We start from the raw sequence: 461,373 nt of genomic DNA on the forward strand, positions 1-461,373 counted from the left end.
ATGGCAAAAAGCTACAGCCGCGTCGTTTTCAGGACACTAGAGGTCGATCCAGAGCCGCGGCCCGGAAGAACGCCAGCGCCCTGGGGTCACGGGCATACGCCACGTTGATCCGTAGCCAGTCGCTGTCGGCGCCCGAAGGGCTGAACGCGGTACGCGAAGACAACAGCACGCCGAACCGCCTGGCCAGACGTTGTACTCCAGCGTAGTCACACAATGGCGGTCTTGCCCAGATGAAAAGCCCGCCGACCGGTTTGCCAAAGACCTCCCAGTCGGCGTCTTCCAGTACCTGCAACAGCGCCGCCATATCGGCACCCAGACGCTGCCGCTGGCGCTGGACCAGCTTGCGATAGGCACCATTGGCCAGGAGGCAGGCAAGGACCGACTCACAGAACCGCGAGCCACCCATGCTGGTAATGCCCTTGACCTCGCTCAGGCGCGCGATGATGGAAGGCCCGGCCACCACGAAACCGACGCGCAACGAACTGCTCAGGGTTTTCGAGAAGCTGCCCACGTAGACCACCTCCGGATCCAGTGCCGCCAGCCGGGTCCGTGCCGAGCTCTGGAAATCGCCATAGGCATCGTCTTCGATCACCAGTACGCCGTGTTCCTTCGTTAATTGCAGCAGCCGTTGAGCGACGGCCGGAGCCAGGCTGGTGCCGGTCGGGTTATGGCAGGCGCTGTTGACGAACAGCGCAGTGGGCCGGTGCATCGCCAGCAGGTCTTGCAGCGCGTCGACGTCCGGGCCGCGCGGGGTCCTGGGTAGTTCGATCATGTCGATGTCGTGCAACCTGAGCAGGTCGAACAGGCTTGAATAGCCGGGGCTCTCCACGACCACGCAGGAACCCGGCGGCAACAGTGTCCGTACGATCAGGTCCAGCCCGTGGGTCGCTCCGGTGGTGGTCAGGATCAGGTCTTTATCGGCCTCGATATTGAATTGTTTCAAGCGCCTGGATAGTTGCTCACGCAGGGCAGGCAGCCCCAACGACGTGCTGTAGTTGAACAATCCCGCCATGTCGGTGCGAGTGACCTGACGGATCGCATAGCCCAAGTCATCGCTTTCACGCCAGCTCTCGGGCAGCCCGCCACACCCCAGCTTCAATTCCCATTGCGAGCTGTCGCCCCCGTCGGTGAACGTGTCTTGCTGTCGATTCTGATCGGTGGGCTCGGGCGGAGGGGGTGGGGCGACAAAAAAGCTGGAACCATGGCGGGACGCCAACAGGCCTTGGGCGACCAGGCGTTCACACGCCTCATTGACGCTGGACTGGCTGAGCAGGTTCTCCCGCGCCAGTTGGCGCACGGATGGCAGCCGAGTTCCCGGTTGCACCGCATCCTGTCGGATCCAGCCGGTCAGCGCGTCAACGATTTGCTGCACGACAGGCACCAGGGCCTGTCGGTCGATTCTCAACTCCATGAGTAACCAAGCTCCTAAGCGTTTGTTTTATTTCCGGAAACAGTTAAGCACAGGCCGCTACGGGACGATGTACGACAACGTCGCCAAAACCATCGATTCTCACCCTTTGAAACACATTGAGGGCCGTTCCGAGGTTTTTTCGGCCTCACACGAAAAAGCCCGCAACCAGTGCGGGCTTCGTCCTACAAGCTAATGGGCACGCCCTCAGAACGCTGTGACGCCGCCGTCCACCGCCAGGGAATGGCCCGTGGTGAAAGCCGCCCCGTCGCTGCACAAATACAGCACGGCGCTGGCGATCTCCTCGACTTTGCCGATACGCCCCACCGGGTGCATGGCATTGGCGAACTCGCCCTTTTTCGGGTCTGCTTCATAGGCACGACGGAACATGTCGGTGTCGATCACCGCCGGACAGACTGCATTGACGCGGATTTTCTTCTTGGCGTATTCGATGGCGGCCGATTTGGTCAGGCCGATCACGGCATGCTTGGACGCCGCATAGATGCTCATCTTCGGCGCTGCCCCCAGGCCCGCCACCGAGGCGGTGTTGACGATCGCCCCGCCACCCTGGGCCAGCAGCAATGGCAGTTGGTATTTCATGCACAGCCAGACGCCCTTCACATTGACCCCCATGATCGCGTCGAACTCATCGAGGGTACCGTCGGCCAACTTGCCCTTCTCGATCTCGATCCCGGCGTTGTTGAAGGCGTAGTCAAGGCGACCGTAGGTCTTGATCACTTCGTCCATCAGTTGCTGCACATCGTTTTCCAGCGTCACGTTGCAGCGCACGAACACCGCTTCGCCGCCCGAATCACGAATCGACTGCACCGTGCCCTCGCCGCCCGCCACGTCCAGGTCGGCCACCACCACTTTCAGGCCCTCTGCCGCGAACGCCAAGGCAGTGGCCCGGCCGATACCAGCGGCAGCGCCGGTAACCACGGCGACCTGTCCGGAAAACGTCATGCTCATTGTCTGTTCCTCGAAGAATGCGGGAGATGCCGCCAGTCTAGTCACAGGTCCCGAGGGCGCGGCAGCACTATCCAACTGCCGTTTGAGCACTCATGGGCGCCAGTGATAAGGCCCCCAGGCGAACTATCACTGTGTTGGATCGAACTGCATTCGCTATGTCAGCAAACCTTGCGACAAGCGCTTCGAAGGTCTATCAACAAGGCTTCATTCATCTTGAGTGCCCGCCATGACTGCCCAGACCAATCGCCAGTTCCTGCTCGCCAAACGCCCGATAGGCGCGGCGACCCGCGAGACTTTCACCTATCAGCAAGTACCGGTCGGCGAACCGGCAGCCGGCCAGATCCTGGTGAAAAACGAATACCTGTCCCTGGACCCGGCCATGCGCGGCTGGATGAACGAGGGCAAGTCCTATATCCCGCCGGTCGGCATCGGCGAAGTGATGCGGGCATTGGGTGTCGGCCAGGTAATTGCCTCCAACAACCCGGGGTTCGCAGTCGGGGACTACGTAAACGGTGCGCTGGGGGTGCAGGATTATTTCCTCGGCGAGCCAAGAGGTTTCTATAAGGTCGATCCGAAACTGGCACCGCTGCCACGTTATTTGTCCGCACTGGGCATGACAGGCATGACCGCCTATTTCGCCCTGCTGGACGTCGGCGCGCCCAAGGCTGGCGAGACCGTGGTGCTCTCCGGTGCCGCCGGTGCGGTGGGCAGCATCGCCGGGCAGATCGCCAAGATCAAAGGCTGTCGCGTGGTGGGCATCGCCGGCGGGGCCGACAAATGCAAATTCCTGGTCGATGAACTGGGCTTCGACGGTGCCATCGACTACAAGAACGAAGACGTCCACGCAGGCCTCAAGCGCGAATGCCCCAAGGGCGTGGATGTGTATTTCGACAACGTCGGGGGCGACATCCTCGATGCCGTGCTCAGTCGCTTGAACCTCAAGGCCCGCGTGGTAATTTGCGGCGCAATCAGCCAGTACAACAATAAAGAAGCGGTAAAGGGTCCCGCCAACTACCTGTCGCTGCTGGTCAATCGGGCGCGCATGGAAGGCTTCGTGGTCATGGACTACGCCGCGCAGTTCGCCGCCGCCGGGCAGGAAATGGCCGGCTGGATGGCCAAGGGGCAGCTCAAGAGCAAGGAAGACATTGTCGAAGGCCTGGAGACATTTCCCGAGACACTGACCAAATTGTTCAGTGGGGAGAACTTCGGGAAGCTAGTGCTCAAGGTCTGACACAAAACCACTGTGGGAGCGAGCTCGCTCCCACAGATTCACTCCCACACCAAGGGATCTTCGGGGTCAGGTCAGGCCAGTTCGGCCACGACCGCCGCCAGCGCCTTGGCCGGATCGGCGGCCTGGCTGATCGGACGGCCGATCACCAGGTAATCGGAACCGGCGTCCAGCGCCTGGCGCGGAGTCAGGATGCGACGCTGGTCGTCCTGGGCGCTGCCCGTCGGACGAATCCCCGGCGTCACGAGTTGCAGCGACGGGTGAGCCGCTTTCAGGGCGCTGGCCTCCAGGGCCGAACAGACCAGACCGTCCAGGCCGGCCTTCTGCGCCAGCGCCGCCAACCGCAGCACCTGCTCCTGGGGCTCGACGTCCAGGCCGATCCCGGCCAGATCCTCGCGCTCCATGCTGGTCAGCACGGTCACGCCGATCAGCAACGGTTTCGGGCCGCTGCGCTGATCCAGCACTTCACGGCAGGCCGCCATCATGCGCAGGCCACCGGAGCAATGCACGTTGACCATCCACACGCCCATCTCCGCAGCCGCCTTGACGGCCATGGCGGTGGTGTTGGGAATATCGTGGAACTTCAGGTCCAGGAACACTTCGAAACCCTTGTCGCGCAGGGTCCCGACAATTTCCGAAGCACAACTGGTGAACAGTTCCTTGCCGACTTTGACCCGGCAAAGCTTGGGGTCCAACTGGTCGGCCAGCTTCAGGGCGGCGTCACGGGTGGGAAAATCCAGGGCGACGATAATGGGCGTCTGGCAGGCGGACATGAGCGGGCTCTCAGGCAAGTCGAAATCGGCGCGCATTGTAGCGGAACGAGCGCCCGTGCGGGACCCGATGATCGGTAAATCTCATCATCCCCCCAGCAGCATGGACGATACCGGCCTTTGTGTCGAAGCCGATACATTCATGACATGCGTACAACACGTCGACACGCTACCGTCCGCCGCCGCAACCCGTCCTTTCAGCGCTTCACGCCTCGCGGCACGAAGCCTATGCTGAGGGCTCAACCTCGCCGCCTGCTTTGCGGTTGGCAGCCTACCTGGCAGATGATGCATCCATGCAGAACACCCCTGTTGCAAATTCTGGCGATCAAAAAGTACCCGACGATGACAAGCGCTGGAACACCCGCGCGCTGATCGTCGATGACGACGTGCCGATCCGCGAGCTGCTGGTCGATTACCTGGCCCGCTTCAGCATACGCGCCAGCGGCGTGACCGATGGCGCGGCCATGCGCCAGGCAATGCAGGCCGAGCACTTCGACGTGATCGTGCTCGACCTGATGCTGCCAGGTGAAGATGGCTTGCAGTTGTGCCGCTGGCTGCGCGCCGAATCGGACATCCCGATCCTGATGCTCACCGCCCGCTGCGAGCCCACCGACCGCATCATCGGCCTGGAGCTGGGCGCCGATGACTACATGGCCAAGCCGTTCGAACCCAGGGAGCTGGTGGCGCGTATCCAGACCATCCTGCGCCGGGTGCGCGACGACCGCAGCGAGCAGCGGGCCAATATCCGTTTCGACAACTGGCGACTCAACAGCGTGCTGCGCCAACTGATCTCCGCCGATGGGCTGGTGGTGCCGCTGTCCAATGCCGAGTTCCGCCTGTTGTGGGTCTTCATCGAACGGCCACGCCGAGTGCTCAGCCGCGAACAGCTGCTGGACGCGGCTCGCGGGCGCTCCATCGAGGCCTTCGACCGCAGCATCGACCTGCTTGTATCACGCCTGCGCCAGAAGCTGGGCGACGACCCCAAGGCCCCGCAACTGATCAAGACCGTGCGCGGTGAGGGCTATTTGTTCGACGCGCGGGACATCGGTTGATGCAACTGCGCCTCGACTCCCTGTTCGGCCGCCTGTTTGGCGTGCTGTTGCTGGCGATTGTCCTGGCGCATCTGTTGGCGTTTGCCTGGTTTTCTCACTACGACAGGCCGCCTCCCGGGCCGCCACCGGGATTTTCCCGACAAGCCGAAGGCCCCCCGCGCTTCGGCCCGCCCCCTAACCGTCCAGCGCGCCCCTGGTTCGGCGGGCCGGTGGTGCCGCTGACCTTTCAATTCGTGTTCCTGATCGTCGCGGCCTGGTACGGCGCCAAGCTCCTGACCCGACCCATCCAGCGCCTGAGCGATGCAGCCGAGCGCTTGAGCGAAAACCTCGACAGCCCGCCGCTGGATGAAAACGGCCCCCGTGAGGCGCGACAGGCAGCCCATACGTTCAACCTGATGCAGCAACGGATTCTTGAGCAGGTGCAGCAGCGTTCGCGCATGCTCGGCGCGGTGTCCCATGACCTGCGCACGCCGCTGTCGCGGCTCAAGCTGCGCCTGGAGCAGATTGATGACATCAAGCTGCAAGGCCAGATGCGTCAGGATCTAGACGACATGATCGGCATGCTCGACGCCACCCTCACCTACTTGCACGAACAGCGCACCAGTGAAGCGCTGCAATGGATGGACGTGCAGGCCTTGGTGGAGTCGTTGAGCGAAAACGCTCAGGACCAGGGCGCCGATGTGCAGGTCAGCGGTACCTGCGCGCCGCTGCAGGTGCAACCGATGGCGCTGCGTTCGTGCCTCAACAACCTCATCGACAATGCCCTGCGCTACGCCGGCCATGCCTTGATTAGCCTGGAAGACCAACACAAGCAGGTGCTGATTCGAGTCATCGACCATGGTCCCGGTATTGCGGCGGACAAACGCGAGGCGGTGTTCGAGCCGTTCTTTCGCCTGGAAGGCTCGCGCAACCGCAACTCCGGCGGCGTCGGCCTGGGCATGACCATCGCCCGGGAAGCCAGCGAACGCCTGGGCGGGCAATTGACCCTGGAAGAGACACCGGGGGGTGGGTTGACGGCGGTGATCAGCCTGCCTCGTCTCTAAGCCTTCTTATCTTCCCTGTGGGAGCGAGCTTGCTCGCGATGGCGGTGTATCAGTCCACCTTGATGTGCCTGACAGGCCGCTATCGCGAGCAAGCTCGCTCCCACAGGGGCGAACGCTGTGTATTTCTCTCGGTACAAACTCCACACACCCACGACAACTGCCCCGCCGAGGCTGCATAAGCCGGTGCACCCACCGGCTATCCCAGCCCAAGGAGAGCGCCCATGATTGGTAGCGTCAGCAGTTACTCGACCTATACCAGCACCAGCAGTACCACCACCAGCAGTGCCCGCAGCCAGCAGTTTCAAAAGGAACTGCTGAGCAAGCTCGACAGCGACGGCGACGGTTCGGTCAATCAGGAAGAGTTGAGCAGCGCCCTGTCGCAAAAAAGCGACGATGGCATCCTGGTCAGCCTGAGCGACAACTTTAGCGACCTGGACAGTGACGGCAGTGGTGACCTGAGCAGCGAGGAAATGGCCGCGATGGCACCGCCGCCTCCGCCGCCACGGGACCAGGCGCCGAATACCGAACTGGCCGATGCGCTGCTCAGCGCCCTGGACGCCGACGGTGACGGCGTGGTCAGCAGCGATGAGTTGAGCAACGGCCTGGCCAGCACTGGCAGCGATGCCGACAGCCAGCAAGTGTTCTCGGCGTTGGACAAGAATGAAGACGGCACTGTCAGCCTCGACGAACTCGCCGCCAGCCTTGCGCCACCGCCACCACCGCAACAGGCCTCCAGTGAAGAGCTGTTCAGCCAGCTCGATGCCGATGGCGACGCCACCGTCACCGCCAGCGAACTGAGCAGCGCCTTGCAGGCCGGTCGCCGCAGCGACAGCTCCACCGAACAGGCCAATGTCAGCGAAGCGTTGAACAGAATGATCGCCAACCTCAGCCGGCAATACTCGCTGGATAACGTCGCCACTGTAGGGAAACACCTGAACGTGGCGACCTGATTCACTCGAACCTGGCCCTTCGGGCGCCAGGTTGGCGGTTGATGGGTCGACAATAACCCTGTGGCGAGGGAGCTTGCTCCCGCTGGGCTGCGCAGCAGCCCTGAAGCCAGCCGACACGGTGCATCAGACGGATCGAGGTCATAGGTTTGGGGTCGCTTCGCAACCCAGCGGGAGCAAGCTCCCTCGCCACAAGTGTTCGGGCCACAGGTACTCGGCATTCAAGCTATCGCGCCTGGCTTTTGCTCCAGTCCGTCAACAGGCTATACGCCACCGCCAGCAGGGTCGGGCCGATGAACAGGCCGATGAAACCGAAGGCAATCAACCCGCCGAACACCCCCAGCAGCACGATGACCAAGGGCAGGTTTCCGCCACGGCTGATCAGGTAAGGCTTGAGCACGTTGTCCACGCCACTGATGATGAACGTGCCCCAAATGCCGAGGAACACCGCCATCCCGTACTCACCCTTCCACGCCAGCCACGCCGTGGCGGGGATCCACACCAGCGGTGGCCCCATGGGGATCAGGCTCAACAGGAACGTGACGATACCCAGTACCAGCGCCCCCGGGACCCCGGCGATCAGGAAGCCTATCAGCGCCAGCACGGCCTGGGCCGCCGCGGTGCCAATCACGCCGTTGACCACCCGTTGCACCGTACCAGCCACCAGCTCGATGTAGTAACCGGCACGGTCGCCGATCAGACGCTCCAGCAACCCGTGGACGAACACCGCCAGGCGCGGGCCGTCGCGATAGAAAAAGAACACGAACACGATGCTCAGGGTCAGCTCGAGTATGCCGCCGCCAATCTGCGCACTGCGCGCCAGCAGCCAGTTGCCGACCTGCCCCAGGTAAGGCCTGGCGGACACCATCAGCGCGGCCCCCTGCTGGTCGATGCTGTTCCAGACGCCGACCAGCCGTTCGCCCACCAGCGGTACACCGGCCAACCAGGTCGGGGCTTCGGGCAAGCCGTCGACCTGTGCGTCCTTGATGAACGCGGTGGCATCGCGCACATGGTCAGCCAGGTTGAAACCCAGCCACACCAGCGGCACCGCCACCAACAACATCCAGCCGACTGTCAGCAGCGCCGCCGCCAGGGATTCGCGACCATTGACCCAGCGGGTCAGCAGGCGCATCAGCGGCCAACTGGCGAACGCCAGCACCGCCCCCCAGAACAGCGCCGACCAGAACGGCGCCATGACCCAGAGGCTTGCGCCGAACAACACCAGGAGCAGGATCTGCACCAACAGCCGATCGTTATTGATCATGTAGGGTCTCGAAAAAATGAACAGGAGCGCGGCAGCGGCGTGAAACCCGCTGCCCCGAGACAGCTTAGCGCAGCAACTCCAGGTGCAATCCCGCCGCCTCGCCGCTGGCGGCCTCCATGCGCGCCGCCCGAACGCCCTGGCCCGCCAGAGCCTCAATCCAATCCTCGGCCCGGGGACCGGCGATATTGACCCGCAAGCCCGTGTCCAGGTTCAGCGCCCGGGACAACAGGCGCAACCAGGTGTCGTCTGGCTCACCGGCAAGACGCGGCAAATCCAGGACCCCAGTGTCCTTGAGCTGGCGCAGCAGCGTGGCCGACGTCGGCAGCAAGTCCCCCAGCGCTGCGTTCGCCTCGAACTGCTCGACATGCAGGTAGGCCTTGCGATTGCCGCGGGTGATGGCATACAGCGCAATCAGTGTGCTGTCCGCCGGTGGTGCCAGGCGCAGCAGCAGGAAGGCCTGGTCGTTGTCGGCGCCATAGAGCTTGGAGTTGCCGAAGACGTCGTTGGCCCACAGGCTGCTTTCGCCGCAATCGCGGGCCTGGCACCAGAACAACAGCTCGGCGCCCTGTTTCTGCAACGCTTCGCGCGCGGCGGTAAAGGCCTGGGTGGCGGAATGTTCCGGCGGCAGTTCGTAAGTAACAGACGTGACGTTCCCACGGGCATCGACCTGGCCGTCGAAACGCAACTGGCCGCTGATCTTGCGGATCGAGCCCATGGGATAGACGCGTTCCATGTCGCTGGTTTGCCGGTAATCGACAATCTGCGCGTCGGGCATGCGCGGAACACGCTCCAGGTCGCGACTGCCTGGCACATCGACGGCGAACGACGCCGGGCTGAAGCAGGCCAGCACCAGCAGGACGAGTGAGTGAACGGATAATTTCATCGGGTCGGCTTGGCCTGGGACGCTTGGACGCAACGGGCGTCGTCGATGCACCGCGAGGCTGATAAACAGAGGTCTGTCATGGTTGTCTCCCTTTCAACCCGCCCAGCCTCGACAGTTGCCCGCCGCAAGTCAAGGAACGGTGAAGAACCGATTGAAACAGTCTGCTACAAGCGTGGCACCGACCTCGTCGTTCAGATGTAGATGATGGCCGCCGGGCAACTGCTCATGACTGAAGGGTAGACGCTCCAGCAACTCCGAGTGCTGGGCCAGCATGCCGTCGGCTGCCACCACCAGATGCGCCGGACAACCAACCCGCGCCACGAACGCCATGGCCTGCTCATCGGTCAGGCGCAAAGGCGATGGCAAGGTCAGGCGGTTGTCGGTGCGCCAGGTATAGCCCCCGGGCACCGGCATCAGGCCCCGCTGGGCCAGCAATTCGGCGGCCTCGCGACTGACCGCCACCAGCCCCTTCATCCGTGCTTCGATGGCCCGTTCGAGGGTTTTGTAGACCGGCTTGCGTTTCTGCTGCAGATCCAACTGGGCTTGCAGGGCCATGCCCATGCGCTCGGCCGCGTTATCGCCTTTGGCTGTCGGAGGAATGACCCCGTCGATCAGCCCCAGGTGCGTCACCCGCTCCGGCAGGGAGCCGGCCAGCACCAGCGAGACAATGGCACCCATGGAGTGCCCCAGCAGGGCGAAACGCTTCAAGCCCAGTTGCTCGGCGACTTGCAGCACATCGTGGGCGTAGTCCCAGAGGGCATAACCGGCACCGGGCGGCCGATGCCCGGAGTGACCGTGGCCGGCCATGTCCAGGGCAATCACCCGCAGGCCCTCGAGCCTGGGCGCCAGGCGGGCGAAACTGTTGGCGTTGTCCAGCCAACCATGCAGGGCAATCACCGGCAGCCCATCTTCCGGCCCGAACAGGTGGGCCGCCAGTTCGATGTGCGGCAGGCTCAGGCGGACTTCCTCGACCACACTCATGCGTTGTGCCCTTCCCAACGCTGGAACAGGTTCTTGAGCAGGTTGGCCGTGTCCTGTGGACGTTCGAGGGGGAACATATGGCCGCCGGGCATGCTCAGGGATTCGCCATGGAGCATACGCCCCACCGAACGGGTGTGATGACGCATCACCACGCGACTCTGCCGACCGCGCACCACGGCCAGCGGCACCTTGAGCTTACGGGGCCGCCCGGGGCTGGTGTGCGGCACGCCGCGGTAAATGCTGATTTCGGTGGCAGGGTCGAAGCGCAGCCGTAACCGGTCGCCGACTTGTTGCAGACCGTGTTGCAGGTAGGCGTCGAAGCAATCCGGATCAAAGCTGCGGAACAGGGTCTTGCCGGCAAAATACTGCCGGGCCGATGCCAGGTCAGCGAACTCCTCACGCCGACCCAGGGTCCGGCCCGCTGGCGTCAGGCGGTCAATTAAGCCCAGGCGCTTGGCGGCCAGGATCACCCACTGGTCGGTACGGGTCAGCAGCGGCGAATCGAGCATGACCACGCCCCGATACAGCTCCGGGCAGCGCAACGCCGCGTGCAGGTGCAGCACGCCGCCCAGTGAGTGACCGACGCCCCACACAGGCGTCGGTTGCTGCTCCAGGTGATGGATCAGTTCGTCCACCAGGTTGTGCCAGTTATCGTCCACCGGAAAACGCGGGTCATGGCCGTGCAACTCCAGATGCGCGACCTGGTACTGCGGCGCCAGCGCGGCGAACAGCTTGCCGTAGGTGGCCGAGGGAAAACCGTTGGCGTGGGCGAAAAAAATCTGTTGCGACATGACAGCCGATCCATTGGGGAACTGGGGCAGATTGTCCGCAGAACCCGACGGCACGGCAATGACCGTAACTGACAGGAATGATGACAGTCGAGCTTGGGCTATGGGGTTATATGAGCGATGAAAACCTGTGGCGAGGGAGCTTGCTCCCGCTGGGCTGCGAAGCGCCCCCCCAAACCATCCGCCTGACACACCGCATCGCCTGGTCTTGGGCCTGCTGCGCAGTCCAGCGGGAGCAAGCTCCCTCGCCACAAGAGCTTCCCCGCCACAAATGCATTCGGGTTCAACGCGCCGGCGGCTGTTCACCCAGCGGCACCACGGCCATGGTCAGGCGCGACACGCAGTTGACCTTGCCCTCGTCATTGACCAGGCGGATGTCCCAGACCTGGGTGGTGCGGCCCAGGTGGACCATCCGGGCCGTGGCGGTCACCCGTCCGCTGCGCACACCGCGCAGATGGTTGGCATTGATCTCCAGGCCCACGCAATAGAACTTGCTGGCATCGACACAGAGATAGGCCGCCATGGACCCGACCGTTTCGGCCAGTACCACCGAGGCACCGCCGTGCAGCAGGCCGAACGGCTGGTGGGTGCGATGATCGACCACCATGCTGGCGGTCAGGGATTCGTCGTCGAAAGACTCGAAACGAATGTCCAGCATTTCGCTGATGGTATTTTTACCGGCAGCGTTCAGTTGCTCGATGTTGGGGGTGGTGCGCCACAGACTCATCGTTGCCCTTCCTGTGTGGTTTTTTTATTGCATTCAATCCTGCACAGCACTGTGGGAGCAAGGCTTGCCCGCGATGCAGACGCTGGGGTGGATCAGGTATTACAGACGCTTGAGCGTCATCGCCCCGGCCAGCGGCATGTCGCCTTCCAGCTCGGCCAGGCCGGCGGTTTGCACCTGCTCGGGGTGTTGCAGATGGCCGTGCTGCAGAAAGCCCAGCAGGCTGCCCACCAAAGGGTTATGGCTGACCAGCAGCACATTGTCCTGGTCCTCGAGGCGTTCCAGGACTTTTTGCGGCCGGGTGTCCGGCGTGAGCCAGTTCACCGTGATCAGCTCAGGCTGAAAACCCAGCGCTTCGCGCACCAGTTGTGCGGTCTGCTGGGCGCGCAGATAGGGACTGGCGTAAATCGCGGTCAGGGGCTGGCCGATCAATTGCGCGGCACTGCGCAACACCTCCTCGCGACCGTGAGCCGTCAGGGCCCGCTCCGGATCGGGACGGGTACCGTACGGCTCAGCCTCACCATGACGCAACACCCACAATCTCATAGCTTCGGCTCCTCGTCCCGGGCCGGATGCGGGGCCGGCGCCACGGTGTGAGGCGCTTCACCTTCAGGCGTGCGCGGGGTCGGCCAGTCCGCGAACGGCCAGGGTTTCTGATCGCTGTGAAAGGTACCGAAACGACCGATCTGGGCCAGGAACTGGCTCAGGCTGTCGCCGAAATTCATCAGGCTGGCACTGGGAGCGCCGTAGATCAGCCGATAGATCAACTGCACCAGCACCACGGCGCCGAGGATGAATTGCGCCACCTGCCAGACCAGCAGGTAAATCACCATCCACAGCACACGCAGCAGGATGGATTCGTATTGGGGTTGTCCTTGCGGATCGTTCATGGCTCGCTCCTGCTTGCGGTCAATAAAGGTTCAGTTGAAACCGCTGGTGGAAATGAAATCGACGTCGGTCTTCGGTTCGCCACGCATCAACAGCTCGATCACCTGTTCAAGCGTGCGCCCTTCGAACAGGATCGCGTGCAGCCCGGCGACCAGCGGCATGTACACCCCCGCCTCCTGGGACTTGGCCTTGAGCACCTTGAGGGTATTGACCCCTTCGGCCACTTCACCCAGGCGCGACACGGCCTCGTCGAGGCTCAAGCCTTGGCCGAGGGCAAAACCGACCTGGTAGTTGCGGCTCTTGGGCGAGGAACAGGTGACGATCAGGTCGCCCACGCCGGCCAACCCCAGGAAGGTCATCGGATTGGCGCCCTGGCTGACGGCAAAGCGGGTCATTTCCGCCAGCGCACGGGTGATCAGCATGCTCTTGGTGTTCTCGCCCATGCCCAGCGCCACCGCCATGCCGGCGATGATGGCATAGACGTTCTTCAACGCCCCGCCCAGTTCCACACCGAAACGGTCGGCACTGGCGTAGACCCGAAAGGTGCGGCCATGCAATGCCGCCTGGACCCGCTGGCAGAGCTCCTCATCCTCACTGGCGACCACGGTGGCGGTCAGCGCGTGCTCGGCGATTTCCCGCGCCAGGTTCGGCCCGGAGATCACACCGATCCGAGCCTTGGGCGCGATTTCTTCGAGAATCTCGCTCATCAGCTTGAAGGTCTTGGCTTCGATGCCCTTGGTCAGGCTCACCAACAGCTTGCCGCTCAAGCGTTCTGCGTAGGGCGCCAGCACCGAACGCAAGGCGCTGGATGGCAAGGCGACGAAGAACAGGTCGCTGCCCTCCAGGGTTGCCTGCAAGTCAGTCACCGGTTCCACTTCCGGGCGGATCTTGATGCCCTTGAGGTAACGCGGGTTCTCGCGATTGACCCGGATGGCCTCGGCCTGCTCCGGGTCACGCATCCACTGGCGCACCGGGTGACCATTCTCGGCCAGCAGGTTAGCCACGGCGGTGCCGAAACTCCCGCCTCCCAGGACCGCAATCGGGCGCTGTTCAGTCATATGCAATCCGTTCATCCATACCAAGTGGCAATGCGGGGCATTATACGGAGCGGCCAGAGCGCGACCAGCCCCGGCAACAATTACCACCAGCTGTAGGAAGCTGACCATCAATTCCTAGGAAAATGCTGTCAACGCGAATGGAAAAGTCGTTCAGCTCGGTTAACATGCCCGCCATCCACCCTATCTCAAAGGCTGTGCCGTGTCCGTTGGCCCTTCCCGTCCAGGCTCGTCCCTGCTATTGGCACTGATCATCAGCCCGCCAGTGCTGGGCGACGACCTGTTCGTGGACAGCCAGCCCATGCCCCAGGTGCTGACGGCCACGCGCCTCAAGCAATCACCAGCGGCAGTGCCAGGCAGCATGACCGTGCTCGACAGCGAGTTGATCAAGGCCAGCGGCGCCCGCGATATCAGCGAACTGCTGCGCCTGGTGCCGGGCATGATGGTCGGCAACATCAGCGGCAACCAGGCCGCGGTGAACTACCATGGCACCAACGCCAGCGAAGCCCGCCGCATGCAAGTGCTGATCGACGGCCGCTCGGTGTACCGCGCCGGCCTGGCCACGGTGGACTGGAGCGATATTCCGGTGGCCATGGAGGACATCGAGCGGATCGAAGTCTTCCGCGGCCCCAACACCGTCAGCTACGGCGCCAATGCGCTGATGGCGGTGGTCAACATCATCACCCGTGCCCCGGCCGACAGCCACGGCACCCGGTTGAAAATCACCCGTGGCCAACGCGGCATCAGCGACTGGTACGCCAGCCAGGGCAGCGGTTGGGACGGCGGCGACCTGCGGTTGTCGTTGTCCGGCCAGGAAGACGATGGCTTTGACAGCGACCGCAACGGCGCCGATTACCGCGACAGCCGCCGCCTGAACCGCTTCAACCTGTCCGTCAGCCAGACGTTGAACGAGCAGCAAAGTATCGATTGGCAGTTGAACGCCAAGGACGGGACCAATCAGCGGCCCTACACCTACCACCCGGTGTTCGCCGGGATTACCGCCGCCGGCGACAATTCCGACGTCATCGCCAAGGACTACGCAGGCTCACTGCGCTGGAACCTGGACCTGGACCCCGACCACAGTCTTTATGTACAGGGCTCGATCCAGCACTGGGATCGCCAGCAGACCTGGCGCGCCTGCGACGCCGAGGTGTCCTTCAGCCCGCAATTGACCGACCTGTGGCAGCTCAACCCCTACTATGCCGAGAAGCTGGCGCGCAATATCCCCAGCTACATCAGCAGCGGCGCGCCAGCCGGCACGCCACAGGAACAGGCGTTGGCCAATCAGGTACTCGACCAGTGGCGCAACGGTGCCTCGCAAACCCTGTGCGGCGACATCGACCAGAGCGCCCGGGAATCGCGCTACGACCTGGAGATCCAGGACACCCTGAGCCTGTCCGACAGCCTGCGACTGGTCACCGGCGCCAACTATCGCTATGACCGGGCCGATTCGCAGACATACTTCAACGGCACCCTGGACGACACCACCTGGCGCCTGTTCGGCCAGCTCGAATGGCGGGCCACCGAGCATTGGTTGTTGCAGGGCGGCGCGATGTTCGAAGACACCCGCCTGACCGGCAGTTCGCTGACCCCACGGGTCGCGGTCAACTACCTGATCACCCCGCGCCACGGACTGCGGGCGGTGTACTCCGAAGCCGTGCGCTCCCCGGACATGTTCGAGAACAACGTCAACTGGAGCTATCAAGTCACCAACCTGCAACCCGCCGCCTTCGGCCAGAACAGTGCCCGTTACTTCGTCCGGACCCGCGGCCCGGGCAACCTGGAACAAGAGCACATGCGCTCCCGGGAATTGGGCTACAACGGTTATTTCGTGGACCTGGGGCTGGCGGTCGACGTGAAACTGTTCCATGACGAAATCACCGACATGATCAGCGAACCGTTGCGCAACAATCAGTACATCGCCAGCAACAGCAACGAATCGCAATTCTCCGGGGCCGAAACCCAGGTCGACTGGCGCGTGACCAGCGCCGACCGCCTGCGCCTGACCTATGCCTATGTCGACGCCCAGGCCAGCAACCCCCTCGACGAACAACTGACCGCCCGCAACAGCGGTTCGGCCGGCTGGCTACGGGACTGGGGCCAAGGCTGGAACAGTGCGCTGTTCTATTACGCCGCCGACGCCCTCAATGGCTATCGCTACGAACGGGTAGACACCCGCCTCGCCCGGCGCATTCCCCTGGGCAAGGCCAGCCTGGAACTGGCAGGAGTCCTGCAGCAGCGCCTGGACAACCAGCCCACCACGTTTATCGACAATCGCTACGACTCCCGCCATGTCGTGTACTTCAGCGCGGAGTTGTCTTTCTAGATGTCCCGACGCCCACCCCGCAAGACGCCATTTCATGGCCGCCTGACGCTAGCCCTATGCCTGGTGTTTGCCGGTTGGCTGGCGACCATCGAGGCCCAGGCCGCCGAGATCCTGCTGACCGGCGCCGAGGACAGCCCCGGCGTGCAATCTTTCACCCATGCCCTGAAAACCCTGCGCCCTGAAGACAGCGTGCGGTTTACGCCGCTGGCCAACCTGCCAGCACCAGACAAGCTGCCGGGCAATGTCCGCCTGATCCTGCTTGACCTGCCCAGCCTCGACTGGCGCCTGCAAGACGCCCGGGGCCCGGCCACCCTGGTGCTGCGCATCAGCCGCCAGCAAGCCCGTGATCGCCTGGGCGAAGCAACGCCTGCGCACCTGAGCCTGCTGTGGAGCGATCCACCGATGGCGCGGCAATTGCGGCTGATCCGCGCCATCCTGCCGCAGGTGCGACGGGTCGGCGTGCTCTACGACACCCACAGCGAATTCCTGCTCAAGGACATTCAACAGGCCGCGGCACCGCTGGGCCTGACCCTCGTCAGCGAACGCTGGGACGACACCAATGACAGCCGTTCCCTGCAAAACCTGCTGGGCCAGAGCGACGTGCTGCTGGGTCTCGATGACCCCGACTTGTACAACCCCAAGACCGTGAAGAACCTGTTGCTCAGCAGCTACGCCCGGCAACGCGCCCTGATCGGGCCCAGCGCCGCATTCGTCAAGGCCGGCAGCCTGGCCAGCACCTATAGCGACCAACAAGACTGGCTGGCGATTCTCGACGAGTTGCTCGACCGCCCCGCCACCACCTGGCCGCGCACCCTGTATCCGGACCGTTTCAAGGTCCTGGGCAACCGGCAGGTCTCCCGCTCACTGGGGATCGAACCGATTGATGCCGAATCCGTCGCGGCAACGTTGGCCGAAGGAGAACACCGCCCATGACCTTGCGTCGCCGTTGGGACATCAACACCCGAACCCAGCTCATCGCCCTCGGCCCGGCGTTGCTGCTGACTGTGCTGCTGATCAGTTTCTTTACCTTCGTGCGGATCCAGGACTTGCGCCAGGAACTCAATCACACCGGGCAACTGATCGCCAACCAACTGGCCCCCGCCACGGAATACGGGGTGATTTCCGGCAATAAAGAAGTGTTGGAAAGCCTGCTCACCGCCACCCTGGCGACCCCACACGTGCGCTTCCTGGAGATCCAGGACAGCACCGACAAGGTCCTGGTGTACGTCGAACAACCCGAGCAAACCCGCAGCCGTGGCCAGCAGGTTGAAGTCTTCCAGGCCCCGGTGCGCCTGCAGCGCATCGCCCTGAACAATGATTTCCTGCAGGGCAACAGCCCATCCGTGGAGGCCTCCGGCGAAGATTACCTGGGCCGCGTGATCGTCGGCATGTCCAGCGACGCCTTCAGTCAGCGGCAACAGGAGATTCTGTTCAAGGCCGCGATCCTGGCACTGTTCGCCCTGCTGTTCACCTTCCTGGTGGCGCGCCGGCTGGCGACCAACCTGTCCCGGCCGATCCGCGACATCGGTAACGCGGTCAAGGCCATCCAGCAAGGCGACTACAGCACCCCGCTGCCCATCGTCGATGACGCCGAACTGGGGGCCTTGTCGCGGCACATCAACAACCTGGCCGATGGTTTGGGGCAAGCCAGCCGTGAACAGCACCAGGCCATGGCGCAGTTGATCAAGACCCGCGAAGAAGCGGAAAAAGCCAACAGCGCCAAGTCCGAATTCCTGGCGATGATGAGCCATGAACTGCGCACGCCCATGAACGGCGTACTGGGCATGCTGCAGTTGCTGGAAACCACCCGCATGACCGACGAGCAGCACGAGTACACGGCGCTGGCCTCGGAATCCACCGAACACCTGCTGAAGGTGATCAACGACATCCTCGATTTCTCGCGCATCGAACGCTCGGCCCTGGAGCTGGAGCACATCCCGTTCAACCTGGCAGAACTGGTGAGCAGTTGCGCGCAGTCGTTCCAGCACAGCGCCGCGCAGCGCAAGCTGGGCCTGGACCTGCTGGTCCCGGACGACCTGCAGGCCTTGCAGGTCCAGGGCGATCCGACACGGATACGGCAGATCCTGGTCAACCTGATCGGCAATGCACTGAAATTCACCGAGCAAGGCCGTGTCACCGTGCAATGCCAGTGGCAGGCCCTGGACCACGAACTGCTGTGGTTCACCTGCACAGTGCGCGACAGTGGCATCGGAATCCCGGCCGAGAGCCTGGAGCGCATGTTCGACGCCTTCCAGCAGGCCGACAATTCGATCTCCCGGCGCTACGGCGGCACCGGCCTGGGCCTGCCGATCGCCCGTACCCTGGCCGAGCGCATGGGCGGGACGCTGCGGGCCCAGAGCGAAGAAGGCCAGGGTTCGGTGTTCACCCTCGAAATCCCGCTGGCCCTGTCGCGCCAGACGCCAGTGACCCTGGCGCCGCGCCTGCCTATCGGCAGCGGCAGCGGCGATGGCGAAGGCCGCAACGTATTGCTGGTGGAAGACAATCCGGTCAACCAGACAGTGGTCGAAGCCATGCTGCGCAGCCTGGGCTTCACCGTCAGCATCGCCACCGATGGCGCCCAAGCTGTACGCAGCGCCGAAAGCCTGATTTTCGAGGCGATCCTCATGGATTGCCGTTTGCCCATCATCGATGGCTACGAAGCCACGCGGCAGATCCGTCAGTTGCCGGGCTGCGGCGAGGTGCCGATCATCGCCCTGACGGCCAACGCCTTGCAGGGTGACCGCGAAGCCTGCCTCGCGGCGGGCATGAACGATTACCTGGCCAAGCCGTTCAAAAGGAACGACCTGCAGCAGATTCTGCAGCGCTGGGTGAATTAGAACAGGTCACTGGACCATCTGTGACTGGCGTGAAAGGCGAAAGTGCGGCAGTCTTAAGCACCCGAACAAGCCTCGATTGGGGCTTGAATAAAAATTTCAGTGCACAGGTGTACATTCATTTCCCGTGTGCTGTGACTTTCACTACAACGCAATAGTCTATGAGTAGGCTGTCGATTCGAGGCATGAACGCTTCGGTCGGCCGGGAAGATTTGCCCCACCCTGCCGCATGGGACTATTGAGGAGCTCGCATGACCAAACAAAACGCCTTTACCCGGGAAGATTTGCTGCGCTGCAGTCGCGGTGAGCTGTTCGGCCCAGGTAACGCGCAACTGCCCGCCCCGAACATGCTGATGGTGGATCGCATCACCCATATCAGCGAAGAGGGTGGCAAGTACGGCAAAGGTGAATTGGTCGCCGAGCTGGATATCACTCCGGACCTGTGGTTCTTCGCCTGCCACTTCGAAGGTGATCCGGTCATGCCGGGCTGCCTGGGCCTTGACGCCATGTGGCAACTGGTCGGTTTCTTCCTCGGCTGGCAAGGCCTGCCGGGTCGCGGTCGCGCCCTGGGCTCGGGCGAAGTGAAGTTCTTTGGTCAGGTCCTGCCGACCGCCAAGAAAATCACCTATAACATTCATATCAAGCGTGTCCTCAAGGGCAAGCTGAACATGGCCATTGCCGATGGTTCGGTCGCCGTGGATGGTCGCGAGATCTACACCGCCGAAGGCCTCCGGGTTGGCGTTTTCACCTCCACTGACAACTTCTAAGGGTTATCCGCATGCGCCGCGTCGTTATCACTGGTCTGGGCATCGTTTCGTGCCTGGGCAATGACAAAGAGACCGTCTCCGCTAACCTGCGTGCAAGTCGCCCTGGCATCCGGTTCAATCCGGAATATGCCGAAATGGGTCTGCGTAGCCAGGTTTCCGGCTCCATTGACCTTCCCCTCGAAGAGCTGATCGATCGCAAGATCTACCGTTTCGTCGGCCACGCGGCGGCTTACGCCTACCTGGCCATGAAGGACGCCATCGCTGACTCCGGGCTGACCGAAGAGCAGGTTTCCAACCCGCGCACCGGCCTGATCGCCGGTTCCGGTGGCGCCTCCACCTTGAACCAGATGGAAGCGCTGGACATCCTGCGCGAGAAAGGCGTCAAGCGCGTTGGCCCGTACCGCGTCACGCGGACCATGGGCAGCACCGTTTCCGCCTGCCTGGCCACGCCGTTCAAGATCAAGGGTTTGAACTACTCGATCTCCTCCGCTTGCGCCACCAGTGCCCACTGCATTGGTAATGCGGTCGAGCAGATCCAGATGGGCAAACAAGACATCGTGTTCGCCGGTGGCGGCGAAGAAGAACATTGGAGCCAGTCGTTCCTGTTCGACGCGATGGGCGCCCTGTCCAGCAAGCGCAACGACACCCCGGACAAGGCTTCCCGCGCCTACGATGCAGACCGTGACGGCTTCGTCATCGCTGGCGGCGGCGGCATGGTGGTGGTCGAGGAGCTGGAACACGCCCTGGCCCGTGGCGCCAAGATCTACGCGGAAATCGTCGGCTACGGCGCCACTTCCGACGGCTACGACATGGTCGCACCAAGCGGTGAAGGCGCCGTGCGTTGCATGCAGATGGCCATGTCCACCGTTGATGCACCGATCGACTACCTGAACACCCACGGCACCTCGACTCCGGTCGGCGACGTCGCGGAAATGAAAGGTGTGCGCGAAGTGTTCGGCGACAAGGCCCCGGCCATCAGCTCCACCAAGAGCCTGTCGGGTCACTCCCTGGGCGCCGCCGGCGTTCACGAAGCGATCTACTGCATGCTGATGATGGAAGGCAACTTCATGGCCGGTTCCGCCAACATCGACGAACTGGATCCGGAAGTGGCCGACCTGCCAATCCTGACCAAGACTCGCGAAAACGCCACCATCAATACCGTGATGAGCAACAGCTTCGGCTTCGGCGGCACCAACGCCACCCTGGTCATGCAGCGCTGGCAGGGCAAGTAAGCCCCGCCGCTACGCCACACACAAAAACGCCCCGACTGGTTCGGGGCGTTTTTTTTGCCTGGCAAATATGCCTGAGCTCATTGTGGGAGCGAGCTTGCTCGCGATAGCGGTGGATCAGCCTGCATCAATGTTGAATGTGCCGCAGCCATCGCGAGCAAGCTCGCTCCCACAGTGCTCCCTCAATCAGCGCACGACAAACCGCTGCTGCGTCAGCAGCCGATCCCCCTGGAACACCATGAACCGCCACTCCCCCGGCACCACTTCGTGGCTTTCGGTGAATTCGTAGGCCATGACATCCTGAGGCGCGCCGGGCACCAGTTTCTGGATGACCTCGAACTTGTCGTGGCGCACGCCATCGGGGGTGCGGATGCCGGGAGTGAAGTACAACAGAGTCAACGGCTGGTCATCCGCGACCTTGCCGGCCAACTGGTAGCGCATGCCGAACTTGGTGCCCAGCTTCGCCGGCACGCTCTCGGTCTGGCGGATCTGCTCGTTGCTGCGCCGCAGGACCCGCTCTCCCGATTGCAGCTCGGCTTGCGGCCCGTCGAAAACACCGTACTCCACCGGGCCTTCGACACGGACTTCGGCCTGTGCCAGGCCGCAGGTCAACAACAGCGCGACCAGTGCGCTTGAACGGGTGAGGTGCATAGTGCGCTCCTTGATTGAGATGAGCGCGAGGGTATGACGCGGGAGTGACAGGCTGATGACAAAGCGATGTTGGCCATGCCAGCTATAACTTGGGGATAGGGTTGACCTGTGGCGAGGGAGCTTGCTCCCGCTCGACTGCGCAGCAGTCGCCAGATTTGGGGCTACTGCGTAGCCCAGCGGGAGCAAGCTCCCTCGCCACAAAAGCGGACTCAGCGGGCCACTGAGCGCGGCAATACCGAAAGAAAGTTATCCCGCGCCACCTTCCGCGCCACGTCTTGCGGCAAGGCATCGAGAAACGGATCGAAGCTGCGCAGCTCCTTGCCCAACTTGTTGAACCGTCCGACGACATCCGAACCCACCATGAAGCGCTCAGGAAAGCGCTCCACCAGCGTTAGCCACTCATCCCGCGGCTTACCCGCCTCGTCCAGCAAGTACGGCGTGAGCACGCTCCAGGACAGGTCTATGTACAGATTGGGGTAAGCCTCGAGCATGCGGGTCAGGGTCGGCAACAGAAAATCCAAGCGGGTCTGGTGGCGATGGATCTCCATGCTGGTACCGGCGTGAGCCCAGATGAAGCGCGTATGCGGATGATTGCGCAACGGCTCCTCGATTTCTGCCAGGTACAGCGGATTTTTCTCACGCTTGGAAGTGATGTTGGAATGCAGCATCACCGGCAAGTCGTTCTCGGCCGCCAGGTGATAGATCCGCGTCATGGCTTCATTGTTGGCCCGCGGGGTGTCGCCCGAGGTCAGCGCCGTCAGGTCGTCGTGGCGGGTGAAGACCTCGCCGATGCCTTGCCACAAACCCGGGTAGAGATCGAGCATGCGCTGGATATGGGCGGCGGAGTTCTTGTCGTTGGGGTTGAAGCCCGACAGGAAGGGATGAAAGTGCCGGCGCTGCTCGTCGGTCAGCTTGCTCACCGCCGCGGCGACAATCACGTCGGTGGCGCTGTACCAATAGGCATCCGCATCGTCACCGGCGTAATAGCGCGGACGCTTGGGCTCGTCCTCATGCCATTTCTTGGCCACCGGCACACCGGAAATCATCACATGCTCAATGCGATTGTCCGCCATCGCCTGGAGCAACTTGGGCATGCCGGCGGTTTCCTGGAAGAAATCGACGTAATGCAGGTGCGCATCGCTGTAGGCATATTCACGAGCCACGGCGCCGCTGCTGGAAACGACCAGTAGCCAGGCGCAGATCAGACGAGTCAGGGGCACGGGCAGTCTCCAGAAGCCTTGAACAGCGTAGACCCTAACCGTCCCGCCTGGGTTCAAGGCGTATCTGCCGCGTCTGCCGACGACGGGTTATGCTTCGTGCAACCGTTGTTCAACCTGGAAGACAACATGAGCACTCCCCTGACCGTTCGCCCCCGCGCCGAAGATGTCGAAGGCCAGCCGATTCTTCGCCCGCTGCCGTCCGCCAAATGCCGCAGCGTCGGGCCTTTCGTGTTCTTCGATCACATGCTGCAAACCACCTACCCGGCCGGCAGAGGCATGAACATCCGCCAACATCCGCATATCGGCCTGTCCACCCTCACCTACCTGTTCCAAGGAAAACTCCAGCACAAGGACAGCCTGGGTTCCGACCAGGTGGTGGACGCCGGGGATGTCAGCTGGATGACCGCCGGCAGCGCCATCGCCCACGTCGAGCGCACCCCCGAGTCATTGCTGGGCAGCGCATTCGTCATGCATGGGTTGCAAGTCTGGCTGGCCTCGCCCAAGGCCCATGAACAAGGCCCCGGGCACTACAGCCATCACCCGGCACACAGCCTGCCGGTCAGCGAGAACCTGGGGGTCAGCATCCGGATGATCGCCGGGTCAGGCTTTTGCCTGGAATCGCCGGTGCCGGTGCTGTCGCCAACGCTGTATGCCGAGTTGATGCTGCAAACCGCGACGACCTTGCTGATTCCCACCGAACATGCAGAGCGGGCCCTGTATGTGCTGAGCGGCGAGGCGTCATTGGATGGCGAGCCGGTAGAAGCCCATTCCCTGGTGATCCTGCCGACAGGGGAAGAAATGACGCTGTTTGCCGACAGTGACTGCCATGCCGTGCTGTTCGGCGGTGCGCCCCTGGACGGACCGCGACGGATCAACTGGAACTTCGTTTCCAGCGACCCGGCCCGGATCGATGAGGTCCGCCGGCGCTGGGCCGCTGGAGACTGGCCGACGGTGCCGGGGGAAAGCGAGCGGATCGAGTTGCCCTAGCTTCACAACATCCTGTGGCGAGGGGGCTTGCTCCCGCTTGGCTCTGTAGGAGCTGGCGAAGCCTGCGATCTTTTGATCTTGATCTTTCGCTTGAGGTTCAAGTGACTGGGGAAAGATCGCAGCCTCGTTGCACTCGACAGCTCCTACACAGCTCCTACAGGCCCAGCGGGAGCAAGCTCCCTCGCCACAGGTTCAACTTGAAGCATTCAGCCCCTGAACACTTCATCCAACAAATTATGCATCGATCTGAACGCCCGCCCGGCGACCTTGGCGTTGTACATCATCTTGCCCGGCACATTGGCCTGCGGGTCGGTGAACGAATGCACCGCACCGCCGTAGCTCAGCAGTTGCCAATCCACCCCGGCGGCGTTCATTTCATCTTCGAAGGCCGGTAGCTGCTCTTTCGGCACCAGCGGGTCCGAGGCGCCATGCATGACCAACACCGCGCCCTTGATGTTCTGCGCATCGGCCGGGTTCGGTGTATCCAGGGTGCCGTGGAAGGAAATCGCCGCCTTCAGCGGTGCGCCGCTGCGGGCCAGTTCCAGGGCGCAGCAGCCACCGAAGCAAAAGCCGAACGTGGCCAGCCTGGAAGCGTCGACCTGCGCTTCGCCCTGGCTCTGCAGTTGCTCGAGCGCCGCCTGCATGCGCTTGCGCAACAACGCCCGGTCGTTCTTGAGGGGCATCATCGCCGCTCCCGCCTCATCGGCATTGCTCGGGCGAACCGCCTGCCCGTACAGGTCGGCGATCAACACCACATAACCGTTGGCCGCCACCGATCTGGCGATGTCCTCGGCCCCCGCCCCTACGCCCATCCAATTCGGCGCCATCAGCAAACCCGGGCGCGAGCCCTGTTGGCTGACGTCGAAGGCCAGGCGACCTTCATAACTTTGACCATCGATCTGATAGACCAGCGAACGAACCGTAACCTGACTCATGACGGACTCCTCTTGATGAAACATTCAAGAAGCCATTGTGGGAGCGAGCTTGCTCGCGATGACGGTAGACCAGTCAACTCATCTGTTGAATGTTCGATCGAAATCGCGAGCAAGCTCGCTCCCACAAGGGACTTTTCTGCGTCAGATTAAGCTGACAGCTCAACCAACAGCTTGTTCAGGCGACGCACATACGCCGCCGGGTCCTTCAGGCTGTCGCCAGCCGCCAGGGCCGCTTGGTCGAACAGGATGTGCGACAGATCGCCGAAACGCTCTTCGCTCTGCTCGTTGTCGAGTTTTTCCACCAGCGGGTGGGCCGGGTTGAATTCGAAGATCGGCTTGGAGTCCGGGACTTTCTGGCCGCTGGCTTCGAGGATCTGGCGCATTTGCAGGCCCAGGTCCTGCTCACCGATGGCCAGGATCGCCGGGGAATCGGTCAGGCGGTGCGAGACACGCACTTCGCTGACAGCATCGCCCAGGGCCGCCTTGATCCGCTCGACCAGGCCTTCCTTGCTCTTGGCGACTTCTTCGGCGGCTTTCTTGTCTTCTTCCGAATCCAGGTTGCCGAGGTCCAGGTCACCACGGGCCACGTCGACAAAGCTCTTGCCGTCGAACTCGCTGAGGTAGCTCATCAGCCATTCATCGATGCGGTCGGTCAGCAGCAGCACTTCGATGCCTTTCTTGCGGAAGACTTCCAGGTGCGGGCTGTTCTTGACCTGTGCATAAGTTTCACCGGTCAGGTAGTAGATCTTGTCCTGGCCTTCCTTGGTGCGGGCCAGGTAATCGGCCAGGCCAACGATCTGCTCGCCATCGTCACCCTGGGTCGACGCAAAACGCAGCAGGCCGGCGATCTTCTCTTTGTTGGCGAAGTCCTCGGCCGGACCTTCTTTCATCACCTGGCCGAAGTTTTTCCAGAAGCCCTTGTACTGCTCGGGCTCGTTCTTCGCCAGTTTTTCCAGCATGTCCAGCACGCGCTTGGTCAGTGCCGACTTCATGGAATCGATGATCGGATCTTTCTGCAGGATTTCCCGCGAAACGTTCAGCGACAAATCGTTGGAGTCCACCACACCCTTGATGAAGCGCAGGTACAGCGGCAGGAACGATTCGGCCTGGTCCATCACGAACACACGCTGCACGTACAGCTTCAGGCCGCGTGGCGCTTCGCGCTGATACAGATCGAACGGCGCACGGGCCGGCACGTACAGCAACGAGCTGTACTCCAGCTTGCCTTCGACCTTGTTATGGCTCCAGCTCAGCGGGTTCTCGAAGTCGTGGGCGATGTGCTTGTAGAACTCCTGGTATTCCTCGTCTTTCACCTCGGTGCGCGGACGGGTCCACAAGGCACTGGCGCGGTTGACGGTTTCCCATTCCACTTCAGGCTTTTCTTCGCCTTCGGCAGCGGTGACTTCCTTCGGCAGCTCAATTGGCAGCGCGATATGGTCGGAGTACTTCTTGATGATGTTGCGCAGACGCCAGCCATCGGCGAACTCGTCTTCACCGGACTTGAGGTGCAGCACAATGCGGGTGCCGCGATCAGCCTTGTCGACGGTGGCGACTTCAAACTCGCCCTCGCCCTTGGACGACCAGTGCACGCCTTCGCTCGCCGCGAGGCCGGCACGGCGGCTGAACACTTCAACCTGGTCGGCAACGATGAACGCGGAATAGAAACCGACGCCGAACTGACCAATCAGGTGGGAATCTTTCTTCTGGTCACCGGACAGGTTCTTCATGAAGTCGGCGGTGCCGGACTTGGCGATGGTGCCCAGGTGCGTGATCACCTCTTCGCGGCTCATGCCAATGCCGTTGTCTTCGAGGGTGACGGTTTTCGCGTCCTTATCGAAGCTCACACGGATTTTCAGCTCAGCGCCGCCTTCCAGCAATTCTGGCTTGGAAAGGGCTTCGAAACGTAATTTGTCGACAGCGTCAGAGGCGTTCGAAATCAACTCGCGAAGGAAAATTTCCTTATTGGAATACAGCGAGTGAATCATCAGGTGCAGCAGTTGCTTCACCTCGGTCTGGAAGCCCAGGGTTTCCTTTTGAGTTTCCACGCTCATGGTCATCAAACTCCAAGTGGATGGTGGTGTCCGCCTCGCTGAGATTGGCGGCGGGATGTCCTCAAGGTGGGGGCAACGCTGATGATTTCAAGGGCGATCCGGTTTTGACGGCTCCTGGATCTTGAAATGCGCCCGGGCGGTGGCGATGGGTTGTGCCTCGGCGTCTTGCCAGGCGGTGATCGCGACGTTGGCGACCCGCCGGCCCTGGCGCCAGACCTGGCATTTGGCATAGGTGTCGCGAAACTGTCCGGTGCGCAGGTAATCCAGGGAGAAATCGATGATTTTCGGTATGCCCGGCGTGCCAGTGGCGATCAACAGATGCACGGCAGCGGCCAGTTCCATGAAACCGGCGATGACCCCACCGTGGATGGCCGGCAGTAAAGGGTTACCAATGTTGTCTTTGTTGGCCGGCAGGCGAAACAACAAGTCGTCGCCCTGGCGCGTGCATTCGACGCCGATGAGTTGGGCATAGGGAATCGAGGCGAGCAGCAGCGCATAGTCGCCCTGCTCGCAGGCGCGGCGCAGTTGTTCCTGGAGGATATCGGTCATGGCTGGCCCACAGCGGTCATCGGAACGCCCTTCCCCATTCCCCTGGCATGCTGGCCCAGGCGCATGAATGTCCCCACCACATGGGCGATGGGTTGCTCGGGATCGTCCTGGTAGGCGAAACCCCGGGTGAAGATCACGTCCGGGGTCACTCGATAGCATTGCGCGAAGCCGTAGACGTCCTTGTGGGGCTCGGCAGCGTGCATGTAGTCGATGCGCAGGTCGAGGGTGGGACAGACTTCGAATTGCGGCAGCACACACAAGGTCGACATGCCGCACGCGGTGTCCATCAACGAGGTCAACGCCCCGCCGTGGATGATGCCCGTCAGGGGATTGCCGACGATTTGCGGGCTGAACGGCAGGATGACCGTCAGCCCGTCACGACTGGCACTGTGCAACTTCAAGCCCAGCACCTGGCAATGCCTGAGTGCGGATAAAAAACGTGTTGCACGCTCAAAAACGGGGTCTTCGGCCATTCGATTAACGCTCCAATGAGTGACGAGACCTGACCACAGGCGCGATGCACAAAGTTCCATCGCAGTGCAAAGTTATATATCTGTTACACAACAGGAACTTAATCCGAGGGGAGGCGTTCAAAAGGCCAGTAGTTATTTCCATAAGGAGAAACACCCCATGCGTAAGACTTTTGCTATTGCCTTGATGTTGGCCGCTTCCCTCGGCCTCGCTGCCTGCGATAAAAAATCCGAGGACAAAGCTCAAGATGCCCAACAACACGCTGAGCAAGCTCAGCAAGACATGAACAAAGCACAGGATAAAGTGAACGACGCGGCGAAAGAAAACGCCGAAGCCGCCAAAAAGCAGGCTGAATCGAACGAAGCGGCCGCGAAAGAAGCAGCCCCAGCTACTCCAGCGACTCCAGCTAAAACCAACTGATACGGTTTTAGCAGCAAAAGAAAACCCGCCTGGTGCGGGTTTTCTTTTGCCTGCGATTTGGCGGCGCCGCCTGTCAGGCTGCTTCCTTGCCCACCTCGGACACGGGTGCTTCGGTGGGGGTATAGACCATCACGTCCAGTACATCGGAGTGAAACTCGCGCTGATACAGCACGAACACCACGCCAGCACTCATCAACATGAATAACCAGGGGCTGACGAACCACGCCAACATGGTCATGCCGAAATAATAGGCACGCAGGCCGAAGTTGAACTGGTTGGCGGCCATGGAGATCACTCGCGCTGCCCTCAGCGCAAAGGCCTTGCGCTCCTGCTCCGACACATGGCGCTCGCCGATCATCGGTGCCGAGCCAATCAGGACCGCCGCGAAGTTGTACTGGCGCATGCACCAACTGAACGTGAAGAACGCATACACGAACACCAGTGCCAGGCACAGCAACTTGACCTCCGCCATGCCCTGGGACGCCTGCTGCACCATGGGTATGTCCGCCAGCAACGACACCGCCCGATCGGACGCCCCGAGTACCGTCAGGATACCGGCCAGGATGATCAATGTGCTGGAGGCGAAGAAGGATGCGTTGCGCTCAAGGTTGCCGATCACGCTGGCATCGGCGATACGGTTCTCACGCAGCAGCATGCGGCGCATCCAGTCTTCGCGGTACAGGTGCATCACGCTGGCCAGGCACGCCGTGTCGCGCGCCTTCCAGGTGGCATAACGGGTGTAGCCCGCCCAGCAGATGATGAACCAGGCGGCGGCAAGCAGGTGGATCAGGTTGGCTTGGATGAATGACATTCGATTTCCTGTGTGTCTAAAAACATGACGTCTAAAGCCAGACTTGCCTTGAAATGCCGACCTGTGGGAGCGAGCTTGCTCGCGATGGCGTCGGATCAGTCAGCCATGAGGTAGCTGATAGACCGCTATCGCGAGCAAGCTCGCTCCCACAGGGTTCTGTGCAGGTTTTTCAAGACACTGCTTCGACGTTAGCCCACGGAAAAAGACACTGCACTCAAAAAAAATGCCCCGTATCGTTTGATACGGGGCATTTCAGTTCTTGCCGATGGATCTGCCAGTAGGCCGCTTAAGCCAACGCTTCGCTGCGCTTGCCCAGCAGGCGATCGCACACCACCGCGACCGCCAGGGTCATCACCGAAGGCACCAGCCAGGCCAGGCCCTGCTCGCTCAGCGGCAGGTGGGCCAGTTGCGCCGGCATCCAGTCCGCCAGGCCAGCGCCCTTGAGCGCATCGATCAGGCCAAACAGGAACGACACCAGCATCACCGGGCCAACGATGCGCCCCTGCTCGTGCCAGAAGTCCTTGCAGAAGCTCAGGGCCACCAGGGCGATGCACGGCGGATAGATCGCGGTGAGGACCGGAATCGAGAACGCGATCAGCTTGGTCAGGCCCAGGTTGGAGACCAGCAGCGAAAAGGCCGCCAGGATCACGACCAAGGTCTTGTAGGACAGCGGCAGGACGCGGCTGAAGTACTCGGCGCAGGCGCAGGTCAGGCCAACTGCGGTCACCAGGCACGCCAGGGAGATGAGTACGGCGAGGAAACCACTGCCCAGGCTGCCGAAGGTGTGTTGCACGTAGGCATGCAGCACAGCGGCGCCGTTGGTTGCGCCCACTGCCACCTCATGACTGCCCGAACCCAGGCGGAACAGGCTGACGTAGACCAGCGCCAGGCCCACCCCGGCAATCAGCCCGGCGATGATCGCATAGCGGGTGATCAAGGCCGGCGACTCGACGCCCCGGGAACGGATCGCGTTGACGATGACAATGCCGAACACCAAGGCGCCCAGGGTATCCATGGTCAGGTAGCCGTTGATGAACCCTTGGGAGAACGGTGCCGCGATGTACTCGGGGGTCGCCACGCCGACATCGCCGGCGGGCAAGGCAAACGCCGCGATGCCGAGCACGGCCAGGGCGATGATCTTCAGTGGCGCGAGGAAGCGCCCGACGGTGTCCAGCAGGCGGCCCGGGTAGAGCGAGATGAAAAACACCAGCAGGAAATACGCTGCGCTATAGAGGAACAGCGCCAGCGGGCTTTCACCGGTAAACGGCGCCAAGCCGACTTCGAATGAAACGGTGGCGGTACGCGGCGTGGCGAACAACGGGCCGACGGCCAGGTAGCACACCGCCGCCAGTACACCACCGGCGAGCTTGCCGATTGGGCTGCTCAAGGCGTCCATCGCACCGCCCACCTTGGCCAGTGCAACGACCGTGATGACCGGCAGCCCGACCGCCGTGATCAAGAAGCCCAGCGCCGCCATCCAGACATGAGGTCCGGACTGCAAACCGACGATAGGCGGGAAGATGATGTTGCCGGCCCCGACGAACAGGGCAAATGTCATGAAACCTAGCGCCAGGATGTCCTGGCCTTTCAACACTTTCATTAAGGAAACCACACTACTGAATCGGAATTTAGAGAGGGATTTCCCTTATGGATGAGGGAAATGCTGCCGATCCGTATGGGACCGACCCGTTTAGCGCGGCGCTTCCTTGTGGGCAGCGGTCGCAAAAATGGCTGCTAGCCTAACGAATTTAGCGAGAAAGCGCACTGTTAAGGGGCGAACTATCCGATGCACGACGTTCGTGTGTCGCGTTTTTGCATGTAAATGGTTGGCGACTGTCATTCCGTCATCGCGAGCAAGCTCGCTCCCACAATGAAATGCGCTCGACTGTGGGAGCGAGCTTGCTCGCGATAGGGCCCTAACTGGCACCCTGAACCCAGAAACGACAAAGGCCACCCGAAGGTGGCCTTTGTTGCTGGAACGAAAAGGTCAGCCGAAGCTTACTTCTTCATTTCCCAGCCAGTCAGCTCGGCCAGGGCCTTGCCGATGTCTGCCAGCGAACGCACGGTTTTCACGCCTGCGTCTTGCAGTGCAGCGAATTTCTCGTCTGCAGTGCCTTTGCCGCCAGAGATGATTGCGCCAGCATGGCCCATGCGCTTGCCCGGAGGAGCAGTCACACCAGCGATGTAGGAAACAACCGGCTTGGTCACGTTGGCCTTGATGTAGGCAGCCGCTTCTTCTTCAGCCGAACCGCCGATCTCACCGATCATGACGATCGCTTCGGTCTTCGGGTCTTCCTGGAACAGCTTCAGGATGTCGATGAAGTTCGAGCCTGGGATCGGGTCACCGCCGATGCCGACGCAAGTCGACTGACCGAAACCGGCGTCAGTGGTCTGCTTCACAGCTTCGTAGGTCAGGGTGCCGGAACGGGAAACGATACCGACCTTGCCTGGCAAGTGAATGTGACCTGGCATGATGCCGATCTTGCATTCGCCTGGAGTGATCACGCCTGGGCAGTTAGGGCCGATCAGGGTGATACCCAGCTCGTCGCACTTGACCTTGGCTTCCAGCATGTCGATGGTCGGGATGCCTTCGGTGATGCAGACGATCAGCTTGATGCCGCCGAACGCCGCTTCAAGGATGGAGTCCTTGCAGAAAGGAGCTGGAACGTAGATCACGCTGGCGGTGGCGCCAGTGGCGGCTACAGCATCTTTCACGGTGTTGAACACTGGCAGGCCCAGGTGCTCGGTGCCGCCCTTGCCCGGTGTTACGCCGCCAACCATCTTGGTGCCGTATTCGATGGCTTGCTGGGTGTGGAAACTACCTTGCGAACCGGTAATACCCTGGCAGATAACCTTGGTGTCTTTATTGATCAGGACGCTCATTATTTGCCCTCCGCAGCTTTGACAACTTGTTGAGCAGCGTCGGTCAGGCTGGTAGCAGCGATGATGTTCAAACCGCTTTCTGCCAGTACTTTAGCGCCCAGCTCAGCGTTGTTGCCTTCAAGGCGAACAACAACCGGGATTTTCACGCCAACTTCTTTCACGGCGCCGATGATGCCTTCGGCAATCATGTCGCAGCGAACGATGCCGCCGAAGATGTTGACCAGTACTGCAGCGACGTTGGTGTCGGACAGGATGATCTTGAACGCTTCGGTTACGCGTTCCTTGGTAGCACCACCGCCCACGTCGAGGAAGTTGGCTGGCTTGCCGCCATGCAGGTTGACGATGTCCATGGTACCCATGGCCAGGCCAGCACCGTTGACCATGCAGCCGATGTTACCTTCCAGGGCTACGTAGTTCAGTTCGAACTTGGCAGCGTGCGCTTCGCGCGGATCGTCTTGCGACGGATCGTGGAAAGTCTTCAGCTTAGGCTGACGGTACATGGCGTTGGCGTCGATGTTGATCTTGGCATCGAGGCAGTGCAGGTCGCCGTCGGCCTTGATCACCAGCGGGTTCACTTCCAGCAGTGCCAGGTCGTGATCCTTGAACAGCTTGGCCAGACCTACGAAGATCTTGGCGAACTGAGCAACTTGCTTGCCTTCCAGGCCCAGCTGGAATGCCAGCTCGCGACCCTGGAATGGCTGTGCGCCAACCAGTGGATCGATGGTGGCCTTGAGGATTTTCTCAGGGGTATCGTGAGCGATTTTCTCGATGTCCACGCCACCTTCGGTGGAAGCCATGAACACGATGCGGCGGCTCGAACGGTCAACGACAGCGCCCAGGTACAGCTCTTTAGCGATATCAGTGCACGATTCAACCAGGATCTTGGTGACTGGCTGACCGTTAGCGTCAGTCTGGTAAGTCACCAGACGCTTGCCCAGCCACTGCTGTGCGAAGGCTTTGGCGTCTTCTTTGCTGCGAACCAGCTTGACGCCGCCCGCTTTACCGCGACCACCGGCGTGAACCTGGGCTTTGACAACCCATTCGCTGCCACCGATTTTGTCGCAAGCTTCTGCTGCCGCTTCCGGGGTGTCTACCGCGTAACCGGTGGATACTGGCAGGCCGTACTCAGCGAACAGCTGCTTACCCTGATACTCGTGAAGATTCATGCTTATTACCGTCTTCGTTAGGTACTGCGCATTCGGTGCTGCACCGTTCTGGTGCCGCACCACCTGTGACTGCTGCTTGCGTAGCGTTCCAGTTAACCGGTTCGGCTACGCAAGGCTGCGTCCAGCGGATATTCCGCGGTGAGTCTTGCTCGCAAGGCTCACGACGGGCCATACCGCCGTGGTTTCTTATTGTCTATTAACGCTTCTTGCGGTTGGCCACGTGAATGGCGCCGCCATTTACGGCCAGGGCCGCTTCGTGCAAGGCTTCGGACAGGGTCGGATGGGAGAAGACCATCATGCCCAGATCTTCAGCGCTGGTGCCGAATTCCATGCCGATCGCGCCTTGCTGTACCAGCTCGGCAGCGCTTGGGCCAATGACGTGAACGCCCAATACGCGATCCGTCTTGGCATCGGCGATGACTTTCACGAAACCACCGGTATCGTTGGCTGCCATGGCACGGCCACTGGCTGCAAACGGGAAGGTGCCGACGTTAACTTCAACGCCTTCGGCTTTCAAGGCCTGCTCGGTCTTGCCAACCCATGCGATTTCCGGGTGGGTGTAGATAACCGAAGGGATCAGGTCGTAGTTCATCTGGGCTTTGTGGCCCTTGATGCGCTCGACAACCATGATGCCTTCTTCGGATGCCTTGTGTGCCAGCATCATGCCGCGAACCACGTCACCGATGGCGAAGACGCCCGGTACTGCGGTTGCGCACTGGTCGTCGACGGCAATGAAGCCGCGCTCGTCGATTTCCACGCCGCTATCGGCAGCCAGCAGGTCGGTGGTCACAGGACGACGGCCGACCGCGACGATCAGCTTGTCGAAGGTGATGGTCTGTTCGCCGTTGGTGTCGGTGTAGGTCACCACGACTTCTTCGCCGTTGACCTTCGAACCGGTGACGCGAGCGCCCAGCTTGATGTCCAGGCCCTGTTTGGTCAGGGTTTTCAGCGCTTCCTTGGAAACCGCAGTGTCAGCGGCCATCAGGAAGGTGTCGAGGGCTTCCAGTACGGTGACTTGCGCACCCAGGCGCGACCATACCGAACCCAGCTCGAGGCCGATCACGCCAGCGCCGATCACGCCCAGGCGTTTTGGCACGGTCTGGAATTCCAGGGCACCGGTGGAATCGACGATCACGTTCTGGTCGACCGGAGCCGGTGGAATGTCGATCGGACGCGAGCCTGGCGCCAGGATGACGTTCTCGGCTTCGATCACTTCAACCGAGCCGTCTGGCTTGGTCACTTCGACTTTCTTGCCCATCAGCAGCTTGCCGTGGCCCTGGATCGAGGTCACGCCATTGGCCTTGAACAGGGTGGCAACACCGCTGGTCAGGTTCTTGACGATGTTGGCCTTGCGACCCACCATCGCTGGCACGTCCATCTTCACGTCGCCCGTGCTGATGCCGTGGATCGCGAAGCCGTCTTGGGCTTCGTGGAACTTCCAGGAGCTGTCCAGCAGCGCCTTGGAAGGAATGCAACCGACGTTCAGGCAAGTACCACCGAGGGCCAGTTTGCCCTCCTTGTCGGTGTATTTCTCGATGCAGGCAGTGGTAAGGCCCAGTTGCGCAGCCTTGATGGCCGCTACGTAGCCGCCAGGGCCCGCACCAATCACTACCACGTCGAATTTCTGAGTCATGAGTCATTCCTTTTCGAATCAAACCGGACGATCACTTGTGATGACCGTCGAGGGACGAAACCGGTTGTTTCAGCAAGAGGCCGGTCAAAACAGACCGGCCCTCGCGGCGAAAATCAGATATCCAGCAGCAGACGAGCCGGATCTTCAAGCAGGTTCTTGATGGTTACCAGGAACGTCACGGCTTCTTTACCGTCGATCAGGCGGTGATCGTAGGACAGTGCCAGGTACATCATCGGACGAATCACGACCTGACCATTGATCGCCATCGGACGCTGCAGAATGTTGTGCATGCCCAGGATAGCCGCTTGTGGCGGGTTGACGATCGGGGTCGACATCATCGAACCGAATGTACCACCGTTGGTGATGGTGAACGTACCGCCGGTCATCTCTTCGATGGACAGCTTGCCGTCACGGGCCTTCTTGCCGAAGGTGGCGATGCCGCCTTCGATTTCGGCCAGGCTCATCAGTTCGGCGTTACGCAGTACTGGAACCACCAGGCCACGGTCGCTGGAAACAGCAACACCGATGTCGGCGTAGCCGTGGTAGACGATGTCGGAACCGTCGATCGACGCGTTGACGGCCGGGAAGCGTTTCAGCGCTTCGGTGGCAGCCTTGACGAAGAACGACATGAAGCCCAGGCGTACGCCGTTGTGGGACTTCTCGAACAGATCCTTGTACTTCGAACGCAGGGCCATGACTTCGGTCATGTCGACTTCGTTGAAGGTGGTCAGCATCGCCATGTTCGACTGGGCTTCTACCAGACGCTTGGCCACGGTAGCGCGAACGCGGGTCATCGGAACGCGTTTTTCAACGCGATCACCGGCAGCGAACACCGGAGCGGCAGCGGCAGGTGCGGCAGGCTTGGCTGGCGCGGCGGCCGGAGCGGCTTTCTTGGCGGCAACGGCTGCAACCACGTCTTCCTTGGTCACGCGACCACCCTTGCCGGTGCCGGCAACGGAAGCGATGTTGATGCCGTTCTCTTCAGCCAGCTTGCGAGCAGCAGGGGCAGCGACCGGATCGTCTTCACCACCAGCGGCTGGAGCAGCAGCCTGGGCGGCAGCCGGTGCAGCAGCGGCGGCTGGAGCAGCGGCAGCGCCGCCCTCTTCGATCGAGCCCAGGACCTGGTTCGACAGAACGGTAGCGCCTTCCTCGGCAATGATTGCGCCCAGCACGCCGTCAGCTTCGGCCAATACTTCCAGCACGACCTTGTCGGTCTCGATGTCGACGATCAGGTCGTCACGCTTGACGGCCTCGCCTGGTTTCTTGTGCCAGGTGGCAACGGTGCCATCGGCAACCGATTCCGGGAATGACGGGGCTTTGATTTCGATAGCCATTATCTGTGGGTCCTTAAAATTCGGTTTCAGTCAGCGCGAAGGCGTTAAACAGTGAAGGCATCTTGCAGCAGTTTTTCCTGCTGCTCGGCGTGCATCGACGCATAACCACACGCAGGTGCAGCAGAAGCATCACGGCCGGCATATTCCAGGCCCAGGGCCTTGTTGTGGTTGCCGATGCTGCGACGCAGGTGATGCTGGCTGCTGTACCACGCGCCTTGGTTCATCGGTTCTTCCTGACACCACACCACGTGGGTGAGGTTGGTGTAAGGCGCGATGGCCTCCATCAGGTCTTCTTCCGGGAACGGGTAAAGCTGCTCGATCCGCACGATGGCGATGTCTTCGCGGCCTTCGGCACGACGTTTTTCCAGCAGGTCGTAGTAGACCTTGCCGCTGCACAGGACCAGGCGAGTGACCTTCGCCGCGTCCAGGGTGTCGATTTCCGAAATAACGGTCTGGAACGAGCCTTCGGCCAGATCCTCGAGCGTGGAGATCGCCAGTTTGTGACGCAGCAGCGACTTCGGTGTCAGCACGATCAGCGGCTTGCGCAGCGGACGGATGACCTGACGACGCAGCAAGTGGTAGATCTGTGCTGGCGTGGTCGGTACGCAGACCTGGACGTTGTGCTCGGCACACAGTTGCAGGTAACGCTCCAGACGCGCCGAAGAGTGCTCCGGCCCCTGCCCTTCATAACCGTGTGGCAACAGCATGGTCAGACCGCAGAGACGGCCCCACTTGTGCTCGCCGCTGGTGATGAACTGGTCGACAACCACCTGGGCACCGTTGGCGAAGTCGCCGAACTGGGCTTCCCAGATCACCAGCGCCTCAGGCGTGGTGGTCGAGTAACCGTATTCGAACGCCAGCACGGCTTCTTCGGACAGGAACGAATCGTACAGGTCGAAACGTGGCTGGCCCTTGTACAGGTTTTGCAGCGGGACGTAGGTACCCGCGTCTTTCTGGTTGTGCAAGACAGCGTGACGGTGCGAGAACGTACCGCGACCGATGTCCTGACCCGTCATGCGAATCGGGTGACCTTCGAACGCCAGGGTCGCGTACGCCATGGTTTCGGCGTAACCCCAGTTGATCGGCAGGCCGCCGGCTTGCATCTTCTGCCGGTCTTCGTAGATTTTCGCGACCTGGCGCTGAACCACGAAGCCTTCCGGAATTTCCAGCAGCTTGGCGGACAGTTCCTGCAAGGTTTTCAGATCGAAGCGAGTGTCGTGACGCGCGGTCCAGGCGTGGCCCAGATACGGACGCCAGTCCACGAACAACTCTTTGTTCGGCTCTTTGACCAGGCTTTTTACCACGTGCAGACCGTTGTCCAGCGCGTTGCGGTATTCGTCGACTTTCGCCTGAACACGCTCAACGTCCAGCACACCGCTCTGGGTCAGATGATCGGCATACAGCTCACGGGTGGTGCGCTGCTTGGTGATCTGCTGATACATGATTGGCTGGGTGCCGCTTGGCTCGTCGGCCTCGTTGTGGCCGCGACGACGGTAGCAGACCAGGTCGATCACCACGTCACGCTTGAACTGCATGCGGTAGTCGATGGCCAGCTGGGTCACGAACAACACGGCTTCCGGATCATCACCATTCACATGGAGGATCGGCGCCTGGATCATCTTCGCAACGTCGGTCGCATACTCGGTGGAGCGCGAGTCCAGCGGGTTGCTGATAGTGAAACCGACCTGGTTGTTGATCACGATGTGCACGGTGCCGCCGGTCTTGAAACCGCGGGTCTGCGACATCTGGAAGGTTTCCATGACCACGCCCTGACCGGCGAATGCCGCGTCACCGTGGATGGAGATCGGCAGCACCTTCTCGCCGGTAGGGTCGTTACGACGATCCTGACGGGCGCGGACCGAACCTTCGACCACTGGAGAAACGATTTCCAGGTGAGACGGGTTGAACGCCATGGCCAGGTGCACTTCGCCACCTGCGGTCATCACGTTGGACGAGAAGCCCTGGTGGTATTTCACGTCACCGGAACCCAGCTCGACCTTCTTCTTGCCTTCGAACTCGTCGAACAGCTCGCGCGGGTTCTTGCCGAAGGTGTTGACCAGCACGTTCAGGCGACCACGGTGGGCCATGCCGATCACGATTTCCTTGGTGCCGTAGGAACCGGAACGCTGGATCAACTCGTCGAGCATCGGAATCAGGCTCTCGCCGCCTTCCAGACCGAAACGCTTGGTACCCGGGTATTTGGTCCCGAGGTATTTTTCAAGGCCTTCGCCGGCGGTGACGCGCTCGAGCAGGTGGCTCTTGATGTCGACAGAGTACGTCGGACGGCCGCGCACGCTTTCCAGACGCTGCTGGAACCACTGGCGCTGCTCGGAATCGGTGATATGCGTAAATTCAGCGCCGATGGTGCGGCAATATGTCTGCTGCAACGCTTCGTGAATTTCGCGTAGGCTCGCTTCCTCTTTGCCGATGAACAGGTCGCCGGCACGGAAGGTCGTATCAAGATCGGCATTGGTCAAGCCGTAGTGATTGATCGACAGGTCTGCAGGTGCAGGACGCTGCCACAGCCCCAGCGGGTCAAGCTGGGCTGACTGGTGGCCACGCATCCGGTAGGCCTGGATCAGTCGCAGCACTTCAACTTGCTTCTTCTCGTGTTCACTGCTCACGCTGCCGGCAGATACCGGTTGAGCGCGGCGCTGGTTCTTTGCCAGCAACACGAAATGATCGCGAATCGTCGAGTGCGAAACATCAGTGGCAGAGTTACCGTCAGCCGGCAACTTCTGAAAGTAGGTGCGCCATTCTTCTGGCACAGCGTTAGGGTCGTGCAGGTAGAGCTCGTAAAGCTCTTCCACATAGGCAGCGTTACCACCGGAAAGGTGGGCACTGTTCCACATGCGCTGCATCACGCTTTCTTGCATGCTTGGTCACCCTCGATTAGGGGAACACCACCGGCGAAAACACCGAGCAAACTTGCAGAAGTCCGAGTGCAGCGACTAAAACAAGCCACTTAGGATCACGCTGATAGTCCGGGTACCAGCCCGGATGCCCCTGCTTGTCTCATTTCTTCAAAATAAGAACCGCCGCTTTGTGAGCGGCTGTTCTGGTTATAGCCTGAGCGCGGGTTGAAGCCCGCGCCTGGCCTTCTACGGGTAAAGCGGTCCTACGGGTACAGCAGCTGAATCACACGCCGCTTTGCAGCAGCATGTTACGAATGTGACCGATGGCCTTAGTCGGGTTCAGGCCTTTCGGACAGACGTTGACGCAGTTCATGATCCCGCGGCAGCGGAATACGCTGAACGGGTCATCCAGCGAAGCCAGACGCTCGGACGTCTTGGTGTCACGGCTGTCTGCCAGGAAGCGGTACGCTTGCAGCAGGGCGGCCGGGCCCAGGAACTTGTCCGGATTCCACCAGAAGGATGGGCACGAGGTCGAGCAGCAAGCGCACAGGATGCACTCGTACAGACCGTCGAGCTTCTCACGCTCTTCAGGAGTCTGCAGACGCTCGATGGCCGGAGCCGGCGTGTCGTTCTGCAGGAATGGCTTCACCTTCTCGTATTGCTTGTAGAAGATGCTCATATCGACGACCAAGTCACGGATAACCGGCAAACCTGGCAGCGGACGAACGATCAGCTTGTTGCCCTTGACCACGGCAGACAGCGGCGTGATGCAAGCCAAGCCGTTCTTGCCGTTGATGTTCATGCCGTCGGAGCCGCAAACGCCCTCACGGCAAGAGCGACGATAGGAGAAACCCTCGTCCTGCTCCTTGATCAGGGCCAGCACGTCCAGCACCATCAGGTCTTTACCACCGGTGTCGACCTGGAAGTCCTGCATGAACGGCGCAGCGTCCTGATCAGGGTTGTAGCGATAAACACTGACTTGCAACATAGCGGTCACCCTTAATAAGTCCGGACTTTTGGTTCGAAAGTCGGAACAGTCTTCGGCGAGAAGTTCACGGCACGCTTGGTGACGCGCTTATCACCCGGGAAGTACAAGGTGTGGCACAGCCAGTTTTCGTCGTCACGGTCTTCGAAGTCTTCGCGGGCGTGGGCGCCACGGGACTCTTTACGCACTTCTGCGGCGATGGCGGTGGCTTCGGCCACTTCCAGCAGGTTCTGCAACTCCAGCGCTTCGATACGGGCAGTGTTGAACGCCTGCGACTTATCGTTGATCTTCACGTTGGCGATTCGTTCACGCAATTGCGCCAGCTGGGCAATACCCTTCTGCATGTATTCGCCGGTACGGAATACACCGAAGTAGTTCTGCATGCAGTTTTGCAACTCGCGACGCAGGGTCGCCACGTCTTCGCCTTCGGTACGCTCGTTCAGAGCGGACAGACGCGCCAGGGCGGCTTCGATGTTGGCGTCGGTGGCATCGTCATATTCGATACCGTCGGACAGCGCTTTTTCCAGGTGCAGGCCGGCAGCGCGACCGAAGACCACCAGGTCGAGCAACGAGTTGCCGCCCAGGCGGTTGGCACCGTGGACCGATACGCACGCCACTTCACCCACTGCGAACAGGCCAGGGATGATTGCGTCCACGCCTTCGGCGTTCTGGGTGATTGCCTGGCCATGAATGTTGGTGGCAACGCCGCCCATCATATAGTGGCAGGTTGGAACTACTGGAACTGGCGCGACGACCGGGTCGACGTGAGCGAAGGTCTTGGACAGTTCGCAAATACCTGGCAGGCGGCTGTGCAGCACTTCCTCGCCCAGGTGGTCGAGCTTGAGCATCACGTGGTCGCCATTCGGACCGCAACCGTTGCCAGCGATGATTTCCTTAACCATCGAACGGGCAACCACGTCACGACCGGCAAGGTCCTTGGCGTTCGGAGCATAACGCTCCATGAAACGCTCGCCGTGCTTGTTGATCAGGTAACCACCTTCACCACGGCAACCTTCGGTCACCAGTACACCGGCGCCGGCGATGCCGGTTGGGTGGAACTGCCACATTTCGATGTCTTGCACCGGAACGCCAGCACGCAGGGCCATGCCGACGCCGTCACCGGTGTTGATCAGGGCGTTGGTGGTGGATGCGTAGATACGGCCTGCACCGCCGGTCGCCAGTACGGTGGCCTTGGCGCGGATGTAGGTGGTTTCGCCGGTTTCGATGCAGATCGCGATCACGCCGACGAACGCGCCGTCCTGGTTCTTCACCAGGTCAACGGCGTAGTACTCGTTCAGGAACGTGGTACCGGCTTTCAGGTTGCCCTGGTACAGGGTGTGCAGCAGCGCGTGACCGGTACGGTCGGACGCCGCGCAAGTACGCGCAGCCTGGCCGCCCTTGCCGTAGTCCTTGGACTGGCCACCGAACGGACGCTGATAGATACGACCTTGCTCGGTACGCGAGAATGGCATACCCATGTGGTCCAGCTCGAACACTGCGGCCGGGCCTTCCTGACACATGTATTCGATAGCGTCCTGGTCACCGATGTAGTCGGAACCCTTGACGGTATCGTACATGTGCCAGCGCCAGTCATCGTTCGGGTCGGCCGAAGCGATGGCGCAGGTGATGCCACCCTGGGCGGAAACAGTGTGCGAACGGGTAGGGAAAACCTTGGTGATCACGGCAGTCTTGTGACCGCCCTGTGCCAGTTGCAGCGCTGCGCGCATGCCGGCACCGCCACCACCAATGATGATAGCGTCGAAAGAAATCGTTGGAATGTTAGCCATGGATCAGATACCCCAGAGAATCTGCACACCCCAGACGAAGTAAGCGAACATCGCAACGCCGCATACTGCCTGGAAGAGGAAACGTACGGCAGTCGCCGACTTGCCGAACGCCATTGGCGTCAGGTAGTCGGTCGCGATGGTCCACATGCCGACCCAGGCGTGAGCGCCCAGTGCGACAAGTGCCAGCAGACTGAAGATACGCATCCAGTTGTTTGCGAACAGTTCATGCCATTGGGCGTAGCCCAGGCCTGGGTTTGCTACGACATATCCGATCAGGAAGATGAAGTAAGCCGCGAGAACGACCGCAGACACACGCTGCGCCATCCAGTCATAGAGGCCCGAACGCGAAAGGTTCGTGACGTTGGTTACCATATCCAGACTCCTGCCAGAACGATCAGCACCGCAGACACGGCGATAATGATTTTCGAGCCCAGCTTGCCGCCTTCCAGCGTCTCACCGATGCCCATGTCCATGATCAAGTGGCGCACACCGGCAACCAAGTGATACAGCAAGGCGGACAGGATGCCCCAAATCACTAGCTTGGCTAGCGGACTGGTCAGACACGCTTTCACCTGACCGAAGCCTTCTTCCGAATCGAGCGACTTGTCCAATGCATAAAGCATGATGGCCAGGCTGACGAAGAGGATGACACCGGAAATACGGTGAAGAATGGACGTGTAAGCAGTGACTGGGAGTTTGATGGTCCTTAGGTCTAGGTTTACAGGTCGTTGGCTTTTCACGGCTTTTTTTTCACACTGAAGAGCCCCTAACAATCAGGGCAAAGTTGTTGGGGCGCGCACTGGTCAGGTACTCACCACCCAGGGAGTGACGACCCCCAAGAAAGCAGGCCCAAAAGCCCCTGGCGGTCGGTGGCCGAGTATAGACAGTTAGGCTACTAATGACAACGCGTTCACCTTCCCCTAATAGCGCATTGCACATACGGCGCAAAAGGCGTAAACGGCAGGTAATTTCGCGGAAAAAGTCCGGTTAAAGCCTTCTGGAGCAAGACTTTAGGCAAATTGACATTCGGATTTATCTCACTATAGTGGTGCGGGCCCTGCGTGGGGGGTCTGTCTGATGATTCCAAGCATTAATAGGAGGCCACATGGCTGACAAAAAAGCGCAGTTGATCATCGAGGGCGCAGCCCCCGTCGAGCTGCCCATTTTAACCGGCACCGTTGGTCCCGATGTAATCGACGTACGGGGCCTGACGGCCACGGGCCGTTTCACCTTTGACCCAGGTTTCATGTCGACCGCCTCGTGCGAATCGAAAATCACCTATATCGACGGCGACAACGGCATCCTGCTGCACCGCGGCTACCCGATCGAGCAACTGGCTGAAAAATCGGACTACCTGGAAACCTGCTACCTGCTGCTCAATGGCGAGCTGCCAACCGCAGAGCAAAAGGCCCAGTTCGTCAGCACCGTGAAGAACCACACCATGGTTCACGAGCAGTTGAAGACCTTCTTCAACGGCTTCCGTCGCGATGCCCACCCGATGGCCGTGATGTGCGGCGTTGTCGGCGCCCTCTCGGCCTTCTACCACGACTCCCTGGACATCAATAACCCCCAGCATCGCGAAATCTCCGCGATCCGCCTGGTGGCGAAGATGCCGACCCTGGCAGCCATGGTCTACAAGTACTCCATGGGCCAGCCCATGATGTACCCGCGCAACGACCTGACCTATGCAGAGAACTTCCTGCATATGATGTTCAACACCCCGTGCGAGATCAAACCGATCAGCCCGGTGCTCGCCAAGGCCATGGACCGGATCTTCATCCTCCATGCCGACCACGAGCAGAACGCCTCCACGTCCACCGTGCGCCTGGCCGGCTCCTCGGGTGCCAACCCGTTCGCCTGTATCGCCGCCGGTATCGCCGCACTCTGGGGCCCAGCCCACGGCGGTGCCAACGAAGCGGTACTGACCATGCTCGATGAAATCGGCGATGTTTCGAACATCGACAAGTTCATCGCCAAGGCCAAGGACAAGAACGATCCGTTCAAGCTGATGGGCTTCGGTCACCGGGTCTACAAGAACCGCGACCCGCGCGCCACCGTCATGAAGCAGACCTGCGACGAAGTGCTCAAGGAACTGGGGATCACGAACGATCCGCAACTCGAACTGGCCATGCGCCTGGAAGAGATCGCCCTGACCGACCCGTACTTCATCGAACGCTCGCTGTACCCGAACGTCGACTTCTACTCGGGGATCATCCTCAAGGCGATCGGCATTCCAACCAGCATGTTCACCGTGATCTTCGCCCTGGCGCGGACCGTCGGCTGGATCTCCCACTGGAAGGAAATGCTCTCCAGCCCGTACAAGATCGGCCGCCCGCGCCAGCTGTACACCGGCTACGAGTCGCGTGACATCACCCAGCTGGAAGACCGCAAGTAAGGCCTTCCTTGCTATAGGTCCCAAGCTGTACTGAAACAGCCCCTGCTTCTTATATAAGAGCAGGGGCTGTTTTGCTTGTGCTCTCTTTGATATCTGCGGCGACTGCTCCGACACCTTCGCGAGCTAGCTCGCTCCCACATTGGACCCTGTGCATGACGCAAATCCCCTGCGGGAACGTAATACCGCTCACTTAAGGAAACGGCGCTTTTCCGAGGGAGCGCCGTTTCCTTTGGGGTTGGGTTGGGTACATATCCGTTGCTGCGGTAACGGCTGCTTAGGGTTCCGCCCTGACGGCGGGTCACTTTCGAAAAGCCCGGAAGCCGGCCCAGTCGAAAGTAACCAAAGCGCTCATGCCCCACCACTCGGCACCTCGCTTAGGCTCGGTGTGCCTGAACGAAGGCATTGCTCCGTGGGCCGCCGCGAAGGGCCATCCATGGCCCAGCGCGGCTACCTCGGCATCCATGCCGAGGTACCCACTGCGCAATGCCTGCGTTCGGCCAGCGTGGTTAACGGGGCGCCGAGATCAACGTCCACCGCGAGGCGGCCTGGCAGCCGACCTGCCTCTGGCGGCAGTACTTCAATCCAACTGTGGGAGCGAGCCTGCTCGCGATAGCGGTTTCATAGTCGATGGAGATGTTGGATGGGCCGGCGTTATCGCGAGCAAGCTCGCTCCCACAGGAGAAACGCGATCACCCAGAGCCAGGTCGGCTATCAGGCCGCCTCGCTTCTGATCTTGATCTGGGGCGCCCCGTTAACCACGCTGGCCGAACGCAGGCATTGCGCAGTGGGCATCCCGGCATGGATGCCGGGATAGCCGCGCTGGGCCATGGATGGCCCTTCGCGGCGAGCCCACGGAGCAATGCCGGAGTGAGGGCACACCGAGCCTAGGCGAGGTGCCGAGTGGTGGGGCAAAGCGGTTTTGGTTACTTTTGGCGCTTTTCAAAAGTGACCCGCCGTCAGGGCGGAACCCTAAGCAGCCGTTACCGCAGCAACGGATATACACCCCTACCCCAATCCACAGCCTTAAGTGAACAGCATTACCTGTGGGAGCGGGCTTGCTCGCGAAGACGTCATCACTCAAACCGCAGTTATCGCACACAAAAAAATACCCCAGCCTCTCGACCGGGGTATTTCTTCAAGCACTTATCTCTACATCAATGGTTAACCGCCCCACTCGCCCCCAGGCCCGTCTGCGAACGCACGAACTGCGGGAAGAACAGCGCCCGCTCATTGGCACCTTCAGCCGACTTGTCGGTAATGGAGAAGAACCAGATGCCGACGAAGGCGATGGCCATCGAGAACAGCGCAGGGTATTCATACGGGAAGATCGCCTTCTCGTGACCCATGATCTGCACCCAGATGGTCGGGCCGAGGATCATCAGGCCCACGGCACTGACCAGGCCCAGCCAACCGCCAATCATGGCGCCACGGGTGGTCAGCTTCTTCCAGTACATCGAAAGCAGCAGTACCGGGAAGTTGCAGCTCGCCGCAATGGAGAACGCCAGGCCGACCATGAACGCGATGTTCTGCTTCTCGAACAGGATGCCCAGGCCAATCGCCAGCACCGCCAGGGCGATGGTGGTGATTTTCGAGACGCGAATCTCGTCCTTCTCGTTGGCCTTGCCTTTCTTGATCACGCTGGCATACAGGTCATGGGACACCGCCGAGGCACCGGCCAGGGTCAGGCCCGCGACCACCGCCAGGATGGTGGCAAAGGCTACCGCCGAGATGAAGCCCAGGAAGATACTGCCGCCCACAGCGTTGGCCAGGTGCACCGCCGCCATGTTGTTGCCGCCGAGCAAGGCACCTGCCGCGTCCTTGAAGGCCGGGTTGGTGCTGACCAGCAGGATCGCGCCGAAGCCGATGATGAAGGTCAGGATGTAGAAGTAGCCGATGAAACCAGTGGCATACAGCACGCTCTTGCGCGCTTCCTTGGCGTCGCTCACGGTGAAGAAGCGCATCAGGATGTGCGGCAGGCCTGCGGTACCGAACATCAGCGCCAGCCCCAGGGAGAAGGCCGAGATCGGATCCTTCACCAGGCCGCCAGGGCTCATGATCGCCTCACCTTTAGGGTGGACCTTGACCGCTTCGGCAAACAGCATGTTGAAGTCGAAGTTGACGTGTTTCATGACCATCAGGGCCATGAACGAAGCACCCGACAGCAACAGCACCGCCTTGATGATCTGTACCCAGGTGGTGGCCAGCATGCCGCCGAACAACACGTAGAGGCACATCAGGATACCGACCAGGATCACCGCAACGTAGTAGTCCAGGCCGAACAGCAGCTGGATCAGCTTGCCGGCACCGACCATTTGCGCGATCAGGTAGAACGCCACCACGACCAGCGAGCCACAGGCGGACAGACTGCGGATCTGGGCTTGCCCAAGGCGATAGGACGCCACGTCGGCAAAGGTGTATTTACCCAGGTTACGCAGGCGTTCAGCGATCAGGAACAGAATGATCGGCCAGCCCACCAGGAAGCCGATCGAGTAGATCAGACCGTCGTAGCCGGAGGCGAACACCAGTGCGGAGATCCCCAGGAAGGACGCCGCCGACATGTAGTCACCGGCAATGGCCAGGCCATTCTGGAAACCGGTGATCCGCCCGCCCGCCGCATAATAGTCAGCGGCCGACTTGTTGCGCTTGGAGGCCCAGTAAGTGATGCACAGGGTCGCACCGACGAAGACCACGAACATCACGATGGCCGAGACGTTCAGAGGCTGTTTCTGCACGGCACCGGTCAGGGCTTCAGCCGCCCAGGCGCCCGGGGCAAACGCTGCGATGCTCAATAGAGCCAGTAGACGCCGGATCATTGCTGAGCCTCCTTGAGAATCGCATTGTTCAGGTCGTCGAACTCGCCGTTGGCGCGTCGTACGTAGATAGCGGTCAGGACGAAGGCCGAGACAATCAGGCCGACACCGATGGGAATGCCCCAGGTGATGGTGGACTCAGGCGTGATCTTGGCCCCGAGAATGTGTGGCCCGTAGGCGATCAGAAGAATGAAGCCGGAATACAGCCCAAGCATGATCGCCGAGAGAATCCAGGCGAACTTTTCCCTTTTTCTCACCAGCTCCTTGAAGCGCGGGCTGTTTTGAATCGAGAGGTAAATGCTGTCGTTCATTGTTTTTATCCTCGCAGCACAGATTTAATTGGAACAGCCCTACTCTATGCGGCTCAAGGCCAGGTTCCAGACGACCTTAGTATTAGAACGACATGACGGTTTTGCCAGTTTTCCGCAAAAAAACCCAAGCCCCTCCCCTGTGGGAGCGAGCTTGCTCGCGATGGCGGTAGCACAGTCAGTGTAGATGCAAGCTGACACACCGCTATCGCGAGCAAGCTCGCTCCCACAGGGGGTTGGGGGAAACCAGGAATTGCGGGCACAAAAAAACCGCATGACACACGGTCATGCGGTTTTTCGGAACAGCTAAACCAGGCCGATTACTTGCCGGTCCACTCCTTCACGCGATCCGGGTGCTTGGCAACCCAGTCCTTGGCGGCGGCGTCAGGCTTGGCGCCTTCCTGGATCGCCAGCATGACTTCGCCGATCTCGTCTTTCGAAGCCCATTGGAATTTCTTCAGGAAGGCGACCACTTCCGGTGCCTTGGCCTCCAGTTCCTTGCTGCCGATGCTGTTCACGGTTTCAGCCGCGCCGTAGACGCCTTTCGGGTCTTCCAGGAAGCGCAGTTTCCACTTGGCGAACATCCAGTGCGGCACCCACCCGGTGACGGCAATGGATTCGTTTTTCTTCTCGGCACGGGTCAGCTCGGCAATCATGCCGGCGCCGGAACTGGCCTTGAGTTGATAACCGGTCAGGTCGTAATCCTTGATGGCCTGTTCGGTCTTGAGCATTACGCCTGAACCGGCGTCGATGCCGACGATGCGTTTCTTGAAGGAGTCGTCGGTCTTGAGATCCTCGAGCGACTTGGCCTTGACGTACTCCGGCACGATCAGGCCGATTTTTGCGTCCTTGAAGTTGGGGCCATAATCGACCACGTTGTCCTTGTTCTTGGTCCAATAGTCGCCGTGGGTCACCGGCAGCCAGGCCGAGAGCATCGCGTCGAGTTTACCGGTGGCCACACCTTGCCACATGATCCCGGTCGCAACCGCTTGCAGCTTCACATCGTAGCCAAGCTTCTGCTGGATGACTTCGGCGGCCACGTGAGTGGTCGCGACGCTGTCGGACCAGCCGTCAACGTAACCGATGCTCAAGGTTTTGTTTTCGGCGCTGGCCAGGGTGGAGCTGATCGCCAGTACCAGTGCGGCACCTGCGCCCAAGAGTCGTCGCATCTTCATCGTTACTTCCCCGAAAGTGCTGCGCCCGACGGATGTCGGGCAGCGTCAACGTATTGTTATGGTGCACAGCGCCCCCATCACGTTCGCCTGAAACCAGCTCGAACGCCAGTGGAGTACTGACTCGTTGATCATCGACCTGCGCCGATCCGGAACCTGCTCTGTCTGCGACGTCGAGGCAACGAGAAACGACATCAGAACGCCAGCTCTCAGTTCCGGGCATTTGTAGCTCCGTCACACGTGAAATTTAGCGGTCAAATCCGGCAAACGCCAGATAACTAGCCGCCAGCACGCACGACCGTGTATCGTCCCGCTACTATCGCGCCCCGTCCGTGCCTGTTTTGTGCCCATCATGGCACTTGGCTCTGCTTCGGTGGTCATAGCCTGCGAACCTCATTCGGCACCTTCCTCTAAGGGATCCAGTCATGCTCCGTTCCTTGCGCTTCGCTGCCCTTCTCGGCGGCCTTATCCTGAGTGCGTCCGCGCTGGCGGCAGATATTGACGCCGCCAGCTATGGCTACCCCTTGACCAACCCGTTCGAGGCGACCATCGCTACCACGCCACCGGACCTGCGCCCGGAGTTGCCGCTGATCGAAGACATCGACCAGGCAGACCACAGCCTGACCCTGCGCCCGGAACGCGAGTTCATCCTGCCGGACAACTTCTGGCCAGTGAAAAGCCTCACCTACCGCATGGCCACCCAGGACAAACCCGCGCCGCTGATCTTTCTCATCGCCGGCACCGGTGCGCGCTTTGACAGTAGCATCAATGAATACCTCAAGCGCCTCTACTACAAGGCCGGCTACCACGTGGTGCAGTTGTCCTCGCCCACCAGCTTCGACTTCATGAGCGCCGCTTCGCGCTTCGCCACGCCAGGCATTTCCAAGGAAGACGCCGAAGACATGTACCGGGTGATGCAAGCCGTGCGCGCGCAGAACCCCAAGCTGCCGGTGACCGAGTATTACCTGACCGGCTACAGCCTAGGTGCCCTGGACGCGGCCTTCGTCGCACACCTGGACGAAACCCGGCGCAGCTTCAATTTCAAGAAGGTGCTGCTGCTGAACCCGCCGGTGAACCTCTACACCTCGATCACCAACCTGGACAAACTGGTCCAGACCGAGGTCAAGGGCATCAACAACACCACCACCTTCTATGAGCTGGTGCTGAACAAGCTGACGCGCTACTTCCAGCAAAAAGGCTACATCGACCTCAACGATGCCCTGGTCTACGACTTCCAGCAGTCCAAGCAACACCTGAGCAACGAGCAGATGGCCATGTTGATCGGCACCTCGTTCCGTTTCTCGGCGGCCGACATCGCGTTCACTTCGGACCTGATCAATCGGCGCGGGCTGATCATCCCGCCCAAGTTCCCGATTACCGAAAGCACCAGCCTGACGCCGTTCCTCAAGCGCGCGCTGCAATGCGATTTCGACTGTTACCTCACCGAGCAGGTGATTCCGATGTGGCGCGCGCGTACTGACGGCGGCAGCCTGTTGCAACTGGTCGACCAGGTCAGCCTGTACGCGCTGAAGGATTACCTGCACGACAGCCCGAAGATTGCCGTCATGCACAATGCCGACGACGTCATTCTCGGTCCGGGCGACCTGGGCTTCCTGCGCAAGACCTTTGGCGATCGCCTGACGGTTTATCCGCTGGGCGGCCACTGCGGCAACCTTAACTACCGCGTCAACAGCGACGCCATGCTGGAGTTCTTCCGTGGCTAAATATCTGCTGCTTATCGCTGCGTTAATGAGTGCGGGCATGGTCCACGCCGACAACAGCAAGGCCAATGCGCCTGTGGTGGTGGATTCGGACGGCTTCAAGGAGCCGTCGAGCAAGCTCAAGTTCAACCCGGGCCTGGACCAGCGCGAATTCGAGCGCTCGACCCTCAACGCCCTGAACGTCTATGACCCGTTGGAGTCCTGGAACCGCCGCGTCTACCACTTCAACTATCGCTTCGACCAATGGGTATTCCTGCCCGTGGTCGATGGCTACCGCTACGTCACGCCAAGCTTCGTGCGCACTGGGGTGAGCAACTTCTTCAACAACCTGGGGGACGTGCCAAACCTGATGAACAGCCTGCTGCAATTCAAGGGCAAGCGTTCGATGGAAACCACGGCGCGCCTGCTGCTCAACACCACCGTCGGCATCGCCGGCCTGTGGGACCCAGCCACCGCCATGGGCCTGCCGCGCCAGAGCGAAGACTTCGGGCAGACCCTGGGTTTCTACGGCGTACCGGGCGGCGCCTACTTCGTGTTGCCGATCTTTGGCCCGTCGAACTTGCGCGACACCTCAGGCCTGCTGGTGGACTACACGGCCGAATCGGCGATCAACTTCCTGAACGTCTCGGAAGTCAGCTCCAACCACCCGGAGCTGCTGCTTCTGCGCGGCGTGGACAAGCGCTACCAGACCAGCTTCCGCTACGGGCAACTGAACTCGCCATTCGAGTATGAGAAGGTGCGCTACGTGTACACCGAGTCGCGCAAGTTGCAGATTGCCGAATAACTTTCGGCCACCCCAAAACCCACTGTGGGAGCGAGCTTGCTCGCGATAGCAGTCTGTCAGGCAACATTAATGTTGGATGCCAGGCCCTCATCGCGAGCAAGCTCGCCCCCACAGGGGTTATGAGTTGTCAGTTTTAGCCTTTGAGCGTCTTCCAGATCTTGCCCACCGCCAGCACACCGACCAACACCACCGCCCCCGCGACAATGCCCGCCACCGCATTGAGCAACGTCGGCACGATAAACCCGGCACCACCGGCGCTGGCCGTCACGCTTTCGATCCAGTGATGCACCGCTGGCACGCCATGGGTCAGGATGCCGCCGCCCACCAGGAACATCGCTGCCGTGCCGATCACCGACAGGCTTTTCATCATATAGGGCGCTGCACTCAGGATGGCGCCGCCGATGCTTTTGGCGGTCTGCCCTGGCTTTTGCGTCAACCAGAGCCCCAGGTCATCGAGCTTGACGATCCCGGCCACCAGGCCATAGACGCCAATGGTCATGACGATGGCGATGCCCGACAGGACGATCACTTGCTGGGTCAGCGCGGCGTCGGCAACAGTGCCGAGGGTGATGGCGATGATTTCCGCTGACAGAATGAAGTCGGTGCGTACCGCGCCCTTGATCTTGTCCTTTTCAAAGGCCACCAGATCGACCGCCGGATCCGCCACCGCCTCGACCAGTTGCGCATGTTCAGCCTGGTCCTCGGCCTTGCTGTGAAGGAACTTGTGGGCCAGTTTTTCGAACCCTTCGAAACACAGATAGGCGCCGCCCACCATCAACAGCGGCGTCACCAGCCAGGGCACGAAGGCGCTGATCGCCAGCGCCGATGGCACCAGGATCAACTTGTTGATGAACGATCCCTTGGCCACCGCCCACACCACCGGCAGTTCCCGCTCGGCCCGTACACCAGAGACTTGCTGGGCATTGAGCGCCAAGTCATCGCCGAGCACGCCAGCGGTCTTCTTGGCGGCCATTTTGGTCATCAGCGCAACATCGTCGAGCACGGTGGCGATATCGTCGATCAGTACCAGCAAACTGCTTCCGGCCATGGAGGGGCTCCTTGAATAATAATGCCGCGCAGCATACCGCGAGCCGCAGCGCCTTGTGGCCTGTACTGTTAATTCGAGTACTCAAATTCGAGTGCCAGTGCTTGCCAGGCAAGGCGCCATGACGAGTCGTAGCCCGCTACGGCGAGGAATGGTAACGCAGCTTGGCAAGCACTGGCGCCGAAGTTGAGTGCACGAATTAGCCACACAGGCCACCAGGGGCATTCTTGAGCGCCGCGCGAGGCCGGTGCTACCATGCGCCACCGCCAGAACAGGCAAGGAACCCCTGGGTTTATGAGCACTATCCGCGAGCGCAACAAAGAATTGATCCTGCGTGCCGCCAGCGAAGAGTTTGCCGACAAGGGCTTCGCCGCGACCAAGACCAGCGACATCGCGGCCAAGGCAGGCCTGCCCAAACCCAACGTCTACTACTACTTCAAATCCAAGGAAAACCTCTACCGCGAGGTACTGGAAAGCATCATCGAGCCGATTCTCCAGGCTTCGACACCGTTCAATGCCGACGGCGTGCCCGGCGAGGTACTGAGCCACTACATCCGCTCCAAGATCCGCATCTCCCGCGACCTGCCCTTCGCCTCGAAAGTCTTCGCCAGCGAAATCATGCACGGCGCCCCCCACCTGAGCCCCGACCTGGTGGACCAACTCAACGCCCAGGCCCGGCACAACATCGACTGCATCCAGACCTGGATCGACCGCGGCCAGATCGCCCCCATCGACCCCAACCACCTGATGTTCAGCATCTGGGCCGCCACCCAGACCTATGCCGATTTCGACTGGCAGATCAGCGCCGTGACCGGCAAGGCCAAGCTCGATGAGGCGGATTACGAAGCGGCGGCGCAGACGATTATTCGGTTGGTGTTGAAGGGGTGTGAGCCCGACTGATGGACCGAGCTGCCTTCATCGCGAGCAAGCTCGCTCCCACAGGGGGCCGCGGTGCCCTTGTGGGAGCGAGCTCGCTCGCGATTGAAGACAACTCGATTTCAAGTCAAAGCCAAATGGCATCCCACAGCGGATAGTCGCCAAGTCGCTCTACCAGGCCTGCCCGCAGTGGATTTGCCACAACATAGCGAGCCAGCTTTACCAAATCCTCTTCCCGCCGCAAAGCTCGATCGTGGTAACCCGGTTGCCAAAGGCTGCCTCTGTGCCCTGTGGACATGTTTACCGCCCGAGCACTCAAGGACTTGGTTTTTTGCATCAACTCATTCAGCGAGCCTTGCTGCAATTCAATCAACCAATGGAAATGGTCAGGCATGATCACCCAAGCCAATGACTTCGCCCATCTCTCATCCTGGGCACACCTAAATTGCTCAACGACCAATCGACCTAAAGCGAAATCCTTGAAAATCGGCTTTCGCTCTGCCGTCTTAGTGGTCAATAAATAGATTCGATTCAACTCACCGTAACGACCGGTGTGCAAGCGATGTGAAGCAGGTAGATCAGGCATTCCTTCGCCTCTCCAATGATCAGGTCATCAAAGGCTAGGCCTGTAGATTTTTGAATGCCGGACAGACTCTTGGCTGGATGTGTCTGGTAGATCGTCATCGCGAGCAAGCTCGCTCCCACAGGGGATTTGCGACGTTCACACATTTTGTGTCGATCACCAGACCCTGTGGGAGCGAGCTTGCTCGCGATGACGTCAGTCAATTCACCGCAAAATCAAACAGTACCCCCCGCATCCGCCCTCAACCGCAGCGCCTCCACCGCCCTGACCGCCACCTGCTCATCCACATCCGAAACATCACCACTGACACCAATCGCCCCCAGCACCTTCCCATCCTGATCCCTGATCAATACCCCACCCGGGGCCGGTACGACGTTGCCCTGCCCTAGCCCGTTCAATGCCGCGAAAAACGCTGGGCGTTGCTGGGCGTCCTGGGCGAGCAGGCGTGAGCCTTTGCCCAGGGCGATGGCGCCCCAGGCCTTGGCGATGGCGATCTGCGGGCGAAGCAGGCTGGCGCCGTCTTCGCGTTGCAAGGCAACCAGGTGCCCGCCGCTGTCCAGGACCGCGACGGTCAGGGGTGCTGCGCTGATTTCACGACCGGCGACAAGGGCTTGCCCGGCCAGGTTGACGGCGATTTTCAAGGTTAGAACGCTCATGGGTGCTGTCCTTCTTTTGTTATGGGAGAGCCTTGCGGGCTTCACTTTCAGCAAAACCGAACACAACAAATAGAACACAACAATGCATATTTTTGTATACAATAATTTTCACAAAGCACCTTAATCGATGGAAGACCGCAGCAAAACCTGGCCTTCCGACGAATGAAACAGCTGCTTGAGGAAATGGATTGACCTGCGCCGTTTACCGTGAATACACTCTGCGCAAAGCCACTTGTATACAATTACAAAACGTAAGAGGCACAAAATAATGAGCAAAATGAGAGCAATCGAAGCCGCCGTTCTGGTAATGCGCCGTGAAGGCGTGGACACCGCCTTCGGTATCCCGGGTGCCGCGATCAACCCGCTGTACTCCGCCCTGCAGAAGGTGGGTGGCATCGATCACGTCCTTGCTCGCCACGTTGAAGGCGCCTCGCACATGGCCGAGGGCTACACCCGCACCAAGGCTGGCAATATCGGCGTGTGCATCGGCACCTCGGGCCCTGCCGGCACCGACATGGTGACCGGGCTCTACAGCGCCTCGGCCGATTCGATCCCGATCCTGTGCATCACCGGGCAAGCCCCCCGCGCCCGTATGCACAAGGAAGACTTCCAGGCTGTGGATATCACCAGCATCGTCAAACCCGTGACCAAGTGGGCAACCACCGTGCTGGAGCCCGGCCAGGTGCCGTATGCCTTCCAGAAGGCGTTCTTTGAGATGCGCTCCGGCCGTCCGGGCCCGGTGCTGATCGACCTGCCGTTCGACGTGCAGATGGCCGAGATCGAATTCGACATCGACGCCTACCAGCCGCTGCCCCTGGCCAAACCCGCGGCCAACCGCGTGCAGATAGAGAAAGCCCTGGCGATGCTCAATCAGGCCGAGCGTCCATTGCTGGTGGCTGGCGGCGGCATCATCAACGCCGATGCCAGCGAACTGCTGGTGGAGTTCGCCGAGCTGACCGGCATCCCCGTCATCCCAACCTTGATGGGCTGGGGCACCATCCCCGACGATCACCCGCTGATGGTCGGCATGGTCGGCCTGCAAACCTCCCATCGCTACGGCAACGCCACCTTGCTCAAGTCGGACGCGGTGCTGGGCGTCGGCAACCGCTGGGCCAACCGTCATACCGGTTCGGTGGACGTCTACACCGAAGGCCGCACGTTCATTCACGTGGACATCGAGCCGACCCAGATCGGCCGCGTGTTCACGCCCGACCTGGGCATCGTCTCCGATGCCGCCTCGGCCCTGACGGTGTTCATCGAAGTGGCCCGTGAATGGCAAGCCGCCGGCAAGCTGAAAAACCGCGACGCCTGGTTGCAAGACTGCCAGCAACGCAAAGCCAGCCTGCAACGCAAGACGCACTTCGACAACGTACCGGTCAAGCCACAGCGTGTGTACGAAGAAATGAACCAGGTGTTCGGCAAGGACACCTGCTACGTCAGCACCATTGGCCTGTCGCAGATCGCCGGGGCGCAGTTCCTCCACGTCTACAAGCCACGCCACTGGATCAACTGCGGCCAGGCCGGGCCGTTGGGCTGGACCATTCCGGCCGCGCTGGGGGTGGTCAAGGCCGATCCGAGCCGCAAGGTCGTGGCGCTGTCGGGCGACTATGACTTCCAGTTCATGATCGAAGAGCTGGCGGTGGGAGCGCAATTCAAACTGCCCTACATCCATGTTGTGGTGAACAACTCCTACCTGGGCTTGATTCGCCAGGCCCAACGCGGGTTCGACATGGACTACTGCGTGCAGCTGTCCTTCGACAACCTCAACGCCCCGGAACTCAACGGTTATGGCGTGGATCACGTTGCCGTGGCCGAAGGCCTGGGGTGCAAAGCGCTACGGGTGTTCGAACCGTCCGGCATCCAGCCGGCCCTGCGCCAGGCCCAGGCGATGATCGAGGAGTTCAAGGTGCCGGTGATCGTCGAGATCATCCTGGAACGGGTGACCAACATTTCCATGGGCACTGAGATCAACGCCGTCAATGAATTTGAAGATCTGGCGCTTGTGGGCAACGATGCACCGACTGCCATTTCGCTACTCGACTGACTGCCGACGCCCTCCTGTGAGAGCGAGCTTGCTCGCGATAGCGGTGGGTCAGTGCCGGTGATGTTGGCTGTACTGCCTTCATCGCGAGCAAGCTCGCTCCCACAGGGGTGCGTTCACATTATTTAAGGAGACCACCATGCCGCGTTTCGCCGCCAACCTGTCCATGCTGTTCACCGAGCAGGATTTTCTCGCCCGTTTCGAAGCCGCCGCCAAGGCCGGTTTCAGTGGTGTCGAATACCTGTTTCCTTATGACTACAGCTCCGCCGAACTCAAGGCCTTGCTCGACGCCAACGGCCTGACCCAGGTGCTGTTCAACCTGCCGGCCGGTGACTGGGCCAAGGGTGAACGCGGCATTGCCTGCCTGCCGGACCGGGTCGAGGAATTCCGCGCCGGTGTCGACCTGGCAATCGCCTACGCCCAGGTGCTGGGCAACACCCAGGTCAACTGCCTGTCGGGGATTCGCCCGCAGAACTGCAGTGAAACCCTGGTGGAAAAAACCTTCGTCGCCAACCTCAAATACGCCGCCGAGAAGCTGCAGGCCAAAGGCATCAAGCTGGTGATGGAAGCCATCAACACCCGCGACATTCCCGGCTTCTACCTGAACAACACCGCCCAGGCCCTGTCGATCCGCGAGCAGGTGGGCAGCGCCAACCTGTTCCTGCAATACGACATCTACCACATGCAGATCATGGAAGGTGACCTGGCCCGGACCCTGTCGGCGCACCTGGGCGAGATCAACCACGTGCAACTGGCGGACAACCCGGGCCGCAACGAGCCGGGCACGGGCGAGATCAACTATCGCTTCCTGTTCGAACACCTGGACCGCATCGGCTACACGGGTTGGGTCGGCTGCGAATACAAGCCGCTGACCACCACCGAAGCGGGATTGGGCTGGCTGAAAACCCATAACGCGATCTAACCCACTCTTCCCCCCTGTGGGAGCGAGCTTGCTCGCGATGACGTCGGTACAGCCAATATCACCGGCACTGACCCACCGCTATCGCGAGCAAGCTCGCTCCCACAGAAAAGCAGTTCTTCATCGGTTTGAAGCAGCGATAACAACAAGAGGATTTCCCCATGGCTAAAATCGGATTCATCGGCACCGGCATCATGGGCCACCCCATGGCACTGAACCTGCAAAAGGCCGGTCACAGCCTGTTCCTGTCCCAGCACCACGACACGGCCCCGGCCGACCTGCTGGCGGGCGGCGCGGTAGCGTTGGCCAACCCGAAGGAAGTGGCCCAGGAAGCGGAGTTCATCATCGTCATGGTTCCGGACACCCCGCAGGTCGACGACGTACTGTTGCGCGCCGACGGCGTGGCGGCGGGCGTGGGCGCGGGCAAGGTGGTGATCGACATGAGCTCGATCTCCCCCACCGCCACCAAGGCCTTCGCGGCGAAGATCAATGAAAAAGGCGCGCAGTACCTCGACGCTCCGGTATCCGGCGGTGAAGTCGGCGCCAAGGCCGCGACGCTGAGCATCATGGTCGGTGGCGACAGCGCCGCCTTCGAGCGTGCCCTGCCGCTGTTCCAGGCCATGGGCAAGAACATCACCCTGGTGGGCGGCAACGGTGATGGCCAGACCGCCAAAGTCGCGAACCAGATCATCGTTGCCTTGAACATCCAGGCGGTAGCCGAAGCGTTGTTGTTCGCCTCGAAAAACGGTGCCGACCCGGCCAAGGTCCGTGAAGCGCTGATGGGTGGTTTCGCTTCGTCGAAGATCCTCGAAGTGCACGGCGAACGCATGATCAAGGGCACCTTCGACCCGGGCTTCCGCATCAGCCTGCACCAGAAGGACCTGAACCTGGCCCTGCAAGGCGCCAGGGAACTGAACATCAACCTGCCCAACACCGCCAACGCCCAACAAGTGTTCAGCACCTGCGCGGCCATTGGTGGCAGCAACTGGGATCACTCGGCGTTGATCAAGGGGTTGGAGCACATGGCCAATTTCTCCATCCGCGATAACTGACACACCAAAGAACCCTGTGGGAGCGAGCTTGCTCGCGATAGCGGTGGATCTGCCTGCATTGATGTTGAATGTAAAACCGCTATCGCGAGCAAGCTCGCTCCCACAAGTAACCAAGTCGCCTCAGCCAATAATAAAAATCGGGAGCCCGCCATGTCGGTCGATCCGCAACAACTGCTGCGCGAGCTGTTTGCCACAGCCATCGACGCGGCCCATCCGCAACACGTCCTTGAACGCTACCTGCCCAGCGACCGCAGCGGTCGGGTGATCGTCATCGGTGCCGGCAAGGCCGCGGCGGCCATGGCGCAAGTGGTCGAGCGCTGCTGGCAGGGCGAAGTGTCTGGCCTGGTGGTGACCCGCTACGGCCATGGCGCGCCCTGCCAGAAAATCGAAGTAGTGGAAGCCGCCCACCCGGTGCCTGACGCCGCCGGCTTGGCCGTGGCCCAGCGGGTGCTGGAAATGGTCAGCAACCTCAGCGAAGACGACCGGGTGATCTTCCTGCTGTCCGGCGGCGGTTCTGCCCTGCTGGCCTTGCCCGCCGAAGGCATCACCCTGGCCGACAAGCAATCGATCAACAAAGCCCTGCTCAAATCCGGCGCGGCCATCGGCGAGATGAACTGCGTGCGCAAGCACCTCTCGGCGATCAAGGGCGGGCGCCTGGGCAAGGCCTGCTGGCCGGCGACGGTGTACACCTACGCGATCTCCGATGTGCCCGGGGATCTTGCCACGGTCATTGCCTCCGGCCCCACCGTGGCCGACCCCAGCACGTCGGCCGAAGCCCTGGCGATTCTCCAGCGCTACCAGATCGAGGTGCCGGCCTCGGTGCGCAACTGGTTGCACAGCCCGGCATCGGAAACCGTCAAGCCCGGCGACCCAAGCCTGGCCCGCAACCACTTCCAATTGATCGCCCGCCCCCAGCAGTCATTGGAGGCCGCGGCAGTGAAGGCGCGCCAGGCCGGTTTCAGCCCATTGATCCTCGGCGACCTGGAAGGCGAATCCCGGGAGGTGGCGAAAGTCCACGCCGGCATCGCCCGGCAAGTCGCCCTGCACGGTCAGCCACTGGCGGCGCCGTGCGTGATCCTCTCCGGCGGCGAAACCACCGTCACCGTGCGCGGCGACGGTCGTGGCGGGCGCAATGCAGAATTCCTGCTGAGCCTGACCGACAGCCTCAAGGGTCATCCTGGCATCTACGCGCTGGCCGGCGACACCGACGGCATCGACGGTTCCGAAGACAACGCCGGTGCCCTCATGACCCCGGACAGTTATCGCCGCGCCACCGCGCTGGGCCTGTGCGCCAGCGACGAGTTGGACAACAACAATGGCTACGGCTACTTCGCTGCCCTGGATGGGCTGATCGTCACCGAACCGACCCGCACCAACGTCAATGACTTTCGCGCCATCCTGATCCTCGAGAACCCCGAACATGACGCCTGATAAAAAGGTCAAGATCCTCGCGACCCTCGGCCCCGCCACCCGCGGCATCGATGACATTCGCGAGCTGGTACAGGCCGGCGTGAACATCTTCCGCCTGAACTTCAGCCACGGCGAGCATGCCGACCACGCCCAGCGCTACCAGTGGATTCGCGAGGTCGAGCAGCAGCTCAATTACCCGCTGGGTATCCTGATGGACCTGCAAGGCCCGAAGCTGCGGGTCGGCCGGTTCGCCGACGGCAAGGTCCTGCTGCAACGCGGCCAGGCCCTGCGTCTGGACCTGGACCCGACGCCCGGCGATCAACGCCGGGTCAACCTGCCCCACCCGGAGATCATCGCGGCCCTGGAGCCCGGCATGGACCTGCTGCTGGACGACGGCAAGTTGCGCCTGCGCGTGACCGCCAGGCACAGCGACGCCATCGACACCGAGGTGCTCAACGGCGGCGAGCTGTCGGACCGCAAAGGCGTGAACGTGCCCCAGGCCGTGCTTGACCTGAGCCCGTTGACCAGCAAGGACCGGCGCGACTTGAGTTTCGGCCTGGAGCTGGGCGTGGACTGGGTGGCGTTGTCGTTCGTCCAACGTCCCGAGGACATCCGCGAGGCCCGGGCGCTGATCGGCGACAAGGCGTTCCTGATGGCAAAGATCGAGAAACCGTCGGCGGTGACCCAACTGCGGGAAATCGCCGAATTGAGTGACGCGATCATGGTTGCTCGCGGTGACCTGGGTGTCGAAGTCCCGGCCGAGAGCGTGCCGCAGATCCAGAAGACCATCATCGGCACCTGCCGCGCCCTCGGCAAACCGGTGGTGGTGGCGACGCAGATGCTCGAGTCGATGCGTTTCTCCCCGGCGCCCACCCGCGCCGAAGTCACCGACGTGGCCAACGCCGTGGCCGAGGGGGCCGATGCGGTGATGCTGTCGGCGGAAACCGCTTCAGGGGATTACCCCCTCGAAGCCGTGCAGATGATGAGCAAGATCATCCGCCAAGTGGAAAACGGCCCCGACTACCAGGCGCAATTGGACGTCAGCCGGCCGAAAGCCGAAGCCACGGTGTCGGACGCGATCAGTTGCGCGATCCGGCGTATCAGCAACGTGCTGCCGGTGGCGGTGCTGGTGAACTACAGCGAATCGGGCAGTTCCAGCCTGCGGGCGGCGCGGGAACGGCCGACGGTGCCGATCCTCAACCTCACGCCGAACCTGCAGGCCGCTCGCCGCCTGACAGTGGCCTGGGGCGTGCACTCGGTGGTCAACGATCGGTTGAAGCAAGTGGATGAAGTCTGTTCCACCGCCCTGGAAATCGCCCAGGCCCAAGGCATGGCCCAGCGCGGCGATACCTTGCTGATCACGGCGGGCGTGCCGTTCGGGCAGCCGGGGTCGACCAATTCGCTGCGCATTGAGACCCTGATCTAGCGGCTGTACTGGCCCCATCGCGAGCAAGCTCGCTCCCACAGGGTTTTGTGAATGCCACAAGTCCAGTGTGGGAGCGAGCTTGCTCGCGATGAAGTCGACTCGGTCCTTCTGACACACCTACTTATGCCCAACACCCCCTGCCCCGACTGGGCAACCGCCCTGCTCAACGGCTTCAGCCAAGTCTTCCTCCAGCGCCATCCGTTGTGCGGCCTGCTGTGCCTGCTGGCGATCCTGCTCACTGCGCCCGCTCTGTTCGGCGGTGCGTTGCTGGGTGGGGTGGCCGGGTTGCTCACGGCCCAGCGACGCGGTTACGCCAAGGCCGACCGGCAAGCCGGGCTGTTCAGCTACAACGGCATCCTGCTGGGCTTGCTGCTGAGCCTCGCGTTGCCCTGGTCCGTCCTGTTGCCACCGTTGATCCTCGCCACAGGCGGTCTCAGCGCGATGCTGACCCAGCAATGGCTCAAGCGCACCCGAGGCCCTCGATGCCTGCCCGCCTACACCGCGCCTTTTGTAGGGTTGGCTTGGCTGCTGATGAGTTTCACCCTGCCGCCGCCCCCAACCACCTCGATTGAAATGACAGTACCCAACCTGCTGGCCGCGCATTTGAGCGGTCTGGGCCAGGTCATGTTTCTTGGCCACCCGGCGGCGGGTGCGCTGATCGCGGCGGGCCTGCTGCTGGCCGACCGTCGTGCCGCCGTTTGGGCATTGTTCGGTTCCGCCGCCGGCCTGGCCTTCGCCTTGTCGCAACATGAAAACGTAACCGCCCTTTGCGGGCTGGGTGGCTACAACCCGGTGTTGGTGGCGCTGGCCCTCAGCCAACAGCGCCGCCATGCCTGGCTGCCACTGGCGGGCATTCTCCTGGCGCTCATGCTTGCCCCAGGTTTTATCACCCTCGGCCTGCCTCCCCTGACGGCACCGTTCATCCTCGCGTGCTGGTTGATCCAGGCCACCGGCCGGGCGTGGCGCCAGGCCAACCTCGACAGCGCGCCTTGCGCTCTGCAGGGCAATCGCCCTAGGCTTCGCTGATTCCGGTTCAGGCGACGATTATGCAAAGCAGCAACAACTGGCGCGAACGCCTCTACGTGATCATTTTCCAGACCGACACCGTCGCCGGTCGACGCTTCGATAGCACCTTGCTGTTGATCATCCTCGCCAGCCTGGTGATCGTGATGCTCGACAGCATCGACAGCGTGCACAAAAACTACGCGGCCCTGCTGGCCGGTATCGAGTGGGGCTTCACCTTCGTCTTCATCGTCGAGTACGGCCTGCGCCTGTACTGCTCGCCCAAGCCGCTGCGCTATGCCTTCAGTTTCTACGGGCTGGTGGACCTGCTGGCGATCGTGCCGGGAATCCTGGCGCTGTACTACAGCGATGCCCAGTACCTGTTGATCATTCGGATCATCCGCATGCTGCGGATTTTCCGCGTGCTCAAGCTCAGTCCTTACCTCAAGCAAGCCAATTACCTGATGGCGGCGCTGCGGGGGAGCAAGCAGAAAATCATCGTGTTCCTGGTCAGCGTCTCGACCCTGGTGACCGTCTTCGGCACGCTGATGTACGTCATCGAAGGTCCCGAGCATGGCTTTACCAGCATTCCCAAGGGCATCTATTGGGCTATCGTGACACTCACCACCGTGGGCTTCGGCGACATCGTGCCCAAGACGCCGCTGGGCCAGGTGGTGTCATCCCTGGTAATGATCACCGGCTATTCGATCATCGCCGTGCCGACGGGTATTTTCACGGCAGAACTGGCCACCGCCATGCGCGGCGACCAGCTCCAGCACGACTGCCCGGTGTGCAGCAAAAACAACCACGAACACGGTGCCGCTTTCTGCTCCCGTTGTGGCAATGCGCTGTTTAAGAAATTGGAATAAGCAAAGCACTTTTTGATGCTTGAAGGTCTATAGGCTTGCAGCTAGTGTGCTGGCTAATTGCCCGGAACCCCCGTTGATAAAAAGGAATTCGTAGTGAAGAACTTCTTTGGCGCCGCCCTTCTCGCCACTGGCCTGACCTTTGGCAGCCTGGCCCACGCCGCCCCGACCCTGCTCAACGTTTCCTACGACGTGATGCGCGATTTCTACAAGGACTACAACGCAGCCTTCCAGAAGCACTGGCAGGCCGAGCACAACGAAAACATCACCGTGCAAATGTCGTTCGGCGGCTCCAGCAAGCAGGCGCGCTCGGTGATCGACGGCCTGCCGGCAGATGTCATCACCATGAACATGGCGACCGACATCAACGCCCTGGCGGACAACGGCAAACTGGTGCCCGAGAACTGGGTCACCCGCCTGCCGAACAACAGCGCGCCGTTCACCTCGGCCACGGTGTTCATCGTGCGCAAAGGCAACCCGAAAGCCTTGAAGGACTGGCCTGACCTGCTCAAGGACGGTGTGCAGGTGATCGTGCCCAACCCGAAAACCTCCGGCAACGGTCGCTACACCTACCTCTCGGCTTGGGGCTATGTGCTGAAAAATGGCGGTGACGAGAACAAGGCCAAGGCCTTCGTCGGCAAACTGTTCAAGCAGGCGCCGGTACTGGACACCGGCGGCCGCGCCGCGACGACCACCTTCATGACCAACCAGATCGGCGACGTGCTGGTGACCTTTGAAAACGAAGCAGAAATGATCGCCCGCGAATTCGGCCGCGACCAGTTCGAGGTGATCTACCCGAGCGTTTCCGCCGAAGCCGAGCCACCGGTCAGCGTGGTCGACAAAGTCGTCGAGAAAAAAGGCTCCCGCGAAGCCGCCGAAGAGTATCTTAAATACCTGTGGTCGCCCGAAGGCCAGGAAATCGCCGCCGCCAACTACCTGCGCCCACGGGACCTGGCGGTACTGGCCAAATACACCGACCGCTTCCCGAGAGTGGACTTCCTGTCGGTGGAAAAAACCTTCGGCGACTGGCGCACGGTGCAGAAGACTCACTTCAATGACGGTGGGGTTTTCGACCAGATCTACAGCGGGCAGTGAGGCGCTGATTCGAATAAAAGGGCGACCTCCGGGTCGCCTTTTTCATTCATCGGTGGGTAGGGAGGCTTTTGTGGCGAGGGAGCTTGCTCCCGCTGGGCTGCGCAGCGGCCCCATTCTGGCGGTTGCTGCGCAACCGAGCGGGAGCAAGCTCCCTCGCCACAAGAGCACTCCCTTATCTCCTGTGGTGCTGCCTATCATCAACCGCAGGCATGACAGCTATCGACCACAAGCCCTGTTCCTGCCCCCTCTAAGTCTTTAGCCTCACGCCATCCTTCCAATTGATCGACGAGATTGCCATGAGTGCTCATTCACCTACCTCACCCGGCAGCCCGCTGACCCGCGGCATGGTCCTGCTCTTCGCCTTCTGCTGCGGTGCCATCGTCGCCAACATCTACTACGCCCAACCGATCATTGAACTGATCGCTCCCGACGTCGGCCTGAGCAGCACCATGGCCAGCCTGATCGTTTCGCTGACCCAGATCGGTTATGCCTTGGGCCTGTTTTTCCTGGTGCCACTGGGGGACTTGCTGGAAAACCGTCGGCTGATGATCATCACCACCGTGGTGGCGATTGCCAGTTTGTTAGGGGCAGCGTTCACCGATCAACCGAACGTATTCCTGCTGGTTTCGCTGTTGGTGGGGTTCAGCTCGGTGTCGGTGCAAGTCCTGATTCCGCTGGCCGCACACCTGGCGCCGGAGGAGACCCGGGGTCGGGTCGTGGGTGGGATCATGGGCGGCCTGCTGTTGGGGATCCTGCTGGCGCGGCCAGTCTCCAGCGTGGTGGCCGATCACTTCGGCTGGCGGGCCATGTTCATCATCGCCGCCGCGTTGATGGCCGCCATCAGCATCGTCCTGGCACTGACCGTGCCCAAGCGCCAGCCCGACCACAGCGCCTCTTATGGCCAACTGCTGGGCTCGCTCGGCACCCTGCTGCGTCAACAACCGCTGTTGCGGCAACGGGCGTTCTACCAGGCCTGCCTGTTTGCCACGTTCAGCCTGTTCTGGACCGCCGTGCCGCTGGAACTGTCACGCAACCATGGCCTGTCCCAGACTGAAATCGCCTTGTTCGCCCTGGTCGGTGCCATTGGTGCGATCGCCGCGCCCATCGCCGGTCGCCTGGCGGATGCCGGCCATACCCGCATCGCCTCGCTGCTGGCGATGCTGTTCGCCAGCCTGAGTTTCCTGCCGACGTTCATCCATCCGCTCTACAGCGTGATCGGCCTGGCGGTGACCGGCGTGGTCCTGGATTTCTGTGTGCAGATGAACATGGTCCTGGGCCAGCGCACCATCTATGCCCTCGATGCCAAGAGTCGCAGCCGGCTGAATGCGCTGTACATGACCAGCATCTTCGTCGGTGGCGCCTTCGGCTCATCGATTGCCAGTGCGGTGTACGAACACGGCGGCTGGTTGTGGGTGGTGATCGTCGGCAGTGCCTTCCCACTGTTGGCCTTGCTGCGCTTCTTGAGCACCTCGCGCAAGCAGTCCCTGGCTACGGCCTGAATACCCCACGCATAAAAAAGCCCGGTCGCCTTCAGCGCCCGGGCTTTTTGGTGGAGCGTGTCAAATCCGCACGTTGCCACGCGGCCCGGCAATCGCCCAGATGATCAGGCCCAGTACCGGCAACAGCAGGATCAGCAGCACCCAGAGGATTTTCATCCCGGTTTCCGCGCCACTCTTGAGTACGTTGATGATCGCCCAGATATCGAGCGCCAGGATGATCAGGCCGACCAGGCCGTTGAAAGTGGAACCCATGGTGTCGCTCCCAAATGGTGATGTGCACACTTAGGATAGCGGGCCCCAGGCAAGGGTTCCGTTTTATTGCTTCAGACGTGGACCGCGACCTTGAGGGCTTCCAGGGACGGCGTGGCAGCAATGCCGACCTCGGCACACAGCTCCAGCACCCGCGGCACGTCGTTGCCGTACACCAGCACCATTTGCAATTCATCGTCGAGCAATTGGCTGAAGTTCATCAGCACGTAGCCGCCGTTTTCCTTGTTCAGGCTGCTCATCTGGATCTGGATGCGGTTCAGCGCGGTCAGGGCTTCGGTTTTCGCCAGTTGCTTGGGCTTGAGGTTGAACGCCACGCCGGGGCCGAACGAGGCGACGATCTGTTCGAGCAGGTCCACGTAGGTGTCGGCCTGGAACAGCACGGTGTCCGGCAGGCTGCCCACCACGACCCACTCACCCAACGGGATCGGGAACGTGTCGTCGTAGTTGATATCGGGGTTGGCCGCCAGGAAAGCCGTCGGATCGGCGTAGGCCTGGGCCGCTTCGTCAGCGATTTTCGCAATGTCCGCCTCGCCGAGGCAGCCGGAGCTGATTTTACCGATGAGTTCGATGAGGGCGGCTTTCATGGGGTGAATCCTGTGGCGAAGGGTGTTTTGAGGGCGGGCAGGATAACGCATCATATCGGTCCGTAGGAGCTGCCGAGCGAAGCGAGGCTGCGATCTTTTGATCTTTCACTTGAGATTCAACTGTCAGGAAAAGATCGCAGCCTCGCTTCGCTCGGCAGCTCCTACAGGGCCAACAACTTTTCCAACTGCGCCGTGGTGTCCACCGCGCCCATGGTCCTGGCGGCATCGAGAGCCGAGACGCCGTTGGCATCCTTGGCTTTCGGGTCGGCACCTTTGCCGATCAGGTAGTCGACGATTTCCACGCGGTTGAACATCGCCGCCATCATCAGCGCGGTACGACCATCGAAGGAGGCGCCTTCCACTTGCGCGCCGCCATCCACCAACGCCGAAACCACTGCCAGGTCGCCCTTGAATGCCGCGCCGGCAATCGGGCTCTGGCCGTTGTCGTTGCGGATTTCCGGATCGGCCTTGTGCTCCAGCAACACCTTCACCGTTTCCACATGCCCGTGGTAAGCGGCCAGCATCAACAAGGTGTCGCCCTTGTGGTTACGCAGGTTGGGCGGCAGGCCCTTGCTCAGCAACGCAGCCATCATGGCCGCATCACCCTGGCGTGCGACGTTGAACACCTGCTCGGCAAACTCCGCAGCCTCTTCCGGGGTCATCTGGCGGCTTGTATCGGACATGGGAAACTCCACTCGGGTCTTCGCAAAGCGGCTAGTTTCCCGAGGGACCCGGGCGCTGTCATCCCTTTTTTCACTGTGCCCGTCATAGCCAGAATCAATAACGCAATTGTCCGCCCTGAATCCGAACGGCCAACTGCCGATCCACCCGCACGTAAGTATCGGTGCCCGGCAGCCAGGCGAAGATCGGCTCATCCCCGGTAACGCATGGGTCGAACGCTTCGGCCTTGAGGCGGGTCTTCTGGTACTTGAAGGTGCCGGTGGTGTCCATTTTCACCTTGATACGCAGGAACAGCGGCACGGCATAGGCAGGCAGCTTGCATTGCAGAAACTGCAACAACTCGCTGAAATCCAGGGTCGCCAGGGATTCGGACGGGGTGATTGCCGCCATGCCGGCACGGCCATTGGTGCCATTGATCTCCACGCCATAGGCCACCGCCTCGGCCACCTGCGGATGTTGCAGCAGCACATTTTCGACTTCCGTGGTGGAGACGTTTTCGCCTTTCCAGCGATAGGTATCGCCGAGTCGATCAACGAACTGCCCATGCCCGAAACCAATGTTGCGCAACAGGTCTCCGGTATTGAAGTAACGGTCGCCCGGGGCAAAGACATCCCTGCAGATGGTTTTTTCGGTCAAGGCCTGATCGGTGTAGCCATCCAGTGGCGCCTTCTCGTCGATCCGCGCCAGCAACAGGCCCGGTTGGCCCCTGGGCACTTTTTGCATGCGACCTTGCAGGTTGCGCAACGGCAGGCCGCTGGCATGGTCGTACTGCACCAGCTCCCAGCCCATCAGGGAAAACCCGATGGTGTTGTCGAAATTCAGGATGTTGGTGAAACCGATATTACCGTCACTGGCGGCATACAGCTCACAGATATGGTCGATGCCAAACCGGGTCTTGAAGGTCGACCAGGCCCCGGGCCGCAGGCCGTTGCCGATCATTTTCTTCACACCGTGGTGACGGTCATCGGCAGCGGCAGGCTGGTCGATCAGGTAGCGGCACAACTCACCGACATACCCCAGCGTGGTCGCCCGGTAACGGCGCACGTCGCTCCAGAACTGACTGGCGCTGAACTTGCGCCGAATCGCGAACCCCGATGCCCCACAGATCGCCGCGCCCCAGCACACGCACAGGCCGGTGGCGTGGTACAGCGGCAACGTGCAATACACGACATCGTCGGGCTGCATGTCCAAGGCGATCAGGCCGAAGCTGGTGGACGTGCGCATCCAGCGACCATGGCGAAACACCCCGGCCTTGGGCAGCCCGGTGGTGCCCGAGGTGTAGAGATAAAAACACGGGTCATTGCAGAAGACCTGCCGGCTGCACGCCGGGTTATTGCTTGGGTAATCCTCGCTGCCAGCCATCAGGTCGATGAAACCGGACGGGGCATCGGACGGGATATCGGCGCTGTCCTGATCCGCCAGCCACCAGGTCCTGCTGCTCGACAGCGTGGTTCGCTCTCGTATGTCGTTGAAGGCCGCGACCCGTTCATCCCCGACCACCACAGCGACCGGGTTGACCAGGGCCAGGCTGTGCACCAGTGCGTCGCCGGTTTGCGAGGTGTTGAGCATGGCACTGACCGCGCCAACCTTGGCCATCGCCAGCACGCTGATCAACAGCTGTGGCCGGTTCTCGATGAATATCGCCACGCAATCGCCCTTGCCGATGCCTTGGGCCAGCAGGTAATGGGCGATGCGATTGGCCTGCGCGTTGACCTGTGCATAACTCAGCACCGTCTCGCCGCACAGCAGTGCCGGGCCCTGGGGATTGCGTTGCGTGGCCTGTTCGAAACACCAGCCCAGGCCGCAAGGCTGGGTCGGGTCCTGGACGTTGGCCTGCTTCATGCCTTTGACGATCCGGGGGACGGCTCTGGCAATGGCTGGCAGCTTGCGCAGCATCATGCCCCAGGTAATCGCGTCGCTGGGTGTACGACTCATGGTGATCTTCCCCGTTCGACCGCGTGGGTCTCGGTTCTTGTTATCGGGCAGCAGGTGATTTTGGCTCGAAAGTACGCCGGCGATTGCGGCGCTGTACACGCGGTTTTTGCAATGTTTTGTATCCGCTGCCCGATATAGGCGAAGGGTGAGCGCCGCAAAACGATTTGGTTCCAAAAATCATTGGCCGACCACGCAAAATGCAGGATGCACGATGGCTATTCATGCAAGATGCACGAAATCAAAAATACAGGGAAAATATAACTATCTGTTTTCAAAGGGTTTTACACAAAGCCGAATGCTGGCACAGACAGTGCAACTTCCCCTCCACGGTTTGCCATACCATGGAGCAGTCAACTATGAACATGATTCAAGAAAAGTTTGCGTCCCTGTTTTCCAACTACGAAGTGACCACCCAGCCCCGCCCGGATGGCGGCATTCTGCTGACCTTGCGCAATAGCGACGGCAAGCTGTTCAAACGCACGATTTCCTATGCTCAACTGCACGCTGGGGATCAGTTGTCCTGGGCGATCAGCGCGATTCGTCGTGACCTGGCTGAACAGGCTAGCGAGTTGCCACAGATCACCTTGTTGCAGAGCCAGCATCGGTTTGCTTTGCCGACTTACCATAGCGCTTGAGCCTGCTGGAAAAACGCGGTGCTGCTTGCTTGAAAAAACGGCGCTTCTTTCGGAAATGGGAAGCGCCGTTTTTTTTGCGCCTTCTTTTGGGCGAGCCCGCTTTTGGTTTTAGTGTGTATATCCGTTTCTTCGGTAATGGCTGCTGACGGTTCCGCTCTTACAGCGGGTCACTTTCGAAAAGCGCGAAAGTAACCAAAGCGCTCATGCCCCACCACTTGGTGCCTCGCCTAGGCTCGGCATGCCCTCACTCCGGCATTGCTCCGTGGGCCCGCCGCGAAGGGCCATCCATGGCCCAGCGCGGCTATCCCGGCATCCATGCCGGGATGCCCACTCCACAATGCCTGCGTTCGGCCAGCGTGGTTAACGGGGCGCCCGAGATCAACGTCCACGCCGAGGCGGCCTAACAGCCGACCTGGCTCTCCCGGTCGTACACCCGTTAGATCTGTGGGAGCAAAGCTTGCTCGCGAAAGCGCTGGGTCAGTTTGCGGTGATGTTGGATATTGCCGGCCTCATCGCGAGCAAGCCCGCTCCCACAGGGGATCTTGGATGTTCATGAGTTATGTGTTCACTGCAGCCCATTGTGGGAGCGAGCCTGCTCGCGAAGGCGCTGGGTCAGTTTGCGGTGATGTTGAATGTGCCGGCCTCATCGCGAGCAAGCTCGCTCCCACAAAGGGGATCCGCGGTGTACATGAATTGTGTGGCTGCTGAAGATCCAATGTGGGAGCGAGCTTGCTCGCGATAGCAGTAGCTCAACCACATAATAAATGCCGGACATGCACCGCTCTTGCTTTGCTTCGGATCTTGATCTTGATCTGGGCGCCCCGTTAAACCACGCTGGCCGAACGCAGGCATTGCGCAGTGGGCATCCCGGCATGGATGCCGGGATAGCCGCGCTGGGCCATGGATGGCCCTTCGCGGCGGCCCACGGAGCAATGCCGGAGTGAGGGCATGCCGAGCCTAGGCGAGGCACCGAGTGGTGGGGCAAAGCGTTTTTGCTTACTTTTGGCGCTCTTCCAAAAGTGAGCCGCCGTAAGGGCGGAACCATAAGCCGCCGTTACCGAAATATCGGATATACACACCCCCTAAGAACGCAGGTCAATCCTCCAAACGAGGAAACCGCCGAGCAATATCATTCCCCGTAACCTCAGCAACCAACCCCTGCAAATCACCAGACAAACGAATCGTAACGAAATGCGGCCGCTCCCCCATGTCAAACCAATGCGGCATACCAGCTGGCACCGTTATCAAGTCGCTCCTTTCACACAGCACCGCATAGACATAATCCCCAACGTGCAGGTTAAACAAGCCACGACCAGCAACGAAAAATCGCACTTCATCCTGGCTATGGCGATACTCATGGAGCTCCCCGGCCGGTTCCGGCTGATCACTGCTGACACTGACGACATCGACTGCCACATAACCCCGCTCAGTCATCAACCCATCGATCCGAGCCTGGTAAGCCGCAATGATGTCCTCCTCACTGGCACCCGGCTGGATTTTCACCGCCGCTTCCCAACGGGCAAAGTGAATACCTTGTTCAGCCAGGGTCGCGGCAATGTCCTCGACGTGGGTCAACACCTTGTTCGGGATGTCAGGGCTCGAAACGTGATAGACCGACAGGCTGCTCATGACAAAGGCTCCAGCAAATTAACGGTTCGAAGGCTCATGGCCGGTCCTCTTGCATACGTGTGGCAATGATAACGGCAGCCGCGAAAGCCGCGAGGCTGGCGAGACTGAACGTCCAACTGGCACCCAAGGTGTTCCAGCTATAGCCGGAATACAACGCGCCCAAGGCCCCGCCCGTACCGGCCAGCGCCGCATACAGCGCCTGCCCCTGGCCTTGCTGGCGAGGCCCGAAGCTGCGTTGCACGAAATGGATGGCGGCGGCGTGAAAGCTGCCGAAGGTCGCCGCATGCAGCACCTGGGCAAACAACAATACCCAGAGAAACTCGGCCAGCGAGCCCAACAACAACCAACGCAACGCCGCCAGCAGGAAGCTCGCCAGCAGCACCCGGCGCACGGAAAACCGCGTCAGGATCCGGCTCATCAGCAGGAAGACCAAAACTTCCGCCACGACGCCGAGGGCCCAGAGCAGGCCGATCAACCCGCGACTGTAGCCCAGGTGTTCGAGGTGCAAGGTCAGGAAGGTGTAATACGGCCCGTGGCTCACCTGCATCAGGCCCACACAGGTATAGAACGCCAGCACGCCAGGGTTGCGCAGTTGTCGCAGGAAGCCCTCCCCCGCGATGCACGGCCCCTGCAGTGGCTGGGCGTTGGGCACCCAGAAGCTGGCGAGCACGATGCCGGCCATGATCAACACCAGCGCCACCGGGTAGATATCCAGGCTCAGCCATTCGAACAAGCGGCCGAGCACCACCACGGTGATGATGAAACCGATGGAACCCCACAGGCGGATCTGGCTGTAGCGCGAGGCCTGCCCGCCCAGATGGGCCAGGGTAATGACTTCGAACTGCGGCAACACCGCGTGCCAGAAGAACGCATGCAGCGCCATGACCATCGCCAGCCAGGCGTAGCTTTTATCGATGAAGATCAGCGAGAAGGCCAGCAGCGTGCAGATCGCGCCAAAACGCACGATCGCCAGGCGCCGGCCGGTGTAGTCCCCCAGCCAGCCCCAGATGTTCGGCGCCACGCAGCGCATCAGCATGGGAATCGCCACCAGCTCGCCGATGCGCGCCGCATTGAACCCCAGGTGATCGAAATACAGCGCCAGGAACGGCGCCGTCGAACCGAGCAGCGCGAAATAGAACAGATAGAAACTGGAGAGCCGCCAGTACGGCAGTGCCGCCACGGTCGTCAGGCTACGGCGGTCGGCAGGCCAACCATCAAAGCTGCCCCAGCACCGGAGTGCTGACGCGAACGTCGGCGTTCTGGCCGCGATGACGCAGCAGGTGATCCATCAGCACGATCGCCATCATCGCCTCGGCGATGGGCGTGGCACGGATGCCGACGCACGGGTCATGACGGCCCTTGGTGATAACGTCCACCGGGTTGCCATGGATGTCGATGGAGCGGCCCGGCGTGGTGATGCTGGACGTTGGCTTCAAGGCCAGGTGCGCCACGATCGGCTGGCCCGAGGAAATGCCGCCAAGGATGCCGCCGGCATTGTTGCTGAGGAAACCCTCAGGCGTCAGTTCGTCACGGTGCTCGGTGCCGCGCTGGGCGACACAGGCGAAACCGGCGCCGATCTCCACGCCTTTTACCGCGTTGATGCTCATCAGCGCGTGGGCCAGCTCGGCATCGAGGCGGTCGAAGATCGGCTCGCCAAGGCCCGGCATCACTCCTTCAGCGACCACGGTGATCTTCGCGCCGACCGAATCCTGGTCCCGGCGCAGTTGATCCATGTAGGCCTCGAGTTCCGGCACCTTGTCCGGGTCGGGACAGAAAAAGGCGTTCTGCTCCACCGAGTCCCAGGTCTTGAACGGGATTTCGATGGGGCCCAACTGGCTCATGTAGCCACGGATGACGATGCCCTGGCTGGCCAGGTATTTCTTGGCGATCGCCCCGGCCGCCACGCGCATGGCGGTTTCCCGCGCCGAGCTGCGACCGCCGCCACGGTAGTCGCGCTCACCGTATTTGTGGTGGTAGGTGTAGTCGGCGTGGGCCGGGCGGAACAGGTCCTTGATGGCCGAGTAGTCCTTGGACTTCTGGTCGGTGTTGCGAATCAGCAGGCCGATGGCGCAGCCGGTGGTGCGCCCTTCGAACACGCCGGAGAGGATTTCGACTTCATCGGCTTCCTGGCGCTGGGTGGTGTGGCGGCTGGTGCCGGGCTTGCGGCGGTCCAGGTCACGTTGCAGGTCGTCCAGGGAAATCTCCAGGCCCGGCGGGCAGCCGTCGACAATGGCGACCAACGCCGGGCCATGGCTTTCGCCCGCGGTGGTGACAGTGAACAGCTTGCCGTAGGTATTGCCGGACATGCAGGGTGCTCCGTGAAATCGCTGAGAGACTCAACCTTGGATTCGTAATGCGCGCCAGTATACGCAGGCTCCCCGCGTAGTTCATCCTCGAACCTTATCGGCGACCACCAGTCCAACCGGCACCTTCGCAACTAATGGCGTGATGATGTTAAAGCTGCTTGCCTTAAGCCTTACTTTGTTCACCGGCCTGTTTTGCGGCCTGGCCCAGGCCACGGTGCTGCAACGCCCGATCAGCCTCGACACGGGCAATGGTGAGCTTTTCGGCTCGTTGTTGCTGCCCAAGTCCGACACGCCGGTGCCGGTTGTCCTGATCATTTCCGGGTCAGGTCCTACGGATCGCGACGGCAACAACCCCGAGGGCGGGCGCAACGACAGCCTCAAGCGCCTGGCCTGGGTCCTGGCCAGGCACAACATTGCCAGCGTGCGTTATGACAAGCGCGGCGTAGCGGCCAGCCTCGCGGCGACACCGGACGAACGCAACCTGAGCGTCGAGGCCTATGTGGCCGATGCCGTGGCCTGGAGCCACAAGCTCGCCGCCGATCCGCGCCTGGGCCCGTTGATCCTGCTGGGTCACAGTGAAGGCGCGTTGATCGCCAGCCTCGCCGCGCCCCAGGCCAACGCGGCGGCGGTGATTTCGTTGTCTGGCAGTGCCCGGCCGATCGACCAGGTGCTGCGTCAACAACTGAGCAACCGCCTGCCACCGCCGCTGATGTTGCGCAGCAACGAGTTGCTCGACAGCCTCAAGGCCGGTCGACTCGACGACAACGTGCCGGCGCAACTGCAGGTCATTTTCCGCCCCAGCGTACAGCCCTACCTGATCTCGTTGTTCCGCCAGGACCCGGCCCGGGCCTTCGCGGCGTTGAAGATGCCGGCCTTGATCATCCAGGGCAGCAACGATATCCAGGTCAGCGTCGATGACGCCCGGCAGTTGAAAGCCGCCAAGCCCGACGCTGAATTGGCGCTGATCGAGGGCATGAACCACGTGATGCGCATCGTGCCCAACGACGTGAAACGGCAACTGGCGTCCTACAAGGATCCCAATCTGCCCCTGGCGGCCGAGCTCGGTGCGCGAGTTCTGCGTTTTATTGACTCGTTAGCCGCGCGTTAGGCGGTTTTAGTCGATTTAGCTTCAGGACTGGCAAAAACGGCCGATAGCCCGGTGTCGGGCAGCGCTATGGCTGCCGACCAGCCGGCCTGGACAGGATTTTGCCGTTATGACTGAAACTCAAGCTTCCCCCGACACCGCCGCCGAAGCCCCCGCCTCGCCTGCGGTAGAGCTGCCGTGGGCCGACGTGCATACCGAGCATCACAAAATGCTCCGGCTGGCGCCGCTCAAGACCGACCGCGCCACCGGTGCGCGGCCATTGCGGTTTGTCGAGTTCAGCTATGCCGAGCGCCACAGCAAGGAACGCAGCCTGCTGCGCATGAGCATCCTGTTGCCGAACCAGCGCGTGCGCAAGGAACAGAATCACTTGGACGTCTGGGCCGACCACGTCGAGAAGCGCTTGTTTTTTTCCCCGGACAACCTGCAAGTCGAGCCGTCCAACCGAGGCATCGGCCGTTTCCTGGCGGCCCAGGGCATTACCTGGGCCAAGAAACGCTGGTCGGCCTACCAGGTGCACGGCACCGACCTGGATAACAAGGACGCCCTGAACGAAGACACTCGCCTGCGCCGCGACCGCTTTCTCAAGGCCCAGGGTTTCGAGGTGGTCTACGCCGACGCCCAGCACCTCAAGGGCAGCGTCAAGCCAACCCACGTTGGCGACCTGCTCGGAGACTGGAACACCGAGAAGCTGCAGTTCGTGGAAATCCTTGAAGCGGCGCAGATGCTGCAACAGGCCGAGCAGAACCTGGCGGAACAGGAAGTCAAACTCAAGCAGCAGGACGAAAAGGTCACCAAGTTCAAGCGCGAAGACGCCGGCCTGCGCTTCACCATCACCTGCCTGGTGGCCTTCGCCATGTTCCAGGCGGGATTGCTGATCTGGATTGCGACACGGCACTAAGCCCGACAGCGCCTGAATAACCCTGTGGGAGCGAGCTTGCTCGCGATAGCGGTGAATCAGCCAACTTCAATGCTGCTGATCCGACGCCATCGCGAGCAAGCTCGCTCCCACAGTGGGTGTGTCCAGATGGATAAGGGGGATCAAACCCGCGAAGCAAACAATCCCTGGTGCTGGCGGCACTGTTCGGCGCTGAGCATGAACACGCCATGGCCACCGCGTTCGAAGTCGAGCCAGGCGAAATCGACTTCCGGGTACAACGCCTCGACGTGCACCTGGCTGTTGCCCACCTCGACAATCAACAATCCCTTCTCGGTCAGATGATCGGCCGCCTCGGCCAGCATTCGGCGCACCAGGTTCAAGCCGTCATCGCCACAGGCCAGGCCCAGCTCCGGCTCATGCTGGTATTCCTGCGGCATGTCGGCGAAATCTTCCGCATCGACGTAGGGCGGGTTCGACACGATCAAGTCGAAACGTTGCCCCGGCAGACCGTCGAAGCCATCGCCCTGGACCGTGAACACGCGCTCGTCGACGCCATGGCGCTCGATGTTCTGGTTGGCTACTTCCAGCGCTTCGAACGACAGGTCGGCCAGCACCACCTCGGCCTCCGGGAACTCATAGGCACAGGCAATGCCAATGCAGCCGGAACCGGTACACAGATCAAGAATTCGTGCCGGTTCCTGGCCCAGCCACGGCTCGAAATGCTTTTCGATCAACTCGCCGATGGGTGAGCGCGGAATGAGCACGCGCTCGTCGACGATGAAAGACATCCCGCAGAACCAGGCCTCACCTAACAGGTAGGCTGTCGGGATGCGCTCGGCAATACGCCGACGCAGCAGACGCTGCACATGGACCAACTCTTCGTCTTCAAGACGGCAGTCCAGGTAGCTGTCGGCAATTTCCCATGGCAGGTGCAAAGCGCCCAACACCAGTTGCCGGGCTTCGTCCCACGCATTGTCGGTGCCATGACCGAAAAACAGATCCTCCCCATGGAAACGGCTGACGGCCCAACGGATATGGTCGCGCAGGGTACGGAGACGGGAAGTGATCACGGCGGCAAACTCCAGAAAAATCGACGGGCGAGTCTACCAGCCAAACGCGGCCCCACCCAAACACGCCCCGATGACGAACGAAAAACCCCGGACCAATCGTAGGAATTATCCGTTTTTTGATCCGCCTATTGAACAAGACGAGCATCTTGACAAGGCTGTAGGCCAGCAACGGCGGCCCTTGCGATGGAAGCGATTCACAGAACCGCTCAGCCAGAGGAGAATGTCGCAAAAGCCCCACTCGAAGGAGCCCCAGAATGTCCGTTCCAAAAACGATGTTTCAACTCAGCGGCCGTGGTTATGCAGCGGCCAACCTGAGTCAAGCGACCCTGATCATCATCGATGCCCAGAAAGAATACCTCGCCGGCCCCCTGGCCCTGAGCGGCATGGATGCAGCCGTCGCGAACATCAAGCAATTGCTCGGTGCGGCCCGTGCAGCCGGTCGGCCGATCGTGCATGTGCGCCACCTGGGCACCCATGGCGGGCTGTTCGATCCACAAGGCGAGCGCGGGGAGTTCATTCCCGGCCTCGAACCCCAGGCCGACGAAACCGTGATCGAAAAGCTGCTGCCCAGCGCGTTCCACGGCACCGAGTTGAAAAAGCGCCTGGAAGACTTCGGCCCCCTGGACCTGATCGTGTGCGGGTTCATGAGCCACTCCAGCGTCAGCACCACCGTGCGTGCCGCCAAGAACCTGGGCTTTCGCTGTACCCTGGTGGAAGATGCCTGTGCCACGCGCGACCTGCCGTACAAGGGCGGCGTCCTCAGTGCCGAACACGTTCAGCAGACCGAAATGGCGATCATGGCGGACAACTTCGCCACCCTGGCGTTGACCCGCGACTTCACCTGATGTCCTTCGATGAGCGGCCCGTGACGCCGCTCATCCGCAAAAGCCTCTCATTTGCCGCAATTACCGGAGTATCAGGAACAACCCGAACATCTTCCGGTCGAAGGGCCGATACCCATTGAGGAAGGTCGGAATGAAGTTATCCGATGGTTTTGACGCACGTCGCTTGCGGCCCAAGGGCCCGAGCAACTGGCGGTTTCGTTTTGGCGCGGCGATCGCCGCGCTATTGGCAACACTCGGGGTACTGCTGGCCATGGCCGGTGCCGCCAGCCTGCTGGGCCGCCCGCCCGCACTGGGCGAGTTGAATGCCACCCCAATGGGTTCGGCGATCATCCTGGCAGTCGGTCTTTTCGTGTTGTTGCTGGGCGTCTGGCTCTGGCGCCGCTGCCGCCGTCGCGCCCGCCAATCCCTGGAGCTGGCCATGGCTCCGCACCTGATGAGAAAGCACGACTGACCCGCCATCCGACGTTTTGTCGCGCCTGATCCCGCCAGAGTTGGGTAAACTGGCCGGCTTCGCGGAGGCTGACATGCAAGACGATGACTTTTCCCTGTTCAAAAGTGCGATTCAGGGCGTAAAACCGATCAAGCACGACCGTGCCGAGACCGGCAAGCCCAAGGCCGATCGCGCGCAAATCGCCAAGCTGCGCCAGGCCGCCACCGTGCGTACCGACGCCACGACCGTGGATGGCTTGTCCGATCAGTTCGTGATCGACGTCGGGCCGGAAGACGAGTTGATGTGGGCACGCGACGGTGTCCAGGAAAGCCAGATGCGCAAGCTGAAGGTCGGCCAGATCCCCTTCGAGGGCAGCCTCGACCTGCACGGCATGAGCGTTGAAAAAGCCCGGGAAACCCTTTGGGCATTCCTGGCCGAAGCCACCAAGTTCGAAATCCGCTGCGTGCGCGTCACCCATGGCAAAGCCGTGCGCCTGGACGGCAAGCGGCCGATGATCAAGAGCCACGTCAACACCTGGCTGCGCCAGCACCCGCAAGTGCTGGGCTTCACCTCCTGCCAGGCAAAACACGGCGGCGCCGGGGCGGTCTACGTGATGCTCAAGCGCACCATGATGGAAGGTCGCGACGAATAGCCCTCGATTGCCGAGCTTGCAGCGCCGTGTCCGCCACCGTACCCTTGCCCTTTGCGTAAAATCCCACAGGTAGTTTCATGTCTCTGGAACAGAATTACACCGCGATTCTCGGCCAACTGGGCGAGGACGTTTCCCGCGAGGGCCTGCTCGACACGCCCAAGCGTGCTGCCAAGGCCATGCAGTACCTCTGCCGCGGTTATGAACAGACCCTGGAAGAAGTCACCAACGGTGCCTTGTTCAGCTCCGACAACAGCGAGATGGTGCTGGTCAAGGACATCGAGTTGTACTCGTTGTGCGAACATCACCTGCTGCCTTTCATCGGCAAGGCTCACGTGGCCTACATCCCGAGCGGCAAGGTGCTGGGGCTGTCGAAAGTCGCGCGCATCGTCGACATGTACGCGCGTCGCCTGCAGATCCAGGAAAACCTCAGCCGCCAGATCGCCGATGCGGTCCAGCAAGTGACTGGCGCCCTGGGCGTGGCGGTGGTGATCGAGGCCAAGCACATGTGCATGATGATGCGTGGCGTGGAAAAGCAGAATTCCTCGATGATCACCTCGGTGATGCTCGGTGAGTTCCGGGAAAACGCCGCCACTCGCAGCGAATTCCTCAGCCTCATCAAGTAATCCGCCGCATGAAGAAAACCGGCATTGATCGCCGGTTTTTTTTCGCCTGTGAAAAATCAGGTAAGCTGCGCGCCCTCTTCTTCCCTGCCGCGAGGCTTAATACCGTGATCGTCAAAGCGCTTCGGGTTGGCTTGGGCCAGCTCATCATCTTCATCGACTTCATCACCCGCCCGGGCAAGCAAAAGCGCCCGGCCGAGGCCCAGGCGCAGGTCGAGCAGGCCGCTCGCAGCCTGACGCTGTATCAGTTCCACGCCTGCCCGTTCTGCGTGAAGACCCGCCGCACCCTGCGCCGCCTCAATGTGCCGGTGGCCCTGCGCGATGCGAAAAACAACGAACAGGATCGCCAGGCACTGTTGGAGCAAGGTGGCCGGATCAAAGTGCCGTGCCTGCGGATTGAAGAAAATGGCGAGACCACCTGGATGTATGAGTCCAAGGTAATCATTGATTATCTGGATAAGCGGTTCTCTGCAGCCTGATAGTTTTCTGGTGTGGCGACTGGCCTCATCGCGAGCAAGCTCGGCTCCCACAGGGGACAGTGGTGGATGGCCCACTGTGGGAGCGAGCTTGCTCGCGATGGGGCCCAGACAGCCACCGGCAAAGCCCCCTGATATCAGGCTGCTTTTGCAGCCAACGCCTCCCGCACCACCCCCGCCAACCGCTTGAGCCCTTCATCCAACCGCGCCGGATCGATGTGGCTGAAGTTCAAGCGCAAGTGCCCCGGGTGCTGGTCCGGTTCAGGAAAGAACGGCTCCCCTGGCATGAACGCAACGTCGGCCGCCAGCGCAGCGGGGAGCAAGGTGCGGGTGTCCAGCGGCTGCCTGAGGGTCAGCCAGAAAAACAACCCGCCCTGGGGCACATTCCAGTCCGCGATATCAGAGAAATGCTTTTGCAATGCCGCCTGGAACCGATCGCGACGGTCCCGATAGAAATCCCTCAACTCACTCAAATGGCTGCGGTACTGCTCGGTGCCGATCCATTGCAGCGCCTGCCACTGACCGATGCGATTGGTGTGCAGGTCCGCCGACTGCTTGAGTCGCAGCAGATGCGGGAACAGATCCGGGCTGGCGATCAGGTAGCCCACCCGTAGCCCCGGCAACAGGGTTTTCGACACGGTGCCGGTGTAGATCCAGCTGGCCTTCTTCAAGCGACTGACAATCGGCGTGGCACTGCCGCCATCGAACGTCAGCTCGCGGTAGGGTTCGTCCTCGATCAGGGTCACGCCAAACTCGTCCAACAGCGCCGCCACCGCATCGCGCTTGGCCTCGCTGTAGCGCACCGCCGAGGGGTTCTGGAACGTCGGGATCAGGTAGATGAACGCAGGCCGATGCTGCTCCAGCCGGGCCCGCAACTGTTTCAGGTCCGGGCCGTCGGCCTCCAGGGGCACGGTGATGCAGTCGGCGCCGAACAGCTGGAAAATCTGCAACGCCGCCAGATACGTCGGCGCTTCGAGCATCACTGGCGTGCCGACGTCAATGTGCAGCTTGGCCGCCAGGTCAAGGGTTTGCTGGGAGCCGCTGACCACCAGCACCTGACTCGCCTCACAGGCCACACCCAGCGCCCGCGCCTGGGCCGCCAGGGCTTCGCGCAGGGCGGGTTCGCCTTCGCTCATGCCGTACTGGCCCATGGACAACGGCATAGCCGCCCATTCCACTTTCGGCAGCATGGCTTCGGCCGGCAGGCCGCCGGCGAACGACATCACTTCAGGGCGCTGCGCCGCTGCGAGGATTTCTCGAATCAAAGAACTTTTGAGGCGCGAGACACGTTCGGAAAAAGCCATGGAGGTCACCTGTAGCGGGGCACGGGAGAAATGAGTCAAACTGGTTGACCGAAATTACGCCGACCTCCGTGGATACGTCAATATGCTTGACCTTAAAAATCCGACTTCCCAACAAATGGCCATGGAAGCGTTCTTCTTCGGTTACCAGGCGTTCACCGCCAAGGCCGATGAAATGCTCGAGCGCCGCGGGTTGAGCCGGGTGCACCAGCGCATCGTTTTCTTCATCGCCCGCTACCCGTCATTGAGCGTGAAGGAGCTTCTGGCATTGCTCGGGGTAAGCAAGCAGGCGCTGAACATGCCGTTGCGGCAGCTGATGGAAATGCACCTGGTGAACAGCGTCGCGTCCGAGACCGACAAGCGCAAGCGACTACTGGAACTGACGGCCGAGGGCGAACGCTTCGAGCAGGCGTTGCGGCGTGAGCAGGTGAAATTGCTGGAGCGGGTGTTTGCCGAGGCCGGGGAAGCGGCGGTGGATGGGTGGCTGGCGGTGAACCTGGCACTGGGGAAATCCAGTGATTGAAGGCGCCTGATCCGACGTCATCGCGAGCAAGCTCGCTCCCACAGGGTTCATTCCTGCATTTCACCACAGTCCACTGTGGGAGCGAGCTTGCTCGCGATAGCGTCCGCCTGGGCAATATATCCCCATCGCCCGACATTTCGTCGACAACATAGAAAACATTATTTGCTTTATTTGTATACAAAAGCATAATTCGCTTCGTGCGAGTTCCTGACCATCAGGTCAACATACTTCGCCAGCCTTACCTGCCTCAGCGCATCGCAGCCACCCCCAGGGCGTATGCGGTGCTGGAAATAACAATAAGACTCTTGAGGAGTACTCGCTGTGGAAAGCCGCAAACCCGAAGCCCGGACGCTGGACCTCTCGCCGCCACTACGCAGTGGCTGGCTGGAGCGCATCTTCAAACTCAGCTTGCATGGCACCACGGTGAAGACCGAGCTGATTGCCGGCCTGACGACCTTCATCACCATGGCCTACATCATCTTCGTCAACCCCAACATCATGGCCGACGCCGGCATCGATCACGGCGCCGCATTCGTCGCCACCTGCATCGCCGCGGCCCTGGGCTGCCTGCTGATGGGCCTGTACGCCAACTGGCCGGTGGGCCTGGCGCCAGGCATGGGCCTGAACGCCTTCTTCACCTACACCGTGGTCGGCACCATGGGCTACAACTGGGAGACTGCGTTGGGCGCGGTGTTCGTTTCCGGTGTGTTGTTCATGGTCCTGACCCTGTCACGGGTACGGGAGTGGCTGCTCAACAGCATTCCGGTGAGCCTGCGGTTCGCCATGGGCGCGGGGGTCGGGTTGTTCCTCGGGCTGATCGGCCTGAAAACCGCCGGGATCATTGTCGACAGCCCCGCCACCCTGATCAAGCTCGGCTCGTTGCGGGAGCCCGGCCCATTGTTGGCCGCGGTGTGCTTCCTGATGATCGCCGTGCTCAGTTATCACCGCGTGTTCGGCGCGATCCTGATCAGCATCATCGCCGTGACCCTGGCCGGTTGGGGCCTGGGATTGGTGCAGTACAACGGCGTCATGTCGACACCGCCGAGCCTGGCCCCCACCTGGATGGCGATGGACGTGGCCGGTGTGTTCAACGTCAGCCTGATCAGCGTGGTGCTGGCCTTCCTGTTCGTGCACATGTTCGACACCGCCGGCACCCTGATGGGCGTTGCCCAGCGCGCCGGCCTGGTGAAAGCCGATGGCAAGATCGAGAACCTGTCCCGCGCCCTGAAAGCCGACAGCGCCTCCAGCGTATTTGGCGCCATGGTCGGCGTGCCGCCGGTGACCAGCTACGTGGAAAGCGCCGCCGGCGTGGCGGCAGGTGGCCGCACGGGGCTTACCGCCGTGACCGTCGGTGTGCTATTTATTGCCGCCATGTTCTTCGCACCGCTGGCCGGGATGATCCCGGCCTACGCCACGGCCGGGGCCTTGATCTACGTTGCCATGCTGATGATGGGCGGCATGGCCCACATCGAATGGGACGAGGCGACTGACAGCATCCCGGCCATTGTCACGGCCATCATGATGCCCCTGACGTTCTCGGTCGCCGACGGTATCGCCCTGGGTTTCATCACCTATGTGGTGCTCAAGGCCGGCACCGGTAAACACAAGGAAATCTCCGTCAGCCTGTGGGTGCTCTGCGCGATCTTCATCGCCAAGCTCATCTTCTTGTAAGCGACAACATATCCACCCGCCTCACCCAATGGGTGAGGCTTTTGTACATCAGGAGCAAAGCAATGAATCTGGAAACCTGGCTGTTGTTCAGCGGTGCCGCCTTGGTGGTGATCCTCATCCCCGGCCCGTTGTCGTTGTTGATGATCGGCAATAGCCTGAACTACGGCCTGCGCCGCTCGTATCCGGCATTCCTGGGTGGCGTGATCGCTTCGATCTGCTTGCTGAGCGCCTCGGCGCTGGGGCTCGGTGCGTTGTTGATGGCCTCGGAGCAGCTGTTCAGTGCCCTGAAGATTGTCGGGGCCCTGTACCTGTTTTACCTGGCCTGGCAGAGCTGGCAGCAATCACGCCAACCGTCCCAAGGCGCCGACGTGCCCCAGGCCGCCGCCGTCCCGCGCTTTCGCGCCCTCTTCGGCCGGGCGTTCGTATTGGGCGCCAGCAACCCGAAGGACATCCTGTTCTTCGCCGCGTTCCTGCCGCAATTCTTGAGCGCCGAACAAGCGTTCCTGCCACAACTGCTGATCATGATCGCCACCTGGACCGTACTCGACCTGCTGTGCAAATTGGCCTACGGCCTTGGTGCCCATGGCGCCGCGCGGTATCTGCGTACGGGTAAGGGCCAGGGCTGGTTCAACCGGGTCAGTGCCGGGTTGTTTGGCGGTGCGGGGGCGGCGTCGTTGTTGAGCCGCTAAAAAAGCAAAAGCAAAAGCATCGCGAGCAAGCTCGCTCCCACAGTTTTTTTGTGAGCGGCAAAATCCAGTGTGGGAGCGAGCCTGCTCGCGATGAGGCTCTCCAAGACGCCACATATCCACGGACGAAAAAAAGCCCGCAGTGTGAGCGGGCGAAAAACCAAAGAAGCGCCATGCGCAGTCGCTTCCGGGACAAGGCAGCCGCTTGGGGTCAGCTGCCTCGATAGGTGGAATAGGCGTAAGGCGAAATCAGCAGGGGCACGTGGTAATGATCCTGTTCGGCCGAAATGCCGAAGCGCAGCACCACCACATCCAGGAACGCCGGCTCGGACAACTGGACACCACGGGCGCGGTAGTAATCGCCGGCATGGAATTGAATCTGATAGACGCCCGAACGGTAGTCATCCCCTTGCAGCAGCGGCGCGTCGCAGCGACCGTCGCTGTTGGTCAGCGCAGTGGCGACCAGCTGCAGTTGCGAACCTTCCACGCGGTACAACTCGACCTTGATCGAGCTGCCCGGGCAGCCGTGTGCAGCATCCAAAACGTGAGTAGTCAAACGTCCCATTGATTGTGCGCGCCTCGCTGCTGTGCAGTCCGGCCCGACGCCTCCTGAATCAGTTGAAAGACAGGCCGCACCGTTTCGGAGCACGAAACGCCACGGCGATGAGAGAATTAAGACACTTTAAAAGAAAATTGTACACAATAAAAAACAGATATTTAGTCCACGCGCGTTCCGACAAAGGTTCCTGCCCAATCTTAAGCCAAACCAACGGATACGCCATTCTTGAAGCCATTAATTGACCAGGTGGGCAGGTTTCTTGCAGTGTAGACAAACCAGGGACAGCGGTGAAAAATGCAAAAAATCAGGCTTACAAATCGCACATAAAGTTGTATACAATCACTCCATCGTCGTGACGCCAGCCTATGATCCATCGCCAGGGCGCCACCCACATGGTTCGAACAAGAAGGAAAACTGCAGTGAGCGCTGACTACCCACGCGACCTGATCGGTTACGGCAGTAACCCTCCCCATCCCCAGTGGCCGGGCAATGCCCGCATCGCCCTGTCCTTCGTGCTCAATTACGAAGAAGGCGGCGAGCGCAACATCCTGCATGGCGACAAGGAATCCGAGGCGTTCCTCTCGGAGATGGTCGCGGCGCAACCGCTGCAGGGCGAGCGCAACATGAGCATGGAATCGCTGTACGAGTATGGCAGCCGCGCCGGGGTCTGGCGGGTCCTCAAGCTGTTCAAGGAATTCGATATCCCGCTGACCATTTTCGCCGTGGCCATGGCCGCCCAGCGCCATCCGGACGTGATCCGCGCCATGGTGGCCGCTGGTCACGAAATCTGCAGCCACGGCTATCGCTGGATCGACTACCAATACATGGATGAGGCCCAGGAGCGCGAGCACATGCTCGAAGCGATCCGCATCCTCACCGAAATCACTGGCGAGCGTCCGCTGGGTTGGTACACCGGTCGCACCGGCCCCAATACCCGCCGGCTGGTCATGGAGGAAGGCGGTTTTCTCTATGACAGCGACACCTACGACGACGACCTGCCCTACTGGGAACCGAACACACCCAACGGCAAGCCGCACCTGGTGATCCCCTACACCCTCGACACCAACGACATGCGCTTCACCCAGGTGCAGGGTTTCAACAAGGGCGACGATTTCTTCCAATACCTCAAGGACGCCTTCGACGTGCTGTATGCCGAAGGCGCCGAAGCCCCCAAGATGCTCTCCATCGGCCTGCACTGCCGCCTGATCGGCCGCCCTGCCCGCCTCGCGTCCCTCAAGCGCTTCCTTGAATATGCCAAGGGTCATGAACAGGTCTGGTTCAGCCGCCGCGTCGACATCGCCCGCCACTGGCAACAGACTCACCCGTGCCCGCAAGCTTCGAAACCAGGAGCTTCGAAATGACGGCCTTCCAGACTCTCAAGCCTTCCACCTTGAACCGCGAAGCGTTCGTTAAAGCCTTCGCTGATATCTACGAACATTCGCCATGGGTCGCCGAAAAGGCTTTCGACCTGGGCCAGGACCCGTCGATCGACCAGATCGAAACCCTGCACCAGCGCATGAGCGACATCCTGCTCAGTGCCGATCACGCCAGCCAACTGGCGCTGATCAACGCTCACCCGGACCTGGCAGGCAAAGCCGCCGTCCAGGGCCAACTGACCGAAGCCAGCACGAACGAACAGGCCGGCGCCGGTATTCACCAATGCTCGAGCGATGAGTTTCAGCGCTTCACCGAGCTGAACGACGCCTACAAGGCCAAGTTCAAGTTTCCCTTCATCATGGCGGTAAAAGGCAGCAACCGGCATCAGATCCTCGCGGCGTTCGAAACGCGCATCCATCACTCGGTAGACACCGAATTCAAATGCGCGCTGGCAGAGATCAACAAGATCGCGTTGTTCCGATTACTGACCCTTTAGCGAGCAGCCCTGCTACCCCAGGTCCTGCAAGCATCCCCAGCCAACTTATTTAAAGGCAGACAAGAAGAATGAAAGCTTACGCCGTACCTTTCGAGAAGTTCGTCAACCTGGCCGACGCCCGCCTCGGCACCAAGATCATTTCGGTCACCGATGACTGGTTCGCCGACGCCAACCGTTTGTTCCAACCGACCCCAGCCGTATGGAAGGAGGGCGTGTTCGATGACAACGGCAAGTGGATGGACGGCTGGGAATCGCGGCGCAAGCGCTTCGAAGGCTACGACAGCGCGGTGATCCGCCTGGGTGTGGCCGGCTCGATCAAAGGCGTGGACATCGACACCTCATTCTTCACCGGTAACTACCCACCGTCGGCCTCCCTGGAAGCCTGCTTCCTGACCGAAGGCGAACCAGACGAAAACACCCAATGGACTGAAGTGCTGTCGGCCGTCGAGTTGCAAGGCAACAGCCACCACTATCACGAAATCAACAACGACCAGGCCTTCAGCCATCTGCGTTTCAACATCTACCCCGATGGCGGCGTGGCCCGGTTGCGGGTCTACGGCATTCCGTACCGCGACTGGTCAGCCGTGGGTGACAACGAACAGATCGATCTGGCCGCAGCCCTCAATGGTGGCCGTGCCCTGGCCTGTTCCGACGAACACTTCGGCCGCATGAGCAACATTCTCAACCCGGGTCGTGGCGTCAACATGGGTGATGGCTGGGAAACCGCCCGTCGTCGTACCCCGGGCAATGACTGGGTCATCGTCGCCCTGGGCCATGCCGGCGAAGTCGAGAAAGTCATCGTCGACACCCTGCACTTCAAGGGCAACTACCCCGACAGCTGCTCGATCCAGGGCGCGTTCGTCAAGGGCGGCACCGACAGCCAGATCGAAACCCAATCGCTGTTCTGGCGTGAGCTGTTGCCCAGCCAGAAACTGGAAATGCACGCCGAACACACCTTCGCCGAGCAGATCAAGGCCCTGGGGCCGATTACTCACATTCGCCTGAACGTGTTCCCGGATGGTGGGGTGAGTCGCCTGCGGGTGCTTGGCAAGGTATCGAAATAAGGGTGAACCCGAATCGCGAGCAAGCTCGCTCCCACATTTGACATGCATTCCCCTGTGGGAGCGAGCTTGCTCGCGATGGCAGTACAACAAACAACACAGAATTCAAGGTAAGAAGACCAGCATGCGCACACTCAAGATCGAACCGTTGACCAAAGAAGCCTTCGCCCCATTCGGTGACGTGATCGAAACCGATGGCAGCGATCACTTCATGATCAACAACGGTTCGACCATGCGCTTCCATCGCCTGGCGACGGTGGAAACCGCCACGCCGGACGACAAGGCGATCATCAGCATTTTCCGCGCCGACGCGCTGGACATGCCGCTGACCGTACGCATGCTGGAGCGCCATCCGCTGGGCAGCCAGGCGTTCATTCCGCTGCTCGGCAACCCCTTTCTGATCGTGGTCGCGCCACTTGGCGATGCACCTGTATCAGGTTTGGTCCGCGCCTTCGTCACCAACGGCAGGCAGGGCATTAATTACCATCGCGGCGTCTGGCACCACCCGGTGCTGACGATCGAAAAGCGGGATGACTTCCTGGTGGTTGATCGCAGTGGCACAGGCAATAACTGCGATGAGCATTTTTTCAAAGAGGATGAGTATTTGATCCTCGCCCCCCACCAGCGGACGGAGTGAAAACTACTGCGCTCGGCAATACTGCGTTGAAAACTGACTCGAAATGCTCATTGACTAAAGTCAACTCCGCTTTCTCGCCAGTTTTCGCCTTGTCTTGCCTTCGCTCGCTACGTTTTCACACCGTCCCCAAGAGAAGGTCCGATCACGCGAAAACAAGCGTGACGGGCGAGAGGTAAAGACTGTGGAAGCACATATGCTGGAATGGCTGAACCTGAGCGTACGCTGGGTTCACATGATCACTGGCGTGGCCTGGATCGGCGCGTCGTTCTACTTCGTCTGGCTGGAAAACAACCTCAATCGCGTCAACCCCAGGAGCGGTCTGGCCGGTGACCTGTGGGCCATCCACGGTGGCGGTATCTACCACCTGGAAAAATACAAACTCGCGCCACCGTCCATGCCGGACAACCTGCACTGGTTCAAGTGGGAAGCCTACTTCACCTGGATGTCGGGCATCGCGCTGTTGTGCGTGGTGTTCTATTGGAACCCGACTGTCTACTTGCTGGCTCCCGGCAGCAGCCTGAGCGGCCCCGAAGGCGTCGCCCTGGGCCTCGGTTCGTTGCTCGTCGGCTGGTTCGTCTATTCCTTCCTCTGCGACTCGGCCCTGGGCAAGCGCCCTGCCCTGCTCGGCGTGATCCTGTTCGTGCTGTTGATCGCCGCGGCCTACGGGTTCAGCAAGGTGTTCAGCGGTCGCGGTGCCTACCTGCACGTCGGGGCGGTCATCGGGACGATCATGGTCGGCAACGTGTTCCGCATCATCATGCCGGCCCAGCGTGCGCTGGTGGCGGCCATCGCCGAGAACCGCACGCCCGATCCTGCACTGCCGGCCAAGGGTTTGTTGCGTTCGCGCCACAACAACTACTTCACCCTGCCAGTGCTGTTCATCATGATCAGTAACCATTTCCCGAGCACCTACGGCAGCCAGTACAACTGGCTGATCCTGGCCGGGATCGCCGTGGCGGCGGTGTTGGTGCGCCATTACTTCAACACCCGCCATGACAGCAACCGGTTTGCCTGGACGCTGCCAGTCGGTGCCCTGGCGATGATCTGCCTGGCTTACGTTACCGGTCCCAAGCCCATCTCCAGCGCACCCGACGTGGCCAAGGCACCCGCCGCCATCGAGTACCAACCGCTACCGGAAACGGCGGTGGGTGGTGGCGCGAAACCGGCGACAGCCCCCGCCGCACCGACAGCGGCGCCCACCCAGGCCGCCAACGCCCAGGGCCCGTCGTTCGAAAAGGTCCATAGCGTGATCCAGGAACGCTGCTCGGTCTGCCATTCGGCCAAGCCCACCAGCCCGCTGTTCAGCGCCGCGCCGGGTGGAGTGATGTTCGATACGCCAGAGCAGATCCAGCAACAGGCCGCGCGCATCCAGGCCCAGGCCGTGACCAACCAGATCATGCCCTTGGGCAACATCACCCAGATGACCCAGCAGGAACGCGATCTGATCGGCGCGTGGATCAACCAGGGCGCGCGGACCAACTGAGCCTCGCGCGCCAATAACGTCACACGTCATACCGCTGACAGGCCGGCCGGCACACCACCGGTCGCCCGTCAGCGACTGCCTGCGCCTCAACAATAAAAACAAGAGGAAAGCACCTGATGATCCAGTCCCGCCAGTACGCCCCAAATTCGCCACGGATGCGCCGTTGCAGGGCACTTGAGCCCCTTAAGGCAAGCCCGTATCCTGCGCGGCCGTTCGAAACCGGCCGACACAAAAACCCCCTCCGATCCTGACCGGCCCGCCAACTTATCCAGGCGCCGGCGGATAGAATAAGCGCCCTTCTGAACACACCTTTTTCGACTGTTCCAAACAGCTGGATGAGTCTTTTCCGGGTTTGCCCCGGCCTTGGCTCAGCTCTTGCTATCAGCATTTGCCACGCGCAAAAAGCTGACCGAACGGATGTTTTTTATCCGAGGAAAAAGGCGCCACACCAGAGCGCTGACCTGAAAAAAAAGCGGTACCACTTACCTTTGGGAGCAAACCGAATGAAACGTACGTGCACCAGCCTGATACTCGCAGGAGCCTTGTTGGCCGGGGGCCAAGCGATGGCCGACGACCTGTTCCAGTGGCAGAACAACAGCCTGACCTACCTGTATGGCAAGGATTTCCAGGTCAACCCGCGCATCCAGCAGACCGTGACCTTCGAACACGCCGACGCCTGGAAATACGGGGACAACTTCTTCTTCCTCGATCGGATCTTCTACAACGGCCAGGACGACAGCCAGTCCGGCCCGAACACCTACTACGGCGAGTTCAGCCCACGCCTGTCGTTCGGCAAGATCTTCGACCAGAAGCTGGAACTGGGCCCGATCAAGGACGTGCTGCTGGCCATGACGTATGAATTCGGCGAAGGCGACAACGAGTCCTACCTGATCGGCCCGGGTTTCGACCTGGCGATTCCCGGCTTCGACTACTTCCAGCTGAACTTCTACAACCGCCAGACCGAAGGTCCACGCGCCGGCGACAACGTCTGGCAGATCACCCCGACCTGGGCCTACACCATCCCCATGGGCTCATCCGACCTCCTGATCGACGGTTTCATCGACTGGGTGGTGGACAACGACACCAACTCCAAGGGCACCTACCACGCCAACCTGCACATCAACCCGCAGATCAAATATGACCTGGGCAAGGCGTTGAAGCTCGGTGCCAAGCAGTTGTATGTGGGCGTGGAGTATGACTACTGGAAGAACAAGTACGGGATCGAAGACAGCGACGGGTTCAAGACCAACCAGAGCAATACCAGCTTCTTGCTGAAGTACCATTTCTGATCCTGGGATCTACATCCGCAGCAATACCCTGTGGGAGCGAGCTTGCTCGCGATAGCGGTGGGTCAGCCTGAGTCGATGCTGAATGTGCCGCCGTCATCGCGAGCAGGCTCGCTCCCACATTGGTTGTGTGTTGGGCTCAGTTTAAGCGTCCACCGCAAACCCCTTGTGGGAGCGAGCTTGCTCGCGATAGCGGTGGACCTGCTTGCATCAGTCAGGACAACCCCAAAAACCGACTCAACGCCTCACGCTGCGCCAACGCATCCTGGCGTCCCAGCTCGATCAGTTCGCTGCAATAGCCCGACTCGAACAACAGATAACTCAGCACCCCCGCGCCGCTGGTCTTGGTCGCACCCGGCCCGCGCAAGAATAACCGCAGCGCACGGGGCAGTTCCTGGCGATGGCGGGCGGCGATTTCGTCGATCGGCTGGCTTGGGGAAATCACCAGCACGTCCACCGGCGCCGCGCCGAGGGCGTGGGCCGGTACGTCGTCGGGTAGCAGGTGACTGAACCCGTTCAGACGCTCAAGCAACTCGATGTCGCTTTCCAGGCTGTCAATGAACGTGCTGTTGAGCATATGGCCGCCGATCTGCGCCAGGGTCGGTTGCAGGCCGGTGTAGCTGCGCTCGGCGGGATCCTGCCCACCAGCGCCACGGGGGTTGCCGCTGACACCGATCACCAGCACCCGATTGGCCCCCAGGTGCAAGGCCGGGCTGATGGGCGCTGATTGCCGTACCGCGCCGTCACCGAAGTATTGCGGGCCGATCCTGACCGGCGCGAACAACAAGGGAATCGCCGAGCTGGCCAGCAGGTGCTCCACTGATAACTGCGTCGGCACCCCGATACGTCGATGTCGCAGCCAGGCATCGATGGTCCCGCGCCCTTGGTAGAACGTGACGGCCTGGCCGGATTCATAGCCGAATGCCGTCACCGCCACCGCGCGCAGTTGCTGCTCGGCGATGGCCAGTTCGATACCCGAAGCGTGGAATTGGGCCTGGAGCAGCTCGCGCAGCGGCGAGCTGTCGATCAGCGCCACCGGCAACTTGGCCCCCAGGCCCAACAGGCTGTGGCTGATGAAACGCATCGCCTGGGCGATCACGCCTCGCCAGTCGCTGCGCATGACCTGATGGCTGTGCACCGCTTGCCAGAACGCCGTCAGCCGCTCGATGGCGGTCTTGAAGTCCATCGCCCCGCTCGCCAGGCTGACTGCGTTGATCGCCCCGGCCGACGTACCGACGATTACCGGGAACGGGTTGTCCGCACCGTCCGGCAACAATTCGGCGATGGCCGCCAGTACGCCTACCTGATACGCCGCTCGAGCCCCGCCGCCGGAAAGAATCAAACCTGTAACCGGTTCAGCTGGGGTCATCGCAATGCTCCGTGCTCAAGGTGCTGCTGAAAAATGGCGGACTACCGGCTCAACCGCGTTTGTCGTACAGCTTCGGCTCGCCCGGCGGACGGCTCTTGAAGCGCCGGTGGGCCCAGAGGTATTGCTCGGGACAATCACTCACCGACTGCTCGACCCACTGGTTGATGCGGATGCAATCGGCTTCCTCGGTCTCGCCCGGAAAATCCGTCAGCGGGGCCTGGATCACCAGGCGATAACCGCTACCGTCGGCCAGGCGTTCCTGGATGAAGGGCACCACCAGTGCCTTGCCCAGGCGGGCGAACTTGCTGGTGGCGGTGACCGTCGCGGCCTGGATGCCGAACAACGGCACGAACACGCTCTGCTTGGCGCCGTAATCCTGGTCCGGCGCATACCAGATCGCCCGTCCGGCCCGCAGCAGCTTGAGCATGCCGCGCACGTCGTCACGCTCCACGGCCAGGGAGTCGAGGTTGTGCCGCTCGCGGCCGCGGCGCTGGATGTAGTCGAACAGCGGGTTCTTGTGCTCGCGGTACATGCCATCGATGGTGTGCTGCTGGCCGAGCAACGCCGCGCCGATTTCCAGGGTGGTGAAATGCAGCGCCATCAGGATCACGCCCTTGCCCTCGCGCTGGGCCTGCTTGAGATGCTCCAGCCCTTCGACATGGGCCAGTTTCGCCAGGCGCGAACGCGACCACCACCAACTCATGGCCATTTCAAAAAAGGCGATGCCGGTGGAGGCAAAGTTTTCCTTGAGCAGACGCTTGCGCTCGGCGGCGGACTTTTGCGGGAAACACAGCTCCAGATTGCGACGGGCGATGCGCCGTCGGTCGCCGGCCACTCGGTACATCAGCGCACCCAGTGCGCGACCGACCCGCAGCAACAGCGGATAAGGCAACTGAACGATCAGCCACAACAGGCCCAGGCCGCACCACAGCAGCCAGAAACGCGGATGAAAAAATGCAGCTCGAAAACGCGGGCGATCCATTACAGCTTCCATTAAGACATGGGCCGCGCATTCTACATTGTTCGACCCGGGTTGCGGCTGGCGGACGATCTCGTTATAAGTCTCGGCACTTTTAGTGACAAGCCGTTGTACGCCGACCATGAGCCAAACCGAACCGCTAGACCAAGATCCCGTGTTCCAGTTGAAGGGCAGCATGCTCGCCATTACGGTGCTGGAGCTGGCCCGCAACGACCTGGAAGGCCTCGACCGGCAGTTGGCGGCCAAAGTCGCCCAGGCGCCGAACTTCTTCAGCAATGCACCACTGGTGCTGGCCCTGGACAAACTGCCGGCCGGCGAAGGCGCGGTGGACCTGCCAGGCCTGATGCGCGTTTGCCGCCAACACGGCCTGCGCACCCTGGCGATCCGCGCCAGCCGCATCGAAGACATCGCCGCCGCCATCGCCGTGGACATTCCGGTCCTGCCGCCGTCCGGCGCCCGGGAGCGCGTGCTGGAACTGAGCCCGGTCGAAGCCAAGAAAGTCCCGGAAAAACCACCGGAACCCACCATCAAGCCGACACGCGTCATCACCTCGCCAGTACGCGGCGGGCAGCAGATTTACGCCCAGGGTGGCGATCTGGTCATCGTGTCCTCGGTCAGCCCGGGGGCGGAACTTCTCGCCGATGGCAACATCCATGTATACGGCCCGATGCGCGGCCGCGCGCTGGCCGGCGTCAAGGGCGATACGAAAGCCAGGATCTTCTGTCAGCAATTGAGCGCTGAACTGGTCTCCATCGCCGGGCAGTACAAGGTCTCCGAGGATTTGCGCCGCGATCCGTTGTGGGGGGCCGGCGTTCAGATCAGCCTGTCGGGCGACGTGTTGAACATCATTCGGCTTTAACGGATACTGCCGCATTTTCCAAGCATCTCTAAAACGAGCGAAAACGGCTTAAACGACGTAGGAAAAAGGATCAGGCAGTGTTTACCGGAGGTAGACCCCGCCCGACATCCGATTCCAGCCAAGCCTGTCCAATTGCAGCAGTTTTCCAGAGATGTTTTTCAGGGGCTGAAAAAGTCCTTTTTCCTTAGGGGTGAAACACCTTGGCCAAGATTCTCGTGGTTACATCCGGCAAGGGTGGTGTGGGTAAGACCACCACCAGCGCCGCTATCGGTACCGGTCTCGCTCTGCGCGGCCACAAGACAGTCATCGTCGACTTCGACGTCGGCCTGCGTAACCTGGACCTGATCATGGGTTGCGAGCGTCGCGTGGTCTACGACTTCGTCAACGTGGTCAACGGCGAAGCGAACCTGCAACAAGCCCTGATCAAGGACAAGCGCCTTGAGAACCTCTACGTGCTGGCCGCCAGCCAGACCCGCGACAAAGACGCGCTGACCCAGGAAGGCGTGGAAAAAGTCCTGATGCAACTCAAGGAAGACTTCGAGTTCGTGGTGTGCGACTCCCCGGCCGGTATCGAGAAAGGTGCCCACCTGGCCATGTACTTCGCGGACGAAGCGATTGTCGTGACCAACCCGGAAGTGTCGTCGGTCCGTGACTCCGACCGCATGCTGGGCCTGCTGGCGAGCAAATCCCGTCGTGCCGAGCAGGGCGAAGAGCCGATCAAGGAACACCTGCTGCTGACTCGCTACAACCCGCAACGGGTCAGCGATGGCGAAATGCTCGGCGTCGAAGACGTCAAGGAAATCCTCGCCGTCACCCTGCTGGGTGTCATTCCCGAATCCCAAGCGGTACTCAAGGCTTCCAACTCCGGCGTGCCGGTGATTCTCGACGACCAGAGCGATGCCGGCCAGGCATATAGCGATGCCGTTGATCGCCTGCTGGGCAAAACCGTGGAGCATCGTTTCCTCGATGTAACGAAGAAGGGTTTCTTCGAGCGCCTGTTTGGAGGTAGGTAATGAACCTTTTTGACTTCTTTCGTGCCAACAAAAAGCCCAGTACCGCCTCGGTCGCGAAAGAGCGTCTACAGATCATCGTGGCGCACGAACGCGGCCAACGCAGCACCCCTGACTACCTGCCGGCCTTGCAGAAGGAACTGGTGGAAGTGATCCGCAAATACGTCAACATCGGTAGCGATGACGTGCATGTGGCACTGGAAAGCCAGGGCAGCTGCTCGATCCTGGAACTCAACATCACCCTGCCGGATCGCTGATAGATCCTGCGGTAGCCACGGCGGCTCGGGCTCAGCGCCCTTGTGTAGGAGCTGGCGAAGCCTGCGATCTTTTGATCTTGACTTGAACTCAAGGAAGCTCGGAAAAGATCGCAGGCTTCGCCAGCTCCTACATATAGGACGACAGGCCCGAGCCGCCGTTGGCGTTTGTAACGAGACTGTTTTCAATGCCCCTGTCCAACATCCGCATCATTCATCAGGACGCCGCCGTCCTGGTGGTCGACAAGCCGACCCTGTTGCTCTCCGTGCCCGGCCGGGCCGACGACAACAAGGACTGCCTGATCACCCGCCTGCAGGAAAACGGCTATCCGGAAGCCCGAATCGTGCACCGACTGGACTGGGAAACCTCCGGCATCATCCTGTTGGCCCGCGACCCGGACACTCATCGCGAACTGTCCCGGCAATTTCATGATCGCGAAACCGAAAAAGCCTACACGGCGCTGTGCTGGGGCCAGCCGGAACTGGACAGCGGCAGCATCGACCTGCCCTTGCGCTACGACCCGCCGACCAAACCTCGGCATGTGGTGGACCATGAGCACGGCAAACACGCCCTGACCTTCTGGCGCGTACTGGAACGTTGCGGCGACTGGTGCCGGGTCGAACTCACGCCGATTACCGGGCGCTCGCACCAATTGCGCGTGCACATGCTGTCCATCGGTCATCCGCTGCTGGGCGACGGACTCTACGCCCACCCGCAGGCCCTCGCTGCCTGGCCGCGCCTGTGCCTGCACGCCAGCATGCTGAGCTTCACCCATCCGCAAAGCGGTGAGCGCTTGCGCTTCGAGTGCCCGGCACCGTTCTAAATTCGATAAAGGCTTGGCATGCAGGTTATTGATTTTCAGGAAACGCCCGTCAAAAAAGTCCGCCATCAGTTGCTGTACCTGGTCTATGGCGACAAGGACGCTTATCGCCACGAGGCCAAGTTCAGCATCCTGACTGCCCTCGCCCACGGCAATCCGTCGACCCTGCCCACCATCAGGATCCTGACCGACCGGCCTGAGGACTATCAGGGCTGGCCGGTGGAGACCCTCGCGTTGAGCCCGCAGTTGCTGACCGAGTGGCAAGGCAATAATGGTTACATTCACCGGCGCAAAGCCTGCGCCATCGCGGCCAGCCTGACACTGGCGGAAAAAACCCTGTTCGTCGACACCGACACGCTGTTCCTCGCCGATCCCGACCTGCTGTTCAAGCAAATCCAGCCAGGGCAATACCTGATGGACAGCTTCGAATACAACTGGGACTTCGTCTGCAAGCGCGAGGATTACCTCAAGCTGGGTACGCGCCTGCGCCGCCACGGCATCACCCCGGACAACAGCTTCAAGCTCTACAACAGCGGGCTGTGCGGCGTGACTGACAACGACGCTGCGCTGCTGGGCCAGGCCGTCGAGCTGATCGATGAATGGACCGAAGGTGGCTTCGACATCCACACCATCGAACAGATCGCGATCTCGTTCACGCTACGCAACCAGACCATTAACGAAACCAACAAACACGTCTATCACTACTTCGCCGAGAAACGCTTCTTCCACACCATGTTGGCGCACTTCTTTGCCCAACACGGCGAGGCGTTCAGCGCGCAGTTGATCGAGCGTTGCCATGACGTACCGCGCACCCGACCTTTCCCCTCTGCCTGGCGGCGGCTGAAGATCAAATGGAAATTGCGCCACCAGCGCGGCGCCTTGCACAAGATCGGTCGCGACCTGCTGTATGGCAGCGCAGCACCGGAGCATCCCTACTACAACCTTTGCCGCCACCATTGGTGGGATTCGGCATCGCGGGAGATTCTTCGCCTGGACCCGGAGCGCCAGCAACAGCTGTTCGGCCAACTGGAGCACTGGCCGCAGCACCTGCCAGAACCGTCCAAGGCACAAGACAAGCCCTTGATCATGGCGCACTTGCGCAAGCGGATCGCTGTCTCGGGCTGATCGATCGCCGGACCACAGAACAATCCGTGACGGGGGATTGGGTCTGCAATGCAGGCGGTCGATGGGGTAAACTGCCGCCCATTGCTGTCTGGAGTTTCTTATGCGCGCAGAGTTGAACCAGGGCCTGATCGACTTTCTCAAGGCCTCCCCTACCCCGTTCCATGCCACCGCCAGCCTTGCCAAACGCCTGGAGGCGGCAGGCTATCAGCGTCTTGACGAACGCGAGACCTGGGCCACCGAGGCCAACGGTCGCTACTACGTCACGCGCAACGACTCCTCGATCATCGCCTTCAAGCTCGGCCGCAACTCACCGTTGCACGATGGCATCCGCCTGGTCGGCGCCCACACCGACAGCCCCTGCCTGCGGGTCAAGCCGCAGCCGGAACTGCAACGCCACGGGTTCTGGCAACTGGGCGTGGAAGTCTACGGCGGCGCGTTGCTGGCGCCGTGGTTCGACCGCGACCTGTCCCTGGCCGGGCGCGTGACCTTCCGCCGCGATGGCAAGGTCGAAAGCCAGTTGATCGATTTCAAGGCGCCGATCGCCACGATTCCGAACCTGGCCATCCACCTCAATCGCGAAGCCAACCAGGGCTGGGCCATCAACCCGCAGAATGAACTGCCGCCGATCCTTGCCCAGTTCGCCGGGGACGAGCGCGTTGATTTCCGGGCTGTGCTCACCGATCAACTGGCCCGCGAACACGGCCTGAATGCCGACGTGGTACTCGATTACGAGTTGAGTTTCTACGACACGCAAAGCGCCGCGGTCATTGGCCTGCACGGCGATTTCATCGCCGGTGCGCGCCTGGACAACCTGCTGTCGTGCTACGCCGGCCTGCAAGCGTTGCTGAACGCTGACACCGAAGAAACCTGCGTGCTGGTGTGCAACGATCACGAAGAAGTCGGCTCGTGCTCGGCCTGTGGCGCCGACGGCCCGATGCTGGAACAGACCCTGCGTCGCCTGCTGCCTGAAGGTGAAGAGTTCGTCCGCACCATTCAGAAATCCCTGCTGGTGTCGGCGGACAACGCCCACGGCGTGCATCCCAACTATGCCGACAAGCACGACGCCAACCACGGCCCCAAGCTCAACGCCGGCCCGGTGATCAAGGTCAACAGCAACCAGCGCTACGCCACCAACAGCGAAACCGCCGGGTTCTTCCGCCACCTGTGCATGGCGGAAGAAGTGCCGGTGCAGAGCTTCGTGGTGCGCAGCGACATGGGCTGTGGCTCGACCATCGGCCCGATCACCGCCAGCCAGCTGGGCGTGCGCACCGTGGACATCGGTTTACCGACCTTCGCCATGCATTCGATCCGCGAACTGTGCGGCAGCCATGACCTGGCGCATCTGGTGAAGGTGCTGAGCGCGTTCTACGCCTCTCGCGAGTTGCCATAGTTGCAGTTGCAGCTAAACCCTGTGGCGAGGGAGCTTGCTCCCGCTGGGTGGCGCAGCCGCCCCAAATCCGCAACTGAATGCAGATTGGCCAGTGCTACGCACTGGAGCGGGAGCAAGCTCCCTCGCCACAATGATGTCCGCCTCAAGATTCGAGGAGGCCGTGACATACATCAGCACACCCCGGCAAAACCCCAACTAGACTGGCCCTATCCTTCCCCGACAAGGCTGTCGCCATGATCTCGATGTCTTCGTTCAACGCCATGCTGGTGCCCATTATTGCCGGCATGATCCTGCTGGCCATCGGCTTCAACTTCCGTGACAAGAGCGTCGGGGTCTTTGCCATGTGGATCGGCATGTTGCTGATCCTCGCCACGGTGGTGATCAAGATCCTGAGCAAGCTCAACGAGTCGCTCTGACCCTGCCTCAGGCTGCGGGCGATTGTTCCGGTACAGGTTGTTCCGGCACATCCACGCCGACATGGATCGCATCGTGTCGCCAGAACTCCAGGTCGCAATCGATCAGCCGCTGGTGCTGGTCATAGTTGACCCGTGCGATGCGAAGCCCGGGGCTGCCCACCGAAACCTTCAACGCCGCTGCCGCTTCCGGCTGTAACGAGGTGGGCACGATTTCAAACTTCACCCGGCCGTAGTGCAGGTCGTAATGGCGGGCGTACAGTTCGGTGATGGACTGGTCGAGGTCAAACCCCAAGATGTCCGGAAAATACTGCGGGTTCAGGTAGTGCTCGACGTACAGCACCAGCCGCTCGTCGATACGCCGCACGCGGCAGATCTGGATCACGCTGGACAATGCCGGCAGCTGCAACCAGGCGCACACCGCCGCCGAAGCGGGTTGCAGACGCGCCGAGATCACTTGGGTAGAAGGCACACGCCCCTGGGCTGCGACCATGGCGTGGAAATGGCTGCGCTGCATCAGGTTGTAGGCCAGGCGCGGCGGCGAGACGAACCAGCCCCGGCGCTCCTCCCGATAAATCTGCCCCTGGGCTTCGAGCTGCAACAACGCCTCACGCACGGTAATCCGCGTGGTCCCGAACAATTCACTGAGCTTGCGCTCGGCCGGCAATTTGCTGCCAGGCGCCAGCAACCCGTGGTCGAGCTGCTCTTGCAAGACCTGTCCGATGGCTGTCACCGCTTTGGTTGCATCGATGCGCATCAACGTTACCTATCTGGACTAGACCAGCACTGTTTCGGGGCAAGATCGACTGTCCATCGATCCGCTTCTTGGTCCAGCAAGCCTAGGCACTGCACATGACTGGCAGATGACAGAGCCGCCGAACGGTCGTTTTGCTAGCGTGCAAATTAACGGCCAAGTCCTTTCATATCAGCTGTTTAACCATGGTCTACGCTTAATTTGCAGCCAACCTCCACGAGCCGGGCATTTCCTGGTCCCTCCAACACCGACATCAAAATGTCACAGGGCTCGCCTACATTGGCTCAGGTATTGCTGACCTAGACCAACACAACCGCAATCGCAGCGTTGAAAACGCCCATAGGAGCTTCGGATGAAACAGCTTTTCCTGGCATCACTGTTAGGCTCGACCATTGCCATGTGCACCGCCGCCATGGCCGCTGACACCGATCTGAAAACGTTGGAAGCCGCTGCGAAAGCGGAAGGCGCCGTGAACAGCGTCGGCATGCCCGATGACTGGGCAAACTGGAAAGGCACCTGGGACGACCTGGCCAAGGTCTACGGCCTGAAACACATCGACACCGACATGAGCTCGGCCCAGGAAATCGCCAAGTTCGCCGCCGAGAAAGACAACGCCAGCGCCGACATCGGCGACGTCGGTGCAGCGTTCGGCCCGATCGCGGTCAAGCAGGGCGTGGTCCAACCCTACAAGCCAAGCACCTGGGAACAAGTCCCTGCCTGGGCCAAGGACCAGGACGGCAACTGGGCATTGGCCTACACCGGCACCATCGCGTTCATCGTCAACAAGAAGCTGCTGCACGGTTCCGAAGTGCCGACCAAGTGGGCGGACCTGAAGACCGGCAAATACAAAGTCTCCATCGGTGACGTGAGCACCGCCGCCCAAGCCGCCAACGGCGTGCTGGCCGCGGCCCTGGCCAACGGTGGCAACGAGAAGAACGTCCAGCCGGCATTGTTGATGTTCGCCGAAATCGCCAAGCAAGGGCGCCTGTCCATGGCCAACCCGACCATCGCCACGATGGAGAAAGGTGAAGTCGAAGTCGGCGTGGTCTGGGATTTCAACGGCCTGAGCTACAAGGCCAAGATGGCCAACCCGGATGACTACGTCGTGCTGATTCCGTCCGACGGCTCGGTCATCTCCGGCTACACCACCATCATCAACAAATACGCCAAGCACCCGAATGCCGCCAAGCTGGCTCGCGAGTACATCTTCAGCGACGCCGGCCAGATCAACCTGGCCAAGGGCAACGCCCGTCCGATCCGCGCCGAGCACCTGACCCTGCCGGAAGAGGTCAAGGCCAAGCTGCTGCCGAACGAGCAGTACAAAGGCGTGACCCCGATCAAGGACGCGGATGCTTGGGAGAAGACTTCCAAGGCGCTGCCGCAGGCGTGGAATGAACAAGTCATCGTCGAGATGAAGTGAGGCGCTAGCTCCCGCTCGGCTATCCACTGGGCACCCAAATGTGAAAGCAATCCCTGTGGGAGCCGAGCTTGCTCGCGATAAACGATGACACGGTCTTGCAGTTGAACCGTGTCGCCTTCATCGCGAGCAAGCTCGCTCCCACAGAAGCTGGCTTGCGCATCAGGTTCCCGGGGATTCGAGCTTTCTGGTATCTGCCCGGAGTCCCGGTACCCATGAAGCACAACGTCATCCTGGTGGTGCTCGACGGTCTCAACCATGAGGTCGCCCGGCATGCCATGGGGCACTTGCAGGCTTACGTCGGCGCAGGACGCGCGGCCCTCTACAAACTGGAATGTGAGTTGCCCGCCCTGTCCCGCCCGCTCTATGAATGCATCCTCACTGGCGTCGTGCCCATCGACAGCGGGATCGTGCACAACAACGTCTCGCGCCTGTCGAACCAGCGCAGCATTTTCCACTACGCCACCCAGGCCGGCTTGAGTACGGCGGCCGCGGCGTATCACTGGGTCAGCGAGCTCTACAACGTCTCGCCCTTCGTGGCCGGTCGTGATCGTCACACCGACAACCCCGATTTGCCGATCCAGTACGGGCATTTCTATTGGAATGACCACTACCCCGATTCCCATCTGTTCGCCGACGCCGAACACCTGCGCCAGCGCTACTTGCCGAACTTCCTGCTGGTGCACCCGATGAACATCGACGACGCCGGGCACAAGCACGGCCTCGACACCCCGCAATACCGCAACAGCGCCCGCTCGGCCGACATCAACCTGGCGGTCTACCTGCAAGACTGGCTCGACGCCGGTTACCAGGTGCTGGTGACCTCCGACCACGGCATGAACAACGACCGTTCCCACAACGGCCTGCTGGCCGAAGAACGGGAAGTGCCGCTGTTCGTCCTGGGCAGCGGCTTCAGCCTCGACCCCGCTGCCGCGCCGAGGCAGACCGAGCTGTGCGGCACCATTTGCCAGTTGCTCGGCGTCGCCCACGACAAACCCTATTGCCAGGAGTTACTCAAGTGAACGCCATGACGCGCGGCAAATGGCTGGCAGCGTTGTGCCTGGTGCCCTTCGCGATTTTCTTCATCGTGTTCCAGATCGCCCCGCTGCTTTGGGTGCTGGTCAACAGCCTGGAATCGGAAGAGTTCGGCTGGGGCCTGGCCAACTTCAGCAAGATCTTCAGTTCCAAGTTCTACCTGCAAGCGATCCAGCACAGCCTGGAGATCAGCTTCTGGTCCAGTGTGTTCGGCATCGTCATCGCCGTGCTGGGCAGCTACTCCCTGCGCCAGGTGGATTCGCGGCTGCGCAACTTCGTCAACGCTTTCGCCAACATGACCAGCAACTTCGCTGGCGTGCCCCTGGCCTTCGCCTTCATCATTTTGCTCGGGTTCAACGGCAGCATCACGATCATGCTCAAACAGGCGGGGGTCATCGAGGATTTCAACCTGTACTCCAAAACCGGGCTGATCATCCTCTACACCTACTTCCAGATCCCCCTGGGCGTGCTGCTGCTCTATCCGGCCTTCGACGCCCTGCGCGAAGACTGGCGCGAATCCGCCGAGCTGCTGGGCGCCAACGGCTGGCAGTTCTGGCGCCACATCGGCTTGCCAGTGCTGACCCCGGCGCTGCTGGGCACCTTCGTGATCCTGCTGGCCAACGCCCTCGGCGCCTACGCCACGGTCTATGCGCTGACCACCGGCAACTTCAACGTGTTGCCGATTCGCATCGCCGCCATGGTCTCCGGCGATATTTCCCTCGACCCGAACATGGCCAGTGCCCTGGCCGTGATATTGGTGGCGTTGATGACCGTGGTCACCATCGTCCATCAGTTGCTGCTCAAGAGGAGCTACCATGTCTCGCGCTGAACCGGGCTCCGTCGGACTCTATCATCGGGCGGTGGTGTACCTGCTGTTCGCCATCCTGCTGCTGCCCCTGGCCGGCACGCTCGTCTACTCCATCGCCAGCAGTTGGTCGGCCACCGTGCTACCCAGCGGCTTCACGTTCAAATGGTATGTGCAGTTGTGGAGCGATCCGCGTTTTCTCCACGCCTTCGGCCAATCGCTGCTGGTCTGCGTCGGTGCGCTGGTGCTCTCGGTGGTGTTGATCCTGCCGTTGCTGTTCGTGGTGCATTACCACTTCCCCAGACTCGACGCGCTGATGAACATCCTCATCCTGCTGCCCTTCGCGGTGCCGCCGGTGGTGTCGTCGGTGGGGCTGTTGCAACTCTACGGCTCCGGACCGCTGGCGATGGTCGGCACGCCATGGATCCTGATCGGCTGCTACTTCACCGTTGCCCTGCCGTTCATGTACCGGGCGATCACCAACAACCTGCAAGCCATCAACCTGCGCGACCTGATGGACGCCGCCCAACTGCTCGGCGCCAGCACCTTCCAGGCCGCGCTCCTGGTGGTGCTGCCGAACCTGCGCAAGGGCTTGATGGTGGCGTTGCTGCTGTCCTTCTCGTTCCTGTTCGGCGAATTCGTGTTCGCCAACATCCTCGTCGGCACTCGCTATGAAACGCTGCAGGTGTACCTGAACAACATGCGCAACAGCAGCGGTCACTTCACCAGTGCGCTGGTGATTTCCTACTTCTTCTTCGTACTGGTCCTGACCTGGGCGGCCAACATCTTGAACAAGGACAAAAGCCAATGAGCTACGTCAGCGTCCAACACCTGCAAAAAAGCTACGCCGGCACGCCGCTGTTCAGCGACATCAATTGCGAGATCCGCAAGGGCGAATTCGTCACCCTGCTCGGCCCTTCCGGTTGTGGCAAATCCACGCTGTTGCGCTGCATTGCCGGCCTGACCGCAGTGGATGCCGGCCAGATCATCCTGGACGGGCAAGACATCGTCCCATTGAGCCCGCAGAAACGCGGGATCGGCATGGTCTTCCAGAGCTACGCCTTGTTCCCCAACATGACCGTGGAACAGAACGTCGCCTTCGGCCTGCGCATGCAAAAAGTCGACGCCTCGGACAGCCACAAGCGTGTGCTGGAGATCCTGCGCCTGGTGGAGCTGCATGATTTTGCCGGCCGCTATCCCCATCAACTGTCCGGCGGCCAATGCCAGCGCGTCGCCCTCGCCCGCTCCCTGGTGACCCGGCCGCGCCTGTTGCTGCTGGACGAGCCGCTGTCGGCCCTGGATGCACGGATTCGCAAGCACTTGCGCGAACAGATCCGACAGATCCAGCGTGAGTTGGGCCTGACCACGATCTTCGTCACACACGACCAGGAAGAAGCGCTGACCATGTCTGACCGGATTTTCCTGATGAACCAGGGAAAGATCGTACAAAGCGGCGATGCCGAAACCCTTTACACAGCGCCAGTCGACGTCTTTGCCGCCGGTTTCATCGGCAACTACAACCTGCTGGACGCCGACAGCGCGACCAAACTGCTGCAACGGCCGGTGAGTGGCCGTATCGCCATCCGTCCGGAAGCCATCGAGCTGAGCCGCAACGGCGAGGCCGATGCGCTGATCCGCAGCCACAGCCTGTTGGGCAACGTGATTCGCTACCGGGTCGAGGCCCGTGGCGTGGAACTGGTGGTGGATGTACTCAATCGCTCGGCCGCCGACCTGCACCCCGATGGCGCACGCCTGTCACTTTCCATCGATCCGTCGGCGCTGTGTGAGGTAGCCTGATGGCTTTATCGATTTTGAAGCTGATCTTGAAGAGGAAAACGCGCTGATGGCCCTGGCAATTTTTGATCTGGACGAAACCCTGATCCACGGCGACTGCGCCACCCTCTGGAGCGAACAGATGGGGCGCCTGGGCTGGGTCGATCCCGAGTCGTTCATGCAGCGCAACAACGCGCTGATGGACGCCTACAGCCACGGCAAGCTGAGCATGGAAGAGTACATGGACTTCAGCCTGGAACCGATGATCGGCCGCACACCGGAAGAAATCGAGCACCTGGTGGCACCGTGGGTGGAAGACTTCATCGAGCCGATCATCTTCAGCGACGCCACCAAGACCATCGCCGAACACCGCAAGGCCGGCGACCGGATCCTGGTGATCTCGGCCTCGGGCACGCACCTGGTCAAGCCGATTGCAGAGCGCCTGGGCATCGACGAGATCCTGGCGATCGAACTTGAAGTGGCCCATGGGGTGTACAGTGGCAAGACCGTGGGCACCCTGACCTACCGCGAAGGCAAGATCGCGCGGCTGCTGGACTGGCTGGATGCCGAGGAGGAGAACCTGGAAGGCGCGAGTTTCTATTCCGACTCGCGCAATGACCTGCCGCTGTTGCTCAAGGTCGATTACCCGCACGTAGTGAACCCCGACCCGGTATTGAAGGCTCATGCCGAATCGGCCGGGTGGCCAATCCATACCTGGAAATAAGCCCTCTGTGGGAGCGAGCTTGCTCGCGATAGCGGTGGATCAGCCGGCATTGATTTATCTGATCCACCGCCATCGCGAGCAAGCTCGCTCCCACAGGTTCAGGTTCAGGTTCAGGTTCAGCCCAGCAGCAGCCACAGGCTCCAGCCGAGCAACAACACACCGCAGAGACGACTGAGCCAGAGTCCCTGCGGCAGGTTTTTCTCCAGCAAGATGAAGGCACCGATCACTGCCACCCAGAGCAGGTTCATCACGCCGACCACGAACAGCAGGCCCATCAGGGCCCAGCAGCAGCCCAGGCAGTAAGCGCCATGGGCCAGGCCCATGCGCCAGCCGCCGAGCACGTCGGGGCGCCAGTAGCTGAGCAGAAAATGCAGCGGCCCGCGACAATGCTCAAGGCAGACCGCCTTGCCTGGCAGCCATTGATAGACGCCTGCTACCAGCAGCAGGCCGGCGCCCAGCGCGGTACTGGTGCTGCGCATCCCCGGACTGAGCAGGGCGAGCTGCTCGAGCGCCCATTGCAGCGCCGTGGCGCCCAGGGCAAAACCGGCCCAGACCAGGACATAGGCGCCGCAGAACAGCAGCAGGGCCAGGTGTCGCCGCGGTGCCGGCATGCGCTTGCGCAGCATCTGCTGGTAGATCAACAGCATGGGCAAGGTGCTGGGCAGCATCATGCCGACCATCATCACCACCCACATCGCGAACATCAGCAGCCCATCGGCCAGGCTCCGGGGCATGAGCATGCCGCCCATTGCCGCATCAGCCATGCCACCCGGCGCACTCATGTCGCGAGCCATGCGCAACAGCAGCAGCCAGGCCAGGGCGGTCAGCGCGAGCAGGCAGAGCATGAGCAGCCACTGTTCGCCTGTCAGTCGCTTGCTCGGCGTCACCGCCTGAGGTTCTGCCATTACGGCTCTATGCCATGGCCGGTGAAGTGCACGTGGGCGAGGTGGCTATGACTGCCCTGGGATTGCAGTTTGAGGGCTGAATGCGTCTGGTAGCTGCCGCTGGCCACTTCGGCCTCAAGGAACTCGAAGCCGTTGGGCAAGGACAGCCGGACTCGATGAGGTGAGCCGTCGACCGGGCTGCGGATCGGCTCGCCGCTGGCCTGCAGCACGCCTGGAATGTCCAGGTGCGCCAAGCGCTGATCGACATCGATGGAGAGGGTGATGGGCACGAACAGCGGTTCGAACGCTTCACTCATGGTGCTACTGAACACCTGAAACACGTTGGCCCCGGGGTCGCTCTCCAAGCCAGAAAGAATGGTCAGCAGGGCCTGGCGTTGCGCCTCGTCGGCGCGTTCATCGATGAACACCTGGCAACTGCCGTTGCCCTCATGGATGGCACCCGGCCAAGCGAAGGTGGCGGCCCAGCACAAACCGTCCAGCGCTACCTGATTGAAATACCCGTGTTCCACTCGCATCGACGCCACCGCCTGGCAGTGACCCTGGGTCGGGGGTGCATTGAATTGACAGGGGCAACCCCAATTGCAGTTGCAGGCAATGAATTCGACGCCCTGCATGCGCCATTCGGCGATGGCCATGATCAACCTCTTCACCTGGCGGGTGAAATGAAAGCTGCGGTTACCCCATCCCCCATTAGTTAACGCTAGCAGGGCCCGCGCATCGGATACGGGCTGCCGACCGAAGGTGCAAGCCACCGTCGATAGGGATGAGGTTGCCAGTCATGTCGGCGCGGGCCTGCAAATGCTCCTGCAAATAAAGACATCTGTGGGAGCGAGCTTGCTCGCGATGGCTTTGGATCAGCCGGCATTGATTTAGCTGACACACCGCCATCGCGAGCAAGCTCGCTCCCACAGGGCCGAAATCAGCTCAGGCTCTCATCGATCACCAACACCAGCTTCCCGGACACCTGGTTGGTCGCCAGCTCCGCAAACGCCGCTTCGGCGTCCTTGATGGCGAAGGTCTTGGCCAGTTGCGGGCTCAGGCGCTTGTCGGCAAACAGCGGCCACACCTGTTGGCCCAGCTCGCTGATCAGGTCGGCCTTGAACTGCTCGTCACGGCTGCGCAAGGTCGAACCGAGCAATTGGATGCGTTTGCCCAGCACCTGCGCCAGATCGAGTTCGGTCGAGCGCCCGCCCATCAGACCGATCAATACCCAGCGGCCGTCAACTGACAAAAGTTTCACGTTGAGTTTGGCGTAGCTGCCGCCCACCGGATCGAGGATCACGTCGAACGGACCGAGATCGTTCAAACTCTCCAGGCCGTCGGTGCGCACCACGCCACCCTGGGCGCCCAGGGCCTCGCAATAGGCCAGCCGCTCGGTCGAACCGACACTGACCCAACATGGGTTGCCGAACGCCTTGCACAGCTGGATCGCGGCCGAACCGACGCCACTGGCCCCGGCGTGCAACAGTACTTTTTCACCCGGCTTGAGCGCCGCCAGCTGGAACAGGTTCAGCCACGCAGTGCCGTAGACCTCCGGCAGCGCGGCCGCTTCAGTCAATGACAGGCCCTCCGGCACCGGCAATACATGCCGGCCATCGACCACCACCTCCTCGGCCATCCCACCGCCGGCCAGCAACGCGCAAACGCGGTCGCCCACCTGCCAGGACGAGCCCGGCCCGACCTCGCTGATCACCCCGGCGCACTCCAGCCCCAACACCTGGCTGGCGCCGGGTGGCGGCGGGTAAAGTCCGGCTTTTTGCAGCAAATCGGCCCGATTCAGGCCGGCGGCTGCCACACGAATACGAACTTGCCCGACATCACACGCCGGGCTCGGCTCATCTGCCCATACCACTTGGCCTTCAACGCCTTGCAATGCTTTCACGGTGCCTCCATAGTGAGTCTCGACTGGGCCCGCTGCTTCAACGCCGGGCTTTCTTGCATTATGCGCCCGGGCCACATGGAACCGGCGACTTCAAAGACGGCCTAATATGCGTTATCAATTGTCCCTGCGTCGAATCAGCATGAAGCATCTGTTCCCCAGTACCGCCCTCGCGCTAGTCATTGGCCTCGGCCTGTTACCGTTGTCGAACGATACGTTCGCAGCCAACAGCTGGGACAAGCTTCAGCCCGATCGTGACGAGGTGATTGCCAGCCTTAACGTGGTCGAGTTGCTCAAGCGCCATCACTACAGCAAGCCGCCGCTCGATGATGCGCGCTCGGTCATCATCTACGACAGCTACCTGAAGCTGCTCGATCCGTCGCGCAGTTATTTCCTGGCCAGCGACATCGCTGAATTCGACAAGTGGAAAACCCAGTTCGACGACTTCCTCAAGAGCGGCGACCTGAACGCCGGGTTCACTATCTACAAGCGCTACCTGGACCGCGTGAAGGCGCGTCTGGACTACGCCATTGCCGAGCTGAACAAAGGCGTCGACAAAATCGATTTCAATACCAAGGAAACCTTGCTGGTCGATCGCAAGGATGCCCCTTGGCTCAAAAGCACAGCCGAACTCGACGACCTGTGGCGCAAGCGCGTCAAGGACGAAGTGCTGCGCATGAAGATCGCCGGCAAGGATTCCAAGCAGATCCAGGAAACCCTGACCAAGCGCTACAAGAACCAATTGGTTCGCCTGGACCAGACCCGCGCCGAGGACATTTTCCAGGCGTACATCAACACCTTCGCCATGTCCTACGACCCGCACACCAATTATCTGTCGCCGGATAACGCGGAAAACTTCGACATCAACATGAGCCTGTCCCTGGAAGGCATCGGTGCGGTGCTGCAGAGCGACAACGACCAGGTGAAAATCGTGCGCCTGGTCCCGGCGGGCCCTGCGGACAAGACCAAACAGGTCAGCCCGGCGGACAAGATCATCGGCGTTGCCCAAGGCAACAAGGAAATGGTCGACGTGGTCGGCTGGCGCCTGGACGAAGTGGTCAAGCTGATCCGTGGTCCGAAAGGCTCGGTCGTGCGCCTGGAAGTCATCCCGGCCAGCAATGCGCCGAACGACCAGACCAGCAAGATCGTGTCCATCACCCGTGAAGCGGTGAAGCTGGAAGAACAGGCAGCGAAGAAATCGGTCCTCAACCTCAAGCAGGATGGCAAGGACTACAAGCTCGGCATCATTGAGATCCCGGCCTTCTACCTGGACTTCAAGGCCTTCCGCGCCGGGGATCCGGACTACAAGAGCACCACGCGCGACGTCAAGAAACTGCTGACCGAGCTGCAGAAGGAAAAAGTCGACGGCGTGGTCATCGACTTGCGCAACAACGGCGGCGGCTCCCTGCAGGAAGCCACCGAGCTGACCAGCCTGTTCATCGACAAAGGCCCGACCGTGCTCGTGCGTAACGCCGATGGTCGAGTGGATGTGCTGGAAGACGAAAACCCCGGTGCGTTCTACAAGGGGCCAATGGCCTTGCTGGTCAATCGCCTGTCCGCTTCTGCCTCGGAGATTTTCGCCGGCGCCATGCAGGACTATCACCGTGCGCTGATCATCGGTGGCCAGACCTTCGGCAAAGGCACCGTGCAGACCATCCAGCCGCTCAACCATGGCGAACTGAAGCTGACCCTGGCGAAGTTCTACCGGGTTTCCGGCCAGAGTACCCAGCACCAGGGCGTGCTGCCTGACATCGATTACCCGTCGATCATCGACACCAAGGAAATCGGTGAAAGCGCCCTGCCCGAAGCCATGCCGTGGGACACCATCCGGCCTGCGATCAAGCCGGCCGTGGATCCGTTCAAGCCGTTCCTGGCCCAGCTCAAGTCCGAACATGACACCCGCACGGCCCAGGATGCAGAGTTTGTCTTCATCCGCGACAAGCTGGCCCTGGCGCAGAAGTTGATGCTGGAGAAAACCGTCACCCTCAACGAAGCCGACCGTCGCGCGCAGCATGCCGACATCGAGGCCAAGCAACTGGTCATGGAAAACCTGCGTCGCAAGGCCAAGGGCGAAGAACCGCTCAAAGAGCTGAAGAAAGAGGACGAAGACCTGATCACCGAGCCAGAGAAAACCAAGCCGGAAGACGATGCCTACCTGAGCGAGACCGGGCGGATCCTGCTGGATTACCTGAAACTCAACACGGCGATCGCCAAGCACTAAGATGATGGCCATTTAATGGTGATGCTCGTCGGAGTGTCATCAAACTGACATCAGTCTGTCGTGAAATACAGGACTGGGTGCCGCGCACCCGGTCCTTTTTTTATCGCCAGAGATTGCCATGACCACGACAGAACAGCTGAGTGCCTTGAGTTCGATCCTGGCTCAAAGCGGTTTGCACAGCCTGTTCCAACCGATCATCTGCCTTTCCGAACGGCGCATCGTGGGTTATGAAGCCTTGACCCGCGGCCCCTCCAACAGCCCGTTGCACTCCCCCATCGCGCTACTTTCCGTGGCGCGCCAGGCCGGCCGCCTCAGTGAACTGGAACTGGCCTGCCGCCGCAGCGCCTGCCAGCGCTTCAATGAGCAAAAACTCCCGGGCAAGCTGTTTCTCAACGTCTCGCCCGAGTCGCTGCTGGAGTCCGCGCACCAGACCGGGCGCACACTGCAACTGCTGCAGGACCTCGGCATTGCCCCCAGCCAGGTCGTGATCGAACTGACCGAACAAACCCCTATCGATGACTTCCAGCTCCTGCAAACCGCGCTGCATCATTATCGCGCGATGGGTTTCTCGATTGCCCTGGACGACTTGGGCGCCGGTTATTCGAGCCTGCGGCTGTGGTCTGAATTGCGGCCCGACTATGTGAAGATCGACCGGCATTTCATCGACGGCATCCACCAGGACGCCCTCAAGCGCGAGTTCGTGGGCTCGATCCTGAAAATCGCCCGGGCCTCCCGCGCCCAGGTGATTGCCGAGGGAATCGAACTGCCGGAAGAACTGGCGGTGCTGATCGAAATGGGCGTAGACCTGGTCCAGGGCTATCTGCTGGCCCGGCCTCAGGAACAACCGTCACGCGATGCCAGGGCGCTGATGCCCAAGCAGGACAGCGGCGTGGCGACGTTGAACGATGAGGTCAACGACCTCAGTGCGCTGCTCAACGAACAACCGGCAGTGGCCCACAACACGCCGACAGCCACCGTGCTGGAAGCGTTTCGGCGCCAGGCCAACCTCAACTCCCTGGCGGTGCTGGATGATCAAGGGCAGCCCTGCGGCATCGTTCATCGCCATTCGCTCTCGGATGCCTTGCTCAAGCCCTTCGCCACCGACCTGTTCGCCCGCAAACCCATCAGCCGCTTGATGAGCGACGACTTTCTCGCCGTGGAGTTGAACCAGTCGCTGCAACAAGTCAGCCGCCTGATCACCAGCCGCGCCCGACAACGCATCGAAGAAGACTTCATCATCACCCTCAACGGCGGTTACTTGGGCCTGGGCCGGGTGATCGATGTGCTCAAGCTCATCACCGAACTGAAAATCCAACAGGCCCGCTACGCCAACCCCCTGACCCTGCTGCCGGGCAACGTCCCGATCCAGCAATGCCTCACGCGCCTGCTGCAACAACGGCAGGAATCGGTGATCTGCTACGTGGACATCGACAGTTTCAAACCCTTCAACGACATCTACGGCTACGGTCGCGGCGACGAAGTCCTGCTGTGCCTGGCCCAATGCCTGAACGAACGCATCGACCCAAGCCGCGACTTCGTCGGCCACATCGGCGGCGACGACTTCCTGCTGGTCCTCGGCCCGGAAGACTGGCGCAGACGCCTGGACCAGCTCCTCAGCGACTTCCAGACCCACTGCCGCCGCTTCTACCGCCCCGAACACCTGGAGGCGGGATGCTTTACAGCGTTGAACCGACAGGGCGTTCGACAGGAGTTCGCGTTGTTGTCGCTGTCGATTGGGGTAGTGCACCTGCGCGCCGAGGCCTGTGAGGAATTGGATGCCAGCCAGTTGGCGGAACTGGCTTCGCAGGCCAAGCATCATGCCAAGGAGATTTTGGGAGGGAGTGTGTATTTGGTGGAGGGTTTGGCGGAGCGGGAGTCTGTGGTGGCGTTGGGTTTGACGGTGTGAAACATCTGGCGCGGCCCCGTGGCGAGGGAGCTTGCTCCCGCTGGGCTTTGTAGGAGCTGGCGAAGCCTGCGATCTTTTGATCTTGCTCTTTCGCTTGAGATTCAACTGTCAGGGAAAAGATCGCAGCCTCGCTTCGCTCGGCAGCTCCTACAGGTGCAGCGGGAGCAAGTTCCCTCGCCAGGAAATTGTACGAGTGGAAGATGGCCAATTAATATAGTGCCCTCTCCCCCCCTTTCGGCAATTCAGCTATACATAATCCCAAGCAAATCTATCCTCAGATTCTGCCTTGCGGAGATCATCCGCCCATAGATCACTCGCCAGTCTGTATATGTCTTCAAAAAAAATTCGTGGGTCGTTCATTGCATCCCACCCGTTGGGTAGCGATGAGCATTCCTGACAGTTATGCTCTAGCAAAGCCTGAAAATCATAACCGCTGTCTCGCAGCGCCTCCTCTAAATTTTTATATAGTACGAACTTTTGCCTGTACGTTATGCTCCAACCTTTAGACAGCGAGTAATTTAAGATTAATTCCTGTCGATCCGCAGGACTGTTGGGGTCATATTTTTCAAGCTCCTCCCCTAGCGTTTCCTCTCGATCATATATGTCAAAACAACCCAAAAAATACGCAGGTGTGGGTATATATGGCTGGCCGGTGCTTGGATCGATCATTTCATTGTTTCCTATTCGATCGTTCCCTCGCTCCTGCGTGGGAACGCCACCAGGGACGCTCCGCGTTCCGTTTCTGGAAGGGTGACGCAGAGCATCGCGAGATGCATTCCCCTGCAGAGCGTGGGAACGATCAACTCTCGGCTTGATATCTCATCAAAGAAGCCAACAGGACTCGCATAAATCGGCGCCGATCATTAACATCGTCATCAAAATATGTATCAAGATTCAAAAAAACTCTATCAAAGCTATCACCGCCTTCTAGGAAATAGTTGAGAGTATTAATCAACAAAATTTGCTCTTTTGGGCTGTGAAATAAAAACTCCGGACGAATCAACAAATCAAATAGTTGACCCAACTCCTCATCATCATTTACATTTTTTGAAGTTATTATTTCCTCACGCGCCACGTCATGAGTATTTTCAATACTGAAAACAAACAACAACCCCCAGATATCATGCAAATCATATGTATTTTTCATATACCGAATCCTGTATAGGCTGTTTTAGGTCGACCATTTCCATCCAGAATGACTATCGCCTTCGTACTTTGACCATACTCTAAACTTCCCCGCTTATAACCTTCACCAATTACCCGCCCCATTTCAATTGGTTTCTTAGACGCCACAATGCCTACTCGCCTGAAAATCAACTGAGCTCGATGAATAGCATTGAGTTGGTCGCGATGACTAAAAAAACGAGTTGCGGCAGACGGAATGGCAGGCAGGCCTGCATTACTTCCGCTTCCATAAACATCGATTTCCCCAGTGCCCGGGTTCCGGCCTGTCCTAACGCGCTCCAACTGAGAATTGGCCGTAGTCTGAGCACCATGTTTCTGCAAGAAATGCGCGCCCTCAATCGATCGCTCCATTTCATCCAAGCGCCGGTAGGCATTCGCCTCCGCCAACTCATCAATCCGCGCCCGCCGCTGCTCCGCCGTCATCGGCAGCCGCGGTTCCCCCTCATCCACCCCAACCTTAACCGCCGGATCCTGCTCCCCAACCGCCGGCCTACACCCACCCTTCCCCGGACAATCCACCAACCCCAACGGATCCACCCACCCCGTCGGGTTCAGGGTGTACCGATACCCATTGAGCCCACCCACCAACTTGCTCGGGTCGGGCGTCAGGTAACGGCCAGTCTCGGGATTGTAGTAGCGGTGCCGGTTGTAGTGCAGGCCGCTTTCGGGGTCGAAGTATTGGCCCTGGAAGCGCAGCGGTTGCTCAAGCTGTTCGCCGCCACCGTGCGTGAGTTCAGTGAGTTTGCCGTAGCCGTTGTAGCGCGCCGACCAGACGATCTGGCCGCTGTAGCTGGTCAGTTCCTGGGGCGTGCCCAGGTGATCGAGGTGGTAGTAGAACGGCGTGGCTTTTTCCGGGCCTTCGCCATCGAGCATCGCCAGCGGGCGGAAGGTGCCCGGTTCGTAGACGTAGCTGCGGTGGTGGCGCGGGCTGTTTTCGGCGACGACCTGGTCGCCTTGCCAGAAAAACTCCGTGGTCAGGCCGTCCACGGTCTTGCTGATGCGTCGGCCAAAGGCGTCGTAGCGGTAGGACGTTTCGCGGCCGTTGGCCGTGGTGACGCCGATCAGGCGGTGCTGGCTGTCGTAGCGGTAGGCGCTAACCAAGGTTTGGCCGCGGCGTTCGCGGATCAGGTTGCCGAACGCGTCGTAGTCGTAGTGGCGGTCGCCCTCCTTCAGCAGGCGGTTGCCCTTGAGGGTGGTCGGGCCGGGGCGGTCCTGCATCATCAGGTTGCCGGCCGGGTCGTGGCAGAAGTGTTCCGGCGGTTCGCTGTGGGAAAAGTCGATGCGGGTCAGGCGATCCAGCGGGTCGTACTGGTAGCTGCGGCGGTTTCGGTTGTCGGAAAGGGTTTGCAGGTTGCCCTTGGCGCTGTAGGCATAATCGCGCCAGAACAGTTGCTGCTGTTGGTTCTGCCACACGGTCTGGGCCTTGAGGCGGCCCTGTTCATCGTAGGTGTAATCACTGAGCAGCCGGCCCTGCTGGCGTTGTCGTTCGCGTCCGCCGTCAAACCGGTGTTCGGTCAGGCGCGTGCCGTTGAGGTCGATGGCGGTCAGTGCGCCACCTGGGGCATGGTGGTAGTCGAGCTGGCTGTCGTCCGGCAGGCGCAGGTGGTTGAGGCGCCCGCAGGCGTCGTAGCGATAACGCAGGGTGCCCCAGCCCTGGTGCTCGCAGACCAGCCGATCCTGGGCGTCGTACTCGAAGGCCAGGGGATGATCGCTGCCGTCGTTGACGTGGACCAGCCGGCCCAGTTCGTCGTAGCGGTATTCGATGGCCTGGCCGTCGGGCAAGGTCTTGACCCGCAGCCGCCCAGCCGCGTCGCGCTGGTACTGGGTGAGCCGTTGCGAACCGTCCTCGCCGTGCTCGGTTTTTTCCAGCAGGTGGCCGTTGAGGTCGTAGGCGTAGGCGGTGCGTTGGCCGTCGAAGCCGACTTGCTGTCGGATCAAGCCGTTGGGCGTGTAGTCCAGCTGATATTTTTCGCCGGATTCGTTTTCGATTTCGGTCAGCAACAGCCGCGCCGAGTCGTAGCGGTACTTCAGCTCGCTGCCGTCGGGGTTCAGGCGACGGCTGACCAGGTGCAAGTCGTCGGCGTATTCGTAGCGGGTCAGACGGCCCTGTTCATCGCATTCGGCGGTGACCTTGCCGTAGGCGTTGTAGCGCCAGGTCCGGGTGGCACCGTTGGGCAAGGTCACCTGCAGCAGGCGGCCGACGGCGTCCCATTGGTAGTGCGTGAGCGCGCCGTGTTCGTCCTGGCGGCTGAGCAAACGCCCCAGGGCGTCGTAGGAAAAACACCGGCGACTGCCGTCGGGCAGGATCTCTTCGGTCAGTTGGCCCAGGCGACTCCAGGTGAAGCGATGTTCGCCGCCGTCCGGGTCATACGTCGCCAGCAGTTGCCCATGGGCGTCGTAGGCATATTCCGTGCGCCGGCCGTCCGGATCGATGAGGACTATCACCTCGCCGCGGGCATTGCGCCGGTAGGTCCACACGGCCTTGCCGCGCGCACGGGTGTGCAGGAAACCGTTGCGGTATTCGTAGGACGTCGGCGTCTCATCCGGGGGAAGCAGTGCCACCAGCCGTCCGACGTCGTCGTAGCGGTATTCGCTGACGCCCCCCAGCGGGTCCTGTTCGGCGATCAACCGGCCCTGTTCGTCATAGGCCTTGAGGTGCTCGCCGCCGTCGGGCTCGACCTTGCGCACCAACCGCGCCCGGTCGTCGTGGACATACACCTCCTGGCTGCCATCCAGGTGCCGGACCGTGACGCTGCCGTCTTCGCCCCAGGTGTAGCGGCTGTCCATCTGTGCAAACGAAGCCCAATGCCGTACGCAGCGGGACGCCGGCCCGACGCCTTGCCACTCCCAGTAGAAGCTCGCCCCGCCGGCCAGTTGTCGCTGGAGGATGACGTGTTGGTCGTCGTAGTCGTAGCGTTCGCTTTCACCTGCGGCATTGGTCGCTTCGATCAGTCGGAAACGTCCGTCGTAGCGGTAGGAAACCAGCGTCTGTTCAGTCCGCCAGGCTTCGTCGAGGGTGATGGCCGGGTGGAAGCTCTGGTAGTCGACGGCGATCAGGTGGCGCTGCTCGTAACGCAGGCGCAGGGCGCGCCCGGCGCCGTTGTCCAAACGGCAGATGTCGCCATGGATGTTGCGCTGGAGGGTCAGTCGGTTGTCGTAGCGGTCGCTGAGGGCGCTCAGGTGGCCGTCGCGAAAGTGCAGAAATGCTGCGTTTTCCCCGGGCTGGGCGACGATCAGTTCGTCCGCCTCGGTGCCCAGGTAGATCGCCGCGCGGGCCAGGCTGTTGTGGATCGCCGGACGCTGGGCGCTGGGCAGTGGAAAGATCGTGCGGCGGTTTTCCTGATCGACCCAGGTGACCTGCTCGCCCTCAAGTTCCAAGCGATGGGCCAGGGCATGGCTCCAGCCGCGCCCGAGGCCGACATCCAGGTCGGCGGCGCTGGTGCGGTACAAACGGGTGAAGACGAACGGCAAGCGGCCATCGAGGGTGCCATCGTCGAGGGTCAGCAGTTCTTCGCCGGTGACCATCGACACCGGACAGCCGCTGGTCTGGGTCTGGGACGCGGTGTCGGCGGGGTCGCCGTTGGGGTTTTTCGACTGGGCGGGGGCGTCGTCGTGGGGTTCGTGTTTTTTCAGCGTGGTGTTGCGCTGCGCATCCCAGCGCAGTTGCATCCGGCCCTTTTTCACGCCAGCCGCGATACCGCGTGCCGCCACGGTTTTGTAGCGATCCACGTAGGTCATGAAGCCGTTGACCACCGCGAAGATCGCACGGATAAAACGCTGCATGGCGTTCAGCAGGGTTGCACCGTGCCTGGCCAACCGCATCGACAGGTAGGCAATCCCGGCCCCTGCCCCGGCAAAGGTCAAGACCACACCGATCAGCAAGTCGATTACCAGTTGCACCGCCACGGTCGAGAACCCTTTGGCCGTTTCGCCAGCGACTTCACTAGGCGGCAACATCTCCAGCCAGAGGCTGGCAGTGCGCACCAACAGGCACAGTGCCGCTTCGTCGCTGGCCAGCAGTTGCAGCTTGGCCATCACTTGCGGCGTGTCCTGAGCCAGTTTTTTCAACTGATCAGCGCTTTCGCCCAACCGCTCAACAAACTGACCGGGGTCCTTGAGGATGTCCGAGAGCAAACTGATGCTGTCCCATACACTTTCAATCGCCGCCCAACTGCCGGCGAGTAACCCGTTGCCCACCGCCGCCGCCGAAGTCGACAGCGATTGTTGTGCCCATCGCGGCTTGAAACCCTGCCACTCGCCGCGCAGCCAGTCCGTCAGATCGGTGGTCAGACCATCGTAGGAAGAAAACAGATTCGCGATTTGCTTGGCGGACACCTCGCCCTGAACGTGAACCCGATAGGACTTGCCCGCCTCCCCCGTGAAGGTCCCCAGGCCTTGGGCATCCAGGGTGACTGGAGTGACCTCGCCGCTGGCCACATCCACCACATCCACCACGATGTCGCCCAACGGGATGTCGTACACCGACTCGAACTTGCTTTCGATCGTCATCGGCCCGCCCTTGGGGCACTGGACGACCGTGGAGAGGAAGTCATCGTCACCGGTGCTGACAGCGGTGGTGCTGTCGCCAAAGCGGATCAGCCGCTCCATGCCCATCAGTGACGGCAAGTCAGCGGCATGACTGGCACGGTCCGCCGCTCGGCTGTACCAGCGCTCGAGCTGCTCGCGGTAGACCGACAAGGTGCCTTTGAAGCTGTCGAGTTCCTGCTCGATTCGGCTCACCTGATCCATCAGGACAGGGCTCGCTCAAGGGCCGGCAGGAAAAAACGGTCGAACATGGGCAGACGTCTCGCAGCACTCAGGGAGCGCGAGACTTTGCCGGGGATGACAGGGGAATTAAGTCAGGGGAAGGAGACAGAGCGCGTAGGGCGATTCGCTAAATTCGTCTGACCTGCACAACGAATCGCCTGTGGATAGCCCTAGATATCGTGAGCTTCAAGTGATTTGAGCTTGATTTCGGCCAGCGGATGCCCGGCTTTCGCCGCCAAGGTCCACCAACGCGCCGCTTCAACCGGGTCCGGCGCCTTGCTGGCTGTGCCGGCCAGGCTGATCACGCCAACCTGGTAGGCGGCCTTGCCATCACCGGCCAATGCCGCCAGCCGCAGCAGGCGAATTCCTTCTTCCCGGGCGCCCAGCCCTTGGCCGCGAAACGTGAGGATATGCCCATAGAAGCTTTGCGCACCGACGTCGCCCAAGTTCGCCATGCGCGAGAACTGACCCTCGAGCCAGGCCCAGCCACGCGGCTGACGAACGAACCAGGACCAATGAAACAACCGACGCGCCAGCCAGTAACCGGCCCGCGCCTTGAGTCGCCAGAGCACTCAGGCCTCCGCCGACTCGGGGTATTCGTATTCAAATACCCGGACCACTTCCGAAGCGTGCCAGGAAGCAGCGGCCACGCCATCGGAAGGCCCGGAAAAGCGACCCAAGCGTTCTACACACTCGAAGAACCCCGTGCGCGGCAACCGACTGGCGCCCTGGCTGATCACCAATGAGCTGCGCAGCGGCTGTTCCGCCCGGGCGTCCAGCGCCGCCAGGTGTTCCAGGGCCGCGGTCAAGGTCTGCATGGCCGGGCTGGGCAGTTGCAGACGCTCCAGCAACGCGCGGTAGGTCAACAAATGGCGCTGGCGGCGCGCCTGGTCCAACTCACCCAACAACCCATCCCAATGCTGCCGACTGATGCGTACGCTCACGATTCTTCCCTCCAACCCGGCACCGTCAACTCCCAGGCCAGACTGCGCCGAATCGCGGCATCGGGCTGACGCTCGCCGCTCTCGATCAAGGCCAGATAAGACGGGCTGATACCTACCGTGCGGGCCAGCGCCTCGATGGCGATGCCCTTCCCTTCGCGTAAACTGCGTAATTGATCCAGGCCAGGGAGAACCTGGCCCGGTGCCGCCGCGTGACGGACTGTCGCTTCGCGCGGCGGAGCTTGATCGATGCCTGCTGCCTTCAACAACGACTGGTACTGATCCCACGGCAAAACCGCGTATTCGGGCTCTCCGTCACGTGTGATTACTTGAATATCCATGTCTACCCCGTAGGACAACAACACTTAGCGAGCCAGCCTTTTTTCTTAGAAGTGTAATCCTAATACCGGCTAAGGTCGCGGGGCGATGAATTCTCTGGGGCAAGTGCTACCGAATCAGGTTTCTTTCTGACCTTGGAGTTGAAGTTGTTCCGGGGTATCGGGAAGCCTTTCGACCCGGGCAAGCTTCTCGGGCGATTGCCGATAACGCCAGGCGCGGAAAGCCTCGAGTTCAACGTCGAGGGTTTTCATGACCCAGGCCAGCACCGCGATATCGTCGAACATGCCAAACATCGGCAAGATATCTGGAATTGCATCCAGGGGGCTGAGGAAATACATGAGCCCTGCCACCACCGACAGCATCGACTTGGCGCTGACAGCGCGGTATTCGCCCCGCCAGTAGGCCAGGCACAAGGCCTGCAACAGACGCAGGTCTTCCTTGAGCTTGCCCAGTCGTCCGCCCTCTCGGGCGCCTTTGCTGGCGACGGCGAACAACAACGTAGGCAATCGACCGCGGGCCAGCAGGCGGCCTGCCAAGGGCAGAAATCGCGCAAAATTCCACGGGGCCTTCATTTTTTCTCCCACTGAAATGTTATCCACACAAATTGTGGATAACCTTGTGAACAGAGCTGCATTTCACCGCTGAAGCCCCCGTTTCATAAGGGCCCGGCTTAGATCGGGCGTTTTTTACTCACATAAAAAAACCCAATATTTCATTGACTTGACCGGCTGACTGCGTCTAGCACAGCGCCTGTATTGCCTATGACTATACCCTGCATCGTGCGTTCGGTTTTTTTGCCATTTTGCCGAAGCCCAGATGTGACAACGCCCCGCATAAGCGAGGCGTTGTCGTTATAGCAGACGCGATTACTTGGCTGCGTCTTCTTTTGCCGGATCCTTGATCGCCAGCAGTTCCAGGTCGAACACCAGGACCGAGTTGGCCGGGATGGCCGGGCTCGGGCTCTGGGCGCCATAGGCCAGGTCGCTCGGGATGTACAGCTTGTACTTCTCGCCGACGTGCATCAGTTGCAGGCCTTCGACCCAACCCGGGATCACGCCGCTGACCGGCAGGTCGATCGGGCTGCCACGTTCAACGGAGCTGTCGAACACAGTGCCGTTGGTCAGCTTGCCGGTGTAGTGGACAGTCACTACGTCGGTCGGCTTAGGCTGTGGACCGTCGGCTTTCTTGACCACTTCGTACTGCAGGCCGGAAGCGGTGGTGGTAACACCGGCTTTCTTGCCGTTTTCTTCGAGGAATTTCTTGCCGGCGGCTGCCGACTCTTCGCTCATCTTGGCCATGCGCTCTTCGGCACGCTTTTGCAGTGCGGCAAAGGCTTCGACCAGTTCTTCGTCTTTCAGCTTCTGTTCTTTCTTGCCGACGGCATCTTCGATGCCCTGGGCGACCGCTTTGGAGTCCAGGTCATCCATGCCTTCCTGAGCCAGGCTCTTGCCCATGTTCAGGCCAATACCGTAGGAAGCTTTCTGCGCCGGGGTCTTCAGCTCTACGCTGGTCTGCGAGTCGCAACCCGCGAGTACCAGGCCAACCAGGGCCACCGCCGCCGCCAACCGATGCTGTTTCATGCTATTTCCTTGTTCATGCGCCTAAAGGGCAATCGAATAAAGCCGCGAGCTTATCAGGCGGCCACGACCAATGGCTACCGGCATGTGAGCCACAAAGTAATGATAAGTTCAGGTCCGCAAACGCTTTTTAATCCTGGAAGAATGAAGCATCTGTCATCTGTTACGTACAGGGACAAATTGCCGCCCTACACAGGCCAGGGGTAATGGCCACTTGCCCGCCGGGCGGCACTGAGGCATAAGGGCTTATCAAAAAAACAAGGACGTTACCCGTGCGCCTTCTCTCTCGCATCCTCTTGCTGCTCCTCGCGCTGCTGATCATTGTCGTGGCCGTGGTGCTTTATTACGTCGCCAATCCTCGCTTGCCGTTCTACACGCCCGTCGAACAGGTGAATTACCTGGACCAATGGAGTGCCGCCGAGCGCCAGACGTATTACTTCACGCCCCAGGGCACCCAGGTCAAAGGCCTTCGCTACGACTGGTTCACCGCCCTCGAATTACCGTTTTCGCAACAACGCTTCGCATCGCCTGAGTACCTGGCGCGCTTTGGGTTCCTGGTCGATCCGGCGCAGAAAGCCTCGTCGGCCAATCCCGGCAACTTGCCGGTAGGATTTGCGCGGCACCAGAACCCGGGCAGCACCGAGCAGTTCCTGGATATCACCTGCGCGGCGTGCCATACCGGCGAATTGCGCTTCAAGGGCCAGGCGATACGGATCGACGGCGGCTCGGCTCAGCACGTGCTGCCCTCCAGTGTTCCTACATTACGTGGTGGCAGTTTCGGACAAGCATTGGTCGCCAGTCTGGCGTCTACCTACTACAACCCTTGGAAATTCGAGCGCTTCGCCCGCCAAGTGCTGGGCAAGGACTACGACGCCCGCCACGAGGAATTGCGCAAGGCCTTCAAAGTCTCCCTGGATACGTTCCTGCGGGTGGCCTGGAACGACACCCATCGTGGCCTCTACCCCACCGAAGAAGGGCCTGGCCGTACCGACGCCTTCGGTCGCATCGCCAACGCCAGCTTCGGCGACGCCATTTCGCCGCAAAACTACCGGGTGGCCAACGCCCCCGTGGATTACCCGCAGTTGTGGGACATATGGACGTTCGACTGGGTGCAGTGGAACGGATCGGCCCAGCAACCGATGGCCCGCAACGTCGGTGAGGCGTTGGGGGTCGGCGCCACGCTGAATTTCTTCGACGCCCAAGGCAAACCGCTGCAGGGCGATGCGCGATACCCCTCCAGCGTGCGTGTGCGCGACTTGAACAAGATCGAAGAAACCCTGCAACTGCTCAAGCCGCCTGTATGGCCGGAAGCGCTACTGGGCCCCATCGACAAACCTCTGGCCGCCAAGGGCCGAGCCCTGTTTACCGAAAACTGCACCGGCTGCCATGTACCCAAGGTGGTCCAAGGGCCCGACAGGCCGGTCCAGCAATTGCACATGCTGCCCGTGCAGGTGATCGGCACCGACCCGGGCACTGCCAATAACATCGCTGACCACCGCTTCGACCTGACCAGCCTGCAGTGGGATCCGGCCGAGCTGGCGAAGCTGGACGTGCAACTGCACCCGACCCCGACAGAACCGCTGGACCTGAGCCAACTCACGGTCGCCAAGGGCCTGGCCTACGTTACGGCATTCGTCGAAAACCGCGCTTACCGCGACGCCGGCGTCACCCCCGCCGAGCGCCCGGCGCTGGACGGTTTCGGCTTGCCCATCGGCGTACGTGAATTGCGCGCCTACAAGGCCCGGCCGCTGGCGGGCGTCTGGGCCACGCCACCGTTCCTGCACAACGGCTCGGTGCCGACGATCTATCAACTGCTGTCCCCCCAGGACGAGCGCGCGACCGCGTTCTATAAAGGCAACTTCGAATACGACCCGCGCCACCTGGGCTATCGCACCGAAGCCTTCACCAACGCATTTCTCTTCGATACCCGGATCACTGGCAACCACAACAGCGGCCATGAATTCCGCGCGGGCGAGCGCGGCAACGGCGTCATCGGGCGTCTGCTGCAACCGCAGGAACGCTGGGCCTTGCTCGAGTATTTAAAGGTGCTGGGCGGGCCATTAGAGACGCAACTGTAATGATGAACCCCACAGGTAAAAGGAAGTTTCAATGTTGATCACGCTCTGGCTGCGCCTCGGTGCCTTTTTGGGCAAGACGCTCCTGTGGCTGCTGGGCATCGGGTTGCTCGGCTGGGCACTGTCCACGGCCTGGTTTGCCTGGCAACACAAGGGACCGGTCCCGGACAAGGAACAGGTTGCGCCCGGCGAAGCGGCCATGACCCAGGACATCATCCAGACCGCTATTCGCATCGTCGATCAGCACCGCGAAAGCACACGCTACCTGCGCGACGCCCACGCCAAGGCCCACGGCTGTGTCATGGCCGAAGTCCAGGTGCCGAGCGACCTGCCGGCACCGTTGCGCCAAGGGGTATTCGCCGAGCCGGGGAAGGTCTGGCAGGCGACGATTCGCCTGTCCAACGGCAACGCCTATCCGCAGTTCGACAGCCTTCGCGATGCACGGGGGATGGCGATCAAGCTGATGAACGTACCGGGCAAGCAACTGCTCGCTGACCGGCAATCACAAGGTGAGCAGGATTTCGTGATGTTCAACCATCCGAACTTCTTTGTCAGTGATGTCGCCGAGTACCGTCAGAATGTGGCCGCTCAGGCTGACGGGAAGAAGGCGATGGCCTTTTTTCCGAGCCTCGACCCGCGCAGTTGGCAGATTCGGCATTTATTCATCGCCCTGGCGACCCTCTCACCGCCACCGGCCAGTCCGACCCAGACCACTTACTTCTCGGTATCGCCCTATAAGTTCGGCGAGGCCAACGCCAAGTTTCGCGTCGCACCGGACCCGGACAGTTGCCCAAGCTACACCTTGCCTCCGCAGAATCAGGACCTGCCGAACTTCTTGCGTAGCGCATTGAACCAGCAGTTATCCACCGACCGGGTGCCGGCGTGTTTTGTGTTGCAGATCCAGCGTCAGGATCCGGGCAAGTACATGCCGATTGAAGACACCAGTATTGAGTGGCAGGAAAGTGATGCGCCGTTCGAGACCGTGGCGCGGATCAAGGTGCCGGCTCAGGATTTTGATACGCCCAAGTTGAATCTGGCTTGTGATAATCAGTCGTTCAATCCTTGGTTTGGGATTGAGGCGCATCGGCCTATTGGTGGGATCAATCGCTTGCGCAAGGCGGTGTATGAGGCGGTCAGCGATTATCGTCATCGGCGGAATGCTGAGCTGTAGAGGTTGGATTGGGGTGTATATCCGTTTTTTTGGTAACGGATATGCACACCACTTCAAAAAACAAAGAGCAAAAAAAACGACGCTCTCCCCTCGTAAAGGAAAAGCGTCGTTTCTAGTAGCCACCTGGCGTTCAGCATTCCAGATAACCGAATATGGCGCAGCGGACGGGACTCGAACCCGCGACCCCCGGCGTGACAGGCCGGTATTCTAACCGACTGAACTACCGCTGCGCGTAACACTGAAAGTTTGGTGGGTGATGACGGGATCGAACCGCCGACATTCTGCTTGTAAGGCAGACGCTCTCCCAGCTGAGCTAATCACCCTTCACTTTCGATGCGGGGCGCATTCTCTCACAGTTTTTTGTAACGTGCTGATTTAATTAGCAAATTCAGCAAAAAAAATATGAGCAACGCACACCACAGGAACTGCAAACAGCAAAAAGCCCGCGTTAGCGGGCTTTCCGTGGTGACCTGGCGTTCAGTGTTCCAGGTTACCGAATATGGCGCAGCGGACGGGACTCGAACCCGCGACCCCCGGCGTGACAGGCCGGTATTCTAACCGACTGAACTACCGCTGCGCGTAACACTTTGAACGAATGGTGGGTGATGACGGGATCGAACCGCCGACATTCTGCTTGTAAGGCAGACGCTCTCCCAGCTGAGCTAATCACCCTTCGCTTTCGGTGTGGCGCGCATTCTACGGAGCACTCTTTGAGCTGGCAAGCACTTTTTAAATTAATTTTTTCAGGCCTTCCAAAGGCTTAGCGAAGGGTTGGCCTATGGCGCTGCGAAGAGAATAATGCCCCCCTTTGTATAAAGGAGAGACTCACCCCATGTGGTTCAAAAACCTGCTTATCTATCGCCTGACCCAAGATCTGCCTTTTGATGCCGAGGCGTTGGAAACTGCACTGGCCAGCAAACTGGCGCGTCCATGTGCAAGCCAGGAGTTGACCACTTACGGTTTCGTCGCGCCGTTTGGCAAAGGCGAAGACGCACCACTGGTGCACGTCAGCCAGGATTTCCTGCTGATCGCCGCGCGCAAGGAAGAACGCATCTTGCCGGGCAGCGTCGTACGCGATGCCCTGAAGGAAAAGGTCGAAGAGATCGAAGCCGAGCAAATGCGCAAGGTCTATAAAAAGGAACGGGACCAGCTCAAGGATGAAATCATCCAGGCGTTCCTGCCCCGTGCGTTCATCCGTCGTTCGTCCACTTTCGCCGCCATCGCGCCGAAACAGGGCCTGATCCTGGTGAACTCGGCCAGCCCGAAACGCGCCGAAGACCTGCTGTCTACCCTGCGCGAAGTCATCGGCTCGCTGCCGGTACGTCCACTGACAGTAAAAATGGCCCCGACCGCCACCATGACCGACTGGGTCAAGACCCAGAAAGCCGCGGACGATTTCTTCGTGCTGGATGAATGCGAACTGCGCGACACCCACGAAGACGGCGGCATCGTGCGCTGCAAGCGCCAGGACCTGACCAGCGACGAAATCCAGCTGCACCTGAACACCGGCAAGGTCGTCACGCAACTGTCCCTGGCCTGGCAGGACAAGCTGTCCTTCGTGCTCGACGACAAGATGGTGGTCAAGCGCCTGAAGTTCGAAGACCTGCTGCAGGACCAGGCAGAGCAGGACGGTGGCGACGAAGCCCTCGGCCAACTGGACGCCAGCTTCACACTGATGATGTTGACGTTCGGCGAGTTCCTGCCGGCGCTGGTTGAAGCCTTGGGTGGGGAAGAGATTCCGCAGGGGATCTAAACCCCACCCCTCCCCTGTGGGAGCGAGCTTGCTCGCGATAGCGGTATGACAGCCACCGAGATGTTGACTGACACACCGCCATCGCGAGCAAGCTCGCTCCCACATTAGTATTCGGTGTTCTTATTAATAAGGATCAGGTCATGCGCGCACTGGCTGCATTGAGCCGCTTTGTCGGCAATACCTTCGCTTACTGGGTTCTGATTTTCGCGGTGGTGGCGTTTCTGCAGCCGGCCTGGTTCATCGGTCTAAAAAGCGCCATTGTGCCGCTGCTGGGCCTGGTGATGTTCGGCATGGGCCTGACCCTCAAGCTCGAAGACTTCGCCGAAGTCGCACGCCATCCCTGGCGCGTGGCCCTCGGCGTGGTCGCGCATTTCGTGATCATGCCCGGTGTGGCCTGGTTGCTCTGCCAGGTGTTCCACCTGCCACCGGAAATCGCCGTCGGCGTGATTCTGGTGGGCTGCTGCCCAAGCGGTACCTCGTCGAATGTCATGACCTGGCTGGCCCGTGGCGACCTGGCCCTGTCGGTAGCCATCGCCGCCGTCACGACCCTGCTCGCGCCGCTGCTGACCCCGGCGCTGATCTGGCTGCTGGCCTCGGCCTGGCTGCCGGTATCGTTCATGGAGCTGTTCTGGTCGATCCTGCAAGTAGTGCTGCTGCCAATCGTGCTGGGCGTGGTGGCGCAGCGGCTGCTGGGGGACAAGGTGCGTCATGCGGTGGAGGTGTTGCCGTTGGTGTCGGTGGTGAGCATCGTCATCATCGTCACCGCCGTCGTTGCCGCCAGCCAGGCAAAAATTGCCGAGTCGGGGCTGTTGATCATGGCCGTGGTGATGCTGCACAACAGCTTCGGCTTTTTGCTGGGTTACTTCACCGGGCATCTGTTCAAGCTGCCGCTGGCCCAGCGTAAATCCCTGGCGCTGGAAGTCGGCATGCAGAACTCCGGCCTGGGTGCTGCGTTGGCGAGTGCACACTTTTCGCCACTGGCGGCGGTACCCAGCGCACTGTTCAGCGTCTGGCACAACATTTCCGGTGCCCTGCTCTCGACGTACTTCCGGCGCATGAGCGAAAAACAGGACCGTGAACTACAGGCCCGTCAAGCGGCGGACTGAAGGACAATCTTGACCGAGTCGTCAGCATTGGGCACTCTTGCGCCCAATGCGGGGACGACCCCGCAACGCTAGAGCGATCATTATCCGGGGACGACCCCATCCATCGATGAGGTGTGTGATGTCCTGGATCATTCTGTTTTTTGCCGGCCTGTTCGAAGTCGGCTGGGCTGTCGGCCTGAAATACACCGACGGCTTCAGCCGCCCTCTCCCCACTGCACTGACAATCGCCGCCATGGCGATCAGCCTCGGCCTGCTCGGCCTTGCAATGAAAGAACTGCCGCTGGGTACGGCCTACGCAATCTGGACCGGGGTCGGTGCCGTGGGCACGGTGATCGCCGGGATCATTTTGTTTGGTGAGTCGATGGCACTGGTGCGCCTGGCCAGCGTGGCGTTGATCGTTGCAGGGTTGATCGGGCTCAAGGTCAGCACCTGAGCCCTCCCTGTAGGAGCAAGACCTTCCAGGAACAGTGGAACTTGTAGGAACAAAACCTGTGGGAGCAAGGCTTGCCCGCGATAGCGATCTCAGGGCCGCCATCGCGAGCAAGCTTTGCTCCCACAGGCCTTCTCCCACAGTTTTTCGTTCTAGCGGACAGTCCCACGCAACTCCCCCACCAACGCCTGCAACTTCGCCGGCTCAGCCACTTCCACCGCGACCGCCGAACCCGCCACCAGCGTCACCCGCGACCAGAACCGACGAAACAGCCCTTTGGCCGGGTCGCGACTGAAGAAGCTGCCCCACAAACCCTGCAACGCCAGGGGAATCACCGGTACCGGGGTTTCCTGGAGGATGCGTGTCAGTCCGCTCTTGAACTCATTGATCTCACCGTCGCCAGTCAGTTTTCCTTCAGGGAAGATGCAGACCAGCTCGCCGTCCTTCAGGTATTGGGCGATTCGCTTGAAGGCTTTTTCGTAGATGTGAATGTCTTCCTGGCGCCCGGCAATCGGGATCGTCCCGGCGGTACGGAAGATGAAATTCAACACCGGCAGGTTGTAGATCTTGTAGTACATCACGAAGCGAATCGGCCGACGCACCGCGCCGCCAATCAGCAAGGCATCGACGAAGGAGACGTGGTTGCAGACCAACAGCGCAGCGCCTTCATCCGGGATCGCCTCCAGGTTGCGGTGCTCCACGCGGTACATGGAATGGCTCAGCAGCCAGATCATGAAACGCATGCTGAACTCAGGAACGATCTTGAAGATGTAGGCGTTGACGCCGATGTTGAGCAACGACACCACCAGGAACAACTGCGGGATCGACAGCTTGGCCAGGCTCAGCAACACGATGGAGACGATGGCCGAGACCACCATGAACAACGCGTTGAGAATGTTGTTGGCGGCAATCACCCGCGCCCGCTCGTTCTCCACCGTGCGCGACTGGATCAGCGCGTACAGCGGCACGATGTAGAAACCGCCAAAGACACCCAGGCCCAGGATGTCGATCAACACCAGCCAGGCGTGACCGAAACCGAGCACTTCAAGCCAACCATGGCCCTCGACGCTGTCGGGGATTCCACCGGAATGCCACCACAGCAGCAGACCGAACACCGTCAGCCCGAACGAGCCGAACGGCACCAGGCCGATCTCGACTTTGCGCCCGGAAAGCTTTTCGCAGAGCATCGAACCCAAGGCGATCCCCACCGAGAACACCGTCAGGATCAAGGTCACCACGGTTTCGTCACCGTGCATCCACTCCTTGGCATAGGCGGGGATCTGCGTCAGGTAGATCGCACCGACGAACCAGAACCAGGAGTTGCCGACAATCGACCGGGACACCGCCGGGGTTTGCCCCAACCCCAGTTTCAGGGTGGCCCAGGATTGGCTGAAGATGTTCCAGTTCAGGCGCATTTGCGGCGAGGCCGCGGCCGCGCGCGGAATGCTGCGGCTGGCCAGGTAACCGAGCACGGCAACGCCGATGATCGCGGTGGACACCACGGGTGCGTATTGCGCCGAGGACATCATGATCCCGGCGCCGATGGTGCCGGCCAGGATCGCCAGGAACGTGCCCATCTCCACCAGGCCGTTGCCGCCGACCAACTCTTCCTCACGCAAGGCCTGGGGCAGGATCGAGTACTTCACCGGGCCGAACAACGCCGAATGCGTGCCCATGGCGAACAGCGCCACCAGCATCAGCGACAAGTGATCGAACAGAAACCCTGCTGCGCCGACCGCCATGATGGCGATTTCGCCGAGCTTGATCAGACGAATCAACGCGTCCTTGGCGAATTTTTCCCCGAACTGCCCTGCCAGAGCGGAGAACAGAAAGAACGGCAGGATAAACAGCAGCGCGCAGAGGTTGACCCAGATCGAGCGGTCCCCCTCGATGGTCAATTTGTAGAGGATGGCGAGGATCAGCGACTGCTTGAAAATATTGTCGTTGAACGCGCCCAAGGACTGCGTGATGAAGAACGGCAGGAATCGCCGCGTGCGAAGCAAGGTGAACTGCGAAGGGTGACTCATCTTCCATGTTCCTGAGTGGCGTGGACGCTTATTGGAGTGAACGTTTTTCGATCCAGGCCACACATTACCTGTCTTTAGCGATTATTTCGCCAGCCCTGCAATACAGGGCGACACAAACAACTCACCGTGCCAGGCGCCCTGCACCGTACGCCGCCCGACGATCAGCCACATCACCACCAGCATCGCCACCAGCACAGCCCCGAACACGCTGAAAAAACCCAGGCCCAGCAGGTCCGCAAGCTTCAGCGTGGTCAGCGCGTATACGCCCAGGGGAAAGGTAAAGCCCCACCAGCCGAGGTTGAAGGGAATGCCTGCGCGCAGGTAGCGCGCGGTGATCAGCAGTGCCATCAACATCCACCACAACCCCAACCCCCACAGCGTGATACCGGCCACCAGGCCCAACCCGGCGGCGATTTCGCCCACGCCGGGCAGGCCATTGGCGGCAAAAATCAGCGGGGCATCGTTGCCCAGCAGCAACATGCCCAGGGCGCCGGTGCCGATCGGGCCGAGGGCCAGCCAGCTCGAGGCGGCCATGTTTTCGTGAGGCAGTTTGTGCAGCGCCATGCGCAACAGCAAAATCGTCAGGATGCTGAACGCCACCGGCAGGGAAAAGGCCCAGAACACGTAGCTGGTCACCAGCATGACCAGTTGCCCATGAGCGTCGGCCAGATGCGGCGCCAACAGCCCGCCACTGGCCGCCGCGACTTCGGCAGCCACCACCGGCAAGAGCCACACGGCGGTCATCTGGCCGATGCGGTGTTCCTGGCGGGTGAACATCAAGAACGGGATCAGCACACCACAGGCCAGCGACATGACCACGTCGATCCACCATAACGCCTCTGTCACCGCCACCACGCCCTCCCCCCAGCGCGGCAGCCCAAATACCAAAAAGCCGTTGATGATGGTCGCCAGCCCCATGGGAATGGTGCCGAAAAACATCGAGACCGTTGAATGGCCGAAAATCCGTCGCGCTTCGTCGAAGAACAACACCCAACGGGCCGTGTACAGGAGGGCGAACACCACGAACAACAGCGTGTTGAACAACCACAAACCCTCACCCAAGAGGCGCAGGCCCGGCACATTCCCAGGCCATTGCGCCAAGGCCAGCGCCAGCACTCCGGTGCCCATGACCACGGCAAACCAGTTAGGCGTGAATTGGCGAATGGCCTCCAGCGGCCTGGGCAAATGGCTCAATGGACGCAAGCGGTTTTTTGCAGCGCAGCATGTCATGGCGAACTCCTGTCCTCGGATGAGGTGACGCCATGCTAGAGCCAGATCAAATATCTATATAACGGGTAATTTCTCTATATGTTATCGATTTCACAGATAGCTATCAGACGCTGCCTTCGGTCTCGATCACCAGGATTCTCGCTTCGCCCAAGGGCCTGGCCACATGTTCGGTGCCCACCGAGGCGTAAAAAATGTCCCCGGCCTCCAGCAAGGTCTCCTTTTCGACACCCTCTTCCCGATAGCACATCCGCACTTGCCCATCGAGCACCACGAAGACTTCCTCGCCGTCATTGACGTGCCATTTGTACGGCTGATCGGTCCAGTGCAGGCGCGTGGTGATGCCATTCATGTTGGCGATATCCAGCGCCGCCCAGGCGCGGTCCCCGGTGAAGGATTTGCTGCGAATGATTTTCAAGAGATCGTCCGAAAAAAAGACCGAGGCGCCAAGACTAACCCACTGCCAGCGGCGCCTGCACCCTTGGTTTCAAGGCCGCGCGCCATCGCTGACCGGTCTCATGGATTGACGTAACCCCAACAGCGCAGCGACACACAGCACAATCAACACCGCGCCATAACCATCGGTGGTCGGGATCAATCCGAACACTCGCGTCAGGTTCCCCGCCAGCAGCGACGGCAGGCTGAAGGCCAGGTAACTGAGGACATAGAACGCCGACATCAAACCGGCCCGTTCGTGGGGCAAGGCCAGCGGCATGATGCTGCGCAGCGCCCCCAGGAATCCTGCGCCAAAGCCGCCACCGGTGACCAGCGTGCCAATGAAGAACAATGGCAAGCTAGCGCCATGCACCGCCGCCAGCACCAATGCCAGGCCAATCACCAGCAAGCTCGCGGACAGGCGCAACATTTTGTCTGCACCTTGGTTGCGCAACAGGTAGATGGATAACGCGCCGCTGAGGGTCAACACCGCCACCAGCGCGCCACCGATCAGGTTGGAGGTCGATCCGGTTGCCGCCCGCACCAGGGACGGTGCCAGTGACAGGTAGAAACCGCCCACGGCCCAGGCCGCCAGGTCCAGCGGCAAGACCCGCCACAAGGCTTGCCGCGCCTGGGGCGGCACATGCAGGGTTGGCCGCAGGGACTGCCAGGCACCGGGTTGCGGGCTGACGCTTTCCGCCAGGCGCCAGAGGTAAACGGCCTGGGCCAGGAACAAGCCCAACAGCAGCCAGTACGTCAGTTGCAAGGGCAAGGGCGCGAACTCAGCCAGCAGGCCACAGCCCAGCGCCCCGCACGCCATGCCCAACAGCGGCGCGACACTGGTGATCAATGGGCCTTGGCGACGGTCGAAATCCAGCAAGGCAGCCCCCAGCACGCTGGTGGCCATGCCGGTGGCAAATCCCTGGATCAACCGGGCACTGATCAACCAGGCAACGCTGTCGGCGCTGATGAACAGCAGCATCGCCAGCATATTGAGCAACAATGCCGCGAAGATCACCGGTTTGCGGCCCAGGTAATCCGACAGCGATCCCACGGTCAGCAAGGCCGCCAACAGACTGAACGCGTACACACCGAAAATCAGCGTCAGGACGGCCGGGGAAAATTGCAATTGTTCCTGGTAGAGGTGGTACAACGGCGTCGGCGCGCTGGACGCGGCGAGAAAACCGAGCAAGGTGAGCGCCAGGAATATCAGGCTGGCGCGGGTCGAAGCTGGACGGGACATGGGCACGCTCCACAGGAGTATTCGCAAAAGCTAATTTTTTGCTTTTGTGGAGTGTGCTACCGGTGTGCGCTTAAAGCAAATTCTTTGTGTTAAGGTCTGACGCATGGCAATTAAAGAAGGTTTACGCCCAGGCGGTAGAAGCGCCCGGGTCCAAGAGTCGATTCATTCGGCGGTCCGCGACCTGCTGCAAGAGCAGGACCGCGCGACCCTGACCGTGCCGCAAATCGCTGCGCGTGCCGGGGTGACGCCGTCCACCATCTACCGACGCTGGGGTGATCTGCCGGCGTTGCTGGCCGACGTCGCCATCGCTCGTTTGCGCCCCGACAGCGAACCCGCCAACACCAGCAGCCTGCGCGGCGACCTGCTCGCCTGGGCCGAACAGTACCTGGACGAAATGAGTTCCGAGCCCGGTCGCAACATGATGCGCGACATCCAGGCCTGCGCCACGCCGGGGTATTGCGTGGGGATCATCAGCCGTCAGTTGCAGATCATTCTGGAGCGCTACCCCGATGAGCCCAATCCAGGCGTCGAACGGCTGATCAATGTGATCGTGGCGCCGACGGTGTTTCGCATCCTCTTTGCTACCGCGCCACTTGAGGTTGGGGAGTTGTATCGGTTGGTGGATATTGCGTTGGCTCAGTAGGCCGCCATCGCGAGCAAGCTCGCTCCCACACTTGATCTGCTGCGAATACAAAATTTATGCTCGCCCAAGAAACAGTGAGGGAGCGAGCTTGCTCGCGATGAGGCCAGCAAAACCCCTGCATAACCCAAGAATCCCCCCGCCTGCGACACCCCACCACGCCTCGACCTTGGTCGACACTGACGAACCCGAGCGGGCATGCGAGACTGTCCTGCCGGGCTCAAGTCCCGGTGTCTCTGTCCGGGAGTTTCCATGTCGCTGTCCAGCGGGCTGATCGCCGTTGTCGCCTTGGCCTATATGGCCATCATGTTCGCCATCGCCTTCTACGGCGACCGGCGCAGCACACCGTTGCCGCCACGGGTGCGGGCCTGGGTCTACAGCCTGTCGCTGGCGGTGTATTGCACCAGCTGGACGTTCTTTGGCGCCGTCGGCCAGGCCGCCGAACAGCTCTGGGCATTCCTGCCGATCTACCTCGGGCCGATCCTGCTGCTGGTGCTGGCGCCGTGGGTCCTGCAGAAAATGGTGATGATCAGCAAACAGGAGAACATCACCTCCATCGCCGACTTCATCGCCGCCCGCTATGGCAAGTCCCAATCCCTGGCAGTGGTGGTCGCGCTGATCTGCCTGGTCGGCGTGCTGCCGTACATCGCCTTGCAGCTCAAGGGCATCGTGCTCGGGGTGAACCTGTTGATCGGTGCCGGCGCCGATGCCATGGGCACCCGCGCCCAGGACACCGCGCTGATCGTCTCGCTGATCCTGGCGCTGTTCACCATCGTATTCGGTACCCGCAACCTGGACGCCACCGAACACCACCGTGGCATGGTGCTGGCGATTGCCTTCGAATCCCTGGTCAAGCTGTTCGCCTTCCTGGCGGTCGGTGCATTCGTGACGTACGGCCTGTACGACGGCTTCGACGACCTGTTCAACCAGGCCATGCTCGCCCCACGGCTGGAGCAATACTGGAAAGAAACCATCAACTGGCCATCCATGGTAGTGCAGACCGGGGTGGCGATGATGGCGATCATCTGCTTGCCGCGGCAGTTCCACGTGACCGTGGTGGAGAACATCGAGCCTCAGGACCTGCGCCTGGCCAAGTGGGTGTTCCCCGCCTACCTGGCCCTGGCCGCGCTGTTCGTGGTGCCCATCGCCCTCGCCGGGCAAATGATGCTGCCCAGCTCGGTACTGCCAGATTCGTTCGTCATCAGCCTGCCGCTGGCCCAGGCCCATCCGGCCCTGGCGTTGCTGGCGTTCATTGGCGGCGCCTCGGCGGCTACCGGCATGGTGATCGTGGCCAGCGTGGCGCTGTCCACCATGGTCTCCAACGACATGCTGTTACCGTGGCTGCTGCGCCGCAACAACGCCGAGCGGCCTTTCGAAGTGTTTCGCCAGTGGATGCTGTCGGTGCGTCGGGTGAGCATCGTGGTGATCCTGTTGCTGGCCTATGTCAGCTACCGCCTGCTGGGCTCGACGGCGAGCCTGGCAACCATCGGCCAGATCGCCTTCGCCGCCGTGACCCAACTGGCCCCGGCCATGCTCGGCGCGCTGTACTGGAAACAGGCCAACCGCCGCGGTGTATTCGCCGGCCTCGCCATGGGGATTTTCCTGTGGTTCTACACCCTGGTGTTACCGATCGCCGCTCACAGCCTTGGCTGGTCGCTCAGCAGCTTCCCGGGCTTGGCCTGGTTGCACGGCAATCCATTGAACCTGCCGATTACCCCTCTGACCCAAGGGGTGGTCCTGTCCCTGGCCGGTAACTTCACGCTGTTTGCCTGGGTGTCCGTGCTCTCGCGCACACGCGTCTCGGAACACTGGCAGGCCGGACGCTTCATCGGCCAGGAAATCAGCGCCCGCCCCAACCCCCGCTCAATGCTGGCGGTGCACATCGAAGACCTGTTGCAACTGGCCGCGCGCTTCGTCGGCGAGGAGCGGGCGCGGCAGAGTTTCATTCGCTTTGCCTACCGCCAGGGCAAAGGCTTCAACCCGACCCAGAACGCCGACAGCGAATGGATCGCCCACACCGAGCGCCTGCTGGCCGGTGTACTCGGGGCCTCTTCGACAAGGGCTGTGGTAAAAGCCGCCATTGAAGGTCGGGAGATGCAGCTCGAAGACGTCGTCCGGATCGCAGACGAAGCCTCAGAAGTGCTGCAGTTCAACCGTGCCCTGCTGCAAGGCGCCATCGAGAACATCAGCCAGGGCGTCAGCGTGGTCGACCAGTCCCTCAGGCTGGTGGCCTGGAATCGTCGCTACCTGGAACTGTTCAAGTATCCGGACGGTTTGATCAGTGTCGGCCGGCCCATTGCCGATATCATCCGCTACAACGCCGAGCGTGGTCTCTGCGGCCCAGGCGAAGCCGAAGTTCACGTCGCCCGACGCCTGCACTGGATGCGCCAGGGCCGCGCTCATACCTCTGAACGATTGTTCCCCAACGGCCGGGTGATCGAGCTGATCGGCAACCCGATGCCCGGTGGCGGTTTCGTCATGAGTTTCACCGACATCACCGCGTTCCGCGAGGCCGCACAAGCGCTGACCGAAGCCAACGAGGGGCTGGAGCAACGGGTGGCCGATCGCACCCGGGAATTGTCACAACTGAACCTGGCCCTGACCGAAGCCAAGAGCACCGCCGAAGCGGCCTATCAATCCAAGACCCGGTTCCTGGCGGCGGTCAGCCACGACCTGATGCAACCGCTCAACGCCGCGCGGCTGTTCTCTGCCGCGCTGTCCCACCAGCACGAGGGTTTGCCGAGCGAGGCCCGGCAACTGGTGCAGCATCTGGACAGTTCGCTGCGTTCCGCTGAAGACCTGATCACCGACCTGCTGGACATCTCCCGCCTGGAAAACGGCAAGATCAACCCCGACCGCAAGCCGTTCGTCCTCAACGAGTTGTTCGACACCTTGGGCGCCGAGTTCACGGCGCAGGCCCAGGAACAAGGCCTGAAATTCCGAATGCGGGGCTCGCGGCTGCGGGTCGACAGCGACATCAAGTTGTTGCGGCGGGTTTTGCAGAACTTCCTCACCAACGCCTTCCGCTACGCCAAGGGCCCGGTGCTGTTGGGGGTACGTCGGCGCAACGGCGAGTTGTGCCTGGAGGTCTGGGATCGCGGGCCGGGCATCGCCGAGGATAAGCTGCAGGTCATTTTCGAAGAGTTCAAACGCCTGGACAGCCACCAGACCCGCGCCGAAAAAGGCCTGGGCCTGGGTCTGGCCATCGCCGACGGGCTCTGCCGCGTGCTGGGCCATACCTTGCGCGTGCGCTCCTGGCCGGGGCGTGGCAGCGTGTTCAGCGTCAGCGTCCCCTTGGCCCATACACAGGTCGTCGCACCGAGCCCCGCGGCTGAACTCAACGGTCATTTGCCAATCGGTGCCCAGGTGCTGTGTGTCGACAACGAAGACAGCATCCTGATCGGCATGAACAGCCTGCTGACACGCTGGGGTTGCCAGGTGTGGACGGCGCGCAACCGGGAAGAATGCGAGCGTTGGCTGGCCCAGGGCGGTCGACCGCAACTGGCGCTGGTGGATTTTCATCTGGACGACGGCGAGACCGGCACCGAACTGATGGCCTGGTTGCGCACGCGCATGGGGGAACCGATTCCCGGTGTGGTAATCAGCGCCGACGGCCGACCTGAGATGGTCGCCCAGGTGCATGCCGCAGGCCTGGATTACCTGGCCAAGCCGGTGAAGCCGGCGGCGTTGCGGGCGTTGTTGAGTCGGCATTTGCCGTTGTAATGATGTGTCCCCGTGAGCACAGCGTGCCCTCTATGGACACACTGTTCACCCTGTGGCGAGGGAGCTTGCTCCCGCTTGAGTGCGCAGCACTCACAAAAAAAGGGGCCGCTGCGCAGTCCAGCGGGAGCAAGCTCCCTCGCCACAGGGTTCCGCTTCAGCCTTGGGATCTGCTTCAGCCCTGGGTTTTCTCGCTGGTTTCTTCCGGCAACTCAGGCAGCCCATCCGCATCGGTCATCGCCCGTTCGAGCAATTCGCTGGGCAAACTCTTGCTGGCCCGAGCGCCGAGCAGTTTGAGCTGTTCGCTGCGGCTGATCAGGTTGCCGCGCCCTTCCGTCAGCTTGTTGCGCGCCGCACTGTAGGCTTTGTCCAGCTGCTGCAAGCGACTGCCAATCTCGTCCAGGTCCTGGATGAACAAGACGAACTTGTCATACAGCCACCCGGCCCGCTCGGCGATTTCCCGGGCGTTCTGGCTCTGGCGCTCCTGCTTCCACAAGCTGTCGATCACCCGTAGGGTCGCCAGTAATGTGGTCGGGCTGACGATCACGATGTTGCGGTCGAAAGCTTCCTGGAACAGGTTCGGCTCGGCTTGCAGGGCGGCGGAAAACGCCGCTTCGATCGGCACGAACAACAACACGAAATCCAGGCTGTGCAAACCGTCCAGGCGTTTGTAGTCCTTGCCGGCCAAGCCTTTGACGTGGGCGCGCAACGACACCACATGTTGCTTGAGGGCGAGTTGGCCAATGGCGTCATCTTCGGCGGCCACATATTGCTGATAGGCCGTGAGGCTGACCTTGGAGTCGACCACCACCTGCTTGTCGCCAGGCAGGTAAATCAACACGTCCGGCTGGAAACGCTCACCGTCCGGGCCCTTGAGGCTGACCTGGGTCTGATACTCGCGGCCCTTCTCCAGGCCGGCATGTTCGAGCACTCGCTCCAGAATCAGCTCGCCCCAGTTGCCCTGGGTCTTCTGGCCCTTGAGTGCCCGAGTGAGGTTGGTGGCCTCGTCGCTCAAGCGCAGGTTCAGCTGTTGCAAGCGCTCCAGCTCCTTGCCCAGGGAAAAACGTTCCCGGGCCTCGGCCTGATAACTTTCTTCGACGCGTTTTTCAAAGGACTGGATGCGCTCCTTCAGCGGATCGAGCAACTGACCCAGGCGCTGGTGGCTGGTCTCGGCGAAACGCTGCTCACGCTCATCGAAGATTTTTCCGGCAAGCTCGGCGAACTGTGCCCGCAACTCGTCGCGCGAACCTTGCAGATCATCCAGGCGTTGCTGATGGCTTTCCTGCTGCTCACGCAGTTCGGCATGCAACGACGCCGCCTGGGCATCGAGCCGCCGCAGTTCCGCTTCCTTGTTGGCGCGCTCGAGGTTCCAGGCGTGGGCCGCATCCCGGGCGTTGTCGCGCTCGATCTGCAACAACTCGACTTCACGACAGGCCGCGGCAAGCTCGGCTTGCTTGGCGGCGTTGGCCTGGCTCAGGTCGCTGATCTCATCGCGGCAGGCATCGAGCTGGGCATTGAGGCCGTCGTGGGCCATGTGCGCAGTGGCCAGGCGTTCTTCCAGCAGGGCCTGTTCGGTCTGCGCAGCGCCGGCCTGGCGTTGCAGGTGCCAGGCCAGTGCCAGCAACGGCACCGCAGCGCCCGCCAGGCCAAACAACAGGCTGGTCAAATCCATAGCCATGACAATTCCTGCCGATCAAATAAAGCCCGAAGGTTAACCAAGCGGCCGGGGGTTGCCCAGCTCGGTCTTCGTTTTCAGCCTTTGATTTCACCGAGGGCCCGGCGGGCTCGATCATCGCCGGCCCGCGCAGCCTGGCGCAGCAGGTCCTGGCCGATGCGGCGATCCCGGGCGTTGCCGCATTCACGGCACATCAATTGTCCGAGGCGACTTTGTGCGGCCACCACGCCTTCACGGGCCGGTTGCTTGAGTAAACGGCCGGCCAGGTGCTTGACGCTGGGGCTATCTCCCAGTCGCGGGCTGTCGAGCAGCCACTCGGCCACCCGCATCGAAATACGCTTGGGTGGGGTAACACCATGGGGTGTGGAGGTAACAGGATTTGATACGGAGCGAAACTTCATAAAACACTGTGGGATAGATCGGAAGGCGCGCCACTCTACTCCTTTTTTCGTAGGGGTAAAGCCGAAAAAAACCAGCACGCCCGTGCTAGAGCAAGCGCTTGGGACAATCCACAGAAGCTGTGGATAACTCAGTGGACAACCCACCCTGAACTCGTGCAAAGCCCTGTGGAACGGGGCCTGCGCTCAAACTGACGATTTTTTCACCAGTAAAAAAAAGCGATGTTTTTCATTGACTTAAATTTTGGATGCAGGCACCCACCCCGGATTGTTTCGACATGACAGTACAGTGACACGTGGTGCAGCGAGTGTGCACAAGTAACAGCCGAATGGGTTATAACGCTGTGCTTTTTTGGCGCATCTGGCGGTAAAACCTGGGGATAACCCGTGGCGAGGGAGCTTGCTCCCGCTGGGGCGCGAAGCGGCCCTGTTTTGGGGCTGCTACGCAGCCCAGCGGGAGCAAGCTCCCTCGCCACGAGAATATTACTAGGCTGTTCTCTTAACTAGTCGGCATCAGGGTTAGGCCCTACTTGAATATTTTTTAACCAACGCCCTTCCCTTCACAAGCTCGATCCGTTAGTATCCGCAGCGTTAGTACCAAGCTGAAAGTCAATTCCGGGTCGAACACATCTCCACGGTCAGCCATCCTTCAAAGGACGCCTCACCGAAAAAAGGAGACCGGCCCCCTCGATGGTTTCCAGGTAAACCTTGCGTCAACATAGCCTTTGATCGAATGCAAAGGGTGTTGCCAGGCTAATTACTCTGACCGAACCAACCTGCAAAATTGATCAGGATCTTCACCCCGGGCCCAGAACCTTTGCCCTCGATGTGTTGCCTGCCCTCCTAAGTACCTACCTGCCAGCCCAAGCGCGCACTTTATATAGCGCTCAAACTGGCTGCTTTGTTCCAGTCGGGTTCTTCGTTCGACCAATGGTGGTCGACGTTACTGGAACGTTTTAACGTTGCACGGTTCTTAACCGTGTCATTTGTAGGAACACCCATAACATGTCTACTCAAATCCACGCACAGGATGCTATCCGCACCCTAACCAACGCTTTTGCCCCGATGAACTGCCTGATCATGGCCGCTCGCAAAGGCTGCTTCAGCTTCACCCTAGTCAACGAACACGGCATCGCCCGTCACAGCGAACGCCTGTACCCCGATCAGTACTCCAGCGCCGAACCGCTGCAGGCCGTGATCGAGCGTACCCGCCAGGCACTGGTTGCCTGAGACGCCAGAAAGGCTGAAACCCCAAAGGCCCCGCCCAAAAAGCGGGGTTTTTTATTGCCTGGAATTCCTCGATTAAGCGAAACGGCGTAAGTACCAAGGGATATAACAGTTATAACCGTTCGTTGAAGATGTTTTAAAAACAGTCCTTTACAACGTAAATATGACACTACACTTCAAGTCAAGCGGCATGATCCGCTTCCGGCGGGGCCTGGACCGATCCACCGCTGCCAAGCCCACACTCTTCAGGCTCCGCCCATTTCACACTTCGAGGGTTTTATGGGTATCGCTGCCAGCGAACTGTGTCGATATGTGATCCGCCCGACGCTCCTCTACCTTGAGCGTCACAGCGCAACTGCGGAATCCTTGTTGCTGGGTATTGCCGCCAGCCAGTCCGCCCTGGGTTCAGCCCTGCATGATCGCCGCGGGCATGGCCTGTATCGCATTACCGAGCCCCGACACCAGGCACTCTGGGACCATTACCTGGCGCTGGACCCGGAACGTGCCAGCCTGGTACGCGGCCTGGCCAGCCAGCACGCCTTTCTCAGCGGCCCGCACCTGGAATTGACCGTCAACCTGCGCTATGCCACCGCCATTGCCTGGCTGCTGGTGGAGGAACAGAACACTCCGCTTCCCGAATCCGATGACCTGCTTGGCATGGCCCGCATCTGGCGACAAACCTTTCACCCCCAAGGGCGCCTGCGAGATTTCACCTGCGCCTGGCGAAGCTGTGTTTCACCACTGAATCAGGTCGCTTGCTGATGGGAAATTTGGAAACTTCCTGCAACGGTCGCGAATCTGGTCGGATTGTCCTACAAAACCCCTCTAAATCAAGCGATAAGGGCTATAGCGCTTGCACGAAAATGTTGGTAATTTTCGCCCCGGTGATCATCAGGAGTTCTAACAATGAAAAAAATCATGCTCAAAACCACCCTTGGCCTTGCCGTGACCTTGGCATCCACCCAACTTTTCGCCAGTGGCTTTGCCTTGAACGAACAAAGCATCAGTGGCATGGGCACTGGTTTCGCAGGTCGTTCTTCCGCTGCCGATGACGCCAGTACCGTGTTTGGCAACCCTGCCGGCATGTCGCGCCTCAAGCGCCAGCAAGTCACCGGTGGCTTCGCCGCCATTGATGCCTCCACCGATATCGACGATGCCAGCGGCACCCAGTCCGGCACCAACAAGGGCGACATGGTCCCGCTGACCGGTGTTCCGATGGGCTATTACGTCAAGCCTATCGATGATCAGTGGGCGTTCGGCCTGGGTGTCTACGCACCGTTCGGCTTGATCACCGACTATGAAAATGGCTTCCAGGGCGGCAACTTCGGCAGCAAGAGCGAAGTGAAGGTCGTCACGTTCCAGCCAACCGTCAGCTATGCCTTCAACGACAAGGTATCGATCGGTTTCGGCCCGACCATCAACCGTATTTCCGGCTCCCTGGAATCGACCCTGACCACACCACTGTCGCCTAATGACGGCGACGTGAAGATCAAGGGCGACGACATTGGCTATGGCTACAATATCGGCGTGCTGGTCCAGGCGACCGACACTACTCGCGTTGGTCTGACCTACCACTCCAAGGTCAAGTACAAACTCGAAGGCCACACTGAGGTAAATCCGGGAGCCGGCACACCTGCCTTCCTGCTCGACAGCGGTCGCTACGATGCCTCGCTGGATATCACGACTCCTGAATCGGTGGACTTTTCGGTCACCCAGCAAATCAACGATGCCTGGACCGTCTACGCCGGTAGCACCTGGACTCGCTGGAGCCGCCTGAAAGAAATCACCGTGAACAATGAAGGTGTGACTGGCCCCCTGGCTCCCAACTTCTTCACCAACATCACCGAAGAGCAAAACTGGCACGACACCTGGGCCTACGCCATCGGTACTTCCTACCAGTTGAACAAACAGTGGGTACTGCGTACAGGCCTGTCTTTCGACCAGGCGCCAACCAACAACGCCGACCGCTCGCCACGCATCCCTACTGGCGACCGGACCATCTTCAGCCTCGGTGCCGGCTGGAGCCCAACCGACGACCTGACCATCGACGTGGCTTATTCCTACCTCAAGGAAGAAAAAGTCAACGTCAGCGGCAGCAACGCCCTCGGCCAGTCCTACAACGCCAAATATGAAAACAGCGCCAACGGTTTCGGTGTCGGTGCAACCTACCGCTTCTGATGTTTCACGGCGAACCTGAACCACTCGCCACCTGAAGCGAAAAAAAGCCCCGCACTCTGCAAAGAGGCGGGGCTTTTTCGTGGGCGGCGATCAGGGTTTTGAGGCAATGGCCGTCTCTACCGCCTTGATGAAATCGGGATCGTCAGGCTTGATCCGGCTGGAAAAACTGCCAACGACCTTGCCCTGGCGGTCCACCACGTACTTGTAGAAATTCCATTTCGGCGCGCCGGATTGTTCGGCCAAGTGCTTGAACAGCGGTATCGCATCCGCGCCGCGCACCGGTTGTGGTTCGGTCATGGTGAAGGTCACACCGTAATTGACGTAGCAGACCTTGGCGGTTTCAGCACCATCCTTGGACTCCTGCTTGAAGTCATTGGACGGCACACCCAGCACTTGCAGCCCTTGGTCCTTGTAGCGCTGATTGAGCGCCTCAAGGCCTTTGAACTGCGGGGCGAACCCACAGAAGCTGGCAGTGTTGACCACCACCAGCGGCTTGCCGGCGAAGCGCTGGCACAAATCAATGGTTTCCTTGGCCCGCAGCTTGGGCAACGACCCCTCCAGCAACGGTGGGCAACCGGCGGCCCAGACTTGCCCGGTCACAGCCAGCAATAGGGTGGGAACAGCAAACCAGCGCATCAACATGTCAATTTTCCTTAAAAGCACGTCAGACCACGACGTTACTCGCAGCGTCCGATGCCGTCCATTATTCAGCAGTTGCCCATGCCCAGCTGCATCAAGGCCAGCCCGCCCTGATGCCAGCCCCACCAGGCGAACGCCAGCAGCAGGCCGGCACCGGCAGCGATCAACCACGGGGCGACGCGACTCATGCTGCGCCGGCCTGGACTTGCAGGCGCGCCACCGGACGTTCACGTACTGGCCAGTTCAACGCCGCCGCCAATAGGCTGAGCAGGATCGACACCTGCCAGATCAAGTCGTAGCTTCCGGTGCGGTCGTACACCACCCCGCCCAACCAACCACCGAGGAAAGAACCCAACTGGTGGAACAGGAACACGATCCCACCCAACATCGAGAGATTTCGTACACCAAACAGGGTCGCCACGGTGCCGTTGGTCAACGGCACGGTCGACAGCCACAGCAAGCCCATCGCCATGCCAAACAGGTACGCCGTCGTGGTCGTCACCGGTAGCCACAGGAACAAACCGATCACCACCGCCCGCACCAGGTACAACCCGGTCAGCAGGCGCGGCTTGGACATGCGCCCGCCCAGCCAGCCGGCGGTATAGGTGCCGAAGATATTGAACAATCCGACCAGGGCCAGCACGGTGGTGCCGACGCTGGCGGGCAGGTGCTGGTCCACCAGGTACGCCGGCAAATGCACACCAATGAACACCACTTGGAACCCGCAGACAAAAAAGCCCACCGCCAGCAGCCAGAACCCGGAGTGACTGCACGCCTCGCGCAAGGCTTCGCCCAGGGTTTGCTCATGGCCGGCGACTGGCAACGGCGCGTCCTTGAGCATGCTCACCAACGGCACGATCAACGCCACCAGCAACCCCAGCACCAACAACGCCGCCGACCAACCGAGCCAGCCGATCAGCCCCAGCGTACCGGGCAGCATGGCGAACTGGCCGAAGGATCCGGCGGCACTGGCGATACCCATGCCCATGCTGCGTTTTTCCGGCGGCACGGCCCGTCCGACCACCCCCAGAATCACCGAGAACGACGTGCCCGACAGGCCGATGCCAATCAAAAGGCCCGCGCTCAACGACAAGGACCATGGCGAGTCGGCCATGCCCATGAACACCAGGCCCAGCGCGTACAGCACGCCACCGATCAGCACCACTTTCGCCGCACCGAAGCGGTCGGCCAGCGCACCGGTGAACGGCTGCGCCAGGCCCCAGATCAGGTTCTGCAAGGCAATGGCAAAGGCGAACACCTCGCGGCCCCAGCCGAACTCGCTACTCATGGGCGCCAGGAACAGGCCGAAGCCATGCCGCACGCCCAGGGACAACGCCAGGATCAGCGCGCTGCCCACCAGGACCCAACCACAGGTACGCCACATCGATGTCATTCTTGTTCTCCAGTCGCGGGTATATACCCACTTATCATCGAACGAACCGGCTTCACGCCAGTTCATCCAGCAAGGCTAGCAAAGTCGCGCGCTTTTCCGCGCCCAGCTTATCGATCAGTTTCTGCTGCGCCGCTTCCCAGGCCGGCAACGCCGCCGCCAGCCGGGCCTGCCCCGTTTCAGTGAGCACGACAATGCGGTTACGCAGGTCGTCACCCTCGGCCAGCGCCACCAGCCCTTCGCCTTCCAGCACCCGCAGGTTACGACCCAGGGTGCTGCGGTCCAGGCCCATGGCCTCGGCCAGGGAAGAAATACTCGGCTGGTCCAGGCGCGCCAGGTTGCTCAGCAAAGAATACTGGGCGACGTTGATCCCGAAGCCGTCGAGGGCGCCGTCGTAATACCTGCTGACGCCACGGGCGGCACGACGCAGGTTGATGCACAGACATTGGGAAGGAAGCATGGTGCGTGTATATACCCGGGGTTGGCGGAATGCAAATTTAAATGAGGCGTTTCGGTCTTGCTCATTTAAGGATTGATTGAATCCATGGCGAGGGAGCTTGCTCCCGCTTGAGTGCGAAGCACTCATCAAAGAGGGGCTTGCTCGCGATAGCGGTAGGTCAGCTTGTAGTGATGTTGACTGTGCCATCACCATCGCGAGCAGGCTCGCTCCCACAGTTTTTCCGGGTCGTTCACAGACCTCGCATACACCACAAATCCCTTGTGGGAGCGAGCTTGCTCGCGATAGCGGTGGGTCAGCTTGTAGTGATGTTGACTGTACCGCCGCCTTCGCGAGCAAGCTCGCTCCCACAGTTTTTCCGGGTCGTTCACAGACCTCGCATACACCACAAATCCCCTGTGGGAGCGAGCTTGCTCGCAATAGCGGTGAGTCAGCTTGTAGTGATGTTGACTGTGCCGCCGCCTTCGCGAGCAAGCTCGCTCCCACAGTTTTTCCGGGTCGTGCACAGACCTCGCAGCGCCGCGCCCTTCCCGTCATCCGTTCTTGCGCTTTTGCTCGCGGTCTCATGCGCATAAAAAAAAACCATGATTATCAAAGGCTTTTGCCTCAAAGCCGTTCCGATAACCCTTGATTGATATTCACCACCTGTAATGTCTGACAGGTTTCAGGTGGCTTGAATCGAGATATAACGACCCCGTGCCTCCAGCCCTGCCTAAGGGCTTGAAGACGGGTCGTGTGAACCATGCCATCAAGAAGTAGGAAGATTCCGCCGCCCCCACGCCATCATTGATGATGAATGGGAGTTTCAGTCATGTACCACAGCACCGCGATTTCTGGACGTTCGTCGCCATACCAGGACCATCACCACTCCACGGAGAGCAACCAGCCCCAAGCGATTCGACTCACCAAACGGGAAAAGGAATTCCTGCAGTGGAGCGAGGCCGGCAAATCGTCCTGGGAGATCTCCATGATCGTCGATTGCAGCGAAGCCAACGTCAATTATCACTTCAATAATATCCGCCGAAAATTCGGCGTCAGTTCGCGGCACCTCGCGGGGAAGATTGCGCGTGAGCGGGGCTTGATCTGAGCATTCCGGTGGTGTCTTTGCAGCGGCGTGATGCTTGAACTCCCTGAGTGGGCAAGGTCAGCGGGATCAGTCATTTAGCATATGCTCAATGAAACCCAAACTGGAGAGCGAAAAGCTGGGATAGCAACGTTTAATTTCGTTGCTATCCCGAACAATAGACTAGTCAACTATTGTCATTACCCAGATAATTTTTAGTTACACCACGAATTCGCTGGACTCTCATTTGCTGTTTGTCGTTGGCTGCTTGTAGTTTATGTTCTTCATGCTTCTTTCTTTTTTCAGCTGTCACCCTCATGTCATATATTTTTGCTTGTTTCTTGATTTCTTTAGCGCGGTATCGGGTAATGCCCTTTCCCCCTATATTGAGATAGGCAAAGTCAAAATCATCAACGGCTGATTTCGCCTTATCAACAAGACGATTGTGTTCATCGATTATAGAGTTTATTTTCTTAGTAGGCGCTCCCTGACTAGCGAGCTGATTTATAGTTTCTTTAAGGACCTTGGTATCTCCGTGATACTTTTCCGCTGTCTTCATTAGATCACCAACATGCTTAAGCTCGATAGTTTTTAACGAGGCCGCCCTATTCTTATGTGGATTCGTGACAAAGCTCCTTGGAAGTGTATTAGCAATAGGAGATGCAGTAGTTGTCCGAAAACTTCGAAGAAGCCATCCCCAAGGAGTATGTCCCGTCGGATCCACATAATTAATCGGATCCCCCTCGCAATACATGTACGCGTTCAAGCCCCCTTCACCAAACGGGCTCAAGTCGTCCGGGCTATGAAACCTCATCAACACCGGATTGAACGCCCGATAGCCCTTCCCCAGCAGGTACCAACCCGTTTGGGTTTCCCGCCGCTCGCCGTTGTAACCCAGGTGGCTGCTGATCGACGCTTCATCCGCGCGATGGCCATACGGTGCATAAACAACCTCCTGGGTTGCATCGCGATCGATTTCCCACAGCACGCTGTTCTTGTCATCACCGGCCAACAATAACGACTTTGGGTCAGCACCCACCTGGTGCTCGGCGAGCACGACACCATCCGCGCGAATGAAAGTGCTGCTGTTGGCGCCTTTGACCAGGCTCGTCAATTCACCGCCCTGGTAAAAGCGCTGCTCTTTCCCACTGCCATCATCCAGGCCGGCCAACGTGTCCAATGGGTCGTAGCTGTAGCCAGCGGGGGGCTCCCCCGACAGCCCACTAACAGAAACCAACCGACCGAGGGGATCGTATTCGAGCGTCCGGTTTTCTTCGTCGCGGATAAGATGACCGTCCAGGTTGTATGCCAACTCGATGTCAGGGTAATCCGCATGATTATTAGCGACGCGAAGCAGTTGCGTCGGATCGGAAGTGGTGTCGTAAGTATAAATCGCCCTGTTGATGCCACCGGTAAAGTAGGTCAGCGCCAGTTTGATATTGTCCAGTTCGTCAAACGAAAACACCTGACGGGTAATGAACTTGTTATACGGATCAATGGGCGGCTGGGTGCCAGTACACGTGTAGTCTGTCAGACGCCCGCGCAAGTCATAGACATAGGATTCGTCACGCAGCACGACGGCCCCCTGACGCAAAGTCCGCTGTTTCAGACCATCGACATCGTTGTAGACCTGACTCAGTTGCTGTTCGACCCCGTCGAGGTCGAAGGTACGCAAGGTTTCGCGACCAAACTCATCATACTGCAACGTAATGCCTACGCTTTGCCCACTGAAGCTATCGCGGGTGTGGATACTTGCCGTCTGGCCCAGCGAATCGTAGGTAAACGTCGAGACAGTCGTGCCCAGTTGCGTTTGCTCCAGACGTCCTTGAGCGTCATATTCATAACTCTGCTCCTGCTCCAAGACATCCGTGTAGGCACACAAGCGACCGAGCCGGCTGTAACGGTAATGCATGGTGTATTCATTGCCTTCCACGATTCGCCGCTCGCTTTTCGGCTCGCCGGTACTGTAGTACTCGCGGGTGAGCTGCAAGCCTTGTTCCTGGCAACTGGTCAGGCGTGCGTTCTTCCGGTCGTACTCGTAATCGGCCGAGATATTCCCCGTCAGGCTCCGCCGTAGCGGTTCGGTGCCCAGCTCCGGCTGATATTCGTACTCGATGACTTTGCCGCTGGGGGTGGTCACCGTATGAGGTTGTGTTTGCCCGGGCTCGTAGGTGAACACCTGCTCGCGACCGCCCGTAGTCGAGCTGATCATGCGATCAAGACCGTCGAACAGTTGGGTCCCAAGCTCAATACCATTGACGCTGATCGAAATAGGCAGGTCTTCGCGGCTGTGCTCGGCGTAGCTGCGCCGAACCACGGCGGTGTCCGGCAGCGTGTTTTCGGTGAGCCGGTCGAAAGCGTCGTAGCTATAAAGCGTCTCGCGCTCCAGCACTGAGAATCCGACTATCTCTTTCACGGCCCGCCCAAGCCCGTCATAAAAATTCCGTTGCAAACTGACAGGCTGCTCGACCAAATCGAACCGTTCGATACGGGTCGGCTTTTCGAACAAATTGAGCCAGGTTTCGGTGACACCACTGATTTTCGGGGTAGGTAATAAGCCTTCGCGCCAACTGCGCTGAATCGGCCCTTGCGACTCGGACGTACCGATCGGGTCAGTCTGCTCGAACGTCTTCACATCGTCCGGGCCGGTGACACAATATTGCGCGCCCCAGTCGTCGTATTCGTATTCTGTTGTCAGAATCCGTACATCTTCACCCAGCCAATCGTGCTCGGCTTCCTTGATCAAATTACCAAACACGTCGTAGCCCGCAGCATAGATCTGGCGAGGCGTGCTGGCGCGGCTGGGGTTATCGGCGTCATCCCGCTCTTCGTAGATCGCCCGGTTGAGCCCGTCGAACTTCGTACACGTTTTGACCTGCTTGACGTCAGACATCCATTGTTCGGCCTGGTCCCCGGCATTGGCACAAAGAAAGTACTCATAGCTGCGGTGTGCCATAAAAGCAGTACCGGGCGCCACAGTTTCACGGGTCACTCGCCGTAGCGCGTCATATTCGTAATGGATTTCTACGTTGTTGTCATCGCGGTTGAGCAGTGGTTCGCCATTGAGCATCGAATGCCACAACGTGACGATTTTTTGTACGTTTCTTCCACCTTGTTCGTGGTCGAAACCGGTCAGGGTTTCAACCGTCTGCAGCACGCTTTCCTTGAACACCGGGCTGTCGAGCGTGCTATACGCATAGTCGGTGACGGTCGACTTGCCATTCAAGGTCACTGTCTGGCGCGAGACGCGGCCATGCAGGAACGCATCGGTGCGGTCGTCGACATGCTCGAACAGCGTGCGTTCCAGTTCGATTTCGGTGGTGCCAAGCTGCACCAGGGTCTGGTTTTCAACCGTGAGCCATTGTTTCAGAAGCAAGTCTTGCGGCGGGCACTCCTCCGGCAGGCTGTCCCCCAGTTCCGGCAAGCCCTTGTAGCGATAACGGGTGCATAGCATTGGGGCCTGGCCGTTGGGGGACGGGGCCGGGGCGACGGTTTGCTCTTTCAGGTTGCGCACAAAGCCTTCGGGATCGGCTGGACAGCCATCGCCCCCTGAGGCGGGATACCAGACGTTGGTTTCGATAACGCCATTGGCAAGGGTTCGGACCCGCAGGTTGCCGTGTGTGTCATACGTGTTGCTGACAGTTTCGCTGCGCCTGCGGCTCGGATTATTGAGTAACGACCAACTGGTTCTGACGTTCCTGGGCAATTGGCAGTCGTTGGGTTGCCTGTCGAACTCGACGTTCGGGGTCAGGGAGTATGTGGTCTCGACCGTCTTGACGTTATTGTTCTGAGTGGTGGTTTCGTGAGTCAGGAGATGGAACTGGTTGAATTTTCGCTCGATTATTCGTACCGCACGCTCTTGCGGTTCCGAGTCATCGAGGACCCCGAGGGTTTCAATACTTCCATACTCGTAGGTACCAATGTACTTATAGAGATTGTCGAGGCCATCGTCATCCCACGACAGACGAAGTCCGTAACCCAGAAAATTCGTTTCGGTGTCGCTGTCAAAGAGCTTATATGTGTAGCGTACGTCGATCTCCGGCTGGCCAAAGCCTGGGACGGTGAGGTGTCGGGTGACACGAGGCAGCGGCGCGCGACCGCTGCCTTCCGGGAACTGATGGCCGGCGTCTTGATAGAACATTTCCTCGCGCCCGCCAGCAGGTGTCTCCACCCAAGTGACGCAGAGATGATCGCGAATCAGGTTGTAGCCAAAACGCCAGGACGCCTCGTTCTCGGTCGGCAGGGTGATGCGCGTGACATATTTGTCAGAGCCCCCCAGGGTCATAAAGAAGCGCGCCAACGGGGTCCCATCAGGGCCGGCGAACGGCTGCAGCAACACTTCGACGGAGGTGCTCTGGCGCTCGATCGTCAGCAGGGTCTGGTCCGAATCGTCCTTGACCCAGGCCAGTATGTAATTAGCGCCACCGAACAACGTATAACCGAGCGTGACCTTGTGCCCCGTGGGTGAACGAATCTCCACAGGCAGGGCCACCCGGTTCTGGGTGCTGCCCATGACTTCGAGTATCTCGACCAGGCCGGACTTGTGCACGACCCGGTAGTGATCCTCGTCCTGATGGAAATGAAAACTGTCGAGTTTTTTTTCCTTCATCACCAACTGCCCGCTGACACTGTCGCTGCCGGTGACCTTGAAGGTTTCACCGGTGCTCAGGGACAGGATCTGATTGCCAGGCGTGTACTGGGACAACTGCAGGTTCCAGCCATAGCCGTAGCCACTGTCTTGCCTGTTGAGTGGGTTGTACGCCAGGTTCAGCGGAACACCGGGACCTTGCAGGTGATTGGTTTTCACGTCGGGCAAACTGATTGCAAATGTATATTGCCCGGTGCGGGGGTCAACGCCGCCCTCTATAAAACTCATAAAGTTGAAGGCATTGGAATGGACTGAATTCGAGATGGTCATTTAGTAGTCCTCACGCACTTGAATTTTATAAAGTCTCGATAGGGCATCGCCATTAACATTCAGTGGCCGGCCATTACCCGCCCATCGCCCGAGTCTCAATACTCATTTATCTGCCTACTATTTATTGCGCAGGCGTGAACAGCGAATGCACCAATCTATTGCGGTCACCCACAGTACTGGGCGGAAGGAAAGAAATCCGTCGAATGTGTGGGTTTCCACGCTTGTCGAACAACATCACCGCCAAGTCTCGGGACAGTTTGTCTCGAGATTGATTTCCTTGACGGATATAAGGGATGCGATCAGAACGATGCAAGCTGATGACCAACAGGCCATCTTCAAATACCGAGCTGTTGACATCAATATCAAGCGACTCGTCCTTGACGACATCCTTGAGCGCGTCATCGAACTTCACCTTATCGAGCGGCTCCCCTTTCAGCGGATCCTTGAAGATATACCCTGTCCAACTGAACATGGTTTCGGCCAGTTGCTCGCTCTCCCAACGAATGGTCGACGTCGAGATCGACATATGCACATCGTTTGCGTCAACGGACACGAACTCCAGTGCCTCGAAAGCAGTCCCTGACAAAACCAGATTCCCCACGTATCGCAACTTCCAGTAATCGACAGTGCGCAAATGAAAGTCGAAGTCATCATCTTCCGGATCACCCGGGCCACCTGACCCTCCGTCGACCCTGACTCGCTCGAATTCGTAGTCACTCGGTTGAAACTGCGGGATTGCACGCGGTGTAATTTCGATCTTACTGTTGGGATCGGTATAATCGGTCGACTTAATCCATCTAGTAGGTCTGTCCTTCTGAAACTTCGCATGAAAAGTTTTTACGGCGTTCGCTGTGTCCCGCGTATGGAGATAGATATCGATCCTACTGATGGCTGCACTGGGCGAGTTATCTTGCGTTGCAACTCGGGGTTCGGCCAGATCAAAACGATTCTCAACCAAACGGCTGCGCCACTTCTCGCGATCCGATACTGGCATCCCCTCATGGGGTTCATCGACAGGTTCTATCTCATCGCCCACCCCATCGTCCACCAGCCTCATACTGGCCTTCTCGCTTACGCTCAACGGGTACTCCCTATTATCGACAGGGGTCGTCTCAACCACGATCTCCGTCTTGAGCTGTTGATAGCCATTGGCATACAACGAGCCAAGTTTTCCCCCTTCGAGCCCGCCGGGCACCTTTATAGTGAATTGTGAAAGCGTTTCCCAGGTAGGCTCCGGCTCCAGTTCGGAAAGTTCAACGACACTGTAGCCACTGGACAAAACCACTCCGTTGCTGACGATTTCGCATTGCACGACACTGCTGGAGGCCGGGCCCTGTGCCGATGCGGTGAAATGCCCAGTGGAACTGACAGTACCGTCACCGCTGATCACTTTCCAACGCCTGGGAAGGCCGGGCAGCAGCGTGGCATCATCCCTCAGTTGCAAGTCCACAGACTTCCTGACCGCGGGAACATAGGCCGGATCGATACGAAGCTGTTGTTGCGCATTCAGCAGCACCAGGGATAACCGCCGTGTCTCGGCACCTGTGACTTCAATCTGTTGAACGACCAGGCCTTTGGTTCTCGATCGGGCGTCCGGTGTAAACGTTGCCTGGTTACCCTGATGAGTCAGGGTTCCATATTCGGGCATGAGCGGGGCCCAGGTCACATTCGTGGCGTTCATCGTTGTCGCCTTCAACACGATGGGTTGTGATTGCGCCCTGGTGGGATAAACCGATGTTCGCGGTGCCACCGTCACACTGTCATACACCACTAACAGCAAGGCCGATGCGGTGTAGGTGATACCGCCAGCGACATATTTGGCGGTCACCACCACGTGTAGCGAGTCATGTCCGATAAGGTTCCTGGCGGCAGCGGTGTACAGCCCGTCGGTAATCGTGCCGTGTCCCGGGGCGGTATGACTCTGCAAGCTGACAGCTTCCCACTCGCTGGCCTGGATTACCGCTCCATTCCAATTACGTAACGTAAAGCGCTGCGTGCCGCCAGCCTGGATGGTCTGGAACGTGGGCTCCAGCGAAATACGGGTCCGTTTCGCATTGATGTTACCGAACACCCCCAGATCGGTAGGTATGTGTCGCTCGACCTCTTCAAATACATTGTCGCCGGGAAACACCAAATTATTGAGTACATCCAGCCGGCCATTCTCGATGTAAGGAATCATCGCTTCAGAAAGGATCAAGGCAGCCGAATATCGATCACTGCCATCGGGCTCCTGATCATCGGGAAGCAAATACGGGAAGCTGCTGTCCGGCGGGAAGCGCCCATCGGTCGCATTGCCCGCAAGCCGTATGAAAATCACCACCCCCCCTTCACCAAAATTCAACGCGCCCCTGACCTTCGCTCCGGGGGCCGCCTGGGTGAGAATCCGAAATGAAGTGGGGGTCAAATAGCTGTAGCCTTTGAGCTCAAGCATTCCCAGCTGAAAGACACTCCGATGCGCCGGCAAATCCTCGAAACTTTCTTTCAAGAAATCAGACAGCCGCGTATTCGTTGCCTCGTCATCACCGGCCAGGTTGCAGCGAAAGTTAACCCCCTCAGACAAGTTCAGCTTCACCTTGCCCTGCTTGTCGATTTCACCGACCACCATGGACAGGTCAATGTCCATTTCCAGTGTAAAGCCCTGCGCTTCACTAATATTGAATGTCGACGATAAGGCCTTTACCGCGCCGGCGGGATGACGCGAGGCGGCATAATGACCACTCAAGATATTCATCGTCACTACGGCTGTCGAATTGGTCAGCGACGCAGTATTGAACGATAACCGCGGCTGACCCAACATAATACCTTCCAACTCAATGGAACGACTTTGAAGATCGTCTAAAAAAACTTGCCCACTAAAAGCCGGCAGGAAGCCGTACCCATTGAATCGCTCAATATATTGCTGTTCCAACAAACGATTCAAGCGACCGCGACTGAAGATTGAAATAGCACCCCACCCTTGGGTGACAGAACCCTGCCGCATACGCGCCAGCAAACTTTCTAACGAATTGACAGACATGATATTGCCCTCTAATTCATTTAAGAAGTAAAGCAATAAACCGTGTTAGTTAGCCAAAGCGTCAAGCACGGAAGGAAAACTCGAAAGGGGTAGCGGCAAAATTATATAGCCCTCGAACGTACCGAAATCACCGCCGTCCACCGCCACCGTAATCAGAACAAATCGCTCTTTGGCCGCAAAGTCATCGCTATACAGTCCCGTCGCCGCATCGATCGATCCCGGCCCACCGAGTGGCAGCGACCATTGACCGCTTTGGTGTTGATCATTGACAAAGACCTGCAATTGAATCTGCCCTTCTGGCAAGTCCGGATTGTCTACCGGCTTAATCGTGGCCCCGGGCTCGCTCTGAAGTACCAGAACATAGGCAGACTGGATTTGAGCGCCCTGGCTCACCTCTATTTCATCGAGCACATAGGTTTTTTCGGCCACCTGTGGGCCGGCGATGTAAGTGTGATCACCCTCTGGTTTGTCGCTGGGAACTATTTCGCCGCTTTCACCCGCAACGGGATTCTTGATGGCCCAGCTCAGTACGCTCCCGTCCAGGTGACCTGCCGACAGCTCTACCCACTGGCCGTGATAACACACCTGGATTTGCGGATTGACGGTAATCGGGTTCGTCAGGACCGTGAGCAATGTCACGCTCCGCTCGCCAGTAAGCGGGTCACTGGCAATGACCAGCACCCGGTTGAACGAGCCATTGATCGCATGGGCCGGTGGCGCTTGGTACAAGCCTGTTCGCTCGTCGATAGCGCCCGGGTTGCTGCCGCTGCCCGAAAGATTTTCCACCGACCAGCGCAGGTCGCCATGTTCAGGTTCCGTGCTCAGTTGCAGCGGTCTGCCGGCCGCGACCCTGGGCTGCTGCTCGACAATGGCAAATGACGCGCCGGACGTATTGATCTGACCAAACATCGCCAAGTCGAAGGGCAAGGAGGCATGGCTCGGTTGCGCGATGCTGCTGCCCGCTATTTCCATGCCCGCCAGGAAGGTTTCCGACGCGGTAGTCGTCAGGGTGGTGGCGTACCGCTCAAGCAGTGCCCTTTTCACCGTATTGGCGACGAAATCCTTGATCTGCTCCAGATCCGCGGGCTCAATCGTCCCGGGAAGCCCGGACACGTGGCTCACCTCTTGCGTATCGGTATACGGCACGAAGAACTCACCTTCCATGGCCGAAACGCCGGACTCATCCGCCAGCAAACGGAACTCATGCTGCAAGTCGATGTTGAAGGTAGCCGTATGGGAACTCCAGGTGGTTCCACTCAAAGGCCGGTATCTGAACGACAGGGAGAATGTGCCTTGCCAACGTTGAAGCACCTCATTCTGAGCGAACTCGACCGTCAGCGGCGAGGCCCCGCCCGTCGCCGAAAGATTGAAGGCCTCGGACTCGAACTCATAATCAAGGCTCTGATAACTGCCCGCCGCCGCCTGCAGGGCGCCGCGCGTGGCCACCATTTTTGCCAACGCACCGTCCTGGTCGACGGTACGCTCGAATTCGGCATCTTCAAGTAACTGCACGAGTGCATGGCCGAACGCAGCGCGATGAATCAACCCTTGCGAAAACAGCGCCGTACCCGAATAGGTTTGCTGCGCGTCATCATCGGGAATCAGGTACCGGAAGCCGGAATCATCGCCAGGAAATGTACCTGGGCGACCATCGACCATACGCGTGAACAACACCACGGCACCGTCTTCGGTCCCGGGTGTCAACGCCTGCACATCACGAGCCTGGGTCCGCACATCGACGTTGCTGGCGAACATGAATGGATTCCCCTCGCTGGGGAAGGTAGCCAGGGCATAGACCCGCCGGTTTGCGTCCAGCCCCTGGAACCAGCTCTTCAAAAGCGCCCCGGCTTCGCGTTGCTCCTTCGGGGTACCGAACAACTTCAGCAAGACCTCCTCACTGTTGGCCAGATCCAACCTCACACCTTGGGCATCTGCCGTCATGATCAAGTCCAGCGTCACTTGCGATTCATTCAGGGGATCGAGGGCGGTGAGGCGGGTGACTTTCTTTTGACCCTGGGCGGTCTCCACCATCATATGGAGCCCCTGCGCCACCGACAGGCTCAAGAATGCCCGAGTACTCTGAAGGCTGGCGTGTTCAAAGGACAGTGCCGGCGCAGCCAATCGGAACCCCGTCAAGTAATGGGTAATATTGGTCTCGGGGATGTCCACGGAGCCTGTAAAAACGCCCAGGTCCGTGCCCTGGCTTAATCGAGTGATATGGTCTTGCTGCAACCCCTGGTTAAGTTTGCCGCCCTCCAGGGCGACAATGAGGTCCCAACCGCGCATTTGGGAGTTGCCGTTCATCCATGCCAATAAACTTTCCAACGAATTACCGGCCATGACATTGGCTCCAAAGGGATAGGCACAAAATAACAACGGTAGTGTCGAGTGCTTGATGAGCGATATTCATTGACTCAACGCCTCGAGCAACTGCGGGAACTCAACCAGGGGCAATGGCAAGATCAGATGGCCTTCGAACTTGCCAAATCCACCACCATCCACCAGGGCGAAAATCAGCACGAATCGTTCGGTGGCCGTCGGGGCCACACGGTACAGGCCCGTTGAATCGATCGAACCTGGCCCCCCCAAAGGAAGGCTCCACTCAGCGGCCATAGGATTACCATTGACGCGGGTCTCCAGTTGAACCTGCCCCAGCCCAATATCGCTGTGGAGAATCCCAACCGGCGCGCCAGGGCCTTTCTGCAGCGCCAGAACATGGACAGATCGGGTTTTATTCGTCCGGTTGTTTTTGACTTCTATCTCATCGAGTACATAAGTTTTATTCGGCACCACCGGCCCGTGGTGATAGGTGTGATCACCCTCAGATTCGTCGCTGGGCCGTACCTCACCACTTTCGTTCGCGACAGGGTTCTTGATCGACCAGATCAATTCGCCTTCCTTCAACGCACCGGCCGCCAGCTCGACACGGGTTCCGACGTCGCAAATCTGGATCAAAGGATGAACTGACAGTTCGTCAAGCAACACCGTTACCAAGGCCGAACTGTGGTAGTCCGAACTCGGGTCCGTTGCCGTGACCCGCACCCGCTTGAAACGCCCCTCGATCGAGGCGGCCGCTGGAGCCTGGTACAACCCGCCGGCACTGATAGTTCCTGGACTGCCAGAGTCTTCAGGCAGGTTTTCCACAGTCCACTGCACCCCATGGATAACCGGCTCGGTGCTGAACTGTTGGGTTTCGCCTTGCGACATCAGCGGCCGCATCGGGCTGATCACGAAAGAAGTCTGGGTGGGATTGACTCGGCCGAACAAACCAATATCGTAAGGAAGAGCAATATCGAGATGTTGAATTGCCTGACCAAAATTTAATCGAACAGTATTCTCTACCAAGGCAGTGAGCGATAAATTAACCGGAACAGTTTCTTCCAGTGTCGATTCGATCAATGCCTTTAAATCCCGAGCATCAACCAACTCACGCAACTTTCGAGCCAGATAAGCCCAGTAATCAACAGGTAACCCCTTAGCCTCTAGCGGAACAGCAAGCAGATCGGGCAGAGAAATATCGGCGACAACATCGCAACTCATTCGCTTCAAAACAAAATCACCGAACTCAACAACAACCTTATAAGTCGCCATCATGGAAACTTCATAACCCATAGAATAAGTAACATTCTGAGGCGGGTTAGTACGAACATACCCCGCCATAGTACTCTCTCCAGAGTACTCCCACCGCAAAACAACGCCATCTTCGCTTTTTTCAATAATCAGAACGTTGGCAGCCAAGATTTCTAGACCATGATGCCCCATACCACATTCAATCCCGCCAGGATACTCCGGATCAGCAAGCGTCTCATAATAATAAAGTTGAGGAATAACAATCCGCCCTCCTAGTGCAATTGCAGAAACCAGCTCGCGATCACTGTATGTATATTCAAAATTACGATTTCCGATCATTTCCCCGATACTTTCAGCCAGCAGCGACATCAACATCCGTCGGCTATCGAACAGTACGGTAGCCGAGTAGTCTTTACCGGCATCATCGGGAATCAAATACCTGAAACCGGAATTAGCGCCCGGATAATCCCCTTCGTTGCTACCTTCCATACGTACGAAGGCCAGGATAGCGCCGTTACCGTGTTCGGACGATTGTGGATCCCGGGCAGCCGCTCCGCTCGCCTGGGTGCGTAAACCAAATGATTGCGGATGCATCAAGTCATTCGTTCCGCGCTCGATCCTGCCCAACGGCCAAATACGCTTATCCGGAGCAAGCCCATTGAACAAATCCTTGAAAAAATCCCCTCCCAACCGTTGTTCGGTTGGTGACTGGGCAAAGGTCAATCTGAAATTATCGCTTCGGCTCAAATCCAATATGATTCGCCCATCGACATCGACATTACCCGGCACTTGATTCAGCAGCAAATCCAAATATAACTTCGGACCTTGCAGCGAATCTATCTCATCCACCATGACCGCCGTCCATCCAGCGCTTTCCTTTTTTAGTGTAAGCTGACTTCCGCCTACGACAGACATACTCAACATAGCTTTGGAATCATTGAGATCGGCATTCTCGAAGGACAGTAACGGGACATCCATCACAAAATCATGAATGACTTGCACCCATTGATTTTCGACAATCGTCACTTCCCCCCTGATCGGAGGCAGATAACTTCCGGCATCGAACCGACGTATGTACTCCTGGCTCATCAATAAATTCGATTTACGTCGCTCCAGGGCAACAATCATCCCCCAACCTAGCATCCGTGAAGTCTCTTTCATCCAAGCCAGTAACGTCTCGAGTGAATTACTTGACATGATCTCGTCCTCATCAAATTGAATCGTTTCCCGCTGCGCGCTACTCCACCAACTGCGGGGATATCATGGGAAAGCTCTTATAGGAAAAGCCGTCATCGAAACTGGTTTCGACGAACACATCGAACTGGTTATTAAGTTGCAGCCTTTGAAGAAAGGAACGGGGCAGGCTCGCAAATAACTCCCCGGCGAAGTATTCTGAGTCGGTGACCGTCTCGGCATCGCCCCCGCGCAAGTCGAACCTTTCCTCGCCTCCGCCTATCAAGAGGCCGTTGGCGTATATTTTCACCCGCTGGCCGCGTTCCATGTAGGTCCATGATTCCAAGCGAAAGGTCACCCCAGCCTCGGTTACCGTAGCCAAGGAAATTCTATTACTCGGCGAAGGCGGGGAACTGATTTGAAGGGTCGGCCAGCCGCGGTCCACGTCCTTGATTTCCAGATCGAACCCCCCCGACCTATACGGCTGCTCCCCAGGCGGGGTCACTTTATAAAACACGTCCAGGCGCTTGCCCATGTTCGCCGGCACAAAGCCTGGAGGGATGTAGAAACGCCTCGCATTACCGGCCGTAGGATCAGCGATATGACGGCCGGTATCGCCATAGCCTTCCCAGTGCATCTGAACCTCGTCGTCCAAACCAATCACTGCCTCATCCGGAACCTTGACGTAGACCCCCCCCGTGATATTCCTGGCAAACAAATAGCCTCGGTACTCATCATCCTCACCGTCCCGGATCACGCCCTCGATAAGGGGGTGTGGCAGATTCAGGGGCTGGCGCAACGTCAGTGACAATGGCATCGAAGTACCCGCACTGCCCACCCGGGCATACTGGTACATCAGCTCTATCGCCTTGCCGTGATTGGCCGACAACCACTCGTAATCAACATCGACTTCAAGTACCTGGCTATCAACCGTTGACGGATCGACGCGCAATGTCTTGATCACCTGCGGATCGCCCGAGGCATACAGCACCACCTCATCCTCCACCTGGATACCGGGGTAGATTTCAATGACCAGCTTGATGCCATTGGGATATGCCTCGGGATCAAGCATGTCGCCGGTAAAACCCTTGACCCTGGGCGCAGGCAACAACGGGGTTTGCGGCGCAACGAAACGCAGCGCCTGCTCATCGGAGAGCGTTGGCACCGTCGGGGTGGCATAAACGACGCTGTAGCTCATCAACGCAGAACCGCCATCGATGATTTGCAGCTCACTGAGCGGCACCGTCCATTGCAGGGGCTGCCCTATGTCGCCATCGACCAGAACTTTCCGGCGCGTGAAATCCTCCCAGGGGACACCGTCATCGAAGAATCTTTTCAGGGTAAACGTCACGGTGTCACCCACTGACATCGCCCTATAGGGTGGCGCGACCACCGTGGCACCCGCATCTCCCACCGTCGTCAAGTCCACCTCGCAATCATGGGATTCCTTGAACTGGGGAACCGGGAGTAACACCGAGAAGACTTCGGACTGAGGTAGCACGGCTGCCATTATTTGAACTCCCTAGAGGCATGTATCGATGGCCAGTTATTTCACTGTCGCAACAATCGAGTTGCCTCCCTTTTACGCCTCGTCTATCGATCTGCCCACTATCAGAACTGTTAGGTTACCCGGAGTTATCCAGTTGCTATTGTCTCGTCGGACGTCGGTATTTATTCCCTGGGATCCACTTTCAGCTGCTGTAGCCGGTACTGGCGTTGTTTATGTCCGACTGCACATCGATCGACGTTTTTTTATTACCCTCGATGAGGTTCATATCAATGACTGCCGCCAGTTCTGTACATTCCAATGCACTTAACTTCATGAGTTCCGTACAGAACGGTGTTGATCCTCGCACCGGTCTCTACACGATAGCGATCAACTTCCCCGAAGTTAAAACCAATGATTTACGCGGTCCGGGTTTTGCCCTGGCGCTGGCGTACAGCTCGCTCAACAGGCAAGACAGTGGCTACGGCTATGGCTGGAACCTGCAGTTGTCCCAGTACACGCCTGGCAACCAGATCCTGTCCCTGAGCACCGGTGAAACCTTCAAGGTCACCGGTAGCGACAGTGTCAGCGGGCAGTTGGTGATGAAGGAAAAAAAACTCGACAGTTTTCATTTCCATCAGGACGAGGATCACTACCGGGTCGTGCACAAGTCCGGCCTGGTCGAGATACTCGAAGTCATGGGCAGCACCCAGAACCGGGTGGCCCTGCCTGTGGAGATTCGTTCACCCACGGGGCACAAGGTCACGCTCGGTTATACGTTGTTCGGTGGCGCTAATTACATACTGGCCTGGGTCAAGGACGATTCGGACCAGACCCTGCTGACGGTCGAGCGCCAGAGCACCTCCGTCGAAGTGTTGCTGCAGCCGTTCGCTGGCCCTGATGGCCGCCCGCTGGGGCGCTTTGCCATGAACCTGGGAGGCGCTGACAAATACGTCACCCGCATCACGCTGCCGACCGAGAACGAGGCGTCCTGGCGTTTTGGCTACAACCTGATTCGCGATCACCTCTGCATCACTTGGGTGGAGACACCCGCTGGCGGGCGCGAGGAAATGTTCTATCAAGACGCCGGCCATCAGTTCCCGGAAGGCAGCGGTCGCGCGCCGCTGCCCCGTGTCACCCGACACCTCACCGTCCCAGGCTTTGGCCAGCCGCCGATTGATGTCCGCTATACCTACAGGAGCGAAGATCCGGAGAAAGGCGAGACCAATTTTCTTGGCGCCGGGCTTCGTCTGCTCTGGGATGACGACGGCCTCGACAATCTCTATAAGTACATTGGCACCTACGAATACGTGTGCGCTGAGACCCTTTGGGTCCTCGATGACACGGAACCGGAGGCACGTCCGGGACGAAAAATTGAACGCAAATTCAACCAATTCCACCTGCTGACCCACGAAACGACGACCCAGAACAATAACGTCGAGACGGTCGAAACCACGTATTACCTGACCTCCGGCGTCGAGTTCGACCAACAACCCAAGTATTGCCAGTTACCCAAGACGGTCAGAACGACCTGGTCGCTACTCGATAATCCAAACCGCAGGCGCAGCGAAACCGTCAGCAACACGTATGACACACACGGCAACCTGCGGGTCCGAACCCTTGCCAATGGCGTTATCGAAACCAACGTCTGGTATCCCGCCTCAGGGGGCGATGGCTGTCCAGCCGATCCCGAAGGCTTTGTGCGCAACCTGAAAGAGCAAACCGTCGCCCCGGCCCCGTCCCCCAACGGCCAGGCCCCAATGCTATGCACCCGTTATCGCTACAAGGGCTTGCCGGAACTGGGGGACAGCCTGCCGGAGGAGTGCCCGCCGCAAGACTTGCTTCTGAAACAATGGCTCACGGTTGAAAACCAGACCCTGGTGCAGCTTGGCGCCACCGAAATCGAACTGGAGCGCACGCTGTTCGAGCATGTCGACGACCGCACCGATGCGTTCCTGCATGGCCGCGTCTCGCGCCAGACAGTGACCTTGAATGGCAAGTCGACCCGCGTCGATTATGACTACCGCAAATTTGACAGCCCCCAATTCAGCATGCCCGTGCAGCAAACCACGGAAACGACGAGCACTACGTTCGATAACGCCAGGAAAACCACTGTTCGCCAACATTCGCGACTCACATCGCAAGAACTGATGAATCGGATAGACGGCGTGGAAACTCACTATTACTACGACGTCCTGAATCGATTGACGAAGGAAGTCGTCGCCCCTGATACCACCTACGCGGCCACCCGCAATTATGAATACACCCTCAGCGCCACCAGCGGGCAACAGGCCGAGCACTTGAGCATCAACGCCAGGCAAATCAAGACACGCAGTGTGCTCGACGGATTGGGTCGCTTGATTTTCCAGGAGAGCGACCATATCGGTAGCGATAACTCGAACCGGACGCGACAAACCTATGCGGCCCTTTATAACGCCTGGGGGAATTTGGCTGAAGAGACCGAATATGACTGGCTCGACGGAGAATCTCGGGCGCTCGAGAGCACTTTTCACTATGACGACTGGGCGCAGCAATGCTATGTGATCGGCCCTGATGGGGTCGAGATCCACCAGAGCCTGGACCCCATCGGTACGTCCGAGTCCCAAGGACCGATCCAGCGCAACTGGAGCCAGAGTCCCGGGCCGGCCCCGATGATCAGCGGCCTAAGCGAGACTTGGCTCAACCTCTTCAGCAAGCCCTCTCGAGTCAGGATCCTGAATTCAGCGGAGCAAGAAGTCGCCAAAGAAACCTACCTCTACGACGGCCTGGGCCGTTGCACCGAGCACACAGACGCATCGCAATACACCACCCATTTCGTTTATGACGCCTGGTCACGCCTGGTCACTAGCACACTGCCCGATGACAGTATCGTCAAACGCAGCTATGCCGAACACAGCACCTTGGAATTACCGGTGGGCATGAGCGTAAGCGCTGACGGCGTGACCGAAACCAGCGTGGGCGAACAACAGTTCGATGGCTTGGGACGCCTGACCCGGACCACGGTCGGCACACGCACGGAGCGCTACACCTACGACACTGAGCAAATGCAGATAAAGACCAGGATCACCCCCGCAAACGACACGATTGAATACGACTACAACCTGGCCCTCACCGACGAACCCGTCAGCAGTCGTGCTCCAGATGAAGACGTGGACTTTACCTATCACTCGACCAGCGCGCGCCTGACCCATGCACGTAATGAGCAAGGTCGCCGCGAGTACGAATACAACACCACCAACCAGTTGCGCGTCGAGCGTTGGGTCGACAATCGAAACACCGCCTGGGAGACCCTTCATTCAAGTTCCATGCAAGGCCGCCAGCTCAAGCGCACCGACTTGAAACAAGACCATAGCGCCGGCCTCGACACTGTCTACGGCTACGATGACGCCGGACGGTTAAATAGCATCCAGCAAGGTCAACTTGAAGCCACGTTCGAATACAACAGCCTGGGGCAACTCTATCGCACCACCACCCAGGACCGGGCGGCGGACAGTACCCTGGTGACCCAATTGCAGTATGACGATCAAGACCGCGAGATATTGCGCACGCTCACCTTGAACCAGCTGTCGCCACGCACCCAGGCGCAAACCTGGCAAGTCGACGGCCTGCTGAAAACCCGGCACCTGCAGCAGTACGGGGTCACTCTGCTCAAAGAGACGTTTACCTATGACCCCCGTGGCCGGCTGGTCAAGCATGAATGCGAGGGCAGCACACTGCCCAGGGACAGCGAAGGGCGGGAGATCCGCAGCCAGATCTTCGCGTTCGATGCCCTTGATAATATCAAGCTGACGCTGACGACATTCGCCGACGGTAAAACCGAACGGGCCATGTTCGCCTACACGGACGAGAATAACCCCTGCCAGCTACAGGGCATTACCTATACGCCGCCAAGAACGACTGCGAACCCGACGTTCGCCTACAACCTCAATGGCTGCCAACTCAACGATGAACGGGATCAACGCCTGAGCTATGACAGCCAGAACCGCCTGTTGAGTGTCGAAAGTGCCGCCGGCCAGGTCGTCAGCCAATACCGTTATGACGGCCACGATCATTTGGTCACGTCAAAACAAGGCAATGAAAGTGAAACCTTGCGCTTCTACCAAGAAGAACAACTGAGCAATGTCGATCAGGACGGCCGCCAGACCCACCTTCTCTACCACGCCGAGGGTCCCCTGGGACAACAGGCCTCGGACAACTCACAGACCTTATTGTTGCTGACCGACGCCAATCAGAGCGTTATCGGTGAAAGCCGACAGCGAGACCTGCGAACTGCCGTCTACAGTGCGTACGGGGAACGCCACAGTGACAACACGCTGCGAAGCCTGCTGGCATTCAACGGCGAAGTGCGCGATGAAGCCAGCGGCTGGTACTTGCTGGGCCGCGGCTACCGGGCCTACAACCCGGGACTGATGCGCTTCCACAGCCCGGACTCGTTCAGTCCGTTCGGCAGCGGCGACGTGAATCCCTACACCTATTGCCTGGGCAACCCGATTGCCCTGCGTGACCCCACGGGGCATGAGGCGATCGGTTGGAGTGGCAGACTGCGACGGCCGGATGAGGACATTACCCTGCCATCAGTTGGCGGGGGGGGTATTGAAGGCTGGATTTCCGTGGCGGTGGGGGCGGTGTTCGTGGCGATTGGCGTCGCTACATTCATTGGTTCATTAGGAACTTCAGGCCCAGTCTCCCTTGCAATGATCGCAGTGGGTACCGCTCTCTCGGCAGGCTCCACCATCGCTAGCGCAGTGGCAATCGCGGACAACAATGAGGAAGCTGGTAAATGGGGGCAGTATTTGGGTTACGCGGCGGTGGTTGCGTCGGCGCCCCTGATTGCTCAGAGTGCTTTCAAGGGCGTAAAACAGATCGTAAAACCTGCTAGCGCTGCGGGTAAGAATGGCATTGTTGCACCGGTCACTCGACAAGCAGCGCTAGGAATAACAAAGAGTACGGTTCGCATCATAAAAAAATCTCCACTCGGGAAAAAGCCATTCCAGATACCTCGTCCCACTTTAAATCGGGGTGGCGTTAGCGCTGATACTGTGGATAGCAATTGGTTCACAATGCCGCATGCCCGGTCAGGAAAACCCGTCACTATAAATGTAAGCGCCTATGTGAAAGAAATGCATAGAAGGATGAAGGATTGGCAAAATAACCGTATTGGAGTAAACATGCGCCCGACTGCAGGAGCTAAGGATATGTACCTCCCGAATACGGAACTCCGTAAATAAAAGCCCCTATTACCTTCGGCGACAAAACAATCTGTTTTGCCGCCGAAGTCTGGACAGCCCATCCATACCGACAAACCCGCTACCCAGGCAAATCTCAAGCAACCAATGTCGGCGTCAACCTCGGAAAGTCTTTCCAAGTCTGCTTGGCATCGAAGCTCATGCTCACCCGCACCTCAAGCGGACTACCAATCTTGAAACGTTGCAAATCAGTCTTCGAAATTTGCCCGGCAGAAATGCGCTGAGCCACCTCCGGGACCGGGGACTCGGTCAGCACCGGAACCCTGACCTGTTGATTGCCGCTGTCGACTCCTCTTACCTCGACCGTAAGGAATTGGTCGACGGCCATGAAGGTCCAGCGTTCGAGTGTGAAACTGGCATACCCACCATCCGCAATACTCCCCAAGCTCAACCTGCCGCCGGAAACCTTGTCGCACTGAATGGTCGGCAAGCCATTCAACTCATCGACTCGCAAACTGTAGTTGTTCGACTCATGCGGTTCGACGACCCCGGGCTCGAATACCTCGTATCGCACGGAAATCGTCTTGCCCAGGTGCTGGGCGATCTTGTCGTTCGGGATTTTATAGTCCCGCGAGCCTGCGGGGTTCGGAGTGTCGGTACGATACGCCCCCACGGTACCCGGCTCGGCCCATTGCACGAACACGCCCTCGCCGTCGTAAATGACCGCCTCCTGCGGAATGATCACCGTCACGCCATTGACCGCATTAAACGGGTCCAGTACACCGCTCGATGATCCGCCCGGCGCTTCCTTGACCTTGGCAGGCGGCAGGGTACGGGGAATCGGCGTGGCATCGACATCCAATACAACCGCCACAGACCTAGGGCTGACATTACCCGCGCGGTCCTGCACCTCATACCACACATACCGGGACCCATCGCCCCTGTCCTGTATTAAATCGGCGCTGATCGTAACCACGACGGGATCAGAAAAATTCTGGTCATCAAGTTCGATGACACCGCCTTTATCCAGGGTGCCTGGTGTAGATCCCCAGTACCAGGTGATCCGATCCCAGGGTCGGGGGTCCGTGTATCCCGGGAGATTGGCCTTGACCTCATCATTGTTCTGCTCAAGGTAGCGGGCAGTGAGTTTATTGGGCGGAAGGACTTCGGCAGGGAAAACCAGCTTGCTGTCAGCAGCAAGGACAGGCGGCGTCGTATCGAGGGTAATCTCCAACTCGGCAGAGTCGTCAGACTCATTGTTATAAGCCGTCGCCCTGTAGTGCAACCGATGAAGCCCGTCATTACCACGCAGTAGTCTTTGGGGCAACGTCACATATCGGTCTGACGGCTCTATGAAAGTGTTCCAAGTTCGGCGATCTACCCAATTCGGGGCACCGTCAAGGAACAGCTCAACCGACTCCTCACCCAACGTCGGATCAGAATTGTCCCATAACACGAACCAAACCTTCAGATCATCATGCGTGGCGGCTTCTGGAAGCAGATTGATTTCACCGCCCGGAATGTTATCTAACAGTTCATCTATGCGGGGTGGAAGTAATTCTCTAGGGTTATCGGAAGACGACTTATCTGCTGACTCGCTCATGAACAAGACTCCTCAAAGAAGCACGAGGACAATGGCCGCAGCCGGTATCCTCGCATCGTGTAAAGAACATTGAACGTGCCGTGCAGCGTCAGCCCATTGAATTACCAGAGATAGCGCACGCCCACGTTGGCCCCCCACGGCTGCTCGATCTTATTGCCGTTGCTGTAATCGAAATCGGCGTGTACCGACACTTTGTCAGTCAACGTCATCGCCACACCCGCACCCAGCTCACCGCGCGAACCGGAGAGGTCATTGCTGAACTTGTTATCGTTGACCTGCACGTCGTTGTTATTGGCGAACTCGTGCACATACGCGGCACGCAGGTACGGCTGCAGCACATTGCCTTCGCCCAGATCGAAGTTGCGCCCAACCGTCGCACCGACCTTGCCCAGCAACGAGTGCGTGCGGTCGCCTTCGGCGGACAAGCCGTTATCCAGGCGATAGTCCTTGCCCTCGATGATCACGCCCGAAAGCTGTGTATACGGTTCGACGAAGTAGTCGTCTTCCAACTTGATGTGACGACCGAACTCCAGGGAGCCACCGACGCCGTGGCTGTCGTAGCTGCCCTTGGCCTTTTTGCCATCGCTCAGACGGACGTCGGATTCGTTCTGGAAACGGTTGAACTTGAGCACACCGTCGAAGTAGTAACCGCTTTCCTCGTCCAGCCACGTGGTGTAGGCACCAAGGTAGAAACTGTCGACTTCACCGGTGGTACCGCGACTCAAATCCAGGTCGGACTTGCTGTAGCCACCCATCACCCCCACCAGCCACTGCCCGTCACCAACCGGCAACGGCGCATCGGCACCCAACGACAAGCCCTGCTGGGTTTGCTTATAAGCCACGCCGGAACTGGCGCTGACATCGAACTTGTTACCATAAGCACGCATCCAACCACCGGCCTTGCCTTGGTCCCGGCGCACTTCGCCCATGCGGCTGCGCAAGGTGCTGAGTTCGCCGTACCAGACCGTGGGTGCGGCATTGAACAGCGCCATCACCGATTGGGTACCGGGGCTGATGATTTTCGAAGCGGTGTTCAGGTACCAATCATTGTCGCCTTGCTTGATCAGGTTGTAGGAGTAGGCCCCCAAGTCCACCTCACCACCCGCCAGGGAAAACTGGGCATCGCCACCGCCGATGTGAACCACCGGGATGGAAGCGGCGGCGCCGGGTTCCGAGCCACTGCTGTCGAGCGCCACCAGGTGATTGCCGGTGGCTGTCCCGGTCACCGTCAAGGTGTCGACCTGGCCGGTGCTGAAGTTGGTGTGCATGAAGAAGGTGCCGTTGCCCGACAGCTCGCCCACCGTCAATTTGTAGAACTCGCCCGGATTGCCGAACTGGATGCCACCGCCGTTCATGGAGAGTTTTTCGACCTCGCCATCGCCGACCATGATCCAGCGGGCTTCGTTGTTGACGGCCAGGCTCTCGACGTTTTCCAGGCGACCGGTGAGCGTGGCGAAGTTATCGAACACCACGTTGGCGCTGCTGCCATCTTCCACGATGATGTCGCCGACCAGTTGACTGTTATCGGCGCTGAAATTCGCCGAAGAGCCATTGACGACTTCCAGCAGGGTGCCGTTACCGCCCACCAGGGTAGAGCCGTTGTTGACCTGGATATTCACCCGTTCGGTGTTGGTCTGGGTCTGGCCATCGATGATGATCGCCGAGCCGGTCAAGCCCTCGACGCGGGAATGATCCAGGATCAGTGCGTTGTCGGCGGACAGGTTGAGGTCGGCGAACAGGTACACACCGTTGAGCCCGCCGATGATGGCGCTGTCGGTGGCGGAGATCTTGCCGCCGAAACTACGCACGCCAATGCCATCGGCGTTGCTGCCAGTTACGGTGGAGCCTGCTTCGAGTGTCAATTGGCTGAGGGCACTGAGGGTTGCCCCCACTCGTCCACCGATGATCTCACTGTCGCTGACCACCGCGGTAGATCCGCCGCTGGCCGTTTGCGCCAGCCGCAGCCCGATACGGCTGCTGACAATTTTGCTTTTATTGGCGATGGTCGTTTCACTGGCAGACAGATCGACTCCGTTGGTCGTGCCCTGAGCGGTGACCTGAGTCCCGTTGAGGGTGATATTCGACCCTGTGGTCGCCCGGATCTGGTGCGTCGTGGCGCCATTGGCCGTCAGCTTGCTTTCGTTCTCCACCAGGTAATCATCGGGCGTGGTGGTGGCGTCGATGGTCTTGGACGCACCATTGTCGATGAGTGTCTGCGCCAGGCCGGTCGGGCTGAGCAACAGCAACGGCGCGAGGGTTGCGAGCTTGAGAAAACGCGCAAGCGGCGTGATAGAGAATGAGTGGCTAACGGGCATGGATAACTCCTGGATAAACAAGCTGTCTGGCAACCGTCGAGCCTGGCGTTTACCGTCTGGGTCCGAACGATCAAAAGGCGGCAATCCTAAGCACTCGCTTCCTGGATATATGTAGGATTTATCCTTGTGTTTGTGAGACTTTTCTTATTGCTTCTACATGAAATATCAATGTTGGCGCCTTTCCTATGGCTCCCCCCAGCAGGCACATCCGGGCAGCAGACGCCCGGGTGCCGGCTTCGAGGTTAAGGCCTTGGGATCTCGCACGGATCATTCGGTCGGTGGAAAGCCGTGCGGGTTGTCAACGGCGTCGATTCAAGCGTCTCCGAGCCGTCATCGTGGAAATACTGGATCTTCGCCCGGCCCCTGCGATTCGATGCGGCGTTCTCGTCATAAAGCGGCAGGATATGGGTCGTGTAAGGTTCCACCCGGATGGTGAAGCCGCTGACAGGTGCACCGGCGGTGCCCAGCACGTAAGTCCGCTCAAATTCCGCGCCGAGGATCGGATCTTCAGGTGCGTTCAAATCCTCCCCTCTCATGGGGGTGAAGACGAACGTGATCTCGTCACCATCCTCAAGCACTCCGGTTAGGTCAGGGATGGCGACCTGGAGCGCGCCATCGGGATCAAGCACCGAGCAGCCTGGATAACCGGTCGGGTTAGGAATGGTGGGAAAACTCGCAGGTGGCAGCTCAACCGCAATGGCATTGACATCGACCAGGGTTGGCGTGGATTCGAGATCATTCTCAATGCCTGGCGCGCTCAATTGATAGTGCACCGGCACGGCCTGGCCATTGCCACCGTCCTTGATGTAGTTCCAAGGGATGTCGACGGTTTGATCCTGGCCAGGTACGTGATCAGGATCTGTATCATCGAAGGTGATCCGGGCCTCAACGACACGCGTGCCATTCCAGAAAAAATCGATGACATGACCGTTAACCGCCTCGGCGTACCAGGTAAAGGTGAATTTCGCGTCCTCGTCCTTGTCGGCCCGCGTCAACTCGTTGGTCCGGCTATCATCCCAATTCTTGACTACGCCTACCGTCAAGCTTGGATGCACCGGATCCGGCCAATCGGGAGATGGCCAGGGAACCCAGGGGATCGGCACCTCGAAATTGACCTCGATATCGGTGTCTTCAGGTCCGAATGGCCGACCTTTACGCACGACGTGATAACTGACGTTGGTCGTCTTGTCGCCGGTGGTGTTTTCGCCGTATTCCTCGAGCATGAGGAGTTTCGGTTCCACCAGTATCTCGATCTTGGGAGGTGGATTGGGGCCAACGGGTTGGTCGGCCAAGGTTGTATTTCCCCACTTCAACCGAATGTCGTCGTAGCTCTTGGGATCGTCATACATGGGAATCCACACGCTCACCCCCGACAAAGCATGCTCAACCACCAAAGGGCCCGGATCTGCCTGGGGGACTTCCGGATCTTTTAGATTGGTCGGTAGCGGCCCGAAGGTGAGGCTTATTTTCTGCCAAAGCGACAGAGCACTGGGATTGGTCGCCTTGTCGATCAGGACGTAGATGAACACGCATTCGGCATCGCCAAACGCACGAATACGATCGCCGTCGATTTCGATCGGAGTGTCTGAAGTGCCCGGGGGGGGAACATCGTTGAAGAAAATCGGGGAGAGTCCATTCAGGTCCTCGGGAATGTCGGCGGCATCCACCAGGTAAACGGCGATTTTATCCGTAGCTTGCCAATCAGCGTAACCAGGAATTGTGGCAGTCAAACTGCTGCCAGGCGCCAGGTTTGTGTCGTCGAGGTACACGTCCGAAAACTTCAACGCCTCTGGCGGGTCGTGTTTATAAGGTGGTTGTTGATCGATAACGATCGGGGATATTGGTGAATCGTCTTCTTCATCCTGATAAGAGTGGTGGCGATACATAAGACGACACGCAGCAAGTTGCGGAAGATCCCTCGGCTGGATGAGCATCTCGTAAGGAAAGGTTTCCGTAAAGTCGGTAGCACCTGCCGGGATTACAAATTCATGATCAGCCACGACTTCAAAACGACCCGTGCCCCGATCAAGCAGAACTTCAATTTTTTCCGGGGCCTGGGGAGGTGGCAAGTTAGCCCACTTGGGAATTTTTACCTTCATTCCGTTCTTCAGACTGGGACCGTTGATCAGACCAGTCGCAATGTCGACTATAGGATGATCGATGATTATCGACTGATCGCCCAACCCCGACCGGTGCTCGGTGCGCATCCTGAGATAAGCGCTGTGCGCCTCACGTCGCGCCAGTCTGTTATCCGCATTTGCCATGCTATCGCTCTCCCATTGACAACGTTCAGCCGTTGAAACGTCAACGGCCATCCAATTTTCCTGGCAGATCGATAACACCGGACACGACACAACGCTTCCCATCGCTCTGCGCGGCAGCTGAGGCCTTGAGCGAATTAAGCCCGCGTTTTCAATGACGCGATACTGTCAGAGTTGACAGGTCGCCGGGACAAGATCAGGACAAACTCAGCGCAACACCACCCCCACCAACATCGCCATCTCAAGCAATTCCAGCAACGCCCCGGCGGTATCCCCGGTGCAGCCCCCTAGCCTGCGCAGCATCATCTGGCGCAAGCCGATAAAGACCGCCGAGGCGGCCAACAGGGCAACGACACCTGCCCAACCCGCCACCAGCACGCCTCCCAGCGCGCACACCCACAACACCTGCCAACCCGCACGGCGGGGCAGATGATCGGCGAGGGCCTGGCCCAGGCCGCCGGCACGCACGTACGGCGTGGTCAGGAACAGGCCAAGCAACGCGGCACGCCCCAGCACCGGCACGACGATCAAGGTCAACGTCTGTCCCTGCTCGATCAACGCCAGCAGCGCGGTGAATTTGAGCAGCAGCACCAGCACCAGGGTGATCACCGCGATCGGCCCACTGCGCGGGTCTTTCATGATCAGCAACGTACGCTCGCGGTCGCCGAAACCGCCCAACCAGGCATCGGCGCTGTCGGCCAGGCCATCGAGGTGCAGGCCGCCGCTGAGCAACACCCACACGCTCAGCAACAGCGCGGCGTGCAGCAGCAACGGCGTGCCCAGCAGCAGTGCATTGAACAGCCACAGCAAAACACCGAACAACAACCCCACCACCGGATAGAACAACAGCGAACGGCCCAGCTGTTCAGGCTCGGGCATGCCAGGCAGGCGTACCGGCAGACTGCTGAGAAACTGCAAGGCGATCCAGAAGGGCAACATCGTCAATCCGCCTCTTTGAGCACGGGCCCTGCCGACACCGTCAGGGAAAACAGCGCGCCATGGCCGACTTCGACATTGAGCAATTGCTCCCGAGGCAGGCCGCGGGCCTGGGCCAGCAGCAGGCGCATCACACCGCCATGGCTGACCAGCAAGACTCGCTCACCGGCATAGGCCGCGTGCAGGCGTTCGACCGCCGCCAGCACGCGGCTGGAAAACGCCAGCACCGGCTCGCCTTCGGGGGGCGTGAAGGCATAGGGATCGGCCCAGAACTGGCCCAGTGCCTCGGCGTCGGTGTCCATCAGCGCCGCTGCGCTACGGCCTTCCCAGGCGCCGAAATGCAGCTCTTGCAGGTCTTTGTCCAGTTGCACCGGCACGCCGAGTCGGGCACCCAGTTGCTCGGCAAAGCGGGCGCAACGCTGCAACGGCGAACTCACCAGGCGATCCCAGGGGCCGCCTTGCTCGACAGCCGTGTGCATCTGCTCCCAGCCCCTGGCCGTCAAGGCATCGTCGAGGCTGCCGCGCAAGCCACCGCCCAGCTCGGTTTCGCCGTGACGCAGCAGGTCCAGGCGCAAGGTCATGCCGGGCGATCCGCCACGGCCGCTTCGGCAAACGTCGCCATTTGCCCGTGAAGGTCACAGGCCAGGCGCAACAGCGGCACTGCCAACGCCGCACCACTGCCCTCGCCCAGGCGCAGACCCAAATCCAGCAGCGGTTCGGCGCCGAGGGTTTCCAGCACGTGGCGATGGCCCGGCTCGGCGCCACGATGGCCGAACAGCAACCATGGCCGGCACGCGGGATTGATCCGCACCGCCACCAAGGCCGCAACGCTGCAGATGAAGCCATCCACCAACACCGCGACGCCCTGCTGGGCGCAGGCCAGGTACGCACCGACCAACGCGGCGATTTCAAAACCGCCGAGGTTGAACAGGGTCTGCAACGGGTCGTGGCCCTGGGCCGCGTGCAGCGCCAGGGCCCGTTCGATCACCTGGGCCTTGCGGCTGACACCCGCCGCGTCCAACCCGGTACCCGGCCCCACCAGATGCGCCACCGGGCATTCGAGCAAGGCGCAGGCCAAGGCGCTGGCGGCCGTGGTGTTGCCGATGCCCATCTCGCCACCAATGAACAAGTGCGTCCCGGCCGCGACCGCACGCGCCACGCTGTCGCGGCCGGCGTGCAAGGCCAGTTCGCCCTGGCTCACGGTCATTGCCGGGCCCTGGACAAAATTCGCCGTGCCCGGCCCGACGTTCAGGTGCCGTACGCCGGGCAGGTCCAGCGAAGGCGTGACGGTGCCCAGGTCCACCACTTCCAGCGACGCGCCCAGTTGCCGCGCCAGGACGCTGATGGCCGCGCCGCCGCTGACGAAGTTGAGCAGCATCTGCCCGGTGACTTCCTGGGGATAGGCCGATACGCCTTCGGCGACCACACCATGGTCACCGGCAAAAATCGCGATCCATAGCTGATCGAGGCTCGGTTTGACCTGCCCTTGCAGGCCGGCCAGTTGCACCGCCACCGACTCCAGCCGGCCCAGGGAGCCGGCTGGTTTGGTCAGTTGTTGCTGACGGGCCGAGGCCTGTTCCAGGGCCTGGCTATCGACGGGCTTGCACGGGTCCAGCCACCAGCGATGATTCATAACGCAGTACCTTTGAGAGTCAGGGGCAGGCCAGCGACGGTCAGCACGACGCGCTGACAACGTTCGGCCAAGGCTTGATGCAGCCAACCGGCTTCATCGACGTAACGGCGAGTCAGCTCGCCCAGCGGCACGACACCCATGCCGGTCTCGTTGCTGACAAAAATGATGTCCCCGGGCAGCGCGGCCAGGCAGTCCAGCAGCGCCTCGCGTTCGGCGTTCAGTGGCTCGGGGTCGTCGAGCATCAGCAGGTTGGTCAGCCACAGGGTCAGGCAATCCACCAGCAGGCATTGCCCGGGGGCGGCGTTTTCCCGTAGCACCCGCGCCAGGGCCAGGGGTTCCTCCACCAGCGCCCATTCGGTCGGGCGCCGCGCGCGGTGTTGCGCGACGCGCGCGGTCATCTCGCCATCCAGGGGTTGGCTGGTGGCGATGTAGGTCACTGGCAATTGGGTGTCTGTGGCGAGTTTTTCCGCCAGGCGACTCTTGCCGGAGCGGGCGCCGCCGAGGATCAGTTGCAGCATGGGTCATTACCTTTTATTTGGCGGTGTGGCGACTGGCCTCTTCGCGAGCAAGCTCGCTCCCACAGTTGATTCAGGATGTACATGAGTTCGGTGATCATCAGAGATCCAAAGTGGGAGCGAGCTTGCTCGCGATGAGGCCGGTACAGCCACCTCAAATCCCACAGAGTTCACGCAACAACCGAGTATCCAAATGCTGTTCCACCAGATCCGCCAACCGCTCGATGTCCCGCTCGCGCAACCCGTGGTAATCCACCGCCTGCACATCCTGCAACCCGGCCCAGCGCAACAACGCGCTACTGGCCGCCGGCGATTCAAAGAGCCCATGCAGGTAAGTGCCGAACACCTGCCCGTCGAGACTCTGGGCACCGTCGCAACGGCCATCCTCCAGATGCACTGCGGGGTTTTCCAGGGCCGAGCCAGTGGTCACGCCCGCGTGGATCTCGTAGCCGCTGACCTCAGCCTCTTCCAAGGCCAGTCGCCCGCGCACATTGCGCAATTGCTTCTCGTGTTCCAGGGTCGTTTCGAAATCCAGCAGGCCCAGCCCGGCACTGGAACCGGCCGCGCCTTCGAGCCCCGACGGGTCGTGGACCTGCTGGCCGAGCATCTGCAAACCACCGCAGATGCCCAGCAGCTTTCCACCGTAGCGCAGGTGACGATTGATCGCCGTTGCCCAACCGTTGGCGCGCAAGTAGGCCAGGTCGCTGCGCACGCTTTTCGAACCGGGCAGGATGATCAGGTCGGCCGCCGGGATGGGCTGGCCGGGGCCGATGAATTGCAAGTCGACCTGAGGATGCAGGCGCAGTGGATCGAAATCAGTGTGGTTGCTGATGCGCGGCAACACCGGCACCACCACCTTGAGCACCTGTTCAGCCTTGTCGGTTTGGCGTTGGTCGAGGCCATCCTCGGCTTCCAGGTGCAGGTCCATCACGTACGGCAACACGCCGATCACCGGTTTGCCGGTGCGCGCTTCCAGCCAGTCCAGGCCCGGTTGCAGCAAGGCGATGTCACCGCGAAAACGGTTGATGATGAAGCCCTTGACCCGCGCCTGTTCGCTGGGCGAAAGCAACTCCAGGGTACCGACCAGATGAGCGAACACCCCGCCACGATTGATATCGGCGATCAGCAGCACCGGGCAATCCACCGCCTCGGCAAAGCCCATGTTGGCAATGTCACCCGCGCGCAGGTTGATCTCGGCCGGCGAGCCGGCGCCCTCCACCATCACCACCGGATAGGCCGCGCTCAAGCGCGCGTGGGAGGCCAGCACGGCTTGCATCGCGATGGCTTTGTAATCGTGATAGGCCACCGCATTCATGGTGGTCACGGCACGGCCATGGATGATCACCTGGGCGCCGGTGTCGCTGTTGGGCTTGAGCAGCACCGGGTTCATGTCGGTGTGCGGTTCCAGCCCCGCCGCCTGGGCCTGCACCGCCTGGGCGCGACCGATTTCGCCGCCGTCGGCCGTCACGGCGCTGTTGAGGGCCATGTTCTGCGGCTTGAACGGCACCACGCTTACACCCTGGCGTCGGACCCAGCGGCATAAAGCCGTGACCAAGGTACTTTTGCCGGCATCGGACGTGGTGCCCTGCACCATCACTGTGGTCATCGGGTGTCCTTGGCGTAGGCCTCTAAGGCCCGTTCGAGGCGCAGGAATTCGCTGTCATCGGCCGGCAGCCCGAAGCGCAGGCTGCTGGTGTTGGTAAACAAGCGCAGGAGAATGCCGCGATGGGCCATGAAATCATGAAGCCCCAGGGCGTGTTCGGTGACCAGCCATTGGAACAACCCGCAGCCGCCCTGCGGCTTGAAGCCGTGGTGTTCGAGCATCAGCGCCAGGCGTTGGCTGGTGGCTTCGCAGCGTTGGCGCTGGTATGCGTGGGCATCAGTGTCCAGCAGGCACGCCTGGCCCAGCACCCGGGTCGGCCCGCTGACGACCCACGGCCCGACCTGTTCGGCGAGCAACTTGAGCAAGCGGCGCTCGGCCAAGACAAACCCCAGGCGAACCCCGGCCAGGCCAAAGAATTTGCCGAACGAGCGCAGCACGATCAACCCGACCAGATGGGTGTGCGCCGCCAGGCTCAGCGCTGGCGTGACGTCCATGAAGGCCTCATCCACCACCAGCCAGCCACCTCGCTGAGCCAGGCGCGCATGCCAGTCCAGCAAGCGCTCGGGCGCCAGGCTCAGGCCCGTGGGATTGTTCGGATTGACCACCACCAGCACGTCGAGGCTGTCGAGAAAGAAATCCACCTCCGACTCCAGCACTTCGCGAACGATGTAGCCGCTGCGGCGCCAGGCTTCGGCGTGCTCGGCGTAACAGGGCGACAAGACACCGACCTTGCCGGCCCGGCGCAGGCGCGGCAATAGCTGGATCGCCATCTGCGAACCGGCCACCGGTAGCACATTCAGCGCTCCGTAATAATCGCAGGCGGCCTGTTCCAAGCCGTCATCGGTTTCCGGTAAACGCGCCCAGGCCCGCAGGGGAATCGCCGGGACGTCGAACGGCCAAGGCGCCAGACCGCTGGACAAGTCGAGCCAATCCGCTTCGGCAATGCCGTATTGCCGGGCTGCGTTGCGCAAACGGCCACCGTGCTCAAGCATAAAACTCAGCTCCCAGGCAGAGAATCAGCAGCCATAACCATACGCCGCGCTGGACCAATTGCCAGCCGCGATCAATGGCGTCGGCACTCGCCGGCACGCCCTCGCCCAGCGCTGGACGTTGATGCAGTTCGCCGTGGTAAACCGCCGCCCCGCCCAGCTCGACACCCAGCGCTCCGGCACCGGCGGCCATCACTGGTCCGGCGTTGGGGCTGTCCCAGGTCGGCCCCTGGGTGCGCCAGCACTTGAGCGCCAGACGGGTTTTGCCGAGCAGCGCGTAGGTCAATGCCACCAGGCGCGCCGGAATATAGTTGAGCACATCGTCGATTTTTGCCGCCGCCCAGCCGAAGCGCTCGAAGCGTTCGTTGCGATAACCCCACATGGCGTCGAGGGTATTGCTCAGGCGATACAACACCACGCCGGGCGCGCCGGCCACGGCGAACCAGAACAACGCGGCGAACACCGCGTCGCTGCCATTTTCCAGCACCGATTCGGTGGCGGCGCGGGCCACGGCGGTTTCATCCAGCTCAGCCGTTTCGCGGCTGACCAGATAGCCGACACGCTTGCGCGCCTCCTCCAGATCGCCGCTGCGCAACGCCCGCGCCACCGGCTCGACATGTTCACCGAGACTGCGCAGGCCGAGGGCACAGTACAAGGCGAGGATCTCCACCAGCCAGCCCACCATTGGCGCCCACGAAAGGGCCGTGGCGAGCAAGGTCAACGGCACCACGGCGATGATCCACGCCGTCACCCCATGGCTGCGCCAACCACGTCCGCCGGAATTGAAACGTTGTTCGATGCGATCGGCAAAACCGCCGAACGCCACCAGCGGATGCCAGCGTCGGGGCTCGCCCAGCAATGCATCCAGCGCCACTGCGGCGGCACTGAGCAACGCCACACTCATGGGCTCACTCCCCAATGGTTTTCATACAGCAGTTCATTGAGCGGACGCGGTTGCGCCCACCCTTCCAGGGCGAGCATCGGCGCCGGGTAAAAACCCTCGACCGGGCCCAAGCAGAGGATCGCCAGCGGCTTGGCCCCAGCGGGTAGGCCCAGCAGGTCGGCCAGGGCCTGGGGTTCGAACAGCGACACCCAGCCCATCCCCAGCCCTTCGGCGCGGGAAGCCAGCCACAGGTTCTGGATCGCGCAGGACAGCGAGGCCAGGTCCATTTCCGGCAAGGTCCGGCGACCGAAGATGTGCCGCTCACGATCTTCCATCAACGCCGCCACCAGCACTTCGGCGCAGTCGTCGACCCCTTCGACCTTGAGCTTCATGAATTCATCGCTGCGCTCACCCAGGGCCTCGGCGGTGCGAATGCGTTCCTGCTCCACCAGTTCGCGGATCTGTCCACGCAAGGCGCGGTCACTGATGCGGATGAAGCGCCATGGTTGCATGAGGCCGACGCTGGGGGCCTGGTGCGCGGCTTCCAGCAGGCGGCGCAGCAAGGCCGGCTCAACCGTGCCACCGCTGAAGTGGCGCATGTCGCGGCGTTCGGCGATGGCGCGGTAGATAGCGTCGCGTTCGGCCTGGGAGAAAGCGGTGTCGGTCATGGCCTCTTCGCGAGCAAGCTCGCTCCCACATTGGCTAGCGTTGCACTTGAGATCACGGGGTCCCCTGTGGGAGCGAGCTTGCTCGCGATAGCGGTCTCAGGATCAGGCGCAAACAACGCAGCAATCGCCTTGGGATTGGACGGGAAATAAAAATGAACATAGGAAGCCGTCATCCGCCCCTGCCGGAACACCGCTTCCGCCCCACGCCCGCCATTGGGGCTATGGCCACGGGCAATCGGTTCAAGCTCGGTGCTGGTCAGCGAATGATGATAGGTATGCCCACGCAAGGTGCCTTCCGGCAAATCCACCGCTTGCAGCGCCAGGGCTGCCAGGCGCTTTTGCATCTGCGCATCACCGGCCAGCAAACCCAGCAGTTCGGCGCGCACGCCTTCGACATCGGTCAATGAATCGAGCAGATACAACATGCCGCCGCATTCGGCGAGCAACGGTTTATCGGCTGCCTGGTGAGCACGGATCGCCGCGAGCATCGGCGCGTTCCCAGCCAACGCAACGTGGTGCAGTTCTGGATAACCGCCAGGCAAATAAAGGCTGTCCGCCTCGGGCAGTTCGCTGTCATGAATCGGCGAAAAGAAACACAACTGCGCGCCCATGGCCCGCAGCAGATCAAGGCTGGCGCCATAGGTGAAGGCAAACGCTTCGTCACGGGCCACAGCAATGCGCACCCTGGCGAGCCACGGCTCAACGGTGATCACCTCAGGCGCGGCGAACTCCACCGCTGGCGGCAGCGCCACTTCGCAACTGCCGGCCAGGGCCTCGGCGGCCGCGTCGAGGCGCGCGTCCAAGTCGTTCAACTCGCTGGCCTGGACCAACCCGAGATGACGACTGGGCAATTCGATGCCGGTTTCCCGAGACAGCGCGCCGTACCAGCGCAGGCCTTCGGTCAGGCTGCCTTCGAGCAATTGCGCGTGGCGCAAGGTGCCGACCCGGTTGGCCAAGACCCCGGCGAACGGCAGGTCCGGTTGATAACGCGCCAGGCCCAGGGCCAGGGCGCCAAAGGTCTGGGCCATGGCCGTGCCATCGATCACCGCCAACACCGGCACGCCAAAATGCCGCGCCAGGTCGGCGCTCGACGGGGTGCCGTCGAACAGCCCCATCACCCCTTCGATCAGGATCAGGTCCGCTTCGGCAGCGGCTTCCCACAACAGCCGGCGACTTTCCTGCTCGCCGACCATCCACATGTCCAATTGATAGACCGGCGCGCCACTGGCCCGCTCCAGGATCATCGGGTCGAGAAAATCCGGGCCGCATTTGAACACACGCACCTTGCGTCCCTGGTTGCGATGCAAGCGGGCCAGCGCCGCAGTGACGGTGGTCTTGCCTTGGCCCGAGGCCGGCGCTGCGATCAGCACCGCCGGACAGCGGCGGCGGGTCATGGCGGGATCGCTCACAGTTCGACGCCTTTCTGCGCCTTGATACCCGCCTGGAACGCGTGCTTGATCATGCCCATTTCAGTCACGGTGTCGGCCAGCTCGATCATCTCGGGCTTGGCCCCACGACCGGTCACCACCACATGCTGCATCGGTGGGCGGGCCTGCAGATCGCTCAGCACCTGATCGAGGTCGAGGTAACCGTGCTTGAGGGCTATGTTCAACTCGTCGAGCACCACCAGGCCGATGGACGGATCGCTGAGCAACTGGCGCGATACCGCCCAGGCGGCTTCGGCGGCGGCGATGTCGCGCTGGCGATCCTGGGTTTCCCAGGTGAAGCCTTCACCCATGACGTGAAAGCGCACCTGCTCCGGGAAGCGGCGCAAGAACAGCTCTTCACCGGTACTGTTGCGCCCCTTGATGAACTGCACCACGCCGCACTGCATGCCGTGGCCCATGGCCCGGGCCAGCATGCCGAACGCCGAGCTGCTCTTGCCCTTGCCGTTGCCCGTCAGCACCAGCAACAAGCCGCATTCATTCGGCGAGTTGGCGATGCGCTCGTCGATCACGGCTTTCTTGCGCAGCATGCGCGCCAGGTGGCGTTCGTCGCGATCGGATGCATCGATCGTGGGGGAGTCGGTCATGGGGAAGCCTCCGTTGGGATTGGATAACGGCGGGCGGGCACAAAAAAAGACGGCAACAAGCCTGGCATCGCCCACCGTGATGCCGTTGGATGAATCAGGCCGGTCTCCGGGCTCATGAGCGGCGCAATGCCGGTCTGTGCGCCTTCCCATGTCTGGCGACACAGTGGCTTGAGCACAGCGTTGACTCATTTACCGTTGCGGGGGCAGCGCCGGGTTCGTGTGCACTCACCGGCTTCCCTGTTTCACTCTGTCGACCACAGCCACAGAGCACCTGAAACAAGCGGCGAAGGTTAGAGGGTTGGGGGTGGAGCGTCAATTAAAGCCGCCTGTCGGGGCGATCATTGGCGCCGATCAATAAAATGACGGCAATCTTGTGGGATTCTGCGGCAAGTGATATCAAAGCGACATTACGACCCGATATCACAAGAACAAGAGGGCAAAAGCATGCAAGGGATGATCATCAGCAATCCAAAACTGGAATTCCTGCGCCCGGCGCTGGAACGCTGGTTTGACTGTATCGACCGCTACAACGCGGTGCGTGGCGATAACGACACGCCTTATTGGTTCGATGAAAAAGCCAACCTCGGCTTGCTCTCGGCCGCAGCCTGGATGGCCGAGATGGTCACGCTGCAGAACGCCCCGACCCGCAAGCAGAATGAAGAAGGCGAACGCAACGTCAGCGCCGATCTGTTCATCGCCAGCACCGAGGAGCGCGCCTTCATCCAGGCCACCCAGCGCTGGCCCAAGGTCAGCAACCTGAACCTGACCCAGCCGCTGCTGGAAGCCACCAGCGATGCCAAGCGCATCAGCTACGCCAGCGATCTGAAGCTGGGCTGCCTGTTCGTCTCGCCGCAAAAAGCCCAGCAAAGCGCCACGCCCGAAGAATTGCAGGACATGATCGACGACCTGCAGAAGGAAAACACCTGCGCCGTGGCCTGGTACTTCCCTTACGCCTACCGCAAGTTGCGCAACGAAGCCGGGCATTACCATCCTGGCATCGCGGTGCTGTTCAAGCAGGCCCACGGTTGATTCATTGCACACTGGGAACTGTGGAAGAAACTGTGGGAGCGAGCTTGCTCGCGATAGCGGTGTGCCAGTCAACATCAACGCAGGCTGATACACCGCCATCGCGAGCAAGCTCGCTCCCACACTGGATTTTCAGCATGCACAAAATCCAGATACTGCCTGGCTGACAGGCCTACCCACGGTTGAACCATCGCGCGTCTACGCTCCTCTATGAATAACTACATGCATTCATAGGGAAGCCAGCATGCTCAAGCCCCCCCACCTCCTGATCGTCGCCCTTGCCGCCGGACTTGTCGCTTGTGGCGAGTCGTCCACCTTGCAAGTGTCCGACGGCACCGGCCCTGCGCCGAAACTGCCCGAACCGAACAAGACCCTGATCCCCACCGTCAACATCGCCGAAGCCGTCGGCTGGCCGCAAGGCGCCAAGCCAACCCCGGCCCCGGGCCTGCAAGTGGATGCATTCGCTGAAGGACTGGACCATCCGCGCTGGCTCTATGTGCTGCCCAATGGTGATGTGCTGGTGGCCGAAACCAACGCCCCGCCCAAGCCGGACGACGCCAAGGGCATCCGGGGCTGGGTGATGAAAAAAGTCATGGGCCGCGCCGGCGCAGGCGTACCCAGCCCCAATCGCATCACCCTGTTGCGCGACGCCAATCACGACGGCATCGCCGAAACCCGCACGGTGTTCCTGGAAAACCTCAACTCGCCGTTCGGCATGACCCTGGTCGGCAATGACCTCTACGTGGCCGATACCGACCGGCTGATCCGCTTCCCCTACAAGGACGGTGACACGCAAATCCAGGCGCAGCCGACCAAGGTCGTCGATCTGCCCGGCGGCACACTCAACCATCACTGGACCAAGAACGTGATTGCCAGTCGCGACGGCAGCAAGTTGTACGTCACCACCGGTTCGAACAGTAACGTCGCGGAAAACGGCATGGAGGCGGAAGAAGGTCGCGCCGCCATCTGGGAAGTGGACCGTGCCAGCGGCAATCACCGCATCTTCGCCTCGGGCTTGCGCAACCCCAACGGCCTGGCCTGGGAACCCCGCAGCGGCGCACTCTGGACGGCGGTGAACGAACGGGATGAGATCGGCAGCGACCTGGTGCCGGACTACATCACGTCGGTCAAGGACGGGGCCTTCTATGGCTGGCCCTACAGCTACTACGGGCAGAACGTCGATATCCGGGTCGAACCACAGAACCCGGCCCTGGTGGCCAAGGCCATCGCCCCGGACTACGCCGTCGGCCCTCACACCGCCTCATTGGGCCTGACCTTCGCCAAGGGCAGCAGCTTGCCTGCACCGTTTACCGAAGGGGCTTTCATCGGCCAGCACGGCTCCTGGAACCGCAAGCCCCACAGTGGTTATAAAGTGATTTTCGTACCGTTCAACGGCGGCAAGCCGGCGGGGCAACCCGTGGATGTGCTGACCGGCTTCCTCAACGCCGCCGAAAAAGCCCAGGGCCGGCCAGTGGGCGTAGTGATCGACAAGCAGGGTGGGTTGTTGGTGGCCGATGATGTGGGGAACAAAATCTGGCGTGTTTCGAAGAACTAAGGACTGGAACCGAACCGTGGCGAGGGAGCTTGCTCCCGCTGGGCTGCGCAGCAGCCCCAAGCCTTTTGCGGTTGCTGCGCAACCGAGCGGGAGCAAGCTCCCTCGCCACAAGAGCCACTCCAGCAGAGTCGATCTTCTTAATCGTCAGGGATTACGCGCCAGATGCTCCGGCTGCAGCACACGCTTGGCGCCCAGGTAAGCCCTCTGCCAATAAGCCTTGGACAGGCTATCGAGCTTGACCGTGCCACCCGTGGCCGGCGCGTGAACAAAACGCCCCTCACCGACATAGATACCGGCATGGCTGACCTGGGCGCCGCCGTTGGTGGCAAAGAAAATCAAATCGCCGGTCTGCAAGGCTTCCTTGCCGACATCCGGGGCGCGCATGCCGATCATCTCGCGGGTGGAACGCGGCAGGGAAATGCCCGCAGCGTCGCGGTACACATAGCCAATCAGGCCACTGCAATCAAAACCCGAATCCGGCGTGTTACCACCCCAGCGATAAGGCGTGCCCACCAGGCCAAGCGCCCGGAAGAGCACATCTTCGGCGGCCGGGGAAAAGGGTTGCGCGGGAGCAAAGACCACCGGAGCCCGCACTGGAGCAGGCGGCGGTGGAGTGCGGCTGGCGCACGCGCTGAGCAGCGCGGCGAGGAACATGAGAGCGAGGCGGGCCGGCGTCGACATATGCAGAACAATCCTGATCTGGATGCGGCTTTTCTGCCGTGGGCATGAAAACAAATCCGCCTGCGGAGTACGCAGGCGGATTGCCATCAAACAATGATCAGGATTCTAGCGACTATATGGCAAACTTCAAGTAAGACTTTAAGTTTGCCTTACAAACTGTGTGCTTACTTGCGGGCAGTGACCACAGTCGGTGCCATGGCGAGGGCGCGCTTGGCTTCGATGAAGGTCTTGTTCCAGTAGCTGTCGCCCAGGCTGTCGATCCGCACGCCACCGCTGCGGCGGCTGCTGGAATGGATGAACTGGTTGTCGCCCAGGTAGATACCGGCGTGGCTGACACGACCGCGACGACCGTTGGTGCTGAAGAACAGCAGGTCACCGGGTTCAAGTTGGTTGCGAGCCACCAGTGGGGCGTTCACGTTGATCATTTCGCGAGTGGAACGCGGCAGGTTCATGCCGGCCTCTTCGCGGAACAGATAACCGATGAAACCGCTGCAATCGAAGCCGGCTTCAGAGGTACCACCAAAACGGTAGCGGGTACCGATCAACGACATCCCGCGTTCCAGGATGCTGTCAGCCAGTACTGGAAGCTGGTAAGGCTTGCTGCCGGCGAAGGCTGCGAGCTCTTTGTCGGAGGCCATTTCTTCCTGGAACGCAACGGAGGAAGACTGGGCGGTAACGGAGTTCTTGACCTGAGGTTGTGGCGCTTGCTGGGTCACTGGAGAGTGGGCAGCGCAACCAAACAACAGGGTAACAAGTGCGAGAGGCACGAGGGGTGCGAAGCGATTTAGCATGGGCACGACCGTGGCTGAAGTAGTAAAGATGGCGAGACTATGCCTTCTATCAACCTCATTTGCAAATTCAATCGATGCAAATGTGACTTCTCGGTTTTACGTTTACATCTAAGCGCTTAAGCCCATTTTGAACGTCACGTGGCCTGCAGCCCAGCAGGACCGCGGGTTTCGCCGCGCCCAGAGCAGGCCAAGAGCCACTATTTGCAACGGTTCTACCAGCCCAAAGTTTCTTTCAAAAAAGGAATAGTCAGCTTGCGCTGGGCCTGGAGTGAGGCCTGGTCGAGGCGTTCGAGCAGTTCAAACAACGCACTCATGCTGCGGGTTCCCCGGGTGAGGATGAAATGCCCGACTTCGTCGGTCAGGTGCAGGCCACGCCGGGACGCACGCAGCTGCAAGGCACGAAGTTTGTCTTCGTCGGACAGCGGGCGCATCTGGAAAATCAGCGCCAGGGTGAGACGGGACTTGAGGTCCGCCAGCTTCACCGGCAGCTCCCGTGGCGACGTCGACGCGGCGATCAGCAAGCGCCGACCGCTGTCGCGCAACCGATTGAACAGATGAAACAGCGCTTCTTCCCAGTCAGCCTTGCCGGCCACGGCCTGGAGATCGTCCAGGCAGACCAGTTCGTACTGCTCAAGGTTGTCGAGGATTTCAACGCCGCGATCGAGCAACTCGGCCAACGGCAGGTACACCGCAGGTTCGCCCAATTGCTCGAACCGCAGGCACGCGGCCTGCAACAGATGCGTGCGCCCTACCCCGTCCTTGCCCCACAGATAGATCAGGCTTTCGGTCCAGCCGGCGTCGGCTTCGCAAAGCCGCTCGACATAGCCGAGTGCAGCGGCATTGGCGCCTGGGTAGTAATTGATAAAGGTGGCGTCATCACGCAGACGCACACCTAGGGGCAGCTGAATCGGTTTCATGCTGACTGAACAGTTCCTCGGGAACCGTTAGTGGCCTCTGTGTAAAGTGCGCAAAGTTTATACCCGTGGCGCGGACCGCACAATGCGCCGGACCACGAGCAAAATCAAAGGTTTGCAGCGGTAAGACAGCGGAGCGGCGGTTTCCCTGACGCTCCGCCCGACATTCGCCCTACAGATCAGGGTCTTCGGCGCCGCTATAGATGTCCGAATCCTTGTACAAATCGTGCATATGACGCACCAGCACCATGATCACCGCCGCCACCGGCAGCGCCAGCAGGATCCCGGTGAAGCCGAACAACTCGCCCCCCGCCAGGATCGCGAAGATCACCGCCACCGGATGCAGGCCAATACGATCGCCCACCAGCAGCGGCGTCAGCACCATGCCCTCCAGGGCCTGACCGACCATAAACACCGCGACGATGCCCACCATCGGGTACAGGTCGCCGCCGAACTGGAACAATCCGGCGATCAATGCCGCGCCAATACCAATCACAAAACCCATGTACGGCACGATGGCGGCCAGGCCGGCGATCAGGCCGATCAACAGCCCCAACTCCAGTCCCACCAACATCAGGCCTGCCGCATAGATGAAACCCAGGGCCACCATCACCAGCAGTTGCCCGCGCACAAACGCCCCCAACACTTCGTGGCATTCGCCGGTCAGGGTCATGATGCGTTCTTCACGATGACGCGGCAGCAGGCTGCGAATCTTCGCCATCATCAGATCCCAGTCCCGCAGCAGATAGAAGGCCACCACTGGAATCAGCACCAGGTTCGCCAGCCAGCCGATCAACGCCAGGCCCGAGGCCGTGGCCTGGCTCAACACCACGCCGACGATGTCGGTGGTCTGGCCCATGTGCTCGCTGATAGCCGCCTTGACCTTGTCAAACTTCCAGAAACCGTCCGCCAACCCCAGCTTCGACTGCACCCACGGCACCGCGCTGTGCTGCAACCAATCGAGCATCTGCGGCGCCAATTCGTACAGGCGCAACAGTTGCTTGGCGAGCATCGGGATCAGCACCAGCAACAGTGCGCCCACAATCAAGGTGAACAACGCAAACACCGCCACAACGCCCCAGGTTCGCGACAGGCCGAGTTTTTCCAGGCGATCCACCACCGGGTCGAACAGATAGGCCAGCAGCAGCGCAACCAGGAACGGCGTCAGGATCGGATGCAGCAAATAGATAAGCGCAATCAGCAGGGCAACCCCGCCCAACCAGAACCAACGCCGCGTATCGACCATGAACCACTCCTAGCTATATAAAGAAAGAAAACCTACCAGCGGAACCGCAGATTGGCTGCCGGCGCCGGCACAGGTGCTGCAACCGGGGCCGAGCCATCGGCGGCGGGCGGCGCCACTGGCACTGGCGCGACGGCCTCGCCGGGCGGGATCTCCTGCAGTTTCGCCAGGGCCAACTGCGCCTTCAGTTGTTCGGCACTGCCGTTGACCCGATAGACGATCCGGTCGCCTTCGACCCGCTGCAACTGCCCGCCAAATGGTTCGAGTAAACGCCCAAGCGCCGCATACCGCTCAAGGTTCATGCCCTGCACCTCCAGCAACTGTTCAGTCGCCACGCCCGGCTTGGCAACGAAGCGTGGCGCCAGGCGCTGGTTCACCGCCAGCATCACCGCGTCAGCCAGTGCGGCCGGATCGGCGCCCTGGGCAGTGCCCTGCTCACGCTGATCGCCCAGCCACAGGCGCCAGGTGCCGTGCCACTGTCCACCCTCTTCCTTGGCATGGACCGCCAGCAAAGCGTCTGTCGCGTAACGCTCCGAGGCATCGCGCAAAGGCGCCGGGTCGCTGCCTTCCAGGTTGGGTGCGGTGGCAACGATCTGCTCGCTCAAGTCCGCCAGCGGCAGGTGCAATGCCAGCCCCCGATGCTGGGCGGCACGCCGCAATGGCGTGGCGCTGGCCTGGCCATCGCCCACCAGGCTGGAGCCCTCGGCAGAGTCGTTCAGCCACCAGCCCAGGATCGATGGCCGGTTCGCGCTCCACAGCGACAAGCCTGCCGAGCGCAATGCCCGGTCGGTACTCGCCGGGTCGAAGTCCACCTTGAGGCTTTCCGGCGGGCCGGCGTCGTAGCCATATTGAAGAATGATCTGTTGCGGGTCCTTGCGGATCGCCGCCAGACCAGGATTCTGGGCAGCCTTGGCGTCGCCGGTCAGGCGCAGCACCAGAGTGTCCAGGGCGCGCAGGGTCGCCTGGTTACGCTCCTCCGGGGTCTGGTTGCTGACCGGTTCGAGCACCTGATAGAGGCCATTGACGGTTTCGGCATGGCTCGCCAGGCTGATCAGCGACAAGCAGCTCACGGACAAGAATTTGAACAAACGCATGGAAGATTCCCGGACATAACGGCTGGAACAGGCCGTGTGAAGAAGATTGAGCATGGCTGTGACCACAGCACCCGGCAAAACATTCACACACCCGGTGGAAGTTTCGCACGGTCATCACCATAACCGGTTACCGCTACACCTTATACAGACGCGCTACGCAGTACCAATATAAGAAATATCGGTTTTTTTCCGTGGATATGTCCCTGCCCGTCGGCGCGAGGATGGCCGCTGCCCCTCAAGCCTGATAAAATCGCGCGCCTTCGCAGACCGGCAATGGCTGGGCTCCCGGAATAATTCGTACAACGGTTATTCAATGGCCCCGGCGTCGGTCGTTACCCAGAAATCCCCCCCTAAAGGCCTGGATCATGAGCAAGCAACCCTCCCTGAGCTACAAGGACGCCGGTGTAGACATCGACGCCGGTGAAGCATTGGTCGAACGCATCAAGAGCGTCGCCAAGCGCACTGCGCGTCCGGAAGTCATGGGCGGCCTGGGCGGTTTCGGCGCCCTCTGCGAGATCCCGGCCGGCTACAAGCAACCGGTCCTGGTCTCGGGCACCGACGGCGTCGGCACCAAGCTGCGCCTGGCCCTGAACCTGAACAAGCACGACAGCATCGGCATCGACCTGGTGGCCATGTGCGTGAACGACCTGGTGGTCTGCGGCGCCGAGCCGCTGTTCTTCCTCGACTACTACGCCACCGGCAAACTGAACGTCGACACCGCCGCCCAGGTCGTGACCGGCATCGGCGCTGGCTGTGAGCTGTCCGGCTGCTCCCTGGTCGGCGGCGAAACCGCTGAAATGCCTGGCATGTACGAAGGCGAAGACTACGACCTGGCCGGCTTCTGCGTCGGCGTCGTGGAAAAGGCCGAGATCATCGACGGCTCGAAAGTCGCCGCTGGCGATGCCCTGCTCGCCCTGCCGTCCTCCGGCCCGCACTCCAACGGCTACTCGCTGATCCGCAAGATCATCGAAGTCTCGGGTGCCGACATCGAAAACACCCAGCTCGACGGCAAGCCACTGGCCGATCTGCTGATGGCCCCGACCCGCATCTACGTCAAGCCGCTGCTCAAGCTGATCAAGGACACCGGTGCCGTCAAGGCCATGGCCCACATCACCGGTGGTGGCCTGCTGGACAACATCCCGCGCGTGCTGCCAAAAGGCGCCCAGGCCGTGGTCGACGTAGCGAGCTGGACCCGCCCGGCGGTGTTCGACTGGCTGCAAGAGAAAGGCAATGTCGATGAAACCGAAATGCACCGCGTGCTGAACTGCGGCGTGGGCATGGTCATCTGCGTGGCCCAGGAGCACGTCGAGACGGCCCTGAACGTACTGCGTGAAGCTGGCGAGCAGCCTTGGGTCATCGGCCAGATCGCTATCGCGGCCGAAGGCGCTGCACAGGTCGAGCTGAAAAACCTTAAGGCGCACTGATGTCCGCAACCTGTGACGTGGTGGTGCTGCTGTCCGGCACCGGCAGTAACTTGCAGGCCTTGATCGACAGCACACGGACCGGCGACAGCCCGGTCCGTATCCGCGCGGTGATTTCCAACCGCGCCGATGCCTACGGCCTGCAACGCGCCAAAGAGGCGGGTATCGACACCCGCGTCCTGGATCACAAGGTGTTCGAGGGCCGCGAAGCCTTCGACGCCGCGCTGATCGAGCAAATCGACACCTTCAATCCGCAACTGGTGGTCCTCGCTGGCTTCATGCGCATCCTCAGCGCTGGCTTCGTGCGTCACTACCAGGGCCGCCTGTTCAATATCCATCCCTCGCTGCTGCCCAAATACAAAGGGTTACACACTCACCAGCGGGCGCTGGAGGCCGGAGACACGGAGCACGGCTGCTCTGTGCACTTTGTCACCGAGGAACTCGATGGCGGACCACTGGTCGTACAGGCAGTAATACCGGTAGAGTTGCACGACACGCCGCAAAGCCTGGCGCAACGGGTTCACGCCCGCGAGCACCAGATCTACCCGATGGCCGTGCGTTGGTTTGCCGAAGGAAGGCTGACCCTCGACGATCGCGGAGCCTCACTGGACGGCCAGTTGCTCGCCGCCAGCGGCCATTTGATTCGATACTAGGAGATTTTATGCGTCGCGCCCTGCTCTTCGCTTGCGCTCTGCTTGCCTTGCCCATGGCACAGGCTTCGGAACTACAACCGTTCTCCGCCAGCTACACCGCCGACTGGAAACAGTTGCCCATGAGCGGCACCGCCGAGCGCAGCCTGACCAAGGAAGCCAACGGCACCTGGAAGCTGAGCTTCAAGGCTTCGATGATGATCGCCAGCCTGACCGAAGAAAGCACGCTGACCCTGGACAAGGACACGCTGCTGCCACAGTCCTACCACTTCGAACGCGGTGGCCTGGGCAAAGCCAAGAAGGCCGACCTGGACTTCGACTGGAACACCAAGATGGTCACCGGCACCGATCGCGGTGACGCGGTCAAGCTGCCGCTCAACCGTGGCATGGTCGATAAATCCACTTACCAGTTGGCCCTGCAGCACGACGTGGCGGCCGGCAAGAAAAGCATGAGCTATCAGGTCGTCGATGATGGCGAAGTCGATACCTATGACTTCCGCGTGCTGGGCTCGGAAAAAGTCGACACCAAGGCCGGCCAGATCGATGCGATCAAGGTCGAGCGCGTGCGCGACCCGACACAAAGCAAGCGCATCACCGTGCTCTGGTTCGCCAAGGACTGGGACTACCTGCTGGTGCGCCTGCAACAGGTCGAGACCGACGGCAAGGAGTACAACATCATGCTCCTGGACGGTACGGTCAACGGCAAGGCTGTGAAAGGCAGTTGATCGACACCGATAACACCAAGCCCCGCCGATGCGGGGCTTTTTATTGCCCGGATTCCAAACTCGCGCCCCACAGGTTCGAGTGCATAGAGGAGCAACGGCCACTTTTATAAACCTCACCCATACGGGTGAAAGTCATGAAAAATCTGCGCTTTACGCCCTTTTTAAATCCAATATATTTTAAATTTAATTTATTTATGGCTGCGCCGAAGGTTTCGTGCGAACGCAACTTAGTTTCCCCTTAATCGGCACAGAGGTATTAGTTTTTTTCTTTACCAGCACAACCCCTCTCACTGCAACTGAGCCCTCTGGAATACTTTTCAATTCCTCCAAGTTAACCCAACGAGTAGTAATAGGATGAATAATGGTTTTTATTTCGAAATTCCACTCTTGCGTAGAGCCGTCGCACCTTTCTGATTCAAACCGTATCGTCGTGGCCGAAGGTACATTATCAAGTTGAAAGTAAGTCATCTGATCATTTTTACATCCATAATACTGCATATCATAATAGCCATCTTTATCAGTAGGAAGACTACAGGAATCGCCTGTCCCTCCTTCTCTCTCAGAAAACTTAACGACCCCCTTTGGCATATCAGCAGCCATTACTGAATAGCCCCCCACCCAGCTGGATATAACGACAAACCCAACAAATATAACTTTGGAAAGATTCATCATATAACTCCTCTGACTACCACCCGCCATGGACTTCTACGACTGTTTCATCTCGAAAACAGACTAAGCACTGTCGACTATCACCCAAACACATCCCGTCGCGCCGCACTGGATAGAAGTAAACAAGATTTTGGGGAACGGGGTAACTGTCAGAGTTGACAGGTGCGCTAAAAAATCTCTTGCAGGCATGCCAATCGTCGAACTTGTCCTGTTGCGACAGCTTGAGCCTCCGCTTTGGGGGGAGGGATTGTCATTGACTGTGATGGCCTCTTCGCGAGCAAGCTCGCTCCCACAGGGGGCTTGCGCTCACTCAAGGCTTGCCGCTGCAACATGAAACCTTTTTCATGAACAACACCTGCGACCGAATGCCGCGCACTGCCTGGCCTGCAGGATTGCTGCGTTTTCCATGAAAATTTCTTAACACGCCGAAGCATTTACTTAGCACGCTACCAAAACCTATAACAAAGCCCTGCACACGCCTTGCTGCAGATAACAGAGATTGGAGCTTGCAAGATGACTGTGAAAGTAACTGAACGCGACGACGCTCACATGTCCCACGAAGGCATTGCCGCCGGTATCCGGATCTGGGATGTGCATCAACAGGATTTACTGGTGGGAATGTTCCACTCCGAAACGGACGCCCACAGCTACAAGGCCGAGCTGGAGTGTGAGGAGCGGCAGCGCTCGCGTGAGATGGCAGAATCCTGAACGATAACAACACCCCCTGTGGGAGCGAGCTTGCTCGCGATGGCGGTATATCAGAAACAGAGACATTGACTGATATGACGCCATCGCGAGCAAGCTCGCTCCCACAGGTGTTGTGTTTCAACTCAATGGCATTGCTTCCTGCTTACCACATCAAATCATCAGGAATCTGATACGCCGCGTACGGATCATCGGCATCCACTTCTTCGGTCTGGGTGTTGAGCTGGACGATGCGCAGGGGGTCGCGTTCCTGGATCTTCAGGGCCGCCTCGCGCGGGATCACTTCGTAGCCGCCGGCATGGTGGACAATCGCCAGCGAGCCACTGCTCAGCTTGTTGCGCATCAGAGTGTTGACCGAGATGCGCTTGACCTTCTTGTCGTCGACGAAGTTGTAATAGTCCTCAGTGGTCAGCTTCGGCAGGCGCGAGACTTCGATCAATTGCTTGATCTGCGCGGCCCGAGCTTTCTGCTCGACCTTTTCCTGCTGCTGACGGTTGAGTTCCTGGTCGCGCTTGACCTTCTCGGCCAAAGCTTGCTGGGCGGCACGCTGCTGGGAGTCATCCAGTTCGATCTGGCCTTTATGGGCCAGGCGTTGCTGCTTCTGTTTCTCTTTGCCGACCTGCTTGGCCTGCTTTTGGTTGACCAGCCCTGCTTTGAGCAACTGGTCGCGAAGGGAAAGGCTCATGGTGCTTACTCACTTAGGCAACGGCCTCAGCCACAGCTGGGCAAATTCTTTTCCTGACGTTTGGCTTCGCCCCACAAGGCGTCCAACTCTTCGAGGGTGCAATCTTCCATGGGACGGTGGGTGTCGCGCAATGCCTGTTCGATAAATCGGAACCGCCGCTCGAACTTTCCGTTGCCGCCACGCAGGGCGGTTTCCGGGTCGACCTTGAGGTGGCGAGCCAGATTCACCACGCTGAACAGCAGATCGCCGATCTCGTCGCTGATGGCCACCGGATCGTTGTCGGCCATGGCTTCGAGCACTTCGTCCAATTCCTCCCGGACTTTGTCGAGCACCGGCAACGGGCCTGGCCAGTCGAAACCGACCTGAGCCGCACGCTTCTGCAACTTCGCCGAACGGGACAACGCCGGCAGCGCCCCCGGCACATCGTCGAGCAACGACAACTGCTCGGGCGCAGCGGCTTTCTCGGCCCGCTCCTCTGCCTTGATTTCTTCCCAGCGCTGCTTGACCTGCTCTTCGCTCAGGCGCGGGATATCCACAGGCGCATACAGGTCACCGGTAGGAAACACATGGGGATGACGGCGGATCAACTTGCGGGTGATGCTGTCGACCACGCCGGCGAACTCAAAGCGGTTTTCTTCCCGGGCCAGTTGGCTGTAATACACCACTTGGAACAACAGGTCGCCCAACTCGCCCTGCAAATGATCGAAGTCGCCGCGCTCGATGGCATCGGCCACTTCGTAGGCTTCTTCCAGGGTATGAGGGACGATGGTCGCGTAGGTTTGCTGGATATCCCACGGGCAGCCGTACTGCGGGTCCCGCAGGCGGTTCATCAGGTGGAGCAGATCTTCAAGGCTGTACATCAATCCATCCCATCACAAAAAAGCCCTGTGGGAGCGAGCTTGCTCGCGATTGCGGCTTTTCAGTCACTACATCCTTCATCGCGAGCAAGCTCGCTCCCACATTAATCACGGGGTCACCCCGGCGTCCGGTTACGCCGGGTCTCGATGATGTTCGGCAACTGGGAAATCCGCCCCAACAACCGCCCCAGCGCATCCAGCCCCGGAATCTCGATGGTCAGGGACATCAGCGCGGTGTTGTCTTCCTTGTTCGAACGGGTGTTGACCGCCAGCACGTTGATCCGCTCGTTCAGCAACACCTGGGACACGTCACGCAGCAGGCCGGATCGGTCGTAGGCGCGGATGACGATGTCCACCGGGTAGGTGAGCACCGGCACCGGGCCCCAACTGACCTGGATGATCCGCTCCGGCTCGCGACCGGACAGTTGCAGCACCGAGGCACAGTCCTGGCGGTGAATGCTCACACCACGGCCCTGGGTGATGTAGCCGACGATCGCATCCCCCGGCAATGGCTGGCAGCAGCCGGCCATCTGGGTCATCAGGTTGCCCACGCCCTGGATCTGGATATCGCCGCGCTTGCCTGGCTTGTAGCCGGTGGCCTTGCGCGGGATCAGCTCCAGTTGCTCGTTGCCCCGCTCCGGCTCCACCAGTTGCTGGGCCAGGTTGACCAACTGCGCCAGGCGCAGATCGCCGGCACCGAGGGCGGCGAACATGTCCTCGGCGGTTTTCATGTTGGCTTTTTCGGCCAGCTTGTCGAAATCCACTTGCGGCAGGCCCAGGCGACCGAGCTCACGCTCGAGCAGGGTCTTGCCAGCGGCGACGTTCTGGTCGCGAGCCTGCAACTTGAACCAGTGGACGATTTTCGCCCGTGCCCGCGAGGTGGTGATGTAGCCCAGGTTCGGGTTCAGCCAGTCGCGGCTCGGCGTACCGTGCTTGCTGGTGATGATCTCGACCTGTTCACCGGTCTGCAGGCTGTAGTTGAGCGGCACGATCCGCCCGTTGATCTTGGCGCCACGGCAGTTGTGGCCGATCTCGGTGTGGACCCGGTAGGCGAAGTCCAGCGGCGTCGAGCCCTTGGGCAGGTCGATGGCGTGGCCGTCGGGGGTGAAGATATAGACCCGGTCCGGCTCGATATCGACCCGCAGCTGTTCGGCCAGACCGCCGATGTCACCCAGCTCCTCATGCCACTCGAGGACCTGGCGCAGCCAGGAGATTTTCTCTTCGTAGTGGTTGGACCCGGACTTGACGTCGGTGCCCTTGTATTTCCAGTGGGCGCAGACGCCCAGCTCGGCCTCCTCGTGCATGGCATGGGTGCGGATCTGCACTTCCAGTACCTTGCCCTCGGGGCCGATCACTGCGGTGTGCAGCGAGCGATAGCCGTTTTCCTTGGGGTTGGCGATGTAGTCGTCGAACTCCTTCGGAATGTGCCGCCACAAGGTGTGGACGATCCCCAGCGCGGTGTAGCAGTCACGCATTTCCGGGACCAGGACACGAACGGCGCGAACGTCGTAGATCTGGCTGAATTCCAGGCCCTTGCGCTGCATTTTTCGCCAGATCGAGTAGATGTGCTTGGCCCGGCCACTGATGTCGGCTACCACGCCGGTGGCCTGCAACTCTTCGCGCAGTTGGGTCATCACATCGGTGATGAAACGCTCGCGATCCAGGCGCCGCTCATGCAACAGCTTGGCGATCTGCTTGTACTGATCGGGTTCCAGGTAGCGGAAGGACAGGTCCTCCAGCTCCCACTTGATATGACCGATGCCGAGACGGTGGGCCAGGGGTGCATAGATATCGAACACCTCCCGGGCGACGCGATTGCGTTTTTCGTCATCGGCAGACTTCACGGCGCGGATGGCGCAGGTGCGTTCGGCCAGCTTGATCAGCGCGACGCGCACATCGTCGACCATCGCCACCAGCATCTTGCGCAGGTTTTCCACCTGGCCCTGGGTGCCCAGCACCATGGACTGGCGCGGGCTGAGGCTGGCGCTGATGGCGGCCATGCGCAGCACGCCGTCGATCAGCTTGGCCACCACCGTGCCGAAGCGCTGACTGACCATCGGTAGCTGGATCTGCCCTTCGCGCACGCCGCGGTACAGCACCGCCGCCACCAGCGAATCCTGGTCGAGCTTGAGGTCAGCGAGAATTTCGGCGATCTCCAGGCCCGTCTGGAAACTCGAGGTGCCTTCGGACCACAGGTTCTTCGCCGCATTATGTTGCTGCTCCGCCTCACGAGCGAACTCGCAGGCGGCCTTCAAGGCTTCGCGATCCAGAGCCATGTCGACGCTGACCGCATGATCGAGCCAAGCCTCGAGATTGATACTGCCGTCGGTGTTGATCGGCTGGTGTGCTCTCACCTGTACCATCTTTACTTACCTTCCCTACGACGCAGATTCAATGCGTCAACTTCGCTGACCTTCATGCCCGTGTTTTCGCCCAGGACTGTGGCGGGTTGGCACGAACGGGTCAGTCGGACAAGCCATCCTGGCTCGCTTCAAATAACGCCATGGCCTCGACATGCGCCGTTTGAGGAAACATATCGAGAATCCCGGCACGTTTTAACCGGTAGCCCTGCTTGATCAGTTCGACCGTATCCCGGGCTAAAGTTGCCGGGTTGCACGATACATAGACCAACCGTTTGGCACCCAGGGACGACAGCTTGCGCACCACCTCGAAAGCACCGTCACGGGGTGGGTCCAAGAGTACCGCAGAAAAGCCTTCGCCGATCCATTCGGCATCAGCCAGAGGCTGGGATAAATCGGCCTGAAAAAAGGCCGTGTTATTCAAATTGTTGCTGACGGCATTGGCCGCCGCACGATCCACCATGGTCTGCACGCCTTCGACAGCCACCACCTGGCGCACGCTTTTGGCCAGCGGCAAGGCAAAGTTGCCCAGGCCGCAGAACAGATCCAGCACCCGCTCCTCGGCTCGCGGTGCCAGCCATTGCAAGGCCTGGGCGATCATCGCCTCGTTGACCCCGGCGTTCACCTGGATGAAGTCCCCGGGCCGGTACGCCAGCTCAAGGTCCCAGGCATCCAGGCGAAACCCCAGGGCCTGCCCAGGCTCCACCGGTTGCGGCTCACCTTCACCGTGCAGCCACAACTGGGCTTCATGGAACGCGCAGAAGTCCTTGAGGATCGTCATGTCGGCCTCCGACAGCGGCGCCATGTGGCGCAGCAATACCGCGAGGGACGAACCGGCGAACAACTCCACATGCCCCAGCGCCTGGGGTTTGCTCAAGCGACGCAGCATCTCCGGCAGGCGGCTCATGATCGGCTGCAAGGGCTGTACCAGCACCGGGCAATCACCGATGGCCACGATGTCCTGGCTGCCGACGGCACGGAAACCGACTTCGAGTTTTTTCGCTTTCTGGTCCCAACGCACCGCCACCCGGGCGCGACGTCGATAACCGAATTCCGGCCCGCTCAACGGCGCTGCCCACTCTTGCGGCTCAACTCCAGCCACCCGCGACAACTGCTCGGCGAGCATGCGCTGTTTCAGGGCGAGTTGTTCGTCATGGGGCAAATGTTGGACGCTGCAACCGCCGCAGCGACCGGCATGGATGCACGGCGCCGCACGACGCAGTTCACTGGACAGGAACACCCGCTCGGTACGCGCCTCGACCACTTTGCCATGGGCCCCGAGCACCCGCGCCTCGACTTCTTCGCCGGCCAGGGCACCGATGACAAACCAGGTGCGCCCCTCGACAAAGGCGATGCCCCGGCCATCGTTGGCCAGACGCTCGATGGTCAAGCGCTGCTTTTTACCGGTGGGCACTTGCGGGGCCCGGCTTCCGCCGCTGGGCTGGAAGCGCAAGCCTCTTTCTTGTTTGGCCATCAGTTGGGCGCGTCGAAAATGCCGGTCGACAGGTAACGGTCGCCACGGTCGCAGATGATCGCGACGATCACCGCATTTTCAACTTCCTTGGACAGGCGCAGCATCCCCGCCACGGCACCGCCCGAAGACACGCCGCAGAAGATGCCTTCTTCGCGCGCCAGGCGACGGGTCACGTCCTCGGCTTCGCTCTGGGCCATGTCGATGATGCGGTCCACGCGCTCGGCCTGGTAGATCTTCGGCAGATACTCCTCGGGCCAACGACGAATGCCGGGGATGGCCGAGCCTTCCATCGGTTGCAGGCCGATGATCTGCACGTTCGGGTTCTGTTCTTTGAGGTAGCGCGAGGTGCCCATGATGGTGCCGGTGGTGCCCATCGAGCTGACGAAATGGGTGATGGTGCCGTCGGTCTGGCGCCAGATCTCAGGGCCGGTGGTGGTGTAGTGGGCCTCGGGATTGTCGCCGTTGGCGAACTGGTCCAGCACCTTGCCACGACCCTCGGCCTGCATGCGCTCGGCCAGGTCCCGGGCGCCTTCCATGCCCTCCTCCTGGGTCACCAGGATCAACTCGGCACCGTAGGCCGTCATCGCTGCCTTGCGCTCGGCGCTGGAGTTGTCGGGCATGATCAGGATCATCTTGTAGCCCTTGATCGCCGCCGCCATCGCCAGGGCAATACCGGTGTTGCCGGAAGTCGCCTCGATCAGCGTGTCGCCGGGCTGGATCTGCCCGCGCAACTCGCCACGGGTGATCATCGACAGCGCCGGCCGATCCTTGACCGAACCCGCCGGGTTATTCCCTTCGAGCTTGAGCAAAAGCGTATTGGTGGTCACGCCGGGCAAGCGTTGCAAACGGACCAGCGGAGTGTTGCCGACGCAATCGGCGATGGTTGGGTACTGCAGAGTCATGGCGTATTCGCAATCCGGACTGCGGGGGCGCCTATCATACCGGCAAACCTGGCGAGGCCATATCACGCAAAGTAAGGGGGTTATGGCTTATAGGAATAAGCGAAGCGAAAGCCGAGGGCGTGCTCAGTTCTTCCCTGACGGTGATTCCATAAACCATAACCCCATCGCCTTGTGAATTTTACAAAGATCGCCCGCCCGCAAATCGCTACACTGCGCAGGTAATGCGTGCCGGATGCGCGCACCGCTCAATCAGACGCTGGATGCAGGAGACAAGTGTGCTCAAGAAACTGGGAATCAAAGGCCGCGTGCTGTTGCTGACCCTGTTGCCAACCAGCCTGATGGCGCTGGTCCTGGGCGGCTATTTCACCTGGATGCAGCAATCGGAGCTGCACGTCCAGTTGTTGCAACGTGGTGAAATGATCGCCGAACAACTTGCGCCGCTGGTCGCCCCGGCCATGAGCCGCCAGGACACCGATCTACTGGAGCGCATCGCCACCCAGTCCCTCGAACAGGCCGACGTGCGCGCCGTAACCTTCCTCGCCCCCGACCGCATACCGCTGGCCCACGCCGGCCCGACCATGCTCAACCGGGCGCCGGAGGGCAACAGTACGCAATTGCTGCAACGCACCGGCAACGACGCCACGCGCTACTTGCTGCCGGTATTCGGCAAGCACCGCAACCTGGCGGGCGAACTGATTCCCGAAGAAGCCGACCGCCTGCTGGGCTGGGTCGAGCTGGAGTTGTCCCACAGCGGTATGTTGCTGCGCGGCTATCGCAGCCTGTTCGCCAGCCTGCTGCTGATCGGCGCCGGCCTGTGCCTGACCGCGTTGCTGGCCCTGCGCATGGGCCGCACGATCAACCGCCCACTGAGCCAGATCAAACAGGCCGTGGCGCAACTCAAGGACGGTCACCTGGAAACCCGTCTGCCGCCGCTGGGCAGCCAGGAGCTGGACGAACTGGCCTCGGGCATCAACCGCATGGCCAGTACCTTGCAGAACGCCCAGGAAGAATTGCAGCACAGCATCGACCAGGCCACCGAAGACGTGCGCCAGAACCTGGAAACCATCGAGATCCAGAACATCGAGCTGGACCTGGCTCGCAAGGAAGCCCTGGAAGCGAGCCGGATCAAATCCGAGTTCCTGGCGAACATGAGCCATGAAATCCGCACGCCGCTCAACGGTATCCTCGGCTTTACCCACCTGTTGCAGAAAAGCGAACTGACCCCGCGCCAGCTCGACTACCTGGGCACCATCGAGAAATCCGCCGACAGCCTGCTGGGGATCATCAACGAGATCCTCGACTTTTCGAAGATCGAGGCCGGCAAGCTGGTGCTCGACAACATTCCGTTCAACCTGCGCGACCTGCTGCAAGACACCCTGACCATCCTCGCCCCCGCCGCCCATGCCAAGCAGTTGGAACTGGTGAGCCTGGTCTACCGGGACACGCCGTTGTCGCTGGTGGGCGATCCGCTGCGCCTCAAGCAGATCCTCACCAACCTGGTGAGCAACGCCATCAAGTTCACCCGCGAGGGCACCATCGTCGCCCGGGCCATGCTCGAAGACGAGCACGAAGACAGCGTGCAGTTGCGCATCAGCATCCAGGACACGGGTATCGGCCTGTCCAACCAGGATGTGCGGGCGCTGTTCCAGGCGTTCAGCCAGGCTGACAACTCGCTGTCGCGGCAACCGGGGGGCACCGGGTTGGGCCTGGTGATTTCCAAGCGCCTGGTGGAACAGATGGGCGGGGAAATCGGCGTCGACAGCACACCGGGCGAAGGCTCGGAGTTCTGGATCAGCCTGCGCCTGCCCAAGACCCGTGACGATGCCGAGGACCTGCCCGGCCCGCCGTTGCTGGGCCGGCGTGTAGCGGTGCTGGAGAATCACGAACTGGCCCGCCAGGCCTTGCAGCACCAGCTCGAAGACTGTGGCCTGCAAGTGACGCCGTTCAACACCCTGGAAAGCTTGACCAACGGCATCACCATCGCCCACCAGACCGATCAGGCGATCGACCTGGCCGTGCTGGGCATCACCAGCAACGACATGCCACCGGAGCGCCTCAACCAACACATCTGGGACCTTGAGCACCTGGGCTGCAAAGTACTCGTGCTGTGCCCCACCACCGAACAGACCCTGTACCACCTCTCGGTGCCCAACCCTCACAGCCAGCTCCAGGCCAAGCCGGCCTGCACCCGCAAGTTGCGCCGCGCGCTTTCCGACCTGGTCAACCCGCGCCCGACCCGCAGCGAACCCCACGAACCGGTTTCCAGCCGCGCCCCGAAAGTGCTGTGCGTGGACGACAACCCGGCCAACCTGCTGCTGGTGCAGACCCTGCTCGAAGACATGGGCGCCAAGGTACTGGCCGTGGAAAGTGGCTATGCGGCGGTCAAGGCCGTGCAGAAGGAAACCTTCGACCTGGTCTTGATGGACGTGCAGATGCCCGGCATGGACGGTCGCCAGAGCACCGAGGCGATCCGCCAGTGGGAAAGCGAGCGGCACTGCACGCCGCTGCCGATCGTCGCCCTCACCGCCCACGCCATGGCCAACGAAAAGCGCGCCCTGCTGCAAAGTGGCATGGATGATTACCTGACCAAACCCATCAGCGAGCGGCAACTGGCCCAGGTGGTGCTCAAATGGACTGGCCTGGCCCTGCGCAACCAGTCACCGGAGCGCAGCGGCGATGCCCCGGGCGGCAGCGAACTGTTGGTGCTCGATCACGAAGAAGGCCTGCGCCTGGCCGCCGGCAAGGCCGACCTGGCGGCGGACATGCTGGCGATGCTGCTGGCCTCCCTGGAAGCCGACCGCGAAGCGATCCGCCAGGCCTGCGAGGCCAACGATCACAACGCACTGATCGAACGCGTCCACCGCCTGCACGGCGCCACCCGCTACTGCGGCGTACCGCAATTGCGGGCGGCCTGCCAGCGCAGCGAAACGCTGCTCAAGCAACAGGACCCCAAGGCCGCCGCCGCCCTGGAAGAATTGGAGCGGGCCATCAACCGCCTGGCCAGCGAGGCGCGTATCAGCGCCTGATCCAGGGCAATACCCCGGGAATCGGAATCACTGAAAATCCACGCTCCGACCCCGGACCGTAGGAGCTGTCGAGCGAAGCGAGGCTGCGATCTTTTGATCTTTCGCTTGCAACTCAATTGTCAGCGTAAAGATCGCAGCCTCGCTTCGCTCGACAGCTCCTACGGGCCTGTTTTTTCTGCCAGGAGGCCGCCATGCGCGTGATTTTTTTCAGCAGCCAGACCTACGACCGCGACAGTTTCACCCAGGCCCCGAAGCCCGCAGGCCTTCAATTGCAATTCCAGCCCGCCCGCCTGAACCTCGACACCGTGGCCCTGGCCGAACGGCATGAAGTGGTGTGTGCCTTCATCAACGATGACCTCAGCGCCCCGGTGCTGGAGCAGTTGGCCGAAGGCGGCACGCGGCTGATCGCCCTGCGCTCGGCCGGCTACAACCACGTCGACCTGCTCGCCGCCCAGCGCCTGGGCTTGAGCATCGTCCGGGTGCCGGCCTACTCGCCCCATGCCGTGGCCGAACATGCCGTGGCATTGATCATGGCCCTCAATCGATGCCTGCACCGCGCCTACAACCGCACCCGGGACGGCAATTTCAGCCTGCATGGGCTGACCGGGTTCGATCTGGTGGGCAAGACGGTCGGGGTGATCGGCACCGGACAGATCGGCGCGACGTTCGCACGGATCATGGCCGGCTTCGGCTGCCAGTTGCTGGCCTACGACCCCTACCCCAACCCGCAGGTCGAAGCCTTGGGCGCCCGCTACCTGCCCTTGGCGGAGCTGCTCGCGCAGGCGCAGATCATCAGCCTGCATTGCCCGCTCAATGAACAAAGCCGACACCTGATCAACACCCAATCGCTTGCTGCGATGCAACGCGGCGCGATGCTGATCAACACCGGGCGCGGCGGCCTGGTGGACACACCAGCCTTGATCGAGGCGTTGAAAAGCGGCCAGTTGGGCTACCTGGGCCTGGATGTCTACGAGGAAGAAGCCCAGCTGTTTTTCAAGGACCGCTCCGACCTGCCCTTGCAGGACGACGTGCTGGCCCGGCTGTTGACCTTCCCCAACGTGATCGTCACCGCCCACCAGGCGTTCCTGACCCATGAAGCCTTGGCTGCGATTGCCATGACCACCCTGGACAACATTGCCGCCTGGGCGGCCGGCACGCCGCAAAACCTGGTGGACAGCTAACCCTTGAACCAGCACAAACCCTGTGGGAGCGAGCTTGCTCGCGATAGCGGTGTATCAGCCAGCCTCGATGTTGACTGACACACAGCCATCGCGAGCAAGCTCGCTCCCACAGGGGATGGAGTTTCGTCGGCCTGATCTCCAGATGCCCGCCATCGAGAGCATCCAAAGCCATGCCCCGTGCTAGCATGTCGCGCCTATTTGGAGGACCCATGGCCGAACACGATTTCCGCTACACCCTGATGAACCCGCAGCACACCTTGACCGAAGTCCGCGCACTGGCGCCGGGCCGCTACCAGGTCACCGGCAATGGCGGTTCGATCCAGGCCAACGATGTATTGCTCGTCACGCTCAAGGGCAGCAAGGACTTGTCCATGCGCCTGACCGTGGACACCGTGCGGCACCTGCTCAAGCCCATGGGCCAATGGACCGCCATGACCACCGGCCCGGTGTTCGGCGAACTGGCGATCCACACCTGGCAGGTCAACTGCGACAGCTGCGCCAAGGAACTGAGCTTCGAATTCGCCGTCGATGCCAAGCTCGGCGTCAAGGCCCAGAAACCGGCCGCCACCGCACGGATCGCCGAACTGGGCTGGACCACCGTGGGTGAAAAACACCTGTGCCCGAAATGCCAGGAAGCCGCCTGATGAAACGTTTGGCCCTGTCCGCGTCGATCGGCATGAGCCTGATGGGGTGTGCCGCTGAACCTGTGCAGCTGCAACATAACCGCAGCTACATCCTGGAGTGGATCGGTGAGCGGCCATTGATGGACTACAGCCACCTGACCATCACCCTTGGGGATGACGGTCGCGCCTATGGCAATGGCGGCTGCAACCACTGGTTCGCGCCCTATACCCAGGAGGGCCACCGCTTGAGCTTCGGCAAGATCGGCAGCACGCGCAAACTCTGCGCCCCGGCGGTGATGGAGCAAGAAACGCGCTTCTTGCAGGCCCTGGAAAAGGTCGAGCGCTGGGACATCTCGCCCATCGAGCAGATACGCTTCTGGCCGGCCCAGGGCAAGCCGCTGCGGTGGTGGCTGGAAGAGGGCTGAGGCTGACCGCTGGACTGCCCTGTAGGAGCTGCCGAAGGCTGCGATCTTTTGATCTTGATCTTTCGCTCAAGATTCAATTGTCTGGGACAAGATCGCAGCCTCGTTGCACTCGACAGCTCCTACAGCGCCTGCAACGCCTCAAGCTTGGCCATCACCCCCGCCGCCGTCTGCTCCCCCAGCAACTGCTCGCGCACCTTGCCCAGGTTATCGATGATGTACGTCACCGGTAGCCCTTCGCTGCGAGGCAGGTCGAAGATCTCGGCCGGATCCCGGGCCAGCACCGTGAAGCGAATCCCCATCTTGTCGCTGGCACTCTTGAGTTCTTCGCCCTGCACCTGGTCGAAGTTGACCCCGAATACACCGACGTTGCGCCCCTTGAGCTGTTCGGCCAAGGCATTGAATTCCGGGATTTCGGTACGGCACGGCGCACACCACTCGGCCCAGTAGTTGAGCACCACCCATTGTTTGTCCAGCCGCTGCGAGGCAATGGCCTGGCCGTTCTGGTCCACGCCGTAGTCGTTCCCGCAACCGGCGAGCAACAAAATCCCGATGAATGTCAGTGCCGCCGTCAATCGCCTTGCCATGTGCCAATCCTTGTCTGAATGTGAACGCTGCTGCGACCCGTCGCCTCTCTCAGGTGCTAGGGGCTTCGCGGCACAGTAGAATAGCCGCCACCTTACGCAAGATGCGACCCGCTCATGACCGATCTGACGCTTTATCACAACCCGCGCTGCTCGAAATCCCGCGGTGCGCTGGAACTGTTGGAGGCCCGTGGCCTGACGCCCACCGTGGTCCGCTACCTGGAAACCCCGCTCGACGCCGCGCACCTGGAACGCCTGCTGGGCAAGCTCGGCATCACCGCCCGGCAATTGCTGCGCACCGGCGAGGACGAATACAAAGACTTGAACCTGGCCGACGAAAGCCTGAGCCAAGCCCAGTTGATCGCGGCCATCGCCGCCCACCCGAAACTCATGGAACGGCCGATTCTGGAAGCCGGGGAAAAGGCCATGATCGGCCGTCCGCCGGAGAAGATCCTGGAGATCCTGCCGTGACCACGCCGTACATCCTGGTGTTGTATTACAGCCGCAGTGGCTCCACCAACGAAATGGCCCGGCAGATCGCCCGTGGTGTCGAGCAGGCCGGGCTGGAAGCCAGGTTGCGTACGGTGCCGGCCATTTCTGCCGAGTGCGAAGCGGTTTCGCCAGACATCCCGGAACAGGGCCCGCTCTACGCCAGCCTCGATGACCTGAAGAACTGCGCTGGCCTGGCCTTGGGCAGCCCGACCCGTTTCGGCAACATGGCCGCGCCGCTCAAGTACTTTCTCGACGGCACCAGTAACCTGTGGCTGACCGGCGCGCTGGTGGGCAAACCGGCCGGGGTGTTCACCTCCACCGCGAGCCTGCACGGCGGCCAGGAAACCACCCTGCTGTCGATGATGCTGCCGCTGCTGCACCACGGCATGCTGATCACCGGCCTGCCCTACAGCGAATCAGCCCTGATCGACACCCAGGGCGGTGGCACGCCCTACGGACCGAGCCATCACGCCGGGGCCGACGGCAAAAGCGGCTTGAACGAACATGAGGTCGCCCTGTGTCGCGCCTTGGGTTTGCGCCTGGCGAAAACCGCCCTGTTGCTGGAGAACGGCCGTGGCTAAGAAGCCGAAGATCCTGCCTTCGATCCAATGGCTGGAACCGCGCGTACGCATCGCCCGCGCACTCAGCCTGCTGTGCTTTTTCGGCCTGGTGGGGTTGCTCAGCGCCTACTACCTGCTGATCGCCGACCTGCACGGCGCGCGCCCCTGGGTGATTCTGCTGATCGAACTGGTGCCGCTGCTGATACTCGCCCCCGGCATGCTCACCGGCAGCGCCCGCGGACACTCGTGGATGTGCTTCGTGGTGAACCTGTATTTCATCAAGGGCGCACTGGCAGCCTATGACCCGAACCGGCAACTGTTCGGCGTGCTGGAAATGGTGGCAAGCGTGGCGGTGTTCTGCTCGGCGTTGTTGTATGTGCGCTGGCGGTTTCAGTTGAATCGGCGGCTGGCGGGCGAAGGCGAGGTCTCCGTCGCCTGATACGCCGCTATCGCGAGCAAGCTCGCTCCCACAGGGTTTTGGAACGCCAAAGATCCAGTGTGGGAGCGAGCCTGCTCGCGATGGGCGCGACGCGGTCTCAATGATTGACGGTGAAAGCCAGCATCATCGAAATCTGCGACATCGGCCGCCCGCCACTCTGTTCATGCCACTGGTTGAAGGCATTCTGCACCGTCGCCAGGTCTCGCTGACTGGTGGGGACTTTGTCGATGATGTCCTGGGCATTGAGCGCCGCCACTACGTCATAACTGGGCGAGAAGGTGTCCTTGCCCATCATTCGCAAGAAGCGCGGTGCCGACTGGCCGCCCAGTTGATGGCCGTGCTTTTTCAGGTAGGTCCACAGGCCGACGATGTCAGTCACCGGCCAGTCGGCGACCAGCGCGCCGAAGCTGCCCTTTTCATGGGCCACGTCCAATATCATCTGCGCGTTGCGCGGCACGCTCTTGAGCTTGCCCAGGTGGCGGATGATCCGCGTATCCTGCATCAATCGCTCCAGATGCTCAGCCCCCATCAGCACGACTTTTTCCGGGTCGAACTTGAAGAATACTTCCTCGAACGCCGGCCACTTGGCGTCCACCAGGCTGTGCTTGAGCCCGGCGCGAAAGACCCGCAGCGCCATGGTCGAGAGGTAGCGGTCGTCGCTGATCTTGCGCAGTTGCGCCGGGGTATTGGGCACCGGCAGACGGGCTTCCAGTTCAGCCGCCGAACCGAAGCGGTTCAGACAGTACTCGTGCAGCCACTTGTAATCGCGCATGCCCTCTCCTGGGGGTTAAAAATGAAAACGGCGCTTGAAAGCGCCGTAATAACTATCGGTAGAGTCAGAGATTCACCACATTGACGAACCGCGGCGTGGCGTTTTCGTCGATGCGCAGGTTAGTGAAGTCGAACAGGTTGCGATCCGCCAGTTGCGACGGAATGACGTTCTGCAAGCCGCGGAAAATACTCTCGGTACGGCCCGGCGTCTTGCGCTCCCACTCCTGGAGCATCTCCTTGACCACCTGGCGTTGCAGGTTTTCCTGGGAGCCGCACAGGTTGCAGGGGATGATCGGGAATTGCTTGAAATCCGAATAGGCCTGGATGTCTTTCTCACTGCAATAGGCCAGCGGGCGGATCACCACGTTGCGCCCATCATCGGCGCGCAGCTTGGGCGGCATGGCCTTGAGCGAGCCGTTGTAGAACATGTTCAGGAAAAAGGTCTCGACGATGTCGTCGCGATGGTGCCCCAGGGCCATCTTGGTTGCGCCGATCTCGTCGGCGAAGGTGTAGAGCGTTCCGCGCCGCAGCCGTGAGCACAGCGAACAGGTGGTCTTGCCTTCGGGAATCAGTTCCTTGACCACCGAATAGGTGTCTTTCTCGACGATGTGATATTCCACGCCCAGCGACTCAAGATAGGCCGGCAGCACATGCTCGGGGAACCCGGGCTGCTTCTGGTCCATGTTTACCGCGACGATGTCGAACTTGATCGGCGCAACCTTCTGCAGATGCATCAGCACATCGAGCAAGGTGTAGCTGTCCTTGCCGCCGGACAGGCAGACCATGACCTTGTCGCCGTCCTCGATCATGTTGAAATCGGCGACCGCCTCACCGGCCAGGCGGCGCAGGCGCTTTTGCAGTTTGTTCTGGTTGACCGTAAGAGTGCCCATGACGCGAAATCCGTGAGGTGTGACGAAGGGCCGGCATTTTACGCAAAAACCGGCTTTCGGCGAAGAGTTGATGCACCACTGTTGTGGTCAGGGTTTGTGGGAGCAAAGCTTGCTCGCGAAACAGACGCCTCGGTTTCTGAAAGACCGCATCGCTTCCATCGCGGGCAAGCCTTGCTCCCACAATCGCCTCGCTACAAGGTGAATTTCTTTGCCAAGGGTTGTGTACAGACCCATCGGCGATTAGCACCACGGCCAACAGCGCGATTTGCTCTAAGCCCCCCATCCCCCTCGGGGTGACTCCTTTCTATACTGCGACATAAGGTCGCACACACTTACAGACCTTCACTTACCCGGCCATTTGGCCCGTAGGCGCTCCGTTGGGGGGCGATGGCAATAACAAAGGAGTGACTGACTATGATCCATCATGTCGTGGGGCTCTTTACCCACCCTGATCAAGAATGGAAAGAAATCCGTGGCGATCAGGAGGAAAGCATCAGCCACATGTACCTCACCCACACGCTGATCCTGGCGGCCATTCCCGCGATATCGGCGTTCATCGGCACCACGCAGGTGGGATGGGTCATTGGCAATCGTGCACCGGTCATGCTTACCCAGGAAAGTGCGCTGTGGATGACCGTCATGTCGTACCTGGCCATGTTGGGCGGTGTGGCAGTGATGGGCGCCTTCATCCACTGGATGGCCCGCACCTATGACGCCAACCCGAGCCTGGCCCGTTGCGTCGCGTTCGCCACCTACACCGCGACACCTTTGTTCATCGGCGGCCTGGCGGCGCTCTACCCGCACATGTGGCTGGGGATGATCGTCGGCACGGCGGCGATCTGCTACACGGTCTACCTGCTGTATGTGGGCTTGCCGACGTTCATGAACATTCCCCAGGACGAAGGTTTTCTGTTTTCCAGTTCGGTGCTCGCCGTCGGCCTGGTGGTGCTGGTCGCCATCATGGCGTTCACGGTGATTGTCTGGGGGCTCGGCGTCGGCCCGGTCTATACCAATTGAAGGATTGAAACGATCCCGATAGTACCCTCCAATAAAAAAGCAGGATCTGCCGACACAGGCCGCCGCAAGGCGGCCTTCCTGTGTTTGAGCCGCTCGAAACGACCACTGGGCGCCTGGACGATTCGCAACGACCGACGCTTGCGGCATACTCGGGCTTCTGGAGACCCGTAAAGCATGCTCGAGCAACTCAATACCCGCGTCGAAGAGTGTTACCAACAAGCCGAATCCTTTTTCAAACGTCCTTTCAAACGCCCAGTGGTCAGCTTCAAGTTGCGTGGCCAGAAGGCTGGTGTTGCGCACTTGCATGAAAATCTGCTGCGCTTCAATCCACAGTTGTACCGGGAAAACGCCGAAGACTTCCTCAAGCAGACCGTCGCCCATGAAGTCGCGCACCTGATCGCCCATCAACTGTTTGGCGAACGCATCCAGCCCCATGGCGAAGAATGGCAACTGATCATGCGCGGGGTGTACGAACTACCGCCCAACCGCTGCCACACCTACGAAATCAAACGCCGCAGCGTGACCCGCTACATCTACAAATGCCCCTGCGACGGCAGCGACTTCCCGTTCTCGGCCCAGCGCCACAGCCTGGTGCGCCAGGGGCGGCGGTATTTGTGCCGGAGCTGCCGCAATACCTTGGTGTTCAGTGGAGAAACCCGGGTCGAGTAGTCAGGCTTTGTGGTGTCTGGGCTGGCCTCATCGCGAGCAAGCTCGCTCCCACACTGGATCTTCGGCGTTCACAAATCCCCTGTGGGAGCGAGCTTGCTCGCGATGAGGCCCTAAAGGGCACTACAAAATCACCTTGGCATCCCGCAATTGAGCGATCCGCTGCGCACTAAACCCCAACTCCCCCAACACCTGATCCGTATGCGCCCCCAACTCCGCGCCAATATACCGAGGCTCGGGCAACCCTTCGGAAAATCTCAACGGGCAAGCCATCTGCGCCTGGCTCGAACCATCGCCGCGGGGCACCTGTGTCACCAGCTCCCGAGCCTGTAACTGCGGATGCCGAACAGCTTCCTCCAGGCTCAGGACCGGCTCGACGCAGGCATCGATCCCGGCAAACAGGCTGCACAGCTCGGCAAAATCGTGTTTTTCAAACTCGCCTTGCAGCGCCTGCTTAAGGGCGTGTTGTTGTTCAGGCTTGGGCGACAACCCCTGGGCCGCCAGTTCCGGCCGCCCCAAGGCCTCGCACAGCGCCTGCATGAACACCGGCTCCAGGCTACCCACCGACATCCAGCGACCATCGCGGGTGCGGTAATAGTCATAGAAGCTGCCGCCGTTGAGCATCTGCTTTTCCCAACCCGGCTCGACACCGCAGGCCAGGTAACCGGCACCGGCCATGGCGTTGAGGCTGAACACACAGTCAGTCATGCTCACGTCAAGATGCTGCCCCTGACCGGTTTGATGGCGGGCGATGACCGCCGCCAACAACCCGATCACCCCGTGCAACGAACCACCGGCGATGTCCGCCGCCTGGATCCCCAGCGGCAACGGACCGCTGTCGGCGCGGCCGGTGTGGCTGGCCAGCCCCGCCAGGGCCAGGTAATTGATGTCGTGACCGGCGCGGTCCTTGTAGGGCCCGGTCTGGCCGTAGCCGGTGATCGACACATAGATCAGCCGCGGATTGATCGCCTTCAAGGCCTCGTACCCCAGGCCCAGTCGCTCCATCACGCCGGGGCGGAACTGTTCCAGCAGGATGTCGTAGTCCTTCAGCAATTGCGTGACCACCGCCAACGCTTCCGGTTGCTTGAGGTCCAGGGCTAGGCTGCGTTTGTTGCGGTTGAGGTAGGCGTGGCTGGCCGAGGTGCCCTGATCGTGGGGCGGCAGCACCCGCAGCAGGTCCTGGCGGGTCGGTGACTCGATGCGCAACACCTCGGCCCCCATGTCCGCCAGCAACAGCGAGGCGAACGGGCCGGGCAACAGGGTCGAGAAGTCCAGAACCTTTAGCGATGCCAGTGGGCCTTGCATGGGCGATCTCCGAGAGGGTGATGGTTGAAGACTAGGCAGGGGTTGGTGATGGGGCAATTACCGCAGCTGTCACAGGAGATGACCATTGCGCTCATGGCTGGCGCAGATCCCTTTGTGGCGACGCAGGGCTGTGGGAGCAAAGCTTGCTCGCGAAACAGACGCCTCGACTTCTGAAAGACCGCATCGCCTGCATCGCGGGCAAGCCTTGCTCCCACAGAGTGTGGGATACATCCCCTCGACGCAAAAGCACTCTCACCCCGAGAACTCCGGCCCATGAAAAAACCCGCCGAAGCGGGCTTTTCATTGCAGCCTGAAGATTACTTAACAGCGCCTGGAGCAGAGGACTCAGCCGCTGCAATCTGCGCCGACGCGATCTGCTCGTCATCTTCACGAACGTCGGAGATACCGCGACCACCGGAAGCCAGCTCGGTGTGCAGTTGATCTACGTTCAGTTCCTTGACCCACTTGGCAACCACGATCGTGGCGACGGCATTGCCCACCAGGTTGGTCAGGGCGCGGGCTTCGGACATGAAGCGGTCGATACCCAGGATCAGTGCCAGGCCGGCCACCGGCAAGGTGCCCACGGCCGACAGGGTGGCGGCCAGTACGATGAAGCCGCTACCGGTCACGCCAGCAGCACCTTTGGACGACAGCAACAGCACCAGCAACAGGGTGATCTGGTGAGTAATGTCCATCGGGGTGTCGGTGGCCTGGGCGATGAACACCGCAGCCATGGTCAGGTAGATCGAAGTACCGTCGAGGTTGAACGAGTAGCCAGTCGGGATGACCAGGCCTACGACCGACTTCTTGGCACCCAGGCGCTCCATCTTGATCAGCAAGCGTGGCAGGGCCGATTCCGACGAGGAAGTGCCCAGCACGATCAGCAGCTCTTCACGGATGTAGCGAATCAGCTTGACGACGCTGAAGCCGTGGGCGCGGCAGATGGCGCCCAGTACTACCAGCACGAACACCACGCAGGTGATGTAGAAGCAGATCATCAGCTGGCCCAGTTGCACCAGCGAACCGACACCGTAGGCGCCAATGGTGAACGCCATGGCACCGAACGCACCCAGCGGAGCCAGCTTCATGATCATGTTGATGATGATGAACATCACGTGGGCGAAGCGATCGATGAAGTCCAGCACTGGCTTGCCGTAGGCACCCAGGCGATGCAGGGCAAAACCGAAGATCACCGAGAACATCAGCACTTGCAGGATGTCGCCGTTGGCGAACGCGCCGACGATGGTGTTCGGGATCACGTTGAGGATGAAGGCAATGATGCTCTGGTCTTTACCGGCCGAGATGAAACCGGCGATCTTGCTGGTGTCCAGGGTCGACACATCGATGTGCATGCCGGCGCCCGGTTGCACGACGTTGACCACGACCAGCCCGATCAGCAGGGCGATGGTGGAAACGATTTCGAAGTACAGCAGCGCGTAGCCGCCGGTCTTGCCCACCGACTTCATGTTCTGCATGCCGGCGATGCCGCTGACAACGGTACAGAAGATGATGGGGGCGATGACCATTTTGATCAGTTTGATGAACCCGTCGCCGAATGGCTTGAGGGCAACACCGGTCTGAGGGTAGAAGTGGCCGAGCAAAATGCCGATGGCAATGGCTACGATCACCTGGAAATACAGGGATTTGTACAGTGGCTGACGAGTCGTCATGGCAAACCTTCCTCAAGAGTCCCGTTTGACGACATCCACCTGTCGTCCACGGCACCTCAATTGCGAACCCTCCTGCGCTGGAGGGATTTGTTTTTTTCGGCTGCACGCGGCAGACCTACGTAACCCATCGCAAAGCGCGTGCCATTTTTGCGAAACCCCCTACATCCGGTATAGCAGACGGGTTAGCGGATTTCACATGGATTAAACGAGGTGTATAAGGTGGCGGATTTCCGCCTACAGGCCGTTTACTGTTCCGGGATTTGGCGGATATCCGCCTTGTTCAGCCTCCCTCCCCTGCTACCATCGCCCGCTCAACGGACGGACTTCAGCCATGCGCCAACGCACGATCGCCAGCCATTTCGCCCGCGCAGCCCTGGGCGGCGCGCGTCGGCAAGGCTTCGACTATTTGCCTTTGCTGCAACAGCTGGGCATCAGCCCAGAGCTGTTGGATGAGCCGCGCGCACGGATTGCACCCGAGCAGTTCGCGCGCCTGTTGCAGGCGCTGTGGCTGGCATTGGGGGACGAATACCTGGGGTTCGGCAGGGCTGCGAGTAAACCCGGGACGTTTGCCATGATGTGTCACGCGTTGATCCACTGTCGGACCCTGGGCAAGGCCCTTCAACGCGGCTTGCTGTTCTACAGCCTGTTCCCCGACGCGCCGAGCCTGACCCTGGAAGCCAAAGGCGAGCGAGTGCGGCTGGTGCTGGACGATTCGACGCTGTGGGACCCGGATCACTTCCTGACTGAAAGCTTGCTGGTAGTCTGGCATCGCCTAGCCAGTTGGCTGATCGGCCAGCGGATCGGCCTGGAACAGGCGACCTTCGGCTACACCAAACCCACCCACGGTGCCGAATACGACTTACTGTTTCCCTGTCCGCTGGTGTTCGAAGCGCGCAGCAGCAGCCTGTTGTTCCACAGCCGTTACCTGGATATGCCACTGCTGCAGGACGAACGCACCCTCAAGCATTTCCTCGAACGCTCCCCCGCCGACCTGCTGTCGCGCCCGGACGATGGCCACAGCCTGAGCAGCCAACTGCGCCGCCTGCTCAGCCGCGACACCGCCCGCTGGCCCGACCTGGACACCGTCGCCGGCCATCTGCACATCAGCCCGCAGACCTTGCGCCGGCATTTGCGTGAGGAAGGCACCAGCTTCCAGGAACTCAAGGATCAGCTGCGGCGGGATATCGCCATCTACCATCTGGGGCGGGCGGACTTGTCGTTGCAGCAGATTGCCGAGCAGTTGGGGTTCTCAGAGCCATCGGCGTTTCACCGGGCGTTCAAGAAGTGGACGGGGCTGACGCCGGGGGCTTACAGGGAGTTGGAGAACTGATTTCTTGAGTGGTTTTTTGTGGTGTGCTGACTGGCCTCATCGCGAGCAAGCTCGCTCCCACACCGGATTTTCGGCGCTCACAAATCCCCTGTGGGAGCGAGCTTGCTCGCGATGAGGCCCGCACACACACCGAAAACACTCCAGTCAAACCACCGGAAAATGAATCCTGAACGCCGCCCCGCCCAACTCTGAATCCCCCAGGGTCAACTTGGCGCCGTAGCTCTCGATGATGTCTTTCACCACGGCCAGCCCGATCCCCTGCCCCGGATGCTGGCGATCCAGTCGCTCGCCCCGCTGGAGAATCCGCGCACGTTGATCCGGTGGCACCCCCGGCCCGTCGTCCTCGACACTCAACTCCGTACCGCCGAGGGTCTGGTGCACGCTGACGCGCACCTCGCCCAGGCACAGCCGATAGGCGTTTTCCAGCAGGTTGCCGAGCATCTCCAGCAAGGCGCCCTGTTCGATCGGCACCTGGCAGTGCTCCGGCAGATCGAAACTGACATTGACCCGTTTGTCGCGATAGACCTTGTCCAGGGTGTCACACAAGCTTTGCAGCACTGGGCGCAAGCGCACCTGATGACGCACCAGCCCGCTTTTGCGCAGGCTGGCGCGCTGCAACTGGTAGCCGATCTGCTGGCTCATGCGCTCGATCTGGGATTGCAGCACCCAAGCCTGTCCACGGTCCTCGGGGCGCCGGGCCATGTCCTCGCTGACGCCCTGCAACACCGCCAACGGGGTCTTCAGGCTGTGGGCCAGGTCATCGAGGGAATCGCGATAACGGCTGCGTTGTTCCCGCTCGCTGTACAGCAGCCGGTTGAGGGAGCCGGTCAGGCGCAACAGTTCCCGGGGATGTTCGGTACTGAGGCTTTCCCGGGCCCCGCTTTCGATTTCGTCCAGTTCCTGGCTCAAGCGCCGCAGCGCCCGAAGGCCCCAGGTCAGGCCGATCCACAACAGCGCCAGCAACACCAACAAGGCCGCGCCAAAGCCCAGGTAGAGATTGTCCCGCAGCCCCTGCAGGGTCACTTCGTAGTCGCGCACCGGTTGCAGCGTGACGATGCTGAACGCCGCGCTCTGACCGCCGAGCAACTTGATCTCGACGTCATAGACAAAAAACTCCTGGCCGTCGTTTTCGCGAATGCGCGCGAACTGGTTGCCCTGGCCGTCATAGCGCGGCGTGTAGTTGATGTTTTCTTCCTGGGTGGCCTTCGACCGCCAGACCAATCGCCCCTCGCGATCATAGATGTAGCCCAGCAGGCGGGCATCGGCGAGGTTGAAACGCTCATCGGGCAATTGCGCCGGCATCTTCAAGCGGTTGTTTTCCACTCGGGCGGCGGAAATCAGCGTGGTCACGTCCGAGGCCAGGCGTTGCTCGATGGATTCCTGCAACGCCAGGCTGAACGCGCCCTGCATGGCCGGCAACAAGGCCAGCATGAACAGCACCGCCAGGGTCATGGCGGCCAGCATCAACCGCAGGCGAAGCGAACGAATCACTGGCAGCGCTCGTTGAACAGGTAGCCCAGGCCGCGCACGGTATCGATCGGCTTGAAGCCAGCCGGCGCTTCCAGCTTACGACGCAGGCGCCCGACCAGCACTTCGATGACATTGGGATCACGCTCGTCGTCATCGGGGTAAAGCTGCTCCATCAAGCGGTCCTTGGCCACCACCTGCTGGTGATGGCGCATGAGGTATTCGAGGATGCGGTATTCGTAGGCTGTCAACGCCAGCGGCTCCTCATCGAGGGACGCCTGCTTGCGATTGAGGTCGAGCAGCAACGGACCGGCGACGATGGTCGATTGGGTAAAACCACTGGAGCGGCGCAACAGGGCATTCAGCCGGGCCTCCAGCTCTTCGAACTGAAACGGCTTGACCACGTAGTCATCGGCACCGGCGGCCAGGCCTTCGACCTTGTCCTGCCAGTTGCCGCGGGCGGTGAGGATCAGGATCGGAAACGTCTTGTCCTGCGAGCGCAGCCGACGGATCAGCTCCAGCCCGCTGATGCCCGGCAGGCCCAGGTCGATCACCGCCAGGTCATGGTTGAATTCCCGGATCTGGTACAAGGCCTCTTCGGCATTGGCCACGGCCTGCACCACATGGCCGCTGTCGGTGAGACGGGTTTGCAGGTGGTGACGCAACAGCGCTTCGTCTTCGACGACCAGTAATTTCATGGAGCCTCTCCCCAGGCAAATCAAACAATCCAGTGCGGCGCACTTCAACGAAAGGCGCCGGATCGTCTTCGACCGATCCGGCTGGATACGCTCACCATCGACCGCTTAGAACGTGTAGTTGGCGGACAGGTACGTCTGGGCGCTGCTGGTCAGGTCCAGCGAGCCAACCTTGTCGCCACCGTGCGGGCTCATCTCGGTGCTGGCGTTGCTGCGCAGGTAACGGTAACCCAGTTCAACCGAGGTGTTTTGCGAAATTTGTTGCAGCACGCCGCCCTGCAAGCCCACGGCGTAGCCGATGTCGCTGTCGCGGCTGAAGCCGGGAGAATCCTGGGTCAGCTTGGTCAGGCCCGCCGTGCCGCCACCGAACAGCTTGGTGCTGCTGGTGACCGGATAGAACACATCGTAGCTGCCCAGCAGGTTTTCCTGGCGCAGCTTGATGCCGTTGTGGGTGCCCGAGACGTTGTCGTAGGTGGCGTAGTAGCGGCCCTGGTCGTTTTGCTTGCCCAGTCGCAGGCCATACGTGGTGTCCTTGCCGATGACGCCGTCGGCGTTCGGGTTGTTCAGGGCGTTGTCCAAGGCGTTGGATTTCTTCACCTTGTCGCTGGTCTGGCCGAGGGTCAGGCTGGCGAAGTTGTCATCGGCGTGGGCCAGGGCACTGGCGCCCAGCACGGTGAAAGCCAGCAGCAGTTTTTTCATGGCAGTCATGATCAAGTTCCTTTGCAACGTGGGTGAATTGTGAAGTCGCCGTCACCTTAACCAGCGATCCCTGAACACCCCTTGAACGTTCTCTGAACCTGCGCTGAATGAATCGACTAGAGTGTCCTGTCCCAGCACTTTTTAAGGAGATCCATCATGCGCAGGCTGCTTGCTGTTGTACTTCTGGCCATTAGCGGCGTGAGCCACGCCGCCATCCAGACCCAGGAGCTCCCCTACACCAGTGCCGACGGCACCAAGCTGATCGGCTATTACGCGTATGACGACGCCGTCAAAGGCCCGCGCCCGGGCGTGGTGGTGGTGCATGAATGGTGGGGGTTGAACGACTACGCCAAGCGCCGTGCCCGTGACCTCGCGGGCCTGGGCTATAGCGCCCTGGCCATCGACATGTACGGCGACGGCAAGAACACCGAGCACCCCAACGACGCCATGGCCTTCATGCAGGCGGCGCTCAAGGACGGCGCGGCGGCCAGTGCCCGCTTCCAGGCCGGTCTCGACCTGCTGAAGAAACAACCCCAGACCGATCCGGACAAACTTGCCGCCATCGGCTACTGCTTCGGCGGCAAGGTGGTGCTCGATGCCGCACGCCAGGGTGTGCCGCTGGCCGGCGTGGTGAGTTTCCACGGTGCGCTGGTGACCAACACCCCGGCAACGCCTGGCAGCGTCAAGGCCAAGATGCTGGTCGAGCATGGCGCCCTGGACAGCATGGTCACCCAGGACAACGTCACCGCGTTCAAGAGCGAGATGGACAAGGCCGGCGCCGACTATAAATTCGTCAGCCTCAAAGGCGCCAAGCACGGCTTCAGCAACCCCGATGCCGACCGTTTGAGCCACGGCGAACATGGCGGGCCGGACATTGGCTACAACAAGGAAGCCGATGAGAAGTCATGGGCGGATATGCAGAAGTTCTTCAAGAAAATCTTCTAATACATCCCCTTGTGGCGAGGGAATTGTGGGAGCAAAGCTTGCTCGCGACCCAGGCAACTCGTTTTATGGAGGACCACATCGCCTTCGTCGCGGGCAAGCCTTGCTCCCACAGCAAGCTCCCTCGCCACAAGAGCCGGCCCCTGCTCCATACACATGCCCCCCACTACCCAGCCTCAGGCCAACCCGGCAAAATGCCCGGCATGAACACACTCCCTACCCTACCCGCCTGCTGCTCGCCCCTGGACGAGCACTGGCTATTGCCCGATGCCCTGCCCGATACGGTGCTGCTGAGCACGCGCTTCGACCCGTTGTTGCTGGTGGGCGCCGACTTCTCAAGCAGTGCCATCGAGCCCCCGGCGAGCATCCAGCGCTCGGTCGCCAAGCGCCAGGCAGAATTCCTGGCCGGGCGGATCTGCGCCCGGGCGGCGTTGCAGCGGCTCGACGGCCTGACCTGCGTGCCGGCCATCGGCGAAGACCGCGCCCCGGTGTGGCCGGCCCATGTCAGCGGTTCGATCACCCACAGCACGGGTCGGGCAGCGGCCATCGTCGCGAAAAAAGATCACTGGCAAGGGCTGGGCATGGACGTGGAAAACCTCCTCGACCCCGAACGCGCCGAACGCCTGGCCGGTGAAATCCTCACCCCGCCAGAGCTGCAACGCATGACCAAGCTCGCCCGCGATGACCGGGCCTTGCTGGTGACCCTGACCTTTTCCGTGAAGGAAAGCCTGTTCAAGGCTCTGTACCCCATCGTCAGGCAGCGCTTTTATTTCGAGCATGCCGAGGTGCTGGATTGGACACGCGACGGACAAGTGCGCCTGCGCCTGCTGACGGACCTGTCGACCGAGTGGCGCCATGGCAGTGAGTTGCAGGCGCAGTTTGGAGTGAAGGATGGGCAGCTATTGAGCCTGGTGGGGATCAGGGCCTGAGATCTTGGGTGTTTTCGAGGGCCTCATCGCGAGCAAGCTCGCTCCCACAGGTTGAACGCATGCCCATGTGGGAGCGAGCTTGCTCGCGATGAGGCCAGTACAGGCCCCCCACCTATCAAGACCTGTCCTGATGCCTCGGCCAACTCAAGCTGAAGCACGCCCCGCCCAGGCTCTTGCTCTTGCCGATCAGCGCCCGGCCGTCATGCCAGTGGATGATCCGCCGCACGATCGACAGCCCCAGCCCATGGCCGCCCGACGCCCGGGCGCGGCTGTCGTCCAGGCGCAGGAAGGGCTTGAAGATCCGCTCCCATGCCGCTTCCGGCACACCGGGCCCGTCGTCTTCCACATCCACCCGGCAGCGCAGCTGGCCCACCTGGTAGCTGACGGTGACCCGGGAGCTGGCGTGGCGCATGGCATTGCCCACCAGGTTCTGCAGGGCACGATGCAGAAAGCGTGGCTCGGCCTCGACCCAGGCGCCGTCGCAATCGGCGGCCGACAGGCATAGACCGCGCTCGACCGTGATCCCGGTCCGCAATGGTCCCAGCTCATCGATCACTTGATTGACCAGCGCATCCAGATCCACCCGCTGGAAATTCAGGGCCGGTGAACCCTGCTCCAGCCGCGCATAGGTGAGCATTTCGTCCACCAGCCGATCCAGGTCTTCGATGTCGTGATCCATGCCCGCCAGGTATTTGTCCCGGGCCTGGGGCGTGGTGGCGCTGCCGAGCATTTCCAGGCCGAAGCGCAGGCGCGCCACCGGGGTACGCAATTCGTGGGACACCGCCCGCACCAGCTCACGCTGGATCGCCAACAGTTGCTGCAGGTGCTCGGCCATGCCATTGAACGCCGCGGCCAGTCGCCCGACCGAGTCGGCGCCTCGGGCCGGCACCCGGGTTTCCAGGCTGCCCTGGGCGATCTGCGTGGCGGCCGACTCCAGGCCACGCAAGCGCCGCTCCAATTGGCGCACCAACAGGTAGACGATCAAGCCGATCAGGCTCAAGCCCAGCGCCGCGATCAGCACCAGCCATTGCGGCGGATAAGGGTTCATCTGGTACAGCGGCCCGATCTCCAGCACCCACGGCGTGCCGACCATGCCGGCGAAGACCCGGATGGAATCGCCGCCCTTGCCCAACGCCATCACCGTATCGCCCTCGGACACACGACGGCGCTGGTCTTCGTCCATGTCCGCTTGCTCGGCGGTCATGAGTCGCAGGTCGAAACCAAAGCCTTTTTCCTGCGCCAGTTGCGCCAGCCGTTTGGGTTGTTCGGCCACCGGATAACGCACCAGCTCATCAGCCAACAGGTAAATGGTTGCGCGGGCCAGTTGTTCGCTGATTTGCTGGACTTCCCCCACCAACATCAGTTGCTCGCCATCGCTGACCAGCCGATAGACTTTCGCCGCATGCGGCCCGGTCTGTTCGACCAACGCCTGGCCACGCAGTACGCGGGTGCGCTGGCCGAGGTCGAGGTCGGTCTGGGCAAAGGTCTGCAACGCCAGGGGAATGCCCAGCAGGCGCTCCCACACCAGCAACGCCCGCCGCCGCTCGGTGTCGTTCATCGGCCGCAGGTTGTCGGCCATCAACGAAAACGTGCCGTGGGCCAGGCGCTCGCGGTATTGCTCACTGCGGGTCTGGTTGAGCAGGTGCAAGGCCAGTACACCGAGGACCGCCACCAGCACCAGTGCCGCACACATGCCGCCATAAATACGCAGGAAGATCGAATTCACGGTGCCAGGTCTACGCAGGCTTCAGGAACGAACAGGTAACCTTTGCTGCGAATGGTCTTGATCAACCGTGGATGGTCCGGGTCGTCGCCGATCTTGGGGCGGATGCGTGAAATGCGCACGTCGATGGAACGGTCCTGGCCGTCATAACCAATGCCGCGCAGGGCGGTAAAGATTTCTTCCCGGGACAGGATGCGCCCGGCATTGGACACCAGCAGCCACAGCAGGTCGAATTCGGCGCTGGTCAGCTCGATACCGTCGCCCTGCAACCAGGCTTCGCGCAGGGCGTCGTCGACCACCAGCGGGCCGAATTGCAGGCGTCGCGGCTTCTGCGCGGCGCTCGGCTCCGGTTCGCTGCGCCGCAGCAAGGCCTGGATACGCGCCAGGAGCAATCGCGGGCGAACCGGCTTGCAGACGTAGTCATCGGCGCCCAGGTCCAGGCCCTGGATCTGATCGGTGTCGTCGGTGCGGGCGGTGAGCATCAGGATCGGCCCGTCATAATGCCCGCGCACCTTGCGACAGATGCTCAGGCCGTCTTCGCCGGGCAGCATCAGGTCCAGGACCACCAGGTCCGGCTGCTCGGCAATGATCCGCGCCGCCGCCACCGCGCCGTCGCCTTCGATGGCGACACGCAACCCGTTGCTTTCGAGGTACTCCCGGGTCAGCTCGGCCAGACGCTGGTCATCCTCGACGATCAATACCTGCCAGGCTTCTTGTTCCACTGGGGGACCTTTTGGCTGATTAGCTAAATAAGGAAGGCGTGTTGCCAATATCACTGACAAGGCGCGAACCCTGTGGGAGCGAGCTTGCTCGCGATGGCGGTGTGTCAGGCACCCTTGGTACGGCTGACCCTACGCTATCGCGAGCAAGCTCGCTCCCACAGGTTATGGTCCTGCGTCACTCCCGTCTTTTTGTCATGTTAAAGGAGGATAAACACCCCCATGCACGGGCCGATTGTATAAACGTCACCTGCGTAGAAAACAAGCGGACAAATGCGTTTCGATCGGCTGGGTTTTATGTGGTAATGTCCGCGCCCGCAAAAATCACCGGGCTGTTTTCAGATCGTCGAAACCGATGAAAAAAGGTCCACTCCAGCTAGGTCGCGGCCTACAGAGCCGTTCCACGTTTCGCACACAAATTACGCACAGGCTTATCCACAGGTAGTACGTTGCATACCCCCCAAAAACGCATTATCTTGTAGCCCGCCGCGCAAAAAACCCTACATGTAGGGTTTCAGACCAAAAACCAAACACAAGTCGGACAGAGAATTCAAGCGCTTTTCTTGCTTCTGTCCAACTGAAACAGTGCATTTCCCCAAGCCCAGACCGCCCCTGCGGATGGCAACTGTTTCCAGGTCGAAAACGACCGAAACGGTACGGGTGTTGCAGTCAATTGCTGCCACCCCGGCAACCCGGTTTCGAGCCCCGCTCGCAACCTGAGAACTTCGGATGGAAGCGGCATTAAACGCCTGCTTCCTACTGTCCCGAAGTTGTTATGCCCGGCGCCAGTCGGTTGTAGTGCTTCAGGACGGAACGGTGGGCACCGTGATGGTGCCCAAACAAACATAGAGAACGTGGAGACACCCATGCACACCGACACAACTCGCGAGAACCCGCAGGGCACCGCGCCGCTGGCCGCCGATTCGAACCCGGATCTGTCCGCCACCGCGCCGGGCCAACTGCGCGTGATCAAGCGTAACGGCACTGTCGTTCCTTACACCGATGACAAGATTACCGTCGCCATCACCAAAGCGTTTCTCGCAGTTGAAGGCGGCACCGCTGCCGCTTCGTCGCGAATCCACGACACCGTGGCCCGCCTGACCGAACAAGTCACCGCGACCTTCAAGCGTCGCATGCCCTCGGGCGGCACCATCCACATCGAAGAAATCCAGGACCAGGTCGAACTGGCCCTGATGCGTGCCGGCGAGCAGAAAGTGGCCCGCGACTACGTGATCTACCGTGACTCCCGCGCCAAGGAACGTGCTATCCGCACCCCGGCCGACGCACCGGTCCAGGCTCACCCATCGATCCGCATCGCCCGCGCCGACGGCAGCCTGGCGCCGCTGGACATGGGCCGCCTGAACACCATCGTCACCGAGGCCTGCGAAGGCCTGGAAGAAGTCGATGGCGACCTGATCCAGCGCGAAACCCTGAAGAACCTCTATGACGGCGTTGCACTCAAGGACGTCAACACGGCCCTGGTGATGACTGCGCGGACCCTGGTGGAGCGCGAGCCGAACTACTCCTTCGTGACCGCCCGCCTGCTGATGGACACCCTGCGTGCCGAAGGCCTGAGCTTCCTGGAAGTCGCCGAGAGCGCGACCCACCACGAAATGGTCGACCTGTACGCCAAGGCGTTGCCAGCTTATGTTGCCAAGGGTATCGAGTTCGAATTGCTGAACCCGGTCCTGGCCGAATTCGACCTGGAAAAACTCGGCAAGGCGATCAACCACGAGCGCGACCAGCAGTTCACCTACCTGGGCCTGCAAACCCTGTACGACCGTTACTTCATCCACAAGGATGGCGTGCGTTTCGAACTGCCGCAGATCTTCTTCATGCGCGTGGCCATGGGCCTGGCGATCGAAGAGAAGCAGCGCGAAGACCGTGCGATCGAGTTCTACAACCTGTTGTCGTCCTTCGACTACATGGCCTCGACCCCGACCCTGTTCAACGCCGGCACCCTGCGTCCACAGCTGTCGAGCTGCTACCTGACCACCGTTCCGGATGACCTGTCGGGCATCTACGGCGCCATCCACGACAACGCCATGCTGTCGAAATTCGCCGGTGGCCTGGGCAACGACTGGACCCCGGTTCGCGCATTGGGCTCGTACATCAAGGGCACCAACGGCAAATCCCAGGGCGTCGTGCCGTTCCTCAAAGTGGTCAACGACACCGCGGTCGCGGTCAACCAGGGCGGCAAGCGCAAGGGCGCGGTCTGTGCCTACCTGGAAACCTGGCACATGGACATCGAAGAGTTCATCGAGCTGCGCAAGAACACCGGTGATGACCGTCGTCGTACCCACGACATGAACACCGCCAACTGGATCCCTGACCTGTTCATGAAGCGTGTCTTCGATGACGGCAAGTGGACCCTGTTCTCGCCATCCGAAGTGCCGGACCTGCACGACCTGACCGGCAAGGCTTTCGAAGAGCGCTACGAGTACTACGAAGCCCTGACCGAGTACAACAAGATCAAGCTGTTCAAAGTCGTCCAGGCCAAAGACCTGTGGCGCAAGATGCTGTCGATGCTGTTCGAAACCGGCCACCCATGGCTGACCTTCAAGGACCCGTGCAACCTGCGCAGCCCGCAGCAGCACGTGGGCGTGGTCCACAGCTCGAACCTGTGCACCGAGATCACCCTGAACACCAACAAGGATGAGATCGCGGTCTGCAACCTGGGCTCGATCAACCTGCCGAACCACATCGTCAACGGCAAGCTGGACACCGCCAAGCTGCAACGCACCGTGAACACTGCCGTGCGCATGCTCGACAACGTGATCGACATCAACTACTACTCGGTGCCACAAGCGAAGAACTCCAACTTCAAGCACCGTCCGGTCGGCCTGGGCATCATGGGCTTCCAGGACGCGCTGTACCTGCAGCACATCCCGTACGGTTCCGATGCCGCGGTCGAGTTCGCCGACAAGTCCATGGAAGCGGTCAGCTACTACGCGATCCAGGCTTCCTGCGACCTGGCCGACGAGCGTGGCGCCTACGAGACGTTCCAGGGTTCGCTGTGGTCCCAAGGCATCCTGCCGCTGGACTCGCAACAGATCCTGATCGCCCAGCGCGGCCAGAAGTACATCGACGTTGACCTGAACGAATCCCTGGACTGGGCACCGGTTCGCGCCCGTGTGCAGAAAGGCATCCGTAACTCCAACATCATGGCCATCGCACCGACCGCCACCATCGCCAACATCACTGGCGTGTCGCAGTCGATCGAACCGACCTACCAGAACCTGTATGTGAAATCGAACCTGTCGGGCGAGTTCACCGTGATCAACCCGTACCTGGTTCGCGACCTCAAGGCCCGTGGCCTGTGGGACTCGGTCATGATCAACGACCTGAAGTACTACGACGGTTCGGTGCAGCAGATCGAGCGTATCCCGCAAGAGCTCAAAGAGCTCTACGCCACTGCGTTCGAAGTGGACACCAAGTGGATCGTCGACGCCGCCAGCCGTCGCCAGAAGTGGATCGACCAGGCTCAATCGCTGAACCTGTACATCGCCGGCGCTTCGGGCAAGAAGCTGGACGTGACCTACCGCATGGCTTGGTACCGTGGCCTGAAAACCACTTACTACCTCCGTGCCCTGGCCGCGACCAGCACCGAGAAGTCGACCATCAACACCGGCAAGCTGAACGCTGTTTCCAGCGGCGGCAACCACGGTGACGATTCGGTCCTGGCTGCTCCAGCAGGCCCTGCGCCAGTGCCAAAGGCCTGCGCGATCGACGAGCCGGATTGCGAAGCTTGCCAATAAGCTGAGCGAGTGGGCGCGTAAAGGCGCCTGCTCAAAGAAGCCCCCGATAGACCGCTGGTTTATCGGGGGTTTTCTTTTGCCTGGAGAAAAGTTGGCGCCTGTCCCGACCCCATCGCGAGCAAGCTCGCTCCCACATTGGAATGCGTACACATAACCCTGTGGGAGCGAGCTTGCTCCGGGCGACGATCCGACGATGAGGCCGGCACAGGCACCACAAAAATAGCCACCCACAAAAAAGCCCCTCTTTCGAGGGGCTCCTTGTGCAGCCTTCAAACAACCATCGATATCAGGCCATCTGAATGATGGTCTGCATGATGGTGCTCTGGGTGGAGATGGTCTTGGCGTTCGCCTGGTAGTTGCTCTGGGCCTTGATCAGCTCGACCAGTTCGTTGGTCAGGTTGACGTTGGACTCTTCCAGGGAGTTGGAGACGATCGAACCCAGGGTGCCGGTTTGTGGAGCATCGTAGCCTGGGATACCCGAGGCAAAAGTTTCCTTCCAGCTGGTGCCGCCTATTGGCTGCAGGCCTTGCTCGTTGGTGAAGCTGGCGAGGGCGAGCTGGCCGATCGGCTTGGTCTGGTTGTTGCTGAAGTTGGCCAGCAATACACCGCTGCCGTCGATGGTCAGGTTGGTGATCTGGCCAGTGGCGTAGCCGTTCTGGGTTGGGATCGACCGGGCGGTGTCAGCGTTGAATTGGGTGGTGTTGCCCATGGAAATCGTGATGGTCGGCGCACTGGCGGCGCCGTTGGCGGTCCATACGCCGTTGGTCACAGTGCCGGGAACCCAACCGGTCAGTACCAGATCGCTATTGACCGTCGCTGGCGGAGTGGTGACCGTGGTCAACTTGCCGCTCGAATCGAAGTTCATGGTCGAAGGAACCGGCGCAGTCGCACCCGTCGTGGTCGGCAAGCTGCCGTTCAGGTTACGACCATCGATCAAGGTATAGACATTCCAAGTGTTGCCGGCAGTCTTGACCATGTACTGGTCCATGGAGTGCTGGTTGCCCTGGGTGTCATAGACCGGGGTAGTGAACTGCTTGGTGAACGTGGCCGTGTCAGCCGGATTGAACGCCGCAGTGATCGGCGTCGCCGTCGAGTTCAGGTTGATCGTCGACGAAACCAGGCTGGTGGCAGTCGGCGGCAGGTTCGAGGTGTCGATGCGCAGGTCGGTCAGGATACCGTTCTGGATCTTGCCGTTGGCATCCACGCCATAGCCCTGCAGGCGCGAAGTGCCGTCGCTGTTGGTGATGAAGCCTTCCTTGTCGGTCTTGAAAGTACCGGCACGGGTGTAGCTCAGGGAGCCGTCGTTGCTCAGGACAAAGAAGCCCTGGCCCTGGATGCCCATGTCCAGCACGTTGCCGGTATTGTTCACATCACCCTGGCCGAACTGCTGGGAAACGTTGGCCAGGCGTACGCCGTTGCCGACGGTCTTGCTACCCGAACCCAATTTGGTGGCCGAGTAGACGTCTTCGAATTCCGCGCGGGACGATTTGAAACCGGTGGTCGCCACGTTGGCGATGTTGTTGCCGGTCACGTCCAGCTGTTTGTTGGCTGCATAGAGACCGCTAAGGCCGATGTTGAAAGACATGTTGACTCCTTTTGCCGGTTAGTCGGCTCTACATACCAATAGTTTGTACTTTGGACAGGGCAATGCTGCCCAGCCCGGCCAGGTTGAGCATCAGCTCACCGCCCGTCTGGCTGATCGTCACGCTGCTGACCGTGGCCGGCAGGTTGGTGATCAGCGACGTGGCCTTGCCGTCGATGGTGGTCGAGGCCGCGAAGGTGTAAGTGCCCGATTCAACGACCGTGCCCGCATCGTTCTTGCCATCCCAGATGAACGCGGAGTTGCCGGCGTTCTGGCTGCCCAAGTCGATGGTGCGAACGGTCTTGCCGTCCTTGTCCACGATCTTGACCGCGACGGAGGACACCGATGCCGGTACCACCACCGTGCCGTTGAGGCTCTTGGAGGTATCGACCACGGCTTTGTCGCCCGGAGCGATGACCGAGCGACCGACCAGCGACGAGGCTTGCAGGGCCTGGGACGAGTTGTAGTTGCCGGCGATACCGCTCACGGTGTCGTTAAGGGTGGTGATGCCTTCCAGGCTGCTGAACTGCGCCAGTTGGGCAACGAACTCGCCGTTATCCTGTGGCTCCAGCGGGTTCTGGTTTTTCAGCTGGGTCACGAGCAACTGCAGGAACGCATCCTTGCCCAATTCCTTCTTGCCGGTCGCCGCACCGGTCGCCGCGCCGAGGGCATCGGTGGTGGTGTTGGTCTTGACCGAGGAATTGGCCAGGATCTCGTTCAGGCTCAAGCCGCTGGTAGTGTTGGTAACGCTCATGTGAATCGCCCCTTATCACTGACCGAGGGTCAGGACCTTCTGCATCATGGTTTTGGCGGTGTTCATCATTTCGGCGTTGGTCTGGAACGAACGACTGGCGGAAATCATGTCGGCCATTTCTTCGACAACGTTGACGTTCGGGTAGTAGACATAGCCCTTGGCATCAGCGGCCGGGTGGTTCGGCTCATAACGTGCTTCGAGGTTGCTCTGGTCTTCGACTACGCCAAGCACCTGTACGCCCTGCCCGGCCGCGTCCTGCTCCTGGAACAGCGAGTCGCTGCCGCCGGACTGGCCGCCCTGGAACATGGTGGCGAATACCGGGTGGCGGGCGCGGTAGGTCTGGTCGATGCTCGACGAAACGGTCTCGGCGTTGGCGATGTTACTGGCGACGGTGTTCAGGCGAGTGGTCTGGGCACTCATGGCACTGCCGGCAATGTTGAATACGCTAGCAATCGACATGGCTTACTCTCCGCGCAGGGCCGATACCAGCCCTTTGAACTTGCTGTTGAGCAGGGTGAAGCTGGCCTGGAAGTTCACGGAGTTTTCCGCGTAGTTGGACTGTTCCAGTTGAGCGTCCACGGTGTTCTGGTCGATCGAAGGCTGCATCGGCGTGCGATACATCAGCGATTCGTCGCCATTGCCCAGGCCTTCGGCTTCGATATGCCGGCTGTTGGTCATGTTCAGGGCGAAGCTGCCGTTCTTGGTCTTCTCGTTCTGCTCGGCGAGCACTTTGGAGAAGTCCAGGTCCCGAGCCTTGTAGTTCGGGGTGTCGGCGTTGGCGATGTTGTTGGCCAGGACTTCGGCACGCTGGGCGCGGAAGCTCAGGGCCTGTTCGTGGATACCGAGCGCTTTATCGAAGCTGATGCTCATGTCGGAAACCTTTGGGTGACCAGAATGTACGTACGATGGACTTAGCAAGCGCCGTGCCACTTTGGAAAAGCCCATAAACCGGGGCTTTGCGGGCATCGGCAAAGCGGCAATGCCAGAAAAGCGGCAACTGGCTTCCGCCGGCTGCCGCTTTTCTGCCGCTTTCGCCCAGGCAATGGGGACCAAATGTGGGAGCGAGCTTGCTCGCGATAGCGGTGTGTCAGTCAACATTGATGTCGCCTGCAATACCGCTATCGCGAGCAAGCTCGCTCCCACAGGGATAATGGTGATGGGGAGGAAATTAGCGGGCAAAAAAAACGGGAGCCCGTGGGGACTCCCGTTTTTTTGACAGTTCAAGCCAATCACTTCGCCTGGTAAATGATCCCCGGGCTGCACTGGACCATCTGGTAATGATCCGGCAAACCGTTCAACGCCTCGGAGGCGCCGAGGAACAGGTAGCCGCCCGGCTTGAGCGTGCTGTGGATGCGCAGCAGGATGTCTTTCTTCACTTCGGCGGAGAAGTAGATCAGTACGTTGCGGCAGAACACGATGTCGAACTTGCCCAGGCTGGCATAGCTGTCCAGCAGGTTGAACGAGCGGAACTCCACCCGGCTCTTGATCGGCGCCTTGACCACCCATTTACCCGGCCCTTTCGGATCGAAGAACCGTTGCAGGCGATCCGGCGACAGGCCCCGGCCGATGGCCAGGCTGTCGTACTCACCGGTCTTGCAGTTATTGAGCATGGTCCCGGACAGGTCGGTGGCGACGATCTGCACGCCGCCTTTCAACTGGCCGAGGTTGGACCGCTCGAACTCATCGATGGACATCGACAGCGAATAGGGTTCCTGTCCCGACGAACAGGCCGCCGACCAGATCCGCAGACGCTGGCCTGGGCTCGCCTTAATGGCCGACGGCAGCACTTTGTTCTTCAACACCTCAAACGGATAGGTGTCGCGAAACCACAGGGTTTCGTTGGTGGTCATCGCGTCCACCACCATCTCGCGCAAGCCACTGCGCGGCTGGGTCTGGATACGCTGCACCAGTTCGCCCAATGACTTGAGGCCCTGTTGCTCCATCAATTTATTGAGACGGCTCGACACCAGGTACTGCTTGTTTTCACCAAGCAAGATGCCACAGGCTTTTTCCAGGAAGACCCGGAACTGCTCGAAATCCAAATTACCCGTAGACAAGATACCGCCTCTTTCATCGTGTTGACTTGCCGGGCGCACAACGCGCCCAACCTTTTATTCTGCTGCTTTGATCCGCTCGACGACCCGGGAAGCCAGGTCATCGGGACGGAATTTCGCCAGGAAATCGTCGGCGCCGACCTTCTTGACCATCGCCTGGTTGAAAACCCCGGACAACGAAGTATGCAAGATGATGTGCAGCTTTTGCATGCGCGGGTCGCTGCGGATTTCCGACGTCAGGGTGTACCCGTCCATCTCCGGCATTTCGATGTCGGAGATCATCATCAGGAACTCTTCCTCAGGCTTCTTGCCCTCGTCGACCAGTTTGCGCAGGTAATCCAGCGCCTGTCGCCCGTCATTCAACGCCACCACCTCAACGCCAATCGTTTGCAGGCAACGGGTCACCTGCTTGCGGGCCACCGAAGAGTCATCGACGGTCAACACCCGCAGCGAAATCGCCTTGTGCTGGGTTTCGGCATCCACCACTCCCATGGAGATCGCTTCCGGCGTGGGCGCTACTTCGGCGAGGATCTTCTCCACGTCGATGATTTCCACCAACTGGTTATCGACCCGAGTCACTGCCGTGAGGTAGTGATCGCGGCCGGTGCCCTTGGGCGGTGGATGGATCTCTTCCCAGTTCATGTTGACTATGCGCTCCACCGAGCGGACCAGGAAACCCTGGGTCTTGGTGTTGTACTCGGTGATGATCACAAACGGATTGCTCTGGTCCAGCAGCCGACCGGAACCGGTCGCCATCGCCAGGTCGAGAATCGGGATGGTCGCACCCCGGATATTGGCCACACCGCACACGACGGGGCTGGACTTGGGCATCAAGGTCAGCTTGGGGCATTGCAGCACCTCGCGAACCTTGAACACGTTGATCCCATACATTTGTTGGCCGTCGAGACGGAACAACAACAGCTCCAGGCGATTCTGACCGACCAGCTGAGTGCGCTGGTTTACCGAATCCATTACTCCCGCCATGCCCTGACTCCTACCTAACGCTAATGTGTCCGACGCGCATTCATTCACTAAACGGCACGGGGCTTGCTATTGAACCGGCATGAACGCACAAACGACATTTTCTCGACGCCTGACCACTCACTGCCGCCACTGGCTCGGTGCACTGCTGGCTGTCTGCCTGTTCACTTCGGGCGGTCCTGCCCTTGCTGCTGTTCCGGTTACCTTGCCTGATCTCCTTATCGGCGTCACTCAGGGCTTTCTTGAATTCACCGTAGAAGACTATCTGGCTACCAGTCAAACCGAAGGGCGTTACGAAATCGAAGTCAACCAACTCGACCCTCGCCTGCGCATGCCGATGTGCGACAAGGAATTGACTGCTTCGCTGGAGAGTCCCGCTCGCCCGCTGGGCCGCGTCACGGTGAAGGTTCGTTGCGACAGCGCCGCGCCCTGGACGGTGTTCGTGCCCGCTCAAGTGCGCCTGTTTCGGGAAATTGTCACCACCACTCGTCCGCTCAAGCGGGCCGGGATCGTCGAGCCCCAGGACGTGATGTTGCGTGAACGGGACATCAGCCAGATCACCCAGGGCTTCCTGACCTCCGTCGATCAGGCCATCGGGCAGAAACTTGTCCGACCAATGGTCGCCGATCAGGTCGTGACGCTGGTGCATCTGGAGCAGGCCGAGGTGGTCCGCAAGGGCGACCAGGTTGTGATCACCGCCCGCAGCGGCTCCCTGGCCGTGCGGATGCCCGGCGAAGCCCTGTCCAACGGCGGCATGAGTGAACAGATACGGGTAAAAAACCTTAATTCCCAGCGCGTGATCAAGGCGCAGGTGACGGCCCCAGGCCAAGTGGAAGTGGCGATGTAGTGATCAGGTAGAGGAGGTAGAAAGCTGGCGCTTGATCCCGGTGTTCCCTAGACTGTGCCTTACGCAAAGGCAAGCGCAGACGTGCGCACGTTCATTTCATAAATGAGCCTAAAGTTTTTTTGGGGATGGCCGAAAACATGGCAAGCGTCCAAATACCCAGAGGTTTTTTACCATGGTCATCGATTTTAATCGTTTAAACAGCTCTTCACCGCTGACAGGCACTACGCGTACCAGCGCCACCAAGGAAACCGCCGAAGCCGGCAAATCCGCGCCGCTGCCTACACCCGCCGAACAAATCAGCAACGGGGAGTCGGTACACCTCAGCACTGAGGCTCAGCAGTTGCAGAAGGTCACTGACAAGCTGCGCGATCAACCTGTCGTCGACAACGCCCGCGTGGCCGAGTTGAAAGCAGCAATCGCCGATGGCAGCTACAAAGTCGACAGCAACCGCGTAGCCAGCAAACTGCTCAACTTCGAAGCCCAGCGCTAGGCCGCCGCCTGCGCCAGGCTTTTGGACGCTAAGACCCAAGGCCAGCCATGCACGACACTACTTTATTGCAACTGATCATCGACGACTTCGTTCCAGCGCAACAATTGCTGGAGTTATTGCAGGCCGAATCCTTGGCACTGCACGGTCGTGACATGCCTTTGCTGGAAACTATCCTGGCGCAGAAACAGGCACTGATCATCTTGCTCGACCAGCATGGCCGCAAGCGCAGCGAGATCCTCACCAGCCTCAACCTGCCCGCCAGTCCTGACGGCCTTGAGCAGCTGGCCAGCCAGTCGACCGTCGGCGACCAGTTGCGCTCCCAGAGCAAAGTGCTCAACGACCTGCTCGCCCAATGCCAGGCAACCAACGCTCGCAACGGCCAGTCGATCCTGATGCAGCAGGCCGCCACCGCCAACCAGTTGCGCATTCTCAACGGTGGCGAGATCCCGACGCTGTATGACGCTAGCGGTTCAACGGCCAGAATGGTCAAGCACCGCCCGCTCAGCCAGGCATGAAACGAACAATGCCTTCGCTCTATCAACGCGCGATACATGCTGGCAAAATGCCGGCCATTCGTAGTCGTATTTTGCCTGGAGATTGACTCACCGTGTTCAATGCCTCAAACGCGGATGATGCTCCGCAGCCCCCCAAGGTCCTCACCACACCCCTGGAAATCGCCGGCAACCTGCGGATGCTGCAAGATAGCCACGACCCGCTGATCATTACCTTCCATGAACGTACCCAGCGCTTCCAGAGCTATCTGGTCGACGTCGACCGCGAGACCAACTCCATCGCCCTGGATGAAATGATTCCCCGGGATGGCGAACGTTTCCTGCTGGCCGGCGAGCCTTTTCGTGTCGAGGGTTTCCATGACGGCGTGCGTATCGCATGGGATGGCAAGGGCCCACTGACCATTGATGAATCCAGCGACGGTCGCTGCTATCGCGGCGCCCTGCCCGACGAAGTGGTCTACCACCAACGTCGCAACGCCTTCCGCGCCGCCCTGAAACTGGCACAGCTGGTAAGCGTTGAACTGGGCGGCGACAAGATGAAGTCCCCGGTGGATGGCAAGCTGCTGGACATTTCCGCCACCGGTTGCAAGTTACGCTTCGAGGGCGACATCACAGAGCGCCTGCAATTGGGCCAGGTGTATGAGCGTTTCATCGCAGCCCTGCCGTTTGGCAACATGACCGCCCCAGTCGAGCTGCGCTACCTGCATTTCGAAGAAAGGATCAACACCACGTTCGCCGGTGTACGCTTCCACAACATCAGTGGCCTGGTGCAACGGCAGGTCGAGCGGTTCGTCTACCAGCTCCAACGAGAAGCCCGGCGCTTCGATAAAGACGACCTCTGATTTTCGAGGCATAAAAAACGGGCAGTCCCTTGCGGCGACTGCCCGTTTTTTTATGCCTGCTTCAAGGTCTGGCCTGGGTAAAACTCGGTGTCTCAGGCGTCTCGGCTTCAGTTTCAGCCTCCGCCGCAGTCTCAGTGGCCGGCTCAGGCTCCACGTCCGGATTGGCCGGCGCCTGCATTTGCTCCTGCACCACCTGCTCATCCACCCGCGGATCAAGACACGCCACCAAAGGCGAACTCGACATGCTGTCCGGCATCGCCACGTGATGCAGCGGTGCGTCATCGACCTGATGCAAGTTGGTCACCGCTTTCGGCCGGATCCGCCACACCAGCACCAAGGCAAAGAAGGCGAAGAAGGCGTAGAGCATCTGGCTGCCGAACATCTTCATCAGCACGCCGGCCACCAGCGGCCCGATGCTGGCCCCCACGCCGTAGGTCACCAGCAGCATCGCGGTCAGGGACACCCTTCGATCAGCTTCGACGTGGTCGTTGGAGAACGCTACCGCCAGCGGATACAGGCAGAATTGCACCAGCGAACAGAAGAACCCCGCGACGAACAGCACCTCCAGCGGCACCGTCGGAAGAATCGCCAATGGCAGCGCACAGATCGTCAGGACCAGCGCAAAGCAGCGGATCAGCAGCGCCCGGTCATATCGATCGGACAGCCAGCCCAGGGGCCACTGCACCAGCAGTCCGGCGAAGATGCAGCTACCCATGAACAGACCGACCTGCTCGGTCGACAGGCCCTGCTGAGAGGCATACAGGGGCGCCAGGCCATAGAACGAGCCGACGATCAACCCGGAGCCCAGCACCGTACTCAATGACTGCGGCACACGCTTGATGAAGAAGCGCGGCTCCATGGGCGCCGGATGCAGCGCCGCCGGGTGAATCCGCCGGGTCAGTGTCACCGGCACCAGGCACAAGGCGAAGCACAGCGCCACCAGCATCAACAGCTCAAGCCCCAGGGCCGGGTGCATGACCAGGATCAACTGACCCAGCACCAACCCCAGGTACGAGGCGATCATATAGCCGCTGAACACCACCCCACGCTGCTTGGCATCGGCTTGCTCGTTGAGCCAGCTCTCGATGACCATGTACTGGCACATCATCCCGAGGCCGACAATCATCCGCAGCACGATCCAGGCCGGCAGCCAGTCCACCAGGCCATGGCCCAGCACTGCCGCCCCGACAATCCCGGCGCAGGCCGAATAGGCGCGGATGTGGCCGACACGGGCGATCAGCCGGTGGCCGATCTTGCCACCCAGCACCAGGCCGAAATAGTTGGCAGCCATCAGCGCACCGACCCAGAGGCTGTCCACATGGTCGGCGGCCAGGCGCAAGGCCAGGTAAGTACTCAAGAGGCCCGAGCCGATCAACATCATCAGCGAGGCGAAATAAAGCGCTCGAAAAGGTTTCCAGATTTGGCGCATCGGCGTTCCGAGCGGCTCCTTGAGGTGAGTAAGGGCTACCTGTTGAAGATAGCCCGAATGCGACGGTTCGTTAGGCCTGGGCCGCCAGGACACGCCGCTCCCAGGGCGTGATTTCATCGAAGAAGCTGGTCAGTTCCAGGGTCTTGGAGGCGATGTAGCCTTCGATGAACTCCGTACCGAACAGTTCCTTCGCCAGATGACTACGCTTCAGACGCTCCAAGGCGGCATGCAAGGTACATGGCAGCGACAGATTATCCGGCACTTCGAATTCACCCTGGATCGCCGCGCTCGGCTCCAGCCGATGTTCAATCCCATACAGCCCGGCGGCCAGGCTGGCGGCAATCGCCAGGTAGGGGTTGGCATCGGCCCCCGGCAAGCGGTTCTCGACCCGCCGGGCCACTGGCGAACTGGCGGGAATCCGCAACCCGGCCGAACGGTTGTCGTGGGACCAGCAGGCATTGTTCGGCGAGGCGAACGGGTGGCACAGGCGCTGGTAGGAATTCACGTTCGGCGCGAACAACGCGGTGAAATCCGCCAGGCACGCCTGTTGCCCACCGATGAAATGCCGGAAAGTCGCCGTCGGTTCGCCTGCCTCGTCGCTGAACACGTTGCGACCGCTGTCCGCCTCGACGACGCTCTGATGGATGTGCATCGAACTGCCCGGCGTGTGGGCCAGGGGCTTGGCCATGCAGACCACGGTCAGGCCGTGCTTGAGCGCCACTTCCTTGAGCAGGTGCTTGAACAGGAAAGTCTGGTCGGCCAGCAACAGCGGGTCGCCGTGCAGCAGATTGATCTCGAACTGGCTTACGCCCATTTCATGCATGAAGGTGTCGCGAGGCAGGCCCAGCGCCGCCATGCATGCATAGACCTCACTGAAGAACGGGCGCAGGCCATTGTTGGAGCTGACGCTGAACGCCGAATGGCCGTCTTCGCGACGTCCATCCAGGCCCATCGGCGGCTGGAACGGCTGGGTCGGGTCCGGATTGGGGGCGAACACGAAGAATTCCAGTTCGGTCGCCACCACCGGGGCCAGGCCAAGGGCGGCATAGCGCGCGACAACCGCCTTGAGCTGGCCGCGCGTCGAGAGCCGGGAGCTTTCACCGGTCAACTCGTCGGCATCGCAGACCGCCAGGGCACGGGGCTGCTGGCTCCAGGGCAGGCGATGAATCTGTTTCGGATCGGCCACCAGCGCCAGGTCGCCGTCGTCGCTGCCGTAGAAACGCGACGGCGGATAACCACCCATGATGCATTGCAGCAGCACGCCCCGCGCCAACTGCAACCGCCGGCCTTCGAGGAAACCCTCAGCGGTCATTACCTTGCCCCGCGGCACGCCATTCAAATCCGGTGTGACACATTCAATCTCATCAATGCCCGTCAGTCGCTGCGCGAGTGAACGCTGGCCATCGGTCGTCATGACGCAATCCTTGTTATGTGCGAGCCGCGAACGGCAACCCGTACAAAATAGGCTTCGGCTGTTCGGAATATCAAGCACCCACAGACAATTAAAATCTTGTGCAATACGAGTGTGGGAGCGAGCTTGCTCGCGATGGCTTCGGCTCAGTCAATATTGAGCTGACTGATACATCGCTATCGCGAGCAAGCTCGCTCCCACAGGGGATTTTGCTGTTTTTTATAAAGCGCACGCTCAGGGCAGGTAAAGCCGGAACACCCCACCGCCCAACACACCGCCATTGGCAATCTCGGTACGCCCGCTCACGCCGCCGCGCTGGTGCAGCCCGGCGATCCGCGCGGCGAAGTACAGGCCCAGCCCGGTGCTGCCGCTGCTGTGGTTGATACCCTGCACGTACTCGGCCTGACGCTCGATCATCTCTGGCGGGTAACCTTCGCCGTCGTCATTGATCGTCAGCACCAGTTGCCCGGCCTCATCGCTGACACTGATCAGCAGCGCCTGGCGCGCATGGCGAATGGCATTGTTGATGCAGTTGTCGAGCACCGAAGCAATCAGTTCACGGTCGAAAAAGCCCAAGGGGCTGAGCGGATCTACGTCATAGGTGACCATGATCCCGCGACTGCGGAACACGTCCTGATGGCCGGCCAGTTGCGCCTCGATGAAGTCATCCAGCTCATGGTAGGCCGGGTGCAGCGGCAACTGGTTGACACCGAGCTTGTACAGCCCCAGCAGTTGCACCAGCAAACCATTGAGATGGGCGAACTCGAACTCGATGACGCCTTGCTCCGAGGTCTGGCGCTCGGCGTCGGGCAGGCGCTCGAGCCATTGCGTATGCGTCTGCATGAGCAAGGTCAGGGAGTTCTTCATGTCGTGCACGGTCGACGCGATCACCGTGGAAAAATCGAGGGCCTGTTCGCTGTCATTCATCGCCAAATGCCTTGCTTCGCAGTTTTTGATAACGCGCAAAACGCGCATCGGTGTCGGGCATCATGCCCACCAGTTTCAGACAGGCGCGGCACTCCAGCAGCAGTTCCGACTCCACGCTGGTGTCGGTGCCATGCAGCAGCGATTGCGCCATGTTCAGGGCAATACTGATGTTCTTCGGTTGCATCTTCAGGGCGCGGCGGAACAGCTCCCGCGCCTCCGGCAACGCGCCGGTCTTGTAGACCCGCACGCCTTCGCGGTTCAACTCGGCGGCGGCATTGCCCTGGTTGAGGATGTTCGGATCGTCGGTCAGCTTGGCGATGCCTTGCATCACCGTCGGGTCATCACCGTAGATTTCCGCGCAGTTCTTGAGCATCGACTCGCCGGCACTGGTCTGGCCAAGCATTTGCAACTGCTTGGCCACCAGCAACGCGGCCTCGGCGCTCATGAATTGCTCCATGCCATCGAGGCGCTGCAAAGCCTGTTCGGTGAGCTTCTCGGCAGTTTCGGCATCGTTGAGCAACAGGCTGGTGGCCTTCATCAGCCGCGCCCGAACCTGCAGCCCCGGGTCGTTGAGGTTCTCCTTCGCCACGGCGCTGAGCGTGGTGTTGATCTCCAGCCGTGTTCGGGTATCGAGGCCTTTTTCGCTGCCCTTGCTGATCAACGCATGGGCCAGGCCGAGGTTGCTTTCCGGGTCCTTGAAGCGCGACTGCGCGCCCTGCCCGACCGCCTGGCGATAGGCCCGGGAAGCCGTGTCGTAGTCTTCGTTGGTCATCGCCAGCTTGCCCAACAACGATTGGCGACGCACCGCCAGCGGCGACAGGCGCACCGCCTCTTCCAGCACGTGCTGCGCCTGTTTGGTGTCACCTTCGGCCACCAGCACGTCGGCCATGCCGTCGTACAACGCCGGCATCATTGGAAAGACTTTCAGGGCCTTTTCATAAACGGCCTTGGCCTGCGCCACCTGGCCACGCTTGAACATCAACTTCCCAAGCCCCACGTAGGCCCACGGCAACGGGCGATCCGCGATGATGGAGTTGTATAGCCGCTCAAGGGCCTCGTTCTGATTCAGGTCGCGCAACGCATCGGCTCGATAACGCAGGCACAACGGTCCGTAGCGCGGATCCTGCTTGCACAGGGCGATACAGGCATTGAGCACTTCCATCGGCTTGCCACGATCGAGGGCTTGCAGGATCGGCTTGAGCAGGGTCTTGCGCTGCTCGAGCCGCTCCAACCGCTGGGCCAGGCCGGAGCGGTTGAACGGTTTGGTCAGGTACGCATCGGGCTCATGCTCCAGGGCACTGAGCACCATCGCCTGGCTGGTCTCGGCGGTCACCATGAGGAAGACACTTTCATGGCTGATCAACTTTTCGACCATCAGGTCTTCAAGCACCTGCTGGCCATTCTTGCGCCCATCGCCCAGGTGATAGTCCTGCAAGATGAAGTCATAGCGTTTCTGCGAACACATGCGCAGCGCCACTTCACCGGTGTCGGCGGTGTCCACGTCCTTGACGCCCAGCTCACGCAGCATGGAGCGGATCGAACTGCGGAAATCCGAGAAATCATCGACGATCAAAAAACTTTTTTGGTGGTACGCCAGCATCGAGGATGTCCAGGCAAGTAAGAAAATAACCCAATGGCATAACAACGAAACGCCGTGTCACAGCCCCGAGGCGCGCAGATGATAGCCACCAACCAGCAACGTTCAAGGGATTTCAGCAACCGCTTGGCCTGGCTGAGTCGTGACGCACATTGCGAGCCGAAACGTTGGAGAGAAACGGGCTCATCGGGTTATCGGCAGGAGATGGCGTTCCGTTAAGGGGAAGGTGTGGGAGAAACCGAGTGCGAAGGATCAGCTAAACACAGAACCCGTGGCGAGGTTGTTGATCGTTCGGGAGATGGGGATGCGAGCAGGAAAAGTCAGCGACAATTTCGCTAACCCATTGTTTATAATGGTGTCCCAGGGCAGGTTCGAACTGCCAACCTTCCCCTTAGGAGGGGGATGCTCTATCCAATTGAGCTACTGAGACACGAGTCGACCACGAGAGACGCGGTGCGCAGGACGGCGTGCATGTTAACGACCTGCCCTGCGTTTGTCATGTCGCCCATGGCTTTTTAAGTGTAGGCAAATAGTAGTCCCTGTAAGGCTGACAGATCCTGGACGTCGAGCTTAGGCCGCCATTCATCTGTCCTGGCTCGCTTATCCTAGTAAATCGGCCATTTGCCACTATCCTGTACAAGACAGGGACGGCACACGTTTTTGTCCATTTCCGTTATCCGCCAGACGGTATGGCACATAGACACAATCCGACGGTCACAGATGCGAACCTGTTGTTTTTTACCAACCAGTCCGCATTTTTTGATGAAGGGTACTGGCAGAACGCCTTTACCCGGATCAGAATTTGTCACAGAATTGGCGCCAATGATCTGGCAATTTTGAGGCATGATGCGGGCCTCTTAACAATTCAGGTTGAACATTTGGCAATGGAGCTTGTCCTATCGACATCCTGCGGCCAATCCCGAGAACCGCTCCCCTGAACTAACCGGTTAAATATATGCGCCCAATGAAACAGGCAATTTATTCCAGCCGTACGGCTGACAAGTTCGTCGTACGTCTGCCAGACGGAATGCGGGAACGCATTGCCGAAGTGGCTCGCAATCATCACCGCAGCATGAACTCTGAAATCATCGCGCGTCTTGAGCAAAGCCTTATTCAGGAAGGCGCGCTGGGTGAAGAGTTGAGCATGCGCCTGGACAGCCCAGAGCTGTCATTGCATGAGCGCGAACTGCTTCAACGCTTCCGACAACTCTCCCATCGCCAGCAGAACGCCCTCGTTTCGCTGATTGCCCATGACGCAGAAATGGCCGCAGACGCGACCTGATAGCCCAAAAATACTCAAGCCAGCCTCGTGCTGGCTTTTTTTTGCCTGGCGTTTGGCCTCAAGCCTGCTTTTCAAGCACTCATCAGAGCCATCGATCCAACACCACTGCTGATCCATGGCAGTGATGCTAAATTGATCCGCTAAAAAGTATGGGCATGGAGGCCTGCATGACAGGTCACGCATTCAAGATTCAAAGAATCCCAGGGCTGGGCGTGGAAATCGTCGAGGCCGATTCAGATCGAACGTTTGTCCGGCATATGCACGAGCATTTCGGCATTGGCTTGCTTGTGCGCGGAGCGCAACGCTCAGCCAGCGGCCGAGGCCAGGTAGAAGCGACGGCTGGCGACCTTATATCGGTCAATCCGGCCGAAGTGCATGACGGCGTCCCCATCGGAAACGGAACGCGTCGTTGGCAGATGCTGTATTTCGACCCGCCGTTGATTGCGCAGGCATTCAAGGATATGGCGCACGATGGGGGCATCTGCGCCCAGGAATTCGCCTATCCGGTACTGCAAAGCCCGCGTGCAGCAGAATTGTTCCGCACTTTGTACCAAGCCGTCGCTCAAGCCGAGGAGTTTGGCGATCACTTGAAGATCGAAGAAACGCTCGTGCTTTTGCTCGAACATCTGCTGGATCGCTCCATGCCGATAGCGTCTTTGCCGGAGGTCGCGGCAAACCGTGCAAAAGCCTTGATCGACGACGATCCGCAGTCGTCCATGTCGCTTGCCCTGCTCGCCAGGGAGGCCGATTTAAGCCGCTTTCAACTGGTACGCGCCTTCACCCGCCTGACCGGTTTGACACCCCACGCCTATCTGCTGCAACGACGCATCCACCGAGTACGACAACTGATCGCTGCTGGCATGCCGCTGGCCGATGCGTCCCTGGCCAGCGGTTTCGCCGATCAGAGCCATATGACTCGATGCTTCGTGCGCAGCTTTGGATTCTCACCGGGCATGTACGTCCGGTAAGGACACCCATAGCGACCTGCAATTTCGTTCAAGACGCCCCTTCTCACTGCAGGCAGGCTGGAGACTTCATAACTGCCAAGGTCGGCGTCGCATGAACCTCGAATTTTTTATCACTTCCCTGATCGTGGCAGCTTCGCCTGGCACTGGCGTGGTCTATACGGTGGCGGCCGGCCTGGCCCGGGGCTGGCGCGCAAGCGTGGTAGCGGCATTGAGTTGTACCCTGGGGATTGTGCCGCACATGCTGGCAGCCATCACGGGCCTCGCTGCACTGCTGCACACCAGCCCATTGGCCTTCGAGATCGTCAAGTACCTGGGCGTCGCTTACCTGTTGTGGATGGCATGGAACACGCTCCAGAGCCATGGGGCATTGCATATTGATCCGCACAAGACTCCGCGATCGAATGGCGCGGTGATTTTGTCGGGCATCTTGATCAATCTGCTGAATCCAAAGCTGTCGATTTTTTTCCTGGCCTTTCTACCGCAATTTCTCGCGCCAGGAGAAACGGATGCCATGTGGCGCATGCTGCAACTGAGCTTCATCTTCATGGCGATCACCTTTGCCGTCTTCGTCATCTATGGCGTGCTCTGCGCATCGATGCGCCGCCATGTTCTGGAGCGCCCATCCGTGTTGCAGTGGATACGCCGGCTATTCTCGGCAGCTTTTTTGTTACTGGCGGCGCGATTGGCGTTGATGCAGTGATGCGTGGGGGGGATTTTGCGGGCGGCAGGGTTGGTGTGTATATCCGTTGCTGCGGTAACGGCGGCTTAGGGTTCCGCTCTTACAGCGGGTCACTTTTGGAAGAGCCGGGAGCCGGACCAGCCAAAAGTAACCAAAAGCGCTCTGCCCCACCACTTGGTGCCTCGCCTAGGCTCGGCATGCCCGAACGAAGGCATTGCTCCGTGGGCCCGCCGCGAAGGGCCATCCATGGCCCAGCGCGGCTATCCCGAGGCGGCCTTATAGCCGACCTGGTTCTTGGTGGGATCGCGTTTCTCCTGTGGGAGCGAGCCTGCTCGCGAAAGCGGAGGGTCAGTTAGTGGTGATGTTGGATGTGCTGATGTCATCGCGAGCAAGCTCGCTCCCACAGGTTTTGCGGTGCACACGGATTTTGTGCCTGCCAACGATCCAATGTGGGAGCGAGCTTGCTCGCGATAGCGGGGGTGCAGTTGCATAGAGGCTGGACCCGCCAGTTGCTCTTGTCTTTAGTCTTGACGCCCCGCAATCCAAAAGAAGCGCAAAAAAACGGCGCTTCCCATTTCTGAAAGAAGCGCCGTTTTTCTATGTGGACAGTATTACGCCAAACAGGCGGGTTCCTCGATGAGCGACTCAGAGCAGGAAAATCGTCGCCAACCCCAGGAAGATGAAGAACCCGCCACTGTCAGTCACGGCCGTGATCATCACACTGGCGCCCATGGCAGGGTCACGGCCCATGCGGGCCAGGGTCATGGGGATCAGGACCCCCATCAATGCCGCCAACAACAGATTGAGCGTCATCGCGGCCGTCATGACCACCCCCAGCGACCAGCTGCCATAGAGCAGATAAGCCACCACGCCAATCACACCACCCCAAATCACGCCGTTGATCAGGGACACAGCCAGTTCCTTGCGCATCAATCGCGAAGTGTTGCCGGTACTGACCTGGTCCAGCGCCATGGCACGGACGATCATGGTGATGGTCTGGTTGCCAGAGTTGCCACCGATACCGGCGACGATGGGCATCAGCGCCGCAAGCGCCACCAGTTTTTCGATGGAGCCTTCGAACAGGCCGATGACCCGGGAGGCAACAAACGCGGTGATCAGATTGATCGCCAACCAGGCCCAGCGGTTACGCAGGGATTTCCAGACCGAGGCGAAGATGTCTTCTTCTTCGCGCAGACCGGCCATGTTGAGGACTTCGCTTTCGCTTTCCTCACGAATCAAGTCGACCATTTCATCGATGGTCAGACGGCCGATCAGCTTGCCGTTCTTGTCGACCACCGGCGCCGAAATCAAGTCATAACGTTCGAACGCCTGGGCCGCATCATAGGCGTCTTCGTCCGGGTGAAAGCTCACCGGATCGCTGGCCATCACCTCGGCCACCTGTTTTTCCGGGTCGTTGACGAGCAAACGCTTGATGGGCAGAACGCCCTTGAGCACGCCGTCGTAGTCGACCACAAACAGCTTGTCAGTATGCCCAGGCAGTTCCTTGAGGCGACGCAGGTAGCGCAATACCACTTCAAGGCTGACGTCCTCTCGGATCGTCACCATCTCGAAGTCCATCAGCGCACCGACCTGCTCCTCGTCGTAGGACAACGCCGAACGCACACGCTCACGCTGCTGGCCGTCGAGGGCTTCCATCAGTTCGTGGACAACGTCCCGCGGCAGTTCGGGCGCAAGGTCGGCGAGTTCGTCGGCGTCCATTTCCTTGGCCGCCGCCAGCAACTCGTGATCATCCATGTCGGCGATCAGGGTTTCCCGAACCGAGTCCGACACTTCGAGCAGGATGTCACCGTCGCGATCAGCCTTGACCAACTGCCAGACCGTCAGACGCTCTTCCAGTGGCAAGGCTTCAAGAATGTAGGCGACGTCGGCGGAGTGCAGATCATCGAGCTTGCGTTGCAGCTCGACGAGATTCTGCCGGTGGACCAGGTTCTCGACCCGGTCATGATGCGGACCTTCCTGGCGATGCGTCAGGTCTTCGACGACACGCTGGCGCTGCAGCAGCTCAACAACTTGAGCGAGGCGATCCTGAAGGCTTTCCTGCGTTTTTTTTACATCTACTTGGGTCATAGGCGAACTCCACTCCCAGCAGTGGAGCACGCCGGAAGGATCAATCAGTCAATTCATGATTGGCAAAACTAAATATTGAGTAACTACTGGGTAAGTCCATGGAGATATTCCAAAGCCCCGGCGGGGCTGACGGGCGCAATCATACACCGCTTGACGCTTTAAAACGCTAAAAAATCATGGCAAGAACAAGCGCTTGCGAGACAAACCTGAACACAGGCTGAACCTGTTCCCTTACGACGACTTATCCAGAAAAGAAAACACACGCCGCGGCAGAAATGCGGCGACTACCCTTCTCTTCTGCACCGTCAAGGAGGACGACCGGATGCACCTCAACCACTGCCTGTTCCTGCTCGCCTGCTTGCCCTGCCTGCCTTTATCGGCTGCCGGGCAGACCGTGCATCGCTGCGAAAACGTCGCAGGACACGTGACATTCACCACCCTGAGCTGCGGCCCGGGAGAAGCCCTGTCGCTACAACAGATCCATCCGTATCGCCCAGGTTCGACCGAACCGACAATCAAACCGACGACCGAGGCGATGCTGCCTGAAGCGGAGCGCGGGCTAACATCCGACAACAAAACCACGCGCAAGGAACCGACCGTGGTTGGCCAGTTCCAGGACCGCTGCGGGAACCTCATCGACGCCAGGCAACGCCGCGACGCCATCCTGGGCCGACGCATCATCGCCGGCATGAGCCAACAGGACGTAGAGAGCGCCCTGGGCAAGCCAGATTCGATCAAAGTTCGGAATTCGAGCACGCGGTATAGCTACAAGGCGAAGAAACGCCGCAGCGCAGAGGTCGTGTTCGATGAGAGGGGATGCGTAAAAGGCAAATCGTAGACAGCAAAAAGCCCGCGTAAAACGCGGGCTTCTTGGTGTTTGGTGCACTCGACAGGATTCGAACCTGTGACCGCTCGGTTCGTAGCCGAGTACTCTATCCAGCTGAGCTACGAGTGCAGGTTGTGGTTTTATACCAGATCACAACTGGTTGAAGCCAAGTTATTTGCATTGCTGCAAACAACTCTTAAATGGTGCACTCGACAGGATTCGAACCTGTGACCGCTCGGTTCGTAGCCGAGTACTCTATCCAGCTGAGCTACGAGTGCATTTGTTGCCGCGCATTATAGGTCGTCAATTCCTTTTGTAAAGCGCTTTTTTCAGTAATTTCAAGCACTTACTGATCAAGCCAGGTTTTGACGCACTAAAAAATAATGGCGGAGAACGGGGGATTCGAACCCCCGACACCCTTTTGAGGTGTACTCCCTTAGCAGGGGAGCGCCTTCGGCCACTCGGCCAGCTCTCCGCAACACGGGGCGTATATTAACCACCTTCATCCCCGTTTGCAAACATAAAAATCGATAAAAATTAATGGCTTGGTTCGTCGTCCTTCTCTTTCTTGATACGCAGGTAAATTTCCTCGCGGTGTACAGCAACCTCTTTCGGGGCATTAACGCCGATACGCACTTGGTTTCCTTTGACGCCGAGCACGGTCACGGTGATTTCGCCATCGCCAATAATCAGGCTTTCTGCACACCGACGGGTCAGAATCAGCATACCTTTCTCCTCACGCAATTCACTTAAGGGACAACAGTCTGAAAAAAAAAGGCATTGGACCTACAACCGAAACGGTCGAAGCCTACAGGCCTAGTATTGACCAGCGCGGGCAAAAGAACAGTTTTGGGACGCGCCATTCAGAAAAACAAAGGGCGCGGTCCAGCCGCGCCCTCCAGACAACGCTTTACTCGCCCGGTTGGGCAGCAGCGTCGAGTTCGAAAGCCGTGTGCAGGGCGCGCACGGCCAGTTCCAGGTACTTCTCTTCGATGACCACGGAAACCTTGATTTCCGAGGTAGAGATCATCTGGATGTTGATGCTTTCCTTGGCCAGGGATTCGAACATGCGGCTGGCCACGCCTGCGTGGGAGCGCATGCCGACACCGACGATCGAGACCTTGGCGATCTTGGTATCGCCCACCACTTCCCGGGCACCGATCTCGCCAGCGGTTTTTTTCAGTATCGCTTCGGCAGACTGGTAGTCGTTGCGGTGCACGGTGAAGGTGAAGTCAGTGGTGTTATCGTGCGAGACGTTCTGCACGATCATGTCGACTTCGATGTTCGCGGCACTGATCGGGCCGAGAATCTTGAACGCCACGCCGGGGGTGTCTGGCACGCCACGGATGGTCAGCTTGGCTTCATCGCGGTTGAAAGCGATGCCGGAAATGATCGGCTGTTCCATGGATTCCTCTTCATCAATAGTAATGAGGGTGCCCGGACCCTCTTTGAAGCTGTGCAGAACGCGCAGCGGAACGTTGTACTTGCCGGCGAATTCGACCGCCCGGATCTGCAACACCTTCGAACCGAGGCTGGCCATTTCCAGCATCTCTTCGAACGTGATCTTGTCCAGGCGCTGGGCCACAGGCACCACGCGTGGGTCGGTGGTGTAGACACCGTCCACATCGGTGTAGATCTGGCATTCGTCAGCCTTGAGGGCCGCTGCCAGCGCTACGCCCGTGGTGTCGGAACCACCACGGCCGAGGGTGGTGATGTTGCCCTGCTCGTCTACACCCTGGAAACCGGCGACGACCACGACACGGCCAGCCTTCAGGTCGCCGCGAATCTTCTGGTCGTCGATCTGCAGAATACGCGCTTTGTTGTGCGCGCTGTCCGTCAGGATACGCACCTGGTTGCCGGTGTAGGACACCGCTGGCACGCCACGCTTGATCAGCGCCATGGCCAGCAAGGCGATGGTCACCTGCTCGCCGGTGGAAACGATCACGTCCAGCTCACGGGGAACCGGTTGCTGGTCGCCGCTGATTTGCTTGGCCAGATCGATCAGACGGTTGGTCTCGCCGCTCATTGCCGACAGCACAACCACCAGGTCATCGCCCGCCTCGCGGAATTTCTTAACCTTGTCGGCGACTTGTTCGATTCTCTCGACAGTGCCGACCGAGGTGCCTCCAAATTTCTGTACGATCAAAGCCATTTCAAAGCCGCCTCTGCCCATGAAGGGCGCCCAATAATCACTCAACAGCAACCGGGCCGGCCACTAGACTGCAAGCCCGGGACGCTGCCTTAAATACCCTGCTCTACAAATGCAACGGTCTGGGCCAGTGCCGCGTCCAGTGCGCCGACGTCGGTACCACCGCCTTGCGCCATGTCCGGACGACCACCGCCCTTGCCGCCCACTGCCGCAGCGGCTTGCTTCATCAAATCACCGGCTTTGAGTTGGCCAGTCAGGTCTTTGGTCACGCCTGCGACGAGAACGACCTTTTCCTCATGGACACTGCCGAGCAGGATCACTGCGCGGCCGAGTTTGTTTTTCAGTTGATCGACCAGCGCCAGCAGCGCCTTGCCATCCTGGCCGTCCAGACGCACGGCCAGCACTTTCACGCCCTTGACGTCCACGGCCTGGGCCGAGAGATCGTCGCCCGCAGCGCTGGCGGCCTTGGCCTGCAACTGCTCGAGTTGCTTTTCCAGCAGGCGATTGCGCTCCAGCACAGCCGATAGCTTGTCGATCAGGTTGTCACGGCTGCCCTTGATCAGGGTTGCCGCTTCCTTGAGTTGTTCTTCGGCCGCGTTGAGGTACGCCAGGGCCGCCGCGCCGGTGACCGCTTCGATCCGGCGCACGCCGGATGCCACGCCACCTTCGCTGATGATTTTCATCAGGCCGATGTCACCGGTGCGGTTGGCGTGGATGCCACCGCACAGTTCAACGGAGAAGTCGCCCATGCTCAGCACGCGCACGTTGTCGCCGTATTTCTCGCCGAACAACGCCATCGCGCCCTTGCGCTTGGCGGTCTCGATGTCGGTTTCTTCGGTTTCCACCGGGGAGTTCTTGCGAATCTCGGCGTTGACGATTTCTTCCAGCGCCTTGAGCTGCTCAGGCTTGATGGCTTCGAAATGGCTGAAGTCGAAGCGCAGGCGCTGACTGTCCACCAACGAACCCTTCTGCTGGACATGCTCGCCCAGCACCTGGCGCAACGCAGCGTGCAGCAAGTGCGTGGCTGAGTGGTTCAGCGACGTGGCATGCCGAACGTCGGCGTCGACATGGGCGGCCACCGGGGCGGCGATCATCAGGCTGCCCGACGCCAGCACGCCGTGGTGCAGGAAGGCGCCGCCGGTCTTGGTGGTGTCACGCACGTCGAAACGCGAACTGCCGGCCTGCAGGTAGCCGCTGTCGCCGATCTGGCCGCCGGATTCGGCGTAGAACGGCGTCTTGTCCAGCACGATCACGCCTTCCTGGCCTTCGCTCAGGATGTCGACCGATTGCCCATCCTTATAGATGGCGACGATCTTGGCCGAGCCGGTGGTGCCCGCATAACCGGTGAACTCGGTGGCCACATCAACCTTGACCAGGCTGTTGTAGTCCATGCCGAAGGAGCTGGCAGAACGCGCACGCACCCGCTGGGCGTCCATCTCACGCTCGAAACCTTCCTCGTCGAGGGTCAGGTTGCGTTCGCGGGCGATGTCGCCGGTCAGGTCCATCGGGAAACCGTAGGTGTCGTACAGCTTGAACACCACATCGCCCGGGACCACGTTGCCCTTGAGCTCGGCCAGGTCCTGCTCGAGGATCTTCAGGCCTTGCTCCAGGGTCTTGGCGAATTGTTCTTCTTCAGCCTTGAGCACACGCTCGATGTGCGCCTGCTGGGATTTGAGTTCCGGGAAGGCTTCGCCCATCTCGGCCGCCAATGCCGCGACGATCTGATAGAAGAAGCTGCCCTTGGCGCCCAGTTTGTTGCCGTGACGGCAGGCGCGACGGATGATCCGGCGCAGCACATAACCGCGGCCTTCGTTGGAAGGCAGCACACCGTCGGCAATCAGGAAACCGCAGGAGCGGATGTGGTCGGCCACCACTTTGAGCGACGCCTGGTTGTCGTTGGTGCAACCGATGGCCTGGGCCGACGCGCTCAGCAGGCTCTGGAACAGGTCGATTTCGTAGTTGGAGTGAACGTGCTGCAGCACCGCACTGATCCGCTCCAGGCCCATGCCGGTGTCGACCGACGGCGCTGGCAGCGGATGCAACACGCCATCGGCGGTGCGGTTGAACTGCATGAATACGTTGTTCCAGATCTCGATGTAGCGGTCACCGTCTTCTTCCGGCGAGCCGGGTGGGCCGCCCCAGATGTCGGCGCCGTGATCGTAGAAAATCTCGGTGCACGGACCGCACGGCCCGGTGTCGCCCATGGTCCAGAAGTTATCGGAGGCGTAAGGCGCGCCTTTGTTGTCGCCAATGCGCACCATGCGCTCAGCCGGGACACCGACCTCTTTGGTCCAGATGTCATAGGCTTCGTCGTCGGTGGCGTAGACCGTTACCCAGAGCTTCTCCTTGGGCAGGTTCAGCCACTTGTCGGAGGTCAGGAAGGTCCAGGCGAAGGTGATGGCGTCGCGCTTGAAATAGTCACCGAAGCTGAAGTTACCCAGCATTTCGAAGAAGGTGTGGTGACGAGCGGTATAACCGACGTTCTCCAGGTCGTTGTGCTTGCCGCCGGCACGCACGCACTTCTGGCTGCTCACCGCACGGGTGTAGGCACGTTTTTCCTGGCCCAGGAAGCAGTCCTTGAACTGGTTCATCCCCGCGTTGGTGAACAGCAGGGTCGGGTCGTTGCCCGGAATCAAAGAGCTGGAGGCTACTCGGGTGTGGCCTTGCTCTTCGAAGAAGCGAAGGAAGGCTTCACGGATTTCTGCGCTTTTCATTAGGTTCTTCCACGGAGGCTGCGGCCAAAGGCCTGTGCAAAACGTCAACAGACGAAGCAACGGCAAAGGGCCGCATTATATCGGCCCTGCGCGTGGGGTACAGCGTGTTTATACGATAGAAACTGTCAATTGCCCCGGTTGACGGGTCATTGGCGGGAAAATTCGACGAAAGTGGCGATCACCTGGTCGATTTGCGCCGCGCTCACGTCCATGTGCGTCACCATTCGCAGGCGTGGCGCAGCGCTGAGCTTGACGCCCCGCTCATCGGCAAATGCCTTGATCGCCTCGGCCCGTTCGCCCATTTGCACGTAGACCATGTTGGTCTGCACCGGCTCGACCTCGTAACCCGCCGCGCGCAAGCCCTCGGCGAGCCGCTGGGCATTGGCGTGGTCATCGGCCAGGCGCTGGACCTGATGTTCCAGGGCGTACAACCCCGCCGCCGCGAGAATCCCGGCCTGACGCATGCCGCCGCCGACCATCTTGCGCAGCCGGCGGGCCTTGCCGATCAGCTCGACGCTGCCGCACAGGACCGACCCCACCGGCGCGCCGAGGCCCTTGGACAAGCACACCGACACCGAATCGAAATGTTGCGTGATCTGCCGGGCGTCGACATTCAGCTTGACCGCAGCGTTGTACAACCGCGCCCCGTCCAAGTGCAGGGCCAGGCCATGTTCCTGGGTAAAACGCCGGGCCCGGGCCAGGTATTCCAGTGGCAGCACCTTGCCCTGCATGGTGTTTTCCAGGGCCAGCAGGCGGGTGCGGGCAAAGTGGAAGTCATCGGGCTTGATCGCCGCAGCGACGTGTGCCAGGTCCAGGGAGCCGTCCGCCTGCACCTCAAGAGGCTGGGGCTGGATCGAACCGAGCACCGCCGCACCACCGCCTTCGTATTTGTAGGTATGGGCCTGCTGGCCGACGATATATTCGTCGCCGCGCTCGCAGTGGGCCATCAAGCCCAACAGGTTGCTCATGGTCCCCGTGGGCACGAACAGCGCTGCGGCAAACCCCAGGCGAGCGGCCAGTTCGGCCTCGAGGCGATTGACGGTCGGGTCTTCGCCATACACATCGTCGCCGGTAGGCGCGCTGGCCATGGCATCGAGCATGCCGGCGGTAGGTTGGGTGACCGTGTCGCTGCGAAGATCGATAACGCTCATGAATCTGGCCTCGGGCTCAAGTGGAGGGAAATCCCTTTCGAAGGGCAATTACTGCGGTCATGGCGAGGAATAATCAAGCCCAGAACGACACGAACCAACAGATTATTCAAATCCCCTGTGGGAGCGAGCTTGCTCGCGATGACGGCGGCACATTCAGCACCGATGCAAGCTGACCCACCGCCATCGCGAGCAAGCTCGCTCCCACAAGGGGTTATGTGTTAAAAATTGTCCGCCGTCACACAGCGTGGCGGCAAAACGTTCTCAGGGCGGGGTGTAATTCCCCACCGGCGGTAATTGCACGCAACGTGCATAGCCCGCGAGCGCTTGGTGGTGCACCGGTTTTTGGGGTGTAGCGGCAAGGTCAGCAGACCCGGTGTGATTCCGGGGCCGACGGTCATAGTCCGGATGAAGAGAGAACGGGATTGGCACCCAAGGGCCGACTGCGACTGTCCGTGCGCGGCGTACCCTCGAATCCCCTTCGATTCATGACGCCCTGTTTTTCACACAAACAGGAACCAGAACATGCAACCCACTGCAATCGACAGCAAAAGCAAAAGTCATCCGGGCGAGCGCGTCGCGTTCATCCAGGCCTGCTGGCACAAGGAAATCGTCGACCAGAGCCGTAAAGGCTTCGTCGCCGAAATGATCATCCAGGGTTACCAGGAAAGTGATATCGACTTCTTCGAAGTCGGTGGCGCCTTCGAGATTCCGCTGCACGCCAAGCTGCTGGCCAAGTCAGGCCGCTACGCCGGCATCGTCGCCGCCGGCCTGGTGGTGGACGGTGGCATCTACCGTCACGAATTCGTCGCCCAATCGGTGATCAGCGGCCTGATGCAGGTCCAGCTGGAAACCGAAGTGCCGGTGTTCTCGGTCGTGCTCACGCCGCATCACTTCCATGCTGGGGAAGAACATCAGAAGTTCTTCTTCGAGCATTTCGCGCACAAGGGTCAGGAAGCGGCGAAGACCTGCGCCGATACGTTGCACAAGACCCGGGCGTTGCGCCGTAGTGAGCAGCGGGCGGTAGCGGTCTAAAAGCCGCTAAAAAACCTGTGGGAGCGAGCTTGCTCGCGATAGCGGAGTGTCAGTCGCCTTCAACATTGACTGGTACACCGCTATCGCGAGCAAGCTCGCTCCCACAATGGTTTTGTGGGGATTTTAGATCAGGTTTTCATCGGTCGCCGGCACGATCAGGATGCCAGCCCGCAAGCCATTCTTGACCTTGGGGTTCGGAAAGATGATCCGGGCGCCCTCTTCTTCGATCACCCAGCGGGTCTGGGCGATGTCTTCGGCCAGCACGTAGCCTTTCCCCAATTCCGAGAAGTTCTCGATGTCCGTCGGCAGATTCAGGCGGAAGCTGTCGCTGTGCTTGATGATTTCCCGGGCGACGCTAAACAGCTGCAGGCCATCGAGCCCTTCATCCAGCTCCGGCTCGTTGCCCTCGATGATCTGTTGCAGGCGGGTTTCCAACAGGCTGACGTTGACCCCGTCGTTCTGTCCGAATGGCCGGGCCTTGCCCAGTTCCAAGGTGAAGGACTCGGCACCGAGCTGGTCGTAGGTGTAGGCGCTGAACACAATGGACGGCTTGTTCTGCAGCAACACCGCCTCCATGCCCGCGGCACGCAAGCGTGCCAGTTCACGGCGTGAATGCTGGCGACCTTCTTTCCACGGGTAGAGGGCGAACTGCTCGATCTTCGAGCCGCGGATGGCAGTGTGCAGGTCGTAATGCAAGCGACTGCGCTCTGGCCGGCTGAAAAAACTGGCGGCCAAGCGCTCCAGCTCGCAGGCCCGTAGCGCCTCAGGACCGCCGCTCAGCTCATGGCGGCCATTGAACAGGCGGTTGACGTCTTGTTCGACGAAACGCTCTCCGCGCCGGATGGCCTCGGGGTTGCCGAACAGGAACAGAACGCGTGCCCGCGGCTTCAAATGGCCACGGGCGATGTCATGCAACAAACGGTCGAGCAACTCGATCGGCGCGGTTTCGTTGCCGTGGATACCGGCCGACAGCAGCAGGTCCAGGCCGTTATCCCGGGCTTCGGGCGGCTTGACCTCCAGCGCGCCCTCGCTCAACCAGCGCATCCGTACGCCTTCGACAGTCAGTTGAGTCTTCTCCGCCGGTTCACGGCCGGCGAGGGTCAGTTCAAGCAGTTTGCCGAGGGCGAGCATAGCGCGGTTTCCTTAATGGTCGTGGCCGCAATCCGGGCCATGGACATGGTCATCGTCGCCGACGTCCGCCGGTTCCATTTCCAGTTGCAGGCTGACCAGGTTGGTCGCCAATGGACGCAACAACAGGTTGGCGTATTCCTCGTCCCCTTCCTCGACATCGACGCCGATCAGCAACTGACCGCGGCCATCCTGCTGGATCCACAACTCCTTGCCTTGCCACATCACCGCGACGCGGGTGCAGGAGGTTTCCAGTTGGGTGCCGTCGGTGTCTTCAAGGATCAGCTGCAAGGTATCGCTCATGTCTTTACATTCTCGTCTGGGGATAAGGCAACGCGCCCTGCTTTGACTGTAGTCAGGTCGCGCGCGCTTTCAATTGATCTGGAAAGGATAAACCGAGCCAAGTTTAAGGATTTGTGTCAGTTCATCCAGTGCCGCACGGCATTCGAGCAGCAACTGCGGGTCTGCCAGATCATTTTCGGTCATGCGGTCGCGGTAGTGCCGCTCGACCCATTGGGTCAGCGAATCGTACAGCGGCGCGGTCATGATAACCCCTGGGTTGACGGCCGCCAGCTCGGTTTCATTGAGCGCCACGCGCAACCTCAGGCAAGCCGGGCCGCCACCGTTCTGCATGCTTTGCTTGAGGTCGAAGACCTTCACTTCGCGAATCACCCCGCCCGTGCCCGTCAGGCCCTGCAGGTATTGCCAGACACGTTCGTTGCTACGGCATTCTTCCGGCACGATCAACAGCATCGAGCCGTCGGGACGCGACAGCAACTGGCTATTGAACAGGTAGGAACGTACCGCATCATCGACGGTGACCGCCGAACGCGGTACGCACACCGATTGAAATTTCCCACCGACCTTGGCGAGTTTGCTGCTCAATTCAGCCAGCATCTTGTCGGTCTCGAGAAACGCGTCCTCGTGATAGAACAGCACTTCGCCATTGCCCACCGCGATCACGTCGTTGTGGAACACACCCTGGTCGATCACCGACGGATTCTGCTGGGCGTACACCACGCCCTCCTCCCTCAGCCCATGCAGGCGGGCAACGGCCTGGGAAGCTTCCAGGGTCTGGCGCGCCGGGTATTTCTGCGGCGCGGGATAGCGGGTGTCAAAAGCGCTGCGGCCGAACACGAAGAACTCGACACCGGCCTCGCCGTAGGCGCGGCAGAAACGGGTGTGGTTGGCCGCGCCTTCGTCGCCGAACTGCGCCACCGCCGGCAAGGCGGCGTGGTGGGCGAAGTGTTGCTGGTTGGCGAACATCGCCCCCAGCACGCGACTGGTGGTCGGATGCTCGATGCTGCGGTGGTATTTGCAGTTCAGGTTGGCGGCGGTGAAATGCACGCGACCATCGGCCGTGTCGGCGCTCGGGCTGACCGTGGCGGCGTTGGCCACCCACATGCTGGAGGCCGAGCAACTGGCAACCAGCAACGGCATCGCTTCTTTCGCAGCCTGCTGGATGACCTGGGCATCGCTGCCGGCAAAACCCAGCCGGCGCAGGGCCGCCACGTCCGGGCGCTCCTGCGGCGCCAGCACACCTTGCTGGAAACCCATGTCCATCAGCGCTTTCATTTTCGCCAGGCCCTGCAACGCCGCTTCCTTGGGGTTGGAGGACTGCTGGCTGTTGCTCTGGGACGCGACGTTGCCGTACGAGAGCCCGCCGTAGTTATGGGTCGGCCCCACTAGACCGTCAAAGTTGACTTCATAGGATTTCATCAGCGAGGCTCCACGAGAATCTGTTTTTTATAGGCATCAAATAACAACCGCGGCGCGGCCTTCGCGAGCAAGCTCGCTCCCACAAGGTTCTGCGCAATCCTTTGTGGGAGCGAGCTTGCTCGCGATCGGGGTTCACACCATTCGCACGCCGGGGGTCAGGGCAGCCGGCATGACGAGGCTCGGGGTTTCCAGGGAAGCCACCGGATACGCGCAATAATCGGCCGCGTAATAAGCGCTGGCGCGATGGTTGCCCGAGGCGCCGACACCGCCGAACGGCGCGCTGCTGGCGGCCCCGGTCAGCTGTTTGTTCCAGTTGACGATACCGGCGCGGCTTTGCAGCCAGAACTGCTGGTAACGCTCCTGGGAATCGGACAGCAACCCGGCAGCCAGGCCATATTGCGTATTGTTGGCCTCGGTGATTGCCGCTGCGAAATCTTTGTAGCGGATCACTTGCAGCAACGGCCCGAACAGCTCTTCATCAGGCCGCTCGGCCACGGCCGTCACGTCCAGGATACCCGGCGTCAGCAATGCGGCCTGGGCCTGCGGTTGGGTCATGCTCAACAGCGGCACGGCGCCTTTGCCCAGCAAATGGTTTTGCGCATCCATCAGCGCCTTCGCCGCGGCCAGGGAAATCACCGAGCCCATGAACGGTGCCGGTTGCTGGTCGAAAGCACCGACTTCAAGGGTCGAGCTGACCGCCACCAGGCGCGCCAGCAGGGCATCGCCCCAAGCGCCTTCCGGCACCAGCAGGCGGCGCGCACAGGTGCAGCGCTGCCCGGCGGAAATGAAAGCGGACTGAATAATGGTGTAGACCGCCGCATCGACGTCGGCCACCTCATCCACCACCAGCGGGTTGTTGCCGCCCATTTCCAGCGCGAGGATCTTGTCCGGACGCCCGGAAAATTGTTGGTGCAACAGATTGCCGGTGCGGCTGGAGCCGGTGAAGAACAGCCCGTCGATGCCTGGGTTCGCCGCCAGGGCGATACCGGTTTCCCGCGCCCCTTGCAGCAGGTTCAGTACGCCCGCCGGCAGACCCGCCTCGACCCAGCACTTGACCGTCAGCTCGGCGACTTTCGGCGTCAGTTCGCTCGGCTTGAACAGCACGCTGTTACCGGCTAGCAGCGCTGGCACGATGTGGCCGTTGGGCAAATGACCAGGGAAGTTGTAGGGGCCGAAAACCGCCACCACACCGTGGGGCTTGTGGCGCAGTACAGCAGTGGCGTCGCCCAGGGGGCCGCTCTTCTCGCCGGTCCGCTCGCGGTAGCTCTGCACCGAAATGGCGACTTTGTTGACCATGCTGGTCACTTCGGTCGCCGCTTCCCACAGCGGCTTGCCGGTTTCTTCACCGATGCACTGGGCCAGTTCGTCGTCGTGGTTTTTCAGGGCAGCGGCAAAGGCCTCCAGTACCTGGATGCGTTCATCCAGCGAGCGCCGAGCCCAATCCGGGAACGCCTGGCGCGCGGCCTGCACCGCCGACTCCACTTGCGCGGCCGTGGCGCCGTTGCCCGACCACAACACCTCTTGGCTCACCGGGTTCAAGGACTCAAAGAGGTCGCCCTGGCCTTCCAGCCAGCTTCCTGCGATGTACAGCGAGTTCATCATTTCGACTCCCGGGCAGCAGACAACGCGACGGCACGTACCTGGTCACCGGCGTTGAGTTGAAGACGTTTGGCGGTCAGCGGATCGACCACCAGTGTGCCGGCGGCAAAGCGCGCCGGTGCAGCGGTGATGCGGCAGTCTTCGCGCTTGCGGTTATGGATGAGGAACGGCGTGGCGTCATCGCCCGGCGTGCCGATGGCCAGCACCAGCGCCTGGCTGTCACGAATCGCGCGGATCTTGCCGGTTTCGCATTCCACCGCCGGGCCGGCGTCGAAGATGTCGACGTAACCCTGGTAGCTGAAACCTTCGCTCTTGAGCATCGACAATGCTGGTTCCGTGTCCGGATGAACCTGGCCGATCACGGTCCGGGCATCTTCGGACAAGAAACAGGTGTACAGCGGGAACTTGGGCATCAGCTCGGCGATGAACGCCTTGTTGCCCACGCCGGTGAGGTAATCAGCCTGGCTGAATTCCATCTTGAAGAAGTGCCGACCCAGGCTTTCCCAGAACGGTGAACGCCCCTTGTCGTCGGACATGCCGCGCATCTCGGCGATGATCTTGTTACCGAACAACTGCGGGAATTCGGCAATGAACAACAGCCGCGCCTTGGCCAGCATGCGGCCATTGAGACCATTGCGGAAATCGGCATGCAGGAACAGCGAGCACAGCTCGGAATTACCGGTCAGGTCGTTGGCCAGGAACAGGGTCGGGATTTCCCGATAGATGTTCAATTCCTGGGAAGCGCTGACCGTCAGGCCGACCCGGAAGTTGTACCAGGGCTCACGCAACCCCACGGCACCGGCGATGGCGGAAATGCCCACCACGCGACCGTCATCGTCTTCGAGCACGAACAGGTAGTCCGCGTCACCGCGCCCGGCTTCGCCGCGAAAGGTCTTCTCGGCCCAGCCGACCCGATGGGCCAGGCGCTCTTCGTTGGCCGGCAAGGTGGTCAGGCCGGTGCCCGTGCTGCGGGCCAGGGCGATCAGAGCGGGTAAATCGCTGCTGCGTACGGGACGAACGATCATGCTATCTCCTCAAACGGGTCGCTCACGCCACCCGCGAAACTCAGCTGTAAAGCGTTAAACCGCCACCAGGCGCACGCTGGCGCCTTCGCCGACGCCCAAGGCTTCGGCCGCTTCCATGTCCAGCGTCACAGGTTTGCCCGGCGCGTAATCGAGCTCGAGCAGCACGGCGCGGTAATCCTGCAATTGGGCATTGGCCACCAAGTACTGGCGACCGGCCCCCTTGACCGGTTCGCCGATCTTGACCGGCACCACGCGGCTCTGGGCGATCGAGCGGATGCCCGAGACACGAGCATGCAGGGTCGGGCCACCGTCGAAGATGTCGATGTAGTGATCGGTCTCGAACCCCTCGCGCATCAGGATGTCGAAGGTGATCTGCGCCCGCGGATGGACCTGGCCCATGGCTTCCTGGGCGGCGTCCGGCAACAGCGGCACGTAGATCGGGTAATGGGGCATCAGCTCGGCGAGGAAAGTACGGCTTTTCAGCCCGCACAAACGCTCGGCGGCGGCGTAGTTGAGGTCGAAGAAGTTGCGACCGATGGCGTCCCAGAACGGCGAGTCGCCATTCTCATCGCTGTAGCCGACGATCTCGGTCACCACCGAATCGGCAAACCGTTCCGGGTGGCTGGCGACGAACAGCAGGCGCCCGCGGGAATTGAGTTCCGACCATGGCGAACCCACCAGTTCCGGCACCACGTAGAAACTGGTCAGCAAGCTGTTGCCAGTCAGGTCGTGGCACTGGGAGAGCACGTGGATCTTGTTGTGGATCTTCAGCTCACGGGAGGCATGAACGAAAGTCTCGTTGCGAAAGCTGTAGAACGGTTCGGAATAACCGGCCGACGCGACGATGGCCGAACAGCCCACCAGCTTGCCGGTGGTAGTGTCTTCAAGGACGAAGAAATAGCTCTCTTCACCGTTGAAGCTGACTTCGGCGGCGAACGAGGCTTCGCTTGCGGCGATCTTGTCGCTCAGGCGTTCCACGTCATCCGGCAAGGAAGTGACACCGATCGGACTGTCCGCAGCCAGACGCTGTACCTCGCCCAGATCAGCCATTTGCGCGGGGCGCATCACCAGCATGGTGTCACTCCTTAACTTGAAATAAAGGGTTCGACCGTGGGGTCGATACACAGAAAAAAACTAAACGAACACCCTGGCCCGCATTGCATCTGCGGCGGTCTTCGATTTTTCAGCCGCTGCAAGACTCCTGTGGGAGCGAGCTTGCTCGCGATAGCGCAGTGTCAGCCAACATTCATTTCACTGAGGCACCGCTATCGCGAGCAAGCTCGCTCCCACAAGGGGTCCGACTCAGCCTTAGGCTTGGGTCAACTTCGCCGCGGCCCGCTCGAAGCGATCCAGGCCTTCGTCGATGTCGGCGTCTTCCACCACCAGGCTCGGAGCAAAGCGAATCACGTCCGGACCGGCTTGCAGGATCATCAGGCCTTCCTGTTCGGCGGCGTTGAAGATGTCCTTGGCCTTGCCTTTCCAGGCGTCGTTCAGCACGCAGCCGATCAGCAGGCCCAGGCCACGCACTTGGGTGAACAAGCCGTACTTCTCGCCGATCTGCTCCAGGCGAGCCTTGAACTTGTGATGCTTGGCTTTGACACCCGCGAGCACTTCAGGGGTATTGACCACATCGATCACCGCTTCGGCCACCGCGCAGGCCAGCGGGTTACCGCCATAGGTGGTGCCGTGGGTGCCGACGACCAGGTGCTTGGCCAGCGCTTCGGTGGTGAGCATCGCCGCGATCGGGAAACCACCGCCCAGGCTCTTGGCGCTGGTGAGGATGTCCGGGACCACGCCGTAATGCATGTAGGCGAACAGGTGACCACTGCGGCCCATGCCGGTCTGCACTTCGTCGAACACCAACAGCGCGTCGTGGGCATCACACAAGTCGCGGGCGCCTTGCAGGTAGGCCTGCTCGGCCGGCAGCACACCGCCCTCGCCCTGGATCGGTTCCAGCACCACGGCGCAGGTCTTGTCCGAAATAGCGGCTTTCAAAGCGGCCAAGTCGTTGTAAGGAACGTGGGTGATGCCAGTAATTTTAGGTCCGAAGCCGTCGGAGTACTTCGACTGCCCACCGACGTTGACGGTGAACAGGGTACGACCGTGGAAGCTATTGAGCGCGGCAATGATTTCGTACTTCTCGCTACCGAAACGATCGAACGCGACACGACGGGCCAGCTTGAAGGCGGCCTCGTTGGCTTCGGCGCCGGAGTTGCAGAAGAACGCGCGCTCGGCAAAAGTCGCGTTGACCAGTTTATGGGCCAGGCGCAGGGCCGGCTCGTTGGTGAATACGTTGGACACGTGCCACAGCTTGTTGGCCTGTTCGGTCAGTGCACCGACCAGCGCCGGGTGGGCATGGCCCAGTACGTTGACTGCGATACCGCCAGCAAAGTCGATCAGCTCACGACCGGATTGGTCCCATACGCGGGAACCGGCGCCACGCACAGGTATGAAGGCAGCAGGTGCATAGTTGGGAACCATAACCTGGTCGAAATCGGCGCGTTGTACCGCGGCTTGCTCAACGGACATCGGAGTCTCCTGATGAGGAACACCCGCCTGGAACTGGCGGGCTTGGTAAGGATTGTAAGGACAGTTTTCAGCCCGGCCTTGCCGCCAAGCGACAACTTCTTATAGCGCCAACCCACGTTTTTCGCGGGTTTACGGCAATGCGACAAATAGCGTCGCAAAGGCGCAGTTTAAACGTTGCCGGTGTATTTGAGGGGCTGGCTTCCACATTTCCCTCGGCCATGCAAAACACTTGTGGCGAGGGGGACTTATCTGTGGGAGCAAAGCTTGCTCGCGATGCAGGCGCCTCGGTTCACCAAGGACCGCGTCGCCTGCATCGCGGGCAAGCCTTGCTCCCACAGAAGCGTGTTGTGCCACTAGCCGCGCTCGGACGGCACCGAGGACAATTCGAACGGGCTGCTGCTGCGGCGCTGGTTGCGGTCTTCCCGCGGCGTGGCGCCGAAGAAGTTGCGGTAGGCGCTGGAGAAGTGCGGCCCTGAGGAGAAGCCACAGGACAGGCCGATCTGGATGATGGATTTGCTGGTTTGCATCAGCATCTGCCGGGCCTTGTTCAGGCGCAGCTCCAGGTAATACTGGCTAGGCACGCGATTGAGGTATTGCTTGAAGATCCGCTCCAGCTGTCGACGGGATACACAGACATGCTGGGCAATCTCGTCGGTGGTCAGCGGCTCTTCGATGTTGGCTTCCATCAGCAGCACCGCCTGGGTGAGCTTTGGATGGCTGGAGCCAAGACGGTTCTGCAACGGGATGCGCTGACGCTCGCCGCCCTCGCGAATGCGCTCGACCACCAATTCTTCCGACACCGCACCGGCCAGCTCCGCGCCATGATCGCGAGCCAGCACCGCCAGCAACAGGTCGAGCACCGACATGCCGCCGCAGGCGCTCAGGCGGTCGCGGTCCCAGTCAAACAGATGGCTGGTGGCGATGACCTTCGGGAAACGTTCGGAGAAATCATCCTGCCAGCGCCAATGCACGGCGGCACGGTAACCGTCGAGCAAACCCAGCTGGGCCAGGGGATAGACGCCGGCAGACAAACCGCCGATCACACAACCGGCACGCACCAGTTGCTTGAGGGCGCTGCTCAGGGGTGAGGCCAACGCAGTCGGCGGCTCATCGGCCAGCAGGAACAGCTTCTGGAAGCCTTCGAGCTTACCGGCCCAAGGCTCGCCCGGCAGTTGCCAGGCGCCGTCGGCCGGCGGTTCGGCCTGCAAGAACGACAGTTCGTAGACCACATCCGGATGCACCCGCTGAGCAACACGCAAGGCCTCCTCGGCCAGCGCCAGCGTCAAGGCTTTAGTGCTGGGCCAAATCAGGAAACCTATTCGATGGGCAGTCATGGCGAGCAATCCGAAGCGAAAACAGTGTTAAAGCCAAAAGCGGCTGCAACCAAATTAGACCATCTGGCGCGCGGTGCGCAGCATGACCCAAATCAGGTGCGTAACGGGAGCGATTACTTGAGGCTGCCCGAAAGAAATTGTTGCAAGCGCTCGGATTGCGGATTGACCAGCACTTCGCGCGGGTTGCCGCTTTCTTCGACGATGCCTTTGTGCAGGAACACCAGTTGGTTCGACACTTCACGGGCAAAGCCCATTTCGTGGGTCACCACCACCATGGTCCGGCCTTCCAGGGCCAGGGCCTGCATCACCTTGAGCACGTCGCCTACCAGCTCCGGGTCGAGGGCCGAGGTCGGCTCGTCGAACAGCATCACCTCCGGCTCCATCGCCAGCGCACGGGCAATCGCCACACGCTGCTGCTCGCCGCCGGACATATGGCCCGGGTAGGCGTCCTTGCGATGGGCCACGCCGACCTTGTTCAGGTAGTGCTCGGCCTTCTCCCGCGCTTCAGCCTTGGCCACGCCCAGTACATGCACCGGCGCTTCCATGATGTTTTCCAGCGCAGTCATGTGGGACCACAGGTTGAAATGCTGGAACACCATCGACAGCCGCGAACGCATGCGCTGCAGTTGCTTGGGGTCCGCGGCCTTCAACGCACCGTCCTTGCCGGCGACCAGCTTCAACTCTTCGTTGTTGAGCAGGATCTTGCCGGCGTGGGGTTGTTCAAGCAGGTTGATGCAACGCAGGAAAGTACTCTTGCCGGAGCCACTGGAGCCGATGATGCTGATCACATCGCCAGCGGCGGCTTTCAGGGACACCCCCTTGAGCACTTCGTGACTGCCATAGCGTTTATGCAGGTCTTGGACTTCAAGCTTGTACATGCGGTCGGTTCTCACAAAACGTCAGTCGTTGAGCAGTCGATCGGATCGATGCGTTATCAGTGCTTGCGCGGGGCCAGGTAACCCAGCCAGCGGCGCTCGGCCAGTTTGAACAAGCGCACCAGGATGAAGGTCAGGCACAGGTAGAAAACGCCGGCCGTGATGTAGGCCTCGAACGGCAAGTAGTACTGCGCGTTCACCGTGCGCGCGGCACCAGTGATGTCGATCAGGGTCACGATGGATGCCAGGCTGGTGGTCTGCAACATCATGATCACTTCGTTGCTGTATTGCGGCAGCGCCCGACGCAAGGCCGATGGCAGCAGGATCCGGCGATACAGCTTGTAGCGCGACATGCCCATGGCCTTGGCCGCTTCGATCTCACCGTTGGGCGTGGCCCGCAGGCTGCCGGCGATGATTTCGGCGGTGTAGGCGCTGGTGTTGATGGCGAACGCCAGGCACGCACAGAAGGTCGCACTGGACAGCCACGGCCAGAGGAAGCTTTCGCGAACGATCGCGAACTGCGCCAGCCCGTAGTAGATCAGGAACAGCTGGACCAGCATCGGCGTGCCGCGGATCACGTAGGTGTAGAGCCAGGCCGTCATGTTGACCGCCGGCTGCTTGGACACCCGCATCAGCCCCAGGGGCAACGCCGCCAGCAGGCCGAAGAACAGCGACAGGGCCAGCAACTTCAGGGTGGTCAACAAGCCACTGAAATACAGCGGCAAGGCTTCATAGATGACGTTGTAGTCGAAGATCATAGATCAGCCGCCCTTACGCCTACCGAGTAGCGCTTCTCAAGGTGACGCAATGCCAGTAACGAGACACTGGTGATCACCAGGTACATCGCCGCCACTGCGAGGAAGAAGGTGAAAGGCTCGCGCGTGGCATCTGCCGCCTGCTTGGCCTTGAACATCATGTCTTGCAGGCCCACCACCGAAATCAGCGCGGTAGCCTTGGTCAGCACCAGCCAGTTGTTGGTGAAGCCCGGGATCGCCAGGCGAATCATCTGCGGCACCAGCACCCGGAAAAACACCTGGAACCCGTTCATGCCGTACGCCATGCCCGCCTCGGCCTGCCCCTTGGGGATCGCCATGAAGGCACCGCGGAAGGTTTCCGACAGGTAGGCACCGAAGATGAATCCCAGGGTGCCGATACCGGCCGCCAGCGGGTTCAGGTCGATGTAGTCGTCATAGCCGAGCATCGGCGCCACGCGGTTGAGCAGGTCCTGGCCGCCGTAGAAAATCAGCAGGATCAGCACCAGATCGGGAATACCGCGAATGACCGTGGCATACAGGTCGCCCAGCCACGCCAGCCAGCGCACCGGAGAGAGGCGCAACGCAACGCCGATCAACCCCAGGACGATGGCCAGGGCCATGGACGACAAGGCGAGCTCAAGCGTCAACCATGCGCCATCGAGGATGACAGCCCCGTAGCCTTTCAACATGATTCAGGTCCTCGAAAGTGGGATGAAAAAATGGCGCAAACCGCAGAGATCCTGTTGCTTGCGCCATTTCGCACGAGTGGCGGGACGTCGTTACTTGCCGTAGATGTCGAAAGCGAAGTATTTGTCCTGGATTTGCTTGTACTTGCCGTTCTCGCGAATGGCCGCGATCGCGCCATTGATCTTGTCCTTCAACGCGTCGCCCTTGCGAACCGCGATGCCGACGCCGTCGCCGAAGTACTTGACGTCGGTAAAGGCCGGGCCGACGAACGCGAAGCCCTTGCCGGCATCGGTCTTGAGGAAGCCGTCATCCAACAGCGTAGCGTCTGCCACGGTGCCGTCGAGACGACCAGCGGACACGTCCAGGTAGATCTCGTTCTGCGAACCGTATGGCTTGATCTCGGCACCCAGCGGGGCCAGGACTTCACGGGCGAAACGCTCGTGGATCGAACCACGCTGCACGCCGATGTTCTTGCCCTTGAGCTCGGCCAGGCCGTCGCTGACCTGGGTACCGGCCTTCATCACCAGACGGGCCGGGGTGTTGTAGTACTTGTTGGTGAAATCAACCGACTTCTTGCGATCTTCGGTGATCGACATGGACGACAGGATCGCGTCGATCTTGCGGACCTTGAGCGCCGGGATCAGGCCGTCGAACTCTTGCTCGACCCATACGCACTTGACCTTCATCTCTTCGCACAGCGCATTGCCGATGTCGTAGTCGAAACCGACGATGCTGCCATCCGGGGCTTTCGAGGCGAACGGAGGGTAAGCCGCTTCGATACCAATCTTCAGGGGCTTCTCATCAGCGAAGGTCGGCAGGGACAGCACGGACAGTGCCAGGGCGCCAAGCAGCACAAGTTTCTTCATCTTGGGACTCCATCGGTAAAGGGCAAAAACGGCAGAGTGAGCAACAGCCCAATATGCGAATGGGTGAAACGAACTTTGGTGCTGCGTCCTAGGAAGCTCACGTTTTATTCAACACGAGCCACGACGAGCGAGTGATCGGCATTCTAACGACAGGCCCGAAGCCGATATTTCTTCAATGCGACAACAAATTACAGAAGCACCGAGAAAGCTGTTCGAGCGCATTGACAGCCCCGCAAATTCATGCAAGAGCAAAAGAAGGGAAACCGATCTATGCTGCAAATAGCGGGCCCATTATTCGCAAACCCTTCTAATCCGGCAAGCACAGCGTGTCGGCTTATTTTTGGAGAGGCCTGCAAGCGCCCTGTATCGGGGCTTGGCGTTTCACATCGCCCCGTTGTGGCGCCTTTTGTTACACATTTCGAAACACCGGTAACGTTCAGACACTTCCTAGTTTAAACGCCGATATTTATTCATTCGCCAAACCTGTGGCGAGGGAGCTTGCTCCCGCTGGGGGTAGGAGCTGCCGAAGGCTGCGATCTTTTGATCTTGATCTTTCGCTTGGGACTCAATTGTTTGGGGCAAGATCGCAGCCTCGTTGCACTCGACAGCTCCTACACAGCTCCTACACAGCTCCTACAGGCGCAGCCGAGCGGGAGCAAGCTCCCTCGCCACAAAGGCACCACATTTCAAGCCCTCCCAGCGCGCCCATAAAAAAGCCCCGCTCGGCACTGCCGGGCGGGGCTTTCGGTTTTACGGGTTACCGTCAGGCAACGTTCATGGTCTTGTGCGTCTCGATCAGATGCGCCACCACACCCGGATCGGCCAGGGTGGAGATATCACCCAACCCGTCGTACTCCGCCGTGGCGATCTTGCGCAGGATGCGGCGCATGATCTTGCCGGAGCGGGTTTTTGGCAGCCCCGGCGCCCACTGGATCACATCCGGCGAAGCAATCGGACCGATCTCCTTGCGCACCCAGTTCTTCAGCTCCAGGCGCAGGGCCTCGCTGGTTTCTTCGCCGGCATTGAGGGTGACATAGACATAGATGCCCTGCCCCTTGATGTCGTGCGGCACACCGACCACCGCCGCTTCGGCGACTTTCGGGTGGGCGACCATGGCGCTCTCGATCTCGGCCGTGCCCATGCGGTGGCCGGACACGTTGAGCACGTCATCCACCCGACCGGTGATCCAGTAGTAACCATCCTCGTCACGACGAGCGCCGTCGCCGGTGAAGTACATGCCGCTGAAAGTCTTGAAGTAAGTGTCGACAAAACGGTCATGGTCGCCGTACAGCGTACGCGCCTGGCCTGGCCACGAATCGAGGATCACCAGGTTGCCTTCGGCGGCGCCTTCGATCAGGTTGCCGAGGTTGTCCACCAACGCCGGCACCACACCGAAGAACGGACGCGTGGCCGAACCTGGCTTCAATGCCGTAGCGCCTGGCAGCGGGCTGATCAGCACGCCACCGGTTTCGGTCTGCCACCAGGTGTCGACGATCGGGCAGCGTTCCTTGCCGACATTCTTGTAGTACCAGTCCCAGGCCTCCGGGTTGATCGGCTCACCCACCGAGCCCAACAGGCGCAGGCTGCTGCCATCGGCGCCTTCGACAGCGGCGGTGCCCGAGGCCATCATCGCGCGGATGGCGGTCGGTGCGGTGTAGAGGATGCTGACCTTGTGCTTGTCGATGACCTTGGCCACCCGGGTGATGTCCGGGTAGTTCGGCACGCCTTCGAACAGCAGCGTGGTCGCGCCATTGGCCAGCGGGCCGTAGACGATATAGCTGTGGCCAGTGACCCAACCCACGTCGGCGGTGCACCAGTACACCTCGCCCGGTTTGTAGTCGAACACCCGCTCATGGGTCAGCGCCGCGTACAGCAAGTAGCCGGCCGTGGTGTGCTGCACGCCCTTGGGCTTACCGGTGGAACCGGAGGTGTAGAGGATGAACAGCGCTTCCTCGGCACCCATTTCCTTCGGCGCGCAAACGGTGCCGGCCACTTTCATCAGGTCTTCGTACCAGATGTCGCGGTGCTGGTTCCACTTGATGCCGCCACCGGTGCGCTTGCACACGATGACCTTCTGGATGCTGCTGGTTTCCGGGTTGGTCAACGCATCATCGACGTTGGCCTTGAGCGGGATCTTCTTGCCGGCGCGAACGCCTTCGTCGGCGGTGATCACCACTTTGGATTTGCAGTCGATGATTCGACCAGCCAGGGCTTCGGGGGAGAACCCGCCGAACACCACCGAGTGAATCGCACCGATCCGGGCGCAGGCCAGCATCGCGACCACGGCTTCAGGGATCATCGGCATGTAGATGGTCACCACGTCGCCGCGGTGCACGTCCTGGCCGCGCAGGGCGTTGGCGAACTTGCAGACTTCTTCATGCAGCTCGCGATAGGTGATGTTGCGGCTCTCGGCAGGGTCATCGCCCTCCCAGATAATCGCAATCTGATCGCCGCGCTCGGCCAGATGACGGTCGAGGCAGTTGTAGGAAACGTTCAGGGTACCGTCGGCGAACCACTTGATGTCGACGTGGTGATCGTCGAAGGACGTCTGCTTCACCGTGGTGAAAGGCTTGATCCAATCGAGGCGCTTGGCCTGCTCGCGCCAGAAGCCGTCCGGGTTGACGACCGACTGCTGGTACATGGCCTTGTAGGTCGCCTCGTCAGTCAGCGTATTGGCCGCAACCTCGGGACGAACGGGATACACAGAAGCCGCACTCATCTTTCTTACCTCGGTGAATAGTTGTTTTTGTATGATCCCGTTGTAGCCCGGGGCGGGCCTATAGAACCATTCGACGATGGTAGTAACAAGTCCCTACAAAATGTCGGTACTAACGTGCAAGCCCTGCCTACCGCCATTTTCCTGTGGGAGCCGAGCCTGTGGGAGCCGAGCTTGCTCGCGATAGCGCCTGCCCATCCAACATCAGTCCACCAGACAGCCACCGACTCCCAGCCGATTATTACCAGATCAACCAACAGTGTTTATCAAAACCGAGTCTGTTTACCCCCACCCTCACCTTCTAAAATCCACCTCGCCAACCGGCAAACACGATTAACGCAACACAGCCCCCACGAAGGCCGTTAATCCAACTTCCAACACTTGCTCCACACGCAACCCCAAAAAGGTTGCGTGACCCTACTCGACTTCAAAAAGGTGAAATACAGATGAAAGCTTTATGGGTTCTGGTCCTCGGCAGCCTTTGCGCCACCGCGATGGCAGACGAGCTCCCGACCGATGCTGCACAGCAAAAACCGGCCATTGAGGAGTACACCTACTCCACCCACCTGGACATTGCCAAAGTCATCTCCATGAGCGCCATCCCGAACGTCTGCGAAGTGGTCCCGGCGAAGATGGAATACGACGACTCCAAGGGCCAACGCCACATCCTGCGCTACAGCGTCATGGGCAACGGCTGCTCCAACGGCTGATCAACGTCATCGAACCAGGAACAACCACCATGAAAAGCAGATTGATCTTCGCCCTTGCCCTGTCCGTGCTGGCCGCCAATACTTTCGCCGCCGACGGTTTTGATCGCACCGGTTCCGCAGCCGCGATCAAGGGTTACGACCAGGCGGATTGCGCCACGATCGCCAGTGACGATCACGCCACCACTGACCCCACCGCGGTGGCTAGCGACGGCAGCGATCACACCGGTTCAGCCCATACCGATTGATCATTACTGACATTTTCCACGGCCCGGTTTCGATCGGGCCTGGTTGTGTCTAGAACCGCCTAAACCCCTCCGCAAACACAACATGTAGTGCAAACCTTCAAAAAGCGCTCGTTTTTTGATCAAAAAAAACCGCGATACGATCCATGCAAAAAAAATCTTCAGCGGCCAAAGCCTTGTAAACCCTCGCTCCCACGCGGATATCCCACCCGCCGCTCCTTCTGTGAGCTATTTCGCCGCAGCACGTAGGCAAAAAAGTCCTTATAATGCCGCCTTAAACGGGCCTGCAATATTCCCTTACAGGGGATCACGCCAGCCTGGAGCCCACGCAGAGGCCAAATCGCCTCCTCGCGTTCACAGCCGCTCCGGAATGACCCGTACATTTTTCTGTTTATTGCCTGCGTCAGCTGCTGCAACAAACGATTTTTCCAAGATCCACCGCGGCCAGTAGGCCCTCATCGGGCATCTGGCCCTCACGCAGGAGACGACACGTCATGCTGAGCTGGGACGAATTCGACAAAGAAGACAGCGGCGAAGTCGCTGTAAAAGGCGCCAACGCCGGCCACGCTTCTGAAGCCAACATGGACCGCCTCGACAGCGCTGGCGGTGCCGCCGCCCTCGAAGCGCGGGCCGTGACAGCCAGCGACTCGGCCGCGATCATTCGCGCCAAGGCCGCCCTCGACAAACTCGACGTCGCCGAAGGCCTCGCCGAACTCGAAGGCGCCGCCGCCCGTGTCGCCGTCGATGAAAAGCGCATGATCAACTGCCGCGCCGACCTCAACCAGCTCGTGCCGTTCAAATATGACTGGGCCTGGCAGAAGTACCTGGACGGCTGCGCAAACCACTGGATGCCGCAAGAAGTCAACATGACCGCCGACATCGCCCTCTGGAAAGACCCGGAAGGCCTGACCGACGACGAGCGCCGCATCGTGATGCGCAACCTGGGCTTCTTCTCCACCGCCGACTCCCTGGTTGCCAACAACCTGGTCCTGGCCGTGTACCGCCTGATCACCAACCCGGAATGCCGCCAGTACATCCTGCGCCAGGCGTTCGAAGAGGCGATCCACACCCACGCCTACCAGTACTGCATCGAATCGCTGGCCATGGATGAAGGCGAGATCTTCAACATGTACCACGAGATCCCATCGGTCGCGAAAAAAGCCGCCTGGGGCCTGAAATACACCCGTTCGATCTCCGATCCGAAGTTCGAAACCGGCACCCCGGACACCGACAAAGAGCTGCTGCGCAACCTGATCGCTTACTACTGCGTCCTGGAAGGCATCTTCTTCTACTGCGGCTTCACCCAGATCCTCTCCATGGGCCGCCGCAACAAAATGACCGGCGTCGCCGAGCAGTTCCAGTACATCCTGCGCGACGAATCCATGCACCTTAACTTCGGTATCGATGTGATCAACCAGATCAAAATCGAAAACCCACACCTGTGGGATGCCGAGATGAAGGAAGAAGCAACCCAGATGATCCTGCAAGGGACCCAACTGGAGATCGAATACGCCCGCGACACCATGCCTCGCGGCGTGTTGGGCATGAACGCGGCGATGATGGAGGACTACCTCAAGTTCATCGCTAACCGTCGCCTGTCGCAGATTGGTCTTAAAGAAGAGTACCCAGGGACGACTAACCCGTTCCCTTGGATGAGCGAGATCATGGACTTGAAGAAAGAGAAGAACTTCTTTGAGACGCGAGTGATTGAGTATCAGACCGGTGGGGCTTTGAGCTGGGATTGATTTGAAAGAAAAATCCTAGGCTCCACGCGTAACTAAAAACCCCGTGAAAACGGGGTTTTTGTATTTCTACAGGACCAAAACTGCGTTTAACTCTGGGACCGGCACACTGCCTTTACCCTACGAAAAACTCAGAATCTTTCCGCATTGACGCCGTATCGTCTCGTTACCTATCTTAGTCGCAGGTGCCTAAGAAACGCCCAACGTAGTAGCTAATCGCCGAACATAGAACCGCGTACTGTCTAAGGACATTTGCAACTCTGTGTGGAGAAGATAGCTAGTTGGGATTTCTCTTACATCCTCTACGTCGGGCTCGCGCCGTTAACCTTTGAACGTAGAGGTGGTTATGCCCACAAAAACGCTGCTCTGCTCTCCGTATACCTCGGAGACCCATCATGCCTGATGCTTACATTCCGGCGGTTTTCACCCGTCACAACCTCCATCTGCATACCCTCTTGGTTGAAAACCAAGCTTGGTTCAGCGCCTCGGATTTGGGGCGGTTTATGAGCAAGCACCTCGATGAACGCATGACGCGCAAGCTTGACCCTGACCAGCGCCGGATGATGCTCGTGCATGTCCACGGTTTGACTGAAGAGCGTCTGATGCTGAGCGAGTCGGGCGTCTATGCATTGCTGGTTTATCACTACTGTCCTGAGTATCGGTTGCTGCGTGAGTGGATCACGCATCAGGTAGTGCCGACCCTCCGGGATGAGCGCTACTCGCATAGGGTGGAACGGCCTACGTTGAGCGTGCTGGATTGGCCGAAGATGTCGCTCTGCATGCTGCACTGGCAGGATGAGCCGTGGATTCGCTTGCGGGATATGCCGGCGGTGCTGGTGGATGATCCGTTTAGTCAGCATGAATCCTGGTGGCGGAGAGCTTCTCGGATTTTGCGAGGGTTTTGAGAATCAATCAGAGGCCGTCGTCCGTTGTTCGGGCGGCGGTTTTTTGTTGGTGATATGGAATTGGGACTGCTACGCGCCCAGCGGGGGCAAGCTCCCTCGCCACTGGTGTTTGGTGTTGAGGCTCGATTGCTGCTCGCTCGCACAGATTTTGCGATCTGTTGAAACAATATCAGAGCCCCGCTCCCCTCACGGCCGTGTCCCCCGTCCCCATACTAGATGGCGCTATCTGCAAGATTCAGGTTTTTGACACATATACCACTGAGTGGTAGCTTTACACATCAAAGGGAAAGCATATGCCAATGAGGGTATTCAAAACGAAGACCTTTGCTGCTGCAGCAAAGAAGGCAACGATCACAGATGCTGATCTCTGCAAGGCGGTGCAGGAGGTAGTGAACGGACAAGCCGATGATTTGGGCGGAGGCGTCTGGAAAAAACGCCTCAATGAAAATCGTCACCGCTCGATCATCCTTGCCAAGGGTCGTAGCTATTGGGTTTATCAGTTTCTGTTTGCTAAGAAAGACCAAGACAACATCACTGAAAAAGAGCTGGCCGCGTTTAAGAAGCTTGCTGATGCCTATAAAGGTTTGAGCAAGGAGCAAGTCCAGCATCTGCTGGACGGAAAAGAATTTGTGGAGATATGTAATGGCGAAAAAATTCAAAAGTGAGGCTTTCGAGTCGATTCATAGCTCGGCTGAGGCACTGCTAAAAATCGGCGCTATCGACAAGGCCACCATGCGGGAATTCGATGAGACCTGCATTGCTGAGGTGCCTGCTGAGATCCCACCTGCCCAGATCAAGAAAATTCGTCTGCGCAGTCACGTCAGTCAGCCGGTTTTTGCCCGCTACCTGAACACAAGCGCATCGACAGTTAAGCAGTGGGAAGCCGGCGACAAACGTCCAGGAGGGATGGCCCTTAAGCTGCTCAGTATCGTGGAAAAACACGGTATCGAAATACTGGCCTAGCAGGCACGGAGCCGGAGACGAACTGACGACCGAAGGTGTATCACTGGGCAACAATCAAAAACCACTGCAAGACCAGACTGAGCCCCCTGACGGGGGCTTTTTCATGAATGAACCTGCCCACATCCTAGTCAACAGCGCTGTCTTTCCCAGTAGCTCGTAGAGCGGCAACTATACCGAGCTATCTCGCAACTTACGTTTCGGGTTGGCGCCACGAACGGCGCACTTCGGAGACCGGCTTTTGTTGCACAAGCGGTGGCGAGTAAAGGTTTGTCGCGGCCTTGGTCAGCCCCAGTCGCAGCCCGAACTTTCTCAGAATAGCTTCGAGGGTGTTGATGGTCGGGTTACCCTTGTCCTTCTCGATCTGGTACAGGGCCTTGGTCGACATGTTGCACATGGCAGCAAAGGTTTCCTGATCCAGGCCGGTCACCTCAAGCCGTAACCGGCGAATAGCGGTTCCCAGGGTCTCGATCCCCGTGACATGCTGCATGACGATGTCGTCAATGATTTCCCTGCGCCGCTCACCGGTGTTCTCTTTCATCGAAGTTTCTTATTCGCTGTTTCCGGCAATATATTGCCGGTTATCTGAAAGGTCGGGTTATAACCGGCATTATGATACCGACTCATACAAGTTTGGGGCCGTAAAACCGGGGCCGCTTCGCAGCCCAGCGGGGATAAATCCCCTCGCCACAGGATGGTGTCAGGGCGCAGGTGGGTGGCAGGCTTGATGGTTGGGTTGGGTTTGGGAATCGCGAGCAAGCTCGCTCCCACAGGGGGTTTGTGGTGTGTTGAAACTTTGGGTGCAGCCCGCCGCGTCCTTCGGTATTAATACACCTCCTCTCATGGACCCGAGCCCCGATGAAATTCGATACCGCCTACTGCCTCAGCCTCGATGCCAAGCTTTCGATCTATGACGTTCGGGATCTGAATTTCGACGAGACCATGGCCTTCGATTCGGCCAAGGAGCGCTTTCAGTGCCCCAACGATGCCTGTCGGGCGGCGTTTGATGAGGACAATCGGCTGACGACGTTCAACGCCAAGAACGTCAATTACATCCGCACGCCACATTTCAAGAATCAACCGACTACCCAGCATATCGAGGGCTGCCCTTACGTCAGTCCGAAAACGCCGGGGTTGGGTGCGGAGAGTGTTGAGGCACAAACGGATGACGACCGTGAGGAGCATTTTCCGTCGGAGCTGTTGCTGACTCGGCGTCAGTACGTACGCAAGCCGTCCGATCCGTCGAAGGACGTTGAAGCAGCGACTCGGCCTACGTCGCCTACCCTATCGTCCCACGGTGATGACGTTCATTGCGCCCATGATTCGACACCCGACAAGACCAGTGTCTTTGCCCACCCGGTGGAGTGTTTTGTGTCGAACTTCGCGGACAAGGACCTGCTCAAGCGCAAGCTGTTGAAGATTGGCGAGCACACGGCGCCCTATGGATCGTTCTTCAAGAAGATCGAGTATTTGCAGGACAACAAGGGCTTGATTTACTGGGGCAAGATCAAGGAGATCAAGGATTACACGCAAAGCTTTCGCATCGATTTCGAACCCAAGGTCTGGTTCAAGCAACCGGACGAGGCGAAGAAGAAGCCTTACTCGGTCAACGTTTACCTGAGCAAGAAGCTGATCGATAACTACCGCAAGCGCAAAGCGTTCCTGGAAGAGATCAAGCATGCCGTCGACAGTGACGCGCCGTTGTATTGCTTCTTTTATGGCGTGACGCCGGAGTTGAAACAGGTACCGAGCAAGAAGAACCCCGAACAGACGTTCGGGGTGTTCAGTGCCAATATCGAGAACCTGGATCACTTCGTTATTCGGGAAGCGCCCGGGTTGGCTGAGGGTTAGTCACCAGTCCCGGGCAATTGAAGTTTGACCGCACCGGGGTGTTGTTTTACGACTGCGTACGGCAGCACCGACCAGCCGGGGTCATCACAAACGCGTTGCGCGCGGACGAAGAACGGTCCCAGGTACAAACCTTTTTCAGTGAAGTACCAATTGGAATATCCCCAGACGCCTTCATCGGTGTAGTCGCAGCTGTCTTCATCCGCTGGCTTCAGCATCTCGTCGGGGTACAGCGTGGTGAGTTGCTTGATCAGCCATGGCGCGAATACCTCGCGTTGGTAAGTGTATCGCGCCTGGCTCTCTTCATCGGTCAACGGAGCATCACCCGCGTCGTTGTGGCCGGCGTACAGCGGTGGCTTACCTGTGCCAACCCAGAGCACATCTTCCAGCGACAAACTGTGGCCGGTGTGAGCATCGAGATTGAGCGGCGAATTGCCAAAATCCGGATGCACGCCGCCGCAGTAGTAACTTGTGGAAATGTTCAGGCTGATCACATCGGGCGATAGGAATTTGGGCGCGACGCCTTGGTCGAACTCGGCATTATCCGCGCCCTGCAACAGACAGCCGTGGTAGCTGATGACTTCGGTCCAGAGCCGCCCCAACAATTGCCGATTGACCCGTTGTAGTTCGTCTTTCGAGTAGCCGGACTCGACGCTGAACATGGAAATACCGGATTGTGGCTCCGTCCACCATTGCAAGTCATGGCCCATGAAAGATTCTTTCTTGCCCGGTTTGAGTTTCAAGCCCAGCAGACGGAGATACTCATAAGGGTCACTTTTTCGCAGCTCGGCGATAACGGGGGGAAGATCAGCTCCGGGTGCAGGGAGCGTGGCTTCGGTCAACTGCACGGGCAGAACTTTGCCCTTGAGACTTTTCCATTCACCCTGCCAGCCGTTGGCCGTTTTTTGCAGCGTCAGGGTTGGCAGCGATTGGCCGTCGTCGTAACGGGTACCGCCCTCGACCAGCGTCAGGGTCTTTCCTTGCTGCGAGCCGCTCAATCCCAAGTCACGATGGTATTTCTCATAGAAATAACGACCGATGACCTCGTCCTCTTGAGCAGTGTTGAGTCCCAGCACAATCGGCATCTTGCCCAAGGTGCCGGTAAAGACGCCACTACCACCATCGGCACTGGCTGTCGAACAGAGCGCGATCAGGCACACGGCGCTGGATGCGAGGAGCAACAGTCCTTTGAACATGGAATCTTCCTGGAAAAAGCGAGCGTCAGCTCACGAAATGAGTGGCGCGAAGTATGACGAATCAGCCTCATAGAATCGATATGCCACCCTCTCCCACAAAATGTTGAGCAATGCCATGCAGCAACTTACTGCACCGATATGCCCAACATCACCACGATCAACAATCCGATATAGACCCCGGCGTGAAAACGATCCGGTATCCCCCCGATCCATGGCGTAGCTAATCGAATCCCCACTAACGAGCCCAGTGTCAAAACCGCAAACGCCTGCAAATCCACATACCCAACAAACCACGGCCCCAAATCAAACTCGGTAAACCCGGCCATGGCCATGTAAGTCAGCGTCCCGGCCACCGCAACCGGCAAACTCAGCGGGTTAGCCATGGACGTCGCGCGCGACATGTTCAGCCCGCAACGACGCAATAACGGCACGGTCATGACGCTGCCACCCACGCCCAGAAAAGTGGCGATGACGCCGATGCTGATTCCGCCTGCCGATACCTCTGCCCTGCCCAATCGCCGTGGGACTACAGCGTCAGACTGGGTCAGAAAACCGCGTCTGAACAAGCAGTCCAGAATGGTCACGCCCAGATAAACGATGAAGGCATAGCGAATGACTTCGCTACTCGCCCACATCGCGGCAACGGCTCCGACGATAGCGCCCAGGCCGATGAAGCCGCCCAACGGCCACACGTAGTGGCGAATGAGGTTACCGGCGCGGTGATGCTTGGCGGTGGCGATCAGCGCGTTGACGATCATCACGCAGGTCGAGGTGGCCACGGCAATATGCATCGCCGATTGGCCGATAGGGTCGTCAGCGCCGTGGCTGGCGGTGAGCATGCGGTATAGCAAGGGCACCACGACGAATCCACCGCCGAAGCCGAACAGCACAGCAGTGATGCCAGTCATGCAACCGAAGAGTGCCAGCAAGAGGTAGAACATCGCGCAGCATCCGTAAATGGAGAGAGGCCGACGATAGAGCGATGGGGCTTGGCCTGCCTCAGCAAGTAGGCCAATAATGTTTGTATTTACGCCAATTGTTGGAGGCCGCTCGATGCGCAATGTTTCGATTGACCTGCTGGACGACACGCCACGGCCAGTAGTGGCTATCGGCACGGATTACCCCGACGGTCATCGATTGCCGCGCCATACCCACCGGCGGGCGCAGTTGCTCTACGGCGCCACCGGAGTCATGCAGGTCAGCACGGCAGACGGCAATTGGGTGGTGCCGCCACAACGGGCGGTGTGGATCCCGCCCGGGGTTGCCCATGAGGTGCTGATGCTGGGCGTCAGCACGCGAAGTTTGTATATCGAACCGGCTGCGGTAACGGCCATGGACGCCCGTTGCCAGGTCATCAGCGTGTCGCCGCTGATGCGTCAGTTGCTGATGGAAGCCGTGGAGCTTGCGCTGGACTACGACGAGGCTGGACGCGATGGTGCGCTGATCGATCTGCTACTGCACGAGCTGCTGCGCAGCGCCCATCTGCCACTGCACCTTCCACTGCCCCAAGACCCGCGCCTGCTCGGCCTGTGCCAGGCATTTCTGAAACGCCCGGACGCCCACGTCTCGCCCGTGCAATGGGCGGCGCAATTGCCTATCAGCTTGCGTTCGTTCAATCGCCTGTTCAGCCAGCAAACCGGGTTAAGTTTCAGCCAATGGCGACAACAAGCCTGCGTGATGTCGGCATTGTCCCGGTTGGCCGTCGGCCATTCAGTGACCCGAATCGCCCTGGACCTGGGCTACGACAGCCCCGCGGCATTCTCCACGATGTTTCGTCGCATACTGGGTCACGCCCCGAGCGCCTGGCTGGAGAAGACCGCCGGTCATTGATCAAAAAAATGAGATTGATCGGGATTCAAAACAACTGTACAAAAACACAGTATTTTTTAATCCCACAGCTTTGGAGCCCCCCATGGCCTCTCTCGCAATCAAAACCACCCTGGAACGCATCGCTGTCTATCAATTCACCCCTGCTCACAGTGCACAGGCGCGAGCCATGCTGGGTTGGAGTGTCGAGGAGCTGTCCCGCCAATCCGGCGTCTCGGTCCAGGCCATCCGCCGCTTCGAGGCCGGCGGCGAGTTGCTCGATGTGACTCGCCTGGCACTGGCCTTTCGCCTGGAGGCCGAGGGCCTGGTGTTCTTCCCCGGCTTCGCACCAGGGCGCGGCATGAACATCAAGGGTGCGACACCGGACCCAATGGGGCGCTCCGATTACGCAATGATTGAATAACGCCAATCCTGTGAGTGCTAGGCGATACCGGCCTGGTCCTGGTACGCCGAAGGCTCCACGTCCAGCCACCAGGCGCGGCCACGTTGCGGCTGCGTCAGGGTGAATGCTTCGCCCATTTGCGGCGTGGCAATGTAGACATTGCGCTCCCAGGCCAGGGCCAGGATGCGATCGAAGGGTTCATACCAGGCATGCATCGCCAGGTCGAACGTACCGTTGTGGATCGGCAGCAGCCAACGGCCCTTGAGATCGATATGAGCCTGTAGGGTCTGCTCTGGCTGCATGTGGACGTGGGGCCAATCGACGTCATAGGCGCCGGTTTCCATCAGTGTCAGGTCAAAGGGGCCATATCGCTCGCCGATGCGTTTGAAACCCTCGAAGTAGCCAGTGTCGCCGCTGAAGAAAATTCGCGTAGCGCCGTCGATCATCACCCACGAGGCCCACAAGGTGCTGTTGCTGTCGAACAGGCCGCGCCCGGAAAAGTGCTGGGAGGGCGTGGCAACGAACTCGATACCGTCCACCTCGGTACCTTGCCACCAGTCCAGCTGACGCACCTTGCTGGCGTCGACGCCCCATTTGATCAGGGTGTCGCCCACACCAAGGGGGGCCAGGAAGTGGCGGGTCTTGGCCGCCAGCTTGAGGATGGCCTGATGATCGAGGTGGTCGTAATGGTCATGGGACAGGATCACCGCCTCGATCGGCGGCAATTCTTCCAGGCTGATGGGCGGCTGATGAAAACGCTTCGGGCCGGCCCATTGCACGGGTGAGGCGCGCTCGGCGAACACCGGGTCTGTCAGCCAGAATTTATCCCGCAGCTTGAGCAATAGGGTGGAATGGCCGAGGCGGAATACGCTGTTGTTCGGCGCCGCCAGCAGCGCGGCGCGCGTCAGCGCTTGAACCTCGATGGCGCCCGAAGGCCGAGTGGTGCGCGGCTTGTGGAAGATCATGTTCCAGATGATCCGCAGGGTAGTGCCAAAACCTTCCCGAGGCGTGAAGGCATGATTGCGATACTTGCCCTGTTCATGCCGGGATGCGTCATGGGCGGACGGATTGTCGGTCGAAAGAGAGGGAATGGTCATGGTGCGATAACTCCAAGGGCGTCGGCGCAATTGCGCTTCGCCGTTGTGGGACGCTGGATGGCCGTTGCATGCACGCTCAGCCGCTTGACTCAAAACTACACCACTCGGTGTAGTTTCTAGATTGCATGAATCCCGGGAGCAAGTAAACTGCCGAGTGTAAGTTCTCTCATCTCAACCGACGAATTGCCCATGACCGTACCGCAGCGCCTTACCGAGCGAAAACGCGAAGCCATTCTCCAGGCCGCGATTGCTGAATTCCGTAGCAGCGGTTTCGAGATCACCAGCATGGACAAGATCGCGGCGACTGCCGGCGTATCGAAGCGCACGGTGTATAACCATTTTCCGAGCAAGGAAGAACTGTTTGCCGAAATTCTGAATCGGTTATGGAACAGCATTACCGCAGAGCAGGACATGCCCTACAGCTCGCAAAAGCCGCTGCGGGAGCAACTGCAAACGTTGCTGCAAGCCAAACTGCACTTGCTGGCGGACGAGAACTTCCTCGACCTGGCGCGCATCGCCATCGCCGCCACCATTCATTCCCCCGAGCGAGCCCAGGACATGGTGTCGCGCATGGGCCAGCGGGAAGAAGGCTTGACGACCTGGATTCGCCAAGCCCAGGCCGATGGCCGCTTGAAACCCGTGGAGCCGGCATTTGCCGCCCAGCAAATGCATGGGCTGCTCAAGACGTTCGCCTTCTGGCCGCAGGTTTCAATGGGGCAACCCAGCCTGACCCAGGATGAGCAGGCCCAGGTGATCGAATCGGCCCTCGACATGTTCCTGAGCCGTTACCAGGCTTGATCAAGAAGTCCTGGCGTGAAGGGCTACTGCAGCGATGGGTTGTGCACGACCTTCTGGTGCATTTCAGTGGTCAAGTTGTCGATACGCTCGGTCAATGCCTTGGTTATTTCCGTCAGGCGGGTGTTCTGCTCCAATAACTCCAGCAACTGCGCCGTATTCAGCGCGGCCTGAGCCTGGCGCTCGCTGTTGGCGATGGCCAAGGCTTCACGATGCTGGGCATCGGCGTCCGCCTGGGCTTTGTCCCGAGCGGCCTGGCGGGTTTGCGCCAGCAAAATCAGCGGCGCGGCATAGGCCGACTGCAGGCTGAACGCCAGGTTCAGCAAAATGAACGGGTAGGCATCGAAATGAAAGACCCCCACCAGGTTCAGGCTGATCCATAGCAGCACGATCAAGGTTTGCGCACCGAGGAACATCGGCGTCCCGAAAAAACGCGCGAACGCCTCCGCTCTCAGCGCAAAGCGGTCATTGCCAAAGGTCGGCGCCAGATGCGCGTGAGGGCGGTGAAAACGCAGGTGGTCAACGGGCGCGGAAGGTGTGGGTTGGGAAGACTTCGTCATCGTGATGTTCTCGGCCAAGGGCTGGTGCTCAAGGCACTATAACCGTTGGGGAAGCGCCATCCATTGAGCCATGTACGCCCTCGCCGTTAAAACTCAGCGCCCGCGCAGATTGCGCCCCAGCTCATCGAACAAGGTCACCACCGAGCGCAAGGCCCGGCAGTCCGGACGGGTCAGGAGCCACAGGGCTGTGTCATACCCCGCCAGCGGTTCGCCAAGGGGCATCAGGCCCTGGTGTTCATCGATCAGAAAGTCCGGCAGCGCCGCCACACCCAAGCCGGCTCGCACCAGTTCGGTGACCGAGAGCATGCTGTTGCAGCGATAGGCGGGCACCACGCCGGGGAGATGCTGGCGGCGCCAGGCTACGGTGGGGTGATCCGGGAGGAAATCGTCCGGTGCGATCCAGGTCATGGAAGCCAGGTCATTCGCATCCACCGAGCGCAGATACGTGGCACTGGCACATACCCGGTAAGCCACGTTGCCCAGGTTTCGACCGACCAGGTGTTCCGGCGGCGTACGGGTCAGGCGTAACGCAATGTCGGCATCGCGGCGGCTCAGGTTGGCGAAGTCGTTCGAGGTGCTCAGCTCAAGGGTCAACGCCGGGTAAGCGGGCATGAAGCGCGCCAGCGCAGGCAGCAGCAACGCTTGCAGGACTGAGTCGCTGCACGTCAGGCGTACCGTCCCGCTGATGACCGCGCCGCCCTGCTCCACCCCCACCCGCGCCGCCTCCAAGGCCTGTTCGGCGCGCTCGGCTTGCTCGGCCAGCGCCTGGGCCAGGCTTGTGGGCAAGTACCCGGAACGGCTTTTTTCGAACAAGGGCTGGCCCAGGGCCGCCTCCAGCCGACGTACCGAACGGAACACCGTGGACACGTCCACCTGCAGCAATCGAGCGGCCCGGGCCAGTGAGCCGCCACGGACCAGTGCGAGGATCAGGGACAGGTCGGGATAGTCCAGACGATAGTGCGCTGCTGCATTGATCACTTGGATAAACGCCAATATTGATTGCGTGAACGCCAATCTATAGTGGCGACCAAGAATCAACAAGCGGCGAGTCTCTCATGGCAAAACAGCGTCCTTTACACATCGCCCTGGTCGGCGACCACGACCCACACATCACCGCTCACCGGGCGATTCCCATTGCACTTGAGCTGGCCGGCAGGCAAACCGGCCATGACATTCGCGTCCAATGGCTGGCAACGCCGCTCATTGCCGACAACGCAGTGCTGGAGGACTTCGACGGTATCTGGTGCGTACCAGGCAGCCCCTACCAAAACGAAGCCGGCGCCTTGCAGGCGATTCGTTTTGCCCGCGAACAGCGTCGCCCTTTCCTGGGCACCTGCGGTGGTTTTCAACATGCCGTGCTGGAATACGCCCGCAACGTGATGGGTTGGGCCGACGCCGCCCATGGCGAAACCGACCCCGAGGCTGAGCGCGCGCTGCTGACGCCGCTGAGCTGTGCCTTGATCGAAACCATCGACTGCCTTCAGCTCGATTCGGACTCGTTGACTGCCAAGGCTTATGGTCGCCAGAGGGTATTCGAGGGCTACCATTGCCGCTTCGGGGTCAACCCGGACTTTGAAGAAGACTTGCTCAATCAGCGCCTGCACCCCGTGGCCCGGGACTCGGCCGGCGGCCTGCGAGCGGTGGAACTGCAGGACCATCCGTTCTTTGTCGCCACGCTGTTCCAGCCCGAACGTGCCGCACTGGAAGGGCGCGTGCCGCCGCTGGTCAGCGCGTTTGTCGAAGCCTGCGCCAGGACAACGCCATGAGCACCCACTACTACGCGGTGATATTCACCTCCCTGCGCACCGAAGGGGACCAAGGCTACGCCGAAGCCGCCGAACGCATGCTGGCCCTTGCCCGGGAGCAGCCCGGATTTTTAGGCGTCGAATCAGCCCGTGGCGACGATGGTTTGGGGATTACCGTGTCCTATTGGCGCGATGAAGCTGCGATCCTGGCCTGGAAGCAGCATCCCGAACACAGCGCGATCCGTGAGCGCGGCCGCTCCACCTGGTATACCCATTGCCATACAAGGGTGTGCAAGGTCGAACGCGACTACGCCTTCCAACACCCAATCTAGTGTCACAGTGTTTACCGTTGATCAATCTGTAGCGTGATAGCTGGGAAGCTTTTGTGGCGAGGGAGCTTGCTCCCGCTTGAGTGCGCAGCGCTCATCGCTTTTTTGGGGGCCGCTGCGCGACCCAGCGGGAGCAAGCTCCCTCGCCACAGGACCGTGCCATTCCAAAAATCCTTGTGGGCCCCCACAGGATCTCTGTTCAATTCAAGATTGAGGCTCAGCCTGTCACCAACTGCCGCACCGCCATGATTTCCGGCAGGTCGCTGCGGGCCATATACACCCGCAAAGGTTCGGAGAGATTGATCCGGTCGTCGATGTGCTGGTCCAGCAATAACTGGATCCGCTCGCGCTTGAGGGCCATGGTGCCGTCCGCCACGGGGGCCCAGACAAATTCGCAGGTGGGGATGATGCCGTCGTCGGCCACGTCCATGCCGAAAGCGTCTTCGCTGAAACGCACGATGTACTGGCCAGTCTTGCGGTTCAAGCCGACAAAACCCTTGAGCTGGTCGGCGGCCTGGCAGATGAATGTCGAAGTGGTGCGCATGGTAAACCTCATGGATGCGTCCCTCAGGACGTCTGATCAATGGTTTACACGCAGGGCAAGCGGACACAGGATTTAAGGTTTCCCTCTGCCGGGGAAACTGATGCGGCAAGGGTACTGCAAAGCGGCCTGGAAATGCGTGGGAAAAATCTTCTTTGCACAGGTTTATGTCGGTATGGCGATAGCGCCGACAGCGTTCAATTGTTAAAAGATAGTTTTTTGCATACACCTACGAAAGGATTTCGAGCATGCCTGTCACCTTCACCCGCACCGCCTTGATGCTGAGCCTGTTGCTCGGCTTCGGCCAGACCCAAGCGTCCGAGGCCCCGAGCCCCAAGGCCTTGGCAGCCCTCCAGGGCATTCCGCACCCCGCCGTGATCGCCCACCGCGGCGCCTCGTTCGACGCGCCGGAATCCACCGCTGCCGCCTACAAGCTGGCCCGCGACCTGGGCGCCGACTACCTGGAACTGGATCTGCAACGCAGCAAGGACGGCGTGTTGTTCGTCCTGCATGACGACAGCCTGCTGCGCACCACGGATGTCGCGGTCAAATTCCCCGAGCGCAAGGGCAGCACCGCCAACGAATTCACCATGGCGGAGCTCAAAACCCTCGATGCCGGCAGTTGGTTCAACACCGCTTACCCGGACCGCGCGCGCCCTTCGTTCGCCGGCCTGAAAATCCTGACCCTCGATGAAGTGATCAATATCGCCGAGGGCAACCCGCAGCAAAAACCCGGGCTGTACATCGAAACCAAGGCGCCGAAGCTGTTCCCCGGCATCGAGCGCGACCTGAAGGACAAACTGCAGGACCGCGGTTGGCTGAGCCCGGCCGGGTCGAAACTGGCCAAGCGGGCCACGGGGGTCGGCCAGGGCAAAGGCAAAGTGGTCTTGCAGACCTTTGAAAAGAGCAGCCTCGAACTGCTGCACAAAGAGATGCCGAAGGTGCCGAAGATCCTGCTGTTGTGGGTGGGCGAAGGCAACATCGAGCCAAAATCCAAGGTGCCTTTTGCCGAGTCCGGCGAAACGGACAAGGCCGCCTATTACGCCAAGCAGGAACCCAAGGACAAGGCTGAATTCGAGAAATGGATTCAGTACGCCAAGGCCCAGGGCGCCATTGGTACCGGGCCATCCGCGGCGTTGACCCATGGCGGCAGCCAGAGTTACGCGGACCTGGTGCAGCCGTGGATGAACCAGTACACCCATGACCAGGGTCTGCTGGTGCATGTCTACACTGTTGATGAGCCGGTGGACTTCAAGAAAGTGATGGATGCCGGCGTGGATGGCATTTTCACCAATCGGGCCAGTGAGTTGCTCAAGTACTTCAAGCGTCCCGAAACAGGCAGTGTGGCGCAACTATTGGAGAAGAACGGTTACTGAAACATCAGGACCGGGTCGGTGCAGTCGCTGCAAGTTTTCCGAATTAAGGGTGAATTAAGTTGCCACAGATAATCTGAGCCCACTTAAACGAATCACCCTTTAACGACACCAAGGAAAGACCTATGAAAACTTTGACTGCCCTGTTTACCGCCGCTGCCCTGACCCTGACTGCTGGCCTGGCCCAGGCAGATGTTCGCGTCGATCAGATTCCTCAACTGGTCAAGGAAGGCAAGATCAAGTCCCTTGAATCGATGAACGAAGAAGCCCTGAAGTTGCACCCGGGCGCGACCATCACCGACACCGACCTGGACAACCACTTCAACGGTTATGAATATGAAGTTGAATTGAAAACCGCCGACGGCAAAGAGTTTGATGTTGATTTCGATGCCACGACTGGCAAAGTCTTGAGCAACAAGCAAGACACTTGATCCATCAGAAAAAAAAAGAGCCGCGCAACCTTAGGGTTGCGCGGCTCTTTTGCGTTTATCAATACCTGTCGCGAACGACCGTCAGGCACTCAACCGCGCCGTCACTTCATTCAACTGTCCCGACAAACCGTGCAGATCCCGACTGGCGGCTTCGGTGCGCTGCACATTGTCCATGTTGGTGCTGGCAATGCAGGTGATTTCCGTCAGGTTGCGGGAAATGTCTTCGGCCACGGAAGTCTGCTCTTCGGCTGCAGTGGCGATCTGGCGGTTCATGTCGCGAATCGCTTCGACAGCCTGGGTGATGCGTTCGAGCATCACACCGGCCTGGGTCACTTGCTCCACACTTTCTTCGCTGCGCGACTGCCCACTCTCAATGGCATGGGCCGCGTCCACCGCACCCGTTTGTACAGTCTGGATGATCTGGTTGATCTCGATGATTGACGAGGCCGTGCGTTGGGCCAGGCTGCGGACCTCATCGGCGACCACCGCGAAACCGCGCCCCGCCTCCCCGGCTCGCGCGGCTTCGATGGCAGCATTGAGGGCCAGCAGGTTGGTCTGTTCGGCGATCCCGCGGATCACCTCCAGCACCTTGCCGATGCGCCCGCTGTCGGTTTCCAACTGACGGATGACCGCAGCCGTGTTGGCGATCTCGCCGCGCATCCGGGTGATGGTGTGGATGGTCCCCTGCATGACCTTGCCGCCCTGTTGCGCCGATTGATCGGCGTCATCGGCCGCCTGCGCCGCGTCGGCGGCATGACGGGCCACTTCCTGGGCCGTGGCGGACATTTCGTTCATCGCCGTCGCCACCTGATCGGTGCGTTCGAATTGCTCGCCGGTGCCCTGGCTCATCAGGCTGGCGATGGCATTGAGCTCACCGCTGGCACTGTCCAGCTCCGTGGCACTGCGTTGCAGGCGGGTAAAGGTTTCGGCAAGGAAATCGCGCAATGTGTTGGCCGCTACCGCCAGGTTGCCCAGCTCGTCCTGACGGTTGCTCGTCACACGCTCGGCGAACCGCCCATGACTGAGTCGGGTCACGTAGTCGATCAGGCTACGGATCGGTTGAACCAGGTTGCGATTGACCAGCCACAGGCTGAACAGCCCAATCAGCACACCCGACACCAGCATGATCACGGTGCCCAGCATGATCGTGCGATCGGCGCCGGCACTGATCAGCGTCGATTGCTCGGTGCCCAGCTTGCGCAGTTCCACCACCAGCGCACTCATTTGCTCACTGGCCGCACGGTCCACGCCCTTGACCGCCGCATCGCCCGCCGCCGAATCGCCACCGGAGGCGACAAATGCATCACGGCCCTTTTGGTAGGCAGCACCCAACTGACGATGTTCATCGCGCAGGGCCACGATGCGGGTCTTGATGGGCGCCGGCACACCTTCACGCCCGCTCAATTGGCCAAGGATGTCCTGGACCTCACGCTGACGTTCCTCGAACTGCTTCCAGTATTTATCCAGGTCAGCCGGCTGCTTGCCGCGCAGCAGGACGTTTTTCCATTCCTGCACCTGCACCTTGAACTGCAGGTTGGCCTCGTCAATCAACTGCGAGGCACGCAACGGTCCATCGATCAGGTTGCGATAGTTCTGGACACCATTGGAGAGGAAATGAAAGGACGCCAGGGCGATCAGCAACATCGCCAGCAAGCTGCCGCTCAATAGGGCGAGAATCTGAGCTCGAAGGGATTTTTGTAGAATCATGGGGAGCAATCTCTAAGCAAGAGGAACAGGAACGACGTCCCGACCTCCATGTCCGCAACACACCGCGTCGCAACCCGAGTACGGGGGGATATGCACATACCATCGGCCTGAGCGGGGCATTCTTGAACCTTGGCGACGGCCGGTAGCGCCAGCTTGGCGGTGCGAATGGAACTGTCACAAAACCATCAAGAAAGCTTGCGAAGATGGCGTTCAAGTGAACCTGTAGCCGCCACAGGCACTTCCCGCCAGCGAGACTTCATGAACCACAGCATTGATCAAAGCCACCGTGATCCGGACCTGTTCGGCCTGCTTTACGGGTTCCGTTTCCGCCCCGGCGAACGCGGGCAGGAGATCGATTCGGCCCAGGCCTTACGGAGCCTGCAACACCCGCAAGATTCGGATGAGTTCCTCTGGCTGCACCTGAACCTGGCCCACGCTGCGTGCGAGCGCTGGATGAAAGGTCACCTGGCCCTGCCCCAGGAGTTTTTCGAAGCCTTGCACGAAGGCTCGCGCTCGACCCGCATCGAGCATGTCGACTCGGCGTTGCTGGCCGTGGTGAACGATGTCGTGTTCAACCTCAGCAACATGGTGTCCTCGGATGTCTCCACATTGTGGGTTTGCGTGCACAGTCGATTGATCGTCAGCGCGCGCCTGCAACCCCTGCACTCGGTCGACAAGCTGCGCTCGTCGGTGAAGGCCGGCGAGTGCTTTCGCTCGCCAGTGGAATTACTCGTGCACTTGCTGCGCGACCAGGGCGAAGTGCTGACCCAGATCGTGCGCAAGACCAGCCTGAGCGTCGATCAGGTCGAAGATCAGTTGCTGTCCTCGCGGCTGTCCACCAACCGCGCCGAGCTGGGCAGCAACCGCCGGGTACTGGTGCGCTTGCAGCGCTTGCTGGCCCTGGAGCCGGGTTCATTGCTACGTCTGCTCAACCGCCCGCCGCAATGGTTGCAGAAAGAAGACGTCAAGGAGCTGCGCAAATCCACCGAGGAGTTCGCCCTGATCATCAACGACCTCACCGCGTTGAGCGAACGGATCAAGCTGCTCCAGGAAGAAATCGCCGCCAACCTCAACGAACAAAGCAACCGCACCCTGTTCACCCTGACGGTGGTCACGGTATTGGCGTTGCCCATCAACATCATTGCCGGTTTCTTTGGCATGAACGTCGGCGGCGTGCCGCTTGCCGGCGATCCCGAAGGCTTCTGGATCCTGGTGGCGCTGGTGGCAACCTTCACGCTGATTGCCGGCCGCTGGGCATTTCGCAAGCGACGTGACTATTGAACATGACGTGTCTAGACAATCCCTTTTGTCGGCCCGACGGGATTTAACAGTCTTTTTGTCATTTCTCCTGCTGTATCCTGCCCAGGCTTTGTAAAAGCGCGGATCTACCAGATCTATCCACAGACCTTGCGAGGAGCGCGATATGCACGAGATCCCTAATCTCCCCTTCCCAAGCCTGCACGACACTGAGCAGACGACCACGCTACAAGCCGGGGGGCAAGCAGACGCCCAGCAACCCGAGCCAAAAGAAGCCACTGAACGCCGCCAGGCCGACAGCGAAGACTGATTGACCCGCACCACCAGACCGTGTGGAAAGCGCTAAGATGCGCTTTCCACACCGCCTGAATCCCGAGCCCTCCATGACCGATGCCACCCCTCCCTTCAGCGAAGCCCAGGCCAGCGTGCTGATCGGCACTGCCGAAAAAATGGTCGAGATCTGGACCCGCCTTCCTGCCGAAAAACAAGCGGCCCTGCTGGCGCGCTTTGGCAGCGAAGAAAACGCCATCGCCGCACTGGTCACCACACGCCTGGTCAGCAGTGAGAACGGCAGCTGAACCACCGTTGGGCAAATAGTTTTACTTTCCCCCGCCCTGAGCCCACGGTCGCCGTTATCATAAGCAGCCTATCTATCCTGCTGCTCCGTGGACCTTTACCCCATGTCAGATTCCCAGCGCCCCCTGGCGGTCACGCTGCAAGTCGTTTCCATCGTCCTGTTCACGTTCATCGGCTACCTGAATATCGGCATTCCCCTGGCCGTGCTGCCCGGGTTCGTCCACGGCGAACTGGGCTTCGGCGCGGTGATCGCCGGGTTGGTGATCAGCGTGCAATACCTGGCCACCCTGCTCAGTCGTCCTTACGCCGGGCGAATCATCGATAACCTGGGGAGCAAGCGCGCGGTGATGTTCGGCCTCGCCGGCTGCGGGCTGAGCGGTGTGTTCATGCTGGTGTCTGCCTGGACGCCCCACCTGCCCACGTTCAGCCTGATCAGCCTGCTGATCGGTCGCCTGGTGCTCGGCAGCGCGGAAAGCCTGGTGGGCTCCGGTTCGATTGGCTGGGGCATCGGCCGAGTCGGCGCGGCGAATACCGCCAAAGTGATTTCCTGGAACGGTATCGCCAGTTACGGCGCGCTGGCGATCGGCGCTCCGTTGGGGGTGTGGCTGGTCAATGCGCTGGGGCTGTGGAGCATGGGCGTAAGCATTATCTTGCTCGGTTTGCTGGGGTTGGCATTGGCCTGGCGCAAAACCGCCGCGCCCATCGTCACTGGCGAACGCCTGCCGTTCATGCACGTATTGGGACGTGTGCTGCCACACGGCTGCGGCCTGGCCCTGGGTTCCATCGGGTTCGGCACCATCGCGACCTTCATCACCCTGTACTACGCCACCCAGCACTGGGACAACGCCGTGCTGTGCCTGAGCCTGTTCGGCGCCAGCTTCATCGGCGCGCGCCTGCTGTTCGGCAACCTGATCAACCGTCTGGGCGGCTTTCGCGTGGCGATTGCCTGCCTGTCGGTGGAAACCCTGGGCCTGTTGCTGTTGTGGCTCGCACCGGATGCCCACTGGGCCCTGGCGGGCGCGGCGTTGAGCGGTTTCGGCTTTTCCCTGGTGTTTCCGGCGCTGGGCGTGGAAGCGGTCAACCTGGTGCCGGCCTCCAGCCGCGGGGCGGCGGTGGGCGCTTATTCACTGTTCATTGATTTGTCGCTGGGGATCACCGGACCGCTGGCCGGTGCGATTGCCGCGGGCTTCGGCTTTGCCTCGATCTTTCTGTTCGCCGCACTGGCGGCCCTGGGCGGGTTGGCATTGAGCGTCTACCTGTACCGACAGGCGCCGAGGCATCGCCAGGAACGGGAGAAAAGCTAGAAGTCCACCTTGCCGCGCCCGGCCTTGATCGAGCCGCGCTTGGTCTTGGATTCCAGGCGACGCTTTTTCGAACCCAGAGTCGGTTTGGTCGGACGGCGCTTCTTCTCGACCTTGGTGGCGCTGAGGATCAGTTCGGTCAGGCGCTCCAGGGCATCGGCCCGGTTCTGTTCCTGCGTGCGGTATTGCTGGGCCTTGATGATCAATACACCGTCGCTGGTAATGCGACTGTCGCGCAGCGCCAGCAGCCGCTCCTTGTAGAACTCGGGCAGCGACGAGGCCGGAATGTCGAAGCGCAAGTGCACGGCGCTGGAAACCTTGTTGACGTTCTGCCCCCCTGCCCCCTGGGCGCGGATGGCCGTCAGCTCGATCTCGGCGTCCGGGATGTGCACGGTGTTGGAAATGACCAGCATGGAAAGTGTCCGGTATCAGGACCCACAGGATACCCGAAACAGCTGGAATGAAGATTGCGAGAGCCTGACCTGTGGAACTGGTCTGTGGAATTGGTCTGTGGAATTGGTCTGTGGAATTGGTCTGTGGAATTGGTCTGTGGAATTGGTCTGTGGGAGCAAGGCTTGCCCGCGATGGCATCGCCTCGGTCCATCAGCTGCACCGAGGTGACTGCATCGCGGGCAAGCCTTGCTCCCACAGACCTTGTTCCCAGAGTTCTTGCTTCCAGAGTTCTTGCTTCCACAGGATTTGTGTCTGGCCTGAAACGACAAACCCGGCACTTGGCCGGGTTTGTTGTATTTCAAGATGGGTTACTTGGCAGCAGCCGCCACCGCCAGTTCATGCCGGGCACTGCGCTTGTTCTTGATCACGTAGCACACCCACATGAACACCACCCACACCGGAATCGCATAGACCGATACCTGGATGCCCGGGATCAGCAGCATCACGCCCAGGATGAACACCACGAACGCCAGGCAGATGTAGTTGCCGTACGGGTACCACAGCGCCTTGAACAGCGGCGTCTGGCGGGTCTGGTTCATGTGCTGGCGGAACTTGAAGTGCGAGTAGCTGATCATCGCCCAGTTGATCACCAGGGTCGCGACCACCAGCGACATCAGCAACTCCAGCGCATGTTGCGGGATCAGGTAATTCAACAGCACCGCCACCAGCGTGACCGCCGCCGAGGCGAGGATCGAACGCACCGGCACGCCGCGCTTGTCGATCTTGGACAAGACCTTGGGCGCATCACCCTGCTCGGCCATGCCCAGCAACATGCGGCTGTTGCAGTAGGTGCCGCTGTTGTACACCGACAGCGCGGCGGTCAGCACCACGAAGTTGAGGATATGCGCCGCGGTGTTGCTGCCCAGCATCGAGAACACCTGCACGAACGGGCTGCCGCTGTAGGCATCGCCGGAAGCGTTGAGCGTGGTCAGCAGGCTGTCCCAAGGGGTCAGGGACAACAGCACCACGAGCGCACCGATGTAGAAAATCAGGATCCGGTAGATCACCTGGTTGATGGCCTTGGGAATCACGGTTTTCGGTTTGTCGGCCTCAGCGGCAGTGAAACCGAGCATTTCCAGGCCACCAAAGGAGAACATGATGATCGCCATGGCCATCACCAAGCCGCTGACGCCGTTGGGGAAAAACCCACCGTGGGACCACAGGTTGGTCACCGACGCTTGCGGCCCGCCGTCGCCACTGACCAGCAAATAGCTGCCCAGGGCAATCATGCCGACAATCGCCACGACCTTGATGATCGCGAACCAGAACTCGGCCTCGCCAAAGACTTTGACGTTGGCCAGGTTGATAACGTTGATCAGGATGAAAAACGCCGCCGCCGACACCCAGGTCGGAATGTCCGGGGCCCAGTAATGGATGTACTTGCCGACTGCAGTCAGCTCGGACATGCCCACCAGGATGTAGAGAATCCAGCAGTTCCAACCCGACAGGAACCCGGCGAAACCGCCCCAGTACTTATGGGCAAAGTGGCTGAAGGAACCGGCCACCGGCTCTTCGACGATCATTTCACCCAACTGGCGCATGATCATGAAGGCGATGAGGCCGCAGATGGCGTAGCCAAGGATCATCGACGGGCCGGCTGATTTCAGCACCCCCGCCGAGCCGAGGAACAGGCCAGTACCGATCGCGCCACCGAGGGCGATCAGTTGAATGTGGCGATTTTTCAGGCCGCGTTTCAGCTCGCCCGAATGCGTATTTTCTACAACGGTCATGCGTCACCTATTTGTTTTTATCTGTGACGAAATCGAACCCGACACGCTTATGGCATGGCGGAGTGAACAAGGCGGATAACCTTGAAAATGCGTGGGTACGCGAAGGGTCACAGTAAAACGCCGCGCATTGTACACTGCGGCCCTCCTCCTGCCAGACACCACCGGATCAGCGTCTCCCCCTGCACTTCAGGTATGGCGCGCATCTGACCCTTCCCGTTGGCCTGAAACAAGCGCTGCGAAGTATCAAAAAACGCGTCAAACCGGGGCCCTCGGCAGCTTTTTCTTACAGCCACCCGAAACGCCGATAGCGGCCCGTTCACAAGGAAAAAATCGTCAGTATTCCTTTACAGTGCGTAACGCAAACTTTCCAAAGAGGAAATTTCCGTAGGCTGACTGCAAATTGACGGTAGGTAGCTACCTATTTAAAAAAGCACCCAGGCGGCTGTTTTTGAATGACTAATATCGCCGCTGAAAATGGAATAAAAAGTTCAAACAAAAAAAATAAAATTATTTTTTTGCAATCCAAAAATCCCTCGACTAGGTTTTCACCGACTTGCCAAGGCATCGTGCCGACAAGTTCTGCGGTGCCGTTGCCGGCCTGCTTCCATTCGCCGAATCGAGCCGCAAATTTCCGTAAAAGTCATCTAGGAGATTCACTATGCAAGCACTGGACAAAGACTTGGAAACCGAACTGCAACTGGACGAATGGTTTGAAGCCCCAACCCATGAAGCCGCGGTTGAAATGATGCAGGCCGATGCCGTCGTTCCATTCGGCACGGCGATGTGGCCTCTGTAGGCACCGCCCGGCGGAGGCGATCCGGCCGGTCGACTCCGCCACTTTTGCCGGTTGTCAGGGACGTTTAATGAACTTGTCAGGGAAGAAAAAGCATGGACACACAACGAGCCATCTCACATTTCCTTTACTACCTCGAACACCATCCCGCCCTGGTCGGCATCCAGCCCGCCAAGGTGTTGCTCGGCCATACCGCTGACTACGAAGCGCTGACCGGCGCCATTGCCGAGCAGGCGGGCAGCGGCTCGCCCTTCCGGTTCAGCGCCATGCGCCTGGACCTTGAACCCACGGAGCGCCTGTCCAAGGCCATTGCCGACAGCGATCTGTACATTTTCTTCTACGACTCCTCCACCCTGCCCAACCCTCGTCCCGACGGCCCGGACTTTGTCCGCGCACTGCAAGGCGTGATGGCCGACAACTGGAGGAAATCGCTGCTGTTCAAGGACTACGGCGACTACTTCTACGACACCTTCAGCGTGATTCCCCAGCGTATCGCCGGGCTCAACAGTCACCTGATCCGGCGCATGTCCCAGGCGACGACCCTGAGCTTCCAGGATGACCACGGTTCGTATTTCGACACCGCCCTGGGCAGTGTGAAGAAATGGACCGACATCAACGGACTCGGCAACTACGACCTGGCCCCCGGCGAAATCGCCACCCACAGCGACACCATCAATGGCCGAGTGAATTTCGTCGGCACCTTCCTGAGTACCATCCCGTTCGCGCGCAAATACGGCGTGCTGCAATCGCCGCTGGAGCTGTGGATCGAAGACTCCACCATCCAGAAAATCGCCACCGACGTACCGGGCCTGGAGCACGACTTCAACAAATACCTGGACGCCAACCCGTCCAACCGCCGCATCGAGGAACTGGGGATTGGCACCAACGAAGGGGTCAAGAGCCTGTACGCTCGCAATGCCGGTTTCGAGGAGCGCCATTGCGGCCTGCACCTGGGACTCGGCGGCGGGGCCAAGGGCAGCCATCACCTGGATCTGATTTTCGAGAAGGGGATGTTGGCGCTGGATAATGAGCCGATGTTTGATGGGCGGTTTGTGCTTTAGAGGTATCTGTGAGGCTACTGGCCTCTTCGCGAGCAGGCTCGCTCCCACACGCCATCCCATTGTGGGAGCGAGCTTGCTCGCGATAGCGGCCTGCTTGAAAAGGTGATGTTGACTGGACCGCCGCCATCGCGAGCAAGCTCGCTCCCACAGAAGATCTGAGCCAGATGCCGAATCTGTGAACCTCCCCCTTCAACTAAAGCCAGGCAAAAAAAAGCCAACTCGAAAGTTGGCTTTTTTTCATGGACGCTCGCCGATCACTCCGGCTTACGACGCCCAAACCCCGGACGCTGTCCCGAACCTGCCGGTGCACCACGGCGCTTGCCCGATGGCGTGTCACGGTCGGCCAGGATGATACCCGGGCGTTTTTTCGGTGCCGGCTTGGCCGGACGCTTGGTGTCGGCCGGGCGATCGGCAACTGGCGTACCGCGGCCAGCCGGGGCACCGCGACCTTCGCCGCGCTCAGTGCGACCATTGGCCGGACGCGGCGTGCGTGGACCACGCTCGCCGTCCTGACGCGGAGCAGGCTTGCGGGCCGGGCGTTCGCCTTCGATCTGCGGCTCGCGGGAAGGACGCGGCCCCGTTGGCGCGCCTTCGGCAGCCGGACGCAGTGTACGCACGCGCTCGGTCTTGCCCATCGGGCGCGAGGATTTACGCTGCATCCGCTCCAGCTTGTCCTTGCTCTTGGCGGTCATCTGCGGCATTGCCACCGGCTTGAGGCCCACTTCGGCCGCCAGGATGTCGACTTCGTACTGGCTCATTTCGCGCCAGCGGCCCATCGGCAGGTCGGAATTGAGGAACACCGGACCGAAACGCACGCGCTTGAGGCGGCTGACCACCAGCCCCTGGGATTCCCACAGACGCCGCACTTCACGGTTGCGGCCTTCCATCACCACGCAGTGGTACCAGTGGTTGAAGCCTTCGCCGCCGGGCGCCTGCTTGATGTCGGTGAAACGCGCCGGGCCGTCTTCCAGCACGACGCCGGCCTTGAGGCGCTCGATCATCTCGTCATCGACTTCGCCACGCACACGCACAGCGTATTCGCGGTCCATCTCGTAGGACGGGTGCATCAAGCGGTTGGCCAGTTCACCGTCGGTGGTGAACATCAGCAAACCGGTGGTGTTGATGTCCAGGCGACCGATGTTGATCCAGCGGCCTTCTTTGGGACGCGGCATCTTGTCGAACACCGTCGGACGGCCTTCCGGGTCGTCACGGGTGCAGATCTCGCCGTCGGGCTTGTTGTACATGATCACGCGGCGCACCGTTTCGGCGGCCTCTTCGCGCTTGATCACCTTGCCATCGATGGTGATGGCGTCGTGCATGTCGACACGCAGGCCCAAGGTGGCATCTTTGCCATTGACCTTGATCCGGCCCTGGGTGATCCAGGCTTCCACGTCGCGGCGCGAGCCGACGCCGATACGGGCGAGGACTTTTTGCAGCTTCTCGCCTGCTGGGCCGATTTCCTGGCTGTCGTTCTGGTCTTGGTCTTTCATTCTGGGCACCTCCCGGTGTGGTCGGGTCAGGCTTGGCCTGACGCTTTGAAAACGGGTCTTCGACGAAGGGATCGCCAAAGGGTCGCGAATCATACGCTCGTTGAGGCGATTGCGCATCAGAGACTAGCTGATCGACGCGCGCCCGGCGCTTTTTCCGCCGACCGGTGGCACCCGGCTTAATGAAGGCCCCTGTGGGAGCCGAGCTTGCTCGCGATGACGGTGGGTCAGCCTGCATTGATGCTGAATGTTCCTCCGTCATCGCGAGCAAGCTCGGCTCCCACAGGGGACGGCGGTGGATCAGCCAGTGTTTGCAAACCAGTTGAATCAGTCGTCGAACTGGCGCCGTTCGTTTTCGATCGCTTCGGCCAGGGCGCGGGCTTCGGCTTCTTCGTCGCTCAGCTCGGGTTCCGGCGGTTGGAGAGCGGCGACGGCGGCCAGCAGTTTTTCCCGGGCTTGCGCAACGCCGAGGATGTCTTCTTCCGGTTCCGGTTCCGGTTCTGGTTCTGGCTCTGGTTCCGACTCGCTGTCAGGCCCCGGCCCCTCACGCAGCAGGTCGTCGAAATCGGTCTTCAAGCCCTCCTCCATGGTGTCCAGCTCCAGCAACAACGAGTGGAAACTGGTCTCTTCCTTCGGTTCCTCAGGCTCGGCACTGGCATCGGCCAATTCCTGCAGGCCCTGGGGCACCGGGGCGTCGTCGAACTCCAGCATCGGCTCGGGTTCCAGCTCCCGCAGTTCGGCCAGCGGCGGCAGGTCATCCAGGTTCTTCAGGTTGAAGTGATCGAGAAAGGCCTTGGTGGTGGCGAACATCGCCGGTTTGCCGGGCACATCGCGATAGCCAACGACACGGATCCACTCGCGCTCCAACAGCGTCTTGACGATATGGCTGTTGACCGCCACGCCGCGCACATCTTCGATCTCGCCGCGGGTGATCGGTTGGCGATAGGCAATCAATGCCATGGTTTCGAGCATGGCGCGGGAGTAGCGCTGCGGCCGCTCCTCCCACAGGCGCCCGACCCATGGCGCGAACTTCTCGCGGATCTGCAGGCGATAACCGGACGCCACTTCCTTGAGTTCGAAGGCCCGCCCCTCGCAGGATTTGCCCAACAGCGTCAGGGCTTTCTTGAATACGGCCGGCTCAGGTCGCTCGCCTTCTTCGAAGAGTTCGAACAGGCGCTCCATCGATTGCGGCTTTCCCGAGGCCAACAGGAAAGCTTCAAGCAAGGGGGCCAGCTCGCGGGGTTCAGTCAGATTCATTGATTTGCTCGTTATTCGGCTCGTGCCCGCACATGGATCGCTGCGAACGGCTCATTCTGCACCAGCTCGACCAAGGATTCCTTGACCAATTCCAGGACCGCCATAAACGTCACGACAACCCCCAAGCGCCCTTCCTCGGCGGTGAACAGCTCGACGAACGGCACGAAACCGCCGCCCTTGAGCCGCTCCAGCACATCGCTCATGCGCTCGCGGGTGGACAACGCTTCGCGGCTGACCTGGTGACTTTCAAACATATCGCCCCGGCGCAGGACCTCGGCCATGGACATCAGCAACTCTTCCAGGCTCACATCCGGCAGCAACTTGCGCGCCCGCGCCTCGGGCGCATCGAGCTTGGGCACCACCACGTCGCGCCCGACCCGCTTCAAACCATCGAGGCCTTCGGCTGCGGCCTTGAAGCGTTCGTACTCCTGCAAGCGGCGGATCAGCTCGGCCCGCGGATCGTCTTCTTCCGCTTCGACCTCTGCCGAGCGCGGCAGCAGCATTCGCGACTTGATCTCGGCCAGCATGGCCGCCATCACCAGGTACTCGGCCGCCAGTTCCAGGCGCACCGACTGCATCAACTCGACGTAGCCCATGTACTGGCGGGTGATTTCCGCCACGGGGATGTCGAGGATGTTGATGTTCTGTTTGCGAATCAGGTACAGCAGCAGGTCAAGCGGGCCCTCGAAGGCTTCGAGGAACACTTCCAGCGCATCCGGCGGAATGTACAGGTCCAGGGGCATTTCCATGACCGCCTGGCCATAGACCATGGCGAACGGCAGCTCCTGCTGCGCGCCGGCCTGGCTATCTGCACTGTCCACTGCGGTTTCCACGGCGGACATTCAGGCCTCGACCATGAACGGCGTCGGATCGCCACAACCGACGCGCACCACCTGGGGCTCGCCATCGGCCAGGTTGATCACCGTGGACGCCGACATGCCGCCGAAACCGCCGTCGATGATCAGGTCCACCTGATGCTCGAGGATCTGGCGCATTTCATAGGGATCGGTCAGCGGATCGGTCTCGCCGGGCATAATCAGCGTCACGCTCATCAGCGGCTCACCCAGTTCCGCCAGCAGCGCCAGGGCAATGGGATGGCTCGGCACCCGCAGGCCGATGGTGCGCTTTTTCGGGTGCAGCAACAGCCGCGGGACTTCCCGCGTGGCATTGAGAATAAAGGTATATGGCCCCGGCAAATGCGCCTTGAGCAGGCGGAAGGTGCCGGTGTCGATCTTGGCGAACAGCCCCAACTGCGACAGGTCGCTGCAGATGAGCGCGAAGTTGTGCTTGTCGTCCAGTTGACGCAGGCGTCTTACCCGCTCCACGGCATTCTTGTCGCCGATCTGGCAACCGATGGCGTAGGACGAGTCGGTGGGATAGACCACCACGCCACCGCCACGAATGATTTCCACGGCCTGTTTGATCAGGCGCGCTTGCGGGTTTTCCGGATGAATCTGGAAAAATTGACTCACGTGTTCTACCTGTTCAGACGGCGGCGGTAACGGGATCATGTTTGAATCTACACCAGAGTGGTGGCAGATCTTCCGGCAATGGGCGGTATTCGCCAATCTCGGACCAGCCCCCAGGGCCATGGAAATCACTGCCGGCGGTGACCAGCAGGCCGAACTCACGGGCCAGGATCGCCAGGCTGCCAACCTGCTCGGCAGGCTGATGGCCGTTGACCACCTCAATGGCATGGCCCCCCGCTTGAATATAGTCGGCGACCAGGCGGCGGCGCTTGCTGCGAGTGAAGTCATAGTGCCATGGATGTGCCAGACTGACCCAGGCGCCAGCGGCCCGCAGGGTCCCGACGGTTTCTTCCAGCGTCGGCCAGTGCTGCTTGACGTCCCCCAGCTTGCCGGCCCCCAGCCATTTGCGGAACGCTTCGGCGCGGTCCTTGACGAACCCTTCGCGCACCATCCAGTCGGCAAAGTGTGGTCGGGCCGGTGCGTTGCCACTGTCGCCCAGCGCCTGCTGGATCTGCCGGGCGCCGTCCAGCGCACCGGGCATGCCCTTGAGGGCCAGCTTGCGGCTGATCTCTTCGGAACGCAGCCAGCGCCCGTCGCGCAATTGGGCGATGGCCTGGACCAACGCCGGCGCATTCACATCGAAACCATAGCCCAGCACATGGATCGTCGCCCCACCCCAGGTACAGGACAGCTCGACCCCATTGACCAGCTGCATGCCCAGTGCCGTGGCGGCACTGCGGGCCTCGTCGAGGCCTTCGAGGGTGTCGTGATCGGTCAGGGCCAGGACTCGCACGCCGTGCTCGAACGCCCGCGCCACCAGAACCGCAGGCGCCAGGGCGCCATCGGAGGCCGTGCTATGGCAGTGCAAATCAACATTCACGAGAGTTTGTTACCTCAAATCAGCTGGCCCTATCGCGGCCAAGGATGTTTGTTATTATGCCGCCACATCCTGCTTCTGGCTGCCACTGTGAAACAATTCATCGACTTCATCCCGCTCCTGCTGTTTTTCATCGTCTACAAACTTGATCCCCGGGCCGTCGACTTCGCCGGTCATTCCTTGACTGTAGGCGGTATTTACAGCGCCACCGCAGTGCTGATCATCAGCTCCCTGGTGGTCTACGGCGCACTGTTCGTGTCCCAGCGCAAGCTGGAGAAGAGCCAGTGGCTGACCCTGGTCGCCTGCCTCGTGTTCGGCAGCCTGACCCTGGCGTTCCACAGCGAAACCTTCCTCAAGTGGAAGGCCCCGGTGGTCAACTGGCTGTTTGCCCTGGCCTTCATCGGCAGCCACTTCATCGGTGACCGCTTGCTGATCAAGCGCATCATGGGCCATGCCATCAACCTGCCGGAACTGATCTGGACCCGGTTGAACATCGCCTGGATCGCGTTCTTCCTGTTCTGCGGCGCCGCCAACCTGTTCGTTGCGTTCACGTTCCAGGAGTACTGGGTCGACTTCAAGGTCTTCGGTAGCCTGGGCATGACGCTGTTGTTCCTGATTGGCCAGGGTATCTACCTGTCCCGTCACCTGCATGATGCCGACCCCACCACGCCAAAAACCGAGGACTGACATGCTCTACGCAATCATTGCTACCGACGTCGCCAACTCCCTGGAAAAACGCCAGGCCGCTCGTCCCGCGCACCTGGAGCGCCTGCAAAAACTCCAGAACGAAGGCCGCGTAGTGCTGGCCGGCCCGCATCCGGCGGTGGACAGCAATGATCCGGGCGCCGCAGGTTTCAGTGGCAGCCTGATGGTGGTCGAATTCGACTCCCTGTCCGCTGCGCAGCAATGGGCCGAGGCCGACCCGTTCGTTGCGGCCGGCGTCTATGCCAATGTCGTGGTCAAGCCATTCAAGCAATCCATGCCGTAAATGCCCCTGGCGCGATGAGCCTTCGCGGCTCATTGCGTTCAATTGCTCATTGTTCTCGTTTGCCTGCCGACAACCTGTCTAATCTCGATTGGAATTCAGGAGTTGCAATGCGCAAAGGTCCGTTGTGCCTGTTATTGGTCACGTTGGCGATCGGGGCACCCGCCCATGGCGAGGAGAGCACCGAGGGCAGTCATTCGACGCCTTTGTCCCTGAGTGCTGGCAGCCAGATCGCCGAACTGCAGCAACGCTTGAAAGACAGCGAACGCCAGCGCGAAGAACTGAGCAAGCAATTGCAAAGCGCCGACAGCGAACGCGAGAGCGCATTGCTGGGCCGGTTGCGCCAGGAGAACCAACGCCTGAAGCTGCAACTCAAGGAAGCCCAGGCCAGCCCCCTGCCACGCCTGTTGACCGATCAACAGCAATGGTTTGTCATCGGTGCCGGGGTAGCGCTATTGGCCCTGCTCTGCGGTATCTTTGCCAGCGGTGGACGTAGACAACGTCGGCAATGGCTAAATTGAGTGAGTCATGAGCGAGCTGTTACTGATAGACGATGACCAGGAGCTGTGCGAGCTCCTTGTCAGCTGGTTGAGCCAGGAAGGTTTTCAGGTCCGGGCCTGTCACGATGGCCAAAGTGCCCGCAAGGCCCTGGCCGAAACCGCCCCGGCAGCCGTGGTACTGGACGTGATGCTGCCCGACGGCAGTGGCCTGGAACTGCTCAAGCAATTGCGCAGCGATCATCCGGAGTTGCCGGTGCTGATGTTGTCGGCCCGGGGTGAACCCCTGGACCGGATCCTCGGCCTGGAACTGGGCGCCGATGACTACCTGGCCAAGCCCTGCGACCCACGCGAACTGACCGCCCGCCTACGCGCCGTGCTGCGCCGCAGCCACCCGACAGCCGTGTCCAGCCAGATCGAACTGGGTGACCTGACTTTCAGCCCGGTACGTGGCGTGGTCAGCATCGATGAACAGGAACAGACCCTCACCGTTTCCGAAAGCCGCCTGCTCGAAGCGTTGCTCAAGCAACCGGGCGAGCCGCTGGACAAGCAGGAACTGGCGCAGATCGCCCTGGGCCGCAAGCTGACCCTGTACGACCGCAGCCTCGATATGCACGTGAGCAACCTGCGCAAGAAAATCGGCCCCCACCCCGACGGCCGCCCGCGCATCGTGGCGCTGCGTAGCCGTGGTTACTACTACAGCCTCTAGAGGCTTTGGCTGCTATTCCTGCCCAAGAGGCTTTTTGTGGCGAGGGAGCTTGCTCCCGCTCGGTTGCGCAGCAACCGCAGAATCTTGGGGCTACTTCGTAGCCCAGCGGGAGCAAGCTCCCTCGCCACAAAAGCGCCCTCACCACAGCAAGTACCCCCATCACAGGGCTTTGTGTTCGGCCCAGCAGATTTGTCAGGTCCGCACCAAACCGTCTTTACCCAAGCTTTACCCACCCCTGACCGCCGCTGACCTTGATCTCCGTAATCTGCACTCATCCGGAACTGACCGGGAATGAGACAAGGAGACACACCATGCGCAAGACCCTTATCGCTCTGATGTTCGCTGCCGCCCTGCCGACCGTCGCCATGGCCATGCCCGAAGGCGCCGGCCCGATGGGACCAATGGACGGCCCACGCCACGGCGGCCAGATGCACGACAAAGGTCCGTACAGCCAACTGGACCTGAGCCACGAACAGCGCCAGCAGATTCGCCGGATCATGGGCGAACAGCGCCACGAACAACGCGAACTGGTAGACAAGTACCTGGCCAAGCTGTCGCCAGCCGACCAGAAAGCCATGCAAGACGAAATGCAGGCCCGGCATCAGAAGATCGATGCCCAGATCCGCGGGCTGTTGAAGCCTGAGCAGCAGAAAGAGTTCGACGCGATCCAGAAGAAACAGGCCGAGCGTCGCGCCGAGTGGGCTGAGTTCAAGGCCTGGAAAGCGCAACAGCCGCAAAAAGCGCAATAATGCACTGAAGCCCCCTAGCCCAACGGCAATTGCCGTTGGGCTTTCTTTGTTTTCGAGGATCTACCGTGCGTTCATTGTTCTGGCGCATCCTGGCCAGTTTCTGGCTGGCCATCGCTCTGGTTGCAGGACTTTCGCTCCTGATGGGCCACATGCTCAATCAGGACGCCTGGATCCTCAGCCGCCATCCGGGTCTCAACACCCTGCCCGAAGAGTGGACACAAACCTACGAAAGCCAGGGTGAGGACGCCGCGCAGGACATCCTGCAACAGCGCAAGCGTCAGTATCACATCGACGTCCAAGTGTTCAATGAAAGCGGCGACCCGGTGGTGCGCGGCACATTCCCCCATCGCGCCGAGGCCTTCGAGGCTCGGCAGAACAGCAACGAGCGACGCCTGCCCTGGCGGCGACTGACCGACGAATTCACCAGTGCCAAAACCGGTGACACGTATCTGTTCATCTACCGCATCCCCCATCCCGAACTGGACGCCTGGCACCGCGACAGCCTGCTCTGGCCCCTCAGTGCGCTGGGGATCGCGCTGGTGGTGCTGACCTTGTTCAGCCTGTTGGTGACGCTTTCCATCACTCGCCCGCTGAGTCGCCTGCGTGGTGCGGTGCATGACCTGGGCCAGGCCGCCTATCAGCAGAACAGCCTCGCCAAGCTGGCCAACCGGCGGGATGAGTTCGGCGTACTGGCCACTGACTTCAACCGCATGGGCGCGCGCCTGCAAAGCTTGATCACCAGCCAGCGACAACTGCTGCGCGACGTGTCCCACGAACTGCGCTCGCCCCTGGCCCGGCTGCGCATTGCCTTGGCCTTGGCTGAGCGGGCCAGCCCCGAGGAACGTGAAAGACTCTGGCCACGCCTGACCCGCGAATGCGATCGCCTGGAAGCGCTGATCAGTGAAATCCTGGTGTTGGCCCGGGTCGATGCCGACAACGCCAGCGCCGAAGAGGTGGAACTCAACGGCTTGCTGGTCACCCTGCAAAAAGATGCGCAACTGGCCTCACCGGAACAAACCGTGCAGCTCGAAACCGAGGCGGACCTGACCCTCAAGGGCTGGCCGACCATGATCGAGCGAGCGCTGGACAACCTGCTGCGCAACGCCCAACGCTTCAATCCAGCCGGGCAATCGATCGAGATGCGCGCGATGCGCCAGGGTGAACGGATCCTGATCAGCGTGCGCGACCACGGGCCAGGCGTGGAGGCCGAACACCTGGGACAATTGGGCGAGCCGTTCTACCGCGCCCCCGGCCAGACCGCCGCCGGTCATGGCCTGGGCCTGGCCATCGCACGCCGCGCCGCCGAACGCCATGGCGGCACGCTGGTACTGGGCAATCATCCCGACGGCGGGTTCATCGCAACGCTGGAGTTGCCGTTGGTGCCGGGGGCTGTCGTCCAGCCCTGAGGGCCTTAGGTGAACCTGTGGCGAGGGAGCTTGCTCCCGCTCGGCTCTGTAGGAGCTGTCGAGTGCAACGAGGCTGCGATCTTTCCCCTGACTGTTGAGTCTCAAGCGAAAGATCAAAAGATCGCAGCCTTCGGCAGCTCCTACAGAGCCCAGCGGGAGCAAGCTCCCTCGCCACAGTGAAGCAAGCGCGATCTCATTAAACCAAACGATAATTCCTCTTATTCAAACTGCCCCGCCCTGTTAGACTTTGCGCCCTCGTTTTCACTCATCTCCCAGGACGCCCGATGCCGTCGTTGCCTCTTCGTTTATGTGCGCTGTTCATGGCCCTGGGCCTGAGCGCCTGCGATGATGCCCCGCGTTTTACCCAGGCCGAACCGGGTGAAGCCCGTTCCGGTGGCGCCGCGACGGTACGCAAGACGGACCAGAACGCCTTTTCCCTGCCCTCGGCCAACCTGCCGCCCTCACGGCGCGTGGATTTCAGCGTCGGCAACAGTTTCTTCCGCAGCCCCTGGGTGATCGCCCCCTCGACCACCACCGCTCGCGATGGCCTCGGGCCCTTGTTCAACACCAACGCCTGCCAGAACTGCCACATCAAGGACGGCCGCGGCCACCCACCCGCGCCGGACGCGACCACCGCGGTATCGATGCTGGTACGCCTGTCGATCCCCGACGCGCCGCCTTACGCCAAGGTCATCGAACAATTGGGAGTCGTGCCGGAACCGGTTTACGGCGGGCAGTTGCAGGACATGTCCGTGCCTGGCGTCGCCCCTGAAGGCAAGGTGCGGGTCGATTACACGCCGGTCCCGGTGCGTTTCAAGGACGGCACCGTGGTGGAACTGCGCAAGCCCGACCTGCAGATCACCCAACTGGCCTATGGGCCGATGCACCCGGACACGCGTTTTTCCGCCCGCGTCGCCCCGCCGATGATCGGCCTGGGGCTGCTCGAGGCGATCCCCGACGAAGCCATCCTGGCAAACGCCGAAGCCCAGGCCCGGGAGAAAAACGGCATCGCCGGGCGTCCCAACCAGGTCTGGGACGATGCCCAGCAAAAAACCGTCCTGGGAAGGTTCGGCTGGAAGGCCGGACAGCCCAACCTCAACCAGCAGAACGTCCACGCTTTCTCCGGCGACATGGGCCTGACGACAAGCCTGCGGCCCTTCGACGACTGCACCCAGACCCAGGTCGACTGCAAGCGTGCGCCCAGCGGCAACGGCCCCGATGGCGAACCGGAAGTCAGCGACAACATCCTGCGACTGGTGCTGTTCTATAGCCGCAACCTCGCCGTACCGGCCCGGCGCGAGGTGAATTCACCCCAGGTGCTGGCGGGCAAGAATCTGTTCTTCCAGGCCGGTTGCCAGTCCTGCCACACACCGAAATACACCACCGCCGCCAACGCTGCCGAACCGGAGTTGGCGAACCAGGTCATCCGCCCTTACACCGACCTGCTGTTGCACGACATGGGCGAAGGCCTGGCGGACAACCGCAGCGAATTCAAGGCCAGCGGCCGTGACTGGCGAACCCCGCCGCTATGGGGTATCGGCCTGACCGAAACCGTCAACGGCCACACCCAGTTCCTGCATGACGGCCGGGCCCGCAATCTGCTCGAAGCCGTGCTGTGGCATGGCGGCGAAGCACAAGCGGCGCAGCGCCAGGTTTTAGCGTTCAATGCCGAGCAGCGCACTGCGTTGCTGGCCTTCCTGAATTCCCTTTAAACGCCTTTTCCAGAAGTGGGAGCACGACATGTTCCGTCCCAAGCTGTTGTTCACCAGCCTCGCCGCCATCGCCCTCGGTGCCTGCTCGCCCCAGGATCCACAAGCCGTCACCTCGGCCGCCATCGCCAAGCAAGTGATCCTGCCGACCTACAGCCGCTGGGTCGATGCCGACCGGCAACTGGCGAGCAGCGCCCTGGCGTTCTGCCAAGGCAAGGAAAACCTGGAAACCGCCCGCGCCGATTTCCTCAAGGCGCAAAAAGCCTGGGCCGAGTTGCAACCGCTGCTGATCGGTCCGCTGGCCGAAGGCAACCGCGCCTGGCAGGTGCAGTTCTGGCCGGACAAGAAAAACCTGGTGGGCCGTCAGGTCGAGCAATTGGTCAACAGCGAGCCACAGATCGACGCCGCCGGCCTGGCCAAGTCCAGCGTCGTGGTCCAGGGCCTCTCGGCCTATGAATACCTGCTGTTCGACGCCAAGATCGACATGGCCGACAGTGCGCAAAAAGCCAAGTATTGCCCGCTGCTCACCGCCATCGGCGAACGCCAGAAACAACTGGCCGAAGAGATCCTGTCGCGCTGGAACACCAACGACGGCATGCTCGCCCAGATGAGCAAATTCCCCAACCAGCGCTACGCCGATTCCCACGAGGCCATCGCTGACCTGCTGCGTGTCCAGGTCACCGCCCTGGACACGCTGAAGAAAAAGCTCGGCACACCGATGGGCCGCCAGAGCAAAGGCGTGCCTCAGCCGTTCCAGGCCGATGCCTGGCGCAGCCAGTCGTCGCTGCAAGGCCTGGAGGCCAGCCTGAGTGCGGCCAGGACCGTCTGGGCAGGCGTGGACAACAAGGGCCTGCGCGGCCTGTTGCCAAGCGACCAGAAGCCACTGGCCGACAAGATCGATGCCGCCTACGATGCCTCCTTGAAGCTGTTCGCCAGCAGCCAGCGTTCGCTGACCGAAATGCTCAACGACGATGCCGGGCGCCAGCAACTCAACGATTTGTATGACAGCCTCAACGTCGTCCATCGCCTGCACGAAGGCGAACTGGCCAAGGCGCTGGGCATTCAACTGGGCTTCAATGCCAACGACGGTGACTGATCATGTTTCGACGTCAGGCTCTGGCACTGGGCAGCTTGCTGCTCGGCGCCGTCACCCTGGGCGGCTGGACGCTGTTCAAGCAAAAGGACAAGCACCCACTCTTGCTTTCGGCACGGGACGACGGCGACGGCAAGCACTACGCCGTCGGCTATCGACTGGACGGCACCCGGGTGTTCGCCACCCAGGTCGGCCAGCGCTGCCATGACATCATCAATCATCCGACACAGCCGATTGCGCTGTTCGTCGCCCGCCGTCCAGGTACCGAAAGCTACCTGATCGACCTGCGCGACGGGACGCTGCTGCAAACCATCACTTCGTTGCCGAACCGGCATTTCTACGGCCATGCGGTGATCCACAAAAGCGGCGAATGGCTGTATGCCACCGAGAACGACACCACCGACCCGGGACGCGGCCTGTTGGGCGTGTACCGTTTCGAAGGCGAGCGGCTGGTGCACAGCGGCGAGATGTCCACCCATGGCATCGGTCCGCACCAGGTCTCATGGATGCCTGATGGCGAAACCCTGGTGGTGGCCAATGGCGGCATTCGCACCGAGGCCGAAAGCCGGGTCGAAATGAACCTCGACGCCATGGAGCCGAGCCTGGTGCTGATGCAACGCGATGGCACCCTGCTGAGCAAGGAAACCCTCGCCCAGTCGATGAATAGCGTGCGCCACCTGGGCATCGCCAGCGACGGCACCATCGTCTCCGGCCAGCAGTTCATGGGCGCTGCCCACGAGTCGTCGCAACTGCTGGCGATCAAGCGGCCGGGCCAGCCGTTCCAGGCGTTCCCAGTGCCTGAAGAGCAATTGCAGGCCATGGGGCACTACACTGCCAGCGTCGCCGTGCACAGCGACCTGCGCCTGGTGGCCCTGACCGCTCCTCGTGGCAACCGCTTCTTCATCTGGGACCTGGACAGTGGCGAAGTACGCCTGGATGCGCCGCTGCCGGACTGTGCCGGCGTGGGCGCGGTGGCCGACGGGTTTGTCGTGACGTCGGGCCAAGGGCGTTGCCGCTATTACGATTGCCGGCAGACACAACTGGTTGCAAAACCATTGGATCTGCCGGCAGGCCTCTGGGACAACCATTTGCATCTGGCCTGAGCCAGGGAGCGAAGCACCTCGGTGCCGAGCTCCCTGATTTTTCGGAAGAATCCCACGCATCACCGGCCCGCCAACATCTGGAATAGCCCGCACACTCAGAGTAATGTGCCCGCCTATCTGTATTTTCTCTCAGCTCTTTTCCAAGGAAGTGGAACATGCTGCGACGCCGCATGCTGATCATGTTGGGTGTTGTCCTGCTGGTGGTGCTGCTGCTCGCCGGCTACAAGGCCTTCTCCGTCTACCAGCAGATCCAGATGTTTTCTGCACCCAAACCACCGGTCAGCGTGGCCGTGGCCACGGCCGCCCAGCAACCCTGGCAAGCTCGCCTGCCCACCGTTGGCAGCCTCAAGGCGCTGCAAGGCGTGGACCTGAGCCTGGAAATCGCCGGGACCGTGCAGAAGGTGCAATTCCAGTCCGGGCAGAAGGTCAAGGCCGGCCAACCGCTGCTGCAACTGGACAGTGAAGTCGAAAGCGCCCTGCTGGAAACCGCCGAGGCCGACCTTGGCCTGGCGCAACTGGATTTCGGTCGCGGCCGACAACTGGTGGGCAGCCAGGCGATCTCCAAGGGCGAATTCGACCGGCTCTCGGCGCAACTGAAGAAGAACCAGGCCACGGTCAACCAGCTCAAGGCTTCGCTGGCCAAAAAACAGATTCTGACGCCATTCAGCGGCACCATCGGTATTCGCCAGGTGGACGTTGGCGACTACCTGGCCAGCGGCACGGTGATCGCCACCCTGCAGGACCTCAGCAGCCTTTACGTGGACTTCTACGTCCCCGAGCAAACCGTGCCCAGGCTCGCCGTTGCCCAGTCGGTCAACGTCAGTGTCTCGGCCTATCCCGGGCAAAACTTCGTCGCCACCATCAGCGCGATCAACCCCAAGGTCGAGGACAGCACCCGAAACGTGCTGGTGCGCGCCACCCTGGCCAACCCCGACGGCAAGCTGCTGCCCGGCATGTTCGCCAACCTGCAGGTGATCCTGCCGGACGTGGCCGCCGGAATCGTCGTGCCGGAAAGCGCCGTGACCTACACCCTCTACGGCAACTCCATGTACGTGGTGACCCAGAAGAAAACCGCCGACGGCAATGTCGAGAAAGACGACAAGGGCCAGCCGGTCCTGATCGCTGAACGGCGTTTCGTGGAAACCGGCGAACGACGCGACGGGCAGGTGCTGGTTACCAAAGGCGTGCAGAGCGGCGAGCAAGTCGTGATTGCCGGCCAGCTCAAGCTCGATAACGGTACGCCGATCGCCATCAGCGACGACAAGACCCTGACCGAACAGAACAGCCCGCCGCGCGCGGACTGATCAAGGAACCCCCATGGCTTTTACCGATCCGTTCATCCGCCGTCCGGTGCTCGCCACCGTGGTCAGCCTGTTGATCGTGCTACTGGGCTTCCAGGCCTGGAGCAAGTTGCCCCTGCGTCAGTATCCACAAATGGAGAACGCCCTGATCACGGTGACCACCGCCTACCCCGGGGCCAATGCCGAGACTATCCAGGGCTACATCACCCAGCCGATGCAGCAGAGCCTGGCCAGTGCCGAGGGCATCGACTACATGACCTCGGTCAGCCGCCAGAATTTCTCGGTGATTTCGGTCTATGCCCGCATCGGCTCCAACAGCGACCGGCTCTTTACCGAACTGCTGGCCAAGGCCAACGAGGTCAAGAACCAACTGCCCCAGGATGCCGAGGACCCAGTGCTCAGCCGCGAGGCCGCCGATGCCTCGGCACTGATGTACATCAGCTTCTTCAGCAAGGAACTGAACAACCCACAGATTACCGACTACCTGTCACGGGTGATCCAGCCCAAACTGGCGACCCTGCCAGGCATGGCCGAGGCGGAAATCCTCGGCAACCAGGTCTTCGCCATGCGCCTGTGGCTGGACCCGGTCAAACTCGCCGGCTTCGGCCTGACTGCCGCCGACGTGACCAATGCCGTGCGCCAGCACAACTTCCTCTCCGCTGCTGGTGAAGTGAAGGGCGAGTATGTGGTCACCAGCATCAACGCCAACACCGAACTCAAGTCCGCCGAGGCCTTCGGCGCAATCCCGCTCAAGACCGACGGCGACAGCCGCGTGTTGCTACGGGACGTGGCCCGCGTGGAAATGGGGGCCGAGAACTACGACTCCATCAGTTCCTTTGGTGGCACGCCCTCGGTGTACATCGGGATCAAGGCCACGCCGGGTGCGAACCCGCTGGATGTGATCAAGGAAGTACGCAAGATCATGCCGGACATGGAGGCCCAGCTCCCGGCCAACCTCAAGGCCGAGATCGCCTACGACGCCACCCTGTTCATCCAGGCTTCCATCGACGAAGTGGTGAAAACCCTGTTCGAGGCGGTGCTGATCGTCATCGTCGTGGTGTTCCTGTTCCTCGGCGCCCTGCGTTCGGTGGTCATCCCGGTGGTGACCATCCCGCTGTCGATGATCGGCGTGATGTTCTTCATGCAGTTGATGGGCTACTCGATGAACCTCCTGACCCTGCTGGCCATGGTGCTCGCCATCGGTCTGGTGGTGGACGACGCCATCGTGGTGGTGGAGAACATTCACCGGCACATCGAGGAAGGCAAGACCCCATTCGACGCCGCGATAGAAGGTGCCCGGGAAATCGCCATGCCGGTGGTCTCGATGACCATCACCCTGGCGGCGGTGTACGCGCCGATCGGCCTGCTCCAGGGCCTGACGGGCGCTTTGTTCAAGGAGTTCGCATTGACCCTGGCCGGGGCGGTGGTGATCTCCGGGATCGTCGCCCTGACCTTGTCACCGATGATGTGCGCCATGCTCCTGCGCCACGATGAGAACCCCTCGGGGCTGGCCCATCGGCTGGACATGGTTTTCGAACGTTTGAAGAGCCGTTACCAGCGCATGCTTCACGGCACGCTCAACACCCGGCCGGTGGTACTGGTGTTCGCCGTGATCGTCCTGCTGCTGATCCCGGTGCTGATCATGTTCACCAAGTCCGAACTGGCCCCCGACGAGGACCAGGGCATCATCTTCATGATGGCCAACGCCCCGCAACCCACCAACCTCGACTACCTGAACACCTACACCGATCACTTCATTACCATCTTCAAGGAGTTCCCGGAGTACTACTCCTCGTTCCAGATCAACGGCTATAACGGCGTACAGTCGGGCATCGGCGGCTTCCTGCTCAAGCCCTGGAACGAACGCAGCCGCACCCAGATGGAAATCCTGCCAGAGGTCCAGGCCAAGCTGGAAAGCGTGCCTGGCTTGCAGATCTTCGGTTTCAACCTGCCCTCGCTGCCGGGCACCGGCGAAGGCTTGCCATTTGCCTTCGTCATCAACTCGCCGAAGGATTATGCGACGCTGCTGGAGATTGCCGACCGGGTCAAAAAGCGCGCATTGGAATCCGGCAAGTTCGCCTTCATGGACATTGACCTGGCGTTCGACAAACCCGAAGTCGTGGTGGATATCGATCGCGCCAAGGCCGCACAGATGGGCGTCTCGATGCAGGACCTGGGCGGTACCCTGGCGACACTGCTGGGTGAAGCCGAGATCAACCGCTTCACTCTCGAGGGGCGCAGCTACAAGGTCATTGCCCAGGTCGAACGCCCCTTCCGGGACAACCCGGACTGGTTGAACAACTACTACGTGAAAAATGCCAAGGGTGAATCACTCCCGCTGTCGACCCTGATCAAGGTCAGCGACCGGGCGCGACCGCGACAACTGAACCAGTTCCAGCAGCTCAATGCGGTGACCATTTCGGGCTTTCCCATCGTGAGCATGGGCGAGGCGATCGAGACCGTCCGCCAGATCGCCCGGGAGGAAGCCCCGGTGGGGTTCGCCTTCGATTACGCCGGGGCGTCGCGCCAATTTGTACAGGAAGGCAGCGCGTTGTGGGCGACCTTTGCCCTGGCACTGGCAATCATCTTCCTGGTGTTGGCCGCGCAGTTCGAAAGTTTCCGGGACCCGCTGGTGATCCTGGTGACCGTGCCGCTGTCGATTTGCGGCGCCTTGATTCCGTTGTTCCTCGGCTGGTCAAGCATGAACATCTATACCCAGGTGGGGCTGGTGACGTTGATTGGCCTGATCAGCAAGCACGGGATCCTGATTGTCGAATTCGCCAACCAGCTGCGCAGGGAACAGAACCTGACACCGCGCGAAGCCGTGGAACAAGCCGCGTCGATTCGTCTGCGGCCGGTGCTGATGACCACCGCAGCAATGGTGTTCGGCATGGTGCCGCTCATCTTCGCCACGGGCGCCGGGGCGGTGAGCCGCTTCGACATCGGCACGGTGATCGCCACCGGGATGTCGATTGGCACCTTGTTCACGCTGTTCGTGTTGCCTTGCGTCTACACGCTGCTGGCCAAGCCGGACAAGGCCTGAGGTGAACACCTGTGGCGAGGGATACTGTGGGAGCAAGGCTTGCCCGCGATGAAGGTGATGCGGTCTTCCAGGAATCGGGGCGACTGTTTCGCGAGCAAGCTTTGCTCCCACAAAATCCCCTCGCCACAATGGTTTTTCTGCAGTCAAAAAATAAAGGCCTCGCACAAGCGAGGCCTTTATTTTGGCTTCATGTCTCTCAACTTTGCGGCCTCATCCCCTGGGACAGGCTGAACATGAACAGCAGCAGGTCATTATCCGGTCGGATCGTCTCGCTGACCTTTGCCACACGCGGCAAAGGACAATGCGCACCCGCATTGGAGGCACTGAGGATCTGCGAGCGTGGCTGCTCCCACACAGCCACCGCCATCGATGCAACTGCCAGGGCTCCGACTAAAAACAAACCTCTAGCAATTTCTAGTTTCATCGCTATAAACCTTTGATAGCGCTGCCAAACGCCGCCTCGTAAAAGTAGACCAGTTTTTTCCAGTCAGCCTCGCTGAACGACGAGTGGCGCCGCAACTGCTTCAGGTCATGGGATGCCGCACGTTGGGCGGTCAGACGCTGGCGACACTTTTCAAAATCGAGCAAAGCCACTTCGGCCTTGGCCGCCTCGCCCTCCCCGGTCACGCGCACAAAGACGTGCTTGATGTAGATACAGCCATGTTGCCAACGGCCCTTGTGCATGCGGGCCAGGTTTTCAGCCAGTGCCAGGAGGATTTGATCATGCACGGCTTCGCCATGGCGCTCGCGGCCACCGCCGGCATACCAGTGCTCGATCTCTTCAAAACCTTCCAGCGCCTGGGTTACCAGCAGCGCACGCCATTTGTGAACCGGGTCCCGTTGGGCGCCACAGAAAATGAGCTGGGGCACGCGAACACCCAGTCGGGTCAACGCCAGGAGTGCGTCTTGCTCGCGCAGCACGGTCGGTCTACCGAACGGGTGCAACCAGCTGCGATAAATATGTCCGGTCTGACGCTTGGCATAAAGCAGCTTGCCGTCCTTGCTCTTGATCCGCTGTACGCCGCTTTCACCGCCGCGACGCACATTAGGTTCTTCCACCCACTCACCCTGCTGACTCCAGAAGTGTTCGAAGTCGTCGAGAAGAATCGTCGATGGTTCTGCTGCCTGTACACCCATGCCTTTACCTCTTGCGTAATACATAAACTCGCCACATGGCATAGAGCGGTAGAAAATCCAGTCGTTCCTGAATGCGAAACCCTGCCTGCCGAAACTCCTCCTCTACTGTAGCAACCGGTAACACAAATCGATTCTGGTAGTCTTTTTGCCCACGAGTGCGTTCCTGGCGCTTGCGTTTCCAGGCCTTGAAATTGCCATCGACCCATAACGAAACGAGCACGCTGTCGCGGCTGACACGGTGGAATTCCCTAAGAATCGCCAGTCGGTGCGCGGGTTCACCGATGTGATGCAACAGGCGCATGCAAAAAATGCTGTCGACGGCGTTATCAGGCAAGGCAATGTCGAACGCAGAAGTGTGCAAGGGTTGTACCCGTTTCACCACATCGGCCGGTTGAGCCTCCATTGCGGTCTTGAGCATGGCCTCGGAATTGTCCGCGCCGATGATGACCCGGTTCGGTTTTTCGGCCAACAAAGACCAGAATCGCCCGGCACCGCATGGCAAATCCAATACCAGGCCTGGATCACCCACCAGTGCCAATGCGCGGCGGGCCAGTTGCTGGTCTCGTAGGTTGGAAAGACGGCGACTCAAGCTGCCTCGATGCTTATGAAAATACTTCTTGGCGTGCTGCTCGTCGTATTTCTCGGAAAAATCGAGTTTGATCGGGTCGGGCATTGGTGGGGGCCTCCATGTCTGAATAGCCCCCACCTTATGAATTGCTATGTCAGGGTCAGGTCATCACTTTGTGAAAAATTCGTCATGTAAATGACCGAATTTTTACAAGATTTTTCCAAGCTAAACGATCACACCTTCGGATTCAACTCCACCTCGAAATGGCAACCGTTGGGTTCCATCGTGCTGAGACTCACCGTCCAGCCCTGGTTCTCGCAAATCCGTTGCACCAGTGACAGTCCCAACCCCAACCCCTCGCCACGCTTTTCATTGCCGCGCACGAATGGCTCGAACATCGCCTCGCGCTTCTCCTCCGGGATGCCCACGCCGCTGTCCTCGACCACGAAGCCGGTCGCAGACAACGAGAGACGGATGAACCCCTGGTCGGTGTAGTGCAAGGCATTTCGCAGCAGGTTGCCCATGACGGCGGTCAGGAACGTGGCGTTATACAGGGTGTCCAGGGTTTGCCCCGGTTCGAAGATCAGCGTCAGGCCTTTGGATTCGATGGAGCCGCGCCATACTCCGAGGAGATTTTCAGCCACCTGTGCAAGGTTCCGCCGAGGCGACATGCCGTTGTCTTCGCGCTGGGCCCTGGCGAGCATCAGGAAGGTCTGCACCAGTTCGCGCATCTCTTCACTGGCCCTGTTGATGCGCTCGACCTGGGTGCGACCACGCTGGTCCAATGCCGGATTTTCCAACAGCAATTCACAGGAGGTCGCCAAGACCATCAACGGTGTGCGCAATTCGTGGCTCACGTCGCTGGTGAACAATCGTTCACGGGTCAGGGCCTGGCGCAAGCGCCCCAGTGTTGCGTCGAACGCCACGGCCAGTTCACCCACTTCATCGGCGGCATAATCTGGAGCCAGCGGCGGAGCCAGGCCCAGGAGCTGGTCGCGGTGGCGCACTTGCCGGGCCAGGCGAACCACCGGCGCCATTACCCGGCGTGCCAGGACCCAGCCCAAAAATACCGCCAGTGCCAGGCTGAGCACAAAGCCCACCAGCACCACAGCGAACAGCACCCGTTCGCGCTCTTCGAAGTCGCTCTGGTCCTGCAGCAACACGTAATGCCGGCCGTCAACGATCTCGACCATGGCGTGATAGGACAGCTGCTCGCGGAACACCTCGTGGAAACCGCGCTCCAGATGGCGCAAATCCTTGGGCAACTCGAAGTCCCCCGGGCCGCCGCTGAAATAAAACAACTGGTCGGGCTCTGGGCGATGGCTCCAGTCGGAAACACTGTCCATCAGCAACAGGCGTTGCAGGTCCCCGCCCAGTCCGGCGGAAATCAATTTCTCTTCAACCAGATGGACCGTCGCGATGATGCCCAGGGCAAAAGCACCCGCCACCAACGCACTCATCAGTGCAAACGCGATGATGATCCGTTGGGCAAGGCTTTGCTTAAACTCCATCACGGCCCTCGGTCAAGCGGTAACCAACGCCGTGCACTGTATGCAGCAGCTGTTTTTCGAACGGTTTGTCGATGACCTGGCGCAGTTGGTGGACATGGCTGCGCAGGCTGTCGCTGTCCGGGCAATCATCGCCCCACAACGCTTCTTCGAGGATTTCGCGGCGCAGCACGTGAGGGCTTTTCTGCATCAGTACCGCCAGCAGCTTGAGGCCCACAGGGTTGAGCTTGAGCAGCTTGCCTTCACGCGTAACTTCCAGGGTGTCGAGGTCGTAGCTCAGGTCACCGACCTGCAAGGCACGGCGACCACCACCCTGGGACCGACGCATGACGGCTTCGATCCGCGCCGCCAGCTCCGACAAGGCAAAGGGCTTGACCAGGTAATCGTCAGCCCCGGACTTGAAGCCCTGCAGCCGGTCGTCCAACTGGTCCCGCGCGGTGAGCATGATCACCGGCGTATCGAGCCGGGCGTCTTCGCGCAGGCGCTTGCACAAGGTGTAGCCGTCGATGCCCGGCAGCATGATGTCGAGCACGATCAGGTCGTAGTGTTCGGTCGCGGCCAGGTGCAACCCCGACAAACCGTCCTGGGCACAATCGACGGTGTAGCCCTTGAGCCCCAGGTAATCGGCCAGGTTGGCCAGGATATCGCGGTTGTCTTCGACCAATAGAATTCGCATGGGCACCTCTGTGTACACAGTTAACGGCCATCTTGGCCCGCGCAGCTTACGGCCAATGCCGATTCAGGGCTAGAGCTGGAGACGGCGGAAAATTGACGCCTACCATACGTCAGCTTTTAATGGTTTTTTCACTATCGATTCACAACCTGACTACAGTGAGGGAGCAAGACTCTCGCGCTATCGGATTGATATATAAGGAAAGTAGTAAATGGACTTTATCAAAGCGGCGCCCATGCGCTTTCTGCTGCTGGTCACCAGCGTCTGGCTGGCAGTGTTTATCCTGACCCGAACCGTTCTGCTGCTCACTCACTTGGATGAGGCCGGAGGCATCGCGTTTTCCGTGTTTGGCACCGGGCTGCTGTATGACCTGGGGTTCCTCGCCTATGCCATCCTGCCGATGGGGCTGTATCTGCTGCTTTGCCCTCCAGCCCTATGGCACCGTCGCGGTCACCGCTGGTTTCTTCGCGGGCTGCTGACGGTCAGCGTGTTCGTCATGCTGTTCACCTCGGTCGCCGAATGGCTGTTCTGGGACGAGTTCGGCGTACGTTTCAATTTCATCGCTGTCGACTACCTGGTCTATTCCGATGAAGTGCTGAACAACGTGCTGGAATCGTATCCAATCGGCACCCTGTTGACGACTCTTGCGGTACTGGCCGTGGGCTTGAGCCTGGCGTTGGGCAAACCGTTCAATGCCGCGTTGGCCGCCCCATTGCCGCCCTTGCGCGGACGTCTGCTCAATGCATTAGGCCTGTTGGCTGTCGCTGGCCTGAGCCTGCAATGGCTCAGCCAGGATGCACCGCGTGCCCAGGGCGGCAACGCCTACCAGAACGAACTGGCGAGCAACGGCCCGTATCAGTTTTTCGCGGCGTTTCGTAATAACGAACTGGACTACGGACAGTTCTACAGCAGCCTGCCCCCAGCGACCGTCGCCCAGCAGATACGTACTGAACTGAGCGAGCCCAATGCGCGCTTCATCGGTGAGGATCCGCAAGACATCCGCCGAATGATCGACAGCCCCGGCACCGCCCGTAAACCGAACATTGTGCTGGTGACCATCGAAAGCCTCAGCGCCAAATACCTGGGCAGCAACGGTGATCAACGCAACTTGACGCCCAATCTGGACGCCTTGCGCAAACAGAGCCTGTATTTCAATAACTTCTACGCCACAGGCACTCGCACCGATCGAGGCCTGGAAGCCATCACCCTGGCTATTCCGCCTACCCCGGGACGCTCGATCGTCAAGCGCATTGGCCGGGAAAGCGGCTTCGCCAGCCTTGGCCAGCAGTTGAACGCGGTCGGCTACGACAGCGTGTTCGTCTATGGCGGGCGCGGTTACTTCGATAACATGAACGCGTTTTTCAGCGGTAATGGCTATCGGGTCGTCGATCAAACCAGCGTCGATGAATCCGAGATCCACTTCAAGAATGCCTGGGGCATGGCCGATGAGGACCTGTACAAACAGACGTTGAAATTGGCCGATGCCAATCATGCCCAGCAACAGCCATTTTTATTGCAGTTGATGACCACCTCTAACCATCGTCCCTATACCTACCCGGATAACCGGATCGACATCAAGTCCGGCAATGGCCGTGATGGCGCGGTAAAGTACACCGACTATGCCATCGGTCAGTTCCTGGAGCAGGCGCGGCAAAAACCGTGGTTCGATAACACGATCTTCGTCTTCGTCGCCGACCACACGGCCGGCAGCGCCGGCAAGGAAGACCTGCCGATCAACAATTATCAGATCCCGTTGTTCATCTACGCGCCGAAGCTGATCGAACCGCGAGAAGACGGCCAACTCGCCAGTCAGATTGACCTCGCACCCACCTTGCTCGGCTTGCTGAACATGGATTACCAATCGACGTTCTTTGGTCGCGACCTGTTGCAGGACAACCCGTTGCCACCCCGCGTCGTCGTAGGAAATTATCAGCACCTGGGCCTGTTCGACGGCAAGGACCTGGCAATCCTCAGTCCACGCCAGGGCCTGCGACGGCATGACGATGCGCTGACCGAAAGTCGCGAATCCCGGGCGGACAGCGCAGACCCGCTGATCAGCCGCGCCATCACGTATTACCAAACCGCCAGTTATGGCTTCAAGCAACAGCTGCTTGGCTGGAAAGCACCCAAGGAGGGTGCCGAGCAAATCAGCGAACGTTAATCGAACTGCCCCAGGCTGATGCCCTGGGGCGTTTTCTTTGTTCAGGACCTGTCATGTCATCAAGCGTTCTACGCCCTGCCCCTCGCCCGCTAAACTTCTGGTTGTGCCTCACAGTTCCCATCGTTGCGGCAATCACTCTGGTTTTGCTGGAGTGGACCGACCTGGACATGGATTTGGCCCGATTGTTCTATGACCCGGCCGCCGGCTCCTTTATCGGACGCCATAGCTTTTTCCTGGAAGACATCCTGCACGATCGAGCCAAAGAGGCAGTCATCGTGTTCTCCGTGCTGGCGGTCCTGGGATTCATCAGCTCGTTCTTCATCGCCCGCCTCAAACCATTCAAACGCGAACTGGGCTGCCTGGTGTTGTCCCTGGCACTGGCGACGTCCTTCGTCACGCCGATGAAAGCGGTGACGGCGGTGCAATGCCCCTGGAGCCTGAAGGAGTTCGGCGGCAAGGAAACCTACAGTGAGCTGCTGAGCCCGCGCCCGGCCACGGACAAACCCGGTCGATGCTGGCCCGGCGGTCACGCCGCTACCGGGTTCACGTTGTTTGCGCTGTTCTTCGTCCTGCGCGACCGCCGCCCACGCCTGGCCCGCCAGGCTCTGATATTCGCCTTCACGTTGGGAACGGTGTTCTCCCTGGGGCGGATGATGCAAGGGGCGCACTTCTTTTCCCACAATGTGTGGACAGCGGTGTTCTGTTGGCTGATCTGCCTGGGGTGTTACTACTACATCCTGTACCGACCGGCTGTCATGACTGATCGCGCAGCGTTGAGCCAGCCCGCCAACGCCTGAAAGCGCCTCGGACAAACCCTGTGGGAGCAAAGCTTGCTCGCGATCGCAATGGCAGCTTCAGCATCCTGGCAAGCTGACCTACCGCAATCGCGAGCAAGCTTTGCTCCCACAGAGGTAGCTGGGTCCAGCTCAATGCTGGGCAAATACAAGGCAATAAAAAACCCCGCTTGCTTTCGCAGGCGGGGTTTTTCGCTACGGGGTAAGGCTGGCTTACATCATGCCGCCCATGCCACCCATGCCGCCCATGTCTGGCATGCCGCCGCCAGCTGGAGCGTCTTCCTTGATTTCAGCGATCATCGCCTCGGTGGTGATCATCAGGCTGGCAATCGACGAAGCCGCTTGCAGAGCCGAACGAGTCACTTTGGCTGGGTCCAGGATACCCATTTCGATCATGTCGCCGTATTCGCCGGTAGCAGCGTTGTAACCGTAGTTACCCGAACCCTGCTTGACCTTGTCGACCACAACGCTTGGCTCGTCGCCGGAGTTGGCAACGATCTGGCGCAGCGGCGCTTCTACAGCGCGACGCAGCAACTGGATGCCCACGTTCTGGTCATCGTTGTCGCCTTTGAGTTCGCTGATGGCTTGCAGGGCACGAACCAGTGCCACGCCGCCGCCAGGTACCACGCCTTCTTCAACGGCTGCGCGGGTAGCGTGCAGGGCGTCTTCAACGCGGGCTTTCTTCTCTTTCATTTCAACTTCGGAACCAGCGCCAACCTTGATCACTGCAACGCCGCCGGACAGCTTGGCCAGACGCTCTTGCAGTTTTTCACGGTCGTAGTCGGACGAAGTGTCGGCCACTTGCTGACGGATCTGCAGAACGCGAGCCTGGATGTCAGTCTCAACGCCGGCACCGTCGATCACGGTGGTGTTTTCCTTGGACAGGATCACGCGCTTGGCGTTACCCAGGTGCTCCAGGGTGGTGCTTTCCAGGCTCAGGCCGATCTCTTCGGAGATAACGGTACCGCCGGTCAGTACGGCGATGTCCTGCAGCATGGCCTTGCGACGGTCGCCGAAGCCTGGAGCCTTGACGGCTGCGACTTTAACGATACCGCGCATGTTGTTCACGACCAGGGTCGCCAGGGCTTCGCCTTCAACGTCTTCAGCCACGATCAGCAGTGGGCGGCCGGCTTTGGCAACGGCTTCCAGCACTGGCAGCATTTCGCGGATGTTGGAGATCTTCTTGTCGACCAGCAGGATCAGCGGACCGTCCAGCTCGGCAGTCATGGTCTCTGGCTTGTTGACGAAGTAAGGGGACAGGTAGCCACGGTCGAACTGCATGCCTTCTACAACCGACAGTTCGTTTTCCAGGCCCGAGCCTTCTTCAACGGTGATCACGCCTTCTTTACCGACTTTTTCCATGGCTTCGGCAATGATGTCGCCGATGGAGTTGTCGGAGTTGGCGGAGATGGTGCCGACCTGAGCGATTGCCTTGGTGTCAGCGCATGGCTTGGACAGGGCCTTGAGCTCTTTGACAATGGCGATGGTCGCCTTGTCGATGCCGCGCTTGAGGTCCATCGGGTTCATGCCGGCAGCGACGGCTTTGAGGCCTTCGTTGACGATCGATTGAGCCAGGACGGTAGCGGTGGTGGTGCCGTCGCCGGCGTCATCGTTGGCACGGGAGGCAACGTCTTTGACCAGTTGCGCGCCCATGTTTTCGAAGCGGTCTTTCAGCTCGATTTCTTTGGCTACGGAAACGCCGTCCTTGGTGATGGTCGGAGCGCCGAAGCTCTTCTCGATGATCACGTTACGGCCTTTCGGGCCCAGGGTCGCTTTTACTGCGTCAGCCAGGACGTTGACACCGGCGAGCATTTTCTTGCGGGCGGAATCGCCGAATTTAACTTCTTTAGCAGCCATGATCGATATTCCTTAAATACTTTGTAGTAACGGGAAAATGGGCGGGGGAATCAGCCTTCGAGAACAGCGAGGATTTCGTTCTCGCTCATTACCAGCAGGTCTTCGCCGTCGACTTTCACTGTGTTGCTGCCGGAGTAAGGGCCGAACACAACCTTGTCACCCACTTTCACGGCCAGCGCACGTACTTCACCGTTTTCCAGTGCCTTGCCTGGGCCTACAGCGAGAACTTCACCGTGGTTGGCTTTTTCAGCAGCCGAACCTGGCAGGACGATACCGCCAGCGGTTTTCTTCTCTTCTTCGCTGCGACGGATGACGACGCGGTCATGCAGAGGACGAAGCTTCATTGTCGATCTCTCCTAATTTTTGGTTTTCATCGGCCGGTGTAGTCCCGGCGGGTTTAACAAAGCCGGCGGAGCCGGGTGCGGTTCGTCAGTCGAACCGCGGAAGTCTGTCCGGTGTCACCACCGGAAACCTTGCGGTGACCGTTACATAAGGGCGCACAAGTGGATTACAAGGGCGGGGACAGAAAATTTTTTACTCCGTGCCACCAAAACGAGCACGGCGCCCGAAGGCGCCGTGCTGATGGTTTTACTTGGAATCGCGGTGTTCGAATTCGCCTTCGATCACGTTGGGCTCGCGGCCCACAGGCTCGCGCGGCGCCGGCCCGCCACGGGGTTGGAGGTCATCGGCGAAGGCGCGTTGACGCATCGCCTGCTCTTCGGCGCGCTGGCGCATTTTATTGGCCAGCAGCCTCCGGGTGAACGGCAACAGCATGACCAGGCCCAGCACGTCGCTGATAAAGCCTGGCAGGATCAACAGGCCGCCACCCAGTGCCAGCATCAGGCCTTCGAGCATGGTCTGGGCGGGCAGCTCGCCGCGGTTCAGGCTTTCACGGGCCCGCAATGCCGTGGCAAGGCCGGCGATACGCAGCACGAACACGCCGAGCATCGAGCCGAGAATGACCAGCAGCAGGGCCGGGAAAAACCCGATCGCACCGCTGACCTTGACGAATACGAACAGCTCCAACACCGGGAACAGCAGAAAGAGCAACAAAAAAGGGCGCATCAAATGGTTCCTCAACGCAAGAATGCCTTGCTATGAAACCCTAAATGACGTCGCCCTTTCGTGAATTCAAGCGTCGACTTCCGCAATTTTTGGCCATTGCTCGGCGTGAGCCAGATAAACCAAGGCTTCGCGCACTTGTGTCGGGGTGTTGCAAGGCGTCGGAAACGCCAGCCAGTGCAGGCCCTGGCCAATGCGCAAGTGCATGCCCTCGCTATCTATGCCCGCCAGTTGTGCCGGTTCGCTTTTCGGCAGGCCGGTCAATTCCACGTAATGGGCGATGGCCTTGGCGTGATCGGCATTCATGTGCTCGACCATGCTGGCTTCGGCTTTGCCGGCGAAGGGATTGGCCAGGGTGAGCTGGTCGATCCAGTGGATAGCGCCAAAGCCGCCGATGTAGCGATGGCGCACCGGCTCGAGCACCCAGAAATCGAAATCATGGGCCTTGTGGTAGTTCTGCGAGTCAGGGAAATAGCGGTAGTAACGCTCAGCGGCGGCCTCGATGGCGCCACTGTCTTCGAGTTTGCGGGCCTCGGCCAGGTAGGTCAGGCGCCCCACGGCCTGCACATCCTCGGCGCCCCGCTCGCCCACCAGCATCGAACACTTGGGGTCTTTCTGCAGATTGTGAGTGTGCTGGGCGATACGGCTGATCAAGATCAGTGGCCGGCCTTGTTCGTCCAGGCAATAGGGCACCACGGAGCCGAACGGAAAGCCGGGCATGGATTTGGAATGAGTGGCGAGCACTCCACGGTATTCCTTGAGCAGCAGTTCCCGGGCATGCTTGGCAGCTTCAACGCTCAACTTATGACTCCTTTAATGAAATCCGTCTAGAAAACGGTCAGGCGACTGGAGTAATGTTCCGATACACCGATAGGACAGTTCTCGTGTGCAACCGGGCTACACCGTCGCCAATCGAGAGACGTCCCAAAAGGTCCCCTCCATCGCTGCGCCACCTGGACATGAGCATGCAACTCACTGACAAAGTAATCATTATCACCGGCGGTTGCCAGGGCCTGGGCCGCTCCATGGCCGAGTATCTCGCGGGCAAAGGCGCAAAGCTCGCCCTGGTGGACCTCAACCAGGAAAAACTCGACCAGGTAGTTGCCGCGTGTGTAGCCAAGGGCGTCGAGGCCCGGGCGTATCTGTGCAACGTTGCCAATGAGGAGCAGGTCAGCGACATGGTCGCCCGGGTCGCCGAGGACTTCGGCGCGATCCACGGCCTGATCAACAACGCCGGGATCCTGCGTGACGGCCTGCTGCTCAAGGTCAAGGACGGCGAAATGACCAAGATGAGCCTGGCCCAGTGGCAGGCCGTGATCGACGTCAACCTCACCGGTGTATTCCTGTGCACCCGTGAAGTGGCGGCAAAAATGGTCGAGCTGAAGAACAGCGGCGCCATCATCAATATCTCGTCGATCTCCCGCGCCGGCAACGTCGGCCAGACCAACTACTCGGCCGCCAAGGCCGGTGTGGCCGCCGCCACTGTGACCTGGGCCAAGGAACTGGCGCGCTACGGCATCCGTGTCGCCGGCATCGCACCGGGCTTCATCGAAACCGAGATGACCCTGGGCATGAAGCCCGAGGCCCTGGAAAAAATGACCTCGGGGATCCCGCTCAAGCGCATGGGCAAGCCTGAGGAGATTGCGCACTCGGCGGCGTATATCTTCGAGAACGACTATTACACCGGTCGGATCCTGGAGATGGATGGCGGGTTGCGGATCTAAACCCACCGCCTAACAAAATGTGGGAGCAAGCCTGTGGAGGGCAAAGCCCGTGGGAGCACAGCTTGCTCGCGATAGCGGTTTTAAAGCCAACAGAGATGTTGGGTGTGATGCCGTCATCGCGAGCAAGCTATGCTCCCACAGGTTTTGCTCCTACAGGCTTGCTCCCCACATGGATTGCAGTTCAGCCGATCAATCGTCGCTGACAGTGATGTTCGGCATCGCCGGTGACGCAGCCTCTTGCAACACGATCCGCGCGCCCACGTGACGGGCCAGTTCCTGATAGACCATGGCGATCTGGCTGTCCGGTTCGGCGATAACCGTCGGCTTGCCGCCGTCGGCCTGTTCGCGGATCAGCATCGACAGCGGCAGCGAAGCCAGCAATTCGACGCCGTACTGGGTCGCCAGTTTTTCCCCGCCACCTTCGCCGAACAGGTGCTCGGCATGCCCGCAGTTCGAGCAGATGTGCACGGCCATGTTTTCCACCACGCCCAGCACCGGGATGTTGACCTTGCGGAACATTTCCACGCCCTTGCGCGCGTCCAGCAAGGCCAGGTCTTGAGGCGTGGTGACGATCACCGCACCGGCCACCGGGACTTTCTGCGCCAGGGTCAGCTGGATATCGCCGGTGCCCGGTGGCATGTCGATCACCAGGTAATCCAGGTCGCCCCAGGCGGTTTGCGTAACCAGTTGCAACAGGGCACCGGAAACCATCGGCCCGCGCCAGACCATCGGCGTGTTGTCATCGGTCAGGAAGGCCATGGACATGACTTCCACGCCATGGGACTGGATCGGCACGAACCACTTCTGGTCCTTGACCTGCGGTCGGGTGCCCTCGGCAACACCGAACATGATGCCCTGGCTCGGGCCGTAGATGTCTGCATCGAGAATCCCGACCTTCGCCCCTTCACGGGCCAGGGCCAGGGCCAGGTTGGCCGCAGTGGTGGACTTGCCCACGCCGCCCTTGCCCGAGGCCACGGCGATCACGTTCTTGACGTTCGCCAGCCCCGGCACCTGCGCCTGGGCCTTGTGGGCGGCGATCACACTGGTGATGTCGACTTTGGCGGCGCTTACCCCGTCCAGGGCCTCGATCGCCATTTGCAGCATCTGCGCCCAACCGCTCTTGAACAGGTCGGCGGCGTAGCCGATTTCCAGCTGGACACTGACGCGATCGCCCTGGATGTCGATGGCGCGCACGCATCCGGCGCTGACCGGGTCCTGGTTCAGATAAGGGTCGGTGTACTGGCGAAGGACGGCTTCCACCGCTGCGCGATTGACGGCGCTCATGGGCAACTCCGATAGCAAGACTTGAAAACAGGCCGCTATCCTACGCCGCGCATGCTTTTGTGGCGACCCGATTAAGGGCGACGAACGCTCTTGTGGCGAGGGAGCTTGCTCCCGCTGTGTGGGAGCAAGGCTTGCCCGCGATGCAGGCGATGCGGTCTTTCAGAAATCGAGGCGCCTGTTTCGCGAGCAAGCTTTGCTCCCACAATCCACTCGCCACAGGTTGTGCCTACGCTGTTACCAGACGATGCATCCCGAAACAGCCCCGAAGGGTGAAAAAAAGCCGCCAGCGCTTTATAGTGGCCGACCTCCGTTTCATCAAGTAGCCGAGCCCCATGTCCGAGCCACGCAAGATCCTCGTCACCAGCGCCCTGCCCTATGCCAATGGTTCGATTCACCTCGGCCATATGCTGGAGTACATCCAGACCGATATGTGGGTGCGCTTCCAGAAGCATCGCGGCAACCAATGCATCTATGTCTGCGCCGACGACGCCCACGGTTCGGCCATCATGCTGCGCGCAGAAAAGGAAGGCATCACCCCGGAACAACTGATCGCCAACGTCCAGGCTGAACACAGCGCCGACTTTGCCGAGTTCCTGGTGGACTTCGACAACTTCCACTCCACTCACGCCGAAGAAAACCGTGAGCTGTCGAGCCAGATCTACCTGAAACTGCGTGACGCCGGGCACATCGCCACCCGCTCGATCACCCAGTATTTCGACCCGGAAAAGAAAATGTTCCTGGCCGACCGCTTCATCAAGGGCACCTGCCCGAAATGCGGCACTGAAGACCAGTACGGCGATAACTGCGAAAAATGCGGCGCCACCTACGCACCGACCGACCTGAAAGACCCGAAATCGGCGATTTCCGGCGCGACGCCGGTGCTCAAGGACTCCCAGCATTTCTTCTTCAAGCTGCCGGACTTCCAGCAGATGCTGCAAGCCTGGACCCGCAGCGGCACCCTGCAGGACGCCGTCGCCAACAAGATCGCCGAATGGCTGGATGCCGGCCTGCAGCAGTGGGACATTTCCCGCGATGCGCCGTACTTCGGCTTCGAGATCCCCGACGAGCCCGGCAAATATTTCTACGTGTGGCTGGACGCACCGATCGGCTACATGGCGAGTTTCAAGAACCTCTGCAACCGTACGCCGGAGCTGGACTTCGACGCGTTCTGGGGCAAGGACTCCACCGCCGAGCTGTATCACTTCATCGGCAAGGACATCGTCAACTTCCACGCACTGTTCTGGCCGGCAATGCTTGAAGGTGCCGGTTTCCGCAAGCCGACCGGCATCAATGTCCACGGCTACCTGACCGTCAACGGCCAGAAAATGTCCAAGTCCCGCGGCACCTTCATCAAGGCCCGGACCTACCTGGACCACCTGTCCCCGGAATACCTGCGCTACTACTACGCGGCCAAGCTCGGCCGCGGCGTCGACGACCTGGACCTGAACCTCGAAGACTTCGTGCAGAAGGTCAACTCCGACCTGGTGGGCAAGGTCGTCAACATTGCCAGCCGTTGCGCCGGGTTCATCCACAAGGGCAACGCCGGGGTCCTGGTCGCCGGCAATGCCGCGCCGGAACTGACCGACGCCTTCCTGGCGGCCGCGCCAAGCATCGCCGAAGCCTACGAGTCCCGCGACTTCGCCCGTGCCATGCGCGAAATCATGGCCCTGGCTGACCGCGCCAATGCCTGGATCGCCGACAAGGCCCCGTGGTCGCTGGCCAAGCAGGAAGGCAAGCAGGACGAAGTCCAGGCGATCTGCGCCCTGGGCATCAACCTGTTCCGCCAACTGGTGATTTTCCTCAAGCCGGTGCTGCCGCTGCTGGCCGCCGATGCCGAGGCGTTCCTCAACGTCGCGCCATTGACCTGGAACGATCACCAGACGCTGCTGAGCAACCATCAGTTGAACGCGTTCAAGCCGTTGATGACCCGTATCGACGCGACCAAGGTGCAAGCCATGACCGACGCCTCCAAGGAAGACCTGGCCGCCAGCCAGACCGACACCGGTGCGCCTGCCGGGAACGGCGAACTGGCCAAGGACCCGCTGTCGCCGGAAATCGACTTCGACGCCTTTGCCGCCGTTGACCTGCGCGTGGCGCTGATCGTCAAGGCCGAGGCCGTCGAAGGCGCCGACAAGCTGCTGCGCCTGACCCTGGACATCGGCGACGAGCAACGCAACGTGTTCTCCGGCATCAAGAGTGCCTACCCGGACCCGGCCAAGCTCGAAGGCCGGTTGACGATGATGATCGCCAACCTCAAGCCGCGCAAAATGCGCTTTGGTATCTCCGAAGGCATGGTGATGGCGGCAGGCCCCGGCGGCGAGGAAATCTACCTGTTGAGCCCTGACAGCGGCGCCAAGCCGGGCCAGCGGATCAAGTAACGCGACCGCTTGCTGCACCGATCCCACAGTCGCCTTGCAGGTGGCTGTGGGATTTTCATATCTGGCCCACGCCCCCGGCGTGCCGGATAATGCCTAATCTTGTAACAGGTCCTTTGTCGCCAACACACCCATGACCGAAATCGTCCTCACGCTGTTCAGCGCTGCCCTGATCAACAACCTGGTGTTGCACTGGCCGCTGGGCGTCGATCCGCTGCTGGCGGTCAACGGCAGGAAGCAGGTACACGCCCTGGGCCTGGCGACGGCATGCCTGATGCTGATCGTCGGCACCCTGGGCTACCTGATCGATCATGGGCTGCTGGCACCGACCAACCTGGTCTCGCTGCGCCTGTTGGCCTGGCTGTCCTTGAGCGTGTTGCTGATCGGCCCTTTGCTGCGCCTGCTGGCACGCTGGCGGCCGGCAATGCCGTTCGAGGGGTTGTGGCCGCTGTTGCTGGGTAATGCCGGCATACTTGGCGTCACACTACTCAACGGCCAGGATGACCGAGGCCTGGGCCACGCCATCGCCCTGAGCCTGGGTGCCGGGCTGGGGTTCTGGCTGGTGCTGGGCCTGTTCGACGATCTGCGCCAGCGCACCTTCAATAACGATATTCCCCTGCCCTTTCGGGGCCTGCCGATTCAGTTGATCAGCGCCGGACTGATGGCGGTGGCCTTTCTCGGATTGCGTGGGCTGGTCAAAACATGAGCCTGATTCAACGTATCGACGCCCTGCTGCCGCAGACCCAATGCGGCAAGTGCGGCCATCCCGGGTGCAAACCCTACGCCGAAGGCATCGCCCAGGGCGAGCCGATCAACAAATGCCCGCCCGGGGGGCGCGAAACCATCGCCGCCCTGGCCGAGCTGATGAAAATACCGGTGTTGGAGCTGGACACCAGCCGCGGCGTGGCCCCGGCGCAAGTCGCCTTTATCCGTGAAGCCGAATGCATCGGTTGCACCAAGTGCATCCAGGCCTGTCCGGTGGACGCGATTGTCGGCGCCGCCAAGCTGATGCACACCGTCCTCATCGACGAATGCACAGGCTGCGATCTGTGCGTGGCGCCCTGCCCGGTCGATTGCATCGAAATGCGTCCTCTGCCGACCGCAAACGTGCTGCCGATCGTCGGCGGCCTGGCCTTCAGCGTCGAAGAACAGCAGGCGCGAACCGCCAAGCGCAATCATGCCCGGCGCCGCTTTGAACAACGCAATGCGCGCCTGCGCCGCGAAGAAGAGCAGCGCCAGGCCGAACGCCTGGCTCGAACCCAACGGGCGGCGCAGGCCCAGGCTCAAACCCAGGACCCGGCACTCGACCCCGTGCAAGCCGCACTGGAGCGCGTACGCGCGCAAAAAGCCGCCACTGCCGATGCCGCCTTGAAAAAAGCCAAGGTCGACCTGGCCATGAGCCGGGCGCAGTTGAATAAATCCTTGAAAGCGTTCGGCCACCCGCCAACCTTCGAGCAGCAGTCGCAACTGATCGTGCTGCAACGCCAGTTCGAAGCGGCCGAACAGGCGCTGAGCCAACTGGAAAACGCCGCGCCCGCACCCGCGGCCGCGCCAGCCCCTGCACCGACGCAAAACGCCGAGCTGAAGCGAGCCAAGATCCAACTGGCGATGCGCCGCGCCGAACTCAGCAAAGCCCGGGCAGCTACAGCATCGGATGAACAACTGCAGGCATTGGAACAAGCGGTGAAGGATGCCGAACGCCAGGTGGACGTCCATGCCGTCTCTTGAGCCAGTGGACGAACGGCTGCGCCAAGCAATGACGCGAGTGTTGCTGGCAACGCTGCCCGGCGTGCTGGCGTTGCTGTGGTTCCATGGCTGGGGCGTGGCGCTCAACCTGCTGTTGTCCGGCGTCACTGCGCTGGCAATCGAGGCGTTGGTGCTGCGCTTGCGACGCCAGCCACTCAGGCCCGACCTGAGCGATGGCAGCGCGCTGGTCAGCGCCACGCTGCTGGCCCTGGCCTTGCCGGCCTATTGCCCCTGGTGGCTGACCGTCACGGCGGCCGCCTGCGCCTTGCTGTTCGGCAAGCACCTGTGGGGCGGCGTCGGCAGCAACCCGTTCAACCCGGCAATGCTCGGGTACGCCCTGGTACTGGTGGCGTTTCCTTCCCAGATGAGTCACTGGCCGGCGCTCCATGGCATGGGCCTGTCTGAAGGCTTGCAGCAGGTATTCGGCGCTCATCCAGCGCCCGATGCCTGGGCCGGGGCGACCGCACTGGACAGCCTGCGAATCAACACGAGCCTGACCGTCGATGAACTGTTCGCCAACGATCCGGCGTTCGGGCGTTTCGGTGGCCGGGGTGTCGAATGGGTCAACCTGGCCTTCCTGGGGGGCGGTCTGTTTCTGCTGCAGCAACGGGTGTTCAGTTGGCATGCGCCGGTGGGCATGCTGCTGAGCCTGTCCGTCGTCAGCCTGCTGTGCTGGAACGGTTCGGGCTCCGACTCCCATGGCTCGCCGCTGTTTCATCTGTTCAGCGGCGCAACCATGCTTGGCGCGTTTTTTATCGCGACCGAACCGGTCTCGGGTGCCAAGGCTCCTCTCGCCCGCCTGCTGTTTGGCGCGGGCATGGGATTGCTGGTCTATCTGATACGCACCTGGGGTGGCTACCCCGACGGCGTGGCGTTCGCCGTGTTGCTGATGAACCTCGGCGTGCCGGCGCTGGAGCGGTTTGCCGAGGCGCGACAACGGCGGCCACTGACATGAACAATCCCATCGGCGTGGCAATCCTGACCTTGTTGATCGGCCTGGGTATCGGTGCCACTTACCTCACGCACCTCGGCACCGCCGGGCGTATCGAGGCCCAGCAGCAAGCACTGGCGAACAGGGCCTTGCTCGAGGTGCTGCCCACCGACCACTATGATAACCAGCCGTTGGCGCACCCTGTTGTCACAACTTCGGTGCCCCTGGCCCATAGCACGCTGCTGGGTGGCTACCTGGCGACTCGCAGCGGCCAACCCAGCGCCGTGCTGCTGCGTAGCCAGGCGCTGGGCTATGAAGGCAGCATCGAATTGCTGGTCGCCATCGATCCACAGGGCCGGTTGCTGGGCGTCAAGACCCTGCGCCAATCCGAGACACCCGGATTGGGCGCGGCGATTGCCGGCTGGCCGAACGCCTGGTTGCAGACCTTCACGGGTACATCACGCCAGGCACCTGATGACAGCGGCTGGGCCCTGAAAAGGGACCAGGGCCAGTTCGATCAACTGGCAGGCGCGACAGTGACGTCCAGGGCGGTCCTCCAGGCTGTTCACGATGCGCTGCGTTACTTCGACGAGCACAAGGCTCAGTTGACGGGGGTGGCGGCCAATGAATAAGCCATGGGGACTGACACACGGCCTGCTGCTCGTCCCCTTGGTCGGCGCGAGCGACTCGCTGGTTGGCGCGCTGGGGTTATGGCTGGCCTGGGCCTTGGTTCTTTTCAGCCATGGCTTGGCAATGGGGCTTGTCCGGCAACACCTGGCAGCCTGTCAACGGCAGCTCGCCTCCATCGTGCTGGCCGCTACCCTGAGCACCTGCATTGGCCTTGTCGTCCAGGCCTGGGCACTGGAATTGTATCGACCGTTGAGCCTTTACGTTGGCTGGATCGCCCTGAGCTGCGTTGCGCTGGAGCATGAGGGTTTCTTCGTTGACTCTCGCTGGCCCGGACGCCTCAGGTTGGCCGGGCTGTTTGGCCTTTTGATGATCAGCCTGGGCGCCGTGCGTGGGCTGATCGGCAGCGGCCTGCCCCTGGCCTTGCTCGCCCCTGGCGGGTTCATTCTGCTCGGGCTGCTGTTGGCGGCCCGACAGGCCTGGAGGGCCGCCAAACCCCATTCATCCGCTGAGGAAATGCCGCGCCCATGAACGCCGCAAAACGCCTGGAAATATTTCGTCGCCTTCACGAGGACAACCCGGAACCGAAAACCGAACTGGCCTATTCCTCGCCGTTCGAGTTGCTGATCGCGGTCATTCTGTCAGCCCAGTCCACCGACGTCGGCGTCAACAAAGCCACGGCCAAACTGTTCCCGGTGGCCAAAACGCCAGAGGCGATCCATGCCCTGGGCGTCGAAGGGCTGTCCGAATACATCAAGACCATCGGGCTGTTCAACAGCAAGGCCAAAAACGTAATCGAGACCTGCCGCCTGCTGATCGAGCGCCACGACAGTGAAGTCCCGCAGACGCGCGAAGCGCTGGAAGCCCTTCCGGGCGTCGGCCGCAAAACCGCCAACGTCGTGCTCAATACCGCGTTTCGACAGTTGACCATGGCGGTCGACACCCACATTTTCCGCGTCAGCAACCGCACCGGGCTGGCCCCCGGCAAAAACGTGGTGGAGGTCGAGAAGAAATTGATGAAATTTGTTCCCAAGGAATTCCTGCTGGACTCCCATCACTGGCTCATCCTTCACGGCCGCTACGTTTGCCTGGCGCGCAAGCCTCGCTGTGGCAGCTGCCGAATCGAAGATTTATGCGAATACAAGCACAAGACCTCCGACGATTGAGGCGCTATTGCTTTTATCGATCCATCGATTGAAAAAATCTTTTTTACCCGCCCGTGGTTTATCGATATAAGGAGCGCCAATGGCAGTCTTAGCCTGGAGTCGAACCCATGAGTGCTGGCAAAGAACAACTGGATGTAGAAGACGAATTCATCGCCACTGAGGCCGACGACGTCGAACCTGTGGTCGTGGAAGTGGCGAAAACCAACCTGAGCAAGCGCCGCACCATTGATAACCTGCTGGAAGAGCGCCGTCTGCAGAAGCAATTGGCCGATTATGACTTTGACCTCTGACACGTAAAAGCCTCCCTGATGGAGGCTTTTTACTGAGTACGCGTAACCCGAAAACTCACACCAAGCCATTGCGCTGCGCCAGTTCGATCAGGTCGACCAGCGAACGGGCATTGAGCTTCAATAACAGGCGCGTCTTGTAGGTACTGACGGTCTTGTTGCTCAAGAACATTCCATCGGCGATCTCCTTGTTGGTCTTTCCGCGCGCCAGTTGCTGCAAGACCATCATTTCCCGCCCCGATAATCGATCGACCATATCGGACTCACTGGCATTACCCAGACTCGACCGCACCGTATGCAATGCCTGGTTGGGAAAGTAACTGTAACCAGACAGTACTGCCTTGATTGCACTTAACAACTCGGTAAGATCCTGTTGCTTGCATACATACCCGGCCGCCCCTGTCTGCATGCAGCGCATCGAAAAATGTCCCGGCGCCTGGGAAGTCAGCACCAACACTTTCATGGGTGAAGGAATGGTCGTCAGGCGGGCAATGACTTCCAACCCGTCCAGCTTCGGAATACCAATATCGAGAATGACGATATCGGGCATAAGCTCGCGAGCAAACTGTAACGCATCGACGCCATTATCGGTTTCGGCAACGACTTCATAACCATGACGCTCCATCAGCAAACGTACAGCAAGACGAATGACGGGATGATCATCCACGATCAGCACTTTATTCATGGGCAAATCCAACTTCGCTGTTCGAATTTTTAGAGCACGCACAATAGCCTAGTCATTTCTACCTTGGCATGCTGCCCCCCCCTGAACGCTCGCACCGAGAGACAGAACCTACAAGCTATACAGAAAACTCCTACAAATCGCCGCAGAAAAAATGTGTCATGGATTTTTTTACTGAGAAGGAATGACCTTTCTTAACAATTCGGTAACCCTGTGAACAATGCGCTTTTCACCGCCCCACCCACCTATGGGCAGCCCATTGAAAAGTTATTCACTCATAGAAAGTAACTGAATTATTTACTGTTAAAACTGCCTTCCACTCACTTAAGGAAGGGAAATCCTATATAAAACATACTCAGGCGCCTGACATCCAACATGGGCAGCCATTGCGACCATGCCTATATTTATTCGGCATGGACAACCACTTTCCAACCCACTCACCGAGCACAAGTATTCCATGAGCATTAACCATGAACAAACCTTTGAAGACTATAACCAACCCCATGACCCTCATCGCCATATTCGCTACTTTATCCGAAACTTCCGCAGCGATTTCCCTGCCCTTTCTGGATGACCAGGATCGTGAATATTATCTGTGGTTCCTGATCAGCTTTCCTTTTTACCTATTGCTGCTTTTTTTCATAACGCTCAACTTCAATTACCGTTCCTTGTATTCACCTTCGGATTTTCGCAAGAACAAACACTTCATAAAGACCATGGATGATTCGCCCTGTCGACGCAAACGACAACTACGTCGGGCGGACGACGTCAAGGAACTGCTGGTGATACGTCTTCATCGACGCAGGCGCGAACCAGACACCCTTTGTATCGTATGCAGCCAATCGAAACGTCCGATCGAGACTTGTCGATCAAGACATTTGAAACACGCCGGCATCGTCGTGTACGTCATCTACAGCAACGCAGGCCTGGCAACGCACAGGCAGGATGAATGAGCGAGCGGGGGAAGCGCCGCAACAAAGGCCACACAAAAAAAAGGGCAAAAAAAACGGCCTGCTCATGGCAGGCCGTTTTTCATGTCACCAGGGTCAGAACAGCTTGCGACCCTTGTTCGCCGCGATGCGCATGCGCAGGGCGTTGAGCTTGATGAAGCCGGCCGCGTCAGCCTGGTTGTAGGCACCGCCGTCTTCTTCGAAGGTCGCGATGTTGGCATCGAACAACGACTCGTCGGACTTGCGCCCGGTGACGATCACGTTGCCCTTGTACAGCTTCAGGCGTACCACGCCATTCACGTGAGCCTGGGAGGCGTCGATCATCTGTTGCAGCATCAGGCGCTCTGGGCTCCACCAGTAGCCGGTGTAGATCAGGCTGGCGTACTTGGGCATCAACTCGTCTTTGAGGTGAGCCACTTCGCGGTCCAGGGTGATCGACTCGATCGCCCGGTGGGCGCGCAGCATGATGGTGCCGCCCGGGGTTTCGTAGCAGCCGCGGGACTTCATGCCCACATAGCGGTTTTCGACGATGTCCAGACGACCGATGCCGTGTTCGCCACCGATGCGGTTCAGGGTTGCCAGCACGGTGGCCGGGCTCATCTCAACGCCGTCCAGAGCGACGATATCGCCGTTGCGATAGGTCAGTTCCAGGTATTGCGGGGTATCGGGAGCCTTCTCCGGGGAGACGGTCCAGCGCCACATGTCTTCTTCGTGCTCGGTCCAGGTGTCTTCCAGCACGCCGCCTTCATAGGAGATGTGCAGCAGGTTGGCATCCATCGAGTACGGGGATTTTTTCTTGCCGTGGCGCTCGATCGGAATCGCGTGCTTCTCGGCGTAGTCCATCAGTTTTTCACGGGACAGCAAGTCCCATTCACGCCACGGGGCAATGACTTTCACGCCTGGCTTGAGGGCATAGGCACCCAGCTCGAAACGCACCTGGTCGTTGCCTTTGCCGGTGGCGCCATGGGAAATGGCATCGGCGCCGGTTTCGTTGGCGATTTCGATCAGGCGCTTGGCGATCAACGGACGGGCGATGGAGGTACCCAGCAGGTACTCGCCTTCGTAAACGGTGTTGGCGCGGAACATCGGGAACACGAAGTCGCGGACGAATTCTTCGCGCAGGTCATCGATGTAGATCTCTTTGACGCCCATGGCCTGGGCCTTGGCGCGTGCAGGCTCGACTTCTTCGCCCTGCCCCAGGTCAGCGGTGAAGGTCACCACTTCGCAGTTATAAGTGTCCTGCAGCCACTTGAGGATCACCGAAGTGTCCAGGCCGCCGGAATACGCCAGAACGACCTTGTTTACGTCCGCCATGCCATCACTCCACGGGTTGTACGGAAAGCCGGGAAGTCTAACGTCCAGCGCGGATAATTTACAGGGGCGCGACAGCTTATGACGACGAAGCGACAGATTATGTCGATTGCGCGACGGTCAAAATCGACTCAGGACGTCCGCGCCGTCGCCCCAGCGGGCGTCTTGGCCGGCGCTGCGGTTGGCGCCGGAGCCTTGGCGGGCGCCGCAGCGGGCGCGGGCTGCGCGGCGGGTGCCTGCGGTGCCGGCGCATCAGTCGGCGCCACGCGCTCCAGGCGCACGACTACGCGACGGTTCTTGGCTCGGTTGGCGGCGTTGGTGTTGGGCACCAGGGGATAACGCTCGCCGTGGAAGCGCAGGGTAATCTGCGACTCCTGGAAGCCATTGGCCTTGAAGAAGTCCTGGACCGCCAGGGCCCGGCGGCGTGACAGCTCACGGTTGGTCAGGCGGTTGCCGCTGTTGTCGGAGTGGCCGTCAAGCTCGACATGATTGACGCTTGGATCGGCCTTGATGAAGTCGAGCATCACCTGCAGCTGTGCCTTGGCATGGGCATCGAGCTCGACAGCTTCGCCAGGGAAGCCGATCTGTGTCTGCTTCACCTGCTCGAAATTCTTTGGCAACAGTTTTGCCACGCAGCCTTGATAGTCGTTGAAGGCCTTGCTGAAACGCACCGGCAGCAGGCGGACTTCCGAGACTCGCCCGTCCTCGGTGTTGCGGCGCACCACGGGGCTGCGACCTTCCATCAGCCCACTGATCAAACGGCCAGCCTGGACCTGGGAGCTGTTGAACAGTACGTCGCCGCTGCCGATGCTGACCGAGCCCAGGTTGATATCGCCCCGCCCCGGCTGCCATGGTGCGGCGGCCGCGAGCAAGGTTGCCGAACCGCCGCCAAGCATCGGGTTATAGGTCTTGAGGCGAAACGTCGCCTGTTCGCCCGCCCGGCGCACGAATTCGCCACTGCCAAAATCAGCGATCGGCTGGCTCAGCCGGCACTCGAACTTGTCACCTTCGACCGTCCACTCAATGCTCTCCAGACGGGTCTGGAAAGTGAGCGCCATGGCGGGAAGGCTGGCAAACACACTGAGCAAGGCTAGATAACGCTGGCGCACGGGAGGCTCCACTGACTTTTATACAAAGATCGACGCATGCCGAGGGCATGACGCCTGTCCGGCGCACTGCACGGATTCGTGGCACACCTGTAGGAGCTATCGGTAAGTTGTGCCAGAACTTGATAGCGGGTGCCTGAATCGGTCTTTTCCGGTAGCATTCCCACAGTTTGACCCGCCTGGAAGCCCCCCAATGTCCGACCGCCTGACCCTGCTGCGTCCCGACGACTGGCATATTCATCTTCGCGATGGTGCTGTGTTGACCCATACCGTCGCCGATGTCGCGCGCACCTTCGGGCGCGCAATCATCATGCCTAACCTGGTTCCGCCAGTGCGCAACGCCGCCGAGGCCGACGGCTATCGCCAGCGCATCCTCGCCGCACGCCCTGCTGGCAGCCGCTTCGAACCGTTGATGGTGCTTTACCTCACCGACCGCACCCAGCCCGAAGAAATCCGCGAGGCCAAGGCCAGCGGCTTCGTCCATGCCGCCAAGCTGTACCCGGCCGGTGCCACCACCAACTCCGATTCCGGCGTCACCAGCATCGACAAGATCTTCCCGGCGCTGGAGGCCATGGCCGAAGTCGGCATGCCGTTGTTGATCCATGGTGAAGTCACCCGGGGCGACGTCGACGTGTTCGACCGCGAGAAAATCTTCATCGACGAGCACATGCGCCGCGTCGTGGAGCGCTTCCCGACCCTCAAGGTGGTGTTCGAACACATCACCACCGGCGATGCCGTACAGTTCGTCAACGAGGCCCCGGCCAACGTCGGCGCGACCATTACCGCCCATCACCTGCTGTACAACCGCAACCACATGCTGGTGGGCGGGATCCGGCCGCACTTCTATTGCCTGCCGATCCTCAAGCGCAATACCCACCAGGAAGCCTTGCTGGACGCCGCCACCAGCGGCAGCGCCAAGTTTTTCCTCGGCACCGACTCGGCACCCCACGCCCAGCACGCCAAGGAAGCGGCCTGCGGTTGCGCCGGTTGCTACACCGCCTATGCCGCCATCGAGATGTACGCCGAAGCCTTCGAACAGCGCAACGCGCTGGACAAACTCGAAGGCTTCGCCAGCCTGCATGGCCCACGTTTCTATGGCCTGCCGGTGAACACCGATCGTATTACCCTGGTCCGTGACGAATGGACCGCCCCCGCCAGCCTGCCTTTCGGCGATCTGGCTGTCATCCCGCTGCGCGCCGGTGAAAAACTGCGCTGGCGCCTGCTGGAGGAAAACGTGTGAGTGAAGATCATTTCGACGACGAACAGGACGGCAACGGTGGTTCGGGCGGCGCCCGTCACCCTATGGCTGCTCGGTTCCGTGGCTACCTGCCGGTCGTCGTCGACGTAGAAACCGGCGGCTTCAACTCCGCCACCGACGCCTTGCTGGAAATCGCCGCGACCACCATTGGCATGGACGAAAAAGGCTTTGTGTTCCCTGACCACACCTACTTCTTCCGTGTCGAGCCGTTCGAAGGCGCCAACGTCGAAGCCGCGGCCCTGGAGTTCACCGGGATCAAGCTCGACCACCCGTTGCGCATGGCAGTCAGCGAAGAAACGGCCCTGACCGACATCTTCCGTGGCGTGCGCAAGGCGCTCAAGGCCAACGGTTGCAAGCGAGCGATCCTGGTCGGCCACAACAGCAGCTTCGACCTGGGCTTCCTCAACGCCGCCGTCGCGCGCCTGGACATGAAGCGCAACCCGTTCCACCCGTTCTCCAGCTTCGACACCGCGACCCTGGCTGGCCTGGCGTACGGCCAGACCGTCCTGGCCAAGGCGTGCCAGGCCGCCGACATCGATTTCGATGGCCGTGAAGCCCACTCGGCCCGCTACGACACCGAGAAGACCGCCGAGCTGTTCTGCGGCATCGTCAACCGGTGGAAAGAAATGGGTGGCTGGCAGGATTTCGACGACTGACTAGTAGAGCCATTGTGGCGGCCCGTGGGAGCAAAGCTTGCTCGCGACACAGGCGACTCGGTTTTTGAAGACCGCATCGCTGCCATCGCGGGCAAGCCTTGCTCCCACAGATAAATCACCTCGCCATAAGGTTCTGTGTTTCAGTCGATAACGTTGAAACACCCATAAAAAAACCGGCCCATCATGGGCCGGTTTTTTTATGCCTCGGTGCGCTTACAGCTTGTCGCTGTGCTCGCCCAGGTAAGCGGCAACGCCTTCAGGCGAAGCGGTCATGCCCTTGTCGCCTTTTTTCCAGTTGGCCGGGCAGACTTCGCCGTGCTCTTCGTGGAATTGCAGCGCGTCGACCAGACGGATCAGTTCTTCCATGTTACGGCCCAGTGGCAGGTCGTTGATGATCTGCGAACGGACAACGCCTTTGTCGTCGATCAGGAACGCGCCACGGAAGGCCACGCCGCCTTCGGATTCAACGTCATAGGCCTTGGCGATTTCGTGCTTCATGTCGGCAGCCATGGTGTATTTCACCTGACCGATACCGCCATTGTTGATCGGGGTGTTGCGCCAGGCGTTGTGGGTGAAGTGCGAGTCGATCGAAACAGCGACCACTTCGACGTTGCGCGCCTTGAAATCATCCATGCGGTGATCCAGTGCGATCAGCTCGGACGGGCAGACGAAGGTGAAGTCCAGTGGATAGAAGAACACCAGGCCGTATTTGCCTTTGATGGCCGAGGACAGGGTGAAGCTGTCGACGATTTCGCCGTTGCCGAGGACGGCTGGAACGGTGAAGTCTGGGGCTTGTTTGCCTACGAGTACGCTCATTGGATATCTCCTGATGTAATAGCGTGAAAACAAGGTCCGGGCCAGCCTGCCACCCTCAGGCGACAGCCCTGTGACACGAACCCGCTTGCAAGGGCCGATCATCATACACCGCGCATTTGGACTGTCTTCAACGGTTTTTCGGTGGCATCGAAAAATCGCCGTCCGGTTTCATGCCGCATCAGTCGTCCTGGATAAACCGTTCGTCAGCCCGGCAACGCTCTGGCGCAAGACCTTGAGAAACCACTTTGACAATCATTCTCGTTAACATTAAGATCCGTCTCAATTGAGTCACAACCAGCGACGGTTCTCACTTATGTATGTATGCCTCTGCACTGGCGTCACCGACGGGCAAATCCGCGAAGCGATCTACGAAGGTTGCTGCAGCTATCGCGAAGTCCGCCAGGCCACCGGCGTAGCCAGCCAATGCGGAAAATGTGCTTGCCTGGCCAAGGAAGTGGTTCGTGAAACCCTCGCCAAAGTGCAAACGGCACAGGCCTCGATCCCCTACCCGGTAGAATTTACCGCCGCGTAATAACGCGTAATAAATAGTTTTCAAGGAACCGGACCCAGTGTCCGGTTTTTTTATGCCTGCAAATCAAATGCTTAGCGTCCAGACGCGGAACACAAACATTCTTATTCCGATTAATTTTCATTTATTATTCAATAACTTAGGTTTGACACTCGTAAATGCGCGGCTCAAACTCTGCCTTATACACAGCTATTACAGGGCAGGCCTCATCATGAAAGGCGACATTACAGTCATCCAGCATCTCAACAAGATCCTTGCCAATGAGCTGGTCGCGATCAACCAATACTTCCTGCATGCGCGCATGTACGAGGATTGGGGCCTGAACAAGCTGGGCAAGCACGAGTACCACGAATCCATCGACGAGATGAAGCACGCGGACAAGCTGATCAAGCGCATCCTGTTCCTCGAAGGCCTGCCGAACGTCCAGGACCTGGGCAAGCTGCACATCGGCGAACACACCCGCGAGATGCTTGAGTGCGACCTGAAAATCGAGCGCGAAGGCCACAAGGACCTGAAAGTCGCCATCGCCCATTGCGAAAGCGTTGGTGACTTCGGCAGCCGTGAACTGCTGGAAGACATTCTCGAGTCCGAGGAAGAACACATCGACTGGCTGGAAACCCAACTGGGCCTGATCGACAAAGTCGGTCTTGAGAACTACCTGCAATCGCAGATGGGTGAAGAGTAAGTTTCTCCGAAAGCAAGCCACTAAAAAGCCCCGCCCTCTTTCGAGAGGCGGGGCTTTTTATTGCCTGGGTTTCCAGGCCCACCTAAATCCACTGTGGGAGCGAGCTTGCTCGCGATAGCGGTGGATCAGGTAAGAAATACTGACTGACCTACCGCTATCGCGAGCAAGCTCGCTCCCACATGGTTTCATACATCCATGAATCAGGCTTCGGTCTTGTTCGCCGCTGCTGCTTCCACAGCTGCCTTGATCGTGGCCTGCAGAGAGCCGTCAGCGGCCATCTCGGTCATGATGTCGCTACCGCCGATCAGCTCACCACCCACCCACAGCTGTGGGAAGGTTGGCCAGTTGGCGTACTTGGGCAGGTTGGCGCGGATTTCCGGGTTCTGCAGGATGTCCACGTAGGCAAACTTCTCGCCACACGCCATCACAGCCTGAGCAGCCTTGGCCGAGAAACCGCACTGTGGCGCGTTCGGCGAGCCTTTCATGTAAAGCAGGATGGTGTTGTTGGCAATCTGGTCTTTAATCGTTTCGATGATATCCATGGAGCACCTCGGCTTAAAACTTTTGCGACTTAAGTTGTCGACACGGTGACGCATTGTAACGGAAAGCCGAACCTGCTCCAGAGACAATTTTACGCAGCGGCCACCTTCACCGGAACGCCGTTAAGCGCCGCGTTGCCGGACAACTCATCGAGCTGACAATCATCGGTCAGGTCGTTGGCGCTGGAGCCCGGTTGTCCGCTGGCGATGGTCATCTGCACGCCCGGCCGGGCATGACCCCAGCCATGGGGCAGGCTGACCACGCCTTTCATCATGTCCAGGCTGCCCAGCACCTCGACTTCGATGACGCCCACCCGCGAACTGACCGTCACGCGCTGCCCGTCCTCAAGACCGCGACTGGCGAGGTCATCCGGGTGCATCAGCAACTGATGACGTGGCTTGCCCTTCACCAGTCGATGAAAATTATGCATCCAGGAGTTGTTGCTGCGCACATGGCGGCGGCCAATCATCAGCAACTCGTCCGGTTTTGGCGCCTGCAACGCGGCAAAGCGCACAAGGTCGGCAAGAATCACCGCTGGCGCGGCCTGCACACGTTGGTTTTCGGTTTTCAGGCGTGCTGCCAGGTTGGGCTTGAGCGCACCGAGGTCGATGCCATGGGGATGATCGAACAGGGTCGTCAGGGACAGCTTGTGCGGCGAGGCGTCGCCATACGCCCCGCTACGCAGGCCAAAATCGATCATCTGCGCCGGCGGCATGGTCGGCTTGAGTTCCTTGCCGGTTCGGGCGGCAAAGGCCTTGGCCAGGCCGACGAAGATTTCCCAATCGTGCAGCGCACCCTCGGGCTTGGGCAGGATCGCCCGGTTGAAACGGGTCACGTTGCGCACCGCGAACAGGTTGAACGTGGTGTCGTAATGATCGTTCTCCAGGGCCGAGGTCGAGGGCAGGATCAGGTCGGCGTAACGTGTGGTTTCGTTGATGTACAAATCGAGGCTGACCATGAACTCCAGCCCGTCCAGGGCCTGTTCCAGTTGCCGCCCGTTGGGTGTGGACAACACCGGGTTGCCGGCCACGGTGACCAGCGCACGAATCTGGCCTTCACCCTCGGTGAGCATCTCCTCGGCCAGGGCCGACACCGGCAACTCCCCTGAGTACTCGGGACGCCCGGACACCCGGCTCTGCCAACGGTTGAAATGCCCGCCCGAGGTGGTAGCGACCAGGTCCACCGCCGGCTCGGTGCACAGCGCCCCGCCCACCCGATCAAGATTGCCGGTGACCAGGTTGATCACCTGGATCAGCCAATGGCACAGCGTGCCAAACGCCTGGGTCGAGACCCCCATTCGCCCGTAGCACACCGCTGACGGCGCGGCGGCGAAGTCCCGGGCCAATTGCCGGATCTGCGCTGCCGGCACCGCACAGAGCGGGCTCATGGCTTCAGCCGTGAACGTGGCAACGGCCTCGCGCACCTCGTCCAGGCCGTCCACCGGCAGGTGGCTGTCACGGGTCAGGCCTTCGCTGAACAATGTATTGAGCAAACCCGACAGCAGCGCAGCATCACCACCGGGGCGTACAAAGACGTGCTGGTTGGCAATGGCCGCCGTTTCGCTGCGGCGCGGATCGACCACCACCACCTTGCCGCCACGGGCCTGGATCGCCTTGAGGCGCTTTTCCACGTCCGGCACTGTCATGATGCTGCCGTTGGAAGCCAGCGGGTTGCCGCCCAGGATCAGCATGAAGTCGGTGTGGTCGATGTCCGGAATCGGCAGCAGCAGGCCGTGGCCATACATCAAGTAGCTGGTCAGGTGATGGGGCAGTTGGTCCACCGAAGTCGCCGAGAAACGGCTGCGGGTTTTCAACAGGCCCAGGAAATAGTTGCTGTGGGTCATCAGCCCATAGTTATGCACGCTGGGGTTGCCCTGGTAGACCGCCACCGCGTTCTGGCCGTGGCGCGCCTGGATATCCGCCAGGCGCTCGGCCACCAACGCGAAGGCGTCGTCCCAGGCAATGGGTTGCCATTCATTGCCAACGCGCTGCATGGGCTGGCGCAGCCGGTCTGGGTCGTTCTGGATATCTTGCAGGGCCACCGCCTTCGGGCAGATGTGACCGCGGCTGAAGGTGTCCAGCGCATCGCCCTTGATCGAGGTGATCGCCAGGCCCTGGCCGTCGGTTTCGGTGGTTTCGAGGGTCAAGCCGCAGATGGCTTCACACAGGTGGCAAGCACGGTGGTGGAGAGTCTTGGTCATGGCCAGTCTCTGTTTTATTCGTGGCGGGCGCTTTCGGCCGCGGGAACAAAACTATGGCGCGTGATTCCCGGCAGCGCCAGCGACGTTCGTCCTGTGAATTGCCGGGCATCAGGCCCACCGATGAGAGGGCGTCAAGGCTGATCGGAAGGCGGTGCCAGCATCTGGATTTCTTCGACGGTTTCCACCTGCTCCTGGGCAATGGGCACACCCGTGAGCTCGCCAATAAGCCGCCAATGCTCGTCGAGGCCGCTGCTGATAGTGGCCATGCGGTCGATCATCCGACGGCCCGCAGCCTTGGTCACCTCATCATCGCTGCGCAGCAATTCGAATGACATGGAAGTCACCGAAGCCGTCAGGTGCGTCAGCGAGCGTGCAGTCAGCCCCAGCAATTCCATCAATTGTTGCTCTTTCGAATCCATTTCGGGCTCCTGTGCCGCTGAGGCTCATTTATAACCCAGGCCTTTGCATTAGGAAATGTTTCACAGCCACCAGCAGACAGGCGAAAGGCTGGGATGCCACGGCGCAAACCGACTCTCATCCATGGCACGCCCGCCGCGCTTGATTGCCAAGCCAAGCAACGCCAGTGTACAAATGGGTCGCTGCTGTCAGGAAACCGGCCACAAATATGCCATCGCATTCGCGTGATGGCCTCGCTGAAATCCCCAAAAACCGTAGCCCTATTGGTAAGACGCGACATTTAATTATAAGATCGCGCCTTCCCCTATTTCGTCGCCCCGTGCGGCTTTTGCCGCAGGTCTCGCCCGTTTTTTGAATAAACAAGGCTTTGAGCATCTGCGGTCAGTTACAAAAAGGTAGTCAATCATGAGCGCAAGGCACTTTCTCTCCCTGATGGATTTCACGCCCGATGAGTTGCTCGGCGTGATCCGTCGAGGCGTGGAGCTCAAGGACCTGCGTAACCGCGGCGTACTGTTCGAGCCCTTGAAAAACCGCGTGCTGGGGATGATCTTCGAGAAGTCATCGACCCGCACCCGCATCTCTTTCGAAGCCGGCATGATCCAACTGGGCGGCCAGGCGATCTTCCTGTCGCCCCGCGACACCCAACTGGGCCGCGGCGAACCCATCAGCGATTGCGCCATCGTCATGTCGAGCATGCTGGACGCGATGATGATCCGTACCTTTGCCCACAGCACCCTGACCGAGTTCGCGGCCCATTCCCGCGTACCGGTGATCAACGGCCTGTCCGACGACCTGCACCCTTGCCAGTTGCTGGCCGACATGCAGACCTTCCTCGAGCACCGTGGCTCGATCCAGGGCAAGACCGTGGCCTGGATCGGCGATGGCAACAACATGTGCAACAGCTATATAGAAGCGGCGCTGCAGTTCGACTTCCAACTGCGCGTTGCCTGCCCCGAAGGTTTTGACCCCAATGCCGAGTTGCTGGCCAAGGCCGGGGACCGGGTGACCATCGTGCGTGATCCCAAACAGGCCGTGGCCGGTGCGCACCTGGTGAGCACTGACGTCTGGACCTCCATGGGCCAGGAAGAAGAAACCGCCAAGCGCCTCGAGTTGTTCGCGCCGCTGCAGGTCAACCGGGCCTTGCTCGACCTGGCGGATGCCGAGGTGCTGTTCATGCACTGCCTGCCGGCCCACCGTGGCGAGGAGATCAGTTTCGATTTGCTGGACGATCCGCGCTCGGTGGCCTGGGACCAGGCAGAAAATCGACTTCACGCGCAAAAGGCACTGCTCGAGTTCCTTGTCGAGCCGGCGTATCACCACGCATGAGCCATTCGCTGCTGCTGAATTTGCATGACCTGGCCTGCGGCTACCAAAACCAGCGGGTCGTGCAGAACCTCAACCTGCACCTCAATGCCGGCGATATCGGTTGCCTGCTCGGTTCGTCCGGGTGCGGCAAGACCACCACGTTGCGTGCCATCGCCGGCTTCGAACCAGTGCACGAGGGTGAAATCCAACTGGCAGGGGAAACCATTTCCCGCGCCGGTTTCACCCTCGCCCCGGAAAAACGCCGTATCGGCATGGTGTTCCAGGACTATGCCCTGTTTCCCCACCTGAGCGTGGCCGAGAACATCGCCTTTGGCATTCGCAAGCATCCGGACAAGGATCGCGTCGTCGAAGAGTTGCTGGAACTGGTCAACCTGAAGCACCTGGGCAAGCGCTTTCCCCATGAGTTGTCCGGCGGCCAGCAACAGCGTGTGGCCCTGGCCCGCGCGCTGGCACCAGAACCACAACTGCTGTTGCTCGATGAGCCGTTCTCCAACCTCGATGGCGAGTTGCGACGCAAGCTCAGCCATGAAGTGCGGGATATTCTCAAGGCCCGCGGCACCAGCGCGATCCTGGTCACACACGATCAGGAAGAAGCCTTCGCCGTGAGTGATCATGTCGGGGTATTCAAGGAAGGTCGACTGGAACAGTGGGACACGCCCTACAACCTGTATCACGAACCGCTGACACCATTCGTCGCCAGCTTCATTGGCCAGGGCTACTTCATTCGCGGCCGGCTCGACAGCCCGGAATCGGTGCAGACCGAGTTGGGCACCCTGCGCGGTAACCGAGCCTACACCTGGCCCATCGGCGGAGCGGTGGATGTGTTGCTGCGCCCAGACGATATCGTCTATGCACCGGACAGCACGCTCACCGCCAGCATTGTCGGCAAGACCTTCCTGGGCGCTTCAACCTTGTATCGCCTGCAATTGCCCACAGGCGCGCAACTGGAATCGATCTTCCCCAGCCACGCCGACCATCAGCTCGGGGACAGTGTCGGCATCCGCGTGGCGGCTGAACACCTGGTGCTGTTCCAGGCCTCAGGCAGCACCGCGGCGCACATCCCGCCGGTGGACAGCGGTGTGCGGCGCTATAGCCTGTAGGAGCTGACGAGTGGAACGAGGCTGCGATCTTTCCCCAGCCACTTGAATTTCAAGCGAAAGATCAAAAGATCAAAAGATCGCAGGCTTCGCCAGCTCCTACAGGGCGCAAACCAGCGGGGAATGCCATCAACCCAGTATCAACGTCCCACTGGCCACCAACGTCGCATTCCCGCCGATCTTCACCCGCTCACCCTCCAAGCGGCAGAACAACGCCCCGCCCCGGGCCGAGCATTGGTAAGCCGTCAGCCCATGCTTGCCCAAGCGCTTGGACCAATAGGGAATCAGGCTGCAGTGGGTCGAGCCGGTGACTGGATCTTCGTTGATGCCGATCGCCGGGGCAAAATAGCGCGAGACAAAATCATGCTTGCTCCCCGGCGCGGTCACGATAGCGCCGGGCCAAGGCAGCTTTGCCAGGGCCGCCATGTCCGGCTTGCAATCGAGCACCGCTTGCTCCGATTCCAGCACCACGAACAGTTCGTTGGAGCTCAGCACGTCCACCGCTTCGACACCCAAGGCATTCTGGACGGCCAAGGACGCGCCCAACTCGGCAGGCACGACGGCCGGAAAATCCAGCCACAACCGGTCACCCTCGCGCGTAACGCTCAACGAACCGGACTTGCAGATGAAATCCAGTCGTTCGACCGTTTCGTGGTAGACCTCGAACAGTACATAAGCGCTGGCCAACGTGGCGTGCCCGCACAGAGGGACTTCGGTGGCGGGCGTGAACCAGCGGATATGCCAATGCTGGCCTTCACGCACCAGAAACGCGGTTTCAGCCAGGTTATGTTCGGCGGCGATCTTCTGCATCAAGTCATCGGCAAGCCAGCCGTCGAGGCGATAGACCATCGCCGGGTTACCGCCGAACGGCCGGTCACTGAACGCATCGACCTGATGAAACGCAAGCTGCATGGCACTTCTCCTTTTTTTGATGCGCCAGCATGCGGTGCAGCGGCGCAGCTTATCCAGTGACAGATCAGTAGAATTTTCACCCTACAGAGCCGATGAAAACACAGATAAAGCTCAAGCCTTACCCCTGTGGCGAGGGAGCTTGCTCCCGCTTGGCTGCGCAGCAGCCACCCGGCTCTATTCAAGCACGCCCAATATCGGCAAACGCCGCCCCGGTGTGCTCCTTCAATACCGAAGGCGCCAACTCGACTTCCAAGCCGCGCCTTCCCGCACTGACAAACATACTGGCGAGCGGCTGTGCCGAACTGTCGATAAAAGTGCGCAGGCGCTTCTTCTGCCCCAGCGGGCTGATCCCACCCAGTAGATAACCGGTCGAACGCTGCGCAGCGGCTGGGTCGGCCATCTCGACCTTTTTCACCCCGGCGGCATGGGCCAGGCCTTTCAAATCCAGGCTTCCGGCCACGGGCACCACCGCCACCAACAGCTCACCCTTTTCGCTGGCCGCCAACAACGTCTTGAACACCTGCGCCGGATCCAGGCCGAGCTTTTCCGCCGCTTCCAGGCCGTAGGACGCGGCCTTGGGATCGTGTTCATAACTGTGGATACGATGTTCGGCGCGCACTTTCTTAAGCAGATCCAACGCGGGTGTCATGACTGCTCCTGACAAGGAAATGAAAAAAGAGTGGCCGGATTCTAAGCCATCGCCAATGAAAAGGCTTGGGACGGGGTCGCGAGTACCGGTACCCCACCGTCAGTGGAAGAGTCATTCACGCCACGAATAGTTGAAATGTGACCGACGGTTCACTTTCGACCTTTGACACCAGCGTTTCTTGTCTATATTTTTTCGAAACTGAAAGTCATATCGCAGGTCTCAAGCAGCAACCCGAGATCAGGATGGGGATCCTGCCTCGGCGGAGATCGCGCAATCGAGCTTTATCGAAGGCGCAGCAAAACAACAAAAAACCGAGGTTTGAATGACAACTGCTTTACAACAGCCGTCCCTGTCCAGCCAATGCCTGGCTGAATTCCTGGGCACTGCCCTACTGATTTTTTTCGGCACTGGTTGCGTCGCGGCCCTCAAGGTAGCGGGTGCCAGCTTCGGTTTGTGGGAAATCAGCCTCATCTGGGGTGTCGGTGTCAGCATGGCGATCTATCTGAGCGCGGGCATTTCCGGCGCCCATCTCAACCCCGCCGTCAGCATTGCCCTGTGCATTTTCACCGGCTTCGAAAAGCGCAAACTGCCTTTCTATATGCTCTCCCAAGTGGCCGGCGCTTTCTGCGGCGCACTTCTGGTCTACACGCTGTACAGCAACCTATTCTTCGATTTCGAACAGTCTCGGCACATGATTCGAGGCACCGAAGCCAGCCTCGAACTGGCCTCGGTGTTTTCCACCTACCCGCACGCCGCACTGTCCACCGGCCAGGCCTTCCTCGTGGAGGTGATCATCACGGCCATCCTGATGGGAGTGATCATGTCCCTGACCGATGACAACAATGGTTTGCCTCGCGGCCCACTGGCGCCACTGCTGATCGGCCTGTTGATTGCGGTGATCGGCAGCTCCATGGGGCCGCTGACAGGCTTTGCGATGAACCCGGCGCGGGACTTCGGTCCTAAACTGATGACTTTCTTCGCCGGCTGGGGTGAAATTTCCCTCACGGGTGGACGCGACATCCCGTACTTCCTGGTTCCGATTTTTGCCCCGATTGCGGGTGCGTGCCTGGGTGCTGCGGCTTATCGCGGCCTGATTGCCCGCCACCTGCCCAGCGCCATAACTGCTACAAAGGATGCAGAACCGGCCATTGACGGCAAGCCCAGAACATCCTGAAACAGTCGGCGCAGGCTCCTGCCATTCCAGCCTGCACCGTGGCTTCTTCCCTAATTTACGTCCCAAGGCAATCGACATGACCGATATCCAGAACAAGAACTACATCATTGCCCTCGACCAGGGTACGACCAGCTCGCGGGCGATTATCTTCGACCGTGACGCCAACGTGGTCTGCACCGCCCAGCGCGAATTCGCCCAGCATTACCCGCAGGCCGGCTGGGTCGAACATGACCCCATGGAAATCTTCGCCACCCAGAGCGCGGTCATGGTCGAAGCCCTCGCCCAGGCCGGCCTGCACCATGACCAGGTGGCCGCCATCGGCATCACCAACCAGCGTGAAACCACCGTGGTCTGGGACAAGACCACCGGCCGGCCGATCTACAACGCCATCGTCTGGCAATGCCGCCGCAGTACCGAAATCTGCCAGCAGCTCAAGCGCGATGGCCACGAGCAATACATCAGCCAAACCACCGGCCTGGTCACCGACCCGTACTTTTCCGGCACCAAGCTCAAGTGGATCCTGGACAACGTCGAAGGCAGCCGCGAGCGTGCGCGCAACGGTGAACTGCTGTTCGGCACCGTCGACAGCTGGCTGATCTGGAAATTCACCGGCGGCAAGGTCCACGTCACCGACTACACCAACGCCTCGCGCACCATGCTCTTCAACATTCACTCGCTGGAATGGGACGCGAAGATGCTCGACATCCTCGACATCCCCCGCGAAATGCTCCCGCAAGTGAAATCGTCCTCGGAGATCTATGGCCGCACCAAGAGCGGCATCGCCATCGGCGGCATTGCCGGCGACCAGCAGGCGGCGCTTTTCGGCCAGATGTGCGTGGAGCCAGGCCAGGCGAAAAACACCTACGGCACCGGCTGTTTCCTGCTGATGAACACCGGCAGCAAGGCCGTCAAATCCAATCACGGCATGCTCACCACCATCGCCTGTGGCCCGCGCGGCGAAGTTGCCTACGCCCTGGAAGGTGCGGTCTTCAATGGCGGCTCCACGGTCCAGTGGCTGCGCGATGAGCTGAAAATCATCAACGATGCGCTGGATACCGAATACTTTGCCAACAAGGTCAAGGACAGCAACGGTGTGTACCTGGTGCCCGCCTTCACCGGCCTGGGCGCCCCGTATTGGGACCCCTATGCCCGTGGCGCGCTGTTTGGCCTGACCCGTGGCGTACGCGTCGACCACATCATTCGCGCAGCGCTGGAGTCGATTGCCTACCAGACCCGCGACGTACTCGATGCCATGCAGCAGGATTCGGGGGAACGCCTCAAGGCCCTGCGCGTGGACGGTGGCGCGGTGGCAAACAACTTCCTGATGCAGTTCCAGGCCGACATCCTGGGTACCCAGGTCGAGCGCCCGAAAATGCGTGAAACCACCGCCCTGGGTGCTGCGTATTTGGCCGGCCTGGCGTGCGGCTTCTGGGGCAGCCTGGAAGAACTACGCGGCAAAGCGGTGATCGAGCGCGAATTCGAACCGCAACTGGACGAACAGGCGAAGGAAAAACTCTACGCCGGCTGGCAGAAAGCGGTCAGCCGCACCCGCGATTGGGAACCCCATGAAGACGCTGAATAAAGCCTTATAAGGTTCTGAAACTGGTCGGGAGTGGATTCCTGCGGCATCATGGGCAAATTTTGTACGGCAGCCCAAAGGAAGCCCCATGAATCTGCCTCCCCGCCAACAGCAAATCCTCGAACTGGTCCGCGAACGCGGCTATGTCAGCATCGAGGAAATGGCGCAGCTATTCGTCGTCACCCCGCAAACCATTCGCCGCGATATCAACCAACTGGCGGAAGTGAACCTGCTGCGTCGCTACCACGGCGGCGCCGCCTACGATTCAAGCGTGGAAAACACCGCCTACGCCATGCGCGCCGATCAGATGCGCGACGAGAAGCAACGCATCGCCGAAGCCATCGCCGCCCAGATCCCCGATCATGCCTCGCTGTTCATCAACATCGGCACCACCACCGAATCCATTGCCCGGGCGCTGCTCAATCACAACCATCTGAAGGTCATCACCAATAACCTGCACGTGGCTTCGATCCTCAGCGCCAAGGACGACTTCGAAGTCCTGATCGCCGGCGGCAACGTACGGCGTGACGGCGGCGTGGTGGGCCAGGCCAGCGTCGACTTCATCAACCAGTTCAAGGTCGACTTCGCCCTGGTGGGCATCAGCGGGATCGATGAAGACGGCAGCCTGCTAGACTTCGACTACCAGGAAGTGCGGGTTTCCCAAGCCATCATCGCCAACGCCCGACAAGTGCTGCTGGCGGCGGACTCCAGCAAATTCGGGCGCAACGCCATGGTCCGCCTGGGGCCCATCAGCTTGATCGACTGCCTGGTGACCGACCAGCAACCCGTGCCGGCCCTGGCGCAATTGCTGAGCCAGCACAAGATTCGGCTGGAGGTGGTCTGACCACCTCCTCAATACCCTGTGGCAAGGCTGCTGTGGGAGCATGGCTTGCCCGCGATGAAGACGACACAGTTTCTACATAGAACGAGGCGCCTGTTTCGCGAGCAAGCTTTGCTCCCACAAATCCCTCTCGCCAGCGTGCCCAGGCACCTTCTTCCTTACATGTTCGAAAATTTTCCTTTCAGCTTCTCTTGATCAGTATTTTCAATCGAAGTTAACTGGCTGTTGCCGTCTTTATGGGCTAGTATTTTCGCAAATGAACATTTATGTTCGAATTCAAATATTGCGAACAAGAGCCCGAGGCTAGCCGATGCCCACTTCTACCTTGCCTACGCCCCCTCTCGCCGAGGTTTACGACATCGCCGTCATTGGTGGCGGTATCAACGGCGTGGGGATTGCCGCGGACGCTGCCGGTCGCGGTCTTTCGGTGTTCCTTTGCGAAAAGGACGACCTGGCCAGCCACACATCGTCGGCCAGCAGCAAGCTGATCCACGGCGGCCTGCGCTACCTCGAACATTATGAATTTCGCCTGGTGCGCGAAGCGCTGGCCGAGCGCGAAGTGCTGCTGACCAAGGCCCCGCACATCGTCAAGCAAATGCGCTTCGTATTGCCTCACCGCCCGCATCTGCGTCCGGCCTGGATGATCCGCGCCGGCCTGTTCCTCTACGATCACCTGGGCAAGCGTGAGCAGCTCGCCGGCTCCAAAAGCCTGAAGTTCGGTGCCGACAGCGCATTGAAAAGCGAGATCACCAAAGGTTTCGAATATTCCGACTGCTGGGTCGACGATGCGCGGCTGGTGGTACTCAACGCCATGGCCGCCCGGGAAAAAGGCGCACATATCCACACCCGCACGCGCTGCGTGAATGCCCGCCGCAGCAAAGGCCTGTGGCACTTGCACCTGGAACGTGCCGACGGCAGCCTTTTTTCGATCCGCGCCAAGGCACTGGTCAACGCTGCCGGCCCGTGGGTCGCCAAGTTCATTCGCGATGACCTGAAGCTGGAATCGCCCTACGGCATCCGCCTGATCCAGGGCAGCCACCTGATCGTGCCGAAACTCTACGAAGGCGAACATGCGCACATTCTGCAAAACGAAGACCAGCGCATCGTGTTCACCATTCCGTACCTGAACCAGTTCACCCTGATCGGCACGACTGACCGCGAATACACCGGTGACCCGGCCAAAGTGGCGATCACCGAGGGCGAAACCGATTACCTGTTGAAGGTGGTCAATGCCCACTTCAAGAAGCAGATCAGCCGCGACGATATCCTGCACAGCTATTCCGGGGTGCGTCCGCTGTGCAACGACGAATCCGACAACCCATCGGCCGTGACCCGCGACTACACCCTGGCGCTGTCGGGTGGCGGTGAAGAAGCCCCCTTGCTGTCGGTGTTCGGCGGCAAGCTGACCACCTACCGCAAACTGGCCGAATCGGCGATGGCGCAACTGGCCCCGTACTTCACCCAGATGCGTCCGAGCTGGACCGCCGTAGAGGCCCTCCCCGGTGGCGAAAACATGACCACCCCGCAGGCGCTGTGCTCGGCGATCCGCGACAAGTTCGACTGGCTGCCAACCGACATCGCCCGCCGCTGGGCCACCACCTACGGCAGCCGCAGCTGGCGCATGCTCGAAGGCGTGCACAACCTGGGCGACCTGGGTGAGCACATCGGCGCCGGGCTCTATACGCGCGAAGTCGACTACCTGTGCAGCGACGAGTGGGCCGTCGATGCCCAGGACATCCTGTGGCGCCGCAGCAAGCTGGGCTTGTTCACCACCCCGGTCGAGCAGGAGAAACTGCAGCAGTACCTGGACAAGGTCGAGCACAACCGCCGCAAGATCGAAGCGGCCTGAACGCTAGCCCGCTGAACCCAAAGCCCCTGAATCCTGCGATTCAGGGGCTTTTTGCATTCTGCAATACACCGCCGCCCCCTGTGGGAGCGAGCTTGCTCGCGATGAAGCCAGCACATTCAACCTCTATGTGACTGACCCCCCGCTATCGCGAGCAAGCTCGCTCCCACAATGGATTGATGCGGGCCCAAAGCATTCGGTTTTCCGAACACGACCCACCAGTCAGTTCGGCTAACCGGATGAAGCAGGTCGCAAAAAACCTGAAACAAAACATTAATTACCTTTAAAAACAATGCATTACGCAGATATGACTGGCCTGGCACGAGTCATGCTCTACACTCCTGGAGACGAATGCCTGTACGCCGACACAACAGGAGCTGCCAGGCACTTCGAAGTACTCAGGGCCGACAAACCGGCCGAAATAAAAAAAACAATGTCGAGGAAACATCGATGCGTATCGTTCCCCATCTCCTGGGCGCAGCCATGGCTGCCGCTCTGATCAGCACTCCGGTTTTCGCAGCCGAACTGACCGGCACACTGAAAAAGATCAAAGAGTCCGGCGTTGTCACGCTTGGCCATCGCGACGCTTCCATTCCGTTTTCCTACATCGCGGACGCTTCCGGCAAACCGGTTGGCTACTCCCACGATATCCAGATGAAAGTCGTCGAAGCGCTGAAAAAAGACCTGGACCTGCCCAACCTGCAGGTCAAATACAACCTGGTCACCTCGCAAACCCGTATCCCGCTGGTGCAGAACGGCACCGTGGACCTGGAATGCGGCTCCACCACCAACAACGTCGAGCGTCAGCAGCAGGTTGACTTCTCCGTTGGCATTTTCGAAATCGGCACCAAGCTGCTGTCCAAGAAAGATTCCAAGTACAAGGATTTCGACGACCTCAAGGGCAAGAACGTCGTGACCACCGCCGGCACCACGTCCGAGCGCATCCTCAAGGCGATGAACGCCGACAAGCAGATGGGCATGAACGTCATCTCCGCCAAGGACCACGGCGAATCCTTCCAGATGCTGGAATCGGGTCGTGCCGTCGCGTTCATGATGGACGACGCCCTGCTGGCTGGCGAAGCCGCCAAGGCCAAGAAAGCCGATGACTGGGCCGTGACCGGTACCCCACAGTCCTACGAAATCTATGGCTGCATGGTGCGCAAAGGCGACGAGCCGTTCAAAAAGGCTGTCGATGACGCCATCAAGGCCACCTACGCTTCGGGCGAGATCAACAAGATCTACGAAAAATGGTTCATGCAACCTATCCCGCCAAAAGGCCTGAACCTTAACTTCCCGATGAGCGACGAACTCAAGGCACTGATCGCCAAGCCGACCGATAAAGCGGCTGACGACAAGAAATCCTGATTTCTGACTAACCTTATCTCCTGAAGGGGCCCGGCCCTTTCAGGGGATGGTCACTCCCTGCTGGCAAATCTGGAAACACTCGAACCGGTGGCTGTCGAGCCGATCGCGTGTGCCTGGCCTTCAAGTCGGGCGGGAACGGAGTTTCCCCAGGCGGGCATTTGTACATCGAACGATCTGAGGGGAGACCCTAATGAATTACAACTGGGACTGGAGCGTGTTCTTCAAGTCCACCGGCGTGGGCAGCGAGACCTATCTCGACTGGTACGTGTCCGGCCTGGGCTGGACCATCGCCATCGCCGTCGTAGCCTGGATCATCGCCCTGCTGCTGGGCTCGGTGCTAGGCGTCATGCGCACCGTGCCGAACCGGCTGGTGTCTGGCATCGCTACCTGCTACGTGGAACTCTTTCGTAATGTGCCGCTGCTGGTTCAGCTGTTCATCTGGTACTTCCTGGTGCCGGACCTGCTGCCCGCCGATATGCAGGAGTGGTACAAGCAGGACCTGAACCCGACCACCTCGGCCTACCTGAGCGTCGTGGTGTGCCTGGGCCTGTTCACCGCCGCCCGTGTTTGCGAACAGGTGCGTACCGGTATCCAGGCGCTACCGCGCGGCCAGGAATCCGCCGCCCGTGCCATGGGCTTCAAGCTGCCGCAGATCTACTGGAACGTGCTGCTGCCCCAGGCCTACCGGATCATCATTCCGCCGCTTACCTCGGAATTCCTCAACGTCTTCAAGAACTCCTCCGTGGCCTCGCTGATCGGCCTGATGGAATTGCTCGCGCAGACCAAGCAGACCGCCGAGTTCTCCGCCAACCTGTTCGAAGCCTTCACCCTGGCCACGCTGATCTATTTCACCCTGAACATGAGCCTGATGCTGCTCATGCGCATGGTCGAGAAGAAAGTCGCGGTGCCCGGCCTGATCTCCGTGGGGGGTAAATAATGGAACTCGACTTCACTGGCATCATCCCGGCCATTCCCGGTTTGTGGAACGGCATGGTGATGACCCTCAAGCTGATGGCCTTGGGCGTGGTCGGCGGGATCATCCTCGGCACGATCCTGGCGCTGATGCGCCTGTCCCATAACAAGCTGGTCTCCAATATCGCTGGCGCCTACGTCAACTATTTCCGCTCGATCCCGCTGCTGCTGGTGATCACCTGGTTCTACCTGGCGGTACCGTTCGTGCTGCGCTGGATCACCGGCGAAGACACGCCAATCGGGGCATTCGGTTCTTGCATCGTGGCGTTCATGATGTTCGAAGCGGCGTACTTCTGCGAAATCGTCCGGGCCGGCGTGCAGTCGATTCCCAAGGGCCAGATGGGCGCCGCCCAGGCACTGGGCATGAATTACGGCCAGACCATGCGTCTGATCATCCTGCCCCAGGCGTTTCGCAAGATGACCCCGCTGCTGTTGCAACAAAGCATCATCCTGTTTCAGGACACCTCGCTGGTCTACACGGTCGGCCTGGTGGACTTCCTCAATGCTTCGCGGGCCAGTGGTGACATCATCGGCCGCTCCAATGAGTTCCTGATCATCGCAGGTCTCGTGTACTTCACCGTCAGCTTTGCCGCCTCGCAGCTGGTCAAGCGTCTGCAAAAAAGGTTCGCCGTATGATCTCTATCAAGAACATCAACAAGTGGTATGGGGACTTCCAGGTACTGACCAATTGCAGCACCGAGGTCAGCAAGGGTGAGGTGGTGGTGGTGTGCGGGCCGTCGGGTTCGGGCAAGTCCACGTTGATCAAGTGCGTGAACGCCCTGGAACCGTTCCAGAAAGGCGACATCGTGGTCGATGGCACGTCCATCGCCGACCCGAAGACCAACCTGCCGAAACTGCGTTCGCGCGTGGGCATGGTGTTCCAGCATTTCGAACTGTTCCCGCACCTGACCATCACCGAAAACCTGACCATCGCGCAGATCAAGGTGCTGGGCCGCAGCAAGGAAGAAGCCACCAAGAAAGGCCTGCAACTGCTTGAGCGGGTCGGCCTCTCGGCCCACGCCCACAAGCACCCGGGCCAGCTCTCCGGCGGCCAGCAGCAGCGCGTGGCGATTGCCCGTGCCCTGGCAATGGACCCGGTGGTGATGCTGTTCGACGAGCCGACCTCGGCCCTCGACCCGGAAATGGTCAACGAAGTGCTCGACGTGATGGTGCAACTGGCCCACGAAGGCATGACCATGATGTGCGTGACCCACGAAATGGGCTTCGCCCGCAAAGTGGCGAACCGGGTGATCTTCATGGACCAGGGCCAGATCATCGAAGACTGCAAGAAAGAAGAGTTCTTCGGCGACATCAGCGCCCGCTCCGAACGCGCGCAGCATTTCCTTGAGAAAATCCTGCAGCACTAAACAACACCGCTCCCCACTGTGGGAGCGAGCTTGCTCGCGATGACTGCCTACGGATCGACCATTGTGTTGCCTGACAGTCCGCTATCGCGAGCAAGCTCGCTCCCACATAGGGATCGGAGTTGGCTTGTCGATTTGTGTAGTGGTTGACCCAAGGCTTCTGTGATGAAATGCGACCCCACCCTCTATCGCGCCGCGCCGCCATCACTCGCCGTGAAACCCCGCCTGATCCGCCATCTGTTCCTGCCGCCACTGGTCATTGCCCTGATGATCGGCCTGGGTTACCTCGGCTTCTGGATCAGCGAGCACTATGGCGTACGCGGCCTCGCCGAGAATGGCGAGCGTCAGTTGGAACTGCACGCCCGTGCGGTCGAGAGCGAGATCAGCAAGTACACCTACCTGCCCAGCCTGCTGGAGCTTGAATCAAGTGTCTCGCAACTGCTCGACGACCCGACGCCCGAGCACCGCAGGACCGTCAATGAATACCTCGAAGGCCTGAACCGTCGCAGCCGCAGCCGGGCCATCTACGTGATGGACACCACCGGCCGGGTGATGGCCACCAGCAACTGGCGCGATGTCGACAGTTACCTGGGCGAAGACCTGTCCTTCCGTGCCTACTTCCAGAATGCCGTACGCGGCCAGCCGGGGCGTTTCTACGGCATCGGCAGCACCAACGGCGAACCCGGCTACTACCTGGCCCATGGCCTGGAGCAACAAGGCAAGATCATCGGCGTCGCCGTGGTCAAGGTGCGCCTCGAAGCCCTGGAGGAGCGCTGGCAGCGTGCGCGGCTGGAGGCGTTCGTCAGTGATGAGAACGGCATCATCATCCTGTCCAGCGACCCGGCGCGGCGGCTCAAGTCGGTTCGCCCCCTGAGCGACGACACCAAGGAACGCCTGGCCCGCAGCCTGCAGTACTACTGGTTCCCGCTCAATGAACTGGTGCCCCTGGCCCGGGAACGCCTGGCCGAAGGCATGGAGAAGCTGACGTTCCCGGCCAACAGCGAACTGGTGTCCGACGAGCGCGCCATCAGCTACTTGTCGCAGACCCGGCCCTTGAGCGATACACCGTGGAATTTCACCCTGCTGACCCCACTTGAAGACCTGCGTCGCCAGGCGATCAACCAAGGCATCCTGGTGGCCGTGGCCTTCGCCCTGGTGGCATTCCTGTTGATCGCCTGGAACGAACGGCGCAAGGTCATCGCCACCCGTCTCGCGGCCCGGGAAGCCTTGCAGCAAGCCAATAACCAGCTCGAGCGTCGGATTACCGAACGCACCACCGACCTGCGCGCCAGCAACGAACGACTCAAGGGCCAGATCCGCGAACGGCGGCAGGCCGAAGAGACCTTGCGCCGGGCCCAGGACGAATTGGTCCAGGCCGGTAAACTGGCGGCCATCGGGCAGATGTCCACCAGCATCGCCCACGAACTCAACCAGCCGCTGGCGGCACTGCGCACCTTGTCCGGCAATACCGTGCGCTTCCTGGAACGCGGCCAGCTGGACATCGCCAGCGCCAACCTCAAGACCATCAACGATTTGATCGACCGCATGGGCCGGATCACCGCCAGCCTGCGCGCCTTTGCCCGGCGTGGGGACGACCAGGGCCAGGCCAGCCTCGGCAAAGGTGTCGAGGCCGCGCTGCAACTGCTGGGCGCTCGTCTTGAAAGCTTGAACATCCAGATTCATTCCAGCTTCGACGACGTCCAGGTGCAAATTGACCAGACGCGCCTGGAGCAGATCCTGGTGAACCTGATCGGCAATGCCCTGGACGCCATGCAGACGCAACCCGAACCGCAGCTGTGGCTCGAAGGCCAGGCCGGCGATGGCAAATATCGCCTGCGCGTGCGGGATAACGGCCACGGTATTGACCCAGAAGCACGCAAGCATCTGTTCGAACCCTTCTTCACCACCAAACCCGGCGAACAAGGCCTGGGCCTGGGCCTGACGCTTTCCGCCAGCCTGGCCGCCGCCACGGGTGGATACCTGGGCGTCGAACACCCGGTCGAGGGCAGTGGAACCACGTTTGTCCTCAGTTTACCGTTGGTAAGCCTATTACCTGCCGAGCCGCTATGAACAACGACCTGAGCGTACTGATCGTCGAAGACGACCCCCATGTCCTGCTGGGCTGCAAGCAGGCGCTGACCCTGGAAGACATTCCCTGCATCGGCGTGGGCAGCGCCGAAGAGGCCCTGGAGCGCGTCGACGATAACTTTGCCGGCATCGTCATCAGCGACATTCGCCTGCCGGGCATCGATGGCCTGGAACTGCTGACCCGCCTCAAGGCGCGGGACCGCAGCTTGCCGGTGGTGCTGATCACGGGCCACGGCGACATCTCCATGGCCGTCGGCGCCATGCAAAAAGGCGCCTATGACTTCATGGAGAAACCCTTCTCCCCTGAACGCCTGGTGGACGTCGCCCGCCGTGCCCTGGAGCAGCGCAGCCTCGCTCGGGAAGTGTCATCGCTGCGTCGGCAATTGGCCGAACGCGATTCCCTGGAAGGCCGGATCATTGGCCGCTCACCCGCCATGCAGCACCTGCGCGCGCTGATCGCCAACGTCGCCGACACCTCGGCCAACGTGCTGATCGAAGGTGAAACCGGCACCGGCAAGGAATTGGTCGCCCGCTGCCTGCATGACTTCAGCCGACGCCACGACAAGCAGTTCGTCGCGCTGAACTGCGGCGGCCTGCCGGAAAACCTGTTCGAAAGCGAGATTTTCGGCCACGAGGCCAATGCCTTTACCGGTGCCGGCAAACGCCGGATCGGCAAGATCGAACACGCCGACGGTGGCACGCTGTTTCTCGACGAAGTGGAAAGCATGCCCCTGCCCTTGCAGATCAAGTTGCTGCGCGTGCTGCAGGAACGCACCCTTGAGCGCCTGGGCTCGAACCAGAGCGTGGCCGTGGATTGCCGGGTGATCGCCGCCACCAAGTCCGACCTGGACGAAATGGGCCGGACCGGGCAGTTCCGCAGCGACTTGTATTACCGCCTCAACGTGGTGACCCTGGAACTGCCGCCACTGCGCGAGCGGCGCGAAGACATCCTGCAACTGTTCAAGCACTTTCTCCAGCAGTCGTCCCTGCGCTTCGACCGCACGGTGCCGGAGTTGGACAACCAGACCCTGTCGAACCTGATGAGCCACGACTGGCCGGGCAACGTACGCGAACTGCGCAACGTCGCCGAGCGTTACGCCCTGGGCCTGCCGGCGTTCAAGCGCTCCGGTGCCAGCGGCGGCAACCAGGGCCTGGCCTTCGCCGAAGCAGTCGAAGCCTTCGAGCGCAACCTGCTGGTGGACGCCCTGCAACGCAGCGGTGGCAACCTGACCCAGGCCAGCCTGGAACTGGGCATGGCCAAGACCACGCTGTTCGACAAAGTCAAAAAGTATGGCTTGAGCCATTAATCAACTGGGCGGGAAACTGTGGATCTGATTTTCAAGGCAGCGCTCGGTGCAGCCGTGGTGGTCATCCTGGCGATGCTGGCCAAGACCAGGAACTATTACATCGCCGGGCTCGTGCCGCTGTTCCCGACCTTCGCCCTGATCGCCCATTACATCGTCGGCAAGGGCCGCTCGGTGGACGACCTGAAGACCACCATCGTGTTTGGGATGTGGTCGATCATTCCGTACTTTGTCTATCTGGCAACGCTGTACGTGATGGTCGACCGCATGCGCCTGGAGGCGTCCCTGGCCGTAGCGGCGGTGGCGTGGCTGATGGCCGCGACGGTGCTGGTCAGCGCCTGGGTAAGCATCCACGGCTAATCCCTGTAGGAGCTGCCGAGCAACGCGAGGCTGCGATCTTTCCTTGGACACTTGAGTTTCTAGCGAAAGATCAAAAGATCGCAGCCTCGCGTTGCTCGACAGCTCCTACACAGTTCCTACACAAACCTGTGATCAATAACCGACGGTAAACCGCGTGCGCGAAAACTGCGGTGTTTCCACTTCATCGATCATCGCGATGGCGTAGTCAGCAAAGCTGATCCAGCTACGCCCGGCATCGTCGAACAGCAGGTGATTCTTGCCGAGGCGAAACTGCTCGGTGCGCTCGGTTTCGACGAACTCTGCCGAAGGCGAAAGGAAGGTCCAGTCCAGGTCTTGCTCCTGGCGCAGTACGTCCAGGAACAATGCTCCGGCGCTGGCTTCGGCCAGGTATTCCTCCGGGAAGCCATCGCTGTCGATCACACGAGAGCCGTCCGGAAGCAACAACGAACCGGCCCCGCCGACCACCAGCAAACGCTTGACCCCAGCGGCTTTCACCGGCGCGATGAGCTTGTCGGCCGGCACGCTGGCAAAGTGGGCCGCGCTGATCACCACATCGTGATCGGTCACCGCCGCCGTCAATGCCTCGCTGTCCAATACATCCAGTTGCTTGCTGACCATCCCGGCCCTTTCACCGATTTTCGCGGTGTTGCGGGCAATGGCCGTCACGCTGTGACCACGGCGCAGGGCTTCTTCCAGCAATTGGCTGCCGGCGCGACCGGTGGCGCCGATGATTGCGATTTTGCTCATGGTGTTCTCCAGTGATTACACATAGGGGCTATTGAAGCTGTGCTCGAAACGGGCATGACAAATCTTTTCGGTATGTACACCGTTGTGGCGAGGGAGCTTGCTCCCTCGCCACAGAAACGCAGAATCAGGGTTGTCACCACTTCATCTCGCCCTTTGCCACCTTGGCACTGAGCTCCAGGGAACTGTCTTCACCCAGGTTCGGGTAGCGTTGCTTCATGGCCGCGATCAGCGCGGCGGAATCCTTGGCCTTGGCGGTTTCTTCATCGAAGGCCTTGATGTAGCCCGCGGTGAATGTCACCGGGGCCAGGGACCGGGCGCTTTCACCCAGGTAGTGGCCCGGGATCACGGTGTTCGGTTGCAGCTTTTCAATACCGGCAAGGGTCGCCAGCCAGTCCTTGTGGGACTGCGGCGTCTGGGTGTCGGCCATCCAGACATGAATGTTCTCGGCCACCACCACACCGCCTACCACGGCCTTGATCGATGGAATCCACACGAAACTGCGGTCCGGCTGTGGGCCATCGAGGCCAACGATCTGCAAGCGCTGGCCTTCCAGGGTCAGGCTATCGCCCTTGAGCACCTGGGGCACGATGGCTTTGGCCGGGGCATCGGTCTTCAGGATCGGCCCCCAATATTTCAGCTTGCCGTCCATGGTCTGCTTGATGTGCGCGACAGTCGGCGCGGACGCCAGCACCTTGGCCTCGGGGAACGCGGCGGTGAGGGTTTCCAGACCAAAATAGTAGTCCGGATCGCCGTGGCTGATGTAGATCGTGGTCAATCGCTTGCCGCTGGCGCGAATTTTTTCCACCACCTGTGCGGCCTGGGTCTTGCCGAACTGGGCGTCCACCAGGATTGCCTCTTTTTCACCGCTGACTAAAACCGAAGTCACCGGAAAAACCGCCGCCGCGCCGGGGTTGTAGACGTCCAGCGTCAGGCCGGCGGCCCAGGTCTGGGCGGTGAAGGCCAGGGCGGCGGTTGCCAACAGCAGGCGCTTGAGTGGGATAAATCCGGTCATGGTGTGCTCCGTTGTCCAAAAACCCGTCAGGGGAATGAGACTGAGCTTAGTGACCTGACTCGTTTCAAAAAATGCGATGATCGAACATAGTTTGTTTCTGAAATCGGGCAGATCATGGATCGTCTACAAGCAATGCGGGTGTTCGTCACGGTGGTGGACCTGGGCAGCCAGTCGGCGGCGGCCGAGCATCTGGACCTGTCGCGGCCGGTGGTGTCGCGGTATCTGGCGGAGCTGGAGGACTGGGTTGGTGCCCGGCTGATGCACCGCACCACCCGCAAACTGAGCCTGACGGCCGCAGGCTCCGAGATCCTGCCGCGGTGCCGGCAGATGCTCGAGCTGTCCGGCGACATGCAAGCCGCCGTCAGCACCCCGGACGACGCGCCACGGGGCATGCTGCGCATCAGCGCCAGCACCTCGTTCGGCCAGGCCCAACTGGCGAGCGCCATGGCCGAATACGTCAAGCGCTACCCAGGGGTGAGCGTCGACCTGCAAATGCTCGACCGCACCGTGAACCTGGTGGATGAGCGCATCGACCTGGCGATCCGCATGAGCAACGACCTGGACCCGAACCTGATTGCCCGTCGCCTCACGGTCTGCCGCTCGGTGATCTGCGCCTCGCCACAGTACCTGCGCGAGCACCCGACACCGCTGCGCGTGGAAGACCTGAGCCGGCACAACTGCCTGACCCACTCCTACGTCGGCAAGAGCCTGTGGCATTTCGAGCAGGACGGCGAGCAGGTCTCGGTGCCGGTGCAAGGTAATATCAGCGCCAACGAAGCCAGCACGTTGCTTCAGGCAACGATAGCCGGTGCCGGCGTGGCCATGCTGCCCAGCTACCAGGCCGGCGCCCACATCAAGAACGGCGAACTGACCCGCCTGCTGCCCCACGCCGAACCCCGCCGGATGAACATGTACGCGGTGTACGCCTCACGCAAACACATGCCGTCGGCACTGCGCAGCCTGCTGGATTTTTTGGTGCTGAAGTTTCCCGAGATGCCGGAGTGGGATGTGGGGTTGTAGCTGCCACTTGTGAACGCCTGTGTGGGAGCGAGCTTGCTCGCGATAGTGGAGTCTCAGCCACCCATTTAATGACTGATACACCGCTATCGCGAGCAAGCTCGCTCCCACAATGGAGATCGGCGTATGACCAGGATTTCACCATTAGCCCGCCCCAAGGCATACTTGCGGCCCTCCGAGTTCCAGAACCCATCGCCCCATGCGTATCCACGTCAGTTTCATCGACCGAGTTGGCATCACCCAGGAAGTCCTGGCCTTGCTCGGTGGGCGCAATCTCAATCTGGATGCAGTGGAGATGGTGCCGCCCAACGTCTACATCGACGCCCCGACCCTCAGCCCGCAAGTACTCGACGAGTTGCGCGAGGCGCTGTTCAGCGTGCGCGGCGTGCAGGCGGTCACCGTGGTGGACATCCTGCCGGGCCAGCGTCGGCACTTGCAGCTCGACGCCTTGCTCGCGGCCATGACCGACCCGGTGCTGGCCCTGGACAGTGCCGGCAAGGTGCTGCTGGCCAACCCAGCGCTGATTGCCCTGTACGGGCGTGAACCGGCCGGGGAAAGCGTGGCCGAGCTGTTCGGTGACGAGGCCTTGCTGGACGCCTTGCTGGAGAACGGTTTTCGCTTGCCGCTGCGGGAAATCACCCTCAACGGCCAGACCTTGCTGCTGGACGCCACGCCCATCACCGATGCCGGCGCGCTGCTGACGCTGTATCAGCCGAACCGCATCGGCGAGCGCCTGTCGGCACTGCATCACGATCACGCCGAAGGTTTCGACGCGCTGCTGGGCGAATCCCCGGCGATCCGCACCCTCAAGGCCCGGGCCCAGCGGGTCGCGGCGCTGGATGCACCGCTGCTGATCCAGGGCGAAACAGGCACCGGCAAGGAACTGGTGGCCCGGGCGTGCCACGCCATCAGCGCCCGTCATGGCGCACCGTTCCTGGCCCTGAACTGCGCGGCATTGCCGGAGAACCTGGCGGAAAGCGAACTGTTCGGTTATGCCCCCGGCGCCTTCACCGGAGCGCAACGGGGTGGCAAGCCAGGGCTGATGGAGTTGGCGAACCAGGGCACGGTATTCCTCGATGAAATCGGCGAGATGTCGCCGTACCTGCAAGCCAAGCTGCTGCGCTTCCTGAACGATGGCAGCTTCCGCCGGGTGGGCGGCGACCGGGAGATCAAGGTCAACGTGCGGATCCTCAGCGCCACCCACCGCAACCTGGAGAAAATGGTCAGCGAGGGCTCGTTCCGCGAAGACCTGTTCTATCGCCTGAACGTGCTCAATGTCGAAGTCCCGCCGCTGCGGGAGCGCGGCCAGGACATCCTGCTGCTGGCGCGTTATTTCATGCAGCAGGCCTGCGCGCAGATCCAGCGCCCGGTCTGCCGCCTGGCCCCCGGCACTTACCCGGCCCTGCTGGGCAACCGCTGGCCGGGCAACGTGCGGCAATTGCAGAACGTGATCTTCCGCGCCGCGGCCATCTGCGAAAGCAGCCTGGTGGACATCGGCGACCTGGACATCGCCGGCACCTCCGTGGCGCGCCAGGGCGATGTGGAAGTCGAAAGCCTGGAACAGGCCGTGGAAAGCTTCGAGAGGCACCTGCTCGAAAGCCTCTACGTCAACTACCCCTCCACCCGCCAGCTCGCCAGCCGCCTGCAAACTTCCCACACCGCGATTGCCCATCGGTTGCGCAAGTATGGGATTTCCAACAAGCCATAAACCCGCCGCAATCCCCTTGTGGGAGCGAGCTTGCTCGCGATGACGGTAGCCCAGTCAGCCATAGGTTGGCTGACACACCGCTATCGCGAGCAAGCTCGCTCCCACAGGGGGTCTGTGTTGTGGTTGAGAATCGCGTTAAAAACGACCTCCACCTGTACTGAAAGCGCTACAGTGGAACGATATCGATACATTCATCGCTAAGCAGCGCTGCGCAAGGCTTTGATCCCACAACGATTTTTTCCAGCCTCCCAGCTGTAGCGATTTCGCTACAGCGAAGTCGATCCAAGCTTCGGCAAAACCAGTCAAACCATTGATATGTAAGCAATTATTAACATTGGCCGCATTCTTGCTATGGGTATTAGCATTCGGCCGGGCCAAGCCCCGCGCCTTTCTTCGCGTCCACCAGACGATTCTGGCCCCAGGAGTTTCCATGAGCGAGTTGCGTTTCACTGAAGATCACGAATGGCTGCGCACCGAAGCCGACGGCAGCGTCACCGTTGGCATTACCGCTTTCGCGCAAAACGCATTGGGTGACGTGGTTTTTGTGCAACTGCCTGAATTGCAGGCCTATGACAAAGGCGCCGAAGCCTCCACCGTGGAGTCGGTCAAGGCCGCCAGCGGTGTGTACATGCCCCTGGACGGTGAAGTGCTCGAAGTGAATGGCAACCTCGACAGCAGCCCGGAACTGGTCAACGAAGATCCGATGGGCGAAGGCTGGTTCTTCCGCTTTAAACCGACCGACGTCGACGCAGTGGCTAAGCTGTTGGATCAAGACGCCTACGATCGCCTGATCAAAGCCAACGCCCAAGCCTGAGGAGCGCCATATGACCGTTAATCTCGGCACCGCCAACGAATTCATCGCCCGCCACATCGGCCCGCGTGCCAGCGACGAGCAAGCCATGCTCGAGCGCCTGGGCTACGACTCCCTGGAAGCCCTGAGCGCCAGCGTCATCCCGGAAAGCATCAAGGGCACCAGCGTGCTGGACATGGGCGACGGCCAGAGCGAAGCCGATGCACTGGCCTCGATCAAGGCCATCGCCGCCAAGAACCAACTGTTCAAGACCTACATCGGCCAGGGCTACTACAACTGCCATACGCCGTCACCGATCCTGCGCAACCTGCTGGAAAACCCGGCCTGGTACACCGCCTACACCCCGTACCAGCCAGAAATCTCCCAGGGCCGTCTCGAAGCGCTGTTGAACTTTCAGACTTTGATCAGCGATCTTACCGGCCTGCCGATCGCCAACGCGTCCTTGCTCGACGAAGCCACCGCCGCCGCCGAAGCCATGACCTTCTGCAAGCGCCTGAGCAAGAACAAGGGCAGCAACGCGTTCTTCGCCTCCGTGCACAGCCACCCGCAAACCCTCGACGTGCTGCGCACCCGTGCCGAGCCCCTGGGCATCGACGTAGTGGTCGGCGATGAGCGCGAACTGAGCGACGTCAGCGGCTTCTTCGGCGCGCTGCTGCAATACCCGGCCAGCAACGGTGACCTGTTCGACTATCGCGAACTGACCGAACGCTTCCACACGGCCAACGCCCTGGTGGCCGTGGCTGCGGATCTGCTGGCCCTGACCCTGTTGACCCCGCCAGGTGAGTTTGGCGCCGACGTGGCCATCGGCAGCGCCCAGCGCTTCGGTGTGCCGCTGGGCTTCGGTGGCCCGCACGCGGCGTATTTCTCCACCAAGGACGCCTTCAAGCGCGACATGCCGGGCCGTCTGGTCGGCGTTTCCGTGGACCGTTTCGGCAAGCCGGCCCTGCGCCTGGCGATGCAGACCCGCGAGCAACACATCCGCCGCGAGAAAGCCACGAGCAACATCTGCACCGCCCAGGTGCTGCTGGCCAACATCGCCAGCATGTACGCCGTGTACCACGGTCCCAAGGGCCTGGTGCAAATTGCCAATCGCATCCATCACCTGACCGCGATCCTCGCCAAGGGCCTGGGCGCGCTAGGGCTGAGCGTCGAGCAAGAGAGCTTCTTCGACACCCTGACCCTGCGCACCGGCGCGCAAACCGCTGCCCTGCACGACAAGGCCCGCGCACAGCGCATCAACCTGCGTGTGGTGGACGCGCAACGCCTGGGCCTGTCCCTGGACGAGACCACCAGCCAGGCTGACGTCGAAGCCCTGTGGAAGCTGTTGGCCGACGGCAAGGCGCTGCCAGACTTCGCGGTACTGGCCGCCAGCGTGCAAAGCCGCATTCCGGCCGAGCTGGTGCGCCAATCGGCGATCCTCAGCCACCCAGTGTTCAACCGCTACCACTCCGAAACCGAACTGATGCGCTACCTGCGCAAGCTCGCCGACAAGGACCTGGCCCTGGATCGCACCATGATCCCGCTGGGTTCCTGCACCATGAAACTCAACGCCGCCAGCGAAATGATCCCGGTGACCTGGGCCGAGTTCGGCGCCCTGCACCCGTTCGCCCCGGCCGAACAGAGCGCTGGCTACCAGCAACTGACCGACGAGCTGGAGGCCATGCTCTGCGCCGCCACCGGCTATGACGCGGTGTCGCTGCAACCCAACGCCGGTTCCCAGGGCGAATACGCCGGCCTGCTGGCGATCCGTGCCTATCACCAGAGCCGTGGCGAAGACCGTCGCGACATCTGCCTGATCCCGTCCTCGGCCCACGGCACCAACCCGGCCACCGCCCACATGGCCGGCATGCGCGTGGTCGTGACCGCCTGCGATGCCCGCGGCAACGTCGACATCGAAGACCTGCGGGCCAAGGCCATCGAGCACCGCGAACACCTCGCCGCGCTGATGATCACCTACCCGTCCACCCACGGTGTATTCGAAGAAGGCATCCGCGAAATCTGCGGCATCATTCATGACAACGGCGGCCAGGTGTACATCGACGGCGCCAACATGAACGCCATGGTCGGCCTCTGCGCCCCAGGCAAGTTCGGCGGCGACGTGTCGCACCTGAACCTGCACAAGACCTTCTGCATTCCCCACGGCGGTGGCGGCCCGGGCGTCGGCCCGATTGGCGTCAAGTCCCACCTGGCACCGTTCCTGCCGGGCCACGCCAACATGGAACGCAAGGAAGGCGCGGTGTGCGCGGCGCCGTTCGGCAGCGCGAGCATCCTGCCGATCACCTGGATGTACATCCGCATGATGGGTGGCGCCGGCCTCAAGCGCGCTTCGCAACTGGCGATCCTCAACGCCAACTACATCGCCCGTCGCCTGGAAGAGCACTACCCCGTGCTCTACTCCGGCAGCAACGGCCTGGTGGCCCACGAATGCATCCTCGACCTGCGTCCACTCAAGGACAGCAGCGGCATCAGCGTCGATGACGTGGCCAAGCGCCTGATCGATTTCGGTTTCCACGCGCCGACCATGTCGTTCCCAGTGGCCGGCACACTGATGATCGAGCCGACCGAAAGCGAATCCAAGGAAGAGCTGGACCGTTTCTGCGACGCCATGATCTGCATCCGCGAAGAAATTCGCGCGGTGGAAAACGGCAGCCTGGACAAAGACGACAACCCACTGAAGAACGCCCCGCACACTGCGGCGGAAATCGTCGGTGAATGGACCCACCCTTACAGCCGCGAACAGGCGGTGTACCCGGTGGCGTCGTTGATCGAAGGCAAGTACTGGCCGCCTGTGGGCCGGGTCGACAACGTGTTCGGCGACCGCAACCTGGTCTGCGCCTGCCCGTCGATCGAAAGCTACGCTTGACCTGTGAGGGGGCGGGTTTGCTCGCCCCCACCAGACACGCCGCATCCCTTGTGAAAACACTTTCCCAGGGGAAACCACAGCCCCTGTGGGAGCGAGCTTGCTCGCGATAGCGGTGTGACAGCTGACAGAGATGTTGACTGACACTCCGCTATCGCGAGCAAGCTCGCTCCCACAAGGAACCTGTACCCGACTTCATAATCGTCGATCCTCATAAAAAGAAACCGGAGAAACACCATGTCGTTAAGCGTGTTCGACCTGTTCAAGATCGGTATCGGCCCTTCCAGCTCCCATACCGTCGGCCCGATGCGTGCCGCTGCCCGTTTCGCCGAGGGGCTGCGTCGCGATGACTTGCTCAATTGCACCACCAGCGTCAAGGTCGAGCTCTACGGCTCGCTCGGCGCCACCGGCAAGGGCCACGGCAGCGACAAGGCCGTGCTGCTGGGCCTGGAAGGCGAGCATCCCGACACCGTGGACACCGAAACCGTCGACGCCCGCCTCCAAGCGATCCGCAGCAGCGGTCGCCTGAACCTGCTCGGCGAACACTCCATCGAATTCAATGAAAAGCTGCACTTGGCGATGATCCGCAAGCCGTTGGCCTTTCACCCCAACGGCATGATCTTCCGCGCCTTCGATGCCGCAGGGCTGCAAGTGCGCAGCCGCGAGTACTATTCGGTCGGTGGCGGCTTTGTCGTCGATGAAGACGCGGCTGGCGCCGACCGCATCGTCGAAGATGCCACGCCCCTGACCTTCCCGTTCAAGAGCGCCAAGGACCTGCTGGGCCATTGCAGCACCTATGGCCTGTCCATCAGCCAGGTGATGCTGACCAACGAAAGCGCCTGGCGCCCCGAAGCCGAGACCCGTGCCGGCCTGCTGAAGATCTGGCAGGTGATGCAGGATTGCGTGGCGGCCGGCTGTCGCAACGAAGGGATTCTGCCAGGCGGGCTGAAGGTCAAGCGCCGCGCCGCGGCGTTGCACCGCCAGCTGTGCAAGAACCCCGAAGCCGCACTGCGTGATCCACTGTCAGTGCTGGACTGGGTCAACCTGTACGCCTTGGCGGTCAACGAAGAAAACGCCTATGGCGGCCGCGTCGTCACCGCGCCTACCAACGGGGCGGCGGGTATCGTCCCGGCCGTGCTGCATTACTACATGCGCTTTATCCCCGGGGCCAGCGAGGATGGCGTGGTGCGGTTCCTGCTGACCGCCGCCGCCATCGGCATCCTGTACAAGGAAAACGCCTCCATCTCCGGCGCCGAAGTCGGTTGCCAGGGGGAAGTGGGCGTGGCCTGTTCCATGGCCGCCGGCGCCCTCTGCGAAGTGCTCGGTGGTAGCGTGCAGCAAGTGGAAAACGCCGCCGAGATCGGCATGGAACACAACCTCGGCCTGACCTGCGACCCGATTGGCGGCCTGGTGCAGGTGCCATGCATCGAACGCAACGCCATGGGTTCGGTGAAGGCCATCAACGCGGTACGCATGGCCATGCGCGGCGACGGGCATCACTTCGTCTCCCTCGACAAAGTCATCCGCACCATGCGCCAGACCGGCGCCGACATGAAAAGCAAATACAAGGAGACCGCCCGCGGCGGTCTGGCGGTCAACATCATCGAATGCTGATGCGGCCTCACTTCCACATTTTTTCCAGGAGCTGATATGTCCACCGAACAACTGCTGAAGACCCCGCTGCACGCGCTGCACCTCGAACTCGGCGCCCGCATGGTGCCGTTCGCCGGCTACGACATGCCGGTGCAGTACCCACTGGGGGTGATGAAAGAACACCAGCACACCCGTGATCAGGCCGGGCTGTTCGACGTGTCCCATATGGGCCAGATCCGCCTGACCGGCGCAGGCGCCGCCAAGGCCCTGGAAACCCTGGTGCCGGTGGACATCATCGACCTGCCGGTGGGCATGCAGCGCTACGCCATGTTCACCAACGAGAACGGCGGCATCCTCGACGACCTGATGGTCGCCAACCTGGGCAATGACGAACTCTTCCTGGTGGTCAACGCGGCCTGCAAGGACCAGGACCTGGCCCACCTGCGGGCCCACATTGGCGCGCAGTGCAGCATCGAGCCACTGTTCGAAGCCCGCGCCCTGCTCGCCCTGCAAGGCCCGGCCGCCGTCGCCGTGCTCGCACGCCTGGCGCCGGACGTGGCGAAGATGACCTTCATGCAGTTCCAGCGCGTCACGCTGTTGGGCATGGACTGCTTTGTCAGCCGTTCGGGCTACACCGGTGAAGACGGTTTCGAAATCTCGGTACCCGCCGCCGATGCGGAAAAACTGGCCCGCGCCCTGCTGGCCGAGCCGGAAGTCGCGGCCATCGGCCTCGGCGCCCGTGACTCCCTGCGCCTGGAAGCCGGCCTGTGCCTCTACGGCCACGACATGAACACCGAGACCACGCCGATCGAAGCCAGCCTGTTGTGGGCGATTTCCAAAGTACGTCGTGCCGACGGCGCCCGCGCTGGCGGTTTCCCCGGCGCTGAAACCGTATTCGCCCAACAACAGGGCGGCGTGAAGCGCAAACGCGTCGGCCTGCTGCCCCAGGAACGCACACCAGTGCGCGAAGGCGCAGAGATCGTCAACGAAGCGGGCGAGATTATCGGTGCGGTGTGCAGCGGCGGTTTCGGCCCGACCCTGGGCGGTCCGTTGGCGATGGGTTACCTGGACAGCGCCTATGTCGCACTGGATACGCCAGTCTGGGCCATCGTGCGTGGGAAAAAGGTGCCTTTACTTGTAAGCAAAATGCCATTCGTCCCACAACGCTACTACCGCGGCTGATTGACTGTTTCTATAAGTAACGCGATTGCGTTATACGTGCACTAATGTGTAACGCAACCGCCATAAAAAGGTGCATATCTTTAGACATTGAACAACGCTTATAACGGTCGCAAACAATTGAACTAGCCTATCGAATAAGCTCCGCCCGGTGGTGTATGTAAATGCTTGCAAGCTGAGCAAATACGGGGCTTCCCCGGGGGGTTGTTTTTTCATTCGTAGTTGGCGTAGAGTTTGGTCACTGTGTTTGCATGGGTCGCTTGGAATCGTGACCTGGGCAGTAGCTTATGAAGTTCGCTACATCCCGTTCGACGTCTCTTACTTTCCTGCAACCCAGCCCCAGTACTCTTTCATGCGAAAGAGGCTGTCATCAATTTTAGCGTCAAAGGAAATAAGAAAATGTCTCAACGTCAGAGCGGTACCGTCAAGTGGTTCAACGACGAGAAGGGTTTTGGTTTTATCACGCCTGAAAGCGGTCCGGACCTGTTCGTGCATTTCCGCGCCATCCAGGGCAACGGCTTCAAGAGCCTGAAAGAAGGCCAGAAAGTCACTTTCGTTGCTGTGCAAGGCCAGAAAGGCATGCAGGCTGACGAGGTTCAAGCAGAAGCCTAAGGCTTTCGCACACTAAAAAGCCCCTGATTGATATCAGGGGCTTTTTTATGGGCGTAAATCCGTAAAATGGCTTCTTTTTTCGTCCGAGGCCGTCATGCCGAAACACCTGCTCACCCCCCAGGGCGACTTTCCTCCCGCCGGCCTGGGTCGTCGCCTGGCCGCGATGTTCTATGACTTCTTACTGTGCACCGCGCTGCTGATCGTCACCAGCGGCGCCTACAAGATGATCCAGATGGCGATCATCGGCGAAGAAAAAATGCGTGCCCTGACCGAAGCCGGCGCACTGGACGGTGACCCGCTGCTATCCACCGTGCTGCTGTTCGTGCTGTTCGGCTTCTTCGCCAAGTTCTGGACCCACAACGGCCAGACCCTGGGCATGCAGGTGTGGTGCATCCGCGTACAGAATGCCGATGGCACGGCCATCAGCCTATGGCAGGCGCTGTTGCGGTTCGTGGTATCGATTGCGTCATTGCTGCTGGTGGGGCTGGGCTTCATCTGGGTGCTGTTCGACAAGCGCAAGCGCAGCTGGCATGACATCTACTCGGATACGCAGTTGGTGCGGATTCCCAAGAAGACCAAGTAAGAACACCACGTCAGTGGGTTTGATCGTTCCCACGCTCTGCGTGGGAATGTAGCCCGGGACGCTCTGCGTCCCAAAAAGCCGAACGCGGAGCGTCCGCGGAGGCGTTCCCACGCAGAGCGTGGGAACGATCAACGTCTTGAAGCCTCAGCCTTCCAACAGTCAGGCATTGCCCGCCAGCTTCATCCGCGCCGCCTGGGTGAAGTCCAGCATGCGCTTGAGCGGGCGAATCGCCTGGGGGATCAGCGCCGGGTCGACGAAGATCTCGTTGGCACCCTCCTGCAAGCTCTTGAGCGTACGCTCCAGGGTATTCATCGCCATCCATGGGCAGTGTGCGCAACTGCGGCACGCCGCGCCGTTACCAGCGGTAGGGGCTTCGATGAAGACCTTGTCCGGGCACAGCTGCTGCATCTTGTAGAAAATGCCCCGGTCGGTGGCGACGATCAGCGTCTTGTTCGGCAGCGTCTGGGCCGCGGCGATCAATTGGCTGGTGGAGCCCACGGCATCCGCCAGTTCGATCACCGACGTCGGCGACTCCGGGTGCACCAGGATCGCAGCGTCCGGGTACAGCGCCTTCATGTCCTCCAACTGTTTGGACTTGAACTCTTCGTGGACGATGCAGGCACCGTCCCAGAGCAGCATGTCGGCGCCGGTCTTGCGCTGGATGTAAGTGCCAAGGTGCTTGTCCGGGCCCCAGATGATCGTCTCGCCGTTGTCCATCAGGCTCTCGACGATTTCCAGCGCGCAACTGGACGTCACCACCCAGTCGGCCCGGGCCTTCACTGCCGCCGAGGTGTTGGCATACACCACCACGGTGCGCTCCGGATGCTGGTCGCAGAACGCCGAGAACTCGTCCACCGGGCAGCCCAGGTCCAGGGAGCAGGTGGCTTCCAGGGTGGGCATCAGCACACGCTTTTCGGGGTTGAGGATCTTGGCGGTCTCGCCCATGAACTTGACCCCCGCCACCACCACGGTCTTGGCCGGGTGGGCATTGCCGAAGCGGGCCATTTCCAGGGAGTCGGACACGCAACCACCGGTCTCTTCGGCCAGGGCCTGGATGATCGGGTCGCAGTAGAAGTGCGCGACCAGCACCGCGTCCTGAGCCTTGAGCTCGGCGGCGATGGCGGCGCGGTACCAGGCCTCTTGCTCGGCGGTCAGCGGCTTGGGCTGCTTGGCGTCGAGGTGGGCCTGGACCAGAAGGCGTTCGGAAATTTGCGTCATGTTCGCAAGACCTGCAAGCGCGTTTAGCGCGAAAGTCGAGTATACACCCGGCTCCGGACCACTCGGGTACCGCCGGGAAAGTGGGTATCAATCAGGCACGGGACAGCGTGAAGCCGGCAAGGCTACAGAATATCCCGTCGATGCAAAAGATCATTCTGACCTGTACCCGACCCTGGAACCGGACGCGCGCCCCAGCAAGGGCAAGCTGACCGAAATGTAATCACCTGCCCGGCCGGCTTATGTCATCTTCTTTTCAAAGCGACACAGGGGGATTGCCCCCGTGTTCGCTGCGAATCGACTGACGGACTTCCATCGTATGCAAACAAAAACTTCCCGGCGAACCTTCGTAAAGGGCCTGACTGCCGGCGGCATCCTTGGCGGCCTGGGCTTGTGGCGCGCGCCTGTCTGGGCGGTCACCGGGCCGGGCCAGCCCAACGTCCTGAGCGGTACCGAGTTCGATCTGTTCATTGGCGAAAGCCCGGTCAACTTCACCGGCCACCCACGTACCGCCCAAACCATCAACGGCGGCATTCCCGGCCCGCTGCTGCGCTGGCGTGAAGGCGACACCGTGACCCTGCGGGTGCGCAATCGCTTGAAGGATACAACCTCCATCCACTGGCACGGCATCCTGCTGCCAGCCAACATGGACGGCGTTCCGGGGTTGAGTTTCAAGGGCATCGAACCCGACGGCATGTACGTGTATCAGTTCAAGGTCCGGCAAAACGGCACCTACTGGTACCACAGCCATTCCGGCTTCCAGGAACAATCCGGGGTCTACGGCCCGCTGGTGATCGACGCCAGGGAACCGGAGCCCTTCCAGTACGAACGGGACTACGTGGTGATGCTCACCGACTGGACCGATGAAGACCCCGGCAACATCCTTCGCAAGCTCAAGAAACAGTCGGACTACTACAACTACAACAAACGCACCGTCGGCGACTTCATTGACGATGTGGGCAAGAACGGCTGGGCCAGCACCGTGGCCGATCGCAAGATGTGGGCCGAGATGAAGATGAATCCCACTGACCTGGCCGATGTCAGTGGCGCCACCTACACCTACCTCATGAACGGCCAGGCGCCGGACATGAACTGGACCGGCCTGTTCAGGCCTGGCGAACGTCTTCGCCTGCGCTTTATCAACGGCTCGGCCATGAGCTATTTCGACGTGCGCATTCCCGGCTTGAAGATGACGGTGGTGGCGTCCGACGGCCAATACGTCAAACCGGTGAGTGTCGATGAGTTTCGGATCGCCGTGGCCGAAACCTATGACGTCATCGTCGAACCGACCCAAGAGGCCTACACCCTGTTCGCCCAGTCCATGGACCGCACCGGCTATGCCCGCGGCACTCTCGCGGCCAGGGCCGGGTTGTCGGCACCGGTACCGCCCCTGGACCCGCGGCCATTGGTGACCATGGACGACATGGGCATGGGTGGCATGGACCATGGCTCGATGCAGGGCATGGCGGGAATGGACGACAGCTCGATGCAAGGTATGGATCACAGCCAGATGCAGGGCATGGGCGACATGGCCGGTATGGATCACGGTGCCATGCAAGGCATGGACGGCATGCAGTCGCATCCCGACACCGAGAACGACAACCCCCTGGTGGACATGCAGGCCATGAGCGTCAAGCCCAGGCTCGACGACCCGGGCATGGGGCTGCGCGACAACGGCCGCAAAGTGCTGACCTACTCAGACCTGCGCAGCACCTTCCCCGACCCCGACGGCCGCGAGCCGGGCCGTACGATCGAGCTGCACCTGACCGGGCACATGGAGAAATTCGCCTGGTCGTTCAACGGCGTGAAATTTTCCGACGCCGCGCCGCTGCTGCTCAAGTACGGCGAGCGACTGCGCATCGTGCTGATCAACGACACCATGATGACCCACCCCATCCACCTGCACGGCATGTGGAGCGACCTGGAGGACGAGAACGGCCAGTTCATGGTGCGCAAGCACACCATCGACGTGCCACCGGGCGCCAAGCGTAGCTACCGCGTCACCGCCGATGCCCTCGGGCGCTGGGCGTACCACTGTCATCTGCTGTTTCACATGGAGATGGGGATGTTCCGTGAAGTTCGGGTGCAGGAATGAGGAGCCGACCATGACCAGTGTTTTTCAATACCCCATGGCACTCATTGCCAGCCTGACCCTCGGCGCCACCTCGGCCTGGGCGGCGGGCAACGACATGCAAGGCATGGATCACAGCCAGATGCCCGGAATGGACCATAGCCAGATGCAAGGCATGGACTCGATGCAGGGCATGGAACCCATGCAATCAGCGCCGACCAGCAGCCGCACGCCGATCCCGGAACTGACCGCCGCCGACCGCGCCGCCGTCTACGAGGATCATGGCGGACACGCGATGCACGACAGCGCTATCAATTCGTTTTTCCTCATCGACCAACTGGAGTGGCAAGACGCCGATGACGGCAGCGCCCTGAGCTGGGATGCCTCCGGCTGGATCGGTGGCGACATTGATCGTTTGTGGCTGCGCTCCGAAGGTGAACGCCTCAACGGCAAGACCGAAGAGGCGGAACTTCAGGCCCTGTGGGGCCACGCCATCAGTCCTTGGTGGGACGTGGTGGCCGGCGTACGCCAGGACTTCAAGCCGGGCGATGCGCAAACCTGGGCCGCCTTCGGCGTGCAAGGCATGGCGCTGTACAACTTCGAAGCCGAAGCCACCGCGTTCATCGGCGAAGGTGGCCAGAGCGCGGCGCGGCTGGAAGGCGACTACGACATCTTGCTGACCAATCGGTTGATCCTGCAGCCCACCGCCGAGGTCAACTTCTATGGCAAGAACGACCCCGCACGCGGCGTCGGCTCAGGGCTGTCGGACACCGAACTCGGCGTGCGGCTGCGTTATGAAATACTCCGCGAATTCGCCCCCTACATTGGCGTCACCTGGAATCGGGTCTACGGCAACACCGCCGACTACGCCCGTGAAGAAGGCGAAGACCGCAGCGAAGCCCGCCTGGTGTTGGGCGTGCGCATGTGGTTCTGAGCCACTGATCTGTTTCACTCAAAACTAAAAAACCGAGCTGTAGGAGTCCTTGCATGTCATTCATCAAAACCGCTGTTGTCGCTGTCGCCTTGTCCACCGGCCTGTTGCTCAGTGGCCTGGCCCAGGCCCACCCGAAACTGCTGTCCTCTACCCCTGCCGAAGGTGCAGACGGGGCGGCACCGGCAAAAATCGAACTGCACTTTTCCGAAAACCTGATGACCAAGTTTTCCGGCGCCAAGCTGATGATGACCGAGATGCCTGGTATGTCGGCGCATTCGCCAATGCCCATGCCCGCCAAGGTCTCCGGCAGCGATGACCCGAAAACCATGGTCATTGTCCCGAATGGCCCCCTCACCGCCGGCACCTATCAGGTCCAGTGGCGCGCGGTGTCGTCCGACACTCACCCGATCACCGGCAACGTCACGTTCAAGGTGAAGTGAGTTGATGAGCGACTCGATCAACATTGCCCTGCGTTTTGCCCTGTATTTGGATCTGATGTTGCTGTTCGGCCTGGCCGCGTTCGGGCTCTATAGCCTGCGAGGCCAGGAGCGGGTGTCAGGCGCGCAGTTGCCTTTCGCACCGCTGCTAGTAACTACGGCGGTGCTGGGCGGGTTGCTCTCCCTGGCCGCGATGACGTGCATGGTCTGGGCCATGAGCGGTGTTTCGGACTGGGCCGAACTGTGGCCGCACATTGAAATGATGGTGTTGGAGACTGACGTCGGTTCGAGTTGGACACTGCGGATAGCGGCGCTGCTGCTGGCCGGTGTCGCCGTGACGCTCAATAAACGTTGGCCGACCGCCAGCCTGGGCCTGGTCATGCTCGGCGGGACCGTGGCCTTGGCGACGCTGGCCTGGGCAGGCCACGGCGCCATGGACGAAGGCACACGCCGCAACTGGCACTTCATCACCGACTTCCTGCACCTGTGGGCGGCGGGTGGCTGGGTCGGGGCCTTGGCCGCGTTTGCCCTGCTGCTTCGCCAGGCCGAACCGCAGTTGGCGGTACTGGCCCGGACATTGACCGGGTTTGAAACCGCCGGGACGGTGATCGTGGCGGTCATCAGCGTGACGGGGGTAGTGAATTATCTGTTCATCGCCGGCCCAAGCGTCGAAGGATTGCTGGACAGCACCTACGGTCAGTTGCTGGCGCTCAAGCTCATCTTGTTCGCCGCCATGCTGGTATTCGCCGCGTTGAACCGCTTTCACCTGAGCCCACTGCTGGAGCAGGCTCGACAGACCGGCCAGCACAGGGTCGCGGTGAATGCCCTGCGGCGCAGCATGGTCCTGGAGTTCGCTGTGGCGGTGACCATCCTTGGGTTGGTGGCGTGGCTGGGGACGCTGAGCCCGACACCGGATTAAACCTTCCCCTCTGTGGGAGCGAGCTTGCTCGCGATGGCGGCAATACATCCACATCAATGTAAGCTGACCCACCGCTATCGCGAGCAAGCTCGCTCCCACAGGGATGGGCATCGAACATTTAATTCTCGGACAAGCGCCTGTAGCGCCATCGAATTTTTAAATACCTCTTTCCGATTTTCAATTTGCCCACAACGACTGCAGCCGGCCTAAATGCCCTTTTGTCCAGCAAAGGCGGCTCCATGGAAAACATTCGAACCTCAACCACCCACGCCATCTGGCTGATGGTCAGCATCGTCTTGGTGGCGCTGAACCTGCGGCCCTCGATGGCGGCGGTCGGGCCGTTGTTGTCGGCCATTCGCGGCGAGGTGCCCTTGAGTTTCAGTACCGCCTCGCTGCTGACCATGTTGCCCGTCATGGCGATGGGCCTGGCGATGTTCCTGGGCATGCGCATCGCCCTGCGCATCGGTGAACACCGCACCATCGTGCTGTCGCTGTTGATCATTGGCATCGCCACGGCCTCGCGCTTGTACCTGGACAGCGCCGCCGGGTTGATCGCCAGTGCGATCGTGGCCGGGCTCGGGATCGCCTTGATCCAGGCTGTAATGCCGGCACTGATCAAGTCGCGCTTCGCCGACAACGTCTCGCTGTTCATGGGTTTGTACGTCACCTCCATCATGGGCGGTGCGGCGATTGCCGCATCGTTTTCACCCTTTGTCCTGACGCAGACCGGCAGTTGGCGCGTCGGCCTGGCGATCTGGGCATTGTTGGCGCTGGTCGCCCTGGGCTGCTGGTACGCCCAGCGCTCGAACATCACGCCCTTGCCCGAAACAGCGTCCCGGCATCACGAAGCGTTTTCCAGCAACGCCCGGGCCTGGCTCCTGGCGATTTTCTTTGGCCTGGGCACCGCCTCCTACACCTGCGTGCTGGCCTGGCTGGCGCCGTACTACGTGGAAAAGGGCTGGAGCGAACAGCACGCTGGCCTGCTGCTAGGGTTCCTCACGGCAATGGAAGTGTTATCCGGCCTGGTCACTCCGGCGATTGCCAACCGCAGCCGGGATAAACGCCTGGTCCTGACCGTCCTGCTGGCCCTGATCATCGGCGGCTTCTGCGGCCTGATCCTCAGTCCGGAACGCTTCAGCCTGCTCTGGGCCTGCCTGCTGGGGCTGGGTATCGGCGGCCTGTTCCCCATGAGCCTGATCGTATCCCTCGACCACCTGGACAACCCACGCCGGGCCGGTGGCCTTACCGCGTTCGTGCAGGGTGTCGGCTATCTCATCGCCGGCCTCTCGCCATTGATTGCCGGGATGATCCGCGACCAATTGGGGAGTTTTGAGTGGGCCTGGTGGTCGCTCACGGCGGTCATGGCGTTGATGATGGTGATGGTATTGCGCCTGGACCCGAAACATTACGGACAGCACATCCGCTGAATTGCCAGTAGGAGGACTTGATAGGTTGAAGATCTAGCGGGTGCGACTTGGCGTTACTATACCTGCCAGGATTTTTACCTCGTAAGGGAGCTACGCCTTGTCCGTCACGCCTGACAGAACCTTCGCTGAAGTGCTAAAGCGAACCGTCAAACGCATTCTTTCCTACTGGACTCAAATTACGGTCACTTTCGGCCTGCTCGCGACGGGGTTAGGGTTCATCACGCTGTATCTCTATACCCGCACGATTGGACGTATCGACCTTTTCATGCCGTCGATTGATGTGAAGTCTGCGCTGTTGGTCTGGGTCGTGCTGGTCCTGCTGCTGATGCTTTCATATCTATTCATCCTTGGGGGAACCACGTGGATGTTCGGCTGCTCGGTTTTGCTTTTTTCTAATTTGAAAGATGATCAACCGAGAGTCCTATTTTATCTGACGATCCTGACCGTGGTGGGGTTTAGCGCATTCATCTGGGCTACCTTCTTCCCACCCATACTATTGAACGCCTGGGAGACATTTATAGCGTTGCTCCTGATCGTCTTCGTTGTGTGCTGGCTCATGTACGCCGTCACACCTTTCAAGAGAATTGTCAGGAAAAGCACACTAGTCCAAGCCAGGCTGAATCGCGCCCGCTTGAAACGCTTGGAGACCCACAAGCAAACAAAGAAGAAGCGTTCGCCGCATAAGGCGACCCGCCCGCCGAAAGCCTGGCTGAAAAAATGGTACGCGTTTGCGCACGGAAATAAGACGGCGTCCGCACGGCTCTGGATAAAAGAAAAATGGCAGCGATTCCTGTCATGGATAAGGGCTCGCAAAGCACTCGGGCTCGTCACGCTGCTCTCGTTCTCCATATTCCTGACGGTGATCTTCGCCGCCTTTCCAATCCTTTTGACGATACGTTCCTATATGGAGAGGGAAACGCCCGACACCGTCCCCTACGTGGCGGGCGTTTCCTGGCTGACTCTCATCTTCACGCTGTTACCGGTCATCATATTTTATTGTTTCAAGGGGGATATCTACAGGCGGACCTTCAATGGCCTGGTCGCAATGATCTTCGCCTTTTGCGTCTTCACATTGCTCTCGCCAGGCAGTTTGAGCCAGATCACCTACATCGCAGCAGGAGGCTTATCGGTTCGCCAACAAACGGCGGAGCGATACGCCTTGCCAGAAGAGATAAAACTGCAAGACCTGAGCGCGACCATGTGGAAAACACGTCAGGTTGCTGCGCAAAAAATAGAAGTCGAGGCGTTCCAGTTGTATTCATTTGGGGACGTACTGTTACTGTGCCCAAAAGACATGCTGTCACTTGAACTCAAAGAACTGAAAAACTACTCGAAGTTCTGTGTCAGCACGCTCAATAGCAAGGTTGTGCGCAAACCTCGGCTACCGGTATTCGCCAGGAAACCACAGAAAGAATGGGCTTGCCGGGTGCCCTCATGGCAGATCCAGGCAGGACGTTGGCTCGCATGGGAAGCGCTGGTTCCTGGCGTTCATCGCTCCGCGTCGGGCGAGAAAAAGGGCTGAAGGCCCTGGCAGTCGTGAGCATGGCGACTGCTCCACGACAGGACTACTGACTCCCTGCCCTTGGGCGGGGGGACGCTGAATTTCAGGCAAAAAAAAATCCGGAAATCCTCACTTTCGTGGGCCTTCCAGACTTTTAAAACTGCAAAAAATGGTGGGTCGTGTGGGATTCGAACCTACGACCAATTGGTTAAAAGCCAACTGCTCTACCAACTGAGCTAACGACCCGCTGTGTGGTGGCGCGTATAATACTGATTTCTAAGGACTATTCAACACCTAATTTGAAATAAATCAAAAATAACGGGTTGGATCGCTCACACCCGCCGCCGCAAAGCCTTCTGCGCGCAGGCGGCAGCTGTCGCACTTGCCGCAAGCACGGCCCTGATCGTCGGCCTGATAGCAGGAAACAGTGAGCCCGTAGTCCACGCCAAGCTTCACACCGGCCTTGACGATGTCGGCCTTGCTGAGATTCTGCAACGGCGCCTGGATGCGGAAACCCTGCCCTTCTACGCCGGCCTTGGTCGCCAGGTTCGCCATGCGCTCGAAGGCTTCGACGAACTCCGGGCGGCAATCCGGGTAACCGGAGTAATCCACGGCATTGACGCCGATGAAAATATCACGGGCGCCCAGCACTTCGGCCCAGCCCAATGCCAAGGACAGGAATACGGTGTTACGCGCCGGCACATACGTCACCGGGATGCCTTCGCTAGGCGCCTGCGGCACGTCGATGGAGCTGTCGGTCAAGGCCGAGCCACCAATGCCGTTGAGGTCCAGGCCGATCACTTTATGTTCCACCACGCCCAGGTCCCGGGCCACTCGCTCGGCAGCGTGCAGCTCTGCGCGGTGGCGCTGACCATAATCGAAACTCATGGTGTAGCAGCGGTAACCCTCGGCATGGGCCATGGCCACGACGGTGGCCGAATCCAGGCCGCCGGACAACAGGATGACCGCACGTTTTTCTGCAATGTTCGAATGTTCAGTCATATCAGCGCCCCGGCTCGTCGTTCCAAAGATATTTATGCAGCTGCAGTTGCAGGCGCACCGGCAGGTTATCCGCCACCACCCAGTCCGCCAGGTCCCGGGCGCTCAAATCGTGATGGCTCGGCGACAACAACACTTCGCCGGCCCGCTGGTCGAGCCCGTACTGGATCAGCTTGGACACGGCCCAGTCGTAATCTTCCCGTGAACAGATCACGAATTTGACCTGATCGTTGGGGGTCAGCAACTCGATATTCTCGTAACGGTTGCGGTGCGCTTCCTTGGAGCCTGGAGTCTTCAGGTCCACCACGCGACTGACGCGCGGGTCGACAGCCGAGATATCCAAGGCGCCGCTGGTCTCCAGGGAAACCTCGTAACCGGCATCACACAACTGCTTGAGCAAGGGGATGGCGTTGGGTTGCGCCAATGGCTCACCGCCCGTGACGCAGACATAACGCGGACGATAACTGGCCACTTGCTCAAGGATATCGTCGAGGGTTCGCAAGGTGCCGCCGCTGAACGCGTAGGCACTGTCGCAGTATTGGCAACGCAACGGGCAACCGGTGAGGCGCACAAATACTGTGGGCAGCCCAGCCGTCCGTGTTTCACCCTGCAACGAGTAAAAAACTTCGGTGATTCTCAATGTGTCTTGCATAGTCGCCACGGGCGTAACAGCTAAACAGGCTGTCCGCCTCCGTCAGGCACTTCAAGGAACCCCGCCAACGCGCAGATCCCAAAAAGCGTGTTTCATAAAAAGGGCGTGAATTCTAACGAAAAAACCCGCGACAGGCGCGGGTTTCTTCAAAACAGGTCAAGCCAGCTTACATGCGTTGCAGATCACGCTGGGCCAACTGGGCGGCGGATGTACCCGGATATTGGGCCACCACCTGCTGCAGAATGCCTTTTACCTTGTCGGTGTGACCGAGGCGGCGCTCTACATCAGCCAGCTTGTACAGCGAATCCGGCACCTTGGCGTGCTTGGGATACAGTTGCGAAACCTTGGCGAATGCCTGGCCGGCACCTTGCAGGTCGCCCTTGGCCAGGTTCACTTCGCCCAACCAGTATTGGGCATTGCCCGCGTACTGGCTGTTTGGGTATTTGCGCAGGAAAGCGGCAAAGGCCTGGCTGGCCTTGTCGAAATCCTTGGCCTTGATCAGGTCGAAGGCAGCATCGTAATAGAGCTTTTCCTTCGCCGGATCAGCCGGCTCGCCACCGGCGGCAGGTGCTGCGGGAGCAGCTGCCCCCGCGCCTGCGGCTGCACCGGGGGCGTTCAAGTCGCCACCGGCAGGAGAATTCTCAGGAGTCGCGGCAGGTGCAGGTGCAACGCCGGTTCCTATGCGCCGATCAAGATCCTGGTATCGCTCCAGGTTTTCCTGCTTCATGCGCGAAATATCATTCTGCAGAACTTCGATCACGCCTTGCTGGCGCGAAAGCTGATCCTGCATTTGCTGGAGCTGGTTGAACAGCTCGCCCTGTGCCGAGACAGGGGCCGAAACCCCTCCCCCGGCATAGGCGCCGTTCGTACCGTAACCTGCAGGCGGATAGCTGCTCCCGCTATTGTTATAGCCGGCATCGTTATCGACCACAGGAACCGCAGCCCACGCCGCAAGCGGCGCGAGGCTGAGAGCCAGAACAGTTACAGCACGACGGCACGTTCGCATGACGAATTACTTACGCAGTTCGACGCGACGGTTTTGAGCCCAGGACTGCTCGTCGTTGCCGGTAGCAACTGGACGCTCTTCGCCGTAGGAAACCAGTTCCAGCTGAGCTGGGGAAACACCTTGCAGTACCAGGTAGCGTTGAACGGCTTTCGCACGACGCTCGCCCAGTGCCATGTTGTACTCACGAGTACCACGTTCGTCGGTGTTGCCTTCCAGAACAACGCGAGCGCCGTTCGACTTCAGGTCTTTGGCGTGAACGTCCAGAGCGCGCATGGCTTCTGGCTTCAGGTCCGAGCTGTCGTATTCGAAGTAGAAGGTGGTGATTGCGCGCAGAGCAGCTTCTTCGCTCAGGGAGCCGTCAACTGCACCGGTGTTAGCGCCGTAACCAGCGTTTGGATCAACAGCGCCTTCACCGGCATTGTCGCCGCCTTTGGACGAGCAACCTACAGCTACAGCCATGGCCAGAGCCAGCGCAGCAAATTTACCAAACTTCAGCATTTCCATCGTGAAACTCCTAATGAACCCCAGTGTGTTAAGTAAAACGTATAGCGCCGCGTCAGTTCAGGTAAGGGGACCAGGACGGTTCTCTGACTTCGCCTTGAGCGGTAGGAAGCGGGAGCCTCACGCGTCCATTAATGGACACGAGCATCAAGACTCCCCGGCCCTGCTGGCGGGTGGCGTAGATTACCATGGTGCCGTTGGGCGCAACAGTGGGTGACTCGTCCAGAGTGCTATCAGTGAGGATTTTTACGCTACCGCGCTGCAAATCCTGGGCCGCCACCTTGAAATTAGTGAAACCATCCTGGCGATGGATCATCACCAGGGTCTTTTCATCTGCCGACAGTTTAGGGTTGGCGTTGTAGTTACCGACGAACGTCACGCGTTCGGCACCGCCACCACCAGCACTGGTCTTGTAGATCTGTGGTTTGCCGCCACGGTCGGAGGTGAAGTAGATGGTCGAGCCATCCTTGCCCCAGAACGGTTCGGTGTTGATGCCCGGGCCATTGGTGACGCGGGAGATCGAACGCGAAGCCAGGTTCATCACATAAATGTCCGGGTTACCGTCCTTGGACAGTACGAACGCCAGGCGCGAACCGTCCGGCGACCAGGCTGGCGCGCCATTCAGGCCTTCGAAGTTGGTGATCTGCTCACGACGACCAGTGTCGATGTGCTGCACGAAAATGCGCGGACGCTTCTGCTCGAACGAGACATAGGCGATGCGCTTGCCATCGGGGGCGAAGCGCGGCGACAGGATCGGCTCGCGCGATTGCAGCAAGGTCACCGCACGCGCGCCGTCATAGTCGGAGCGCTGCAGGGTGTAGCGGGTGTTGTTCTCGGAGAAGCGCTCGGCCGTCACGTAGAGCATGCGCGTGGAGAACGCACCCTTGATGCCGGTGAGTTTCTCGAACGACTGGTCGGCGATGTAGTGCGACATGTCGCGCAACTGATCGACACTGCCCGACACGCTGCCGGTCAGCACTTGCTGTTCGGTGGCGACGTTGAACAGGGCGTACTGCACCTGCAGGCGGCCGCCAGCCGGAACGATGCTGCCGACCATGATGTACTGGGCGCCCAGGGCCTTCCAGTCACGGTAGATGACTTCGCTGACCTGGGTCGGCAGGCTGATCATGTTCTGCTTCGGAATCGGCGCGTAGTAACCCGAGTTGCGCAGGTCGTTGCCGATGATTTCCGCCATGTCGTCCGGCAGGACGCTACCGCCCTGCCAGCCGAACGGTACGACGGCGATCGGGGTCGCCCGGTCGCTGCCGCTGGTGACCAGGATGTTCTTTTCCTCTGCTACCGCTATCCCTGCCAGGCAGCAGATAACGACCAGCATTGATCGAAGAAGGTTTCTCACAAGGCTAGATCCTCAGGTGTGAATGTCATCTTGAATGAACGATAGGGAGCAAAGTCGCTCGGTTTCATTCCTTGCATTTCCGTCAATCGCCCAATGTTCTTGACCGCTGCGACCGCCGAAGCGTCGAACGGACCGTCACCACTGGACTTGGCGACGCTGACCGAGGTAACCGTACCGTCGGGCAACATGCCGATTTGCAATACTACCGTCATGCCTTTGCGCGCCGAAGGGGGACGAGCCCAGCCTTCTGCCGCTCGTGCGCGAATCAAGTCATCGTAGCTGCCGGCGACTTCATCGCCCTGCTCATCAGCCAATGCCTGCTGGCGCTCCGGCGTGTCGGAAAGCAGATCTGCCAAGGCCTGGGCCTTTTTGTCTTCGGCGGATTTACGCGCTGCATCCTGGGCCTTTTTCTTGGCGGCGTCGGCGGCGGCTTTCTTCTTCGCGTCCTCGGCGACTTTCTTTTTCGCCTCGTCAGCTTCAGCTTTTTTCTTGGCGTCTTCGGCCGCTTTCTTCTTCGCGTCCTCGACGATCTTCTTCTTCGCTTCTTCAGCGGCCGCTTTCTTGGCCTCTTCTTCAGCAGCTTTCTTGGCTTCTTCTTCGGCTTTCTTCTTGGCTATATCAGCCAATTGTTTCTCTTCTGCCTTTTTGGCCTCGGCGGTTTTCTTCGCTTCGTCGGCTTTCTTGGCTTCGTCAGCCTTTTTCGCCTCGTCCGCTTTCTTCGCCTCATCGGCCTTCTTGGCTTCCTCGGCCTTTTGAGCCGCGTCCTCTTTCTTTTGTTCCGCAGCCTTTATCGCTTCCTGCTCGACCTTCTTCTGCTCCATCTGCTCGACTTCAGTCTGGCGCGCGGCGGATTTCTTCGCCTCACCGGCAAGCTTCTGGTTGGTCTGGGTGGTCGCCTGGCTTTTCGACTTGAGCTGGTACAACGTCGCCTGCACGATCGGCTTGGCCGGCGGCAGCTCAGGGGTCATGGCAAAACTGACGAACAGCATGCCGAACACCAGTACGTGCAGACCGATTGCCAGGACACTAGGCCAGAAGTAGCTTTCCGAGGCGGACGGCTCTCGCTGTTGCTGCATCAGGGGGCCTCGGTGATCAAGCCAACATTACCGACCCCGGCTTTCTGCAGGCCGCCCATGGCGCCCATCACGGCACCGTAGTCGACGGTCTTGTCACCGCGAATGAAGACCTGCGTGCGCTTGCCTGCATCGTTGCCGACACGAATGATCTTGGTCACCGCATCGGTCATCTGCGGCAAGGTCATGGCCCGGTCCTGCTGCTTCTCGGTGTCGACTTCGCTGCCAAGGTTCCAGTAGTAGGTCTTGTCAGCCTTGATCGAAATGGTCAGTACCTGGGTGTTGTTGTCCTGCGGCAAGGCTTCGCTGGAAACCTTGGGCAGATCGACCTTCACGCCCTGATTGAGCATCGGCGCGGTCACCATGAAGATGACCAGCAGCACCAACATCACGTCGATGTAGGGCACCACGTTCATCTCGGCAACCGGCTTGCGCTTGTTTCGGGCTCGAGCGATTAAAGCCATGGGGAAATACCTGCTTATTCTTCGCTGGTGTGCACTTTGCGGTGCAGGATCGCCTGGAATTCATCGGCGAAGGTGTAGTAACGGCTGGTCAGCGCTTCGCTACGGGCAGCGAAGCGGTTGTAGGCGATCACGGCTGGAATGGCCGCGAACAGGCCGATGGCGGTGGCAACCAGTGCCTCGGCAATACCCGGGGCTACGGTGGCCAGGGTCGCTTGTTGGGCAGAGGCCAGGCCACGGAAGGAGTTCATGATCCCCCACACGGTGCCGAACAGACCGATGTACGGGCTGACCGAACCGACGGTGGCGAGGAACGACAGGCCCTGTTCGAGTTTTTCTTCCTCGCGGGAGATGGCCACGCGCATGGCACGGGCCACGCCCTCCATCACCGCTTCCGGGTCAACCCCTGGCTGCTGGCGCAGACGGGAGAATTCCTTGAAGCCGGCACGGAAGATCTGCTCCACGCCCGAATCCGGGTCCGGGTTGCTCCCGGCCTGACGGTAGAGCTTGGACAGGTCGATGCCGGACCAGAAGCGCTCTTCGAAGCTCTCCAGGGCACGGCGACCGGCGCGCAGCATGTTGCTGCGCTGAAAAATCATGATCCATGAGGTCACCGATGCGGCTACCAGGATCAGCATTACCAACTGCACCACGACGCTGGCATTGCTGACCAAGCTCCACATGGAGGTATGGTCGACGACGTTAGCTTCCACGCTTTATCTCCTGCTCTGAGTGTGTACCCGCGCCGCTCACGCCGGCAAAGGCCGCACGTAGAGCTTCGGGAATGGCCCGGGGTTTCAAACTATGGGTGCGCACACAGGCCACCAAAAACTGCCCTTCACAGAGCAGCACGTTATCCGTAGCCCGCCTGACCTGCTGCTTGAAACGCAGGCTGACACGGTTCAATTCGATGACATCGGCACTTACCACCAGTTCGTCGTCCAGTCGCGCCGGCGCGTGGTAGCGCGCTTCGCTGGAATGCACGACGAATAACAGGTCCTCCCCTGCCAGCGCGGATTGGGCAAAACCCAGTTCCCGCAGCCGTTCGGTTCGAGCCCGTTCCATAAACTTGAGGTAATTGACGTAGTAGACGATGCCGCCAGCATCGGTGTCCTCGTAATAAACGCGACAGCGATGTGCGAACGACTCCAGCCCGTTTTGCGCGCGCATACTCTAGTGCTTACTCCTCAGGTTGCCAATCGGCCAGGCAACTGTTTTTTCATTCTCGAACGCATTGACGCTCCAGGCGTCGTCTGGGACAGCACGAACTGGAAAAAAGTCGGCGTACAGAGCTCGTTCAATCGTCCACGGCATCGAGGAATTCGTCTACCACCGGCATCTCACCCATTCGTGTCGGGATGTTTAAGCCAAAATGCAGATAAGCATGACGGGTCACCACGCGCCCGCGAGGGGTACGCATGATGTAGCCCTGCTGGATCAGGTACGGTTCCAGCACATCTTCAATGGTGTGGCGCTCTTCGCTGATGGCCGCGGCCAGGCTGTCCACGCCCACCGGGCCACCGTCGAACTTCTCGATCATGGTCAGCAGCAGGCGCCGGTCCTGGTGGTCGAAACCACGCTCGTCGATGTCCAGCAGGTTCAATGCCAGGTCGGCAATCGGCTTGGTGATGTGGCCCTTGGCCCGGACTTCGGCAAAATCCCGGACCCGGCGCAGCAGGCGGTTGGCGATCCGCGGCGTGCCCCGGGCACGCCGGGCGATCTCATACGCACCGTCCGGATCCAGCGGCAACCCGAGGATGCCCGCCGAGCGGCTGACAATCGTCGCCAGGTCGGCGTTGTTGTAGAACTCCAGGCGCTGGACGATACCGAAGCGGTCCCGCAACGGGTTGGTCAGCATGCCAGCGCGGGTGGTGGCGCCCACCAGGGTGAAGGGCGGCAGGTCCAACTTAATGGAGCGTGCCGCCGGTCCTTCGCCGATCATGATGTCGAGCTGGAAATCTTCCATGGCCGGGTACAGCACTTCCTCGACGATCGGCGACAGCCGATGGATTTCGTCGATGAACAGCACATCATGGGGCTCAAGGTTGGTCAGCAGCGCCGCCAGGTCACCCGGCCGCTCAAGGACCGGCCCGGACGTGCTCTTGATCGAGACGCCCATTTCCTGGGCAATGATGTTGGCCAGGGTGGTCTTGCCCAGGCCCGGCGGGCCGAAGATCAAGGTGTGGTCCAGCGACTCGCTGCGCCCACGGGCGGCCTGGATGAACAATTCCATCTGCTCGCGCACGGTCGGTTGACCGATGTAGTCGGCCAGGCTGACAGGACGAATCGCGCGGTCCTGGATTTCCTCGCGGTCACGGGGCGCGCCCGTGGCGGCGATCAGGCGGTCAGCTTCAATCACTTAAATCATTCCCTTCAGGGCACGACGAATCATGTCTTCAGTGCTCAGGCCTTTTTCCTTGATAGCGGAAATCGCCTTGCTGGCTTCCTGCGGCTTGTAGCCCAGGGAGATCAGCGCGGTGACTGCATCGTTTTCGGCGCTGACCGCAGGCGCAGGCGCGTCCGGCTGGTTCGGCACCAGGGCGAACATCGCCGGCACCGCCTCCCAGGCCTTGAAGCGGTCCTTGAGTTCGACCAGCAGGCGCTCGGCGGTTTTCTTGCCCACACCCGGCACCTTGGTCAGGGCCGAGGTGTCCTGGGACTGCACACAACGCACCAATTCATCGACTTCCAGGCTCGACATCAAGGCCAGGGCCAGTTTCGGGCCGACGCCATTGAGACGGATCAGTTCGCGAAAGAAGTCCCGCTCGCGCTTGCCGACAAAGCCATAGAGTAACTGCGCATCCTCGCGCACGACCAAATGGGTGTGCAGGGTCAGCGGCTCGCCGACCGACGGCAAGCGATACAGCGTGGTCATGGGCACTTCCAGCTCATAGCCCAGGCCGTTTACATCCAGAATCAGGTGCGGCGGCTGTTTTTCAGCCAGGGTGCCGCGCAAGCGTCCAATCACGTTTCAGATCCTTGGGTGTTGGCCAGCCTGCTGGCTGGCGAGTAACAGCCCGTGCATGAAGGCCGACGACACAGGCGCAAGATGCTCGGGCTCACGAAAGATTGCGCTGATGCTATCAGAGACGCAGGCGCCCGCCACGACTGCGTGCGGTTCCCAGGCCGTGAGGCAACAGGCTGGAACGGGTATGGGCATGGCAAATGGCAATGGCCAGGGCGTCGGAGGCATCGATCTGCGGCTTGCTGACCAGTTTCAACAGGTGCATCACCATCATTTGCACCTGCTCCTTGTTCGCCGCCCCGGTTCCGACGACTGCCTGCTTGACCTGGGTCGCGCTGTACTCGGCGATTTCCAGGTTTTCCTCGGCGCCGGCAACGATTGCCGCGCCCCGGGCCTGTCCCAGCTTCAAGGCCGAGTCGGCGTTGCGCGCCATGAAAACCTTTTCGATGCCCATGGTGACCGGGCCGTAGGTCTGGATAACTTCGCGCACGCCGCGATAAACGATCTGCAAGCGCTCGTGCAGTTCACCCGCCCCGGTGCGGATGCAACCGGACGCGACGTACACGCAGCCGCGCCCGGTGTCGCGAACCACACCGTAGCCGGTGATGCGCGAACCAGGGTCGATACCAAGGATTAAAGTCATAGCGCCTGCGGTTTGAAGGGGAGTTATCCAGACCTGTGGGAGCGAGCTTGCTCGCGATGGCGTCGGGTCAGCAAGCACTGTGTTGACTGACGTATCGCTATCGCGAGCAAGCTCGCTCCCACAGGTTGATCATTGGCAATCGTCAATATTTGAACAGGCCTTCTCAGCCGAGCTGTTCAGCCACCGACTCCGGGATATCCGCGTTAGAGTAGACGTTCTGCACATCGTCCAGGTCTTCAAGCATGTCGATCAGCTTGAGCACCTTCTCGGCGCCTTCCAGGTCCAGTTCGGCACTGGTGGTCGGCTGCATGACGATCTCTGCGTCGGCAGGCTTGAAGCCGGCCGCCTCCAGGGCGTTGCGCACGGCATAGAAGCTGGCGAACGAAGTGAACACGTCGAACGAGCCGTCTTCGTGGCTGACCACGTCATCGGCGTCGGCCTCCAAGGCCGCTTCCGTCAGGGCATCTTCATCGAGGCCCGGCGCGAAGCTGATCTGCCCCTTGCGCTCGAACAGATAGGCCACCGAGCCGTCGGTGCCCAGGTTGCCACCGCATTTGCTGAACGCGTGACGCACGGCGGCGGCAGTACGGTTGCGGTTGTCGGTCATGCATTCGACCATCACCGCCACACCGCCCGGGCCATAACCTTCGTAGGTCAGCTCTTCAACGTTGTCGGCCTCGGTCGCACCGGCGCCACGGGCGATGGCCCGGTCGATGATGTCACGGCTCATGTTGGCACCCAGCGCCTTGTCCAGGGCCAGGCGCAAGCGCGGGTTGGAACCCGGGTCGCCGCCACCCTGGCGGGCCGCGACCGTCAGCTCACGGATCCACTTGGTGAAGATCTTGCCTCTCTTGGCATCCTGACGTTCTTTGCGGTGCTTGATGTTCGCCCACTTGGAATGACCTGCCATAACTCGCTCCGTTTCTCTTTGGAACATTGCCCGCCCTGCGCGCACGCAGTGGCCGGCAATCAGAAATATCGACCCCAATGAAAAGGCGCATCCGAAGATGCGCCCTCTCAGGTGCCAGCCTTACTCAGCCTTTGGCTGTTCACGCAGACGAATGTGCAACTCGCGCAATGCCTTGGCGTCCACCACACCCGGCGCCTGGGTCATGACATCGGCCGCGCTCTGGGTTTTCGGGAACGCGATCACTTCACGGATCGACTGGGCGCCGGTCATCAGCATCACCAGGCGGTCCAGGCCGAAGGCCAGGCCACCGTGGGGCGGTGCACCGTATTTCAGGGCGTCGAGCAGGAAGCCGAACTTCTCTTCCTGCTCGGCTTCGTTGATGCCCAGCAGGCGGAACACGGCCTGTTGCATTTCCTTGCGATGGATACGGATCGAACCGCCACCCAGCTCGGTGCCGTTCAGGACCATGTCGTAAGCGCGCGACAGAGCGGTGGCCGGGTTGGCCTCCAACTCTTGCGGCGAGCACTTCGGCGCGGTGAACGGGTGGTGCAGCGCCGAGAAGCTGCCGTCGTCGTTTTCTTCGAACATCGGGAAGTCAACGACCCACATTGGCGCCCACTCGCAAGTCAGCAGCTTCAGGTCGTGACCCAGCTTGATGCGCAGCGCGCCCAGGGCTTCGCTGACGATCTTGGCCTTGTCGGCGCCGAAGAACACGATGTCGCCGTCAACCGCGCCCACCCGATCGAGGATCACATTGAGGTTGGCTTCAGGGATGTTTTTCACGATCGGCGATTGCAGGCCATCAACACCCGCGGCGCGCTCGTTGACCTTGATGTAGGCCAGCCCCTTGGCACCGTAGATGCCGACGAACTTGGTGTAGTCGTCGATCTGCTTGCGCGGCATGCTGGCCCCGCCAGGAACGCGCAGAGCTGCGATACGGCATTTCGGGTCGTTGGCCGGGCCGCTGAACACCTTGAAATCCACTTCCTTGAGCTGGTCAGCCACGTCCACCAGCTCCAGCGGGTTACGCAGGTCCGGCTTGTCGGAACCGTAGCGGCGCATGGCCTCTTCGAAGGTCATGTGCGGGAACTCGCCGAATTCCAGACCCAGCACTTCCTTGAACAGGTTGCGGATCATGCCTTCGGTCAGGCCCATGATGTCTTTTTCGTCGAGGAAACTGGTCTCGATGTCGATCTGAGTGAACTCAGGCTGACGGTCGGCACGCAGGTCTTCGTCGCGGAAGCACTTGGCGATCTGGTAGTAGCGGTCGAACCCGGCGACCATCAGCAGTTGCTTGAACAGCTGTGGCGATTGCGGCAAGGCGAAGAAGCTGCCGGGGTGGGTACGGCTCGGCACCAGGTAGTCGCGGGCGCCTTCCGGCGTGGCGCGGGTCAGGATCGGCGTCTCGACGTCGAGGAAGCCGTTCTCGTCCAGGTAACGACGGATGCTGGTGGTCATGCGCGAACGCAGGCGCAGCTTCTCGGCCATTTCCGGGCGACGCAGGTCGATGAAGCGGTAGCGCAGGCGGGTTTCTTCGCCCACGTCGGAGTATTCGTTGAGCGGGAACGGCGGGGTTTCCGATTCGTTGAGCACTTCCAGCTCGTAGCCCAGCACTTCGATCATGCCAGACGCCATGTTGGCGTTGCCGGCGCCAGCCGGGCGCAGACGCACCTTGCCGGTGACCTTGACCACGTATTCGCTGCGCACGCGGTCGGCGGCGGCGAAGGTTTCAGCGCGGTCCGGATCGAACACCACCTGGGCCAGGCCTTCACGATCACGGATATCGAGGAAAATCACCCCGCCATGGTCACGGCGACGATGGACCCATCCGCAAAGAGTAACTTCCTGACCTTCCAGGCTTTCGTTCAGTTGGCCGCAATAATGGCTGCGCATCATGATAGTGGTTTCACTTCTCGTAATTCGAAATTCGGTTGGAGGACCTGCCCGTGCAAGCACTCGCGCGTGTTCAACTCAATCAGCTTTGTCGCCACCGGCCAAATTCTTCTTGGCGCCGGTCTTGAAGTCGGTTTCATACCAGCCTGTGCCGCCGAGGCGGAAACCAGGCATGGACAGCATCTTTTTCAGTTCTGGCGCCTGGCAGGCAGGGCAGTCGACCAGCGGTGCCGCGCTGATCTTTTGAATGGCTTCCATCTGATGACCACAGGAAGCACATTGATAGTCGTACATCGGCATGGGGTTGTCTCGGCGATCAGGTTACTCGCGCAAAGGCTGGGCTTTGCGGCAAAGAGCGGGATTATATCCATTAAATGCGGCCTGTGCAGCCGTAAGACCGCGTGTAGGAGCTGACGAGTGCAACGAGGCTGCGATCTTGCCCCAGACACTTGAGTCGCAAGCGAAAAATCAAGATCAAGATCAAAAGATCGCAGCCTTCGGCAGCTCCTACGCCCCACCATGCTCCATCCCGGCGTCCTTCAAGCTGTGCACCACGCAGACCACACGCACCAGCGCGCTGAAATTGCGCACCCCGCCATGGCGCAGGTGCACCTCCCTGTCGACATGGGACAACAACGTACTGATGGAACAGCGGTTGAGCTGGGCCATGTCGCCGAGGATATCCCAATAGACCTGTTCCAGCCGCAGACAGGTGGCGAACCCGTTCAGACGAATGGATCGGGCCAGGGGACGCACCAGCTGCATGTCGAACCCCCTGACGAACGGATCGACGCGGATGGACTGAAAGCGTCCACGCACACCCTCCTCCGGTTCTTTTCCTTGAATCATACCGTTGACACTCCTTTGCCATACGAGCCTCTCAGTTGGAACACTCCATCTGTGGCTCTATGGAAGCTCAACGGCATCGCCAGTTCCAGACGACTTTATGACCATGGGCGTAGGACAAGCCAACAGCAGGCAGGCGACGAATTACGTCGTCCTACACGCCGCACGCTGGGAATGTGGCCCACGCCACGTCATCACTTGCCGGATCATGTCTTCGGCACCCGGCACGCCTCCCTCTTCTTTAATAGAAGAAAGGCGCGCGTACACCGAGTAAGCACCGGCGGGACTTTTCTGGCCGACGAACAGCGCGGTACGTGCCCGTAACGAGTTTGAGAAGGCCGGGGCTTTGCTGTTAAATAGGCAGTGTGTCGCTACGCTTATTTTCCCGGGTGTGGCGCATAGGCTGATTCGGGTACGTGTCCAACGCCTCTCATTGTTTCGAAGCGAACCGCCCCCGACCAGCTCTTCCTTGTGATCTGTCTTAACCGTGAGCCAATCAAAATGTTGAAAATCGTCCACTTGCTAATGGGCGCAGCTGCCCTGCTGCTGTCCTTCATCCCTAGCCTGGGTTCCGAAGCCACACCTTACCTGCAACACCCCGATGCACTGTACCTGGCCTTTTTCGGCCTGCTCAACCTGACCCTTGCACCCGTCATTCCTTACTGGAACAAAGGTCCACGTCACCAACTGCAAAACCTGGTCAGCGCCCTGCTGGTGCTGGCCGTCGCCCTGCAAACCCTGGCCCTGCTGGCGCCCATGCCGGAAATCGGTGGTCAACCGGCCATTCTGTTCAGCCTGGGCGCAGCACTGCTCGCCGTGGCACTGCACCTGGCCGTCAGCTTCTACAAGAAGTCGTCGCCGGCCGCCGCTGCGCAGAACTACGACATGTCCAACCGCGATACCGGCACGGTGAAGTGGTTCAATACGTCCAAGGGGTTCGGCTTCATCTCCCGCGACTCCGGCGATGACATTTTCGTGCATTTCCGGGCCATTCGTGGCGAAGGCCATCGCGTCCTGGTGGAAGGCCAGCGCGTGGAGTTCTCCGTAATGAACCGCGACAAGGGCCTGCAGGCCGAAGATGTGATCGCCGCGCTGCCGCGCCGCTGATCCCAGCGTAAAAAAACCGCGATGCAGCCTGGCTGCTCGCGGTTTTTTATTGCCCGTCAAACGAGAGTCGGGCCCAGTCAGTAGTGAGGCGGCGGCGCCTCTTCTTCGAACGACTCGAACTGCCCGACCATTTCTTCCTGGCGCTTGAGCAACGCCGCCATCTGCAGCTGCAGCCGCTCGACGATCCGCTGCTGCTCCACAAGCACATCGTTCAATGCCTGGATGGTGTCATCCTGAAACGCCAGGCGGCTTTCCAGATCGGTTACGCGGTCTTCAAGCTTCATGGTTCAACCCTCCAGAAACTTGAAATCATCGGTCAAGGCCACTCGCAACCGTTCACGAATGGCCGCGACCTGCCCTGCATTATAAGGCTGGGCCGAGTGCTTGCCCCAGACCGGCGCAGGCCAGGCGGCGTCATCACGCTTACGCACGATGACATGCATGTGCAATTGACTGACAACGTTACCCAAGGTTGCAACGTTCATCTTGTCGGCATCAAACGAATCCTTGAGGGTTTCGGCCAACGCCGTGGTTTCTTTCCACAGCTGCTGTTGATCAGCGTCATCCAATTGAAACAATTCGCTGATATCTTCCCGCCGCGGTACGAGGATGAACCACGGGTAGTTCGAATCGTTGGACAAGAGCAATCGGCACAACGGGAAATCACCGATGGGCAATGTGTCTTGTTGCAGTCGTGGATCTAAAGCGAACACCGCGTGTACTCCTCGCTCGTTATCGGTTCTGCCCGGTTTGGCGGCCCGCAGGCCTGCATCGGACTCAGACGCGCAGCATACCTGCGAACGCCGGATCGATCACTGCGTACCGTCCTGATGCCCGGTCTTCGAATGTTTTTTTCAACACACCGCATCAACCTGTGCAAGCTGACGCACCAACACGGCGCAGGCGGCACGACAGGGTCCTGACAGGACCGTGCCAGGGCTCGGGAAAGGCACGATGCTGTAAGATTTTCGTACAGCTTGAAAATTTTTTGCACCAAAACTGCACAGTGCGTCTACGCTCAGTGCACAAAGTATCCGTGATTTACTCACTGGGTAGGGTGAACCGGTAACGTTTTTGATTGTCTTGCCACGTTTGCCAGCGTCAAACACGAGAGCCGCACACGAGTCAACCCTATTTAAAACAAGGCCTTTGGAGCCCGGTTTCATGAGGTTTCACCGAGTCAATCGGTAAAATGTGAAAAAAATGTAAACGAAATCCGGGTTTGAGCATGCTTGTTGCATTCATCCCCGCACTGTCCAAAGGACCCGCCGGAAATGGGAACCTGCCGACATACAAATTAAAGTGGCAAGGCTGCCCTCAGGAGCTTCAAACGCGGTAATGACGGACTCTTTACACCGATGCCGGAAAAGAAAAAACAACATTAAAGTTGTGAATACGGTTGCGTCGGAACAGCTGAAATGCGACATGGATCGAGCCATTGGCGACATGGTCGTAAAGAAGCTGAAAGGTTGAATGGGCAAGTATCGCCAATAGGGTCGGCGTGATATAAGTTTGCGCCGACACAAAAAGAAAGAGCCGCCCAGATAATAAAACAGGTGGGACGGCAGTACTCTTCTAAAACCAAAGGAGCAAATCACGATGCGCGTGATGAAGTGGAGCATGATCGCACTGGCAGTTGCAGCAGCAGCCAGTACTCAAATGGCCTCGGCCGCACCTTTCGTAAGTGACCAGGCTGAAGCCAAAGGTTTTGTTGAAGATGCCAGCGCTAAACTGCTGCTGCGCAACTACTACTTCAACCGTGATCGCAAAGATGGCGCAACCGATCAGAAAGACTGGACCCAAGGTATCTGGGGCAACTTCAACTCCGGTTACACCCAAGGCACCGTAGGCGTCGGCGTTGATGCGTTCGGTTACCTGGCAGTCAAACTGGACGGCGGTGACGGCACTGGCGGCACCGGCAACATGAGCCGCGATGCCGATGGCCACGTCAACGACAGCCAAGGCAAAGCCGGCGCGGCGGTTAAATTCCGCGTCTCCAAGACCGAGCTGAAAGTCGGTGACCAGCAGCCAAGCACTGCCCCAGTGTTCGCTGTCGGTGGCTCCCGTGTCCTGCCTCAAACTGCCAGCGGTTTCCAACTGCAGAGCAGCGAAGTCAAAGACCTTGACCTCGAAGCCGGCCACTTCTACTCGGCAACCAGCCAGGACCGTAACGCTCGTGATGGCGGCCTGTTTGCAACCTACGCTGGCGTAGAAGCCAACACCATCGACTACGCTGGTGGTAAATATGCATTCAGCGACAACCTGAGCGCATCGATCTACGGCGCCCAGCTGGAAGACATCTGGAACCAGTACTACGGTAACCTGAACTACACCATCCCAATGGGTGGCGATCAGTCCCTGAACCTGGACGGTAACATCTACCGCACCACCGACACTGGCAGCTCCAAGGCTGGTGAGATCAGCAACACCGCGTTCTCCCTGGCAGCTGCTTTCTCGTTCCTGAAAGCGCACACCATCACCGTTGGCTTCCAGAAAATCAACGGCGACACGCCGTTCGACTACATCGGTGTAGGCAAGAACAACCGCGGCGGCGACTCGATCTTCCTCGCCAACTCCATCCAGTACTCTGACTTCAACGGTCCTAACGAGAAATCTGCCCAGGTCCGTTACGACATCAAGATGGCTGAGTACGGCGTTCCTGGTCTGAGCTTCATGACCCGTTACGTTAAAGGTTGGGACATCGACGGTACCAACACTCCAGCAGGCAGCCCTTACGCTGGTCTGTACGGTGCAGACGGCAAGCACAACGAAACCAACTTGGAAGCCAAGTACGTTGTTCAGTCTGGCCCGGCCAAAGATCTTTCCTTCCGTGTTCGTCAAGCCTGGCACTACGCTAACGCTGACGAAGGCGAAGGCGATATCAAAGAGTTCCGCCTGATCGTCGACTACCCGATTTCGGTTCTGTAATCACCGAAAGCTAGTTCGCGGTAATCAAAAAAAGGCCCATCCTCGGATGGGCCTTTTTTATTGGCTTTAGTTAACCGACCCACTCTTTCTAAAAATCTGATCAAGCGGTCAAACATGAGCCGAACGACTGATCGTTACACCGATGTCGATTCCTGAACCACCCGAATCACTCGCTGTGGGAACGGAATATCAATACCGGCGTCCTTCAAACGATCGCGCGCCTGCTCATTGAGCATGAAGATCACGCTCCAGTAATCCGCCGTTTTCACCCATGCCCGCAACGACACAGTGATCGAACTGTCGCCCAAGGTGGAAATCACCGCTTCCGGTGCAGGATCGGCCAGCACGCGCTCATCCTTGGCCAACGCCAACAACACCTCCCGGGCTTTCTGCAGGTCAGCCTGATAATCCACGCCGACATCGAACACTACCTTGCGGGTCGGCTGGCGATTGGTGTTGGTGATGATGCCGTTCGACAGATTGCCGTTTGGCACGATGACGGTCTTGTTGTCACCGGTGCGAATCACGGTGTGGAAGATCTGGATGCTGTCGACCGTACCGGCCACACCCTGGGCTTCGATCCAGTCACCGATGCGGAACGGGCGAAACAGCAGGATCAGTACGCCACCGGCGAAGTTCGCCAGGCTACCTTGCAGGGCCAGGCCAATCGCCAGGCCGGCCGCACCGATAGCGGCGACGAACGAAGTGGTTTCCACACCGATCATCGAAGCGACACTGACGATCAGCAATATCTTCAGGATGATGTTTGCCAGGGTACTGATAAACCCTTGCAGCGCCAGGTCGGCGTTACGCAAGGCCAGCAGCGCGCCCAGTTTCTGCGTCACCTTGTTGATCAACCACCAGCCGATGGCCAGGGTGATGACGGCCAGCAGCACGCGGCTGCCGTATTCCATGATCATGGGGATCCAGGTCTGGGAAGCCTTGACCAGGTTGTCCACTTCAGCATTCAAATCCATCTTTCTCTCCTATTCCTGTTGCACGCGGCATTTTGTGGCGCGGAGATTTATCCCCGCGCCACAATGTTTAATACAACCCAGTATCAGTCGCGGAAGTTGTTGAATTGCAGCGGCATACCGAATTCCTTGCCCCGCAGTGCCGCAATGGCTTCCTGCAAGTCGTCACGCTTCTTGCCGGTGACTCGCACCTGTTCGCCCTGGATGGCGGCTTGCACCTTGAGCTTGGCGTCCTTGATATGAGCGACGATCTTCTTCGCCAGCTCCTTGTCGATGCCTTCCTTGAGCACGGCTTCCTGCTTCATCAGCTTGCCCGAGGCATAGGCGTCCTTGACCTCAAGGCACTGCACGTCGATCTTGCGCTTGACCAACGCCAGCTTGAGGATCTCGATCATCGCCTCGAGCTGGAAGTCGGCCTCGGCGGTCAGGTTCACGGTCAGGTCTTTTTCCTTGAACTCGAAACTGCCCTTGCCCTTGAGGTCATAACGACGGTCGAGTTCCTTGACGGCGTTTTCAACCGCGTTGGTGACTTCGTGCTTGTCCAGTTCGGATACCACGTCGAATGACGGCATGTAGTGTTCTCCAAATAAAAAGGCGCGCCAGTATCAACGGCGCGCGCTTGGCTTGTGGTTAAAATCGGGCTCATTATAACGGCTCTTTTCCTGCCGACACTGCGAGCCCTCAGATGCCTGCGCCAATCCGAGTAAAAAACTGATGTCTACCACCTGGCATGTCCTGGGGGCCGGCAGTCTCGGCACGTTGTGGGCCACGCGCCTGGCCCGGGCCGGGTTGCCGGTTCGGCTGGTGTTGCGCAACGAAGCCCGCCTGCAGGCCTACCGCAGCGCCGGCGGCCTGACGCTGGTGGAACAGGGCCAGGCGCAGAGCTACCCGATACCTGGCGAAACGGCGGACAACCCGAAACCGATCAGGCGCCTGCTATTGGCCTGCAAAGCCTACGACGCGGAAGCGGCCGTGGCCTCGGTGGCCCATCGCCTGGACGCCGAATCGGAACTGATCCTGTTGCAGAACGGCCTCGGCAGCCAGGACACGGTGGCCAATTGCGTGCCCCAAGCCCGTTGCATCAGCGCCTCCAGCACCGAAGGCGCGTTCCGCGACGGTGACTGGCGCGTGGTATTCGCCGGCCACGGCTACACCTGGCTGGGCGATCCAGCTCACCCGGTGGCGCCGTTCTGGCTCGACGACCTGGCCGCTGCCGGCATTCCCCACGAGTGGAGCGCCGACATCCTCACCCGGCTCTGGCGCAAGCTGGCGCTCAATTGCGCAATCAACCCGCTGACCGTGCTGCACCACTGCAAGAACGGCGGCTTGCAGGAACACCGCTGCGAAGTGGCGACCTTGTGCGCAGAGCTCACTGACCTGCTCGAACGCTGCGGCCAGCCCGCGGCAGCCGAAGATTTGCAGCCGGAAGTCGAACGGGTGATCCAGGCCACCGCCGCCAATTACTCCTCGATGTACCAGGATGTCGCCAATCGGCGCCGCACCGAAATCAGCTACTTGCTCGGTTATGCCTGCAAGGTCGCCCAACGCCATGAACTGAGCGTGCCGCACCTGGAACAACTGCGACAGCGACTGATTGTCCACTTGCACAACCTCGGATTGCCCAGCGACTGAGCAGCGGCTACGCTGGCCCTCGTATTCCTTTTTAGCGACGAGTCTGATGCCATTGCGCCAGCGCCTTGAAAACCTCCCGGTCGGCCAGAAACTGCTGGCCGCCCTGTTGGTGTTGTTGACCACTGTCCTGCTGGTGGCCAACCTGACCTTTATCAGCGCCGCCTACTACATCTCCCAGGAAAGCATGGCACCCCAGGCCCTGCAGACCATTGGCCGACTGGTGGCCAATCCGAGCCTGATCTCCGACGCCCTGCAATCGCCACAAAGTGCCCAACGCTTGCTCGACGAGCTCAACAGCTACGCACCGCTGCGGGCGGCGGCGCTGTACGACGGCCAGGGCGAACGCCTGGCACAACTGCAACAGGGCGAAAAGCTCAAGCTGCCGGACCAATACCGCAACATACAAACCTGGCAGGCGGGCGAATTTCGCAGCAACCAGGTCATTACCCTGCCCCGCCCCGGCACGCTGCCCGGCCATCTGTTACTGGTGGCCAGCAGCGAATTGCCGACCGCGTTCTACACCGGCACCCTGACTGCCAGCCTCGGCATCCTGATTTTCAGCGTGTTGCTGTGGCTGATCATTGCCCAGCAGATCAAGCGCCTGATCACCCAGCCGATTCATCAACTTGAAGAACTGTCACGCCAGGTCACCCGCGAAGAGAACTATGCCCTGCGTGCCGCACGCGGCAACCACGATGAGATCGGCAGCCTGGCCGAGGCGTTCAACACCATGTTGTCGCGGATCGAAGCCCGGGAGCAGCAACTCAAGCGCGCGCGGGACGACTCCCAGGCCGCCTACGACCAGGCCCAGGGCCTGGCGGAAGAAACCCGCCATACCAATCGCAAGCTGGAGCTGGAAGTCCAGGTGCGCAGCAAGATCGAGAAAAAGCTCACCGGTTTCCAGAATTACCTCAACAGCATCATCGACTCCATGCCGTCGGCGCTGATCGCCCTCGACGAGCAGCTCTACGTCACCCAATGGAACCAGGAAGCCAGCGCCCTCTCCGGCACACGGCTGGACGAGGCGCTGAACCAGCCGATCTTCCTCGCTTTCGAACCGCTCAAGCCGTACCTGCCCCAACTCAAGCAGACCGTCGAGCAGCACACGGTGGCCAAGATCGAACGCGTCACCTGGACCAAGGACGACGAAGCCCGCCACTACGCCCTCACCTTCTACCCACTGATGGGGGGCGCCGGGCGTGGCGTGGTCATCCGGATCGATGACATCACCCAGCGCCTGTCGCTGGAAGAAATGATGGTGCAATCGGAGAAAATGCTCTCGGTCGGCGGCCTCGCGGCGGGCATGGCCCATGAAATCAACAACCCGTTGGGCGCGATCCTGCACAACGTGCAGAACATCCGCCGACGCCTGTCGCCGGAACTGCCCAAGAACCTCGAACAGGCCGAGCTGCTGGGTATCCCGTTAGAGGAGGTCAATCGTTACCTCCAGGGTAGGGAGATCCCGCAGCTGCTCGACGGCATCCAGCAAGCCGGCGCCCGGGCGGCAAAAATCGTTACCCACATGCTCAGTTTCAGTCGGCGCAGTACCCGGCAAATGGCGCCTTGCGACCTGCCCGCGCTGATCGACCAGGCAGTGGAAATCGCCGGCAACGACTTCGACCTGGCCATCGGCTTCGACTTCAAGGGCCAGGCGATCACCCGTCAATTCGATCCGAACCTGGGCCCGGTACCCGGTACGGCCAACGAGCTGGAACAGGTGCTGCTCAATCTGCTGAAAAACGCCGCCCAGGCGATCCATCAACGCCAGGACGACAGCGAGCCGGGGCGTATCATCCTGCGTACGCGGTTGAATCCACCGTGGGCGGAAATCCAGGTCGAGGACAACGGCATCGGCATGAGCGAGAACGTGCGCAAACGCACCTTCGAGCCTTTCTTCACCACCAAGGAGATCGGCCAGGGCACGGGCCTGGGGCTGTCGGTCTCGTATTTCATCATCACCAACAATCACAAGGGCCAGATGGAAGTGCAGTCGGCGCCGGGTCAAGGCACCTGCTTCACCTTGCGCCTGCCCCTGGCGGGCACTTCGATGGTGCCGCAGGAAAACAGACAACTGGAGCGCTGAGCATGGGTTTTCGCCTGTCGAAGATTTACACCCGCACCGGCGACAAAGGTGAAACCGGGTTGGGCGATGGTCGCCGCGTGGCAAAGGACCACCCACGGGTCGAGGCCATCGGCGAAGTGGATACACTGAATAGCCAGCTGGGTTTATTGCTGGCCGGGCTCGCCACTGAAACGACCCGACATCCGGGGCTGAAGGAGGTCAGTGACGTGCTGGCGCCTTGTCAGCACCGTCTGTTCGACCTCGGCGGGGAACTGGCGATGCCGGCTTATCAGGCCTTGAACGTCGCGGAAATCGAGCGGCTGGAAGCGGCGATCGATGGGTGGAACGAGGAATTGGGCCCCCTGGAAAACTTCATCCTGCCCGGTGGCTCGACGCTGGTAGCCCAGGCCCACGTCTGCCGCAGCCTGGCCCGCAGCGCCGAGCGGCGTTGCCAGCAACTGAACGCCATGGAACCGCTGGCCGGGCCGGGGCTGGCCTATATCAATCGGTTGTCGGATCTGCTGTTCGTGGCCGCGCGGGTCATTGCCCGGCGGCAAGGGGTGGCGGAAGTGCTTTGGGTGGCGGCGGCCAAGCCTGGGGGCTGAATCGTTCTTGAGGCCGCCATCGCGAGCAAGCTCGCTCCCACACGGGATCTTCGACGCTCACAGAACCCCTGTGGGAGCGAGCTTGCTCGCGATGGCGTCAGCGGTTACACCACAAAATCAAGCCTCAGGCCAAAACGCCCGAATCCCCGCCACACCCTGCGCCCCGGCCTCCCAGGCTTTTTGTCGCTCGCCAGGCCCGACTCCGCCCAACAGATAAACCGGCCTGTTAAAGCCCTCGATCAACCGCGCCGCCTCTGCCCACCCCAACGGCTGTGCGTCAGGATGGGTCTGGGTCGGTTGCACCGGCGAGAGCGTGACGAAGTCCACGTCCATCTGCTGCGCCAGGGACAGTTCCTCGGCGTTATGGCAGGAGGCCGCCAGCCAGCGGTCCTTGCCGAACGGTCGACCGGCCGCAGCATGCTTGCGCAGTTGTGCGGCGGTAATGTGCCAGCCAGCGGAAGGAAAATCCCCCAGCCATTCGAACGGCCCCTTGAGCATCAGCTGGGCCTTGCCGGCACACAGCCCCGCCGCGTCCACCGCCAGATCGCGGTATTGCGGGTCGTAACCATTGGGGGCACGTAGCTGGACCAACTTGATCCCACCGGCAATCGCCTTCTGCATGCCGCGCAGCAAGGCCGGCGTCTCAAGACCTTCAGGGGTAATCAGGTACTCGCCCGGCAAACGGGCCGCCGCGACGATCGGCTGATTGGCGGCCGGAAACTCATAGTTCGTCAGGTCGCGGGCCGTCACCCAAGCCAACGGCTGCCCTTCGGCACCGTGGGGCTCACCGGTGAACGCAGAGACTTCCCAGACATCCAGCAACACCTGTTTGTCCGGGTAGTCGTGACGCACCTTGATCAACGGTCGAGCAGCCTCGACGACAATGCCCAGCTCTTCATGAAGTTCGCGGGCCAGGGCGGTTTCGACGGACTCATCGGCCTCGACCTTGCCACCGGGGAACTCCCACAGGCCGCCCTGGTGCTGGGTGTCGGCCCGTCGGGCGATCAGGATTTTACCGGCGGCATCGCGGATGACCGCCGCCGCCACATGGACTCGTTTCACCGCGCAGTGTCCTCCAGGCCAGCTTGTTGCCACGCCTTGAACGCTGGCCATTGATATAGGGTTTCGACGTAGGCCTCATCGACCTCCGACAGTTTCACCTGATAAGTGCGCAAGCGCACGGCAACAGGAGCAAAAAACGCATCGGCCAGGCTCACGCGGCCAAACAGATAGGGACCGGTTTCGGTCGCCGTGGCACGGCATTCGGCCCATAGCGCCAGCATCCGCTGGATTTCCGCCTGCACATCAGATGGCATCGGCGACAACGGCGCATCGTGCAGCAGGTCCATGGGCATGTGGCTGCGCAGGGCAAAAAAACCGCTGTGCATCTGCGCACAGGCCGAGCGTGCCTGGGCCCGGGCGGCCACATCCTTGGGCCAGAGACTGGCCTCGGGAAACTGTTCAGCCAGGTATTCGGCAATCGCCAGGGAATCGGCGATCACGCCGAACTCGGTCTTGAGCAACGGGACCTTGGCCGTGGCCGAATACTTGAGCAGCTTCTCGCGGGTGTCGGGTTGATCGAGCCTGACCAGCTCTTCGGTGTACTTCGCGCCGGTCAGCGCCAGGGCCAACGCGCCGCGCAGGGACCAGGAAGATAGATCTTTGTCGCCGATGATCAGGTGCAGGCTCATGTGGATTCCTTTCTTGTGGTTCTGAGGTGTCTGTTCTGGCGCCATCGCGAGCAAGCTCGCTCCCACAGTGGATCGGTGGTGTGAACACTTTCTAAGTCACCCAACAAATCCCTGTGGGAGCGAGCTTGCTCGCGATTGGAGCAGCTCGCTCCCGGGCCTGTTAAGTCCGGTACTCAGCGTTGATCTTCACGTACTCGTGGGACAGGTCGGTGGTCCAGATGGTTTCGCTGCAATCCCCCCGTCCCAGCTCGATACGGATGGTGATTTCTTCCTGTTGCATGACCGCCGCGCCCTGGGCTTCGGTGTAGGTCGCAGCGCGAGCGCCTTGGCTGGCGATGCAGACTTCACCGAGGAACACGTCGATCTTGCTCACGTCCAGCTCAGGCACGCCGGCACGGCCAACGGCGGCGAGAATGCGGCCCCAGTTAGGGTCGGAGGCGAACAGCGCGGTCTTGATCAGCGGCGAGTGGGCCACGGTGTAGCCAACATCCAGGCATTCCTGGTGATTGCCACCGCCGTTGACCTGCACGGTCACGAACTTGGTCGCGCCTTCGCCGTCACGGACGATGGCCTGGGCCACTTCCATGCACACTTCAAACACCGCCTGTTTCAGAGCCGCGAACAGCGGGCCGCTGGCTTCGGTGATTTCCGGCAGGCTAGCCTTGCCGGTGGCGATCAGCATGCAGCAGTCGTTGGTGGAGGTGTCGCCGTCGATGGTGATGCGGTTGAACGACTTGTTGGCACCGTCGAGCATCAGGTCTTGCAGCACCTGGCGCGAGACTTTGGCGTCGGTGGCGATGTAGCCGAGCATGGTCGCCATGTTCGGGCGGATCATGCCAGCGCCTTTGCTGATACCGGTGACCGTGATGGTCACGCCATCGTGCTCGAACTGGCGGCTCGCGCCCTTGGGCAAGGTGTCGGTGGTCATGATGCCGGTGGCGGCCGCGGCCCAATTGTTTTCCGACAGGTCATCGAGCGCGGCTTGCAGCGCGCCTTCGATCTTCTCGACCGGCAGCGGCTCGCCGATCACGCCAGTGGAATACGGCAGCACCTGGCTGGCATCGACACCGGTCAGCTCAGCCAGCTTGGCGCAAGTACGCTCGGCAGCGGCCAGGCCTGGCGCGCCGGTACCGGCGTTGGCGTTACCGGTGTTGGTCAGCAGGTAACGCACCGGCCCCTGCACGCGCTGCTTGGCCAGGATGACCGGCGCGGCGCAAAAGGCATTGAGGGTGAACACGCCAGCGACCGTCGAGCCTTCGGCGCAACGCATGACCACGACGTCCTTGCGCCCGGGGCGCTTGATGCCCGCCGAGGCAATACCGAGTTCAAAACCGGCAACCGGGTGCAACGTTGGCAACGGACCAAGACCAACAGCCATGAATGCGCTCCTAAATGAGATGTCTATCGACGCCGTCCTCATCGAGACGGCGAATCAAAATGGCAAAACGCCGCGACGGATAAAATCCGGTCGCGGCGCGGGTGGTTCAGCGTTGGAACGGGTTTATTGGATCTGCCCGTGGCAATGCTTGTATTTCTTGCCCGAACCGCAATAGCACAGTTCGTTACGGCCCAGCTTCTGCTCGTTGCGCACCGGTGCGGTCGCAAGGGCGACATCCACATCGACGCCCTCTTCGGCAACCACTTCCAGGCCCGGGGCTTCGGCGTGTTCGAACTGCATGCGCGCAGCCAGGGCTTCGGCTTCCTGGCGCAGGCGGGCTTCTTCTTCGGCCGGGTCTTCGCGGCGAACCTGAACGTGGGACAGCACACGGATCGAGTCGCGCTTGATCGAGTCGAGCAACTCGGAGAACAGCGTGTAGGACTCGCGCTTGTACTCCTGCTTCGGGTTCTTCTGGGCGTAACCGCGCAAATGGATACCGTGACGCAGGTGGTCCATGGTCGACAGGTGGTCTTTCCACAAGTCGTCCAGTACCCGCAGCACAATCTGCTTCTCGAAGGAACGCAGCGCCTCGGCGCCCGCTTGATCTTCCTTCTCGTTGTAGGCCGCGATCAGTTCGGCCAGCAGTTTCTCGCGCAGGGTTTCTTCATACAGGTGATCGTCTTCGTCGAGCCATTGCTGGATCGGCAATGCCACGCCGAAATCGTTCTGCAAGGCGGATTCCAGGCCGGCGACGTCCCACTGTTCCGGCAGCGACTGCGGCGGGATGTGGGCGCTGACAGTGGCGTTGAGCACGTCCTGGCGGAAATCGGCGATGGTTTCGCCAATGTTGTCGGCGGCCAACAAACTGTTACGCATGTGATAGATCACTTTACGCTGTTCGTTGTTGACGTCGTCGAACTCGAGCAATTGCTTACGGATATCGAAGTTGCGGCCTTCGACCTTGCGCTGGGCCTTCTCGATGGCGTTGGTCACCATGCGGTGCTCGATCGCCTCGCCTGGCTGCATGCCCAGGGCCTTCATGAAGTTCTTCACCCGGTCAGAGGCGAAGATGCGCATCAGGCTGTCTTCCAGGGACAGGTAGAAACGGCTGGAACCGGCGTCACCCTGGCGACCGGCACGGCCACGCAGCTGGTTGTCGATACGACGCGACTCGTGACGCTCGGAAGCGATCACCTGCAAACCGCCGGATTCGAGTACCTGCTGGTGACGTTTCTGCCAGTCAGCCTTGATCTGCGCGATCTGCTCTGGGGTCGGGCTTTCCAGGCTGGCGACTTCCACTTCCCAGTTGCCACCCAAGAGGATGTCGGTACCACGGCCCGCCATGTTGGTGGCGATGGTCAGCGCACCCGGGCGGCCGGCCTGGGCGATGATCTCGGCTTCCTTCTCGTGGAACTTGGCGTTGAGGACCTTGTGCTCGATGCCTTCCTTGTTGAGCAGGGCGGACATGTGCTCGGAGGTCTCGATGGTGGCGGTACCCACCAGGATCGGACGGCCCTGGGCCATGCCGTCCTTGATGTCGTTGATGATCGCCGCGTACTTCTCTTCGGCGGTCAGGAACACCAGGTCGTTGTAGTCTTTACGGGCCAGCGGCTTGTTCGGCGGAATCACCACCACTTGCAGGCCGTAGATCTGGTGGAACTCGAACGCTTCGGTATCAGCGGTACCGGTCATGCCGGACAGCTTGTTATACAGGCGGAAGTAGTTCTGGAAGGTGGTCGAGGCCAGGGTCTGGCTCTCGGCCTGGATGTTCAGGCCTTCCTTCGCTTCGATGGCCTGGTGCAGGCCTTCGGACAGGCGACGACCCGGCATGGTACGGCCGGTGTGTTCGTCCACCAGTACGACCTGGCCGTCCTGCACGATGTATTCGACGTTGCGATGGAACAGCTTGTGCGCACGCAGGCCAGCATAAACGTGGGTCAGCAGGCCCAGGTTGTGGGCCGAGTACAGGCTCTCGCCTTCGGCCAGCAAACCAATACGGGTGAGCATTTCCTCGACGAACTGGTGACCCGCTTCGTTGAGCTCGACCTGACGGGTCTTCTCGTCAACGGTGTAGTGCCCGGCCTGGGTCACTTCGCCTTCGACTTCCTCGACGTGCAACTTGAGCTGCGGGATCAGTTTGTTGATCTCGATGTACAGCTTGGAGCTGTCCTCGGCCTGACCGGAAATGATCAGCGGGGTACGGGCTTCGTCGATGAGGATGGAGTCGACTTCGTCGATCACGGCAAAGTTGAGTTCACGCTGGAATTTTTCTTCCATGCTGAACGCCATGTTGTCGCGCAGGTAGTCGAACCCGAATTCGTTGTTGGTGCCGTAGGTGATGTCGGCAGCGTAGGCGGCGCGCTTCTCTTCCGGCGGCTGGAACGGCGTGACGACGCCGACAGTCAGGCCGAGGAATTCGTAGAGCGGGCGCATCCAGTTGGCGTCGCGACGGGCCAGGTAGTCGTTGACCGTCACTACGTGCACGCCCTTGCCGGACAGCGCGTTGAGGTACACGCCCAAGGTCGCCACGAGGGTCTTGCCCTCACCGGTACGCATTTCGGCGATCTTGCCTTCGTGCAAGGTCATGCCACCGATCAACTGAACGTCGAAGTGGCGCATGCCCATGATCCGCTTGCCGGCTTCACGGGCGACCGCAAAGGCTTCAGGCAGGAGCTGGTCAAGGGTTTCCCCCTTGGCGATGCGGTCCTTGAATTCGGCAGTCTTGGCGCGTAACTGATCGTCCGAAAGGGCCACCATTTGCTCTTCGAAGGCATTGACAGTCTGTACCGTCTTGAGCATGCGCTTGACTTCACGCTCGTTCTTGCTTCCAAAAAGTTTCTTTAACAAAGGCGCAAACATATCGGCAGGATCTTCCACACTAAAGGGATGGAGGGCGGCCCCGTGAGTCGCCCGTGCAGCCCTCATGGCCGCATGCGAACGAGCATTCTACCCGGAAACGATGGAGAGGAAAGTGGCGTTATTCCACGATGCTGGCACAGCGCTGTGACGGGGCTTGCATAAAATAAGGGCTTTTGCGCGAACTTCAACCCATCCAGAGCAGAAGTTACTCATTGATTGTGCAGCCAAAAGCCGCTGGGCGAGAGGGTCGAGGCGCATCCGGCGCTTTCTGCTACCATGGCGCCTCTGTCACTTGCGGTATTCATTCATGGCCTTTCGCCCCCTTCCAGCCAAGGCGCCCGCCGTTCTGCTGCGCGAAGCCAAGCCGCTGAAAGCCATCTTTGGCCACGCCAAACGCCTGGGTCACCTGCAACGCCTGCTCGACAGCCAGTTGCAACCGGCTGCGCGCGAGCATTGCCACGTGGCCTCCTGGCGCGAAGGCAGTTTGCTGCTGATCGTCACCGACGGCCACTGGGCCACACGCCTGCGCTATCAGCAAAAACGCCTGCTGCGCCAACTCCAGGTCTTCGAAGAATTCGCCAACCTGACGCGGATCCTGTTCAAGGTACAACCGCCCACCGTCCAGGTCGGCGTCAAGGGGCACACGCTGGATTTGTCCACCGACGCCGCGGCGACTATCCAGGCCACGGCGGACGGCATCACCGACCCCAACCTGCGGGCGGCGCTTGAGCGATTGGCGGCGCATGCCAGGCCCAAGGGCTGAGATTTTCGGCGGCAGTTAGATAGCTATCGCGAGCAAGCTCGCTCCCACAGGGGATCTGCGGCGGGCACCTGTTTCGTGTACGACGCCGATCCCTTGTGGGAGCGAGCTTGCTCGCGATGGCGGCGGGTCAGCCAGCCTATTTTTCGCCTGTTAGACCGCTATCGCGAGCAAGCTCGCTCCCACAGGGGATCTGCGGCGGGCACCTGTTTCGTGCACGACGCCGATCCCTTGTGGGAGCGAGCCTGCTCGCGATAGCGGCGACTCGGTCCTGACTACCGGCGCTTGCTGCCCCCCAGCAACGACCCCATCAACCCACGCACCAATTGCCGGCCCAACTGATTGGCCGCCTGGCGCATCGCCGATTTAAGCGCCTGGCCGGCTGCCGTGCCGAGGAATTCCCCGGCCTTTTCGGTGAAGCTCGGTTCTTCCGCCGTCGGCTTGCCCGGCGCCTCTTCGGCCTGCGGCTCCAGCCCTTTGCGGCCCATCAGCACTTCATAGGCCGATTCGCGATCAATGGGCTTGTCATAGCGCCCTTGCAACGGCGAACTGGCGATCAACCCGGCGCGCTCGGCTTCGCTCAGCGGCCCGATGCGCGATTGCGGTGGCGCCACCAGCACGCGCTGGACCACTTCCGGCGTACCTTTTTCCTGCAAGGTGCCCACCAAGGCTTCACCGATGCCCAGTTCGGTCAGCACCGCCAGGGCATCGAACTGCGGGTTGGGCCGGAAACCGTCGGCCACCGCCCGCAGGGATTTCTGCTCCTTGGCAGTAAAGGCCCGCAACCCGTGCTGGATGCGCAAGCCCAACTGCGCCAGCACGTCGTCCGGCAAGTCGCCCGGCGACTGGGTCACGAAATACACCCCCACGCCCTTGGAACGGATCAGCCGCACCACTTGCTCCAGGCGCTCCTGCAAGGCCTTGGGCGTGCCGGCAAAAAGCAAATGCGCCTCGTCGAAGAACAGCGCCAACAGCGGTTTGTCTGCATCGCCGCGCTCGGGCAATTGCTCGAACAGCTCAGCCAGCAGCCATAACAGGAATGTCGCGTAGACCTTCGGCGCCTCGTGGACCAGGCGGCTGGCGTCGAGCAAGTGGATGCGGCCACGGCCATCGCTGGCCGGTTGCAGGATGTCTTCGAGCTGCAAGGCTGGCTCGCCGAACAACGCGTCCGCGCCCTGCTGTTCCAGGGTGGACAAGCGTCGCAACAACGCCTGGCTGGAACCGGTGGTCATCAAGGCCGCGTCGTCCCCCAGCAACTCGGGATTGTCCTTGAGATGGTTGAGCAGCGCCTTCAGGTCCTTGAGGTCCAGCAGCAACAGACCTTCGCGGTCGGCCACCTTGAACGCGGCGTAGAGCGCCGACTGCTGGCTGTCCGTCAGTTCCAGCAGACTGCCGATCAACAACGGGCCCATTTCACTCAAGGTGGTGCGCAGTGGATGACCGGACTGGCCATGGATATCCCACAAGGTCACCGGGTAAGCCTGGGGCTTGTGGTTGAGCCAAGGCATGCCGGCGATGCGCTCGGCGATCTTGCCCTGGGGGTTGCCGGCCGCGCCGAGGCCGCACAGGTCACCCTTGATGTCCGCCGCGAACACCGCCACGCCGGCATCGCTGAACATTTCGGCCAGGCGCTGCAAGGTGACGGTCTTGCCGGTACCGGTGGCACCCGCCACCAGACCATGACGGTTCGCCAGGCGCATGGCCTGGGCGATGGGCTGGCCGCTAAGGTCGGCCCCGATAACGAGTTGCGATGAGTCAGGCATGTGGTCACCCGTGGTGTTTGCGATATGACGCCATTTTGCACGTTTATATAAAAGCATGCCTGGCGCATTAAGCCCCTGGCGCCAGGAATAATAGCCGGCGAACCAGGACTGGCCCTATCGCGAGCAAGCTCGCTCCCACATGGGATCGGTGCCCCTCCTGTGGGAGCGAGCTTGCTCGCGATAGGGCCCTGTCAAACCCGGCAATACTCCACTGACACCCCACCCCCACAACCCCAACCGAACATCTATTCTTACTAAAGGTCAACACAGGAGAACACTGACCGGAGGGACGTTCATCGTGCATATAGCGGACATAACCATGTTCTACGCCCCCGCCAGCGGAGGCGTGCGCACTTATCTGGATGCCAAGCACCGGCGCCTGGGCGATCGGCCCGGTATTCGCCACAGCCTGTTGATCCCCGGCGCGCATTTGAGCGAGCACGATGGGATCTACAAGGTTCCGGCCCCTGCACTGCCGTTCGGCAAGGGCTATCGCTTCCCCCTTCGCCTGGCCCCCTGGCGCAATGTCCTGCGCGATCTACAGCCCGATCTGATTGAAGTCGGCGATCCCTACCTCACGGCCTGGGCCGCACTGGATGCCCGTCGCCAGCTCGACGTGCCCGTCATCGGTTTCTATCACTCCGACCTGCCACTGCTGGTCAGCAACCGCATGGGCAACTGGTTCACCCCCAACATCGAAGCTTATGTCAGCAAGTTGTACGGCAATTTCGACCGGGTGCTGGCGCCGAGCCAGGTCATGGCCGACAAACTGACCGGATTGGGGGTCAAGAACGTCTACGTGCAACCGTTGGGCGTCGACCTGCAAACCTTCAACCCGGCCGCCCGCGACCCGGAGTTGCGCGCCGAGCTGGGCATCGCCGAAGACGCGCGCCTGCTGATTTTCGCCGGGCGCGGCTCCAAGGAAAAAAACCTGCCGGTGCTGCTCAAGTGCATGAAACGCCTGGGCGAGCGCTACCACCTGCTGCTGGTGGGCTCGTCGATGCCCGCCTTGGTGCCGGACAACGTCACGGTGATCGATGAATTCTGCCCGGCACCGCAAGTCGCCCGGCTCATGGCCAGCGCCGATGCCCTGCTGCACGCCGGCGATCAGGAAACCTTCGGCCTGGTGATCCTCGAAGCCATGGCCAGTGGCATTCCGGTGGTGGCGGTGGCGGCCGGGGCCTTTACCGAAATCGTCGATGAAGACTGCGGCCTGCTGTGCACACCCAACAATCCACAGGCCATGGCCAATGCCGTGCGCCAACTGTTTGCCGAAGGCTGCCAGCGCCGTGGTGTGCTGGCGCGCCAGCATGTGGAGCAGCATTACGCCTGGGATACCGTGGTCAACAGCTTGCTGGGGCACTACTACGCGGTGCTCGGCGGGCAGATGCCACTGCTGGCCAATGGTTGAGGTGAGGTCCGTGTCGATGAACCGCTCGCCCCGCGCGCTCCTGCTGGTGCTGCACGACGTGGCACCGCAAACCTGGCCCGACTACCAGCCCTTCGTCGAAGCCGTCGACGCCCTCGGCCAGGTGCCGATGACCTGGTTGGTGGTGCCTGACTTTCACCGCAACAACGCCCTGGAGGCTCACCCCGGCTTTCGGCGCCTGCTCGACAGCCGGGTCGAGCGCGGCGACGAACTGGTGTTGCATGGCTACTACCATTGCGACGACGGCCCTGTCGCCCGCCACCCCAAGGACTGGTTCATGCGCCGGGTCTATACCCATGAGGGTGAGTTCTACAACCTGTCCGAGGCCGCCGCCCTCGCCCGCCTGCGCGCCGGTATCGAAACCTTTGAACGCTACCACTGGCCGTTGGAAGGTTTCGTCGCCCCGGCCTGGCTGATGAGCGAAGGCACGCGCCAGGCCTTGCGCCAGTTGCCGCTGAGCTACACCAGCGACACCCGACACCTTTATCGCCTGCCTGACTTCACCGCCATCGATGCGCCGGGGCTGGTCTGGAGTGCCCGCAGCGCCTGGCGCCGTGGCCTGTCGAAAGTCATCAGTGACCAACGCGAACAGCGCTGGCGCCAGGCCCCGGTGATTCGCCTGGGCCTGCACCCGGTGGACATGCGCCATGCCTTTTCCCGGGACTATTGGCTGCGCACCCTCGAACGCCTGCTCAACGACGGTCGTGTACCCATGACCAAAGTCGACTGGCTGGCGACCCAGGGGCTGCGGGCCCGCAGCGCCGCATGAAACGGCTGATCTGGTTGGGCGCCGCCCTGCTCACGGCGCTACTGGTGCCGCTGCTGGTCGGTGGCGGGGAAATGTGGTCGCGGGTGCAGCGCTTTCCCTTGCCGCTACTGCTGGCCATGCTCGGCATGATCGTGCTGTGCTGGGGCTTGAACTCCGTGCGCTTGCGCCTGCTGCTGGGGGAGCACCGTGGGCGCATCGGCGCTCTGAAAAGCATCGGCGTGGTGATGTCCACCGAGTTCGCCATGTGCGCGACGCCCGGTGGCAGTGGCGGCCCACTGACGCTGATGGCCTTGCTGGCGCGCAACGGCGTGCGCCCGGCCCATGGCAGCGCGGTGTTTGCCATGGATCAGTTGAGTGACTTGCTGTTCTTCCTCTGCGCCTTGGTGGGCATTCTGTTTTACGCGCTGTTCCAGAACCTCAGCCAGCGCATGGAATGGATGCTGGCGTTAAGCGCGATTTCATTGTTTGGCGGGTTGTTCGGCTGCGTGCTGGTGGCCCGCTATCACCGCAGATTGATTCTGCTGGGCGCTCGACTGCTGCGCCACTTGCGTGTCAAAGCTGTCACCCGTCGGCGCTGGGCCCGCAAGATCCTGAGCTTTCTGGCGGCGTTCACCGACACCTTGAAACTGCCAAAACAGACACTGTTCCAGGTCTTCGGCCTGACCTGCCTGCATTGGGCGCTGCGCTACAGCGTGTTGTACCTGGCATTGAAGGGGCTGGGGGCAGATTTGCAGTGGGCCTGGAGTTTCCTGATCCAGATGCTGTCCCTGAGCGCGGGACAGTTCAGCCTGCTACCGGGCGGCGCCGGGGCGGCCGAATTGACTTCCGCGGCGCTGCTGGCACCCATGGTGGGCAAATCTACCGCGGCGGCGGCGATTCTGATCTGGCGGGCGGTGACCTATTACTTTTATCTGGTGGCCGGTGGGCCGGTGTTCTTCCTGATGGTCGGGCGGCCGTTGCTCAAGAAACTGATCAGGCTCAGACAGGCCTGACGTATCACGGCTTCTGCTCGGGCTCGTCCTGGGGATGCAGTTGCTCCCACAATTGCGCAGCATCGGGAAACTCAGTGCCGTCCTCCGGGCCCAACGCATCTGGGTCATAGCGGCTGAGGCAGCCCTCGCCCAAGGTCGCCGGCGCCTTGGAGGTGGCTTTGTCCAATGGATCGGTCATGGCTCAATGCTGCTCCCGTAAGAAGGTTGCATGAATGCTGCGCCTGTAGGAGCTGACGAGCGAAGCGAGGCTGCGATCTTTCCCCTACCGATTGAGTCTCGAGCGAAAGATCAAAATCAAAAGATCGCAGCCTTCGGCAGCTCCTACAAGTGCCCAAAGCCAGTCAGAACACCACGGTCTTGTTGCCGTGCACCAGCACCCGGTCTTCCAGGTGATAACGCAGGCCCCGGGCCAACACCATCTTCTCTACGTCACGGCCGAAACGCACCATGTCTTCGATGCTGTCGCTGTGGCTGACGCGCACCACGTCCTGCTCGATGATCGGACCGGCATCCAACTCTTCGGTCACGTAGTGACAGGTGGCGCCAATCAGCTTCACACCACGCATCGACGCCTGGTGATACGGCTTGGCACCGACGAACGACGGCAGGAAACTGTGGTGGATGTTGATGACCTTATGGGCGTATTCGCGGCACAAGGCCGGCGGCAGGATTTGCATGTAGCGGGCCAGCACCACCACCTCGGCATCGTGCTGCTTGACCAGCCGCGAGACTTCGGCGAACGCCGGCTGCTTGTCCTGCGGATTGACCGGCACGTGGTAGTAAGGGATGCCGTGCCATTCCACCATGCTGCGCAAGTCGTCATGATTGGAAATCACACAGGCGATGTCGCAATCGAGCTCATCGCTGTGCCAGCGGTGCAACAGGTCGGCCAGGCAGTGGGACTCACGACTGGCCATCAGCACCACGCGTTTTTTCTGCGCGGTGTCGGTGATACGCCAGTCCATCGAGAACTCTTCGGCAATGGGGGCGAATGCTTCACGGAAGGCTTCGATACCGAAGGGCAGCGAATCGGCACGAATCTCGTGACGCATGAAAAACCAACCACTTTGATTGTCCGAGTGATGGCTTGCTTCGGTGATCCAGCCGTTATGGGACGCCAGAAAGTTACTGACTTTAGCAACGATGCCGACGCGGTCCGGACAAGCAATCACCAGACGAAAAGTGCGCATTAGGGAAACTCCAGAACTTCGCAAAGGCGGCCATTCTAGCCATTGCGCGGCAAAACTGCAGTATCGATGAGACGCCAAATCTCGACGACGGCCCCAAAGCCACGACCGGCGTGGCCCGGGAAAGCAGGCTATATGTGTGAACAGATGTGAAGACTCTGTCGCGGTATTTAACTGCAACAGGCGTTTTTGTGGCGCAGCACTAATTAATTAAATAAAACACCGGTTAAATGTTTACTTGATGAAACTGTCTGATTACTATTGCCGCACTGTGTCCTTGTCACCCGCGTCCTACATAAGGTAGTCCACATGTCCTTGATCAATGAATACCGCGCCACAGAAGAAGCTATCAAAGAACTGCAAGCTCGCCTGAAAAACCTGTCCCAAGACGACAAACTGCAAACCGAGCTTGAATTCGAAGGCAAACTGCGCACTCTGATGGGCGAATACTCCAAGTCGCTGCGCGACATCATTGCCCTGCTGGATCCAGAAGCCAAGTCGAGCAAAGCACCACGTGGCGCCGTGAAAACTACTGGCACCAAACGCGCTCGCAAAGTTAAGCAATACAAGAACCCGCACAACGGCGAAGTCATCGAAACCAAAGGTGGCAACCACAAGACTCTGAAAGAGTGGAAAGCCAAGTGGGGCGGTGACGTGGTGGAAGGCTGGGCAACCCTGCTGGGCTAAGCCTCACCGGTTCGCACCGTTCTTAGCGAACAAAAAAACGCCAGCGATTGCTGGCGTTTTTTATGCCTGTCATCTTTTTACTTCATCACGGTTCAAGGCTTAAACGTTTGCGCAATTGCTGACTGTAGCCCTGCCACTCCCTGAGTACTTCTTGCTGCACGGGTGTAGACAGAGCCATCCACTCCCCCATCGCCGCATCAAAACTTTCCAAGGTATTAGGCGCGCCCCACTCCGGGGATGACAGCCGTTGTTGACAGAAAAGTCTCCAACGCGCCTGCTCTTCAGGACTCAACGTGTCTGGAAAGTTGCGCGCGCGATATCGGAACAATAGTTCTGGCAAACGCTCATCATCGAAAGGCCAGCGTTCTTGAGCCAATTGCGCGGGGTCAGCCATACGCACTTGTTCACATAAACGTCGATCGCGATCCCCCAGGAAGCCCGCGTATAACTGTTGCTCGGGATCCTCGCTGGCGGTGAAATCCTCCCGACCATAAATAGCCTGAAGTTTATCCTGCCAAACTTTCTGTGCGTCAGTTAGCCGCAATGCCCGTTGCTGATAGCCCTCCATGTCCAATTCCAGTCGCTGCTGGTCCTCGGCACGCAGCACCGACAATGGCGCGATCACCGGGCATTTGTTGATATGGATAAGCTTGAGCGGCACCGGCAACTCACCTTCGAGCAATTCTTCACGGCGGGTATATAAACGCTGGCGCAGGCTTTCGGCATCGTCGTCCAGCAGGCCCTGGGGGTCCAGGTGCAGGTCGCAGACGATCAGGGCGTTGCGGTTTTTCGGGTGCCAGGCCAGCGGCAAGACCACACCGATGTAGTTGCGCGCCGCCGAGAAGCGACCGGAAATATGCACCATGGGCTGCAACAGGCGAATCTGGTCCATCACCTTCTGTTTGCTGCGTAACTGGAACAGCCAGTCGTAGAGCCGGGGCTGCTGCTGACGGATCAGCCGGGCCAGGGCGATGGTCGCGCGCACGTCCGACAACGCATCGTGGGCCTGGCCGTGGTCGATGCCATTGGCGGCGGTCAGGCGCTCGAGCTTGAGGGTCACGCGACCGTCCTCTTGCGGCCAGACAATGCCTTGCGGGCGCAGCGCATAGGCCGCGCGCACCAGGTCGATCAAATCCCAGCGACTGTTGCCGCCCTGCCATTCCCGTGCGTACGGGTCGAAGAAATTCCGATAGAGGCTGTAGCGGGTCATTTCATCGTCGAAGCGCAGGGTGTTGTAGCCGGCGCCACAGGTACCGGGCGCGGCCAGGTGGCCGTGGACACGGGTCATGAAATCGGCTTCGCTCAAGCCTTTTTCGGCCAGGCATGTCGGGGTGATACCGGTAATTGCACAGGCCGCCGGATGCGGCAGGATGTCATCGCTGGGCCGGCAATACAGGTTCACCGGTTCGTCGATTTCATTGAGTTCGAAATCGGTACGGATACCCGCCACCTGCAAGGGCCGGTCGCAACGCGGGTTGATGCCGGTGGTTTCGTAGTCGTACCAGAAAATGGAAGTCACGGGCTGTTCCTGAACTGAAGACTGGCGAAGTCTAGGCGCTCGAACCCGCCTGCGACCAGCAGTCCTGTAACTTTTGAATGCCAACACAGGGTTCCACCACCCACCCCATGTGGGAGCGAGCTTGCTCGCGATAGCGGTGGCTCGGCTTGCATCCATGTTGAATGGACTGCCGTCATCGCGAGCAAGCTCGCTCCCACAGTTGATCTGCGCTGCCCACTGACTCAATGCTCACCACCCTCCCATGTGGGAGCGAGCTTGCTCGCGATAGCGGTGGGTCGGCTTGCATTGATGTCGAATGGATTGCAGTCATCGCGAGCAGGCTCGCTCCCACAGTTGATCTGCGGTGCCCACGAATCCTGTTGCAAACCATAAATGACACACACAGCTCTATCGTTTGCCCGCACGAAGACTGCTAGCATCTGGGCCGAGATTGAACATTCGGTCTGGCCCATCACAGGTTGCCCATGCTCGAGACACCAGCACTGCAAAGGAACGCGACGCTGCCCGCGCCCCTGGACACGCGCTATCAGGTTGAAACGCCCGAAGGCATCGACCTGCCGCTGCGCCCGGCGGGACTGATGCCGCGTGCAATCGCCTTCTCCATCGACCTGGGCATACGCGGGCTGGTCCTGGGGCTTTTCTTCCTGGTCCTGGCGTTTTTCGGCGAACTGGGGATGGGCCTTGGGTCCATCCTGCTGTTTGTCGTCAGTTGGTGGTACATGGTGCTGTTCGAGGTGCTCAACCAGGGGCGCTCTCCCGGCAAGCAGATCATGGGGCTGCGCGTGGTGCAGGACGATGGCCGGCCCATCGGCTGGTCGGCGTCGCTGATCCGCAACCTGCTGCGTTTCGTCGACATGCTGCCCTTCGGCTACACCTTCGGGGCCATCAGTTGCCTGCAGCATCCGGCGTTCAAGCGCTTGGGCGATCTCGCGGCCGGCACGCTGGTGGTGTATCGCGAACAGCCGGTCAAACGCCCCGCCTTGCCGATGGCCCCGCCGATACGCACGCCTTTCACCCTCAGCCTGCATGAGCAACGCGCCGTGCTGGGCTTCGCCGAACGCCAGGCAGAACTGTCCCAGGCGCGGGTCAGCGAACTGGCTGCCATCCTGGCCGCGCCACTGAACGTCCAGGTGCCAAACGCCGCGGCCGAACTCAATGGCGTCGCCCGCGGCCTGCTGGGGCCAACATGAAGCAAAGCCTGTTCGAAAGCCGTCACCAAGGGGAATGGGAGCACCTGACCCGGCAACTCGACCAACTGGAGCGCAGCCGCAGCGTGCCCCAGAGCAGCGACTTCCCTGCCACCTACCGACGGCTTTGCCATCACCTGGCACTGGCCCAGGCCCGGGGTTACAGCAGCTTGCTGGTCGACACACTGCAACAATTGGCGTTGCGCGGTCACCAGCAACTTTATCGGGACCGCAGCCGGCCCTCGGCCAGTCTCTCGGCGTTTATCCTGGCCGGTTTTCCCCGACTGGTGCGTGAACAATGGCGATTCGTGCTGGCCGCCAGCCTGATGTTCCTGGGCAGCCTGGTGGGCATCGGGCTGCTGGTCTATCTGTTCCCGGAACTGGTCTACAGCGTGCTCGGCGCTGACGAAATCAGCCAGATCCGCAGCATGTACGACCCCGCGTCCGGGCACCTGGGGCGCTCGGTCGAGCGGGCCGCCAGCGAGGACTGGGTCATGTTCGGTTACTACATCATGCACAACATCGGCATTGCCTTTCAGACCTTTGCCAGTGGCTTGATGTTTGGCCTGGGGAGCGCGTTTTTCCTGTTTTTCAATGGCCTGACCATTGGCGCGGTGGCCGGGCACCTGACCCAGATCGGCTCCGGGGGAACGTTCTGGTCGTTCGTGATTGGCCACGGCGCCTTCGAACTCACCGCCATCGCCCTCGCCGGGGCCGCAGGCCTGCAGCTGGGCTGGGCCTTGATTGCGCCGGGACGCCTGACCCGAGGCGAGGCCTTGCGGCTCGCGGCGGGCAAAAGCGTGCTGATGATCGGCGGTGTGATGCTGTTCCTGCTCATTGCCGCGTTCATCGAGGCCTATTGGTCTTCCAGCGCCGTGACGCCCGCCACCAAATACACCGTAGGCGCCTTGTTGTGGCTGTTGGTGATCAGCTATCTGTCGCTTGCCGGACGGGTCCGCCATGCGCCTGAGTGACGCCACCGTCGTCATCCGCCCACGCACCACCTGGGAAGCCATGGACCTTGGGGTGTTGATGAGCCAGCAGCATCGCCGCCTGCTGATGACCAGTTGGGCGCTCATCACGCTGCCGGTGTACCTGTTGCTGACCCTGCTGCTGTGGGACTCACCGTCGCTGGTGGTGATGCTGTTCTGGTGGTTGAAGCCGGCCTTCGACCGGCTGCCGCTGTACATTCTGTCCAAGGCACTGTTTGGCGAAACCCCCACCTTGCGCCAGGCGTTGCGCCAGTGGCCTGCGCTGCTCAAGCCGCAGTTGCTGGCCAGCCTGACCTGGCGCCGGCTGAGCCTGAGCCGCAGCTTCCTGATGCCGGTGGTGCAACTCGAGGGGCTTAGCGGTGAGGCGCGGACGCAGCGCTTGCGGGTACTGCTGCAACGCAACCGCGGCGCGGCGCAATGGTTGACCATCATCGGCGTGCACCTGGAAACCGCCTTGTGGTTCGGCCTGATGGCCCTGTTCTACCTGTTCGTGCCGCAACAAGTCGAACTGCAATGGGATTGGGAGACGCTGGTGTCAGCGGCCGAGCACGACTGGTTGTGGTTCGAACACCTGGTCAACTTCCTCTACCCGCTGCTGCTGATCTTGTGGGAGCCGGTGTATGTCGCCTGCGGCTTCAGCCTCTACCTGAACCGGCGCACGATCCTCGAGGCGTGGGACATCGAACTGGTGTTCCGACGCCTGCGCCAGCGCCTGAGCGGCGTAGCCCCGCTGTTGATGCTGCTGGCGCTCATGCTGCTGCCGCTGACGCCCCCGGCGTTTGCCGCCGAAGACAGCGACGCCCCCGATAGCCCGCGGCTGCTCAACCAGCCCCTCACCAGCGAAGCCTCCCGGGACGGTATCAAGGCAATCCTCGACGCCCCGCCGTTCAAGAACCCCGAGACCGTCATCCGTTATCGTTTCGGCGAAGAAGCGGCCGAATCCCCCGAGACCGAGACCGAGGCCAAACCGAGCTGGCTCAAGGACCTGTTCAAATGGCTCGGCAGCCAACGTTTCGACATCGCCGCCGCACTGATCCAGGTGGTGCTGTGGGCCTGCCTGGTGGCGGCAATCGTCTGGCTGGCCTGGCGCTACCGTGAAAGACTCAAGGCCCTGGCCAATCGCCGACCGAGGCAGCGCCTGCCGGTGGAACGCGCCGTACCGGCGCGCATGTTCGGCCTGGATATTCGCGAAGAGAGCCTGCCCGCCGACGTGGCCACCAGCGTCGAACAACTGTGGGCCACGCAACCCCGTGAAGCCCTGGGCCTGCTGTACCGGGCGCTGCTCAGCCGGTTGCATCATGACTTCAAGATCCCCTTGAAACCGGCCGACACCGAAGGCCAGGTGCTGGAACGCGTCGAACAGCTCAAGCAGGACAACCTGCTGGGCTTCAGCAAAAACCTGACCCTGCATTGGCAGAACATTGCCTATGGGCATCGTCCACCGCCGACACACCTGCAACAGGAATTGTGTGACGGCTGGCGCGAGCTGTTCGGTCCGGGAGCCTCTCGATGAGCCGGCACGCAGGGTGGCTGATCGGCGCCGTGCTGGCCGCGCTGGTGTGCGCATTCGGCCTCTACCTCTACACCAAGGCCGAGCCCTATGAAGAGGTCGTCGAGCACGGCCCCTCCCCTGAAACCCAGGCCAATCCTTACCTGGCCGCCGAACTTTTCCTGCGCCAGCGGGGTATCAACGTCGAGCATGCCAACAGCCTGGACGTGCTGCCCACCCTGGAACCTCGCCAGCACAGCCTGCTGTTGCTGGGCGAGCGAACCCACATGACGCCACGGGAAGTCGAACAACTGATGAACTGGACCCGGGCCGGCGGGCGCTTGCTCTTCGTTGCCGAAGCCTTGTGGGACGACAGCACCGGCAGCAGCGGCGACCTGCTGCTCGACCGCGTGCGCCTGCGGCAACTTTTGAGCAAGGACCTCAAGGAACCGGCCCCTGAATTGATCAAGGATCATTACCCGGAACTGACCAAGCTCTACCTGGAAGACGAAGAGGCGCCGGCGTATATCGGCTTCGACACCGATTTCCACCTCGAAGACCCGCATAACCTGGCCCAGGCCTGGGCCAACAGCGCGCTGTCGACCCATATGATGCAGTTGAACCTCGGCCTGGGCTCGATCACCGTGATCACCGACGCCGAGCTGTGGAAGAACGAGTCCATCGACCAGTACGACAACGCCTGGCTGCTCTGGTATTTGAGCGCCGACACGGACGTCACGCTGCTGTTCAACACCGACCACGACAACTTGCTGACCCTGCTGCTGCGGTATTTCCCTCAGGCACTGGTGGCACTGCTGGCCTTGATTGCCCTGTGGTTCTGGCGTTCAGCGGTGCGCCATGGCCCACTGCAACAACCGGCCTCCAAGGCGCGGCGTCAGTTGGAAGAGCATGTGCAGGCCGGCGCCGGTTTCCACCTGCGGCACAACGGCCAGGAGTACCTGTTGCATGCCCTGCAACAAGACGTGCTGCGCCGGGCACGTCATCTTCACCCAGGCTTCGAACAACTGGCCGTCGCCGAACAATGGCAGGTACTCGCCCGCCTGACCCGACAACCGACGCGAGCCATCAGCCAGGCCTTGAGCCCACGGCCGAAACAGCGCCTGTCCCGCGCCGATTTCTGCCGCCAGGTTGCCCATTTGCAAACCCTTAGGAATGCCTTATGACTGAACAGAACGAACCTGTCGACGGCCAGGCCCACGCCGCCCAACAGCGCCAGCGCGCCAGTCAGTTGGCCCAGGCCATCCGCACCGAGCTGCGCAAAGCGGTGGTTGGCCAGAGCGCGGTGATCGACGATGTGCTCACCGCGCTGATCGCCGGCGGGCACGTGCTGCTCGAAGGCGTTCCCGGGCTGGGCAAGACCTTGCTGGTGCGGGCCCTGGCCCGGTGTTTCAACGGCGAGTTCGCGCGTATCCAGTTCACCCCCGACCTGATGCCCAGCGACGTCACCGGGCACGCGGTGTACGACTTGCAGACCGAGCAGTTCAAACTGCGCAAGGGCCCGGTGTTCACCAACCTGCTGCTGGCCGACGAGATCAACCGCGCACCGGCCAAGACCCAGGCCGCGCTGCTCGAAGCCATGCAGGAACGCCAGGTCACCCTCGAAGGCCGCGCCCTGCCCATCAGCCAGCCGTTCATGGTCCTCGCCACCCAGAACCCTATCGAACAGGAAGGCACCTACCCGCTGCCGGAAGCCGAGCTCGACCGTTTCATGCTCAAGGTGCGCATGGACTACCCGGACGCCGACCAGGAGCTGGACATGGTGCGCCAGGTCAGCCGCTCGACCCGCGCCGACATGCTCGACGTGCAGCCGCTGCGCATGGTGTTGCAGGCCAAGGACGTGCAAGCGCTGCAACGCATTGCCAGCGACCTGCCGATGGACGACCAGGTACTCGACTACGCCGTACGCCTGGCCCGTACCACCCGCAGTTGGCCGGGCCTGACCCTTGGCGCCGGCCCGCGAGCGTCGATTGCGCTGGTACGTTGCGCCCGGGCCCGGGCGTTGTTGCGTGGCGGCGAGTTCGTCGTGCCGGATGACATCAAGGGCTGCGCCCTGGCCGTGCTGCGCCATCGCGTGCGCCTGGCGCCGGAACTGGACATCGAAGGGCTGTCGGTGGACCAGGTGCTGGGGCAACTGCTCGATCAAGTGCCGGCGCCGCGGCTGTGATGAGGGCATCTGTGCCAAGCGTGCTTTTTGTGCCAGGAATACCTTCTATGGCAGGAATGTCTTCTGTACCAGGAATGCTTTTTGTGCCAGAAAAATTCTTTGTGGCAGGCATGCTTTTTGTGGCGAGGGAGCTTGCTCCCGCTGGGCTGCGAAGCAGCCCCCAAGTTCTATCTGACACACCGCCAGGGGACGCTGCGCGTCCAGCGGGAGCAAGCTCCCTCGCCACAGGAAACCTCACTGCAGTAAATTTCCTTGCCAAGGCCAACATCCCCTGCAAGGGCACGCACCCATGAAACCCTCGCGCCTGCTGCTGACCTGGCTCGCCGTGCTGCTGGCCGTGAGTATCGTGCTCGGCGCGCTGCGAGCCTTGGGCATGGCGGTGCCATCGGCGCTGCTGTCGATCAACTGGGGGCTGCTGTTGGCCTTGCTGGCCCTGGCGCTGCTCGACGCGGTGCGCGTCAGGCGCCTGCCCTCGCCGCGGGTACAACGGCAGATGCCCGGCAGCCTGGCCCTGGGACGCTGGGGTGAAATCCGCTTGAACATCAGCCATGACGTTGCCCAGCCGTTGCACGTGCAGCTCTTCGACCATGTACCCAACGGCCTGGACTTCGAAAACCTGCCGCTGTCGGTCGAACTGCAACCCGACCAGCGCAGCCAGGTCGGCTACCGCCTGCGCCCGCTCAAGCGCGGGCACTTCGCCTTCGAACATTGCGAAATCAACCTGCCGAGCCCGCTAGGCCTGTGGACCGACAAGCGTCTGCTGGACGCGGTCGATGAGACTCGGGTCTACCCGGATTTCGCCAGGCTCTACGACGGTCAACTATTGGCGGTGGACAACTGGCTGAGCCAGCTCGGCATCCGCCAGCGGCAACGACGCGGCCAGGGCCAGGAATTCCATCAACTGCGCGAATTTCGCGAGGGCGACAGCCTGCGCCAGATCGACTGGAAAGCCACGGCCCGCCATCGCACGCCGATTGCCCGGGAATACGAAGACGAGCGCGACCAACAGATCATCTTCATGCTCGACTGCGGCCGGCGCATGCGCAGCCAGGACGGCGAGCTGTCGCACTTCGACCACGCCCTCAACGCCTGCCTGCTGCTCAGCTACACCGCGCTGCGCCAGGGCGATGCCGTGGGCCTGAACACCTTCGCCAGCGATCAGACCCGCTACCTCGCCCCGGTCAAAGGCACCGGCCAGCTCAACGTGTTGCTCAACACCGTGTACGACCTCGACAGCAGCCAACGCCCCGCCGACTACCAGGCCGCCGTCACCCAGCTGTTGGCCCGGCAAAAACGCCGGGCCCTGGTGGTGCTGGTGACCAACTTGCGGGATGAGGACGACGCGGATCTGCTCGCGGCCGTCAAACGCTTGGGCCAGCAGCATCGGGTGCTGGTGGCCAGCCTGCGGGAAGAGGCCCTCGACCGGTTGCGCCAGACGCCGGTGCAAACCTTGCCCGAGGCCTTGGCCTACTGCGGGACGGTGGATTATTTGAATGCACGGGCCGAATTGCATAAGCAACTGGCCGCCCATGGTGTGCCAACCCTGGATTCGCGCCCCAGTGAGTTAGGCGCGGACCTGGTGACCCAATACCTGGCCTGGAAAAAGGCCGGGACGGCATAGATCCTACAGCGAGCCGGCAAAACTCCGGCTGACTACAGCGCCTTGCGCAATGGACTACAGATCCGCCAGAATCCGCCGGCTTGTGCGCTTTGACGTCGCCCCGTAACTTGATTCGCGTCGCTGATATCCAGCGATCGGGTTTAGTCGCCCGGCTATGAAGTGATGTGCACAAGCGTCATCCAGTCGGGTTCCCCTATCCCCGCACTTGATGGTGGCTGTGCGCAGGGCGCCCTCGGGCGCGCCGGTTTCACTTCTCACCGGTCGACTAACCTGCGTCCAGCCGCCACCCCTCGTTTAGTCGCGAGCCGGATGGCAGCACCACCAACGAGAAGTGAATATGATCAAGCCGACTCCAAATCCACCCCACGAAACCCTCGACCCCGAAAAGCTCGACGAAGCCGCTCAAAGAGCCCTCGACTACTACCTCAAGCCCAACCACGGCCAACCCGACAAAAGGCCTTACAAACAACCGGACTACTTCATCGTCGCCCCCGACGCCGACCCCGAAGGCATGCTCGCGCACACCTACGAAACCTTCTGCTCGGTGAGCACGTTGATCCTGGATTTATCGGAAGACCTGGAAGGCGCCCCGCGCAACCTGGCCCTGGCGATTCACCAGATGGGCGAGATGGGGGTGTTGTTGCTGGAGAAGATGCTGGATAACGAGGCGAAGGTTCAGCGCTAGAAGAGGTGTATGAGAAACCTGTGGGAGCGAGCTTGCTCGCGATAGCGGTGGATCAGCTTGCAGCAATGCTGAATGTATCGCCGCCTTCGCGAGCAAGCTCGCTCCCACAAAGTGTTACGCCAACAAAAGTGACCGGGGCTCAGGCCGATTCCGGCAACGGATAAAAACTGAAATATTGCTGCAATGCGCTGATCAGTTGCCCGTACTCCGGCGGTGCCCATTTCAGGCTGAAACCGGCGTCGAAATGCTGCGGCGTCACGTCTTCGTGGCACCACAGGCAATTGGCCCTGAGCACAATGTTCTGTTGCGGTCCCTCATCGGCAGGGATTTTCAGGAGCAGGTCAAAGTCCGCGCCGACCATCAACGGTAAATGGCTGATCAGCATCAGGCCATCTGCGGAGACATTGCCCAGGAAACCGATAGGCCTGCCGTTGACACCATTGAACACTCTCAGGAAACACGGCAGCTGATGCCGTTCGATTCGCCGTTTTTTGTACATGTCCTGTATCGCTTTTTGAACGACCCCGAATCGGGGCAACCTGATACTTCGGAACGAGCACACGCCAGCTCGCTCTCCCCGATCCCGGTGCCAGACGCTCGCAAGCGTTCAGGCCCTAGTGCTGCCGGTCACAGGTGCCGCTTGAAGTTAGAGATTTAGCTCTAATGACGATTTGTACAAATATAGCTCAAGGTGGTGTGGAGGCCAGTCCTTGCGCAAACCTTTCATAAACAAAAACACGCCAGGCGCTTGTGGCCGGGAATCGCCCCGGCCAATGGCTTGGTGAGCCTGTCAGGACGCCGTGGGGCGGATCGCCGACGCGCTGCGGGTCGGATAATGGCCCAGGCTCTGCAGGGTCTCGAGCCGGGCGCGGGCGCGGAAGGCGTATTCACTGTTAGGGTATTGCATGATGATGAACTGGTAGGTCTGCGCCGCATCGACAAACAGCTTCTGCCGTTCCAGGCACTGGCCGCGCAGCATCGAGACTTCCGGCTGCATATAGCGGCGGGCACGGCTGGCGCGGTCGACCTGGGACAGTTCGAGCATGACCTGCTCGCAATTGCCGCGGTCATAGGCCTTGTAGGCCAGGTTCATGTGATGGTTCATCGACCAACGGGTGCAGCCCGTGACGCTCAGGGCCAGGGCAACAAAAAGCACGAATCGCATGGGAGGTTCTCCTGTCTTGAGCTCTGTATCGACCTGGCTGGGGAAATCTGTAGGAGCTGCCGAAGGCTGCGATCTTTTGATCTTCCGCTTGGGATCCAAGTGCCTGGGGAAAGATCGCAGCCTCGTTGCACTCGGCAGCTCCTACAGGATGAGTTCACATGACAAAGGGGTCACCGCGTCACAAAAGGCGCAAAAATTTTCAGGAATGTTCATTTCGAAAAACAAACGAAAAAGTAGTGCATATGAACAATGACTACACCCAAAGAGCATAGTAGCCTTCGCTGGCGCTTGAACTTGAGGAGTCTTGCATGTCCGTCCGTCGCACCAAAATCGTCGCTACCCTTGGCCCGGCCAGTAATTCGCCGGAAGTTCTCGAACAGCTGATTCTGGCTGGCCTGGACGTTGCCCGCCTGAATTTCTCCCACGGTACCCCCGACGAGCACAAGGCTCGTGCCAAGCTGGTGCGCGACCTCGCCGCCAAGCACGGCCGCTTCGTTGCCCTGCTGGGTGACCTGCAAGGCCCGAAGATCCGTATCGCCAAATTCGCCAACAAGCGCATCGAGCTGAAGATCGGTGACGCCTTCACCTTCTCCACCAGCCATCCGCTGACCGAAGGCAACCAGCAGGTGGTCGGCATCGACTACCCGGACCTGGTCAAGGACTGCGGCGTGGGCGACGAGCTGCTGCTCGACGACGGTCGCGTGGTGATGCGCGTCGAAACCGCCACCGCCACTGAACTGCACTGCGTCGTGACCATCGGCGGCCCGCTGTCGGACCACAAAGGCATCAACCGTCGCGGCGGTGGCTTGACCGCACCGGCCCTGACCGAAAAAGACAAGGCCGACATCAAGCTGGCCGCGGAAATGGAAGTCGACTACCTGGCCGTGTCCTTCCCGCGTGACGCTGCTGATATGGAATACGCCCGTCAACTGCGCGACGAAGCCGGCGGTACTGCCTGGCTGGTGGCCAAGATCGAACGCGCCGAAGCCGTGGCCGACGACGAAACCCTCGATGGCCTGATCAAGGCGTCCGACGCCGTGATGGTGGCCCGTGGCGACCTGGGCGTGGAAATCGGCGATGCCGAGCTGGTGGGCATCCAGAAGAAGATCATTCTGCACGCACGCCGCCACAACAAAGCGGTGATCGTCGCGACCCAGATGATGGAGTCGATGATCCAGAACCCGATGCCGACCCGCGCCGAAGTGTCCGACGTAGCCAACGCCGTACTCGACTACACCGACGCCGTGATGCTCTCGGCCGAGAGCGCCGCCGGCCTCTATCCGCTCGAAGCGGTGCAGGCCATGGCACGCATCTGCATCGGCGCTGAAAAGCACCCGACCAGCAAGACCTCCAGCCACCGCATCGGCAAGACCTTCGAGCGCTGCGACGAGAGCATCGCCCTGGCGACGATGTACACCGCCAACCACTTCCCGGGCGTGAAGGCGATCATCGCCCTGACCGAAAGTGGCTACACGCCGCTGATCATGTCGCGCATCCGTTCCTCGGTGCCGATCTACGCGTTCTCCCCGCACCGCGAAACCCAGGCGCGCGCGTCCATGTTCCGTGGCGTCTACACCGTGCCCTTCGACCCGGCCGCCCTGCAACCGGGCGAAGTCAGCCAGGCGGCGGTGGATGAACTGGTCAAGCGTGGCGTGGTGCAGACCGGCGACTGGGTCATCCTGACCAAGGGCGACAGCTACCACACCATCGGCGGCACCAACGGGATGAAAATCCTGCATGTTGGCGACCCGATGGTCTGAGTGACCGAGCGCTGAAAAACAAAAGCCCTGCCATGTGAATGGCGGGGCTTTTTGGTTTTTGCTCTTGGAGAATGTAGTGCCTGAACTGCCGCTATCGCGAGCAAGCTCGCTCCCACAGTTTCAGGACGCCCCCATATGGAGTGCTCCCCCCACTCCTGTGGGAGCAAAGCTTGCTCGCGATGGCGCCAGCCTGCCTGCCCTCTTCTTCAATCACCTTGCGCAACTGTTCCCGGTCTGGAAACGCTCAACCACGGGGCAGGAAGACGTCGGCCAGCAGTTGATTGCGCGGCAAACCGGCCAGGTACAAGCGCTTGGCAAAGGCCTCGACCCGGTCAGGATGGCCGCAGAGCAAGGCTTGGGTTTGCCGTGAAACAAGGCGCAGTTGCGCCAAGGCGGACGGCGCCTCGGCTGCGCTCAGCAGCTCCACGGTGAGGTTTTGATGCTTGGCCGCCAGCGCCGCCAGGGGTTTGGCCAGGTAATGCCCGGCCGCATCATGGGCCACGTGAATAAGGCGAATCGCGCCTTGATGCTGCTGGCGCAACGCTTCGCGCAGCAAGCCAAACAACGGCGCCAGGCCGGTGCCGGCGGCGAGCAGCCACAGCGGCCTGTCGTGCCAGTCGGGGTCGTAATGCAAGGCACCGCCGCGCAACTCGCCCAGGCGGATCGGATCACCGGCCTTCATCTGCCGGGCCGCATCAATGAACTGGCCGGGCTCGCGGCAATCGAGGTGGAACTCCAGGAATCGGTCTTCCTCGGGCAGGCTCGCCAGGGAATACGGCCGGGCCACGTCACCAGCCCACAGCACCAGGTGCTGCCCGGCCTGATAACGCAGCGACCGCTCGGGGGTGATGCGCAGGCGCAGCACCTCGCCACCGAGCCAATCCACCGCAGCTACGTGAGCGGCCTGGCCGTCGCGTTGCGGATCGAAGGTGTGGATCTGCACATCCTCGACCACCTGGCATTGGCAGGCCAGCCGCCAGCCCTGGTCGCGTTGCACCGGGTTCAAGGCGTCGGGACGACTGTCGCGCACATCGCCGCCCACGCACTGCACCAGGCACGCGTGGCAACTGCCGGCACGACAACTGTAGGGCACTGCCACACCAGCGCCGTTCAAGGCGTCCAACAGGTTACTGCCCGCCGCCACCGTCCATTGCCGACCGGCGACTGTCAGTTCAGGCATCGACGTTCTCCCAGGCGGCAGCGCACCGATTTCGACCGTCTCGCTTGGCACGGTAAAGGGCCTGGTCGGCACGCTGCAACGCGTTGTCCAGGTCATCGCCCATTTCCAGCATCGTCATGCCCGCCGACAAGCTGAGGGCGCCGACCTGCAGGCCGATCAGCTCGACTTCAGTGAACGCCAGCCGCAGCCGCTCGCAGCAGGCCGTCAGGCGCTGGGGGTCGCAGGCGGGCAGCAGCATGACGAATTCCTCGCCGCCATAACGAGCCAATACATCGCCCTCGCGCAGGCACGCCGTGGCGACCGCGGCAAATGCCTGCAGCACCTGGTCGCCAGCAGCGTGGCCGTGCAGGTCGTTGATGCGCTTGAAATGGTCGAGATCGATCAGGGCCAGGCCATGGGCGATGCCGGGCCTGAGGGTGTTGAGTTCGCGCGAAGCGAGGCGCAGGAAGTGCCGGCGATTGAACAGCCCGGTCAGCTCATCGGTGGCCACCAGGTCTTCGAGCTGGCGCATCATCCCGCGCAAGGTGTCCTGGTGCGCCTGCAGGGCAAACCGCCGCTGGCGCATGCGCTGGCGTGAGGTCTGGACGTAGCGGGCGTAGAACACCAGCCACACCAGCACAAGAAACAGCACAGCCACCTGCAACCCGGCCAAGGTGGGATCGGGAAGCCGGAAGAAGTAACCGTCCCACAGAGTAATAGCGGTGAAGCTGATAAACACCAGCGCCGCGCAGCGCACAAAGGCCCGGCGTGACAGGTGAAACAGCCCGAACAGCAGGATCAATACATAAAACACCAGGAACACGCCCCGAGCCTGGTCCAGGTGCGCCATCATCCAGGTCTGCCAGCCCAGGCCGATCAACACCTGCGCTTCGGTAAGGCTGGGGTCGGCGAAGCGCAGGTTACGGTCGGTGATAAACAGCGCGAACAGTCCGGCCTGGCACAGCACCACCAACACGCTGCCGATGATGACATCGCGCAACGAATCGAGGTAATGACCACTGAAAAATGCCAGCCACAACAAAACCAGTGCCAGCGCGTACGTCGCGGTCGCCAAAGCGAAGCGTTTCAGCAAAAGACGTTGAATGGCGTTATGGGTCAATCGTTGACTCACCATGGGAAAGGAAACTGACAGGAGGCGTCCTACGCTACAGGCCAGACGCCACTTTAGTGGCGTGTAGGACAAATGACCATTCAATTCTGGAGCAGAAAAATGGCGTCAAAGCAATGGCCTATATTGACGCAGTGTTTTGAGGCCTGACACATAGCCTGCACATCGGCCTGTTGGGCTGTGGGAGCAAGGCTTCTGTGGGAGCAAGGCTTGCTCGCGATGCAGGCGCCTCGATTCCCCGGGAGACCGCGTTGTCTTCATCGCGGGCAAGCCTTGCTCCCACAGAAGCTTTGCTCCCACAGCCTTGCTCTCACAGCTCGCTCCCACAGGGGGCCGGCCTGCGATATACTGCCGCGCCTTTTTAGCGTCGCGCCAGCATGCCCGGCGTGCCTTATAGAGGTGCCGCCCGTCGACCGATGCACCCAAGCGGCCGGCACCTTATTGAATGTTCCCGTCTTTAGAGAGGAGCGCGACTCATGACCGTGATCAAGCAAGATGACCTGATACAGAGCGTTGCTGACGCTTTGCAGTTCATTTCCTACTACCACCCCGTGGATTTCATCCAGGCGATGCACGAGGCCTACCTGCGCGAAGAATCGCCGGCAGCCCGTGACTCCATGGCGCAGATCCTGATCAACTCGCGCATGTGCGCCACCGGCCATCGGCCGATCTGCCAGGACACCGGCATCGTGACCGTGTTCGTGCGCGTGGGCATGGACGTGCGTTGGGACGGCGCGACCATGAGCCTGGACGACATGATCAACGAAGGCGTGCGTCGCGCCTACAACCTGCCGGAAAACGTCCTGCGTGCCTCCATCCTCGCCGACCCGGCAGGCGCACGCAAAAACACCAAGGACAACACCCCGGCGGTCATCCACTACTCCATCGTCCCGGGCAACACCGTGGAAGTGGACGTGGCGGCCAAGGGCGGCGGCTCCGAGAACAAGTCGAAGATGGCCATGCTCAACCCGTCCGACTCCATCGTCGACTGGGTGCTGAAAACCGTTCCGACCATGGGCGCCGGCTGGTGCCCACCGGGCATGCTCGGCATCGGCATCGGCGGCACCGCCGAGAAAGCCGCGGTCATGGCCAAGGAAGTGTTGATGGAATCCATCGACATCCACGAGCTCAAGGCTCGCGGCCCGCAGAACCGTATCGAAGAGATGCGCCTGGAGCTGTTCGAGAAGGTCAACCAACTGGGCATCGGTGCCCAGGGCCTGGGTGGCCTGACCACCGTGCTCGACGTGAAGATCATGGACTACCCGACCCACGCCGCCTCCCTGCCGGTGTGCATGATCCCCAACTGCGCCGCCACCCGTCACGCCCACTTCGTGCTCGATGGCAGCGGCCCGGCGTCGCTGGAAGCGCCACCGTTGGACGCCTACCCGGAAATCGTCTGGGAAGCCGGCCCGTCGGCCCGTCGCGTCAACCTCGACACCCTGACCCCGGAAGACGTGCAGAGCTGGAAACCGGGCGAGACCGTGCTGCTCAACGGCAAGATGCTCACCGGCCGCGATGCCGCGCACAAGCGCATGGTCGAGATGCTGAACAAGGGTGAAACCTTGCCGGTGGACCTCAAGGGCCGTTTCATCTACTACGTCGGCCCGGTCGACCCGGTAGGCGAAGAAGTCGTCGGCCCAGCCGGCCCGACCACCGCCACGCGGATGGACAAGTTCACCCGTCAGATCCTCGAGCAGACCGGCCTGTTGGGCATGATCGGCAAATCCGAGCGCGGCCCGACCGCCATCGAAGCGATCAAGGACAACAAGGCTGTCTACCTGATGGCCGTCGGCGGCGCCGCTTACCTGGTGGCCCAGGCGATCAAGAAATCCAAGGTCCTGGCGTTCGCCGAACTGGGGATGGAAGCGATCTACGAGTTCGAGGTCAAGGACATGCCGGTGACCGTTGCGGTCGATAGCAAAGGCGAGTCGGTACACATCACCGGTCCTGCCATCTGGCAGAAGAAGATCAGTGACAGCCTGGCGGTCGAAGTGCAGTAACAGGCATTTTGGCGCGGTGAAAAAGGCCGGTGGGGCGACAAGCCCACCGGCCTTTTTTTGTGCGCAGATACCGAAAAGGCGCTTGCGCCCTCCGAGGGCGTAGGTACGTAGGAGCGTAGGAGCTGTCGAGTGCAACGAGGCTGCGATCTTTCCCCAAACACTTGAGTCCCAAGCGGAAGATCAAAAGATCGCAGGCTTCGCCAGCTCCTACAGGGCTCAGGGCGAGCGATGGCGGTGGTACAGGCCCCAAGACGTTCCAACATGCTATCGTGCCCGCCCGACTTTCCACTGGTTTACGCCAGCATGCTGCCGACTACCCGTACCTTGCGTCTGTCGTTGTACACCTTGCTGATCCTCACCGGCGCGGCCGTTGCCGCCACCCTCGCCGTGCGCCACGCCGAACGCGCGGCCCTGGAAGAAGACGCCAGCCGGGCCAACCAGCAGTTGGCGCTGTACGCCACTTCGCTGCATACCCTGATCGAACGCTACCGCGCCCTGCCCGCCGTGCTGGCGCTGGACCCGGAGTTACGCTCGGCCCTCAAGGGGCCGGTCAGCGCCGCGCAGCAGGATGCGTTGAACCGCAAGCTGGAACAGATCAATGGCGCCGCCCAGTCATCCACCCTGGAATTGCTCGACCACACAGGCCTGGCCGTCGCGGCCAGCAACTGGCGCCTGCCCAGCAGCTATGTCGGGCACAACTATGGCTTTCGTCCGTATTTCCTCCAGACCCGCACCCAGGGCACCGGGCGTTTTTATGCGGTGGGCGTGACCAGCGGCATCCCGGGGTACTTTCTCTCCAGCGCCGTGACCGACGACAACGGCGAGTTCCTCGGCGCAATGGTGGTAAAGCTGGAGTTTCCGGAGCTTGAGCGCGAATGGCGCCAGGGCAGCGACACCCTGCTGGTCAGCGATGCCCGGAGCATCATCTTCATCGCCAACCGCCCGGGCTGGCGTTATCGCCACTTGCAGCCGCTGAGCGACAGCGACCGCGCCGAGCTCAAGGCCACCCGTCAATACGACAAGCAACCGCTGCAACCGCTGGTTTACGAGCCGTTACGGCGCTTTGACGACAATAGCCATCTGGCCCGGGTCGAGACCCCCGATGGCTCGACGGACTACCTGTGGGAATCCTTGCCGCTGACCGCCGAAGGCTGGACGCTGCACTTGCTGCGCCGTCCGCAGATCGCCTTCGAAGACCGGCGCAATGCCGGGCTCGCGGCCGCCGGGTCGTGGCTGGCGCTGGTGTTCCTGCTGCTGTTTCTCAACCAGCGCTGGCGCCTGGCAAAATTGCGCCAGCGCAGCCGCGAAGAGCTTGAACGGTTGGTCGAAGAACGTACCCGGGATCTGCGCACGGCCCAGGACGGGCTGGTGCAATCGGCCAAGCTGGCGGCACTGGGACAGATGTCCGCGGCCCTGGCCCATGAAATCAACCAGCCCTTGACCGCCCAACGCATGCAATTGGCGACCCTGCGCTTGTTGCTCGATCACGGCCGGGTCGATGACGCCTACAAGGCCCTCAAGCCGGTGGACGACATGCTGACGCGCATGGCCGCCCTCACCGGTCACCTGAAGACCTTTGCCCGCAAAAGCCCCAGCGGTCTGCGCGAACGCCTGGACCTGGCGGCGGTGGTCGACCAGGCGCTGCAATTGCTGGACACGCGCCTGCGCGACGAACAGATCAACACCGTGCTGCACGTGACTCGACCGGCCTGGGTGCGCGGCGATGCGATCCGCCTCGAACAGGTGTTGATCAACCTGCTGCGCAACGCCCTCGACGCCATGGCCGACCAACCCATCAAGCGCCTGGAAGTGCGCCTGGAGGCCGATGAGCAATTGTGGCGCCTGACCGTCAGTGACAGCGGCACCGGGATCGCCGAGGAACACCTGGCCCAGGTGTTCGATCCATTCTTCACCACCAAGGCGGTGGGCGATGGCCTGGGCCTGGGGCTGGCGGTTTCGTTTGCAATCATCCATGAATCCGGTGGACGACTGACGGCGGACAACCATGAGCACGGCGCGGTATTCTGCGTGACCTTGCCCATTGATCAGGAGGCGCAACTGCATGCTTGATTCAGTCATGGTCGTGGATGACGAAGGCAGCATCCGCAGTGCCGTCGAGCAGTGGTTGAGCCTGTCGGGGTTCCAGGTGCAGTTGTTCAGCCGCGCCGACGAATGCCTGGCCCGGTTGCCGGAGCATTTCCCCGGGGTGATCCTCAGCGATGTGCGCATGCCCGGCCTCAGCGGCCTGGAACTGTTGGCCGAAGTGCGCCGCCGCGATCCCGACCTGCCGGTGATTCTGTTGACCGGCCACGGCGACGTACCCATGGCCGTGGAGGCCATGCGCGACGGCGCCTACGACTTCCTGGAGAAACCCTTCAGCCCCGAAGCCCTGCTCGGCAGCCTGCGCCGGGCCCTGGACAAGCGCACCCTGGTCCTGGAAAACCGTCGCCTGCATGAACAGGCCGACGCCCGGGTCCGACTCGATGGGACGCTGCTGGGGGTTTCCCGTGCGTTGCAAAACCTGCGGCGCCAGGTGCTGGACCTGGCCGCACTGCCGGTCAACGTGTTGATCCGCGGCGAAACCGGCAGCGGCAAGGAACTGGTCGCCCGTTGCCTGCACGACTTCGGCCCGAGGGCGAGCAAACCCTTTGTCGCGTTGAACTGCGCGGCCATTCCCGAGGCGCTGTTCGAAGCGGAGCTGTTCGGCCACGAAAGCGGCGCCTTCACCGGCGCCCAAGGCAAGCGCATCGGCAAGCTCGAATACGCCGACGGCGGCACGCTGTTTCTCGACGAAATCGAGAGCATGCCCCTGGCCCAGCAGGTCAAGTTGCTGCGGGTATTGCAGGAACAGAAGCTCGAACGCCTGGGCTCCAACCAGAGCATACAGGTGGACCTGCGCATCATCGCCGCCACCAAGCCCGATCTGCTGGACGAAGCCCGGGCCGGGCGTTTTCGCGAAGACCTGGCCTATCGCCTGAACATCGCCGAGCTGCGCCTGCCGCCGCTGCGTGAACGGCGCGAGGACATTCCCTTGCTGTTCGAACATTTCACCCACAGCGCCGCCGAACGCCTGGGCCGCCCCGCCGCGCCCCTGAGCGGCCCGCAGTTGAGCCATCTGCTCAGCCACGACTGGCCCGGCAACGTGCGGGAACTGGCCAATGTCGCCGAACGCCAGGTGTTGGGGCTCGATCAACTGCCCGTCCTGGAGACGGAGCCGGGCCAGTCCCTCGCGGCCCAGCAGGAAGCCTTCGAAGCCCAATGCCTGCGCGCCGCCCTGACCCGGCACAAAGGTGATGTGAAAGCCGTGCTTGAGGAACTGCAACTGCCGCGCCGCACCTTCAATGAGAAGATGCAGCGGCATGGGTTGAGTCGGGAGATGTTTTTGTAAGGCCGGCTGAATTTGCTGTGTCTGTACCGGCCTCATCGCGAGCAAGCTCGCTCCCACAGGGGCCTGTGTACACCGGCCAAAATGTGAGAGCAACTGTCTTGGATGGTTTATTTAGCCATCCTTTCCAGGGACAGCAAGACTCCCACAGGGGCATGTGTACACCGGGCAAAATGTGGGAGCGAGCTTGCTCGCGATGGGGCCAGTACAGACAACAGACCTCCCCTGCATAAGCGGATTCCCGCCCACACCCCCAACCACAATGAGCGGCTTTCCGCTCATCCAGCGCCATGCCCCCCTCTAAACCGGCCCTCCAGCAACTGGCACAGCTCCTGCTATAGCCCTGTCAGGCTGCGTTCCAACGCGCTCCACAAAAACAATTAAACGAAGGATCCTTCAATGGACAACTCCAACGCCCTGCCCATTGGGTCGGCTGCCGTGCCCGCCCGTGAAAGAACCACCGCCAGCCGCATCAAATCGATCTTCAGCGGCTCGGTCGGCAACATGGTCGAGTGGTATGACTGGTACGTCTACGCCGCATTCTCGTTGTACTTCGCCAAAGTCTTCTTCCCCAAGGGCGACACCACCGCCCAATTGCTGAATACCGCCGCGATCTTCGCCGTGGGCTTCCTGATGCGCCCGATCGGCGGGTGGTTGATGGGCCTGTACGCCGACCGTGCCGGTCGCAAACGTGCGTTGATGGCGTCGGTGTACCTGATGTGCTTCGGCTCGCTGATCATCGCCCTGAGCCCGAGCTACGAAACCATCGGCGTCGGCGCACCGATCCTGCTGGTGTTTGCCCGCCTGCTCCAAGGCCTGTCGGTGGGTGGCGAGTATGGCACCTCGGCGACCTACCTGAGCGAGATGGCGACCAAGGAACGTCGCGGCTTCTTCTCCAGCTTCCAGTACGTGACCCTGATCTCCGGCCAGCTCATCGCCCTGGGCGTGTTGATCGTGCTGCAACAGACCCTCACCACCGAACAGCTGTATGCCTGGGGCTGGCGCATCCCGTTCGCCATCGGCGCGCTGTGTGCGGTCGTGGCGCTGTACCTGCGACGCGGCATGGAAGAAACCGAGTCGTTCACCAAGAAGGAAAAAGCCAAGGAAAGCGCGATGCGCACCTTGATGCGCCATCCAAAAGAGCTGATGACCGTGGTCGGCCTGACCATGGGCGGCACCCTGGCGTTCTACACCTACACCACCTACATGCAGAAATACCTGGTGAACACGGTCGGCATGAGCATCTCCGACTCCACCACTATTTCCGCCGCCACGCTGTTCCTGTTCATGTGCCTGCAACCAGTGATCGGCGGGCTGTCGGACAAGATCGGACGTCGGCCGATCCTGATTGCCTTCGGCATCCTCGGCACCCTGTTCACCGTGCCGATCCTCACCACCTTGCACACCATCCAGACCTGGTGGGGCGCGTTCTTCCTGATCATGGCCGCGCTGATCATCGTCAGCGGCTACACCTCGATCAACGCCGTGGTGAAAGCCGAGTTGTTCCCCACCGAAATCCGCGCCCTGGGCGTCGGCCTGCCGTACGCACTGACCGTGTCGATCTTCGGCGGCACCGCTGAATACATCGCCCTGTGGTTCAAGAGCGTCGGCATGGAAACTGGCTACTACTGGTACGTGACGGCGTGCATCGCCGTGTCGCTGCTGGTGTACATCACCATGAAAGACACCCGCAAACACTCGCGGATCGTGACTGACTGATGAGTGTTCCTGCAGTTACTGCAACGGTGACTGCAATGGCCCCATCGCGAGCAGGCTCGCTCCCACAGGGTTGGCGTAAATCCCTGTGGGAGCGAGCCTGCTCGCGATTGGAAGCGACTCGGTTTCAAGTCAACTCAGCAGTGCCCTGCTTGCCATAACGGTTCTGCGCATAGGTTGCGCCAGCGATCATCACAATCAATATCCCCGCCAGCACCGCCGACGAACCGATGGTGCCGAAGTCCAGGCCACCCTTGTCATGAGACTTGGTCATCAAGTCGCCCAGCGTCGCTCCCAGGGGGCGCGTCAGCACGAACGCGATCCAGAACAACACCACCGACGAAATACGGGTGAAGTACTTGAGCAGCACGACCACGGCAATGGTCGAGCCGATCAGCAATGCGCCGCCAGCAAAGCCCAGGCCCGAATCGTCGGCCAGGTAATCACCGAGTGCGGTGCCCAAGGTGTTGGAAAACAGAATCGCCATCCAATAGAACATCTCGCCGCGAAAGGTCTGCACCTTGGTGACGTTGAGCGAATCCCCACTCAAGCGCCAAGCCGCGAAAATCGCCAACAGAATCGCAATCAGGATCATCGACCCTGTGGCGTAACCCAGCTCAAGGGTGCGATCCATGAAATCGGACATCGTGGTGCCCGCAGTGCTGGTGGACAGGATCACGATCCAGTACAGCATCGGCTTGTAGGTCTTGGCCATCAGTTGCGTAACCAGCGTCAGGACGAACACGCTGATCAGAATCAGCGAGCTGATGGCGTAACCGACATCAAGGGTCATCGACAGCAAATCCCCTGCGGTTTCGCCCAGGGTCGTCGCGCAGATCTTCATGACCCAGAAGGCCAGGGTAATTTGGGGCAATTTATTCATCGCAGGGCAATCTCCAGTGTGTGACGGCAGGCTCTTGGTGGCCACGGGGGGCAGACTGGGGATGCGTGGGTGAAAAACAGGTCGGGAATGTATGAAAAATCTGTCACACACGCCAAAACAGCGATTAATCACCCGTTAATGCTGACGCCGCATCTTGGACTCACCTGATCGATGACCTGCGCGACGTTCGCTCCGACGATGGAAGCGAATGACATACGCCGCCCTTAATATCTATTTAATCGATTGCTTTTAGCATTAATTTGCACACTTTAATCAATTTAGTTGGCGTGGCATTCAATCCATGCAAGACACATCGCCAACGAATCCGGAGTGACCACCATGAAAACCAAACTGATTGCCGCCCTGACCTTTTCTGTACTGGCCGGTAGCGCCTTCGCCGACGATGGCTTCGACCGCACCGGCACAGCCGCTTTTATCGCCACTGCCCACGAACGCGTCGGTTCAGCCACCGTTGCCAAGAAAGATGAAAACCACGCCATTGAGCCCGCCGTCGCCGCCGATGGCTCGGACCGTGCGGATGCGGCGTCTACCAACTGATCCCATTCATCACTACACCCTGTGGGAGCGAGCTTGCTCGCGATGACGGTGTGTCAGCCAAAATATTTTTAGCCGATACGCCGCCATCGCGAGCAAGCTCGCTCCCACAGGGTTTTAGGCTGCTGACAAAACGGGTTGATCGCTGCACTATCGTCGGATCCCTCCCAATAGCACCGGACCTGTACATTCTCATGCCCGACGACATCCACTACTACGAACCCACCCAAGGCCACGGCCTGCCCCATGACCCGTTCAACGCCATCGTCGGCCCGCGCCCCATTGGCTGGATTTCGTCCCAGGATGCCGAAGGCCGCCTGAACCTGGCGCCCTACAGTTTCTTCAACGCCTTCAACTACATTCCGCCGATCATCGGGTTCTCCAGCGTCGGGCGCAAAGACAGCCTGAACAACATCGAACAGACCGGCGAATTCGCCTGGAACCTGGCCACGCGCCCGCTGGCCGAGCAGATGAACCAGAGCTGCGCGATGGTCGCGCCAGAGGTCAATGAGTTCGAACTGGCGGGTTTGATGCCGGCGGCGTCACGGGTAATCCAGGTTCCGCGCGTCGCCGAAAGCCCGGTGTCCTTCGAATGCAAGGTCACGCAGATCATTCAACTGCAGCGGGCGGACAAAGAACTGGTGCCAAGCTGGCTGATCCTCGGCGAAGTGGTCGCCGTGCATATCGCCAAGTGGTTGTTGAAGGATGGGGTATACGACACCGCCGCCGCCGAGCCGATCTTGCGCGGTGGCGGGCCGGCGGATTATTTCCAGTTGGGGCCTGAGGCGTTGTTCAAGATGCATCGCCCAAAGTAGGAGCAGCGCGATCCCCTGTGGCGAGGGAGCTTGCTCCCGCTGGGCTGCGAAGCAGCCCCTTTTCTGGTGGGTGCTTCGCACCCAAGCGGGAGCAAGCTCCCTCGCCACAAAAGCATTCCCATCAATGCTGATTTACCAGACCAACCCGCCCTCGTCGTCGACACCCTTGAGGTGGGTCAGCTGCAGGGCTGCCGCTTCATCGGCTTTGACCGCGGTCTCGAAGGTCTGCTCTTCAAGGATCTTGTTGAAGCGCGGCGCACCTGAGCCGCCGATGGCCTTGGTGGCAATGGCGGCATGGTAGCCGCCGCCGTCCTTGGGAACGACTGCGGAAACGGCTTCAAAGGTTTCAAAGGCTTTACGTGCCATGTCTTGTGCATCCTGGCGGTGGAAAATGACACTCATTAAACCTTCAACCGGCCAGTTTGTGTACCTGCGCCCGGCACCCTTCGGTCGCCTGGGCGGCGGAGACTTCCCTGAAGGTATGAAAATCCAGGCTGCTCACCACCAGGTCCTGCACCAGCTCGGCGAAAATCGCCATGGCCGGTGAATTGAAGTAGGCATCCATCGACGACTGATTGACCCACAGCCCCGACACCAGCCACAAATCAGCGTCACATTGCGATTGCTGCAAGGCAAAGTGCAAACAACCGGGAGCCAGGCGCGAGGGCGCGATCAGCGTACTCAGGCGCGCCCCCAGTTGCCTGGAGCAACCGGTACGGGCCCGGACGAAAGCCATGTGACTGACGGGGATCTGTGTAGTCATGTTCAACCCTCCCAGGTAATCCGTTGTGCAGCCGGGGACAGCTGCGACAGGATCAAAGGTTAAGCGCCACGACGCCAGTTTCGTTAGTCGATTCCTGCCGACCCATTGCACAATCCTGCGCATCGGTATCACAGAATTTGCCATCGATCCGGTCGAAACCCGGGAAGTTGAAACAAAAGGTTTCAAGCAAGTTTCCATAGCATTGCAGCGTCATGGCCCCTTGCACCGTGCAGGATCAGGCAAGCTTTCAACAGGATGTTGCTATCGCTGCGCCTTGCACAAACATAAGCTTTTGTTCATCGCTCCCTATCGCCTGAGGATCCCGGCATGTCGCCACTCGACCACGCCCACGTCCCGCTGGACACGTACCTGGAACAACAGCGCGCCGAACTGGCGTCGATCATCGACCGCAACACCAGCGAAGACGGCAGCTACGCCACGGCCATCGGCTCGCTGAATCTGTCACGGCACAGCCAGCCGCATAAGTTCGCTCCGGTGTTGGCACAACCGGCGCTGTGCATCATGGCCCAGGGCAGCAAACAGGTGCGCCTGGCGGATGAGTTGTTCAACTACGACCCACTCCATTACCTGGTGGTCTCGGTCTCGATGCCGTTGAGTGGTTGCATTGCCGACGTTTCGCCCGAGCAGCCGATCCTGGCCCTGCGCCTGGATATCGACCCGACGGAAATCACCGCGTTGATCGCCGATGCCGGCCCCTTGGGCGTGCCGACCCGCCCCGCCGGGCGTGGGCTGTACGTCGAACGCCTGGACACGCCGATGCTCGACGCCGTACTGCGCCTGGCGCGGTTGCTCGATACACCGAAAGACATCGCCATGCTCGCGCCGCTGGTTCGCCGGGAAATCCTCTATCGTCTGCTGCGCAGTCCCCAGGGCTATCGGCTGTACGAAATCGCTATCGCCAACAGTCAGAGCCATCGCATCAGCCAGGCGATCAAATGGCTCAACGGCCATTTCGAACAGCCGCTGCGCATCGATGACCTGGCCCGGGAAGTGAACCTCAGCGTCTCGACCCTGCATCACCGCTTCAAGGCCATGACCGCCATGAGCCCGCTGCAATACCAGAAGCAACTGCGCCTGCAGGAAGCCCGCCGGCTGATGCTCGCCGAAGGGCTGGAAGCCTCGGCGGCGGGGTATCGGGTGGGTTATGAAAGCCCTTCGCAGTTCAGCCGCGAGTACAGCCGGTTGTTCGGCGCGCCGCCGTTACGGGATCTGGCGCGGTTGCGGATGACTGTTTGACCCTGGATTTTGTGTTGACTGGGCCGGCCCCATCGCGAGCAAGCTCGCTCCCACAGGGGCTCCCTGTTCACAACAATCTATTGTGGGAGCGAGCTTGCTCGCGATGAGGCCAGCAAAAACACCTCGTCTCTTGAACTCAGGCACCGAGCAACCGACACGCCTGCGCCGGTATGGTCACCGACACCGCATGCCCAATCCCCAGGTCCATGCCCTGGCAAGGCGTGCTCAGCGCCGTGAACGAGATTCCGGAACATTCCACCGTGGTCTCGACGGTCGCACCGATGTCCCGCACGAACGTCACCTTGCCCAGCAACCGGTTACCCGCCGTGGCCTGGGGCGAGGACAGTTGCAGGTCTTCGGGGCGCACCAGCAACTTGATCTTCTCGCCAGCGATGACGCTATGGCTGGCCGGCACGTCCAGCGTGTCCCCGCCCGGCAGCCCGACCCGGCCATTGCCCAGGGTGGTCGCCGGAAAAATGTTGCCTGAGCCGATGAAGTCGGCGACGAATTCATTGGCCGGGTGGCGGTAGATCTCGATCGGCGTACCGACCTGCTGCACCCGATGTTCCCCCAGCACCACGACGATGTCGGCCATGGTCATGGCTTCGCGTTGATCGTGGGTCACCAAAATAGTGGTGATGTTCAACCGCTGTTGCAGTTGGCGGATTTCCACTTGCATCGACTCGCGCAACTTGGCGTCCAGGGCCGACAGCGGTTCGTCCAGCAAGAGGATCTTCGGCCGGGCGGCAATGGCCCGGGCAATCGCCACGCGCTGGCGCTGGCCGCCAGACAGTTTCGCCACGGGCCGGTCGATCATCGCCTGGAGCTGGATCAGTTCCAGCAACTCCACCACCCGCGCCTGTTGCTCGGCCTTGCCCACGCCCCGCAATTTCAGCGGATAGGCAATGTTCTCGCCGACGGTCATGTGGGGAAACAAGGCCAACGATTGAAACACCATGCCGAAGTTGCGCAGGTGCGCCGGGGTGTGGCCGATGTCTTGGCCATCCAGGCGGATTTCGCCGCCGCTGAGGCTTTCCAGGCCGGCGATCATGCGCAGCAAGGTGGTCTTGCCACAGCCCGAAGGCCCGAGAAAACACACCAGCTTGCCCTCGGGCAAATGCAGATTCACGTCCGTGACCGCGCAGGCCGAGCCGTAATGTTTCTCGACGTTTTCCAGTATCAGTCCAGTCATGTCTTCACCTCGAAATCAAAAGGAAACGCCGCCCTCGCCCACCAGCTTCTCCAACGCCCAGATCAGCACGAAGTCGATCAGCACGATGAGCACGGCAAACGAGAAAACGGTGGGGTCCAGCGACGACACGGTGCGGCTGTACATCCAGATCGGCACGGTCATGACATCGATGGTGTAGAGGAAATAGGTCACGGTGAATTCGTTGAACGAGACAATGAACGCCAGCAGCATCCCGGCGAGAATCCCCGACTTCATCAACGGCACCACCACATCGACGATGGCCCGCCGTGGTGTCGCCCCGAGCATTCGCGCGGCTTCTTCGACTTCGCTGCCGATGCCGAGCATGGCGGCGGTGCAGTTCTTCACCACGAACGGCAAGGCGAGGATCACGTGGGCAATGACCAGCCGCGAGGTGGTCATCTGGAATGGCAGGCTGTCGAATACCAGCAGCAGCGCCAACCCCAGCACCACCATGGGAAACACCAGCGGCAGCGACATCAGTTGCAACGCCACGGCCTTGCCACGGAACTCGCAACGGGTCAGCGCGTAGGCCGCCGGCACTGCGATCAGCGTGGCGAAAATCATCGTCAGGCAGGCCACCAACAAACTGGTGCCCATGGCCTGGCCCAGGCTCAGTACATCGCTGGCATCCGGCGATACGAAGGTGTGCCAGGCGGCCCGATACCATTGCAGGCTGTAGCTGCTTGGCGGAAAATCCAGGTTCGCCGCGCCGCTGAAGGACATGACGATCATGGTCAGGATCGGCAGCACCGCCAGCAACAGGATGAAGCCCGACAGCAGCCCCACTGCGCGTCCGGTTTCACCGGGCAACAGCGCCTGGCGTTTTTTGCTCAACGCACTCATTGAGAAGCCTCCAGCATCCGCCGACGACGGCCGGTGAAATATTCGGACAGGGTCATGATCATCAACGTGGTGACAATCAGCACCACCCCGGCGGCGGACGCGGCGGGCCAGTTCATCAACGGGGCAATCTGGTCGTGGACCATCACCGCCAGCATCGGCACCCGCCGACCGCCCAACAGCAGCGGCACGACAAAGCTGCTGGCGTTGTAGGCAAACACCAGCGTCGCGCCAGTGATGATGCCCGGCAGGCTCATGGGCAGCACCACTTGGCGAAACACCTGGAAGCGGCTGGCGCCGAGGGTGGCGGCGGCCTCTTCATAGCTGCGGGCCACGCCACGCATGGCGCTGGCGATGGGCAGCACGGCCAGCGGGAAGGCCGTCTGGACCAGGCCCATCAACACACCATTCTGGTTGTACAGCAGCATGATCGGCCGCTTGATCAGGCCCAGGCCCATGAGTGCCTGATTGAGCATGCCGGCAGGGCCGAGGATCACCAGCCAGCCATAGCTTTGCAGCAGCAGGTTGACCAACAGCGGCAACAGCACCGCTGCCAGGAACACCCGCCGCAACAACGGCGAGGCCAGGCGCGACATGGTGTAAGCCACGGGGATCGCCAGCAGCACGGCGATCACCGCGCTGATCAATGCAAGGCGCAAGGTCAGCAGCAGGGACTTGAGGTAATAAGGCTCCAGCAACTGCCCGTAGCTGGCGAGGCTGAACCCACTCCACTCCGCGCCCTTGGTGCCGACGCTCATGCGCAGCACCAACAGGCTGGCAGCGATCAGCACACCGAGAAACAACATCGACGGCGACAGGAACAGCCAGGCTCGGCGGGTGGGTGAGCTCTCCCGGGGTGGACGCATGGGCGCGACGCTCTGGTGATGGGTTAACGGTAGGTGTTCCATGGCAAGATCTCGTCAGTGGAAAACGACAGAAAAAACACAATCTCAAAACAACCCAATTCCCTGTGGGAGCGAGCTTGCTCGCGAAGGCGACGGCACCGTCAGCATCTCCAGCAACTGAACCACCGCTATCGCGAGCAAGCTCGCTCCCACACTGGCTCTCGGATGGGCCGAAAGACCAATGCACACCGCAATTCCCCTGTGGGAGCGAGCTTGCTCGCGAAGGCGGCGGCACCGTCAACATCTCCAGCAACTGAACCACCGCTATCGCGAGCAAGCTGGGTCTCGGGCGGTCACAGAGGCCGCGTACCCCTCAATTTCTTACGCCGGGCAGGCGACGTGCAGCGTTTGTTTCAGGAAGAGAAGATTTCCGTGTACCGGCGAATCCATTGGTCATGCACCGTCGCCAGGAAGGCGTTGTCGTGCATGATCGCTTTGTCGGCGATTTGCTCCGGGGTGAGGATGTAGGGGCTCTTGCGCGCTTCGCTGGAGATGATGGCCTTGGCGTTGACCGGGCCGTTGAAGATATCTTCGGCCATCTTGCCCTGCACCAGCGGGTCGAGGGAGTGGTCGATGAAGGCGTAGGCCAGGTCGGTGTCGCCCGGGCGATTTTTCGGCATGACCGAGAGCATCAGGTCGGTGTAGAAACCTTCCTTCATGCCGAACGTCGCCCCCAGGCTGTAGGCCGGGTCGCGGATCTGCTTGGGGAAAAACGCCGGCGCGTACAAGCCGCCCATGTCCAGGGAGCCGGTGCGAAACAACTCGGCGATCTGGTTCGGGTTTTCCCCCAGGGTCACCACCCGGTCCTTGAGCTCGGCGAGTTTCTTGAAGCCGGGCTCTATGTTGTGTTCGTCACCACCGGCCAGCTTGGCAGCGATGATGATCAGGTCCATGGCCTCGGTCCAGTTCGGCGGCGGCAGGAAAATGTTCGGCGCCAGGTCCGCATCCCAAAGCGCGGCGTAACTGTCCGGCGCCTGACTCAAGGTCCGGGTGCTGTAGACCAGGCTGTTGCACCACAGCAGGTAACCAATGCCATGGCCGCCGGCACCCGTGCGGTATTGCGCCGGCACGTCGGCCAGGTTGGGAATGCGGTTGAGGTCGGGCTTTTCCAGCAACCCGGCGGCGGCCAGGCCCTCGGCGCCGACGCCGGCCAGGGTGATGATGTCGTACTGCGGCCGGTCGCCACCGGCCTTGAGCTTGGCGACCATTTCCGAGGTACTGCCGGTGCGGTCGGCAATGACCTTGGCCCCGGTCTTGGCCTCGAAGGTGGCTGCGATGTTGCGCAACGCCGCCAGCCCGGTGTCGTCGGACCAGGTGAGCAGGCGCAGGGTCTTGCCGACGAACCGCGTATCGCTGGCCCGGGCGCTGATGAAAGGCACGCTCATGGCGGCCGCCGCTACCGAAACCACACTTGCAGTCTTGATGAATTGACGTCTGTTCAGATCATGCTCGCCCATGGAGGACTCCCTTTATTCTTTTAAGTATGAGGTGGGTAAAAACCGTTGCGCCCGCACCGTTCGACGTCGAGCAAAGCCCCGTACCACAAGGGTTTCACCGCCGCCTGCGGCCATCCTGAGGTTGTGCAAAATCCCTGACTATCGAAAAAAACTCATTGGAGCCATGTTCCTGGCGCATGCCTTTTTTCGAGGCATGCGTGACCTGAGAACGTGCCGTCAGACCGCCCGGATCACATGCTTGATTTCCTGAAACGCGGCCAATCCCCAAGGCCCCAATTCGCGACCCAGACTGCTCTGCTTGTAACCGCCCCACGCCGCCTGGGGAAAAATCACCTGGGGCGCGTTGATCCACACCAGCCCTGCCTGCAAAGCGTTGGCCACCTGTTCGGCAGCCGTCGCATCACGGCTGACCACACTGGCCACCAGGCCGAAACGGCTGTCGTTGGCCTGGGTGATGGCCTGCGCCGGGGTGCTGAAACGGCGCACGCACAGCACCGGCCCGAAGATCTCTTCGCACCACAACGCACTGTCCAGGGGCACATCGGTGAAGATTGTCGGCTGTAAAAAAAAGCCGCGCGACAGATGCGCGGGCCGCTGCCCACCGCACACCAGCGTCGCTCCGGCGCTCAAGCCTCGGTCGATGTGCCCCAGCACCCGCTGGTATTGCGCCTGGTTGACCAGCGCACCCATCTCCACATCCGGGTCAAACGGGTCGGCCACGCGGATCGCCTCGGCGCGGGTCTTGAGCCGTTGCAGGAATTCATCGGCCAGTTCATCGGCGACCAGCACACGACTGGTGGCCGAACACATCTGCCCGGCATTGAAGAAACCGCCGCCACAGGCCAGCTCCACCGCCAAGTCCAGGTCAGCATCGGCCAGCACCAGCAGAGACGATTTGCCGCCCAATTCCAGGCTCACGCCCTTCACCGTTTCCGCCGCCCGTTGCATCACTTGCACACCCACCGCATTGCTGCCGGTGAAGGAAATCTTTGCCACGCGCGGGTCCGCCGCCAATGGCGCCCCCACTGCCAGGCCCGTGCCGCAGACCAGGTTGAACACCCCGTGGGGCAAACCGCATCCGGCGATGATCGAGGCCAGTTCCAGCTCCGGCAACGGCGTGACCTCCGAAGGCTTGAGCACCACGCAGCAGCCGGCGGCCAACGCCGGGGCGAGTTTCCAGGCCGTGGTGACCATCGGAAAATTCCACGGCACGATCAGGCCGACCACGCCGCAAGGTTCGCGGCGCAGGCGTGCGCTGAAATCAGCACTGGGCAATGCCAGCGGACTGTCTTGCCGAGCGTCCAGGCCTTCGGCCAGTTCGGCGTAATACTCGAAGGTGGCGACCACATCGTCGACATCGATGGCCGCTTCGAACAGCGGTTTGCCATTGTTGCTCGATTGCAGGTGCATCAACCGTTCACGAGCGTCCAGCACGCCAGCGGCAATCCGGCGCAGGACCGCGCCACGCTCGGCGCCGGTGGTGCTCGACCAGTGCGTGAAAGCCTGGGTCGCGGCGTTCAACGCCTGATCGACGGCGCGTTCATCGCCGCCATAAACGGTGGTCAGCAGCGCTTCGGTCGCCGGGTTGATCACCCGCAGCGGTTGATCGCCGGCCAGCCACTCACCGTTGATGTACAGCCCGTCTTGCGTCGTAGGGAAATTCATTTCGACACCTGCGCCATCCAGGTTGCCTGGTCGATTTCGATCAGCGTCGGGCCCTGCCGGTCGCAAGCGGCGAGTAACGCATCGTGCAGTTGCGCCACGCCGTCGATGGCTTCGGCAGCGCAGCCCAAGGCCTTGGCGACGCCGATGAAATCCGGGGTGTAGATGTCCACGCCCACCGGTTCGATGGCGCGGTTGACCATGTATTTCTTGATCTCTTCGTAGCCCTGGTTATTCCACAGCAGCACGATGACTGGCGTGCGCGCTTCCACGGCGCTGGCCAGTTCCGGCAGGGTGAACTGCAACCCGCCGTCGCCAATCAAACACACCACCGCCGGGCGACCATGGCCCTGGTCCTTGCCACCAAGCCAGGCGCCAATGGCCGCCGGCAAGGCGTAGCCGAGGGTGCCGTAGCCGGTGGATGAATTGAACCAGCGGCGTGGCTGCTCCGGGTTGAAGGTCAGGTTGCCGGTGTACACCGGTTGGGTCGAATCGCCGACGAACACCGCCTCCGGTAGCGCTTGCAAGACGGTGTCGAGAAACAAGGTCTGGGCGCGGGTCGCGGCGTCCCAACTGCCTTTAAGATCCGCGCGCAACCGGGCGGCACGCGTCGCTCCCCAATCGGCGCGGCGCTCGGCCAAGGGTTGCCGGTCCAGCTCATCAAGCAAGGCCCGGGCGGCGACACGGGCGTCGGCCACCAGCGCCAGATGCGGCGGGTAGTTGCGCACGGTCTGGTCCGCGTCGATGTCGATGCGCAGCAGCGCACCGGGGATCTCGAAGCCGCCGGCAAAGGTAATGTCGTAGTCGGTCTCGGCCAGTTCGGTGCCGATGGCCAGCACCACATCCGCTTCGGCCACCAACGCGCGGGTGGCGACCAGGCTCTGCGTGGAGCCGATCAGCAACGGATGCCGGGACGGCAACAGGCCCTTGGCATTGATGGTCAACGCCACTGGCGCGCCAAGACGTTCGGCCAGTTCGGTCAATTCGGCCGCCGCGTCGAGGGCGCCGCCACCGGCCAGGATCAATGGCCGCTTGGCCAATGCCAGCCTCGCAGCCATTTGCGCCACGGCACTCGGCGCAGCACCGGCGCGGTTGATGTTCACCGGCACGCTGGCGAGCAAGGCATCGGCGTCTTCAACCAGAACATCCAACGGGATTTCAATGTGCACCGGCCGCGGGCGCCCAGCCTGGAACACGGCAAACGCCCGGGCCAGCACGCCGGGCAATTCAGCGGCGGACATCAGCGTGTGGGAAAACGCCGCGACACCGCCCACCAATACAGCCTGGTTCGGCAGTTCATGCAACTTGCCGCGCCCGCCGCCCAACTGGCTGCGCGACTGCACGCTGGAGATCACCAGCATCGGGATCGAATCGGCGTAGGCCTGGCCCATGGCGGTGGTGATGTTGGTCATGCCGGGGCCGGTGATGATGAAACACACGCCGGGCTTGCCGCTGACCCGGGCGTAACCGTCGGCCATGAAACCTGCGCCCTGTTCATGACGCGGCGTCACATGGCGGATGCTGGAACGGGCCAGCCCGCGGTACAACTCGACGGTGTGCACGCCAGGAATGCCGAACACCTGCTCCACGCCATATGCTTGGAGCAACTTGACCAATACTTCGCCGCACGTCGCCATTGCCATTGCCTTTTTCTTGTCGTGTAAAGGACCTCGCACAGCCTGCGGCGGGACCCTTTTTTGTCTTGGGAATGGCGTTATTGGAACGGGCAGGCCATAGCGGCAACAATGGATAAAAAGTCATACTAGCCATGTCCTCACGTCATGGCTTGGATCCGAAATGAAACGACTTCCCCCGCTGCCGGCGCTGCACACGTTTCTGATCACGGCCCAATGCTGCAACTTCACCCGGGCCGCCGAACAACTGCACATCACCCAGGGCGCGGTGAGCCGGCAGATCGCCGGGCTGGAAGATCACCTGGGTTATGCGCTGTTCCAGCGCCAGGCACGCGGCCTGAGCCTGACCGCCGAAGGCCAGGCGTGGCTACCCCGGGTGCAGCAGGTGTTCAGCCTGATCGGGGACGCGGTCGAACAGGTCGGCGAAAAACGCCAGACCCTGCAACTCAAGGCCCCGACCTGCGTGATGCGCTGGCTGCTGCCGCGCCTGTTGCAATGGCAGAAGGAACGGCCGGACGTGCCGGTGGAGTTGACCACCACGGTCAGGCACGGCGTGGATTTCCAGCGCGAAACCTTCGACGCCGCGGTGGTCTATGGCCCACCACCCGACGCCTCGCTGGCGTGCGTGCATCTGTTCGATGAACAACTGACGCCCGTCTGCTCCCGCCCGGTCCTGGAAGGGCCGGTGCCGCTGCGTGAACCCGCCGACCTGCAACAACACTTGCTGTTGCACCCCACCCGTGACGAGCGCGACTGGAACGCCTGGCTGAAGGCAGCCGATGTGCACTTGAGCAATGTCAGCAAGGGCCAGCATTTCGAAACCCTGGACCTGGCGATGTCCATGGCTTCCCAAGGCACGGGCGTGGCGATTGGCGACTGGTCGCTGATCGGTGACGACCTGAGCGCCGGCCGGCTGGTGATGCCGTTCGAGCTGAAGGTCAAGACCGGGCTGGGTTATCACCTGGTGCATCCGCACAAACCCCAGGTGTCAGGGCCGTTGCAGGAGTTGATGGGGTGGTTGGTGGAGCAGGCACGGGCGCGGTAGCAACTGCCCCCTTCAAGGGTGAATGAAACTGTGGCGAGGGAGCTTGCTCCCGCTTGGGTTGCACTGTAGGAGCTGCCGAAGGCTGCGATCTTTTGATCTTGATCTTTCGCTCTTGATTCAATTGCCAGGGGAAAGATCGCAGCCTCGCTTCGCTCGACAGCTCCTACAGGCCCAGCGGAAGCAAGCTCCCTCGCCACAAAAGCCGGGCAGGCCTCAAGCCATCAGGGTTATCAGAGCAGATTAGGCGCCTGCACCGGCTCGATCTGCGCCCAGTGCGACGTGTCTTCGCGGTGCTGCTGCAGATACGGCAACACGGCCCCCAGCAACGGCGCCTTGAACGCCTCCTGGAAACGATGGGCCAGGCCCGGGATCAGCTTCAACTGGCTGCCCTGGATATGCGCCGCCAGATGCACGCCGTGCATCACCGGCAGCAAAGGGTCGGCGGTGCCGTGGACCACCAGCGTCGGCACCCGCAGTTGATTGAGCAGTGCCACCCGACTCGGCTCGGCCATGATCGCCATGATCTGGCGCTTCACGCCTTCGGGGTTGAAGGCCCGGTCATAGGCCACGGCGGCCTGATGCAGCAGCACCTGGCGATCATCCACCACCATCGGGCTGCCCAACGCGGCCAGCAGATCGGCCTGCTGCTGCAGGGCCGCTTCACGATCCGGCGCACTGCGCCGCGACAGCAACTGCACCAGCGCGGCGCTGGGTGCGGGCAAGCCTTCGGCCCCGGAACTGGTCATGATCAGGGTCAGGCTTTCGACCCGCTGCGGCGCCATCGCGGCCATGTGCTGGGCGATCATCCCGCCCATGCTCACGCCCAATACGTGGAAGCTTTGCACCTGCAAGGCGTCCATCAGCCCCAGCCCGTCGTCGGCCATGTCGGTCAAGGTATAAGGCGCGGCCACGGGCAAGCCGAGTTTGTAGCGCAGGGCTTCGAAGGTCAGGTTGGCGCTGCCGGGGGCCTGGCGCCAGGTGGACAGGCCGACGTCGCGGTTGTCGTAGCGAATCACTCGGAAACCCTGCTCGCACAGGGCGACCACCACTTCGTCCGGCCAATGGATCAACTGCCCACCCAGGCCCATCACCAGCAACAACGCCGGATCCGAGGCACGACCAACGCTCTGGTAGGCCAGGCTCACCTGATCCAGATCGACCCGTTGGGTCGCAACATTGATGTCACACCGAGAAGCCGCCATCGACGGCAGGCCGAAAAACAACGCGGCCAGGAAAATGAATACACGCATGAAGAAACACCGAAACGCAGAACCCCAGTAGAGCGCGAGTCTGATGAAGTTTGTTCAAGCGCGCTGCCACAGTTGCGTGACAGTTTGATGAAGATTGCGTAGGAGCTGCCGAAGGCTGCGATCTTTTGACCTTGATCTGCTGTTTTTTTCACTCATGACTCAATTGCCTGGGAAAAGATCGCAGCCTCGCTTCGCTCGACAGCTCCTACGCCAATTGGCTACGCAACTGCCGCGCCGCCGCCACCATGTTCACCAGTGCCGCTTCCGTTTCCGGCCAGCCCCGGGTTTTCAACCCGCAGTCGGGGTTGATCCACAGCCGTTCGGCGGCGATCCGTTTTACCGCCTTGCTCATCAGCGCAACCATCTCGGCCGTGTCCGGCACCCGTGGCGAGTGGATGTCGTAGACACCCGGGCCAATGTCGTTCGGGTAGTCGAACGCCTCGAAAGCCTCCAGCAACTCCATGTCCGAACGCGAGGTCTCGATGGTGATGACATCGGCGTCCATGTCGGCGATGGCCTTGATCACATCATTGAATTCGCTGTAGCACATGTGGGTATGGATCTGGGTTTCATCAGCCACGCCCGACGCGCACAAACGGAACGCGTCAACCGCCCAATCCAGGTACTCCTGCCATTGCCCGCGACGCAGCGGCAACCCTTCGCGGAACGCCGCCTCGTCGATCTGCACAATCTTGATCCCGGCCTTTTCCAGGTCCAGCACTTCGTCGCGCAGGGCCAGGGCCAGTTGTCGGGCCTGGACCTGGCGCGACACGTCTTCGCGGGGGAACGACCACATCAGCATGGTCACGGGACCGGTGAGCATGCCTTTCATGACTTTTTCGGTCAGGCTTTGCGCGTAGCGGATCCAGTCGACGGTCATGGCGTTCGGCCGACTGATGTCGCCATAGATGATCGCCGGTTTCACGCAGCGCGAACCGTAGCTCTGCACCCAACCGAAACGGGTGAAGACGTAACCGTCCAGTTGCTCGGCGAAGTATTCGACCATGTCGTTGCGCTCGGCTTCACCGTGCACCAACACGTCCAGGCCCAGGCGTTCCTGGATCTGCACGGCATGGCGGATCTCGGTGTGCATGGCGTCCTGATAGTCATTGGCCGACAGCTTGCCTTGCTTGTAGGCCTGGCGCGCCAGGCGAATCGCCGGGGTCTGCGGGAAGGAGCCGATGGTGGTGGTGGGAAAGGCCGGCAGTTTCAGACGGGCGCGCTGACGTTCGATGCGTTTGGCAAACGGCGAACGCCGCTGGCTGTCCTGTGGCCCGATTGCCGCCAGGCGCGCCTGGACCGCGGGTTTGTGAATGCGCGCCGAGCTGGCGCGACTGGCCTGCACCACGCGGTTATCGGCCAAGGCCTGCTGCACAGCGGGGGCCTGTGGATCGTTCAGGGCATCGCGCAGCACCGCGACTTCACCACACTTCTGCACGGCAAAGGCGAGCCAGCTCTTGAGTTCCGGATCGAGCTGGTCTTCGCGCTCCAGGTCCACCGGGCTGTGCAGCAGCGAGCACGAGGTGCTGACCCAGAGATTGTCGCCAAAGCGCTCCTGGGCCGGTTGCAATTGCGCCAGCGCCTGTTCCAGTTCGCAGCGCCAGACGTTGCGCCCGTTGACCAGGCCCACCGAGAGAATCTTGTAGGTCGGCAGGCGGTCCAGCACTTGGCCCAGTTGTTCCGGGTCACGTACCGCGTCGATGTGCAAACCGTCCACTGGCAGGCTCACCGCCAGGCCGAGGTTGTCTTGCAGGCCACTGAAATAGGTGGCGACGAGCTTTTTCAATGGCGAGTACTGGAGGATGTGGTAAGCCCGCTCGAAGGCGCTCTTCCAGGCCAGGGGCAGGTCCAGGGTGAGGATCGGTTCGTCGATCTGCACCCATTCCACGCCCTGGGCCTTGAGGCGGTTGAGGATCTCACCGTAGACCGGCAGCAGGCGCTCCAGCAGGTCGAGCTTGTCGAACGCCTCGCCCTTGGCCTTGCCCAGCCACAAGTAGGTCAACGGACCGATGATCACCGGTTTGACCTGATGACCCAAGGCATGGGCCTCGTCCACTTCGTCGAACAACTGTTCCCAGCTCAGGGCGAAGGTCTGGTCGGCGGAAAACTCCGGGACCAGGTAGTGGTAGTTGGTGTCGAACCACTTGGTCAGCTCCTGGGCGTATTGCGCCTGGCCGTGGTCGGCACCGCAGCAACTGGTCGTGGCGCCACGGGCCATGGCGAACAGGGTGTCGAGGGTCGGCCGGCCCTGGGCATTCAAGGTGCTGTGGAAACGCTGTGGCACGGCGCCCAGGGTCAAGGAGTGGCTGAGCACCTGGTCGTACCAGGCAAAGTCGCCGACGGGCAGCAGGTCGATGCCGGCGTCTTTCTGCAATTGCCAGTGCCGGGCCCGCAGTTCGCGACCCACCGCCTGCAACGCGGCCGGGGCCAGGTCGCCCTTCCAGTAGGCTTCGAGGGCTTTTTTCAGTTCGCGGTCGGCGCCGATGCGCGGGAAACCGAGGGTGTGGGCCAGGGCCATGGTGTGCGTCCTCCTGTAAAAGATGGCGCCATTGTCGACAGCAGACCCTGCATGAGACAAACTCAACCTTTTCGTGTTGATCACAAGTTTTACTCATGGAGCAACTCCGGTGCTTGAACTCCGTCACCTCAAGACCCTGCACGCCCTGCGCGAAGCCGACAGCCTGGTCGAAGCCGCCGAACGCCTGCACCTGACCCAGTCCGCCCTCTCCCACCAGTTCAAGGAACTGGAAGAGCGCCTGGGCATGCAGTTGTTCGTGCGCAAGACCAAGCCGGTACGGTTCACCAGCGCCGGCCTGCGCCTGTTGCAACTGGCCGATGCCGCCCTGCCCTTGCTGCGCGGCGCCGAACGGGACATCGCCCGCCTGGCTGGCGGCACCGCCGGACGGCTGCACATGGCCATCGAGTGCCATAGCTGCTTCCAGTGGTTGATGCCAACTATCGACCAGTTCCGCGATGCCTGGCCGGAAGTCGAACTGGACCTGGCCTCGGGCTTCGCCTTCGCACCGCTGCCAGCCCTGGCCCGGGGCGACCTCGACCTGGTGGTGACCTCCGACCCGCTGGAGCTGGCCGGCATCACCTACGTGCCATTGTTCACCTACGAAGCGATGCTCGCCGTGGCCAACCAGCATCGACTGGCGGGCAAGCCCTACATCGTGCCCGAGGACTTGATCAGCGAAACCCTGATCACCTACCCGGTGGAGCGCGACCGGCTGGACATCTTCACCCGTTTCCTGGAACCGGCCGACATCGAACCGGCCCAGGTGCGCACCTCTGAACTGACGGTGATGATGATGCAACTGGTGGCCAGCGGTCGCGGCGTCTGCGGCATGCCGCACTGGGCTCTGCATGAATACAGCTCGCGGGGCTACGTGAAGGCCAAGCGGCTGGGGGAGAAAGGCTTGTTTGCCACGCTGTACGCGGCGGTGCGCACCGACATGCTCGACGCGCCGTACATGCGCGACTTTTTGCTGACGGCCAAGGACACGTCGTTTTCGACATTGGATGGTGTCAGTGCCGTGCGCTGACACCGAGTGGCCCCAGTCGCGAGCAAGCTCGCTCCCACAGGGATTTTTTGGGTGGTATCGACAGTGTCCACAACACAAATCCCCTGTGGGAGCGAGCTTGCTCGCGATGGCGGTGGGTCAGCTTGCGGAGATGTTGAATGTGCAGCCGCTATCGCGAGCAAGCTCGCTCCCACAGGGGAATGGTGGTGGTCTTAGAGTTCAAGCCACATATGGATTTTGTCGTGGTATTCGTCGCCCACGCAGATCGCCATCGGCTCAAGGCCATACAGGACGAAGCCGCAACGCTGGTAGAGCTTGAGCGCCGGCTCGTTGCCGGCGGTGACGGTCAGTTGCACCAGGCGCAGGAAGGGATGGCGCCGGGCTTCGGCGAGGGCGGCTTGGACCAGTTGGTAGCCGAGCCCGCGGTGGCGCTGTTCATCGGCGACGTACATGCCGAACAGCAGCGCCTTGTGTCGGGCTTTTTCCCGAGGCTCCAGGGCCAGGCCGACGATGCCGACCAGCTCTTGCTCGACAAACGCCCCCAACAACACATCGAGCCGGCTGCCCAGGCGTGACTCCCACCAGTTGATAGGCAGCTTGGCCCGCTCGGTGACGCTGGAGGTGAAGGCCTGCGGGTGCAATGCGTATGCCTGGAGCATCAGCTGGCGATACGCCTGGGCATCGCCGGCCCTCAACCGTCGGATGCTCACGCCGAACGCCGTTGCTCAAACATCAGGCGCAACGCCAGCGCACCGAGGACAAACCCCATGAAGTAGCGCTGCGCCGCCAGCCAGGTCGGGTTGTGGACGAACCACGAGGCAATTCCGGCAGCGAACAGGGCGATCAACAGGTTGACGCTGAAACTGACGCTGATCTGGGTCAGCCCGAGGATGATGCTCTGGGTGAACAGCGAACCGTGTTCCGGGCTGATGAACTGCGGGAACACCGACAGATAGAACACCGCGATCTTGGGGTTCAGGGCGCTGGTGAGAAAGCCCATGGTGATCAACTTGCGCGTCGAGTCCGCTGGCAACTGCTGGGCCTCGAAAGGCGAACGCGCGCCCGGCTTGACGGCCTGCCAGGCCAGCCACAACAGGTACAGCGCACCGGCCCATTTCAATACTTCATAGGCCACGGGCACCGCCAGGAACACCGCCGTCAACCCGGCGGCCGCGGCGAACATGTGCACGAAGAACCCCGCCACCACCCCCAGCAGGGAGGTGACGCCGGCCTTGCGGCCCTGGCAGATCGAACGGGAGATCAGGTAGATCATGTTCGGCCCGGGCGTCAGTACCATCAGCAACGCGGCGGCGGCGAAAATCAACAGGTCCGGCAATGGAATCATGAGCATCAGTCCTTGAGGCGTGAATCAGCAGGTAGCGAGAAGTGTCGCTCGATAAAACGGCAGGATCACCTCGCCTGTCAACGGTGCCAGCAAAAGATTGCTGTCGAGGACCGGGTCGATCCAGCACACCTCTTCAATTTCGGCAGCCGGCGAAACCGGGGCGTCGATGCTCAGCAAAAACACCTCGGCCTGCACGGTAAACCCCGGTTCGTTGGCCGCCGGCGCGCTGAACACGCCCAGGTAACGGGCCTGTGCCGGGGCGATCTGCAACCCAAGCTCTTCTTCCAGCTCGCGGGCCAGCGCCTGCACCGGTTGTTCATGGGCCTCGATCTTGCCGCCCGGCTGCATGAAGGCCCGGGTGCCGCGCTTGCGCACCAGCAGGGTTCGCCCGTCCGGCCCGAGCAACAGGGCGGCGGCGATGCGGATGAGGGAGGTGGTCATGGGTGATCGAAGCCTTGGCCGGGAAATGGCGGGGAGATTACAGCGCGTAGGGGTGGGAGCAAAGTCTGGTGCGGGACTAAAAATCAGCGCAGTTTCCCTGTGGTCAGTTTCGACCGATTGGGGTTGGTGTGTATATCCGTTGCTGCGGTCACGGCGACTTAGGGTTCCGCCCTGACGGCGGCTCACTTTTGAGAAGCGCAAAAGTAAGCAAAACGCTCATGCCCCACCACTCGGCACCTCGCTCAGGCTCGGTGTGCCCTCACTCCGGCATTGCTCCGTGGGCCCGCCGCGAAGGGCCATCCATGGCCCAGCGCGGCTACCTCGGCATCCATGCCGAGGTGCCCACTGCGCAACGCCTGCGTTCGGCCAGCGTGGTTAACGGGGCGCCGAGATCAACGTCCACCGCGAGGCGGCCTAGTAGCCGGCCTGGCTCTTGCGGTCGTACACCTCATCAGATCTGTGGGAGCAAAGCTTGCTCGCGAGGCGGCCTTATAGCCGACCTGGTTCTTCCGGTCGTACACCCATCAGATCTGTGGGAGCAAAGCTTGCTCGCGAGGCGGCCTGACAGCCGACCTGGCTCTCCCGGTCGTACCCCGGTCCAATTGTGGAAGCGAGCCTTCTCGCTTCTGCGCGCGGTGTGGTCAAGGTTGTGTATTGACGTTATCCAGCATCCGATTCGCCAATAAAGCGCCCAGCTCGATCAGTTGCTGAATGCCAAGGGCAACATGGCGTCGCGAGCCTTTAAGGTCGAAGGCAAGGTCGCTGACCATGGCATCGGCTGAGGCCAAAGTTTCGCTGAGGTTGGCCAGCAGGCTTTCGGTGTCGACACCGGCCACGACGGTGAACAGTTGACCTGAGGGCTTTTTCTTTTTGGCTTGAGGCTTGGGGTCGAGATAATGGTCGATGGCGCGCTTGGCGGCTTCATCGAGTTCTTGGGGATCGGTTTCGGGGGGATTGGGTGTGGCTTTGAACATAGGGTGACACTCCGTCTACAGGTTGGAGCTGCCACGTTCGTTTCCAAGCGAGGGGTGGCAGCCGTACGCAGGTTGGAAAACCGGGGTAAACGAGCCCGACAGACCCGAAGGTCTCCCGCGCACAGCCGCCATAACGAAAGCATGGTCAAAAAACGACCGCAAGCATACGTCATGAAGGGCGCTTTCGCGCCGTCTACTTATCGGGTTTCCAAGCCCGGCCGCTGAATTTGCAGCGACGGGAAAAGACTAGCGACAGCCCTACCCACCCGGCAACCGCCAGAGCTCGTCGGAAAAATCTGCTGCAACCCGGAGGATTGTCCGACCATTCCCACAATCCTGGTCGGCTGTCAGGCCGCCATCGCGAGCAAGCTCGCTCCCACACAGGTTTTTGGTCGTTTATAAGATCCGTGTCCACCGCCGATCCCTGTGGGAGCCGAGCTTGCTCGCGATAGCGATGGGTCTGCTTGCATCCATGTTGAATGTGCCGCCGCCTTCGCGAGCAGGCTCGCTCCCACAGTTGGATTGAAGTACAGCCGCCAGAGACAGGTCGGCTGTTAGGCCGCCTTCGCGAGCAAGCTCGCTCCCACAATGGGATCGGGGTACGGCCGGAAGAATCAGGTCGGCTGTTAGGCCGCCTCGCGAGCAAGCTTTGCTCCCACAGGGGGAACGCGGTCTCCATCAAGAGCCAGGTCGGCTGTTAGGCCGCCTCGCGGTGGACGTTGATCTCGGGCGCCCCGTTAACCACGATGGCCGAACGCAGGTATTGCGCAGTGGGCACCTCGGCATGGATGCCGAGGTAGCCGCGCTGGGCCATGGATGGCCCTTCGCGGCGGCCCACGGAGCAATGCCGGAGTGAGGGCACACCGAGCCTGAGCGAGGTGCCGAGTGGTGGGGCAAAGCGCTTTTGGTTACTTTTGGCTGGTCCGGCTCCCGGCTCTTCCAAAAGTGACCCGCCGTCAGGGCGGAACCCTAAGCCGCCGTTACCGCAGCAACGGATATGTACCCAATCCAACCCAACCCAACCCAACCCAGACCCCAGTCACCCCAAAATCGGCTTCGGCGCCGTAGGGTCGGCCTGCTCTTCGGGGATCTTGACGAACACGCTATACCGCGCCCCCTCCATCGCTTCGAAGGCAATGAGTTTTTCGATCAACGGCCCGCTCAGGATTTTGCCAGCGTTGAGCAGCAACATGCCGTTGTCGGCATTGAGGTTGCGCGCCAGGATCATCCCCGCGGTCAACTCGCGCGTGGTGGAGACTTGTACCGTCGGGTCCGACAGGGTCACGTCTTCCAGGTATTCGGCACACGCCTTGATGAAATCCTCGATCATATCCGGGTCGTACAGCTTGCCCGCGTACTTGCGGATATAGACCAGCGCTTCGTCGCTGTTCATCTGCCGCTCCAGGATCAACCCGCGCTGCAGCTCGATGAAGTCCACCGCCAGTTTCAACAGCCGCGAACCGAACGGAATGGCCTCGCCCCGAAGGTGCTCGGGGAAACCGCTGCCGTCCCAACGCTCCTGGTGATGGCGAATGATCCGCGCCGCGTCCTTCATCGGGTCCAGGGTCATCAGCAGCGATTCGCTCTGCTTCGGATAGGCCCGATAGAGCTCAAGTTCGTTGTGGTGCAGCAAGTCGGCAGGCGTGACCATCATGTTGTCGGTCCAGCTCAGCTTGCCGATGTTGTAGAGCGCCGCGGCCATGGTCAGGTCGCGGTCGGCGGACTCATCGAGGAAATGCAGCCGGCTATAGACCCTGATCAACTCGATGATCTGCCGGTTGGTCTGCTTGGTCTTGGGCAGGCGCAGGTTGGCGATCAGCGAAAACACTTCGGTGCTGGTCACATAACTGCGCTTGAGCTCGTCATAGGCCAAATCGAGCATGTCGGCGGTCTGCTGCAGCTCGGAGGTGCGCGACGCCACGCGTTTTTCCAGAGTGGCGTTAAGGGTCTTGAGTTGCTGGTTCTGCTCGCGGTTCAGCGCTTCGAGGCGCTGGCGCTCGCTTTCGGAATGCTGGTGGGACAGGGCCTGGCGCAAGGCCTGCACCAGTTCCTCATCGTTCCAGGGCTTGCTGAGGTAGCGATAGAGCTGCCCCTCGTTGATGGCCTTGGTCATCATGTCCACATCGGCATAACCGGTGAGCAGGATGCGCAAGGTCAATGGGTACAGCTTGCGGATTTCGGCCAGCAGCGTGGCGCCATCCATGTTCGGCATGCGCGCATCGGTCATCACCAGGTCGACCGGCCGCTCCTTGAGAATTTCCAAGGCCTTGGCGCCACTGTCGGCCAGCAGAATCTCGTACGGCTGGCTGCGCAATAGCCGACGCAGGCTATTGAGGATCGACTCTTCGTCATCGACCAACAGCACCGCTGGTTTCCTTACCGGAACATCCGGCGATTGATCTTCCATTTGAAACCCCCCTCCTATTCACGACAACCGTTCTACCTTACCCCCGAAATACAGGCTAGTAGATTGCGAACATTTAGACACATTTGCCATCACTGGCCGAGCGTATCCCGATGAGACGACTATGCTGTATCCCATGAAGGGCCAAGTACAGGCCGAATACTCATGCCAGCGAAAGGGATATCAGATGTTCCCAGGGTTCTATAGTCAGCATCAAAGTGGTGCACGGCCATGAGCCTGCCATTGGATAAAACCAATCGGCGGATCCTGATCGTCGACGACACACCGACCATCCATGAGGATTTTCGCAAGATCCTCAGCCCCCAGGCGGACGCCAATGACCATCTGAGCAGCGCCGAAGAAGCACTGTTCGGCTCGCCCGTGGCGGTCTCCGGTACGAGTTTCGTGCTCGATTCGGCGTTCCAGGGGATGGAAGCCCTGAACAAGGTCGAAACGGCACTGGCCCAGAGGCAACCCTTCGCCATGGCGTTCATCGACATGCGCATGCCGCCGGGCTGGGACGGCCTGGAAACCATCGAGCGGCTGTGGCGCGCCGACCCCAAGCTGCAAGTGGCCCTGTGCACCGCTTACTCGGACTATTCCTGGGAGGACATCGCCGACCGTCTTGAGCTGGGCGACCGCCTGCTCATCCTGAAAAAACCCTTCGACGCCATCGAGATCCGCCAGATGGCCTGCACCTTGACCGTCAAATGGCAGATGACCGAAGACGCGGCGCTGAAAATGGACATGCTCGAGCGCGCGGTCGAGGAACGCACCCGCGAACTGGCCGACGCCAACATCATCGTGCAGAACAGCCCGACCATTCTCTATCGCCTGCGGGGCGAGCCACCGTTCGCATTGATGTACATCTCCCACAACATCACCAAGTTCGGCCATTCCGCAGCGCAACTGACCAACTCGCCGGACTGGGCGCAAACCCTGATCCACCCCGACGACCAGGAGAAGGTCCATGAGGCCATGGTCCGCGTCCTGGACCGCGATTCCGCAGGGGCGTCCATCGAGTTCCGCATGCACACCGGCGACGACACGTTCCGCTGGGTGGAGAACCGCTACATTCCGGTGCGCAACGACCATGGCCTGTTGCTGGAAATAGAAGGCATCATCCTCGACATCACCGAACGCAAGCTGGCCGAAGAAAAAATCGCCCTGCTGGCCCGCACCGACGGCCTGACCGGGCTGGCCAACCGCGCCACCATGATCGAGCGCCTGCACCAGGCCTTCGCCGCCGCTCGTCGGGGTGCCGCACCGTTTGCGATGTTCTACCTGGACCTGGACCACTTCAAACGCATCAACGACACCTTGGGCCACCCCATCGGCGACCTGCTGTTGCAGGAGGTCGCCGCTCGCATCAAGGCCTGCACCCGGGAAAACGACGTGGTGGCGCGCCTGGGCGGCGACGAGTTCGCCCTCCTGCAACTGGATGTCCATGAAGCGACCCATTGCGCCGCGTTGGCGGGCAAGGTCCGCGATGCCCTCGTGGCGCCGTATTCCCTGGACGGCAACGATGTGCGGATCTCGGTGAGCATCGGCATCGCCCTGTACACCCCGCAGAGCCTGAGTGCCGACAGCCTGATGGCGCAGTCCGACATGGCCCTGTACCGCTCCAAGGAAAAGGGCCGCAACCAGTACCATTTCCATAACGAGGAAATTAATCAGGAAGTCACCGACCGGGTCGCCCTCGCCAATGACCTGCGCCAAGCCATTGAAAACAACGAACTGCACCTGCACTACCTGCCGGAAGTCGACCTCGGCACCGGCAAGATCCTCGGCATGGGCGTGCAAGTACGCTGGAACCACCCCCAACGTGGCTGGCTGGAACCGGCGGCCTTCATGCCCGCTGCCGAGAAAACCGGGATCATCATTGGCCTGGGGCATTGGGTACTGGACCAGGCTTGCCAACAAATGCGCCAGTGGCGCGACCAGGGCATGGCGCCTCCCGTGATCGCCATCGACCTGTCCCTGACCCAGCTCAAGACCGGGCCGGAACTGATCTACGACGTGCTGCGCACCACCGCGCGCTGGGAACTGGCGCCCTGGGACCTGCGCTTCGACGTCACCGAAGCCACCCTGGCCCAGACCAAGTGGACCCACAACGACGTGCTGCCGCGCCTCTGCGAACTGGGCGTGCAGATCGCCATCGATGATTTCGGCACCGAGTACTCCTCGTTCGATTACCTCAAGACCTACAGGGTCAATCACCTCAAGCTCGCCCAGCGTTTCCTCGACAGCGCCAACGCCGACCCCGAGAACGCCACGACGTTGCGGGCGATCATCAACTTCGCCCGGGACGTGGGCATCGGGATCATTGCCGAGGGTGTCGAGACCCAGGAGCAACGCACCACGCTGATGTCCAGCGGTGGAGCGATGCAGGCCCAGGGGCATTACTTCAGCACCGTGGTCGACAGCGGCCAGGCCGCCG

419 protein-coding genes, 9 tRNA genes, 1 pseudogene and 2 riboswitches (1 of these 431 running past the window's edge) are annotated in these 461,373 nt (G+C 60.8%); of the genes and pseudogenes, 199 read left to right on the top strand and 230 right to left on the bottom strand.

The features are described from left to right. Positions 1-28 precede the first annotated feature (28 nt). Complete coding sequence (locus tag LOY50_RS20515) at positions 29-1,411, bottom strand: PLP-dependent aminotransferase family protein (protein ID WP_258689053.1); 1,383 nt, start codon at positions 1,409-1,411, stop codon at positions 29-31. A gap of 204 nt (positions 1,412-1,615) precedes the next feature. Then, positions 1,616-2,377 (bottom strand): SDR family oxidoreductase, encoded by a 762-nt coding sequence (locus LOY50_RS20520; protein ID WP_057451989.1) that lies wholly within the window; start codon positions 2,375-2,377, stop codon positions 1,616-1,618. A 226-nt stretch (positions 2,378-2,603) separates the two neighbouring features. Between LOY50_RS20520 and LOY50_RS20525 the strand changes: the two genes are divergently transcribed. Next, positions 2,604-3,608, top strand: coding sequence for an NADP-dependent oxidoreductase (locus LOY50_RS20525; protein WP_253476940.1), 1,005 nt, complete (start codon positions 2,604-2,606; stop codon positions 3,606-3,608). A 71-nt stretch (positions 3,609-3,679) separates the two neighbouring features. On the opposite strand, the gene pyrF is transcribed toward LOY50_RS20525, so the two are convergent. Beyond that, a complete protein-coding gene (pyrF, locus tag LOY50_RS20530) occupies positions 3,680-4,378 on the bottom strand; it encodes an orotidine-5'-phosphate decarboxylase (protein ID WP_214509677.1) in 699 nt (232 codons plus the stop codon). 290 nt (positions 4,379-4,668) lie between these two features. Between pyrF and LOY50_RS20535 the strand changes: the two genes are divergently transcribed. The 3 genes from LOY50_RS20535 (at position 4,669) to xopAW (ending at position 7,420) form a co-directional block, all read left to right on the top strand. Beyond that, complete coding sequence (locus LOY50_RS20535) at positions 4,669-5,427, top strand: response regulator (RefSeq protein WP_253476945.1); 759 nt, start codon at positions 4,669-4,671, stop codon at positions 5,425-5,427. After that, on the top strand, positions 5,427-6,470 hold the full coding sequence (locus LOY50_RS20540) for a HAMP domain-containing sensor histidine kinase (protein ID WP_258689054.1): 1,044 nt from the start codon (positions 5,427-5,429) through the stop codon (positions 6,468-6,470). The genes LOY50_RS20535 and LOY50_RS20540 overlap by 1 nt, the downstream gene beginning before the upstream one ends. A gap of 221 nt (positions 6,471-6,691) precedes the next feature. Next, complete coding sequence (gene xopAW, locus LOY50_RS20545; RefSeq protein WP_258689055.1) at positions 6,692-7,420, top strand: EF-hand domain-containing protein; 729 nt, start codon at positions 6,692-6,694, stop codon at positions 7,418-7,420. Positions 7,421-7,643: 223 nt separating this feature from the next. On the opposite strand, the gene LOY50_RS20550 is transcribed toward xopAW, so the two are convergent. From LOY50_RS20550 to LOY50_RS20585, 8 genes are all read right to left on the bottom strand, one after another. Next, on the bottom strand, positions 7,644-8,681 hold the full coding sequence (locus LOY50_RS20550) for an AI-2E family transporter (RefSeq protein WP_258689056.1): 1,038 nt from the start codon (positions 8,679-8,681) through the stop codon (positions 7,644-7,646). Between the two features lie 64 nt (positions 8,682-8,745). Beyond that, a complete protein-coding gene (locus LOY50_RS20555; RefSeq protein ID WP_253476953.1) occupies positions 8,746-9,564 on the bottom strand; it encodes a DUF4892 domain-containing protein in 819 nt (272 codons plus the stop codon). Positions 9,565-9,693: 129 nt separating this feature from the next. Further along, a complete protein-coding gene (locus LOY50_RS20560) occupies positions 9,694-10,545 on the bottom strand; it encodes an alpha/beta hydrolase (protein ID WP_253476955.1) in 852 nt (283 codons plus the stop codon). Then, positions 10,542-11,336 carry an alpha/beta fold hydrolase gene (locus LOY50_RS20565; protein ID WP_253476958.1) on the bottom strand — a complete coding sequence of 265 codons (795 nt, stop codon included), beginning with the start codon at positions 11,334-11,336 and terminating at the stop codon, positions 10,542-10,544. Before LOY50_RS20565 ends, LOY50_RS20560 begins: the two co-directional genes overlap by 4 nt. A 280-nt stretch (positions 11,337-11,616) precedes the next feature. After that, complete coding sequence (locus tag LOY50_RS20570) at positions 11,617-12,060, bottom strand: hotdog fold thioesterase (RefSeq protein ID WP_063324859.1); 444 nt, start codon at positions 12,058-12,060, stop codon at positions 11,617-11,619. Between the two features lie 99 nt (positions 12,061-12,159). Further along, positions 12,160-12,603, bottom strand: a complete 444-nt coding sequence (sixA, locus tag LOY50_RS20575; protein ID WP_258689058.1) for a phosphohistidine phosphatase SixA — start codon at positions 12,601-12,603, stop codon at positions 12,160-12,162. After that, complete coding sequence (locus LOY50_RS20580; RefSeq protein WP_003204392.1) at positions 12,600-12,947, bottom strand: DUF4389 domain-containing protein; 348 nt, start codon at positions 12,945-12,947, stop codon at positions 12,600-12,602. The genes sixA and LOY50_RS20580 overlap by 4 nt, the downstream gene beginning before the upstream one ends. A 30-nt stretch (positions 12,948-12,977) precedes the next feature. Then, a complete protein-coding gene (locus tag LOY50_RS20585) occupies positions 12,978-14,003 on the bottom strand; it encodes an NAD(P)H-dependent glycerol-3-phosphate dehydrogenase (RefSeq protein WP_003204394.1) in 1,026 nt (341 codons plus the stop codon). A 199-nt stretch (positions 14,004-14,202) separates the two neighbouring features. Between LOY50_RS20585 and LOY50_RS20590 the strand changes: the two genes are divergently transcribed. The 5 genes from LOY50_RS20590 to fabB all read left to right on the top strand — a co-directional run bounded on the left by LOY50_RS20590 (position 14,203) and on the right by fabB (position 21,159). Next, complete coding sequence (locus LOY50_RS20590) at positions 14,203-16,326, top strand: TonB-dependent siderophore receptor (protein WP_258689060.1); 2,124 nt, start codon at positions 14,203-14,205, stop codon at positions 16,324-16,326. Further along, positions 16,327-17,259 (top strand): ABC transporter substrate-binding protein, encoded by a 933-nt coding sequence (locus LOY50_RS20595; RefSeq protein ID WP_253476965.1) that lies wholly within the window; start codon positions 16,327-16,329, stop codon positions 17,257-17,259. Continuing rightward, on the top strand, positions 17,256-19,163 hold the full coding sequence (locus tag LOY50_RS20600; protein WP_258689061.1) for an ATP-binding protein: 1,908 nt from the start codon (positions 17,256-17,258) through the stop codon (positions 19,161-19,163). The genes LOY50_RS20595 and LOY50_RS20600 overlap by 4 nt, the downstream gene beginning before the upstream one ends. A gap of 248 nt (positions 19,164-19,411) precedes the next feature. Further along, positions 19,412-19,927, top strand: a complete 516-nt coding sequence (gene fabA / locus LOY50_RS20605) for a 3-hydroxyacyl-[acyl-carrier-protein] dehydratase FabA (protein WP_003204400.1) — start codon at positions 19,412-19,414, stop codon at positions 19,925-19,927. 11 nt (positions 19,928-19,938) lie between these two features. Next, complete coding sequence (fabB, locus tag LOY50_RS20610; RefSeq protein ID WP_014339570.1) at positions 19,939-21,159, top strand: beta-ketoacyl-ACP synthase I; 1,221 nt, start codon at positions 19,939-19,941, stop codon at positions 21,157-21,159. A gap of 183 nt (positions 21,160-21,342) precedes the next feature. Here the strand turns inward: fabB and LOY50_RS20615 are convergent, their stop codons facing one another. Further along, positions 21,343-21,807: a DUF3859 domain-containing protein gene (locus tag LOY50_RS20615; RefSeq protein ID WP_025214927.1), complete on the bottom strand. Its 465-nt coding sequence runs from the start codon at positions 21,805-21,807 to the stop codon at positions 21,343-21,345. A 209-nt stretch (positions 21,808-22,016) separates the two neighbouring features. Next, positions 22,017-23,033 carry an amidohydrolase family protein gene (locus LOY50_RS20620; RefSeq protein WP_258691264.1) on the bottom strand — a complete coding sequence of 339 codons (1,017 nt, stop codon included), beginning with the start codon at positions 23,031-23,033 and terminating at the stop codon, positions 22,017-22,019. Between the two features lie 120 nt (positions 23,034-23,153). Here LOY50_RS20620 and LOY50_RS20625 point away from each other — a divergent pair, with 120 nt between their 5' ends. Further along, the gene (locus LOY50_RS20625) at positions 23,154-24,014 is read left to right on the top strand and encodes a pirin family protein (protein WP_258689062.1); all 861 of its coding nucleotides are present in this window, start codon (positions 23,154-23,156) and stop codon (positions 24,012-24,014) included. Between the two features lie 206 nt (positions 24,015-24,220). Here LOY50_RS20625 and LOY50_RS20630 read toward each other — a convergent pair whose 3' ends face one another. From LOY50_RS20630 to LOY50_RS20645, 4 genes are all read right to left on the bottom strand, one after another. Beyond that, complete coding sequence (locus LOY50_RS20630) at positions 24,221-24,949, bottom strand: dienelactone hydrolase family protein (protein WP_258689063.1); 729 nt, start codon at positions 24,947-24,949, stop codon at positions 24,221-24,223. Positions 24,950-25,095: 146 nt separating this feature from the next. Next, positions 25,096-27,000: a molecular chaperone HtpG gene (gene htpG / locus LOY50_RS20635; RefSeq protein ID WP_024617132.1), complete on the bottom strand. Its 1,905-nt coding sequence runs from the start codon at positions 26,998-27,000 to the stop codon at positions 25,096-25,098. An 87-nt stretch (positions 27,001-27,087) separates the two neighbouring features. Further along, the gene (locus LOY50_RS20640; protein ID WP_253476982.1) at positions 27,088-27,549 is read right to left on the bottom strand and encodes a PaaI family thioesterase; all 462 of its coding nucleotides are present in this window, start codon (positions 27,547-27,549) and stop codon (positions 27,088-27,090) included. Next, positions 27,546-28,022, bottom strand: a complete 477-nt coding sequence (locus tag LOY50_RS20645; RefSeq protein ID WP_214509659.1) for a PaaI family thioesterase — start codon at positions 28,020-28,022, stop codon at positions 27,546-27,548. Before LOY50_RS20645 ends, LOY50_RS20640 begins: the two co-directional genes overlap by 4 nt. 157 nt (positions 28,023-28,179) lie before the next feature. On the opposite strand from LOY50_RS20645, the gene LOY50_RS20650 reads away from it, so the two are divergent. Beyond that, positions 28,180-28,440, top strand: coding sequence for a hypothetical protein (locus LOY50_RS20650; RefSeq protein ID WP_053189659.1), 261 nt, complete (start codon positions 28,180-28,182; stop codon positions 28,438-28,440). Positions 28,441-28,513: 73 nt separating this feature from the next. On the opposite strand, the gene LOY50_RS20655 is transcribed toward LOY50_RS20650, so the two are convergent. The 11 genes from LOY50_RS20655 to sdhC all read right to left on the bottom strand — a co-directional run bounded on the left by LOY50_RS20655 (position 28,514) and on the right by sdhC (position 42,634). Next, positions 28,514-29,251 carry a DUF599 domain-containing protein gene (locus LOY50_RS20655; protein ID WP_018610109.1) on the bottom strand — a complete coding sequence of 246 codons (738 nt, stop codon included), beginning with the start codon at positions 29,249-29,251 and terminating at the stop codon, positions 28,514-28,516. A gap of 286 nt (positions 29,252-29,537) precedes the next feature. Then, on the bottom strand, positions 29,538-30,851 hold the full coding sequence (gene brnQ, locus LOY50_RS20660) for a branched-chain amino acid transport system II carrier protein (protein WP_253476984.1): 1,314 nt from the start codon (positions 30,849-30,851) through the stop codon (positions 29,538-29,540). A 398-nt stretch (positions 30,852-31,249) separates the two neighbouring features. Continuing rightward, positions 31,250-32,134, bottom strand: a complete 885-nt coding sequence (sucD, locus tag LOY50_RS20665; RefSeq protein ID WP_003179236.1) for a succinate--CoA ligase subunit alpha — start codon at positions 32,132-32,134, stop codon at positions 31,250-31,252. Continuing rightward, positions 32,134-33,300 carry an ADP-forming succinate--CoA ligase subunit beta gene (gene sucC, locus LOY50_RS20670; protein WP_007919879.1) on the bottom strand — a complete coding sequence of 389 codons (1,167 nt, stop codon included), beginning with the start codon at positions 33,298-33,300 and terminating at the stop codon, positions 32,134-32,136. The genes sucD and sucC overlap by 1 nt, the downstream gene beginning before the upstream one ends. 196 nt (positions 33,301-33,496) lie before the next feature. Beyond that, complete coding sequence (gene lpdA, locus LOY50_RS20675; protein WP_253476987.1) at positions 33,497-34,933, bottom strand: dihydrolipoyl dehydrogenase; 1,437 nt, start codon at positions 34,931-34,933, stop codon at positions 33,497-33,499. 113 nt (positions 34,934-35,046) lie between these two features. After that, positions 35,047-36,267 (bottom strand): 2-oxoglutarate dehydrogenase complex dihydrolipoyllysine-residue succinyltransferase, encoded by a 1,221-nt coding sequence (gene odhB / locus LOY50_RS20680; RefSeq protein WP_253476990.1) that lies wholly within the window; start codon positions 36,265-36,267, stop codon positions 35,047-35,049. A gap of 44 nt (positions 36,268-36,311) precedes the next feature. Then, on the bottom strand, positions 36,312-39,143 hold the full coding sequence (locus LOY50_RS20685; RefSeq protein ID WP_253476993.1) for a 2-oxoglutarate dehydrogenase E1 component: 2,832 nt from the start codon (positions 39,141-39,143) through the stop codon (positions 36,312-36,314). 262 nt (positions 39,144-39,405) lie between these two features. Further along, the gene (locus LOY50_RS20690; protein ID WP_003204434.1) at positions 39,406-40,110 is read right to left on the bottom strand and encodes a succinate dehydrogenase iron-sulfur subunit; all 705 of its coding nucleotides are present in this window, start codon (positions 40,108-40,110) and stop codon (positions 39,406-39,408) included. Positions 40,111-40,121: 11 nt separating this feature from the next. After that, positions 40,122-41,894 carry a succinate dehydrogenase flavoprotein subunit gene (sdhA, locus tag LOY50_RS20695; RefSeq protein ID WP_253476996.1) on the bottom strand — a complete coding sequence of 591 codons (1,773 nt, stop codon included), beginning with the start codon at positions 41,892-41,894 and terminating at the stop codon, positions 40,122-40,124. Positions 41,895-41,897: 3 nt separating this feature from the next. Then, positions 41,898-42,266, bottom strand: coding sequence for a succinate dehydrogenase, hydrophobic membrane anchor protein (gene sdhD / locus LOY50_RS20700; protein ID WP_003204438.1), 369 nt, complete (start codon positions 42,264-42,266; stop codon positions 41,898-41,900). Next, positions 42,260-42,634: a succinate dehydrogenase, cytochrome b556 subunit gene (gene sdhC / locus LOY50_RS20705; RefSeq protein ID WP_003179220.1), complete on the bottom strand. Its 375-nt coding sequence runs from the start codon at positions 42,632-42,634 to the stop codon at positions 42,260-42,262. The genes sdhD and sdhC overlap by 7 nt, the downstream gene beginning before the upstream one ends. Positions 42,635-42,999: 365 nt before the next feature. Between sdhC and gltA the strand changes: the two genes are divergently transcribed. Next, positions 43,000-44,289 (top strand): citrate synthase, encoded by a 1,290-nt coding sequence (gene gltA, locus LOY50_RS20710; protein WP_014339589.1) that lies wholly within the window; start codon positions 43,000-43,002, stop codon positions 44,287-44,289. 1,154 nt (positions 44,290-45,443) lie between these two features. Here the strand turns inward: gltA and LOY50_RS20715 are convergent. The 3 genes from LOY50_RS20715 to LOY50_RS20725 form a co-directional block, all read right to left on the bottom strand. Continuing rightward, positions 45,444-47,102 carry a cation acetate symporter gene (locus LOY50_RS20715; RefSeq protein WP_253477000.1) on the bottom strand — a complete coding sequence of 553 codons (1,659 nt, stop codon included), beginning with the start codon at positions 47,100-47,102 and terminating at the stop codon, positions 45,444-45,446. Further along, a complete protein-coding gene (locus LOY50_RS20720; RefSeq protein ID WP_003204445.1) occupies positions 47,099-47,410 on the bottom strand; it encodes a DUF485 domain-containing protein in 312 nt (103 codons plus the stop codon). Before LOY50_RS20720 ends, LOY50_RS20715 begins: the two co-directional genes overlap by 4 nt. A gap of 317 nt (positions 47,411-47,727) precedes the next feature. Then, positions 47,728-48,582 (bottom strand): glycine betaine ABC transporter substrate-binding protein, encoded by an 855-nt coding sequence (locus LOY50_RS20725; RefSeq protein WP_214509653.1) that lies wholly within the window; start codon positions 48,580-48,582, stop codon positions 47,728-47,730. Positions 48,583-49,004: 422 nt separating this feature from the next. Here LOY50_RS20725 and LOY50_RS20730 point away from each other — a divergent pair, with 422 nt between their 5' ends. Both LOY50_RS20730 and LOY50_RS20735 read left to right on the top strand, forming a co-directional pair. Beyond that, positions 49,005-50,303, top strand: coding sequence for a serine/threonine protein kinase (locus tag LOY50_RS20730; RefSeq protein ID WP_253477003.1), 1,299 nt, complete (start codon positions 49,005-49,007; stop codon positions 50,301-50,303). Beyond that, the gene (locus LOY50_RS20735; protein WP_258689067.1) at positions 50,296-51,084 is read left to right on the top strand and encodes a VacJ family lipoprotein; all 789 of its coding nucleotides are present in this window, start codon (positions 50,296-50,298) and stop codon (positions 51,082-51,084) included. Before LOY50_RS20730 ends, LOY50_RS20735 begins: the two co-directional genes overlap by 8 nt. Before the next feature lie 133 nt (positions 51,085-51,217). Here the strand turns inward: LOY50_RS20735 and LOY50_RS20740 are convergent, their stop codons facing one another. Further along, entirely contained in the window at positions 51,218-52,132 is a 915-nt protein-coding gene (locus LOY50_RS20740) for a DUF808 domain-containing protein (protein ID WP_253477009.1), read from the bottom strand. A 291-nt stretch (positions 52,133-52,423) separates the two neighbouring features. Here LOY50_RS20740 and LOY50_RS20745 point away from each other — a divergent pair, with 291 nt between their 5' ends. Further along, on the top strand, positions 52,424-53,029 hold the full coding sequence (locus LOY50_RS20745) for a TetR/AcrR family transcriptional regulator (RefSeq protein ID WP_214509649.1): 606 nt from the start codon (positions 52,424-52,426) through the stop codon (positions 53,027-53,029). A gap of 103 nt (positions 53,030-53,132) precedes the next feature. On the opposite strand, the gene LOY50_RS20750 is transcribed toward LOY50_RS20745, so the two are convergent. Together LOY50_RS20750 and LOY50_RS20755 are read right to left on the bottom strand one after the other, a co-directional pair. Beyond that, positions 53,133-53,591, bottom strand: a complete 459-nt coding sequence (locus LOY50_RS20750) for an REP-associated tyrosine transposase (RefSeq protein ID WP_253477012.1) — start codon at positions 53,589-53,591, stop codon at positions 53,133-53,135. 212 nt (positions 53,592-53,803) lie between these two features. Continuing rightward, complete coding sequence (locus tag LOY50_RS20755; protein ID WP_253477015.1) at positions 53,804-54,244, bottom strand: heme-binding protein; 441 nt, start codon at positions 54,242-54,244, stop codon at positions 53,804-53,806. Between the two features lie 268 nt (positions 54,245-54,512). Here LOY50_RS20755 and gcl point away from each other — a divergent pair, with 268 nt between their 5' ends. The 9 genes from gcl (at position 54,513) to LOY50_RS20800 (ending at position 65,554) form a co-directional block, all read left to right on the top strand. Beyond that, positions 54,513-56,288: a glyoxylate carboligase gene (gene gcl, locus LOY50_RS20760; protein WP_258689068.1), complete on the top strand. Its 1,776-nt coding sequence runs from the start codon at positions 54,513-54,515 to the stop codon at positions 56,286-56,288. Positions 56,289-56,424: 136 nt separating this feature from the next. Next, positions 56,425-57,207, top strand: a complete 783-nt coding sequence (gene hyi, locus LOY50_RS20765) for a hydroxypyruvate isomerase (protein WP_003204464.1) — start codon at positions 56,425-56,427, stop codon at positions 57,205-57,207. A gap of 158 nt (positions 57,208-57,365) precedes the next feature. Beyond that, the gene (locus LOY50_RS20770) at positions 57,366-58,256 is read left to right on the top strand and encodes a 2-hydroxy-3-oxopropionate reductase (RefSeq protein WP_253477022.1); all 891 of its coding nucleotides are present in this window, start codon (positions 57,366-57,368) and stop codon (positions 58,254-58,256) included. Between the two features lie 150 nt (positions 58,257-58,406). Next, positions 58,407-59,687: a glycerate kinase gene (locus LOY50_RS20775; RefSeq protein WP_258689069.1), complete on the top strand. Its 1,281-nt coding sequence runs from the start codon at positions 58,407-58,409 to the stop codon at positions 59,685-59,687. Continuing rightward, positions 59,677-61,092 carry a pyruvate kinase gene (gene pyk / locus LOY50_RS20780; RefSeq protein WP_253477042.1) on the top strand — a complete coding sequence of 472 codons (1,416 nt, stop codon included), beginning with the start codon at positions 59,677-59,679 and terminating at the stop codon, positions 61,090-61,092. The genes LOY50_RS20775 and pyk (LOY50_RS20780) overlap by 11 nt, the downstream gene beginning before the upstream one ends. Positions 61,093-61,215: 123 nt before the next feature. Continuing rightward, entirely contained in the window at positions 61,216-62,118 is a 903-nt protein-coding gene (locus LOY50_RS20785) for an urea transporter (RefSeq protein WP_258689070.1), read from the top strand. Positions 62,119-62,138: 20 nt separating this feature from the next. Next, positions 62,139-62,963 (top strand): ion transporter, encoded by an 825-nt coding sequence (locus LOY50_RS20790; protein ID WP_214509640.1) that lies wholly within the window; start codon positions 62,139-62,141, stop codon positions 62,961-62,963. A 93-nt stretch (positions 62,964-63,056) separates the two neighbouring features. Beyond that, positions 63,057-64,055 carry a sulfate ABC transporter substrate-binding protein gene (locus tag LOY50_RS20795; protein WP_258689072.1) on the top strand — a complete coding sequence of 333 codons (999 nt, stop codon included), beginning with the start codon at positions 63,057-63,059 and terminating at the stop codon, positions 64,053-64,055. Positions 64,056-64,351: 296 nt separating this feature from the next. Continuing rightward, positions 64,352-65,554, top strand: a complete 1,203-nt coding sequence (locus tag LOY50_RS20800) for an MFS transporter (RefSeq protein WP_258689073.1) — start codon at positions 64,352-64,354, stop codon at positions 65,552-65,554. Positions 65,555-65,614: 60 nt separating this feature from the next. On the opposite strand, the gene LOY50_RS20805 is transcribed toward LOY50_RS20800, so the two are convergent. The 4 genes from LOY50_RS20805 to LOY50_RS20820 form a co-directional block, all read right to left on the bottom strand. Beyond that, positions 65,615-65,806: a PLDc N-terminal domain-containing protein gene (locus tag LOY50_RS20805; protein ID WP_003204476.1), complete on the bottom strand. Its 192-nt coding sequence runs from the start codon at positions 65,804-65,806 to the stop codon at positions 65,615-65,617. A 71-nt stretch (positions 65,807-65,877) separates the two neighbouring features. Next, positions 65,878-66,408 carry a hypothetical protein gene (locus LOY50_RS20810; RefSeq protein WP_258689074.1) on the bottom strand — a complete coding sequence of 177 codons (531 nt, stop codon included), beginning with the start codon at positions 66,406-66,408 and terminating at the stop codon, positions 65,878-65,880. A gap of 161 nt (positions 66,409-66,569) precedes the next feature. Further along, entirely contained in the window at positions 66,570-67,091 is a 522-nt protein-coding gene (locus LOY50_RS20815; RefSeq protein WP_258689075.1) for an ankyrin repeat domain-containing protein, read from the bottom strand. Between the two features lie 94 nt (positions 67,092-67,185). Continuing rightward, positions 67,186-69,024: a long-chain-acyl-CoA synthetase gene (locus tag LOY50_RS20820; RefSeq protein WP_258689076.1), complete on the bottom strand. Its 1,839-nt coding sequence runs from the start codon at positions 69,022-69,024 to the stop codon at positions 67,186-67,188. Between the two features lie 356 nt (positions 69,025-69,380). Here LOY50_RS20820 and LOY50_RS20825 point away from each other — a divergent pair, with 356 nt between their 5' ends. Both LOY50_RS20825 and LOY50_RS20830 read left to right on the top strand, forming a co-directional pair. Further along, positions 69,381-69,659, top strand: a complete 279-nt coding sequence (locus LOY50_RS20825) for a DUF3509 domain-containing protein (protein WP_003204481.1) — start codon at positions 69,381-69,383, stop codon at positions 69,657-69,659. Positions 69,660-69,862: 203 nt separating this feature from the next. Then, the gene (locus tag LOY50_RS20830) at positions 69,863-70,063 is read left to right on the top strand and encodes a nucleoid-structuring protein H-NS (protein WP_253478743.1); all 201 of its coding nucleotides are present in this window, start codon (positions 69,863-69,865) and stop codon (positions 70,061-70,063) included. Positions 70,064-70,754: 691 nt separating this feature from the next. Here LOY50_RS20830 and LOY50_RS20835 read toward each other — a convergent pair. Genes LOY50_RS20835 through aroC form a run of 3 tightly spaced genes read right to left on the bottom strand, consistent with a single transcriptional unit; the run spans position 70,755 to position 73,594 of the window. Further along, positions 70,755-71,288 carry an acireductone dioxygenase gene (locus LOY50_RS20835; RefSeq protein ID WP_258689077.1) on the bottom strand — a complete coding sequence of 178 codons (534 nt, stop codon included), beginning with the start codon at positions 71,286-71,288 and terminating at the stop codon, positions 70,755-70,757. Positions 71,289-71,322: 34 nt separating this feature from the next. Further along, positions 71,323-72,468, bottom strand: coding sequence for an MFS transporter (locus LOY50_RS20840; RefSeq protein ID WP_258689079.1), 1,146 nt, complete (start codon positions 72,466-72,468; stop codon positions 71,323-71,325). A 34-nt stretch (positions 72,469-72,502) separates the two neighbouring features. Continuing rightward, entirely contained in the window at positions 72,503-73,594 is a 1,092-nt protein-coding gene (aroC, locus tag LOY50_RS20845; RefSeq protein WP_186710070.1) for a chorismate synthase, read from the bottom strand. A 142-nt stretch (positions 73,595-73,736) separates the two neighbouring features. Between aroC and LOY50_RS20850 the strand changes: the two genes are divergently transcribed. Then, a complete protein-coding gene (locus LOY50_RS20850) occupies positions 73,737-74,702 on the top strand; it encodes an alpha/beta hydrolase (protein ID WP_253477067.1) in 966 nt (321 codons plus the stop codon). Between the two features lie 106 nt (positions 74,703-74,808). Further along, the gene (locus LOY50_RS20855; protein WP_253477069.1) at positions 74,809-75,597 is read left to right on the top strand and encodes a hypothetical protein; all 789 of its coding nucleotides are present in this window, start codon (positions 74,809-74,811) and stop codon (positions 75,595-75,597) included. Positions 75,598-75,737: 140 nt separating this feature from the next. Here LOY50_RS20855 and prmB read toward each other — a convergent pair whose 3' ends face one another. Further along, entirely contained in the window at positions 75,738-76,646 is a 909-nt protein-coding gene (prmB, locus tag LOY50_RS20860) for a 50S ribosomal protein L3 N(5)-glutamine methyltransferase (RefSeq protein ID WP_253477072.1), read from the bottom strand. A gap of 254 nt (positions 76,647-76,900) precedes the next feature. Here prmB and LOY50_RS20865 point away from each other — a divergent pair, with 254 nt between their 5' ends. The 5 genes from LOY50_RS20865 (at position 76,901) to LOY50_RS20885 (ending at position 79,672) form a co-directional block, all read left to right on the top strand. Next, positions 76,901-77,491, top strand: a complete 591-nt coding sequence (locus tag LOY50_RS20865; protein ID WP_253477075.1) for a cysteine hydrolase family protein — start codon at positions 76,901-76,903, stop codon at positions 77,489-77,491. A 130-nt stretch (positions 77,492-77,621) separates the two neighbouring features. After that, entirely contained in the window at positions 77,622-77,942 is a 321-nt protein-coding gene (locus LOY50_RS20870) for a hypothetical protein (protein WP_258689085.1), read from the top strand. A 73-nt stretch (positions 77,943-78,015) separates the two neighbouring features. Beyond that, the gene (locus LOY50_RS20875) at positions 78,016-78,573 is read left to right on the top strand and encodes a Smr/MutS family protein (protein WP_003204497.1); all 558 of its coding nucleotides are present in this window, start codon (positions 78,016-78,018) and stop codon (positions 78,571-78,573) included. 77 nt (positions 78,574-78,650) lie between these two features. Further along, positions 78,651-79,196 carry a GTP cyclohydrolase I FolE gene (gene folE / locus LOY50_RS20880; protein WP_003204506.1) on the top strand — a complete coding sequence of 182 codons (546 nt, stop codon included), beginning with the start codon at positions 78,651-78,653 and terminating at the stop codon, positions 79,194-79,196. A gap of 104 nt (positions 79,197-79,300) precedes the next feature. Next, complete coding sequence (locus LOY50_RS20885) at positions 79,301-79,672, top strand: glutathione S-transferase N-terminal domain-containing protein (RefSeq protein ID WP_253478629.1); 372 nt, start codon at positions 79,301-79,303, stop codon at positions 79,670-79,672. A 134-nt stretch (positions 79,673-79,806) separates the two neighbouring features. Here LOY50_RS20885 and LOY50_RS20890 read toward each other — a convergent pair whose 3' ends face one another. After that, positions 79,807-80,973: a PLP-dependent aminotransferase family protein gene (locus tag LOY50_RS20890; protein ID WP_258689086.1), complete on the bottom strand. Its 1,167-nt coding sequence runs from the start codon at positions 80,971-80,973 to the stop codon at positions 79,807-79,809. Positions 80,974-81,055: 82 nt separating this feature from the next. Between LOY50_RS20890 and LOY50_RS20895 the strand changes: the two genes are divergently transcribed. From LOY50_RS20895 to LOY50_RS20905, 3 genes are all read left to right on the top strand, one after another. Next, entirely contained in the window at positions 81,056-81,493 is a 438-nt protein-coding gene (locus tag LOY50_RS20895; RefSeq protein WP_053186408.1) for a MarR family winged helix-turn-helix transcriptional regulator, read from the top strand. Between the two features lie 321 nt (positions 81,494-81,814). Beyond that, on the top strand, positions 81,815-83,164 hold the full coding sequence (locus LOY50_RS20900; RefSeq protein WP_258689087.1) for an NCS2 family permease: 1,350 nt from the start codon (positions 81,815-81,817) through the stop codon (positions 83,162-83,164). 62 nt (positions 83,165-83,226) lie between these two features. Continuing rightward, on the top strand, positions 83,227-83,853 hold the full coding sequence (locus LOY50_RS20905) for a LysE family translocator (protein ID WP_214509626.1): 627 nt from the start codon (positions 83,227-83,229) through the stop codon (positions 83,851-83,853). A gap of 208 nt (positions 83,854-84,061) precedes the next feature. Here the strand turns inward: LOY50_RS20905 and uraH are convergent, their stop codons facing one another. Beyond that, positions 84,062-84,415 carry a hydroxyisourate hydrolase gene (gene uraH, locus LOY50_RS20910; RefSeq protein ID WP_253477083.1) on the bottom strand — a complete coding sequence of 118 codons (354 nt, stop codon included), beginning with the start codon at positions 84,413-84,415 and terminating at the stop codon, positions 84,062-84,064. Positions 84,416-84,828: 413 nt separating this feature from the next. Here uraH and puuE point away from each other — a divergent pair, with 413 nt between their 5' ends. From puuE to LOY50_RS20940, 6 genes are all read left to right on the top strand, one after another. After that, positions 84,829-85,770: an allantoinase PuuE gene (gene puuE / locus LOY50_RS20915; RefSeq protein ID WP_214509625.1), complete on the top strand. Its 942-nt coding sequence runs from the start codon at positions 84,829-84,831 to the stop codon at positions 85,768-85,770. Next, on the top strand, positions 85,767-86,282 hold the full coding sequence (gene uraD, locus LOY50_RS20920; RefSeq protein ID WP_057452455.1) for a 2-oxo-4-hydroxy-4-carboxy-5-ureidoimidazoline decarboxylase: 516 nt from the start codon (positions 85,767-85,769) through the stop codon (positions 86,280-86,282). Before puuE ends, uraD begins: the two co-directional genes overlap by 4 nt. A 68-nt stretch (positions 86,283-86,350) precedes the next feature. Then, positions 86,351-87,346 (top strand): allantoicase, encoded by a 996-nt coding sequence (gene alc / locus LOY50_RS20925; RefSeq protein WP_253477086.1) that lies wholly within the window; start codon positions 86,351-86,353, stop codon positions 87,344-87,346. A 121-nt stretch (positions 87,347-87,467) separates the two neighbouring features. Further along, on the top strand, positions 87,468-87,980 hold the full coding sequence (locus LOY50_RS20930) for an ureidoglycolate lyase (protein WP_253477089.1): 513 nt from the start codon (positions 87,468-87,470) through the stop codon (positions 87,978-87,980). 181 nt (positions 87,981-88,161) lie between these two features. After that, the gene (locus LOY50_RS20935) at positions 88,162-89,463 is read left to right on the top strand and encodes a urate hydroxylase PuuD (RefSeq protein WP_253477092.1); all 1,302 of its coding nucleotides are present in this window, start codon (positions 88,162-88,164) and stop codon (positions 89,461-89,463) included. Between the two features lie 503 nt (positions 89,464-89,966). Then, positions 89,967-90,752, top strand: coding sequence for an outer membrane protein OmpK (locus tag LOY50_RS20940; RefSeq protein WP_214509621.1), 786 nt, complete (start codon positions 89,967-89,969; stop codon positions 90,750-90,752). 211 nt (positions 90,753-90,963) lie between these two features. Here the strand turns inward: LOY50_RS20940 and LOY50_RS20945 are convergent, their stop codons facing one another. Together LOY50_RS20945 and LOY50_RS20950 are read right to left on the bottom strand one after the other, a co-directional pair. After that, on the bottom strand, positions 90,964-92,118 hold the full coding sequence (locus tag LOY50_RS20945) for a patatin-like phospholipase family protein (protein ID WP_258689090.1): 1,155 nt from the start codon (positions 92,116-92,118) through the stop codon (positions 90,964-90,966). Positions 92,119-92,167: 49 nt separating this feature from the next. Further along, positions 92,168-93,100, bottom strand: coding sequence for a lipid A biosynthesis lauroyl acyltransferase (locus LOY50_RS20950; protein ID WP_057452459.1), 933 nt, complete (start codon positions 93,098-93,100; stop codon positions 92,168-92,170). Between the two features lie 118 nt (positions 93,101-93,218). Here LOY50_RS20950 and minC point away from each other — a divergent pair, with 118 nt between their 5' ends. From minC to LOY50_RS20985, 7 genes are all read left to right on the top strand, one after another. Then, complete coding sequence (minC, locus tag LOY50_RS20955; protein WP_057452460.1) at positions 93,219-93,956, top strand: septum site-determining protein MinC; 738 nt, start codon at positions 93,219-93,221, stop codon at positions 93,954-93,956. Between the two features lie 200 nt (positions 93,957-94,156). Continuing rightward, positions 94,157-94,969: a septum site-determining protein MinD gene (minD, locus tag LOY50_RS20960; protein ID WP_025214989.1), complete on the top strand. Its 813-nt coding sequence runs from the start codon at positions 94,157-94,159 to the stop codon at positions 94,967-94,969. Beyond that, on the top strand, positions 94,969-95,223 hold the full coding sequence (minE, locus tag LOY50_RS20965) for a cell division topological specificity factor MinE (protein WP_003179111.1): 255 nt from the start codon (positions 94,969-94,971) through the stop codon (positions 95,221-95,223). The genes minD and minE overlap by 1 nt, the downstream gene beginning before the upstream one ends. A gap of 185 nt (positions 95,224-95,408) precedes the next feature. Continuing rightward, the gene (locus tag LOY50_RS20970; protein WP_003204542.1) at positions 95,409-96,044 is read left to right on the top strand and encodes an RluA family pseudouridine synthase; all 636 of its coding nucleotides are present in this window, start codon (positions 95,409-95,411) and stop codon (positions 96,042-96,044) included. An 18-nt stretch (positions 96,045-96,062) separates the two neighbouring features. Then, positions 96,063-97,166 carry a hypothetical protein gene (locus LOY50_RS20975; RefSeq protein WP_258689091.1) on the top strand — a complete coding sequence of 368 codons (1,104 nt, stop codon included), beginning with the start codon at positions 96,063-96,065 and terminating at the stop codon, positions 97,164-97,166. Between the two features lie 100 nt (positions 97,167-97,266). Beyond that, positions 97,267-98,556 carry a M18 family aminopeptidase gene (locus LOY50_RS20980; protein ID WP_014339686.1) on the top strand — a complete coding sequence of 430 codons (1,290 nt, stop codon included), beginning with the start codon at positions 97,267-97,269 and terminating at the stop codon, positions 98,554-98,556. Between the two features lie 233 nt (positions 98,557-98,789). Continuing rightward, positions 98,790-98,972 carry a hypothetical protein gene (locus LOY50_RS20985; RefSeq protein WP_214509616.1) on the top strand — a complete coding sequence of 61 codons (183 nt, stop codon included), beginning with the start codon at positions 98,790-98,792 and terminating at the stop codon, positions 98,970-98,972. 7 nt (positions 98,973-98,979) lie between these two features. Here the strand turns inward: LOY50_RS20985 and LOY50_RS20990 are convergent, their stop codons facing one another. Next, positions 98,980-99,726 carry a UTRA domain-containing protein gene (locus LOY50_RS20990; RefSeq protein ID WP_253477104.1) on the bottom strand — a complete coding sequence of 249 codons (747 nt, stop codon included), beginning with the start codon at positions 99,724-99,726 and terminating at the stop codon, positions 98,980-98,982. 349 nt (positions 99,727-100,075) lie between these two features. On the opposite strand from LOY50_RS20990, the gene LOY50_RS20995 reads away from it, so the two are divergent. The 6 genes from LOY50_RS20995 to LOY50_RS21020 all read left to right on the top strand — a co-directional run bounded on the left by LOY50_RS20995 (position 100,076) and on the right by LOY50_RS21020 (position 105,477). Next, complete coding sequence (locus LOY50_RS20995; protein WP_253477107.1) at positions 100,076-101,143, top strand: ABC transporter substrate-binding protein; 1,068 nt, start codon at positions 100,076-100,078, stop codon at positions 101,141-101,143. A 212-nt stretch (positions 101,144-101,355) separates the two neighbouring features. After that, on the top strand, positions 101,356-102,162 hold the full coding sequence (locus LOY50_RS21000) for an alkaline phosphatase family protein (RefSeq protein WP_253477110.1): 807 nt from the start codon (positions 101,356-101,358) through the stop codon (positions 102,160-102,162). Between the two features lie 5 nt (positions 102,163-102,167). Next, positions 102,168-103,004: an ABC transporter permease subunit gene (locus tag LOY50_RS21005; RefSeq protein WP_258691265.1), complete on the top strand. Its 837-nt coding sequence runs from the start codon at positions 102,168-102,170 to the stop codon at positions 103,002-103,004. Beyond that, complete coding sequence (locus tag LOY50_RS21010; RefSeq protein ID WP_214509613.1) at positions 102,991-103,791, top strand: ABC transporter permease; 801 nt, start codon at positions 102,991-102,993, stop codon at positions 103,789-103,791. The genes LOY50_RS21005 and LOY50_RS21010 overlap by 14 nt, the downstream gene beginning before the upstream one ends. Next, a complete protein-coding gene (locus LOY50_RS21015) occupies positions 103,788-104,777 on the top strand; it encodes an ABC transporter ATP-binding protein (RefSeq protein ID WP_258689094.1) in 990 nt (329 codons plus the stop codon). Before LOY50_RS21010 ends, LOY50_RS21015 begins: the two co-directional genes overlap by 4 nt. A 46-nt stretch (positions 104,778-104,823) precedes the next feature. Beyond that, entirely contained in the window at positions 104,824-105,477 is a 654-nt protein-coding gene (locus LOY50_RS21020; RefSeq protein WP_253477116.1) for an HAD family phosphatase, read from the top strand. Between the two features lie 116 nt (positions 105,478-105,593). Here LOY50_RS21020 and LOY50_RS21025 read toward each other — a convergent pair whose 3' ends face one another. The 3 genes from LOY50_RS21025 to LOY50_RS21035 form a co-directional block, all read right to left on the bottom strand. Beyond that, positions 105,594-106,382, bottom strand: a complete 789-nt coding sequence (locus LOY50_RS21025) for a DUF2182 domain-containing protein (protein ID WP_258689096.1) — start codon at positions 106,380-106,382, stop codon at positions 105,594-105,596. Continuing rightward, the gene (locus LOY50_RS21030; RefSeq protein WP_214509609.1) at positions 106,382-107,017 is read right to left on the bottom strand and encodes a DUF1326 domain-containing protein; all 636 of its coding nucleotides are present in this window, start codon (positions 107,015-107,017) and stop codon (positions 106,382-106,384) included. Before LOY50_RS21030 ends, LOY50_RS21025 begins: the two co-directional genes overlap by 1 nt. A gap of 284 nt (positions 107,018-107,301) precedes the next feature. Then, positions 107,302-108,264, bottom strand: a complete 963-nt coding sequence (locus LOY50_RS21035; RefSeq protein WP_063324792.1) for a zinc-binding dehydrogenase — start codon at positions 108,262-108,264, stop codon at positions 107,302-107,304. 139 nt (positions 108,265-108,403) lie between these two features. Here LOY50_RS21035 and LOY50_RS21040 point away from each other — a divergent pair, with 139 nt between their 5' ends. Further along, positions 108,404-110,482, top strand: a complete 2,079-nt coding sequence (locus LOY50_RS21040) for a carboxy terminal-processing peptidase (RefSeq protein ID WP_214509814.1) — start codon at positions 108,404-108,406, stop codon at positions 110,480-110,482. Positions 110,483-110,600: 118 nt separating this feature from the next. Beyond that, positions 110,601-112,388, top strand: a complete 1,788-nt coding sequence (locus LOY50_RS21045; protein ID WP_258689098.1) for a bifunctional diguanylate cyclase/phosphodiesterase — start codon at positions 110,601-110,603, stop codon at positions 112,386-112,388. A gap of 246 nt (positions 112,389-112,634) precedes the next feature. Here the strand turns inward: LOY50_RS21045 and LOY50_RS21050 are convergent, their stop codons facing one another. The 8 genes from LOY50_RS21050 to LOY50_RS21085 form a co-directional block, all read right to left on the bottom strand. Then, positions 112,635-113,057, bottom strand: coding sequence for a hypothetical protein (locus LOY50_RS21050; protein ID WP_258689099.1), 423 nt, complete (start codon positions 113,055-113,057; stop codon positions 112,635-112,637). A gap of 130 nt (positions 113,058-113,187) precedes the next feature. Next, entirely contained in the window at positions 113,188-113,535 is a 348-nt protein-coding gene (locus tag LOY50_RS21055) for a hypothetical protein (RefSeq protein WP_258689100.1), read from the bottom strand. Continuing rightward, positions 113,532-118,322 carry an RHS repeat protein gene (locus LOY50_RS21060; protein ID WP_258689101.1) on the bottom strand — a complete coding sequence of 1,597 codons (4,791 nt, stop codon included), beginning with the start codon at positions 118,320-118,322 and terminating at the stop codon, positions 113,532-113,534. The genes LOY50_RS21055 and LOY50_RS21060 overlap by 4 nt, the downstream gene beginning before the upstream one ends. Before the next feature lie 188 nt (positions 118,323-118,510). After that, positions 118,511-118,912, bottom strand: coding sequence for a sel1 repeat family protein (locus LOY50_RS21065; RefSeq protein ID WP_258689102.1), 402 nt, complete (start codon positions 118,910-118,912; stop codon positions 118,511-118,513). Further along, the gene (locus LOY50_RS21070) at positions 118,913-119,284 is read right to left on the bottom strand and encodes a hypothetical protein (RefSeq protein WP_003179080.1); all 372 of its coding nucleotides are present in this window, start codon (positions 119,282-119,284) and stop codon (positions 118,913-118,915) included. After that, a complete protein-coding gene (locus LOY50_RS21075; RefSeq protein ID WP_214509604.1) occupies positions 119,281-119,622 on the bottom strand; it encodes a helix-turn-helix domain-containing protein in 342 nt (113 codons plus the stop codon). Before LOY50_RS21075 ends, LOY50_RS21070 begins: the two co-directional genes overlap by 4 nt. Before the next feature lie 114 nt (positions 119,623-119,736). Next, complete coding sequence (locus LOY50_RS21080; RefSeq protein WP_253477134.1) at positions 119,737-120,192, bottom strand: YkvA family protein; 456 nt, start codon at positions 120,190-120,192, stop codon at positions 119,737-119,739. 294 nt (positions 120,193-120,486) lie between these two features. Then, entirely contained in the window at positions 120,487-121,200 is a 714-nt protein-coding gene (locus LOY50_RS21085; protein WP_003204577.1) for an FKBP-type peptidyl-prolyl cis-trans isomerase, read from the bottom strand. Positions 121,201-121,469: 269 nt separating this feature from the next. Between LOY50_RS21085 and LOY50_RS21090 the strand changes: the two genes are divergently transcribed. Together LOY50_RS21090 and LOY50_RS21095 are read left to right on the top strand one after the other, a co-directional pair. Next, positions 121,470-123,275, top strand: a complete 1,806-nt coding sequence (locus LOY50_RS21090; protein ID WP_258689103.1) for a cytochrome c — start codon at positions 121,470-121,472, stop codon at positions 123,273-123,275. A 31-nt stretch (positions 123,276-123,306) separates the two neighbouring features. Beyond that, positions 123,307-124,443 carry a catalase family protein gene (locus tag LOY50_RS21095; protein ID WP_253477139.1) on the top strand — a complete coding sequence of 379 codons (1,137 nt, stop codon included), beginning with the start codon at positions 123,307-123,309 and terminating at the stop codon, positions 124,441-124,443. 153 nt (positions 124,444-124,596) lie between these two features. Here the strand turns inward: LOY50_RS21095 and LOY50_RS21100 are convergent. The 4 genes from LOY50_RS21100 to LOY50_RS21115 all read right to left on the bottom strand — a co-directional run bounded on the left by LOY50_RS21100 (position 124,597) and on the right by LOY50_RS21115 (position 125,115). After that, positions 124,597-124,673: transfer RNA gene (locus LOY50_RS21100), tRNA-Asp, on the bottom strand. Between the two features lie 17 nt (positions 124,674-124,690). Then, positions 124,691-124,766 (bottom strand) — tRNA-Val (locus tag LOY50_RS21105). 177 nt (positions 124,767-124,943) lie between these two features. Beyond that, positions 124,944-125,020: transfer RNA gene (locus LOY50_RS21110), tRNA-Asp, on the bottom strand. A 19-nt stretch (positions 125,021-125,039) separates the two neighbouring features. Then, positions 125,040-125,115: transfer RNA gene (locus LOY50_RS21115), tRNA-Val, on the bottom strand. A gap of 160 nt (positions 125,116-125,275) precedes the next feature. Between LOY50_RS21115 and rdgC the strand changes: the two genes are divergently transcribed. The 3 genes from rdgC (at position 125,276) to sugE (ending at position 127,735) form a co-directional block, all read left to right on the top strand. Beyond that, positions 125,276-126,196 (top strand): recombination-associated protein RdgC, encoded by a 921-nt coding sequence (gene rdgC / locus LOY50_RS21120; protein ID WP_014339706.1) that lies wholly within the window; start codon positions 125,276-125,278, stop codon positions 126,194-126,196. Positions 126,197-126,336: 140 nt separating this feature from the next. Further along, positions 126,337-127,302 carry a bile acid:sodium symporter family protein gene (locus tag LOY50_RS21125; RefSeq protein ID WP_214509599.1) on the top strand — a complete coding sequence of 322 codons (966 nt, stop codon included), beginning with the start codon at positions 126,337-126,339 and terminating at the stop codon, positions 127,300-127,302. A 118-nt stretch (positions 127,303-127,420) separates the two neighbouring features. After that, positions 127,421-127,735 carry a quaternary ammonium compound efflux SMR transporter SugE gene (gene sugE, locus LOY50_RS21130; protein WP_014339708.1) on the top strand — a complete coding sequence of 105 codons (315 nt, stop codon included), beginning with the start codon at positions 127,421-127,423 and terminating at the stop codon, positions 127,733-127,735. Positions 127,736-127,884: 149 nt separating this feature from the next. Here sugE and LOY50_RS21135 read toward each other — a convergent pair whose 3' ends face one another. The 4 genes from LOY50_RS21135 to LOY50_RS21150 all read right to left on the bottom strand — a co-directional run bounded on the left by LOY50_RS21135 (position 127,885) and on the right by LOY50_RS21150 (position 132,664). Beyond that, positions 127,885-129,759, bottom strand: a complete 1,875-nt coding sequence (locus LOY50_RS21135; protein WP_214509598.1) for an MFS transporter — start codon at positions 129,757-129,759, stop codon at positions 127,885-127,887. Between the two features lie 81 nt (positions 129,760-129,840). Next, a complete protein-coding gene (locus LOY50_RS21140) occupies positions 129,841-130,989 on the bottom strand; it encodes a TDT family transporter (protein WP_258689104.1) in 1,149 nt (382 codons plus the stop codon). Between the two features lie 103 nt (positions 130,990-131,092). After that, positions 131,093-131,404 carry a cupin domain-containing protein gene (locus tag LOY50_RS21145; protein WP_018604299.1) on the bottom strand — a complete coding sequence of 104 codons (312 nt, stop codon included), beginning with the start codon at positions 131,402-131,404 and terminating at the stop codon, positions 131,093-131,095. Between the two features lie 69 nt (positions 131,405-131,473). Further along, entirely contained in the window at positions 131,474-132,664 is a 1,191-nt protein-coding gene (locus LOY50_RS21150; protein WP_258689106.1) for an MFS transporter, read from the bottom strand. A 103-nt stretch (positions 132,665-132,767) separates the two neighbouring features. Between LOY50_RS21150 and LOY50_RS21155 the strand changes: the two genes are divergently transcribed. Together LOY50_RS21155 and LOY50_RS21160 are read left to right on the top strand one after the other, a co-directional pair. Continuing rightward, complete coding sequence (locus tag LOY50_RS21155) at positions 132,768-133,307, top strand: TetR/AcrR family transcriptional regulator (RefSeq protein WP_258689107.1); 540 nt, start codon at positions 132,768-132,770, stop codon at positions 133,305-133,307. Positions 133,308-133,556: 249 nt separating this feature from the next. Further along, the gene (locus LOY50_RS21160) at positions 133,557-137,027 is read left to right on the top strand and encodes a PAS domain-containing hybrid sensor histidine kinase/response regulator (protein ID WP_258689108.1); all 3,471 of its coding nucleotides are present in this window, start codon (positions 133,557-133,559) and stop codon (positions 137,025-137,027) included. Between the two features lie 172 nt (positions 137,028-137,199). Here LOY50_RS21160 and rmuC read toward each other — a convergent pair whose 3' ends face one another. Together rmuC and LOY50_RS21170 are read right to left on the bottom strand one after the other, a co-directional pair. Beyond that, on the bottom strand, positions 137,200-138,588 hold the full coding sequence (gene rmuC, locus LOY50_RS21165; RefSeq protein WP_186007475.1) for a DNA recombination protein RmuC: 1,389 nt from the start codon (positions 138,586-138,588) through the stop codon (positions 137,200-137,202). A 188-nt stretch (positions 138,589-138,776) separates the two neighbouring features. Further along, complete coding sequence (locus tag LOY50_RS21170) at positions 138,777-139,100, bottom strand: sel1 repeat family protein (protein WP_253477151.1); 324 nt, start codon at positions 139,098-139,100, stop codon at positions 138,777-138,779. Positions 139,101-140,102: 1,002 nt separating this feature from the next. On the opposite strand from LOY50_RS21170, the gene LOY50_RS21175 reads away from it, so the two are divergent. The 3 genes from LOY50_RS21175 to LOY50_RS21185 all read left to right on the top strand — a co-directional run bounded on the left by LOY50_RS21175 (position 140,103) and on the right by LOY50_RS21185 (position 142,502). Beyond that, positions 140,103-140,327, top strand: coding sequence for a hypothetical protein (locus LOY50_RS21175; RefSeq protein ID WP_003204606.1), 225 nt, complete (start codon positions 140,103-140,105; stop codon positions 140,325-140,327). Between the two features lie 276 nt (positions 140,328-140,603). Further along, positions 140,604-141,086, top strand: coding sequence for a hypothetical protein (locus LOY50_RS21180; protein WP_258689109.1), 483 nt, complete (start codon positions 140,604-140,606; stop codon positions 141,084-141,086). Between the two features lie 144 nt (positions 141,087-141,230). Then, entirely contained in the window at positions 141,231-142,502 is a 1,272-nt protein-coding gene (locus LOY50_RS21185) for an OmpP1/FadL family transporter (RefSeq protein WP_214509593.1), read from the top strand. 90 nt (positions 142,503-142,592) lie between these two features. Here LOY50_RS21185 and LOY50_RS21190 read toward each other — a convergent pair whose 3' ends face one another. The 3 genes from LOY50_RS21190 to LOY50_RS21200 form a co-directional block, all read right to left on the bottom strand. Then, positions 142,593-143,144: a glutathione peroxidase gene (locus LOY50_RS21190; RefSeq protein ID WP_258689110.1), complete on the bottom strand. Its 552-nt coding sequence runs from the start codon at positions 143,142-143,144 to the stop codon at positions 142,593-142,595. Between the two features lie 181 nt (positions 143,145-143,325). Continuing rightward, positions 143,326-144,534 (bottom strand): MFS transporter, encoded by a 1,209-nt coding sequence (locus LOY50_RS21195; protein ID WP_214509591.1) that lies wholly within the window; start codon positions 144,532-144,534, stop codon positions 143,326-143,328. Positions 144,535-144,586: 52 nt separating this feature from the next. After that, positions 144,587-144,991 (bottom strand): MarR family winged helix-turn-helix transcriptional regulator, encoded by a 405-nt coding sequence (locus LOY50_RS21200; RefSeq protein ID WP_003204618.1) that lies wholly within the window; start codon positions 144,989-144,991, stop codon positions 144,587-144,589. Between the two features lie 808 nt (positions 144,992-145,799). On the opposite strand from LOY50_RS21200, the gene LOY50_RS21205 reads away from it, so the two are divergent. Beyond that, on the top strand, positions 145,800-146,075 hold the full coding sequence (locus LOY50_RS21205) for a LuxR family transcriptional regulator (RefSeq protein ID WP_309475802.1): 276 nt from the start codon (positions 145,800-145,802) through the stop codon (positions 146,073-146,075). Between the two features lie 163 nt (positions 146,076-146,238). On the opposite strand, the gene LOY50_RS21210 is transcribed toward LOY50_RS21205, so the two are convergent. The 5 genes from LOY50_RS21210 to LOY50_RS21230 all read right to left on the bottom strand — a co-directional run bounded on the left by LOY50_RS21210 (position 146,239) and on the right by LOY50_RS21230 (position 160,238). Continuing rightward, on the bottom strand, positions 146,239-150,969 hold the full coding sequence (locus LOY50_RS21210) for an RHS repeat-associated core domain-containing protein (RefSeq protein WP_258689112.1): 4,731 nt from the start codon (positions 150,967-150,969) through the stop codon (positions 146,239-146,241). 121 nt (positions 150,970-151,090) lie between these two features. Then, complete coding sequence (locus LOY50_RS21215; RefSeq protein WP_258689114.1) at positions 151,091-153,985, bottom strand: hypothetical protein; 2,895 nt, start codon at positions 153,983-153,985, stop codon at positions 151,091-151,093. Between the two features lie 45 nt (positions 153,986-154,030). Next, the gene (locus LOY50_RS21220) at positions 154,031-156,325 is read right to left on the bottom strand and encodes a hypothetical protein (RefSeq protein ID WP_258689116.1); all 2,295 of its coding nucleotides are present in this window, start codon (positions 156,323-156,325) and stop codon (positions 154,031-154,033) included. Positions 156,326-156,391: 66 nt separating this feature from the next. Further along, positions 156,392-158,752 carry a hypothetical protein gene (locus LOY50_RS21225; protein WP_258689117.1) on the bottom strand — a complete coding sequence of 787 codons (2,361 nt, stop codon included), beginning with the start codon at positions 158,750-158,752 and terminating at the stop codon, positions 156,392-156,394. 40 nt (positions 158,753-158,792) lie between these two features. After that, the gene (locus tag LOY50_RS21230; RefSeq protein ID WP_258689119.1) at positions 158,793-160,238 is read right to left on the bottom strand and encodes a hypothetical protein; all 1,446 of its coding nucleotides are present in this window, start codon (positions 160,236-160,238) and stop codon (positions 158,793-158,795) included. A 269-nt stretch (positions 160,239-160,507) separates the two neighbouring features. Between LOY50_RS21230 and LOY50_RS21235 the strand changes: the two genes are divergently transcribed. Beyond that, positions 160,508-165,442: an RHS repeat domain-containing protein gene (locus tag LOY50_RS21235; protein ID WP_258689120.1), complete on the top strand. Its 4,935-nt coding sequence runs from the start codon at positions 160,508-160,510 to the stop codon at positions 165,440-165,442. A 94-nt stretch (positions 165,443-165,536) separates the two neighbouring features. On the opposite strand, the gene LOY50_RS21240 is transcribed toward LOY50_RS21235, so the two are convergent. The 13 genes from LOY50_RS21240 to cobO all read right to left on the bottom strand — a co-directional run bounded on the left by LOY50_RS21240 (position 165,537) and on the right by cobO (position 180,838). Continuing rightward, positions 165,537-167,003 (bottom strand): hypothetical protein, encoded by a 1,467-nt coding sequence (locus tag LOY50_RS21240; RefSeq protein WP_258689121.1) that lies wholly within the window; start codon positions 167,001-167,003, stop codon positions 165,537-165,539. A 101-nt stretch (positions 167,004-167,104) separates the two neighbouring features. Then, entirely contained in the window at positions 167,105-169,318 is a 2,214-nt protein-coding gene (locus LOY50_RS21245) for an autotransporter outer membrane beta-barrel domain-containing protein (protein WP_258689122.1), read from the bottom strand. A 242-nt stretch (positions 169,319-169,560) separates the two neighbouring features. Then, positions 169,561-171,633 (bottom strand): hypothetical protein, encoded by a 2,073-nt coding sequence (locus LOY50_RS21250; RefSeq protein ID WP_258689124.1) that lies wholly within the window; start codon positions 171,631-171,633, stop codon positions 169,561-169,563. Between the two features lie 153 nt (positions 171,634-171,786). Then, complete coding sequence (locus LOY50_RS21255; protein WP_258689126.1) at positions 171,787-172,518, bottom strand: adenosylcobinamide-GDP ribazoletransferase; 732 nt, start codon at positions 172,516-172,518, stop codon at positions 171,787-171,789. 2 nt (positions 172,519-172,520) lie between these two features. Beyond that, positions 172,521-173,096 carry an alpha-ribazole phosphatase family protein gene (gene cobC / locus LOY50_RS21260; protein ID WP_253477188.1) on the bottom strand — a complete coding sequence of 192 codons (576 nt, stop codon included), beginning with the start codon at positions 173,094-173,096 and terminating at the stop codon, positions 172,521-172,523. Beyond that, on the bottom strand, positions 173,093-174,148 hold the full coding sequence (gene cobT / locus LOY50_RS21265; protein WP_258689127.1) for a nicotinate-nucleotide--dimethylbenzimidazole phosphoribosyltransferase: 1,056 nt from the start codon (positions 174,146-174,148) through the stop codon (positions 173,093-173,095). The genes cobC and cobT overlap by 4 nt, the downstream gene beginning before the upstream one ends. Continuing rightward, on the bottom strand, positions 174,145-174,666 hold the full coding sequence (gene cobU / locus LOY50_RS21270) for a bifunctional adenosylcobinamide kinase/adenosylcobinamide-phosphate guanylyltransferase (RefSeq protein ID WP_053181081.1): 522 nt from the start codon (positions 174,664-174,666) through the stop codon (positions 174,145-174,147). Before cobU ends, cobT begins: the two co-directional genes overlap by 4 nt. 151 nt (positions 174,667-174,817) lie before the next feature. Further along, a complete protein-coding gene (locus LOY50_RS21275; protein WP_258689128.1) occupies positions 174,818-176,269 on the bottom strand; it encodes a cobyric acid synthase in 1,452 nt (483 codons plus the stop codon). Then, complete coding sequence (gene cobD / locus LOY50_RS21280; protein WP_258689129.1) at positions 176,266-177,258, bottom strand: threonine-phosphate decarboxylase CobD; 993 nt, start codon at positions 177,256-177,258, stop codon at positions 176,266-176,268. Before cobD ends, LOY50_RS21275 begins: the two co-directional genes overlap by 4 nt. Continuing rightward, a complete protein-coding gene (cbiB, locus tag LOY50_RS21285; RefSeq protein ID WP_053189701.1) occupies positions 177,251-178,159 on the bottom strand; it encodes an adenosylcobinamide-phosphate synthase CbiB in 909 nt (302 codons plus the stop codon). Before cbiB ends, cobD begins: the two co-directional genes overlap by 8 nt. Next, positions 178,156-178,806, bottom strand: a complete 651-nt coding sequence (bluB, locus tag LOY50_RS21290; protein WP_258689130.1) for a 5,6-dimethylbenzimidazole synthase — start codon at positions 178,804-178,806, stop codon at positions 178,156-178,158. The genes cbiB and bluB overlap by 4 nt, the downstream gene beginning before the upstream one ends. Then, on the bottom strand, positions 178,803-180,200 hold the full coding sequence (locus LOY50_RS21295; protein WP_258689131.1) for a cobyrinate a,c-diamide synthase: 1,398 nt from the start codon (positions 180,198-180,200) through the stop codon (positions 178,803-178,805). The genes bluB and LOY50_RS21295 overlap by 4 nt, the downstream gene beginning before the upstream one ends. 11 nt (positions 180,201-180,211) lie before the next feature. Then, positions 180,212-180,838, bottom strand: coding sequence for a cob(I)yrinic acid a,c-diamide adenosyltransferase (cobO, locus tag LOY50_RS21300; RefSeq protein ID WP_214509582.1), 627 nt, complete (start codon positions 180,836-180,838; stop codon positions 180,212-180,214). Between the two features lie 79 nt (positions 180,839-180,917). After that, positions 180,918-181,128, bottom strand: a riboswitch (cobalamin riboswitch). Positions 181,129-181,282: 154 nt separating this feature from the next. On the opposite strand from cobO, the gene LOY50_RS21305 reads away from it, so the two are divergent. After that, a complete protein-coding gene (locus LOY50_RS21305) occupies positions 181,283-181,867 on the top strand; it encodes a hypothetical protein (RefSeq protein WP_018612440.1) in 585 nt (194 codons plus the stop codon). 241 nt (positions 181,868-182,108) lie between these two features. Beyond that, positions 182,109-183,419, top strand: a complete 1,311-nt coding sequence (locus tag LOY50_RS21310; protein WP_258689135.1) for a sorbosone dehydrogenase family protein — start codon at positions 182,109-182,111, stop codon at positions 183,417-183,419. A 144-nt stretch (positions 183,420-183,563) separates the two neighbouring features. Here LOY50_RS21310 and LOY50_RS21315 read toward each other — a convergent pair whose 3' ends face one another. The 5 genes from LOY50_RS21315 to LOY50_RS21335 form a co-directional block, all read right to left on the bottom strand. Further along, positions 183,564-184,100, bottom strand: coding sequence for a C40 family peptidase (locus tag LOY50_RS21315; protein ID WP_214509580.1), 537 nt, complete (start codon positions 184,098-184,100; stop codon positions 183,564-183,566). A gap of 164 nt (positions 184,101-184,264) precedes the next feature. Next, positions 184,265-184,891, bottom strand: coding sequence for a C40 family peptidase (locus tag LOY50_RS21320; protein ID WP_214509579.1), 627 nt, complete (start codon positions 184,889-184,891; stop codon positions 184,265-184,267). 212 nt (positions 184,892-185,103) lie between these two features. Further along, positions 185,104-185,808: a DnaA regulatory inactivator Hda gene (gene hda, locus LOY50_RS21325; protein ID WP_003178999.1), complete on the bottom strand. Its 705-nt coding sequence runs from the start codon at positions 185,806-185,808 to the stop codon at positions 185,104-185,106. A 169-nt stretch (positions 185,809-185,977) separates the two neighbouring features. Then, positions 185,978-187,051, bottom strand: coding sequence for an AI-2E family transporter (locus tag LOY50_RS21330; protein WP_253477211.1), 1,074 nt, complete (start codon positions 187,049-187,051; stop codon positions 185,978-185,980). A 32-nt stretch (positions 187,052-187,083) separates the two neighbouring features. Then, positions 187,084-188,142 carry a DUF2066 domain-containing protein gene (locus LOY50_RS21335; protein ID WP_258689138.1) on the bottom strand — a complete coding sequence of 353 codons (1,059 nt, stop codon included), beginning with the start codon at positions 188,140-188,142 and terminating at the stop codon, positions 187,084-187,086. A gap of 365 nt (positions 188,143-188,507) precedes the next feature. Between LOY50_RS21335 and purM the strand changes: the two genes are divergently transcribed. Genes purM through LOY50_RS21350 form a run of 3 tightly spaced genes read left to right on the top strand, consistent with a single transcriptional unit; the run spans position 188,508 to position 190,938 of the window. Beyond that, positions 188,508-189,566, top strand: a complete 1,059-nt coding sequence (purM, locus tag LOY50_RS21340) for a phosphoribosylformylglycinamidine cyclo-ligase (protein WP_018610352.1) — start codon at positions 188,508-188,510, stop codon at positions 189,564-189,566. After that, complete coding sequence (gene purN / locus LOY50_RS21345; protein ID WP_258689140.1) at positions 189,566-190,216, top strand: phosphoribosylglycinamide formyltransferase; 651 nt, start codon at positions 189,566-189,568, stop codon at positions 190,214-190,216. Before purM ends, purN begins: the two co-directional genes overlap by 1 nt. An 8-nt stretch (positions 190,217-190,224) precedes the next feature. Then, complete coding sequence (locus LOY50_RS21350) at positions 190,225-190,938, top strand: DUF3108 domain-containing protein (protein WP_258689141.1); 714 nt, start codon at positions 190,225-190,227, stop codon at positions 190,936-190,938. Between the two features lie 192 nt (positions 190,939-191,130). Here the strand turns inward: LOY50_RS21350 and LOY50_RS21355 are convergent, their stop codons facing one another. Beyond that, the gene (locus LOY50_RS21355; RefSeq protein ID WP_253477217.1) at positions 191,131-191,607 is read right to left on the bottom strand and encodes a hypothetical protein; all 477 of its coding nucleotides are present in this window, start codon (positions 191,605-191,607) and stop codon (positions 191,131-191,133) included. A gap of 513 nt (positions 191,608-192,120) precedes the next feature. Here LOY50_RS21355 and LOY50_RS21360 point away from each other — a divergent pair. After that, positions 192,121-192,315, top strand: a complete 195-nt coding sequence (locus LOY50_RS21360; RefSeq protein WP_253477220.1) for a hypothetical protein — start codon at positions 192,121-192,123, stop codon at positions 192,313-192,315. A 142-nt stretch (positions 192,316-192,457) separates the two neighbouring features. Here the strand turns inward: LOY50_RS21360 and LOY50_RS21365 are convergent, their stop codons facing one another. The 5 genes from LOY50_RS21365 to cysM form a co-directional block, all read right to left on the bottom strand. Continuing rightward, positions 192,458-192,997: a DUF2058 domain-containing protein gene (locus tag LOY50_RS21365; protein WP_214509576.1), complete on the bottom strand. Its 540-nt coding sequence runs from the start codon at positions 192,995-192,997 to the stop codon at positions 192,458-192,460. A 26-nt stretch (positions 192,998-193,023) separates the two neighbouring features. Next, complete coding sequence (gene mazG / locus LOY50_RS21370; RefSeq protein ID WP_253477223.1) at positions 193,024-193,857, bottom strand: nucleoside triphosphate pyrophosphohydrolase; 834 nt, start codon at positions 193,855-193,857, stop codon at positions 193,024-193,026. Between the two features lie 113 nt (positions 193,858-193,970). Further along, positions 193,971-196,217, bottom strand: a complete 2,247-nt coding sequence (gene relA, locus LOY50_RS21375; protein ID WP_214509574.1) for a GTP diphosphokinase — start codon at positions 196,215-196,217, stop codon at positions 193,971-193,973. 100 nt (positions 196,218-196,317) lie between these two features. Further along, positions 196,318-197,688 carry a 23S rRNA (uracil(1939)-C(5))-methyltransferase RlmD gene (rlmD, locus tag LOY50_RS21380; protein ID WP_258689143.1) on the bottom strand — a complete coding sequence of 457 codons (1,371 nt, stop codon included), beginning with the start codon at positions 197,686-197,688 and terminating at the stop codon, positions 196,318-196,320. Beyond that, on the bottom strand, positions 197,688-198,590 hold the full coding sequence (gene cysM / locus LOY50_RS21385; RefSeq protein WP_003204682.1) for a cysteine synthase CysM: 903 nt from the start codon (positions 198,588-198,590) through the stop codon (positions 197,688-197,690). Before cysM ends, rlmD begins: the two co-directional genes overlap by 1 nt. A gap of 275 nt (positions 198,591-198,865) precedes the next feature. Between cysM and LOY50_RS21390 the strand changes: the two genes are divergently transcribed. From LOY50_RS21390 to LOY50_RS21405, 4 genes are all read left to right on the top strand, one after another. Next, positions 198,866-201,616 (top strand): response regulator, encoded by a 2,751-nt coding sequence (locus LOY50_RS21390; protein ID WP_253477252.1) that lies wholly within the window; start codon positions 198,866-198,868, stop codon positions 201,614-201,616. 191 nt (positions 201,617-201,807) lie between these two features. Next, positions 201,808-202,797 (top strand): 2-hydroxyacid dehydrogenase, encoded by a 990-nt coding sequence (locus LOY50_RS21395; RefSeq protein ID WP_258689145.1) that lies wholly within the window; start codon positions 201,808-201,810, stop codon positions 202,795-202,797. A gap of 209 nt (positions 202,798-203,006) precedes the next feature. Beyond that, positions 203,007-203,441, top strand: coding sequence for a hypothetical protein (locus tag LOY50_RS21400; protein ID WP_024619740.1), 435 nt, complete (start codon positions 203,007-203,009; stop codon positions 203,439-203,441). Continuing rightward, the gene (locus LOY50_RS21405) at positions 203,441-203,845 is read left to right on the top strand and encodes an META domain-containing protein (RefSeq protein ID WP_253477258.1); all 405 of its coding nucleotides are present in this window, start codon (positions 203,441-203,443) and stop codon (positions 203,843-203,845) included. The genes LOY50_RS21400 and LOY50_RS21405 overlap by 1 nt, the downstream gene beginning before the upstream one ends. A gap of 119 nt (positions 203,846-203,964) precedes the next feature. Here the strand turns inward: LOY50_RS21405 and LOY50_RS21410 are convergent, their stop codons facing one another. After that, positions 203,965-204,429, bottom strand: coding sequence for a TlpA disulfide reductase family protein (locus tag LOY50_RS21410; protein WP_253477261.1), 465 nt, complete (start codon positions 204,427-204,429; stop codon positions 203,965-203,967). Between the two features lie 114 nt (positions 204,430-204,543). On the opposite strand from LOY50_RS21410, the gene arsC reads away from it, so the two are divergent. From arsC to LOY50_RS21425, 3 genes are read left to right on the top strand one after another with little or no spacing between them, the layout of a single operon-like run. Beyond that, the gene (arsC, locus tag LOY50_RS21415; RefSeq protein WP_018610326.1) at positions 204,544-204,897 is read left to right on the top strand and encodes an arsenate reductase (glutaredoxin); all 354 of its coding nucleotides are present in this window, start codon (positions 204,544-204,546) and stop codon (positions 204,895-204,897) included. Beyond that, positions 204,894-205,499, top strand: coding sequence for an NAD(P)H:quinone oxidoreductase (gene wrbA, locus LOY50_RS21420; RefSeq protein WP_003204695.1), 606 nt, complete (start codon positions 204,894-204,896; stop codon positions 205,497-205,499). Before arsC ends, wrbA begins: the two co-directional genes overlap by 4 nt. Further along, the gene (locus LOY50_RS21425; protein ID WP_258689146.1) at positions 205,492-205,917 is read left to right on the top strand and encodes a DUF2069 domain-containing protein; all 426 of its coding nucleotides are present in this window, start codon (positions 205,492-205,494) and stop codon (positions 205,915-205,917) included. Before wrbA ends, LOY50_RS21425 begins: the two co-directional genes overlap by 8 nt. A gap of 97 nt (positions 205,918-206,014) precedes the next feature. On the opposite strand, the gene LOY50_RS21430 is transcribed toward LOY50_RS21425, so the two are convergent. Further along, positions 206,015-206,689: a DNA-3-methyladenine glycosylase I gene (locus LOY50_RS21430; protein WP_214509566.1), complete on the bottom strand. Its 675-nt coding sequence runs from the start codon at positions 206,687-206,689 to the stop codon at positions 206,015-206,017. A gap of 64 nt (positions 206,690-206,753) precedes the next feature. Further along, positions 206,754-207,578: a tRNA 2-thiocytidine(32) synthetase TtcA gene (gene ttcA / locus LOY50_RS21435; RefSeq protein ID WP_063324743.1), complete on the bottom strand. Its 825-nt coding sequence runs from the start codon at positions 207,576-207,578 to the stop codon at positions 206,754-206,756. A 414-nt stretch (positions 207,579-207,992) separates the two neighbouring features. Between ttcA and LOY50_RS21440 the strand changes: the two genes are divergently transcribed. Together LOY50_RS21440 and LOY50_RS21445 are read left to right on the top strand one after the other, a co-directional pair. Then, on the top strand, positions 207,993-208,595 hold the full coding sequence (locus LOY50_RS21440; RefSeq protein ID WP_214509565.1) for a Yip1 family protein: 603 nt from the start codon (positions 207,993-207,995) through the stop codon (positions 208,593-208,595). Positions 208,596-208,769: 174 nt separating this feature from the next. Further along, positions 208,770-209,264 carry a SprT family zinc-dependent metalloprotease gene (locus LOY50_RS21445; RefSeq protein ID WP_003204703.1) on the top strand — a complete coding sequence of 165 codons (495 nt, stop codon included), beginning with the start codon at positions 208,770-208,772 and terminating at the stop codon, positions 209,262-209,264. A 120-nt stretch (positions 209,265-209,384) separates the two neighbouring features. Here the strand turns inward: LOY50_RS21445 and LOY50_RS21450 are convergent, their stop codons facing one another. Together LOY50_RS21450 and LOY50_RS21455 are read right to left on the bottom strand one after the other, a co-directional pair. After that, complete coding sequence (locus tag LOY50_RS21450; RefSeq protein ID WP_253477267.1) at positions 209,385-210,566, bottom strand: CaiB/BaiF CoA-transferase family protein; 1,182 nt, start codon at positions 210,564-210,566, stop codon at positions 209,385-209,387. 317 nt (positions 210,567-210,883) lie between these two features. Then, entirely contained in the window at positions 210,884-212,236 is a 1,353-nt protein-coding gene (locus LOY50_RS21455; protein WP_214509563.1) for a dicarboxylate/amino acid:cation symporter, read from the bottom strand. Positions 212,237-212,567: 331 nt separating this feature from the next. Here LOY50_RS21455 and LOY50_RS21460 point away from each other — a divergent pair, with 331 nt between their 5' ends. After that, a complete protein-coding gene (locus tag LOY50_RS21460) occupies positions 212,568-213,566 on the top strand; it encodes an AraC family transcriptional regulator (protein WP_258689147.1) in 999 nt (332 codons plus the stop codon). A 144-nt stretch (positions 213,567-213,710) separates the two neighbouring features. Here LOY50_RS21460 and LOY50_RS21465 read toward each other — a convergent pair whose 3' ends face one another. The 3 genes from LOY50_RS21465 to LOY50_RS21475 form a co-directional block, all read right to left on the bottom strand. Then, positions 213,711-215,057 carry an ATP-binding protein gene (locus LOY50_RS21465; protein WP_253477270.1) on the bottom strand — a complete coding sequence of 449 codons (1,347 nt, stop codon included), beginning with the start codon at positions 215,055-215,057 and terminating at the stop codon, positions 213,711-213,713. After that, positions 215,054-215,731, bottom strand: coding sequence for a response regulator (locus LOY50_RS21470; protein ID WP_214509560.1), 678 nt, complete (start codon positions 215,729-215,731; stop codon positions 215,054-215,056). Before LOY50_RS21470 ends, LOY50_RS21465 begins: the two co-directional genes overlap by 4 nt. Positions 215,732-215,836: 105 nt before the next feature. Then, complete coding sequence (locus LOY50_RS21475) at positions 215,837-216,436, bottom strand: porin family protein (protein ID WP_253477273.1); 600 nt, start codon at positions 216,434-216,436, stop codon at positions 215,837-215,839. A gap of 147 nt (positions 216,437-216,583) precedes the next feature. Here LOY50_RS21475 and LOY50_RS21480 point away from each other — a divergent pair, with 147 nt between their 5' ends. Together LOY50_RS21480 and LOY50_RS21485 are read left to right on the top strand one after the other, a co-directional pair. Then, on the top strand, positions 216,584-217,372 hold the full coding sequence (locus LOY50_RS21480; protein WP_253477276.1) for a dienelactone hydrolase family protein: 789 nt from the start codon (positions 216,584-216,586) through the stop codon (positions 217,370-217,372). 200 nt (positions 217,373-217,572) lie between these two features. Further along, entirely contained in the window at positions 217,573-218,298 is a 726-nt protein-coding gene (locus LOY50_RS21485; RefSeq protein WP_253477279.1) for a 4'-phosphopantetheinyl transferase, read from the top strand. A gap of 115 nt (positions 218,299-218,413) precedes the next feature. Here the strand turns inward: LOY50_RS21485 and LOY50_RS21490 are convergent, their stop codons facing one another. After that, the gene (locus LOY50_RS21490; protein ID WP_253477282.1) at positions 218,414-220,024 is read right to left on the bottom strand and encodes an ATP-binding protein; all 1,611 of its coding nucleotides are present in this window, start codon (positions 220,022-220,024) and stop codon (positions 218,414-218,416) included. Continuing rightward, positions 220,021-220,743, bottom strand: a complete 723-nt coding sequence (locus LOY50_RS21495; RefSeq protein WP_253477285.1) for a response regulator — start codon at positions 220,741-220,743, stop codon at positions 220,021-220,023. Before LOY50_RS21495 ends, LOY50_RS21490 begins: the two co-directional genes overlap by 4 nt. A gap of 863 nt (positions 220,744-221,606) precedes the next feature. Between LOY50_RS21495 and LOY50_RS21500 the strand changes: the two genes are divergently transcribed. Beyond that, positions 221,607-224,498, top strand: a complete 2,892-nt coding sequence (locus LOY50_RS21500; protein ID WP_214509555.1) for a ribonucleoside-diphosphate reductase subunit alpha — start codon at positions 221,607-221,609, stop codon at positions 224,496-224,498. 286 nt (positions 224,499-224,784) lie between these two features. Here LOY50_RS21500 and flgE read toward each other — a convergent pair whose 3' ends face one another. The 6 genes from flgE to LOY50_RS21535 all read right to left on the bottom strand — a co-directional run bounded on the left by flgE (position 224,785) and on the right by LOY50_RS21535 (position 229,872). After that, the gene (flgE, locus tag LOY50_RS21505; RefSeq protein WP_253477302.1) at positions 224,785-226,083 is read right to left on the bottom strand and encodes a flagellar hook protein FlgE; all 1,299 of its coding nucleotides are present in this window, start codon (positions 226,081-226,083) and stop codon (positions 224,785-224,787) included. A gap of 28 nt (positions 226,084-226,111) precedes the next feature. Next, entirely contained in the window at positions 226,112-226,834 is a 723-nt protein-coding gene (flgD, locus tag LOY50_RS21510; protein ID WP_214509553.1) for a flagellar hook assembly protein FlgD, read from the bottom strand. Between the two features lie 15 nt (positions 226,835-226,849). Further along, a complete protein-coding gene (flgC, locus tag LOY50_RS21515; protein WP_003204730.1) occupies positions 226,850-227,293 on the bottom strand; it encodes a flagellar basal body rod protein FlgC in 444 nt (147 codons plus the stop codon). Positions 227,294-227,296: 3 nt separating this feature from the next. After that, positions 227,297-227,704 (bottom strand): flagellar basal body rod protein FlgB, encoded by a 408-nt coding sequence (gene flgB, locus LOY50_RS21520; RefSeq protein WP_214509552.1) that lies wholly within the window; start codon positions 227,702-227,704, stop codon positions 227,297-227,299. Positions 227,705-228,063: 359 nt separating this feature from the next. Then, a complete protein-coding gene (gene cheR / locus LOY50_RS21530; protein ID WP_258689153.1) occupies positions 228,064-228,891 on the bottom strand; it encodes a protein-glutamate O-methyltransferase CheR in 828 nt (275 codons plus the stop codon). Between the two features lie 54 nt (positions 228,892-228,945). Further along, on the bottom strand, positions 228,946-229,872 hold the full coding sequence (locus LOY50_RS21535; protein ID WP_214509550.1) for a chemotaxis protein CheV: 927 nt from the start codon (positions 229,870-229,872) through the stop codon (positions 228,946-228,948). 79 nt (positions 229,873-229,951) lie between these two features. Here LOY50_RS21535 and flgA point away from each other — a divergent pair, with 79 nt between their 5' ends. The 4 genes from flgA to LOY50_RS21555 all read left to right on the top strand — a co-directional run bounded on the left by flgA (position 229,952) and on the right by LOY50_RS21555 (position 232,560). Beyond that, positions 229,952-230,716 carry a flagellar basal body P-ring formation chaperone FlgA gene (gene flgA / locus LOY50_RS21540; RefSeq protein ID WP_253477308.1) on the top strand — a complete coding sequence of 255 codons (765 nt, stop codon included), beginning with the start codon at positions 229,952-229,954 and terminating at the stop codon, positions 230,714-230,716. Between the two features lie 172 nt (positions 230,717-230,888). Next, complete coding sequence (gene flgM / locus LOY50_RS21545) at positions 230,889-231,206, top strand: flagellar biosynthesis anti-sigma factor FlgM (protein ID WP_253477311.1); 318 nt, start codon at positions 230,889-230,891, stop codon at positions 231,204-231,206. 47 nt (positions 231,207-231,253) lie between these two features. After that, the gene (locus LOY50_RS21550) at positions 231,254-231,721 is read left to right on the top strand and encodes a flagella synthesis protein FlgN (RefSeq protein WP_214509548.1); all 468 of its coding nucleotides are present in this window, start codon (positions 231,254-231,256) and stop codon (positions 231,719-231,721) included. 92 nt (positions 231,722-231,813) lie between these two features. Further along, the gene (locus LOY50_RS21555) at positions 231,814-232,560 is read left to right on the top strand and encodes a flagellar brake protein (RefSeq protein ID WP_253477314.1); all 747 of its coding nucleotides are present in this window, start codon (positions 231,814-231,816) and stop codon (positions 232,558-232,560) included. Positions 232,561-232,621: 61 nt separating this feature from the next. On the opposite strand, the gene LOY50_RS21560 is transcribed toward LOY50_RS21555, so the two are convergent. The 5 genes from LOY50_RS21560 to LOY50_RS21580 all read right to left on the bottom strand — a co-directional run bounded on the left by LOY50_RS21560 (position 232,622) and on the right by LOY50_RS21580 (position 238,354). Further along, positions 232,622-233,989 carry an MFS transporter gene (locus tag LOY50_RS21560; RefSeq protein ID WP_253477317.1) on the bottom strand — a complete coding sequence of 456 codons (1,368 nt, stop codon included), beginning with the start codon at positions 233,987-233,989 and terminating at the stop codon, positions 232,622-232,624. A 70-nt stretch (positions 233,990-234,059) separates the two neighbouring features. Further along, positions 234,060-235,301 (bottom strand): glutamine synthetase family protein, encoded by a 1,242-nt coding sequence (locus LOY50_RS21565; RefSeq protein WP_253478635.1) that lies wholly within the window; start codon positions 235,299-235,301, stop codon positions 234,060-234,062. 333 nt (positions 235,302-235,634) lie between these two features. Then, positions 235,635-236,327, bottom strand: coding sequence for a sensor histidine kinase KdpD (locus tag LOY50_RS21570; protein WP_253477319.1), 693 nt, complete (start codon positions 236,325-236,327; stop codon positions 235,635-235,637). After that, a complete protein-coding gene (locus LOY50_RS21575) occupies positions 236,320-237,927 on the bottom strand; it encodes a tetratricopeptide repeat-containing response regulator (protein ID WP_253477321.1) in 1,608 nt (535 codons plus the stop codon). The genes LOY50_RS21570 and LOY50_RS21575 overlap by 8 nt, the downstream gene beginning before the upstream one ends. A gap of 350 nt (positions 237,928-238,277) precedes the next feature. After that, positions 238,278-238,354: transfer RNA gene (locus tag LOY50_RS21580), tRNA-Arg, on the bottom strand. A 525-nt stretch (positions 238,355-238,879) separates the two neighbouring features. On the opposite strand from LOY50_RS21580, the gene LOY50_RS21585 reads away from it, so the two are divergent. The 3 genes from LOY50_RS21585 (at position 238,880) to LOY50_RS21595 (ending at position 240,874) form a co-directional block, all read left to right on the top strand. Beyond that, positions 238,880-239,206 carry an Arc family DNA-binding protein gene (locus LOY50_RS21585; RefSeq protein ID WP_053124387.1) on the top strand — a complete coding sequence of 109 codons (327 nt, stop codon included), beginning with the start codon at positions 238,880-238,882 and terminating at the stop codon, positions 239,204-239,206. A gap of 167 nt (positions 239,207-239,373) precedes the next feature. Then, positions 239,374-240,174, top strand: a complete 801-nt coding sequence (locus tag LOY50_RS21590; RefSeq protein WP_253477323.1) for an AraC family transcriptional regulator — start codon at positions 239,374-239,376, stop codon at positions 240,172-240,174. Positions 240,175-240,265: 91 nt separating this feature from the next. Further along, a complete protein-coding gene (locus LOY50_RS21595; protein WP_253477325.1) occupies positions 240,266-240,874 on the top strand; it encodes a LysE family translocator in 609 nt (202 codons plus the stop codon). A 624-nt stretch (positions 240,875-241,498) separates the two neighbouring features. Here LOY50_RS21595 and mgtE read toward each other — a convergent pair. Further along, positions 241,499-242,941 carry a magnesium transporter gene (gene mgtE / locus LOY50_RS21600; protein WP_003204768.1) on the bottom strand — a complete coding sequence of 481 codons (1,443 nt, stop codon included), beginning with the start codon at positions 242,939-242,941 and terminating at the stop codon, positions 241,499-241,501. Positions 242,942-243,263: 322 nt separating this feature from the next. On the opposite strand from mgtE, the gene LOY50_RS21605 reads away from it, so the two are divergent. Beyond that, positions 243,264-243,779, top strand: a complete 516-nt coding sequence (locus LOY50_RS21605) for a cell envelope protein SmpA (RefSeq protein ID WP_253478638.1) — start codon at positions 243,264-243,266, stop codon at positions 243,777-243,779. 40 nt (positions 243,780-243,819) lie between these two features. Here LOY50_RS21605 and LOY50_RS21610 read toward each other — a convergent pair. The 7 genes from LOY50_RS21610 to ltaE form a co-directional block, all read right to left on the bottom strand. Next, a tRNA-Arg gene (locus LOY50_RS21610) sits at positions 243,820-243,896 on the bottom strand. Between the two features lie 72 nt (positions 243,897-243,968). After that, positions 243,969-244,045 (bottom strand) — tRNA-Arg (locus LOY50_RS21615). 106 nt (positions 244,046-244,151) lie between these two features. Further along, positions 244,152-244,242 (bottom strand) — tRNA-Ser (locus LOY50_RS21620). 62 nt (positions 244,243-244,304) lie between these two features. Further along, positions 244,305-244,493, bottom strand: a complete 189-nt coding sequence (csrA, locus tag LOY50_RS21625) for a carbon storage regulator CsrA (protein ID WP_003178872.1) — start codon at positions 244,491-244,493, stop codon at positions 244,305-244,307. Positions 244,494-244,677: 184 nt separating this feature from the next. After that, positions 244,678-245,919: an aspartate kinase gene (locus tag LOY50_RS21630; protein ID WP_014339802.1), complete on the bottom strand. Its 1,242-nt coding sequence runs from the start codon at positions 245,917-245,919 to the stop codon at positions 244,678-244,680. Positions 245,920-246,008: 89 nt separating this feature from the next. After that, the gene (gene alaS, locus LOY50_RS21635) at positions 246,009-248,630 is read right to left on the bottom strand and encodes an alanine--tRNA ligase (RefSeq protein WP_214509502.1); all 2,622 of its coding nucleotides are present in this window, start codon (positions 248,628-248,630) and stop codon (positions 246,009-246,011) included. A 146-nt stretch (positions 248,631-248,776) separates the two neighbouring features. Continuing rightward, on the bottom strand, positions 248,777-249,781 hold the full coding sequence (gene ltaE, locus LOY50_RS21640) for a low-specificity L-threonine aldolase (protein WP_258689155.1): 1,005 nt from the start codon (positions 249,779-249,781) through the stop codon (positions 248,777-248,779). Between the two features lie 253 nt (positions 249,782-250,034). Next, a riboswitch (FMN riboswitch) is annotated at positions 250,035-250,203 on the top strand. A gap of 100 nt (positions 250,204-250,303) precedes the next feature. Between ltaE and LOY50_RS21645 the strand changes: the two genes are divergently transcribed. After that, a complete protein-coding gene (locus LOY50_RS21645; RefSeq protein ID WP_253477329.1) occupies positions 250,304-250,813 on the top strand; it encodes a 6,7-dimethyl-8-ribityllumazine synthase in 510 nt (169 codons plus the stop codon). Positions 250,814-250,936: 123 nt separating this feature from the next. Here LOY50_RS21645 and astE read toward each other — a convergent pair whose 3' ends face one another. From astE to acs, 13 genes are all read right to left on the bottom strand, one after another. After that, complete coding sequence (gene astE / locus LOY50_RS21650; RefSeq protein ID WP_258689156.1) at positions 250,937-251,944, bottom strand: succinylglutamate desuccinylase; 1,008 nt, start codon at positions 251,942-251,944, stop codon at positions 250,937-250,939. A gap of 12 nt (positions 251,945-251,956) precedes the next feature. Beyond that, positions 251,957-252,244 carry a hypothetical protein gene (locus LOY50_RS21655; protein WP_003178862.1) on the bottom strand — a complete coding sequence of 96 codons (288 nt, stop codon included), beginning with the start codon at positions 252,242-252,244 and terminating at the stop codon, positions 251,957-251,959. A 69-nt stretch (positions 252,245-252,313) separates the two neighbouring features. After that, entirely contained in the window at positions 252,314-253,660 is a 1,347-nt protein-coding gene (gene astB, locus LOY50_RS21660) for an N-succinylarginine dihydrolase (protein WP_258689157.1), read from the bottom strand. A 132-nt stretch (positions 253,661-253,792) separates the two neighbouring features. Then, positions 253,793-255,262, bottom strand: a complete 1,470-nt coding sequence (gene astD, locus LOY50_RS21665; RefSeq protein ID WP_258689159.1) for a succinylglutamate-semialdehyde dehydrogenase — start codon at positions 255,260-255,262, stop codon at positions 253,793-253,795. Beyond that, positions 255,259-256,284: an arginine N-succinyltransferase gene (astA, locus tag LOY50_RS21670; protein WP_253477333.1), complete on the bottom strand. Its 1,026-nt coding sequence runs from the start codon at positions 256,282-256,284 to the stop codon at positions 255,259-255,261. Before astA ends, astD begins: the two co-directional genes overlap by 4 nt. Before the next feature lie 54 nt (positions 256,285-256,338). Next, positions 256,339-257,358, bottom strand: coding sequence for an arginine/ornithine succinyltransferase subunit alpha (gene aruF, locus LOY50_RS21675; RefSeq protein WP_092145236.1), 1,020 nt, complete (start codon positions 257,356-257,358; stop codon positions 256,339-256,341). Between the two features lie 234 nt (positions 257,359-257,592). Then, the gene (locus LOY50_RS21680; protein ID WP_214509497.1) at positions 257,593-258,813 is read right to left on the bottom strand and encodes an aspartate aminotransferase family protein; all 1,221 of its coding nucleotides are present in this window, start codon (positions 258,811-258,813) and stop codon (positions 257,593-257,595) included. 353 nt (positions 258,814-259,166) lie between these two features. Beyond that, a complete protein-coding gene (locus LOY50_RS21685; protein ID WP_018612661.1) occupies positions 259,167-260,147 on the bottom strand; it encodes a GlxA family transcriptional regulator in 981 nt (326 codons plus the stop codon). A 113-nt stretch (positions 260,148-260,260) separates the two neighbouring features. Beyond that, complete coding sequence (locus LOY50_RS21690) at positions 260,261-261,025, bottom strand: ABC transporter ATP-binding protein (RefSeq protein WP_018612663.1); 765 nt, start codon at positions 261,023-261,025, stop codon at positions 260,261-260,263. 56 nt (positions 261,026-261,081) lie between these two features. Continuing rightward, on the bottom strand, positions 261,082-261,780 hold the full coding sequence (locus LOY50_RS21695; RefSeq protein ID WP_014339810.1) for an ABC transporter permease: 699 nt from the start codon (positions 261,778-261,780) through the stop codon (positions 261,082-261,084). Beyond that, positions 261,777-262,466, bottom strand: a complete 690-nt coding sequence (locus LOY50_RS21700; RefSeq protein WP_003204800.1) for an ABC transporter permease — start codon at positions 262,464-262,466, stop codon at positions 261,777-261,779. The genes LOY50_RS21695 and LOY50_RS21700 overlap by 4 nt, the downstream gene beginning before the upstream one ends. Positions 262,467-262,556: 90 nt before the next feature. Beyond that, positions 262,557-263,330: an ABC transporter substrate-binding protein gene (locus LOY50_RS21705; RefSeq protein WP_003204802.1), complete on the bottom strand. Its 774-nt coding sequence runs from the start codon at positions 263,328-263,330 to the stop codon at positions 262,557-262,559. Positions 263,331-264,093: 763 nt separating this feature from the next. Then, positions 264,094-266,049 carry an acetate--CoA ligase gene (acs, locus tag LOY50_RS21710; RefSeq protein ID WP_003204805.1) on the bottom strand — a complete coding sequence of 652 codons (1,956 nt, stop codon included), beginning with the start codon at positions 266,047-266,049 and terminating at the stop codon, positions 264,094-264,096. A gap of 443 nt (positions 266,050-266,492) precedes the next feature. Between acs and LOY50_RS21715 the strand changes: the two genes are divergently transcribed. From LOY50_RS21715 to LOY50_RS21740, 6 genes are all read left to right on the top strand, one after another. After that, the gene (locus LOY50_RS21715; RefSeq protein ID WP_253477339.1) at positions 266,493-266,756 is read left to right on the top strand and encodes a DUF2790 domain-containing protein; all 264 of its coding nucleotides are present in this window, start codon (positions 266,493-266,495) and stop codon (positions 266,754-266,756) included. Positions 266,757-266,785: 29 nt separating this feature from the next. Next, positions 266,786-267,001 carry a hypothetical protein gene (locus LOY50_RS21720; RefSeq protein WP_253477341.1) on the top strand — a complete coding sequence of 72 codons (216 nt, stop codon included), beginning with the start codon at positions 266,786-266,788 and terminating at the stop codon, positions 266,999-267,001. A 491-nt stretch (positions 267,002-267,492) separates the two neighbouring features. Then, positions 267,493-268,743, top strand: a complete 1,251-nt coding sequence (locus tag LOY50_RS21725; RefSeq protein WP_018612669.1) for a ribonucleotide-diphosphate reductase subunit beta — start codon at positions 267,493-267,495, stop codon at positions 268,741-268,743. Positions 268,744-269,135: 392 nt separating this feature from the next. Continuing rightward, positions 269,136-269,645 (top strand): Bro-N domain-containing protein, encoded by a 510-nt coding sequence (locus LOY50_RS21730; RefSeq protein ID WP_253477343.1) that lies wholly within the window; start codon positions 269,136-269,138, stop codon positions 269,643-269,645. A 293-nt stretch (positions 269,646-269,938) separates the two neighbouring features. After that, the gene (locus tag LOY50_RS21735) at positions 269,939-270,310 is read left to right on the top strand and encodes a type II toxin-antitoxin system RelE/ParE family toxin (protein WP_253477345.1); all 372 of its coding nucleotides are present in this window, start codon (positions 269,939-269,941) and stop codon (positions 270,308-270,310) included. Continuing rightward, positions 270,288-270,608, top strand: a complete 321-nt coding sequence (locus LOY50_RS21740; protein ID WP_046062559.1) for a DNA-binding transcriptional regulator — start codon at positions 270,288-270,290, stop codon at positions 270,606-270,608. Before LOY50_RS21735 ends, LOY50_RS21740 begins: the two co-directional genes overlap by 23 nt. A 190-nt stretch (positions 270,609-270,798) precedes the next feature. Here the strand turns inward: LOY50_RS21740 and LOY50_RS21745 are convergent, their stop codons facing one another. After that, positions 270,799-271,146, bottom strand: a complete 348-nt coding sequence (locus LOY50_RS21745; protein ID WP_253477347.1) for a helix-turn-helix domain-containing protein — start codon at positions 271,144-271,146, stop codon at positions 270,799-270,801. A 317-nt stretch (positions 271,147-271,463) separates the two neighbouring features. Between LOY50_RS21745 and LOY50_RS21750 the strand changes: the two genes are divergently transcribed. After that, the gene (locus LOY50_RS21750; RefSeq protein ID WP_258689162.1) at positions 271,464-272,456 is read left to right on the top strand and encodes a hypothetical protein; all 993 of its coding nucleotides are present in this window, start codon (positions 271,464-271,466) and stop codon (positions 272,454-272,456) included. Here the strand turns inward: LOY50_RS21750 and LOY50_RS21755 are convergent. Together LOY50_RS21755 and LOY50_RS21760 are read right to left on the bottom strand one after the other, a co-directional pair. Next, on the bottom strand, positions 272,453-273,649 hold the full coding sequence (locus LOY50_RS21755; RefSeq protein ID WP_253477352.1) for an RsiV family protein: 1,197 nt from the start codon (positions 273,647-273,649) through the stop codon (positions 272,453-272,455). The two genes, LOY50_RS21750 and LOY50_RS21755, sit on opposite strands and share 4 nt — an antisense overlap. 125 nt (positions 273,650-273,774) lie before the next feature. Then, positions 273,775-274,590 carry a sulfite exporter TauE/SafE family protein gene (locus LOY50_RS21760; RefSeq protein ID WP_258689163.1) on the bottom strand — a complete coding sequence of 272 codons (816 nt, stop codon included), beginning with the start codon at positions 274,588-274,590 and terminating at the stop codon, positions 273,775-273,777. A 112-nt stretch (positions 274,591-274,702) separates the two neighbouring features. On the opposite strand from LOY50_RS21760, the gene LOY50_RS21765 reads away from it, so the two are divergent. Both LOY50_RS21765 and LOY50_RS21770 read left to right on the top strand, forming a co-directional pair. Continuing rightward, the gene (locus LOY50_RS21765) at positions 274,703-275,479 is read left to right on the top strand and encodes a helix-turn-helix transcriptional regulator (RefSeq protein ID WP_253477358.1); all 777 of its coding nucleotides are present in this window, start codon (positions 274,703-274,705) and stop codon (positions 275,477-275,479) included. An 82-nt stretch (positions 275,480-275,561) separates the two neighbouring features. Next, complete coding sequence (locus LOY50_RS21770; protein ID WP_003204826.1) at positions 275,562-275,879, top strand: helix-turn-helix transcriptional regulator; 318 nt, start codon at positions 275,562-275,564, stop codon at positions 275,877-275,879. A gap of 17 nt (positions 275,880-275,896) precedes the next feature. Here the strand turns inward: LOY50_RS21770 and LOY50_RS21775 are convergent, their stop codons facing one another. After that, the gene (locus LOY50_RS21775; RefSeq protein WP_258689164.1) at positions 275,897-276,955 is read right to left on the bottom strand and encodes an MBL fold metallo-hydrolase; all 1,059 of its coding nucleotides are present in this window, start codon (positions 276,953-276,955) and stop codon (positions 275,897-275,899) included. Positions 276,956-277,144: 189 nt separating this feature from the next. Here LOY50_RS21775 and LOY50_RS21780 point away from each other — a divergent pair, with 189 nt between their 5' ends. Further along, positions 277,145-277,753 (top strand): TetR/AcrR family transcriptional regulator, encoded by a 609-nt coding sequence (locus LOY50_RS21780; RefSeq protein ID WP_258689165.1) that lies wholly within the window; start codon positions 277,145-277,147, stop codon positions 277,751-277,753. A 23-nt stretch (positions 277,754-277,776) separates the two neighbouring features. Here LOY50_RS21780 and LOY50_RS21785 read toward each other — a convergent pair whose 3' ends face one another. Further along, positions 277,777-278,310, bottom strand: coding sequence for a DUF1003 domain-containing protein (locus LOY50_RS21785; protein ID WP_258689166.1), 534 nt, complete (start codon positions 278,308-278,310; stop codon positions 277,777-277,779). Between the two features lie 93 nt (positions 278,311-278,403). Continuing rightward, positions 278,404-279,351 carry a LysR family transcriptional regulator gene (locus LOY50_RS21790; protein ID WP_258689167.1) on the bottom strand — a complete coding sequence of 316 codons (948 nt, stop codon included), beginning with the start codon at positions 279,349-279,351 and terminating at the stop codon, positions 278,404-278,406. Between the two features lie 14 nt (positions 279,352-279,365). On the opposite strand from LOY50_RS21790, the gene LOY50_RS21795 reads away from it, so the two are divergent. Beyond that, positions 279,366-280,076: a CTP synthase gene (locus tag LOY50_RS21795; protein ID WP_258689169.1), complete on the top strand. Its 711-nt coding sequence runs from the start codon at positions 279,366-279,368 to the stop codon at positions 280,074-280,076. Further along, positions 280,073-280,387 (top strand): antibiotic biosynthesis monooxygenase, encoded by a 315-nt coding sequence (locus tag LOY50_RS21800; protein WP_258689170.1) that lies wholly within the window; start codon positions 280,073-280,075, stop codon positions 280,385-280,387. Before LOY50_RS21795 ends, LOY50_RS21800 begins: the two co-directional genes overlap by 4 nt. A gap of 214 nt (positions 280,388-280,601) precedes the next feature. Here LOY50_RS21800 and LOY50_RS21805 read toward each other — a convergent pair whose 3' ends face one another. Further along, positions 280,602-280,928 (bottom strand): DUF2025 family protein, encoded by a 327-nt coding sequence (locus LOY50_RS21805; RefSeq protein ID WP_135846825.1) that lies wholly within the window; start codon positions 280,926-280,928, stop codon positions 280,602-280,604. A gap of 245 nt (positions 280,929-281,173) precedes the next feature. Here LOY50_RS21805 and LOY50_RS21810 point away from each other — a divergent pair, with 245 nt between their 5' ends. Then, positions 281,174-282,301 (top strand): glycerophosphodiester phosphodiesterase, encoded by a 1,128-nt coding sequence (locus LOY50_RS21810; RefSeq protein ID WP_214509480.1) that lies wholly within the window; start codon positions 281,174-281,176, stop codon positions 282,299-282,301. A 122-nt stretch (positions 282,302-282,423) separates the two neighbouring features. Continuing rightward, positions 282,424-282,729 (top strand): PepSY domain-containing protein, encoded by a 306-nt coding sequence (locus LOY50_RS21815; RefSeq protein ID WP_018604552.1) that lies wholly within the window; start codon positions 282,424-282,426, stop codon positions 282,727-282,729. 81 nt (positions 282,730-282,810) lie between these two features. On the opposite strand, the gene LOY50_RS21820 is transcribed toward LOY50_RS21815, so the two are convergent. Beyond that, the gene (locus LOY50_RS21820) at positions 282,811-284,436 is read right to left on the bottom strand and encodes a methyl-accepting chemotaxis protein (protein WP_253477385.1); all 1,626 of its coding nucleotides are present in this window, start codon (positions 284,434-284,436) and stop codon (positions 282,811-282,813) included. A gap of 258 nt (positions 284,437-284,694) precedes the next feature. On the opposite strand from LOY50_RS21820, the gene LOY50_RS21825 reads away from it, so the two are divergent. From LOY50_RS21825 to LOY50_RS21840, 4 genes are all read left to right on the top strand, one after another. After that, positions 284,695-285,717, top strand: a complete 1,023-nt coding sequence (locus LOY50_RS21825; RefSeq protein WP_018604547.1) for a transporter — start codon at positions 284,695-284,697, stop codon at positions 285,715-285,717. A 142-nt stretch (positions 285,718-285,859) separates the two neighbouring features. Further along, on the top strand, positions 285,860-286,003 hold the full coding sequence (locus LOY50_RS21830; RefSeq protein WP_003204853.1) for a hypothetical protein: 144 nt from the start codon (positions 285,860-285,862) through the stop codon (positions 286,001-286,003). Positions 286,004-286,040: 37 nt separating this feature from the next. Then, the gene (locus LOY50_RS21835; RefSeq protein ID WP_253477388.1) at positions 286,041-286,271 is read left to right on the top strand and encodes a hypothetical protein; all 231 of its coding nucleotides are present in this window, start codon (positions 286,041-286,043) and stop codon (positions 286,269-286,271) included. Positions 286,272-286,373: 102 nt separating this feature from the next. Continuing rightward, positions 286,374-287,573, top strand: a complete 1,200-nt coding sequence (locus LOY50_RS21840; protein WP_003204857.1) for an MFS transporter — start codon at positions 286,374-286,376, stop codon at positions 287,571-287,573. Here the strand turns inward: LOY50_RS21840 and arfB are convergent. Both arfB and LOY50_RS21850 read right to left on the bottom strand, forming a co-directional pair. Further along, positions 287,570-287,983, bottom strand: a complete 414-nt coding sequence (gene arfB / locus LOY50_RS21845; protein ID WP_018604539.1) for an alternative ribosome rescue aminoacyl-tRNA hydrolase ArfB — start codon at positions 287,981-287,983, stop codon at positions 287,570-287,572. The genes LOY50_RS21840 and arfB overlap by 4 nt on opposite strands. A gap of 348 nt (positions 287,984-288,331) precedes the next feature. Then, positions 288,332-289,753 (bottom strand): amino acid permease, encoded by a 1,422-nt coding sequence (locus LOY50_RS21850; protein WP_258689172.1) that lies wholly within the window; start codon positions 289,751-289,753, stop codon positions 288,332-288,334. Positions 289,754-290,411: 658 nt separating this feature from the next. Here LOY50_RS21850 and LOY50_RS21855 point away from each other — a divergent pair. Beyond that, positions 290,412-290,549 carry a hypothetical protein gene (locus LOY50_RS21855; RefSeq protein ID WP_003178782.1) on the top strand — a complete coding sequence of 46 codons (138 nt, stop codon included), beginning with the start codon at positions 290,412-290,414 and terminating at the stop codon, positions 290,547-290,549. Positions 290,550-290,641: 92 nt separating this feature from the next. Continuing rightward, positions 290,642-291,607: a leucyl aminopeptidase gene (locus LOY50_RS21860; RefSeq protein ID WP_214509475.1), complete on the top strand. Its 966-nt coding sequence runs from the start codon at positions 290,642-290,644 to the stop codon at positions 291,605-291,607. 254 nt (positions 291,608-291,861) lie between these two features. On the opposite strand, the gene rluB is transcribed toward LOY50_RS21860, so the two are convergent. The 5 genes from rluB to LOY50_RS21885 all read right to left on the bottom strand — a co-directional run bounded on the left by rluB (position 291,862) and on the right by LOY50_RS21885 (position 296,700). Continuing rightward, positions 291,862-293,097: a 23S rRNA pseudouridine(2605) synthase RluB gene (gene rluB / locus LOY50_RS21865; RefSeq protein ID WP_214509474.1), complete on the bottom strand. Its 1,236-nt coding sequence runs from the start codon at positions 293,095-293,097 to the stop codon at positions 291,862-291,864. A gap of 324 nt (positions 293,098-293,421) precedes the next feature. Further along, positions 293,422-294,351 (bottom strand): SMC-Scp complex subunit ScpB, encoded by a 930-nt coding sequence (gene scpB, locus LOY50_RS21870; protein ID WP_258689173.1) that lies wholly within the window; start codon positions 294,349-294,351, stop codon positions 293,422-293,424. Between the two features lie 11 nt (positions 294,352-294,362). Further along, positions 294,363-295,061, bottom strand: a complete 699-nt coding sequence (locus LOY50_RS21875; RefSeq protein ID WP_214509807.1) for a ScpA family protein — start codon at positions 295,059-295,061, stop codon at positions 294,363-294,365. Positions 295,062-295,193: 132 nt separating this feature from the next. After that, complete coding sequence (locus LOY50_RS21880; RefSeq protein ID WP_014339843.1) at positions 295,194-295,823, bottom strand: L-threonylcarbamoyladenylate synthase; 630 nt, start codon at positions 295,821-295,823, stop codon at positions 295,194-295,196. Positions 295,824-295,836: 13 nt separating this feature from the next. Then, the gene (locus LOY50_RS21885; protein ID WP_018605009.1) at positions 295,837-296,700 is read right to left on the bottom strand and encodes a PHP domain-containing protein; all 864 of its coding nucleotides are present in this window, start codon (positions 296,698-296,700) and stop codon (positions 295,837-295,839) included. An 87-nt stretch (positions 296,701-296,787) separates the two neighbouring features. On the opposite strand from LOY50_RS21885, the gene LOY50_RS21890 reads away from it, so the two are divergent. The 11 genes from LOY50_RS21890 (at position 296,788) to LOY50_RS21940 (ending at position 309,292) form a co-directional block, all read left to right on the top strand. Further along, positions 296,788-297,384: a septation protein A gene (locus LOY50_RS21890; RefSeq protein ID WP_253477401.1), complete on the top strand. Its 597-nt coding sequence runs from the start codon at positions 296,788-296,790 to the stop codon at positions 297,382-297,384. 1 nt (position 297,385) lies between these two features. Continuing rightward, a complete protein-coding gene (locus tag LOY50_RS21895; RefSeq protein ID WP_258689174.1) occupies positions 297,386-297,685 on the top strand; it encodes a YciI family protein in 300 nt (99 codons plus the stop codon). A gap of 107 nt (positions 297,686-297,792) precedes the next feature. Continuing rightward, complete coding sequence (locus tag LOY50_RS21900) at positions 297,793-298,203, top strand: translation initiation factor 2 (protein WP_214509469.1); 411 nt, start codon at positions 297,793-297,795, stop codon at positions 298,201-298,203. Positions 298,204-298,210: 7 nt separating this feature from the next. Beyond that, positions 298,211-298,888, top strand: a complete 678-nt coding sequence (locus LOY50_RS21905) for a response regulator transcription factor (protein ID WP_003204879.1) — start codon at positions 298,211-298,213, stop codon at positions 298,886-298,888. A gap of 311 nt (positions 298,889-299,199) precedes the next feature. After that, positions 299,200-299,637 (top strand): Spy/CpxP family protein refolding chaperone, encoded by a 438-nt coding sequence (locus tag LOY50_RS21910; protein ID WP_214509468.1) that lies wholly within the window; start codon positions 299,200-299,202, stop codon positions 299,635-299,637. 65 nt (positions 299,638-299,702) lie between these two features. Next, on the top strand, positions 299,703-301,043 hold the full coding sequence (locus tag LOY50_RS21915; protein WP_253477404.1) for a HAMP domain-containing sensor histidine kinase: 1,341 nt from the start codon (positions 299,703-299,705) through the stop codon (positions 301,041-301,043). 284 nt (positions 301,044-301,327) lie between these two features. Beyond that, complete coding sequence (locus LOY50_RS21920) at positions 301,328-302,755, top strand: di-heme oxidoredictase family protein (RefSeq protein WP_258689175.1); 1,428 nt, start codon at positions 301,328-301,330, stop codon at positions 302,753-302,755. A gap of 28 nt (positions 302,756-302,783) precedes the next feature. Beyond that, positions 302,784-303,848: an imelysin family protein gene (locus tag LOY50_RS21925; protein WP_116833304.1), complete on the top strand. Its 1,065-nt coding sequence runs from the start codon at positions 302,784-302,786 to the stop codon at positions 303,846-303,848. Between the two features lie 2 nt (positions 303,849-303,850). Beyond that, positions 303,851-304,948 carry a DUF1513 domain-containing protein gene (locus tag LOY50_RS21930; protein WP_258689176.1) on the top strand — a complete coding sequence of 366 codons (1,098 nt, stop codon included), beginning with the start codon at positions 303,851-303,853 and terminating at the stop codon, positions 304,946-304,948. Positions 304,949-305,103: 155 nt separating this feature from the next. Next, positions 305,104-306,252, top strand: coding sequence for an efflux RND transporter periplasmic adaptor subunit (locus tag LOY50_RS21935; RefSeq protein ID WP_258689177.1), 1,149 nt, complete (start codon positions 305,104-305,106; stop codon positions 306,250-306,252). Positions 306,253-306,265: 13 nt separating this feature from the next. Next, complete coding sequence (locus LOY50_RS21940; protein ID WP_214509463.1) at positions 306,266-309,292, top strand: multidrug efflux RND transporter permease subunit; 3,027 nt, start codon at positions 306,266-306,268, stop codon at positions 309,290-309,292. Positions 309,293-309,488: 196 nt separating this feature from the next. Here the strand turns inward: LOY50_RS21940 and LOY50_RS21945 are convergent, their stop codons facing one another. From LOY50_RS21945 to colR, 5 genes are all read right to left on the bottom strand, one after another. Beyond that, positions 309,489-309,716, bottom strand: a complete 228-nt coding sequence (locus tag LOY50_RS21945; protein ID WP_214509462.1) for a hypothetical protein — start codon at positions 309,714-309,716, stop codon at positions 309,489-309,491. A 2-nt stretch (positions 309,717-309,718) separates the two neighbouring features. Then, complete coding sequence (locus tag LOY50_RS21950) at positions 309,719-310,429, bottom strand: lipopolysaccharide kinase InaA family protein (protein WP_214509461.1); 711 nt, start codon at positions 310,427-310,429, stop codon at positions 309,719-309,721. 4 nt (positions 310,430-310,433) lie between these two features. Then, positions 310,434-311,102 (bottom strand): class I SAM-dependent methyltransferase, encoded by a 669-nt coding sequence (locus tag LOY50_RS21955; protein ID WP_258689178.1) that lies wholly within the window; start codon positions 311,100-311,102, stop codon positions 310,434-310,436. Between the two features lie 128 nt (positions 311,103-311,230). Beyond that, positions 311,231-312,508: a HAMP domain-containing sensor histidine kinase gene (locus tag LOY50_RS21960; RefSeq protein ID WP_214509459.1), complete on the bottom strand. Its 1,278-nt coding sequence runs from the start codon at positions 312,506-312,508 to the stop codon at positions 311,231-311,233. Next, positions 312,498-313,181 carry a two-component system response regulator ColR gene (gene colR / locus LOY50_RS21965; RefSeq protein WP_214509458.1) on the bottom strand — a complete coding sequence of 228 codons (684 nt, stop codon included), beginning with the start codon at positions 313,179-313,181 and terminating at the stop codon, positions 312,498-312,500. Before colR ends, LOY50_RS21960 begins: the two co-directional genes overlap by 11 nt. A 208-nt stretch (positions 313,182-313,389) precedes the next feature. Here colR and LOY50_RS21970 point away from each other — a divergent pair, with 208 nt between their 5' ends. Further along, positions 313,390-315,339 (top strand): LTA synthase family protein, encoded by a 1,950-nt coding sequence (locus LOY50_RS21970; RefSeq protein WP_253477414.1) that lies wholly within the window; start codon positions 313,390-313,392, stop codon positions 315,337-315,339. Positions 315,340-315,392: 53 nt separating this feature from the next. Further along, entirely contained in the window at positions 315,393-316,136 is a 744-nt protein-coding gene (locus LOY50_RS21975; protein WP_258689179.1) for a phosphatase PAP2 family protein, read from the top strand. Between the two features lie 210 nt (positions 316,137-316,346). On the opposite strand, the gene groL is transcribed toward LOY50_RS21975, so the two are convergent. The 4 genes from groL to LOY50_RS21995 all read right to left on the bottom strand — a co-directional run bounded on the left by groL (position 316,347) and on the right by LOY50_RS21995 (position 319,853). After that, a complete protein-coding gene (groL, locus tag LOY50_RS21980; protein ID WP_014339862.1) occupies positions 316,347-317,990 on the bottom strand; it encodes a chaperonin GroEL in 1,644 nt (547 codons plus the stop codon). 50 nt (positions 317,991-318,040) lie between these two features. Continuing rightward, positions 318,041-318,334: a co-chaperone GroES gene (locus LOY50_RS21985; protein ID WP_003204913.1), complete on the bottom strand. Its 294-nt coding sequence runs from the start codon at positions 318,332-318,334 to the stop codon at positions 318,041-318,043. Between the two features lie 244 nt (positions 318,335-318,578). Further along, on the bottom strand, positions 318,579-319,055 hold the full coding sequence (locus LOY50_RS21990) for an FxsA family protein (RefSeq protein WP_014339863.1): 477 nt from the start codon (positions 319,053-319,055) through the stop codon (positions 318,579-318,581). Positions 319,056-319,121: 66 nt separating this feature from the next. Further along, positions 319,122-319,853, bottom strand: a complete 732-nt coding sequence (locus LOY50_RS21995; protein ID WP_258689182.1) for a HugZ family protein — start codon at positions 319,851-319,853, stop codon at positions 319,122-319,124. A gap of 164 nt (positions 319,854-320,017) precedes the next feature. On the opposite strand from LOY50_RS21995, the gene LOY50_RS22000 reads away from it, so the two are divergent. Continuing rightward, positions 320,018-320,776, top strand: a complete 759-nt coding sequence (locus LOY50_RS22000; RefSeq protein ID WP_253477419.1) for an SDR family oxidoreductase — start codon at positions 320,018-320,020, stop codon at positions 320,774-320,776. 189 nt (positions 320,777-320,965) lie between these two features. Here LOY50_RS22000 and apbC read toward each other — a convergent pair whose 3' ends face one another. Continuing rightward, positions 320,966-322,060 (bottom strand): iron-sulfur cluster carrier protein ApbC, encoded by a 1,095-nt coding sequence (apbC, locus tag LOY50_RS22005; RefSeq protein WP_253477422.1) that lies wholly within the window; start codon positions 322,058-322,060, stop codon positions 320,966-320,968. A 332-nt stretch (positions 322,061-322,392) separates the two neighbouring features. Between apbC and metG the strand changes: the two genes are divergently transcribed. The 8 genes from metG to LOY50_RS22045 all read left to right on the top strand — a co-directional run bounded on the left by metG (position 322,393) and on the right by LOY50_RS22045 (position 329,195). Then, on the top strand, positions 322,393-324,438 hold the full coding sequence (gene metG / locus LOY50_RS22010) for a methionine--tRNA ligase (RefSeq protein WP_014339867.1): 2,046 nt from the start codon (positions 322,393-322,395) through the stop codon (positions 324,436-324,438). Between the two features lie 130 nt (positions 324,439-324,568). Then, positions 324,569-325,141 carry an Rnf-Nqr domain containing protein gene (locus tag LOY50_RS22015; RefSeq protein ID WP_258689183.1) on the top strand — a complete coding sequence of 191 codons (573 nt, stop codon included), beginning with the start codon at positions 324,569-324,571 and terminating at the stop codon, positions 325,139-325,141. Continuing rightward, on the top strand, positions 325,138-326,163 hold the full coding sequence (gene rsxB / locus LOY50_RS22020; protein WP_258689184.1) for an electron transport complex subunit RsxB: 1,026 nt from the start codon (positions 325,138-325,140) through the stop codon (positions 326,161-326,163). Before LOY50_RS22015 ends, rsxB begins: the two co-directional genes overlap by 4 nt. Then, complete coding sequence (locus LOY50_RS22025) at positions 326,150-327,136, top strand: RnfABCDGE type electron transport complex subunit D (RefSeq protein ID WP_258689186.1); 987 nt, start codon at positions 326,150-326,152, stop codon at positions 327,134-327,136. The genes rsxB and LOY50_RS22025 overlap by 14 nt, the downstream gene beginning before the upstream one ends. Next, the gene (locus LOY50_RS22030; RefSeq protein ID WP_258689188.1) at positions 327,133-327,744 is read left to right on the top strand and encodes an RnfABCDGE type electron transport complex subunit G; all 612 of its coding nucleotides are present in this window, start codon (positions 327,133-327,135) and stop codon (positions 327,742-327,744) included. Before LOY50_RS22025 ends, LOY50_RS22030 begins: the two co-directional genes overlap by 4 nt. After that, complete coding sequence (locus tag LOY50_RS22035; protein ID WP_258689190.1) at positions 327,737-328,270, top strand: Rnf-Nqr domain containing protein; 534 nt, start codon at positions 327,737-327,739, stop codon at positions 328,268-328,270. The genes LOY50_RS22030 and LOY50_RS22035 overlap by 8 nt, the downstream gene beginning before the upstream one ends. Beyond that, on the top strand, positions 328,267-328,905 hold the full coding sequence (gene nth / locus LOY50_RS22040; protein WP_253477443.1) for an endonuclease III: 639 nt from the start codon (positions 328,267-328,269) through the stop codon (positions 328,903-328,905). The genes LOY50_RS22035 and nth overlap by 4 nt, the downstream gene beginning before the upstream one ends. Before the next feature lie 107 nt (positions 328,906-329,012). Then, complete coding sequence (locus LOY50_RS22045; RefSeq protein WP_214509446.1) at positions 329,013-329,195, top strand: PA3496 family putative envelope integrity protein; 183 nt, start codon at positions 329,013-329,015, stop codon at positions 329,193-329,195. Positions 329,196-329,250: 55 nt separating this feature from the next. Here the strand turns inward: LOY50_RS22045 and LOY50_RS22050 are convergent, their stop codons facing one another. After that, positions 329,251-329,877 carry a response regulator transcription factor gene (locus tag LOY50_RS22050; protein WP_057452503.1) on the bottom strand — a complete coding sequence of 209 codons (627 nt, stop codon included), beginning with the start codon at positions 329,875-329,877 and terminating at the stop codon, positions 329,251-329,253. A gap of 467 nt (positions 329,878-330,344) precedes the next feature. Here LOY50_RS22050 and LOY50_RS22055 point away from each other — a divergent pair, with 467 nt between their 5' ends. Next, positions 330,345-330,827 carry a hypothetical protein gene (locus LOY50_RS22055; RefSeq protein ID WP_253477499.1) on the top strand — a complete coding sequence of 161 codons (483 nt, stop codon included), beginning with the start codon at positions 330,345-330,347 and terminating at the stop codon, positions 330,825-330,827. A 93-nt stretch (positions 330,828-330,920) separates the two neighbouring features. On the opposite strand, the gene LOY50_RS22060 is transcribed toward LOY50_RS22055, so the two are convergent. After that, the gene (locus LOY50_RS22060; RefSeq protein WP_003204943.1) at positions 330,921-332,138 is read right to left on the bottom strand and encodes an argininosuccinate synthase; all 1,218 of its coding nucleotides are present in this window, start codon (positions 332,136-332,138) and stop codon (positions 330,921-330,923) included. A gap of 128 nt (positions 332,139-332,266) precedes the next feature. Beyond that, positions 332,267-333,244 carry an OmpA family protein gene (locus LOY50_RS22065; RefSeq protein ID WP_253477502.1) on the bottom strand — a complete coding sequence of 326 codons (978 nt, stop codon included), beginning with the start codon at positions 333,242-333,244 and terminating at the stop codon, positions 332,267-332,269. A 190-nt stretch (positions 333,245-333,434) separates the two neighbouring features. Between LOY50_RS22065 and pyrC the strand changes: the two genes are divergently transcribed. Together pyrC and rnt are read left to right on the top strand one after the other, a co-directional pair. After that, positions 333,435-334,481, top strand: a complete 1,047-nt coding sequence (gene pyrC, locus LOY50_RS22070) for a dihydroorotase (RefSeq protein WP_214509444.1) — start codon at positions 333,435-333,437, stop codon at positions 334,479-334,481. Further along, positions 334,478-335,155 carry a ribonuclease T gene (rnt, locus tag LOY50_RS22075; RefSeq protein WP_253477505.1) on the top strand — a complete coding sequence of 226 codons (678 nt, stop codon included), beginning with the start codon at positions 334,478-334,480 and terminating at the stop codon, positions 335,153-335,155. Before pyrC ends, rnt begins: the two co-directional genes overlap by 4 nt. Positions 335,156-335,368: 213 nt before the next feature. Here rnt and LOY50_RS22080 read toward each other — a convergent pair whose 3' ends face one another. Then, positions 335,369-335,971: a peroxiredoxin gene (locus LOY50_RS22080; protein ID WP_003204949.1), complete on the bottom strand. Its 603-nt coding sequence runs from the start codon at positions 335,969-335,971 to the stop codon at positions 335,369-335,371. Between the two features lie 313 nt (positions 335,972-336,284). Between LOY50_RS22080 and LOY50_RS22085 the strand changes: the two genes are divergently transcribed. Both LOY50_RS22085 and bfr read left to right on the top strand, forming a co-directional pair. After that, a complete protein-coding gene (locus LOY50_RS22085; RefSeq protein WP_003178704.1) occupies positions 336,285-336,503 on the top strand; it encodes a bacterioferritin-associated ferredoxin in 219 nt (72 codons plus the stop codon). Positions 336,504-336,711: 208 nt separating this feature from the next. After that, the gene (gene bfr / locus LOY50_RS22090) at positions 336,712-337,185 is read left to right on the top strand and encodes a bacterioferritin (protein WP_018614169.1); all 474 of its coding nucleotides are present in this window, start codon (positions 336,712-336,714) and stop codon (positions 337,183-337,185) included. Between the two features lie 200 nt (positions 337,186-337,385). Here bfr and grxD read toward each other — a convergent pair whose 3' ends face one another. The 3 genes from grxD to LOY50_RS22105 all read right to left on the bottom strand — a co-directional run bounded on the left by grxD (position 337,386) and on the right by LOY50_RS22105 (position 340,344). Then, entirely contained in the window at positions 337,386-337,727 is a 342-nt protein-coding gene (gene grxD, locus LOY50_RS22095; protein WP_018614171.1) for a Grx4 family monothiol glutaredoxin, read from the bottom strand. Between the two features lie 89 nt (positions 337,728-337,816). Then, positions 337,817-339,925, bottom strand: a complete 2,109-nt coding sequence (locus LOY50_RS22100) for a molybdopterin oxidoreductase family protein (protein WP_214509441.1) — start codon at positions 339,923-339,925, stop codon at positions 337,817-337,819. 131 nt (positions 339,926-340,056) lie between these two features. Continuing rightward, on the bottom strand, positions 340,057-340,344 hold the full coding sequence (locus LOY50_RS22105) for a hypothetical protein (RefSeq protein ID WP_072348410.1): 288 nt from the start codon (positions 340,342-340,344) through the stop codon (positions 340,057-340,059). A 403-nt stretch (positions 340,345-340,747) separates the two neighbouring features. Here LOY50_RS22105 and argF point away from each other — a divergent pair, with 403 nt between their 5' ends. Beyond that, on the top strand, positions 340,748-341,668 hold the full coding sequence (gene argF / locus LOY50_RS22110; protein ID WP_214509440.1) for an ornithine carbamoyltransferase: 921 nt from the start codon (positions 340,748-340,750) through the stop codon (positions 341,666-341,668). After that, on the top strand, positions 341,665-342,768 hold the full coding sequence (locus LOY50_RS22115) for an ABC transporter ATP-binding protein (protein ID WP_253477523.1): 1,104 nt from the start codon (positions 341,665-341,667) through the stop codon (positions 342,766-342,768). Before argF ends, LOY50_RS22115 begins: the two co-directional genes overlap by 4 nt. Before the next feature lie 126 nt (positions 342,769-342,894). On the opposite strand, the gene LOY50_RS22120 is transcribed toward LOY50_RS22115, so the two are convergent. Further along, entirely contained in the window at positions 342,895-343,677 is a 783-nt protein-coding gene (locus tag LOY50_RS22120) for a PhzF family phenazine biosynthesis protein (RefSeq protein ID WP_258689192.1), read from the bottom strand. Between the two features lie 178 nt (positions 343,678-343,855). Next, positions 343,856-344,326, bottom strand: coding sequence for a Cys-tRNA(Pro) deacylase (gene ybaK, locus LOY50_RS22125; protein WP_053124560.1), 471 nt, complete (start codon positions 344,324-344,326; stop codon positions 343,856-343,858). 322 nt (positions 344,327-344,648) lie between these two features. On the opposite strand from ybaK, the gene LOY50_RS22130 reads away from it, so the two are divergent. The 11 genes from LOY50_RS22130 to LOY50_RS22180 all read left to right on the top strand — a co-directional run bounded on the left by LOY50_RS22130 (position 344,649) and on the right by LOY50_RS22180 (position 357,219). Next, on the top strand, positions 344,649-345,500 hold the full coding sequence (locus LOY50_RS22130) for an MIP/aquaporin family protein (RefSeq protein ID WP_258689193.1): 852 nt from the start codon (positions 344,649-344,651) through the stop codon (positions 345,498-345,500). Between the two features lie 76 nt (positions 345,501-345,576). Further along, the gene (gene glpK / locus LOY50_RS22135) at positions 345,577-347,082 is read left to right on the top strand and encodes a glycerol kinase GlpK (RefSeq protein WP_057452514.1); all 1,506 of its coding nucleotides are present in this window, start codon (positions 345,577-345,579) and stop codon (positions 347,080-347,082) included. 85 nt (positions 347,083-347,167) lie between these two features. Further along, positions 347,168-347,923 (top strand): DeoR/GlpR family transcriptional regulator, encoded by a 756-nt coding sequence (locus LOY50_RS22140; protein ID WP_003204973.1) that lies wholly within the window; start codon positions 347,168-347,170, stop codon positions 347,921-347,923. A gap of 307 nt (positions 347,924-348,230) precedes the next feature. After that, positions 348,231-349,769, top strand: coding sequence for a glycerol-3-phosphate dehydrogenase (gene glpD / locus LOY50_RS22145; protein WP_258689196.1), 1,539 nt, complete (start codon positions 348,231-348,233; stop codon positions 349,767-349,769). A gap of 447 nt (positions 349,770-350,216) precedes the next feature. Beyond that, positions 350,217-351,131: a glutamate/aspartate ABC transporter substrate-binding protein gene (locus LOY50_RS22150; protein WP_253477535.1), complete on the top strand. Its 915-nt coding sequence runs from the start codon at positions 350,217-350,219 to the stop codon at positions 351,129-351,131. Positions 351,132-351,321: 190 nt separating this feature from the next. Then, positions 351,322-352,068, top strand: a complete 747-nt coding sequence (locus tag LOY50_RS22155) for an amino acid ABC transporter permease (RefSeq protein ID WP_212799251.1) — start codon at positions 351,322-351,324, stop codon at positions 352,066-352,068. Beyond that, positions 352,068-352,739: an amino acid ABC transporter permease gene (locus LOY50_RS22160; protein WP_214509434.1), complete on the top strand. Its 672-nt coding sequence runs from the start codon at positions 352,068-352,070 to the stop codon at positions 352,737-352,739. Before LOY50_RS22155 ends, LOY50_RS22160 begins: the two co-directional genes overlap by 1 nt. Continuing rightward, the gene (locus LOY50_RS22165) at positions 352,736-353,470 is read left to right on the top strand and encodes an amino acid ABC transporter ATP-binding protein (protein ID WP_003204983.1); all 735 of its coding nucleotides are present in this window, start codon (positions 352,736-352,738) and stop codon (positions 353,468-353,470) included. The genes LOY50_RS22160 and LOY50_RS22165 overlap by 4 nt, the downstream gene beginning before the upstream one ends. Positions 353,471-353,632: 162 nt before the next feature. Then, positions 353,633-355,537, top strand: coding sequence for a sensor histidine kinase (locus LOY50_RS22170; protein WP_253477538.1), 1,905 nt, complete (start codon positions 353,633-353,635; stop codon positions 355,535-355,537). Further along, positions 355,534-356,862, top strand: a complete 1,329-nt coding sequence (locus tag LOY50_RS22175) for a sigma-54 dependent transcriptional regulator (RefSeq protein WP_258689199.1) — start codon at positions 355,534-355,536, stop codon at positions 356,860-356,862. The genes LOY50_RS22170 and LOY50_RS22175 overlap by 4 nt, the downstream gene beginning before the upstream one ends. Before the next feature lie 27 nt (positions 356,863-356,889). Next, entirely contained in the window at positions 356,890-357,219 is a 330-nt protein-coding gene (locus LOY50_RS22180; protein WP_186007470.1) for a GlpM family protein, read from the top strand. Between the two features lie 132 nt (positions 357,220-357,351). Here the strand turns inward: LOY50_RS22180 and LOY50_RS22185 are convergent, their stop codons facing one another. Together LOY50_RS22185 and LOY50_RS22190 are read right to left on the bottom strand one after the other, a co-directional pair. Further along, complete coding sequence (locus tag LOY50_RS22185; RefSeq protein WP_253477541.1) at positions 357,352-357,966, bottom strand: NAD(P)-dependent oxidoreductase; 615 nt, start codon at positions 357,964-357,966, stop codon at positions 357,352-357,354. 133 nt (positions 357,967-358,099) lie between these two features. Beyond that, complete coding sequence (locus tag LOY50_RS22190; RefSeq protein ID WP_003204993.1) at positions 358,100-358,978, bottom strand: MBL fold metallo-hydrolase; 879 nt, start codon at positions 358,976-358,978, stop codon at positions 358,100-358,102. Between the two features lie 114 nt (positions 358,979-359,092). On the opposite strand from LOY50_RS22190, the gene LOY50_RS22195 reads away from it, so the two are divergent. The 8 genes from LOY50_RS22195 (at position 359,093) to LOY50_RS22230 (ending at position 369,341) form a co-directional block, all read left to right on the top strand. Continuing rightward, positions 359,093-359,998 (top strand): LysR family transcriptional regulator, encoded by a 906-nt coding sequence (locus LOY50_RS22195; protein WP_253477544.1) that lies wholly within the window; start codon positions 359,093-359,095, stop codon positions 359,996-359,998. Positions 359,999-360,194: 196 nt separating this feature from the next. Continuing rightward, positions 360,195-361,703 carry a sigma-54-dependent transcriptional regulator gene (locus LOY50_RS22200; RefSeq protein ID WP_258689200.1) on the top strand — a complete coding sequence of 503 codons (1,509 nt, stop codon included), beginning with the start codon at positions 360,195-360,197 and terminating at the stop codon, positions 361,701-361,703. A 430-nt stretch (positions 361,704-362,133) separates the two neighbouring features. Further along, positions 362,134-362,517, top strand: coding sequence for a glycine cleavage system protein GcvH (gene gcvH / locus LOY50_RS22205; RefSeq protein WP_253477547.1), 384 nt, complete (start codon positions 362,134-362,136; stop codon positions 362,515-362,517). Between the two features lie 10 nt (positions 362,518-362,527). Continuing rightward, on the top strand, positions 362,528-365,377 hold the full coding sequence (gcvP, locus tag LOY50_RS22210; RefSeq protein WP_258689201.1) for an aminomethyl-transferring glycine dehydrogenase: 2,850 nt from the start codon (positions 362,528-362,530) through the stop codon (positions 365,375-365,377). 234 nt (positions 365,378-365,611) lie between these two features. Then, the gene (locus LOY50_RS22215) at positions 365,612-366,988 is read left to right on the top strand and encodes an L-serine ammonia-lyase (protein ID WP_018614215.1); all 1,377 of its coding nucleotides are present in this window, start codon (positions 365,612-365,614) and stop codon (positions 366,986-366,988) included. Positions 366,989-367,024: 36 nt separating this feature from the next. Then, entirely contained in the window at positions 367,025-368,149 is a 1,125-nt protein-coding gene (gene gcvT / locus LOY50_RS22220) for a glycine cleavage system aminomethyltransferase GcvT (RefSeq protein WP_258689202.1), read from the top strand. Positions 368,150-368,545: 396 nt separating this feature from the next. Beyond that, positions 368,546-368,758, top strand: coding sequence for a cold-shock protein (locus tag LOY50_RS22225; protein WP_003175786.1), 213 nt, complete (start codon positions 368,546-368,548; stop codon positions 368,756-368,758). Positions 368,759-368,852: 94 nt separating this feature from the next. After that, a complete protein-coding gene (locus LOY50_RS22230) occupies positions 368,853-369,341 on the top strand; it encodes an RDD family protein (protein WP_212799240.1) in 489 nt (162 codons plus the stop codon). Positions 369,342-369,500: 159 nt separating this feature from the next. On the opposite strand, the gene nadA is transcribed toward LOY50_RS22230, so the two are convergent. After that, positions 369,501-370,559, bottom strand: coding sequence for a quinolinate synthase NadA (gene nadA / locus LOY50_RS22235; protein ID WP_003205010.1), 1,059 nt, complete (start codon positions 370,557-370,559; stop codon positions 369,501-369,503). 316 nt (positions 370,560-370,875) lie between these two features. On the opposite strand from nadA, the gene LOY50_RS22240 reads away from it, so the two are divergent. The 6 genes from LOY50_RS22240 (at position 370,876) to LOY50_RS22265 (ending at position 377,866) form a co-directional block, all read left to right on the top strand. Further along, positions 370,876-372,651: a copper resistance system multicopper oxidase gene (locus LOY50_RS22240; RefSeq protein ID WP_258689205.1), complete on the top strand. Its 1,776-nt coding sequence runs from the start codon at positions 370,876-370,878 to the stop codon at positions 372,649-372,651. Positions 372,652-372,661: 10 nt separating this feature from the next. Further along, positions 372,662-373,561 carry a copper resistance protein B gene (locus tag LOY50_RS22245; RefSeq protein ID WP_258689206.1) on the top strand — a complete coding sequence of 300 codons (900 nt, stop codon included), beginning with the start codon at positions 372,662-372,664 and terminating at the stop codon, positions 373,559-373,561. Positions 373,562-373,614: 53 nt separating this feature from the next. Next, a complete protein-coding gene (gene copC, locus LOY50_RS22250) occupies positions 373,615-374,001 on the top strand; it encodes a copper homeostasis periplasmic binding protein CopC (RefSeq protein ID WP_258689207.1) in 387 nt (128 codons plus the stop codon). A gap of 4 nt (positions 374,002-374,005) precedes the next feature. Next, on the top strand, positions 374,006-374,917 hold the full coding sequence (gene copD, locus LOY50_RS22255) for a copper homeostasis membrane protein CopD (protein ID WP_258689208.1): 912 nt from the start codon (positions 374,006-374,008) through the stop codon (positions 374,915-374,917). Between the two features lie 239 nt (positions 374,918-375,156). Further along, positions 375,157-376,344 carry a cyanate transporter gene (locus tag LOY50_RS22260; protein ID WP_214509421.1) on the top strand — a complete coding sequence of 396 codons (1,188 nt, stop codon included), beginning with the start codon at positions 375,157-375,159 and terminating at the stop codon, positions 376,342-376,344. Between the two features lie 97 nt (positions 376,345-376,441). Next, the gene (locus tag LOY50_RS22265; RefSeq protein WP_253477567.1) at positions 376,442-377,866 is read left to right on the top strand and encodes a hypothetical protein; all 1,425 of its coding nucleotides are present in this window, start codon (positions 376,442-376,444) and stop codon (positions 377,864-377,866) included. Between the two features lie 149 nt (positions 377,867-378,015). On the opposite strand, the gene LOY50_RS22270 is transcribed toward LOY50_RS22265, so the two are convergent. The 18 genes and pseudogenes from LOY50_RS22270 to LOY50_RS22355 all read right to left on the bottom strand — a co-directional run. After that, positions 378,016-378,091: transfer RNA gene (locus LOY50_RS22270), tRNA-Lys, on the bottom strand. A 63-nt stretch (positions 378,092-378,154) separates the two neighbouring features. Then, the gene (queC, locus tag LOY50_RS22275; RefSeq protein ID WP_214509806.1) at positions 378,155-378,829 is read right to left on the bottom strand and encodes a 7-cyano-7-deazaguanine synthase QueC; all 675 of its coding nucleotides are present in this window, start codon (positions 378,827-378,829) and stop codon (positions 378,155-378,157) included. 19 nt (positions 378,830-378,848) lie between these two features. After that, positions 378,849-379,496, bottom strand: a complete 648-nt coding sequence (gene queE, locus LOY50_RS22280; protein ID WP_003205025.1) for a 7-carboxy-7-deazaguanine synthase QueE — start codon at positions 379,494-379,496, stop codon at positions 378,849-378,851. Positions 379,497-379,662: 166 nt separating this feature from the next. Further along, positions 379,663-380,502 carry a tol-pal system protein YbgF gene (gene ybgF / locus LOY50_RS22285; RefSeq protein ID WP_038856000.1) on the bottom strand — a complete coding sequence of 280 codons (840 nt, stop codon included), beginning with the start codon at positions 380,500-380,502 and terminating at the stop codon, positions 379,663-379,665. A 6-nt stretch (positions 380,503-380,508) separates the two neighbouring features. Then, a complete protein-coding gene (gene pal / locus LOY50_RS22290) occupies positions 380,509-381,006 on the bottom strand; it encodes a peptidoglycan-associated lipoprotein Pal (protein WP_003205029.1) in 498 nt (165 codons plus the stop codon). Positions 381,007-381,058: 52 nt separating this feature from the next. Then, complete coding sequence (gene tolB, locus LOY50_RS22295; protein ID WP_408980818.1) at positions 381,059-382,360, bottom strand: Tol-Pal system beta propeller repeat protein TolB; 1,302 nt, start codon at positions 382,358-382,360, stop codon at positions 381,059-381,061. Continuing rightward, on the bottom strand, positions 382,357-383,436 hold the full coding sequence (tolA, locus tag LOY50_RS22300) for a cell envelope integrity protein TolA (protein WP_253477570.1): 1,080 nt from the start codon (positions 383,434-383,436) through the stop codon (positions 382,357-382,359). Before tolA ends, tolB begins: the two co-directional genes overlap by 4 nt. Further along, positions 383,436-383,888, bottom strand: coding sequence for a protein TolR (gene tolR, locus LOY50_RS22305; RefSeq protein ID WP_161796096.1), 453 nt, complete (start codon positions 383,886-383,888; stop codon positions 383,436-383,438). The genes tolA and tolR overlap by 1 nt, the downstream gene beginning before the upstream one ends. A 23-nt stretch (positions 383,889-383,911) precedes the next feature. After that, positions 383,912-384,607 (bottom strand): protein TolQ, encoded by a 696-nt coding sequence (tolQ, locus tag LOY50_RS22310; protein WP_003205035.1) that lies wholly within the window; start codon positions 384,605-384,607, stop codon positions 383,912-383,914. Next, the gene (gene ybgC, locus LOY50_RS22315) at positions 384,597-385,064 is read right to left on the bottom strand and encodes a tol-pal system-associated acyl-CoA thioesterase (protein WP_003205037.1); all 468 of its coding nucleotides are present in this window, start codon (positions 385,062-385,064) and stop codon (positions 384,597-384,599) included. Before ybgC ends, tolQ begins: the two co-directional genes overlap by 11 nt. A gap of 127 nt (positions 385,065-385,191) precedes the next feature. Beyond that, positions 385,192-386,253 carry a Holliday junction branch migration DNA helicase RuvB gene (gene ruvB, locus LOY50_RS22320; protein WP_003178599.1) on the bottom strand — a complete coding sequence of 354 codons (1,062 nt, stop codon included), beginning with the start codon at positions 386,251-386,253 and terminating at the stop codon, positions 385,192-385,194. Continuing rightward, complete coding sequence (gene ruvA / locus LOY50_RS22325; RefSeq protein WP_058542614.1) at positions 386,254-386,862, bottom strand: Holliday junction branch migration protein RuvA; 609 nt, start codon at positions 386,860-386,862, stop codon at positions 386,254-386,256. Between the two features lie 115 nt (positions 386,863-386,977). Further along, complete coding sequence (ruvC, locus tag LOY50_RS22330; RefSeq protein ID WP_003178595.1) at positions 386,978-387,502, bottom strand: crossover junction endodeoxyribonuclease RuvC; 525 nt, start codon at positions 387,500-387,502, stop codon at positions 386,978-386,980. A gap of 163 nt (positions 387,503-387,665) precedes the next feature. Beyond that, the gene (locus LOY50_RS22335; RefSeq protein WP_018614256.1) at positions 387,666-388,412 is read right to left on the bottom strand and encodes a YebC/PmpR family DNA-binding transcriptional regulator; all 747 of its coding nucleotides are present in this window, start codon (positions 388,410-388,412) and stop codon (positions 387,666-387,668) included. A 120-nt stretch (positions 388,413-388,532) separates the two neighbouring features. Then, the gene (gene aspS, locus LOY50_RS22340; protein WP_014339921.1) at positions 388,533-390,308 is read right to left on the bottom strand and encodes an aspartate--tRNA ligase; all 1,776 of its coding nucleotides are present in this window, start codon (positions 390,306-390,308) and stop codon (positions 388,533-388,535) included. 75 nt (positions 390,309-390,383) lie between these two features. Beyond that, on the bottom strand, positions 390,384-390,605 hold the full coding sequence (locus LOY50_RS22345) for an FmdB family zinc ribbon protein (RefSeq protein ID WP_003178589.1): 222 nt from the start codon (positions 390,603-390,605) through the stop codon (positions 390,384-390,386). A gap of 207 nt (positions 390,606-390,812) precedes the next feature. Further along, positions 390,813-391,154, bottom strand: a complete 342-nt coding sequence (locus LOY50_RS22350) for a ribbon-helix-helix domain-containing protein (RefSeq protein ID WP_214509416.1) — start codon at positions 391,152-391,154, stop codon at positions 390,813-390,815. 147 nt (positions 391,155-391,301) lie between these two features. Then, positions 391,302-391,430, bottom strand: a pseudogene (locus LOY50_RS22355) (hypothetical protein); the annotation flags it as partial. Between the two features lie 222 nt (positions 391,431-391,652). Between LOY50_RS22355 and LOY50_RS28985 the strand changes: the two are divergent. After that, the gene (locus LOY50_RS28985) at positions 391,653-392,258 is read left to right on the top strand and encodes a cold-shock protein (protein WP_003205048.1); all 606 of its coding nucleotides are present in this window, start codon (positions 391,653-391,655) and stop codon (positions 392,256-392,258) included. Between the two features lie 77 nt (positions 392,259-392,335). Here the strand turns inward: LOY50_RS28985 and LOY50_RS22365 are convergent, their stop codons facing one another. Further along, positions 392,336-392,542: a SlyX family protein gene (locus tag LOY50_RS22365; protein ID WP_258689210.1), complete on the bottom strand. Its 207-nt coding sequence runs from the start codon at positions 392,540-392,542 to the stop codon at positions 392,336-392,338. 3 nt (positions 392,543-392,545) lie between these two features. Then, positions 392,546-392,971 (bottom strand): HIT domain-containing protein, encoded by a 426-nt coding sequence (locus LOY50_RS22370; RefSeq protein ID WP_253477579.1) that lies wholly within the window; start codon positions 392,969-392,971, stop codon positions 392,546-392,548. 886 nt (positions 392,972-393,857) lie between these two features. Here LOY50_RS22370 and LOY50_RS22375 point away from each other — a divergent pair. Then, complete coding sequence (locus LOY50_RS22375) at positions 393,858-395,186, top strand: OprD family porin (RefSeq protein ID WP_214509413.1); 1,329 nt, start codon at positions 393,858-393,860, stop codon at positions 395,184-395,186. A 134-nt stretch (positions 395,187-395,320) separates the two neighbouring features. On the opposite strand, the gene LOY50_RS22380 is transcribed toward LOY50_RS22375, so the two are convergent. Continuing rightward, positions 395,321-396,163, bottom strand: coding sequence for a mechanosensitive ion channel family protein (locus LOY50_RS22380; protein WP_214509412.1), 843 nt, complete (start codon positions 396,161-396,163; stop codon positions 395,321-395,323). Positions 396,164-396,246: 83 nt separating this feature from the next. Beyond that, the gene (locus LOY50_RS22385; RefSeq protein ID WP_003205057.1) at positions 396,247-396,732 is read right to left on the bottom strand and encodes a YajQ family cyclic di-GMP-binding protein; all 486 of its coding nucleotides are present in this window, start codon (positions 396,730-396,732) and stop codon (positions 396,247-396,249) included. Positions 396,733-396,874: 142 nt separating this feature from the next. Between LOY50_RS22385 and LOY50_RS22390 the strand changes: the two genes are divergently transcribed. From LOY50_RS22390 to LOY50_RS22400, 3 genes are read left to right on the top strand one after another with little or no spacing between them, the layout of a single operon-like run. Then, positions 396,875-397,792 (top strand): putative 2-dehydropantoate 2-reductase, encoded by a 918-nt coding sequence (locus LOY50_RS22390; RefSeq protein WP_258689212.1) that lies wholly within the window; start codon positions 396,875-396,877, stop codon positions 397,790-397,792. A 46-nt stretch (positions 397,793-397,838) separates the two neighbouring features. Next, a complete protein-coding gene (locus tag LOY50_RS22395) occupies positions 397,839-399,875 on the top strand; it encodes an ATP-binding protein (RefSeq protein WP_214509410.1) in 2,037 nt (678 codons plus the stop codon). Positions 399,876-399,877: 2 nt separating this feature from the next. Next, positions 399,878-400,459, top strand: coding sequence for a cob(I)yrinic acid a,c-diamide adenosyltransferase (locus LOY50_RS22400; RefSeq protein WP_258689213.1), 582 nt, complete (start codon positions 399,878-399,880; stop codon positions 400,457-400,459). Positions 400,460-400,576: 117 nt separating this feature from the next. Here the strand turns inward: LOY50_RS22400 and LOY50_RS22405 are convergent, their stop codons facing one another. The 4 genes from LOY50_RS22405 to secA form a co-directional block, all read right to left on the bottom strand. Continuing rightward, positions 400,577-401,521: a Nudix family hydrolase gene (locus LOY50_RS22405; RefSeq protein ID WP_253477589.1), complete on the bottom strand. Its 945-nt coding sequence runs from the start codon at positions 401,519-401,521 to the stop codon at positions 400,577-400,579. Next, a complete protein-coding gene (locus tag LOY50_RS22410) occupies positions 401,518-402,150 on the bottom strand; it encodes a glutathione S-transferase family protein (RefSeq protein WP_253477592.1) in 633 nt (210 codons plus the stop codon). Before LOY50_RS22410 ends, LOY50_RS22405 begins: the two co-directional genes overlap by 4 nt. 160 nt (positions 402,151-402,310) lie before the next feature. Further along, positions 402,311-403,528 carry a bifunctional glutamate N-acetyltransferase/amino-acid acetyltransferase ArgJ gene (gene argJ / locus LOY50_RS22415; RefSeq protein ID WP_057452545.1) on the bottom strand — a complete coding sequence of 406 codons (1,218 nt, stop codon included), beginning with the start codon at positions 403,526-403,528 and terminating at the stop codon, positions 402,311-402,313. Between the two features lie 123 nt (positions 403,529-403,651). Then, complete coding sequence (secA, locus tag LOY50_RS22420) at positions 403,652-406,387, bottom strand: preprotein translocase subunit SecA (RefSeq protein WP_253477597.1); 2,736 nt, start codon at positions 406,385-406,387, stop codon at positions 403,652-403,654. A gap of 307 nt (positions 406,388-406,694) precedes the next feature. On the opposite strand from secA, the gene LOY50_RS22425 reads away from it, so the two are divergent. After that, positions 406,695-407,150: a DUF721 domain-containing protein gene (locus LOY50_RS22425; protein WP_253477600.1), complete on the top strand. Its 456-nt coding sequence runs from the start codon at positions 406,695-406,697 to the stop codon at positions 407,148-407,150. Between the two features lie 272 nt (positions 407,151-407,422). Here the strand turns inward: LOY50_RS22425 and LOY50_RS22430 are convergent, their stop codons facing one another. Beyond that, entirely contained in the window at positions 407,423-408,910 is a 1,488-nt protein-coding gene (locus tag LOY50_RS22430) for a helicase HerA-like domain-containing protein (protein WP_003205079.1), read from the bottom strand. 319 nt (positions 408,911-409,229) lie between these two features. On the opposite strand from LOY50_RS22430, the gene LOY50_RS22435 reads away from it, so the two are divergent. From LOY50_RS22435 to LOY50_RS22445, 3 genes are read left to right on the top strand one after another with little or no spacing between them, the layout of a single operon-like run. Continuing rightward, a complete protein-coding gene (locus LOY50_RS22435; RefSeq protein ID WP_258689214.1) occupies positions 409,230-410,321 on the top strand; it encodes a glycosyltransferase family 1 protein in 1,092 nt (363 codons plus the stop codon). Positions 410,322-410,337: 16 nt separating this feature from the next. Then, on the top strand, positions 410,338-411,108 hold the full coding sequence (locus LOY50_RS22440) for a DUF2334 domain-containing protein (RefSeq protein WP_258689215.1): 771 nt from the start codon (positions 410,338-410,340) through the stop codon (positions 411,106-411,108). Then, on the top strand, positions 411,105-412,100 hold the full coding sequence (locus LOY50_RS22445; protein WP_258689216.1) for a lysylphosphatidylglycerol synthase transmembrane domain-containing protein: 996 nt from the start codon (positions 411,105-411,107) through the stop codon (positions 412,098-412,100). Before LOY50_RS22440 ends, LOY50_RS22445 begins: the two co-directional genes overlap by 4 nt. 4 nt (positions 412,101-412,104) lie before the next feature. Here the strand turns inward: LOY50_RS22445 and LOY50_RS22450 are convergent, their stop codons facing one another. Then, positions 412,105-412,278, bottom strand: coding sequence for a hypothetical protein (locus LOY50_RS22450; protein ID WP_003205087.1), 174 nt, complete (start codon positions 412,276-412,278; stop codon positions 412,105-412,107). A gap of 163 nt (positions 412,279-412,441) precedes the next feature. Then, positions 412,442-413,290 carry a formyltetrahydrofolate deformylase gene (purU, locus tag LOY50_RS22455; RefSeq protein ID WP_003205089.1) on the bottom strand — a complete coding sequence of 283 codons (849 nt, stop codon included), beginning with the start codon at positions 413,288-413,290 and terminating at the stop codon, positions 412,442-412,444. Between the two features lie 306 nt (positions 413,291-413,596). Here purU and mvaT point away from each other — a divergent pair, with 306 nt between their 5' ends. Continuing rightward, entirely contained in the window at positions 413,597-413,974 is a 378-nt protein-coding gene (mvaT, locus tag LOY50_RS22460; RefSeq protein WP_003205091.1) for a histone-like nucleoid-structuring protein MvaT, read from the top strand. Positions 413,975-414,059: 85 nt separating this feature from the next. Here mvaT and sbcB read toward each other — a convergent pair whose 3' ends face one another. Beyond that, positions 414,060-415,493 carry an exodeoxyribonuclease I gene (gene sbcB / locus LOY50_RS22465; RefSeq protein WP_253477611.1) on the bottom strand — a complete coding sequence of 478 codons (1,434 nt, stop codon included), beginning with the start codon at positions 415,491-415,493 and terminating at the stop codon, positions 414,060-414,062. Between the two features lie 464 nt (positions 415,494-415,957). On the opposite strand from sbcB, the gene LOY50_RS22470 reads away from it, so the two are divergent. The 7 genes from LOY50_RS22470 (at position 415,958) to LOY50_RS22500 (ending at position 423,652) form a co-directional block, all read left to right on the top strand. Continuing rightward, complete coding sequence (locus LOY50_RS22470; protein WP_258689217.1) at positions 415,958-416,683, top strand: RDD family protein; 726 nt, start codon at positions 415,958-415,960, stop codon at positions 416,681-416,683. Then, complete coding sequence (locus LOY50_RS22475; RefSeq protein ID WP_024617548.1) at positions 416,680-417,654, top strand: stage II sporulation protein M; 975 nt, start codon at positions 416,680-416,682, stop codon at positions 417,652-417,654. The genes LOY50_RS22470 and LOY50_RS22475 overlap by 4 nt, the downstream gene beginning before the upstream one ends. Further along, positions 417,641-419,185, top strand: coding sequence for a DUF4129 domain-containing protein (locus tag LOY50_RS22480; protein ID WP_258689220.1), 1,545 nt, complete (start codon positions 417,641-417,643; stop codon positions 419,183-419,185). Before LOY50_RS22475 ends, LOY50_RS22480 begins: the two co-directional genes overlap by 14 nt. Further along, positions 419,182-420,345 (top strand): DUF4350 domain-containing protein, encoded by a 1,164-nt coding sequence (locus LOY50_RS22485; protein ID WP_258689222.1) that lies wholly within the window; start codon positions 419,182-419,184, stop codon positions 420,343-420,345. Before LOY50_RS22480 ends, LOY50_RS22485 begins: the two co-directional genes overlap by 4 nt. After that, positions 420,342-421,346 (top strand): MoxR family ATPase, encoded by a 1,005-nt coding sequence (locus LOY50_RS22490; protein WP_077508509.1) that lies wholly within the window; start codon positions 420,342-420,344, stop codon positions 421,344-421,346. Before LOY50_RS22485 ends, LOY50_RS22490 begins: the two co-directional genes overlap by 4 nt. Before the next feature lie 289 nt (positions 421,347-421,635). Next, the gene (locus LOY50_RS22495; protein WP_258689223.1) at positions 421,636-422,967 is read left to right on the top strand and encodes a DUF58 domain-containing protein; all 1,332 of its coding nucleotides are present in this window, start codon (positions 421,636-421,638) and stop codon (positions 422,965-422,967) included. Positions 422,968-423,304: 337 nt separating this feature from the next. Then, a complete protein-coding gene (locus tag LOY50_RS22500; protein ID WP_258689224.1) occupies positions 423,305-423,652 on the top strand; it encodes a DUF6124 family protein in 348 nt (115 codons plus the stop codon). 139 nt (positions 423,653-423,791) lie between these two features. On the opposite strand, the gene LOY50_RS22505 is transcribed toward LOY50_RS22500, so the two are convergent. After that, entirely contained in the window at positions 423,792-424,151 is a 360-nt protein-coding gene (locus tag LOY50_RS22505; protein WP_024617542.1) for a PilZ domain-containing protein, read from the bottom strand. A 291-nt stretch (positions 424,152-424,442) separates the two neighbouring features. Further along, positions 424,443-424,817, bottom strand: a complete 375-nt coding sequence (locus tag LOY50_RS22510; RefSeq protein ID WP_092223455.1) for a tol-pal system YbgF family protein — start codon at positions 424,815-424,817, stop codon at positions 424,443-424,445. A gap of 308 nt (positions 424,818-425,125) precedes the next feature. Between LOY50_RS22510 and pyk (LOY50_RS22515) the strand changes: the two genes are divergently transcribed. After that, entirely contained in the window at positions 425,126-426,577 is a 1,452-nt protein-coding gene (pyk, locus tag LOY50_RS22515) for a pyruvate kinase (RefSeq protein WP_018605630.1), read from the top strand. A 244-nt stretch (positions 426,578-426,821) separates the two neighbouring features. Here pyk (LOY50_RS22515) and LOY50_RS22520 read toward each other — a convergent pair whose 3' ends face one another. Both LOY50_RS22520 and LOY50_RS22525 read right to left on the bottom strand, forming a co-directional pair. Beyond that, complete coding sequence (locus LOY50_RS22520) at positions 426,822-427,757, bottom strand: iron-sulfur-binding ferredoxin reductase (protein WP_258689225.1); 936 nt, start codon at positions 427,755-427,757, stop codon at positions 426,822-426,824. Then, entirely contained in the window at positions 427,750-428,856 is a 1,107-nt protein-coding gene (locus LOY50_RS22525; protein ID WP_214509394.1) for a diguanylate cyclase, read from the bottom strand. Before LOY50_RS22525 ends, LOY50_RS22520 begins: the two co-directional genes overlap by 8 nt. A 485-nt stretch (positions 428,857-429,341) precedes the next feature. Here LOY50_RS22525 and LOY50_RS22530 point away from each other — a divergent pair, with 485 nt between their 5' ends. The 4 genes from LOY50_RS22530 to LOY50_RS22545 all read left to right on the top strand — a co-directional run bounded on the left by LOY50_RS22530 (position 429,342) and on the right by LOY50_RS22545 (position 435,969). Then, entirely contained in the window at positions 429,342-430,865 is a 1,524-nt protein-coding gene (locus LOY50_RS22530) for a fumarate hydratase (RefSeq protein ID WP_053189777.1), read from the top strand. A gap of 303 nt (positions 430,866-431,168) precedes the next feature. Next, positions 431,169-432,935 (top strand): ATP-binding protein, encoded by a 1,767-nt coding sequence (locus tag LOY50_RS22535; RefSeq protein WP_258689227.1) that lies wholly within the window; start codon positions 431,169-431,171, stop codon positions 432,933-432,935. Continuing rightward, positions 432,928-434,253: a sigma-54 dependent transcriptional regulator gene (locus LOY50_RS22540; RefSeq protein ID WP_253477634.1), complete on the top strand. Its 1,326-nt coding sequence runs from the start codon at positions 432,928-432,930 to the stop codon at positions 434,251-434,253. Before LOY50_RS22535 ends, LOY50_RS22540 begins: the two co-directional genes overlap by 8 nt. A 396-nt stretch (positions 434,254-434,649) precedes the next feature. After that, positions 434,650-435,969, top strand: coding sequence for an MFS transporter (locus LOY50_RS22545; protein ID WP_258689229.1), 1,320 nt, complete (start codon positions 434,650-434,652; stop codon positions 435,967-435,969). A 124-nt stretch (positions 435,970-436,093) separates the two neighbouring features. On the opposite strand, the gene LOY50_RS22550 is transcribed toward LOY50_RS22545, so the two are convergent. Continuing rightward, positions 436,094-436,849 carry a hypothetical protein gene (locus tag LOY50_RS22550; protein WP_258689231.1) on the bottom strand — a complete coding sequence of 252 codons (756 nt, stop codon included), beginning with the start codon at positions 436,847-436,849 and terminating at the stop codon, positions 436,094-436,096. Between the two features lie 339 nt (positions 436,850-437,188). On the opposite strand from LOY50_RS22550, the gene LOY50_RS22555 reads away from it, so the two are divergent. After that, on the top strand, positions 437,189-437,407 hold the full coding sequence (locus tag LOY50_RS22555; RefSeq protein ID WP_214509389.1) for a hypothetical protein: 219 nt from the start codon (positions 437,189-437,191) through the stop codon (positions 437,405-437,407). Positions 437,408-437,598: 191 nt separating this feature from the next. Then, positions 437,599-438,219: a flavin reductase family protein gene (locus LOY50_RS22560; protein ID WP_258689233.1), complete on the top strand. Its 621-nt coding sequence runs from the start codon at positions 437,599-437,601 to the stop codon at positions 438,217-438,219. Positions 438,220-438,351: 132 nt separating this feature from the next. Here the strand turns inward: LOY50_RS22560 and LOY50_RS22565 are convergent, their stop codons facing one another. Further along, the gene (locus tag LOY50_RS22565; protein ID WP_214509387.1) at positions 438,352-438,585 is read right to left on the bottom strand and encodes a hypothetical protein; all 234 of its coding nucleotides are present in this window, start codon (positions 438,583-438,585) and stop codon (positions 438,352-438,354) included. Between the two features lie 43 nt (positions 438,586-438,628). After that, positions 438,629-438,982, bottom strand: coding sequence for a putative quinol monooxygenase (locus tag LOY50_RS22570; RefSeq protein WP_253477644.1), 354 nt, complete (start codon positions 438,980-438,982; stop codon positions 438,629-438,631). A 327-nt stretch (positions 438,983-439,309) separates the two neighbouring features. Here LOY50_RS22570 and LOY50_RS22575 point away from each other — a divergent pair, with 327 nt between their 5' ends. Beyond that, positions 439,310-440,239 carry an AraC family transcriptional regulator gene (locus LOY50_RS22575; protein ID WP_253477647.1) on the top strand — a complete coding sequence of 310 codons (930 nt, stop codon included), beginning with the start codon at positions 439,310-439,312 and terminating at the stop codon, positions 440,237-440,239. A gap of 136 nt (positions 440,240-440,375) precedes the next feature. On the opposite strand, the gene LOY50_RS22580 is transcribed toward LOY50_RS22575, so the two are convergent. The 6 genes from LOY50_RS22580 to LOY50_RS22605 form a co-directional block, all read right to left on the bottom strand. Continuing rightward, positions 440,376-441,431 carry an ABC transporter ATP-binding protein gene (locus tag LOY50_RS22580; protein WP_230151197.1) on the bottom strand — a complete coding sequence of 352 codons (1,056 nt, stop codon included), beginning with the start codon at positions 441,429-441,431 and terminating at the stop codon, positions 440,376-440,378. A 15-nt stretch (positions 441,432-441,446) separates the two neighbouring features. Continuing rightward, the gene (locus LOY50_RS22585) at positions 441,447-442,295 is read right to left on the bottom strand and encodes an ABC transporter permease (RefSeq protein WP_258689235.1); all 849 of its coding nucleotides are present in this window, start codon (positions 442,293-442,295) and stop codon (positions 441,447-441,449) included. Then, complete coding sequence (locus LOY50_RS22590; protein WP_214509383.1) at positions 442,292-443,200, bottom strand: ABC transporter permease; 909 nt, start codon at positions 443,198-443,200, stop codon at positions 442,292-442,294. Before LOY50_RS22590 ends, LOY50_RS22585 begins: the two co-directional genes overlap by 4 nt. Before the next feature lie 350 nt (positions 443,201-443,550). Then, positions 443,551-444,654, bottom strand: a complete 1,104-nt coding sequence (locus tag LOY50_RS22595) for an ABC transporter substrate-binding protein (protein WP_258689236.1) — start codon at positions 444,652-444,654, stop codon at positions 443,551-443,553. A 216-nt stretch (positions 444,655-444,870) separates the two neighbouring features. Further along, positions 444,871-446,319: an aldehyde dehydrogenase family protein gene (locus LOY50_RS22600; RefSeq protein WP_258689238.1), complete on the bottom strand. Its 1,449-nt coding sequence runs from the start codon at positions 446,317-446,319 to the stop codon at positions 444,871-444,873. After that, complete coding sequence (locus LOY50_RS22605) at positions 446,316-447,953, bottom strand: 5-guanidino-2-oxopentanoate decarboxylase (RefSeq protein ID WP_258691266.1); 1,638 nt, start codon at positions 447,951-447,953, stop codon at positions 446,316-446,318. Before LOY50_RS22605 ends, LOY50_RS22600 begins: the two co-directional genes overlap by 4 nt. A 160-nt stretch (positions 447,954-448,113) precedes the next feature. On the opposite strand from LOY50_RS22605, the gene LOY50_RS22610 reads away from it, so the two are divergent. Then, complete coding sequence (locus tag LOY50_RS22610) at positions 448,114-448,995, top strand: LysR substrate-binding domain-containing protein (protein ID WP_258689240.1); 882 nt, start codon at positions 448,114-448,116, stop codon at positions 448,993-448,995. A 230-nt stretch (positions 448,996-449,225) separates the two neighbouring features. On the opposite strand, the gene LOY50_RS22615 is transcribed toward LOY50_RS22610, so the two are convergent. Both LOY50_RS22615 and metE read right to left on the bottom strand, forming a co-directional pair. Next, the gene (locus LOY50_RS22615; RefSeq protein ID WP_214509379.1) at positions 449,226-450,245 is read right to left on the bottom strand and encodes an alpha/beta fold hydrolase; all 1,020 of its coding nucleotides are present in this window, start codon (positions 450,243-450,245) and stop codon (positions 449,226-449,228) included. 205 nt (positions 450,246-450,450) lie between these two features. Further along, on the bottom strand, positions 450,451-452,763 hold the full coding sequence (gene metE / locus LOY50_RS22620; RefSeq protein ID WP_258689241.1) for a 5-methyltetrahydropteroyltriglutamate--homocysteine S-methyltransferase: 2,313 nt from the start codon (positions 452,761-452,763) through the stop codon (positions 450,451-450,453). 109 nt (positions 452,764-452,872) lie between these two features. On the opposite strand from metE, the gene metR reads away from it, so the two are divergent. Beyond that, a complete protein-coding gene (metR, locus tag LOY50_RS22625) occupies positions 452,873-453,790 on the top strand; it encodes a transcriptional regulator MetR (RefSeq protein WP_058546066.1) in 918 nt (305 codons plus the stop codon). A gap of 191 nt (positions 453,791-453,981) precedes the next feature. Here the strand turns inward: metR and LOY50_RS22635 are convergent, their stop codons facing one another. The 6 genes from LOY50_RS22635 to LOY50_RS22660 all read right to left on the bottom strand — a co-directional run bounded on the left by LOY50_RS22635 (position 453,982) and on the right by LOY50_RS22660 (position 458,936). After that, a complete protein-coding gene (locus LOY50_RS22635) occupies positions 453,982-454,479 on the bottom strand; it encodes a GNAT family N-acetyltransferase (RefSeq protein WP_053181384.1) in 498 nt (165 codons plus the stop codon). Continuing rightward, positions 454,476-455,114 (bottom strand): LysE family translocator, encoded by a 639-nt coding sequence (locus tag LOY50_RS22640; protein ID WP_013694135.1) that lies wholly within the window; start codon positions 455,112-455,114, stop codon positions 454,476-454,478. Before LOY50_RS22640 ends, LOY50_RS22635 begins: the two co-directional genes overlap by 4 nt. 24 nt (positions 455,115-455,138) lie before the next feature. Then, positions 455,139-455,555, bottom strand: a complete 417-nt coding sequence (locus LOY50_RS22645; RefSeq protein WP_258689242.1) for an NUDIX domain-containing protein — start codon at positions 455,553-455,555, stop codon at positions 455,139-455,141. 641 nt (positions 455,556-456,196) lie between these two features. Further along, positions 456,197-456,529: a DUF6124 family protein gene (locus tag LOY50_RS22650; RefSeq protein ID WP_253477662.1), complete on the bottom strand. Its 333-nt coding sequence runs from the start codon at positions 456,527-456,529 to the stop codon at positions 456,197-456,199. Positions 456,530-457,226: 697 nt separating this feature from the next. Further along, positions 457,227-457,367: a hypothetical protein gene (locus tag LOY50_RS22655; RefSeq protein WP_253478745.1), complete on the bottom strand. Its 141-nt coding sequence runs from the start codon at positions 457,365-457,367 to the stop codon at positions 457,227-457,229. Positions 457,368-457,568: 201 nt separating this feature from the next. Further along, positions 457,569-458,936: an HD domain-containing phosphohydrolase gene (locus tag LOY50_RS22660; protein WP_258689243.1), complete on the bottom strand. Its 1,368-nt coding sequence runs from the start codon at positions 458,934-458,936 to the stop codon at positions 457,569-457,571. Between the two features lie 228 nt (positions 458,937-459,164). Between LOY50_RS22660 and LOY50_RS22665 the strand changes: the two genes are divergently transcribed. Further along, positions 459,165-461,373, top strand: partial view of an EAL domain-containing protein gene (locus tag LOY50_RS22665; RefSeq protein WP_258689244.1) — the 5' portion only. It continues 83 nt past the right edge of the window; only the first 2,209 of its 2,292 coding nucleotides appear in the window; it begins with the start codon at positions 459,165-459,167; its stop codon lies off the right edge, out of view.

Source organism: Pseudomonas sp. B21-010, from assembly GCF_024749325.1.
In the GTDB taxonomy this organism is placed as follows: Bacteria; Pseudomonadota; Gammaproteobacteria; order Pseudomonadales; family Pseudomonadaceae; genus Aquipseudomonas; species Aquipseudomonas kilonensis.

Bases quoted from the DNA above. Each gene is read 5' to 3' on its own strand.
- tolA (WP_253477570.1), bottom strand. From the start codon at position 383,436: ATGCAGCAACAGCGAGAGCCGTCCGCCTCGGAAAGCTACTTCTGGCCT.
- LOY50_RS21470 (WP_214509560.1), bottom strand. From the start codon at position 215,731: ATGAAATTACTGGTCGTCGAAGACGAAGCGCTGTTGCGTCACCACCTG.
- LOY50_RS22605 (WP_258691266.1), bottom strand. From the start codon at position 447,953: ATGGCGACGTGCGGCGAAGTATTGGTCAAGTTGCTCCAAGCATATGGC.
- LOY50_RS22375 (WP_214509413.1), top strand. From the start codon at position 393,858: ATGCGCGTGATGAAGTGGAGCATGATCGCACTGGCAGTTGCAGCAGCA.
- LOY50_RS21190 (WP_258689110.1), bottom strand. From the start codon at position 143,144: ATGTTGATGCGCTGGTTTGCTGTTCCCACCCTATTGCTGGCTGTGACC.
- mvaT (WP_003205091.1), top strand. From the start codon at position 413,597: ATGTCCTTGATCAATGAATACCGCGCCACAGAAGAAGCTATCAAAGAA.
- LOY50_RS21330 (WP_253477211.1), bottom strand. From the start codon at position 187,051: ATGGTCGATACGCGGCGTTGGTTCTGGTTGGGCGGGGTTGCCCTGCTG.
- LOY50_RS21955 (WP_258689178.1), bottom strand. From the start codon at position 311,102: ATGCCCGACCCGATCAAACTCGATTTTTCCGAGAAATACGACGAGCAG.
- LOY50_RS20850 (WP_253477067.1), top strand. From the start codon at position 73,737: ATGATGTTAAAGCTGCTTGCCTTAAGCCTTACTTTGTTCACCGGCCTG.
- LOY50_RS21220 (WP_258689116.1), bottom strand. From the start codon at position 156,325: ATGGCCGGTAATTCGTTGGAAAGTTTATTGGCATGGATGAACGGCAAC.
- LOY50_RS21200 (WP_003204618.1), bottom strand. From the start codon at position 144,991: ATGCTTCCTTCCCAATGTCTGTGCATCAACCTGCGTCGTGCCGCCCGT.
- ybaK (WP_053124560.1), bottom strand. From the start codon at position 344,326: ATGACACCCGCGTTGGATCTGCTTAAGAAAGTGCGCGCCGAACATCGT.
- argF (WP_214509440.1), top strand. From the start codon at position 340,748: ATGAGCGCAAGGCACTTTCTCTCCCTGATGGATTTCACGCCCGATGAG.
- glpK (WP_057452514.1), top strand. From the start codon at position 345,577: ATGACCGATATCCAGAACAAGAACTACATCATTGCCCTCGACCAGGGT.
- pal (WP_003205029.1), bottom strand. From the start codon at position 381,006: ATGGAAATGCTGAAGTTTGGTAAATTTGCTGCGCTGGCTCTGGCCATG.
- LOY50_RS22350 (WP_214509416.1), bottom strand. From the start codon at position 391,154: ATGATTCAAGGAAAAGAACCGGAGGAGGGTGTGCGTGGACGCTTTCAG.
- LOY50_RS21860 (WP_214509475.1), top strand. From the start codon at position 290,642: ATGGACACACAACGAGCCATCTCACATTTCCTTTACTACCTCGAACAC.
- LOY50_RS20875 (WP_003204497.1), top strand. From the start codon at position 78,016: ATGCAAGACGATGACTTTTCCCTGTTCAAAAGTGCGATTCAGGGCGTA.
- LOY50_RS21985 (WP_003204913.1), bottom strand. From the start codon at position 318,334: ATGAAGCTTCGTCCTCTGCATGACCGCGTCGTCATCCGTCGCAGCGAA.
- LOY50_RS21360 (WP_253477220.1), top strand. From the start codon at position 192,121: ATGACTGTGAAAGTAACTGAACGCGACGACGCTCACATGTCCCACGAA.
- LOY50_RS21475 (WP_253477273.1), bottom strand. From the start codon at position 216,436: ATGACTGCCATGAAAAAACTGCTGCTGGCTTTCACCGTGCTGGGCGCC.
- cbiB (WP_053189701.1), bottom strand. From the start codon at position 178,159: ATGAGTGTGGCGTTGCTCAGTGCCGCCGCAGTGGCGCTGGATGCATTG.
- LOY50_RS21430 (WP_214509566.1), bottom strand. From the start codon at position 206,689: ATGCGCGATTACAAGTGGCTGCACGAGTACTGTCTGAACCGCTTCGGT.
- rluB (WP_214509474.1), bottom strand. From the start codon at position 293,097: ATGAAAGACCAAGACCAGAACGACAGCCAGGAAATCGGCCCAGCAGGC.
- LOY50_RS22200 (WP_258689200.1), top strand. From the start codon at position 360,195: ATGCGTATCCACGTCAGTTTCATCGACCGAGTTGGCATCACCCAGGAA.
- fabA (WP_003204400.1), top strand. From the start codon at position 19,412: ATGACCAAACAAAACGCCTTTACCCGGGAAGATTTGCTGCGCTGCAGT.
- LOY50_RS20950 (WP_057452459.1), bottom strand. From the start codon at position 93,100: ATGGATCGCCCGCGTTTTCGAGCTGCATTTTTTCATCCGCGTTTCTGG.
- sucD (WP_003179236.1), bottom strand. From the start codon at position 32,134: ATGAGCGTCCTGATCAATAAAGACACCAAGGTTATCTGCCAGGGTATT.
- LOY50_RS20655 (WP_018610109.1), bottom strand. From the start codon at position 29,251: ATGTCATTCATCCAAGCCAACCTGATCCACCTGCTTGCCGCCGCCTGG.
- LOY50_RS22260 (WP_214509421.1), top strand. From the start codon at position 375,157: ATGGAAAACATTCGAACCTCAACCACCCACGCCATCTGGCTGATGGTC.
- uraH (WP_253477083.1), bottom strand. From the start codon at position 84,415: ATGGGACGTTTGACTACTCACGTTTTGGATGCTGCACACGGCTGCCCG.
- LOY50_RS20820 (WP_258689076.1), bottom strand. From the start codon at position 69,024: ATGAGTCGTACACCCAGCGACGCGATTACCTGGGGCATGATGCTGCGC.
- LOY50_RS22245 (WP_258689206.1), top strand. From the start codon at position 372,662: ATGACCAGTGTTTTTCAATACCCCATGGCACTCATTGCCAGCCTGACC.
- cobU (WP_053181081.1), bottom strand. From the start codon at position 174,666: ATGCTGCAACTGATCCTCGGCGGCGCCCGCTCCGGCAAGAGTCGCCTG.
- LOY50_RS21900 (WP_214509469.1), top strand. From the start codon at position 297,793: ATGCGCAAAGGTCCGTTGTGCCTGTTATTGGTCACGTTGGCGATCGGG.
- LOY50_RS21765 (WP_253477358.1), top strand. From the start codon at position 274,703: ATGCGCAATGTTTCGATTGACCTGCTGGACGACACGCCACGGCCAGTA.
- arsC (WP_018610326.1), top strand. From the start codon at position 204,544: ATGACCGATCTGACGCTTTATCACAACCCGCGCTGCTCGAAATCCCGC.
- LOY50_RS21395 (WP_258689145.1), top strand. From the start codon at position 201,808: ATGCGCGTGATTTTTTTCAGCAGCCAGACCTACGACCGCGACAGTTTC.
- LOY50_RS21630 (WP_014339802.1), bottom strand. From the start codon at position 245,919: ATGGCTTTGATCGTACAGAAATTTGGAGGCACCTCGGTCGGCACTGTC.
- LOY50_RS20830 (WP_253478743.1), top strand. From the start codon at position 69,863: ATGCCCCACCACTTGGTGCCTCGCCTAGGCTCGGCATGCCCTCACTCC.
- LOY50_RS21400 (WP_024619740.1), top strand. From the start codon at position 203,007: ATGGCCGAACACGATTTCCGCTACACCCTGATGAACCCGCAGCACACC.
- LOY50_RS21140 (WP_258689104.1), bottom strand. From the start codon at position 130,989: ATGACATGCTGCGCTGCAAAAAACCGCTTGCGTCCATTGAGCCATTTG.
- LOY50_RS22660 (WP_258689243.1), bottom strand. From the start codon at position 458,936: ATGGAAGATCAATCGCCGGATGTTCCGGTAAGGAAACCAGCGGTGCTG.
- LOY50_RS21320 (WP_214509579.1), bottom strand. From the start codon at position 184,891: ATGCTAAATCGCTTCGCACCCCTCGTGCCTCTCGCACTTGTTACCCTG.
- LOY50_RS22140 (WP_003204973.1), top strand. From the start codon at position 347,168: ATGAATCTGCCTCCCCGCCAACAGCAAATCCTCGAACTGGTCCGCGAA.
- groL (WP_014339862.1), bottom strand. From the start codon at position 317,990: ATGGCTGCTAAAGAAGTTAAATTCGGCGATTCCGCCCGCAAGAAAATG.
- LOY50_RS22195 (WP_253477544.1), top strand. From the start codon at position 359,093: ATGGATCGTCTACAAGCAATGCGGGTGTTCGTCACGGTGGTGGACCTG.
- purM (WP_018610352.1), top strand. From the start codon at position 188,508: ATGAGCAAGCAACCCTCCCTGAGCTACAAGGACGCCGGTGTAGACATC.
- LOY50_RS21245 (WP_258689122.1), bottom strand. From the start codon at position 169,318: ATGCCCGTTAGCCACTCATTCTCTATCACGCCGCTTGCGCGTTTTCTC.
- LOY50_RS22445 (WP_258689216.1), top strand. From the start codon at position 411,105: ATGAAACGGCTGATCTGGTTGGGCGCCGCCCTGCTCACGGCGCTACTG.
- LOY50_RS22035 (WP_258689190.1), top strand. From the start codon at position 327,737: ATGAATAAGCCATGGGGACTGACACACGGCCTGCTGCTCGTCCCCTTG.
- LOY50_RS22105 (WP_072348410.1), bottom strand. From the start codon at position 340,344: ATGGATTCGAAAGAGCAACAATTGATGGAATTGCTGGGGCTGACTGCA.
- LOY50_RS21020 (WP_253477116.1), top strand. From the start codon at position 104,824: ATGGCCCTGGCAATTTTTGATCTGGACGAAACCCTGATCCACGGCGAC.
- LOY50_RS22575 (WP_253477647.1), top strand. From the start codon at position 439,310: ATGTCGCCACTCGACCACGCCCACGTCCCGCTGGACACGTACCTGGAA.
- LOY50_RS20970 (WP_003204542.1), top strand. From the start codon at position 95,409: ATGCCCCTGTCCAACATCCGCATCATTCATCAGGACGCCGCCGTCCTG.
- ltaE (WP_258689155.1), bottom strand. From the start codon at position 249,781: ATGAGCGTTATCGATCTTCGCAGCGACACGGTCACCCAACCTACCGCC.
- LOY50_RS20945 (WP_258689090.1), bottom strand. From the start codon at position 92,118: ATGACCCCAGCTGAACCGGTTACAGGTTTGATTCTTTCCGGCGGCGGG.
- bluB (WP_258689130.1), bottom strand. From the start codon at position 178,806: ATGACCGACACCGCTTTCTCCCAGGCCGAACGCGACGCTATCTACCGC.
- LOY50_RS21005 (WP_258691265.1), top strand. From the start codon at position 102,168: ATGACGCGCGGCAAATGGCTGGCAGCGTTGTGCCTGGTGCCCTTCGCG.
- LOY50_RS22570 (WP_253477644.1), bottom strand. From the start codon at position 438,982: ATGACTACACAGATCCCCGTCAGTCACATGGCTTTCGTCCGGGCCCGT.
- LOY50_RS21595 (WP_253477325.1), top strand. From the start codon at position 240,266: ATGAACCTCGAATTTTTTATCACTTCCCTGATCGTGGCAGCTTCGCCT.
- LOY50_RS21205 (WP_309475802.1), top strand. From the start codon at position 145,800: ATGTACCACAGCACCGCGATTTCTGGACGTTCGTCGCCATACCAGGAC.
- LOY50_RS22365 (WP_258689210.1), bottom strand. From the start codon at position 392,542: ATGAAGCTTGAAGACCGCGTAACCGATCTGGAAAGCCGCCTGGCGTTT.
- LOY50_RS21025 (WP_258689096.1), bottom strand. From the start codon at position 106,382: ATGGCAGAACCTCAGGCGGTGACGCCGAGCAAGCGACTGACAGGCGAA.
- LOY50_RS21840 (WP_003204857.1), top strand. From the start codon at position 286,374: ATGTCAGATTCCCAGCGCCCCCTGGCGGTCACGCTGCAAGTCGTTTCC.
- aspS (WP_014339921.1), bottom strand. From the start codon at position 390,308: ATGATGCGCAGCCATTATTGCGGCCAACTGAACGAAAGCCTGGAAGGT.
- LOY50_RS21365 (WP_214509576.1), bottom strand. From the start codon at position 192,997: ATGAGCCTTTCCCTTCGCGACCAGTTGCTCAAAGCAGGGCTGGTCAAC.
- LOY50_RS20740 (WP_253477009.1), bottom strand. From the start codon at position 52,132: ATGGCCGGAAGCAGTTTGCTGGTACTGATCGACGATATCGCCACCGTG.
- LOY50_RS20975 (WP_258689091.1), top strand. From the start codon at position 96,063: ATGCAGGTTATTGATTTTCAGGAAACGCCCGTCAAAAAAGTCCGCCAT.
- LOY50_RS22130 (WP_258689193.1), top strand. From the start codon at position 344,649: ATGACAACTGCTTTACAACAGCCGTCCCTGTCCAGCCAATGCCTGGCT.
- sdhA (WP_253476996.1), bottom strand. From the start codon at position 41,894: ATGGCTAACATTCCAACGATTTCTTTCGACGCTATCATCATTGGTGGT.
- LOY50_RS21975 (WP_258689179.1), top strand. From the start codon at position 315,393: ATGTCATCAAGCGTTCTACGCCCTGCCCCTCGCCCGCTAAACTTCTGG.
- mgtE (WP_003204768.1), bottom strand. From the start codon at position 242,941: ATGACCCAAGTAGATGTAAAAAAAACGCAGGAAAGCCTTCAGGATCGC.
- LOY50_RS21310 (WP_258689135.1), top strand. From the start codon at position 182,109: ATGCTCAAGCCCCCCCACCTCCTGATCGTCGCCCTTGCCGCCGGACTT.
- LOY50_RS21030 (WP_214509609.1), bottom strand. From the start codon at position 107,017: ATGGCCATCGCCGAATGGCGCATGCAGGGCGTCGAATTCATTGCCTGC.
- LOY50_RS21550 (WP_214509548.1), top strand. From the start codon at position 231,254: ATGCACGACACTACTTTATTGCAACTGATCATCGACGACTTCGTTCCA.
- LOY50_RS21735 (WP_253477345.1), top strand. From the start codon at position 269,939: ATGCCAATGAGGGTATTCAAAACGAAGACCTTTGCTGCTGCAGCAAAG.
- LOY50_RS22645 (WP_258689242.1), bottom strand. From the start codon at position 455,555: ATGACCACCTCCCTCATCCGCATCGCCGCCGCCCTGTTGCTCGGGCCG.
- LOY50_RS21805 (WP_135846825.1), bottom strand. From the start codon at position 280,928: ATGCGCACCACTTCGACATTCATCTGCCAGGCCGCCGACCAGCTCAAG.
- LOY50_RS22425 (WP_253477600.1), top strand. From the start codon at position 406,695: ATGGCCTTTCGCCCCCTTCCAGCCAAGGCGCCCGCCGTTCTGCTGCGC.
- minE (WP_003179111.1), top strand. From the start codon at position 94,969: ATGAACCTTTTTGACTTCTTTCGTGCCAACAAAAAGCCCAGTACCGCC.
- LOY50_RS22055 (WP_253477499.1), top strand. From the start codon at position 330,345: ATGAACAAACCTTTGAAGACTATAACCAACCCCATGACCCTCATCGCC.
- LOY50_RS20555 (WP_253476953.1), bottom strand. From the start codon at position 9,564: ATGAAATTATCCGTTCACTCACTCGTCCTGCTGGTGCTGGCCTGCTTC.
- LOY50_RS20650 (WP_053189659.1), top strand. From the start codon at position 28,180: ATGCGTAAGACTTTTGCTATTGCCTTGATGTTGGCCGCTTCCCTCGGC.
- ybgF (WP_038856000.1), bottom strand. From the start codon at position 380,502: ATGCGAACGTGCCGTCGTGCTGTAACTGTTCTGGCTCTCAGCCTCGCG.
- LOY50_RS22025 (WP_258689186.1), top strand. From the start codon at position 326,150: ATGCCGTCTCTTGAGCCAGTGGACGAACGGCTGCGCCAAGCAATGACG.
- LOY50_RS21945 (WP_214509462.1), bottom strand. From the start codon at position 309,716: ATGAAACTAGAAATTGCTAGAGGTTTGTTTTTAGTCGGAGCCCTGGCA.
- LOY50_RS21175 (WP_003204606.1), top strand. From the start codon at position 140,103: ATGTCTACTCAAATCCACGCACAGGATGCTATCCGCACCCTAACCAAC.
- sdhD (WP_003204438.1), bottom strand. From the start codon at position 42,266: ATGGTAACCAACGTCACGAACCTTTCGCGTTCGGGCCTCTATGACTGG.
- LOY50_RS21690 (WP_018612663.1), bottom strand. From the start codon at position 261,025: ATGTACAAGCTTGAAGTCCAAGACCTGCATAAACGCTATGGCAGTCAC.
- LOY50_RS22060 (WP_003204943.1), bottom strand. From the start codon at position 332,138: ATGGCGGACGTAAACAAGGTCGTTCTGGCGTATTCCGGCGGCCTGGAC.
- LOY50_RS21460 (WP_258689147.1), top strand. From the start codon at position 212,568: ATGCGCCAACGCACGATCGCCAGCCATTTCGCCCGCGCAGCCCTGGGC.
- LOY50_RS22345 (WP_003178589.1), bottom strand. From the start codon at position 390,605: ATGCCGATGTACGACTATCAATGTGCTTCCTGTGGTCATCAGATGGAA.
- LOY50_RS22120 (WP_258689192.1), bottom strand. From the start codon at position 343,677: ATGCAGCTTGCGTTTCATCAGGTCGATGCGTTCAGTGACCGGCCGTTC.
- LOY50_RS21170 (WP_253477151.1), bottom strand. From the start codon at position 139,100: ATGAAGTTTCGCTCCGTATCAAATCCTGTTACCTCCACACCCCATGGT.
- purU (WP_003205089.1), bottom strand. From the start codon at position 413,290: ATGCGCACTTTTCGTCTGGTGATTGCTTGTCCGGACCGCGTCGGCATC.
- alc (WP_253477086.1), top strand. From the start codon at position 86,351: ATGAAAGCTTACGCCGTACCTTTCGAGAAGTTCGTCAACCTGGCCGAC.
- LOY50_RS21150 (WP_258689106.1), bottom strand. From the start codon at position 132,664: ATGTCCCGTCCAGCTTCGACCCGCGCCAGCCTGATATTCCTGGCGCTC.
- htpG (WP_024617132.1), bottom strand. From the start codon at position 27,000: ATGAGCGTGGAAACTCAAAAGGAAACCCTGGGCTTCCAGACCGAGGTG.
- LOY50_RS21850 (WP_258689172.1), bottom strand. From the start codon at position 289,753: ATGACCGTTGTAGAAAATACGCATTCGGGCGAGCTGAAACGCGGCCTG.
- LOY50_RS22085 (WP_003178704.1), top strand. From the start codon at position 336,285: ATGTATGTATGCCTCTGCACTGGCGTCACCGACGGGCAAATCCGCGAA.
- LOY50_RS21560 (WP_253477317.1), bottom strand. From the start codon at position 233,989: ATGCGCCAAATCTGGAAACCTTTTCGAGCGCTTTATTTCGCCTCGCTG.
- LOY50_RS22000 (WP_253477419.1), top strand. From the start codon at position 320,018: ATGCAACTCACTGACAAAGTAATCATTATCACCGGCGGTTGCCAGGGC.
- LOY50_RS22395 (WP_214509410.1), top strand. From the start codon at position 397,839: ATGCCATTGCGCCAGCGCCTTGAAAACCTCCCGGTCGGCCAGAAACTG.
- hda (WP_003178999.1), bottom strand. From the start codon at position 185,808: ATGAAACCGATTCAGCTGCCCCTAGGTGTGCGTCTGCGTGATGACGCC.
- cobC (WP_253477188.1), bottom strand. From the start codon at position 173,096: ATGACCTTGCGCCTGGACCTGCTGCGTCACGGCGAAACCGAGCTGGGC.
- LOY50_RS22385 (WP_003205057.1), bottom strand. From the start codon at position 396,732: ATGCCGTCATTCGACGTGGTATCCGAACTGGACAAGCACGAAGTCACC.
- LOY50_RS21730 (WP_253477343.1), top strand. From the start codon at position 269,136: ATGCCTGATGCTTACATTCCGGCGGTTTTCACCCGTCACAACCTCCAT.
- LOY50_RS20725 (WP_214509653.1), bottom strand. From the start codon at position 48,582: ATGAAGATGCGACGACTCTTGGGCGCAGGTGCCGCACTGGTACTGGCG.
- LOY50_RS20750 (WP_253477012.1), bottom strand. From the start codon at position 53,591: ATGCCTGATCTACCTGCTTCACATCGCTTGCACACCGGTCGTTACGGT.
- nadA (WP_003205010.1), bottom strand. From the start codon at position 370,559: ATGACGCAAATTTCCGAACGCCTTCTGGTCCAGGCCCACCTCGACGCC.
- LOY50_RS21015 (WP_258689094.1), top strand. From the start codon at position 103,788: ATGAGCTACGTCAGCGTCCAACACCTGCAAAAAAGCTACGCCGGCACG.
- LOY50_RS22540 (WP_253477634.1), top strand. From the start codon at position 432,928: ATGCTTGATTCAGTCATGGTCGTGGATGACGAAGGCAGCATCCGCAGT.
- metE (WP_258689241.1), bottom strand. From the start codon at position 452,763: ATGGCCCTGGCCCACACCCTCGGTTTCCCGCGCATCGGCGCCGACCGC.
- LOY50_RS20790 (WP_214509640.1), top strand. From the start codon at position 62,139: ATGCAAAGCAGCAACAACTGGCGCGAACGCCTCTACGTGATCATTTTC.
- LOY50_RS22400 (WP_258689213.1), top strand. From the start codon at position 399,878: ATGGGTTTTCGCCTGTCGAAGATTTACACCCGCACCGGCGACAAAGGT.
- LOY50_RS22185 (WP_253477541.1), bottom strand. From the start codon at position 357,966: ATGAGCAAAATCGCAATCATCGGCGCCACCGGTCGCGCCGGCAGCCAA.
- LOY50_RS22170 (WP_253477538.1), top strand. From the start codon at position 353,633: ATGAAATGCGACCCCACCCTCTATCGCGCCGCGCCGCCATCACTCGCC.
- LOY50_RS21480 (WP_253477276.1), top strand. From the start codon at position 216,584: ATGCGCAGGCTGCTTGCTGTTGTACTTCTGGCCATTAGCGGCGTGAGC.
- gcvP (WP_258689201.1), top strand. From the start codon at position 362,528: ATGACCGTTAATCTCGGCACCGCCAACGAATTCATCGCCCGCCACATC.
- LOY50_RS20905 (WP_214509626.1), top strand. From the start codon at position 83,227: ATGAATCTGGAAACCTGGCTGTTGTTCAGCGGTGCCGCCTTGGTGGTG.
- LOY50_RS20770 (WP_253477022.1), top strand. From the start codon at position 57,366: ATGGCTAAAATCGGATTCATCGGCACCGGCATCATGGGCCACCCCATG.
- LOY50_RS21685 (WP_018612661.1), bottom strand. From the start codon at position 260,147: ATGACTGCCCATCGAATAGGTTTCCTGATTTGGCCCAGCACTAAAGCC.
- LOY50_RS21350 (WP_258689141.1), top strand. From the start codon at position 190,225: ATGCGTCGCGCCCTGCTCTTCGCTTGCGCTCTGCTTGCCTTGCCCATG.
- xopAW (WP_258689055.1), top strand. From the start codon at position 6,692: ATGATTGGTAGCGTCAGCAGTTACTCGACCTATACCAGCACCAGCAGT.
- cobT (WP_258689127.1), bottom strand. From the start codon at position 174,148: ATGAATCATCGCTGGTGGCTGGACCCGTGCAAGCCCGTCGATAGCCAG.
- LOY50_RS22240 (WP_258689205.1), top strand. From the start codon at position 370,876: ATGCAAACAAAAACTTCCCGGCGAACCTTCGTAAAGGGCCTGACTGCC.
- LOY50_RS22475 (WP_024617548.1), top strand. From the start codon at position 416,680: ATGAAGCAAAGCCTGTTCGAAAGCCGTCACCAAGGGGAATGGGAGCAC.
- aroC (WP_186710070.1), bottom strand. From the start codon at position 73,594: ATGTCCGGCAATACCTACGGCAAGCTGTTCACTGTCACCACCGCGGGC.
- LOY50_RS22505 (WP_024617542.1), bottom strand. From the start codon at position 424,151: ATGTACAAAAAACGGCGAATCGAACGGCATCAGCTGCCGTGTTTCCTG.
- LOY50_RS22430 (WP_003205079.1), bottom strand. From the start codon at position 408,910: ATGCCTGACTCATCGCAACTCGTTATCGGGGCCGACCTTAGCGGCCAG.
- LOY50_RS22555 (WP_214509389.1), top strand. From the start codon at position 437,189: ATGAAAACCAAACTGATTGCCGCCCTGACCTTTTCTGTACTGGCCGGT.
- LOY50_RS20565 (WP_253476958.1), bottom strand. From the start codon at position 11,336: ATGTCGCAACAGATTTTTTTCGCCCACGCCAACGGTTTTCCCTCGGCC.
- LOY50_RS20585 (WP_003204394.1), bottom strand. From the start codon at position 14,003: ATGACTGAACAGCGCCCGATTGCGGTCCTGGGAGGCGGGAGTTTCGGC.
- LOY50_RS22530 (WP_053189777.1), top strand. From the start codon at position 429,342: ATGACCGTGATCAAGCAAGATGACCTGATACAGAGCGTTGCTGACGCT.
- LOY50_RS22650 (WP_253477662.1), bottom strand. From the start codon at position 456,529: ATGTTCAAAGCCACACCCAATCCCCCCGAAACCGATCCCCAAGAACTC.
- odhB (WP_253476990.1), bottom strand. From the start codon at position 36,267: ATGGCTATCGAAATCAAAGCCCCGTCATTCCCGGAATCGGTTGCCGAT.
- nth (WP_253477443.1), top strand. From the start codon at position 328,267: ATGAACGCCGCAAAACGCCTGGAAATATTTCGTCGCCTTCACGAGGAC.
- LOY50_RS22545 (WP_258689229.1), top strand. From the start codon at position 434,650: ATGGACAACTCCAACGCCCTGCCCATTGGGTCGGCTGCCGTGCCCGCC.
- LOY50_RS20810 (WP_258689074.1), bottom strand. From the start codon at position 66,408: ATGAAAGCCGCCCTCATCGAACTCATCGGTAAAATCAGCTCCGGCTGC.
- alaS (WP_214509502.1), bottom strand. From the start codon at position 248,630: ATGAAAAGCGCAGAAATCCGTGAAGCCTTCCTTCGCTTCTTCGAAGAG.
- bfr (WP_018614169.1), top strand. From the start codon at position 336,712: ATGAAAGGCGACATTACAGTCATCCAGCATCTCAACAAGATCCTTGCC.
- LOY50_RS21815 (WP_018604552.1), top strand. From the start codon at position 282,424: ATGAAAACTTTGACTGCCCTGTTTACCGCCGCTGCCCTGACCCTGACT.
- LOY50_RS21770 (WP_003204826.1), top strand. From the start codon at position 275,562: ATGGCCTCTCTCGCAATCAAAACCACCCTGGAACGCATCGCTGTCTAT.
- LOY50_RS22175 (WP_258689199.1), top strand. From the start codon at position 355,534: ATGAACAACGACCTGAGCGTACTGATCGTCGAAGACGACCCCCATGTC.
- LOY50_RS21405 (WP_253477258.1), top strand. From the start codon at position 203,441: ATGAAACGTTTGGCCCTGTCCGCGTCGATCGGCATGAGCCTGATGGGG.
- LOY50_RS22225 (WP_003175786.1), top strand. From the start codon at position 368,546: ATGTCTCAACGTCAGAGCGGTACCGTCAAGTGGTTCAACGACGAGAAG.
- ttcA (WP_063324743.1), bottom strand. From the start codon at position 207,578: ATGGGCACTCTTACGGTCAACCAGAACAAACTGCAAAAGCGCCTGCGC.
- LOY50_RS22380 (WP_214509412.1), bottom strand. From the start codon at position 396,163: ATGGATTTGAATGCTGAAGTGGACAACCTGGTCAAGGCTTCCCAGACC.
- LOY50_RS21910 (WP_214509468.1), top strand. From the start codon at position 299,200: ATGCGCAAGACCCTTATCGCTCTGATGTTCGCTGCCGCCCTGCCGACC.
- LOY50_RS21410 (WP_253477261.1), bottom strand. From the start codon at position 204,429: ATGGCAAGGCGATTGACGGCGGCACTGACATTCATCGGGATTTTGTTG.
- LOY50_RS21240 (WP_258689121.1), bottom strand. From the start codon at position 167,003: ATGAGCGAGTCAGCAGATAAGTCGTCTTCCGATAACCCTAGAGAATTA.
- sucC (WP_007919879.1), bottom strand. From the start codon at position 33,300: ATGAATCTTCACGAGTATCAGGGTAAGCAGCTGTTCGCTGAGTACGGC.
- LOY50_RS20985 (WP_214509616.1), top strand. From the start codon at position 98,790: ATGATCTCGATGTCTTCGTTCAACGCCATGCTGGTGCCCATTATTGCC.
- LOY50_RS21775 (WP_258689164.1), bottom strand. From the start codon at position 276,955: ATGACCATTCCCTCTCTTTCGACCGACAATCCGTCCGCCCATGACGCA.
- LOY50_RS21335 (WP_258689138.1), bottom strand. From the start codon at position 188,142: ATGCGTTTGTTCAAATTCTTGTCCGTGAGCTGCTTGTCGCTGATCAGC.
- LOY50_RS20560 (WP_253476955.1), bottom strand. From the start codon at position 10,545: ATGAGTGTGGTCGAGGAAGTCCGCCTGAGCCTGCCGCACATCGAACTG.
- LOY50_RS21565 (WP_253478635.1), bottom strand. From the start codon at position 235,301: ATGACCGCTGAGGGTTTCCTCGAAGGCCGGCGGTTGCAGTTGGCGCGG.
- cobD (WP_258689129.1), bottom strand. From the start codon at position 177,258: ATGCTTGAGCACGGTGGCCGTTTGCGCAACGCAGCCCGGCAATACGGC.
- LOY50_RS21800 (WP_258689170.1), top strand. From the start codon at position 280,073: ATGAGCACCCACTACTACGCGGTGATATTCACCTCCCTGCGCACCGAA.
- LOY50_RS21575 (WP_253477321.1), bottom strand. From the start codon at position 237,927: ATGCTGGCGTACCACCAAAAAAGTTTTTTGATCGTCGATGATTTCTCG.
- LOY50_RS20550 (WP_258689056.1), bottom strand. From the start codon at position 8,681: ATGATCAATAACGATCGGCTGTTGGTGCAGATCCTGCTCCTGGTGTTG.
- LOY50_RS21590 (WP_253477323.1), top strand. From the start codon at position 239,374: ATGACAGGTCACGCATTCAAGATTCAAAGAATCCCAGGGCTGGGCGTG.
- LOY50_RS21585 (WP_053124387.1), top strand. From the start codon at position 238,880: ATGCGCCCAATGAAACAGGCAATTTATTCCAGCCGTACGGCTGACAAG.
- hyi (WP_003204464.1), top strand. From the start codon at position 56,425: ATGCCGCGTTTCGCCGCCAACCTGTCCATGCTGTTCACCGAGCAGGAT.
- LOY50_RS21305 (WP_018612440.1), top strand. From the start codon at position 181,283: ATGCAAGGGATGATCATCAGCAATCCAAAACTGGAATTCCTGCGCCCG.
- LOY50_RS21700 (WP_003204800.1), bottom strand. From the start codon at position 262,466: ATGTTGAAAGGCTACGGGGCTGTCATCCTCGATGGCGCATGGTTGACG.
- LOY50_RS21075 (WP_214509604.1), bottom strand. From the start codon at position 119,622: ATGGATATTCAAGTAATCACACGTGACGGAGAGCCCGAATACGCGGTT.
- relA (WP_214509574.1), bottom strand. From the start codon at position 196,217: ATGGTACAGGTGAGAGCACACCAGCCGATCAACACCGACGGCAGTATC.
- pyk (WP_253477042.1), top strand. From the start codon at position 59,677: ATGACGCCTGATAAAAAGGTCAAGATCCTCGCGACCCTCGGCCCCGCC.
- LOY50_RS21740 (WP_046062559.1), top strand. From the start codon at position 270,288: ATGGCGAAAAAATTCAAAAGTGAGGCTTTCGAGTCGATTCATAGCTCG.
- LOY50_RS20895 (WP_053186408.1), top strand. From the start codon at position 81,056: ATGCTTGACCTTAAAAATCCGACTTCCCAACAAATGGCCATGGAAGCG.
- LOY50_RS22550 (WP_258689231.1), bottom strand. From the start codon at position 436,849: ATGAATAAATTGCCCCAAATTACCCTGGCCTTCTGGGTCATGAAGATC.
- flgB (WP_214509552.1), bottom strand. From the start codon at position 227,704: ATGAGCATCAGCTTCGATAAAGCGCTCGGTATCCACGAACAGGCCCTG.
- LOY50_RS21250 (WP_258689124.1), bottom strand. From the start codon at position 171,633: ATGGCCGTTGACGTTTCAACGGCTGAACGTTGTCAATGGGAGAGCGAT.
- glpD (WP_258689196.1), top strand. From the start codon at position 348,231: ATGCCCACTTCTACCTTGCCTACGCCCCCTCTCGCCGAGGTTTACGAC.
- LOY50_RS22470 (WP_258689217.1), top strand. From the start codon at position 415,958: ATGCTCGAGACACCAGCACTGCAAAGGAACGCGACGCTGCCCGCGCCC.
- LOY50_RS21695 (WP_014339810.1), bottom strand. From the start codon at position 261,780: ATGATCTTCGACTACAACGTCATCTATGAAGCCTTGCCGCTGTATTTC.
- LOY50_RS21760 (WP_258689163.1), bottom strand. From the start codon at position 274,590: ATGTTCTACCTCTTGCTGGCACTCTTCGGTTGCATGACTGGCATCACT.
- pyk (WP_018605630.1), top strand. From the start codon at position 425,126: ATGTCCGTCCGTCGCACCAAAATCGTCGCTACCCTTGGCCCGGCCAGT.
- LOY50_RS21855 (WP_003178782.1), top strand. From the start codon at position 290,412: ATGCAAGCACTGGACAAAGACTTGGAAACCGAACTGCAACTGGACGAA.
- LOY50_RS21455 (WP_214509563.1), bottom strand. From the start codon at position 212,236: ATGACGACTCGTCAGCCACTGTACAAATCCCTGTATTTCCAGGTGATC.
- LOY50_RS20640 (WP_253476982.1), bottom strand. From the start codon at position 27,549: ATGACCGATATCCTCCAGGAACAACTGCGCCGCGCCTGCGAGCAGGGC.
- LOY50_RS21905 (WP_003204879.1), top strand. From the start codon at position 298,211: ATGAGCGAGCTGTTACTGATAGACGATGACCAGGAGCTGTGCGAGCTC.
- gcvT (WP_258689202.1), top strand. From the start codon at position 367,025: ATGTCCACCGAACAACTGCTGAAGACCCCGCTGCACGCGCTGCACCTC.
- LOY50_RS20855 (WP_253477069.1), top strand. From the start codon at position 74,809: ATGACTGAAACTCAAGCTTCCCCCGACACCGCCGCCGAAGCCCCCGCC.
- LOY50_RS22510 (WP_092223455.1), bottom strand. From the start codon at position 424,817: ATGCGATTCGTGCTTTTTGTTGCCCTGGCCCTGAGCGTCACGGGCTGC.
- LOY50_RS22230 (WP_212799240.1), top strand. From the start codon at position 368,853: ATGCCGAAACACCTGCTCACCCCCCAGGGCGACTTTCCTCCCGCCGGC.
- LOY50_RS21255 (WP_258689126.1), bottom strand. From the start codon at position 172,518: ATGTTGCCCTTCTGGATCGCCTTGCAGTTTCTCAGCAGTCTGCCGGTA.
- cobO (WP_214509582.1), bottom strand. From the start codon at position 180,838: ATGACCGACTCCCCCACGATCGATGCATCCGATCGCGACGAACGCCAC.
- LOY50_RS20870 (WP_258689085.1), top strand. From the start codon at position 77,622: ATGAAGTTATCCGATGGTTTTGACGCACGTCGCTTGCGGCCCAAGGGC.
- sixA (WP_258689058.1), bottom strand. From the start codon at position 12,603: ATGAGATTGTGGGTGTTGCGTCATGGTGAGGCTGAGCCGTACGGTACC.
- LOY50_RS21185 (WP_214509593.1), top strand. From the start codon at position 141,231: ATGAAAAAAATCATGCTCAAAACCACCCTTGGCCTTGCCGTGACCTTG.
- LOY50_RS21535 (WP_214509550.1), bottom strand. From the start codon at position 229,872: ATGGCGGGAGTAATGGATTCGGTAAACCAGCGCACTCAGCTGGTCGGT.
- cysM (WP_003204682.1), bottom strand. From the start codon at position 198,590: ATGACTCTGCAGTACCCAACCATCGCCGATTGCGTCGGCAACACTCCG.
- LOY50_RS22050 (WP_057452503.1), bottom strand. From the start codon at position 329,877: ATGAATAAAGTGCTGATCGTGGATGATCATCCCGTCATTCGTCTTGCT.
- LOY50_RS22520 (WP_258689225.1), bottom strand. From the start codon at position 427,757: ATGCCTGAACTGACAGTCGCCGGTCGGCAATGGACGGTGGCGGCGGGC.
- ruvC (WP_003178595.1), bottom strand. From the start codon at position 387,502: ATGACTTTAATCCTTGGTATCGACCCTGGTTCGCGCATCACCGGCTAC.
- LOY50_RS22080 (WP_003204949.1), bottom strand. From the start codon at position 335,971: ATGAGCGTACTCGTAGGCAAACAAGCCCCAGACTTCACCGTTCCAGCC.
- LOY50_RS21935 (WP_258689177.1), top strand. From the start codon at position 305,104: ATGCTGCGACGCCGCATGCTGATCATGTTGGGTGTTGTCCTGCTGGTG.
- LOY50_RS21215 (WP_258689114.1), bottom strand. From the start codon at position 153,985: ATGTCTGTCAATTCGTTAGAAAGTTTGCTGGCGCGTATGCGGCAGGGT.
- LOY50_RS20940 (WP_214509621.1), top strand. From the start codon at position 89,967: ATGAAACGTACGTGCACCAGCCTGATACTCGCAGGAGCCTTGTTGGCC.
- LOY50_RS21500 (WP_214509555.1), top strand. From the start codon at position 221,607: ATGCACACCGACACAACTCGCGAGAACCCGCAGGGCACCGCGCCGCTG.
- LOY50_RS22565 (WP_214509387.1), bottom strand. From the start codon at position 438,585: ATGGCACGTAAAGCCTTTGAAACCTTTGAAGCCGTTTCCGCAGTCGTT.
- LOY50_RS20755 (WP_253477015.1), bottom strand. From the start codon at position 54,244: ATGAGCGTTCTAACCTTGAAAATCGCCGTCAACCTGGCCGGGCAAGCC.
- LOY50_RS21810 (WP_214509480.1), top strand. From the start codon at position 281,174: ATGCCTGTCACCTTCACCCGCACCGCCTTGATGCTGAGCCTGTTGCTC.
- LOY50_RS20990 (WP_253477104.1), bottom strand. From the start codon at position 99,726: ATGCGCATCGATGCAACCAAAGCGGTGACAGCCATCGGACAGGTCTTG.
- LOY50_RS22215 (WP_018614215.1), top strand. From the start codon at position 365,612: ATGTCGTTAAGCGTGTTCGACCTGTTCAAGATCGGTATCGGCCCTTCC.
- LOY50_RS20685 (WP_253476993.1), bottom strand. From the start codon at position 39,143: ATGCAAGAAAGCGTGATGCAGCGCATGTGGAACAGTGCCCACCTTTCC.
- ybgC (WP_003205037.1), bottom strand. From the start codon at position 385,064: ATGCGCGCGCAAAACGGGCTGGAGTCGTTCGCACATCGCTGTCGCGTT.
- astA (WP_253477333.1), bottom strand. From the start codon at position 256,284: ATGATCGTTCGTCCCGTACGCAGCAGCGATTTACCCGCTCTGATCGCC.
- LOY50_RS21160 (WP_258689108.1), top strand. From the start codon at position 133,557: ATGTCGCTGTCCAGCGGGCTGATCGCCGTTGTCGCCTTGGCCTATATG.
- LOY50_RS22440 (WP_258689215.1), top strand. From the start codon at position 410,338: ATGAACCGCTCGCCCCGCGCGCTCCTGCTGGTGCTGCACGACGTGGCA.
- LOY50_RS22485 (WP_258689222.1), top strand. From the start codon at position 419,182: ATGAGCCGGCACGCAGGGTGGCTGATCGGCGCCGTGCTGGCCGCGCTG.
- sugE (WP_014339708.1), top strand. From the start codon at position 127,421: ATGTCCTGGATCATTCTGTTTTTTGCCGGCCTGTTCGAAGTCGGCTGG.
- LOY50_RS22585 (WP_258689235.1), bottom strand. From the start codon at position 442,295: ATGAGTGCGTTGAGCAAAAAACGCCAGGCGCTGTTGCCCGGTGAAACC.
- LOY50_RS28985 (WP_003205048.1), top strand. From the start codon at position 391,653: ATGTTGAAAATCGTCCACTTGCTAATGGGCGCAGCTGCCCTGCTGCTG.
- purN (WP_258689140.1), top strand. From the start codon at position 189,566: ATGTCCGCAACCTGTGACGTGGTGGTGCTGCTGTCCGGCACCGGCAGT.
- LOY50_RS22190 (WP_003204993.1), bottom strand. From the start codon at position 358,978: ATGACCGGATTTATCCCACTCAAGCGCCTGCTGTTGGCAACCGCCGCC.
- metG (WP_014339867.1), top strand. From the start codon at position 322,393: ATGTCCGAGCCACGCAAGATCCTCGTCACCAGCGCCCTGCCCTATGCC.
- flgA (WP_253477308.1), top strand. From the start codon at position 229,952: ATGAACGCACAAACGACATTTTCTCGACGCCTGACCACTCACTGCCGC.
- LOY50_RS22610 (WP_258689240.1), top strand. From the start codon at position 448,114: ATGAAACGACTTCCCCCGCTGCCGGCGCTGCACACGTTTCTGATCACG.
- LOY50_RS22155 (WP_212799251.1), top strand. From the start codon at position 351,322: ATGAATTACAACTGGGACTGGAGCGTGTTCTTCAAGTCCACCGGCGTG.
- LOY50_RS21950 (WP_214509461.1), bottom strand. From the start codon at position 310,429: ATGGGTGTACAGGCAGCAGAACCATCGACGATTCTTCTCGACGACTTC.
- LOY50_RS20800 (WP_258689073.1), top strand. From the start codon at position 64,352: ATGAGTGCTCATTCACCTACCTCACCCGGCAGCCCGCTGACCCGCGGC.
- LOY50_RS21785 (WP_258689166.1), bottom strand. From the start codon at position 278,310: ATGACGAAGTCTTCCCAACCCACACCTTCCGCGCCCGTTGACCACCTG.
- LOY50_RS21990 (WP_014339863.1), bottom strand. From the start codon at position 319,055: ATGCGCCCTTTTTTGTTGCTCTTTCTGCTGTTCCCGGTGTTGGAGCTG.
- LOY50_RS21725 (WP_018612669.1), top strand. From the start codon at position 267,493: ATGCTGAGCTGGGACGAATTCGACAAAGAAGACAGCGGCGAAGTCGCT.
- LOY50_RS21795 (WP_258689169.1), top strand. From the start codon at position 279,366: ATGGCAAAACAGCGTCCTTTACACATCGCCCTGGTCGGCGACCACGAC.
- LOY50_RS21940 (WP_214509463.1), top strand. From the start codon at position 306,266: ATGGCTTTTACCGATCCGTTCATCCGCCGTCCGGTGCTCGCCACCGTG.
- LOY50_RS21195 (WP_214509591.1), bottom strand. From the start codon at position 144,534: ATGACATCGATGTGGCGTACCTGTGGTTGGGTCCTGGTGGGCAGCGCG.
- astE (WP_258689156.1), bottom strand. From the start codon at position 251,944: ATGCTCGCCCTCGGCAAACTGCTTGAACTGACCCTCGCCGGCCGTGAA.
- astD (WP_258689159.1), bottom strand. From the start codon at position 255,262: ATGATGAACTCGCTGTACATCGCAGGAAGCTGGCTGGAAGGCCAGGGC.
- argJ (WP_057452545.1), bottom strand. From the start codon at position 403,528: ATGGCTGTTGGTCTTGGTCCGTTGCCAACGTTGCACCCGGTTGCCGGT.
- LOY50_RS22535 (WP_258689227.1), top strand. From the start codon at position 431,169: ATGCTGCCGACTACCCGTACCTTGCGTCTGTCGTTGTACACCTTGCTG.
- LOY50_RS20625 (WP_258689062.1), top strand. From the start codon at position 23,154: ATGAGCACTCCCCTGACCGTTCGCCCCCGCGCCGAAGATGTCGAAGGC.
- folE (WP_003204506.1), top strand. From the start codon at position 78,651: ATGTCTCTGGAACAGAATTACACCGCGATTCTCGGCCAACTGGGCGAG.
- apbC (WP_253477422.1), bottom strand. From the start codon at position 322,060: ATGAGCGCCGTCAATCGCGCAGCGGTGGAAGCCGTCCTTCGCCAGTAC.
- brnQ (WP_253476984.1), bottom strand. From the start codon at position 30,851: ATGAAAGTGTTGAAAGGCCAGGACATCCTGGCGCTAGGTTTCATGACA.
- LOY50_RS20720 (WP_003204445.1), bottom strand. From the start codon at position 47,410: ATGAACGACAGCATTTACCTCTCGATTCAAAACAGCCCGCGCTTCAAG.
- LOY50_RS22015 (WP_258689183.1), top strand. From the start codon at position 324,569: ATGACCGAAATCGTCCTCACGCTGTTCAGCGCTGCCCTGATCAACAAC.
- LOY50_RS21570 (WP_253477319.1), bottom strand. From the start codon at position 236,327: ATGAATGACAGCGAACAGGCCCTCGATTTTTCCACGGTGATCGCGTCG.
- LOY50_RS21275 (WP_258689128.1), bottom strand. From the start codon at position 176,269: ATGACCACAGTGATGGTGCAGGGCACCACGTCCGATGCCGGCAAAAGT.
- LOY50_RS20890 (WP_258689086.1), bottom strand. From the start codon at position 80,973: ATGGCTTTTTCCGAACGTGTCTCGCGCCTCAAAAGTTCTTTGATTCGA.
- LOY50_RS22590 (WP_214509383.1), bottom strand. From the start codon at position 443,200: ATGGAACACCTACCGTTAACCCATCACCAGAGCGTCGCGCCCATGCGT.
- LOY50_RS21040 (WP_214509814.1), top strand. From the start codon at position 108,404: ATGAAGCATCTGTTCCCCAGTACCGCCCTCGCGCTAGTCATTGGCCTC.
- LOY50_RS20930 (WP_253477089.1), top strand. From the start codon at position 87,468: ATGCGCACACTCAAGATCGAACCGTTGACCAAAGAAGCCTTCGCCCCA.
- LOY50_RS21715 (WP_253477339.1), top strand. From the start codon at position 266,493: ATGAAAGCTTTATGGGTTCTGGTCCTCGGCAGCCTTTGCGCCACCGCG.
- LOY50_RS20540 (WP_258689054.1), top strand. From the start codon at position 5,427: ATGCAACTGCGCCTCGACTCCCTGTTCGGCCGCCTGTTTGGCGTGCTG.
- flgM (WP_253477311.1), top strand. From the start codon at position 230,889: ATGGTCATCGATTTTAATCGTTTAAACAGCTCTTCACCGCTGACAGGC.
- LOY50_RS22615 (WP_214509379.1), bottom strand. From the start codon at position 450,245: ATGCGTGTATTCATTTTCCTGGCCGCGTTGTTTTTCGGCCTGCCGTCG.
- LOY50_RS20995 (WP_253477107.1), top strand. From the start codon at position 100,076: ATGAAACAGCTTTTCCTGGCATCACTGTTAGGCTCGACCATTGCCATG.
- LOY50_RS22480 (WP_258689220.1), top strand. From the start codon at position 417,641: ATGCGCCTGAGTGACGCCACCGTCGTCATCCGCCCACGCACCACCTGG.
- LOY50_RS21970 (WP_253477414.1), top strand. From the start codon at position 313,390: ATGGACTTTATCAAAGCGGCGCCCATGCGCTTTCTGCTGCTGGTCACC.
- LOY50_RS21645 (WP_253477329.1), top strand. From the start codon at position 250,304: ATGCAACCCACTGCAATCGACAGCAAAAGCAAAAGTCATCCGGGCGAG.
- LOY50_RS22595 (WP_258689236.1), bottom strand. From the start codon at position 444,654: ATGGGCGAGCATGATCTGAACAGACGTCAATTCATCAAGACTGCAAGT.
- LOY50_RS20515 (WP_258689053.1), bottom strand. From the start codon at position 1,411: ATGGAGTTGAGAATCGACCGACAGGCCCTGGTGCCTGTCGTGCAGCAA.
- LOY50_RS20520 (WP_057451989.1), bottom strand. From the start codon at position 2,377: ATGAGCATGACGTTTTCCGGACAGGTCGCCGTGGTTACCGGCGCTGCC.
- lpdA (WP_253476987.1), bottom strand. From the start codon at position 34,933: ATGACTCAGAAATTCGACGTGGTAGTGATTGGTGCGGGCCCTGGCGGC.
- LOY50_RS22030 (WP_258689188.1), top strand. From the start codon at position 327,133: ATGAACAATCCCATCGGCGTGGCAATCCTGACCTTGTTGATCGGCCTG.
- LOY50_RS21355 (WP_253477217.1), bottom strand. From the start codon at position 191,607: ATGAATCTTTCCAAAGTTATATTTGTTGGGTTTGTCGTTATATCCAGC.
- LOY50_RS22600 (WP_258689238.1), bottom strand. From the start codon at position 446,319: ATGAATTTCCCTACGACGCAAGACGGGCTGTACATCAACGGTGAGTGG.
- LOY50_RS22045 (WP_214509446.1), top strand. From the start codon at position 329,013: ATGAGTGCTGGCAAAGAACAACTGGATGTAGAAGACGAATTCATCGCC.
- colR (WP_214509458.1), bottom strand. From the start codon at position 313,181: ATGCGAATTCTATTGGTCGAAGACAACCGCGATATCCTGGCCAACCTG.
- gcl (WP_258689068.1), top strand. From the start codon at position 54,513: ATGAGCAAAATGAGAGCAATCGAAGCCGCCGTTCTGGTAATGCGCCGT.
- LOY50_RS21225 (WP_258689117.1), bottom strand. From the start codon at position 158,752: ATGTCAAGTAATTCACTCGAGACGTTACTGGCTTGGATGAAAGAGACT.
- gltA (WP_014339589.1), top strand. From the start codon at position 43,000: ATGGCTGACAAAAAAGCGCAGTTGATCATCGAGGGCGCAGCCCCCGTC.
- queE (WP_003205025.1), bottom strand. From the start codon at position 379,496: ATGCAAGACACATTGAGAATCACCGAAGTTTTTTACTCGTTGCAGGGT.
- LOY50_RS21010 (WP_214509613.1), top strand. From the start codon at position 102,991: ATGTCTCGCGCTGAACCGGGCTCCGTCGGACTCTATCATCGGGCGGTG.
- rdgC (WP_014339706.1), top strand. From the start codon at position 125,276: ATGTGGTTCAAAAACCTGCTTATCTATCGCCTGACCCAAGATCTGCCT.
- LOY50_RS22495 (WP_258689223.1), top strand. From the start codon at position 421,636: ATGAAACCCTCGCGCCTGCTGCTGACCTGGCTCGCCGTGCTGCTGGCC.
- LOY50_RS21920 (WP_258689175.1), top strand. From the start codon at position 301,328: ATGCCGTCGTTGCCTCTTCGTTTATGTGCGCTGTTCATGGCCCTGGGC.
- LOY50_RS21000 (WP_253477110.1), top strand. From the start codon at position 101,356: ATGAAGCACAACGTCATCCTGGTGGTGCTCGACGGTCTCAACCATGAG.
- LOY50_RS22560 (WP_258689233.1), top strand. From the start codon at position 437,599: ATGCCCGACGACATCCACTACTACGAACCCACCCAAGGCCACGGCCTG.
- LOY50_RS20645 (WP_214509659.1), bottom strand. From the start codon at position 28,022: ATGGCCGAAGACCCCGTTTTTGAGCGTGCAACACGTTTTTTATCCGCA.
- aruF (WP_092145236.1), bottom strand. From the start codon at position 257,358: ATGCTGGTGATGCGCCCCGCGCAAATGGCTGATCTGGGCGAGGTACAG.
- LOY50_RS21485 (WP_253477279.1), top strand. From the start codon at position 217,573: ATGAACACACTCCCTACCCTACCCGCCTGCTGCTCGCCCCTGGACGAG.
- LOY50_RS20815 (WP_258689075.1), bottom strand. From the start codon at position 67,091: ATGTCCGATACAAGCCGCCAGATGACCCCGGAAGAGGCTGCGGAGTTT.
- LOY50_RS21125 (WP_214509599.1), top strand. From the start codon at position 126,337: ATGCGCGCACTGGCTGCATTGAGCCGCTTTGTCGGCAATACCTTCGCT.
- LOY50_RS20535 (WP_253476945.1), top strand. From the start codon at position 4,669: ATGCAGAACACCCCTGTTGCAAATTCTGGCGATCAAAAAGTACCCGAC.
- astB (WP_258689157.1), bottom strand. From the start codon at position 253,660: ATGAAATCCTATGAAGTCAACTTTGACGGTCTAGTGGGGCCGACCCAT.
- LOY50_RS21230 (WP_258689119.1), bottom strand. From the start codon at position 160,238: ATGGCAGCCGTGCTACCTCAGTCCGAAGTCTTCTCGGTGTTACTCCCG.
- flgE (WP_253477302.1), bottom strand. From the start codon at position 226,083: ATGTCTTTCAACATCGGCCTTAGCGGTCTCTATGCAGCCAACAAACAG.
- LOY50_RS20730 (WP_253477003.1), top strand. From the start codon at position 49,005: ATGCTCCGTTCCTTGCGCTTCGCTGCCCTTCTCGGCGGCCTTATCCTG.
- LOY50_RS22160 (WP_214509434.1), top strand. From the start codon at position 352,068: ATGGAACTCGACTTCACTGGCATCATCCCGGCCATTCCCGGTTTGTGG.
- LOY50_RS20805 (WP_003204476.1), bottom strand. From the start codon at position 65,806: ATGGGTTCCACTTTCAACGGCCTGGTCGGCCTGATCATCCTGGCGCTC.
- LOY50_RS21605 (WP_253478638.1), top strand. From the start codon at position 243,264: ATGCACCTCAACCACTGCCTGTTCCTGCTCGCCTGCTTGCCCTGCCTG.
- LOY50_RS20595 (WP_253476965.1), top strand. From the start codon at position 16,327: ATGTCCCGACGCCCACCCCGCAAGACGCCATTTCATGGCCGCCTGACG.
- LOY50_RS21080 (WP_253477134.1), bottom strand. From the start codon at position 120,192: ATGAAGGCCCCGTGGAATTTTGCGCGATTTCTGCCCTTGGCAGGCCGC.
- LOY50_RS20715 (WP_253477000.1), bottom strand. From the start codon at position 47,102: ATGATCCGGCGTCTACTGGCTCTATTGAGCATCGCAGCGTTTGCCCCG.
- LOY50_RS21720 (WP_253477341.1), top strand. From the start codon at position 266,786: ATGAAAAGCAGATTGATCTTCGCCCTTGCCCTGTCCGTGCTGGCCGCC.
- LOY50_RS21135 (WP_214509598.1), bottom strand. From the start codon at position 129,759: ATGAGTCACCCTTCGCAGTTCACCTTGCTTCGCACGCGGCGATTCCTG.
- LOY50_RS21705 (WP_003204802.1), bottom strand. From the start codon at position 263,330: ATGAAGAAACTTGTGCTGCTTGGCGCCCTGGCACTGTCCGTGCTGTCC.
- LOY50_RS20690 (WP_003204434.1), bottom strand. From the start codon at position 40,110: ATGTTGCAAGTCAGTGTTTATCGCTACAACCCTGATCAGGACGCTGCG.
- LOY50_RS21755 (WP_253477352.1), bottom strand. From the start codon at position 273,649: ATGTTCAAAGGACTGTTGCTCCTCGCATCCAGCGCCGTGTGCCTGATC.
- pyrC (WP_214509444.1), top strand. From the start codon at position 333,435: ATGTCCGACCGCCTGACCCTGCTGCGTCCCGACGACTGGCATATTCAT.
- LOY50_RS21445 (WP_003204703.1), top strand. From the start codon at position 208,770: ATGCTCGAGCAACTCAATACCCGCGTCGAAGAGTGTTACCAACAAGCC.
- LOY50_RS20825 (WP_003204481.1), top strand. From the start codon at position 69,381: ATGAACATGATTCAAGAAAAGTTTGCGTCCCTGTTTTCCAACTACGAA.
- rsxB (WP_258689184.1), top strand. From the start codon at position 325,138: ATGAGCCTGATTCAACGTATCGACGCCCTGCTGCCGCAGACCCAATGC.
- LOY50_RS21095 (WP_253477139.1), top strand. From the start codon at position 123,307: ATGTTGATCACGCTCTGGCTGCGCCTCGGTGCCTTTTTGGGCAAGACG.
- LOY50_RS21050 (WP_258689099.1), bottom strand. From the start codon at position 113,057: ATGATCGATCCAAGCACCGGCCAGCCATATATACCCACACCTGCGTAT.
- LOY50_RS20835 (WP_258689077.1), bottom strand. From the start codon at position 71,288: ATGAGCAGCCTGTCGGTCTATCACGTTTCGAGCCCTGACATCCCGAAC.
- secA (WP_253477597.1), bottom strand. From the start codon at position 406,387: ATGTTTGCGCCTTTGTTAAAGAAACTTTTTGGAAGCAAGAACGAGCGT.
- LOY50_RS21680 (WP_214509497.1), bottom strand. From the start codon at position 258,813: ATGTCCGTTGAGCAAGCCGCGGTACAACGCGCCGATTTCGACCAGGTT.
- LOY50_RS21055 (WP_258689100.1), bottom strand. From the start codon at position 113,535: ATGAAAAATACATATGATTTGCATGATATCTGGGGGTTGTTGTTTGTT.
- LOY50_RS22410 (WP_253477592.1), bottom strand. From the start codon at position 402,150: ATGAGCCTGCACCTGATCATCGGCGACAAAGATCTATCTTCCTGGTCC.
- pyrF (WP_214509677.1), bottom strand. From the start codon at position 4,378: ATGTCCGCCTGCCAGACGCCCATTATCGTCGCCCTGGATTTTCCCACC.
- LOY50_RS21235 (WP_258689120.1), top strand. From the start codon at position 160,508: ATGACTGCCGCCAGTTCTGTACATTCCAATGCACTTAACTTCATGAGT.
- LOY50_RS21745 (WP_253477347.1), bottom strand. From the start codon at position 271,146: ATGAAAGAGAACACCGGTGAGCGGCGCAGGGAAATCATTGACGACATC.
- uraD (WP_057452455.1), top strand. From the start codon at position 85,767: ATGACGGCCTTCCAGACTCTCAAGCCTTCCACCTTGAACCGCGAAGCG.
- copC (WP_258689207.1), top strand. From the start codon at position 373,615: ATGTCATTCATCAAAACCGCTGTTGTCGCTGTCGCCTTGTCCACCGGC.
- LOY50_RS21085 (WP_003204577.1), bottom strand. From the start codon at position 121,200: ATGAAACAGCATCGGTTGGCGGCGGCGGTGGCCCTGGTTGGCCTGGTA.
- mazG (WP_253477223.1), bottom strand. From the start codon at position 193,857: ATGTACAGCCTTGAAGATCTGCTCCACCTGATGAACCGCCTGCGGGAC.
- LOY50_RS22100 (WP_214509441.1), bottom strand. From the start codon at position 339,925: ATGACCAAGACTCTCCACCACCGTGCTTGCCACCTGTGTGAAGCCATC.
- LOY50_RS21750 (WP_258689162.1), top strand. From the start codon at position 271,464: ATGAAATTCGATACCGCCTACTGCCTCAGCCTCGATGCCAAGCTTTCG.
- arfB (WP_018604539.1), bottom strand. From the start codon at position 287,983: ATGCTGGTCATTTCCAACACCGTGCACATCCCGGACGCCGAGATCGAG.
- LOY50_RS20525 (WP_253476940.1), top strand. From the start codon at position 2,604: ATGACTGCCCAGACCAATCGCCAGTTCCTGCTCGCCAAACGCCCGATA.
- LOY50_RS21925 (WP_116833304.1), top strand. From the start codon at position 302,784: ATGTTCCGTCCCAAGCTGTTGTTCACCAGCCTCGCCGCCATCGCCCTC.
- LOY50_RS21060 (WP_258689101.1), bottom strand. From the start codon at position 118,322: ATGGATCAGGTGAGCCGAATCGAGCAGGAACTCGACAGCTTCAAAGGC.
- LOY50_RS20615 (WP_025214927.1), bottom strand. From the start codon at position 21,807: ATGCACCTCACCCGTTCAAGCGCACTGGTCGCGCTGTTGTTGACCTGC.
- grxD (WP_018614171.1), bottom strand. From the start codon at position 337,727: ATGGATATCATCGAAACGATTAAAGACCAGATTGCCAACAACACCATC.
- LOY50_RS22390 (WP_258689212.1), top strand. From the start codon at position 396,875: ATGTCTACCACCTGGCATGTCCTGGGGGCCGGCAGTCTCGGCACGTTG.
- LOY50_RS22640 (WP_013694135.1), bottom strand. From the start codon at position 455,114: ATGATTCCATTGCCGGACCTGTTGATTTTCGCCGCCGCCGCGTTGCTG.
- LOY50_RS22450 (WP_003205087.1), bottom strand. From the start codon at position 412,278: ATGACCGATCCATTGGACAAAGCCACCTCCAAGGCGCCGGCGACCTTG.
- csrA (WP_003178872.1), bottom strand. From the start codon at position 244,493: ATGCTGATTCTGACCCGTCGGTGTGCAGAAAGCCTGATTATTGGCGAT.
- LOY50_RS22490 (WP_077508509.1), top strand. From the start codon at position 420,342: ATGACTGAACAGAACGAACCTGTCGACGGCCAGGCCCACGCCGCCCAA.
- LOY50_RS21825 (WP_018604547.1), top strand. From the start codon at position 284,695: ATGAACCACAGCATTGATCAAAGCCACCGTGATCCGGACCTGTTCGGC.
- LOY50_RS21315 (WP_214509580.1), bottom strand. From the start codon at position 184,100: ATGTCGACGCCGGCCCGCCTCGCTCTCATGTTCCTCGCCGCGCTGCTC.
- flgD (WP_214509553.1), bottom strand. From the start codon at position 226,834: ATGAGCGTTACCAACACTACCAGCGGCTTGAGCCTGAACGAGATCCTG.
- LOY50_RS22115 (WP_253477523.1), top strand. From the start codon at position 341,665: ATGAGCCATTCGCTGCTGCTGAATTTGCATGACCTGGCCTGCGGCTAC.
- LOY50_RS22165 (WP_003204983.1), top strand. From the start codon at position 352,736: ATGATCTCTATCAAGAACATCAACAAGTGGTATGGGGACTTCCAGGTA.
- LOY50_RS21835 (WP_253477388.1), top strand. From the start codon at position 286,041: ATGCGCTTTCCACACCGCCTGAATCCCGAGCCCTCCATGACCGATGCC.
- LOY50_RS21830 (WP_003204853.1), top strand. From the start codon at position 285,860: ATGCACGAGATCCCTAATCTCCCCTTCCCAAGCCTGCACGACACTGAG.
- LOY50_RS21820 (WP_253477385.1), bottom strand. From the start codon at position 284,436: ATGATTCTACAAAAATCCCTTCGAGCTCAGATTCTCGCCCTATTGAGC.
- LOY50_RS20600 (WP_258689061.1), top strand. From the start codon at position 17,256: ATGACCTTGCGTCGCCGTTGGGACATCAACACCCGAACCCAGCTCATC.
- LOY50_RS21180 (WP_258689109.1), top strand. From the start codon at position 140,604: ATGGGTATCGCTGCCAGCGAACTGTGTCGATATGTGATCCGCCCGACG.
- gcvH (WP_253477547.1), top strand. From the start codon at position 362,134: ATGAGCGAGTTGCGTTTCACTGAAGATCACGAATGGCTGCGCACCGAA.
- LOY50_RS20980 (WP_014339686.1), top strand. From the start codon at position 97,267: ATGCGCGCAGAGTTGAACCAGGGCCTGATCGACTTTCTCAAGGCCTCC.
- LOY50_RS21440 (WP_214509565.1), top strand. From the start codon at position 207,993: ATGATCCATCATGTCGTGGGGCTCTTTACCCACCCTGATCAAGAATGG.
- rlmD (WP_258689143.1), bottom strand. From the start codon at position 197,688: ATGGCCAAACAAGAAAGAGGCTTGCGCTTCCAGCCCAGCGGCGGAAGC.
- LOY50_RS20580 (WP_003204392.1), bottom strand. From the start codon at position 12,947: ATGAACGATCCGCAAGGACAACCCCAATACGAATCCATCCTGCTGCGT.
- fabB (WP_014339570.1), top strand. From the start codon at position 19,939: ATGCGCCGCGTCGTTATCACTGGTCTGGGCATCGTTTCGTGCCTGGGC.
- LOY50_RS21895 (WP_258689174.1), top strand. From the start codon at position 297,386: ATGCTCTACGCAATCATTGCTACCGACGTCGCCAACTCCCTGGAAAAA.
- LOY50_RS21210 (WP_258689112.1), bottom strand. From the start codon at position 150,969: ATGACCATCTCGAATTCAGTCCATTCCAATGCCTTCAACTTTATGAGT.
- flgC (WP_003204730.1), bottom strand. From the start codon at position 227,293: ATGTCGATTGCTAGCGTATTCAACATTGCCGGCAGTGCCATGAGTGCC.
- LOY50_RS22580 (WP_230151197.1), bottom strand. From the start codon at position 441,431: ATGACTGGACTGATACTGGAAAACGTCGAGAAACATTACGGCTCGGCC.
- LOY50_RS22500 (WP_258689224.1), top strand. From the start codon at position 423,305: ATGATCAAGCCGACTCCAAATCCACCCCACGAAACCCTCGACCCCGAA.
- LOY50_RS20865 (WP_253477075.1), top strand. From the start codon at position 76,901: ATGTCCGTTCCAAAAACGATGTTTCAACTCAGCGGCCGTGGTTATGCA.
- scpB (WP_258689173.1), bottom strand. From the start codon at position 294,351: ATGAATCTGACTGAACCCCGCGAGCTGGCCCCCTTGCTTGAAGCTTTC.
- LOY50_RS20785 (WP_258689070.1), top strand. From the start codon at position 61,216: ATGCCCAACACCCCCTGCCCCGACTGGGCAACCGCCCTGCTCAACGGC.
- LOY50_RS21450 (WP_253477267.1), bottom strand. From the start codon at position 210,566: ATGCAAGGCCCACTGGCATCGCTAAAGGTTCTGGACTTCTCGACCCTG.
- LOY50_RS22150 (WP_253477535.1), top strand. From the start codon at position 350,217: ATGCGTATCGTTCCCCATCTCCTGGGCGCAGCCATGGCTGCCGCTCTG.
- LOY50_RS20630 (WP_258689063.1), bottom strand. From the start codon at position 24,949: ATGAGTCAGGTTACGGTTCGTTCGCTGGTCTATCAGATCGATGGTCAA.
- LOY50_RS21960 (WP_214509459.1), bottom strand. From the start codon at position 312,508: ATGGAGTTTAAGCAAAGCCTTGCCCAACGGATCATCATCGCGTTTGCA.
- LOY50_RS22435 (WP_258689214.1), top strand. From the start codon at position 409,230: ATGTTCTACGCCCCCGCCAGCGGAGGCGTGCGCACTTATCTGGATGCC.
- LOY50_RS20570 (WP_063324859.1), bottom strand. From the start codon at position 12,060: ATGAGTCTGTGGCGCACCACCCCCAACATCGAGCAACTGAACGCTGCC.
- copD (WP_258689208.1), top strand. From the start codon at position 374,006: ATGAGCGACTCGATCAACATTGCCCTGCGTTTTGCCCTGTATTTGGAT.
- LOY50_RS21295 (WP_258689131.1), bottom strand. From the start codon at position 180,200: ATGACCCGCCGCCGCTGTCCGGCGGTGCTGATCGCAGCGCCGGCCTCG.
- acs (WP_003204805.1), bottom strand. From the start codon at position 266,049: ATGAGTGCGGCTTCTGTGTATCCCGTTCGTCCCGAGGTTGCGGCCAAT.
- LOY50_RS20775 (WP_258689069.1), top strand. From the start codon at position 58,407: ATGTCGGTCGATCCGCAACAACTGCTGCGCGAGCTGTTTGCCACAGCC.
- LOY50_RS21655 (WP_003178862.1), bottom strand. From the start codon at position 252,244: ATGAGCGATACCTTGCAGCTGATCCTTGAAGACACCGACGGCACCCAA.
- LOY50_RS21780 (WP_258689165.1), top strand. From the start codon at position 277,145: ATGACCGTACCGCAGCGCCTTACCGAGCGAAAACGCGAAGCCATTCTC.
- LOY50_RS22335 (WP_018614256.1), bottom strand. From the start codon at position 388,412: ATGGCAGGTCATTCCAAGTGGGCGAACATCAAGCACCGCAAAGAACGT.
- LOY50_RS21045 (WP_258689098.1), top strand. From the start codon at position 110,601: ATGACCACGACAGAACAGCTGAGTGCCTTGAGTTCGATCCTGGCTCAA.
- LOY50_RS20745 (WP_214509649.1), top strand. From the start codon at position 52,424: ATGAGCACTATCCGCGAGCGCAACAAAGAATTGATCCTGCGTGCCGCC.
- LOY50_RS21155 (WP_258689107.1), top strand. From the start codon at position 132,768: ATGGCAATTAAAGAAGGTTTACGCCCAGGCGGTAGAAGCGCCCGGGTC.
- minC (WP_057452460.1), top strand. From the start codon at position 93,219: ATGAGCCAAACCGAACCGCTAGACCAAGATCCCGTGTTCCAGTTGAAG.
- LOY50_RS21930 (WP_258689176.1), top strand. From the start codon at position 303,851: ATGTTTCGACGTCAGGCTCTGGCACTGGGCAGCTTGCTGCTCGGCGCC.